Raw genomic sequence first — 461,373 nt, forward strand, 5'->3', positions numbered from 1 at the left:
ATGGTCGGGGTAAGGGGATTCGAACTCCTGACATCCTGCTCCCAAAGCAGGCGCGCTACCGGACTGCGCTATACCCCGGTTTGAAATTGGCTCCGTGACCAGGACTCGAACCTGGGACCCAATGATTAACAGTCATTTGCTCTACCGACTGAGCTATCACGGAACTACATATTTCAATTACAACATTTGCTGCGTACTTCACTCTCTTCTACATGTTCGCATCGCTGCGTTCGTGTGTCTGAGGCGCGCTATTCTACAATCTTAAAAACCCCTGTCAACCCTTTAAAATGCTTTTAAGACAATGATTTGCGACTTTTTTCAGATTTCTCCTTGGGGAGAAGAAACCGCTGGGCTGACATACTGCGGGGCGCACTTTACAAGCCTTTGTCTTACAGTTCAACGCCCTATCGAAAAAAAAGGCCTCGCAGTGCGAGGCCTCTTCTATAGCAGCGTAGCGGATGATCAGGCGAAAACGATCTCGTCGTTCTCCACAGTCCCCTTTATGCTGGCCCCAGGCATAAACCGCCCCGAAAGGATCAACTGCGCCAACGGGTTCTCGATCCAGCGCTGAATCGCTCGTTTGAGCGGTCGTGCGCCGTATACCGGGTCGTAACCCACCGCGATCAGCTTATCCAGCGCCTCGCTGTTGAGCTCCAGTTTCAGCTCACGCTCAGCCAGACGGCTACGCAGACGGCCCAGCTGGATTTCGGTGATGCCAGCAATCTGATCCCGGGCCAAAGGCTCGAAGATCACGACTTCATCGATCCGGTTGATGAACTCCGGACGGAAGTGGGTAGACACCGCATCCATCACCGCAGCCCGCTGCGCTTCACGATCACCCACCAACTCCTGAATCTGCACCGAGCCCAGGTTGGAGGTCATCACGATCACCGTATTGCGAAAATCCACGGTCCGCCCGTGGCTGTCAGTCAACCGGCCATCTTCCAGGACTTGCAGCAGCACGTTGAACACGTCCGGGTGGGCCTTCTCAACCTCGTCCAGGAGGATCACCGAATAGGGTTTGCGACGCACCGCCTCAGTCAGGTAGCCGCCCTCCTCATAGCCTACGTAGCCCGGAGGGGCACCAATCAGCCGCGCCACAGAGTGTTTCTCCATGAACTCGGACATATCGATGCGCACCATCGCCTCTTCGGTATCGAAAAGGAATTCGGCCAGTGCCTTGCAAAGCTCGGTTTTACCCACACCGGTAGGGCCCAGGAACATAAACGAGCCACTTGGACGGTTCGGATCGGACAACCCGGCACGAGAACGCCGCACCGCGTTGGCTACCGCCACCACGGCCTCGTCCTGACCGATAACGCGCTGGTGCAACAAGCTTTCCATCTTCAACAGCTTGTCGCGCTCACCTTCGAGCATTTTCGATACCGGAATACCGGTCCACTTCGAAACGACTTCAGCGATCTCTTCTTCGGTCACTTTGTTGCGCAGCAACTGATTTTCGCTTTTGCCGTGCTGATCGACCATCTGCAGGCTGCGCTCCAGGTCCGGGATCACCCCGTATTGCAGCTCGGCCATACGGTTGAGATCACCTTTGCGACGGGCAGCTTCCAGCTCCTGACGGGATTGTTCGATTTTCTGCTGAATCTGCGCCGAGCCGTGCACTTCGGCTTTTTCCGAGGTCCAGATTTCTTCCAGATCCGAATACTCACGCTCCAGCCGGACAATTTCCCCCTGCAACTTCTCCAGGCGTTTGATCGCGGCTTCGTCGTCTTCCTTCTTCAGCGCCTGGGATTCAACCTTAAGCTGAATCAAACGGCGCTCCAGGCGATCGAGCACTTCTGGCTTGGAGTCGATCTCCATACGTATACGGCTGGCCGCTTCGTCGATCAGGTCGATGGCCTTGTCCGGCAGCTGGCGATCGGTGATGTAACGATGACTCAGCTTGGCCGCGGCGATGATTGCGCCGTCGGTGATCGCCACCTTGTGGTGGACTTCGTAACGCTCCTTCAAACCGCGCAGGATCGCAATGGTGTCTTCTTCGCTCGGTTCGTCTACCAATACTTTCTGGAAACGCCGCTCGAGCGCAGCGTCCTTCTCTATGTATTGGCGGTATTCATTGAGAGTAGTCGCGCCAACGCAATGCAACTCGCCTCGCGCCAGCGCCGGCTTGAGCATATTGCCTGCATCCATCGAGCCTTCGCCCTTACCGGCGCCCACCATGGTGTGCAGCTCGTCGATGAACAGGATGATCTGCCCTTCCTGCTTCGACAGCTCGTTGAGCAACGACTTCAGGCGCTCTTCGAACTCACCACGGTACTTGGCACCCGCGATCAGCGAACCCATATCCAACGACAGCAGGCGCTTGCCTTTTAGGCCATCAGGCACTTCGCCGTTGATGATCCGCTGGGCCAGGCCCTCGGCGATGGCGGTTTTACCCACGCCTGGCTCACCGATCAAGACCGGGTTGTTCTTGGTACGCCGTTGCAGCACCTGAATGGTCCGGCGAATTTCGTCGTCACGGCCGATTACCGGGTCAAGCTTGCCTTCTTCGGCGCGCTTGGTCAGGTCGATAGTGTATTTGTCCAGGGCCTGGCGCGATTCCTCAACGTTGGCGTCATTGACCGCTTCGCCGCCACGCAGATTGTTGATCGCATTCTCCAGTGCTTTCTTGCTGACGCCTTGGCCGAGCAGCAACTTGCCGAGCTTGCTGTTCTCGTCCATTGCCGCGAGCAACACCAGTTCGCTGGAAATGAATTGGTCGCCTTTTTGCTGCGCCAGGCGATCCGCCTGATTGAGCAGGCGCGCCAGATCCTGCGACATGTTGACGTCGCCGGTAGGGTTCTGGATTTTTGGTAGATGGTCGAGCTCTTTGCTCAACTCTTTGCGCAGACTGTTGACGTCAAAGCCCACTTGCATCAGCAACGGCTTGATCGAGCCACCCTGCTGTTCAAGCAGCGCGTGCATCAGGTGCGCAGGTTCAATGCCCGGATGATCGAGGCCGACTGCCAGAGATTGGGCATCGGATAAGGCTAACTGTAATTTGCTGGTTAAACGGTCTATACGCATGAGTCACCTTCCTAGTTGGGCAGGCCGGAGCGATGGACACACCTTAATGAAGAAAACCTGCCAGATACCCCACAAGATGCGGTCGATTCTGGAAGATTCAAGCGACGCAGGGTTGACGCAGGTCAGGAGAGTCTAGCGTTCGAGCCAGACAAGGGAGGCAAACCGACCGGTGCGAGGACTGCGGCGGTAAGAATAGAAGCGTGGATCGGTCACCGTACAGAAACCGCCGCCGTACACGGCCGTAACGCCGCAAGCTGCCAGACGCAGGCGCGCCAGCAGATAGATGTCGGCCATGAACTTGCCGGTGTTGTGACTCGGGACAAAGGCCTGATCCGCTTCGGGAAGTTGCTGGACAAAGGCCTCGCGAACTTCCGGACCGACTTCAAACGCTTGCGGGCCGATGGCCGGCCCCAACCAGACCAGTACCTCGGAAGGTGGCACGGCAAGACTGTCCAGCGTGGCTTCAAGCACGCCAGCCGCCAGCCCGCGCCACCCGGCATGGGCCGCTGCGACACGAGTGCCGGCGCGGTCACAGAACAACGCAGGCAGGCAGTCCGCTGTCATCACCGTACAGGCGATGCCCGGTGTCGCGGACCAACTGGCGTCAGCGGTTGCGACCAGACCGGGATCTGCATGAGCCACGGCAACGCCATGAACTTGCTGCAGCCAGACCGGCTCAATAGAGAAGTGTTCAGTCAGACGACGGCGATTCTCGGCAACAGCCGCAGGGCTGTCCTCGACATGGTCGCCCAGGTTGAGGCTGTCGAACGGCGCCAGACTGACGCCGCCCGCCCGAGTGGTGACGCAGGCTTTCACCCCGGCCGGCGCAGGCCAGTCAGGAATCAACCAATTCGTCATCCGATGAACGCCTCGCGGTCCTGCTTGAGCAGTGACAGCAACCAGACGAAGTCGTCCGGCAGTGGTGATTCCCAGCTCATCCGTTTACCGGTGGTCGGATGGTCCAACTCAAGGAAACGCGCGTGCAGTGCCTGACGCGGGAACGTTTTCAGCGATTCGACCATGGTCAAGCTAGCGGCCGGCGGGATGCGGAAACGTCCGCCGTAGGCAGGGTCTCCGACCAACGGGAAGTTGATGTGGGCCATGTGCACGCGAATCTGGTGCGTACGACCGGTTTCCAGCTTGACCCGCACGTGAGTGTGGGAGCGGAAACGCTCGAGTACGCGGTAATGACTGACCGCCTGCTTGCCGCCTTCCATCACCGCCATGCGCTGACGCTGCTGGCCGTGACGACCGATCGGCGCGTTGATCTTGCCGCCGGCGGTGACCACACCGATCACGATGCACTCGTAGATCCGGCTGACGCTGCGGCTCTGCAACTGGGTGACCAGCTGGGTCTGCGCCTGAATCGTCTTGGCCACCACCATCAGACCGGTGGTGTCCTTGTCGAGACGGTGCACGATACCGGCGCGCGGCACATTGATAATGTCCGGCACGTGGTGCAGCAAGGCGTTGAGCAAAGTGCCATCAGCATGACCGGCAGCCGGGTGCACCACCAGGCCCGCAGGCTTGTTGATTACCAGGATGTCGTCGTCTTCATAGACGATATCGAGCTTGATGTCTTGAGCGATCCATTCTCCTTGGGCTTCCTGCTCGGCAGTCAGCTCAAGAATGGCGCCACCATGGACAATGTCTCGCGGGCGGATAACCGCTCCATCCACAGTCAGGCGGCCGTCTTTGATCCAGGCGGAAAGGCGCGAGCGCGAGTGCTCAGCGAATAATTGTGCGGCGACTTGATCGAGGCGTTGGCCGCCCAATTCGGACGGCACCTCTGCGCGAAGTTCAATTTTATCGGACATGCTCAGACTAGGCGTCGGCACAGCCTTTGGTTTCGGCTGCGCGCTTGTGGTTAAATACGGCGTCTTTTGCCCCGTGGCTTACAACGGGGCGTTCATCATAACAGGACGGCCACGCCCAAGACAGCGGCCGTCATAGGGACGCAAGCCGCCATGCAAGTGAAACACCTGCTGCTGATCGCCATCCTCGCATTGACCGCTGCTTGCTCATCGAAGGAAGTCGTCGACGAAAACCTGAGCGAGGTCGAGCTGTACCAGCAGGCGCAGGCCGACCTGGACAACCACAGCTACACCAGCGCCACAGCCAAGCTGAAGGCTCTGGAGTCACGCTATCCATTCGGTCGCTACGCTGATCAGGCTCAACTTGAGCTTATCTACGCTAACTACAAGAACGCCGAGCCCGAAGCTGCCAAGTCCGCCGCCGAGCGTTTCATCCGACTGCACCCGCAACATCCGAACGTGGATTATGCGTACTACCTGAAGGGTTTGACCTCCTTTGACCAAGATGTCGGCCTACTGGCGCGTTTTCTGCCTCTGGACATGACCAAGCGTGACCCGGGTGCCGCTCGAGACTCTTACAACGAGTTCGCGCAACTCACCAGCCGTTACCCGAACAGCCGCTACGCGCCGGATGCCAAGCAGCGCATGATTTACCTGCGCAACCTGCTGGCGGCCTACGAGATCCATGTGGCCGACTACTACCTGACCCGTCAGGCCTATGTAGCCGCTGCCAACCGCGGTCGTTATGTAGTGGAAAACTTCCAGGAAACCCCTTCGGTCGGTGACGGCCTGGCGGTGATGGTCGAGTCCTACCAGCGTCTGCACCTGGACGAACTGGCCAATACCAGCCTGGAAACCCTGAAGCTCAACTACCCGAACCACCCGACGCTGGTGGGCGGTCAGTTCGTACCGCGGGTTGCCGAAGCGGACAACCGTTCGTGGCTGAGCAAAGTAACCCTGGGCCTGATCGAATCCCGTCCGCCGCTGCCGCCGGGCGAAACCCGCGCCAACCAGGATGTGATGAGGCAGTTCCAGGATGCCAAAGACGCGATCCCGGCCGATCTCAAGCCTAAAGATGCAAACGGTGACGCCGTCAAAGAAGAACAACACGAAGCGGAAGGTAACAAGGGCGACCGTTCGTGGTTCAGCCGTATGACCTTCGGCGTGTTCGACTGACGCCAGCGTGGTGCCAAAAGGGAGACTTTCGAGTCTCCCTTTTTTATTGCGCTGTGCGCTTGTCTTGTCCTTGGCTAAACTGCCGGATCATTCGTCGAAAAGCTGGTCACCATGGTTCGTTTACTGTTCTGGATCGCTCTGATTGCTGCTGCGGTATGGTTCTGGCGCAAGATCAAGCACTCAACTTCTGCGACCAATACGCCCAGTGAGCAAAGCGCGCCGCCTATGGTCCGCTGTGCCCACTGCGGTGTGCATTTGCCCCGCGACCGTGCGTTACGTCTTCAACAACAGTGGTATTGCAGCCAGGCGCACCTGGAGCAAGGCCCGGATTCACGTGACCGCTGAAACCTTAAGTCCCGGCGGCAAACAGGCCCGTTGAAGTCTTCAGCCTCACATTGGCTGACATCAAACAGATTTATCTGCAGATCGGTACGGGTTCTTTCGACACCTTGATGGACCCGAATCAACGGCCCCAAGAACTAAACAACTTGCGACAAAATGCATTTCGCCACAACGCCAAGTCTCACGAACACGCCGAGGTCCGGCTGAAGTTGTTCATCGAACCCGAAAACGAGCTGCCGACCCCGTAAATGCTGGATAACGGCCCCGGTGTGGACGATGAACATCGGGTGCATTTGTTCGACCCCTTCTTCACCACAGATATCCAGGGCACTGGCCTGGGTCTCTATCTGTCCCGCGAGCTGTGCGAAAGCAACCAGGCCAGCCTAGACTTCGAATCACGCCAAGGCGGCGATTGCTTTTGCATCACCTTTGCTCACGGACGAAAACAGAGTTGAATATGGGCCCACGGCAAAAAGTCCTGATCGTCGATGACGAGCAGGATATTCGCGAACTCCTGGAAATCACTTTAGGCCGGATGAAGCTCGACACCCAAAGTGCCCGCAATGCCAGCGAAGCTCGTCGCTGGCTGGCTCAGGAACCTTTCGATCTATGCCTGACCGACATGCGTTTGCCCGACGGCACCGGGCTGGAACTGGTGCAGCACATCCAGCAGCGTTACCCGCAGACTCCGGTGGCGATGATCACCGCCTATGGCAGCCTGGAAACGGCGATCAACGCCCTGAAAGCCGGCGCCTTCGACTTTTTGACCAAACCGGTGGACCTGAGCCGCCTGCGGGAGCTGGTGGCAAGCGCCCTTCGCCTGCCTGCTACGGGTAGCCAGTCTCCGTCCATCGACAGCCGTCTGCTCGGCGACTCTTTGCCAATGCGCAGCCTGCGCAAACACATTGATAAACTGGCTCGCAGCAAGGCACCGGTGTACATCAGCGGAGAATCTGGTAGTGGCAAGGAGCTGGTGGCCAGGCTGATTCATGAGCAAGGCCCGCGTGCCAGCCGACCATTCGTGCCAGTCAACTGTGGCGCGATTCCGTCAGAACTGATGGAGAGCGAATTCTTCGGCCATCGCAAAGGCAGCTTCAGCGGCGCAATCGAAGACAAACCCGGGCTGTTTCAGGCAGCCAACGGTGGCACGCTGTTCCTTGACGAAGTGGCCGACCTGCCTTTGGCGATGCAGGTCAAACTGTTGCGGGCGATTCAGGAGAAAGCCATTCGCAGCGTCGGAGGGCAACAGGAAGTCGTGGTCCAGGTGCGCATTTTGTGTGCCACGCATAAGGATCTGGACGCCGAAGTCGCCGCTGAACGCTTTCGTCAGGATCTTTATTATCGGTTGAATGTGATCGAACTGCGGGTGCCGCCACTGCGCGAGCGACGCGACGATATTGAGCCGTTGGCCAGCAACGTCCTCAAGCGACTGGCCGCGGACAGCGGCTTGCCGGCGGCGCAGCTGCACCCGCAAGCCCTGGACGCGCTCAAAAGCTATCGCTTCCCGGGCAATGTGCGCGAACTGGAGAACGTGCTTGAACGTGCGCATACCCTCTGCGAAAACAAACAGATCGAAGCGGGTGACCTGCGTCTGGCAGAAGGCAGTTGCACAGCCGAACCCGGTGAACCGGATCTGGCGCACATCGACAACCTGGAAAACTACCTGGAAAACGTCGAACGCAAATTGATTCTCCAGGCCCTCAAAGAGAACCGCTGGAACCGCACGGCAGCAGCTCGGCGTCTGAATCTGTCGTTTCGTTCGATGCGCTATCGCTTGAAGAAACTAGGGCTGGATTGAGCAGGGACTCTTGCGAGAGCATCCCTCAGGCGATTCATTGTGGTGAAGGAGCTTACCTCGCCACAATGAATAACCGAACCCAATCCCCGCTAAATGCGCCCTGCCGGGGCATACGGCGCGGGATCAATGACCGGCTCGCGGCCAAGCATCAAGTCGGCGAACAACTGGCAGGAGGCCGGCGCCAGCACCAGGCCATTTCGGTAATGCCCACAGTTGAGCCACAACCCTTCAAACCCCGGAACCTTACCAATATAGGGAATGCCCTCTGGCGAACCCGGCCGGAGCCCCGCCCAATGCCCCACCACTTCGGCATCCACCAACGCTGGAATCAATTCGATGGCCGAGGCCTTCAGGCTTTCCAGGGCGGACTGAGTGGGAGTTTTGTCAAAGCCTTCATGCTCCAGCGTACTGCCGATCAGCACATGGCCGTCACGGCGCGGAATCGCATACCGACCTTTGGCCAGGACCATACTCGAGAGGAAGTCAGACGCGCATTTGTAGAGGATCATCTGACCCTTTACCGGCTCGACCGGTAATTCCAGCCCAAGGCTTTGCAACAACTCACCGCTCCAGGCCCCCGCCGATAGCACCACCTGATCCGCATGAATCTCGCCCGCTGACGTTTGTACGCCGACGACCCTCTCGCCCTGGCGAACAAAACCGCTGACTTCGCATTGCTCATGAATCGTGACATTCGGCAATGCCAGCAACGCGGCCTTGAGCGACTTTACCAATCGCGGATTACGCACGTTGGCCACATCCGCCATGTAGAGCGCCCGCGAGAACCCGGCGCCCAGTACGGGCACTGCATCGTGCGCAACCGAAATATCCACCTTGCTCAGCGGGCGGTTTTCCCTCACGGCCCAGGCCAGTGCCTCGGCCTCATCATCCAGATCAAGCCAGTACAGACCGGTCTTGTGCACCTGCGGATCAATACCGGTCGTTACAAACAGGCGCTCGGCGAGCTGTGGATAAAAATCCTGCGACCAATGGGCCAGCGCAGTGACCGCCGGACTGTAGCGCCACGGGTACAGCGGCGAAACAATCCCGCCGCCAGCCCAGGACGACTCCTGCCCCACATTCGAGCGATCCAGCAGGACCACACTCTGCACTTCAGAAGCCAGATTAAACGCCGTCAGCAGGCCAATAACCCCACCGCCGACAATCACCACTTGCTGTTGCTTGGCCATCTTCTGATCCAACAATAAAAAGACAAAGGGCGCAAAGGACGCCTGAAAAATGGACTCAACGACCCCAGCAATCTTTGGTGGTCAGGCCGCTAGCCGCATTGGTAATGGTTCTGACGCCGGTGTTGGTGATGGTGAAATCCCCACACTTGTCACTCTCCATCATTGATCCGCTTTTACGTGCCGCTGTCAGCGAGAAGGCCTGATCGGTCAGCGTCGGGGTGATGGTGTAGTAGTCGTTGCCCACGCTGAGGCCGGTGGCGTTGGTGTACACATTGCTCTTTGAATAGAACCGCTCCAGGTTCTGTGCCTGCTCGGAGAGCAGCCCGGCGATTTCGGTGCGGTGGGTTTTCTTCACGTATTCGGTAATTGCCGGGTAGCCGATGGTCACCACAATCCCGATGATCGCGATTACGATCATTATTTCGATCAGGGTGAAACCTTGGTTGAATCTACGCATGCCTACATCTCACTTACTGTATTTGTCGCCACATGATCCGTCGGCTTGCACCGCCCGGTTTTTCTACCAGCGTGGAAATACCACCTCTGGAATCGTTCACTATCTTGCCGGTCGCGTCGTCGATGATCGCGATCGGTACTGGAATACCGCCACTAAAGATCACGCCACTGGACAGTGTATCCGTGCTGTCGATCCCCCCATCACCGTTGGTATCGAGTACTGCACAGTTGAGCATCTTACCGCTGAACGCATCCAGCTCGACCAGTTTACCGGCGCCGACGCTGGAACAGCGGTCCGCCGTATCCACGCCCGTACTGGTCAATACTATGTGCCCCAACACTGGGTTGACCTGGATGCTGTCGAGCAAAAGCGGTGAGTCCGAGGGCTCGACGGCGTAAGTCGGCGCCGCCAGGTACAGACTCGACACAGTGCCGCAGAACAACTGCAGCAACCAACGTCGCCGGCCTGCGCGGGCCTCAATACTTCGCATAAATACTCTCCAGCACGCTGCGCGAGTTACCCACCCGCCCGACCGCCGTGACCCGATACAGCGTAGCGCAGGTGTTGCCTGGGACATTGACGGCGGTCATTGTCGTGCCGATGTTCTGCACCCCATAAAAGCCGTCACCGGCGGCGATCCAGTTCACCCCTGAGGAGGAATTGAGGCCGGCGGCAGCCACCACCGACGATTCGGCAGGCGGCGCGCACCGAGTTCCCGTGCAAACCGATAGTGAGTAGGCGTTCTGCTGCACGGCGCTTTCACCGATCCGCAATGCGGCTTCGGCCAGTTGAAACGACTGATTGCGCAGAATTACGCTGCCGGCCATTTTTTCTTGCAAGGTCGCGTTCTGCATCGATGAAACGCCGATTAGCGTCAACAGCAAGAGAAACACCAGGCTGACCAGCAGTGCCATGCCGCGCTCGGACCGTGCCGTCATTCGAGGAATACTCATTGGCACCGCGCCCTACAGCAACCGGTTGCGCAAAGCGGCAACCACGTTATAGGTCTGGTTGCGTACGCGGCTGTTCGGGTCCGTCAGGGTCAAGGTCAAGCGCACACTGCGTATACGCGCCGGATCGGAGGGGTTGCTGGTGTAGCTGGAAGCTGCGATATCAGTGGCTGTACTGGCGACCCCGAAGGTCACGCCGAAAGCGCTGACGTTGTTCACCAGCACCTGGCTGGCCTGGGTGCCAATGGCCACCCACAATTGATTGTTGCTGAAGGTGTAGGTCAATCGGCGGATCGGGAACGCCAACTGCCCGGTCGGGGCCGCATGAGCGCCGGAATAGGCCGTTGCGCTGTTTCGACAGTCGGAGATTACAGTCCAGATCGGCGCACCGCCGTTGTTGCCGACGTCGGCGGTCACCAGTGTCAACTTGAGATTGGCATTGTCCCAGCTGATGGGCGTTACCGAGCTGGCAGCGAAGTCCGAGGCCGAGCTCGAATCGGTGATCGCCCCAAGGCAACCGAACATGCCGACCATACGTATTTCCTGGAGCATTTTGCTCAGGACGAAACGCGCATCCTCCTGCATGTTGGCTGAGGCGTTCTGGCTGACGTAGGTGTTTTTCGCCGAAATGAATATCTGCGCAACACCCAGCACCACGATCAGACTCAACGCCAACGCCACCATCATCTCGATCAGGCCGAAACCTCTGAGCAACCTGTTCACGGCGTCACCGCAGGGTCGGCGGCGACGCGGCTGGTCAGGACAAAACTTCGCTGAGGGGGGCTGCTCTGACCGGGGTTGGCCGCTGTGCCAGCGCGTGAATCGTCCCAGTTGATGGTGATTGTGAACACTCGCTGGTTCACCGTAACGCTCCCGGTCGCCGTCGGCCCGCCAAAATTGATGATGTTGGTAGTGAAGTCGTAGAGGTCCTGATCCCGGGCGACATTCAGGTTGCTCGAGCCGGGAGGCGTGACGCTGTAATCGGCGCCGGAGTTGGCCCGAATGCGGTCCAGCATGTCATAGGCGATAAAACTGGCCTGGCTGGTCATCAGCGAACTGTCAGTGTATTTCAGCGCATTCAACTGAATTGCCGCCGCGCCCAACAACCCTACGCCGAGGATCAATACCGCAACCAATACTTCAATCAGTGTCATGCCGTCCTGTGCACGCGTTCCCGATACCGTCATTCATCGTCCTTGTTTGCGCTTGCGACACATAATTGATGACCACAGCTGTGGCTGGCATCGACAACCTGCGCAGATTGTTGAAATCGATGCTGGATACCCCGAAGGTTAGCGTCAACGTCGCGTCGCTGCTCATGGCTGGCACAACCGGCAATACATTCGCCGGGTTGCCGGTACCGTCGTAAACCGAAAGCTGCGCAGTCCAGACACTGTCATCGGCTATAACTAACCCTACAACCTGGATCATTCATCGACGGGATGTAGGTTGATTTGCCAGGACCCGCGCACGGATCGCGCATGCTCACACCATCTCCATGGAGGGAGACGCTATGCCTCAGAAAGGTTTCAGTCTGATTGAACTGCTCGCAGGACTGGCCATTACCGCCCTCCTCCTGCAACTTGCCAGCCCGCCATTCAAGGGACTGATCGAGTCGATGCACCGAGAGAATGCTGCTCAAACGCTCGTAAGTGGCCTGCGCAATGCCCGTACAGAAGCCATCCTGCGCAACCAGATCATCGTCATCCATGCAGTGGACGACGACTGGAGCCAGGGTTGGCGAATCATTCTGGATATCAGTGGCAAGGGTCATAAGGACAGCGATAACCCGGTGCTGCTTGAGCGCCAGGAAAGCGGGCAGGTGACGATTGTCGGAAATGGACCGGTGAAGAACTATGTTCGTTTCACCGGCTTGGGCGAAGCGTTGCTGTCAGGGTCAGGCGGCGCCTTTCGCGCCGGGACCATGTATGTTTGTGCCACGGACCAAGGTATCAGTCACCATCAAGTGGTGCTGGCCAAGACTGGCCGCATCAGTCTGCGCAGCGATAAGACCGAGCAGAAGCTGTGCGAGGGTGACACCTCACAGCAGCGAGCGAACACGTAGTTCTTTAGGCATGGAGAAGGTGATGTTCTCCTCGCGACCGGCCAGCTCATCGGCACCGGTTGCGCCCCAGGCCTGCAATTGCTGAATCACGCCGCGCACCAGCACTTCCGGTGCTGAAGCGCCGGCGGTGATGCCAATCCGCTCGACGCCATCGAACCAGCTGAGCTGCAGGTCTTCAGCACCGTCGATCAGATAGGCCGGGGTGGCCATGCGCTCGGCCAGTTCGCGCAGGCGGTTGGAGTTGGAGCTGTTCGGACTGCCGACTACCAACACCACATCGCACTCGTCCGCCAGTTGCTTGACCGCGTCCTGACGGTTTTGCGTGGCGTAGCAGATGTCGTCCTTGCGTGGACCGCCAATGGCCGGGAAACGACTGCGCAGTGCGTCGATGACGCGACTGGTGTCATCCATGGACAAGGTGGTCTGGGTCACGAACGCCAGGTTCTCTGGATTGCGCACTTGCAACGCGGCGACGTCTTTTTCATCTTCTACCAGGTAGATCGCCCCGCCACTGCTGCTGTCGTACTGGCCCATGGTGCCTTCGACTTCCGGGTGACCGGCGTGGCCGATAAGGATGCACTCGCGACCGTCGCGGCTGTAACGCGCGACTTCAATGTGAACCTTGGTCACCAACGGACAGGTCGCATCGAAGACTTTCAGGCCACGGCCTGCCGCTTCGGTACGCACTGCCTGGGAAACACCGTGGGCGCTGAAGATCACGATGACGTCGTCCGGCACCTGATCCAGTTCTTCGACGAAGATCGCTCCGCGAGCGCGCAGGTCTTCGACGACAAATTTGTTGTGGACCACTTCGTGGCGCACATAGATTGGCGGTCCGAAGACTTCCAGGGCGCGATTGACGATTTCGATCGCCCGGTCTACACCGGCGCAGAAGCCACGGGGGTTGGCGAGTTTGATTTGCATACTGTGCCTCGTGGCTGTGTGCGCAAGAAGTTAGTTCATTGCAACCGCTTCGCGGTTGTTCGCGCTGCCTTTAAAGCGCTTTGACTTCAATGATCTCGACGTCAAAGGTCAACGTCTTGCCAGCCAGCGGGTGGTTGAAGTCGATGGTCACCTGGGCATCATCGAACGCTTTGACCACACCGGGCAGCTCGGTATTCGCCGCATCATTGAAAATCACCAGCAAGCCTTCGGACAGCTCCATATCCTGGAACTGCGAACGCGGGATGATCTGCACGTTTTGCGGGTTTGGCTGACCGAAAGCGTTTTCCGGCAGGATCTGCAGGTTGCGCTTGTCGCCAGCCTTGAAGCCGAACAACGCCACTTCGAAACCCGGCAGCAGGTTGCCGTCACCGACCTTGAAGGTCGCCGGGGCCTTGTCGAAGGTGCTGTCGACGGTGTCGCCGTTCTCCAGGCGCAATGCGAAATGCAAGGTGACTTCCGTGTTCTGGCCGATGCGTTGCTCAGCCAATAACTGTTCAGTCATGAACGGTTTCTCCAGTCTTTTTACTTTTGAACATATCCAGCGCCAGCATTACCGCACCAACACTGATGGCGCTGTCGGCAAAGTTGAATGCCGGGAAATACCAGCGATTCTGCCAATGCACCAAAATGAAATCGATCACATGGCCCAAGGCAATGCGGTCGTACAGGTTGCCCAGAGCACCGCCAAGAACCAGCGCCAGCGCAATCGCCAGCCAGGTTTCGTTGCGCCCCAGACGCTTGAGCCAGATCACCAGCACCGCACTGACCACGATCGCGATCAAAGCGAACAGCCAGCGTTGCCAGCCGGAGCTATCAGCCAGGAAACTGAACGCTGCACCGGTGTTGTAGGCCAACGTCCAGCTGAAGTAATCCGGGATCACCACAATTTGCTGGTACATCGTCAGCGAGCCTGCGAAGTAGAACTTGCTGGCCTGGTCAATGACCAGTACCAGCACGCTCAACCAGAGCCAGCTCAGCCGTCCGAAACGGCTAGCAGCGTTAGGCATAGTGACGAACCTCGCCAGCACCGCTGATGTTGTCGACGCAGCGACCGCAGATTTCCGGATGCTCGGGATTGATCCCGACGTCCTCGCGGCAATGCCAGCAACGGGCGCACTTGGCGAAAGAGGACTTGACCACTTTCAGCTTGAGGCCAGCCACTTCGGTTTCCACTGCATCGGCCGGCGCTTGCACCAATGGTGCAACGCTGGCGGTCGAGGTGATCAGGACGAAGCGCAGTTCGTTGCTCAGCCTGGCCAGGTCGGCCGACAGCGACTCCTCGGCGAACAGCGTCACTTCAGCCTGCAGGTTGCCGCCAACGGCCTTGGCCGCACGCTGGTTTTCCAGTTCTTTGTTGACCGCGACCTTGACCGCCATGATCCGCTCCCAGTAGGCGCGGTCCAACTCGAAGCCTTCCGGCAACTCACTGAGGCCTTCGTACCAGGTGTTGAGCATGACCGATTCGTTACGCTCGCCCGGCAGGTACTGCCACAGCTCGTCGGCGGTGAAGGCCAGAATCGGTGCGATCCAGCGCACCAGCGCTTCGCTGATGTGGAACAACGCGGTCTGGCAGGAGCGCCGGGCCTTGCTGTCGGTGCCAGTGGTGTACTGACGGTCCTTGATGATATCCAGGTAGAAACCGCCCAGCTCCTGCACGCAGAAGTTGTGCACTTTCGAGTAAACGTTCCAGAAACGGTACTCGCCGTAATGCTCTTGCAACTCGCGTTGCAGCAACAATGTGCGATCCACCGCCCAACGGTCCAGCGCAAGCATTTCTTCAGCCGGCAGGATGTCGGTGGCCGGGTTGAAACCGGTCAGGTTCGAGAGCAGGAAACGCGCGGTGTTACGGATCCGCCGGTAGGCGTCCGCACTGCGTTGCAGGATTTGCTCGGAAACCGCGATCTCGCCCGAATAGTCAGTGGATGCTACCCACAGACGCATGATGTCGGCGCCCAGGGTGTCGTTGACCTTCTGCGGCGCGATCACGTTGCCCAAGGACTTGGACATTTTGCGGCCACTCTCGTCGACAGTGAAACCGTGGGTCAGCAACTCGCGGTACGGCGCGTGATTGTCGATGGCACAACCGGTCAACAACGACGAGTGGAACCAGCCGCGGTGCTGGTCAGAGCCTTCCAGGTACAGATCGGCACGCGGACCGCTCTCGTGGCCTATCGAGTGCGAACCACGCAGCACGTGCCAGTGAGTGGTGCCCGAGTCGAACCAGACGTCGAGGGTATCGCTGATCTTGTCGTAAAGCGCTGCTTCGTCACCGAGCAGCTCGGCAGCGTCCATCTTGAACCAGGCTTCGATACCTTCCACTTCGACGCGTTTGGCAACTTCTTCCATCAGTTCGACGGTACGTGGGTGCAATTCACCGCTTTCCTTGTTCAGGAAGAACGGAATCGGCACGCCCCAGTTACGCTGACGGGAGATGCACCAGTCCGGACGGTTGGCAATCATCGAGTGCAGACGCGCCTGGCCCCAGGCCGGAACGAACGTGGTGTCTTCGATGGCCTTGATCGCACGCTTGCGCAGGGTCTCGCCGGTAGCCGGCTGTTTGTCCATGCCGACGAACCACTGCGCGGTAGCGCGGTAGATCAGCGGGGTCTTGTGCCGCCAGCAGTGCATGTAGCTGTGGCTGATGGTTTCGGTGTTCAGCAATGCACCGACTTCAGCGAGTTTGTCGACGATGGCCGGGTTGGCTTTCCAGATGAACTGGCCGCCAAAGAACTCCAGCGAAGGGGCATACACGCCGTTACTCTGCACTGGCGTGAGGATGTCGTCGTTGACCATGCCGTAACGCTTGCAGGTCACGAAGTCGTCTTCACCGTAGGCTGGCGCGGAGTGAACCACGCCGGTGCCTGCGCCCAGTTCGACGTAGTCGGCCAGGTAAACCGGCGACAGACGATCGTAGAACGGGTGACGGAAATTGATCAGCTCCAGTGCCGCGCCTGGAACGGTGGAGATCACCGAACCTTGCAGGTTGTAGCGAGCCAGGCAGGATTCGACCAGCTCTTCAGCCAGCACCAGCAGCTTGTCGCCGACATCGACCAGGGCGTACTCGAACTCCGGGTGAACGTTCAGCGCCTGGTTGGCCGGGATGGTCCACGGGGTAGTGGTCCAGATCACGATCGAAGTTGGCTTGCTCAGGGCAGCAACGCCGAAAGCGGTCGCCAGTTGGGCTTCGTCAACGATCGGGAAGGCTACGTCGATGGTCGAGGACTTTTTGTCCTGATACTCGACTTCCGCTTCAGCCAACGCCGAGCCGCAGTCAAAACACCAGTTCACGGGCTTGAGCCCCTTGAACACGAAACCGCCCTTGACCATTTCCGCCAGCGCACGGATTTCTCCAGCCTCGTTGGCAAAATCCATGGTTTTGTAGGGGTTGGCGAAGTCGCCGAGCACGCCGAGGCGGATGAACTCGGACTTCTGCCCTTCGATCTGCTCGGTGGCGTAGGCACGGCACAGCTCGCGGGTTTCGTCCGCGGACAGGTTCTTGCCGTGAGTCACTTCGATTTTGTGTTCGATCGGCAGGCCATGGCAGTCCCAGCCCGGAACATAAGGCGCGTCGAAACCCGAAAGGGTTTTCGAGCGGATGATCATGTCCTTGAGAATTTTGTTCAGCGCATGACCGATATGAATAGTGCCGTTGGCGTACGGAGGACCGTCGTGCAGAACGAACTTCGGACGATCCTTACCAATCTCACGCAACTTCTGGTACAGGCCAATGCTGTCCCAGCGCTGCAGAATCTGCGGTTCGCGCTGAGGCAGGCCGGCCTTCATCGGGAAGGCGGTGTCCGGAAGGTTTAACGTGGCTTTATAGTCGGTCATTTAAGGCTCTTCATTAGCGATTGGCGCTAGGTGCGGCATAGGCACGGGCGGCGGCGACATCCGCATTGATCGCCGTCTTAAGCGCCTCCAGAGAGGCAAAACGCTGCTCTTCGCGCAGCTTGTGGTGGAAAACCACCGTCAAACGCCGGTCATACAGATCGCCGGCAAAATCTAAAAGATGGACTTCCAGGTGGGCTTTGCCATCACCTGCAACCGTTGGCCGAACGCCTATATTAGCGACACCGGGCCAGGGTTGACCGTCGATTTCGACACTTACCAGATAAACCCCGGTCAGTGGCACGCGACGGCGTTTGAGTTGCACATTGGCCGTTGGCGTGCCCAATTGGCGCGCCAGCTTCTGCCCATGCAGTATCCGCCCGGCAATCTGGAACGGACGACCGAGCAGACGCTCGGCCAAAGCAAAATCAGCAGCGGCCAAGGCATTGCGTACCTGGGTGCTACTGACACGTATACCGTCCAGTTCAACGGTCTGCGCCGCTTCGACGGTAAAACCCTGAACGATCCCGGCCTGTTGCAGAAAATCGAAATCCCCTGCCCGGTCGCAGCCGAAACGGAAGTCGTCACCGACCTCCAGATGCTGCACTCCAAGGCCATCGACCAGAATAGTATCGACGAACTCGGCGGCGCTGAGCTTGCTCAACCGTTGATTGAAGGCCAGGCACAAGACCCGGTCGACCCCCTCGCAGGCCAGCAGCTGCAGCTTGTCGCGCAATCGCGCCAAGCGGGCTGGAGCCGTGTCTGGCGCGAAAAACTCACGCGGCTGCGGCTCGAAAATCACCACACAGCTGGGTACGCCCAACTCAAGCGCACGCTCACGCAGCCTGGCCAGGATAGCCTGGTGACCACGATGAACACCGTCAAAGTTGCCAATAGTGGCGACACAGCCCCGATGCTGGGGGCGCAAATTGTGGAGGCCTCGAACCAGCTGCATAACACGCTTCTTGCTTATAAAGTGGTCGATTATAACCACACCCGGCGGCCGACGACAGGCAACACCGCAACCCAAAGTGGTCGAACCGATAAAATCGACGTTTGACCCGCGCTTATCCGTGAAAAATCGTTAGTTCAACGCCTTGCGATTGAAATCCCGAAGGCGGAAGCCCATCAGCGCCAGCATGCCGAAGTACGCCACCACGCCCGCCACGACCAACGCCCCCAGACGCAGGAAACGCTCAAGCATTTGCCCCTGATCCCAGGCCGGCATGAACCGCATCGAACCCAGCAATACCGCGGACATTACCGCCACCGCGACCACCAGCTTCAGACCAAACTTCCCCCAGCCCGGTTGCGGCTGAAACATTTTCTTCTTGCGCAGTTGATAAAACAGCAGACCGGCATTGATGCAAGCGCCGACGCTGATGGCCAACGCCAGGCCCGCATGCTTCAGCGGCCCGATAAAGGCAAGGTTGAGCAACTGCGTGACGATCAGCGTGAAGATGGCGATTTTGACCGGCGTACGGATGTTTTGCTGCGCATAAAAACCGGGAGCCAGCACCTTGATCACTATAATCCCGAGCAACCCCACCGAATAGGCGATCAAGGCTCGCTGGGTCATCAACGCGTCAAACGCACTGAAATGGCCATACTGGAACAGCGAAACGGTCAGCGGCTCGGCTAGAATCCCCAGCGCCAGAGAGCACGGCAGCACCAGCATGAAACACAGGCGCAAGCCCCAATCGAGAATCCGCGAGTATTCGTGGCGATCCTTGTTGGCATAGGTCTTGGCCAGCGTCGGCAGCAGAATTGTCCCCAGCGCCACACCCAGCACCCCGGACGGCAGCTCCATCAAGCGGTCAGCGTAATACATCCACGACACCGAGCCCGCCACCAGGAACGAGGCGAAGATGGTGTTGATGATCAACGAGATCTGGCTCACCGAAACCCCGAGTATCGCCGGTAGCATCTGCTTCATCACCCGCCAGACGCCAGTATCACGCAGGTTCAGGCGCGGCAACACGAGCATGCCGATCTTCTTGAGGTGCGGCAGCTGGTACAGCAACTGCGCCAGACCGCCGGCCAGGACTGCCCAGCCCAATGCCATGACCGGCGGATCGAAGTACGGTGTCAGGAACACCGCAAAGATGATCATGCTGACGTTGAGCAGGGTCGGCACAAAGGCCGGCACAGAGAAACGGTTCCAGGTATTGAGAATCGCCCCGGCCAGCGAAGACAGGGAGATCAGTAATATATAAGGAAAGGTCACCCGCAGCAGATCGGACGTCAGCGCGAACTTTTCCGGCGTATTGGCGAAACCCGGCGCGGTCGCCCAGATCACCCAGGGCGCAGCAATCATCCCCAGCGCCGTGACCAGCGCCAACACCAGCGTCAGCAAGCCCGAGACGTAGGCAATAAAAGTGCGCGTCGCCTCTTCACCCTGCTGGTTTTTGTATTCAGCCAGAATCGGTACGAATGCCTGGGAAAACGCCCCCTCGGCGAAGATTCGCCGCAGCAGATTGGGCAGTTTAAACGCAATAAAGAACGCATCCGTGGCCATCCCTGCGCCAAATGCGCGCGCGATGATGGTGTCACGCACAAACCCCAGAACCCGGGAAAGCATCGTGATAGAGCTGACGGCGGCCAACGACTTGAGCAGATTCATTGAAAGAGTTTTTGCCTGTAGATAAAGAGCAGGCGAACAAAGCGCCCACATATGCGATACTCCGCGCCGCAACAGCACAGAGCCAAAGCTCGCGAGTTTACAGGTCGCACGCCGGAAAGAAATATCCCGGCGCTCCGCATCTACCACTCAGCGGAACGCATCACCCGCCCTTGACAAGACTTCAACTCATCGGCATGATTCGCGGCCTATTTTGTTTGCTATTTCCTAAAAAGTCTTTCGAGGAGCTCGACGGTGGCCAACACACCTTCCGCCAAAAAACGTGCAAAACAGGCTGAGAAGCGTCGCAGCCACAACGCCAGCCTGCGTTCCATGGTTCGTACCTACATCAAGAATGTAGTTAAAGCCATCGACGCAAAAGACGCTGAAAAAGCGCAAGCTGCTTACGTTCTGGCCGTGCCAGTTATCGACCGTATGGCCGATAAAGGCATCATCCACAAGAACAAAGCTGCTCGCCATAAAGGTCGCCTGAATGGCCACATCAAGGCTCTGAACCTTGCTGCTGCAGCCTAAGCGACACGCTTGTTAAAAAACCGACCCCAGGGTCGGTTTTTTATTGCCTGCGATTTGAGCCTGACAGCCGAGAAATGCAGCGCCCGAGACATCGCCTTCGCACGCAAGCCTCGCCCCCTACGGATCGCACACCTTGCAGGAGCGAGGCTTGCCCGCGATAGCAATCCTCAGATCACTGATGCGCCCAAGGCAGAATCGGAATCGCGGTCACCGCATTCTGCGGACTGCCCTCGATCAGACGGTCGCTGTAGACCAGATAAACCAGGGTATTGCGCTTCTTGTCGAGAAAACGCACCACTTGCATGGTCTTGAACACCAGGGACGTGCGCTCCTTGAACACCTCTTCTCCATCCTTGAGCTCACCCTTGAAGCTGATCGGCCCGACCTGACGACAAGCGATGGACGCCTCCGACCGATCCTCAGCCAATCCCAACCCACCCTTCACACCACCAGTCTTGGCGCGCGACAGGTAGCAAGTCACGCCATCGACCTTCGGATCATCGAAAGCCTCGACGACGATACGATCATTCGGCCCGACGAATTTGAACACGGTCGATACCTGTCCGATTTCTTCCGCCGAAGCCAGCAGCGGCATCGCCAACAGCAGCCCCAACAACCCTTTTGCCATGCGCATACGCGTTTTCCTTAAACCAGAATCAGGTTATCGCGGTGAACCAGCTCCGGCTCCGCCATGTAACCCAACAAACCGACAATCGCCTCAGACGATTGACCGATGATTTTTTGCGCCTCAAGCGCACTGTAGTTGGCCAGACCACGAGCGATCTCACGACCATCCGGCGCCACGCACACCACCATCTCACCGCGACGGAAGCTACCCTGAACCAGCTTCACGCCGACCGGCAGCAAGCTTTTGTTGCCTTGAGACAACGCCGATACCGCCCCTTCGTCCAGCACCAGCGTGCCGCGAGTCTGCAAATGCCCGGCCAGCCATTGCTTGCGTGCCGCCAGCATGCCACGCTCAGGTGACAGCAAGGTGCCGATGCGCTCGCCCGCCTTCAAACGGTCCAGCACCCGCTCCAGACGCCCACCCACGATGATCGTGTGAGCCCCCGAACGCGCCGCCAGACGTGCCGCCCGCAACTTTGTCTGCATGCCGCCACGACCCAGTGCACCGCCGGTGCCGCCCGCGACCGCGTCCAGCGCCGGATCATCGGCACGCGCCTCGTAAATCAGCTTGGCATCGGGGTTGTTACGCGGATCAGCATCGAACATGCCGTCACGATCCGTGAGAATCACCAGCAGATCAGCCTCGACCAGGTTGGCCACCAGCGCCGCCAGGGTATCGTTGTCTCCGAAACGGATTTCGTCGGTGACCACCGTGTCGTTCTCGTTGATCACCGGAATGACCTTGAGCTCAACCAGCGCGCGCAAGGTACTGCGGGCATTGAGGTAACGCTTGCGGTCGGACAAGTCATCGTGAGTCAGGAGAATTTGCGCTGTGTGCCGGCCATGCTTGGCAAAGCTCGACTCCCAGGCCTGCACCAGCCCCATCTGACCAATGGCGGCAGCGGCCTGCAACTCATGCATCGCACTGGGTCGTGCAGTCCAGCCAAGGCGACTCATACCCGCCGCCACCGCCCCCGAGGACACCAGCACCAGCTCGACACCCGCCTCATGCAACGCGACCATCTGCTCAACCCAGACACCCATTGCCGCGCGATCCAGCCCTTTGCCGTCAGCCGTCAGCAAAGCGCTGCCAATCTTCACGACCCAACGCTGCGCACCTGTCACCTTGCTCCGCATCATCTTCCAACCTTTGCCGGCGAGCGGCGCGACCCAGCGCCACCCATGCGATTATTCGTATTTGCGTTTTACAGACACCAAAACGCCGCTCTAAAGAGCGGCGCCTTGGAAACTGGCTTGCGAGCGATGATAACACCGCACCCCACCAGATAAACCGTCATTGCCGACAAGCCTCACTCCTGCAAGGGCGAGGCTGCCACAAATGAATCAGTCACGAACGTAAATGATTTCCGGACCATCTTCATCATCCACATCTTCTTCATCCCAGTCATCATCGCCGATGTCGTGGACCGACTTCACACCGCTGCGACGCAGGGCGCGCTGGTCATCCAGGGCCTGCAACTGGGCACGGGCTTCATCTTCGATGCTCTGATCAAGCTCGGCCAGCTCTTCCCTGTAGACCGGGTCGTTAGCCAGACGATCGGCACGATCCTCCAGATAACGCATGATGTCGCGCGTCAGGCGCTCGGTACCTTCTTTAGCGATGGCCGAGATCACATAGACCGGACCAGTCCACTCCAGACGATCAACGATCTCCTTGACCCGAGCCTCATGCTCTTCCTCAAGAATCTGGTCGCACTTGTTCAGCACCAACCAGCGATCACGCTCAGCCAGGGACGGGCTGAACTTGGTCAACTCGCTAACGATGACTTCAGCAGCGTCTGGAGCACTGGTTTCATCCAGCGGCGCCATGTCGACGAGGTGCAACAACAGACGGGTACGCGACAAGTGCTTGAGGAAGCGAATCCCCAGGCCCGCACCGTCGGAAGCCCCTTCGATCAGCCCCGGAATGTCCGCAATGACGAAGCTCTTCCAGCGATCGACGCTGACCACACCCAGGTTTGGCACCAGCGTGGTAAACGGATAATCGGCAACTTTCGGCTTGGCCGCCGAGACCGAACGGATAAAGGTACTTTTGCCGGCGTTCGGCAAACCCAGCAGGCCGACGTCAGCCAACACCTTCATTTCCAGCTTGAGATCACGCTGCTCGCCCGGCTTGCCCGGCGTAGTCTGGCGCGGCGCGCGGTTGGTACTGGATTTGAAACGGGTGTTGCCCAGACCGTGCCAGCCGCCATGAGCCACAAGCAGACGCTGGCCGGCCTTGGTCAGGTCGCCAATGACTTCTTGCGTAGCAGAGTCGATGACGGTGGTACCGACCGGAACCCGAAGCACCAGCTCTTCGCCTTTTTTACCGGTGCAGTCAGTGCTGCCGCCGTTGGCGCCACGCTCGGCATCGAAGTGCCGGGTGTAACGATAGTCCACCAGGGTGTTGAGGTTTTCGTCGGCGATCATGAAGACCGAGCCGCCATCACCACCATCACCACCGTTCGGACCACCGTTTTCGATGAATTTTTCCCGACGGAAACTCATGCAACCATTGCCGCCGTCGCCAGCTTTTACTCGAATCGAAACTTCATCAACAAACTTCATAACAAAACGCCTCTCGCCATACGGACGAGCCGAAAAACACTAAGACATAAGACTCTTGCAAAAATGAGCGCAGCGACCTCAATCAACGACCGCACAATCCAGCGCCAGCAGCCCATACAAACAGTTTTGCAAGAGACTCACCCCACAAACGAAAAAGCCCCGTCGCAAGACAGGGCTTTTCCAGCAACTACGCAATTACGCCGCGACGACTTCAGTCTTCGGGACGATGCTCACGTAACGGCGACCGAAGGCGCCCTTAACCTGGAACTTGATCACGCCTTCGATTTTAGCGAAGAGAGTGTGATCCTTACCCATGCCAACACCGTAACCGGCGTGGAATTGGGTGCCGCGCTGACGCACGATGATGTTGCCCGGAATGATAACCTGGCCGCCATACATCTTCACGCCAAGGCGTTTGGCTTCTGAGTCGCGACCGTTACGGGTACTACCACCAGCTTTTTTGTGTGCCATGAGTTCAATTCTCCTAGTGAGGAATTAGGCTGAAATTAAGCCTGAATACCGGTGATTTTGATCTCGGTGTACCACTGGCGGTGGCCCATACGCTTCATGTGGTGCTTACGGCGACGGAACTTGATGATGCGGATTTTATCGTGACGACCTTGGGAGATCACTTCAGCCACAACGGTAGCGCCAGGAACAACTGGAGCACCGATATTCACGTCGTCGCCATTGGCAACCAACAGAACGCGATCAAAAGTAACGGATTCGCCGGTAGCGATTTCCAGTTTTTCGATCTTCAGGTATTCACCTGGGGCGACCTTGTATTGCTTGCCACCAGTAACGATTACTGCATAAGACATGGTATTTCTCCGATAATCCTGCTCACCCAGCTCTTTATAAGAAGAGGTATTGGCTGGCATGGCTGCATGAGGCTGGAACGGCCCAGATGCAATTGCGTAAGGCAGGTGCTGCCCAGGAAGTTCAGGGTGCGCGATTGTACGCAAGCGGGGAAGGCGATGCAAGTGGCTGAGTATAGCGCCTTGACACCTGCGGACCTGAGTCCTAGCATGCCGCGCAACCCTTCTGGAGCACCTGTCGCTGATGCAACCCCAAGCTTTCTACCGCGCGGTGGCGGACGATTTTAGCGCCGTCGACGGCATCATCAAGAAGCAGCTGACTTCCCGAGTGCCGCTGGTATCAAAAATCGGCGATTACATTACCTCGGCCGGCGGTAAACGCCTGCGCCCTTTATTGGTGTTGCTGTGTGGCAAGGCCCTGGGTCGCGAAGGCGATGACATGCGCCTGCTCGCCGCGACCATCGAGTTCCTGCACACCGCCACCCTGCTTCACGACGACGTGGTCGACATGTCAGGCATGCGCCGTGGCCGCTCGACCGCCAATGCCATGTGGGGCAATGCCCCGAGCGTGCTGGTTGGCGACTTCCTGTACTCGCGCTCCTTCGAGATGATGGTCGAACTGGGCTCGATGCCAGTGATGAAGATCCTTTCGCAAGCCACGCGAATCATCGCTGAAGGCGAAGTGTTGCAGTTGTCGAAGGTTCGTGACGCCAGCACCACCGAAGAAACCTACATGGAAGTCATCCGCGGCAAGACCGCAATGCTCTTCGAGGCCTCGACCCACAGTGCCGCAGTCCTGGCCGACGCCACGCCTGAACAGGCTGAAGCGCTGCGCACCTTTGGCGATCACCTTGGCGTGGCCTTCCAACTGGTTGATGACCTGCTGGATTACCGCGGCGATGCCGAAACCCTGGGCAAGAACGTCGGTGACGATCTGGCCGAAGGCAAACCAACCCTGCCGCTGATCTACACCATGCGCGAAGGCACTGCCGAGCAAGCTGCACTGGTACGCCAGGCGATCCAGAAAGGTGGTATCGAGGACCTCGAAAGCATCCGCGCTGCCGTGGAAGCCTCCGGCTCTCTGGACTACACCGCACAACTGGCCCGCGATTACGTCGCGCGCGCCATCACTTGCCTCGAAGCGCTGCCAGCCAGCGAATACCGTGATGCACTGGTCGAACTGAGCGAGTTCGCAGTCGCCCGCACGCACTAAGACCAAGACCGCCAAGGGTCGCTTCGCGACCCGACGCAGCCGCTGCTACAGCAGCGCGTAACACCGCCCTCCACCCTCCCCACCAAAACCCTATATAATGTGCGCTTTTTAGCCATCCTGAATCCAAGGAGCCTTAGTGAGCACGTTGCCACCCTGCCCGAAATGCAATTCCGAATACACCTATGAAGACGGCGCCCATCTGATCTGCCCGGAATGTGCCCACGAGTGGTCCGCTAGCGGCGAAGCCGAGGCTACGTCCGACGAATCCGTTAAAAAGGACTCGGTCGGCAATGTCCTGCAAGATGGCGACACCATCACCGTGATCAAGGACCTCAAGGTCAAAGGCACGTCACTGGTGGTCAAGGTCGGCACCAAGGTCAAGAACATCCGCCTGTGCGATGGCGACCACGACATCGACTGCAAGATCGACGGCATCGGCCCGATGAAGCTCAAGTCCGAGTTCGTCAGAAAGGTCTGAGCCTGCCGCTTCCATCCCGCGCCTTGTGCGGGATGGCGCTTCCCCCTCCCCCTGCCCCCCCCTCATCAATAGCAAAAGGCCAGTCCTTTTGACTGCAACAATGCCCGCACAGAAAAAAATAGAAACCGCCAATAGGTACTTGCCATTAATTGAATAAGAACTATTCTCATCAGATTCCATTAAAGGAGATGAGAACCATGACTTACTTGATCGATGCCTGGCTGGACCGCCCACACCCTTACCTCAGGATCCTGCATCGGGAAACCGGGGAAGTCTGTGCGGTATTGGAAGAAGAAGCATTGAATGAGCTGCAGGATCAAGGCGACCTGGACGTCAACGGCCTGAGTTCCAGCGAACCCGTGGTGCTCAAGGAGTTGGTGCGCAACCTGTTTCTGTTCTGCTACGCGCGGGCACTGCGCCCTGTGAATGATCTGAACACAAAGTTCCAGATATGACTGACGCAAAACCTGTAGGAGCCGAGCTTGCTCGCGATGCGCATAACCCGGTTTAACCATGAAACCGTATCGATGCCATCGAAAGCAAGCTCGGCTCCTACTTTCAGGTCTTACAGTACGTCGAGCAGCTCGACGTCGAATACCAGTACGCTGTGCGGCGGAATGCTACCAACGCCTTGCGCGCCGTAAGCCAACTCGCTCGGCACGTACAGACGCCATTTGCTACCGGCGTTCATCAGTTGCAGGGCTTCGGTCCAGCCAGCGATCACGCCGCCGACCGGGAATTCTGCAGGCTGACCACGATCGTAGGAGCTGTCAAACACAGTGCCGTCGATCAGAGTGCCGTGGTAGTGAGTACGCACGCTGTCTTCACGGGATGGCTTGGCGCCAGCACCGGCAGTCAGTACTTCGAATTGCAGACCGGAAGCCAGAGTGGTGATGCCGTCACGCTTGGCGTTTTCAGCCAGGAATTCCAGACCAGCACCAGCAGCCGCTTCAGCCTTGGCTGCCGCTTCGGCTTGCATGATTTCACGGATAACCTTGAAGCTGGCGGACATTTCTTCCTGGCCAACACGGCTGTCCTTGCCGGCGAAGGCATCGGTCAGACCTGCCAGGATCGCGTCCAGGCTAACGCCCGGTGGCGGGTTGTCACGCAGTTGGTCGCCCAGCTGACGGCCAATACCGTAGCTGACGCGGGTTTCGTCGGTGGACAGATTTACTTCGGACATAACGCTGCTCCGCTGTGCGGACGGCTCTGGAAATTGCCGTGCGTGCACAGCGCATTCCGGGGCGCCCGGAACCAAAAGGGCGAGCAGACTAGCACACAAGTCGGCCCCGTGATGAACGCGCGTCCGAGCCGTCAGGCAGAATGGATAGCGATCGGCACCCGCAAGCTTTCCTCGGTGCTGCCCGACATCCCACACATTTCATCGTGAACCGAGGTGTGAATCAGATTGAACGGCAGCTTCGGAAAGGCATGGAGGACTTCGCGCGCGTGTTCAACCGAACGCAGATGAAGCATCTGGCCATGAGTGTCGCTCAACGGATAGGCCGCGCCATGTATGCGCGCTTCTATCAAATAAATCCCGCCTTCGAGCGAGATCAGGTTCAGCTCGTCAACCTTCCCGGCGATCGCATAAGCATTCAACTCTTGCAGGTTCATGACCGCACCTCGCGCAACTTAAACTTGGCCCAGGACAGTTACAGGCATATGCCTCGCCGCACAAAAGCACAAGCCAGAAACGCCACCGCCCGTCCGTTTCGCAACGGCCGGGCGGCTCACAACTTCGCTCAGAGCAATCAGTGCTTGGTCAACTTGTCCAGGTAACCCATGGCGAAGGCTGAGATCACGAAGGTCATGTGAATGATCACGTACCACTTCAGATGCTCAGGATCGACATTCTTCGCATCCATGAATATGCGCAGCAGGTGAATCGAGGAAATCGCCACGATCGAGGCAGCCACCTTCATTTTCAATGAAGAGGAGTCCATCGTGCCAAGCCAGTTGAGCTTTTCCTTTTCTTCATCGATGTCGAGCTGGGAGACGAAGTTTTCGTAACCGGAAATCATCACCATCACCAGCAAGCCACCGACCAGCGCCATGTCGATTAACGACAACAACACCAGAATCAGATCCGACTCGGCCATTGAGAACACGTCGGGGATAACGTGCGAGACTTCCTGGAAGAATTTCAGGGCCAGGGCCAGCAAGCCAAGGGACAGACCGAAGTAGATAGGCGCCAGCAACCAGCGCGAGGCGTACATTGTATTCTCGATAAAGCGTTCCATTAAATCTCACATCAGGTCTGAAAATGGCGGCAAGTATATCAGCCGGTCAAAAACCCATAAACCGCAGAGAAATCCATGACCTGCGCGTCTGCCAAGGTGTTTTTCTGCTAGTGTCGAAGACATTCACGCAGCTCACTGACGTCGGACAGGAAGACTGAACAATGGATTTGCGATTCCCTTTAGCGAGTGTTGGCCTGTGCATCGCACTGCTGATCTGCGGCGGCTGCTCACCCAGCGATGGGAAGTCGCAGACCAGTCTCGAAGACAAGACCGCGCAGTTCGAGAAGTCTCTGGATGCTATCGAGGATCCGAAACTCAAGGACGCCGTGGCCAATCTCGGCGGCTCTTTACTGTTGTTTGAGCGCGCCCAACTCAAACTCAAGAGCAAGCCGATCGAAACCGAGTACGGTGAAGATGCCATGGCCTTGCTCAAACACTATCCAAGCCCGCAAGCCTTCGTCGACACCTACATCAACGGTCTGTTCGTACTGCGTAAATCGTCCGACTCCGACTACCTGACCGACCTGCAGCCGGTGTTCCCGTTCAACTTCAGCATGGCAGCAGAGTTCCCGTTTCCTCACGGTCTGGAATGGCAGTCGGTAACGTTAAGCAACAAAAAAGTCGTTCCCTTCCAGCCCGAATGGTCGGAAACCGATCCCGGCATTCAGTTCAGTCCTTCGAGCTCCAACCTGACCAACCCCGATGATCTGACGGTAACCTACCCCTACATCGAAGGCCTGGAAGTCGAAAACAAAAATCAGCCTCAACCGGTGACACTACAGGGCAAGGTGGAAGTCATCGCGCCGCGCAAGGTATTCACCTTTGACCTGACAAAAAAGGACGTGGGTAAAAAGCGCACCGATGAAAACATCACCGTCACGCTGTTGACCCTGGGAAAGAACTACGCGGAAATCGAACTGAGTAACAGCGCATCGCTGGCACCTGAGGTCAGTGCAACTCCGCTCAACCCGCTGATTGTTCAGGCCAAAGACACGACCGGGCAATTCCTCGCGCGCTCGGGCTCGATCAACGAGAACGCCAGACAAGTCGCTTTCTATGAAAAACAATTGGCCGAAATGCAGAAGCAGAAGGCCTGGAGCGAGACCTTCCAGAAACAGCTTGAGGATGAACAGCGCACATTCGAATACCAGCAGACCAGCCATTACACCAAGGTCTACTTCAACGGCGCGATCGAGAATCTGGAAGTCAGCGTGCTCGACTTCTCGGGCGCCACGGTCACACGCAAGGATCTGCAGTTACCGGTGCGTCGGTTCGACAGGAACACCACCGAGAGAACCATCCAGAGCCTCTCACTGCCCGTGGTGGTGTATGACGACCAGGCAGCGACCTGGCTGAAGGACGCGACCCTCGACGAGGACAAACTGAAGAAAAGCATCACCATCAGCCAATCCGTCGAAGACCCCAGTGCCGCGCGCATCGAATTCGATCATCCGAAAACCTTCAATGATGAGCTACTGGGCTCCTCTTTCAGTGCCGGCGACACACCCGTGACCTTCTTCACTCAAGACGAGAACGGCAAACGCGCAGGCCCCATAGAGCTGCCACCTGAAGCCTTCCAGGTCGATCCGCTACGCGCCACGATCACCTACGACCTGAATCTGTTTCCGGAAACACCGACCTACGCCATCGGTTCTGTGCCATTTTTTCTCGCCAGCATCAAAAAAAACACCCTCGCAGCAGGCCAGCTGCCTAAAGGTCTCGAGCTCAAGGGCAATGCCTTGATTGTCGACCAGAAGTTGTTCCCGTCGCAGGACTGGCGCTTTTACGCCAAGGACGACAGCGGTAATTACTTGAAGGAAATTCTTGCGGTCAGTCATAGCGCGACCGCCGACGGGCCGGCGTTATCGGATGTGCATTACTTCTACGGCCAGCCGACCCATCTGGAGACCTACCAGCGCACCGAACTGAACACTGTCGAATATGGCTTCGAGGTCAAACTCGACAAAGCGGAAACAGAAAACCCTGTCGAGTAAGCGTTTCAGTGTCCAGGATGCATTCAAAAGTCGCCCGAGGGGCGACAGCGCCCGCCGTTGATTTCCCGCAACTGCGCCTGTAGGTGCAGGCACCAGATTTGCGGATCATCGGCCAGTTCGTAGCCGTGTAACGTCAGGCTTTCAACGATGGTTTCAAGGATCGATTCGGCCACAAAAGGCCCATGAAACGGGCCTTGAGCCTTGATGGCGGAAGGTTGTTCTCCGGCCATTCCGGCGGCGAAGAGTAAGGTCCACATACCTGTATCCCCTGCAAGCGGGCGAATGCTGCATTCGATACGGGTAACCAGGCCAAGGCATTGGCGGGTAAGGCTGAGGTTGCGCGACATAGCGGCGACCCTCGGTAGATCCGGTATTCAGCCTCCACAGGAAGGCTGTCTCGATCCAGTGATTACTGTCGATATCCTTGCCCTGAGAATAGAGGAAAAGTCTGGACTGCATGGTCTGCGAAGACCAGCGGCACCAAATGGTCATTTTTCGAACATTGACGTCAGTTTTGTGGCGAAGAGGCTCTCCCCCTCGCCACAGGTCAGCCTCAGAGAGGTTTGGCCGCTGCCAGCGCCTCTTGAATTGCCTCTTTTTCCGCTTCTTTTTCTGCTTCTTTGAGGTCTTCATCGCTGACCATTTCGGCGATCACTCGCAGACGCTCAACCACCCGCGCGTTGACGCTACCCTCGGGGAATTGCCCCTCTGCATCCGGCTCGCCGGCAGGTTCACCGACCAGTAGACTCAGTGCTTCATCAGCCTGGCGCACCGCGTAGACGTGGAACTGCCCGGCCCGCACCGCCGAAAGCACGCGCTCATCGAGCATCAAGGTCGCGACGTTGGCCTGCGGGATGATCGCGCCCTGCTCACCCGTCAAACCGCGGGCTTCGCAGAGACGGAAGAAACCTTCGATCTTCTCGTTGACCCCTCCGACCGCTTGAACCTCACCGAACTGGTTGATCGACCCGGTGATTGCAAAGCACTGCTTGAGCGGCGTTTTCGACAGCGCCGAAATCAAGGTGCAGGCTTCGCCCAAAGAGGCGCTGTCACCGTCGACATAGCCGTAGGATTGCTCCAGGGCGATACTCGCGGAGATCGCCAACGGGAACTCCTGGGCGTAGCGGCTACCCAGATACCCGGTAAGGATCATCACGCCCTTGGAGTGGATCGGCTGCCCAAGGTTGACCTCACGCTCGATGTCGACAATACCGCTGCCGCCCGGGTAGACCGTGGCGGAAATCCGCGCCGGTATACCGAACGCCGAGTCACCGACTTCGAGCACCGTCAGACCGTTGCACTTGCCCACCGCCGCGCCCGCGGTGTCGATCAGGATGATCCCCGCCAGCATGTCGTCGAGAATCCGCGCAGAAACGCGTCCAGTGCGGGTCGCTTTGGCTTTCAAGGCACGTTCGATGTGCCCGGCATCAGTCATCTTGTCGCCGGCCAGATGACGGATGAAATCCGCTTCGCTGACCAGCTGGAACAGATCACCGATACGTGCTGACAACCGCCCCTGATGCTCGGCCAGGCGTGCGCTGTAGGTCGCCAGGCGCGCCACGGCATCAGCGGTCAGCGGCGCCATGCCTTCTTCCGAGGTACGGGTTTTCAGCAACTGAGCGAACTGCTCGAGGCTTTCATCGACCATCGGGATGTCTTCGTCGAAGTCCACCAGCACCCGGAACATTTCCTGGAAATCCGAATCCAGGTCTTGCAGCGCGTAGTAAAGCTGCCTCGCACCAATGATGACGACCTTGACCTGTAACGGAATAACCTGAGGTGCCAGCGTTACCGTTGCCAGCCGCCCCAGCTCGCCCAGCGGTGATTCCATTTTCAGTTTGCGCGACTGCAACGCGCGCTTCAGCGCATCCCAAACGAACGGCTCGCTGAGCATTTTCTCGGCTTCGAGGATCAGGAAACCACCGTTGGCCCGATGCAAAGCCCCCGGGCGCAATTGTCGATAGGTGGTGTAGAGCGCGCCCTGATCGGTGCCGTATTCGATACGGCCAAACAGGTTGTCGTAGGTCGGGTGCGGCTCGAATACCACTGGCGCACCGCCGCTGGCGTGGTGCCCGACAACAAGGCTGGGGCCGTACTGTTCTTCCAGAAGCTTGCGGGCCACCGCATCGGTCTTGCTGTCGTCGACCAATTGCTCGACCACGGTTTTCAGCAGGTAAACCTGCATGGCTTGCAGATAACCGCACACCGCGGCGTTTTCCGCGTATTTTTCCGAAAGAGGCGCCAACAGCGGCTGCAAGGCCAGGGTGATGGTTTCTTCGTTGAGGTGGCGCATCTGGTTGCTGGATTCACGCTTCCATTGCGGCAGACTCGCCAGCTCTTCGTTGAGGCGTTCTTCCAGTATGGCGATATCGGTGTGGAAACGCTCGCGCTCGGCTTCCGGCAGTTGCGCGAACTCGGCCTCGTCCAGCGCCTTGCCTTCGCTCATCGGGGTGAAGGCGATGTTGGTGCTGTCGCGATAAAGGGCGACTTCCTTTTCCAGGGCCAGGCGCTCGATCACATCCAGTGCGCGGTCGTAGCGCTGGTTGAACGCGCGGTCGATGGCGCTTTTCTTTTGCTGGTAGGAAGGGTGCTCGAACACTGCCGGAAAGGTCGCCAGCAGGTTATCGATCAGACCATTGATATCGGTAATGAAAGCACCGGCCGCGCCCGAGGGAAGCTCCAGCGCACGTGGCTCGCGCGGCTCATCGAAATTGTTGACGTAGACCCAGTCCGCCGGGGTTTGCAGACGTTTGCCTTCGGCTTTGAGGTAGCGTTTGACGAATGAAAACCGGCCAGTGCCGGGCTCTCCCATGACAAACACGTTGTAACCGGGGCGCGGCATGGCCACGCCGAACTGCAACGCTTCGACCGCACGCTCCTGGCCTAGCACACCGCGAAAAGGCTCCAGATCATTGGTTGTAGAGAAGCTGAACTGTTCAGCGGAAAACGGACGTGTCAGCGCTTCGGGCGCTAGACGCAAGCTGGCAGCAACAGGATCAGGCATCGGGCTTCCTTACATCAGGCGGGGCAGATAACGGCATTCTGGCGCCGGGTGTACCCGGCTGGCAAGGCACGCTGTAGACGAAAGCATAGACAAGTAACAAACCCAAGGCGGGCCGGGGTAAATGGCTCTTTTGAGGAATGTTTTGCAAAAAATCACGGAACCCCTGGTTCGTGCCTAAACTCCAGGCTGCGCGGCTGGACTAATAACCAGCCCAACTGGCACCGGCACGGGCCAGACCCCCTTGTCCAAAAGAGAACAAAGCTATGAAACGGATTCTTCTCGGTACTCTCTTCACCGTTGTATCTCTCAATGCAATGGCCCAGGCGCCAGGCGGTCCGGACTGCGGCTGGGGCAATATGCTGTTCAAAGGTCAGCGTGGCACCCCGGCCCACTTCCTGGCATCTACCACCAACGGCACTTCTGGCAACGCAACTTTCGGAATGACTTCCGGCACCAACGGCTGCGCGACCAACGCTGAGCTGACCTACGGTGGCAAGTCCTGGATTGCCATGAATGGCATGATGAACGAGCTGTCCGAAGACATGGCCAAGGGTCAGGGCGAAGCGCTGACGACCTACGCGGTGGTGCTCGGTGTGGCGCCTGAAGACCGCGCGCATTTCGCTGCTGTCACCCATGAGCACTTCCAGCAAATCTTCAACAAAGCCGATGTGACCGCCGAGGATGTGCACACCAATACCCTGGCCGTACTGAAAGGCGATGCTCGTCTGGCCAAATATGCTACCCCGGCATAAGCTCGACCCTCCCGCTCCTTTGAAGGGGCGGGATTTGTTTTTTGGACCTGTCCCGCCTTGGGTCTTTCTTATCGAATTCTAAGTTGCCCACCATGCTCAAACGCCTTGCCTGCTTGGCGCTCTGTGTCTGCGTCCCGCTGTCCGCCGCGCCTCATATCGACAATCAACGTTTGCAGCAATTGGCCAAGACCCCCTTCTGGATTGCCCTGGGTCACTATGAAACCGCCAAGCTCGGCGGCTGGCGCAGCTATGTCAGCGATCCGAAGTTTTTCCTCGCCACCGATGGCGCCCATCATCCCGACGCCGAGCTGAACGCGACCCTGCAAGCGTTGTACGCCCCGGCCAGCGCCGGCGAAAAACACGCGCAATGCGTTTACCCGGCGCGAACCCGATGGTTGAAAGCGCAGCTGAACCTGACTGACTTACCGGCCGTGGACTGCACCGAATTCAAGCAGTGGTTCAAGGACGTCGCGCCACACAGCGCGGTGATGATTTTCCCGGCGGCTTATTTGAACAGCCCCTCGTCGATGTTCGGTCACACCTTACTGCGAATCGACCAGGCCGACGTACAACGCGATCACACTGCCCTGCTCAGCTACGCGATCAACTTCGGCGCCTATATCGAAGGCTCGGACAACAGCATCCTTTACGCCTGGAAAGGCCTGATGGGCGGCTATCCCGGCCTGTTCGCACTGGTGCCCTACCAGGAAAAACTCTCGGAATACCGCAGCCTGGAAAACCGCGACCTGTGGGAATACCAGCTGAACCTGACCCAGGAAGAAACCGAGCGCATGGTCGAGCATATCTGGGAACTCAAGCAGATCCGGTTCGACTACTTCTTCTTCGACGAAAACTGCTCCTACCGCTTGCTGGAACTGCTGCAAGTGGCGCGACCGAGCCTGAAGCTGACCGAACAATTCCCGCTGACCGCTATCCCCACCGATACCGTGAAAGCCGTGAAGGAAGCCGCACTGGTGGAGAAGATCGACTTTCGACCGTCCCGCGAACGCGAGTTGCTGAACCGCGCCGAGCCATTGACCGGCGAAGAACAGGCTTGGGTGCTTAAAGTCAGTGCCGACCAGCAGTATTTGCAGGATCCGGTTTTCAAGGCTCAACCACGGCCCCGTCAGGCTCTGATCATCGACGCCGCCTACCGTCTTGAACGCTACCGCGTCAACGGCCTGGAGCGCGATCCACAGCGCTCGCAACGCAGTTTCGAGCTATTGCGGGCGATCAGTCAGAATCCCGCGCCGCAGCTTTCGATCGAACGCCCTGGCCTACCCGAGAACGGTCACCAATCGCGCACCTGGCAAGCCGGTATCGGCACCCGGGGCGACAGAGCCTTTGGCGAATATGGCCTGCGCATGGCCTATCACGACCTCAACGACAATGCCGAAAGCTTCCCCCTTGGTGCACAGATCGAAATCCTCCAGATGAAGCTGCGCCAGTACGAAGGCAATAAATGGCAGTTGCAGCAACTGGACCTGGCGACCATCCGCTCGCTAACCCCGCGTAACGAGTTGCTGCAACCCTTGTCCTGGCAAGTCATGAGCGGTCTGGAGCGCGTGCCGGGCAAGCATGACGATGAAACACTGGTCAGCCACGTCAATGGTGGCGCCGGCGGCACCTGGCGGCTCAGCGACAAGATGCTCGGATTTGCCCTCGGCACCGTGCGCATCGAGCACAACACCGACTTCGCCGGCTTCATCGCCCCGGCAGCCGGTTTCAACACCGGCCTGCTCTGGCGAAACCCGCTGGGTAATCTCAGCCTGGAAGCCAAAGGCGATTACTTCACCAATGACGAAGTGCGCCGCAGCCTGAGCCTGAATCAACAGTGGGAGCTGTCGCGCAACCTCGGCTTGCGGCTCAGCGCGCAGCGCGAGTTCAGCCACTTGGCATCCCCCGAGAACGAGGTGATGCTTGAAGTGAAGTGGTATCACTACTGACCCATCCCATGCCCCCTGTAGGAGCTGAGCTTGCTCGCGATGGTATCGCCGCGGTCATTCAGCTACATCTAGGTGTTCGCATCGCCAGCAAGCTGTGCTCCTACAGGAGATAGAGGTATCAACGGTTTTATAACGGCACCGCTTGCAGCAGGTCGCTTTCGGACAATCGACGAAACTAAAAGACTGCGATCATGGCCCAAACTCCATCAAGGGAGAAATGCCATGAGCCGCGCCTTCGTCAATGAAGATCGTGCCGCCGCGCAAGCCGACCAACCGGTAGAACGGCAGGTCAGCGCGCAGCCCAATTACGTCACCCCCGCAGGCCTGGCTCAGCTCCAGGCCAAAGTCGCAGCACTGCAGGCGCAGCGCAATGAGCAATCGGTGCTAGGTGAGGGAGCTGACAAGCAACGCCAGGCCGATATAGAACGCGACCTGCGTTACTTCAATCAACGCCTGCAAAGCGCTCAGGTGGTCGCACCGGCAATTTCAACCGAGAAAGTGCAGATTGGCAGTTGGGTGACCTTTGCCGACGAACACAACGTGGAACAACGCGTGCAATTGGTCGGCGAAGACCAGGCCGATGCCGCCCATGGCCTGATCAATTGGGGCTCACCGCTGGGTCGTGCGCTGCTTGGCGCCAGGCCCGGTGATGAAGTGCAGTGGAAGCGACCGGCCGGCGATCAGTTGATTGAGATCATCCGCATCGAACCGGACTAGTGGCCTGTACGGTTAGTTCGTTAGTTCAAATTCGGATGCCGGAAGTCCCTGGCCAAGGCGCTGTGACGAGTCATAGCCCGCTATGGCGAGGAACAGCAACGCAGGATAGGGGCTTGTGGCGCCGAAGTTGACTAACAGAACCAACCACACAGGCCACTAGACGCCTGGATGAAGTTTTCTCTGTGGCAAGCGGGCCTGCCACAGGTTGATGTGCTCAGCTCGAAAAAAACGGAGCCCGAAGGCTCCGTTCTTTGTCCACCGACCTTATCAGGCCAGTTTCTTGTGGCGTACCCGGTGTGGCTGGGCGGCCGCTTCGCCGAGGCGCTTTTTACGATCGGCTTCGTACTCGGTGTAGTTACCTTCGAAGAACACCGCTTGCGAGTCGTCTTCGTACGCCAGGATGTGAGTGGCCACGCGGTCAAGGAACCACCGATCGTGAGAGATCACAATGGCAGCGCCCGGGAAGTCGAGCAAGGCTTCTTCCAGGGAGCGCAAGGTTTCAACGTCGAGGTCGTTGGACGGTTCGTCGAGCAACAGGACGTTCGCCCCCTCTTTCAGGGTCAGCGCCAGGTGCAAGCGACCGCGCTCACCACCAGACAGGTCCTTGACGAACTTCTGCTGATCGCCGCCCTTGAAGTTGAAACGGCCAACGTAGGTGCGCGACGGGATTTCGTAGCTGCCGATACGAATCTGATCGGAGCCATCGGAAATCGCCTGGAATACCGATTTGCTGCCGTCCAGGTCCTCGCGGCTCTGATCCACGCAAGCCAGTTGCACGGTCTCACCGACTTCAATAGTGCCGGAGTCCGGTGTTTCCTTGCCCATCAGCATGCGGAACAGGGTCGATTTACCGGCACCGTTACCACCGATCACGCCGACGATCGCGCCTTTAGGCATGGAGAACGACAGGTTGTCGATCAGCACCCGATCGCCGTAACCCTTGGAAACGTTCTTGAATTCGATGACCTTGTCGCCCAGGCGCGGACCGGCCGGGATGTAGATCTCGTTGGTTTCGCTGCGCTTCTGGAATTCCTGCGATTGCATTTCTTCGAAGCGTTGCAGGCGAGCCTTGGATTTCGACTGACGGGCCTTGGCGCCCTGGCGTACCCATTCCAGCTCGTCTTTCATGGCCTTTTCGTGGGCCGACTGCTGCTTGGATTCCTGGGCCAGACGATTGGACTTGGCTTCCAGCCAGCCCGAATAGTTGCCCTCGTAAGGAATACCGGCGCCGCGGTCGAGCTCGAGAATCCAGCCAGCGACGTTGTCCAGGAAGTACCGGTCGTGCGTGATCGCAACCACGGTGCCTGGGAAGTCGTGGAGGAAATGCTCCAGCCAGGCCACAGAATCTGCGTCCAGGTGGTTGGTTGGTTCGTCGAGCAGCAGCATATCCGGAGCGGACAGCAGCAGTCGGCACAGGGCCACACGACGCTTTTCACCACCGGACAGATATTCGATCTTCGCATCCCAGGCCGGCAGACGCAGCGCATCGGCGGCGACTTCCAGTTGGCGATCAAGGTTATGACCATCGCCCGCTTGCAGGATGGCTTCGAGCTTGGCTTGTTCGGCGGCCAGCTTGTCGAAATCGGCATCCGGATCCGCGTATTCGGCATAGACCTGATCCAGACGCGCCTGAGCGTCCTTGATCACGCTGACAGCTTCCTCAACCACTTCACGCACAGTCTTGGTCGGATCCAGCTGCGGTTCTTGCGGCAAGTAACCAACGTTCAGCTCGGGCATTGGCCGCGCTTCGCCGTCGAATTCGGTGTCGACGCCCGCCATGATTTTCAACAGGGTGGACTTGCCCGAACCGTTGAGGCCGAGCACGCCGATCTTGGCGCCGGGGAAAAACGACAGAGAAATGTTTTTCAGAATTTCCCGCTTCGGCGGAACAACTTTGCTCAGCCGATGCATGGTGAAGACGTATTGAGCCATGGAGAACCTAGCGTCAGTGACTGATGAATAAAGCGCGAGCGAAGCTCGAGCCAGGCCATGCGCGGTGCCAGCAATTGATCGCAATCAATACCTGCGCGCGGAAAAAGCCTGAGTGTAGGAGCTGGAACGCCCCCGCGTAACCGGCAAAGCTACCTTAATGAAGGATTTCAGTCCAGCCAGCGAAGGCTGGCACTTTGCCACAACTCAAGGCATGCTAGCCGCCCTCCGGGCGTCCGGCTTATAGTGCACGTCGCGCCAGTCCAGCCAATCCGCAGGATCACAGTTTGTCCAACGTCACTCTGCCATCTTCCGCGCGCGCATCAAACTCTGCGCCCGGCTCGACCCTGCGCGGCACGCTCAAAGGCGCGTTGGCGACGCTGGTATTGCTGCTGCTCGCCCTGCTGTTCTGGCAGTTGCTCGATCAGCTCAAGCAAACCCAAAAGCACCAGCTTCAATACACCATCGATTACACCGCTGATCTGGCTGATCATGTCAGCCTGAACATGGCGTTGAATGCGCAAATTGCTCTTAACCTGCTACCGCTCGTCGAACAACCGCAGCACATCGACCAACAGCAGGCGCTGCTGAAAAAACTGCAGCTATCACTCCCGGATCTGCGCAGCGTGGCATTGCTGGGGCCGACCGGCGAAGTGCTCAGTGACAGCGCGACGGACAGCCACGACTATGCCTGGCTCGCCGATCTGGTCAAACGCAGCCGTTCCCAGCGCTACTTCTATAGCAACGCAGCCGATGGTTCGGTAGTGCAACTATTGCTGCCCTCATCCAGTGGTGCGACAAACGGTTATTGGGTGTTGCGACTGGCGCCGACATTTTTCCAGTCCCTGACCAAGCCGGCCGATCAACCGGCGCCGCCGATGTGGGTGGTGCAAAACCAGCTCAGTCATCAAATCATCAGTCGCGAGGCTAGCCTTTCGACCGCCAAAACAGATGTATTGACCCCGGATGATCTGACCAACAGCGTCCTGGTCGCGCCCTTGAGCAAAAGCGACTGGCAACTGCGCGGTCTATTCGATAAGCAAGCAGCGCTCAATGAACTGTTGCCTGCCTTCATCGGCAAATGCCTGCTGGGGCTGGCCTTCTCCCTTCTGCCGGTGATCACACTGCTGAACATGCGTCGCCGACAGCGACAATCGAATGAAGGGCGTCGCCGTTATCAGGACATTTTTGACGGCACTGGTGTTGCCCTGTGTGTGCTCGACCTTTCCGGTCTCCAGGCGTTTTTCGACAAAATTCAACTGCAGACCAGCGAACAGCTGTACCTCTGGCTGGAAAACAATCCTGAGCAACGCCAGAAACTGCTGCAAGAATTGCGCATCACCGAAGTCAACCAGGTTGCCTTGCAACTGCTCAAGGTCGAGTCCTGCGAGCAAGCCTGGAAATTCTTGATCGACGGCAGCCCGCTGGACAACAAGGCCATCGGTAACCTGTTGCTCGAGGCTGTACTCAACCAGCAGAAGCAGCTGGAGCAGGAAATCAAGCTCAAGGATGCCCAGGGTCATGACCAGCATCTGTGGCTGGTACTGCGCCTGCCGCAAGAGCAGCACGACTACCGGGCGGTGATTCTCAGTATCAGCGACATCACCAGCCGCAAGCTCGTCGAATTGTCCCTGCTGGAGCGTGAGGGCTTCTGGTCCGACGTCGTGCGCACCGTGCCTGATCATTTGTATGTGCAGGATGTGATCAGCCAACGCATGATCTACAGCAACCACCATCTGGGCCAGACGCTGGGCTACAACAAGACCGAGCTGCATCAGATGGGCGAGTATTTCTGGGAAATCCTGTTACACCCCGAAGACGCCGATCACTATCACCGTTTGCGTCAGGATCAGCGGCAAGCCGGTTACGCGCAATTAATGCAATGCCAACTGCGCTTCCGCCACCGCAACAATCAATGGCGCCGTTTCGATATCCGCGAACAGGCGCTCGCCCGCGACAAGCACGATCAGGTCACGCGCATCATCGGCGTGGCCAAGGACATCACCGACCAGATCGAAGCCAGCGAATCCCTGCGCGACAGTGAGCAGCGCTACCGCATGCTCGCTGAAAGCATCAGCGACGTGATTTTCTCCACTGACAGCACGCTGGCGCTCAATTACGTCAGTCCTTCGGTACAGGCCGTACTCGGTTATGACGCCGACTGGATCTTCCAGAACGGCTGGCAATCGATCATCGCCAACCCACAACAATTGACCGGCATCTACACGCTGATGGAACGGGTCAGCAAAGCCCTGGACAAGCCCGTACAGCTTGCTCAATTGCGCAGCCAGGTGCAGACCCAGTTATTCCTCTTTGACTGCCTGCGGGCCGACGGACGCAAGATTCCAATCGAACTGCGGCTGGTACTGGTGTGGGACGAACACGGTGCCTTCGAAGGTGTGCTCGGCGTCGGCCGTGACATCAGCCAGCAACGCCGTGCGGAAAAAGATCTGCGCATGGCGGCCACGGTATTCGAGCATTCGACCTCGGCGATTCTAATCACCGACCCGGCCGGCTATATCGTCCAGGCCAACGAGGCCTTCAGCCGCGTCAGTGGTTATGCGGTGGCACAAGTCCTCGATCAGTTGCCAAACATGCTGACCGTCGATGATCAGCAAGAAGCTCATCTGCATTATGTCCTCAAGCAACTTCATCAACACAGCACTTGGGAAGGCGAAGTCTGGCTCAAGCGACGCAACGGTGAACATTACCCGGCTTGGGTCGGGATCACTGCGGTGCTGGACGACGAAGGCGACCTCGCCAGCTACGTCTGCTTCTTCAGCGACATCAGCGAGCGCAAGGCCAGTGAGCAGCGCATCCACCGTCTGGCGTATTACGACGCCCTGACCCACCTGCCCAACCGCACACTGTTCCAGGATCGCCTGCACAGCGCATTGCAATCGGCCGAGCGGCAGAAGTCCTGGGTAGTGCTGATGTTCCTCGACCTTGACCGCTTCAAACCGATCAACGACTCCCTCGGTCATGCCGCCGGCGATCGCATGCTCAAGGAAATGGCCATACGCCTGCTCGGCTGCGTCGATGATGACGACACTGTGGCGCGCATGGGCGGCGATGAGTTCACCTTGCTTCTGCAACCGCGGGCCAACCGTGAAATAGCACTGAATCGAGCCATTCACGTCGCTGAACAAATCCTCGCCAGCCTGGTCAAGCCGTTCGTGCTCGAAGGCCGGGAATTCTTTGTCACCGCCAGTATCGGTATTGCCTTGAGTCCGCAGGACGGCAACGAGCTGAGCCAATTGATGAAGAACGCCGACACTGCGATGTACCACGCCAAGGAGCGCGGCAAGAACAACTTCCAGTTCTATCAGGCGGACATGAATGCCAGCGCCCTGGAACGCCTGGAACTGGAAAGCGATTTGCGCCATGCCCTCGAGCAAAATGAATTCGTTCTCTACTACCAGCCGCAATTCAGCGGCGACGGCAAACGCCTGACCGGCGCCGAAGCCCTGCTGCGCTGGCGTCATCCACGGCGCGGGCTGGTGCCGCCGGGAGACTTTATCCCGGTGCTCGAAGAGCTCGGGTTGGTGGTGGATGTTGGCGACTGGGTAATCAGCGAGGCCTGCCGTCAGCTCAAAACCTGGCACCAAGCCAAGGTCCGGGTACCGAAAGTCTCGGTGAACATCTCGGCCCGGCAGTTCTCCGACGGTCAGCTCGGCACGCGGATCGCCACCATCCTCAAGGACATCGGCTTGCCACCGGCCTGCCTTGAGCTGGAACTGACCGAAAGCATTCTGATGCGCGAAGTCAGCGAGGCGATGCAGATCCTCGCCGGCCTGAAAAACCTCGGTCTGAGCATCGCGGTCGACGACTTCGGTACCGGCTACTCGTCACTGAACTACTTGAAGCAGTTCCCCATCGATGTGCTGAAAATCGACCGCACCTTCGTTGATGGCCTGCCGTCTGGCGAACAGGACGCGCAGATCGCCCGGGCAATCATCGCCATGGCCCACAGCCTGAACCTGGCGGTGATCGCCGAGGGCGTGGAAACCCATGAGCAACTGGACTTCCTCCGTGAACACGGTTGTGACGAAGTGCAGGGTTACCTGTTCGGCCGCCCGATGCCGGCCAACCGCTTCGAAGCGCAGTTCAGCAATGATGCGCTCTTCATGTTCGATTGAGATTTTGTGGTGATGCGGGCGACCCCATCGCGAGCAAGCGAACGTCGCCCGGCCCTTCCCACATTTGGTATGCGTTCCCCAGTGGGAGCGAGCCTGCTCGCGATGAGGCCCGCACGATCGCCGCCAATCCCCTCATGAAAGCCACTTGTCTGCGACATGATGTCCTTTCATATGCCAGACAAAACCCATTGGGTTAGAATGCCTTCCTTTTCTGCCCCCCCGATCCTTGAGGACCGCCATGTTCAGCCGTGATTTGACTATTGCCAAGTACGACGCCGACCTTTTTGCCGCCATGGAGCAAGAAGCTCAGCGCCAGGAAGAACACATCGAGCTGATCGCTTCGGAAAACTACACCAGCCCAGCGGTGATGGAAGCTCAAGGCTCGGTACTGACCAACAAATACGCCGAAGGCTACCCAGGCAAGCGCTACTACGGTGGTTGCGAGTACGTTGACGTGGTTGAGCAACTGGCCATCGACCGCGCCAAAGAACTGTTCGGCGCCGATTACGCCAACGTTCAACCGCACGCCGGCTCCCAAGCCAACAGCGCGGTTTACCTGGCCCTGCTGCAAGCCGGTGACACCATCCTGGGCATGAGCCTGGCCCACGGCGGTCACCTGACCCACGGTGCCAGCGTCTCCTCCTCCGGCAAACTGTACAACGCCGTGCAGTACGGCATCGACAGCAACGGCCTGATCGACTACGACGAAGTCGAGCGCCTGGCGGTAGAACACAAGCCAAAAATGATCGTGGCCGGTTTCTCTGCCTACTCGCAGATTCTGGACTTCCCGCGCTTCCGTGAAATCGCTGACAAGGTCGGCGCCTACCTGTTCGTCGACATGGCTCACGTAGCCGGTCTGGTCGCTGCTGGCGTCTACCCGAACCCGGTTCCATTTGCTGACGTCGTGACCACCACCACTCACAAGACCCTGCGCGGTCCACGTGGCGGCCTGATCCTGGCTCGCGCCAACGCCGACATCGAGAAGAAGCTGAACTCCGCCGTATTCCCGGGCGCCCAGGGTGGCCCGCTGGAACACGTGATCGCAGCCAAGGCGATCTGCTTCAAAGAAGCGCTGCAGCCTGAGTTCAAGATCTATCAGCAACAAGTGGTCAAGAACGCCCAGGCCATGGCCGGTGTGTTCATCGAGCGCGGTTTCGACGTGGTGTCTGGCGGTACTGAAAACCACCTGTTCCTGCTGTCCCTGATCAAACAGGAAATCTCCGGTAAAGACGCCGACGCCGCTCTGGGCAAGGCTTTCATCACCGTGAACAAGAACTCGGTCCCGAACGATCCACGTTCCCCGTTCGTCACCTCCGGCCTGCGTTTCGGTACACCTGCAGTCACTACTCGTGGCTTCAAAGAGGCTGAGTGCAAAGAGCTGGCCGGCTGGATCTGCGACATCCTGGCAGACCTGAACAACGACGCCGTCATCGACGCCGTTCGCGAGAAGGTCAAGGCCATCTGCAAAAAGCTGCCGGTATACGGCGCTTAATCAGCCCGTTTAACCGCAACACAAAGAAACCGGTCAGTGATGGCCGGTTTTTTTTCGCCTGTAAAACAGCTCAAGCTCGGGCATCGCCACCCAACTGGTAAGACCGGTAAAGCCAATTCATTATTTTCTGCTTGCGATCACCTGAAAACAGCGCCTAAACTGCGCCTGCACTGGACATACCGGTAAGACCACAATAATTAAGTCCTGAATCTGATGCGCACAGCGCACAGCACCCAGGACACTCACCAGGATTCCTCCCATGCTCAGATGGTGCTCGCGCTCAATTTTCCTTCAAGTTGTCCTTGGCCTGGTGCTTGGCATCATCTGCGGACTGGTCCTTCCCGAATACTCCGCCCAGCTAAAACCTCTCGGCGACGGCTTCATCAAACTGATCAAAATGCTCATCGGCCTGATCGTGTTCTGCGTGGTAGTCAGCGGCATTTCCGGCGCTGGCGATCTGAAAAAGGTCGGGCGCATCGGCCTCAAATCGGTGATTTACTTCGAAGTGCTGACCACCATCGCCTTGGTGATCGGTCTGGTGTTCGCGTTCAGCACCGGCATCGGCAGTGGTGCGAATATTCATCTGGATCAACTTTCCACCGCCGACATGGGTGACATCGCCCAGCGTGGCCAGCATATGCACACTACCACCCAGTTCCTGATGGATCTGATTCCGACCTCGGTGATTGGTGCATTCGCCGACAACAACATCCTGCAAGTGCTGCTGTTTTCGGTGTTGTTCGGCAGCGCGTTGAACCTGGTGGGTGAGGCGGCTTCGGGAATCTCGCGACTGATCAACGAGCTTAGCCATGTGATCTTCCGCATCATGGGCATGATCGTACGTCTGGCACCGATTGGTGTGTTTGGTGCGATTGCCTTCACCACCAGCAAATATGGCGTGGACTCACTGCAACACCTGGGCAGTCTGATCGGTCTGTTCTACCTGACGTGTGCGGTGTTCGTGTCATTGATCCTGGGTCTGGTGATGCGTCTTTCCGGCCTACGGATGCTGCCGTTTCTCAAGTACCTGCGCGAAGAGTTGCTGATCGTTCTGGGCACCGCCTCCTCCGACGCCGTGTTGCCGCAAATCATGCGCAAACTTGAGCATCTGGGCATCGGCAGTTCGACGGTGGGCCTGGTGATTCCCACCGGATACTCATTCAACCTCGATGGTTTTTCGATCTACTTGACCCTGGCCATCGTGTTCATCGCCAATGCCACCGGTACGCCGCTGGCCATGACCGATTTGCTGACGATCCTGCTGGTCTCGCTGATCACCTCCAAAGGCGCCCACGGCATTCCAGGCTCGGCACTGGTGATTCTGGCGGCGACCCTGACTGCGATCCCGGCGATTCCGGTGGTAGGTCTGGTGCTGGTACTCGCGGTGGACTGGTTCATGGGCATCGGCCGGGCACTGACCAACCTGATCGGTAACTGTGTCGCCACCGTGGCCATCGCCCGTTGGGAAAAAGACATCGATGTCCAGCGTGCCAACAAGGTACTGTCCGGCGAGCAGGGTTACACCTTCCAGCCGCGTAAAGCCCCACCACCGGCACATCAGCAAGAGTTTTGACCCAACCTTGTGCCTGTCATTGGCAGGCACAATAACCAACGCCTTACCGACTCTCATGGAGTGAACAGTGATCACCTCGTCAACAGTTGTAAATTCAGTGGTTCAAAAGCTTCGCGCCGCGTTGGCGCGTGGGCAGTGGCGCTCTGGCGATATGTTGCCGGGGCAACGCGAACTGGCTGAACAACTGGGCATCAGTCGGCCGAGCCTGCGTGAAGCGGTAATTGTGCTGGAGACCCTCGGCCTGGTGCGCTCCATGCCCGGCAAGGGCGTGGTGGTACTGGAAGCCAGCCTCGATGATGCGCCAACCACTGACAGTGGCGTGGCCGGCGCCAGCCTGGAGGATGTACTGCAACTGCGTTACACCCTCGAACCGTTCATTGTCGGGCTGGTTGCCCAATCCATCAGCAGCAAGGAAATCGGCCAACTGCGCCTGACGCTGATGGACATGCGCGAAGCCCTCGAATCCAATGACAGCGAAGCCGGGATGAACGCCTACATCGACTTCCACGAAGAGCTGTTCACCCTGACATCGAACCCGATCTTCCAGAACGTCGTGCAGCAAACCAGCAATGCGCTCAAACAGAGCGCCGAGATGCTGCGCAATTCGCCGGAGCATTTGGCCGAGCGCCTGGAAGAAAACGAAACCGTGGTGCGTGCGATCCGCAGCAAAAACAGCGCCCTGGCCAGCGCCGAAATGCGCCGGCACATCCTTCAGGAAGGGAAACGCATGGGCATTGAACTGAACATCCCGGACGACAATCTGGGCTAATAGCTGTAGTAGAAAAAACCCTATCGGCAACCGGACTGGAGACAGGCCATGAGTTCCTACGCCTTGAAGAATCCCGTTTTCTCGATTTCTGCCGCCCTGCCCCTGCGCCGCCAGAGCGAAAAAAAGCGTTGCGTCGACGACATCTATCCGCAGATTTTCGACGCCATTCTCGAACAACGCATTGCCCCGGCCAGCCGATTCACCGAAGAAAGCCTTGGCCAGGCATTCGGTGTCAGCCGCAGTATCATCCGCCAGGTACTGGCGCGATTGTCTCATCAGCAGGTGATCATTCTGCGGCCCAATCATCGCCCGCAAGTCGCGGCCCCCGATGCCGAACAAACTCGCCAGATACTCCACGCCCGAAGGCTGACAGAAACCACCCTGGTGCGACTGGCCTGCCAACAACCAACTTCCCGGCACCTGCCGCAGTTACACGAATTGATCGACCGCGAACGCCGCTGCATCGAACAAAACCAACGCGGGTCGGCGATTCGCCTGTCGGGTGAGTTCCATCTGCAACTCGCGCAAGTCGCCGGCAATGCACCGCTGGCCCAATTTCTCGGAAGCCTGGTGCCGCTGACTTCACTGGCTATCGCCTGCTATGAAGAACAGTCGTGCAGTCATTGTGCGTGGCAGGAGCATGCGGCGATTGTCGAGGCAGTGGAGCGCGGGGATGCCAAGGCTGCCGAGGGGTTGATGACCCTGCATCTGGATCATCTTGAGGAGAAACTGCTGAACTCAGGGCTAGCGTCTAGTTGAAATCGTGTTGCCGGTTAGATCGCCTTCGCGAGCAAGCCCGCTCCCACATTGGATTGGTGGTGTTCACAAATATTGTGTTCACAGGTGATCTAGTGTGGGAGCGAGCCTGCTCGCGATAGCGGTCTCAAACACGCTGGAAATATTCGACCTTACTCAGCCGCCACTCGCGCAAACCCTGCGCGGATTTTCTCTTCCGGCAATTCATCGGCGATAAACACGATCACGCTCTCGCGCGCTTCATCCTCGGCCCACTCGGCGTCCCAATCGAAGCCATACAACTTCAGCACGCCCTGAAACACCATGCGTCGTGGTTCGTTGATGATGTTCAGCACACCTTTGTAGCGCAGCAGTTGCTTGCCGTGGTCTTCCAGCAGTTCGTTCATGAACTCGCTGAGCTTGTCGATATCCAGCGCTTTGTCGGTACGCAGCACCAGGCTGGAGATGCGGTCGATGGAAGGCGCCTTGCTCACCGGGCGCAGGCTTACACCGCCGCCGAGGTCGGCGTTGAGATTGAAGCCACGCACATCGAGCAACTCGGCCAGATCGATCTTGCCGTGTTCGACCACGCGAATCGGCGCGCGACGATTGATCCGGGTCAGACGTTCACTCAGAGCGTTAAACGTCGCCTCGTCGACCAGATCGCGCTTACTCACCAGCAAGCGATCGGCAAAACCGATCTGTGCCTGGGCAATCGTCTGGGTCAGGTGATGTTCAGCGTGCGCCGCATCAACCAGTGTGATGATGCCGTCGAGGATATAGCGTTCGCGCAGTTCTTCATCAATGAAGAAGGTTTGCGCCACCGGCGCCGGATCCGCCAGACCAGTGCATTCGATCACCAGCCGGTCGAAGGCGATTTCTCCGCTGTCCAGACGCTCCAATAACAAGTACAGCGCCTTGGTCAGATCGGTGTGAATGGTGCAGCAGACGCAACCGTTGGACAGGGTCATGACTTGCACTGGCTCTTCGCCCAGCAGCTCGGCGTCTATGTTGGCGTCGCTGAATTCGTTTTCAATCACGGCGATTTTCAAACCGTGTTCGGCCTTGAGCAAATGGCGCAACAGCGTGGTTTTGCCGGCGCCGAGAAAGCCGCTAAGGACCGTGACGGGGATGGTGGGTAGCAAAACGAATATCTCCCATATGCAGAAAAAACTGTAGGAGCACGGCTTGCCGGCGATGACGTCCAGAGGATCGCAATCGCCGGCAAGCCGTGCTCCTACAGTGGTGTGTTGCTTAAACGCCGTATTTCAACAGCATTTCGGACCGCCCTTGCCTCCGTAGCGAGCCTCCTGGCGTTCGCGAAAGAACGCCTCGTAGCTCATCACCGGCTTGTCCGGGTGTTTGGTTTGCATATGCTCGACGTAGGTGTCGTAGTCGGGCATGCCGACCATCAGGCGCGCGGCCTGACCGAGGTACTTACCGAGGCGACTCAGGTCATTGAACATGGCTGCAACCCTCTATTACGCTTCCGGCTGGGCCTGGAATGGCGTTTCTTTGTCCGTGCGCTCTTTGCTGCCCCAGGACGAAACACCGACCTTGAGGGCATAGAACAGGATGCTGAATACCACAAACAGGAACAGCGCCGTCAGTGTCGCATTGGTGTAGGCGTTGTAGATCACATGCTGCATCTGGGTGATGTCCTTGGCCGGGGCGAGGATCTGACCGCTGGCCAGCGCATCGCTGTATTTCCTGGCCAGGGACAGGAAACCGATCGCCGGGTTGGCGTCGAACAGCTTGATGAAGCCTGCGGTGGTGGTGCAGATCAGCAGCCAGACTGCCGGCAGCAAGGTCACCCAGATGTAGCGCTGGCGTTTCATCTTGATCAGTACGACAGTGGCGAGCATCAGCGCGATACCGGCCAGCATCTGGTTGGAGATACCGAACAGCGGCCACAAGGTGTTGATGCCACCCAGCGGATCGATCACACCTTGGTACAGCAGATAACCCCACATCGCCACGCACCCGGCGGTCGCGATCAGGTTGGCGGTCCAGGATTCAGTGCGCCGAAGAGCCGGAACGAAAGAGCCGAGCAAGTCCTGCAGCATGAAACGACCGGCACGGGTACCGGCGTCGACGGCGGTCAGGATGAACAGTGCCTCGAACAGAATCGCGAAGTGGTACCAGAACGCCATGGTGTTTTCACCCGGCAGTACGTGGTGCAGGATCTGTGCGATACCGACCGCCAGGGTTGGAGCGCCACCAGCACGGGCCAGAACCGTGGTTTCACCGATGTCCCTGGCCACCGCTTGCAGCGCTTCCGGGGTAATTGCAAAACCCCAACTGCTGACCGCTTGAGCAACCGAAACAGCATCAGCGCCGACAATGGCCGCCGGGCTGTTCATCGCGAAGTACACGCCCGGTTCGATCACCGAAGCAGCCACCATGGCCATGATGGCCACGAAGGATTCCATCAGCATGCCGCCGTAACCGATGTAACGGGCGTTGCTTTCGTTATCCAGCAGTTTCGGCGTGGTCCCGGAGGCAATCAGCGCGTGGAAACCAGACACCGCACCACAAGCGATGGTGATAAACAGGAACGGGAACAGCCCGCCCTTCCATACCGGCCCGGTACCGTCGGTGAACTGGGTCAGTGCCGGCATTTTCAGCTCGGGCATGGTGATCAGAATGCCGATCGCCAGGGCGATGATGGTGCCGATCTTGAGGAAGGTTGAGAGGTAGTCACGCGGCGCCAGAATCAGCCAGACCGGCAGTACCGCCGCGACGAAACCGTAGCCAATCAGCATCCAGGTGATCTGGATGCCGGTAAAGCTGAACGCTTTGGCCCACACGGGATCGGCGGCAATCTGCCCGCCCAGCCAGATCGAACCCAGCAACAGCAACACCCCGACAAGGGAGATTTCACCGATGCGACCCGGGCGGATGTAGCGCATGTAGATGCCCATGAACATCGCGATCGGGATGGTCGCCATCACCGTGAAAATACCCCACGGGCTTTCGGCCAAGGCCTTGACCACGATCAGCGCCAGCACCGCGAGGATGATGATCATGATCAGGAAGCAGCCAAACAGCGCGATGGTGCCAGGAATGCGGCCCATTTCTTCACGGACCATGTCGCCCAAAGAACGGCCGTTGCGGCGGGTCGACATGAACAGGACCATGAAGTCCTGCACGGCGCCAGCCAGCACCACACCGGCGATCAGCCACAGCGTACCGGGCAGGTAGCCCATCTGCGCTGCCAGAACCGGGCCGACCAACGGCCCCGCACCGGCAATGGCTGCGAAGTGGTGACCGAAGAGCACATGTTTGTTGGTCGGCACATAGTCCAGACCGTCGTTGTTGAGCACTGCGGGAGTGGCCCGCAGTGGATCAAGCTGCATCACATTGTTAGCGATAAACAGACTGTAGTAACGATAAGCAACCAGATAAATAGCCACTGCCGCAACCACAATCCACAAGGCGTTGATCGCCTCGCCGCGGCGCAAGGCCACTACCCCTAAGGCACACGCACCTACGATTGCCAGCAGCAGCCAGGGTAAGTGGCGTAGCAGGCTATTATTGTTTTTCATCTTTTTCTTCCAGCCAGGTGGACTTGAGAGAAACTCACCTCGAGTTTAGACCTGTTTGCATTAAAGACCATACCCGACATTGGTCTGGAGCCTTGTTTCAAGGCTCCCTTCCCCCTCCTGAGTGAGCACAGACGGTGGCAGCTTCTACAGATGCGGGTCTATAGTCAGCAAACATCAAGAGGACTGCGCCATGAGCGACCACCCTGCAGATCGCCGCCGCTTCAAACGTATAGCCTTCGACGCCACGACTGAACTCAGCCAGGGCGGGAATCGTTGGCCAGTGCAGCTGATTGATCTGTCACTCAAGGGCTTGCTGATCGAACGTCCCGAGCCTTGGCAGGGGAACAAGGAACAGATTTTTTCCGTCGACATTCACTTGAGCAAGGAGGTCGAGATCGCCATGGACGTACAGCTTACCCATGAAGATCACGGCCAGCTTGGCTTCGTCTGCCGGTACATCAACCTGGAATCTGTCAGCCGCCTGCGGCGCTTGATCGAGCTCAATCTGGGCGATCAGGCCGTACTTGAACGGGAGCTGGGAGCGCTGATCAAGATTTGATCATGACGGATCAACCAGGAGCCGGCCGCAAGTCGCCTGGAGGCGGGATACATTAAAGATCGTATCCCGAGTCGTCTTTATTCGAACAGCGCGTCCAATGCCTGCTCAAGACGTGTCACGGCAATAATCTGCAACCCTGGCGGCGCCTCTTTCGGTGCGTTGCCCTTGGGTACGATGGCCCGCTTGAAGCCGTGTTTGGCGGCCTCTTTCAGGCGCTCCTGACCGCTGGGTACCGGTCGCACTTCACCGGACAAACCCACTTCGCCAAACACCAGCAGATCATGGGGCAAAGGCCGGTTGCGCAAACTGGACATCACCGCCGCCATCAACGCCAGGTCGGAAGCGGTTTCCAATACCTTGACCCCGCCGACCACGTTGAGGAATACATCCTGATCATGGGTCGGAATGCCGCCATGTCGATGCAGGACCGCCAACAGCATGGCCAGTCGATTCTGATCCAGGCCCAGGGTTACCCGACGCGGGTTGGCCAGGTGAGTGTCGTCCACCAGTGCCTGGACTTCCACCAGCATCGGCCGGGTGCCTTCCCAGGTGGCCATCACCACACTGCCCGGCACTTCTTCCTGAGCGCGAGTAAGGAAAATTGCCGACGGGTTAGAGACTTCTTTCAGACCTTTGTCGGTCATGCCGAACACACCTAATTCATTGACTGCGCCGAAGCGGTTTTTCACCGCCCGCAACAGACGCAGACGGCCATCCGACTCACCTTCGAAATACAGCACGGTATCAACCATATGCTCCAGCACCCGCGGCCCGGCCAGTGCCCCCTCTTTAGTGACGTGGCCGACCAGGAAAATCGCGGTACCGCTCTGTTTCGCGTAACGCACCAGCAACGCCGCACTTTCGCGCACCTGGGACACGCCACCCGGCGCCGATTGCAGTTGCTCGGTGAAGATGGTCTGAATGGAGTCGATCACCATGACTTTCGGCTTTTCTACCCGAGCCGTAGCAATGATGGTTTCGATGCAGGTTTCGGTCATCACCCGCAGCTTGTCCTGAGGCAATCCCAGGCGACGGGCGCGCATGGCGACTTGCTGCTGGGACTCTTCGCCTGTGACGTACAACGCCGGCATGCGCGCGGCAAGACTGCATAAGGTTTGTAACAGGATGGTCGACTTGCCGATGCCCGGATCACCACCAATCAACACCACCGAACCGTCTACCAGACCGCCGCCGAGCACCCGGTCCAGCTCGCCGGATGCCGTGGAAAAACGCGGAACTTCTTCAACGCTGACTTCGGCCAGCGTCTTGATCTGAGCCTGCTGCCCGGTCCAGCCAGTACGTCCGCTGGGAGCCGCGGCCGCACCGCTTTCCAGCACGGTTTCGACCAGCGTATTCCAGGCGCCGCATTCGCCGCATTGGCCGGCCCACTTGGGGAAGGTTGCGCCGCACTCCGTGCAGCCGTACATGCGCTTTGCCTTGGCCATCAGAACTCCAACGAAAAACCGCGATGATAGCTCAGCTGGCGGCGATCAGCGCGGCGCACGCCGTATGGATTTCAATCTTGCCGTTGCGTTTACACCAAAGCTGAGTCGCTTCAAGGCAGGTTCAATCAACCCATTTCGCCAGACGCTTTAGTAACGTGTTCTATTTCCTGTAATGGGTCAGGCGAATTACGATTGAGTACTAGTTGTACAACTTTCGTTTTGACGCATCAGTCCAGACCTCGACCCGGCCCATTAAACCAAACCAAAGCTTGTACAAACCTTGCTACTTAAAAAGCGCAATGTACAAGCAACACGCTGAAAAGCACCTTTAACGCAACGCCCATCACCTTAGTCCTGCCACTTCAAACTTACCCGGAAAACTTGATAAGCATTTTAGAGCAACTCTTTTGCGACGAACCTTTTTTGCCATAAGCTTGATTCCTCGCGTCGGTCAACTTTTAGAGGTGCACTTGCGCTACTGCTTTCCTCCGACAACTGCTGACGTACCGCCATTGAACTACAACACCGTCTGTTTATACCTACTGTTTTGGAGCATAAAAACAAACCAACCAGACATAAGTCATCGATATTACCACCCGCGATCCAGAGCGTTGCGACAAGCTTGCGCCCCCTCCCGCAGCAATGCGTGAGCATCGGCCGGGCTGGTTCGAGGTGAGGACTTTGGCCTTGGGCAGCCCTTCAGCTTTTCGGCCACGATAATGGAATCCCCACGGACTTCGCGCGCGATTGAGGGCACGTTGTAAACCATTTGCTGCCGGCAGGTCGATGCCTGCGAGCGCTATAAGCAGTTGCGTCGAGCAAGATGCGTTTTGCTGAATTACACTGCGCTCACCAACCTCATCTGTAACAGGGAAATAACCTATGGGCGTGCTAAGTGAGTTCAAGGCCTTCGCGGTCAAAGGTAATGTGGTCGACATGGCCGTCGGTATCATCATCGGCGCGGCTTTCGGCAAAATCGTTTCGTCATTTGTAGGTGACGTGGTGATGCCGCCCATTGGCCTGCTGATCGGTGGGGTGGATTTCGCTGACCTGGCGGTCACGCTCAAAGCGGCTCAGGGCGGCACTCCGGCAGTGGTCATGGCCTATGGCAAATTCATCCAGAGCATCATCGACTTCCTGATTATCGCGTTCGCGATTTTCATGGGTGTGAAGGCAATCAATCGCCTGAAACGCGAAGAGGCCGTTGCGCCAACCCTGCCGCCGGTTCCGACCAAGGAAGAAGAGCTGCTTGGCGAAATTCGCGACCTGCTCAAAGCGCAGAACAACAGAGCCTGAACGCTCCTGTCGCGATAAAGAACGGCGCCATCAAGGCGCCGTTTTTTTTACCAGTAACTCTCTACAGCAACCTGTCCGGGCCTGCGACTCAGGCTCAGTTGCATATCACGCTTTTTAAGCATGCTACGCGTGTCATCGATCATCTGCGGGTTACCACAGAGCATCACCCGCGAATGCTCGGCCGTAAGCTCCACGCCTGCGGCTCGCTCCAGTTCGCCACTCTCGATCAACCGGGTGATCCGCCCGTTCAAGGCTCCCGAAGACTGCTCGCGGGTGACCGTCGCGATGAACTGCAATTTATGGCCGTACTCAGCCAGGTACTCACGCTGTGCCAGTCCGGCTATCAGGTCCTGGTAGGCCAGCTCTCGTGCTTCGCGCACGCTATAAACCAAGATGATTCGCTCGAATTTTTCCCACACATCAAAGTCCTGCAGGATCGACAAAAACGGCGCAACGCCCGTACCTGTGGATAACAACCAAAGATCACGGCCACTGGAAAAGCGGTCAAGGGTCAGAAAACCGAATGCCTGGCGCTCGACCAATAATGTATCGCCCTCCCCCAAACGACTCAGCTCACTGGTGAACTCACCACCCGGAACGACAATGGAAAAAAATTCAAGAAACTCGTCATGAGGTGAAGACACCATGGAATAGGCCCGCCACACCGTACTGCCATCCGCTTTGGTAACCCCCAGGCGAGCGAATTGCCCGGCCTGGAATCGGAAGCCCGGATCCCGGGTGGTGCGCAACATAAACAGGCCAGGAGTCAGCGGTTGTACGTCGAGCAACGTTTGGCGGGTAAATTTTTCGGCGCTGACAGTCATGGGGCGCTCCATTGAACAGGTACCCCAGTTTCCCGCAAAGCCGAGCCCAGGAACACCGGCGATTTGTAATGTTATCGGGCTGTGTGTGTGTGTGTGTGTGAGTGTGGCACACGCTCAACATAATCTTTAAACGAATGAGACTGACAGCATAGTGATAGATTCTGACTATATATTGCACTAACCAGGTTTGGTTTAAACAATCGCAACACTATTAAACCCCCCTCACTCTTCCCGACCATTAGAGGATGCAGGGTATTTTTATGCCATGTCACATTGTGAGCTTGCTAATAATAAAATCGTTCAATTTCGAACAAAGTCCTCAGCATTTCCGAAAGAAATATCCTACACTCGGTTTTCGAGTTTTCCTTGGATCCAATGCAATACCCTACAGAGCCCGACAGAGGGAATAATCAATGACTATTTGGACCGACGCCCAGATACAGCGATTAACGCAAGGCAGCGACATTCAGTCCACATTCGAAGTCGCTCTTAGCCTTATTTACGAGATGGGATTTGAGTACTGCGCATTTGCGGTCAGCCCTCACTCGCAAAGTACTCAGACACACACTGTAAAGATCAACAACTACCCGGACGAATGGAACAAAAAATACGAAGCGCATAACTATGTCGCAATAGATCCGATCGTAAAATATTGCAGTCAGTCGGTTTTGCCTATCCTCTGGGATGACAACGCGTTCTCTAGCACCCCTGCCTTTTGGGAAGATACGCAAGCCCATGGGATGCGTCATGGCTGGTCGCAATCGGTGCATGATCTTCGTGGATTCTTCAGCGTACTGAGCCTCTCACGAAGCCACCAACCGATCACTGCCAGGGAGCTCTACGGGAAGGCAGGCCAACTTATCTGGCTAAGCCACACGCTGCACTCAATCGTCGCGCAGAAGCTACTATCCGACGCTGACTTTCGTGACGGGACCAGTTTATCGACCCGGGAAACCGAAGTCCTGAAATGGTCTGCGGACGGCAAGACCGCCTCCGACATTGCAACCATCCTCAATCTCTCGGAGCGGACCGTGAATTTCCATGTGAGCAGCGCAATAAAGAAGATGGGCGTCAACAATAAAATCTCGGCAGTGGTGCAGGCCAGCCTGAAAGGATGGCTCTGAGCCTTGCCGTACGGTAGACAAAGACCGAACTACCCACTGTTCGCGCCGATAAAACCTGCGAGTAATTCATTAGAAAAAAACGTACCATTTGCGGCCGCATCTGAGTGATGACGCGAGTTGCCCAGCACCGCGACGCAGTCCACTCAGACGATCCTGCAAGCATCAAAGCCGCTCAGGCCCTGCGGGACACCCGTTGATTACCCAGAGTCCCCGCACCATGCCCCTGCTCGACAGCCCCTTCGCCCAGCTCGACCTGATCCGCCAGCCTGAACAACAGAACGAGCCGTTACAGGCCTTCGACGCGGCTGATGAATTCCTGCTCAACCATCTGGCCGAGCAACGGCCGGCAGCGGGTACCCGGGTATTGGTGCTCAACGACAGCTTTGGCGCTCTGGCAGCCAGCCTGGTCGGGCATGTACAGGTCACCAGCAGCAGCGACTCGTTTCTCGCCACCCTGGCACTGGAGAAGAACCTGGTGCGTAACGGCCAGGCCTTCGATGCCGTGCCGATCGTGCCCGCCAGCGAAAACCTGACCGGACCGTTCGACCGGGTGTTGATCCGGGTGCCGAAAACCCTGGCCTTGCTGGAAGAACAGCTGATTCGCCTGCAAGACCAACTGGCCCCCGGTGCGCAGGTGATTGCGGCCGCCATGGTCAAACACCTGCCACGCGCCGCCGGCGATCTGCTGGAACGCTATATTGGCCCGGTACAGGCTTCGCTGGCGGTGAAAAAAGCCCGCCTGCTGATCGCCACACCCGAGAGCAAAAAACCAGCCGTATCGCCTTACCCGACTCGCTACACCCTCGAGGAGCCTGCGATCGAATTGTTGAACCATGCCAATGTGTTCTGCCGCGAAGGCCTGGATATCGGCACGCGGGCGTTTCTCCCACACTTGCCGAAAAACCTTGGCAGTGCGCGGGTCGCCGACCTGGGATGCGGTAACGGGGTGCTGGCCATCGCCAGCGCGCTGCAAAACCCTCAGGCTCAGTACACGCTGGTGGATGAATCATTCATGGCGGTGCAATCGGCGGCCGAAAACTGGCGCGCGGCACTCGGTGAGCGCGCAGTGATTGTCCGCGCTGGCGACGGCCTGGCCGGGCAAGAGCCGCAATCGCTTGACGTCGTGTTATGCAACCCGCCGTTTCACCAGCAACAGGTGGTCGGTGATTTTCTTGCCTGGCGGATGTTCCAACAAGCTCGTGAGGCGCTGGTGGTCGGCGGCGCGTTATATATCGTCGGCAATCGTCATCTGGGCTATCACAGCAAACTCGCCCGATTGTTCCGTGGCGTCGAGCAAGTAGCGGCCACGCCCAAGTTCGTGATTCTCAAAGCGCGTAAATAACGCTCGAATCCCAGGCAAAAAAAACCCTCCGTCAGGAGGGTTATAAATCCGTGCCGCAAGGCAACGGGATGGGAATGGGTGTCGCGAATTTCAGTGTGTGGTCAGGCCGGCGGCGTTCATGAACATGCGCATCAGGCTGGCGACGATCGCCAGGGTCAGCACGCTACCGGTCCAGATCACCGCCAGCCAGCCAAGCCTGTGCCAGAGCGGTTTCTTTTCCGCCTGTTCGATTTCCTGCAAGGAGTGTTTGCCGGTCATTACCTGAAATCCTCTCTGGGGGTTTGATGGCGCCCAAGAAGACGCCATCGCGAGCAAGCTCGCTCCTACACCTAGTGATAACCGTCTTCATGGGTGACCTTGCCGCGGAACACGTAGTAGCTCCAGAAGGTGTAACCCAGGATGAACGGGATGATGAATAACGTGCCGACCAGCATGAATCCCTGGCTCTGCGGCGGTGCCGCGGCGTCCCAGATCGATATCGACGGTGGCACGATGTTCGGCCACAGGCTGATGCCCAGACCGCTGTAGCCGAGAAAGATCAGCACCAGGGTCAACAGGAACGGCGTGTAATGCGCATTGCGGGCCACGGCGCGGATCAAACCGTACAGGGTCACCAACACCAGAATCGGCACCGGCAGGAACCAGAACAGATTCGGCAAGGTAAACCAGCGGGCTGCGATCTCGACGTGGGCCAGCGGGGTCCAGATACTGACAATGCCGATCACCGCCAACAAGACGAACGCCAACGGTCGCGCAAGATTATGCATCTGCTCCTGCAGCTTGCCTTCAGTCTTCATGATCAGCCAGGTGCAGCCGAGCAAAGCATAGGCGACCACCAGTGCCACACCGCAGAACAGTGTGAAGGGCGTGAACCAATCCAGCGAACCGCCGGCGAACTGGCGGTTGACCACCGGAATGCCATCGATGAAAGCCCCCAGCGCCACGCCCTGAAAGAAGGTCGCCGTCAGCGAGCCGCCGATAAAGGCCTTGTCCCAGAGGTGTCGCTTGTCGTCCTTGGCCTTGAAGCGGAATTCGAAGGCAACGCCGCGGAAAATCAACCCGATCAGCATCAGGATCAACGGCAGGTACAGCGCCGAGAGCACCACCGAGTAGGCCAGCGGAAAGGCCCCGAAGAGTGCGGCGCCGCCCAGCACCAGCCAGGTTTCGTTACCGTCCCAGACCGGCGCGACGGTGTTCATCATCACGTCGCGATCGCGGTCCTCCTTGACGAAGGGGAAAAGGATTCCGATCCCCAGGTCGAACCCATCCATAACCACGTACATCATGATGCCGAAGATGATGATCACGGCCCAGATCAGCGGAAGATCAATACCCATGACTCAGTTCCCCTTGTTCAGGCTGTCGCTGTGATCGCCATCATCATCAGCAGCGGAAAGCGGACGCGCTGGTGTACGTTTCTGGCCAGGACCACCGTGGCTTGCTTCGGCCCCCTCGTTGAGCACCGGTCCTTTGCGCACCAGACGCATCATGTAGCCCAGACCCACGCCAAACAGCGAGAAATACACCACGACGAACAAGGCAAGGGTGATACTCATCTGCGTCAAGCCATGCCCCGACGAGGCATCCGCCGTGCGCATCAATCCGTAGACCACCCACGGCTGGCGCCCGATCTCGGTGGTGAACCAGCCGGCAAGGAGCGCGATCAGACCGGACGGCCCCATCCACAACGCCAGATACAGGAACGGACGAGACGAATACAGGGTGTCGCGCTTGCGCAGCCACAGGCTCCACAACCCGGTGAAGATCATCAGCATACCCAGCCCGACCATGACCCGGAACGACCAGAAAACAATGCTCGAATTCGGTCGGTCTTCAGGTGGGAAGTCCTTGAGCGCCGGTACTTGTTTGTCCAGCGAGTGGGTCAGGATCAGGCTGCCCAAATAAGGGATTTCTACGGCAAAACGGGTCTTCTCGGCTTTCATGTCCGGCCAGCCGAACAGGATCAACGGAGTCGGCTCATTGCCGACATTCTCCCAATGGCCCTCGATCGCGGCGATTTTTGCCGGTTGATGCTCGAGGGTATTGAGGCCGTGGAAGTCACCGATAACCGCCTGGATCGGCGCCACGACCAGCGCCATCCACATCGCCATCGACAGCATCGTACGGATTGCCGGGTTATCACGGCCGCGCAGCAGGTGCCAGGCAGCGGACGAACCGACGAAGAAGGCGGTAGCGACAAAGGCCGCCGTGGCCATGTGCATCAGACGGTAGGGGAAAGACGGGTTGAAAATCACTGCCAGCCAGTCAACCGGAATCACCCGACCGTCAATGATTTCGAAACCTTGCGGGGTTTGCATCCAGCTGTTGGAAGCCAGGATCCAGAAGGTCGATATCAGCGTACCGATGGCCACCATGACGGTTGCGAAGAAGTGCAGCTTGCGCCCGACCCGGTTCCAGCCGAACAGCATGACGCCGAGGAAACCAGCCTCGAGGAAGAACGCCGTGAGCACCTCATAGGTCAGCAGCGGCCCGGTGACAGACCCGGCAAAGTCGGAGAAGCGGCTCCAGTTGGTGCCGAACTGATAGGCCATGACCAGCCCGGAAACTACACCCATGCCGAAGTTGACGGCAAAGATCTTCGACCAGAAATGGTACAGATCGCGGTAGGTATCGTTGTGCGTCTTCAGCCACAGGCCTTCGAGCACCGCCAGGTAACTCGCCAGACCAATAGTGATGGCTGGAAACAGGATGTGGAACGAGATGGTAAACGCGAACTGAATTCGGGCGAGATCAAGTGCCTCCAAACCGAACATAAGTCTTCCTCTGTCAGGTAATACCGGCTGCCGGCTAGAGGCCTGCACCCACTGCCCCCACGGATATGGCGCGTGGCGAATTCAAATTCGTTTTTTCTAAACCATCACAACGCAGGGATTCTGGCCATCTGGCCGCCAGATCAGTTCCGGAAAAGGAATTGATCTGGATCAATCAACGTTCAAAGAGTAGTCCCATTTTCAGGCCTGGACTGTGTGGTCGTTTGTCGCGTGACAGGTTGCCTCACCGGACACTGTGGCGAGGGAGTGGCCCCCTCGCCATAGGGAATGTCGTCATTGTTGAAATAGATGCTTGGCTAACGAAATTTTCGGCCCTAGCACCCAATGGTTACAGCTTGGTGATAGTCTCGTTTTCCCCCCGCACAGACCTGCCTTTCAGATGCCTAGCCAAGCCCCCCTTCTGTTGCGTCATCACCGCCCTTTTATCGCGTTCTGGCTTGCTCGGGTGTTTACCGCCAGTGGTTTCCAGATGCTGACCGTGGCCATTGGCTGGAACCTCTATCAACTGACCGGCAATGTCCTGGACCTCGGCTGGGTCGGGCTGGTGGAGTTCGCCCCGAGGGTGCTGTTCATGCTCCACACCGGGCATGTGGCGGACCGTTATGACCGGCGCAAAATCGCAGCCATCTGTCAGTCCTTACAAGCATTGATCGCGTTGGCCCTGGTGATCGGCAGTGTCACCGACAACGTCACCCGGGAAATGATCTTCATCCTCGCCTTCCTGCTGGGTGCCGCCCGCTCGTTCGAAATGCCGACAACTCAAGCGTTGCTGCCGACCATCGTCCCCGGTGCACTGTTCCCGCGAGCCGTTGCCGCGTCGCAGTCAGCCCAACAATCGGCCACCATTGTCGCGCCGGCTCTGGGCGGTTTGCTCTATGCCTTCGGCAGCGTCTGGGTTTACGGCCCCACCGTGATTTTGTACATCATTGCCTGCCTGCTGATGCTCAACCTGCCCGCCCGACAAACACCGCTGAACAAAGGCAAGGCGACGCTGGACTCGCTGCTGGCCGGGATTCGCTTCATTCGCAGTCGGCCGGACATTCTCGGGGCGATCTCCCTGGACCTGTTCGCCGTACTGCTGGGGGGGGCGACAGCATTGCTGCCGGTGTTCGCCAAAGACATCCTGCTCACCGGGCCATGGGGCCTGGGGTTACTGCGCTCGGCCCCCGCTGTCGGCGCCTTGCTGATGTCGCTGTGGCTGGCGCGCTTTGCCGTGGAGCGCAACGTCGGGCGAATCATGTTCACCGCCGTCGCCGTATTCGGCGTTGCGACCATCGCCTTTGGCTTATCGACCTCATTCTGGTTCTCCCTCGCGGTCCTGGTGGTGCTGGGCGCCGCTGACATGATCAGCATGGTGATCCGCGCCTCCTTCGTGCAACTGGAGACCCCGGACGAAATGCGCGGCCGGGTCAGCGCCGTGAACGGCCTGTTCATCGGTGCCTCGAACCAGTTGGGTGAATTCGAATCCGGCGTGACCGCCCATTGGTTCGGTACCGTGCCGGCTGTGGTGCTCGGTGGGATCGGTACGCTGATGGTCACCGGCGCATGGATCAAACTGTTTCCGACACTGGCCAAACGCGACCGCATGCATGCGGTCGCGAGTGTCGAAACCAACGCCTGAGGAGCCCTTCGCGGTTAAACCACCAACTCCCCCGCCAACGCCGCTCGCTTGGCCTTGCCGCAGAGTTGCTCAACCAGTGTCAGCGCAAACGGCAGCGCCGCGCCGGAGCCTTGGGCGGTGATGCAATTGCCGTCGACGACGACCGGTTGGTCGATGAAGTTACAGCCGGACAACTGATGGCTGGCTGTTGGCAGGCAGGTCATGCGCCGCTGGCGCAGAACGCCATAAGTCTGCAAGGCCTGCGCCGGGGCTTCGGCGATGCCGGCGAACAGACGTCCGGCCGCAGCCTGGTCCGTGACCAATTGAAGCAAGGGTTGATTGGCCGCCAGGTGCTGGACGCCGACCACACCGCCGGGCAGTACGATCAAGTCGAAATGCTGTGCCAGCACATCCACCAGCATGGCGTCGGCCGTCAGCCGGGTACCGCGCGCGCAAGTGAGCATGCGCCGAGACTCAATGCTGGCCACCACCACTTCAATCCCGGCGCGGCGCAGTACATCGATCAGGGTCACGCTTTGCAGGTCGTCGATGCCTTCGGCGAGGGTGATCAGAGCTCTAAAGGTCATGGGCTGTTTCCACACAATAATCCTTAAAGCTTAGTCAGCTTTCCTTATAAGCGTCCGGCGAGTGCAATTACTTGATGTAGATCTGCGCTGACAGGGTGTTTCCAGGCGCGTTGATGGACGTGTTACTGAAGGTGAAGGTGCCCTCCTGTTTGCCGACCAGATCGAAGATATAGAGATAACCGACTATTTTCGCCGAATCGGAACACGCCCCCAAACCATTGCCGGCGGCCGCACAGACCCTCGTTTTATTACCACTCACCGCTAAACCGTCCAACGCGACAATCGGGTTTCGGCCATAACCCTGCTCCAGCACGAAAACCCTGATAGTCCCACCGCCGTGATTGCAGTGGGTCTGTTCACGGCCATCCGATACGTCTTCCAGGCCACAGACCGGCGACTGGACCTTGAGAATTTTCACCTCGCTCAACGGCGGGGCCGGAGCAGCCAAGGCGGTTTGTGCCCCTGTTAGCAGGGCACCCAACAACCCAAGACGCAAAACGACACTGTTCTTTGTGCAATACATATCTACCCCCAAACTTGCGCGCAGTATGCCCCACTACCCACTACGGCAAAACAACGCCAAGGATCGCAGTCATTGGTGCAAGCTACTGGTATGATGCGCGGCTTTTTCCGACCCACAGAAAATCAACAGGTGCTTCAGGCAGACTGTGCTTTGCTGTTTGAGTCGATACATTCACGGCGCCGGGCGCGCCACGGGGAGCAGACATGCTGGAAAGGCTGTTTCAACTCAAGGCACACAACACCAACGTGCAGACCGAGATTCTTGCGGGCCTCACGACCTTCCTGGCCATGGCCTACATTCTGTTCGTCAACCCGAGCATCCTCGGCGAGACCGGCATGGACAAGGGTGCAGTGTTTGTCGCGACCTGTCTGGCGGCGGCCATCGGCTCGACCGTGATGGGCCTGATCGCCAACTACCCGATCGCTCTGGCGCCGGGCATGGGCTTGAACGCCTTCTTCACCTACACCGTAGTCCTGCACATGGGCCACACCTGGCAAGTAGCACTGGGGGCGGTGTTCATCTCGGCGGTGATGTTTTTCCTGTTGTCGATCTTCCGCATCCGCGAATGGATCATCAACAGCATCCCGCTGGCGCTGCGCTCGGCGATTGCCGCCGGTATTGGCCTGTTTCTGGCACTGATCGCCCTGCACAACGCCGGCATCGTGGTCAGTAACCCAGCCACTATGGTTGGCTTGGGCGATCTGAAACAACCCGCACCGATCCTCGCCACCCTGGGTTTCGCCCTGATCGTCGCTCTTGAAGCCCTGAAGGTTCGTGGCGCAGTGCTGATCGGCATTCTTTCGGTGACTATTGTTTCCATCGCGCTGGGCTTTACCCCGTTCGGCGGCGTGATGTCGATGCCGCCTCCCCTGGCGCCGACCTTCCTGCAACTGGACATCAAAGGCGCGCTGGACATCGGTCTGGTCAGCGTGATCTTCGCTTTCCTGTTCGTCGATCTGTTCGACAACTCTGGCACTCTGATCGGCGTGGCCAAACGCGCCGGCCTGATGGGCAAAGACGGCCACATGCCGAAAATGGGTCGCGCCCTGATCGCCGACAGTACTGCGGCCATGGCAGGCTCCTTGCTGGGCACCTCGACGACCACCAGCTATATCGAGTCGGCAGCGGGCGTCAGCGCCGGCGGCCGTACCGGTCTAACCGCCATTGTTGTGGCGATCCTGTTCCTGCTGGCATTGTTCTTCGCGCCACTGGCCGGCAGCGTTCCAGCCTTCGCCACCGCGCCCGCCCTGCTGTTCGTCGCGGTACTGATGACCTCCGGCCTGGCCGAAATCGACTGGGACGACATCACTGTCGCCGCGCCTGTAGTTGTCACCGCCCTGGCGATGCCGTTCACTTATTCCATCGCCAACGGCATTGCCTTCGGTTTCATCTCCTGGACCGCGATCAAGGTGCTGTCCGGTCGTGGTCGTGAACTGAACTCGGCGCTGGTGATTCTGTCGATTCTGTTTGTGATCAAGCTGGGTTGGTTCAACGCATGAGTGCTCCGTCTTTCGACACCGAAGCCTACACCCGTCAGCTCGACGAAAAAGCTGCGCGCCTGCGCGAACTGCTGGCACCGTTCAATGCGCCCGAGCCTCAGGTGTTTGACTCACCGCTGAAGAATTTCCGCCTGCGTACCGAATTCCGCCTGTGGCGTGAAGACGGCGAGCGCCACTACGCAATGTTCGCCCCGGGGGACAATCGCACGCCGATTCTGATCGAAGAGTTCCCGATCGCCAGCCTGCGCATCAATCAATTGATGCCGCAGCTCAAGGCGGCATGGCAAGCCAGCGCAGCATTGAGCCACAAGCTGTTTCAGGTGGATTTCCTGACCACCCTGGCTGGCGATGCGATGATCACCCTGTGCTATCACCGCCCGCTGGATGAGCACTGGCAAGTCGCCGCAGAAAAACTGGCCGCCGACTTGAATGTCAGCGTGATAGGTCGTTCCAAGGGCAAGCGCGAGGTGATTGGCCGCGATTATGTGGTCGAGAAGCTCGACGTCGGCGGCCGCACGTTCAGCTACCGCCAACCGGAAGGCGCGTTCACTCAGCCCAACGGTACGGTCAACCAGAAGATGCTCAACTGGGCGTTCGAATCACTCGGCGAGCGTTCGGATGACTTGCTGGAGCTGTATTGCGGCAACGGCAACTTCACCCTGCCGCTGGCAACCCGTGTGCGCAAAGTGCTGGCTACCGAAATCAGCAAGACCTCGGTGAATGCCGCATTGAGCAACCTCAGCGAAAACGCTGTGGATAATGTCACCCTGGTGCGTTTGTCCGCAGAAGAACTGACCGAAGCCTTGAACGAGGTTCGCCCGCTCCGCCGTTTGCACGGCATCGACCTCAAGAGCTACGAGTTCGGCAGCGTGTTCGTCGACCCACCGCGCGCCGGTATGGACCCGGACACCTGCGAGCTGACCCGACGCTTCGAGAATATCCTCTACATCTCGTGCAACCCGGAAACCCTCGCGGCCAACATCGCCCAACTGCACGACACCCACCGCATCACCCGCTGTGCGCTGTTCGACCAATTCCCATGGACTCATCATATGGAGTCCGGGGTGTTGTTGACCCGGCGCTGAAACTGCTCTGACCTACAAAACAGCCGTCGCAATGACGGCTGTTTTGCATGGGTCATCCGGGCAGCTTAAAGGGTGACATCGACCTTGCGCGGACGACCACCCTTTCTACCGTTAGCACGGGCCGCCTGCGCTTTGGCATCACTGCTTTGCCGTCCATTGCGCGAGGCGATCACTACCGCTGCCATGTCCATCAACGGCTTGCTGGCCGATATCATACCGGCAATGGATACCTGTAAATCCCGCGCCTCATGACAGATCGCCGTACCTGCAAAGCCAATTTCCAGTCCGGCGAAATCCTCGTCCTTGAAATCATCGAATTCCGGATAGTTCTTCACCGGCAGCAGGATCGCGCTGCCATCTTCAAAACCGATAGACAGGCGCTGCTCCTGAAACTTCACGGTGGTCGCATTGACCCCGCAACTGCGGCGAGCCTGACCACGTTCTATCGCTTCATCCAGAACGGCCTCGGTTACCGGCCCATCGAATGGCACCCTGGCCTTTATCGTTTTCATAGTTCGATCTCCACCCTGTCTGGCGCATCAACCAGCTCCAGCAGGGTTCTATTGCCCTCTAGCTCATAACGAGCCGACTCAATCAGATAGGTCGTGCTGCCAGGCCTCTTCGTTGCGACCACTTCAACTGCCTGCCAATCCCACAACTGATTATCCAGGCAGGCAGTCTGAATTTTGACCCACCAAATACTGCGCGCACGCTGCAAATGAGCAGGTTGTTTCAGCTCCTGACGCAAGCCCTCCAGGATCGCCAAAGGCGGTCGACGGGCATAAGGGATGACATCCCACAGCTCAACGCCGTTATGCCAGAAGCTGAATTTGAAACGAGCACTCCATCTGCCTCCGTCGACATGCACGTGAGGCGGACAGTGTTCGTCTCGCAGCATGAGCACCATCGCCAATCCCTTGTAGTTGCATATTTTCATGCTAACCCATCCGTTAGGTTAATAAGCCACTTGGCTCGTTTTTCCTTAATGAATCCGACAGCTGGCAGTTTTCCATGCCACTGCCCGGACTTGAGATTAGTTCTGCCAGCGGGCAAAGCCCCTCGTCCTGCGGCTCCAAGCCGTAAGCAATTCTTACGACCCCGCCCTCTGCCCTGGCTGAAATGTCCGATCACCGAACACTTATTTCTGCCGTTTCTTGCCTGCCGCATGTCTTCAATTGACCGAAGTAACTAGTTAGTACAATTTATCCCCACAGGCTGACTCTCTCAGCCAAAGCCAAAAATAACAGCGGAGATACCCCACATGTCCCCTATCGTTCTGGTGCTCAACGGCCCGAACCTGAACATGCTCGGCACCCGTGAGCCGGCGACTTATGGCCATGAAACCCTGGCTGACATTTCTGCCTTGTGCGGCCGTGCCGCAGAGGAGTTCGGGTTGGCGGTAGAGTTTCGCCAGACCAACCACGAGGGCGAGTTGCTCGACTGGATTCACGGCGCTCGCGGCCGTTGCGCCGGGATCGTGATCAACCCGGCGGCCTGGACCCACACTTCGGTAGCGATCCGCGATGCACTGGTGGCCAGTGAGCTGCCGGTGATCGAAGTCCACCTGTCCAACGTCCATGCTCGCGAACCGTTCCGTCATCACTCGTTTGTGTCGGCGATTGCCAAGGCCGTGCTTTGCGGTTTTGGTAGCAACGGCTATCGCCTGGCGCTGGAGCATTTCAGCCAGCAGTTGAAGGGGTGATCGGTATGTCGCAGAAAACCGGTGTACTGGCTGGACTGATTGGCGCGGGCATCCAGGCATCGCGCACACCCGCACTTCACGAGCATGAAGGCGATGCCCAGGGCTTGCGCTACCTCTATCGGTTGATCGATCTGGACCCGTTGAAACTCGACAGCAACGCCCTGCCCGAGCTGCTGTTGGCCGCCGAGCGGATGAATTTTACCGGGCTGAACATCACCTTCCCGTGCAAGCAAACGATCATCCCGTTGCTCGACGAACTTTCACCTGAGGCAAGCGGCATCGGCGCGGTGAACACCGTGGTGCTCAAGGATGGCAAACGCATCGGCCACAACACTGATTGTCTGGGCTTTGCCGAAGGTTTTCGGCGTGGCTTGAATGGCGTCGCCCGCCGGCACGTGGTGCAAATGGGCGCAGGCGGTGCCGGGGCGGCGGTTGCCCACGCGCTGCTGAGCGAAGGTGTGCAACAGCTGAGCATTTTCGATGTGGAAACCAGCCGCGCACAAAGCCTGGCAGACAACCTTAACAAGCACTTCGGTGCCGGTCGCGCCCGTGCGGGAAGCGATCTGCCGAGCGCACTGGCGCAAGCCGATGGCTTGGTGAACACCACACCGATGGGCATGGCCAAGCTGCCTGGAATGCCAGTGCCGGTGGAGTTACTGAGAGCAGAATTGTGGATCGCAGAGATCGTCTACTTCCCGCTGGAAACCGAACTGCTGCGCAACGCTCGAGCTTTAGGCTGTCGCACACTGGATGGCGGCACGATGGCGGTGTTTCAGGCAGTGAAGGCGTTTGAATTGTTCAGCGGCGTGGTGCCGGATGCGCAGCGAATGCTTGAGCACTTTCAGAGCATGAATAGCTAAGAGATGCACAGGTATGTGTGGCGAGGGGGCAAGCCCCTCGCCACAGCTCAGGCCTGCAAATACCGCAACACCGACTCGCTGATCATTTCGCGATGGCGCTGTTTGATCGCTTCGTCCGCCAGATTGATCTGGAAGATTTCGCCAAAGGTATTGCGGTTCGAGACGCGGTAGAAACAGAACGAACTGATCAGCAAATGCACGTCCAGTGGTTCAAGCCCACGGCGGAACACGCCCTCCTCGGCACCGCGCTCAAGAATCTCCCCCAGTGAATCCAGAATGGTGTTGTTCATCGCCTTGATCGCGTCGGACTGCTTCACGTACTCGGCATTGTGAATGTTCTCGATGCTGACGATGCGCACGAAATCGACGTTGCGATCATGGTGATCGAAGGTGAATTCCACCAGCCGCCGAATCGCCTCACGGGGCTCCAGCTCAGCCAGGTGCAGACGGCTCTCGGTGCTGCGAATATCGCCGTAGAGTTTCTCCAGAACCTCGACGTAGAGCTGCTCCTTACTGCCGAAGTAGTAATAGATCATTCGTTTGGAGGTGTGGATACGCTCGGCGATGGCATCAACGCGAGCACCCGAAAGCCCCTGCTGGACGAACTCGACAATAGCCTCTTGAAGAATATTCTCGCGGGTCTTTTCCGGGTTGTTCTTGCGACTCTTGCGCGGCTCGAGAGCAGGCTCGTCGGGCGCTACAGAGAGGTCTGGGGTCATAGTCATTCCGGGCTCACGGCCATCACTGCACAGGTAGCGATTATGGGCCGCGCCGCGCAGTGAAGGAAAGGACACTGGCGGCCGTTTCTGACCGCCGTTACCAAACGCTTACAACTTGGCCTGCCGCACGCCACCACTGCGTGACTTGGCCATCGCTGCCAGGCGCACAGCGACGTTCGCCGCGCCATAACCCACGTAGCCATTCTTGCGCTGGATAATTTCAAAGAAGAAGCGCCCTTCGAAAGGTTCGGTGTAGACATGGAACAGCTCACCGCCTTGCGCGTCGCGGTCATACAGCACGTTGTAGTACGCCAGTTCACTGAGAAACTCGTCGTCGAAATCAAAACGTGCCGCGAGGTCGTCGTAATAGTTCAGAGGGATATCCAGCAGCGGCACCCCTGCCTCTTTGGCCCGACTGACTTCGGCGAAGATGTTGTCACAATCGAAGGCAATGTGGTGTACCCCAGAACCGCGGTAACTGGACAAGGCGTGTGAAATCGCCGTGTTGCGGTTCTCGGAGATGTTCAATGGCAAACGAATCGAGCTGCAACGGCTGCGTAGCGCACGGCTCTTCACCAGACCATAAGGATCGGGCAGTACCACTTCATCGTCGGCCTCGAAATCCAGCAGGCTTTTGTAGAACAGCACCCAGCTGTCGAGACTGTCCGCCGGCAGCGCCATGGCCATATGGTCGATGCGCTTGAGACCGCCGCTGGCGATCAGTGCCGGTTGCAGATTGAAGTCGGTGTCGTAGAGGGTTTTGCCGTCGACGTCCTGATCCACCAGGTAAATCAGGCTGCCATCCGGCGCCCGTACGGCCGCCAGCTCAAGCTCATTCGGCCCGACCAGACCGCGATAAGGCTGGCCTTTGTAAGCAACAGCCCGAGCCAGTGCGCTGGCGCTGTCCTTGACCCGAATCGCCGTAGCGCACAGCGACGGCCCGTGAGCTTCGAAAAAGCTGTGGGCAAATGAATAGGGCTCTGAGTTGAGAATCAGGTTGATATCGCCCTGGCGTAGCAAGCTGACGTTCTTGGAACGATGCTGACCGGCCTTGACGAACCCCAGGCGCTCCAGCCAGTGAGACAGTTTGGCGCCAAGGCTTTCGTCCACCGCAAACTCGAGAAACTCGATGCCGTCGTACTCGCTGGCCGCAGGCGTGGCGAACAGAGTATCAAGGTTGGCCGCAGGTACAGTTTCTTGTTGCAGGCGCTCGCGGGTTTTTTCTTCCAGGTACAGCAAGGAGCGCAAACCATCGGCGGCATTGGCCCGGGGCGGCGCGGCGCGGAAACCGTCGTTGAAGATTTCCAGCGACAACGGTCCGGTGTAGCCACTCTTGATGATTGGCGCGAGGAAGCCCGGCAGGTCGAACTCACCCTGACCAGGGAAACAGCGGAAGTGCCGGCTCCACTCCAGAACATCCATGGCCAGAATCGGTGCGTCGGCCATTTGCACGAAAAAGATCTTGTCGCCCGGAATCTCGGCGATGGCCCTCGGATCGCCCTTGAGCGACAGGGTGTGAAAGCTGTCCAGCAACACGCCAAGGCTCGGGTGATCGGCCTGACGGACGATGTTCCAGACCTGTTGATAAGTGTTCACATGCCGGCCCCAGGCCAGCGCTTCATAGCCAATCCGCAGGCCCCGAGCGCCAGCGCGCTCGGCCAACAGGCGCAAGTCGTCGATCAGGATTTGCTCATCACCGACGCTGTCTGCCGAGGCGTTGCTGCACACCAGCACCAGATCGGTGCCGAGTTCCTGCATCAGGTCGAACTTGCGCTCGGCCCGCTCGAGGTTGCGCGACAAACGATCGCGGCGGCAACCTTCAAAATCACGGAAAGGCTGAAACAGTGTGATGGCGATGCCCAAGTCAGCGCACATCTGCCTGATTTCACGCGGGCTGCCGTCGTAGTAGAGAAGGTCATTCTCGAAAATCTCCACCCCGTCAAAACCGGCGGCGGCGATGGCTTCAAGCTTTTCCGGCAGGGTACCGCTCAAGGAAACGGTGGCAATGGAACGCTGCATGTTTCAACTCCCGGTGAAATGGGCTGATCTTGTTAGAGGACCTGCACGCTTTTCGTAGCAGCTGCCGAAGGCTGCTACGGGGTTAGCGGTGTGAATTATTGAGCCGAGCCATCCATACAGCAATTCAAAGTGTACGAACTGGTTAGTTTTTCGGGCGATTATCGAACACAATGGCCGTTAGTGAATTGACGATTTTTCGCTCACTGCGCACCATCGACACCACATTGAACCCACCTTAAAAAGCGGGTTTCAGTTACCAAAGACCCAGAACACACCATAAAAATTTCAAAAATCGGGTACACGCTCATGCTCGCATCCAACGCTTTGCTCCCTTGCTCGCCCCTTCACACGCCCTGCCTGGCGCCCATCCGCAGCCCTCATTCCGACGCCCTACGCGCCCTCGGCTGAACCGTGCTTGCACGCTGAATAAACCGCTTTCGTCCGCTCGGCCCAGCCTTGAGTCGACGAGAACACTCAGCCGATCAATCATTGAGTTCGCCCTGCGTAAGCCCGCGCACCCTGACGATTGATCACGCGCCCTTGAAGTCCCGACGAGCAATGCTCGTCAGTCATTGAACGGATGGCCCACATGATTCCTTCTCAAAGCTCACGCATGGCCCCAGATCTTGGCGTCGCCAGAGGCGGCGTAGGTGACAAGATTCGCGCAGCAATGGCTGTCGGCAAGACCCGCTGGGGCATGCTGGCACTGGTGTTTTTCGCCACCACGCTGAACTACATCGACCGCGCCGCACTGGGCGTGATGCAGCCAATCCTGGCCAAGGAAATGAGCTGGACGGCGATGGATTACGCCAACATCAACTTCTGGTTCCAGGTCGGCTACGCCGTTGGCTTCGTCCTGCAAGGACGGTTGATCGACAGGATCGGCGTGAAACGGGTGTTCTTCTTCGCCGTGCTGCTCTGGAGCCTGGCCACTGGCGCCCATGGCCTGGCAACCTCGGCAGCGGGCTTTATGGTCTGTCGGTTCATTCTCGGCCTGACCGAAGCCGCCAACTACCCGGCCTGCGTTAAAACCACCCGGCTGTGGTTCCCGGCTGGCGAGCGTGCAGTAGCGACTGGCATCTTCAACGCCGGCACTAACGTCGGTGCGATGTTCACGCCGATGCTGCTGCCGCTGATCCTGCAGGTCTGGGGCTGGCAAGCCGCGTTCCTCTGCATGTCGGCACTGGGCGCGATCTGGCTGATGTTCTGGGGCCTGAAATACTTCAACCCGGAAGATCACCCCTCGGTAAAACAATCCGAACTGGACTACATCCAGAAGGAAGTCGAGCCGGAACAACCTTCCGTACCCTTCTCGCGAATCCTGCGCATGCGTGGCACCTGGGCTTTCGCCCTGGCCTACGCGATCACCGCGCCCGTGTTCTGGTTCTACCTGTACTGGCTGCCGCCATTTCTGAACCAGCAATACAACCTGGGCATCAACGTGACCCAAATGGGTATCCCGCTGATCATCATTTACCTGACCGCCGACTTCGGCAGCGTCGGCGGCGGCATTCTGTCTTCGTTCCTGATCGGTCGCGGAGTCAACCCGATCAAAGCGCGGCTGATGTCGATGCTGCTGTTCGCCTGCTGCATCATCGGCGTGATCATGGCTGCAGGCTCGAGCAATCTGTGGGTCGCGGTGTTCGCTATCTCCCTGGCCATCGGCGCACACCAGGCCTGGACCGCAAACATCTGGAGCCTGGTGATGGACTACACACCCAAGCACATGATGAGTACGGTGTTCGGCTTCGGCGGTATGTGCGCGGCCATCGGCGGGATGTTCATGACCCAGTTGGTCGGCTACATCCTGACCACCACCCATAATAACTACACCGTACTGTTCACCATGATCCCGGCGATGTACTTCATTGCGCTGATCTGGATGTACTTCATGGCACCGCGCAAGATCCCGAAAATCGAAGACTGATCCACCTCCACGCAGGCCTGGGCTCCAGGCCTGCGTACTTGCCCTCGCCCTTCACTGCCCCCTCTTTTTTCTCTTGCGCCCAAGGAACTCACACCATGTCGCCTGGCAACCTGAGCATCGCCAAACGCGCGTTGATCAGCTTCGGCCTGATCGCCCTGCTGGTCCTGCTGCAAGGGTTATTCGCCCTCAAGCAGGTCGCTGAGGTTCGCGCCACCGGTCAACATACAGAAAACGTTTCCCTGCCCAGCACCCAGTATCTGGGGGAGATCCGCGACTATATTCTGAGCATTCGCGTGCTCAGCCTGCGCATGGCTCTGAATCGCGAGCCCAAAGTGCTCGACGCGACCATCGCCCGCCTGCATCTGGTAGAAGGCTGGCTGGAGCAGGCTATGGGTCGGTTCGCGCCCTTGGTCGGTGACTATAATCGCCCGCAATACCAACAATTCGTCAATACCGCGCAGAGTTACCGTCAGGCGCTGGATCAGTACGAACAGTTGTCCGGGCAAAACCGCAGCGAGGAAATGAGCGCGCTGCTTAACGGCAAGATCCAGGATTACTCGACCCGGACCGGCGATCAGTTCGCCGAACTGATGAGCCTTACGGCCAATGAAGTCAGCCAGTCGGCCAGCCATGCCGACACACTCTATTCCCAAGTGAAAATGACCGTGATCGGTGCATTGATCGCCGTCGCCCTGCTGACGTTGTGCCTGGCCTGGCTGTTGATTCGCAGCATCGTCATCCCGATTCGTCAGGCCGTTCAGATCGCCGAGCTGGTCGCCCACGGTGACTTGAGCAGCCCTATCCAGAGCCTCGGCACCGATGAGACCGCACGCCTGCTCAGGGCCTTGGCGAGTATGCAAACCAGCCTGCGCGAAACCCTGCAATTGATCAGCGGCACGTCTACGCAACTGGCCAGCGCGGCCGGACAAATGAGCCAGAGCACGGAACAAGACTCCAACCGTTTGCAGCAGCAACACAACGAAATCGAGCAGGCCGCCACAGCGGTCAATGAAATGACCGCCGCCGTTGAAGAGGTCGCACGCAATGCAGTCTCGACCTCCGACGCCACGGGCCAATCGACCCTCGAAGCGACCCGCGGTCAGACACGAGTCGCCGAGACTCTGGATGCTATCCGGGCAATGAGCAACGACGTGCAATCCGCCCTGCATCAGGTCCAGGACCTGGCCGGACAGTCGCGGGAAATAGGCAAGGTGCTCGATGTGATCCGCGCCATTGCCGAACAGACCAACCTGCTCGCCCTCAATGCCGCCATCGAGGCCGCACGGGCCGGTGAGGCGGGACGCGGCTTTGCCGTGGTTGCCGACGAGGTTCGTGCTCTGGCTCATCGCACTCAGCAATCGACCCGGGAAGTAGAACAGATGATCGCCCGGGTTCAGGGCGGCACTGACAGTGTGGTGCTATCGATGCATAGCAACAGCCAACGCGTCGCCCACACCCTGGCTATCGCCGAACATGCGGGTCAGGCGTTGACTGAAATCACCCGGACCATGGAGCAGATCCACCAGCGCAATCTGGTAATCGCCAGCGCCTCCGAGGAACAGGCCCTGGTGGCCCGGGAGGTCGACCGCAACCTGCTGAATATCCGCGACCTGTCCCTGCAAAGCGCCGGTGCGTCCACCCAGACCAGCGCTACCAGCCACGAGCTGTCACGGCTGGCGGCCGGGTTGCAAAGCCTGGTAGTGCGCTTCAGGTTTTGATCGATGTCAGCGGCGGCGTTGTTGCCACGCTGCGGCCAGGCCACTCAGGCAGATCACCAGTATCCCGATCTGAGTGGTGAGGTCAGGGGTGTGCTTGAACAGCAACCAACCCAACAGGCCGGCAAAAACAATCTGGCAATAGCTGAAGGGTGCCAGCAACGCAGGCGCCGCGTGGCGGAAGGCTTGGGTCAGGAACAAGTGAGCGGTCATGCCGCAACCGCCCAGCGCCAGCATCAGCAAGCCATGACTGAAGCTCGGTACTTGCCAGAAGAACGGCACCAACGCGCTCATCACCAAGGTGTTGCACAGGCCGGCGAAGAAGTTGCTGGTGGTTGGACTGTCGTACTCGCTGAGCTTGCGCGTCAGCAACTGATAGAAGCAGAAAAACAGCGCCGAACAGAATGGCAACAGCACCGCCGGGGTGAACAGTTCACCGCCGGGGTGGACGATGATCAGAACCCCGATAAAGCCGCAGAGCACCGCCACCCACTGGCCACGCGTCACCCTTTCGCCCAGCAACGGCACCGACAAGGCTGTCACCAATACCGGAGCAAGAAAGTTCACCGCCGTAGCTTCGGCCAACGGGATGAACAGCAATCCCGTGGTGAACAACAGGCTGGTACTGAGCAGGCACAGCGCCCGCAGCAATTGGAGCAGCGGCCGCTTGGTGCGCAACACCCGAAGGCCGGACTGCGGCACAAAGATGCCGGCCATCAGCAACGTATGAACCAGATAACGCGCCCAGACCACCATCACCACCGGATAGAAACCACAGAGGAACTTCGACAGCGCGTCATGACTGGAAAACAGAAAGGTCGCCACGACGATCAACACAATGCCTTTAAAGGGCTTATTGACGCCGGAAAGGGGTGTGCTGAGGGTCATGGGATTCTCTTCATTGATCATTCCCACGCTCCGCGTGGGAATGCATACCGTGACGTTCTGCGTCACTTTGGAAGCGGACGTAGAGCGTCCATGGATGCGTTACCACGCGGAGCGTGGGAACGATCAGCTATAGGTTTTCCAACAACACCCGGGTCTTGTCCAGCGCCATCTGCGCCCGCTGCAAGGCACTCACACCCTGCTCCAACAACCGCGCGGTAGGGACTTCCAGACTCAAAGGGAGATTGCCTGGCAAACAACGCAACAGCTCGAGCAAATCGCAATCGCCATCACCAGGGAAACGCCGCTCATTACGCGCCTGGCGCAGGATTTCCTGCATGTCGTCCGGTCGCGGTCCCGCCACATCGCAAAGTTGTGCATAACGCAGCCGGGACGGCGCGACCCTGGCCAGATCCTCCAGGCGCGATCCCGAGCGGTCGAAGTGGAAAGCATCCACCAGCACGCAACCATTCTCGCGGTCGGCGTTTTCAATGATGCGCACAGCCTGCTCGAGGTTGCGCGCATCGGTCCAGGGCATGAACTCCAGATGCAGATGCAAACCGTATTGACCGGCCAGATCACACAACGATGCAACGTTGTCGGTGAGTCGACGTTCATCAGGATCGTTACCGGCGACCAGCAATTCACTGGCACCCAGTTCAGCGCCCACAGCGATGATCGCCTCAAAATCAGCGACGCAGGTCTGCGGTTTGAGCCGCAGGATCTCGACATCCAGCACCTGTATGCCGGTATCGCGCAGCCGCGCCATCGTCTGACGGCGCAAACCGGTATCGCCGACCAAGGGGAAGTGATGCTCCTCAGGCGTCGCCGGCACTACGCGCAAGCCAACATGACTGTAGCCCGCGCGGGCTGCGACTTCGACCATCTCAGGAGGTGAAAGCTCAAGAACCGTCAGGGCTGCCAGAGAAAAAACGCGTTCGTTCATCATCTTCACTTCATCCAATGTGGGCTGGGGCGCAAGCACGACCGGTTTCGGCGGCCTCACGAATCGCTTCAATCAGCGCCAGGGTGCGAGCGGCGTCGGCGACACTCACCAACGGTTCCACTTCACCTCGCGCAACCCGAACAAAGTGCTGCAGTTGCAGACGCAACGCCTCATCCGCGGTGAAGCTTTCCTGCACCGCCAGCAACGGCTGATGCCACCCGGCACCGGCCTCGGCGTACTGCCAACGCTTGAGCTGCGGGATGCTCAGCGCACCGCGGGTCCCGGCCAACAAATAGCAGGGTTGATCGGACTGCCGTGGATAATTCGGGTTTTCACCGGAGCCCAGTTCCCAGCTCCAGGGCGCCGCCACCGCGTCGGAGCCGGTCAGGCTGCCGAGCACGCCATTGTCGAATTGCAGCAACACCGCCGCGCAATCTTCATTGGCAAAACCGCGCACCGCGTTGCTGGTAATGGCTTGAACCTGGCGCACTTCACCACACAGGTGGCGCAGCAAATCGAGGTCATGGATCAGGTTGGTCAGCAGCATCCCGGCGCCGGGTTCGCGACGCCAGGGGGTCTCGAAATAGCTGTCGGGCTTTTGCAATTGCCAAAGCGCGGTGACCGTGGTCAGCCGTCCCAGCGCGCCGCTGCGCACCAGTTCATGGGCGCGGACGATCAGCGGATTGTGTCGCCGATGATGCCCCACCAGCACCGGCACCCCCGTAGCTTTCGAGGCGGCAACCAGCTCGCGCACTTCGCCCATGTGCACGCCTACCGGTTTCTCCAGCAGCACCGGCACGCCCATCGCCAGGCAATCCAGCGCCGTGCCGACATGCAGGTTGTTCGGGTTGGCGACGATCACCGCCTCAGGCCGTACCTGCTCGAGCATCTGCCGATGATCCGCGAAATACGGCACATCCCATTGCGCCGCGATGCCCACGGCCTGAGACCCGGGATCGGCCACCGCGCACAATGTGGCCTCGGGCAGATGTTTGAGGTGTTGATAATGCTGCTGGCCCATGTTGCCGGCGCCGATCAGAGCGATGCGAAGTGGCGGGTTCAAAGCGGAAATCCTCTTGTGATTGTTCTCGGGACGCTGAACTCAAATTATTTAGAACTCAGTTCCAGTTTCAATCAAGAGAAAAACAAAATGCTGGGCGAACAGCGAACAGATTTGAAGACGATTCGCCCGCGTAGCAGCTGCCTAAGGCTGCGTTCGATCTGGGCCGCATCCGGACGAAGCGGTCGTAAGAAGGTTAACCGCGATTCGTCAGGTGAAACGAGGAAACCCGATTGCGTCCGCTACGCGGCCGAACGCAGCCTTCGGCAGCTGCTACAGGTTTGAGGTCAACCCGAAAGGTTCAGCTGAAGAGTTCAGACGCCTGGCTCGCCGCCGACAACTCGTGCGCAAACTTCAACAGCAGCGGCGCCAGCTCATGCAGCCTTGCCTGCGGCAGCCGCGCGCTCGGCCCGGCGACGCTGAGCACGCCGACCACCCGCCCATCCACCGGATGACGTACCACCGCGGCAATCGCCGAGGTACCGACCGCCGAGCTTTCCTCGACCCAGGCATAGCCCTGTTCACGCGCCAATCGCAAACGCTCGAGCAGTTCGATATTGGAGCGTGGCGCGTTCGGCCCCAGCTCCGCTGGAACGTGCGCTGCTTGTCGCTCAACCAGCGACAAGGCCTCGGCATCGCTCAGACAAGCCAGCCAGGCATGCCCGGAAGCGGTGTAGAACAGCGGCGCTTCACGGCCCATGTCCGGGTCGTAGCGCAGGCCGGAGCGCGCCCCCTGAGACTTGGCAATCCAGGTCTGACGCTCGCCCTCGATCACCCCCAGACGCACCAGCTCACCGGTTTCCTGAGCGAGGCGATCAAGCACTGGCTGAACGATGTCCGCACCGCTGCTCGCCAGGTAACGAAAGCCCATCGCGACCAGTTTGGTTGACAGGTGATAACGCAGATTGTCTGGGTTTTGCCGCACATAGCCCAAGCGAATCAGCTCGGCGAGCAGACGATGGGTGGCGCTTTTCGGGATGTCCAGTTGCTCTGCCAGGGTCTGCATCGGCAGGCCCCGCGGGTCACTGGTGAGACTTTCCAGAACGCTGAAAACACGTTCGATTTGACTGCCGGCCATGGTTGGGGTCCAGACGAAATTTGCGTGATTCTAGAAGACAACACACCGAATACGAAACCTGGAACTGCGTTCCGGAGTGAAATCAGTCGGTAGCCCGTCACTTGCCGTTTCTAATCCGACTACGTATATTTTGGAACCAAGTTCCACAAAATAACAATCTACTGAATATTTCTGGAGTTCTGCCACGATGCCTGCCGCCTCCTCCCAGCAAGAAATCGACTGCGACGTGCTGATCGTCGGCTCTGGCGCGGCGGGTCTGGCAGCCGCCGTCACAGCAGCCTGGCATGGCCTGAAAGTCATCGTCGTCGAAAAGGACGAGGTGTTCGGCGGCGCCAGCGCCTGGTCGGGTGGCTGGATGTGGGTGCCGTGCAACCCTTTGGCCCAACGCGCGGGTATCGTCGAAGATGTGGAACTGCCGCGCACCTACCTCAAGCACGAACTGGGTGAACGCTATGAACCGGCGCTGATCGACGCCTTCCTCGAAGCCGGGCCACACATGGTGTCGTTTTTCGAGCGCCACACCTCGCTGCAATTCGCCGACGGCAACGCCATCGCCGATATCCATGGCGACACTCCCGGTGCCGGCACCGGCGGGCGCTCGGTCATCGCCGCGCCCTATGATGGTCGCCTGGTCGGCAAACTGCTCAAACGCCTGCGCAAAACCCTGCGTGAAACCTCATTCATGGGCATGCCGATCATGGCCGGTGCTGACCTCTCGGCGTTCCTCAACCTGACCCGCTCGCCATCTGCGGCACTGCATGTGGTCAAGCGCTTGAGCCGACATGTGTTTGACCTTGCGCGGCACGGTCGCGCCATGCAACTGGTCAACGGCGTCGCGCTGATCGCACGCCTGGCAAAATCGGCTGAAGACCTCGGCGTGCTGCTCTGGGAGTCGGCACCAGTCACAGAACTGCTGCGCGAGGGAGATGAGGTCAGCGGTGCGATAGTCAGTACCGCCAAGGGCACGTTCCACATCCGCGCCCGCAAAGCCGTGGTGCTGGCCGCGGGTGGTTTCCCCAACGACATAGAGCGACGTAAAGCACTGTTCCCGCGCACACCCACCGGCCACGAGCATCTGGCATTGCCGCCTATTGGCGCTTCAGGCGACGGGCTGCGGCTGGGCGAAAGCGTCGGCGCGCAGGTCAAGACCGATCTCGAGTCCCCCGTCGCCTGGGCCCCGGTCTCGCAAGTGCCGTACAAGGACGGCAGGATCGGCCACTTCCCGCACATTATCGAGCGCGGCAAGCCGGGAATCATCGGTGTCTTGAGCAATGGCCAACGCTTCGTCAACGAAGCCAACGGTTACTACGACTATGTCACGGCGATGGTTGAAGCAGCCCCACAAGGTGAGGAAGTCGCATCCTGGCTGATCTGCAGCCATCGTTTCCAGCGTCGTTATGGTCTCGGCATCTCTCGTCCCTTTCCCTTGCCGGTGTCGCCGTTTATTCGCTCGGGTTACCTCAAGACCGGCGACACCCTCGAGGAACTGGCCCACGCCTGCGGTATCGACGAGCAGGGCCTGCGCTCCACCCTGTCGCGCTACAACCAGCATGCGCGACACGGCGACGACCCGCAGTTCGGCCGTGGTTCGACACCCTATAACCGTAAACAGGGCGACCCATTGCAGCAGCCCAACCCCTGCGTCGCTCCCATCGAACAAGGTCTGTTCTATGCCGTGAAAGTCCAGCCGGGGTGTTTCGGCACCTTCGCCGGGCTCAAAGTAAATGAACACGCCCAAGTGCTCGATGGAACCGGCCAGGCGATCCGCGGGCTATACGCTGCGGGTACCGACATGGCCAGCATCATGGGCGGCTACTACCCGGCCGGCGGCATCAATCTCGGCCCGGCGCTGACCTTTGGCTACATTGCCGGTCGACATATCGCCGGTGCCACCGCTTACGAATAGGAGATCGACCAGCCCTCTCGAAGCAGACGTTCTGCCCTCCTTAATAAAACCCGTCACCCGACGGAATTTGATGGGTCGCCTGTGTTCTATGGAACGCTGAATATTTCTCGGCGACGACGAAATCGTTGCCGCGAATACCACCGTTCGCGGCAAACGCCGGACGGCCGGACTGGCGCCAGCGCCACTCACCAGCAACACTCATCACCAGATTAAGAGAGGATTCCCACATGCTATGGAAAAAAGGTCGACGCAGCGACAACGTGGTGGATGCTCGCGGTGACGATACTGGCGAGGGCGGCAGTGGGATGCGCTTCGGTGGTGGCAAGGGCCTGAGCCTGACTGCCGTCGTGCTGATAGTCGGCATCGGCTGGCTGACCGGCCAGGATCCGATGCAGATTCTCGGGCAACTGACCGGCCAACTGACCGAGCAAGCGGCCACCACCCAACAGATGCGCAAGGCACTGCCGGCCAAAGATGAGCAAGCAGAATTCGTCCGCGCCATCCTCGGCGATACAGAGGACACCTGGGGGCAAATTTTCCAGCAGGCCGGACGCCAATATAAGTACCCTACGCTGACCCTGTTCAGCAACGGGGTGAACTCCGCGTGTGGCTTCGCCAGCTCCGCCACCGGCCCCTTCTATTGCCCGGCGGACCAGAAGGTTTATCTGGACATGAGTTTCTTCCGGGAGATGTCCCAACGTTTCTCCGTTGCGGGCGACTTTGCTCAGGCCTATGTCATCGCCCACGAAGTCGGCCATCACGTACAAACCTTGCTCGGCGTCTCTGCCAGGATCCAGGCTGCTCGGCACCAGGGTCGGCAGATGGAGGGCGACGGTGGTCTGTTGGTGCGTCAGGAGTTACAGGCCGACTGCCTGGCCGGTGTCTGGGCCAACAATGCGCAAAAACGTCTGAACTGGCTCGAGCCGGGAGACATCGAAGAAGCGCTGAACGCAGCCAATGCCATCGGTGACGACCGCTTGCAACAGCAGGGTCAGGGCCGCGTAATACTGGACTCCTTCACTCACGGCACCTCAGCACAACGGGTTCGCTGGTTCAAGACCGGGTTCGCCCAGGGCCAGATCAGCCAGTGCGATACCTTCGCTGTGAAAGACCTGTAAATGATCGCTCGATGGCTGACGTTTCTGGGCCTGTTGGTCATCTGCATCGGCAGCCAGGCTGCCGAGCACGGGGTCAAGGAGATCAGCCCCGGGCGCTTGCAGTTGGAAGCCGGCGAGATGACCGTGGACATCGGCCCTGCGCCGACGAAGATCGAACGCGTGCTGATCATCATTCATGGCCATTTACGTAATGCTGAAACCTACCGTCGGAGTGCCGAACGCGCAGCCGAGCAGGCCGGGCAAAGCGCGACCACACTGGTGATCGCACCACAGTTTCTCAATGAATCCGATATCGCCCGCCATCAGTTGCCCGACAGCATGTTGCGCTGGCAGGGCAATGACTGGATGGCCGGCGGCTTGTCCTCAGCTCCGCACCCTCTGAGTTCCTACGCAGTTATCGACGAAATCGTCGCCCGACTCGTCGATCGACAACAGTTTCCGGATGTGAAGGAAATCGTCATCGCCGGCCACTCCGGCGGCGCTCAGGTGGTTCAGCGCTACGCGCTGCTGAGCCATGATCAGCCAGCCATCAAGACCGCCGGCGTGAAGGTGCGTTATGTGATCGTCAATCCCTCGTCGTACGCGTATTTCGATGAAAAACGGCCAGTCGCGTTCAATCACGCCAGTTGTCCGGCATTTAACCACTGGAAGTACGGGCTAACGGATTTACCCGCCTATGCAAGCGGGCAGACGCCTGCGCAGCTGGAGGCAAACTACGTCAAACGTGACATCGTTTATCTACTGGGGAAGCAAGACATCGACCCGCATCATCCGACGCTGGATAAAAGTTGTGAGGCCCAAACCCAGGGCGCTTATCGATTGCTTCGAGGGCACAGTTATTTTGACTATCTGAGGCGGCGCCATCCTCAGGGACTGAGTCAGCGCCTGATCGAAGTGCCCGGGGTTGGGCATGACGAGGATGGAATGTTTACATCGCCTGAGGGGCAGGCGGCGTTGTTCAGGTAGTTGGAAACGTCGTCAAACAGGACGCCGCGGGCAAGGACTGGGCGCCCCTCGCTCCTACGGACCGCATGTACCTGTAGGAGCGAGGCTTGCCCGCGATGAACGATAACGTGGTGTGCCCTGACAGACCTACCCCGCAACCGCCTCGCTCAACTCCTCCAGCGTCTTGCCCCGGGTCTCCATCCCGAACAGCCAGACCACCGCTGCGGCGGTCGCAAAACACAGTGCACCCAAGGCGAATACACCGCCCTGCCCGGTGATCGGGAATACCAGCCCGGTCACCATCGGCCCGAGCAAAGAACCAATCCGACCGATCGCCGAGGCGAAGCCTGATCCGGTAGCCCGCGCCGACGTCGGATACAGCTCGGGTGTATAGGTATAAAGCACCGCCCACATACCGAACAGAAAGAACTGCATCAGCAAGCCCGAGCCAATCAGCAGGCTGACATTGCCGCCAAACACCGCACTTTGCCCGTAAAAGAACGCCATGATCCCGCCACCGAGCAAGGTCACGATGCACACGGGTTTGCGCCCCCAGCGCTCCACCAGCCACGCTGCCATCAAAAAGCCAGGGATCCCGCCGAGGGAAATCAGCACGGTGTAATACACCGACTGCGTCACGGCAAAACCCGACTGCTGCAGCAACGCGCTGAGCCAGGAAGTGAGGCCGTAAAAGCCCAGCAGAGCAAAGAACCAGACGCTCCAGATCATCATCGTGCGCTGGCGATAGAGTGGCGACCATAGCTCGCGGAATGCCGAAAAGAAGGTCACGGGGTGGATGACGATGCGCGGCAGGCGAATCGGCTCAGGCAAATCAGCCCGTTTCAACGAGGCGCGAACCCGGTCCTCGATGCGCAGCAATACTTTGTCTGCTGAGTCGTGGTGCCCGGCCTGTTCCAGCCAGCGCGGTGACTCCGGAATGAAGAAGCGGATAGCCAGAACAAACACCGCCGGCACCGCCAACACCAGAAAAATGTCACGCCAGCCAATGACGGGTAACAGGAAGTAGGAAAGAATTCCCGCCGCTACAAACCCAAGGGGCCAAAAGCCGTCCATCAACGCGATGTAACGTCCCCGCCCCTTGGCCGGAATCAACTCGGAGAGCATTGATTGGGCAATCGGAAACTCCATGCCCATGCCGATCCCCAACAGGATTCTGAATAGCGTAAGCATCTCGATCGTCTGCGCCGTGGAACACAGGTAGCTCGCCAGGCCCCATAACATAATGCTCCACTGGAACACCGGCTTGCGGCCGAAACGATCGGCCAACATACCGGACAAGGACGCCCCCAGAACCATGCCGAAGAAGCTCGAACTGGCCAGCAACCCCGCCTGCGCCGTGCTCAGTCCAAACTCGGCTTTGATCGAGCCAAGCAGGAAGGTCATCATTGCCAGGTCCATGGAGTCGAAGAAAAACGCCAGGGCAATGATGATGAAAATGATTCGGTGGTAACCACTGATCGGTAACCGTTCCAGACGCTCAGCAGCGCTATATCCTTGAATCCCCATGTCCTCTCCCCCGATTCGATAGTCTGCAAATTGAGTGTGCGGGATCGTTTACCAGGGTTATTGCTCGATGCGACCTGCCCGCATCTGTTAACGACGCTTTAAACCCAGGGCACAGACGTCTTATGGCGGTTAATCATCAGAGACAAACAATGTTGGACATTGGCTGGATATCGTCTCGCAACGTGACTTAATCATTTCACGCAACAAGTTCACCGGTTTACTTAATTGCGCGCGATGGGCGCACAACAAATTCAGCGGCGCACGCTCACATGACAATTCCGGCATCAGCACTCGCAAACGCCCGGCCAGCACATCGGCGGCCACATCAAGCCAGGACTTGTAGGCAATCCCCGCACCCGCCACGGCCCATAAGCGCACCACATCGGCATCGTCACTGAAGCGATCGCCGCTAACGGTCAGGCCCACTTCGCGCTTGCCGTCATGAAAACTCCAGTGATCGTGAACCCGACTGCCGAGCATGAATAGCAGGCAATTATGCTGGGCCAATTGCTCCAGTTGCCGGGGCTCACCCCGCCGGGCCAGATAACTGGGGGCCGCACACAACACCCGACGGTTCTGCGGTGCAATCGGCAACGCCACCAGGCTTGAGTCTTCCGGCTCACCGTAACGCAGAGCGATATCCACCGGCTGGCGGAACAGGTCGGCAATCCGGTCGCCCAGCAACAAACGTACGGTGAGCCTGGGGTGCTCACGCTGGAACTCATCCAGCCAGGGCAGCAACACGTTGCGCCCGAAATCGGAAGGCGCCGACAGCTGTAAGATCCCGCTCACCTGATCCTGCCCGCTGGCCAGCAGACGCCGGCCCTCATCGAGGTTACTCAACGCGGCCCTGGCGTACTCAAGAAAGCCTTCGCCCTCGGCCGTCAATCGCAGGCTGCGGGTCGAACGCGCCAGCAGCCGGGCACCCAATTGCTGCTCGATACGTTTCAACGCGGCACTGGCCACCGCCGCCGACATATCCATCACCCGCGCCGCCGCAGACAAACTGCCCAGGTCCGCCGCGCGCACGAACAACTGCAAGTCATCGAAACGCAACATCGTCTATCACCAGCCGATTATCAAAAAAATATTGAAAGAGACTGCTGTTTTAGCGGGTTTTATCTTCAAGAGAAATAGCCAATGATCCGCCCATCGAACTTTTGCCTTTCAGCGTTATTACCCTTCAGGAGCTCCCATGAAAGCCGTTGCCTACTACGCCTCCTTGCCCATCGACGACCCAAAATCCCTGCAAGACATCGAGCTGCCAGAACCGGTGGCCGGCCCACAGGATCTGCTGGTTGAAGTCAAAGCCATCTCGGTCAACCCGGTGGACACCAACGTCCGCCAGAACGTCCAGCCCGAAGGTGGCACCGCCAAGGTATTGGGATGGGATGTGGCTGGCGTGGTCAAAGCCGTCGGTAGCGAAGTCAGTCTGTTCAAGGCTGGCGACAAAGTGTTCTACGCCGGGTCCATTGCCCGTGCCGGCGGCAACAGCGAGCTGCACGTCGTTGACCAGCGGATTGTCGGCCACATGCCAAAAACCCTCGGCTTCGCGCAAGCCGCTGCATTGCCGCTGACCGCGATTACCGCGTGGGAGTTGCTGTTCGAACGGCTGCAAGTCAGTGAAGGCAAAACCGATCAGGGCCAAAGCCTGCTGATTGTCGGTGCCGCCGGTGGCGTGGGTTCGATCCTGACTCAACTGGCCAGCCAGCTCACGGCGTTGAGAGTGATCGGCACCGCGTCACGCCCCGAAACCCGGAGCTGGGTGCATGAACTGGGGGCCGATCTGGTGATCGATCACAGCCAGCCGCTAAGCGAAGAACTCAAGCGTGCCGGCCAGACTCACGTGACCCACGTCGCCAGCCTGACGCAAACCGATCAGCACCTGGACCAATTGGTCGAAGCGCTGGCGCCCCAAGGCAAACTGGCGCTGATCGATGATCCGAAGGCGTTGGACGTCACCAAGCTCAAGCGCAAGAGCCTGTCGCTGCACTGGGAGTTCATGTACACCCGTTCGCTGTTCGAAACCACAGACATGCTCGAACAGCACAAGCTGCTCAACCGCGTGGCTGAGTTGATCGATGCGGGCACCCTGAAAACCACCGTCGGCGAACACTTCGGCACCATCAACGCGGCCAACCTGCGGCGTGCCCACGCACTGCTGGAAAGCGGCAAGTCCAAAGGCAAGATCGTGCTCGAAGGCTTCTAAAGCGCAGGGACATCGCAGTCATCCGCAACCTGAGCGGGATGCGGATGACACCGTCAGTCAGAGACTTGACCTGCGTCATATCTGCGACCGCATTCGGGTCTACACTCTAGGTCTTTGCAGCGTTGTCTTTTACGTGAGGAGGTCAGCAATGAAGATCCTGATAAAAGAACTGGCAAAACCCCAAGGCCCTCAATGGCAGGTCCGGCTCGACCAACACGCGGTGACATTCCGTAGTGAAGCCGAAGCCCGCGCCTTTGCCCATACACTGGAAACGCGGCTCCAGGCTCCCCATCGATTTCCCGACAGACAACAGTACACTGCTGGCTGAGTCAGGCAGCCGCTTGTGCTGCGGTCCGGGCGTTTTGCAGTCGGCGAGTGACCATCGCCACGCTCACCGCAAGAATCCCGCACAGACTGATCACCATAGCCATCGGCATTGCGCTGCCATCATGCAGAACACCTACCAGTGACGCCGCCCCGGCGGCAACACTGAACTGCAGACATCCCAGCATGGCCGAGGCGCTGCCCGCCCGTGCGCCTTGACCACTCATGGCGCAGGCCGAAGCATTGGGAATGATGCAGCCCAAACTCGCGATGCAGATAAACAGCGGCACCAGCAGCGGCCACAACTGAGTCGTGTGCAACGCACTGACGCCCAACAACGTTAAACCGGCCGCCAGATAAATCCACACCGTACGCGCCAGCAAAAAGGCCGGCCCACGCCTGGACAGCAACCGCGCATTGATCTGCGCTACCAGAATGAAACCCGCCGCGTTACTGCCGAACAACCAGCCGAAGTGCTCAGCCGGTACGCCGTAGAGTTTGATGAAGACAAAGGGTGAACCGGCGATATAGGCAAACATCCCGGCAATCGCAATCCCGCCGGTCAAGGCATGTCCGAGATAGACTTTGTCTGACAGCAAGCGACCATATTGGCGCAAGGCACCCGACAACGGTTGGCGCGGCTGACTGGCCGGCAGGCTTTCCGGCAGTCCCAGTGCCACGGCCAGTGCGGACAGGGCACTGAACAATGTCAGCGCAATAAAGATCGACTGCCAGCCATAGAGGTTGACCATCAGCCCGCCGAGCATCGGCGCGAGGATCGGCGCCAGGCCCATCACCAGCATCAGTTGCGAGAAGACTTTGGCCGACCCCACCGCATCGCATTTGTCGCTGACCACCGCCCGGGAAATCACCATCCCCGCGCAGCCGCCCAAGGCCTGGACAAAGCGCGCGCCGATCAGCCAATCGAGACCAGGCGCAAAGGCACAAGCCAGCGACGCCAGAGTGAACAGCGTGACCCCGGCCAGCAGCGGAATCCGCCGACCGAAGCGATCCGCCACCGGGCCATAGGCCAGTTGCCCGATAGACAAGCCGAGAAAATAAGCTGCCAGCGTTAGCTGAATATGTTTTTCATCAGTACCGAAAGCGACCGCCATCGCCGGAAAACCCGGCAGATAAAAATCGATCGCCAGCGGTGCGAAAGCGCTCAAGGCACCAAGAATCAGGATTGTGCGAAAGTTCATCAGGCATCCAGTTGAACGTCAGTCAGCAGCCCGACAGTCTAGCCGCGCTTGGACGCCTTGAACATTCCGATAGGTCGCTAACTAATAAAAAGACTCAGGCGAGCGTCACTGCGTAGCCCTCTTCGCTGATCAGGTTGATCACTTCATCCGCCGACAGAGCGCTTTCGACACCCACCTCTTTCGCAGCAAGATCGACACGAACACTGGCCGCCGGATCCTTGGCCTGTAGCGCCTGAGTAATGGCCCGAACGCAGTGGCCGCACGACATACCTTGAACGTTGAATACTTGCATCACACTTCTCCTTTTAATGAGGGATGTGACCATCCTCGACCTTGCCACGATGGCAAGGTCAAGTTCTGAAGTGATCTGCCGGGCTGGCAATCGGCGCCCTGCTCGGCCAAGCTGCGTCATCAATGAAACGACAGTAGGAGATTCAGCCATGCGCTGGTCAGCCTTTAGCCTATTCAGCCTCCTCAGCCTTTTCGGTGTCGCGCAAACGACCAGCGCCGCCGGAACAGATTACGGCGTGTTGATTATTTCCCGCGAACGCCTGGAAGTCGCGACCTCGTGCGAGATCGGCGTGTACATACAGGATCAGTTATCTGCGCGATTGTTCCAGGAGCAGAGCACTTCATTCAATTTGCCACCGGGCAACGTTTCACTACGACTCAAGTTGCTGCCGGGCCAGGCGCCGGGCTGCAACCCCGGGATGCTGGCTTCGGGGCCGCAGAACATCACCCTCAAGGCGGGCGACATTGTCAAATTCCGCATCGCCATGACCCAGGCAGGCATGTACCTGAAACAGGCGTCGCTGGAGTATTAATCACCGCCCTGTAGGAGCGAGCTTGCTCCGGGCGGCGTTCCGACGATGAACTTGACGCGTTTCTTCAATGAGTACGCGTTATCGTTAACGTCCATCGCGAGCAATCGAGCGTCGACCGGCTGCTCCTACAGTTATTCTGTGTCCGCAAATTGGCGCTTGACCTTGCCAGCATGGCAAGGTTGATCCTGTAGGTAATTTCTACAGGGAGTACTGCCCATGCCCGAATCAACCACCTTCGATCTGCCGATTGCCGGCATGACCTGCGCCAGTTGTGCCGGGCGTGTGGAACGCGCCTTGAGCAAGGTCATCGGTGCCAGCGCCGTCAGCGTCAACCTGGCCACCGAGCAGGCTCGCGTCCAGGCGCCGAGCGACAGCCTCCCGGCCTTGATGGAAGCTGTGCAGCTGGCTGGTTACAGCGTTCCGGCCCAGAGCCTGGAACTGAGCATCGGTGGCATGACATGCGCCTCTTGTGTCGGGCGAGTCGAGCGAGCATTGGGCAAAGTCGCCGGGGTGAAGAGCGTCAGCGTCAACCTGGCCAATGAACGTGCCCACCTCGAACTGCTTGGCCAGATCAATCCCGCGACCTTGATCACAGCCGTCAGCAACGCCGGGTACTCCGCCAGCCTGTGGCAAAGCGAACAATCGACTTTCACCGATCAGGAACAGCGTTTGCATCGCGAACGCTGGGCCTTGTTGCTCGCAATCATCCTGGCACTCCCGCTGGTGTTGCCGATGCTGGTGCAACCCTTCGGTCTGCACTGGATGCTCCCCGCCTGGGCGCAATTTGCCTTGGCGACGCCGGTGCAGTTCATCTTCGGTGCGCGCTTTTATATCGCCGCCTGGAAGGCCGTTCGTGCCGGCGCCGGGAACATGGACTTGCTGGTGGCGCTGGGCACCAGCGCCGGTTATGGCCTGAGTCTTTATGAATGGGCCACTGCCACCGCCGGCAGCATGCCGCACCTGTATTTCGAAGCGTCGGCAGTGGTCATCGCTCTGGTGCTGCTTGGCAAATACCTGGAAAGCCGCGCAAAACGCCAGACCGCCAGCGCCATCCGCACCCTTGAAGCCTTGCGTCCGGAACGGGCGATTCAAGTCATCGACGGCCGCGAACAGGACGTCGCCATCAGCGACTTGCGCCTCCAGGATCTGGTCATGGTCAAACCCGGCGAGCGTTTCCCGGTGGATGGCGAGGTGCTCGAAGGTCAGAGCCATGCCGATGAGGCGCTGATCAGCGGCGAAAGCCTGCCAGTACCGAAACAGCCCGGCGACAAAGTCACCGGTGGCGCAATCAATGGAGAAGGTCGCCTGTTGGTGCGCACCCTGGCACTCGGCGCGGAAACCGTGCTGGCGCGAATCATTCGTCTGGTGGAAGACGCCCAGGCCGCTAAGGCGCCGATCCAGAAACTGGTGGATAAAGTCAGCCAGGTGTTCGTGCCCGTCGTACTATTGCTGGCCCTGGCAACGCTAATTGGCTGGTGGCTGTATGGCGCACCGCTAGAGATTGCCGTCATCAATGCGGTGGCGGTATTGGTCATCGCCTGCCCTTGCGCGCTGGGCCTGGCAACGCCGACGGCGATCATGGCCGGGACCGGCGTTGCAGCCCGCCACGGCATTCTGATCAAAGACGCCGAAGCACTGGAACGCGCCCATGAAGTCAGCGCGGTGGTCTTCGACAAGACCGGCACATTGACTTGCGGCACGCCACGAATCGCCCACCTCAGTGCCATCGACGGTGACGAAGGCACACTCTTGCAACTGGCCGGTGCGCTGCAACGCGGTAGTGAACACCCATTGGCCAAAGCCGTGCTGGACGCCTGCGCCGAGCGTAATTTGCCCGTGGCCAATGTCAGCGCCAGCCAGTCCCTGACCGGGCGCGGTATCGCCGGCACACTTGACGGCCGAAAACTGGCACTGGGCAACCGTCGCCTGCTGGAGGAAAGCGGCTTGAACGCCGGAATGCTGAAAGAATCCGCTCAAGCATGGGAAATTGAAGGCCGGACCTTGTCCTGGCTAATCGAACAAAGCCCGCAACCTCGTGTGCTCGGCCTGTTCGCGTTTGGCGATACCCTCAAGCCCGGCGCCCTGCAAGCCGTGCAAGCGCTCAACGCCCGCGATATCAGCAGCCACCTGCTGACAGGCGATAACCGTGGCAGCGCTCGGGTCGTCGCCCAAGCGCTGGGGATTCGCGACGTACACGCCGAAGTGCTGCCAGCCGATAAAGCCGCCACCGTCGCCGATCTCAAAAAGACGGGCGTGGTGGCCATGGTCGGAGACGGCATCAACGATGCCCCGGCCCTCGCGGCAGCCGATATCGGCATCGCCATGGGCGGCGGCACCGATGTCGCCATGCATGCTGCCGGGATCACCTTGATGCGCGGCGATCCGCGGCTGGTGCCGGCGGCGCTGGAGATCAGCCGCAAGACCTACGCGAAGATTCGCCAGAACCTGTTCTGGGCCTTCGTCTATAACCTGATCGGGATCCCGCTGGCGGCGTTCGGTCTGCTCAATCCGGTACTGGCTGGCGCCGCCATGGCATTGTCCAGCGTCAGCGTAGTGAGCAATGCGCTACTGTTGAAAACCTGGAAACCCAACGACCTGGAGGACGCTGAATGAACATCGGCCAAGCAGCCCGTCAGAGCGGCCTGAGCGCGAAGATGATCCGTTATTACGAGTCGACCGGCCTGCTCAAAGCGGCCCATCGCACCGACAGCGGCTACCGCGTGTACGGTGACGTCGACCTGCACACGCTGGCATTTATCAAACGTTCACGGGATTTGGGGTTCTCGCTGGAAGAGGTCGGCAAGCTGCTGACCCTGTGGCAGGATCGGCAGCGGGCCAGCGCCGACGTCAAGGCGCTGGCTCGTCAGCATATCGAGGAGCTGAACCTGAAGATCCGCGAACTGGGGCAGTTACGCGACACGCTGCAAGACCTGGTCGAACACTGTCACGGCGACCATCGACCCGACTGCCCGATCCTCAAGGAGCTGGCCTCGGGTGGATGTTGTGAAAAGGGTGTTGCCTGAAGCCGCTATACGATCCGTAGCAGCTGCCGAGCTTGCGAGGCTGCGTTCGGCTGCGAAGCAGTCGCAAATCCTGCTTCCACGGTTCGCCTGGAATACCGCAGTGCCTGATTTTACGACTGCTTCGCAGCCGAACGCAGCCTAGCGGCAGCTGCTACAGGAAATGTGCCGCGTCGTGAGAAAACACCCTCCACAAAAAATCCGGCCGAGGCCGGATTTTTTTTCCCAATCACTGCATCCAGGGTGGAGGCGGCTCTTCGGTTTTGCCCGGTGGCGCATCGTCAGCGGCGCGCACCGCTTGCCGACGCTCTTCATCGAACCGTGCGGCTTCGATCTCGCGCATGATGCCGCCGACGTCCGCCAGCTCCTCCGGTTCGTCGAACTCGCCGGTCAACACGCTGGCCGGATGCAAGGTGCCGGCTTCATACAAGGCCCACATTTCCTTGGCATACCTGGTGCCTTTCAACTGCGGAGCAAAACGCCCGAAGTAGGACGCCATGTTGCCGACATCCCGCTCCAGCATGCTGAACGCATGGTTGTTGCCCGCCGCGTCCACTGCTTGCGGCAGATCGATGATCACAGGACCCGTCGGCGTCAGCAGCACGTTGAACTCGGACAGGTCGCCGTGCACCAGACCGGTACACAACATCAGCACGATCTGCTGAATCAGGAAAGCGTGATACTCAAGCGCCTGATCCGGTTCCAGCACCACATCGTTCAAACGTGGCGCCGCGTCACCGTATTCATCGGCGATCAGCTCCATCAGCAGCACGCCTTCAAGGAAGTCGTACGGCTTGGGAACCCGCACGCCGGCACTGGCCAGACGGAACAATGCAGCCACTTCGGCGTTCTGCCAGGCGTCTTCGGTTTCTTTACGACCGAACTTGGAGCCCTTGGCCATCGCTCGAGCCTGCCGGCTGTTGCGCACCTTGCGACCTTCCTGGTACTCGGCCGCCTGACGAAAACTTCGTTTATTCGCCTCCTTGTAAACCTTGGCGCAACGTAACTCGTTACCGCAGCGCACCACATAAACAGCTGCTTCTTTACCACTCATGAGTGGGCGCAGCACCTCGTCGACCAGACCGTCCTCGATCAGGGGTTCAATGCGTTTTGGAGTCTTCATCAGCTTTTATTGTGGGTCCTTTATTACCAAACACGCGAATGTCACTCGTTATACGGCAATCCTCTCACAGCGGGGAGGGGTTGCCGACCTATGAACACCTCAGATGCACTCAATGTGCCAGATTAATCAGAGAAACCGGTCGACATCGGTCGACCGCACAGAATCATAGCCGAGAGTCCTGCCCTTGTTAGCGGCCCGATACGAGGGCATTTGTGACACAAGCTGAGACCGGGTCACCAAGCCAGTGCAGGATTTTTTTTGAAGAGCCTCAATTTTCTCTCCAATCAGCCGAAGTCATCAGAGACAAACCTATTTTGTCTGACAATCAGAATAAAGACGCCAGCGTACCGCACTGGATCTCCTTGATGGAGGCCGCGCACGTCGCAGGATGCAAGAGACTGCAAAAAACACCGCAAGGCTTTACGGCTGCCGTTAATCCGCGAGTCATCAGCACTTCGTGGGCTTATAAGAAAAATCTGGAGCGCGGATGAACATCAAACAAAAACTGACGTGGGCGTTTGCAATCATCGCCTGCTTGCCGGTCGTACTGGTCGCCACCCTGGTGGTGCTGAACCTGCGCAGCGATGCGAAAGACGCTTTCGTCGACGGCAGCGGCCGTGAGATTCGTCAGGTCAGCAACGCCATGCAAATATTTTTCGATAGCATCAGCCAGAACGTCAACTATCTGGCCAACCAGCCGCTGATCAAAAACAGCGATGACAGCCTCAAAACCTACATCAGCGCCAACGCGGCGGACATTCCCCAAGGGGAGATGGACAAACAGATTTTTACCCTGCTCGAGAGCATAGGCACCAGCCATCCGTCTTACGCCTATGCGATCGTGGGCACCAGTGCTGGCGGTTACGTCTCCTGGCCTGACGAAGCGAAGCTGAACAACTACGACCCGCGTCAGCGCCCCTGGTACAAGGCCGCCATGGCCAATCCGGGCAAACCGTTTCGCACAGAAGCTTATTACTATGCCGCCGACGACACGACCTACGTCAGTACCGTGCGCACCATCGGCAACAAGTTGGGCGCCACGGGCGGCGTGGTAAGTATCGACGTGACGCTCAAACAGCTCACCGAAATCGTCAAACAGATCAAGCTTGGCGATACCGGTTACCTGATGCTGATGGAAAACACCGGCACGGTGCTGGTCGATCCCAAGCAACCGGAGCACAACTTTAAAGCCCTGAGCAGCCTGGGTGATGGTTATGCGCAACTGGCCAAGGCCGGCAAAGGCCTGGTGGAAGTCGAACTGAACGGCGAGCACTACATGGCCAACGTTTGGCCATCGGAACAGCTGGGCTGGACCTTTATCGGCCTGATCAAACAGACCGAAGTGATGAGTTCGGCGACCCAGCTGACCTGGTTGATCGCAATCATCGCCACGGTGTTGGCGGTGATCTTCGCCGTGGTCGGTGCCAGTTTCGCCAGCCTGATCGTGCGGCCGATCCGCAGCGTTGCCAGCGGTCTGGAAGGGATCGCCCAAGGTGAAGGCGACCTGACGCAGAACCTGCAGATCCGTGGCAGCGATGAAACCGCGCAACTGGCCAACTGGTTCAATCAGTTCCTGGCAGCGATCCGTAACCTGATCCAGAACATCGGCCAGGCAGCGAACAAGATCCTCGCCACTTCCAAGAGCTCGACCCAGGTCTCCAGCGACATGGCCGAAGCCGCCGGACGCCAGCGCGAAGCAGTGGACATGGTGTCCACCGCGTTCCACGAAATGGTCGCCACCGCCAACGAAGTCGCGCGCTCTTGCAGCCAGGCCGCCGAATCGGCCGACAGTGGTCAGCGCCAGGCCCGCGAAGGTCAGCAACAGATCGATGCCGCGGTCAGCAGCGTCGATCAGCTGAGCCAGGAGATCGAGCAGTCAGCGCAGTCGATGCAGCAACTGGAGCGCGACAGCAATGACATCCAGTCGATTCTCGGCACCATCCGCTCCATCGCCGAGCAAACCAACCTGCTGGCCTTGAACGCGGCCATTGAAGCCGCCCGTGCGGGTGAGCAAGGTCGCGGTTTTGCCGTGGTTGCCGATGAAGTGCGAGCCCTGGCCAAGCGTACCGCCGACTCGACTGCCGAGATCGACGGCCTGCTGGGCAATCTGGCCAAGCGCACCAGTCAGGTCACGCAGCAGATGCACGCCAGCCTTGAAGTGTCGCAACAGTCCGTCAGCCGCATCGGGCTGGCGCGTAGCAGTTTCGGACAGATCCGTGAGTCGGTGGACGTGATCCGCGACATGAACACCCAGATCGCTACGGCCGCCGAGGAGCAGCACCAGGTCGCTGAAGACATCAACCGCCACATCAGCCAGATCCATGGCGATGCGCAGCTGGTGGCCGAATTGGCCAACTCGGCGCAACTGGACTCCCGGAGCCTGGCAGGGTTGTCCAATGAGCTGGATGTTTTGGTGAGAAGGTTCCGCACGTAAGAGCCTGATCGTTCCCACGCTCTGCGTGGGAATGCCTCCGGTGATGCTCTGCGTCACGCTTCAAAAGCGCCGCTGGAGCGTCCATCGCTACACTCCCACGCAGAGCGTGGGAGTAATTGCTCTTTTAGCGCTTTCACTGTTTGAACAATTCTCCCGGGGTAAATCCGAACAACCCCTTGAACGCCGCAATAAACGCCGAGGTCGAGTCATAGCCACACGACAGCGCAGCAGTGGTCACGCTGTCGCCCTCCTCCAATGTGCGCAATGACGATAACAAGCGCATACGCTGACGCCAGCTGCGGAAACTCAGACCCGTCTCACGCTGAAATAGCCGCATCAAGGTTTTCTCCGATGTCCCCAGATGCTCAGCCCACTCGTGCAACGTGACGCTTTGCTCAGGGCTGGCGATCAACTCGTTGCACAGCCCAAGCAGGCGTGGATGGCGTGGCAGCGGCAAGGAGAAGCCGACCTCAGGCAAGCTCGCCAACTGGTCCATCAGCACCTGCACCAGGCGCGCTTCGCGGGTGTTGCCCTGTGGATAATCCACCGGCAATTGGCAAAAACTCTTGATCAACTCCCGCGCCAGCGACGTCACTTCCAGCACCCGGCAACGCTCAGGGGCCCATGCGCAATCTTCGCGGCGCACATAGAGGCTACGCATTTCCGCACGCATCGAGGTCACCACGTGATGCTCCAGGTCAGCCGGAATCCAGATCCCCCACTGTGGCGGCGCAAAGAAGCTGCCCTCGGCGGTATGCACGCCAAGTACGCCACTGATCGCGTAGGAAAACTGCACCCAGTCGTGGCGATGAGCCGGCGTCCATGAGCCGGCGCTGAGACTTTCAGCCCGGGCATACAGCGGGCGCGGCAATGCCGTCAGAGCGGGAATTTGCCGTTCGAGTCCACGTTGTCCGTTAGTCGGCATTGATTGGCCTTATGTCGCAAGACGGCTTGTTGCACCGACGTTAGGCTAAGTCATCAATTCTTACAATCCTATCGGTGCCGGATATGCATGCCTTCAAACACCTCAAACGCGTGGTCACCGACTGGTTCTTGTGCGGCATGCTGGTGGCGACCTTGCTGTCGTACCTGTTCCCACGCTTCGGCGCTTCGGGCGGATCGATGCATGCCGAACGGGTGATCAACATTGGTGTGTTTCTGGTGTTCTTTCTGCATGGGGTCAACCTGTCCAGCGAACAGATCAGCCATGGTCTGAAGAACTGGCGTCTGCACATCATGGTGCAGAGTTTCACCTTCGTGGTGTTTCCGCTGATCTGGCTGCTCAGCGACAAACTGCTGGGTTCCCATTTCCCGTCGCTGTTGATGCTCGGCTTTCTCTACTTGTGCGCCCTGCCCTCGACGATCTCCTCCTCTGTGGCCCTGACCGGCAGCGCCGGCGGCAACGTGCCAGCGGCGATTCTCAATGCCAGCCTGTCCAGTGTGCTGGGGATCTTCCTCACGCCGTTGCTGGTGAGTTTGGTGATGGGCAGCGGCGCGGGCGGGATCGACCTGGGCTCGACCTTGCTCGACCTCTGCGCAATGTTGCTGCTGCCGCTGGTGCTCGGCCAGTTGCTACGGCCGTTCTTCGGCAAGTTTTTCGCCCGACACAAACGCTACACCAACATCGTCGACAAGCTGGTGATCCTGTTACTCGTCTACGCCGCGTTCTGCAACTCGATGGTCTCCGGTATATGGCAACAGCAGGGTAACTCGGTCATTCTCAGCGCCTTGATTGGCAGCGCGATATTGCTGGCAGCTATCCTCTGGATGACGACACGCACCGCCCGCGCCTTGAAGTTCAGTCCGGCCGACGAGATCGCCGCGGTGTTCTGCTCCAGCAAAAAGTCTCTGGCCGCCGGCGCACCGATGGCCGCGCTGATCTTCGGCGCCAACCCGGGGCTGGGGCTGATCCTGTTGCCGATCATGATCTATCACCCCTTGCAGTTGATCGTCTGCTCGGTGATGGCCGAGAGTTACGCCAACCGCAATCGGTTGATCGCCGAGCAGCAAGGCGCAGCTGTGCTCAGCGCTCAATGATTGCAGTGACACCCTGACCGCCAGCGGCGCAGATCGAGATCAAGCCTCGACCCTGCCCCGCCGCGTCCAGCAACTTGGCCAGACTCGCGACGATCCGCCCGCCCGTGGCCGCAAACGGATGTCCGGCGGCCAGAGAGCTGCCTTTGACGTTTAGCCGACTGCGGTCAATGGAGCCCAGCGGCGCGTCCAGGCCGAGACGGGTTTTGCAATACACCGGATCGTCCCAAGCCTTGAGGGTGCACAGCACTTGCGCGGCAAAGGCTTCGTGGATCTCGTAGTAATCGAAGTCCTGCAGCGTCAGACCGTTACGCGCCAGCAGGCGCGGCACCGCATACACCGGCGCCATCAACAGGCCTTCCGCACCTTTGACGAAATCCACCGCAGCCGCTTCGCCGTCGCGCAGATACGCGAGGATCGGTAAGCCGCGCTCCTTGGCCCATGCCTCACTGCCCAGTAACACCAGCGACGCACCATCGGTCAGCGGCGTCGAATTGCCCGCCGTCAACGTACCCTTTTCACTGCGCTCGAACACCGGTTTGAGCGACGTGAGTTTTTCCAGGGTCAGGTCAGGGCGCAGGTTGTTGTCACGGGTCAGGCCAAGGAACGGCGTCATCAAATCGTTTTGCCAGCCTTCAGTGTAGGCGGCAGCCATTTTCTGATGGCTTTCAAGCGCCAGCTGATCCTGCTCGGCACGGGGAATGCTCCAGGCCTGCGCCATCAACTCGCAATGCTCCCCCATGGACAAGCCGGTGCGCGGTTCGCCATTTCGCGGCAGTTCAGGCTTCAGGTGATGGGGCCGCAGTTGCAGCAGGGTTTTGAGCTTTTCGACGGTGGTTTTGCTGCGATTGACCTGCAACAGAATCTTGCGCAACTCCTCATTCACCCCGATCGGCGCATCCGAGGTTGTGTCGACCCCGCCAGCGATGCCGCATTCGATCTGCCCCAGGGCGATTTTGTTCGCCACCAGCAGCGCCGCTTCAAGGCCTGTACCGCAGGCTTGTTGAATGTCGTAGGCCGGGGTGGCCGGTGACAGCCGCGAGCCAAGCACGCATTCGCGGGTCAGGTTGAAATCCCGCGAATGCTTGAGTACCGCGCCAGCAACCACTTCGCCCAGGCGCAGGCCGTGCAGGTTATAGCGTTCGATCAACCCTTCGAGCGCCGCCGTCAGCATCGCCTGGTTACTCGCCGTGGCATAAGGACCATTGGAGCGGGCGAAGGGGATACGGTTACCGCCGATAATCGCGACGCGGCGCGGCTGAGTCATGAAAAGCTCCCTATCCTGTGAGTGGTGCACGCTTGTACAAGCGTAGGTTGTATCTCGTTTAATCGAACGACTGATGACCATCAATGGTCCACAGTTTGAACCCCAGCAGCTGGAGGGCGTTCCATGTCTGATCGCTACATCGACTTCGCCAACTCGGCAATCGGCCGCCGCCTGGTCGGTGCCCTTGGCCTGCCGTCACCGGGACGTCTGGAGCGCTGGCAGGCCGGGCGCCTGCGACCCGTCGAAGGCGCGTTGCTGATTGGCGGTGGCCCGCTGGCGCAGAACATCAGCGCGTTCGCTAACAAGCTGACCGATGCTATTTACAGCTACGGCCCCGAGCCGCTGGTGGCGCCTGCCTGGATTCCCGGTCACGGCCCCAAACTCAAAGCCGTGGTGTTCGATGCCAGCGCCATTACCCGGACCGATCAACTCAAGCAATTGCGCGAATTCTTCCAGCCGCTGCTGAGGAACCTCGACAACAGCCCTCACGTGGTAATTCTCGGACGCGCACCGCACACCCTGAGTGACCCGTTCGCCGCCAGTGCCCAGCGGGCGCTGGAAGGTTTCAGTCGCTCATTGGCCAAGGAATTGCGCAACGGCGGCACCTTGCAGTTGTTGCAGGTGGGCGAAGGCGCCGAAGAGCAGCTTGAAGGTGCACTGCGGTTTTTCCTTTCGCCCAAAAGCGCCTACGTGTCCGGGCAAGTGTTGCGCCTGAGTGCCTGCGACACCCAGGTGCAGGACTGGAGCCGTCCCCTGGCCGGGCGCAAAGCCCTGGTCACCGGCGCTGCACGCGGTATCGGAGCAGCGATTGCCGAGACTCTGGCCCGAGATGGCGCCGACGTCATCCTGCTTGACGTGCCGCCGGCCAAATCCGATCTCGATGCCCTCGCCGCTCGCTTGGGCGGGCGCGGTATCGCGCTGGATATCTGCGCAGAGGATGCCGGTACACAACTGATCGAACAGCTGCCGGACGGCATTGATATCGTGGTGCACAACGCCGGGATTACCCGCGACAAGACCCTGGCCAACATGACCCCGGATTTCTGGGACGCGGTGCTCGCCGTCAACCTCAACGCGCCGCAAGTACTAACCCAGGCGCTACTGGACAGCGGCACCCTGTGCGATAACGGTCGAGTGATTCTATTGGCCTCCATCAGCGGCATTGCCGGCAACCGCGGGCAAACCAACTACGCCGCGAGCAAGGCCGGGCTGATCGGCCTCGCCCAGGCCTGGGCGCCGCTGCTGCAGGAGCGCGGCATCAGCATCAACGCGGTAGCGCCGGGCTTTATCGAAACACAGATGACTGCACATATTCCGTTCGCTCTGCGCGAAGCCGGGCGGCGCATGAGTTCTCTGGGTCAGGGTGGTTTGCCCCAGGACGTCGCCGAAGCTGTGGCCTGGCTCAGCCAGCCGGGTAGCGGCGCAGTCACCGGGCAAGCCTTGCGCGTCTGTGGGCAAAACGTATTGGGAGCATAATCATGGCAGTGGACTGGCACACACTCAACAGAGCCCCCAACCTGACCGAGCTATACGTTCGGGCAGCCACGCGGCGCAAGATCACCGGCACCACACTGCCCGAGAATGGCTTGCGCTGCTGGGTCGATGTCGACCCAAAACGGCTGGCGGCCTATCGCAAAGTCTGCGGTTTTACCGAGAACGGCTTGCTACCGCCGACCTATCCCCATGTGCTGGCGTTCGCCTTGCAGATGCAACTGCTCACCGCCAGTGACTTCCCTTTCCCGCTGCTGGGGCTGATTCATCTGGCCAATCGCATCCGCGTGTTAAGACCCATGGGCGGCGTCGGCAGTGTGCGAGTGAGTGTTCATCTGAAAAACCTGCAACCTCACGCCAAAGGTGCGGTGTTCGACCTGATCACCACGCTTGAAGATCCGCTCGGTCCGCTGTGGGAAGCCGAAAGCCGCATGCTGTGCAGAGGCGTCGAGTTGCCGGGCGAACCACTCGAAGAAACGCAATCAGCGCCCACGGCCTTGAGCGAATTGACGCGTTGGTGGGCTCCCGCCAACATCGGCCGTCGGTACGCCAGGGTCTCCGGCGATTACAACCCGATTCACCTGAGCGCCGTCAGCGCCAAAATGTTCGGATTCCCCAAGGCCATCGCCCATGGATTGTGGAACAAGGCGCGCACCCTGGCAGCACTCAGCGAGCGTTTGCCCGCGGCCAATGTAGAAATTGCGGTGGAGTTCAAAAAACCGGTGCGCTTGCCCGGCGAGGTCACATTACTGAGCAGCGCAGCGGGCTCCAGTGGGGACTTGCGATTGATGGGTGCCGGGGATCTGGAGCACATGCTCGGCAGTTGGCGGCCGATTGCCTGAGGCTGCGACTCAACCACGCCGGATCATGAACACCCCGGCCAGGATCAGCACCAGCCCGGCAACCTTGCCGACGCTGATCGGCGCTTCGCGAAAACCGGCCCAGCCGAAATGGTCCAGTGCCAGGGCCATGCCCAACTGACCGGCCAGTACCAGCGCCATGAACAACATGGCGCCGATTCGCGGGCCGGCAAACGCGGCCGTGGTGATAAAGAAAGCGCCGAGCAGCCCCCCGCTCCAGTGCCACCAGGTCAGGCTTTTCAGCGCGTTCAACGTCGGTACTTCACGTTGAACCATGACCAGAATCAGCAGCGCCACAGCCCCGACAAAAAATGAAATCAATGCCGCAGCCAGAACGCTGGACACCTGCTTGGCCAGTTGGCCATTGATTCCCGCCTGCAGCGGAAGAAAAGCGCCGGCAATAAAGGGCAGGCAAAGCAGCCACCAGACAGGGGCGGGCATAGTGTTCTCCAGCGGGGAAGTCAGGACGCGCAGTATAAGGCAATGCCTCTTGTTAAATGATCGGCATACCGCTTTCTTCCGGCATGCGCAGGTCGGCGATGACCAGCGCGATATCCGGATTGCGGGTCAAGTGTTGCAGGGCAAGTTTGACCGAGGTCGCGGTGAAGCAACTGCAAGAACGGATTAATCACAAAGTATTAACCGGAAGGATCACGCCAAAAGTCCGTCGTTTTTGAAATTTCTTCAGACGTCTTCGAGTTATTTCTTTCTGGGTAATGGCATTTTGGCTGGTCTGCGCTACCTTCAAATAGCAAATAGATACATGTTCATAGCTGCCTGATTGCGAAACTGACCGTCTGGAAATACAGACTGGTAATACGGCAGGAAAGGGAGAGCCGTGATGAACAGTCGCATCACCATGGGCCTGGCCGGATTACTTTTAGCAGGGGCCATTTTTGTTGTTTATTGGGGGCTCGTACTCAGCCACCAACCAGTGCTGGTAGCCGAACCAATGATCCAAAGCGCCGCCCCCGTCGCACTGGAAAAAGCTGTTGCCACGGCCGAAGACCAGCCCTGTCAACCGGTCGTGGTGCTGGTCCACGACGTACCTCCTTTCGTCCCGATCAGCGCCGCTGACCTTGCTCTGGAAAAACTTCGCAGTGCACCTGCTGGCAGCCTGAGCAGTATCGATCAGGTTGTTGGTCGTGCGCCTTGGCGGCACCTGAGCGCCGGTGCCTGGTTCAGTGATGACAGCTTCGAGGCCGGTGGCCCGCAAGCCCTTTCCTGGGCAGGCGAAAGCGACTCCCCGGCCAACCTCTACGCCGTCAATAGTCACTTGTTCCAATTCACCCAACTGGCCCTCGGTGCGGCGTCCAAAGGGCTGGCTAGAAACAATACTGTGGCTACGCTACACACAGCCATAGAGATTATTCGCGGTAACCAGGCCTCATGACAAACCCCTTGATAAAGCAGGGAAGAACATACATGCGCAAACATTCCGTGCCAGAGTTCAAACGTGTGATCTGGGCCATGATGCTGGCCGGACTACCTATCGATATGGCGCTAGCCGCCTCCAGCAACTGCCCCGCATTAGACCGATTACCAGCAGCGATTGAAGTCGGCGAGGGCCTCCAGCGAGAGATACCATCCCCTGTGGCGATCACTCGCCTGGCGGTAGGCGATCCGAAAGTCGCCGACGTGCACCTCAATGGCAACAACGCTTTTCTGCTCACGGGTATGGCCCCGGGCGCAACCAGTCTGATGGTCTGGACCGCGTGCTCCAGTGCTCCTCGTCAGAGCATGATATTCGTTCAGGGCAAAGCCAGCGCCTCCCTGACCAGCAGTTCGTTAGCACCGTCCGAAGACCCGACGCTGCCCATCCAGGTGCAGACCGACATCCGCTTTGTCGAGGTCAGCCGCACCAAGCTCAAAGAAGCCACGACCTCAATTTTCGGTACCCGTGGCAACTTCCTGTTCGGCGCACCGAAAACCCTGCCGACGATTAACGGAGTCGTCACCGCCACCGCACCAGTGGATAACGCCCAGTTCAACTTCAACTGGATCGGCGGCAAAACCCTGGTAGCGATCAACGCATTGGAGGGCAGCGGTTTTGCCTACACCCTGGCACGTCCGAGCCTGGTGGCCCTCAGCGGCCAGAGTGCAAGCTTCCTCGCCGGCGGCGAGATTCCGATTCCGGTGCCCAGCTCCGGCAGCGACAGCGTGTTCATCGAATACAAGGAATTCGGCATCCGCCTGAGCTTGACGCCGACGATTGTCGGCCGCAACCGCATTGCCCTGAAGGTGGCGCCGGAAGTCAGTGAACTCGACTTCACCAACGCCGTGACCATCGCCGGTACCGTGGTGCCAGCGCTGACGGTGCGACGTACCGACACCAGCGTTTCCCTGGCCGATGGCGAAAGCTTCGTGATCAGCGGCTTGATCAGTACCCGCAATAATTCTCAGGTCAACAAGTTTCCCGGCCTGGGTGATATTCCAATCCTCGGAGCTTTTTTCCGTGACTCGAAGATCAATCGCGAAGAGCGCGAGCTGCTGATGATCGTCACCCCGCACCTGGTTCAGCCGCTGGCGGCCAATGCGCAACTGCCGTCGCTGCCCGGCGAGCAACTGCGCAATTACGACCCGAACTTTTACCGCATGTACTTCCTGGAAAACGGCGACTTCGACAAGAAAATGGGACTCTCGCAATGATCCAAAGCCTGAGTCAGACCTTCCTTGCGATCACTCGCAACAGTACTTACTTTGAGGCGCCACTGGGGCAAGTAATCAGCGCCGACATCGCCCGCGCATTTGCTTACTAGAGGGATCCTGATGAAAGCAATGATTGCTGTACTAAGCCTGCTGATGCTGGGCGGCTGCGCCACCAACGGTCAGGGCTCCTGGTCGAGCCTTTCCCCACCCGGCCCCTGTGCCAAATTGAACTCCGATCAGGAACTGTCGCTGAACCTGGCCGACGACATGATCAATGATGGCAAGCTGCACGCCGGCCTGGCCAACCTGCAAAATCTGCCCGATGACCTCAACCAGGTGCGCTTGCGCAAAGCCAGGATTTACCGCTTGCTGGGCCAAAATGAAGCCGAGCCGCTGTACCGCAGCCTGCTCGGCACCTGCCTGTCAGCCGAAGCTGAACATGGCCTGGGCCAACTGGCCGCGGCCAAAGGTGACAACGACCAGGCCCTGGAACATATGTCGCGTGCCGCGCGACTCTCGCCCACTGACGAGAAAATCCGCAACGACCTGGGCGTGGTCTACCTCAACCAACTGCGGATCAACGAAGCACGCTTTGAGTTCCTCACCGCCATTGAGCTCAAGCAGACAGATCAATTGGCGGCAGTGAATCTGGTGTCCTTGCTACTCTATCAAGACAACTGGAGACAAGCTTCCGAGGTGGTCAGCCGCGCCGGCCTGAGCCCTGAACAATTCACCAATGCCAAGGCGCGCGCCGAGAAGCTCAAAACCCTGATCAAAGCCAAACCGGCCGTAGGCGATCAAGTCGTTACCGCCAGCGATCCACAACAACCGAGTATCAAGTAAGCACCAAGAGAGGCCATGATGAAACTGAATATCCTCTGCTATGCGGGCCTGCTGAGCCTGCCGTTGACCGCCCTGGCCATGGATGCCGGGCCCGCCTCGGCGCAGCAACAAGGAACCGAAGTCTGGCTGCAGCTGCAAGGCCGCAACACAGTGGCATCGTCAATACCGCAAATCGCAACGCCCGCCGAGCGTGAGCTGAGCATGCAGCGCTGGCTGAAAAGCTATCAACATGAAATTCCTGCCCTCTATGAGCAGAAAATGGCCGGGAGGGTGAAATCCAATTAGTAAAGGCGAAATCTTCGTTCAATGACAGGCCGCCATCACGCCCTGAGCCTTTCCGTCAACACGGCTTTGCTGTGTCCGACTCGCTGATCAAAGGCGGCCCCGGCGCGTAGCGCCTTGATCACATGCTGCTTATCGGCATGCCGGTGAGCATGATCGCCTCGAACGCTCGCTGTTTGCCGGCGATGCGTTGCAGCTCCTGCACCAACTCAATGCCGTCCAGCTCGGGCAAGTGTAAATCACACAGCACCAGGCCTATTTCAGCGTCCTCACTGAAACGTTCGATGGCGTGTCTGCTGGATTTACAGGGGACACAGCGATAACCGCTGTTTTCGAGAAATTCGCAGAGTTCTTCCACGACCGGCGGCTGATCGTCGACCACAAGCACTTTTACCGGGGACATTAGCTTGTTCACGCGCGACTCCATGTCTGGCAGCCGAAGACTGACTGACCTTTCCTGTACCTGCAGCGTCGGGCTGTTCAGGTACTGAATTGAAAATAGACTACTTTGCGACTATGTACAGAGCGCTAGTGGCCTGTGTGGCTAGTTCGTTAGCTCAAATTCGGATGCCGACGGCCCAGAGCCAAGGCGCTGTGACGAGTCATAGCCCGCTATGGCGAGGAACAGCAACGCAGGATATGGGCTGCTGGCGCCGAAGTTGACTAACAGAACTAGCCACACAGGCCACTAGTAGCTCAGGGCTACTAATGAATCCAGGCGACAGCCAGGAGCATGCCGACAAAAACGAATGGCGCAAAGGGTTGTTGTCTGGACTCTTTCGGATCGAGGTACTGCAAGCGGGTTCTCAGTTTTTTACTGATATGCGGCCATAGCCTGGGAGCAATCAGCAGCCAGATGACACTGACGATGCCCGCGCCAATGAAGGTTCCCAACAGATGCAGGTTGTCGGTCGCCAGCCCCAACGCAGCCATCAGCTTCACATCAGCCGCCTCCAGACGCCCTGACACGTAGCCGGGCAACGTGAAGGCCAACGCCAGCAAGAATGCCCAGACACCCTGCTCCGCACGGGCGCCTAGCCACGTGGTGTCGTTCCACAGCAAATACACCAGCGCCACGACCGTCGCGCCAAGGGTCAAGCCATTGGCAATTTGGCGGTGCTGAATGTCCTGCACAGCGCAGAGAGCCAGCCAGATAAATAGGATAAAGCTCTGCATCAGGTAAAAAGCGTCCCTTTTGGCTGAATGATTCTATGCTGGTATGACGTAATACTTGTCAGGGTAGACGCACTGATGACGCTAAGCCTCCTCAGAAAGCAAAAAGGTGCCGTGGCGATTGAATTCGCTTTGGTGTTTGTCATTTTCTTCGCGGTGTTTTATGGCTTGGTCAGTTACAGCCTGCCGCTGCTGCCGATGCAATCGTTCAACGAGGTGTTGACCGTCAGCATGAACTATCCAACCATTAAATTAAATCAGGTCCTGCCGTTTCTGCTGCTACCCGGCGTGGGAACAGTCCCCAATCTGCCGGTGACACTCAGCGCGAAGTCGAGTTTGCAGTTTTGAATTCGGGGGAAAAACTCTTCGGGCGCTTGCTCGGACGCCAGCCCCCGCTCACTGCCCAGACGCCGGGCAGCGTCACCGCGCGCAGTGTCGGGCTGCACCTGTACCTGGACCACGAGGGCCGCGTGCTGCAGATGACCGGACCCTTGCACCATGCTCTGGTCCAACAAACACCCGGTAATCAGTCGCCGCGTCTGCTCGATTTCCTGTTGCCCCACAGCGCGCTTGTGGTCGACGGCGCGCCCGCCGATTGGCAGGGACAGACCCTCGACCTGGACTTCCTGAGCCTCACCGGACAAAGCCTGCATCTGCGCGGTTGGGTCCAGCCCACAGCGGACGGCTGGCTGCTGCAGTTACTTGATATCGGCGACTTGCTCCACGAGCGGCAGCTGTCCCAAAGCCGTGAGCAATGCCAAGTGTTTGCCGGACAGATGAGCGAACATCTGTACTTGTGCAGCATGGCGCGGCTGGCGGAGGTCTTGAACGAACAACTGCAAGCGCTTGCCCAGCGCTGGTGCATCCCCTGTATCGCCCTCGCGTTGCTCGACGAACAGGAGCAGGGTTGGCAAATCCATAGCCAGTATGCGGCCCACGATGCCCCGGCGCTATGGCACGCCGGGCAGCTTCTGGGTACCAGCCTGGACAGCTTGAACGGCAATACACCGTTGCGCCTGAGCGTGCGCCAGGGCTTCAGCGAACATCCGCGCTTGCAAAGTGCCTTTGGCAATAGCGATGGGTTTATGGTGCCCTACCGCGATGACCATGGTGTTGCGGCCTGGTTGCTCTGTGGCTTCTACCCGGTGCAAAAGCGCGCCCCGGACCTGAGTGAGCGTGACTGGTTGCTGCTGACCGCTTCGCTGGCCGGGCCGTTGTTGAGCCGCTTGCGCGAACAGCATCACCATCAGCAACTGGAGCGACTGGAAACCCTGCAAGGATTACTCGGCACTGGTTGGTGGGAGCTTTATGCGCACAGTGGCGAGGTACAACTGGCGCCACAACTGGCCCTCAACCTGCATCTGAAACCAGACACTGCCCGGCTGCCCCTGGACGCGTGGCTGGCCCTGATTCATCCCGCCGACCGCCAGGAGCTGAGCAGCCGCTTGCAGGACCTGCAACAACACGGCAAAGCCTTGTTGCTGTGTGTACGCCTGCACCGGTCAGACGCCGCGCAAAACCCGATCTGGTATCGCCTTCAAGGCCAGGCACTGGGAGTGGGCGAAACTCGGCGGGTGGTCGGTTTCATGCTCGACATCAGCGATATCAAGAACCAGGAACGGCAAGCCGATGCCGCCCATGCGCGGCTGGATAACCTGATCGCCAGCTCGCCTGCGGTGATCTACGTGCAGCGTTATGTCGAAGGTGCGTTGCAACCGACGTTTTTCAGCGACAGTTTGCTGCCGCTGCTCGGCTGGAACCTGGTCGATTGTCTCAATGGTGCACTGGTAGACCGGGTTCATCCCGAAGATCGCGACCTGTATTTCGAACGCACCCGGCAACTGCTGCGCGAAGGCTCGGTGCGCTGCCGTTATCGCCTGCAAGATAAACACGGCAATTACCACTGGCTGCTGGATGAAGCCAAATTGCTCCGTGATGACCTGGGCCTGCCGGTGGAGGCCGTCGGACTGTGGCTGGATATCACCGAGGCGACCCTGGCCGCCGAGCACGTGAAACAGAGCGAAGAGCGCTATCGCATTCTGGTAGAGGACTCGCCAGCGATGATCTGTCGCTATCGCCCGGACCTGACCCTGACCTTTGGCAACCGGCCCCTGGCGAACTATCTGGAATGTCTGCCTGCGCAACTGCCGGGGGTGAATCTGGGCAGTTGGTTGTCTGCCGAACAGCGCGAAGCGTTTGTCCAGCGCATCAGCCGGTTAAGCCCGCAACTCCCGGTGAGCACCGCAGAAATCAGCCTGCAATTGCCTGGGCGCGAACACGCCTGGTGGATCTGGTCGGATCGGGGGGTGTTCGATGAGCAAGGCCGATTGCTGGAGGTTCAAGCCGTGGGCCGTGACAACACCGAAGTCCGTCGCTCCCAACAGCAACTCGCTCAAAGCGCAAAAATGGCCACACTCGGTGAAATGGCCACTGGCCTTGCCCATGAAATCAACCAGCCGTTGCACGTGATGCGCATGGCCATCTTCAATGTGCTCAAACGTTTGAGCCGCGGCGAGGTGCAGATCGACTACCTGCAAGACACACTCAACCGTATCGACGCCCAGGTCCAGCGTGCGGCGCGGGTAGTCGATCATATGCGGGTGTTCGGTCGACGCTCGGAAGTCGAACAGCAACCGTTCAACCCGGCGCAGGCGATAGAAGGCATGCTATCGCTGCTCAGCGAAGGTATGCGCGGCAAAGGCGTCGAACTGCGGGTCAGGGAGATGGCCTTCGAGGTGCAAGTACGCGGTTATGTCGATCAGCTTGAGCAGGTGCTGATCAACCTGATGGTCAACGCTCGCGACTCACTGCTGAGCAAACGCGAGGCCAACCGGGAATTCATACCCTGGATTGCGGTGTCTGCCCAACGAGATGGCAGTTCGGTGCGCCTATGGGTGGAGGACAACGGCGGCGGAATCGACCCGCGGCTGCTGGAGCGGATTTTCGAACCGTTTTTCACCACCAAACCGGTCGGTGTCGGGACCGGACTCGGGTTGTCAGTGAGTTACGGCATCGTCGAGAACATGGGCGGACGGCTAAGCGCCAGCAACACGGTTGAGGGTGCGCGGTTTTGTATTGAGTTGCCGGTGGTGGGGTAGATCACCCGAATGGGACATCGAGCACTCCTTTGCCGGCGCAGTGCCGAGCGCTTCCTCCAGTAGGTAATCCCCGGGGGAGGCGAAGTTCCCTGCAGCCGCTGCCGCAGGCTGCGACAGCAGGGTATTGCGCAAAACCAATTGCTTAACCGACTGACATTACCTGGCTTCTGATGAAAAGGTCCTTACCTCGGCGGATAATTCGCCAAAATCCTGCCCACTGTTACCCGTATAGCGGCGCTGCGGTCTGCCGGCTCCGGCGTGCGGCTGAGCATTTGCTCGTCACTGCCTCTCCAGACAAGCTTGCCGTCCTTGCCATCGAGCAGGTCGATCTGAATGGTCGCGACCTTGTAGGTGACATTGCGGGTTTCGTTGTACATCGGCCCGCCCCAATAACCATTCCATGGGCGACCCCAGGCGCCGCCGCCGCCGCCGTAACTGGTGGTCACTTGTTGCTGACGGTTTTCGACGATCAGGTAAGCCTGCACCTTGAGATCGCCCTTGGTACCAGTGGCAGCCGGACGCAGACCACGCTGATCCAATTGATCGCTGATCGCCTGGCGGATGCGCTGCTCGGTCAGGTCACTTTTGATCCGTGGATCATCGGGGCGGTATTGCAGGGCGGGTTCTTTCCAGCTCCAGCTGCGATAGGCGGCGAAGTCTCGGCTGGCATCGAAGTCGTGGTTGACCTGGCTGGAAGCGCAAGCGCCGAGCAACGCAACCAAAGCCAGTAAAACGAGACGGCGGAACATGATTTTTCTCCGGTCGAAGACATGAACCTGACGACGTGTCGCTAACCAGGAGGATACGCCGAAAGGGCCTTTTCCACAGCTTTGCGCAATGCATCGGCACGCTCGCTGAGACTGCCCTGGCTACTGGTTTCGGCACTGGAGCTCCACACCGGCTGACCGCTGCCGGCGTCAAACAAGTCGACCCGCACGACCATCACTTGCACCTCATACGTGCGCACGACCGGCACCGTGTTGTACATACCGTAGCCATTGCCATATCGGTTATAACCGCCGTAGCCGTAGTCGTCCTGCACCTGACGCAGTCGTTTCTCCAGATGCACGTCGGCGCTGACCCACAGGTCCGCCGGACGGTTGTCACGCAGCGGGCGCAAACCGCGTTGGTCAAGAGCATTGCTGACCGCTTCAGCAATCTGCGCTGAGTCGGCCCAAGCCGAGCCGGCGGGCAAACGCCCGTTGAGCCAGGCCCAGTTGCGATAGCGACCGTAATCCCGTTGCGGCGCCGGATAGGCGCTGCGGTCGAAAGTATTGGCGGCTTGTGGCGGTGCGGGCGGAATCGGGTTAGAGCTGGCGACATAAGGATTGTTGCCCTGGCAAGCGACCAGGCTCAAGTACAGCGAGCACCACAGCACGACTGATCCAACGCGGCGTTTCATTTCGCTCTCCACTGACGGGACCGCTTAAACCGGACGGCAGATCCAATGCAAATAACGCCCAAGTCCGGCAAAGCTTGGGTGACGACGATGAGCCAGCTCCATTTCCAGCAAATCCAGCAATTCGGCGCGTGCCTGGAATTCCACCGGCATATAGTCGTGGAAAACCCGCACCCCGCTCTGAGTTTCGACCTGCCACAGACCTTCGAGTTGCACTGCCAATTCACGTGGATCAAGCGGCTGCTGAGGCGTCAGGCTCTGCTTTTCACCGGCCATGTTGTTCTTGCGCATCTTGCGGAAGTGGCCCTTGAGCAAGTTGCGATAAATCAACGCATCACGGTTGTAGAACGCCAGCGATAGCCAGCCTTCCTGGGTCGTAAGCTGATGCAGCACCGGCAGGATCGCGTGGGGCTCGGCCAGCCATTCCAGCACCGCGTGGCAAAGCACCAGGTCGTAAGGCTCGGTGAGCTGGCCGAGCAATTCCTGCCACGGTGCCTGAATGAAGGTCGCGGTTTGACCCGCCTCGGCGAAACGCTGGCGCGCGCCTTCGAGCATCGGCTCGGCAGGCTCGGCCAGTGTCACCTGATGCCCACGCTCGGCCAGCCACAGGGACATGTGACCAAGACCGGCACCGATATCCAGCACCCGCAATGGGCGGTCCGGCAGGGCCTCGGCCAGATCGGCCTGGAGCACCGCGAGGCGAATCGCGCCTTTGGCACCACCGTAGATTTTCTCGGCGAAACGGGTCGCCAACTGATCGAAATGACGGTCGCTCATTAGCTGAATCTCCGTTCGCTGTCTGCCAGCTTGCTGCGCACGACCTGTTCCATGTCCAGCCCCAACTCGCTGCACAACAACAATAGATAAAGCACTATGTCGCCCACTTCCTGACCGGCATGGGCAAGTTTTTCGGCAGGCAACTGCCGCGACTGATCCTCGCTGAGCCACTGGAATATTTCCACCAGTTCAGCCATTTCCACACTGGCGGCCATGGCCAGGTTTTTCGGGCTATGGAATTGGCGCCAGTCGTTACGGTCGCGGATGGAGTGTAGGCGTTCGGTCAGTTCGTCAAGGTTCATCGGGCTCTCCTGAAGGCGTATAGCTTCGGGTGGATGGCGAGTGAAGGCAAGTACCGGGCATTGCTGTCGCTTCGCGACAGATCGCGAGCAAGCTCGCTCCTGCAAGAACAGCGCATAACCTTTCGGAGCAAGCTCGCTCGCGATGACGGACTAATCAACAACACTGAATTCGACCTGTGCGGTCTGCCCGCCCTCGTCGAGCACGCTGAGCTGGTAGCGGCCGAGCTGATCAAAGGTCGCGTTGATGCTGTCTTGACTGGCGCTGTCACCCAGCGGTGCGCCATTGATAAACCACCATCGTCGACCGCTGCCGCCCAAGGCTGAAAGCTCCAATCGCAGCAGTTCCTGGCTGGCGGCCGGGCGGCGCAGTTGATCGCCTTCGTGCACGCCGACAATCGATAATGGCGACGCGGCTGACAGCATCGGCCCCGGGCACTCAGGGTCGTTGGCCGGCAAACGCGCTTCGCGACGCTCCACCCTCGGCAACCACGGTTCCAGCGGTGCTGGCCACAACGCAATATCACGAGCCTGCGCCCCTGGGCATTTGACGTCGACCCGCAGGCCCTTGGCGTTAACCCAGATTTTTTCCAGCAAACCGACACCCAGTGGTTGATCAAGTGCCTGCAAGGTTGGCGGGGTGGTGCCGTCCAGGGTCCAGGCGAAACGCTGGCGCCGACAATTGGGATCGTTACGGTTCATGGGCTGACCCAATGGCCAACAGATCGCCGCTACCCCGACGTTCATCGGCACCGGTTGCGCCGGCACGGTGATTCCCCGCTGACTGTCGCGGTTGATCAGCAGGTCGTGCACTTGCAGCATCAGTGGCGCTGCCGAGGCCAGACCAAACTGCCCCGGCACCGGGGTGCCGTCCGGGCGGCCGATCCAGGTGCCGATCAAGTACCGTGGGCCGACGCCAATCGCCCAGGCATCGCGAAAACCGTAGCTGGTGCCGGTTTTCCAGGCCAGCACCGGGCGCTGCACCAACTCGGCAAGCGGATCGCGATCCGGCCGCGCCTGACCGCTGAGGATCCGCCGCACGATCCACGCCGAGCCCGGCGACAGCAACGGCCGCTCATACAGCACATCGTCCGGTTGCAAACGAATATTGGCGCTCTTGCCACCACGGGCGAAAGCACTGTAACCACTGACCAGATCCTCCAGACGACTACCAGCCCCGCCCAAAATCAACGCCAGGTTCGGCTCGGCCAACGCCGGCAGCGTCAGCGGCACGCCGCCGATGCGCATCCGGGCGGCGAAACGTTTCGGCCCGTAGGCTTCGAGCAACTGCACCGCGGGCAGATTCAGCGACATCGCAAGCGCGCTACTGGCCGACACCGCACCGCTGAAGCCCATGGAAAAGTTGCCCGGCCGGTAATCGCCGTAACGCCGCGGCACGTCCTGCAGCAGGGATTCGGAATGGATCAGCCCGGCATCCATGGCCATGCCATACAGGAAGGGTTTTAGGGTCGAACCGGGCGAGCGCATGGCGCTGATCATGTCCACATGACCAAAGCGCCGTGTGTCGTTGATGTCCACCGAGCCAAGGTAGGCGCGCACCGCCATGGTCTCTTCTTCGACCACCAGAATCGCTGCGGACGTATGCTCCGGCAAGCGCGCGCGCCAGCCCAGCAGCAGGTCCTCAAGACGTCGCTGCAAAGTAGCATCCAGGGTGGTGCGGATCAGCGGCGGGCTGTCCGGGCGATTCAACCTTCGCGCCAGCAACGGCGCGAGGCTCGGTTCCAGGCGTGGCGCCAGCAGCAAGGGCTCTTCCAGTGCTTCGTTCACCGCTGATTGCGGCCAGACATGGAACTGTGCCAGCCGCCGCAAGACTTTATCCCGTGCCACTTGGGCTCGCGCCGGGTGACGGTCCGGGCGCAAGCGGCTCGGTGCCTGCGGCAGGACCGCCAGCAGTGCAGCTTCGGCGTGAGTCAGTTGCTGCGGCGACTTGCCAAGGTATGCCCAACTGGCCGCCGCCACGCCTTGCAGCGTACCGCCGAACGGCGCGCGATTGAGATACAGGCTGAGGATTTGATCCTTGGACAGATGCCATTCCAGTTGCGCGGTGCGCCAGAGTTGCCGCAGTTTGCCGAGCAGCGTTCGCGTGTGCGGATCAAGCTGGCGCGCGACCTGCATCGACAATGTGCTGCCCCCCGACAGCACGCGCCCGCCAGAGAGGTTCTGCCATACGGCGCGCCCCAGCGCCAAGGGATTAACGCCGGGGTGCTGATAAAACCAGCGATCTTCGTAGGTCAGCAGCGCTTGGAGGTAATACGGCGAAACCTGATGGGGCTCCACCGGGTAGCGCCATACGCCATTGGCATCGGCGAACCGCCACAGCGGCGTGCCGTCTTCGGCCAGCACCACACGCGCCAGATCGTCTTGGGGCAAGGGCAACGGCCAGATGCGGTCGGCGAGCCAGAGCAGTGCGATCAACAGCAGTACAGCAACCAGAACCCTACGCAAAAATCTCATCCAGCGCGGCCCCTGCCGGAGCCTGGGGGGACGCCGGGTTCTTGCTCGCGAAGGTAATTCACCTGACACACCGCGTCGCCGCAATCGCAGGCGAGCCAGCCCCCACAGGGAACGCAGACGCTCAGTAACTAATCGCAAATTCAAACCCGCAAACCTCTATGCTTTAAGGGAACTCGCTAAAGCGAATAATGGCCTAAGGCCCGGGCATGGCAATGACGCCAACCCTTTCATCAGGACGCATACATGCAGGTAGAAAGCTTTTCCGAATGGCTCGGCCAGGCACTTGGTTCAGTCATCCGGTTTATCGTCGATGTGCTCAGTGGATTTTTCGATGCATTGACTCACGCCAGCAGCAATTTTATCGAGGGGTTTTCCCGGGCGCTGGGCATGGACGCCTCGATCATCAGCATCCTCGCGCTGATTATCGGCCTGATGCTGCTGTACTCGGCGATCCGCGCCTTTATGCGGGCCTCGATCATCATGGGGATCATCTGGCTGGTGCTCGGGCTGTGGTTGTTGAGCTGGATTATTCATTGAACCCAAAGAGCAAAATATCGTCCGAACGCGGCCCGAACCTTCGGCATTTCCTACGCGCTGATCGTTCCCACGCTCCGCGTGGGAACGATCACAAAAATCTCTGCGCTATCTACCCTTGATCACCATCTGCGGCACTGTTTCGCCCACAGCCTGCCAGTTCGGCCGGTACATCGACTCCACTTGCGGCGGTGGTACGCGGTAGGCGCCAGGGGTGACGGCCCGCGCCAGGTACAGCAGGTGCGCAGTGCCGTAACCGTCCAGGTCCATCGCCGCCACGTAGCGGTCATCGCGGAATTCCTGATGCTTGAGGCGGGCGTTCTGCATCGAGTCCCGCCATTCCTTGACCTTGCTACTGGCGTTTTCCAGGCTCGCAGCGCTCTGAGCCAGGTTCTGGTTTTCCAGCTCCAGACCGGCCGGCAATAAATCCACCACCAAGGCATCCGGCACTCGCTGTTTGGCACTGAGTGCCAAGTGCACCAGCACCAGATCACCACTGGTCAAGGCCTTGAGGTTCAACGGTTGGCCGTTCATGCCCAAGTACTCGCGGCGAATGCTCAGGTTCTCGCCACCGGCTACCGGCGCCAGTTGTGGATAACCGGAGATGGTCAGTTGCTGATACACAGGCTCCTTGCCTTCGTTGTGGAGGGACAGCGGCGAAGCCAGCAACGGGCCTTCAAGTTTCAGGCCAGGCTGGTTATTGCTCAGCTCACGGGTTTCACCACCACTGCTCAGTTGCGCATTCCAGATGGCTTCGGGTTTACCCAGCAAACCACGGCCGGCGAGGAACAGCGAGTTGCGCTCCTGGGTCGACAGGTATCGGCTGGCAGCCAGTTGATCGGACAACTCGAACAGACGCTCTTCACGCTTACCCCTGGCCAGGTCGTTCTCTTCCAGCAAGGCTAGAATCAGCGCCTGATCGCGCAGCGGGCTGCCGTAATCGGCGAGCCAGTCCTTGCTGTTGCGCGACGCTGCCAACCCTGTGATCAAGGCCTGATCAGCACGCGGCTGATCGCCCATTTTCTGCAAGGCAATGGACAGTTGCACAAGCGGCAGACCGGAGCGGGCATCGGTACGCCGCTCGAACAGACTGCGCAACGCACCCAGCGGCGCCTGTTGGCTGCGGGCCAATACCAGACCGGCATAGGCCTGCACCGCGAAACGCGTGTGCTCGGCATTTTCGCTGTAGTTCACTTCGATCAGGTTACGTTCCTGCACATAACGCAGCAGCCGCTCGCTGGCCTTTTTCAGGGCTTCAGGCGGTACCGTGAAACCTTGCTCGCGAGCACGCAACAGGAAGTCGGTGACGTAGGCGGTCAGCCAGTACTCTTCTTCACCGTTCGCCCCCCATAAACCGAAGCTGCCGTTGTAGCGCTGCATGCCCAACAGGCGCTCGATGCCCAGCTCGATCTTGCGTTTGCGGTCAGCATCCGGCTCGCCTTCCAGGCCGAGGCGTTCAAGGCTCGCGGCATCGGCATAAAGCGACGGATACAGCCCGCTGGTGGTTTGCTCCAGGCAACCATACGGATACGCCTTGAGCGCACGGATCTGTTCGCCAAGGTTCAACGGCGGTCGGCTCGACAGGCTGAGCAAGGCTTCACGCCCGGCCGGCTCGAAAGCCGCCAGCTCACCTTCCGGCAAGTTCCACGGCTGATCCTTGAGCACCGCGCGGTAGTGTTTGAGCATCGCCGGATAGGCTGGACGCACGCCCAGCGTCCAGTCGCGGGTGAACGGCGGCAAGCTCTCGCCCGGCAGGTCGAGGCCGTTGACCAGCACCTTGACCTTGCCCTGACCAAAGCCACCCAGTGCCTGCACCGGAATCTGCAACGTCGTGCGCTGGCCTTCAGTCAGTTGCACGCTGTGGGTCACGTCACCGAGCAGACTCAGTTGGCCCTCGGCACTCAGTTGCACCGTCAGATTCTGTGCCTTGCCCGAGAGGTTCGACAGGTCCAGCGCCAGCTTCGTCTGGTCACCACCAGCAAGGAAACGCGGCGCCGACAGCTCGGCAATCAGCGGCGCGGCGATCACGGTTTTGCCTTCGGCCATGCCGTAGCGATCATCGGTCCAGGCCTGAGCCATCAGACGCAGTTCGCCGTTGAAGTCCGGAATGTCGACGCTGGCTTCACCTTCGCCCTGTTCGTTCAGGGTCACCGGCGCGCTTTGCAGGGCAACGATGGTCACGCTGGTGTCGGGACGCTTGCCACCCTTGGCCAGCGCCGCGTCGCCACCGAACGCCAGACTGGCCAAACGGCCCTGCCCGGCTTCAATCAGTTGCCCATAGATATCCAGTTGGTCAGCGCCATACGCCTTGCGACCGAACAGGCTGGAGTACGGGTCAGGCGTTGGGTATTCGGTGATATTGAGGATGCCCACGTCCACCGCAGCCAGCAGCACGTGCACGTGTTTCGGCATGCTGCCATCGGCATTTTTCGCCTGAATCTTCACCGTCAGCGGCTGTTTGGGGCGCATCTTTTCCGGTGCATTCAGGGTCACCCCGAGTTTGCGCTGGGTCCGATCCAGCGGCAGGTGCAGCACGCCGACCGCGCGTTTCGGGGTGACATTGGCTTTGCGTTCACCCGGACGAATCACCAGCGCGCTGACATACAGGTCATGCCGCGACCATTTCGGATCGAGCTTGACCGCGAAGCTTTTGCCTGCGGCCGGCACATCGATTTCCTGCCACCACAATGGTCCGTCGCTGGACTCCACCAGCAGATAACCTTTGCCAGCTGCGGGCGCCGTGACTGTCACGTTAGCCGTGTCGCCATCGCCATAGGCGGGCTTGTCCAGCGCCAGTTTGACCTGATCCGGTCGCACCGCGCCCCCTTCGGTGTTGTCCTGGGAGCGGTAACCGGCCCAGAAACGCAGACTGCTGAGCAGTCCGGTCTGCGGGTCTTCGACTTCGACGCGATACGGGCCCCACTCCACCGGAAAACTGACTTTCGCGGTGTCACCGGCCTTTATGCTGACGGTCTCTTCATCGAGGGTGAGGAATTTTTCGTTGAAGTGATAGCTCCAGCCATCGCTTTGCGAGTAGTTCCAGTAGTAGTCACGACGCTCGCGCACCAGCCGTACCTTGAGGTTGTCCGCCGCCAGCTTCTGACCTTCATTGTTGGCCAGCAGCAGCTCGAACCCGACCGGGCCGTTGCCGTCGGTTTCTTTGCCATCAAACAACGCCCGCAGCCCCGGCAAACGATCCGCCGGCCATACCGGTTGCACCACACGACGAGTGATCGGGCGACCACCGGACTCGTGCAGGCTGGCCTGAACGATCAGTTGTAGCGGCGACCTGGCCCCGGCCCACTTGCTTTCCAGATCGATGGTTGCCTCGCCGTTGGCGTCCAGCGTGCTCTCGTCCAGATCCAGATCCTGACTCAGCTCTGCTTCGGTGACCGAGCCGAATTGATAACCGGGTAGCGCGTTGACCGCCTCACGCAGCGGACGCACATAAACCTGGCCGCTCAGGCGATTGCCCGAGGCCGGGGCACCATAGAGATAACGGCCTTTGACGCTGATTTCGGCGGTATCGGCCGGCTTGATCGGGGCATCGCGGCCTTTTAGCTCAAGGGCCAGACGCTCGGGCAGGAAGTCTTCGACGAGGAACTCATACAACTGCGGCTTGCCGTCACCCAGATCGAACACCAGCTGCCAACGCCCGGTCGGCGCTTCACCGGCCAGTTGCAGTGGGTATTGATAGAGACCGGACGCATCGGCGTCCCAGACGAACTTGCGACTGACCTGCTCATCCGGGCGACGCACTTCAACGCTGACCGGCTGCGGTTTGACGGCATTACCGTCCTTGTCCCGCAGCAAGGCGTTGAGCAGCACGGTTTCGCCGGGGCGATACAGGTCACGCGGGCCAAACACAAAAAACTGCAGGGGATGGGCTTGTGGCCCGCCGATATCGAACTCGGCCAGGTCCAGCGCGGCGCTGTTGAGTCGTAACATGCTGGTCTGCTCGCCCAGATGGGCCAGCAACACTTCGGCTTTTTTCGGCAGCGACAACTCGGTATGGCCGCCCTTCTCGGTCTTGCCCTGGCCTACTACCCGGCCCTCGCTATCAAGCAGTTCGAGACTGACGTCATCCAGAGCTTTACCGCCGTCCAGCGCTTGAGTAAAGACATCCAGACGGTTCTGGTAACGGTGCACCGACAGGCCGATATCACTGAGGGTAAAGAGGGTCGCCGGTTGCGAGTAGTTATAGGTGCCGGAAGCCCGCATCACCGCCAGGTAAACACCAGCCTGTTGCAATTGCTTGAGCCCGGCGATCGGCAGTAACAGGGTTTCCCGGGTATTGCGCGCCGGGTTCAGGTCGAAGCGACCACCGTAAACCAGATCGGCCATCGGCAGCAGTTCGCGCGATTCATAACTTTGCAGGCTGGCGCTGCGGCCCCACCGACTGAGAAACGCCGGCAGGGATTCGGGTTTGATCCGGAAGAACTCGACGTCGATCTTGTCGACATTCAGCGCGATCACCGGCAGGCCTTCGGCCAGACGGGTCGGCAACAAGGTGCCACGACTGGCGAAGCCTACGGTGGGTTGCAGGTCACGGGTTTCCAGGCGGCTGACGTACTCGGCGGCAAGTCTGGCATCGTTGACCCCGCGTAGCCCGGCATCGACAGTGAGCACCAGTTTGCGCCGGGGCTCAAGATGGCGCAGGCGCAGTTCCATCAGGTTGTCGGAGAGTTCCCAGGCACCGTCGATCTTGCCCGATTTGCTGTCGACCAGATGCAGTTTTTCGTCGAACTTCTGCTCAGGGTCCAGCGGCACCGAAAAGCTCACCGACAGCGTGCTGGCACCATCAAGCTGAACTTCGGAAACGTCCACCACGCTTAACTCACGGCCGGCGTAGCGCTGCTTCAGTACCGCAGTGTCCTGAATCGCCTTGGCCGTGGGCGCTGTGACCGCCGCCGGGGGCGCGGCGGTGGGAGGCGCTTTTTCGGAAGTCGACGAATCGCAAGCGCTTAGCAGCGCCAACGCACAGGCCAGAAACAGTCCTTTGTTAAGCATGGGGCACTCATTGGCAGGAGTATCGTAGCCTTGAACTATATATCACTGATGCCAAACCGCCTGGGGCGCCGGTCACATTGACCGACGCCGGGCGGGCTGGTTCTGGTCATTGAAGAATTTGCTGATGATCGTTCCCACGCTCCCGCGTGGGAATGCATCCCGTGACGCTCCGCGTCACATCAACGGCGATTGCTGCGCGTCCATGGCGGCGTTCCCACGCAGAGCGTGGGAACGATCAAGGAGGCGGCGCGAGTCCCGAAACTGCCGCTACAATGCCTGCTCTCTCAAGGAGCCTGCATGTCCACCCTGATCACCGACTGGCGCCACCGCTCAACCCATCGCCGTGTCTGGGCGCTCGCGGCGCCGATGATTCTGTCGAACATCTCCGTTCCACTGGTGGCCCTGGTCGACAGCACAGTGATCGGTCATCTGCCCTACGCCCACCAACTCGGTGCTGTGGCTATCGGTGCCAACCTGTATCTGTTTCTGGCCTGGTCGATGGGCTTTCTGCGCATGGGCTCCACCGGTTTTGCCGCCCAGGCCGCCGGGCGTGAAGACGGCGCAGCACTTCGACAGGTCCTGCTGCAAGGTTTGCTCTTGGCCATGGGCCTGGCGCTGCTGCTTGGGGTCATCGCCGTGCCGCTGAGCGGCGTCGCTTTAAACCTGATGCACCCCTCCGCCGAACTCGACCAAATGACCCGGGACTTTTTCCATACCCGGCTGTTCGGTCTACCCGCAGCGCTGGCCAGTTACGCGCTGGTCGGCTGGTTCCTCGGCACCCAGAACGCCCGCGCACCGCTGGCGATTCTGCTGAGCACGAACCTGGTAAACATCGCGCTGAACCTGTGGTTCGTCCTCGGACTGGAGTGGGGTGTAGTCGGCGCGGCGCGGGCCTCGGTCATCGCCGAATGGACCGGTACCCTGATTGGTCTGGCCATGACCCGCAAAGCCCTGCGCGCCTACCCCGGCCACATTGCATGGGCGGCGCTGGCACTGTGGCAAAGCTGGCGACCGCTGCTGGCGGTCAATCGGGACATTTTCATTCGCAGCCTGGCACTGCAATCAGTGTTTTTCCTGATCACCGTGCAAGGCGCACGGCTGGGTGACGCAACCGTCGCGGCCAACGCTCTGCTGCTCAACGGTTTACTACTGACCGCCCATGCGCTCGATGGCCTGGCCCATGCAGTGGAAGCTCTGTGCGGTCACGCCATCGGCGCCCATGACCGGCAGGCCTTGCGCCGTTCGCTGGTGGTAGCCTGCGGTTGGTCGTTGCTGACCAGCCTGGGCTTCGCCGTGCTGTTTCTGTTTGCCGGTCATCTGTTCATCGAGATGCAGACCAACATCCAGAGCGTGCGCGACACCGCGTTCAGCTACTTGCCTTACCTCGCCGCGCTACCGCTGATCGCGGTCTGGAGCTACTTGCTCGACGGTCTGTTCATCGGCGCCACCCGTGCCAGGGAAATGCGCAACGGTATGCTGCTGACCGTGATCATCGTGCTACCGGTGGCCTGGGCTCTACAGAGCTTTGGCAACCATGGTCTGTGGCTGGCGTTTCTGCTGTTTATGCTGCTACGCAGCCTGACCCTCGGCGCTTTCGCCTGGCTCTTAAGCAAGAATGATGGCTGGTTTAGCGTCATCGCCCGCTGAGCGGGTGCAGTTCGAACACGAACGGTTCGCTGGCTGGATCAAATATTGGCGTGTTTCTACAGAGGGGGCGACGTGAGATTCTCGCTGAGAGACATCGTCGAGTAGAGAGCCTGGTACAGATCAGAAAGCGGCCTAAATGAAATGAAGACCTGCACTCTTTGATTCTTCGAAAACAAATGGCTTGCGCCATATACGTCTGAAAAAAATGCCGCGCCAGACCATCTGAAAAAACACACGGGTTGCAGTGCGTTTTCAGACAACCTGGCGCGACAGTTTGTTACCTCAAGAAGACAGGTAAGACGAGCGAGTCAGCCCCAGACGCAGAGCGTCGAGGTATTGAGTGCGTTCGGCCGGGCTGATCTTCGCGCAGGCGACTTTGTCCCGATAGTGGGTCATCAGCTCTTCCGGAGACAAATGCACGTAACGCAGCATGTCTTCGATGGTGTCGTGGGTTTCGATACCGGCGTGATACACGCTGCCGTCCGCATTCTGGTAGATATTCACCGAGTCGGTATCACCGAACAGGTTGTGCATATCACCGAGAATTTCCTGATAGGCGCCCACCAGGAAAATCCCCAGCAGGTAATCTTCACCGTCGTTCAGCGCATGTACCGGCAGGCTGGTTTCGATGCTTTGTTCATCGACGTACTGCTTGATCTTGCCATCGGAGTCGCAGGTCAGGTCTTGCAGCACAGCACGGCGCAGCGGCTCTTCGTCGAGACGGTGCAATGGCAGAATCGGCAGTACCTGGCCAATCGCCCAGGTGTCCGGCAGGCTCTGGAATACCGAGAAATTGCAGATGTACTTGTCGGCGAGCTTGTCGTTGAGTTCGTCGAGCACCTGACGGTGGGAACGCTGACGGGCTTTCAACGAGTTGTGCAGGCGACGGCAGACCGCGAAGTAGCACTGTTCGGCCAAAGCCTTCTCGGCCAGGGTCAGTTTGCCATCGGCGTACTGGGCAGCGATGTCGCTCATGTAGTGCGTGGCACGCCAGTAGGTCTCGGTGACCATCTCGATGTCGGTCGGACCCAGCAGGTCTACCAGCCATTGCACGGTTTCCGGCAGCTCTTCCTTGTTCTCGATGACTGGCACGTCGTCGTTGTGCTTCTCGACGTCGGTCACCTGGACCACCAGCATGGCGTGGTGGGCGGTCAGCGAACGGCCGCTCTCGGAGAAGATGTTCGGATGCGGCAGGCTCTGCGCATCGCAGAACTCCTTGAGCATCCCGACCACGACACCGGCGTAGTCGTCCATGTCGTAGTTGATCGAGCTGGCATTGCGCGAGTGGGTACCGTCGTAGTCAACGCCCAGGCCGCCGCCGACGTCGATGTGATCCACCGGCAGGCCAAGGTTGCGCAATTCGCCGTAATAGCGGATCGCTTCCTTGAAGCCATGCTGGTAGTCCGCCAGGTTGGCGATCTGCGAGCCCATGTGAAAGTGCAGCAAGCGAATGCCCTGATCCAGACCGGCGGCGCGGAAACGCTCGACCACTGAGATCAGCTGAGCGGCAGACAGACCGAATTTGGATTTTTCACCGCCGGTGTCAGCCCACTTGCTCGAGGCCAGGGAAGACAAACGCACCCGTAGACCGACCTGAGGTTTGACCTTGAGCGAGGCCGCTTCTTCGATCACCAGCTCAACTTCGGATTCTTTCTCGATCACGATGAACACGTTGTGACCAAGCTTCTGGCCCATCAGTGCCAGACGAATGAACTCACGGTCCTTGTAACCGTTGCAGACAATGGTTCCGCCTTTGGGCGCCAGCGCCAACACCGCCAGCAGTTCCGGCTTGGAGCCGGCTTCCAGGCCGATGGACACGTCCTGGGTGGCAATGATGTTCTCGATCACCGCTTCTTGCTGGTTGACCTTGATCGGGTACAGCGCGGTGTACTTGCTCTGGTATTCCAGACGCTCGATGTTGGCGTCGAATGCGCCGGTCAGCTGACGTACGCGGTCTTGCAGAATGTCCGGAAAGCGCACCAGTAGCGGCAACGACAGGCCGCTTTTACGCAGCTCATCGACTTGTTCGAACAGATCGATAGGCGAGCTGTTCGGGCCGTTCGGACGAACTTCGACGCGACCGGCGTCACTAATCGCGAAATACCCGGCCCCCCAATGGCGAATCCCATAAACACTGCGGCTGTCCGCTACTGTCCATTGGCTGCCATCGTCTTTGCGTGTGCGTCGTACGGACATCGAAGTCCCCTATAAATGAAGTCATAGAGCGTCGCCTGAGATCAGGCTGGCGCAGTCTAAAGAATGAAAATGACGATTAGCCTGTATTCGAGGGGGATAGACCTCGCATACCGCGCGGAGTTTAGAAACCGGTCATGAACAGGCTCTGTGAAAACCATGGAGACGACGGCAAACCTGTATCGGATCAGGACTGCGTCAAGTCGGGGTGGTCTTCACAGAGGCTGCTAGCCGCCGGACTTCTTCGCTTTAAAACCGAGCTTGATCAGCTCTGCCAAGAGTAGCTCGACATGCTCGCCCTGGATCTCGATGACCCCGTCTTTCAACGTGCCGCCGGTGCCGCAACGCTTTTTCAGCGTCGTGGCAAGCGTACTGAGGGCATCTTCGGCCAACGGCACGCCGGTGATGGTGGTCACCGTCTTGCCGCCACGGCCCTTGCTTTCGCGACGCACGCGAGCGATGCCGTCGCCGGCAGGGACAACGGTTTGTTTGCAGATGCAGGCATCCACCGGCTGGCTACAGTCCGGGCAATGTCGACCTGCGTCGGTGGAAAATACCAGGCCACCAAGGGCGGCGAAGGATGCGGCTTTTTTGGCCACCGGCAATCCTCTTGGGAGGACAAAGACTGGTCGAAGCGCTTTGGCAAGTGCCATCGACCGCGAAGCCCCACTCAGGCAGGGGCAGCGCTACTGAAACGGTACAGACTTGTAGGAGCAGAGCTTGCTCGCGATGGACGTCAACGATAACGCGCGGCATCAGACAGCACGTGTCGTTCATGCGTCCTTCGCGAGCAAGCTTCGCTCCTACAAAAGGTCGCGCAGTGTAACGGCAAAAAGCGCACTTGCTAAGAGCCAATCGGCGCCAATTTATACATCTTTTGCGACGTTTGCGCCCTGTGAACGCAGATAACGTTTCAAGGCCGCCAGAGAGTCCGGGCAATAAGGCTTTTGCTGAATTTCCTGCATGACCTGATCGATCGGCATAAAGCGCGCCTCCAGCACTTCCTCTGGCTGCAAACGCAATGGCCCGTCCCAGACCGCCGAGAACGCCGAACACCACAGTCGATTATCAGTGTCTTCGAAGAAAAAGTGATCATGTGCAGTCAATTCCACACCGCTGACCCCAAGCTCTTCTTCCAGTTCACGGGCCGCCGATTCGGCATAGGTCTCAGTCGCCAGCACCATGCCGCCGGCTGCCACGTCCCAATAACCGGGATAGATAGCTTTGCTCAGGGTGCGCCGATGCACGCACAGCTCACCGGCCGAATTGAACAACATGATGTAAGTTCCGCGCCCGATCAGCCCACGCTCGCGCAAATCGGACCGGACCAGGGCGCCAAGCAAGTTGTCTTGCTCATCGACCCAGGCGATGTGTTCGGCATCCGAGGCCGCGCGATGTGCGGCCTCTTTAGAGGTAACGACCATGACTCAACCCTGGGAGAGCAGTTGACGCAAATCGATGACCGCTGCATTGGCCCGCGAGATGTAGTTGGCCATGACCAGCGAGTGGTTGGCCAGCACGCCAAAGCCGCTGCCGTTGAGAATCATTGGGCTCCATACTCGCTCCTGGGAGGCTTCCAGCTCACGAATGATCTGACGCACGCTGACCGTGGCGTTTTTCTTGGCCAATACGTCGGCAAAGTCGACTTCGATGGCGCGCAGCAGATGGGACAATGCCCAGGCCTGACCGCGGGCTTCGTAGAACACGTTGTCGATCTGCAGCCAAGGGGTTTCCACCAATTCTTCATCTAGCTGCGGCACTTGACCGGGTGCCAGTGCTTCGGTTTTCAGCGCAGTATTGAGTTTGACCCGACCGACGCTGGCCGACAGTCGTTGCGACAACGAGCCCAGGCGAGTGGCCACATCACCGAGCCAGTTATTGAGGTTGTCGGCCCGGGCGTAGAACAGGGCGTTCTTCTGCGATGGATCTGACAGCCGCGCCTGATAGCGACTCAGCGAGTTGATGCCTTCCTGGTACTCGGACTCACTGGAAGGCAGCATCCAGCTTTTGTTGTCGAAGTTGAAACGCGGCTCGGCCTTGCCCAGATCAGCGTCTTCTGCGGACTGCGATTGCGAACGGGCGAAGTCTTTGCGCAGGGCACGGGTCAGGTCGCGGACCTGTACCAGCACGCCATATTCCCAACTAGGGATATCGTCCAGCCAGACGCCCGGTGGAAAGCGATCATTGGAGAGGTAGCCGCCAGGTTTGTGCAGCAGCGTACCGGCAACAGTCTTGAGGGTTTCCACCGTGGTGTAACCGACGACCATCTGCTTGCCGTCCTTCTCAGCCGCCAGTTGAGCATTCTGCTGAACCGCAAACAGTGCCGGTTCCTGGCTCCAGTACCAGCCCACGACAAGGGTCACCAGCAGGTACAAACCCACCACTGTGCCCAAGGCACGGCTGAACAGCAAACCACCGAAATAGCTGCGGGTTGCCGACTCAGGTTCAGCGGCACGATCAGGCGCGCTGCCTGCGCGGTTCTTCCAGTCCAGCATGGCTATATCCTTTCAATCACTTGAATTCATCGGTTCGACCACAACCCTACTCCATCGCGCCCCGGTTCGAGCGGATTAAATCAGCCGCAAACCAGGACGCCGCACAATAGTCGCGCATCAAGCCGTCACTATCAATGAAGCGCAGCCACCAACCCATGAGACCCGTCGTTCAAAAAATGAATGGCATCGCTTTGCAGTTTATTGATGCAGGACACTCATGCAATCGAAAAGAGGTGCTAGCATAGAGCCACCAGTCAATCTCAGCATGCCCCCTAACTAGTAGTCAGGATATGACCGAGCCAGAAGACCCCAGCCGTGAGCGCCTCAAGCACCACTTTGCCCAGCGGGTGATTCATCAGGCACGTCAGATTCTTGAGATATGGCAACGCCTGCAGCGAAGCGAATGGTCGACCACTGATATGTCCGAACTGGCCGAGGCCAACTTGCGCCTGCTGCGGTTCGCCGAACGGTTTGAACAGCCCGAACACTGTCAGCTCGCGCACAGCATCGGCCACTCTCTGAAAGCCGTGGATGCCAACCGCGGGCGCCTGAACAGCGGGCTGATCACCGATCTCAATCGCCTGATGCAACGCTTGTCCCGCACCGGCCTGCGTCATGGCGAGCAACTCGAACAAACCTTCCTGCCACCGCTGCGCAAGCCGATCTACGTGATGCTGCAAGATCACGACCGCGCCGAGCGGCTGGCCAAACAACTCGAGTTCTTTGGACTCAGCGCTCAGTCGCTGGACAGTGTAGCGGCGTTCCGCTCCTCGCTGGTCGAGCGGCTTCCGGCAGCGATCGTCATGGATGTCGATTTTTGTGGCGCCGGCATGGGCCTGCAGCTGGCAGCCGAGGCCCAGGAAGGCCTTGAGCACAAGCTGCCACTGCTGTTCTTCAGCCTGCACGAAACCGATACCCCGACCCGTCTCGCCGCCGTTCGCGCCGGCGGTCAGGAGTTTTTGACCGGTACCCTTGAAGCTTCGAGCCTGCTGGAGAAAATCGAAGTCCTGACCTGCGTCGCCCAGTACGAACCGTACAAAGTGCTGATCATCGATGATTCGCGCGCTCAGGCATTGCACACCGAACGCCTGCTCAACAGCGCCGGTATCGTCACCCGCACCCTGATCGAGCCGATTCAAGCGATGGCTGAACTGGCGGACTTTCAGCCGGACCTGATCATTCTCGACATGTACATGCCGACCTGCACCGGTACGGAACTTGCCAAGGTGATCCGCCACAATGACCGCTATGTCAGCGTGCCGATCATCTATCTGTCGGCCGAAAACGACCTGGACAAGCAACTCGACGCCATGAGCGAAGGTGGCGACGACTTCCTGACCAAGCCGATCAAGCCGCGGCACCTGATCACCACGGTGCGCAACCGTGCGGCCCGGGCGCGCAATCTCAAGGCGCGGATGGTTCGCGACAGCCTGACCGGCCTGTACAACCATACCCATATCCTGCAATTGCTCGAAGACTGCAGCTTCCGTGCCCGCCGCGAAAGCAAGCCGCTGAGCTTTGCCATGCTCGACATCGACCACTTCAAACGGGTCAACGACAGCCACGGCCACCCCATGGGCGACCGCGTGATCAAGAGCCTGGCGCTATTCCTCAAGCAACGTCTGCGCAAGACCGACTTCATCGGCCGCTATGGTGGCGAAGAGTTCGCCATCATCATGCCCGACACCGATATCGAATCGGCCTACAACGTGCTCAATGAAATCCGTCAGCGCTTTGCCGAGATTCACTATCCGGCGCAACCTCAGGATCTCTGGTGCACCTTCAGCGCCGGCGTCGTAGAACTGCGCGAGGACTCCGACAGCCTGATGATGGCCAGCCAGGCGGACGAAGCGCTGTACCGTGCCAAGCACGCCGGACGCAATCGTGTGCAAGCCGCTCTGCGATCAAAGCAAAGTGCCACTTTTTTATCGGAAACCACCGAGTCAGTCATAACGCTGTAACAGAAACGCAATAACTTCAAGCGCTTACCATTCTGTCGTTGGTAGAGCCACGATGCGCCTGAAGCTGCTGACCAATCTCAACACCCTCCTTTTAGTCGCCGTTTGTCTCGCTCTGGGCGCCACGCTCTGGTGGTCGCAACAGGCACTGGAACGCCCCTATGTGCTGATGGAACGCTACTTGGGCCTGTCGCAGCAGTTCCAGAATCAGGTGGTACGCAATGTTGAAGATTACCTGGCCAGTGGCGACGCCCTGCGCTTGAGTGCCGCCAGCCAATCGCTCGAAACGCTTCAAACAGAGCTCGGCGAATTACCTGCCGAGCTGGCGCAAAGCCTGCGCCCAAGCCTTTCGAGCCTGGATAGCTTCAGCAAGACCGACCTGCTGGCTGCCGGCAAACTCGCCGGCGACCCGCAAGCCCTGCTCCTGCAGGCCGAGCGTGAGCTGGGCGCCAACCTGGAACAACTCAGCCAGTACGCCAGCGGCGCCAATACCCCGATTGCCGCAGGTTACTTGCCGTTGCTACTGTCGGCATCACAGCACCTGGCCAAGCTGTCGCTGGCCCGGGACAAACTGGTCAGCAGCGGTCGTAGCGAACTGGCTGCCGACGTCGAGCGTGAGGTGACCAGCATCCGCTCCCAGGCTGAACAGCTGGAGACTCTACCGTTGTTAGGCGTCACCACCAGTAGCGAATCGAATACCGAAGACTTCGCCTCCATGATGGGGCTGGAGAACACTGAAAAAAGCGCCGCAGAAGATACTGGCATTGGCCTCAAGCGCGAACTGAACAGCCTGCTGACACGTTACCCGGCCGAACTGAGCCGCACTCGCGAGCAGATTCAAAAACGCGCCGGGCTCAGTGATGCCACTCACCTCAAGATCGCTGACGTTCAGCAGGCGATTGCTGGTCTGGAGCCTGCTGTCCGCGCTCAACATGGACAGATTCAGAGCGAAGTACGGATGATCCAGGGGCTGATGATTGGCCTGATCCTGTTGATCGCGTTGCTTATTGATACCTTGCAACGGCGGCTCGCTCGCGTGCTGACCAATCTGGCTCCGGCCTTGTCGACCTGGGCCGAAGGCGACTTCAGCCAAAATATCCAACTAGGCGCCACCAACCGCGAGCTGCACGATATTGAAGAGTCGCTGAATCGCCTGCGGGCGTATCTGGTTGATCTGGTGGGGACCATCCGGCAGAACGCCGAACAAGTCGCTGGCAGCAGCCGCGCCCTGGCCGAGTTGAGCAGCGGCCTGCACAGCGGTGCCGAACGGCAGGCTGGGGATACCGCACAAATACGCGACGCATTGGGCGAACTGGAAGCCACCATTGTGCAGGTGGCCGGTGATGCCAGCCAGGCCGCCGACGCCAGCCGTCACGCCGGACTTGCGGTCGAGCATGGCCAGAAGGTGATCGGTTTGAGCCTCACGGGGTTGCACGCCCTGGTGGGCGAAGTGCAAGGCAACGCGCAGATGATCGAACACCTGGCCGAAGAGTCGGCGACCATCGGCGGCGTGCTCACAGTGATCCGTTCGATCGCCGACCAGACCAATCTGCTGGCGTTGAACGCCGCCATCGAAGCCGCTCGCGCAGGGGAGATGGGTCGAGGGTTTGCAGTGGTCGCCGAAGAAGTCCGCTCACTGGCGCAGCGTACCGCGGGTGCCACCGCAGAGATCCAGACACTGATCGCGGGCCTGCAGACCGCAGCCCGACAATCGGTGGAAGGCATGCGCGCCCAGGTCGAACACGCTGAAGCCACAGCCAACCAGGCACAAGCAGCTGACGGAGCCCTGGATGAAATCGTCGGGGCGATACAGACCATTTCCGACACCGCGGTTCGCATCGCCGATGTCACCGCCCAGCAGAGCGGCGCCGTCAGTGAAATCCGCGATCACAGTGAGCGGATTCACCAATTGGGTGGGGATAACTTGCTGAGGATTGGTGAAGGGCGCAGCCAGGGCGAACATTTATTGGCGCTGGGCGGGCAGTTGCATACCGCCGTTCAGGCCTTCAGGGTTTAAAGACCACTTTTGATCGTTCCCGCGCTCCCGCGTGGGAACGATCATCCCCCCTCCTCCTGCATACCCAGTCCCACTCCGCTATCATGCGCACACGTTAGATACGCGAGATCGCTATGCGCCGCCTGCTCTGCCTGATGCTGTTATTGCTCGCCCTGCCGGCGACCGCCACCGGATTGCTGGACAGTCGTCCCAGTTCGACGCTGGGCGCGATCAATAACAGCGCCGACTTCCTGCCGGTACACGAAGCCTTTCAGTTGAGCCTGATTGAAAGCACGCCGCAATCGATCAAGCTGCGCTTCGTCGCCACCGAAGGTTATTACCTCTACCGCCATCGCTTTCAGTTTCGCAGCGAGCCCGCCGACATTGGCCTGGGCGCCGCTCAACTGCCGCAGGGCGAGAAAAAACATGATGAGTATTTCGGCGACGTCGAGGTCTACCACGGCATTCTCGATGTAGAGCTACCGCGCGTGCCCGGCGATCAGCGCGCCTTGACCCTGGCGGTCACCTATCAAGGCTGCGCCGATAAAGGTCTGTGCTACCCGCCGGAAACCGAGCGACTGAGCATCGACGGCAAGTTTGCTTCAGTCGTCGGCACCGATATGCCGACGCCCCGTCATCAGACCGGCTGGACCTGGCGCGAACTGGCGCTGTTCTTCCTCGCGGGTCTTGGCCTGACCTTCACCCCTTGCGTGCTGCCGATGCTGCCGATCCTTTCCGGCGTTGTACTGCGCGGCCAGGTCGGTGGCTTGCGCGGTTTCAATCTGTCGCTGGCCTACGTGCTCCCGATGGCGGCCTGCTTTGCCTTGCTCGGCGCACTGATGGGAATGTTCGGCGCACAACTGAATCTGCAGGCACGTCTGCAGTCAGCCTGGGTGCTGGTGCCGTTCGCACTGTTTTTCGCGGTGTTTGCCCTGGCTATGTTTGGCATCTTCGAACTGAAACTCCCGCACGCCATCAGCAGTCGCCTGGACCGGGTGGCAAACCGCACCGAAGGCGGTTCCCTGTGGGGCGCAGCAGTGCTGGGCGTGGTTTCGAGCCTGCTGGTTTCGCCCTGCGTATCGGCGCCACTGGCTGGCGCCCTGCTTTACATAAGCGCCAGCGGTGATGCACTGGGCGGCGCGCTGAAGCTGTTCGTATTGGGTCTGGGCATGGGCGCACCGCTGTTGCTCGTCGCCACTGGTGGCGCGGCCTGGCTGCCAAAAAGCGGCCCATGGCTGATCTACGTTAAACATGCCATTGGCATTCTGCTGCTTGGGCTGGCAGTCGGCTTGCTCAGTCGCGTGCTTCCAGGCGAGATCACCTTGCTGTTGATCGGTTTGCTGGCTGCCGGTGTCGGCTTGTTTCTCGGCGCACTGGAGTTCATCTACAAGGCACCGAGACAGCGCCTGGCGCAGTTGCTGGGGTTATTACTGTTGTTCTATGCGCTGGCCTGCTGGTATGGCGCATTCAGCGGCCAGAGCGATCCGCTGAGCCCGATCGGCCGGTCAATGACCGTCAATTCAGCCATTGACACACACGCTCAAGACGCCAGCGAATGGCAGACCATCAACACGCCTGCGGAACTGGAGCTCGCCCTCGCCGGAGCCAAAATTGCCGGCATCCCGCTGCTGCTCGACTGGTATGCCGATTGGTGCATCAGCTGCAAAGTCATCGAGCATGAGGTGCTTAACGACAGCACCGTCGTCGAACGGCTCAAGGGTTATCGGCTGATCCGCTTCGATATGACCGCCAGCAACCGCGAACAACGCACCCTGCTCGACCGTTACAAACTGTTCGGCCCGCCTGCACTGATGTTTTTCGGCAAAGACGGCGTCGAACAGGGTGAGGTGAGAGTGATCGGCGAGATCAATGCAGCGGACTTCGCCGAACGTGTCGCGAAAGCGAATGACCAGATTTAATCAGGTGGTCATATATTTCGCGCAAACATCGGGCATTGTGCTGGCTATTGCAGAGAACTGGACAGTCACAAAGGCTTTGCGGCATAGTCGCCGGGTTCTGACAACTGTACACAGATCACAAGGAACAGCAGATGGCGACCTTACTGGTTCTGCACGGACCCAACCTGAACTTGCTCGGCACCCGCGAACCGGGGGTCTACGGTGCGGTAACCCTGGCTCAGATCAATCAGGATCTGGAACAGCGGGCCCGTAATGCCGGCCACCATTTGCTCTACCTGCAAAGCAACGCCGAGTACGAATTGATCGACCGCATCCATGCCGCGCGCGGCGAGGGTGTGGACTTCATTTTGATCAATCCAGCAGCTTTTACACATACAAGCGTCGCATTACGTGACGCGTTGCTGGCGGTGAGCATCCCATTCATCGAAGTGCATTTGTCTAACGTGCACAAACGCGAACCTTTCCGCCATCACTCCTACTTCTCCGACGTTGCGGTGGGAGTGATCTGCGGCCTTGGCGCCAGCGGTTATCGACTGGCCCTGGAGGCCGCCCTGGAACAGCTTGAACAACAAGCTAAACGCCCCTGACCGACCCTTGGGAGTTGATGATTCATGGATATCCGTAAAGTTAAGAAACTGATCGAACTGCTGGAAGAATCCGGTATCGACGAGCTGGAGATCAAGGAAGGCGAGGAATCCGTACGGATCAGCCGTCACAGCAAAACCCCTGCGCAACAGTTTTACGCGCCAGCACCTATGGCCGCCGCGCCGGCTCCGGTTGCCGCAGTCGCCGCTGCTCCGGTGGCCGCTGTTGAAGCCCCGGCAGCACCGAAACTCAATGGCACTGTGGTTATGTCCCCGATGGTCGGTACCTTCTACCGCACCCCGGCACCGACTTCGCCAGCCTTCGTTGAAGTTGGCCAGAGCGTGAAGAAAGGCGACACCATCTGCATCGTTGAAGCGATGAAAATGATGAACCACATCCAGGCTGAGTCCAGCGGCGTGATCGAATCCATCCTGGTAGAAAACGGCCAGCCGGTTGAGTACGACCAACCACTGTTCACCATCGTTTGAACCGCGGAGAGCCAACGATGTTGAAACCTGCGAAGCTGGAAAAAGTCCTGATCGCCAACCGCGGTGAAATTGCCCTGCGGATCCTGCGCGCCTGCAAGGAAATGGGCATCAAGACCGTCGCGGTTTACTCGACTGCCGACAAAGAGCTGATGCATTTGGGTCTGGCCGACGAAAGCGTTTGCATCGGTCCGGCGCCTGCCAACCTGTCTTACCTGCACATCCCGGCAATCATCGCGGCCGCTGAAGTCACTGGCGCCACGGCGATTCACCCTGGTTATGGTTTCCTCGCGGAAAACGCCGATTTCGCCGAACAGGTCGAAAAATCCGGCTTCGCCTTCATCGGCCCGAAAGCTGACACCATTCGCCTGATGGGCGACAAGGTTTCAGCCAAGGACGCCATGAAGCGCGCCGGCGTACCGACCGTACCGGGCTCCGACGGCCCACTGCCGGAAGACCCGGAAACCGCTATCGGCATTGGTCGCGAAGTCGGCTATCCGGTGATCATCAAAGCCGCTGGCGGCGGCGGTGGTCGCGGCATGCGTGAAGTGCACAGCGAAGAAGACCTGGTCGAAGCGGCCAAGCAGACCCGCGCCGAAGCGGCTGCCTGGTTCAGCAACCCGATGGTCTATCTGGAAAAGTTCCTGACCAACCCGCGTCACGTGGAAGTCCAGGTACTTTCCGACGGCCAGGGCCACGCCATTCATCTGGGCGACCGCGATTGCTCGCTGCAACGTCGCCACCAGAAAGTTCTCGAAGAAGCCCCGGCACCGGGCATCGACGAGAGGGCTCGCCAGGAAGTGCTCGCTCGTTGCGTGAAAGCCTGCATCGACATCGGCTACCGTGGCGCCGGCACATTCGAGTTCCTGTACGAGAATGGCCATTTCTACTTCATCGAGATGAACACTCGTGTACAGGTAGAGCACCCGGTATCGGAAATGGTCACCGGAATCGACATCGTCAAGGAGATGCTCAGCATCGCCGCTGGCAACAAACTGTCGTACACCCAGGACGATGTGAAGATCCACGGCCACGCGCTGGAATGCCGGATCAACGCCGAAGACCCTAAAACCTTTATCCCGAGCCCTGGCATGGTCAAGCACTTCCATGCTCCAGGCGGCAACGGTGTACGGGTCGACTCGCACCTCTACAGCGGCTACAAGGTGCCATCGAACTACGACTCCCTGATCGGCAAGCTGATCACTTGGGGGGCGACGCGCGATGAAGCCATGGCGCGTATGCGCAATGCACTGGATGAAATCGTTGTCGACGGGATCAAAACCAATATCCCGCTGCACCGCGACCTGGTCCGCGATGAAGGCTTCTGCGAAGGTGGAGTGAATATCCACTACCTGGAGCACAAGCTGGCCAAGCAGCACTAAGCTTGATCCAGACCAACAAAGCCGCTTGATTGCGGCTTTGTTGTTTCTGGATACGACGCCACCTGCAGGAGCGCGGCTTGCCCGCGATTCAGGCACCGCGGTTTTTCAGGCCGACCGCGTCATCGTTCTTCGCGGGCAAGCCGGATCGCCGCACCGCTCGCTCCTGCGAAGAGCCCATCGCGCGTCACCCTTGTCGTCTTCTGCGCTCGCCTCGCGTAAACTTGTGCGCTTCTCACAGCCCGCCAGGCTGCAATTACATTTTCCGAAGGTGCCCGCCATGCCTTGGCTGCAAGTCCGTCTCGCCATCAGCCCAGAACAAGCCGAAACCTACGAAGACGCTTTCCTTGAAGTCGGCGCCGTTTCGGTGACGTTCATGGACGCCGAAGATCAGCCGATCTTCGAACCGGAACTGAACACCACCCCGCTGTGGTCCCACACCCATTTGCTGGCACTGTTCGAAGGCGGCACAGAAGCCGCCAGCGTCCTCGCCCATATGGAACTGCTGACCGGCAGCCCGCTGCCTGAACATCACTGCGAAGTGATCGAAGATCAGGACTGGGAACGTAGCTGGATGGACAACTTCCAGCCAATGCGCTTCGGCCAGCGTCTGTGGATCGTCCCGAGCTGGCATGCCGCACCGGAGCCGGGCGCCGTCAACCTGCTGCTCGACCCGGGCCTGGCCTTCGGCACCGGCACCCACCCGACAACCGCGCTGTGCCTGGAATGGCTCGACGGCCAGGAACTGAAGGACTGCAACGTGCTGGACTTCGGTTGCGGCTCGGGGATCCTGGCGATTGCCGCCCTGCTGCTGGGCGCCAAAGAAGCCGTCGGCACCGACATCGACGTGCAAGCCCTGGAGGCTTCCCGCGATAACGCCGGGCGCAACAACATTGCCGAAGAATTGTTCCCGCTGTACCTGCCACAGGATTTGCCGCAGGTTCAGGCCGATGTACTGGTCGCCAATATCCTCGCTGGCCCCCTGGTTTCCCTGGCCCCGCAACTGTCCAGCCTGGTCAGGCCGGGTGGCCGCCTGGCGCTGTCGGGCATCCTCGCCGAACAGGGCGAAGACGTCGCAGCAGCTTATGCCCAAGACTTCGAGCTGGACCCGATTGCCAATCGCGAAGGCTGGGTGCGTATCACTGGCCGTCGGCGCTAGAATGGACGCCTGCATAAACCGGATTGCCGCATGACCGACAGCTTCGTCACCCAGTGCCCGCATTGCCAAACCAGCTTTCGCGTAAGCCACGCCCAGTTGAGCGTAGCCCGTGGAGTGGTTCGCTGCGGCTCATGCCTGCAGGTGTTCAACGCCGCGCGGCAGTTGCTCGAGCAACGCACTGGCAATGAAGCCGTCGCCCCCAATGCGACAACACCGACCGAGACCTCCGCCCCCAGGGCGATCAGCCAGAAGCAATGGACGGCCGCCGAACTCGACCTGGACAATCTCGACCTCGACGAAGAACTCGCCAAGCTCGAGCAACGGGAAATCCAGCCGACCAAGGAGTTCGGGCAAGAGCGCAAGCACAAGGAGGATTCGCTGAGCGCACGCAGGGATACGACCGACAGCGAGGAAGAACAATGGTCCGAAAGCCTGTTCAGCGGATCGGCTGCCGAGCGCGCAGAACCGATTGAGCCCGCTGAGCCTGCAGCCAACACAAACAGTAAACCGACAGCCCCGCCCGTCGAACCGCCCAAACCCGGCCGCACCGAGCCCTCACTGTCTTTTGAGCTGGCCGATCTTGACGACGAACCCACCGCGCCGCCTATGCGCCCGAGCCAGGAGCCGCTAGCGCACGAACACCACGAACGCTTGTCGGCAGCAGATGACGACGAAGAGCCGCTGGAGGCCGAACCAGCGAGCAAAAAACACGCACGCAGTGAGCCTGGCCTGCATGACGAGGTGCTGCAGGACCTGGCCGACGAACCGGTGCATCTTGATTGGCAAAAGCGCCGCTCACCCTGGGGCAGACGCTTCTTCTGGGGATTATTGATTCTGCTCGGCGCCGCCGCACTGGCAGGCCAGTACATCGCCTACCACTTCGACGAGCTGGCCCGTCAGGACCAATACCGGCCATGGTTCCAGCAACTGTGCCCGGAAATCGGCTGCACAGTGCCGTCCAAGGTCGACATTGCGCGCATCAAGAGCAGCAATCTGGTGGTGCGCAGCCATCCGGATTTCAGTGGCGCACTGGTGGTCGATGCAATCATCTACAACCGCGCACAATTCTCTCAGCCCTTTCCGTTGCTGGAGTTACGCTTTGCCGACCTCAATGGGCACCTGATCGCCAGTCGGCGCTTCAAACCAAGCGAATACCTCAACGGCGAACTTGAAGGCCTGGCAGAAATGCCGCCACAGACGCCGATCCATATCGCTCTGGACATCCTTGACCCCGGCCCGAAAGCCGTCAATTACAGCCTGAGCTTCCATTCACCCGAATGAAACGCCGCAGTCAATTGGCGTAACTGCACATTGAAGACAGCTTTTTGACTCCCTCGCGTCGAGCCAAACCGCTGGCGATAACAGAATAACTGTTCAGATTTTATCCAATTCAGCCTTTATCCAGTCATCGAGAGCGGGTATCATGCCAACCCTTTTTCGAACTCTAATGATCCGGCCCCACAACAGGGAAGCCCTATGTCGGCGGTACGCATCGGTCCATATACATTGCCTAACGGCTTGATTCTCGCTCCCATGGCGGGCGTCACTGACCAGCCCTTTCGTCAGCTGTGCAAACGGTTGGGCGCAGGCCTTGTAGTCTCGGAAATGGTCACCAGCGACATGAGCTTGTGGAACAGTCGCAAATCGCGTCTGCGCATGATCCACGAAGGTGATCCCGAGCCACGCTCGGTACAGATCGCCGGCGGTGATGCACAGATGCTCGCGGATGCGGCCCGCGCCAACGTCGAGTTGGGTGCGCAGATTATTGATATCAACATGGGTTGTCCGGCGAAGAAGGTCTGCAACAAGGCTGCCGGCTCCGCGTTGCTGAAAGACGAAGATTTGGTGAGCGAGATCCTGCACGCCGTGGTGGCCGCAGTCGATGTACCGGTCACTTTGAAAATCCGCACCGGCTGGGACCGGGCGAACAAAAATGGCCTGACGGTGGCGAAGATCGCCGAGCAGGCAGGAATCACTGCGCTGGCAGTCCATGGCCGGACCCGCGCCGATCTGTACACCGGTGAAGCCGAGTACGACACCATTGCCGCGATCAAGCAGGCGGTGTCCATTCCGGTCTTCGCCAACGGCGATATCGACTCGGCCGAAAAAGCTCGGTACGTGCTCCACGCGACCGGTGCCGATGGTCTGTTGATTGGCCGGGCCGCCCAAGGGCGACCATGGATTTTTCGTGAGATCGAGCATTTTCTGCGTACCGGCGAAACACTTCCGGCACCGGAGCTGTTCGAGGTGGAACGTATTCTGCTAGAGCATCTGGCCGCGCTGCATACCTTTTATGGGGATGTCATGGGCGTACGCATTGCTCGCAAGCATGTGGGCTGGTATCTCGCAACCCTGCCGGGCGCCAGGGAGTTCCGCGCCCACTTCAATCGTTTGGATGATACGGAAGCACAGCGCGCCAACGTTCGTGAGTTTTTCGCCGAGCGTTACAAGAGCCTGGTGACAGGGGACGGAGAAGGGGTGGCCGCATGACGATGATGAGCGAGACTTTAGTGAGTGGAACAACACCCGTGAGCGACAATGTAAATTTGAAACAGCACCTCAATACACCGAGCGAAGAGGGTCAGACCCTTCGCGGGAGTGTCGAGAAGGCGCTGCACAATTATTTCGCCCACCTTGAGGGCGCTGCCGTCACGGACGTGTACAACCTGGTGCTCTCCGAAGTCGAGGCGCCGTTGCTCGAAAGCGTGATGAACTACGTCAAGGGCAACCAGACCAAGGCCAGCGAGTTGCTCGGTCTGAACCGCGGCACCTTGCGCAAGAAACTCAAGCAGTACGATCTGCTGTAAGCATTCAATCAAACCAGAAAGGCGCCCGCGCAAGACCGGTCGCCTTTTTTGCTGACTCCTTTGCTTTTGATGGAAATTGAGATGACCGACCAGACTACCCGCCTGCCGATCCGCCGCGCCTTGATCAGCGTTTCCGACAAGACCGGGATCCTCGAATTCGCCCGTGAGCTGGAAGCCCTGGGCGTCGAGATCCTCTCCACCGGCGGTACGTTCAAGCTGCTGCAGGACAACGGCGTGGCCGCAGTAGAAGTCGCGGACTACACCGGCTTTGCAGAAATGATGGACGGTCGGGTCAAAACCCTGCACCCGAAAATCCACGGTGGCATCCTGGGTCGTCGCGGTATCGATGACGCTATCATGAGCGAGCACGGCATCAAGCCGATCGATCTGGTTGCCGTCAACCTCTACCCGTTCGAAGCCACTATCGCAAAGCCAGGTTGTGATCTGCCGACCGCGATCGAGAACATCGATATCGGCGGCCCGACCATGGTTCGTTCCGCGGCCAAGAACCACAAAGACGTGGCCATCGTGGTCAACGCGAGCGATTACGCCAATGTTCTGGAAAGCCTCAAGGCCGGCGGCCTGACCTACGCTCAGCGCTTCGATCTGATGCTCAAGGCTTTCGAGCACACCGCCGCCTACGACGGCATGATCGCCAACTACATGGGCACTGTGAACCAGACCGCTGAAACCCTCTCGACCTCCGGTCGCAGCGAATTCCCGCGCACCTTCAACAGCCAGTTCATCAAGGCCCAGGAAATGCGCTACGGCGAGAACCCGCACCAGAGCGCGGCGTTCTACGTAGAGGCCAAGCCGGCCGAAGTCGGCATCGCCACCGCGACCCAACTGCAAGGCAAGGAGCTGTCGTACAACAACGTGGCCGACACCGACGCTGCGCTGGAGTGCGTGAAGAGCTTCGTCAAGCCAGCCTGCGTCATCGTCAAGCACGCCAACCCGTGCGGCGTGGCGGTCAGCCCGGACGCCGAAGGCGGTATCCGCCAGGCTTACGAACTGGCTTACGCGACGGACACCGAGTCGGCGTTCGGCGGCATCATCGCCTTCAACCGCGAGCTGGACGCTGAAACCGCCAAGGCCATCGTCGAGCGTCAATTCGTCGAAGTGATCATCGCTCCAAGCGTCACCGAAGAAGCCCGCGCCATCGTTGCCGCGAAAGCGAACGTGCGCCTGCTGACCTGCGGTCAGTGGTCGGCTGAGCGCGTTCCGGCCTGGGACTACAAACGCGTCAACGGCGGTTTGCTGGTCCAGAGCCGCGATATCGGCATGATCGGCAGCGAAGACCTGAAAGTGGTGACCAAGCGCGCTCCGACCGAGCAGGAGATCAATGACCTGATCTTCGCCTGGAAAGTCGCCAAGTACGTCAAGTCCAATGCCATCGTGTATGCCAAGAACCGTCAGACCATCGGTGTCGGCGCTGGCCAGATGAGCCGCGTGAACTCCGCTCGCATCGCCGCGATCAAGGCTGAACACGCCGGGCTGCAAGTCCAGGGCGCGGTCATGGCCTCGGACGCCTTCTTCCCGTTCCGCGACGGTATCGATAACGCGGCCAAGGTCGGTATCACTGCCGTGATCCAGCCTGGCGGCTCGATGCGTGACAACGAAGTGATTGCCGCGGCCGACGAAGCGGGTATTGCGATGGTCTTTACGGGCATGCGCCACTTCCGTCATTAATCTGTTTGATCGTACCCACGCTCTGCGTGGGCACGCAGCCCGGGACGCTCCGCGTCCCACGGCATCGGACGCAGAGCGTCCGTAGAGGCACTCCCACGCAGAGCGTGGGAACGATCAGCTTCCCCCGAATTAGCGTCATCCGAGGTTTTTGAAATGAATGTTTTGATCATTGGCAGCGGTGGCCGTGAACACGCCCTGGCCTGGAAAGTGGCTCAGGATCCGCGTGTCGCAAAAGTATTCGTGGCCCCGGGCAACGCCGGCACCGCCATTGAAGCCAAGTGCGAGAACGTCGCTATCGACGTATTGGCGCTGGAGCAGCTGGCCGACTTCGCCGAGAAGAACGTTTCCCTGACCATCGTCGGTCCGGAAGTGCCGCTGGTCGCCGGTGTCGTGGATCTGTTCCGCGCCCGTGGCCTGGATTGCTTCGGCCCGACTGCCGGTGCCGCACAGCTGGAAGGTTCCAAAGCCTTCACCAAGGACTTCCTGGCCCGCCACAAGATTCCGACCGCCGACTACCAGAACTTCACCGAGATCGAGCCAGCCCTGGCTTATCTGCGTGAAAAAGGCGCACCGATCGTGATCAAGGCCGACGGCCTGGCCGCCGGCAAGGGCGTGATCGTCGCCATGACCCTGTCTGAAGCCGAAGACGCCGTACGTGACATGCTCGCCGGCAATGCTTTCGGCGAAGCCGGTTCCCGTGTGGTCATCGAGGAATTCCTCGACGGCGAAGAAGCCAGCTTCATCGTCATGGTCGACGGCAAGAACGTGCTGCCGATGGCCACCAGCCAGGACCACAAACGCGTCGGCGACGGCGACACCGGTCCGAACACCGGCGGTATGGGTGCCTACTCCCCTGCCCCGGTGGTCACCAGCGAAGTTCACCAACGCGTCATGGATCTGGTGATCTGGCCAACCGTGCGCGGCATGGCCGCGGAAGGCAACGTCTACACCGGCTTCCTCTATGCCGGTCTGATGATCGACAAGGCTGGCAATCCGAAAGTCATCGAGTTCAACTGCCGCTTCGGCGATCCGGAAACCCAACCGGTGATGCTGCGTCTGCAATCGAGCCTGGTGTTGCTGATCGAGGCTGCTCTGGCCCAGGCACTGGACAAGGTCGAAGCGCAATGGGATCCACGTCCAAGCGTGGGTGTCGTTCTGGCAGCCGGCGGCTATCCTGGTGATTACGCCAAAGGCGCGATCATTGAAGGTCTGGATGCAGCGGCCACACTGGAAGGCAAAGTCTTTCACGCTGGCACTGCACTGAAAGACGGTCAGGTCATCACCGCTGGCGGCCGAGTACTCTGCGCCACCGCTTTGGGCCAGAGCGTCGATGCGGCTCAACAGCAAGCTTACAGACTGGCGGCCAAAATCGATTGGCAAGGCTGCTTCTACCGCAAGGACATTGGCTACCGTGCCATTGCCCGCGAGCGTGGCGAAAATCGGGAATAAGCTATCCATTTGGATAGGCAAGGGCTTCTGGCCCTTGCCGTACTATTCCAGCCCCGCGCATAGTTATATTCTGGCATCAATCTACGAAGGGATTTCGCCGTGCGCTGGCTCAGGATTGCCATAGGCTTCACCGTCAGTCTGCTGACTCTGCTCTGTTTGCTACCGGTCCAGGCCGCGCAAGGCAGCGGCTGGGCGGTATTGCTTGACGAAACGGCCGATCTGCAACTGAGCGACATCCGTTCTGCCCGCTACACCAATCAATTCAGCCCGATCGAACTTAGTCACCTGACCGCTGCCGAGCCTGACGGCGCCTTATGGCTACGCTTCAAACTCCAGCCAGACAAACACGAGCAACTGCTGCGAATTTTCGCGCCTGATCTTGCTCACCTTAATTTATACGTGCTCGACGACGACAAGCTGATCGAGCAAGTGAACACCGGCAACGCTCAGCCGCAGGCCGAGAGACCGCTGCCCAGCAGCGACTACATCCTGCCGCTGCCACAAAGTCAAAAAGCCCTCGATGTGTACCTGCGACTGGTTTCCGAACACCAATTGCGCCCTTACATCACCCTGCAATCTGCAGTCATGAGCGCAGCAGATCAAGGCCAGCCCCTGATCTACGGCCTGCTGTTCGGCTGCCTGGCGATGCTGATCCTGCATAACCTGACCCGCTACGCCTACACGCGCTCCAGAAGCTGTATGTGGCTGGCCGCCTGCGAAGGTCTGTTGCTGCTGAGCCTGCTGCTTCTGCTCAATCTTGCTGGCCCATGGCTGTCGGACTGGCACGCCTTGCAAACGCCTGGCGCCTACCTGTCCTTGCTGCTGACCGCGCCTTGCGGCCTGATGTTCGCCTACCGATTCTTCGCTCCCCTTGGCCCACATCCGCTGAACAAACTGTTGCTGGGCGATATCCTTCTCATCACCTTGTGCGGCTTGCTGCTGCTCTTTGTCAACACGCTGCCGCTGAACATCATGACCTATGCGCTGGTGGCTCTCGCCGGCCTGAGCATGCTGTTCGTCGCGGCTTATCACTGGCAGAAAGGCTACCGTCCGGCACGCCTGTTCGTTGTGGCCATGGTGATATTCAACATTGGCACCCTGATCATTCTGCCAGCACTTTTGGGGTTGACCCTGGTGGCTCCGCAAGGTCTGATCATGACGTTGCTCGGTTTCATCTGCATCAGCGGCCTGCTGATGAGCATCGCATTGAGCGAGCGTCAGCGCAGCATCACCGAAGCCCGCTTCAGCATCAGCCGCGACCTGGCCGCCAGCAATGCCGAGATCAACGCCAAGGCCGAGTTCCTGGCGAAAATCAGTCACGAGATCCGCACACCGATGAATGGTGTGCTGGGCATGACCGAGCTGCTGCTGGGCACACCACTGTCCGTCAAACAACGGGACTACGTGCAGACCATCCACAGCGCCGGCAACGAACTGCTCACCTTGATCAACGAGATTCTCGACATCTCCAGGCTCGAGTCCGGGCAAATCGAGCTGGACGATGTGCAGTTCGACCTCAACGCGCTGATCGAAGACTGCCTGAGTATTTTCCGGGCCAAGGCCGAGCAGCAAAACGTCGAGCTGATCAGTTTTATTCAGCCGCAAGTACCACGGGTGATCAGCGGTGACCCCACACGTCTGCGCCAGACGCTACTGAGTTTGCTGGAAAACGCGCTGAAGAAGACCGACGAGGGCGAAATCCTGATCGTCGTCGCCCTCGACGAACGCAGCCCCAAACCTCGGCTACGCATCGCAGTACAAGACAGCGGTGTTCCCATGGACACAAGCGAACGCGATGCCTTGCTGCATGCCGAGCTGCACAGCAAGAATTTTCTCTCCGCGACGCGCCTGGGTGGCAACCTGGGGCTGGTCATCGCCCGCCAGTTGATCCTGCTGATGCACGGTGAGTTCGGCATCAAAAGCGGCAATAATAGCGGCAGCACGCTGTGGCTGACCTTGCCCCTGGATCCGGAACGCCTCGAACACCCGACCTCCGATCTTGATGGCCCGCTGCAAGGTGCCCGAGTGTTGGTGGTGGATGACAACGACACCTGCCGCAAAGTCCTGGTGCAGCAATGCAGCGCATGGGGCCTGAACGTCAGCGCAGTCCCTTCCGGCAAGGAAGCGCTGGCCCTGCTGCGAACCAAGGCCCACCTGCGCGACTACTTCGACGTGGTCCTGCTCGATCAGAACATGCCTGGCATGACCGGCATGCAACTGGCCGCGAAGATCAAGGAAGACCCGAGCCTGAACCACGATATTCTGCTGATCATGCTCACCGGTATCAGCAACGCACCGAGCAAGATCATTGCGCGCAACTCCGGGATCAAACGCATCCTCGCCAAACCTGTCGCTGGCTACACCCTCAAGACTACCCTGGCCGACGAGTTGACCCAACGCAACAAAGGGCTCGTTATGCCCTATCACGCACCATCAGGCGTGCCTGTAGCGATCAAGGTGCCACACGATTTTCGTATCCTCGTCGCTGAAGACAACAGCATCTCGACCAAGGTGATTCGCGGCATGCTGGGCAAACTCAACCTGCAGCCAGACACCGCCAGCAACGGCGAAGAAGCCCTGCGCGCGATGAAGGCCCAACGTTACGATCTGGTGCTGATGGATTGTGAAATGCCAATCCTCGACGGTTTTTCCGCCACGCAACAACTGCGCGCCTGGGAAGTTGGCAATCAGCGCACGCGCACGCCGGTGGTAGCGCTGACCGCGCACATCCTGACCGAACACAAGGAGCGCGCTCGCCAGGCCGGCATGGACGGGCACATGGCCAAACCGGTCGAGCTGTCGCAACTGCGCGAGTTGGTCGAGCATTGGGTTGCGCAACGTGATTCGCACAATCAGCCAACGGCTCAAACCTCCTGAGCCGACAGACTGCACAACGCCTGATAGACTCTCCGTCGCCCTCCTTCGCCGCGAGCTCCAACCATGCTCCACGTGCTGTTCAGCGTTTACCTGAAGATGCTGGTGCTCTACAGCCCCTTCTTCGTTCTGTCCTGCTTCATCAGCCTGACCCGTGGCTATTCCAGTAAGGAACGTCGGCGTCTGGCCTGGAAAGTCGCCCTCGCGACCCTGGTCTCCAGCGTCTTGCTGTATCTGTTCGGACGGGTGATTTTCAGCGTATTCGGCATCACCGTGGATGCCTTTCGCATCGGCGCCGGGAGCGTGCTGTTCATCTCGGCGCTGGGCATGGCTCAAGGCAAGTCGGCAGTGCAGACCGATAACGTGCAGCAGGACGTGACCATCGTCCCGCTGACCATTCCCCTGACAGTCGGCCCTGGCACTATAGGCGCTCTGCTGGTCATGGGCGTCAGCCAGCCGCACTGGGACGACAAACTCACCGCCATTCTCAGCATCGCCATAGCCAGCTTCACCGTCGGCGTCGTGCTCTACCTGTCGAACCGCATCGAACGCATTCTTGGCGATCAGGGTTTGCAAATCGTCAGTCGGTTGATGGGGCTGTTCGTGTGCGCGCTGGCAGCGCAGATTATCTTTACCGGGGTCAAAGGGTATCTGGTGCCGTAATACTGATATGCATCAGGGCCTGGCCCTGATCCCCCTGGATTGAAGCTTCAACGTGTATCGGCTTTGGTCGCCATCAATTTTCCTGTGTGCCCCCAGCGATTACCGACAACAATTGCTGGTGAGGCTCAAGCAGCCTGGTCATTCGGTCTCGCTGCCTCGCAAATACTCGTTGTGAGAGTTCCAGCGAGCAATAGCTGACCGACAGGCCCGAGAAGAACCTGTCAGTGGAAAAAAGCTGATCAACTGCATTCAGCTCCACAACCTCTGAAGTCTCAAAATTCAAGAACAGCAAATTCATCATCGAGCCGTGATTGCACAGAGCAACGAGTAGCCGGACCCCGGTGGCGAGTGCCCCACCCGTTTCAATAGCTTGCCCTGGCGCTATCGACATAATCCTGAATTTTAGTTCTGAATTTATTGTAGACACGCTGATTCAATCCGCGACGTCCCGCTGCACGATAAAGTCTTATGTCCTCACCGAAGTATTTAAAGAACAGAACTTTCGTGATACGCGACTTGGCCATCAAGTGCACACACGCTATCGCCATGCTGAGTTGACCATCGGCAGTCAGAATGCACGGGACGACCTGGAAATTGCTCGAGCGACTTTTCTTGCTCCTGGATTCAAACAGTTTTAACGCATTATCATTTTTTTCCAGTGCTTTGAATGCACCGGTTACCAGCCCCAAGAGCTGGAGCTTATCCGGCCCGGCGATGGCGGCAATGATTTGCAGGATAGCCTCATCCATCGTGAATTGTATTTCACGACTTTGAAACTCGGAAAAAGCGTGGCTTGCAGTACCCCAACCAGCCATCTCCAGCGCCTTGGCATATTCTTTAAACCACTGGGCAAGGTGTGTGTCCGGATCGAATCTCCTGCCCGCTACAAGTTGCGCAAACAGGATGCTGTCATCGAAGTCCTCGCGGTTCTGCGGCGTCAATTTACGATCGTAGGCGACAACACTCTCCCCAATGACAGCGGCACCTTCCTGAGGAACGGCCTGTACCGCCAGGTTCCCCATGACAGAGCGCAGCCTGGCAAAGTGCCTGGTTCTATTAACAATAGGCCGCATCGCCTCCAGACTATTAAAATATTCAGCTCGCACGAGAAACTCTGGCGAGTTCAATTCGTCTATTTCGCTACTCCTATCCAGCCCCTCCTTGAGATATGTTGGTCCGCATCCCGCGGACCTCTAAAATGATGAGAACAACGTTACCCTGTCGATTCGTCGTGCTTTTGGCACGTGACGGAGGTACAGCACTTGCTGCAGTCAAGTTGAATGCAGTTAGAAGGCACGGCAAGAATCAAATTGTCTTGTGCACCGGAGAGTCGGCTCAGCACTTTCTCACGCACGTTGTATTTTTCATAATCCACCTTATCCAGCTCTTGCTGTGAAAAATCGACACTGATTTTGCCAACAATGTCTTTACCCGAGAAACATTGATTAAACAGGTTGATATCGACAACCTCAGAAGTACTAAAATTGATATATACCGAACAGGTAATGGGACCCTGCTCGATAAAACCTGCCTGCAGAGCGATAGTTGAAATCGCAGCTTTCCCGGGCGAACTGATTCCAGTCCGTACTGTACTTATTACGTTCTCCCGAAATACCGTCTGAACCACCTCAGCACAGGGGAGCTGAGCAATGCGACTCGTCATATCCCCAACGCTCAGCCCTTGAGAACTGCTCAAACAACCCGGTAAGTGCTCCTGAATCAGCTCTTGAAGCGTGATTATCGATTTTCTGTCCGGCTCGAAGGTTTCCGACCGGTAATGAGTACGACGCCACTTCGTCTGCACCATGGCCTTGGTATGAGCGCTGTACCACTTTTCAGGCTTATCAAACTTATCCACCTGGGAGCTTGCAAACAGCTGAGAAAAAAGCAGAGCGTTCAGCGCATCGTCCCTCCAGGAATTCGGCAAACCGTCCGAAGTCGACAGCAGATTTCCTGCAACCACCATCACATCATAATTAACACTCATCGCGGCGCTCCCATAAGTCGTATTTTTTTCCAAAAAAGGGTTACTCGTCGAGCAACCCAGTCGGGACTATTACTTATTGGAGCTTGGCTTTTTCGAAGAAGTCTTCCGAAGACCGATCCAGCACCGCGTACATAAGGTCCTGGTTTCGGAGGTGAACGCGCATATTCAGCTCAACCATTGTGGCTACTTTTTTCATTTCAAGCCGGGACCACTTCCACTTCCAGAACCAGGCCCCACCCTGGCTTGACCTGAGTTCGCAATCCATGGCCAGGAATAAAGTAATCACACTACCGCCACGAGACTGTAAACACGGCACAATCCTGAACTCTCCCGTGCTGCCCTTCTTGCTGGTACTATCGAAAATCTGTACAAGCTTATCATCAGATTTTATCGTATCGAAAACACTGCCCAGCAAGTCGAGCATTGCGGCGGCATTGGCCCCGGCAACGACCTTGACAATATCCAGGACAATGGACTCCATCGTGACGTTCGTCTGGGAAGTTGTATGGTCATCATATTTATAGGAGGTCATAGTCCAGCCGCAGTGCTTCATTGCCTCACGATAATGGGCATGCCACGCAATCGGCGTATTCTTGACATCCGCTTTTGTATCAGCATATCGCTCGGAAAAGTGAATGCTGTCCATTGCAGCCTGTCTATTATTTTCCGAGACATTATCAGCAAATCCAATTACTGCGGGAGCATACTTGCCAAGTAGTAAATCCGAGTCTTCATTACCTTGTTTCACCAAGGGTATGTTCAGCGACAGAACCTGGGGACGTAAAGATTGTGGTGCAACTTTTGCGTCACGAAAAAAAGCCCTGCTTTCTTCAAGACTGGGAACGGTCACATCCATTTCAAATGTCATCATTAAATACTCATATCAGTTTGGGTTTCAGCTTTTTAGCTGGCCTCCTAAAGCTAGCGCCCAAACCCGATAACTTCCACACCAGACACTTGACAATATATTACGAGCACATACCCCAGACTCGACACATGAGAAAAGCGGCGACTGCAATGCAAATTAAATAATTCAGCCGCAACTATAAATAACGAAACCAAGTCCAGCCAGACGTGACTTATTCGTTCGACACATTACTCACTCCACAAAGAAGCAACCCATACAGAAAGGCAACCAATACAATCAAGAGCAATTAAACTTACAAGCGAACAAGATGAGTCTCACTCCACACTCTGACTATTACTCAGAAGGGTGACAAACCAACCTGGGAACAGGTTGTCAGCGCGCACAGGTTTTATCATGTGCGCCTGACAGCCAATAGCGCCGAATTACAGCTAAGGTTTATCGCCATACCACCTTGGCGTATAGACCCACTCACCACCGTCTGCACGCGCAAATACGCAGGTGGTGGATGAGCCGATCAGCACCATGGTGCGCATGTCCACTTGATCGGGTGTCAGCTCGCCAAGGGTGGTCACTCGCAAGGTTTGACCAGGGCGACCGATATCACGCCCCAGCACCACTGGCGTTGCGCCCGTGCGGTGCTGCCCGACGATTTCCAGCGCCCGGCCAAGCTGCCACGGCCGTGAGCGGGAAATCGGATTGTAGAACGCCAGCGCCAGGTCGGCTTGCGCGGCCAGGTCCAGTCGCTTCTCGATGATGTCCCACGGCTTGAGGTTGTCCGACAGCGACAGCACGCAGAAGTCATGCCCCAGCGGTGCACCGGCTTGCGCGGCGGTGGCCAGGGAGGCGGAAACGCCCGGCAGGATCTCCAGATCGACGCTGTGCCAGCTCGGTTCATTTGACTCATGCAGGGCTTCAAGCACCGCTGCGGCCATGGCGAACACACCCGGATCTCCCGATGAGACGACAACCACCGAGCGGCCTTGGGCGGCCAGTTCGAAGGCATGTCGGGCGCGCTGCATTTCTTCGCGGTTGTCGGTGCAGTGCAGCACTTGATCGGCGCGGAACGGCCCGGCCATGCGCACGTAAGTTTCATAACCGAGCACATCGTTGGCCTTGGCCAGCTCAGCCTTGACTGCCGGCACCATCAGTTCGGCAGCACCTGGACCTAGACCAATGACCGCAAGACGGCCACGGGCGCGACCGATCTGCAAAGGGTCCAGCGGTTGATTGGCGACGGCTATCGCAATGCCATTGCCGACACTCAGTGGCGGCAGCAGTTGCGGGACCGCGTGTTGCGCCAGCTCGCTGACACTGGCGGCAGCGGTTGCAAAACGCAGTGGCACACTCAATTGGAGAGCGGCTTCACGCAACTGAGGGCTGGCCATTTCCGTGTCGGCCGCCAACAGGCACGCAACCGATTGAACGGCAATCTTCGATTCGTGCAGGGCCGCACGAATGGCTGTTACCAGATCCGCCACACTGGCGCTCACCGCCACCAGCACACTGCGCGGGTAGATCAGCAGTTCATTGGCCGCGGGCTCACGCTCGGCACAACCGACATGGATCGCCAGCCGGGCGTGTTGATCTTCCGGCAGCTGCGCCTGGGCCAGCCAGGGAGCTGCGCCTTCGATACGCACGCTTTCCCCCGCGAGCAGGTCCGAGACAAAGCGCTTGCCCGACTCCAGATCGCCCAAGGCATAGCCGCTGGGTGGATTGAGCAGGCAGGTACCGAAGCGCAATTCACCGCTGGTGGTGATGGCGGCCGCGACACCCAATCCGGCCGCAATCTCTCGCGCAAGGACGTTCACCCCTCCCAGCCCGCCGAGTAACGGCACCACGGCACTGCCGTCTTCAGCGACGGCCAGTACCGGCGGCTCGGCGCCTTTTTCCAATAGCAGCGGCGCCAGAGTCCGGATCACGATCCCGGCTGCGCACAAGGCGATGATCGGCGTGTCCTGCTGATAGAGCTGGCGCAAGGTTGCACCGAACTCGTGATAGGTCCGGTCGGCACCTTCAACCCGCTCGGCCAGGCCGTGGATCATGGCCTGCGGGTACAGCTGCTGGATCTTGCGCGCAGTGGCGAGGCTGCCATTGCCCAGAATGACAATTGCCGGTGCAGAACGAGTCATCAGCCTTGCCACCTTTCGCCGGGAACAATGATCAGCGAGAAGTACGGCGAGGACATTGGCTCAACCTGATCCAGTGGCACGATCTTCTGGTTGGCCATGGTTGCACGCTCGACATACAGCGCCCGATCCGCCAGCCCGAGCTCTTCCAGTACCTGACGAACCTTGGGGAAGTTGCGCCCCAGCTTCATGATGACCGCAGCATCTGCATCGGCCAAACGGCGCTTGAGGTCTTCGGCCGGCAACACGCCGGACAACACCGACAGGCTCTGATTGCGATACACCAACGGTGCACCCAGCACCGAAGCGCCGCCGAGCATCGAGCACACGCCCGGTATCACTTCGGCGTCGTAGCGTTCAGCCAGGCGATCATGCAAGTACATGTAAGAGCCGTAGAAGAACGGATCGCCTTCGCAGATCACCGCCACGTCGCGACCGGCATTCAGATGCTTGGCGACTTCCTCGCTGGCAGCGTCGTAGAAATCGCTGATCACTTGCTCGTAAGAAAACGGCGCGGGCAGTGCTTCGGTGGTCACCGGATAGACCAGCGGCAGTAACGTCTGCGCGTCTTGCAGGTGGGCTTCGATGATGCCGAAGGCATTGCCCTTCTTGCCCTTGGCGACAAAGTACGCCACCACCGGCGATTCGCGCAGCAGGCGCAGGGCTTTGACGGTAATCAGCTCCGGGTCACCCGGGCCGACGCCCAGGCCAATCAAGCGTCCAGGTTGCTGCATCATTCGATCTCCGTAGCGAGGGCGTTGACAGCGGCGGCGGCCATGGCGCTGCCGCCCAGTCGGCCTTGCATGATCACAAAGGGCACGCCACGGCTGTCAGCGGCGAGCATGGCCTTGGACTCGGCGGCGCCGACGAAGCCCACCGGAAAGCCGAGAATCAATGCCGGTTTCGGCGCGCCGGCATCGAGCATTTCCAGCAAATAGAACAACGCGGTCGGCGCGTTGCCGATCACCACCACACTGCCTTCCAGATACGGACGCCAGAGTTCCAGTGCGGCCGCTGAACGGGTGTTGCCCAACTCCCGCGCCAGGTCCGGCACACTCTCGTCGCGCAGGGTACAGATCACTTGATTGTTGGCTGGCAAACGCGCGCGGGTCACGCCCTCGGAGACCATTCGCGCATCGCAGAGAATCGGCGCACCGGCCGCCAGCGCATCACGCCCGGCCTTGCCCGCGCCAGGCGAGAATTGCAGACCATCGATTGCATCGACCATGCCGCAGGCGTGGATCACCCGCACCGCGAGTTTTTCCAGGTCGGCCGGGATTCGGTCCAGGCGGGCCTCGGCGCGAATGATCGCGAACGAGTTGCGATAGATCTCCTGACCGTCGCGGATGTAATCAAGCATCAAGGTGGCTCCGTGGGCGGGCGTCGAGCAATGCGCCTGCCGCTTCAATGGTGAGGTTGCGCGCATGCAGGGCGCCGAAACCCGGCTGCCCTGCATCGCGAAAATAGAGGTCGTAACGGCCGGGGGCGACGGCCAACAGCGTGACGGGCGCAGTATGTGCGGCAGCGCAGGATCGCTGGCAGCCCGACAAATGCACACTCGGTGCATTGCCCTGGCATTGCAACAGCGCAGCCAGTTGCAGCGCATCGCCCTTGGTGTCGGCCAGGCCCTTTGCGCAGCCGCTTGCGCCGGTGCAAGCGATCAACTGCGCCAGCGCCTGATCGGCCGAACATAGCAAACCAAGTTGTTGCAGGCGCTGCGTCACTTCAGGCGAATGATCTGTGTCGATACCGGGTAGCAACAGGCTTTGCCAAGGGGTAAACCGCAGGCTGCCGTCGCCAGACTCGCTGGCCAGCTGCGCGGCACCGCGCAGCATCGCCGGATCGAGGCGACCCAACGGCGTGACAGCGCCGACATAGACCCGGCCCGCTTCACGCTGTGGATAAGTGCCCAGATGCAACAGCTTCGGCGCGGGCGGCCGCTGCCATTCGGCGATCGCGATCAATGACACCCGCTTGGCCAACGCCCGCAAAAAGTTATCCACCGGAAGTTCCGTCAGCAGATGACGCATACGAGTCTGATCCGGGCGGGCCAGCTCAAGAAACAGCTCCAGCACCGCGACCACCAGTTCATGTCCGTGGGCCAGCGGCACCGCGGCCAATGGTGGGTCTATCGGACAACCCGCCAAACCAAAGGCCAGCAGCAGTTCACCGTTCAACTCACCCGCCGACAGCCACAGGTCATGGGGATGTTCAAGCATCACCAGTGCTTCACCGCCATCGAGTTGCACGGCGAATTTGGCCGACAAATCGTGGAAACGTTCGTGGTTTTGCAGGGTGGCGAGAATCTGCCCGGCGAGCGGTCGCGTGTCGATCAGCATATGCCGGTCGATCCCGGCGCTTGGGCTGAGCATCAGATTGCGTACGTCATCGCCGGCCGCCGTGGTCGGGCCGAGCCCTGCGGCGAGCAGACTGTCGATCAATGCCGTCTGCTCGCTGCCGATCCCGCGGATCTGCAGGTTGGCGCGGTTGGTCGCCTCGATCACGCCAACCGCGTAGCGCTCGGCCGCGTCGGCTACTGCGCAGGCTTGCGCCGCGCTGATCGAACCGCCAGCCAGTTTGATCCGGCAGATACCGCCGTCCGCTGCCTGGACGATACGCAGCAACCCCGGGCAAGCCGAGGGGCGCAGAGTCGTCATAAGCGGATTTGCAGGTGTTGGAGTGTTCAAGGATCAGCCCGTGGAAAAGCGCTTCGCGGTCGAAGGCGGCGTATTATGCCTGCTTTGATCAAGGGCATGAAAAGCCTGCTGGTCGGAACGCTGTTTTCTTGCGCAAACCCGATAGACCTCAAGCAAGGAGGCCATCCTGGGTAAAGTTGATGGCCTCTTGGGTCAGCGACCATCAACATAACGCACGGGCATTGTTCAATGCTATTTACCGGTCAACTGTAGCGAAACGCCAGGCTGTTTATAGCGTCAGCTCCTCGAAATAACCTGATGATCGGTCTGTAATTTTCTTTAGCATAGCCTCTCTTATTTCGAAAAAACGCCTGCGATCGAGGGTGAAATATCCATAGTGGTGCACCAGCGTGGTTTCCTGCTCCTCCCACTTTATAAATAGAAACTCCTCCGAAGTCTTGACAGAAACAAACCATGAATGACTCACCGCCATTGATAGTTGACCCTGGCCATTATCGGCACATGGCATCACCTGGAAACTTCGCCCTCCCGCTCTGGCGCTCTTTGATGAGAACAGTTTCAATGCAGCCAGATTATTTTTCAAAGCATTGAATGCATCAACGGCCACGTTATACATGGCGCCACTGGATATTGGCTTCAAGACATCCAGAACGGACTGAGTGATTGGACCGTAGAGCGTCGTCAAGTGGCTCTCAAGCATGACCGGGCGATCATGTATCCACCCTAAGTGCCAAAGCCCAAGCGTAAAATGCTGCAGCCATTCATACCACTGACTCTCTCGGTCATACTTCGTATCAGTATATTGTTCCAAATACAGTACGCAGTCCTGTACATCCTGTTGATCTTGTCGAGACACCCCGGAGGTGAACGACAGTAAAGCACTGCCCACCACGGCTGCACGCCCCTTGCCCGGCCCTGTCAAACCACGCGTCTTTTTATCGATCCAGGCGCGCGTCGAAGATCGGTGCACAGGAGGTAATTGTGCGGCGTTAATGAAGGCCAGTCGCGCCTCAAGACTCGCGGGGGCATCCATCGATGTTCTAATCATTTCAACGGTCCTTAAATATTGTATTTCATCCAGAGCATCCACAAAGCCTTCCGTACAGCATCCGAGTAAACCATTATCCAAAAAGCAATTTTCGACACTGCTTATTAAACCTAGTCAAATGCAGATAAAAATCCAGACACACGACTCACAAAGCCCAACTTTAAAAAAACAAAATAATTCAATTACTCATCCTTTCAAACAACACCCCATCAACAACACGCTCTTCACCCATAGTTTGCCCGGAGAAAAGTCAGGCTTAAGGAACCGCTGAAAAAGACTTCCATACCTGGAGACATACACACCTCACACGAACGGAGCGGTTGAGCCTCGATGAAACAGACATGCCGGCAAGTGTCAGCAGCCCCTGCGCAAGCACTTCCCGATTGAGATGGATCGGACGGGTTATACGAAAGTGCGCTATCGCAAACTTCTGAAAAACACCGCGCAACAGACCACACTATTTACTCTGTCAAACCTGTGAATGATGCGAAAGCGGCTGCTGGGTGCGGGAGAGGCGCGCCTGCGATGCGCGAAGTGTGCCGAGAAAAGGCACAGTCCAAGGAAAAGACATGAATTAACAACAGCCAACGCCCGTTTTTTGGCAGACCACCCATTTTTTGAGTCGCAAATGGAAGGGGCCTCGAAATATCGGTGGCTAATTCAGGCCGTCCTTAACCATCGGCAAAACATTCGCATTATCCAGTTCATCCCGCGGTCATTCTGAGCACCTGTCGAACAGCGCAGGAAAAACCTATCGAAGCCGCGCTATCATTGCGCTTTGGTCCGAGGCCCAGCCAACCCGTGTCTCGGAGCCACTGTTTTTTTGTTTGAGGAATATGGATGGCGCCCTGGCTGACAGTAGTAGGAATCGGTGAAGACGGCTTCAGCGGTCTGGGCAAGAATGCTCGACACGCCCTGCTGGGCGCTTCACGGATTTTTGGCGGCCAGCGGCAACTGGACTTGTTACCGGTTTGCATCCGTGGCGAGCGTCAACTGTGGCCCAGCCCGTTCTCCCTGGAACCGGTGCTGGCGCAGCGCGGCGAGCCTGTCTGTGTGTTGGCCAGCGGCGATCCAATGCTGTTCGGCGTCGGCGCTAGCCTGGCGCGGCAGGTGGCCAACGATGAGATGCAGGTTTTGTCCGCGCCGTCCTCCTACTCGTTGGCGGCCGCTCGACTGGGCTGGCCGCTGCAAGAGGTGGTGACGCTCTCGGTGGTCGCCCGCCCTGTGGCAGCCCTGGGCGCACAACTGTTTAGCGGTATTCGTTTGCTGGTACTGAGCAACGATGGCCAGAGCCCCGCGGCGATCGCCGCGCTGTTGCGTGAGCGGGGGTTCGGGCCGAGCCGGATCACGGTACTGGAACACTTGGCCGGACCTGCCGAACGACGCATCGAAGGTATTGCCAGCGACTGGAGCGAGCCGACCATCGCCGATCTGAATCTGGTCGCCATCGACTGCATCGCCGAACCCGGCACACCGCGCTTATCGCGACTCGCCGGGCTGCCGGATGCGGCCTTCAAACACGATGGGCAACTGACCAAGCGTGACGTTCGCGCCATCACCCTCGCCCGCCTGGCTCCGGTGCCAGGCGAGTTGCTGTGGGATGTCGGCGCCGGCAGCGGCTCGATCGGCATTGAATGGATGCGCGCTCATCCAGGCTGTCGCGCCTTGGCCATCGAGGCCGATGACGGCCGTCAGCAACTGATCGAACACAATCGTGATGCCCTCGGCGTCCCCGGCTTGCAATTGATTCGCGGCATCGCGCCGCAAGCGCTGACAGGCCTGGAGCGACCGGATGCGATTTTCATTGGCGGCGGCGTCACCCGCGAGGGCGTGCTCGACACCTGCTGGGAGCAATTGAAACCCGGCGGCCGGCTGATCGCCAACGCCGTCACCCTGCAAAGCGAAATGACCTTGATGGCCTGGCGCGAACAGCATGGCGGTGAACTGACCCGCATTCATATCGCTCAGGCGCAGCCCCTGGGGGATTTCGATACCTGGCGCCAGGCGTTGCCGATTACCTTGCTGGAAGTAGTCAAGCCTGATGATGTGTGAAGTTCGAGTATGCCATCGCGGGCAAGTCGGATCGCCGCACCGCTCGCTCCTACAAAGGAATTGCCAGCTCCATGCGTGACGAAACCGCCGAACAACCTGCGCCCCTGCGCAGCGGCCTGACTACCGGCAGTTGCGCCACCGCCACCAGCCTCGCTGCCGCCCGCTTGCTGCTCAGCGGTATCAGCCACGACGCAGTGGATATCACCTTGCCCAAAGGCAAGCACGTACAGATGCGCCTGGAGTTTTGTCGCCTGGCCGAAGACGGCGCCGAAGCCGGAACGATCAAGGATGCCGGCGATGATCCAGACGTCACCCACGGCGCGTTGCTGTATTCCCATGTACGCTTGAACGCCGAACCGGGTATACGTTTCAGCGCAGGCCTTGGCGTCGGCACAGTCACCCGGCCGGGGCTGGTACTGGGCGTCGGTGAACCGGCGATCAACCCGGTGCCACGCAAGATGATCACTGATCACCTGCTGCAACTGGCGCAAGAGCGTAATTACGACGGCGGCTTTGAGGTCACGATCAACGTCGAGGGCGGCGAAGCCCTTGCACTGAAAACCATGAACCCACGGCTGGGTATCCTCGGCGGCCTGTCGATTCTCGGCACCAGTGGTATTGTCCGGCCGTTCTCCTGCGCGGCCTACATCGCCTCGATCCACCAGGGCATCGACGTCGCCAAAACCAATGGTTACACGCATATCGCCGCCTGTACCGGCAACGCCAGCGAAGACACCATGCGCCGCGTATACGACCTGCCTGAGATCGCCCTCATCGAAATGGGCGACTTTGTCGGTGCGGTGCTCAAGCATTTGCGCAAAGTGCCTGTGGATAAACTCAGCATTTGTGGTGGCTTTGGCAAAATCAGCAAACTCGCCGCCGGGCATATGGATTTGCACAGCCGTCATTCGAGCATTGACCTGCCGCAACTGGCGCAATGGGCGGCAGACGTCGGCGCCGATGACGCCTTGCAGCAAGCCATCGGCGAAGCCAATACCAGTCAACAAGCCTTGGCCATGGCCAGCGCTGTCGGAGTCGCCCTTGGCGATGCGGTGTGCCAACACGCACTGGACTTCGCCCGCAGCGTGGTACCGGCGCAGGTTCAGGTCGAGGTGTTTGCCATCGATCGCCAGGGCGGCATCGTCGGCCATGCCGGAGCTTTTCAATGAAACGGTTACTACTGCTTGGCGGCGTCACCGAAGCCTTGGCGATTGCCCGCACGCTGGGCCCGCAACATGTCTACAGCCTGGCGGGCATCGGCCGGGTGCCGACGGATTTGACCTGTCAGGTCCGGGTCGGTGGCTATGGCGGCGCGGCAGGTTTGGCGCAGTTCATCGAAGACGAAGGCATCGACTTGTTGCTCGACGCCACTCACCCCTATGCCGCACAAATCAGCCAGAACGCCGCGACCGCTGCGCAATTGAGCGGCATACCTTGCTGGGCGCTGCGGCGACCGGCCTGGCAAGCACAGGCAGGTGATGACTGGCGGGAAGTCAGCGATTGGGCTGGGTTGGTTGAAGCGCTCAAGCCCTTCAAGCGCCCGCTGTTCACCCTGGGGCGCGAGCCGTTGCAGCATCTGGATGAAATCCCGGACGGACAGTTCTGGACTTTACGAGCACTCGACCCGTATCCCGGCAATCAGCGCTGCGAAGTGATCGGCGCCCGTGGGCCGTTTTTAATCGACGATGAGCGGGAGCTGTTCGAACGGCGCCGGATTGATGTGCTGATCAGTAAAAACAGCGGCAGCAGCGCCACCGAACCCAAGCTGGAAGTGGCGCGCGAGCGTGAGGTGCCGGTGTTGATATTGAAGCGGCCAGAAATGGTGAGGGTTGAGCGCGAGTTTGGGACTGTCGCCAATACGCTCGAGGCGCTGACGCAGCAAGGTTATCTGTTACCCCAGTAAACTTCTGTGCGGCAGTAATCATTGCGAGTGCTGCGCACTCGATCGCAGGCAAGCCAGCTCCCACATTGGACCGCGTCGATCACCACTCCCTCGCCACAACCGGTATTCGCCCAGGCATTACGAATCGAAGCCGCTACACTCTTTCGAATCGACGAGCCGGAAGTCGCGCGCAGACTTTTGTACCTGCTGGCCAAGGCACTGCGACACCAAACCGCACGCGGTCTTTTTACTTATCGCCCTTGATCAGGCTAAATACCTTGCTTGATCGTCCATCTCAACGGATCTGACCGATGTCCCGACAACGGCTTGCATTTGCCTGGATCGCCTGCTTTGCAGTGCTGTTCAACATGCTCGCCATGCCGATTTCCGGGACGATGCACCAGGCTGCGAATCAGTCACCTGCCGAGCAGTTGTTGTGGGGCAGCTTCTGCTCCTCGAACGGCACCAGACTGGTAGCGATTTCGCTGGGCACGCTTGAGCAAAAAGCACCACAAAACGACGATCACTCCAACATGCAGCATTGCTGGTGCTGTTCGGGTTCGGCACCGTTGGTGGCGTTACCGGGGCATATGCCGCAGCTGTATTTCGCTCGGTTCGAGTCCAATAGAAGCGTGCCGCCGCCCACCTTCGAAACGCCCACGCCGCGCCAGCAATGGCCGAACCTCAATCCCCGCGCCTCGCCTCTGGTCTGACTCCTTCTCGCAATTGATCTGCGTTTTGAATCGTTCTGGAGAACTGCCATGTTGAAACAATCCCTGGTGAAGCAGTCTCTGCTTCTCGCCGCTTTGCTGTTGCCTGCCTGCTTTGCCCATGCTCACGAATATGCTGCCGGCCAATTGCACATCGCTCATCCGTGGTCGCAGGAACTGCCACCCAATGCCCCGACCGTCGCAGCCTATTTCGTCATTCACAACAACGGCAAAACCGCCGACCGCCTGCTCAGCGTGGCCTCGCCGATTGCAGGACTGGCCGAGCTGCACGAGCATGTGAAGCAAGGCGACCTGATGAAAATGCAGCAAGTGCCGAGCGTGGAAATCCCCGCCGGTGGCGACATTAGCTTCGCGCCAATGGCCTACCACGTGATGCTGCTGGAGCTCAAAGACCGCAGCTTGCTGAGCGAAGGAAAGCGCTTCCCAATGACCCTGCATTTTGAAAAATCAGGCGACGTAACCGTCGAGGTCGCGGTGCAGAAGCAAGCGCCCGCAGGCACTGAAGAGCATATGCACGCCCAGTAATCACAGCCCACAACACCTGTGAACGCCCTGCGCTCGCCAAGCGTCAGGCGATCAGTGCCGCATCATGATTCGTTGAGGGTCAAACGCGGTAGCTGGATCAGCCTGTTCGCCATGCTGATGATCTTTATCGGTCCGCTGATTTCCCAAGCGATGCCGATGGATCACGCCATGCCAATGAACATGTCGATGGACATGCGCATGGACGAGCCCGGCTGCCATGGCACTTCGAACCACGATGCCAAACCCGTCAAGGCGCCTGCCGAGCATCAAATGCTCTGGGAGAAGTGCGGGTATTGCAGCCTCCTGTTCAACTGCCCGGCGCTGCCCGGTAGCCTGTCGTTCGCGGCATTCGACACACCGCCGCCGACGAATTTCATCAGCCCCTTCCCGCGTTTGGGCCATGCCCGGCAAGCAGTCTTCCCCGGCGCCCGAACCCGCGCCCCGCCCATCATCAAGTAAACACCCACATTTCACATCACCCGGCCGACTGTAGAAAAGACAGCCGCAGGCTGCTGGCCGTGTTGTTTACGATTGATTGATGGAACCTTTATGTCCAGGTTTTCTACTGACACTCGCTTGCGCTCTGCTCAGGCACATTCTCTTCTTGCCCTGAACGAGCCAGGTCTTCGCCTCAAACAGGGCATAGCCGTCCTCCACGGCGCGCTGCTGACACCGCTGGTTTTGGCAGCCGAACAACCCGATGAACACACCCGACATACAAACGAACCGAGCCCGACGGTGATCACCGCCATTGCCCCCAGCTCACCGTTGACCATCATCACCAACCCGAAAGATCCACGCCAACCAGTGCCGGCCAGCAGCGGCGTCGACAACCTGTTCCGCAAGCCATCAACGAACCGGGGCGCACGCTCTGGACCAAGGTGGATATGAGTTTCTAAAAAGCTTCGCGGGCAAGCCTCGCTCCTACAGGGATCACATATTCGCGTAGGAGCGAGGTTTGCCCACGATCGACTGCGAAGCAGTCGCAAAAAACATTAAAAGATCCATGCCAAAGCGGAGCGCTCCTGATGAGCCAACCTAAAGTGTCTTTCTACAACCTGGCCTGGCGCTGGCATTTCTATGCCGGGCTGTTCGTCGCGCCGTTCATGGTGATGCTGGCCCTGACCGGGATCATCTACCTGTTCAAACCCCAACTCGACCCGTTGATGTACGGCAACCTGCTGAACGTCCCGGCCGGTCATCAAACGCTTGGCGCCGACGAGCAACTTCGCCGTGTGCAGGTCGCTTATCCGCAGGGGCAGGTCAAGCAATACCTGCCGCCGGTCAACCCCGAACGCAGTGCGCAGTTCGTGGTGCAAAACGACGGTCATGAACTGAACGTGTTCATCGATCCGTACCGCGGAGAAATCCTCGGTGACCAGGACGCCAGGAAAAACCTGCAAGCCATCGCCCGCGCCATTCATGGTGAGCTGATGATCGGCACCGTGGGTGATCGACTGGTCGAGCTGTCTGCCGGCTGGGGCATCATGCTGGTGATTTCCGGTCTGTACCTGTGGTGGCCGCGAGGCAAGTCATCGGCCGGTGTGTTATGGCCACGATTGAGCAATCGCGGGCGCTTGTTCTGGCGCGACTTGCATGCGGTGACCGGTTTCTGGGGCGCGGCGTTTCTGCTGGTGATGCTGCTCAGCGGCATGACCTGGACCGGCTTTTGGGGCAAGCAATACGCCGAGCTCTGGAACCGCTTCCCGGCGGCCATGTGGAACGAGGTGCCAAAGTCCGATCAAGAGGCTCGCAGCCTCAATACGGCGACGCGCCAGACCGTACCGTGGGCAATGGAAAACACGCCGATGCCGATGTCCGGCGACCATGCCGAACACATGGCTCACACCGGCAGCTCAACCGCTGCGGCCGCGCCGACAATCTCGCTGCAAGAGGTGCAGAACATTGCCGTCCAGCGTCGGGTAGAGCCGGGCTATAGCATCACCTTCCCGACCACCGCCACCGGCGTTTTCACCATCGCTGTGTTCGCCGACGACCCACGTAACGACGCGACCCTGCATGTCGATCAATACACCGCCAGGGTGCTCGCCGATGTGCGGTGGCAGCACTACAGCAACGTCGCCCGCGCCACGGAAATGGGCGTGATGCTGCACGAAGGCAAGATGTTCGGAGCGTTCAATCAGATCGTGGTGCTGCTGGTGTGCCTGATGATTTTGCTCAGCGCAGTCAGCGGCGTGGTGATCTGGTGGAAGCGCCGCCCACAAGGTCGACTCGGTGTTCCGCCATTGCGCCACGACCTGGCGAAGTGGAAAACCGCGATGGTCATCATGTTCGCATTGGCTGTGGCATTTCCGTTGGTCGGGGCATCGTTGATCGCGGTGTGGATCCTGGACCGGATACTACTGTCACGGCTGGCGGGGAAAGCTGAGCCGGCCTCATCTTCAAGCTGAAGACTGCGAGATATATGAAACGGCCTTGCAGGCTCTACAATGCCGGCCCGCAATGCTCCTCACATTTTCGCGGGCAAGCCTCGCTCCTGCGGTACAGCGTGATCCTGCAGGAGCAAGGGGGGGCGCCTGGCCCTTGCCCGCGATGGATTCAGCCTCAACGCAATTAATGAGTATTGAATGACCTCGCTGAACCTCACCAACCTGGCCTGGACCCCTCTGGGTCACGGCCATTGCCATCACCAGTTCCAACTGCGTGAGGCCTGCCTGCAGGTGTCGGCGGGTGAGTTCGTCGGTTTGATCGGGCCCAACGGCAGCGGCAAAACCAGCCTGCTGCGCTGTGCCTATCGCTTCAGCAAACCGGAAAGCGGCGAGGTCAAACTCGAACATCACAATGTCTGGAAACAGTCGCCTCGCTGGTGCGCGCAGCGCATCGCGGTGGTGCTGCAAGAATTCCCCGATGCCTTTGGCCTGACCGTCGATGAGGTGGTCGCCATGGGCCGCACACCGCACAAAGGTCTGTTCGACGGCGACACCTTCGAAGATCGACGCATCTGTCAGCAAGCACTGGAATCAGTCGGCCTGCGGGGTTTCGAGGATCACGCCTTCGCCACCCTGTCGGGCGGCGAGAAGCAGCGGGTAATCCTCGCCCGCGCCCTGGCTCAGCAACCGCAACTGCTGATCCTCGACGAGCCGACCAACCACCTCGATCCGCGTTATCAGCTGGAGCTGTTGCAACGGGTCAAACGCTTGCAGATCGGCACCCTCGCCAGCATCCATGACCTCAATCTCGCCGCGGCGTTTTGTGATCGGCTGTACGTCATCAACGGCGGGCGCATTGTCGCCAGCGGTACACCGCAAGAAGTGCTGACCGTTCAGTTGCTGCGCGAAGTCTTCGGTGTCCAAGCCTTGATCGACCGACACCCGCTGTCCGGCTACCCACGAATTACCTGGATAACCCAACCATGATTTTGCGTTCCCTGCTGCGTGCCAGCCTGTCTGTCGCCTTGCTGTCAGGCACTGCCCAGGCATTCGCCGAAGCCACCCATTACCCGCTGACGATCCAGAGCTGCAACCGACAGGTGACCTTCAAAAAGGCGCCCAGACACGCCCTCAGTCACGACATCAATATGACTCAAATGATGCTCGCACTCGGCCTCAAACCGAGCATGGTCGGGTACAGCGGCATCAGTGGCTGGAAAGCCGTGACACCCCGGATGCAGAGCATCCTCGACGGCTTGCCGGAACTGGCGAGCAAGTACCCGTCGGTGGAAACCCTGCTCAATGCCAATGTCGATTTCTTCTTTGCCGGTTGGGATTACGGTATGCGTGTGGGCGGTGAGCTGACGCCGCAGACCCTCGGCCCGCTGGGAATTAATGTCTACGAACTGACCGAGTCCTGCGCCTTCGTCATGAAGCGTCCCCCCGCTACGCTGGAAGACACCTACAACGACCTGCGCAACCTCGGGAAAATTTTCGATGTGCAGGATCGCGCCAACCAGCTGATCGCCGACATGCAGGCGCAAGTCGCCGAGATCCAGAAGTACCTGCCAGCAGAAAAACCCAGGGTGTTCCTCTACGACAGCGGCGAGGACCGCGCCATGACGTCAGGTCGACTGGGCATGCCACAAGCACTGATCGACGCCGCCGGCGGGCGCAATATCCTTGATGACGTCGAGGCCAGCTGGACCCGGGTCAACTGGGAGAATGTGGTCGAGCGCAATCCACAGGTGATCGTGATCGTCGACTATGGCGAAGTCAGCGCCGGGCAGAAGCAACAGTTCCTGGAAAACAACCCGGCACTGCAGTCGGTAGACGCAATCAAGAATCAGCGTTTCATCGTCATCCCCTACGTCCAGGCCACACCGGGCATCGATAACATCGCGGCGATTGAAACCATGGCCAAGGGTTTCCACGGCGAATGATCAGCCGTCGTTATGCCCAGCTGCTGATCGGTCTCGGCGCGCTGCTGTTGGTGTCCTGTGTGGTGTCGCTTGGCGCGGGTTCGGCGCGGGTGCCGGTGGACGTGGTCTGGCGGATTCTTCTGTACAAGGCATTCGGTCTCGGCGAAGTGAGCTGGAGCGCCGGGCAGGAACACATCGTCTGGCTGATTCGCGTGCCGCGGATGTTGCTTGGTGCGCTGGTCGGCGCCGGCCTGGCGTTGACTGGCGCGGTGCTGCAAGCGGTGACCCGCAACCCGCTGGCCGACCCGCACCTGCTGGGCGTGACCTCCGGCGCCACCTTGGGCGCGGTGATCGTAGTGCTACATGTCGGCGAAATCGTAGGCCTGCTGACCCTGCCGATCGCGGCGTTTATCGGTGCACTGCTGAGCATGCTGGTGGTGCTGGCCATCGCCAATCGCAACGGTCGCCTGGACAGTGATCGATTGCTGCTGTGTGGTGTCGCGGTGTCCTTCGTGATGATGGCAATCGCCAACCTGCTGTTGTTTCTCGGCGATCACCGGGCAAGTTCAGCCGTGATGTTCTGGATGCTCGGCGGCCTCGGTCTGGCGCGCTGGGAACTGCTGGCGATTCCGGCCGCCAGCGTAGTGTCCGGGCTGGTGTTGCTGCTGGGCATGGCGCGCCCGCTGAACGCCTTGATGGCCGGCGAACAGACCGCTGTGACACTAGGTCTGAATGCCCGCAGCGTGCGCTTGCGGGTGTTTTTGATTGCCTCGCTGATGACCGGGGTATTGGTGTCCATCAGCGGTTCCATCGGCTTTGTCGGATTGATGGTGCCGCACATCGCCCGCCGATTGGTCGGCGCTGAACATCGGCGATTGCTGCCGGTGTGCGTGTTGCTCGGCAGTGTTTTTCTGGTGTGGGTCGACGTCGCCGCACGCACGCTGATCGCGCCTGAAGACTTGCCGATTGGCGTGGCCACTGCGGCGATTGGCGGGGTGTTTTTCATTGGTCTGATGCGCCGACGATAACCGCGGTCGAACGCCGCCCCGGCAATGCAGGCACCAATGCGGCGCACACAAACGCACTGAGCACTTTTGTCGGCCCCGGCTTGGTGCGCAGCACGCTTTGCAACCCTGCGTAATACGACATTTCCTTGCCTTTGCCCGACCGGGCACAACCCTTGCTAAAGCCCCTTCAGCGTCCGTATCTGCCAACCAAGAAAAAAACCTTAATATCATGGAGATCGCACAATGAAGCGTCGTAGCTTGATCAAGGCTTTCACTCTGTCGGCATCGATTGCCGCGATGGGTATGACCTGGAGCATCCAGGCCGCCGAGACCATCAAGGTCGGGATCCTGCACTCGTTGTCAGGGACCATGGCGATCTCTGAAACCTCGCTTAAAGACATGGCGCTGATGACCATTGACGAGATCAACGCCAAGGGCGGCGTCAACGGCAAGATGCTTGAGCCGGTGGTCGTGGACCCCGCCTCGAACTGGCCGCTGTTCGCCGAAAAGGGCCGGCAGCTGCTGACCCAGGACAAGGTCGCGGTGGTGTTCGGCTGCTGGACCTCGGTGTCGCGTAAATCGGTACTACCGGTGTTCGAAGAGCTCAACGGCCTGCTGTTCTACCCGGTGCAATACGAAGGCGAAGAGATGTCGCCGAACGTCTTCTACACCGGTGCGGCGCCCAACCAGCAAGCGATCCCGGCGGTGGAGTACCTGATGAGCGAAGAAGGTGGCAGCGCCAAGCGCTACTTCCTGCTCGGTACCGACTACGTCTACCCGCGTACCACCAACAAAATCCTGCGCTCGTTCCTGCATTCCAAAGGCGTGGCGGACAAGGACATCGAAGAGGTCTACACCCCGTTCGGTCACAGCGATTACCAGACCATCGTGGCGAACATCAAAAAATTCTCGGCCGGCGGCAAGACTGCGGTGATCTCCACGGTCAACGGCGACTCCAACGTGCCGTTCTATAAAGAGCTGGCCAACCAGGGCCTGAAAGCCACCGACGTTCCGGTCGTGGCGTTCTCGGTGGGCGAAGAAGAGCTGCGTGGCATCGACACCAAGCCGCTGGTGGGCAACCTCGCCGCGTGGAACTACTTCGAATCGGTGGAGAACCCGGTCAACAAAAAATTCGTCGCCGACTGGAAAGCCTACGCCAGGAAACACAACCTGCCGGGCGCGGATAAAGCCGTAACCAACGACCCGATGGAAGCCACGTACGTCGGCATCCACATGTGGGCGCAAGCGGCGCAGAAAGCCAAATCCACGGACGTCGACAAGGTTCGTGAAGCCCTCGCCGGCCAGACCTTCTCCGCACCGTCGGGTTACACCCTGACCATGGACAAGACCAACCACCACCTGCACAAGCCGGTGATGATCGGCGAAATTCAATCTGACGGTCAGTTCTCGGTGGTCTGGCAGACCGAAGGCCCGATCCGCGCCGAGCCCTGGAGCCCGTTCATTCCGGGTAACGACAAGAAGCCGGATTACGCGGTGAAGAGCAACTAAGCAGCGGGACTGATCGCTCCCAGGACGGAACGATCAACATACAACCCCTGTAGGAGCCGAGCTTGCTCGCGATAGCGGTCTGCCAGACACACCGCCATCGCGAGCAAGCTCGGCTCCTACAAGGTCCGCCGTCGCCCTTCAGGACGTAGCCATGTCCCTTTATCGCCTGTTTTTCGTTCTCGCTTTTTTACTGCTGTCGACGGCCGCTTACGCCGGCGACGCCGAAGACTTCGTCGCTGCCAATCCCGTGCAGCAAGCCAAACTGCTGGAAGCCTGGGCCGCGCAGCCCGATCCGGCTCGTGTCGAACTGATCAACGCCTTGCAGCAAGGCCAACTGACCCTCGACGGCGAAGCCAAAACCTTGCGCCTGAATAACCGCCTGCGGGGTCTGATCGACACCGCGCAAGCCAGCCAGCAACTGCTCGCCGCTGACGCCAAGGTGCGTCTGACCGCTGCGCAGCAACTGCAAAAAAGCGCCAAACCGGCGCAATTGAAATTTCTGGAGCAACAACTCGCCAGCGAAAAAGACGAAGGCGTTCACGCGGCCCTGAGCCTGGCTCTGGCCAACCTGCAACTGGTGGACAGCGATCCAGTCGTGCGTTTGGCGGCCGTGAGGCTGCTCGGCGAAACCGGCGACCCGCTGGCCCGCACTCGCCTTGAAGGCTTGCTGGAACCGGGCGTTGAAGCCGATGGAACCGTTCGCACCGCCGCCGAAACCAGTCTGGCTCAGGTCAAACGCAAACTGATGATCGGAGAGATGCTCGGTCAGGCCTTCAGCGGTATGTCTCTGGGTTCGATCCTGCTGCTCGCGGCGCTGGGACTTGCGATCACCTTCGGTCTGCTGGGTGTCATCAATATGGCCCACGGCGAGATGCTGATGCTCGGCGCCTACTCCACGTATGTAGTGCAGTTGTTATTCCAGCGTTTCCTGCCGCAAGCCATCGAGTTCTATCCATTGGTCGCGCTGCCGGTGGCGTTTTTTGTGACGGCGGGGATCGGCATGATTCTCGAACGCACGGTCATTCGACACCTCTACGGCCGTCCGTTGGAAACCCTGCTGGCGACCTGGGGCATCAGCCTGATGCTGATCCAGTTGGTGCGTTTGCTGTTCGGGGCGCAGAACGTCGAAGTCGCCAACCCGGCCTGGCTCTCCGGCGGCATTCAAGTGCTGCCGAACCTGGTGCTGCCATACAACCGCATTGTGATCATCGCGTTCGCCCTGTTCGTTGTAGTGCTGACCTGGCTGTTGCTGAACAAGACTCGCCTGGGCCTGAACGTGCGCGCCGTGACCCAGAACCGCAACATGGCCGCTTGCTGCGGCGTGCCCACCGGGCGTGTCGACATGCTCGCCTTTGGCCTGGGCTCCGGTATCGCCGGGCTCGGCGGCGTCGCCCTGAGCCAGGTCGGCAACGTCGGCCCGGACCTGGGCCAGAGCTACATTATCGATTCGTTCCTGGTGGTGGTGCTCGGCGGTGTCGGCCAGTTGGCCGGTAGCGTGCTGGCGGCCTTCGGCCTGGGCATCGCCAACAAGATTCTCGAACCACAAATCGGTGCCGTGCTCGGCAAGATCCTGATCCTCGCGCTGATCATTCTGTTTATCCAGAAACGCCCGCAAGGACTCTTCGCACTGAAAGGACGGGTGATCGACTGATGAACCAGCCTCTGATGCTCACGGCGACAAAAAAAGCCGGCCCCAAAGTCACTCTGATCGTCGGCAGTTTGGTGCTCGCGTTGTTGCTGGCCTTGCCGCTGCTTTCACTGTTGTCGGCGGACAATCCGCTGCACGTTTCGGCTTATACCCTGACCCTGGTGGGCAAGATTCTTTGCTACGCGATTGTCGCGTTGGCGCTGGATCTGGTCTGGGGTTACGCCGGGTTGCTGTCACTGGGTCACGGCCTGTTCTTCGCCCTCGGCGGCTACGCCATGGGCATGTACTTGATGCGCCAGGCCTCGGGTGACGAGCTACCGGCGTTCATGACCTTTCTGTCGTGGACCGAATTGCCCTGGTACTGGACCGGCACCAACCACTTTCTCTGGGCCATGTGCCTGGTGGTGTTGGCGCCGGGTTTGCTCGCGCTGGTGTTCGGCTTCTTCGCCTTTCGCTCGCGGATCAAGGGCGTGTATTTCTCGATCATGACCCAGGCCCTGACCTTCGCCGGGATGTTGCTGTTCTTTCGCAACGAAACCGGTTTTGGCGGCAATAACGGCTTCACCAACTTCCGCAGCATTCTCGGTTTCGGCATCACCGAACCGAACACCCGGGCGGTGCTGTTTGTGGCCACGGTGCTGTTGCTGGTGGCCAGCCTGTTCATCGGCTGGCGTCTGGCGCAAAGCAAGTTCGGCCGGGTGCTGACCGCTCTGCGCGACGCAGAAAATCGCCTGATGTTTTGCGGCTATGACCCGCGCGGCTTCAAGCTGTTTGTCTGGGTGTTGAGCGCAGTGTTGTGCGGTCTGGCCGGTGCGTTGTATGTGCCGCAAGTGGGGATCATCAACCCCGGCGAAATGTCGCCGACCAACTCCATCGAAGCGGCAGTGTGGGTCGCCCTCGGCGGGCGCGGCACGTTGATCGGACCGCTGCTCGGCGCCGGTGTGGTCAACGGTATGAAGAGCTGGTTCACCGTGGCCTTCCCCGAGTACTGGCTGTTCTTCCTTGGCGCGCTGTTTATCGTGGTGACCCTGTATCTGCCCAAGGGTGTGATCGGGCTGCTGAAAAAAAGAGGTGAACAATGAGAGTCACTGCGACGACTGAATTCATGCTCGAACCGGTGTTTTTCCCACCGGAGCCCAATAAGGACGCCGGCACCAGCCGCGATGCGATTGGCCTCGGCCAGCGCGCCGGCCCCGGTCTGAACACTCGCCATGGCACGATCCTGACCCTGGAAGACATTAGCGTCAGTTTTGATGGTTTCAAGGCGCTGAACGACTTGAACCTGTACATCGGCGTCGGCGAATTGCGCTGCATCATCGGCCCCAACGGTGCCGGTAAAACGACGCTGATGGATGTGATCACCGGCAAGACCCGTCCCAGCCACGGCAAGGCCTGGTTCGGTGAAACCCTGGACCTGACGCAGATGAGCGAAGTGCAGATCGCCCAATCCGGGATCGGTCGCAAGTTCCAGAAACCTACCGTGTTCGAAGCCTTGAGCGTGTTCGAGAACCTTGAGCTGGCGCAGAAGACCGACAAATCGGTATGGGCCAGCCTGCGGGCCAAACTCAATGGCGAGCAACAAGACCGTATTGCCGAAGTCCTGGAAACCATTCGCCTGACGGCGTCGGTCAGTCGCCCGGCGGGTTTGCTGTCCCACGGGCAAAAGCAGTTTCTGGAAATCGGCATGCTGCTGATGCAAGACCCGCAACTGCTACTGCTCGACGAGCCGGTGGCGGGAATGACCGACGCCGAAACCGAATTCACCGCCGAGCTGTTCAAGAGTCTGGCCGGCAAGCATTCGCTGATGGTGGTGGAGCACGACATGGGCTTCGTCGGCTCGATTGCCGACCACGTCACCGTGTTGCACCAGGGGAGTGTGCTGGCCGAAGGGTCGCTGGAGCAGGTGCAGGACAATGAACGGGTGATTGAGGTTTATCTCGGGCGTTGAAGCACGCGCCCCAACCGTAGCAGCTGCCGAAGGTTGCGTTCGAGGGCGAAGCACTCGTAATTCGGCAACGGCGATACACCTGACAAAACGCGATTGCAGGCTCTACGACCGCTACGCGGCCGAACGCAGGCTGCGCCAGCTGCTACGAAGAGCAGAACTTCGAAAGGATGAGAACATGCTACAAGTCGACAAGCTGCACCAGTATTACGGCGGTAGCCACATCCTGCGGGGTCTGTCGTTTGACGTGAAAGTCGGTGAGGTCACCTGCCTGCTGGGGCGTAACGGCGTCGGCAAGACCACGCTACTCAAATGCCTGATGGGGCTGCTGCCGGCAAAAGAAGGCGCGGTGAACTGGGAAGGCAAAGCCATCACCGGTTACAAGCCGCACCAGCGGGTGCATGCAGGAATCGCCTACGTGCCGCAAGGCCGGGAGATTTTCGGCCGACTGACAGTGGAAGAAAACCTGCTGATGGGCCTGTCCCGTTTCCCGGGTTCCGAAGCCAGGGAAGTCCCGGCGTTTATCTATGAGCTGTTCCCGGTGCTGCTGCAGATGAAGCAACGTCGCGGCGGCGACTTGTCCGGTGGTCAGCAACAACAGCTGGCCATCGGCCGCGCCCTGGCCAGTCGTCCGCGACTGCTGATTCTCGATGAACCCACCGAAGGCATTCAGCCGTCGGTGATCAAGGAGATCGGTGCGGTGATCAAAAAACTCGCGGCACGCGGCGACATGGCAATTTTGCTGGTGGAGCAGTTCTACGATTTCGCAGCCGAACTGGCCGATCAATACCTGGTGATGTCCCGGGGAGAGATCGTCCAGCAAGGCCGTGGAGAAAATATGGAAACCGAAGGTGTGCGCGGCCTGGTTACGATCTAACCTGTAGCGTCCTGACGATAAGCACTGATCATGAACCTTCCTGCCCACACCGCTCTGTTCACCCCCAGCTGGCACGCCGAGCTGGAGCTCGGCTATGCCCGATCCGGCGACAGTACGCGCCCCGTCCAGCGCCGGCACAAAGGCCCGCTGCGGGTGCAAAAGCATCTGTATGCCGAAGGCCCGCAAGTCTGCCAGCACATTATCGTCCACCCGCCGGGCGGGATTGCCGGCGGTGACCGGCTGGACATCAACGTTCATGTTGGCGCCGATGCCTGGTCCCAGTTGACCAGCCCCGGTGCGGCCAAGTGGTATCGCGCCGCAGGGCCGGCTTACCAGAAGCTGGACTTTCACGTCGAAGCGGGCGCAACACTGGAATGGCTGCCACAGGAAACCATTATCTTCAGCGCCGCCCAGGCCGAACTCAGCACCTCTATCGAGCTTGAAGGTGATGCCCGGTTGTTCTACTGGGATGTGGTGGCGCTGGGTCGTCCGGCCAGTGGCGAGCGCTTCGATGCCGGGCATTTTCAATCGCAACTGGATATCCGCCGCGACGGTCAGTTGCTCTGGCATGAACGCCAGCGCATTGTCGGTGATGACGGCTTGCTCGATTCGCCGATCGGGCTCGACGGGCAACCGGTGTTTGCAACGTTGCTCGTGACTGGTGAAATCGACAGCGAGCTGCTGGCGGCCTGCCGTTCGTTGCCCAATCCGGTCAGGGGTGACCTGACGCAATTGCCCGGGCTGCTGGTAGCCCGTTGTCTGGCCAGTGAAGCCCTGCAGGCGCGAGGCTGGTTGATTGATTTGTGGCGGTTGCTCAGGCCCGCACTGCTCGGCCGTGAAGCGCTGCCACCGAGGATCTGGAGCACATAAACACTTCATCCCCTGTAGGAGCGAGCTTGCTCGCGATAAGCGTTAACAATAACGCGGTCAACTTGAATGACTGCGGTGCCTTGGCGTTTTTCGCGAGCAAGCTCGCTCCTACAGGGGTCACGCATACCTTTTAAACTGCCTGATAACGGACTTCGAACGATGGACCTGACCCCACGCGAAAAAGACAAGCTGCTGATCTTCACCGCCGGCCTTGTGGCCGAGCGACGGCTGGCCCGCGGCGTGAAGCTAAACTATCCGGAAGCCATGGCCTATATCTCCGCGGCGCTGCTCGAAGGCGCCCGTGACGGTCAGACTGTGGCCGAGTTGATGCACTACGGCACCACCCTGCTCAGCCGTGAACAGGTAATGGAGGGCATCGCGGAAATGATCCCGGAAATCCAGGTCGAAGCGACCTTCCCCGACGGCACCAAACTGGTCACCGTCCACCAACCCATCGCCTGAGGCTGTGCCATGACTTACAGCATTCGTGACGCGCAGCATGCCGATCTGCCGGCGATCCGTGACATCTATAACGACGCCGTGCTCAACACCACGGCGATCTGGAACGAACAGGCCGTCGACCTCGGTAACCGCCAGGCCTGGTTCAGTGCCCGGCAGTCTCAGGGTTATCCGATTCTGGTGATTGTCGACGGTGACAACAGCGTACTCGGCTACGCTTCGTTTGGTGACTGGCGGCCCTTCGATGGCTTCCGGCACACCGTTGAACACTCGGTTTACGTACGCAGCGACCAGCGCGGCAACGGCCTCGGCCCACGGCTGATGGCGGCATTGATCGAGCGTGCCAAAGACTGCAACAAACACGTGATGGTCGCCGCTATCGAGAGTGGCAACGCCGCCTCGATCCGACTGCACGAACGAGTCGGTTTCATCACCACCGGGCAGATGCCACAAGTGGGCACCAAGTTCGGTCGCTGGCTCGACCTGACCTTCATGCAATTGACCCTCAACCCAGGCGCGGAGCCGCCAGTCGCCAACAAGGAGTGATACCCGATGAACGCTGCCCAACTGCGTCGAGTCCATGCCGAAAGCTTTGCGCACTACCGCCAGGGTTTGATTGAACTGTTGCTCGATTGCGTGGGTAACGGCGCATCGATCGGCTTCATGGCGGATCTGGATGCCAGCCAGGCACGGGCCTACTACGACGAGGTCCAGGCAGAGCTCGAACAAGGCAGCCGCCTGCTCTGGGTGGTGGTCCATGAAGAGCAGGTGCTGGCCACTGTGCAACTGAGCCTGTGCCAAAAGGCCAATGGCCTGAACCGCGCCGAAGTACAAAAACTGCAGGTGCGCAGTCACACCCGTCGCCGCGGCCTTGGTCAGCAGTTGATGCAGGTGCTGGAGCAGACAGCGGTGCAGTACAAGCGCGGCATGCTGTATCTGGACACTGAGGCCGGATCAGCGGCCGAAGCCCTATACCAATCCCTGGGTTACGTCCGCGTCGGCGAAATACCGGACTACGCCTGCCGTCCGAACGGTCAATACCACCCCACCGCCATCTATTACAAAATCCTCCGCGGAGTGAACCCATGATCCCTGGCGAATATCAGATCCAGCCCGGCGACATCGAACTCAATGCCGGGCGCCGCACCTTGAGCCTGAGCGTTGCCAACAGCGGTGACCGGCCGATCCAGGTCGGTTCGCACTATCATTTTTTCGAAACCAATGACGCCCTGACCTTCGACCGCGCCGCCAGCCGCGGCATGCGCCTGAATATCCCGGCCGGCACCGCCGTGCGCTTCGAGCCGGGGCAGAGCCGAGACATCGAACTCGTGGACCTGGCCGGGCATCGCCGGGTGTTCGGGTTTGCCGGACGGATAATGGGTGATCTGGATTGACTTTTTTAAATGATCGTTCCCACGCTCCCGCGTGGGAATGCATCCCGTGACGCTCCGCGTCACATAACGGCGGACGCAGAGCGTCCATGGCGGCATTCCCACGCAGAGCATGGGAACGATCATTGAATTCCAAGGCAAGCACATGAAAATTTCTAAACAAGCCTACGCCGACATGTTCGGCCCCACAGTCGGTGACAAGGTCCGTCTGGCCGACACCGAGCTGTGGATCGAGGTGGAAAAAGACTTCACCACCTACGGTGACGAGGTGAAGTTCGGTGGTGGCAAGGTGATCCGCGACGGTATGGGCCAGGGTCAACTGCTGGCCCGCGACGTGGTCGACACGCTGATCACCAACGCGTTGATCATCGACCACTGGGGCATCGTCAAAGCCGACGTCGGCCTCAAGGACGGGCGCATCGCCGCCATCGGCAAGGCCGGCAACCCGGACATCCAGCCCAATGTGACCATCGCGATCGGCGCCAGCACCGAAGTGATCGCCGGTGAAGGCATGATCCTCACCGCCGGCGGTATCGACACCCACATCCACTTCATCTGCCCACAGCAGATCGAAGAAGCGCTGATGAGCGGCGTCACCACCATGATCGGTGGCGGCACCGGCCCTGCCACCGGCACCAATGCCACCACCTGCACCTCCGGCCCTTGGCACCTGGCGCGCATGCTGCAGGCCGCCGACGCCTTCCCGATGAACATCGGTTTCACCGGCAAAGGCAATGCCAGCCTGCCGGAGCCGCTGATCGAACAGGTCAAGGCCGGGGCCATCGGCCTCAAGCTGCATGAAGACTGGGGTACGACACCGGCAGCCATCGACAACTGCCTGAGCGTCGCCGACCAGTATGACGTGCAGGTGGCGATCCACACCGACACCCTGAACGAATCCGGCTTCGTCGAAACCACCCTCGCCGCGTTCAAGGGCCGGACCATCCACACCTACCACACCGAAGGTGCGGGCGGCGGCCACGCTCCGGACATCATCAAGGCCTGCGGTTTACCAAACGTGCTGCCAAGCTCGACCAACCCGACCCGACCGTTCACCCGCAACACCATCGACGAACACCTGGACATGCTGATGGTTTGCCATCATCTGGACCCAAGTATCGCCGAGGACGTGGCCTTCGCCGAAAGCCGTATCCGCCGCGAGACGATTGCAGCTGAAGACATCCTGCACGACCTCGGTGCATTCTCGATGATCAGCTCCGACAGCCAGGCCATGGGCCGTGTCGGTGAAGTCATCACCCGCACCTGGCAGACCGCCGACAAAATGAAAAAGCAGCGCGGCCCACTGCCGGGTGACGTTGAGGGCAACGACAATTTCCGCGTCAAACGCTACATCGCCAAATACACCATCAACCCGGCGATCACCCATGGCATCAGCCACGAAGTGGGTTCAATCGAAGTGGGTAAATGGGCGGACCTGGTGCTCTGGCGCCCGGCATTCTTTGGCGTCAAACCGACCTTGATCCTCAAGGGCGGGGCGATTGCCGCCAGCCTGATGGGCGACGCCAATGCCTCGATCCCCACCCCTCAACCGGTGCATTACCGCCCGATGTTTGCCAGTTATGGTGGCTCACTGCATGCCACCAGCCTGACCTTTATCAGCCAGGCGGCACAGGAGGCTGGCATCCCGGAATCATTGGGTCTGAAGAAGAAAATCGCCGTGGTCAAAGGTTGCCGCGAGGTGCAGAAAACCGACCTGATCCATAACGATTACCTACCGAATATCGACGTCGATCCGCAGACTTATCAGGTCAAGGCTGATGGCATTTTGCTCTGGTGTGAGCCAGCAGATGTGTTGCCAATGGCGCAGCGCTACTTTCTGTTTTGATCCTCGGTTGTATGGCAGAAGAACCCGGTGGTCGGATCGATTCGGCCCCCTCGGGCCTTGCAGGCCCGAGGGTTCGAACCGATCTTTTTTACTCGAACGCAAAGGCGCTATGATGCAAGACCTTCCAGCGCTCACTGCCCGGGGCCATCGACCATGCGTCTCTCCGAATTCATCGTGCAACACATGGATCGTATCGTCGATGAATGGGAGCAATTTGCCAACGCCATCGCACCTGACGCTGACCCAATGGATCGGACGGTCCTGCGCGATCACGCAAAGTCGATCCTGCTGGCCGCGTCACGCGACATGCAGACCGCACAGACCGCCAGCGAACAAGCCGCCAAGGCCATGGGCGAAGGTCCGCAGAAAACCCCGAGCCTGAATAAAGCCGCGGCCAGCCACGGCGAGCTCAGGCACAACGTGGGGTTTGATCTGGTGCAGATGACCTCGGAGTTCCGGCATTTGCGCGCCTGCGTGATTCGTCTGTGGGTAGGCGGCCTGAACTCGCCGGAACTGGCCTACTTTCAGGACATGATCCGCTTCAACGAAGCCATCGACGAAGCACTGGCCGAATCCACCGCCGCTTACGCCGAGCAGGTCAATCGTTCACGGGATATCTTCCTGGCCATCCTCGGTCATGACCTGCGTGCCCCATTGCAGGCGGTCAGCATGTCCGCCGAAATGCTGGTGCGTAAAGCCCGACTGGATACCGATGCGCTCGGTTATGTCTCAAACATCAAAAGCGGCGCGCGGCACATGGGGGCGATGGTCAGCGATCTGCTGGAACTGGTGCGCAGCCGTCTCGGCAGTAGCCTGCCGGTCGAACCCGCAGCCATGGACCTGGCCAGCGCCGCCAGGGCCGCCATGGACGAAGCCTGTGCCGGCCAGCCGGCCTGCACGCCGGTCCTGACCATTGAGGGCGATACCCAAGGCGTATGGGACCGCGGGCGGATCGATCAAATGCTGCAAAACCTGATCGGCAATGCCCTGCAGCACGGCGCCAACAGCCACGTTGTGACCTTGACCATCAGCGGTCACGAAGACAGCGTGACACTGACCATGCACAACTATGGCGCGCCGATACCCGAGGACGCCATCGCCACCATCTTCGACCCGCTGGTGCGCAGCGCCAGCGAGGAACTGGCAGGCCCGTCGACCAGCCTTGGCCTGGGCCTGTTCATCGTCAAGGAAGTGGTCTGCGCCCATCAGGGCACGATCGAAGTCAGCTCGAGCGAAGCGGATGGCACGACGTTTACGGTGGTATTGCCCAAGAAGATGTAAAGGCAAAGATTTTTTGGTGGTGAACGACACCCCCGTTTATTCCACCACCAGTCGCCCCAACCGCTGTTTGAGCATCTGATTCTCTGCCCGCAGTTGCTGGACCTCCTCAAGCAGGTCCAGGGCCAGGGCGACCCCTTCCCATTCGAGTTCAAGATCCCGACGCAGCTTGATCGCACGTTTGGCCACAGCCACTTCGTAGTCGGTAAAACGCCAATTCCCGGGCCCGTTACCCTGAGGTTCGAGGATGCCGTGTTCGACGATTTCGATCACGTAGGCAGCCGACAAGTCAGTCACCTCACAGAATTCTTCCATGTCCAGTTGAACGATCAGGGTACTGCGCATGATCAGTTACTCCAGTGTTCTCTCGGGTCAAAAGCGGCTTTTTGCGCCAGTTCCTGCCACAACGCCTTGATCGCGTCGTTGCTGTGTTTGGGCATGACCGCTTTCAATTGCACGAACAGATAACCACGGTGGCCAGCCTTGTTCAGCAGACCATGGCCTTTGGCTCGCATGCGTTGGCCGTTCTGGCTGCCGGCCGGAACCTTCAGATGGATCTTGCCGGTCAGGGTCGGCACCGCGACTTCAGTGCCCAGCGCCAGCTCCCAAGGGGCCAGCGGCAGGGTGATGATCAGGTTTTCACCTTCGACATCGAATTTGGGATGTGGCGCGAAACGGATGGTCAGGTACAAGTCGCCATTGGTCCCCCCGCCTACACCCGGTGCCCCCTGGCCTTTGAGGCGGATGCGCTCGCCGTCGGTCACGCCGGCCGGGATCTTCACGTTCAGGCTTTTGCTGGTGTTGCTGACGTGCTGACCGGCGGCGTTGTACTGCGGCACCTGAAAGCTGACCTTCTTCGACTCGGTCGACAGGGTCTCTTCCAGAAAAATCGGCAACTCCATTTCCACATCCTGCCCTCTACGACCGGTGCTACGACCTGATTGTCCACCACCAAAACCACTGCCACGCGAGCCGAAGATCGAACTGAAAAAGTCCGAAAAATCGCCGGTGTCCTGCCCGTAACCACCTGCACCTGCACCAGCGCCACCACGTCTCTGCCAACCCGGCGGGCCCTGGAACGGCTGGCCATGCTGGCCATATTTGCGCAGATCATCGTATTCGGCGCGCTTGTCGGCACTTTTCAGCGCCTCATACGCCTCGGACGCGTCCTTGAACTTGCTCTCGGCGTCCCTTTCCTTGCTGACGTCGGGGTGGTATTTGCGTGCCAGTTTGCGGTACGCGGCCTTGATCGCCTTGTCGTCCGCAGTCGGCTCCACACCGAGAATCTTGTAATAATCTTTGAAGTCCATCGAGGCAATCACCATCCGTTATCGATATCACGCAGCCAGGCACAGCATGCTCTCTTTGGCAGCGTTTGGATTGACCGATCTCGATCTTGTGACCGAGCGGTGCATCAGAAGTTTATCGGCAGCCGGCGCACCTATTTTGAGCGTTCTGAGGCTACCAGGCCCATGCCTGCAAGTTTGGGGGTGAAGGATAGTCTTTCAAGTCTGCTTAATCGCGTGATTTAGCGGATAGTCGGCCTACGATTCTTCACCGCGCTGACATACACTGCGCGGCCGTTTTTTAACCGGAACTCGAAAGACATGAAAAACGCATCTCCAGCCCGTGCCTGCGGCATCGACTTCGGCACGTCCAACTCCACTGTCGGCTGGCTGCGTCCCGGCATGGAAACGCTTATCGCGCTGGAGGACGACAAGATCACCCTTCCATCGGTGGTCTTCTTCAACATCGAGGAACGCCGCCCGGTCTACGGTCGGCTGGCGTTGCACGAATACCTGGAAGGCTACGAAGGCCGGTTGATGCGCTCGCTCAAGAGCCTGCTGGGCTCCAAGCTGATCAAGCACGACACCAGCGTGCTTGGCACGGCCATGCCATTCAAGGATCTGCTCGGGCTGTTCATCGGTCAGTTGAAGAAACGCGCCGAGGCGACCGCCGGTCATGAATTCGAAGAAGTCGTGCTCGGCCGGCCGGTGTTTTTTGTCGACGATGATCCGCTGGCCGACCAAGAGGCTGAAAACACGCTGGTGGACGTGGCACGTGCTATCGGCTTCAAGGACGTGTCCTTTCAGTACGAACCGATTGCCGCGGCCTTCGACTATGAGTCGACCATTGAACGCGAAGAGCTGGTGCTGATCGTCGACATCGGCGGTGGTACTTCGGACTTCTCGCTGGTGCGTTTGTCCCCGGAGCGCCGCGCTATGGACCAGCGCCACGATGACATCCTCGCCACCGGCGGTGTGCATGTGGGCGGGACTGACTTCGACAAGCAGTTGAGCCTGCAAGGCGTAATGCCACTGTTCGGTTACGGCAGCCGGATGAAGAGCCAGGCCTACATGCCCACCAGCCACCACATGAACCTGGCGACCTGGCACACGATCAACTCGGTGTATTCGCAGAAATCCCAGCTCGCCTTGGGCAGCATGCGCTACGACATCGAAGACACCGGTGGCATCGACCGTCTGTTCAAGCTGATAGAACAGCGTGCCGGGCACTGGCTGGCGATGGAAGTGGAAGAAACCAAGATCCAGCTGACCCACGCCGAAAGCCGCCATGTGCCGCTTGATCGCATCGAGCCTGGTTTGAGCGTGGAATTGAGCCGGGTGCTGTTCGAGTCGGCCATCGACAATCAGCTCGAACGCATCCGCAACAGCGTTACCAGCTTGCTGAGCGATGCCGATGTGCGCGTCGATCAGGTCGACACGGTGTTCTTCACCGGCGGTTCGAGTGGCATCCCGGCCCTGCGCCAGAGCGTCTCGGCGATGCTGCCGAACGCGCGGCATGTTGAAGGGAATATCTTCGGCAGCATCGGCAGCGGTCTGGCGATCGAAGCCATGAAGCGGTACGGCTGCTGAGTCCTGCCTGCAGATCGGTCCCACGCTCCGAGTGGGAATGCCGCCATGGACGCTCTGCGTCCACTTTGGATGTGACGCGGAGCGTCACCGGATGCATTCCCACGCAGAGCGTGGGAACGATCAACAACAACCTGCAGCTTAAACCAACCCCACCTGTTTCAACTCACTCTTCAAATACGCGTAATAAATCGGCCCTGCCACCACTCCCGGCAGGCCGAACGCGGCTTCGAACACCAGCATTGCCAGCAGTAACTCCCAGGACTTGGCACTGATCTGCCCGCCGACGATCCGCGCGTTGAGGAAATATTCCAGCTTGTGGATAAAAATCAGATAACCCAGCGCTGCCACTGCCACCCAAATCGACAGTGACAATCCGACAATAGTGATCAACGTATTCGACATCAGGTTACCGATGACCGGTAGCAGGCCGAGCAGGAAAGTCAGCACGATCAGGGTTTTGGTCAGCGGCAATTTGATCCCGAACATCGGCAGGATCAGTGCAAGGAAGACTGCAGTGAACGTCGTGTTGAGCAGGGAAATCTTGATCTGCGCGAAGACGATATTGCGAAACGCCTGTACCAAAAGGTGCAGCCGATCGAACAACGCCGCCGCCAGCGGTTTGCGGTTGGTGAGGTCCGGCGCCCGCTGCAAGGCGATGATTGCACCGAGCACCATGCCGATCAGCAGTGTCACGAACATGTGCGCCGCGTCCTTGCCAACCAATTGCAGATCGCTCAGGTGCTTGGTCACCCAGTCGCCGATGGCCACCCGGAACTCGGCCGCGCTGGCCGGTAAATAGGCGTCGATAAACGGCGGCAGCTGCCCGCGAGCCTTGTCCACCACGCCCATGAATTTGTCCAGGGAAGCCCCGGGATTCTCCGCTTCATGCAGCAGGAAGCTAATGGCCCCGGCAAAAATCAGCGTCAGTACGCTGACCACCAGGGTGCCGAGCAACGCCACCGCCAACCAGCGCGCCCGTCGCCCTTCGATCAACCGTTGCAGTTGCGGGGTGAGCATGTTGACCAGTTCGAACACCAGCAAACCGGCGAGCAGACTCGGCAACAAGCGCAGCGGCAAGATCAACAACAAGCCGCCAAAAATGATCACCCAACTGAAGAACAATAGATGACGCTGAGAAAACGTTGGCATACAGCCTCAAAACGAACGGCGTTAAAGGATTGGCAGTCTGCCAGCGTTCAGACGCTGAAGCGAGCGCAAGGATATCTGTAGTAGCAGCGGGGACGCCTGCCCCCCCTGCTCCTACGACGAGAGCCCGGGTTATTTTTTCTTCAGGCAATCACTCATGAAGGTTTTGCGTGCATCCCCTTTAAGCGCCTGAGTAGCGGCCGTGGCGTTGCAGGTTTTCATCTTCTCTTGTTGAGGCGTCATTGGTTTGGCTGCTTGTGCCGCTGGCGCAGCTTTCAGGCACGTGCTCATAAAGGCTTTGCGCTCGTCGCCTTTGAGGGTTTTCGCGGTGGCATCGGCGTTACAAGTGGCCATCTTGTTCTGTTGGGCAGTGGCGGCAAAGCCTTGGGAACAGATCAGCAAACCCACCATCAACAAAGGGATACGCAGCATCTTCATGGAGTTTTCTCCTTGTTACCGCACCGAGGGGCACGGCTTCTTTCGCAGTGTAGACAACCGCTGTTACGCCTTCACTGAATCTGTAGGTGAGTCCGACGATTATGCTCCAGAGGACAGCCGGCCTGGCGCTGGAACATCGCGATGAACGATAACGCGGTCAGTCTCAAGAAACGCGACTACACACCCGCCATCTTCAACCTCTGTGCATGCTCGACAAACAACCGAATCGGCTCGGCGCCTTTGCCCACCAGTCCCAGTGACTGGTTGACGATGTCGAAGTGATCCAGCGGATACTCATCGCCAATCACCGTGCCCAGGTGGGAGCTGTAGCGCCCGACCATGCCATCGCAGTGCCCGGCTTCGCGGACGAAGGTTTTGGCAAATAACCGGCAGCTGCGGTTAGTGCCATCAAACAGGTTACAGCCCCGATCAGTCTTGCCCGGCTGCAAGGTCCCGGACCAGGAGTAATAGCGCACACCGTTGACCACTTCAGCGCCGTGCCCGCCCCACGTGTCGGGCAAACCCTGGGGGTATTGGCGGTTGAACAACGCCACGCCCTCGGTGGTCAGCGATTGGTGGGAGGCCTGGATATCCACCGGCAATTTCGGCCCGCGATAGCCGGTTTCCAGCAGACTCATCAACGCCGCGATCAGCCACAGCGCAAAGCTCAGCAGGCGCCCGCGAGGACTGTCCGAGGGGTAATGGATGTGCAGGTAATCCGCCAACTCTGATCCATGATTCGGACCCGCCACCGAGGTCACCGAGGCCACCCAGTCCGGGCGTTTGGCTGCGGCGTAACGCGCCGTCAACGAACCTTGGCTGTGGCCGATCAAATTGACTTTGGCGGCACCGGTCTCGCGCAAAATCGCTTCGATGCGCATCAACAGCTGCTCACCGCGCACCTCACTGGAGTTGAGCGGCGAGACTTGCACTGCGATCACCGTCGCCCCGCCACGGCGCAGGGCCGAAATAATTCCGTACCAGTATGGGTAGAGCAACAAGCGGATAAACCCCAACATCCCCGGGACCAACACCAAGGGATAACGCGTGGCGGATTCTTGCGGCATGGACGAACGTTCCTGACCTGACCTGAGCCTCCCATCCTAGACGTAATGGCTGGGGAATGAGCCAGCATCGGCAGCCTCGATGACAAGCCCATGACGCTATTTCAACCCGGCCACCCCGATAGCGGTCCAGGTCGGGTCAGCGATGCTCACGGGCAACTTGCGATGGCGTCATGGCAGATGCCATGAAAATCACTTGCTCGACTTGACCATCACCGGTGCCGTACCTGCCTTCATCTGTGCCAGCAGCGGCGCACATTGATTCGGCTCTCCACCGCTTGGCGCCACCAGGGCCAGCAGCCCCGCAGCAGGCCCGGCAATCACCCCCAACGCCACCATCCCGGCACCGCGCAACATCAAGGGCACCGCTTTCACACCGGCATCCGGTTTGATGAAGGGACCGCGCACATACAGCGGCGAACGTAGCGAGAACAGGCGCATGCCCTTGGAATCCGGGGTGATCGCCAAGTCCAGCTGCTCGCTGGCCATGTTGGCTGTGCCGTCGATGTAGATGATCGCGTTCTCGGTATCGAACACAAACAGGCGGGTCGTGGCCAACCCGGTCTTGATGTCAAAGTCAGCCGCCGCACAGTTGATCTTCACTTCCTTGTCGCCAAACATTTTCCCGACCACGTAATTGCCGACATTGAGCCCGGCAATTTCCATCAGGCTGCGGCTAATGGCGCCATCGTTGATCAGCATTTTCAGATCACCATTGGCGGTCCCCAGCAACGCCGCCACCGAGTTGCCGCGACCCGCGATGTCAGCATCACCGTTGAGCTCGCCAAAACTGGTTTTCATCGGTTCGAAGGTCGGGAACAGTTGCTTGAGTTTGAAATTACGTGCCGTCAGTTTCACCCGCCCTTTCAGCGGAGCCGTGCGCCCGTCTAAACGAATCTGCGCATCCAGCTTGCCACCGGCCACGCCAAAACGTAGAGGCTCAAGGTTCAATTGGCCGTCATTGAGAATCAGGTGGGTGTAGAGATCAGTGAAGGGCAATTCGGTACTGTGGACGATACTTTTGCCGGTGAACTCGACATCCGCATCCATATCGCGCCAACGCTCGGTACGAAACTCTTCGACCGGCAGCACCTTGGTCGCCGGCTGCTTGCCTTCGCCACCACGGGCTTTTTGCCTGGCGTTCGAATCGGCGCCAATCAGCGGTGCGAGGTCAGCAAACCGCAGTTGATCGGAGATCAGCACACCGCTGAGTCTGGGCCGCGGTTTACTGGCGACATAGGCCAGATTGCCGTGAATGTCGCTGCTGCCGATCTTGCCGTTGAATTCCTCATAATGAAACGAAGCGCCATCCGCCTCACGCAGGTTGGCGATCAGGTGACCAGCGGTTGCATAGGCCGACGAATCCGGCAATGTCACGCCGGTCAGGGGATAGAGGTTAGCCAGGCTGCTGCCGGCCAGCTTCAGACGCAAATCCAGCGCGCCGAGATTGAGCGGGTCAGTCAGGGTGCCGGCCAGCTCGACGCTGGTGTCTGCGATCTTGACCCGGGCTTGCAGCGGGAAAGGCTTGGCAGCGTCCTGCAACGCCAGCAGACCACCGATCTTGCCGGTACCTGCAAGTTTTTGGTCGTGGTATTGGCCTTCGACCTTCAAGGCAAACGCGTAATCCTGTGGCGCAGAACCCTTCTCAAGTGCCTTTTTTGCCGCCGTATCGCCGACGATGTCACTGAACGGGATCGGCTTGCCCAGCGGATCGATCAGCAGGTCGAGCCGGGTTTTCAGGCTTTGATCGTCGAAGGTGATGTGGCCCTTGTCGAAACCGATGGCGCCAATCTCCACCACCCAGCGGGAGGGTTCGGCGCTCGGGTCTTTCGGGGCGAACCGGAAGGTCCAGTTGGCACGGCCATCGGCCAGGCGTTCCAGAGTGGCATTGGGCTCCGTGAGATCAATGCGCGGGATCACCACCCGCCGGGTCAGCAACCCCAGCGGCGAGATGCGCAGTTCGACACGCTTGAGGTTGATCATCTGCGCAGTCTTCGACCAGTCCGGGTTGCCCAGGGTCAGGTCTTCAGCCACCACATGCGGCCACGGAACCAGAGCCCGCCAGCCGCCCTCGTCGAGCTCGCGCTGCCAGATCACCGATAGATTGCCGTTGATGGCGAAGGCGCGGTGCAGCTCTTCAGAGACTTTGCTGTTGAGTGGCGGCTTGATCCGGTTCCAGTCAAAGAGGCCGATGATCAGAACCAGAATGGTCAGCAGAACAATGAGACTGGCGACCGTCCAAACGAGAATTTTACGAGTGCGCGTCATTGCACAGGGCTCCTGATTACGGCTGAGCGCCCCAATTGCGACGCACGTGTGAAGCGGCAGATCTGGAATCGACCCGCAGTGGAAACTACGACTGGCAAACGGTGCGCAGGTTTAACCCTAAGGTCAATTTATCAAGCGCAAACATCGGCATATTTCTGACCATAAAGACAGTTTTTCATTACTGAACCTGCACTTTTGCAAGGCGAAAGCGGGTCGAAAATACCCACTCCAGTGCAAAAGCTTCCGCCTGAGGCGCCCGGTCTAGAGCCTTTTCTCTAAACAATCAATTCTGTTGATTATTACCATTGCCGTTATGAACTTTTATATCGATTTAGCAAGAGTAGCATTGCCTCCGTACCCACTTTATCGCCCTCCCGAGGAGCAACCCATCATGAAACGCCAATTACTGCTTAGTCTGACCCTCTCGGTCCTGGCCGCCAATGCGTTCGCCCTGCCAGCCGCCGAGCAAGCCACGCCTCAGGTGAAAGACAGTCACGGTCACTCGGTTTTCACTCAGACCGTCGCTGAAGGTGGTTCGGACCGTTTGATCGAACGTAACAAAGTCGCCGCCGATGGCTTTGAGCGTACTCCACAAGGCCAAACCGTTGCTGAAGGTGGCCGTGATCGTCTGGAGCAAAAAGGTCTGGTTGAAGATGGCTACAACCGCACTCATCAAGGTCAAACCGTAGCCGAAGGCGGCGCTGATCGCCTGGCCGAACGTCATCAAGCCGTGAGCTAAGCCTGTGCTTGCCCTGGAAAAAAGCCCGATCCCTGGATCGGGCTTTGACTGTGTATAAGTAGCACCTCCCACGCCTCGCCCCTTCTCTACTTCGACTCAAGTTCGACGCCGGCAAAGTTGATTTGCTAGAGTGCGCCGCTGTCCTTGACCGGAAATCCGCCGCCCGATGCTGCCCCGCGCCGAACAGAAACAACAGACCCGCAACGCCCTGATGGACGCTGCTCGCCACCTGATGGAGTGCGGCCGAGGATTCGGCAGCCTGAGCCTGCGCGAAGTGGCAAAAACCGCCGGGATTGTACCAACAGGTTTCTACCGACACTTTGCCGATATGGATCAGCTGGGTCTGGTGCTGGTAAGCGAAGTCGGTCAGACCTTCCGCGCCACCATCCGCCTGGTGCGACACAATGAGTTCGTCATGGGTGGCATCATCGATGCTTCGGTACGGATTTTTCTCGATGTCGTCGCGGCCAATCGCTCGCAATTCCTGTTTCTCGCCCGCGAACAATATGGTGGCTCGCTGCCAGTGCGCCAAGCGATCGCCGCCCTGCGGGAAAACATCAGCTCGGACCTGGCCGCAGACCTGAGCTTGATGCCCAAATTGCAGCACCTCGATGTCGCCGGCCTGACGGTCATGGCCGATTTGATCGTCAAAAGCGTGTTCGCCACCCTGCCGGACATCATCGACCCACCCGCCGAAGCCCTGCCCGAACACCTCACGCCACAGGCCAAGATTACCCAGCAACTGCGCTTTATCTTTATTGGCCTCAAGCATTGGCAGGGATTGGGGAGTACAGAGTAGGTTGATCCTTTTAGATCGTTCCCACGCTCCGCGTGGGAATGCCTCACTGGACGCTCAGCGTCCGCTCTGGATGTGACGCAGAGCGTCACGGGCTGCATTCCCACGCGGGAGCGTGGGAACGATCATCACATCGCTTCAAGATGGTGCAAAAATTCCCTGACCGCACCAAAGTTATCCACACCCTCCCAAATCCTGCGCACCTTTTTCTAGCGCAAACTACACTGCGACAGACATTTCCCACATCTCACCCGATTGGCAAGCCCCTTGCTCTAACCTGAGCATTGTCCATTGCTGGAAGCCTTCCGATGCTGGTGATTCATCGCAGAATCGACCCTCAACCCCTCTGGGCCGCCGAACTGCACCTGAATTTCGAGGCCCGCAGCAAAAGCCGTCTGCGCTGTTTCAGTGCCGAAGGTGAAGACGTCGGGCTGTTTTTGGAGCGCGGTCAGCCACCGTTGCATGACGGCGAGTTCCTCCAATCCGAGGACGGTCGTATCGTTCGCGTCTGCGCTCGCCCCGAGCAACTGCTGCATGTCACCTGCGCCAATGCCTTCGAACTGACCCGCGCCGCCTATCACCTGGGTAATCGGCACGTCGCCCTGCAAGTCGGCGATGGCTGGTTGCGCCTGCTCGACGACTACGTGCTCAAAGCCATGCTCGAACAGCTTGGCGCCCATACCGAAACCCTCGAAGCGCCTTTCCAGCCGGAACACGGTGCCTATGGCGGCGGCCATCACCACTCCCGGCACGGCGACGAGGATTTCAACTACCCGCCGCGCCTGCACCAGTTCGGCGTGCGTACATGAACCCTGCCTGGGCCTTGCTGCGCCTGGCCAGTCCGCAACTGCCGATTGGCGGCTACAGCTACTCCCAAGGCCTGGAAATGGCCGTGGAGCAAGCGCGAGTGATCGACCCGCAAAGTGCCCGACGCTGGATCAGTGACCAGTTGCTGCTCAATCTGGCGCGTTTTGAAGCACCGCTACTGCTCGCCCATTGCAACGCCGCGGCGAATGAAGACTGGGCAGAACTGCTGCAACTATGCGAACAACACCGTGCCAGTCGCGAGACCCGTGAGTTGCACCAGGAAAGTCGGCAGATGGGCTATTCCCTGCAACAACTGCTTAATGGCTTGCCGGAACTGGACGGCCCTGCCCGGGATTTTCTCGCACAACGCCCCGAGCCCCACCTGGCCCTCGGCTGGGCACTGGCCGCCAGAGCCTGGCAGATCAGCCCGCAGGACGCGCTGGCCGCCTGGCTCTGGAGCTGGCTGGAAAACCAATTGGCAGTGCTGATGAAGACCATGCCGCTCGGCCAGCAAGCCGCCCAACGCCTGACCAGCGAACTGCTGCCGCTGCTGCAACAGGCCCAGCAAAACGCGTCGAACATCGCTCCTCATCATTACGGCAGCGCCGCTTTCGGCCTGTCCCTGGCATGCATGGCCCATGAGCGCCAGTACAGCCGTCTATTCCGTTCCTAGGAGAAACACATGAACGCACAACCGTTGCGCGTTGGTATCGGCGGCCCGGTCGGCTCCGGCAAGACCGCCCTGACTCTGGCCCTGTGTCTGGCCCTGCGCGAGCGCTACAACCTGGCAGTGGTTACCAACGATATCTACACCCGCGAAGATGCTGACTTTCTGGTGCGTAACGAGGCACTGGCCCCGGAGCGGATCATCGGCGTGGAAACCGGCGGCTGCCCGCACACGGCGATTCGTGAGGATGCCTCGATCAACCTGGAGGCGGTCGATCAACTCAACCGGCGCTTCCCGGGTCTGGACCTGATTCTGGTGGAGTCCGGTGGCGACAACCTGTCGGCAACCTTCAGCCCGGAACTGTCCGACCTGACCATCTATGTGATCGATGTCTCGGCCGGCGACAAGCTGCCACGCAAGGGCGGCCCGGGGATCTGCAAATCCGACCTGCTGGTAATCAACAAGATCGACCTGGCACCGCTGGTGGGCGCTTCGCTGGAGATGATGGACAGCGACACCAAACGCATGCGTGGCGATAAGCCGTTCGTCTTCAGCAACCAGAAAACCGGCCTCGGACTGGAGGCGATCATTGCCTTTATCGAACGCCAGGGGCTGCTGACCGCGGCCTGATGCCCTTATTAAAAAAGAACATCAACAAGGAAAGCGTAATTCATGACACCCAACCGTATTCTCGGTGCCCTCGCGCTGTTACTCACCCCGGCCCTGGCCTTCGCCCACCCCGGCCATGACGACAACGGCTTGATCGCAGGTATCAGCCACCCGATTGGCGGCCTCGATCACCTGCTGGCGATGCTCGCCGTCGGCCTATGGGCCGCACAACAGCAAGGCGCCGCACGCTGGGCACTGCCATGCACCTTTGTCGGCACCCTGCTGATCGGCGGCATACTCGGCTTTGAAGGGCTGGACCTGCCGACGCTGGAAAGCGGGATCGCGGCTTCCGTGCTGGCGTTGGGTCTGGCCGTGGCACTGGCGGTACGGCCCCCGTTGAGCCTGGCGATTGGCGCAACGGCACTGTTTGCACTGTTTCACGGCGTGGCCCATGGCCTGGAGCTGCCGGACATGTCCAGCCCCTGGACCTATGCCGCTGGGTTTGTTGCCGCCACCGCGGCGTTGCATGCCGCCGGTTACGCCCTGGTGCGCGTGTTGCCGCAAGCGGCTGCGCCATTGGTTCGCCTGGCCGGGGCAGCGTCGGCGGCGACTGGGGTCTGGTTGCTGGCAGGCTGATTGTTCTATCGTCTGGGCGGGCCTCATCGCGAGCAATCGAGCGTCGACCGGCTGCTCCTACAGGATTTGCGTCGGACGACAAATCACCTGTGACGATCGTTCCCACGCTCTGCGTGGGAATGCAGCCCGTGACGCTCTGCGTCACTTCAAAAGCAGACGCAGAGCGTCTATTGAGGCGTTCCCACGCGCGAGCGTGGGAACGATCAGTGCCTCTCGCCCAACCGCCTGCTACCATGTCGCGCAAACACCTCTGCCGTGACGACGCCAGCCGATGCCCGATGTTTCCAGCTCCGCCTCCCAGCCTGAATTGACCGCCCTGTTCGCTGCCGTGCAGCAGCATTTCCGTGAAGTGATTGTGCCGCTCTGGCAAGGTCCCGGCTGGAATGCAGAACTGGCGCTGCCTTACGAGGCGCTGGACGCCGAACATCATCCATTGCCGTCACAACGCTACCGGGCCATGGCTTGCGCGCGTCAGTTGTATCTATTCTCAAGCCTGATCGGCGAGCCCCGCGTACCCGCCGCCCAGGACCGTGCTGCGGCATTGTTTCGCTCATTGCAGCGGCATTTCCATGATGCCGAGCACGGTGGCTGGTTCTACAGTATCGACGCCCATGGCGCGCCGCTGGACAAGCGCAAAGACCTCTACACCCACGCATTCATCATCTTCGCCTGCGCCCATTACTGGGCCAGGGTTCGCGAGCCGCTGGTGGAGTCGGTGCTCAACGCTGCTCTGGAAGTAGTTGCCGAGCGCTTCGCCACGCACGAGGGGTTGTATGAGTCCAGTCTCGATCGAGACTGGTCATCGCTCAAGTCAGGGCCGTTGCAGAACCCGTTGATGCACCTGGCTGAAGCCTTCCTCGCCACGCTGTCGGTTCGCGAGGACGCCACTGTGCAAGCGGCCCTCGGCACGTTGTGCGATGCCATGCAAAGACGCTTCATCGACCGTCAGCACGGGGTGATGATGGAGAAACCGCTGGGGGCTGTGGATAACTGGTTCGAACCGGGACATCAGTTTGAATGGTTCTTCCTGCTCGAATCTTCCCCATTGCTCAAAGGCACGCCGCTGCACGCCTCGCTGGAGCGCGCTTTCACCTACGCCGAACAGGTCGGTGTCGACCCGCAAACCGGCACCGTCAGCGGCATGCTGGAGATCGACGGGACCGTTCGCGACGGCACCCAACGCATCTGGGCACAAGCTGAATACTTGCGGGCGCTGACGTTGCGACCTGAAAGCCAGGCACTGCTGCAGCGCCAACTGGTCGTGCTGCAACAGCGTTTTCTGCATGCCAGTGGCTGGTATGAATGCCTGGATGCAACAGGCACCGTCAGCCGCAGGGATATGCCGTCGACCACGCCTTATCATCTGGCGACCTGCTATCGCGGACTGGCTGACGCATGATCGTTGCCACGCTCCCGCGTGGGAATGCAGCCCGTGACGCTCTGCGTCACAATCTGGAGCGGACGCGGAGCATCCAGTGAGGCATTCCCACGCAGAGCGTGGGAATGATCTGACTCGTTGTTACCCCTTTGCCCCGCGCTCAATGGCGAAACCACTCCAGGTCTGGCTCACCGGCATCAGCTCAAGGCTGTTGATGTTGATATGGGCCGGGGTGTTGAGGACCCAGAAAATCGTTTCGGCGATGTCCTGCGGCTGGATCGCTTCGGCGCCGGCGTAAGTAGCGTCATAACGAGCCTGATCACCGGCAAAGCGCACCAGTGAGAACTCGCTCTCGCACAGGCCAGGCTCAATGTTGGTCACCCGTACACCGGTGCCTTGCAGGTCGCAGCGCAGGTTCAAGGAGAACTGTTTGACGAAAGCTTTGCTCGCGCCGTAGACGTGGCTGCCCGGGTACGGATAGTTACCGGCGATGGAGCCAAGGTTGATGATCCCGGCGCCGCGACCGTGGGCGATCAAGCGTGGCAGCAACAGGCGAGTGCTGTACATCAGGCCTTTGATGTTGGTATCGACCATGGTGTCCCAGTCGTCCAGATCACACTTGGGTGCCGGGTCGACGCCCAGGGCCAGGCCAGCGTTGTTGATCAGCCCGCGCAGCTTGCTGAAGGACGGCGGCAGATTGGCAATCGCCTCCTCCATGGCCTTGCGATCGCGCACATCGAGCACCACGCCATGCACTTCAGTCTGCCTGGAGAGCTCGGCGCACAAGGCATTCAGACGCTCCTCACGACGACCTGTCAGCACCAGTGACCAACCGGCCTCGGCAAACCGACGGGCACAGGCTTCACCAAAACCGGAAGTCGCGCCGGTAATAAACAGGGTGGATGTCATCGTGTTCTCCTTGCTCGGCTTCAAGCAGCCATTGGAATAGAAATTCATCTTGCAGCATGCCCGGCTGGCGTCGTAGCGGCAACCGGGTCTTATCCGATCGCATCACTGGGCTCGCGCGCACTGGATCTGCGAGAAACTGCCACCATTGAGGGTGACGACAGTGGCGCTGGTCTTTTCGATCTCGCTGGGCGGTGTCAGGTGCAGTTCCTTGATTGCGTTTTGCTGGTTATCCCAGAGAATCTTCTTGTAACTCACGTAACCCGTGGCTTCGCCGCCGCCCGTGACCATCCGAACCGAGCTGCCGCCGGGGCGATAATAAAGCGTGGTACTCGCCCCCGTGCAGACGTAGACATTGTCCTTTTGCGGCGTAGGTATCAGACCCGTGGACACACCACCAATCAGGCTATACAGCAGTCCGCTGAGCAGGAAAATCCCACCGAGCCCCGCCAGCACCGTCACTGCCCCACTATAGGCGCCGAACAATCGACCAGGCAGCCGCGGCGCCAGATCGGCTGTCTCGTTGGTGCAGACCTCCAGCACAGGTGCGACGGGTTGCGATTGGGCGTCAGTAACGGCAACCTCGCACGCGACTTCCGGCAGCGCAACCGGCTCGCTGAGCGGGCTGTCAGACTCCACCTGCCGCACTGGCGAGGGCATGGCCCGCAGCCTGGGTGCCGGCTTGGGCAGCCGGGCGCGCTGGCGGCGGATAATGCGCGCCTGGACCAGCACGAAGATCGCACACAGCAGCGGCACCACCTGATTGAGCGCAGGCGATTGGCTATTGACCCAGCCGACGACCACCGGATCGGAGACCGCGATATCCCCCGCGACATAACCCAGCAATGCACCGCCGATCGAGACCAGCAACGGCTGGCGCTCAAGCATCCGGGTGATCTGCAGGCTGCCGAACATCAACAGCGGTACGCTCAACAGCAATCCCAGCACCAGATAGAAGACACTGCCCTGAGCCACGGCTGCCAGCCCGACCACATTGTCCATGCTCATGACCAGATCCGCAGTCAACACGGTTACCACCGCGCCACTCAGCGTCGACAGTGAGCTATCCGCCAGATTGCCCTCCTCGTCCGGCTCCTCTCCGGTCAATAGTCGAATCGCAATCACCAGCAACAGCACCGCGCCGACCAGCTTGAGCCAGGGTACCAACAGCAACCAGCCGGCCAGCGTGGTCAGCAGCACCCGCAGGACAATAGCGCCGCTGGTACCGATCATCACCGCCCGTCTCACCTGATGCGGCGGGAGCCCGCGACAGGCCAGCGCAATCACCAATGCATTGTCGCCGGACAGTATCAGGTCCAGCAGGAACACCTGAAAAGTCATGCCCAGCGCGTGCAGCGCACCTTCAAATAACATGGAGCGGTTTCCCGACAAGAGAATGCATCATGGGAACATCGTCCCAGCGAACCGCGCACCCGGCATACAGCCCGAGCGCCAGCAAGAACAACAACAGCAACATGAATGGAATCTGCGATCTGCCGCAAGGTCGCTCATGGCTATCGCTACCTGGCGCTGGTCGCTGCCGGCCCGGTGCGAAATTGCTTGAGAAATTCGGCGTCCGGCGTCAACACCAGCATCGGCTGGCTGTCGGCCATTGACTGACGGTAGGTCTGCAGCGAGCGGTACAACTTATAGAATTCAGGGTCCTTGCTGAAGGCCGCGGAGAGGATCTGGTTGGCATCGGCATCCGCCTCTCCATGGGTGATCGCCGACTGGCGCTGGACCTCGGACAACAGCACCGTGCGATCACGGTCGGCTTTGGCCTGGATCTGCTGCGCCCATTCAAAACCTTGCGCGCGTAGCTCCTTGGCTTCGCGTTGACGCTCGGATTTCATCCGGTCGTAGATCGCCTGGCTGGCCTCCAGTGGCAGGTCGGCACGGTGCAGGCGCACTTCAGTCACCTCGATGCCGAGCGCCCGGGCCTTGTCCGCAACGTCCTTTTCGATGGTCGCAACTTCCTGCTGACGGGCCGGCGACAACAACGAGCGCAGCGAGATCTCGCCCAGCTTACGCCGTAGCGAAGAGCTGACCATTTGCGTCAGTTGTGCATTGGCTTGATCCAGCGTCCCCACTGTCTGATAAAACCTGAGCGGATCGCTGATGCGAAAGCGGGTGTAGGTCTCGACCTCAATGCGCTTCTGATCGCCCAGAATGACCTGTTCGGCAGGGGAAGCGAGGGTTTGCAGGCGGCTGTCGTAGAACACCAGCGAATCGCTGAACGGCACTTTGAACTTCAGCCCCGGCTCCCCGGCCACCCCCATGGGGGCGCCAAAACGAATGATCAGTGCCTGTTGCGACTCGTCGACCACATACACTGACGCGGCCAAGGCCCAGAGCACGGCAGCGCCCATTGCCACGGCCAGCCATTTGAGCTTGAGGTTCATGGTCGGGCGTCCTTGTGCACAGGTTTTCCCTGATCGCTGAGCGGCATGTAGGGCACCACACCAGACATGCCCTTTCCAGAGGAGTCGATGACGACCCTGGAGGCTTTTTTCAGGACTTCATCCATGCTCTCCATGTAAAGACGCCAGGCAGTGACATCTTTGGATTGCACATAGCTGTTGTAGACCGAGAGAAAACGCTTTGCCTCCCCCTCGGCCAGGTTGCCGACCTGGGCCTTGTAGGCCTCGGCATCCTGGGTGATGCGCGCCGCATCGCCGCGAGCACGGGGAATCACGTCGTTGGCATAGGCTTCGGCTTCGTTGCGCGCGCGCTCCTGGTCGGCGCGGGCACGCTGCACGTCGTTGAAGGCATCGATCACCTGCGGCGGCGGGTCGACCCGTTGCAACTGCACCTGAGTGATAAGGATCCCGGCCTGCTCGCGGTCCAGCAACTGTTGCAGCAGCTCGCGGGTTTCATCGGCAATCTGTGCGCGCTTGTCGGACATCACCGACTGAATCGGCGTACGCCCGATGACTTCGCGCAGGGCACTTTCGGCTGCGACCTTCACCGACCGCTCCGGGTCACTGATTTTGAACAGATAGAATCGCGCGTCCTTGATCCGCCAGAACACCGTGCAATCAGCCTCGACGATGTTCTCGTCGCCAGTCAGCATCTGCTTGTCGCGCGAGCCAGTATTGGCGGAGGTCTGTGCGCTGCCACCGCTGCCTAACTGCAGCTGATTGACCTGGGTAATTTTGGGCAGCAGTACCGTTTCAACGGGAAAGGGCAAGTGATAATGCAGCCCTGATTCGGTGGTCTGCTGCCAGCGACCGAACCGCAGCACGATACCTTGCTCGTCCGGCTGAACCTTGTAGATACCGGAGGTGATCCAGGCCAGCAAAATCAGCCCGCCGATCAGCACCAGCCCGCGCCCGCCGAGGTCCAGCAGAGCCACGTTATAGGTGATTCGCTCGCGTAGCCTGGCCATCGGGCTGGCGGGCTCGACCGGAACAGAAGCGGGACTATCGGTCATGCAGTTGCTCCAGGTCGTCAAGCGACACGCGCCCATTCGCAGGGGCGCCAAGGCGCGCAGAATACCTGAACCGATAACCGTCGTCATGAGGGTTCGGCCAGAGCCCCTGTACAAAAAACACTCACTTATTTCCAGGCCTTGTCAGCTCTGCCTCGCAGCCATATACACGCACCTTATCCACAGGCCGATCCACAGTCTTTGGGGGCAAGTCGAAAAGCCGCCAGGCCTCTATCCACAAGGCTTTGAGCGCAAATATGGAAGTTTTTTGCTTGACCTGTGCCCCCTGCCTATGTAGCACGCCAAAAACGTGGCACCGGGTGTAACCATCAAGGATGGTGCCAGGCCAGTAACTACGCCGCCTTGCCGAGTCTTTCCAGAGTTTAACCACAGACTTATCCACAGGCTGCAACACGCTTTTTCGGCCCTCTTCTGTGACAATAAAAAGGTTGACATTCCCCATTCAAAGCTACGTAAAAACCATTGATCAAAAAACAACCGCATCACTACAAGCCACGCCAATCAAGGCTTACAGCCAGCTACTCCCACGTTACCCACAGCCAGTTCCACAGCAATCGGGGACAAGTCAAAACCGTGACAAAACAACTATTTGCAGCGGCTTTATGTCGCGCTTTAGCAGGTTATAAATATTGTTTTCCACAATTTCTCGATAGAGCACCGCGATCCTTGTGGGAGCGGGCTTGCTCGCGATGACGGCGGCATGTTCAGCATTGAGGTGACTGACAGATCGCTATCGCGAGCAAGCCCGCTCCCACAAGGGATTGGTGTCGTTTTGCAGACCGAAAAAAGCCCCGGCGATTGCTCGCCGGGGCTGGGTCCTGCAACGGAGAACTCAGTGACCGCCTAGATAAGCGTTGCGCACCTCTTCGTTGACCAACAGTTCCTCGCCGGTGCCGGTCAAGCGAATTTTACCGTTGACCATCACGTACGCCCGATCCGACAACTTCAGCGCATGGTTGGCGTTCTGTTCCACCAGGAAGATAGTCATCCCGGAGGCCGCCAGTTCACGCAGGGTATGGAAGATCTGCTTTACGATGATTGGCGCCAGCCCCAGCGACGGTTCATCGAGCAGCAGCAACTTGGGTCGACTCATGAGTGCCCGAGCGATAGCCAGCATTTGCTGTTCGCCGCCGGACATGGTCATGGCGCGCTGATTGCGACGCTCCTTGAGTCGCGGAAACATCTCGAACATGCGCTGCATGTCTTCGGTTGCGAACTTGTCGCCGATGGGGATGGTGCCCATCAACAGGTTTTCCTCGACGGTCATGTCGGGGAACACCCGCCGCCCTTCCGGCGACTGCGCAATGCCGTTGGAGGCGATGTAGTGCGATGACTTGTGCGTGATGTCGACGCCGCGATAGATGATGTGCCCGCTGCTGGCCCGCGGCTGACCGAAGATCGACATCAGCAGCGTCGACTTGCCGGCACCGTTGGAGCCGATCAGGCTGACGGTTTCACCTTCGTTAATGTGCAACGATACTTTTTTCAGGGCCTGGATAGGCCCGTAAAACACTTCGATCTCTTTCAGTTCGAGGATCGGTTCGTTCATACCAACTCCTCTTCATCAGCACCCAGGTACGCAGCAATCACTTTCGGATCGTTGCGGATCTGGTCCGGACCACCTTCGGCAATCACGTTGCCGTGATCAAGTACCACGATGTAATCGGAAATACTCATGACCATGCCCATGTCGTGTTCGATCAGCACCACGGTCAGGTCGTGTTCGTCGCGCAGTAACCGAATCATCTTGCTCAGGGCTTCGGTTTCCTGCGGGTTGAGACCGGCAGCCGGTTCGTCCAGGCAAATGATCTGCGGCCGCGTGCACATGGCCCGGGCGATTTCCAGACGCCGTTGTTGGCCGTAGGACAGTTCCCCGGCCAAACGGTTGGCACAATCCACCAGGTCCACCACTTCCAGCCAATAGAATGCATGGTCCAGCGCGTCGCTTTCGGCTTTGCGGTAACCCTTGGTATTGAGAATCCCCGCCACCAGGTTGCGATTGACCCACATATGCTGGGCCACCAACAGGTTTTCCAATACCGACATTTCCCGGAACAGACGAATGTTCTGGAAGGTGCGCGCCAAACCCGCGCGATTGATCAGGTGCGTGCCACCGAACATTTTGTAGAACAGACGACTGCCAAAGGTTTTTGGCGAGACGAAATCGGTCGCCTTGAACGGTTCACCCAGCAGCTTGATCACATTGGTACTGGTGCCCCGGCTGTTGAGCTGGATGTGCCCGCCCGTGGCCTTGTAAAACCCGGTCAGGCAGTTGAACACCGTGGTCTTGCCCGCGCCGTTGGGGCCAATCAGGGCAGAGATCGAGTTGCGTTTGATCTTCAAGCTGACATCACTCAGGGCTTTGATACCGCCAAAGTGCATCATCAGGTTGTCTACCGAGAGAATGACTTCATCGTTCATGGCGCCACTCCTTTACGTGGGGTCACACCGGTACGGCTGATACGAATCAGGCCACGCGGTTTCCAGATCATCATCAGCACCATAAGGACGCCGAACAGCAATACGCGGTATTCCGCGAAGCCGCGCAGCAGTTCCGGGGCGACGGTCAGCACGAACGCGGCGATCACCACACCGACGGTCGACCCCATACCGCCGAGCACGACGATGGCGAGGATCAAGGCCGACTCGAAGAACGAGAACGAGGTCGGGTTGACGAAGCCTTGATAGCTGGCGAAAAACACACCGGCCAGACCTGCAGTGGAAGCCCCCAGGGTAAAGGCCGACAGCTTGACCAGTACGTGGTTGAGACCCATGGCGCGGCAAGCGATTTCATCTTCGCGCAAGGCTTCCCAGGCACGCCCGACCGGCATGCGGGTCAGACGATGCTTGATGTACAGCACCAGCATCACGACGAGAAACAGCACGCCATAGATGAGCATGAACTTTACGTTCGGATTGTACTCAGTCCCGAAGAATTCATGGAAGGGTATCCCGCCATCCTTCGCCACGCGCCCGAACTCAATACCGAAAACCGACGGTGATGGCACCGGCATACCGTTCGGCCCGCCCGTGAAGGACAGCCAGTTGGTCAGTATCAGGCGAATGATTTCACCGAAGCCCAGGGTCACGATGGCCAGGTAGTCGCCGTGCATGCGCAAGACCGGGAAGCCGAGTATGCATCCGGCCAGCGCCGCCATAAGTGCCGACAGCGGCAACATGGTCCAGAAGCCCAGGCCAAGGTAGTGATAACCCAGTGCCAGGCCATAGGCGCCGATGGCATAGAACGCCACATAACCCAAGTCGAGCAGGCCTGCCAGACCGACCACGATGTTCAGGCCAAGGCCCAGCAATACGTAGATCAGTCCCAGGATCACCACCGTCAGCAGGTACTTGTCGGCGAAGATCGGAAACACGATAGCGATCACGATCAAACCCGGGATGATCAAACGCAGCCGTGACTTGTAATCAGGTGGCAGCACATGCACGCCTGAGCCGATGACTTCGAAGCTTTGCTGTACCTTCACGCCCTTGGCGGTCTGCAGGAACAGGCTCAAGACAAGACGCCCGATCATCACCGCCCCGACCATCCAGGCCACACGCGTCGGCTGCAGGTTGTAGCTATAACCTTCAAGCACTACGCCCACGATCGGGCCGAAGACAATCAGGGCAATCAACCCGGCCAGGACGGTGTCGATCAGGCTTTTTTTGATATCGATAGGTTTGTTATTAGCGTCGGACATACTTATACCTTCGCCACGAGTGGGCGACCCAACAGGCCTTGAGGACGGAAAATCAGGATCAGTACCAGCAGCGAGAAGCTGAAGACGTCCTTGTAGTCAGAGTTGATCACGCCGGAAAACAGCGACTCGGAGATGCCGAGAATGATCCCGCCAAGCATGGCGCCAGGCAGCGAACCAATCCCCCCGAGCACCGCAGCGGTGAAGGCCTTGATGCCGATCACGAAGCCTGCGTAGAAATCGAAGGTGCCGTAGTTCACCGTGATCAGGACACCGGCCAGCGCAGCCATGGCGGCTCCGATGATGAACACGTAGGAGATCACTCGATCAGTGTTTATCCCGAGGATCGAGGCCATCTTGCGGTCTTGTTGAGTCGCACGACACATGCGCCCCAACTTGGTGTACTTGATGATGTAGGTCAGCAGGGCCATCCCGACAAACGCTGCAACCAGAATAAAGATCTTGGTGTAGGTGATCTGCACAAAACCAGTACCGATATCGAATCTCAGTCCACCGCTCAACAGCGTAGGAATACCCTGTTGCCGTGAGCCCTGAGCGATCTGTGCGTAGTTCTGCAGGATCAGAGAAACGCCGATAGCACTGATCAGCGGTGCCAGTCGGGTGGAGTTGCGCAGCGGTTTGTAAGCGATGCGTTCGATGACCCAGCCATACACACCGGTCACAAAGACAGTGAACAGCAAGGTGCCCAGGATCAACAACGGAAAGGATTCGACACCGAACCAGGACAGTAGAGCCAGGCTGATCGCCGCGAGGTACGCGGAAATCATATAAACCTCGCCGTGGGCGAAGTTGATCATACCGATGATGCCGTAGACCATTGTGTAGCCGATGGCGATCAGGCCGTAGACCGACCCGAGAGTCAGACCGTTGATAACTTGTTGCAGGAAAATACCGTCCATCATGCACTCTCACTAACTTGAGAGGCCACCGCGAACCCGGTGTCGATGAGCCCTTGTGAGGCGCACCTGGCCGGGTTCATGTGGCTCAGAAGAAAAATACCGGGTCGGCACGATTGCAGAACCCATTACCAAAGCCGGGCCTGCGCCCCACGACTGATATCGAGAGACCCAGGCCTGGCAATGCGCTTATCTCACTTCTGTGTTTCCAGCTGGTGGTATTTGCCCGCAGCGTCCCACTTGTAAACCACGTAGTCGGAGACTTTCAGGTCGCCCTTGCTATCCCATTCCTTCTTGCCCATCACGGTCTCCACCGGGTGCGCTTTCAGCCATTTGCTGGCTTCTTCACCTTTGTTCGACTTGGCGCCGTTGAAGCCGGCAGCCAGGGCTTGCACCGTGGCGTAGGCGTACAGGGTGTAGCCTTCAGGCTCGTAACCGGACTTGCGGAAGGTATCCACGACAGCCTTGCTGTCTGGAATCAGACGCGGGTCAGCGCCAAAGGTCATGTACACGCCATCGACGAACGGAGCACCACCGGCAGTGGTGACCATTTCGTCAGTCACGATGCCGTCATCGGACATGAACTTGACGTCTTTCAGACCTTGCTCGCGCAGTTGGTGAACCAGTGGGCCGGCTTCCGGGTGCAGGCCGCCGAAGTAAAGGACATCAGCGCCTACCGAACGGACTTTGGTGATCAGGGCGCTGAAGTCTTTCTCGCCACGGGTCAAGCCTTCTTCAAGAACCGGTTTCACGCCACGCGCGGTCAACTGCTTGGCAGTCGCGTCCGCAAGGCCTTTACCGTAGGTGTCCTTGTCGTTGATGACGGCAACTTTCTTGCCTTTCAGGACGTCGACGATGTAGTTACCCGCGACGATACCTTGCTGGTCATCACGCCCGCACAAACGCAACATGGCAGGCAGGCCGCGCTCGGTGACCGCCGGGTTGGTAGAACCCGGAGTGATTGCGATGATGCCTGCGTCGGAATAGACCTCGGAAGCAGGGATGGTCGACGACGAGCAGAAGTGCCCGACAACGCCGATAACCTTGTCCTGCACCATCTTGTTCGCGACAGCTACGGCCTGTTTCGGTTCGCAGGCGTCATCGCCCTGGACCAGCACAATTTTTTCGCCGTTGATGCCGCCCTGGGCGTTGATTGCATCCGCCGCAGCTTGCGCGCCTTTCATGTATTGCAAGCCGAAGGAAGCGTTAGCACCGGTCATCGGACCTGCCACACCAATTTTGACATCCGCCTGAACAAACGAAGAAACACCCAATGCAGTAGCGACTGCGAGTGCCAGAAAACCTTTCCTGTAAAACGTCTGCGACATGTGATGGTGCTCCTGAGGTTTTTTAGTTAGCACAGCAACTTCAGCGGAAGCTTTGATTCAGCTACAAGCGCAGAGCAAGGGCCGTGCCATAGGTTTTTTATTCTGAAAAAAGTCGCTCTTATATTGTTATTTCGACTGTTTCGAGCCCTTTTTCATTGGGCGTGCAACCGTCTAAACCGCGAGAGGTGAAACCTTTATTTTTAAAAGGCGCAACCAACAAGTGCCATCATTGCAACCAAGACACTTAATGACGTGCAACCACCCTGTAACAACCTGCGTCACCGAAGTGCACACTGTCGGTGCGAGACTGCTACAACCCGCACCACTACAGGCTAGCCGCTTCGCTGAAAAGCGCCGCATCCAGCACCGGATTTCGACAATCAGATAACGATCCGCAAGCACTGGCCCGCGTGATACAGGGAGAAGCCCGCCTCGTACAAACAGCTGCGCAGCCCAACCCCTGCCAGTGGCTGCATGGGCGCGAAGGGAATCGGCAAGGCTTGAGGATTTCCGTTACACAGGTAATCGGCGAAGGCTTTGCCAACCACGCTGCCGGTGGTTACGCCGCGACCGTTATAGCCGGTGACTGCCACTAAACCGGGCGCCGGTTCGAACAAGCGCATCAAATGATCGGGCGTAAAGGCGATGCAACCGGTCCAGGTGTATTCCCATTCCACCGGTTTGAGGTAAGGGAAGTAATGCTGCTGAACCCGATCGGCCCAGGATTTCAAGAACCAGGCCGGTTTCTGATTGCCATTCCCCAGACTGCCCAGCAACAGGCGCCCGTCGGCATCCCGACGAATGCTGCTCAGTACCTGCCGGGTATCCCAGGAGCCCTGGCCGCCGGGCAGAATCTGTTGCGCCGCGTCCTCGGTCAGCGGTTTTGAGGCCACTTGATAGTAATACCCGGGGAAGAAGTTACGCCGCAGCTCGGTCCAGTCGCCTTCGGTGTAGGCGTTGGAGGCAATGACGACTTTCTCGGCCAGCACCGAACCCTGTGCAGTCTGCACCGACCAGCGCTGGCCCTGACGCTCAAGCCGAGTGACCGGCGAATGGTCGAACAGCTGCCCACCCAGACCGACCGCAGCCTTGGCCAGACCGCTGGTATAGGCCATTGGATTGAGCGTGCCAGCACGCCGGTCAAGCAAGGCGGCGGCGATTTTCTTTGTGCCGGTGGCAGCTTCGCAGGCAGCCCCCGTCAACAACTCCACCGGGGCACCGCGACGCTTCCATTGTTCTTCACGACTGCGCAGATCCGCTTCGCCGCGGGCGTTGTGGGCCATGTGCAGCGTGCCCTCGCGGCGCAACTGGCAATCGATGTTGTATTTGTCGATCAGGCTGAACACCAGTGATGGCGCCGCGCCGAGCATACGGTTGAGCTGACTGCCGATCGCTTCACCGAAACCGGCTTCAATCTCGTCCGGGGGAATCCACATCCCGGCATTCACCAGCCCAACGTTACGTCCCGAACCGCCATGGCCGGCGCGATGAGCCTCCAGCACACAGACGCTTTTGCCCTGTTCAAGCAAATGCACCGCTGCCGATAAACCGGTGAAACCCGCGCCGATCACACAGACATCCACCGTCACCTCGCCTTTGAGCGCGGCGTTGTCAGGCCTTTGCGGCGTCAGTATTTCCCACAGACATTCTTCGCGTAACGGCATTGCCAGACTCCGAAAATGAAACCTAACCAACCCTCGTTGATCGTTCCCACGCTCTGCGTGGGAATGCCTCACTGGACGCTCCGCGTCTGCTTCGGCCGTGACGCAGAGGGTCACTGGCTGCATTCCCACGCGGGAGCGTGGGAACGATCATCATCAAACAATCGACTCAGTCGAAAGTAATGCCTTGGGCCAACGGCAATTCCAGCGAGTAGTTGACGGTATTGGTCTGGCGGCGCATGTAACCGCGCCATGCATCGGAGCCGGACTCACGGCCGCCACCGGTTTCTTTCTCACCGCCAAAGGCGCCGCCGATTTCCGCTCCGCTCGGGCCGATGTTGACGTTGGCGATACCACAGTCGCTGCCCACCGCGGACATGAATTGCTCGGCCTCACGCACGTCCGTGGTGAAGATGCACGACGACAGGCCTTGTGGCACGGCGTTGTTCAAGCGCAGCGCATCGGCGAATTCCTTGTAACCCACCACGTACAGAATCGGCGCAAAGGTTTCAGTGCAGACTACATCGCTCTGCTCCGGCATTTCGACGATGGCCGGAGACACGTAGTAGGCGTTGGGGAATTTGTCTTCCAGTTGGCGCTTGCCACCGAATACCCGGCCGCCTTCACTCAACGCCTGCTCCAGCGCGTCCTGCATGTTCTCGAAACTGTGTTTGTCGATCAGCGGACCGACCAGGTTGCCTTCCAGCGGATGTCCGATGCGCACTTTGGAGTAAGCGGCTTTCAGGCGGGTAACGATCTCGTCCTTGACCGACTCATGTGCGATCAAGCGACGCAGGGTGGTGCAACGCTGACCGGCAGTACCGACCGCGCTGAACAGAATCGCCCGCACGGCCATGTCGAGGTCGGCGCTTGGGCCCAGGATCATCGCGTTGTTACCGCCCAGCTCAAGAATGCTGCGGGCGAAACGGGCCGCGACTTTCGGTGCCACTTCTCGGCCCATGCGGGTGCTGCCGGTGGCACTGATCAAGGCCACACGCGGATCATCGACCAACGCTTCACCGGCATCGCGACCGCCGATGATCACTTGGCTGAGGTATTCCGGTGCATCACTGAAGTTCTTCAGCACGCGCTCGAACAAAGCCTGACAAGCCAGTGCGGTCAGCGGGGTCTTCTCCGACGGTTTCCAGATCACCGCGTTGCCGCAGACCAGCGCCAGCGTGGTGTTCCAGGCCCAGACCGCGACCGGAAAGTTGAACGCGCTGATCACCCCGATCACCCCCAGCGGATGCCAGGTTTCGCGCATGTGGTGGCCCGGGCGCTCGGAAGCGATGGTCAAACCATACAGTTGGCGAGACAGACCTACGGCGAAGTCGCAGATGTCGATCATTTCCTGCACTTCACCCAGGCCTTCCTGAGTGATCTTGCCGGCCTCCCAGGACACCAGCTCACCGAGATCGGCCTTGTACTCACGCAAAATATCGCCCAATTGGCGCACCAGCTCGCCACGACGCGGCGCCGGCACCTTGCGCCAGAGCTCGAACGCATGCTCTGCGCGACTGACCTGCTGTTCGACTTCGGCGGCGCCTTCCCAGTTCACGGAGGCAATCAGGCTGCCGTCGATCGGCGTATGAACGGGCTGTTTACCGGTTTGATACAAGGCCGGGTTTACACCTAGACGATCAAGCAATGCGGCAACCATGGGTTACTCCTTAAACATGAAAAACAGAATTTTCGTAGCCCGTAAAGGCGACTACTCAGGCCTGTATTTGTAGCTGGCCCGAGACTTGCCAACAAACGACCTTTAGGCGAGATATCATTCCGTTTATTCATGCTGCATCGGCATAGCAGCGCTGAGACAAGAACAAGGGACCATCCCATGCTGAATAAACGCTATCTGCCATCGATCACCGCATTGCAGTGCTTCGAAGCAGTCACCCGTCACCTGAGCTTCACCCGCGCCGCCGAAGAGTTGAACCTGACCCAGAGTGCGGTCAGCAAACAGGTCGCGCAGCTCGAGGAGCTGCTCCAGCACCTGCTGTTTCGGCGCGTCCGTCGACGCCTGCAAATGACGCCGGCCGGTGATCTGTATCTGGTTGAAGTACGCAAAATCCTCACCCAAGTCGAGATGTCGACCCATTACCTGCGCTCCTACGGCGGTGAAACCGAAGTCCTGCGGGTCTCGACGCCATCGACCTTCGGCGCACGCTGGCTGGTGCCGCGGCTCAAGGGCTGGCGCCTGCGTCATCCGCATATCCATCTGGACCTGTGCAACGAGCAGGAAGCCGACGACCTGCTGCAAGGCCGCAGCGATCTGGCCTTCTACTTTGGCCAGGGCTCGCGACCCGGCACCGAATGCCTGAAGCTGTTCGGCGAAGAGCTTGTGCCAGTGTGCGCGCCGGGCAGCCTGCCGGACAAACCGTTTACAGACCCGACGCAACTCAGCGAACTGGTGCTACTGCAAAATGCCTCCCGGCCCCAGGCCTGGCATGACTGGTTCGATAGCCAGGGTTACCAGACCGAACACAGCTATCACGGCCCGCGTTTCGAAACCTTTTATATGTGCATCCGCGCCGCCCAGGTCGGCTGCGGCGTGGCGCTGTTGCCGCGGTTTCTGGTGGAAGAAGAGCTGGCCGACGGCAAACTGGTCATCCCGTGGCAACACGCAATGCCCAGCAAGGACGCCTATTACCTGGCCTACCCGGAGCATTCAGCGGAAGTGCCCAAGGTCCGGGATTTTGTGCGCTGGATGCTGGAGCAAATCGAAAGTCCGCAGGCGTCTTAAAAAACACTGGCAAAGCGGGCCGCTGATATGCGCCACTAGCCCTATTCATTGAAATAGCTGAAATACCGCGGCGCAAGCGGCGACCAGTCTGGAGATTCCCGTTATGAGCGAGAGTGTGTTTGCCGATCGCATCGTGCAGAACCTGCTCGACACCGACTTCTACAAGCTGACCATGATGCAGGCGGTGCTGCACAACTACCCCAACGTTGAAGTCGAATGGGAGTTTCGCTGCCGTAACAGCGAGGATCTGCGCCCCTATCTGGCGGAGATTCGATTTCAGATCGAGCGTCTCACCGAATTGAGCCTGAGCGCCGATCAATTGAGTTTTCTGGAACACATCAGTTTCCTGAAGCCGGACTTTCTGCGATTTCTCGGCTTGTTCCGCGTCAATCTGCGCTACGTCCACACCGGCATCGAAAATGGTGAGTTATTCATCCGCCTGCGCGGTCCGTGGCTGCATGTCATCCTCCTGGAAGTGCCACTGCTGGCGATTGTCAGCGAAGTACGTAACCGTTATCGCTACCGCGAAATTGTCCTGGAACAGGCCCGCGAGCAGCTGTACCGCAAGTTCGACTGGCTGACAGCCAATGCCAGCGCCGATGAACTGGCACACCTGCAAGTCGCCGACTTCGGCACCCGTCGGCGCTTCTCGTATCGGGTCCAGGAAGAAGTGGTCAACGTGCTCAAGCACGACTTCCCTGGGCGATTCGTCGGTACCAGTAACGTGCACCTGTCTCGCGAACTGGACATGAAGCCGCTGGGCACCATGGCCCACGAATGGATCATGGCCCACCAGCAACTCGGCCCACGGCTGATCGACAGCCAGATCGCTGCGCTCGATTGCTGGGTTCGCGAATATCGAGGCCTGCTGGGGATCGCCCTGACCGATTGCATCACCACCGATGCCTTCCTGAGCGACTTCGATCTGTACTTCGCCAAGCTGTTCGACGGCCTGCGCCACGATTCCGGCGACCCGATCCTCTGGGCCGAAAAGGCCATCGCTCACTACCACAAGCTGGGTATCGAGCCGATGAGCAAGACATTGGTGTTCTCCGACAGCCTGACACTGCCCAGGTGCCTGGAGATATTTCGCGCGCTGCGTGGCCGGATCAATGTCAGCTTCGGTATCGGCACCAACCTGACGTGCGATATTCCCGGTGTCGAACCGATGAGCATCGTGCTTAAAATGACCGCCTGCAATGGTGAGCCCGTCGCGAAAATCTCCGATGAAGCGGCCAAGAGCCATTGCAAAGACCCGAATTTTGTCGCCTATTTGCGCCACGTTTTCAAAGTACCTGCCGCCCCATTTGGCAAATCAAGCAAGGAGTGAATCATGCAAGCCGTACAGCGTGAGATTGCTGAACAGCTCAAGGTCCAACCGCCCTTTACCGATCACGCCGCCCTCGAGGCGGAAATCGCCCGGCGGATCACCTTTATCCAGGACTGCCTGCTCAATTCCGGGCTCAAGACCCTGGTGCTGGGCATCAGTGGCGGCGTCGATTCCCTGACCGCCGGTCTTTTGGCCCAGCGCGCGGCGCGCGAGCTGCGCGAACGCACAGGTGACAATAACTACCGTTTCATCGCGGTGCGCCTGCCCTATGGCATCCAGTTCGACGAACACGACGCCCAGGCGTCGGTGGACTTCATCGCACCGGACGAGCGCCACACGGTCAATATCGGCCCGGCAGTCAAGGCCCTGGCCAGCGAAGTCGCGGCCTTTGAAGGCAAGCACGCGGTCTCGGTGGATTTCGTCCTGGGCAATACCAAGGCGCGGATGCGCATGGTCGCGCAGTACACCATCGCCGGCGCGGCTCAGGGTCTGGTAATCGGGACTGACCACGCGGCGGAAGCAGTGATGGGCTTCTTCACCAAGTTCGGCGACGGTGCCTGCGATCTCGCACCATTGAGCGGGCTGGTGAAAAATCAGGTTCGGGCCATCGCTCGATACTTCGGCGCGCCGGAGTCACTGGTGGAGAAAGTCCCGACCGCCGACCTGGAAGACCTATCGCCCGGCAAACCGGACGAGGCCTCCCACGGCGTGACCTATGCCGAGATCGATGCCTTCCTGCATGGCCAGCCGGTGCGTGAAGAGGCGTTCAAGATCATCTGCGATACGTACAACAAAACCCATCACAAGCGTGTGATGCCGTTCGCGCCGTAAACCGCAAACCGCAAGATCGTTCCCACGCTCCTGCGTGGGAATGCAGCCCGTGACGCTGCGCGTCACAGAAGCGGACGCAGAACGTCCAGTGAGGCATTCCCACGCAGAGCGTGGGAACGATCATTGATTCCTCAATTGCCAAGCACAAAAAAAAACGTCCCTCAGGGACGCTTTTTTATGCTCGCGATGTGATCACTTCAGGACAACAGCGCCTTTCATCATCGAGTTATGCCCCGGGAACGAGCAGAAGAACTGGTAGCTTTCGCCCGCGGTCAGTTTCGAGACGTCGAAAGTCGCCGAATCTTTCTCGCCAGCGCCAATGATTTTGGTGTGGGCGATGATGCGCTCGTCACCTTCCTTCAGGTAGTTCTTGTCGATACCGGCGGCCATGCCGTCGGTGGCGATGCCGGCCATGTCTGCAGTTTTGCTCAGTACCCAGTTATGACCCATGACGTTCTTCGGCAGGCTGCCGGAATGCGCCAGGTTGACGGTGAAGGTCTTGCAGCTCTTGTCGATGGTGATTTCCTTGGTGTTGTAGGACATCTGATCGGTGGAGTCGACATCGACCTTGCACTCTGCAGCCATCAATTGGCTGCTAGCCAGTGTCAGCAGGGAAACCGCAACGAGTTTGGCAAACATGGTGAATCTCCAAGGCAGGGTTAGGAAAAAAGACACATGGAGTGAAGATTGCCTGAAATTGGCGCAAGTTCCTATGACCTGAATCAAGAAATTGTATACAACTTTCGGGCTATTACACTCATTGAAACAATCAACCGGCCAGACGCCAGGCAGCACCCTATGATCAGGTCGTCATCCCCATCCGGAGCGCCTGTCATGCACCTTAGTAGCCTTTTTCGCATTTTGCTTGCCGCTTACGCCTGCGGTGCCAGCGGCACCTATGAAAAGCCGCAACGCGAGGTTTAAAGCTTGGAGAGCCACCAGCCAGCCATTACTCTGAGGTCGTCACTGACCTTGGAGTAAGGCATGTCTTTAGCGTCTGTTTGTGTATTTTGTGGTGCCAGTACCGGCAACAATCCGGCCTACCGTGAAGCAGCCGTGGCCTTGGGTCGCGAGTTGGCCAAACGCAAGCTGACCCTGGTCTATGGCGGCGGTGCCGTTGGCTTGATGGGCATCGTCGCCGATGCTGCAATGGCAGCCGGCGGTGAAGTGATAGGGATCATTCCACAAAGCCTCAAGAACTCGGAAATCGGTCACGAAGGCCTGAGCCGCCTGGAAGTGGTCGACGGCATGCATGCGCGCAAAGCCCGTATGGCTGAGTTGAGCGACGCCTTTATCGCGCTGCCCGGCGGCTTGGGCACCCTGGAAGAAATGTTTGAAGTCTGGACCTGGGGCCAACTGGGTTACCACGGCAAGCCGCTGGGCCTGCTGGAAGTGAACGGTTTTTACGAGAAACTCACCGGTTTTCTTGATCATGTCGTCGGCGAAGGCTTCGTTCGCGACCATCACCGTGCCATGCTGCAAGTGAGCGAATCGCCGCAAGAGTTGCTGGATGTACTGGATGCGTGGAAACCTTTGGTGCCGCCAAAATGGGTCGGGCAAAAACCCAGCTAACCCTTGAGCCCTGTTTAAAGGCAGAATACGCGCCGCTCAACCTCACCTTCGACCCCAGAGGATCGCCCATGGCTAAACCTAATTACTCGTTCGCCAAACGTCAGAGAGACTTGGCCAAAGAGCAGAAGAAAGAGGAAAAGCTTCAACGCAAGAAAGCTACAGCTGAAGAAGAAGCAGCCGCCCTGAACCCGGATGCAGAAGGTGAAGTGGTTGCCGATGATGTTGAAGCACCGAAAGATCAGGCTCCTGACGCCTGAGTCCCTCCAGGCCCGATGATCTGATCAGGCCCTCCGGATCTGTGTCCAGGGTCAGCAGTTACGCTGCTGACCCTCACAGTCCAATCCTGAATCCCCCAGCCAGAAACGACTAGCCTATCCCCTTGTGGGAGCGAGCCTGCTCGCGATGGCGGCTGCACATCCAACATTTGTGTGACTGTCTGACTGCAATCGCGAGCAGGCTCGCTCCCACATTGGATCTTCGTTACTCCAACGGCATCACCGTCACCCGCACTTCCGGATCATGGCTGCCGCCCCCCAGAATCACCCCGCGCAGCGGCGATACATCGGAAAAATCCCGACCCCAGGCCAGAGTGATGTGCTCCAGCGCTGGCTGCACGTTGTTGGTCGGATCAAAGTCGACCCAGCCCAGCACCGGACAAAACACCGAAACCCAGGCGTGGGACGCATCCGCCCCGATCAGGCGCGGTTGGCCAGGCGGTGGCTGGGTCAGCAGGTAGCCGCTGATATAACGCGCCGCCAGCCCACGGGAACGCAGGCACGCGAGCATCAAGTGCGCAAAGTCCTGACACACCCCACGCCGACGCTCCAGCACTTCCACCAGCGGCGTTGCGACCTGGGTCGCCTCGGCGTCGAAGGTGAACTCGCTGAAAATCTTCTCCATCAGCGCCTGAACGCCCAGCAACAACGGCCGGCCGAGAGGGAAACAGCTCTCGGAAAACTCGACGAAGCTGCTTTTCAAATGCACGTAAGGCGATTCGAAGCGATAACGGCAGGCTTCCAGCAGCACTGGGGAAATCGGCTGGCTGCTGTAAGTCAGCGCACTACGGGTCGCATCCCAAGCCAGTGACTGGTTGAAATCCAGCGCGGGCCTGGCCAGCACCTCGACCGTGAGCCGGGCATTGACCTGCAGCTCATCGTGGGGCCGTTCGAAGGCCAGCCGGGTCAACGGGTTACCGAACACATCCTGCTCGTCGCGACGCGAGCTCGGCTCCGGGCTGATCAGCAGTTGTTGTTCGGTACAACGTTGCCACGCACAGGGTCGCGGCCATAGGTGAGCAAGCTGCTGGGCCAGCGACACCGGGCTGTCGTAGTGGTAGTGAGTGTCGTGGAGAATCTGGTAATGGGCGCTCATCAGACGGACACCGTTTGCTGGCTGACATCATCGACGTGGGCAAAATGCCGCAACGCCAGGCGGTCGGACACTTGCCCGCTGACATCGGCGACTTCTTGCAGCAGGTCCGCCAGGCCATCAAGGGCGGCGCGCACACTGGCCTCGCCGAACAGGGCGTTTTCCAGGCAGCCCAGGTCAACGCGCGCCAAACGCTCGACCAGTTCAACGAGCCCGGTTTCTCGCGGCACGCCAAAGTCGTCGTTCAAACGCTTGAGGGTTCGCATCACCAGCTTCAACTGGAACAACACTGCGTGGGGGTTCTGTTCATCAAGCAGCAACAGATCGAGCACGGGGATCAACTGCGCCACCGCCAGGTAGCGTGAGCGATAGGTGATGCTGCTGTTGCCCAGCTCCAGCAGCCATTCCAGACCGGCCTGATCAAACGCCGCCGTACCGCGCAGGAACGCCGCCAGGCTGCTGCTGAGGAACTGCAGTCGTTCAAGTCGACGGCCAATCATCAAAAAGCGCCAGCCTTCGTCGCGGGTCATGTCGTCCAGGGCAAACCCGGACAGCGCCGCCAGCGACATCACCAAGCGGTTGAGAAAATCCAGTAACTCGCCAAAATCCGGTTCGTCGGTTTCCAGCGCCATGGCTTCGCGTTGCAGTTCCACCAGCGCTTGCCAGTTTTCCCGCGAGAGTTTGCCGCGCACTTGCGAGGCCGCCCACTGTAAGCGCTGCAAGTTGGAGCGCAGGCTGAACGACCAGTCGTCACCGAGCAACGCCGCCAACAACCGCTCAGGCAACTCGCCTTCGTCCGGCAACAGCATCAGGTTCTCGCCGAGATCGACCGCGGCCTGCAACGCCTGCGGGTCATCACCGTCGACATACCGCGCCAGCATGATCCGCAGCAGACGGGCACTGTCGTCGCAACGCTCGCAATAGCGGCCGAACCAGAACAGGTTTTCCACCACTCGCGAAGGCAAGTACGGATCGCGGCGCACCAGATCATGCACGCCGATGGTTCGCTGGGTCTTCCAATGCTCGCCATTGGGCGCACGCTCACCCAACACCCAGGTGTCCTTGCTCGCACCGCCGCGCTGCATTGACACCACCTCGGCGTCAGCCTCGGCCGCCACCCGGGTCAAACCACCGGGCAGCACGCGATAGCCGCCGGCACTGGCCACCGCATACACCCGCATGCCAATGGCGCGCGGCTGCAACTGGCCGTCTTCGGCCTGCCAGATCGGCGCCTGGGACAGCTGCGCCAACTCCTGCGCGACATAGGCGTACGGCCGAGCCTGCATGCGTTCGGCCAAGTCCTGGCGCTGTTCATCGCTCAGGTCGCGACCGAACACCGGAGAAAAACTTTGTGAGGGAAAGGCCGGTTTGATCAGCAGCTCCGGCAACTTCTCCAGCGCCTCAGCCAACACGGGCGCCTCACCGCACCACCAGGTGGCGATGGACGGCAGGATCAGTTCTTCACCGAACAGGAATTGATTGATCCGTGGCAGAAACCCCAGCAATCCCGGCGATTCCAGCACCCCGCTGCCCAAGGCATTGGCCACCAGCACCCGGCCTTGGCGCACGGCCTCGAGCAGGCCCGGAACACCGAGGGCCGAGTCGGTGCGCAGCTCCAGCGGGTCGCAGAAGTCATCGTCGAGCCGACGCATGATGGCGTGCACCCGACGCAGACCGCTCAGCGTCTTCAGATAGACCGTGGCGTTGCGTACGGTCAAATCACCGCCCTCGACCAATGGGTAACCGAGCTGGCGTGCCAGATACAGATGCTCGAAATAACTTTCGTTGAAACGCCCCGGCGTCAGCAGCACCACCAACGGCGCTTCATCATCACTCGGTGCCTGGCGAGCAAGGGTTTCCTGCAAGGTGCGGAAAAACCCGGCCAGATGCTGCACCTGCAAATCGCGGTACAGCTCTGGAAAGGCTCGCGAGACGATGGTGCGATTTTCCAGCGCATAACCGGCACCCGACGGTGCTTGAGTCCGGTCAGCCGTCACCCACCAACGTCCATCGGGAGTGCGCGCCAGGTCCACGGCGTACAGATGCAGAAAGGCCCCGTCAGGCGGCTGAATGCCCTGACAAGGCCAGAGGAAATTGTTGTGACCGAAGACCAGCTCGGCCGGCAGCAGCCCTTCAGCGATCAATCGTTGAGGGCCGTACAGATCCGCCAACACTGCATTGAGCAAGCGCGCCCGCTGAGCAATGCCGGCGGCGAGCTGCTGCCACTCATCGGCAGCAATCACATTGGGCAGCAAATCCAGCTCCCACGGGCGATCAGCGCCCTTGGGGTCGGCGTAGACGTTGTAGGTGACGCCATTTTCCTGGATCTGCCGGGCCAGCAGCGCCTGACGCTGAACCAGTTGCGCAGGTGTACTGCGCTGCAATTGGTCGAACAGCCGCCGCCAGTGCGCACGCACGGCGCCACTGTCGTCGAGCATTTCGTGATAAGTGCCCGCCGTCAGCGGGTAGCGGTCAAGCAGGTCAGGCATGGAAAGCTCGGCAGACAGCAAGGAAAAGTCAGATTAGCGCAGACAGATGACGCCCGGATATGCGAAAAATCCGGGCGTCGTGTCTGCTTTAGAAACGTCGCAAATCGAGCGTCATCGGCAGCTCATCGTTGATCGTCAGGGTCGGTACCGGCAAGGTGCCAGGGCTGTGGCCAAGGCGGAAGAAACGCGCCATCCGTCGGCTCTCGGCCTCATTGGCGTTTACCGGCAAGCTGTCGTAGTTGCGCCCGCCCGGATGGGCGACGTGGTACTGACAGCCACCCAGCGAGCGTTGCATCCAGGTATCGAGCAGGTCGAACACCAGCGGCGCATGCACCGGGATGGTCGGTTGCAGGCAGTTGGCCGGCTGCCAGGCGCGGAAACGCACGCCAGCGACGAACTCGCCGACCCGCCCGGTCGGTTGCAGTGGCACCGGGATGCCGTTGCAGGTCAGCACATAGCGCTGCGGCGGCAAGCCGTTGAGCTTGACCTGCAAGCGCTCCAGCGACGAATCAACATAACGCACCGTGCCTCCGGCCGCGCCCTCTTCACCCAGTACATGCCATGGCTCGAGGGCTTGACGCAGTTCCAGCTGGATGCCGCTGACGGTGTAATCGCCGACCTTCGGAAAACGAAACTCCAGATGCGCGGCGAACCACTCGGCGCGCACGGCATAGCCGGCGGCGTTCAGATCAACGATGACGTCGGCGAAATCCTGTTCGATAAAGTGTGGCAACAGGAAGCGGTCATGCAGTTCCGTGCCCCAACGGGCCAGCTTGCCAGGCGCATAAGGCTCACGCCAGAACCGCGCCACCAGCGCTCGCAGCAGCAGTTGCTGGGCCAGGCTCATGCGCGCATGGGGCGGCATTTCGAACGCCCGCAACTCCAGTAGCCCAAGGCGGCCAGTAGCACCATCGGGTGAATACAGTTTGTCGATGCAGAACTCGGCGCGGTGGGTGTTACCGGTGACGTCGATCAGCAGGTTGCGCAGTAAGCGGTCGACCAGCCATGGCGGACATTCTTCACCCGGCTCGGGCATTTGCGCAAAGGCGATCTCCAGCTCATACAACGCATCGTTACGCGCTTCGTCCACACGCGGCGCCTGGGACGTCGGGCCGATAAACAACCCGGAGAACAGGTAGGACAGCGACGGGTGGTTATGCCAGTAGCTGATCAGGCTGCGCAGCAAGTCCGGGCGACGTAGAAATGGTGAGTCGGCCGGTGTCGCGCCACCGAGTACGAAATGGTTACCGCCGCCGGTGCCAGTGTGGCGGCCGTCGATCATGAACTTCTCGGTGGACAGTCGCGTCTGCCGCGCCTCTTCATAGAGAAACTCGGTGCGCTCCACCAACTCGTCCCAACTGGCTGAGGGCTGCACGTTGACCTCGATCACACCCGGGTCCGGCGTAATGCGGAAGTTGCTCAGACGCGGATCGCTCGGCGGCTCGTAGCCTTCCAGCAACACCGGGCAGTGCAGCTCCTCGGCGGTCGCCTCGATGGCACTGACCAGCTCCAGATAGTCTTCGACCCGCTCCAGCGGTGGCATGAACAGATACAGGCGCCCTTCCCGCGCCTGGGCGCAAAACGCGGTGCGGGTCAGCCAGTCAGCGGACTCATCGATTTTTGGTATGCGCTCATCGCTCAGCGCCGGATCGCCATGATCCTGCAGCTGCGCGGTATCGGGCAGCCGGGGCAAGTCCTGATTCGGATCGGTGGGATGCACAAACGGATATTCCGCTGCCGTCACCCAAGGCTGCGAGGCCAGTGGCAAGCGATAGCCCAGCGGCGAATCACCCGGCACCAGTCGGCAATGGTTTTCGCGCAAGTACCAACGACCGCTCTGCCATTGATCACCCTTGGCAGTGCGCGCCAGCGGCAGGACCTGGCCGATAACCTTATCCAGGCCCTGGTTGAAGACTTTATGCAGGCGGGCACGTTCGAGCTCGTCGCCCAGGCGTGAGTCTTCGGCGCTCACATTCAGCGGCAAGGCGCCTTCACGCCAGAGGTAATAGAAATTGTCTTCGTAGGCCGGAAACACGAAGCGTGTCGGCAGTTTCAAGCGCTCGGCCACACTCGCCAGAAAACGCCCGGCCAGCTCACCATCAGCACCATAGTCTTGCTGTTCATCGGCAATCAGCGCGCTGTTGTGCCAGATCGGCACGCCATCGCGGCGCCAATAGCAATTGAGCGACCAGCGCGGCAGTTGTTCGCCGGGGTACCATTTGCCCTGCCCGAAATGCACCAGCCCCTTGGGCGCGTAGTGTTTGCGCATCCGCTGGAACAGCTCAGCGGACAACCTGCGCTTATCCGGCCCCAGCGCCGCGGTGTTCCATTCAGCGCCATCCGGATCGTCGATCGAAACGAAGGTCGGCTCGCCGCCCATGGTCAGGCGTACATCGCCCTCAAGCAGGTCAGCATCGATCTGCCGACCCAATGCCTGGATCGCCAGCCACTGGTCTTCGGTGTAGGGCTTGGTGACCCGCGGGGCCTCCCAAATCCTTTCCACTGACATTTCGTGGGTAAATTCGCACTCGCACGGCTCGACCAAGCCACTGATCGGCGCGGCAGAGGACGGATCGGGGCTACAGGCCAACGGGATATGCCCTTCACCGGCAAACAGCCCTGACGTCGCGTCCAGGCCGATCCAGCCAGCACCGGGCAAGTACACCTCGCACCAGGCATGCAGGTCGGTGAAATCCACTTCAGTGCCGGATGGCCCGTCGAGGGCTTTGACGTCGGCGGTCAGTTGAATCAGGTAACCGGAGACAAACCGCGCTGCAAGACCGAGGTTGCGCAGCAATTGCACCAGCAACCAGGCGGAGTCACGGCAGGAGCCGGAAGCGTTCTCAAGGGTTTGCTCGGGCGTCTGCACACCCGGTTCCATGCGAATCAGGTAGCCGATGTCTTCGCTCAAACGCTGATTCAGCGCAACCAGAAAGTCGACGCTGGGCAGCGGCGTGCGGTCGATGCCGCCCAGATATGCCTTGAACTTCGGCGTCAGCGGCAGCGTTTCCAGGTACGGTGCCAGCTCACGCTGTTCGTCAGCAGCGTAGGAAAAAGGAATCTTTTCCGCATAAGGCTCAAGGAAGAAATCGAACGGATTAAACACCGCCATCTCGGCCAACAGATCGACCTCGATCCGCAGCTCATTGGTTTTCTCCGGGAACACCAGTCGCGCCAGGTAATTACCCTGGGGATCTTGTTGCCAGTTGATGAAGTGCTGCTCCGGTAGAACCTTCAGCGCATACGACAGAATCCGCGTGCGGCTGTGGGCCGCCGGACGCAGGCGAACGATCTGCGGGCCGAGTTCGACCGCGCGGTCGTATCGGTAATGCGTGACATGGTGCAATGCGACATGAATCGACACGGCGTGCCTCCTGCGAGCCTGGACATAAATGAAAGCGCGCAAGACTTATGCCATTCAGACAAGTCGGGCGCTTTCATCGGTTGCTCAGGGCAGTACAGCACCAAAATCGGGCGAGGGGAGGTTTTGCATTGGAGCGCTTGCACATAATTGTGGCGCTCCCATGATCGTTCCCACGCTCCTGCGTTGATCGTTCCCGCGCTCTGCGTGGGAATGCAGCCCGTGACGCTCCGCGTCACTGGACGCGGAGCGTCCCAAGAGGCATTCCTTTGCGGCGCGTGGAGCGATCAGCAAAACGCCAGCCCGAAGGCTGGCGTTTTCTTTACCGCTGGCTGCGCTTAACGCGGTACGACCGGCTTGCGCTCAGGCTTCTTGCCTTTGCCTTTGGCCGCGTCCATACGCTCCTTGGCTGCCTGTTTGTTGCGGGCAAACGCCGCCGCCTTCGCCTGCTCACGCTTGTCCCACGGGTTGCCGCCGTCACTGGCACGCGGTGGCAAACCGGTGTGCTGGGTCAGGATTTTAGTGGTCGTGTCCTTGGCCACTTTATGGCTACCGGCCGGTGTCGAGTTCTTGCGACGGGCGCTCTGGTAGCTGTCGGTCGCCGGCTGATGCAGTGGAATCAGCTGATTCTTGCCCGGCCCGATCAGGTCGGCGCGGCCCATGCGGGTCAGCGCTTCACGCAGCATCGGCCAGCCTTTCGGGTCGTGATAACGCAAGAATGCCTTGTGCAGGCGACGCTGCTCTTCGCTCTTGACGATGGTCACGGCGTCGCTCTTGTAAGTGACCTTGCGCAGCGGGTTCTTGCCCGAGTGGTACATCGCGGTGGCGGTGGCCATCGGCGACGGGTAGAACGCCTGCACCTGGTCCGCACGGAAACCGTTGCCCTTGAGCCACAGGGCCAGGTTCATCATGTCTTCGTCGGTGGTGCCCGGGTGGGCGGCGATGAAGTACGGAATCAGGTACTGCTCTTTCCCGGCTTCCTTGGAGTACTTCTCGAACATCCGCTTGAACTTGTCATAGCTGCCGATGCCCGGCTTCATCATCTGATTGAGCGGACCTTCCTCGGTGTGTTCCGGGGCGATCTTCAGGTAACCGCCGACGTGGTGGGTCACCAGCTCTTTGACGTATTCCGGCGACTCGACCGCGAGGTCGTAACGCAGGCCGGAGGCGATCAGGATCTTCTTCACACCCGGCAAGGCACGGGCACTGCGATACAGCTGGATCAGCGACGAGTGGTCGGTGTTCAGGTTCGGGCAAATGCCGGGGAACACGCACGACGGCTTGCGGCACGCGGATTCGATTTCCGGAGTCTTGCAGGCGATGCGGTACATGTTCGCGGTCGGGCCGCCGAGGTCGGAAATGACGCCGGTGAAGCCTGGGACCTTGTCGCGAATTTCTTCGATCTCGCGAATGATCGACTCTTCGGAACGGTTCTGGATGATCCGGCCTTCGTGCTCGGTGATCGAGCAGAAGGTACAGCCGCCAAAGCAGCCGCGCATGATGTTCACCGAGAAACGGATCATGTCGTAGGCCGGGATCTTCTCCTTGCCATACGCCGGGTGCGGAATACGTGCGTAAGGCATGCCAAACACGTAGTCCATCTCTTCGGTGGTCATCGGAATCGGCGGCGGGTTGAACCAGACGTCGACTTCGCCGTGCTTCTGAACCAGCGCGCGGGCATTGCCCGGGTTGGTTTCCAGGTGCAGCACGCGGTTGGCGTGGGCGTACAGAACGGCATCGCCACGGACCTTTTCCACCGACGGCAGACGAATCACGGTCTTGTCGCGGGTCATCCGAGGGCTCGCCAGCAGTTGCACGACCTTGGCTTCCTGCGGATCTTCGACCGGACCTTTCTCTTGCTCGATAGCGCAGGCCTGGGTGTCCTGGGTATTCACGTACGGATTGATGATTTTGTCGATCTTGCCCGGACGGTCGATGCGCGTGGAGTCGACTTCGTACCAGCCTTGCGGCGTGTCACGACGAATGAACGCGGTGCCGCGCACGTCGGTGATGTCTTCGATCTTGTGACCGTAGGACAGACGCTGGGCGACTTCGACGATCGCTCGCTCGGCGTTGCCGTACAGCAGAATGTCGGCGCAGGCATCGATCAGGATCGAGTTGCGCACCCGGTCCTGCCAGTAATCGTAGTGCGCGATGCGGCGCAGTGAAGCTTCGATGCCACCGAGAACAATCGGCACATTCTTGTAGGCTTCCTTGCAGCGCTGGCTGTAAACCAGGCTCGCGCGATCCGGACGTTTGCCAGCCATGCCACCGGGGGTGTAGGCGTCATCGGAACGGATTTTCTTGTCGGCGGTGTAGCGGTTGATCATCGAGTCCATGTTGCCGGCCGCGACACCGAAGAACAGGTTCGGCTCGCCGAGCTTCATGAAGTCGTCTTTGGACTGCCAGTTTGGCTGGGCAATGATCCCGACGCGAAAGCCCTGGGACTCCAGCAGCCGGCCGATGATTGCCATGCCAAACGACGGATGGTCGACGTAGGCATCACCGGTGACGATGATGATGTCGCAGGAATCCCAGCCGAGCTGATCCATCTCCTCCCTGCTCATTGGCAGGAATGGCGCCGGTCCGAAACATTCGGCCCAGTACTTGGGATAGTCAAATAACGGCTTGGCTGCTTGCATGTCGATGACCGGTGTTGGCTTTCAATGGGACTCTTTGTTTCCAAAGAATTTCGCGGGCGCGGAATATAGCACAAAATTTAACCAATTCCGACGGCCATGGTCGGAAATTGGTGGTGCTTCTATCGCGGGCACTCGAGCGTCGACGGATTATTCGTCTTCGAAGTTGTAACTGCCTGGCGCGAGGTTTTCGAAACGGGTGTATTTGCCGATGAACGCCAGGCGAGTGGTGCCGATCGGGCCGTTACGCTGTTTGCCGATGATGATTTCAGCAATGCCTTTGTGCTCGGTTTCCGGGTGATACACCTCGTCCCGGTAGACGAACATGATGACGTCGGCATCCTGCTCGATCGCTCCGGATTCCCGCAAGTCGGAGTTGATCGGGCGCTTGTTCGGACGCTGCTCCAGGGAGCGGTTGAGCTGAGACAGCGCAACTACCGGGCAGTTGAATTCCTTGGCCAACGCTTTCAACGAGCGGGAAATCTCGGAAATCTCGTTGGTCCGGTTGTCACCGCCGGAGCCTGGAATCTGCATCAATTGCAGGTAGTCGATCATGATCAAGCCAACCTCGCCATGCTCACGCACCAGTCGCCGAGTACGCGCACGCATCTCCGAGGGGCTGATGCCGGCGGTGTCATCGATGAACAACTTGCGATCGTTGAGCAGGTTGACTGCCGAGGTCAGGCGCGGCCAGTCATCGTCCTCCAGGCGACCGGCACGGACCTTGGTCTGGTCAATCCGACCCAGGGACGAAAGCATACGCATGATCAGCGATTCGCCTGGCATCTCCAGCGAGTAGACCAATACAGCCTTCTCGCTGCGCAGTACGGCGTTTTCCACCAGGTTCATGGCGAAGGTGGTCTTACCCATGGATGGACGGCCGGCGACGATGATCAGGTCGGCCGGCTGCAGGCCGCTGGTCATCCCGTCGAGATCGGTATAACCGGTGGACAGGCCAGTGATGGCGTTGTCGGTATTGAACAGCGTATCGATACGATCGATGGCCTTGGTCAACAGGTCGTTGACGCTGACCGGGCCGCCGGTTTTCGGCCGCGCTTCGGCGATCTGGAAGATCTGCCGTTCGGCCTCGTCAAGAATCTCTTCGGCGGTACGCCCTTCCGGGTTGAAGGCGCTGTCGGCGATTTCGGTGCTGATGGCGATCAGCTGACGCAAGGTGGCCCGCTGCCGGACGATCTGCGCATAGGCCTTGATGTTAGCGACCGACGGCGTGTTCTTCGCCAGCTCGCCCAAGTAGCCGAGGCCGCCGACCTGGGAGCTTTGACCTTCCTTGTCCAGCTGTTCGGCTAGGGTCACCACGTCGATTGGTGAGTTCTGATCCGCCAGTTTGGCAATTGCCCGGAAGATCAGGCGGTGGTCATGTCGATAGAAATCACCGTCGGAGACTTGATCGAGCACGCGTTCCCAGGCGTTGTTGTCCAGCATCAGACCACCGAGCACAGCCTGTTCGGCCTCGATGGAATGCGGCGGCACCTTCAGGGCAGCGGTTTGCAGATCGTATTGCTCAGGAGAGGAGATATCGTTCATGGCCACTTGGAATCAGGAAAGGTTTTATAACCAGAGACAATCAGGATCAGCAGAAAGACAAAGGGCACGACCTGTAAACAGGATCGTGCCCGATGTTACCGGCAAGCACCCAAGGGTACCAGCCGATCAAGTGCTGCTTAAGCTGCTACCACGACAACGCGTACGGTGGCTTCAACTTCAGCGTGCAGGTGCACGGCTACGTCGAATTCGCCTACGTTGCGGATGGTGCCGTTCGGCAGACGAACTTCGCTTTTTGCAACTTCAACGCCAGAGGCGGTCAGTGCATCAGCGATGTCGTGGGTGCCGATCGAACCGAACAGCTTGCCTTCGTCACCGGCGGTGGCAGTGATGGTCACTTCCAGCTCGGCCAGTTGGGCAGCGCGGCTTTCAGCCGAAGCTTTCTTGTCTGCAGCCAGTTTTTCCAGCTCGGCACGACGCTCTTCGAACGCAGCCAGGTTGGCAGCGGTCGCAGCGGTAGCTTTGCCGTAAGGCAGCAGGTAGTTACGGCCGTAACCAGCCTTAACGTTCACTTTGTCGCCCAGGTTGCCCAGGTTGGCGACTTTTTCCAGAAGGATCAGTTGCATGTGGAAATCCTCTTAACTTTTAACCTTCACCGTTCGCGCTATCGGCGTCTTTCGGCGCCAAACGACCGCGAAAATCAATCAGGCTGTCGACAATGGCCAACACCACGAGCAACGGATAGATCAGCTGCATAAACAGCAACAGCGTTACGTACAACCCCACCAGCCAAAACCTGGCCAGTCGCTTTTTAGTCACCAGCCCATGAATCAGGGCCAGCCCGGCGAACACCAGCGGTACGCTGCACAACGGCGTCAACATGGCCATCTGGTTACCGAAGTTCGGCCCCAGAAGCATGCACGCCAGCAGCAACATCGCCGGCCCCAGCGGGATTCGGATGGCGCGAAATTCGCGACCAAAACCACCGGGGTTGTACAACAACGCCTGCCAGTAGCGCCCGACAATCAGGCTCAGCACACTGACGATTTGCAACAAGGCTGCTATCAGGCCGGTCAGGACCGGTGCAATCAGTGATGCCAGACGCGCTCGCTCTTCTACCGAAAACTTCTGGTAGAGATCTCCAAGCGCCAGCGGCAGGATTTTTACCAACTCCTGCGCCAGGCTTTCGATCTGAGGGCGGAATGCCGCACCCAACACCACTGAAAACACCAGTCCCATCGCTATGCTGACCAGCAGCACACGGTTCCAGGACTCACTTGCGCGCAAAACCAACGCAAGGCCCGACGACCCGAGCAACACCATAAGTGCGCGTGGATCATCAGAATAAAGCCACCAGATCAACGCTGGCAGCAGTCCAAGAGCAAGGACGCCAACGGCATCCCTGACTCCGCGCCGCAGGAGCACAAGACTTCCTGCGGCAGCACCCAACCAATACAACAACGGCAATGCTGCACATCCAGCCACTACCAGAGTGGCCTGCATGCGACCGCGCATGATGAACTCAGCTAAGGCGCGCATGCATTCAATCCCTTACTACGTGTCGACTGCCCGGTCTCAGCGGCCGTGGCTGTCGGTGTAGGCCAGCAGGGCCAGGAAGCGGGCGCGCTTGATAGCGGTGGCCAGCTGACGCTGATAACGAGCTTTGGTACCGGTGATGCGGCTTGGAACGATTTTGCCGGTCTCGGATACATAAGCTTTCAGAGTGTTGAGATCTTTGTAATCGATCTCTTTCACGTCTTCAGCGGTGAAGCGGCAGAATTTACGACGACGGAAGAAACGTGCCATGTAATTGGCTCCTCAAAAGGTCCGTGGATTACTCGTCAGCGTTATCGCTGTTGTCGCTGTCATCACCATCAACGCCATCGGCGCTGTCGGAGTGCTCAGGACGGTCGCGACGCTCACGGCGCTCACTGCGGTTTTCTTCAGCCTTGAGCATCTCGGATTGGCCGGTAACGGCTTCTTCGCGACGGATGACCAGGTTACGGATCACTGCATCGTTGTAGCGGAAGTTGTCTTCCAGCTCGGCCAGGGCCTTGCCAGTGCACTCAACGTTCAGCATCACGTAGTGAGCCTTGTGAACATTGTTGATTGCGTAGGCCAGTTGACGACGGCCCCAATCTTCCAGACGGTGGATTTTGCCGCCGTCTTCTTCGATCAGCTTGGTGTAACGCTCAACCATGCCGCCGACTTGCTCGCTTTGATCCGGGTGGACCAAAAAGATGATTTCGTAATGACGCATGAATGCTCCTTACGGGTTGTAGCCTGCCGCTCAAAAGCGGTCAGACAAGGAGTGAATGACACTTGTGTGTCTTGCCAGAGGTCGACACATGTGTGCCTGCCGTCACAGCAAGGGGCGCAATTGTAGAGAAGGGGCGTAAGAGGCGCAAGGCAATTGGTGATTATTTGAACAGTTCGTTCACACCATCAATTTTTGCCCTGACACAAACCATTGTGGGAGCGAACTTGCTCGCGAATACGGCTCGACATTCAATGAATATGTTGAATGACGCTCCGCTATCGCGAGCAAGCTCGCTCCCACAGGGTGTGGTGTGGGGCATAGAAATCAGGCCAACCACAATGAAACTACAGCAGGATCAGGACTTTTTGGCGGCCGCTGCGGCTTTAACGCTGCGCTGGCGCTGAGCCTCGAACAGGCAAACGCCGGTGGCCACGGAAACGTTGAGACTGCTGACGCTGCCGGCCATTGGCAGGCGCACCAGGTAGTCGCAATGTTCACGGGTCAGGCGCCGCATGCCCTTGCCTTCCGCCCCCATGATGAGGATGGTCGGCCCCGTCAGGTCTTGCTGATACAGGTCCTGCTCGGCCTCACCCGCGGTACCGACGACCCACAGGCCGCGCTGCTGGAGTTTCTCCAGAGTACGCGCCAGGTTGGTCACCGCCACCAACGGAATCACTTCCGCGGCGCCACAGGCGACTTTTCGTACAGTCGGGGTCAGGGTGGCTGACTTGTCCTTCGGAACGATCACTGCCAACGCACCGGCCGCATCAGCAGAACGCAGGCAAGCACCGAGGTTGTGCGGATCGGTCACGCCATCGAGCACCAGCAGCAGCGGCGCACCTTCGGTACGGTCGAGCAGCTCGTCGAGCATTGCCTCGCCCCAGACCTGGCTTGGACTGACGTCCGCCACCACGCCCTGGTGCACGCCTTCAACCCAGGCGTCCAGCTCACGACGCTCGGCCTGACCGACCGCAACGCGGTTTTCATTGGCCAGCTCGATCAGCGTCTGAACGCGCGGATCGCTGCGGCCTTCGGCCAACCAGATCTGCTTGACGCGTTTAGGGTGATGACGCAGCAACGCTTCTACGGCATGCACGCCGTAGATTTTTTCCAACTGACTCATGACTTGGCCTTAGGTTTACGCGCCCCGCCGCTTTTGGCTGGAGCCGAGCCCGCTTTCGGCGGGCCTTTACGGTGTTTACTCGGTTTGGCTGGCTTGCCCGTCGAGCTGGTTGATCCCGACCTTCCGGACTTTCCCTCAGACGCCGCTTTACCGCCGCTTTTCGCTTCGTTCAGCAACGCCTGCTTCATTTCACGACTTTTGCGCAACTCGGCGTTTTTCGCCGCAGCATCGCTTGGACGGTAAGCTTCGCTGGATTTCTTGTCCGCCGCGGTACGCCGCCCGGTCTTGGCCGCTGCCGGCTCAGGAACAGGTTTCGCCGCAGGCACATCAACACCCGCCGTACGTTTCTTGCGACCGATCGGCGCGCTGATGGTTTTTTCGGCCATCTCGAAGTCGATTTTGCGCTCGTCCAGATCAACCCGCATGACCCGCACTTCGACGGTATCGCCCAAGCGGAAGCTGCGACCGGTACGCTCACCGGCCAGGCGATGGTGCACAGGATCGAAGTGGTAGTAATCGCCCGGCAAGGCGGTGACGTGAACCAGACCCTCGACATAAATATCGGTCAGCTCAACGAACAGACCAAAACCTGTCACGGCAGTAATCACACCCGGGAAAGACTCACCAACGCGATCCTTCATGAACTCGCACTTGAGCCAGTTCACAACGTCACGAGTCGCTTCGTCGGCACGGCGCTCGCTCATGGAGCATTGCTCACCGAGCTGCTCCAGCGCCGCTTCGTCGTACGGATAGATGCGCGCTTTCGGAATGGTCATCGCCCCGGCACGCTTGACGTGCGGGGTGTTCTGCTTGGAATGGATGACACTGCGAATCGCCCGGTGCGTGAGCAAATCCGGGTAACGGCGAATCGGCGAAGTGAAGTGGGTATAGGCTTCGTAATTCAGACCGAAGTGGCCCTGGTTATCGGCGCTATAAACCGCCTGACTCAACGAACGCAGCATGACGGTCTGGATCAGATGGAAATCCGGACGATCCTTGATACCGGCGAGCAGCGCCTGGTAATCCTTCGGCGACGGACCGTCTTTGCCTTTATGCAGCGACAGGCCAAGCTCACCCAGAAACGCGCGAAGCTTTTCCAGACGCTCCGGCGGCGGACCATCGTGGACCCGGTACAGTGCAGGAATTTCGTGCTTTTTCAGGAACTCAGCGGTGGCCACGTTGGCCGCCAGCATGCACTCCTCGATCAGCTTGTGCGCATCGTTACGAGTGGTCGGAGTGATTTCAGCGATTTTACGCCCGGAGCCGAAGATGATTCGGGTCTCCTGGGTTTCAAAGTCGATCGCTCCACGGACATGCCGTGCGCCGAGCAACACTTTGTACAGTGCATACAACTGCTTGAGGTGCGGCACGACATCCGCGTATTCGCTACGCAGCTGTTTGGCTTCGCTGGTTTTCGGCTGCTCGAGGATCGTGCTGACCTTGTTGTAGGTCAGACGAGCCTGGGAGTGGATCACCGCTTCGTAGAACTGGTAATCGGTCATTTCGCCGGTTTTCGAGATGGTCATCTCGCACACCATGGCCAGACGGTCGACTTTCGGGTTCAGCGAGCACAGGCCGTTGGACAACTGCTCCGGCAGCATCGGTACAACGCGCTCGGGGAAGTACACCGAGTTGCCGCGTACCTGCGACTCGGCATCCAGCGCCGAACCGATCTTCACATAGCTGGAAACGTCGGCGATGGCCACGTACAACTTCCAGCCACCGGAGAACAGGCGCAGCTTGCCAGGCCTGGTTTCGCAATAGACCGCGTCATCGAAGTCGCGCGCATCTTCGCCGTCGATGGTGACGAACGGCAGATGGCGCAGATCGATGCGCTTCTCTTTGTCTTTCTCTTCGACTTGCGGCTTGAGCTTGGCGGCTTCTTTGAGCACCGCTTCAGGCCAGACGTGAGGAATGTCATAAGTACGCAGCGCGACGTCGATTTCCATGCCCGGCGCCATGTAGTTGCCCACTACCTCGATCACGTCGCCTTGCGGCTGGAAGCGTGGCGTTGGCCAGTGAGTGACCTTCACTTCGACGAACTGACCGACTTTGGCGCCGGCATTGCGACCCGGCGTGACCAGCACTTCTTGCTGAATCTTCGGGTTGTCGGCAACGACGAAGCCGATGCCGCCTTCTTCGAAGTACCGGCCAACGATGCTTTCGTGGGCACGGGAAACCACTTCGACGATCATGCCTTCACGGCGACCACGACGGTCCAGACCGGAAACCCGGGCCAGCGCACGGTCACCGTCGAACACCAGACGCATTTGTGCCGGGCTCATGAACAGATCGTCACTGCCGTCGTCCGGAACCAGGAAGCCAAAACCGTCTCGGTGACCGCTGATGCGACCGAGGATCAGGTCGAGCTTGTCCACCGGTGCGTAAGTGCCGCGGCGGGTATAAATCAGCTGAGCATCGCGCTCCATGGCGCGCAGGCGGCGACGCAGGGCTTCGAGCTGGTCTTCTGTGGTCAGACCAAACTCTTCGACCAACTGCTCGCGGTTAGCCGGCGAACCTCGATCAGCAAGGTGCTGAAGGATCAATTCGCGGCTAGGAATAGGGTTTTCATATTTTTCCGCTTCACGAGCGGCCTCGGGATCGAGGGACTGCCAATCGGCCATTAGAGAGTTTTCACCTTGTCTATATGCGGGTTAGTTTGGCATACACGTATTGAAACGGGAAATTTCAGGCTCCGACAGCACTTGAAAAGCTCTTTGCCAAGCATAGAAAGCTCACCTGAGTGCCGCTCGCGAAATTTTCCAAGTATTTTTAATAACAGGGGTTTACAGTTAAAAACGTGGTCCGTATAGTGCGCGCCATCGACGACGCAGACGTTGTCGATACTGCCCAGATGGTGAAATTGGTAGACACGCCAGCTTCAGGTGCTGGTGACCGCAAGGTCGTGGAAGTTCGAGTCTTCTTCTGGGCACCAATTTAGAGCTGGAGATTACATCAATCTTCAGGCTCCCACAAAAACCCGCGAAAGCGGGTTTTTGCATTTCAGGCGTTTGATTTATTAAAACCAAAACAGGGGTTTACAGATCAAAACGCTCTACGTATAGTGCGCTCCATCAACGGCGTACAACGCTGCTGATACTGCCCAGATGGTGAAATTGGTAGACACGCCAGCTTCAGGTGCTGGTGACCGCAAGGTCGTGGAAGTTCGAGTCTTCTTCTGGGCACCAATTCAAACTTCAGAGCATTGCTTTGAAGCTTCACAAAAACCCGCGAAAGCGGGTTTTTGCGTTTCTGGTTTTCGAATCTACGCAGCCTGCGCGCCTTCGGTAAGGTCTATGGCAACAACATGTCGGACCGCGGCCTGAAACCCTTCAACCAGCTGCAACCACCAAACGTCACCCCGGCCGACCTTGGCAACGCCGAACAAGCGCCGGATCTGGAACGTGACGTTGGCCTGAACTGATGAGCGCATCGCTAGCCGCCTCCGCAAACCGCAGGGGTTCTATGCCACGGCGCAAACGACCATCAATCTGGCTGCTGTTACCAGTGCTGCTGTTAGTGGTGCCGAGCCTGCTGCCGTTGCTGTATGTCGGACTCAAAGCCTGGCGAGCCGGTTGGGCCCAGGCACTGCATTTACTGTGGCGCCCCTATGTCTTTGGCTTACTGCGCAATACGCTGTGGCTGATGATCGGCGTGATCGGCTTGTCTCTGGCCTGGTTGCTGGAGCGCAGCAACTTGCCTGGGCGCCGCTTGTGGGGCGTGGTGCTCTGCCTGCCGTTTGCCGTACCAGCCTTTGTCAGCAGCTTTACCTGGGTCTCGCTTAGCGCGAACTTCGAAGGTCTGGGCGGGGCGATTCTGGTGATGACCCTGTCCAAATACCGACTGGTGTTCCTGCCGGTGGCAGCGACCCTGCGCAATCTCGACCCATCACTGGAAGAGTCAGCCCGCACCCTGGGCCAAAGCCGCTGGGGGTGCTCTTCAGGATCACCCTACCCTTGCTTTGGCCTTCTTTACTGGCCGGATCACTGCTGATCGCCCTGCACATGCTGGTGGAGTTCGGCGCCCTGTCGATCATCGGCCTGCAAACCTTTACCACAGCGATTTACCAGCAGTTCGAGCTGGAATTCAGCAACGCCAATGCAGCGATGCTGTCTGCGGTATTGCTCGCGCTTTGTCTTGTGCTGTTGTGGCTGGAATTGCGGGTTCGCGGCAAGGATGCCAGTGCGGTGCAGCGATATGCCGGGATCGCCCCGGTCACCGAACGCAGTGGCAAGAAAAAAATCGTCCACTGGCGCTATCAATGCGCAACTTTTTTGCGCCAGACCTTTGTTGAATGGGCTGCCCACAGCATCAATCAATCGGTGTGGGCAGAGGCGTATTATCGCCAGCAAAGGGCCAAAGGCAGCTCTTACCAAGCGGCCCTCAGGGCACTCGCGTTCAAGTGGATCCGGATCGTTTATCGGTGCTGGAAAACCAGCACCGTGTACGACGAAAACGTTTATCTACAGGCCTTGCCTCGGCACGGCTCGCCTTTGATCAGCGAGCCGGACACAGCAAAGCCGTGCTGACGGAAAGGCTCAGGGCGTGATGGCGATGGAACAGGCAACATCTATGCCCTGAACTGCCCCAGACTCGCCTTCAGTTGCGCCGCCAGACCGTCCAGCACCTTGCCGCTGGCGGTTGTCTCCACCACCGCCTGAGCCGCGCGCTCTGCCTGGGCATGGATGGTTTCGACCCGCCCACGTACCGCGTGCGCACCTTTCGCCTGATGAGCCGCCGCCTGGGTAGCCAAACCAATCGCCGCATGGACCTGCTCAACCGAGGACTGCACCGACTGCTGCAAGCGCGCACTGTCACGCAACACCAGCAAGCCTTCGCTGGCCTGACGACCCGCCTGACCAATCGCCGCTACCGCTTCGCGCGCCCCCTGCTGCAAGGCACCAATATGCGCCTGGATGTCGCCGGTTGAGCTTTGAGTCTTACTCGCAAGCGCCCGCACCTCATCGGCCACCACCGCAAAACCGCGCCCGGTTTCGCCGGCGCGCGCCGCTTCAATGGCCGCGTTCAGCGCCAGCAGGTTGGTCTGTTCGGCAATTCCGTGAATCACCGTCAGCACCACTTCAATCTGCTCGCTTTGTTGCGCCAGTCGCTCGATCACTTTGGCGCCGGTATCCACCTGCCCGGCCAATGCCTCGATCAAGCTTCCGACCTGCGCCGATGTACGGGTGTTCTCGTCGGTCGCCTGACGGATATCCACCACCTGCTTCAAAGCCGCCTGCATGGCATGACTCTCGGCCTGGGCCTCATCGGCCATTTGCGACAACGCACGCAGGCTCTCCGCGACTTCGTCCCGCTGCGCCGTTGCTGCCGCATCGGCACCGGCATTGCGCAGGGTCATGGCGCCAATCTCGACACCCGTGCGCTGCGCTACATCGCCTGCCTCGCGGACAATTGGCTGCAACTTATCCACAAAGCGGTTGACCGCCGCAGCCATGTCGCCGATCTCGTCCTTGCTGTTGAGCTGGACGCGCTTGGTCAAATCACCCTCACCGGCTGCCAAATCATTCAGCGCCGCGATCAATAGATGCAACCGGTTGACCACCCGACGTCCCAGCACCACCGCCAGCAACAGCAAGACACCAAACCCGACCAATGCCAGGCCCATGCCGATCCGCCAGCGCAACGTTGCTGCAGCCTCCTGCACGGTGCTGGTGGTGTTGTCCTTCATCTGTGAGGCGGTGGTTTGCGCCGACTGCAAGCGCCCACGCATAGCGGTTGCGCTATCAGCCGCTGCGCCCTTGAGACTATCGCCAACCAATTGATCACTGCTGGCAATCAAGGCCGAGAAGCGTTTATCCAAAGCCGCCAGATCAGTCTCTACCGAAGCCGTGGAGACCCCCATCAATACCTTGCCGATTTCCACGCCATTGGGACTGATCGAGGCTTCGAGATAGTAGACCGAAGAATCGTGCTTCGCCGCATCCAGCACTTTATCCATCGCGCGCTCGCCCTGGCCTTTCTCCAGAAGGGCCTTGTTGATCGGGTTTTCCCGATTCATATAGCGAGTCAGGTGCTGGCCGGTGGCGTCGTCATACACCACGAACAGCACGTTGGGATTGCGCTGGGCACGTCGGGCGAATTCGGAAAGGGTCGGGACATCGTTGTCCCACATCGCGCGCGGAGCCACAGAAGCAAGAAGCTGGGCCATATCATTGGCCGAGTCCTTCAGATCCTTTTCCAGTGCAGCACGCAGTTGCGACTGCTCATCCTTCAGTCGCGAGGACAGACCCGCGGTCAGGCGCTGACGGGTACTGGTGGAGAGACTGTCGAGGCTCGACGTGACTTCACGCCCCGCCTGCTCGAGCTCGCCAGACAGTTTCTGGCTATCGACACCCAGTCGGGTACCGAGATCAGCTTCCAATGCGGTCACCGTACTCCGAGTCAGAGCAACAGCCACCAGCACCTGCACCAAAAGGGCGATACCAAGGGTAACGAACACAGGCCGCAGTAAACGGCTTTGTAACAGTGAGAGAACGGCCGACACAGGAAATCCCTCTACGTTGACGCCATTAAATTGATGGCACCCTGGAAAGGATAATCACAGCAAAGGTCGTGCCGTCCAACAGACAGAAACGACAAAGGACCCTATAAAGGGTCCTTTGCGTTTTACATCAACGACTTATTAAGCAAACGGATGACGCAGAACGATGGTCTCGTTGCGGTCCGGCCCCGTCGAAATAATGTCGATCGGCGCGCCAACCAACTCTTCGACGCGCTTGATGTAAGCACGAGCAGCCGCTGGCAGCTCTTCCAGGGTCTTGGCACCCAGGGTCGACTCGGTCCAGCCCGGCATTTGTTCGTACACTGGCTCCAGGCCGATGTAGCTGTCGGCGTCGGTCGGTGCGTCGATCACTGCACCATCCTGGTTCTTGTAGCCCACGCAGATATTGATGGTCTCAAGACCGTCGAGCACGTCGAGCTTGGTCAGGCACAGGCCGGAGATGCTGTTTACGTCGATGGCGCGACGCAGGATCACGGCATCGAACCAGCCGCAACGACGAGCACGGCCGGTGGTAGCGCCGAACTCGTGGCCACGCTTGGCCAGGAACGCACCAACGTCATCGAACAGCTCGGTCGGGAATGGACCCGAACCCACGCGAGTGGTGTAAGCCTTGGTGATGCCCAGAATGTAATCCAGGTACATCGGACCAAAACCCGAACCGGTAGCGATGCCGCCGGCCGTGGTGTTGGAACTGGTGACGTACGGGTAGGTACCATGGTCGATGTCCAGCAGCGAGCCCTGGGCACCTTCGAACATGATGTCCTTGCCGGCGCGACGCAGGTCGTGCAGCTCGGCAGTCACGTCCAGCATCATCGGCTTGAGCAGCTCGGCGTATTCCATGCACTCGTCGAGTGTCTTCTGGAAGTCGATCGCCGGCTCTTTGTAGTAATTGACCAGCACGAAGTTGTGGTAATCCAGCAACTCACCCAGCTTCGCGGCGAAACGCTCGCGATGGAACAGGTCACCGATACGCAGGCCGCGACGTGCAACCTTGTCTTCATAAGCCGGGCCGATACCGCGACCGGTAGTACCGATCTTGAGCTCGCCACGGGCTTTTTCACGGGCCTGGTCCAGCGCCACGTGGTAGGACAGGATCAGCGGGCAGGACGGGCTGATACGCAGGCGCTCGCGCACCGGTACGCCTTTCTCTTCCAGCTTGACGATTTCACGCAGCAAGGCGTCAGGTGCAACCACCACGCCGTTACCGATCAGGCACTGCACGCCTTCGCGCAGTACGCCCGAGGGGATCAGGTGCAAGACGGTTTTCTCGCCGTCGATCACCAGCGTGTGACCGGCGTTGTGGCCACCCTGATAGCGCACTACGGCGGCAGCATGTTCGGTCAGCAGATCAACGATCTTGCCTTTGCCCTCATCACCCCATTGGGTGCCCAGGACTACGACATTCTTACCCATAACACTTGTCCTCATTCGCGCAAACTTGGTGCCGGCAGCGGCCGGCAGGAAAACTCAAGAGGCCAGCGGCAATACTTGCCAAAGCCCGTTCTGCAGAATCAATTGCCGGTCGCAGTCCGCTTCACGGGCGGCGGCCAAAGGTTGCCCAGGCAACGCCTGAACAACACGCTGACCCTCACTGCGCAACTGGCAAACCTGCTGCCAGAGTGCCGCGTCCGTACTGTCAGGCATCCAGATACCGCCAGACGGTAGCTCGACTTCAGCACGCCCCAGGGTCACCAGGGTTTTCAAATCGGTAGAGAAGCCAGTCGCCGGACGGGCACGACCGAAGTCGGCGCCAATATCGTCATAACGACCGCCCTGAGCGATGGACTGGCCAACACCCGGTACGAATACTGCGAACACCACACCGGTGTGGTAGTGATAACCGCGCAACTCACCCAGGTCGAAGTAAAGCGGCAACTCCGGGAAACGCGCGGACAAACGCTCGGCAATCGCCAGCAAGTCATCCAGCGCAGCCAGAACAGGAGCCGGCGCATTGGCCAGACGCTCACGGGCAGCCGCCAATACTTCACGGCCGCCACACAAATCGACCAACGCCCGCAGCATGCCCGACAGATCGGCAGGCAGGCCTTCGGTCAAGGTAATGACCTCATCGATCGCCTTGCGCTGCAAAGCGTCGAACAACTGCTGCTCCACTTCACCGGACAAACCGGCGGCACGGGCCAGACCACGATAGATACCCACATGGCCAAGATCCATGTGCACATCCGGCACATCGGCCAGTTGCAGCATCGCCAGCATCAAGCTGATGACTTCAACGTCGCTGCTCGGACTCGCATCGCCGTACAACTCGGCGCCCAGTTGAATCGGGCTGCGCGAGGACGACAAGGCACGCGGCTGCGCATGCAGAACACTACCGGCATAGCATAGGCGGCTCGGACCTTCGCGACGCAAGGTATGCGCGTCGATACGCGCCACTTGCGGGGTGATGTCGGCGCGAAAGCCCATCTGTCGGCCCGACTGCGGGTCGATCACCTTGAAGGTCCGCAGATCGAGATCCTGGCCTGCTCCAGTCAGCAGGGATTCCAGATATTCGATGTGCGGGGTGACGACGAACTCATAGCCCCAGCTCTGGAACAGATCCAACACCTGACGACGCGCTACTTCAATACGCGCCGCTTCCGGCGGAAGTACTTCTTCGATGCCATCTGGCAGCAGCCAGCGGTCTACCGTTGCCATTACGCCATTCCCCTGTGATCCGGGCGGCACGCTTCTGGGCGAGCCTTGAGTAAAGCAGAAAGTATTGCATCCGACGCAAACCCAGTCGGACAACAGCCTGAACCCAGGCTACACAGCACTTTCCTCGAAAAATCTTGCCAAGTTCTCAAGCGAACTTCAGCCAATCAAACGTGCAGACGCAAAAAAGCCGGGAATTTCCCGGCTGCCGCATCATACACTCGTTTTCCCAAAGGATCACCCCGCCAAGCGCATTAGCCGCTCGGCGGGGCGCCCCATCAAGGCTTGGCTTTTTCCAGAAAACGGAAGAAGTCGCTGTTTGGGTCCAGAACCATGACGTCGGATTTGTTCGTGAAGCTTTCACGGTAGGCACGCAGGCTACGGTAGAACGCGTAGAACTCCTGATCCTGACCATAGGCCTTGGCGTAAATCGAAGCGGCCTGGGCATCGCCATCACCGCGAGCCTCTTCCGACTCACGATAAGCCTCGGCCAGCAACACGCGACGCTGACGATCGGCGTCGGCACGAATGCCTTCTGCCAGCTCGTTACCTTTGGCGCGATGCTCGCGAGCTTCACGCTCACGCTCGGTGCTCATACGCTCGAACACGCTGCGGTTCACTTCCTTCGGCAGATCGATGGCCTTGACCCGAACATCGATAACTTCGATGCCCAGCTCTTTTTCCGCCATTTTATTGAGCGAAGCAGTGATGTCCGCCATCAGCGCATCGCGCTCACCGGAAACCACTTCATGCAGGGTGCGTTTACCGAACTGGTCACGCAGGCCCGACTCCAGACGACGCGAGAGTCGCTCATCAGCAATCTGCTTGAGGCCGGATGTCGCGGTGTAGAAGCGCTCGGCATCTTTCACGCGCCACTTGGCGTAGGCATCGACCATGACGGCTTTCTTTTCCAGCGTCAGGAAGCGCTGCGTCGGTGCATCAAGCGTCATCAAGCGCGCGTCGAACTTGCGCACCTGGTTGACGTAAGGCACTTTCACATGCAGGCCCGGCTGAACATCAGTCTGAACCACGCGACCGAACTGCAGCAGCACCGCACGCTCTGTCTGAGCCACGATGTAGAAGCAGTTCCAGGCAGCGATAGCCACGATGACGCCGACAATAAGGGCGATCAGCGATTTATTGCTCATCAGCGACTCTCCCTGGTACGCGTTTGCTGTTGCTGCGAATCCGCTGCGCTGCGCGGGCTCACATCGCTGTTGCCAGCTGCTGCCGCGCCCACTGCCGGTGCAGTGCCGCTACGACCGCTTTCGATCATCTTGTCCAGCGGCAGATAAAGCAGGTTGCTCTGCCCGTTCTTGTTACCGGTCACAAGCACCTTGCTGGTGTTGCTGAAGACTTCCTGCATGGTGTCCAGGTACAGACGCTGACGGGTGACCTCAGGGGCCTTGCGGTACTCGGCCACCAGTTTGGTGAAGCGATCGGCCTCACCCTTGGCGCGAGAGACGGTCTCGTCGCGGTAACCATTGGCATCCTCGAGGATCCGCTGGGCCTGGCCACGAGCTTCCGGCACCACGCCGTTGGCGTAGGTCTCAGCCTGGTTGCGCGAACGCTGCTCATCTTCACGAGCGCGGATCACGTCATCGAAGGCTTCCTGGACTTCACGGGGAGCGGCAGCGCTCTGAACGTTGACCTGAGTGACGGTGATACCGGTGCGATAGGTATCGAGGAAGCGTTGCAGACGCTCCTTGATTTCGCTGGCCATCAACTCACGCCCCTCGGTCAGCACCTGGTCCATCGCGGTGGAACCCACCACATGGCGCAGGGCACTCTCGGTCGCGTGTTGCAGGCTGATTTCCGGCTGATCGACGTTCAGCACGAAGTCCTGCAGGTTGCTGATCTTGTACTGCACGGTCAGCGGCACTTCGACGATGTTTTCGTCTTCAGTCAGCATTTGACCCTGCTTGGTATAGGCACGCTCACGCGTGACGTTTTCCATGTACTTGCGATCGATCGGCGGGAAGTAAATGTTCAGACCCGGGCCGACGGTTTCATAGTACTTGCCGAAGCGCAGCACCACGGCCTGCTCCTGCTCGTCTACGACATAAACCGCGCTGTACAGCCAGATGGCCGCCAGCACGACAAGGCCGATACCAAGCAAGCCGTAACCTCCGCCCTTGCTTGAACCACCGCCATCGTCACCACGTTTCTTGCTACCACCGAACAACCCATTCAGGCTTTCCTGTAGCTTACGGAAGGCCTCGTCGAGATCTGGCGGCCCCTTGCGGTCGCCATTATTTCGGCGCTTACCACCCCAAGGATCCTGATTATTCGAGTTGCCACCCGGCTCATTCCAAGCCATAGCGCTCTCCATCTGATAAAGCAAAGACGCGCCCGCGGCGCGCCGACCAATGCTACAGAATGCCTGCTACAGCGGCACAACCGCTTTTTCAGGCTTTTATTGCAAAGTGTGTTGCTCGATGAACTCCAGCGGTTGCATTCCTTCGCGACTCACCAGTCGATTCAACTCGACCCGTGGCAAGCGAACAGCCAGTAAACTGATGCCTTCTTCATCGTGTTCTTCTTTCTGTACTGCGCCTAAAGCGAAGAACTGAGCACGCAGTCGAGCAAAACGCTGGGGCAAGCGCAAGGTGCCGACGAACAAATCGTTGCCGAGCAATTCTGCGACAGCCTGCTTGAGCAGATCCAATCCCTGACCGTCCCGGGCCGACAACCAGACCCGCTGCGGCTTGCCGTCGGCATCGCGCTGGATCTGCGGCTCCACACCCTCAAGCAAATCGAGTTTGTTATAGACCTCCAGGATCGGCAAGTCTTGAGCACCGATCTCGCCGAGCACCACCATGACCTGCTCAATCTGAGCCATACGCTCGGGCTCATGGGCGTCGATCACGTGCAACAACAGGTCGGAGTTGCTCGACTCCTCCAGCGTAGCCCGAAACGCCTCGACCAGCTTATGCGGCAAATGGCGGATAAAACCCACGGTATCGGCCAGCACGATGGGACCGAGGTCTTCGAGCTCGAGGCGGCGCAGGGTCGGGTCGAGAGTGGCGAATAGCTGGTTGGCCGCGAAGACATCGGAGTCCGTCACCGAGTTGAACAGCGTCGATTTGCCGGCGTTGGTATAACCCACCAGTGAAACCGTCGGAATGTCAGCACGCTTGCGGCCACGACGCGATTGCTCACGCTGGCTGCGGACCTTTTCCAGGCGCCCCTTGATCTGCCGCAGGCGAATCCGCAGAAGACGCCGGTCTGTCTCGAGCTGGGTTTCACCCGGGCCACGCAGACCGATACCGCCTTTCTGCCGTTCAAGGTGAGTCCAGCCACGAACCAGCCGCGTACTCATGTACTCAAGCTGGGCCAGCTCTACCTGGAGCTTGCCTTCATGGGTGCGTGCGCGTTGGGCGAAGATATCGAGAATCAGACCCGTGCGGTCAATCACGCGACACTCGAAAACACGTTCGAGGTTACGTTCCTGACTGGGTGTGAGGATGTGATTGAAAATCACCAGATCTACCTGTTCGGCTTTGACCAGGTCGCGTAACTCTTCGACCTTGCCGCTGCCAATCAGGTATTTGGCGGTTGGCCGATTACGCGGCACGTTAAAAAACGCGACGGTCTCGGCGCCGGCCGATATTGCCAACTCCTGAAACTCCTGCGGATCTTCGCGCGCCTCAGGGTCCTGACCATCCAAGTGAACGAGAATTGCCCGCTCACCACCACCGTGGCGCTCAAAGAACAAAGGAGACTCCTATCAGGCGTTACCTGGCTCAGCGTCACCCTGTTCGGTTTCGGTTGCGCTAGGCAAGCGAATTGGACGAACCGGAACCACTGTCGAGATAGCGTGTTTGTAAACCATCTGGCTGACGGTATTTTTCAGCAAAATCACGAACTGGTCGAAGGACTCGATCTGACCTTGCAGTTTGATCCCGTTGACCAGATAAATGGAAACCCCAACTTTCTCTTTACGTAAAGTATTCAAGTAAGGGTCTTGTAGCGAATGCCCTTTTGACATGTGCCGCACTCCTTTAAGGATCAATAATAAAAAAATTAGAAAACAGATGGCTTTTGGCCGCCACTCCCCCAAAGGATAGACGGCAATTGCAAGGACTCAGCTCAATATGGAGACCGTTCCCAAGTATTTCAAGGCGCGCGGCAGATTGTCGCAATCCAGACTGTCCAGCCAATGCAGGTCAGCCCAGCTGCGTAGCCAGGTGAACTGGCGCTTCGCCAATTGGCGCGTGGCAATGATGCCGCGCTCCTGCATCTCGGCTGACGTCAGCTTGCCATCCAGGTGATCCCAGACTTGTCGATAGCCTACAGCACGTATAGACGGCAACCCGGCATGCAGGTCACTTCTTGAACGCAGAGCTACGACCTCGTCAATGAATCCCTGTTCCAACATTTGTGTAAATCTTTGTGCAATACGCTCGTGCAGTACCTGACGGTTCGCCGGAGCGATGGCCAAGTTTGCGACAGTATAGGGCAATTGTCCGCGTCCCGAAGCGGCTGCTTCAGTACTTTGCGCAGATTGTCGCTGCCGATGGGCCGTCATGCTCAGGCCGCTGACTCGATAAACCTCCAGCGCCCGACTCAGTCGTTGCGGATCATTGGGATGGATTCTCGCCGCAGATTCCGGGTCGATCACCGCCAGTTGGTCGTGCAGGGCTTGCCAGCCAAGGCGTGCAGCCTCCTCCTCGATTTCTGCGCGCACGTGCGGATCGGCCGCCGGCATATCCGCCAGACCTTCGAGCAAAGCCTTGTAATAGAGCATTGTCCCGCCCACCAACAGCGGAATGTTGCCGCGTGCGGTGATGTCCGCCATCGCGGCCAGGGCGTCGGTACGGAAATCAGCCGCTGAATAGCTCTGCGCCGGGTCGAGAATATCGATCAACCGATGGGGAAACTCGGCCAACAGCTCTTTCGAAGGCTTGGCGGTGCCGATGTCCATGCCGCGGTAGACCAGCGCCGAATCGACGCTGATCAACTCGCAGGGCAATACTTTGCTCAACTCGATGGCCAGATCGGTCTTGCCCGCAGCAGTCGGGCCCATCAGAAATATGGCTGGAGGGAGCTGGCTCATCAACGACCGCGCAAGAACAGTTTGTCCAGATCGTCCAGGCCCAATTGGGTCCAGGTCGGTCGGCCATGGTTACATTGACCGCTGCGTTCGGTGTTTTCCATGTCGCGCAGCAGACCGTTCATTTCCGGCAAGGCCAGGCGTCGATTGGCGCGAATCGCGCCGTGGCAGGCCATGGTCCCGAGCAATTCATTGAGATGCGCCTGAATCCGGTCACTGGTGCCGTATTCCATCAGGTCTGCCAGGACGTCATGAACCAGACGGTTGGCTTCGGCCTGCTTGAGCAGTGCCGGGATTTGCCGGATTGCCAGGGTTTCCGGGCCCAGACGCTGTAATTCGAAGCCCAGACGCTGGAACCAGTTGCCATGTTCTTCAGCGCAATCGGCTTCGCGCTGGCTGACCGCAATCGACTCAGGCACCAGCAATGGCTGGCCGCTCAGGCCTTCGCTGGCCATCGCGACTTTCAGCCGCTCGTACATGATCCGCTCATGGGCCGCGTGCATGTCCACCAGCACCAGGCCCTGGGCGTTTTCCGAGAGGATATAGATGCCTTTAAGCTGCGCCAGCGCATACCCCAAAGGCGGGATATCACCCTGGCCGTCCGGCAGCGACACTGCCCCGTTTTCCGGCAAGGGCGCAAAAAACTCGCGATAAGCGCTCTGGGCTTCGGCGGCCGGCAACGCCGATTGAGGCCGCGGCGTGTATTGGTATTGATAACCCGCCCCGGCGCCTGAGCCCGGCGCATTGAATGTCGGTTGAGGCCGGGGTTGTTCCAGCAACAGATTGGCCGCCAGACTCATTTCGCCCTGCGGTCCGAACTCGCCGGCCTCGATTCCGCTTGGCCGGACAATGCCGGCGGCAGCGGCTGGGGCGGCCAGATGATCCTCCGGACGCACGTCGCCCAAGGCGCGGTGCAAGGTGCCATACAGGAAGTCATGCACCATGCGCCCGTCACGGAAACGCACTTCGTGCTTGGTCGGGTGCACGTTGACGTCCACTACCGCCGGGTCGACTTCAAAAAACAGCACAAAGGTCGGGTGCCGACCGTTGAACAGCACATCCCGGTAAGCCTGACGCACCGCATGGGCCACAAGCTTGTCGCGCACGGCGCGGCCATTGACGTAGAAATACTGCAAATCCGCCTGGCTTCGGGAGAACGTCGGCAACCCGACCCAACCCCACAGGCGCAGACCGTTGCGTTCGACCTCGATAGGCAGCGCCTGCTCGAGGAATCCGGCACCGCAAACCGCTGCCACACGCCGGGCGCGAGCCGCGTCGTCATGAGCTTCGTGCAGACTGAGGATGCTCTTGCCGTTATGGCGCAAATGGAACGCCACGTCGAAACGCGCCAGCGCCAGACGCTTGATCACTTCTTGCAGGTGATCGAACTCGGTTTTTTCGGCCTTGAGGAATTTACGCCGCGCCGGGGTGTTGAAAAACAGATCGCGCACTTCCACCGAAGTACCCACTGGATGGGCCGCCGGCTGGACGCGGGGCGCCATGTCACGGCCTTCGGTCTCGACTTGCCAGGCCTGGTCGGCATCGCGGGTACGGGAGGTCAGGGTCAGGCGCGCTACCGAACTGATGGACGCCAGCGCTTCACCACGGAACCCCAGGCTCATCACGCGCTCGAGATCCTCCAGGTCGCGGATCTTGCTGGTGGCATGTCGCGCCAGGGCCAACGGCAGGTCATCCGAAGAGATGCCACTGCCATCGTCACGCACGCGCAACAGTTTGACCCCGGCTTGCTCGACATCGACATCGATACGTTTGGCACCGGAGTCCAGGCTGTTTTCCAGCAATTCCTTGATCACTGACGCCGGGCGCTCGACGACCTCGCCAGCGGCGATCTGGTTCGCCAACCGCGGGCTGAGCAGCTCAATACGCGCGCGATTGCTCAGCATCTCACTCATTCCTTGGCCGCCAGTTCAGTACCCGGAATGGTCAGGGTCTGACCGACTTTCAGTTCATCGCTCTGCAGATTGTTGACGCTGCGCAGGGTGGCGGCCGAAACCTGATAGCGCACGGCAATCATCGCTAGCGTTTCACCCGGACTCACCCGGTGATCACGTGGCCCTTGGGCAATTTTTCCAGAATCACGCAGCCAGGCGATGTAGGTGCCAGGTGGCGGATTCTGCTGGAAGAACTGGCGAACACCGCTGCTGATAGAGCGGGCCAGCGCTTGCTGATGGTTGGACGCTGCCAGTTTCGACGCTTCGTTGGCGTTTGAAATAAATCCGGTTTCTACCAGGATCGACGGGATATCCGGAGATTTGAGCACCATGAACCCGGCCTGCTCGACGCGCTGCTTGTGCAACGGCGTGACCCGGCCAATGTTGCTCAGGACCTTCTGGCCGACGTTCAGGCTTGAGGTCAGCGAGGCGGTCATTGACAGGTCGAGCAACACACCGGCCAACATCCGGTCCTTGTCATCGAGACTGACATTACCGGCACCGCCGATCAGGTCGGAGCGGTTTTCACTGTCGGCCAGCCAACGAGCGGTCTCGGAGGTGGCGCCGCGCTCGGACAAGGCAAACACCGAAGCACCGAAGGCGGCGGCTGACGGCGCCGCATCGGCATGGATCGAAACGAACAGATCTGCGCCCTTCTTGCGGGCAATCTCGGTACGTCCGCGCAACGGAATGAAATAGTCACCGGTACGGGTCAGCTCGGCACGGAAGCCTTTCATGCCGCTGACCTGACGCTGCAACTCCCTGGCGATCGCCAGCACCACGTCTTTTTCCTTCTGACCACGGGAGCCGGAAGCACCCGGATCCTCACCACCGTGACCGGCATCGATCACCACAATGATGTCGCGCTTGCCGGCCGGCGCAGGTGGAAGCTTGATGGACGGCTCGACCGGGGTCACTGGCACCGCAGGCACGGTGGCAACATTGGTCGGCGGCGGGGTCGGTGCAGCATCAGCAGCGTTGTCGAACAGATCGACCACCAGCCGGTTACCATACTGCGCATTGGGCGCCAGGATGAAACTTTTCGGCGTGACGGCTTTTTTCAGGTCGATGACCACCCGCAGGTCGGTCGGCGTACGCTGGGCCGAGCGCATGGAGGTTATCGGGGTGTTGGCGGTGGAGACATTCAGCGGGCCGCCAAGCGTCGCGCCATTGATGTCGATCACCAGGCGATCTGGCGCCGTCAGGGTAAAAACGCTGTGCTGGACCGGACCGGACAGGTCAAACACCAGTCGGGTGTTATCCGGTGCGCGCCACAGGCGTACGCTACGGACCTGTGTGGCAGCCACAGCGTCGACGGCCAGTGCCGTAAGCAATAGTCCTACGACAGCAACCAACGCGCGAAAGCGCATACCTAACCCCATCATTTATTTGAATTCCAATGCCAAAGCGGCACACCACAACTCGCCACGCGAGCCTTGGGGCAACAAACTCAGCGAACGTCCGCTGTTATGCGGGCTAATGGTAATGGTCAGGTCGGGCTTTGGCAAAAAGCCTGCACCACGCTGGGGCCATTCGATCAGACACAGTGCATCGCCTTCGAAGTAATCACGGATGCCGAGAAATTCCAGCTCCTCCGGATCGACCAGTCGATAAAGGTCGAAATGGAAAGCCCGAACCTCGCCGATCTCATAGGGTTCAACCAGGGTAAAGGTCGGACTCTTGACCGCCCCCATATGCCCCAGGCCACGGATGATGCCCCGCGACAGGGTGGTTTTCCCCGCCCCCAGATCACCGTCCAGGAAGATCACCCCAAGTCCTTGGGTGACTTGAGCGATACACGCCCCCAACTTGATCATGGCTTCTTCATCGGCCAGATACAGCGTTACTTCAGACACGGTGATTGCTCCTCCAGCAACTGACGAATGGCTGGAATCAAATCACTGGCCGCCAGCCCCCGGCCCAATTTGCCTTGACGCTCGCCAGCGCTGGCGTGCAGCCAGACCGCCAGACAGGCTGCATCGTAAGCCTCCATGCCCTGAGCCAGCAGCGCGCCGACCAATCCGGCCAGCACATCCCCCAGACCCGCCGTCGCCATTGCCGGATGACCACGATCACACAGCGCCAGGCGACCGTCCGGGCTGGCAATAAGACTGCCGGCACCTTTGAGAATGACCACCACCGAGTATTTCTTGCTCAATTGGCGCGCAACAGTAAGACGATCTGCCTGAACGGCCGCTGTCGAAAGCCCCAACAGACGCGCCGCTTCGCCCGGATGCGGAGTTATCACACAGCCCCTTGGCAATTCCAGCCCACCCTTGGCCAGCAGGTTCAGTGCATCGGCATCCCAGACTTGCGGCAATGGCGCATTGGCCGCCGCCGACAACAGACTCCGCCCCCAGGCAGCCTGCCCCAAACCCGGACCAACCACCAATACCGATGCCCGCTCAAGCAGCCCCATCAGTTGGTTGGCAGAATGTGTAGCCACCGTCATGACTTCCGGTAGCCGCGCCAGGGCTGCCGGCACGTGCTCGCTGCGGGTCGCCACTGAAACCAGGCCCGCGCCACTGCGCAGGGCACTTTCAGCACTTAATAAGATGGCACCGCCAAGACCCCGGTCGCCGCCGATCAACAATACATGGCCGAACTGACCTTTATGGGCGCTCGGCGAGCGCGCAGAAAGCTGCGGCAAGTTGCCAGGCCCGAGGTGCTGAACGTCGGGTAAATCGTGTTTTGTCTGCGGCATGCGTCTTCGGGCTCCGATGTCTGGCAGAATTATACGCACCTCAGCCCCGGTTTCTCTCGTCTCATGCCTGCTATTACTGTCGACCTTCCCGCCCTCGCCCAATCAATCAAGGATTGGGGTCGCGAGTTGGGCTTTCAACAAGTTGGCATCAGCGGCCTGGACCTGGCCGAGCATGAGCAGCACCTGCAGCGCTGGCTCGACGCCGGGTATCACGGCGAAATGGACTACATGGGCGCCCATGGCAGCAAACGCTCCCATCCCGAGGAGTTGGTGCCGGGTACGCTGCGGGTGGTTTCGTTGCGCATGGACTACCTGCCGGGTGATACCCATATGGCTCAGCGGCTGGCTCAGCCGGAAAAAGCCTATGTCTCGCGTTATGCCTTGGGTCGCGATTACCACAAGCTGATCCGCAAACGCGTGCAGCAGTTGGCAGAGCGCATCCAGAAGGTCATCGGCCCGTTCGGCTATCGCGCCTTCGTCGACAGCGCTCCGGTGCTGGAAAAAGCCATCGCCGAACAGGCGGGGCTCGGCTGGATCGGTAAAAACACCCTGGTGCTCAACCGCAAGGCCGGCAGCTATTTCTTTCTCAGCGAGCTGTTTGTCGACTTGCCGCTACCAGTAGACCCACCCCACGCCACGGAGCACTGTGGTCGCTGCACTGCTTGCCTGGACATATGCCCGACCAATGCCTTCGTCGGTCCATATGTACTGGACGCTCGACGCTGCATCTCCTACCTGACCATCGAACTGAAATCCGCTATCCCCGAGGATTTGCGACCATTGATCGGCAATCGGGTGTTTGGCTGTGATGACTGCCAGATCGTTTGCCCGTGGAACCGCTTCGCCCGCCCTTCGGGAGAAGGCGACTTCAAGCCCCGGCACAATCTGGACAATGCCCAGTTGGCCGAGTTGTTTATGTGGGATGAAGACAAGTTCCTCAGCAGCACTGAAGGCTCACCGTTGCGGCGAGCCGGTTATGAGCGCTGGCTGCGCAATCTGGCAGTGGGGCTTGGAAATGCACCTTCAAGCATTCCGGTGCTGGAAGCGTTGAAGGCGCGGCGCGATTACCCCTCAGAACTGGTGCGCGAGCATGTGGAGTGGGCGCTCAAGCAGCACGCCAACCGTCAGTGCTCGTCGTTGTAGACGAACTTCGGCATTTCCCAGTGAAAGCGGATCGCCAACAAGCGCAACAAGAATCCGCCGAACAAGGTAATCAGAATCGCCTGCTCAGCCGGCAATTGCAGGTAGACGCAGAACAGATAGCACCATGCAGCAGCGAACGAGACGCTGGCATAGAGTTCGCGGCGGAAGATCAATGGAATGTCGTTGCAGAAGATGTCCCGCAAAATGCCGCCGAACACCCCGGTGATCACCCCGCTGACCGAGGCCACCAGCATACCGTGGCCCATTTCCAGGGCGATCATGCAGCCGATCAGGGTGAAAGCCACCAAACCTGCGGCGTCGAGCACCAGGAACAGTGAGCGCAGGTGGCGCATCCACTGCGCGATAAAGATCGTCACCAGCGCCGCGATCGAGGTCAGTACCAGGTATTCAGGGTGTTTGACCCAGGTCAGAGGGTAATGACCCAGCAGTACGTCGCGCACCGAACCACCACCGAGCGCCGTCACGCAGGCGATCAGCACCACACCGAACCAATCCATGCCGCGACGACCGGCAGACAAGGCTCCCGTCATGGCTTCGGTGGTAATGGCAATCAGGTAAAGCATCAGCAACATGGTGGCGATCCGAGCAGGAGGGCGCGCAGTCTAACCAGTTGGCGTGAGCACCAAAAGAGGGCGCAAGCGTATTCATTCGGATAGCCCGCGTCGCCTTCATCGCGGGCAAGCCTCGCTCCTACAAGATTGGCGTCGAACCGCAATGGCGTGCCCGACACCTGGCTTGTAGGAGCGAGGCTTGCCCGCGAAGAGGTCAGACCCGATACCGCCAAACCGATCAGAACTTGATGAAGTTCTTGCGGTAATGCTGCAACTCGGCGATGGACTCGCGGATGTCGTCCAGCGCAAGGTGGGTGCTGCCCTTCTTGAAGCTGTCGCGTACATCAGGAGCCCAGCGTGCGGCCAGTTCTTTCAAGGTCGACACATCAAGATTGCGGTAATGGAAGTAGCTTTCCAGGGTTTTCATATGGGTATAAAGGAAGCGGCGATCCTGACAGATGCTGTTGCCACAGATCGGCGACTTGCCCTTGGGTACCCACTTCTCCAGAAAGGCGATGGTCTGTGCTTCGGCTTCGGCCATGCTGATGCTGCTTTCGCGAACCCGTTGAGTCAGCCCGGAGCCGCCGTGTTGACGGGTATTCCACTCATCCATGCCGGCGAGGATTTCGTCGCTATGGTGGATGGCGATGACCGGGCCCTCAGCCAAGGTATTGAGATTACTGTCAGTGACGATGGTTGCCATTTCGATGATGACGTCGGTGTCAGGGTTCAGACCAGTCATTTCCAGATCGATCCAAATCAGATTCTGCGGGTTTTGCATATGTCGGCTCCTCGGCGTAGTTGCGCAGTTTAGCCTAGCCCGTAGGCAGGGCGTGCTAAACTCGCGGCCGTTTTACCTAACCGACGCCTTATCGACACGGAACACCCATGGCCAAACGCCAGCTCAATCGTCGCCAAAACTGGCGCATCGAAAAGATTCAAGGCGAGCGCGCCGCCCGCGCCGCCAAACGCGAATCCTCTGCCGTGGAAGCACTCGAGGGCGGCGATCTTGGCCCCGAGCAAACCGGGCTGGTGATCGCGCACTTCGGTGTGCAGGTCGAGGTCGAAGCCCGCGACGGCGAACTGGCCGGCCAGGTATTCCGCTGCCACTTGCGCGCCAATCTGCCTGCGCTGGTCACCGGCGATCAGGTGGTCTGGCGTGCCGGCAACCAGGGTATCGGGGTGATCGTTGCGCAGTTGCCGCGCAACACCGAACTCTGTCGCCCGGACAGTCGCGGCCAGCTCAAGCCAGTCGCGGCCAACGTCGACATGATCGTGATCGTCTTCGCCCCGCTGCCCGAACCCCACGCCAACCTGATCGACCGTTATCTGGTGGCTGCCGAGCATGCCGGCATTCGCCCGCTGTTGCTGCTGAACAAGGCTGATCTGATCGATGAGCAAAATGCTCCGGCGCTGAATGCCTTGCTGGCGGTCTATCGACAGCTGGGTTATCCGCTGCTGGAAGTGTCTGCCCACCACGGCGACGGCATGGAGCAGTTGCAAGTTCAACTGGACGGCCGTATCAGCGTGTTCGTCGGCCAGTCCGGCGTCGGCAAATCCTCGCTGGTGAACAGCCTGCTACCGGAAGTCGAAGCCCGGGTCGGCCCGTTGTCCGAACTCTCCGGCCAAGGCACCCACACCACCACCACTGCGCGGTTGTTCCACTTCCCGGGCGGCGGCGAACTGATCGACTCCCCGGGGATTCGTGAATTCGGTCTGGGCCATGTCAGCCGCGCCGACGTCGAAGCGGGCTTCATCGAGTTCAATGATCTGATCGGCACCTGCCGCTTCCGTGACTGCAAGCATGACCGCGAGCCTGGTTGCGCGCTGCTCAAGGCACTGGAAGATGGCCGCGTGCAACAACAGCGAATGAACAGCTACCGCTCGATCATCGCCAGCCTGCCGGAAACCAGCTATTAATAAGTAGCAATCGGCATGTCTAGTCCTGAAATTGATCGTTCCCACGCTCTGCGTGGGAATGCCGCCCCGGACGCTCTGCGTCCGCTGTAGAGGTGACGCAGAGCGTCACCGGATGCATTCCCACGCGGGAGCGTGGGAACGATCAAGTAGCAATCGGCAGAGACAAAAAAGCCGCGATCATCGCGGCTTTTTTGTGGGTCACTGCTTCGCTGGCTCAGGGGCTTTACCCGCCTCACCTGCTTTCGGTGGACTGTCCTCAAACAGGTTCAGTCTCTCCCGAAGCTCATGGGCCGGCAGCGGCTGCTTGTCCGCCGGCAGAGCGTTCGGGTCGGCGGCCGCGCCTGGCACTTCACCTGGTGCGCCCTGCCCTGGTGTCGGCGCTGGCGCAGGCTCGGCACCTTGCTCGCCCTCGATGGCGCGCTGGGCTTTCTTGGTCAGCACGACGATATCGATCCGCCGGTTGACCGGATTGAACGGATGTTCACGGTCAAACAATGCCGACGAGGCGAAGCCCACCACCCTGGCCACTTGCGTATCCGGATAACCACCGGCAACCAGCGCCCGGCGCGCAGCGTTGGCACGGTTGGCCGACAGTTCCCAGTTACCAAAGTCGCCGGTGCCGGTGTAGGGTTTGGCATCGGTGTGACCGCTGACGCTGATCTTGTTCGGCACCGCTTTGATGGTGTCCGCCATGGCCAACAGGATGTCTTCGAAATACGGCTTCAGACGCGCACTGCCGGAGTCGAACATCGGCCGGTTCTCGGCGTCCATGATCTGGATGCGCAAACCGTCCGGGGTGATTTCGAAGAGAATCTGATCCTTGAATTTCTGCAGCTGCGGGCTCTCTTCAACCTTTTTCTGCAATTCTTGCAGCAGCAGCTCGAGACGTTCCTGCTCGACCTTTTCGGCCATATTTTCGACTTGATCGGTGTCGATGATGACCTTGTCCGGCTGCGGCTGCGACTTGACCTCTGGGTTGATGGTCTTTTCCGGCGCCAGCTGCGGCGAACCACCCAGGTCAATAATGAACGGCGTACCGCTCTCGGAAAAACCGATCGGGTCCTTGAAGTAACCGGCGATGGCGATCTTCTGTTCCGGGGTCGCCGTGGACAACAGCCACAACACCAGGAAGAACGCCATCATCGCCGTCGCGAAGTCAGCGAAGGCGATTTTCCAGGCGCCTCCGTGATGTCCGCCGGCGTAGCGCTTGACGCGCTTGATGATAATCGGTTGATTATTTTCCATGACTTAGCGACCGCGAACCGCTTGTTCCAGCTCTGCAAAGCTAGGACGGTGCGCCGGGTACAGAACCTTGCGCCCGAACTCCACTGCCAGCGACGGCGGCATGCCGGAGGCCGAAGCCACCAGTGAAGCCTTGATGGCCTCGTAGACGTTCAGTTCTTCCTTGGCATCGTGGGCCAGCGAATGAGCCAGCGGGCCGAAGAAGCCGTAGGCCGCGAGAATACCGAAGAAGGTACCGACCAGCGCCGCACCGACGTGCATGCCGATAGCTTTCTGGTCACCTTCGCCGAGAGAGGCCATGGTCACCACGATACCCAATACCGCCGCGACGATACCGAAACCGGGCATGGCATCGGCGATACCGTTGACCGCGTGAGAAGGATGCTCCAGATCTTCTTTCAGACTGAACAATTCCATGTCGAACAAGCCTTCAAGCTCATGGGGGGCCATGTTGCCGGAGGACATGATGCGCAAGTAATCACAGATGTACGCGGTCATGCGTTGATCTTTGAGCACGGCCGGGTACTTGGCGAAGATCGGGCTGGCGGCTGCATCTTCGATGTCGCTTTCAATCGCCATCATGCCTTCGCGACGGCTCTTGTTGAGGATCTCGTAGATCAGGCCCAGCACCTCCAGATAGAAGGTGTGAGTGAAACGCGAACTGAACATCCTCAGGGCTTTCTTGAGGACGTGCAGCGTCATGTAACCGGGGTTGGCCTGGAGGAACGCACCGAAGGCTGCACCACCAATGATCACGACCTCGAAAGGCTGAATCAGGGCGGCAATTTTGCCGTGGGAGAGCACGTATCCGCCGAGCACGCTCGCGAATACGACAATGATGCCGATGATTTTAGCCATAGTAGGAGAGTACTTATTGAGTCGGGTTCAAGGTCATATTCGGAAGTTAATAAAACTCTTCTTCTACTTATCGGCAAAACTGCGCCAGACTATAGCCCGATAAGGCGAAAAGCCAGTTTGCCCCCTTCTGGGCGTGTTAATTGTGAATGATGATCGCGCCCAGCCATGATTAATGAAACGACAGTCCCAACTGCAAAACCCAAGACCCTCGAAGGCTGGATAAAGCTCCTCGACGCCGTGTCTTTGCCGGTGCCGCAAACCAATCATGACCGGGTGTGCAAAGCCATCGCCGATAACCGCAGTTCGATGCGCGATATCGCCGAGCTCATGCAAGAAAGTCCCGCACTGGCCCTCAGCGTAATTCGCGAAGCCAACCGCCACACCCACGGAAACATGACCGAACCGGCCGAAAACCTTGAGATCGCGATCAATCGTCTCGGTTTGAAGCGCACCGAACAATTGCTCGCGCGCCTGCCAGCCTTGCCCCAGGAAGCAATCCCGATCGCGTTGCGGCAATTGCAACTGATCAGCCAGCACGCCACACAACAGGCCAACGGCCTGTTCGCCAGCCGCCTGGCGCGTCTGTGGCAAGACATCCATTGGGGCAGCTTGCTGTTCCTTTCGCCGCTCTGGCCATTGACGCTGACGCATCCGCAATTGCTGGAAGAGTGGGAGCTGAGGGTGATTCACAAGGGCGAGTCAGCGCGCAAGGTCGAACAGCAATTGTTCGGTGTGCGCCTGCTGGAATTGTGCCTGGCGCTTGTCGAAGTCTGGCGCTTGCCGGTCTGGGTTGCGCAGGGCTATCGCTTGTTGATCAACGAGCAGCGGGAATTGGTCAAGGTTCTGCACATCGCCCGTGACAGCGATCACCCTTTGCGTCAGCAACAGCGACTGGACGCCGCCCCTGCCTTGCGCCGCTGGCTGAATCAGCCGGCCAACACCGTGCTGCTGGCCAACGGCCTGGCGCTGTCGGCTCAGCATGCCTGGGACAGTCCGCACAATGTGCGCTGGCAGTACTTGACTGGCCTTTATCTGCAAGTACCGATGGACGAACTTCAGCAGCAACTGCACCAGCAAGCCGCACAGAGTGCACGCAACCATACAATGCCCGACCTCTGGCACCCGGCCCAAGCGTTGCTCTGGCCCTGGAACACGCGCCGCATTCATCGCGCCCTGCTCCCGACAGCACCGCCCTCGGCCGAAGACCTGGTGATGTGGCGCAAACACTGCACGCAATTGCTGGTAGAGCCGAGCCGATTCAACAACGCGATGCACCTGATCACCTTGGCCCGCGATGCGCTGGTGGCCTGCGGGATGCGCCGGGTGATGCTGTTGATGGCGGACCGTAGCCTGAGTAGCCTGCGGGTCCATCAGATTGCCGGCCTGCCCGAAGAGTCGGCCGCTCTGAACCTGCAGGTCAGCCAAAGCTCCGTGCTGCAACGCCTGCTGGCAAAACCGGCACAAATTCGCCTGACACCGGCCAGCAACGCACAATTTTCGGCACTGCTGCCCAACAGCCTGCGCAGCCAGTTCGGCGGTGAGCATCTATTGTTGCGCTCTCTGAGCAGTAACGGCCGGGTGGTGATGCTGTTGGTGGCCGACCAGGGCGGCGGCCCGTTCTCGGAAATCACTGTGCAGGCCTTCGGAAAAACCGCACAGTGCATCGAAAAGGCCCTGCACAGCTTTACCAACCGCGGTACCTGACGCTTGCGCTACAATCCTCCCTTTTTTGCTCTGGAGACCTCACATGCCTGATTTCTCTGGCTTGCCGTTGGTGATTGAACCCGGCGACCTGCTCGCCCGCCTCGACGCCCGCGAACTGATCCTGGTCGACCTGACCAGCAGCGCCCGCTACGCAGAGGGACATATTCCCGGCGCACGCTTCGTCGATCCTAAACGTACTCAGCTTGGACAGGCGCCTGCGCCGGGCCTGTTGCCGACACAGGCCACTCTTGAAGCGTTGTTCGGTGAACTGGGACACAACCCCGATGCGGTCTACGTGGTCTATGACGACGAAGGCGGCGGTTGGGCCGGGCGCTTTATCTGGCTGCTGGATGTCATCGGCCACAGCCACTACCACTATGTCGACGGCGGCCTGCTGGCCTGGCTGACAGAAGGTTTGCCAATGTCGATCCAGGTCCCGGCTGCGGTGGGTGGCCCAGTCGCCCTGACCCTGCACGACGAACCCACCGCCACCCGCGAATACTTGCAAAGCCGTTTGGGCGCTGTCGACCTGGCGATCTGGGATGCGCGCGGCCCACTGGAATACTCCGGCGAAAAAGTCCTCGCGGCCAAAGGCGGGCATATCCCCGGCGCGGTCAATTTTGAATGGACGGCCGGCATGGATCAGGCGCGCAACCTGCGCATTCGCAAGGACATGCCGCAGATCCTCGAAAAACTCGGCATCACCAAAGACAAAGAAGTGATCACCCACTGCCAGACTCACCATCGCTCTGGCTTCACCTATCTGGTGGCCAAGGCGCTCGGTTATCCGCGAGTCAAAGGCTACGCCGGCTCTTGGGGCGAATGGGGCAACCACCCCGACACGCCTGTAGAGATTTAAGGTTTTTAAGGACAGTTAATGAAAAAGCGTTTGTTTATCCTCAGCCAGTACTTGCTGCCCCATCACCTGCTTTCGCGCCTGGCCGGCTGCATTGCCGAATGCCGCGTGCGCTGGTTCAAGAATGCCTTCACCGCCTGGTTCGCCAAGCGTTATCAGGTAGACATGTCCCAAGCGCTGGTCGAAGACCTGACCGCTTACGAACACTTCAACGCCTTCTTCACCCGCGCCCTGAAAGAGGGTGCACGACCACTGGACCAGACGCCGGGCGCGATCCTCAGCCCGGCGGACGGTGCGGTCAGCCAGCTTGGCCCGATCGAACACGGTCGCGTATTCCAGGCCAAAGGCCACAGCTTCAGCGTGCTGGAGCTGCTCGGCGGCGATGCCGCTGCAGCCGCGCCGTTCATGGGTGGCGATTTCGCCACTATTTACCTGTCACCCAAGGACTACCATCGCGTGCACATGCCACTGGCCGGTACCCTGCGCGAGATGGTTTACATCCCGGGCCGGATTTTCTCGGTCAACCAGACCACCGCCGAAAATGTCCCGGAACTGTTCGCCCGCAACGAGCGCGTGGCGTGCATATTCGATACCGAGCGCGGGCCGATGGCCGTGGTATTGGTGGGGGCGATGATTGTCGCTTCGGTTGAAACGGTCTGGGCCGGGCTGGTGACGCCGCCCAAGCGCGAGCTGAAAACCGTACGTTACGACGAAGCCGCACGTGCGCCGATCCATCTGGAGAAAGGCGCTGAACTGGGACGCTTCAAACTCGGTTCTACCGCCGTCGTATTGTTCGGGCCGGATCAGGTGAAATGGGCTGAAGGACTGGTTGCCGGTTCGGCGGTACAGATGGGGCAAGGCATGGCTTTGCCTGAGGCGTAAGCGCTTCCCCCCCTGGTTTTTCGCCCCACGAGCGTTCGTGGAGGCGAAAAAGGCGATGGCCAGCACCTTTGTCGCCGCTTCGCGGGCAAGCCTCGCTCCTACCTTGTAGAAGCGAGGCTTGCCCGCGAAGGTACTCTGTCAGTCTCAGAGCTGCCCGTCGCGATCTCTGAAACCAAGCAAATACAGCACCCCATCCAACCCCAATGTCGAGATCGCCTGCTTGGCCGATTGCTTGACCAGTGGCTTGGCACGGAACGCTACACCAAGACCGGCAATCGCCAGCATCGGCAAGTCGTTGGCACCGTCGCCAACAGCGATGGTCTGCTCCAGGCGCAAGCCTTCCTTGTGGGCCAGTTCGCGCAGCAAGTCAGCCTTGCGCTGAGCGTCCACGATCGGCTCGACCGCAACACCCGTAACCTTGCCATCGACCACTTCCAGTTCGTTGGCGAACACGTAATCAATGCCCAATTTGGCTTGTAACTGCTTGGCGAAGTAAGTGAAGCCGCCGGAGAGGATTGCCGTCCTGTAGCCCAGACGCTTGAGCTCGGCGAACAGCGTTTCAGCCCCTTCGGTCAACCGCAGCGAAGCGCCGATCGAATCCAGCACGTTGACATCCAGCCCCTTGAGCAAGGCCAGGCGCTCCTTGAAACTGGCACGGAAGTCCAGCTCGCCAGCCATCGCCCGCTCGGTAATCTCTGCTACCCGGTCACCGACACCGGCAGCCTTGGCCAACTCGTCGATGACTTCCGCTTCGATCAGGGTCGAGTCCATATCGAACACCGCCAAACGACGGTTGCGACGGAACAGTGAATCTTCCTGGAAGGCGATGTCGACATTCAGCTCTTGCGCCACGCTGAGGAACTCGGCGCGCAATGCTTGCGGGTCAGCGGCTTCGCCGCGAACGGAGAACTCGATGCAGCCCTTGCCCTTGTCCGCCGGAGTGTCCAGCGGCATCCTCCCGGACAGACGATCGATGTGATCGATGTTCAAACCGTATTTGGCAGTGATCGAACTGACTCGCTGCAGCTGTTCGGCGGTCACCTTGCGGGTCAATAACGTCACGATGTGACGCTTCTTGCCCTGGCCACCCACCCATTGCTGGTAATCTTCTTCGGCCACCGGAGTGAACCGCACTTGCTGATCCAGCTTGTAAGCGGTGAATAGAATGTCTTTGAGTACCGAAGAACCTTGCTCGGTACTCGGTATTTCAACCAGGATGCCGAACGACAGAGTGTCGTGGATCACCGCCTGACCAATGTCGAGAATGTTCACACCACCCTGCGCCAAAACGCCAGTAATGGCCGCAGTCAGACCCGGACGGTCGACACCAGTGATGTTTATCAGGACGATTTCGCGCAAGGCGCACCCCCGCAGGTGGAAAAAAACCGCATTCTACCCACATTCAGTGACCATCGGGCACAGCCAGCGCTTTGCCGGTCTAGGGCCTGTCGCTATACTGCGCCTCAACTTCACGGACAAAAGAGCCGAGCTCAGTGAACCGGCCTACGCCAGTTAAAACCGATAACTTCTTTCTGCTGATCTTCCGGGCACTGCGCCACCGCCGTGTACCGATCGCATTGCGCATTGCCAGCCATAACGTGATCCTCGTCGCCTTGGCCTTGGTGATCTATGCCTGCGTGATGGGTCTGCAGTTCAAACAGGCGATGCACGAGCAGGCGGATGCCCTCGGCCAGAGCCTGACCACCCAGACTGCCACTTCAGCGACCGAACTGCTGGTGTCCAATGACATCCTCAGCCTCAACGTGCTGCTGAACAACCTGACCAAGAACCCGTTGGTGGCCCACGCTGCAATCTATAGCGTGGACAACCGGATTCTTGCCGAGGCTGGCCAGCGACCGAAAAACGGTCTGCTGGGTGAGGCTGAAGGCCTGTATCAGACCAAGATCACCTTCCAGGACGTGACCGCCGGCCACCTGCGAATCAGCCTCGATATGCAGCAGTTCCAGCAGCCGATGACCATCAGCCTGCAAAGCATGGGCATCCTCAGCGCGATTCTGCTGGCACTCTCCCTGGCCTTGAGTTTGCGCCTGGGTCGGCATATTTCCACACCTCTGATGCAATTGCGTGTCTGGTTACGGGATATTGACGAACATACCCCGGCGACACAGCGTCAGGATGAAATCGGTGACCTGGCTCGTCAGCTCCACGCCAATTTCGCGCCTGAGAAAGTCGAACCTGAACCGTTGCCTGAAGTGGACTACGACGACAGCGATTACGACGAAGCCGAAGAGGCCGAGCCGGTGTTCGAGGTGCGCAACCTGCGCGACCCGAGCTTCGACGAAACCGCACCAGTCGCCGCGCCCAAGCCAGCGCCACGGCATATTGTCAGCACCGAAGAAGACGACCTGGACGAGGAAGACCCGTTCGCCGACCTGCGTGACCACTCTGTAGCGACTGCGCCTAAACAGGTGCCAAAACCGGTTACCCCTTCACAGCCACGGCACAGCGCAGTCCTTGCTGTGCAACTTGGCGCACAGGATCAACTGCGTCGTCTGCCCCGCGCGCGTCTGACGGAGCTGCTTGAGCGCTATCGCGACTGCCTTGACCAGGCGGCTTCGCTGTACCAGAGCGAACTGCACACCCTGAACGACGGCAGCACACTGATGCTGTTCCACAGCGAAGACAGCGGCGACGATTACCTGACCAACGCTATCTGCTGTGGCGAGCTGCTCAGGGCACTGGGCCATGCACTGCAAATCGAAGTCGCGGACAGCGGCATCACCTTGCAACTGCAGCTTGGACTGACTCTGGGTGACGGACTCTTCGCCCTGAGCCAGATTGATCTGCTGCTGACCGAAACAGCCCAGGACGCCCTCGCCCTGTCCCAACACAGCCGCAACCTGCTGCTGGTGGAACGCAAGATCAGCGATGACGTGCTGATCCGCCAGCGCGCACGTATTCGGCCCATCGCCAGCCCCGAAGGCGCTTGCTGCGTAGAGCGTCTGATGGAGCCTTATCCATCGATGCTCGAACGGCAACTGGCGCGGATGCATGAGACTCGAGCCAAGAGCTGAGTCAGGTAGAGCACCAGGCAAAAGCCCGCAGACGAGTAATCGCTGCGGGCTTTTTTATTGATCAGGAGAGCGGCGGCACAGGGCTCTCTTGTAGCAGTTGCCGAAGGCTACGCATGAATATCTGTGCGTCCTGGGGTGTGCAGAAACAACAAAGCCCGCATCTATGCGGGCTTTTGTTTTGTAGCAAACACCTTAGAACCGAAACATTTCCATATCCGTACGGACCGGCGAGGCCATCGGGATCTTCGGCTGTCTCTCTTGTTCGGCCGGCTTCACCTGCACAGGTGCAGATTTGCGCGGCGCATCAGCTACAGGCGGCTGATTGGCCAGCGGCTTGAGCGCCGCCGACAGTTGCTCGGCCAGGCGCTGCAGCAATACACCCTGGGCCTGAACCTGAGAGGCTGTGCTGCCAGCATGCTGTTCCTGCAAGTGAATGATGCGGTTGTCGCGAACCTGGCCACGACGGTCGATCAAACGCCATTGAGCATCGAGAATCGCTGGCTGCGAAGCACCCGAATCCAGACGGGTGATCGATAACAGCACCTGAACATCCGGCGTGAAACCGAGGGTTGCCGGGGCCAGCACTACGCGCTGGCTGTCCAGATACCCGGCCACTTGCCTGAGCAGAAGCTGATTGATGTCGGAGGACAGGCTACCCGCCCAACGACCGTCGGTCGCCGCTTGCAGGCTGCCATCAGGCTGGCGTTGCAACAGGCTTTCGCGTTGCAGGTAATCGGCTACCAGCACTGGGCCAAGCAATACCGCCATACCAGCGCTTTGTGCTGGTTGAGTTGGAGTTCCGCTGTCCAACTGATACAGCGACACCGGCTGGTGTACGCTGCAACCCGCCAGGCCAAGTAAGCCTGCGAGCAAAAAAATAAAAGGAAGGCGCAGAGCAATCATCATCCCATCCAAGTGGCAGCCATAAGGCGAACCACAGTGTAAATACTCAAAAAACCTGAAGAACGCTCAGCCACGCCAGCGCTTGAAAGGGCATATCATCCGTGAATATGCGCTGCGACTCCAGCGTTGTAACGTCGATCTACGGGTTAAATCGCAGATCGAGCGCTCTAGACAGCCTAATTGAGAGTTTCTACCAACAGCGCATCCACCCTCTGGAAGCCACGCGGCAATTTGTTACCACGGCGTCCACGCTCACCTTTGTAGTGTTCCAGGTCGTCGGCTTTCAGCGACAAGGTGCGTTTTCCTGCCTGCAGTACCAGCGTCGCGCCATCCGGTAGAACCGCGATATCGGTAACATATTCCTCACGGCTGGCCACACGCTCACCGGAAATCCCGATGATCTTGTTGCCCTTGCCTTTGCCCAGTTGTGGCAGATCGCTGATTTTGAAGATCAGCAAACGACCTTCAGTCGTTACCGAGGCCAGCCAGTTCTGTTCACGATCACTGACCGGGCGCGGCAGCATCACTTTGGCATTGTTCGGCAGGCTCAGCAACGCCTTGCCTGCTTTGTTCTTGGCCTGCAGGTCTTCACCCTTGACCACAAAACCGTAGCCGGCATCGGAAGCGATGACGTACAGCGCATCATCTTCGGGCAGCAGCACACACTCAAAACTCGCTCCAGGCGGTGGCGTCAGACGACCGGTCAGCGGCTCGCCCTGGCCCCGCGCCGATGGCAGGGTGTGGGCCGCCACTGAATAACTGCGTCCGGTGGAGTCAATAAACACCGCGAACTGGTTGGAACGTCCCGCGGCCGAGGTTTTGAAACCATCCCCGGCTTTATAGGAAAGCCCGGTGGCGTCGATATCATGACCCTTGGCGCAACGCACCCAGCCTTTTTCCGACAGGACGATGGTGACCGGCTCGGTCGGCATCAGTTCGTTTTCCGACAACGCCTTGGCTTCGGCACGGGAAACGATCGGCGAGCGGCGGTTATCGCCATAGGTTTCGGCGTCGTTGATCAGCTCAGTGCGCACCAGCTTTTTCAGCTTGGTTTCGCTGCCGAGCAAAGCCAGCAGCTTTGCTTGCTCCTTGAGCAGTTCATCCTGCTCGGAACGCAGCTTCATTTCTTCCAGCCGCGCCAACTGACGCAAGCGGGTGTCGAGAATGTAGTCGGCCTGGATTTCACTCAGGGCGAAACGCTCGATCAGCCTGGCTTTTGGATGCTCCTCGGTACGGATGATGTGAATCACTTCATCCAGGTTGAGGTAAGCGACCAACAAACCGTCCAACAGGTGCAAACGACGCTCAACCTTGTCCAGACGAAACTGCAAGCGACGGCGTACGGTGTTGACGCGAAATTCCAGCCATTCGACCAGCAAGGTCCGCAGGTTCTTCAGCTGCGGCTTGCCGTCCAGACCAATGATATTTACGTTGACCCGGTAGCTGGACTCCAGCTCGGTGGTGGCGAACAGATGTTGCATCAGCTCGTCGAGATCAATCCGGTTGGAGCGCGGGATAATCACGATGCGGCACGGGTTCTCGTGGTCCGACTCATCACGCAGGTCAGCGACCATCGGCAGCTTTTTAGCCTGCATCTGTGCCGCAATCTGCTCCAGCACCTTGGCGCCCGAGACTTGATGCGGTAGCGCGGTGACGATGATGTCGCCGTCCTCGATGCGATATACAGCACGCATACGCACCGAACCACGGCCGGTTTCATAGATTTTCAGCAGGTCGGCGCGCGGCGTGATGATTTCCGCTTCAGTCGGATAGTCCGGGCCCTGGATGTGCTCACAGAGCTGCTCGACCGTGGCTTTTGGCTCATCCAGCAAACGTACGCAGGCCGCCGCGACCTCCCGCAGATTATGCGGTGGCACGTCGGTGGCCATGCCCACGGCGATGCCGGTGGTGCCGTTGAGCAGAATGTTCGGCAAGCGGGCCGGCAACACCAGAGGTTCGTCCAGCGTACCGTCGAAGTTCGGCCCCCAGTCCGCGGTGCCTTGGCCCAATTCGCTGAGCAACACTTCGGAGTAACGCGACAGCCGCGCCTCGGTGTAACGCATGGCAGCGAAGGACTTGGGATCATCCGGCGCCCCCCAGTTACCCTGGCCGTCCACCAGCGTGTAACGATAGCTGAACGGTTGTGCCATCAGCACCATGGCTTCGTAGCAGGCCGAGTCGCCATGGGGGTGAAATTTACCGAGCACGTCACCCACGGTCCGTGCGGACTTCTTGTGCTTGGAGTCAGCGTCCAGCCCCAGCTCACTCATGGCGTAGACGATACGCCGCTGTACCGGCTTCAGGCCGTCGCCGATATGCGGCAAGGCACGGTCCATGATCACGTACATGGAGTAGTTGAGGTAGGCATTTTCGGTGAAGTCAGCCAGCGATCGGCGTTCTACGCCATCTAAGCTGTCTGCAAGGATGTCACTCATGCGGGCCTCATCAATTCGTTGTCTGGCGCAGCAGCAAGGTGCCGCCACGCTGGGTAAATTCAAGTTTTTTCAGGGCGCTCATGCCCAGCAGCACTTGCTCGCCGCTCAGGCCTGGCGCCACCAGGGCACGGACATCGCGCAAGACGATATCGCCCAATTGCAGACTATCAAGACGGGTTCGATACCCCTCGCTGCGACCATTGGCGGTGCTCAAGGTCACCGGTGCACCTTTTTCCAGAGCAAGGCGCTCGGCCAGTCCGGACGGAATCGACACATCGGTCGCCCCGGTATCGAGCATGAAATCCACCGGCTGGCCGTTGATCTGGCCGCTGGCAACAAAATGCCCTTGGCCGTTGCCGACCAGTTTCACTTCGATATAACCCTCGCCTTGTTGCGAGGTGACGACAGCATTGGGGTTTTCCTGACGCTGTTCCCACTGCCCGAAAAACCGCGTCGCCAAAAACAGTCCAGCTCCCCAGGCCAGCACCAACAGCACGCGTCCGACTCGTTTGCCGGGCGGTTGCTGACTCATGGTTTGGCGCTCCAGCCATCGGCCGGCGCGGCAAAGCGCCAGACAATCGGTCGTTTCTCGCCATCGGCACGGGTAAAGCTGCCGTTGTCGACGCCGATCCAGGCGCCGTCATCGTCGATGGTCAAGGCTTCTGCCATGCCGTATCTGGTCTTGTAACGCCGACTGTCGATCAATGCGTCATTGGCGAACGACCAGCAGCGCTCGATCTCGCCGGTAGCCGGCGTACGTCGACAAATACGATAAGCCATGCGCTCAAGGGTAAACAGCTTGTCCTTGTAGAACACCAGGTCGGAAAAGTCTTTTTGTTGCCCGCCAGTCGCTTTGACCTGAGGTGGCGGTTGTTCAAGCCCGCCTTCGCTCATCACTACACAATTGCTGTCGCAATCCCAGACCGTCTGCTGCTTATGCACCACCAGCAGACCACGGCGCTCACGCTCGGCCGCCAGCCATAACAGGTTGCCGGCCGGATTGATGGCAATGCCTTCGAACACTGCATTGAAATGCAGCAGCATGCCGCTGGCACGCGCCTGGCGAACCATCAGCGGCGAGACTTTCAACCACGCGGGTGCACCCACCGGCGGTACCTGCAGAACGGCTGCATGGGCCTCGCTGACCACATAGCGATTACCGGCACTGTCGCAGGTGATACCTTCGAAATCCAGATTGCCGCCACGTAACGGAGCGACCGCCCAGGTACGCATGCGCAGCCCCCAGGGCAGCCCGCTGTCCGGCACTGGCGGCACGTCGATGCGCACCGTTTCGGCCTGCCAGACGGTTTCGCGGGTATCGAGCCGATAGATCTGATTATCGTCGCGATCAGAAACCGTCCATAGCTCTGTACCGCACTGCGCCAGCCCGGAGAGGTTGCCGCCGTGCATGCCTTCGACCGGATGCTCGGCGAGCATCTTCAGTTCAGGCAGGGGCGCAGCCCCAACCGAGGCCGCCAACAACAGAAACGCCAGGGCGAAGCCGCTCCGCATCAAGCCAGAACCTCGGCCAGGTTGCCTTTGGACTCCAGCCAGGACTTGCGATCGCCGGCGCGTTTTTTCGCCAGCAGCATGTCCATCATTTCCGAGGTGGCGGCGAAATCATCCAGGGTCAGCTGGACCAGACGCCGGGTGTTCGGGTCCATCGTGGTTTCGCGTAGCTGCGGCGGGTTCATTTCACCCAGACCTTTGAATCGGGTGACCTGCGGTTTGCCGCGCTTCTTTTCGGCCACCAGGCGATCGAGAATGCCATCGCGCTCGGCTTCATCCAGCGCGTAGTAAATCTCTTTGCCGAGGTCAATCCGATACAGCGGCGGCATCGCGACGTAGACGTGACCGGCATCCACCAACGGGCGGAAATGCTGGACGAACAGTGCACAGAGCAAGGTCGCAATGTGCAGACCGTCGGAGTCGGCGTCGGCGAGGATGCAGATTTTGCCGTAGCGCAGCTGGCTGATGTCCGCCGCCCCCGGATCGACACCAATGGCCACGGCAATGTTGTGCACTTCCTGGCTGGCGAGCACTTCGCTGCCGTCAACTTCCCAGGTGTTCAAGATCTTCCCGCGCAACGGCAGGATCGCCTGGAACTCTTTATCTCGCGCCTGTTTGGCCGAACCACCGGCGGAATCACCTTCCACCAAAAACAGTTCGGAACGCATCGGGTCCTGCCCGGCACAGTCCGCCAGCTTGCCCGGCAGCGCCGGCCCTTGAGTGATGCGTTTGCGCTCGACCTTCTTGCTGGCCTTGAGGCGACGGCCGGCGTTGTTGATCGCCAGCTCGGCCAGTTGCATACCCAGCTCGGGGTGCTCATTGAGCCACAGGCTGAACGCGTCCTTGACCACGCCAGAGACGAACGCCGCCGCCTCGCGAGAGGACAGGCGCTCTTTGGTCTGACCGGAGAATTGCGGTTCCTGCATCTTCATCGACAGGACGAAAGCGATCCGCTCCCAGACGTCTTCCGGCGCCAGTTTCACGCCACGCGGCAGCAGACTGCGGAATTCGCAGAACTCGCGCATCGCGTCCAGCAACCCCTGACGCAGACCGTTGACGTGAGTACCGCCCTGAGCGGTCGGAATCAGGTTGACGTAGCTTTCCTGCACGCTGTCGCCGCCTTCCGGCAACCACAGCAGGGCCCAGTCCACCGCTTCTTTATTACCAGCGAGACTGCCACAGAACGGCTCGTCCGGCAGACGCTCGAACTCGGTGACCGCGTCCACGAGGTAGGAACGCAGCCCGTCTTCGTAATGCCACTCGACTTTCTCGCCAGTGGCCTTGTCTTCAAAACTGACCAGCAGGCCCGGGCACAAAACGGCCTTGGCCTTGAGTACGTGCTTGAGGCGGCTGACGGAGAATTTGGGTGAATCGAAGTACTTCGGATCCGGGGCAAAGTACACACTGGTGCCGGTGTTGCGCTTGCCAACGGTGCCGATCACCTCCAGATCGGTGGCTTTGTAGCCATCGGCGAAGGTCATCTGGTACTCGTTGCCATCACGCTTGACGCGCACCCGGACTTGAGTCGACAGGGCGTTGACCACAGAAATACCCACGCCGTGCAAACCGCCGGAGAACTGGTAGTTCTTGTTGGAAAACTTGCCACCCGCATGGAGCTTGGTGAGGATCAGCTCGACACCCGACACACCTTCTTCCGGGTGAATGTCCACCGGCATGCCCCGGCCGTCATCGCTGACTTCCAGGGAGTGATCGGCGTGCAGGATCACCTGCACCGATTTCGCATGCCCGGCCAGCGCTTCGTCGACGCTGTTGTCGATGACTTCCTGCGCAAGGTGGTTCGGCCGACTGGTGTCGGTGTACATGCCGGGGCGTTTACGCACCGGGTCGAGGCCCGAGAGGACTTCGATGGCGTCTGCGTTATAAGAGCTAGCGCTGGGAGTGGCCATGGGGTCTCGTCGTTAGTCGTTCAATGAAAATAGGAGCCAGGGATTTCACAGTGCGGTGAAATCGATCGCCTGATACTGATCTGCGCCGATGCCGGCAAAACTCAACAGGGCCGGTAACTGCCCGGCAAAACCCTGAAAACCATGGTCGCCGCCAGCCTGGATACGCAAGGCACAGGCTCGGTAATACTGCTGGGCGAGGCGGTAGTCCAGGGTCTCGTCACCTGTCTGCAACCAGACTCGAAACCGCTCCGGGTCCTGGGGCGCCGGCACTTCCAGTTCGGCCAGGGCCGTTATATGGTCGTGGGTCAATTCCCAGGTTTCATCGGTATACAGGTTTTTCTGACTGCCCAGGTATCCGTCGAACATCCGATGGGGGCTGACGGCGGGGTTGATCAACAAGGCTTTGAGGCCATGGCGCTCGGCAAGGTGAGTCGCATAGTAGCCGCCGAGGGAGCTGCCGACCAGCAGTGGTCGACCAAGTTCGGCAATCGCCCGCTCCAGCTGGCCAATCGCCTCACGCGGATGGTGATGCAGGGCTGGCACCTGCAATTGCTCACTCAAGCCAAGACTGTCCATCACGCTGATCAACTGACAGGCCTTTTTCGACGCGGGCGCGCTGTTGAAACCGTGGATATACAGGATCGAACCGGACATGCGAGCTCCCGCTATGCATCGCCAAAGATGGGGGGCAGTTTACAGGGACTGGCGTGGATTGACTTGCTCTGAGATGTATCTGGCTCTCGTAGCAGCTGGCGAAGCCTGCGTTCGAGGCCGAAGGATTCGCTAGTCCGATGCCCCCCGACTTCTCTGAAGATCCGTGTCGTCAGGTTTTACGACTGCTGCGCCCGAACGCGGACCGAGCCGAACGCAGGCTTCGCCAGCTGCTACAACGTCAGTACCCCTTGCCGCCATAGTCGACCTGGAAATCGAAGCCGGTCACCCGCTCAACCCCGGTTTCCAGCCGTCCGTCCGGCAACAAACGCAACCAGCGATAGCCCGGCGCGAGGTCATCGACCTTGAAATCTTCGCTGCCGGGTTCGAACTGGATGCAAGTCGAGGGCGAAGCCAGAAGACGCACGTCATTGCGCCGCTGATCAATTTCCTGGTGTACATGCCCCCAAAGCACTGCGCGAACCTGAGGGAAACGGTCAAGTACCGCAAATAGCGCCTCAGGATTGCGCAGACCGATCGGCGCCATCCAGGCGCAACCGATGGAAACCGGGTGATGGTGAAAACACACCAGATGATGGCGCTCTGGAGCTTCGCTCAAGGATCGGGCGAGCAACTGCAACTGCTCATCCTGTAAATACCCCGGTACCGAGCCCGGCACTGCGGAGTCCAGCAAGGTAATCCGCCAGTTGCCGATATCCACCACGGACTCGAGCAACTGGCTCTGGGTGGCCGCCTCGGCCATCACCAGGGGCTCATCGTGATTGCCGGGTATCCAGCGCGCTGGCGCGGCGATCTGGCGGGTCATCTCACGAAATTGCCGGTAAGACTCCAGCGTACCGTCCTGGGACAGGTCGCCGCTGGCGATCATCAAATCGATTCGCGGTTGTTGCGCCAATACCAGCTCGATGACCTTTTGCAGGCTCTCGCGGGTATTCATGCCCAATAACGTCCCTTCTGCGTCGGCGAACAGATGGCTGTCAGAGAGCTGCACCAGCAACACGGAATCGGTGGTGGGCAGAGTGGATACGCTCGGCAAGGCGTTCTCCCAGGGCGTGATCACGAAATTGGATGAATGGCGCAATTATGCTGGGGAAACCGAAAAGGGGAAACCTGCGAAGCGGACGCAGTTCACATCTATCGCACAGCTTCGAACTCATGGCCGCAGGCCAGGCAATGGCTCAACCACTCGCCGAGGAACACATTGAGCTGGGCCTTCTCGTCTGGCTGGTGCATGAACGCATTGGGGTATGGATAAATGCCGCGAAAGCGCCGGGCATTTTCGGCACTGATGACTTCGGCCATGCGCGCGTCGTGATAGACCTGAACTTCCAGTTGCGGGATCGGCAGCCATGGCAGGCTGTGTTCCTGGCGCACTCGCAAAGTAGTGGTGTAAGGGCAGGCCTGGAGCACTTCCAGCGCCAGCACGCCGAGCATCTGGTCGCCCTGGGTGACGGCAATCCGCCGTGCGACAGGCTGGTTACGCATGTCCGGCAACAGTCGCATCAAGCGCGCGTAATTCGCCTCACAGGAGGCTTGCAGCCCGACCAGGTCGACCCGGTAGCGATCGCGTAACTTGTTTACGACCATAACCCCCTCACTTCAACGCGGTTCAAAGCCAGCCATTGCAGGGCAATGATGCTTGCCGCGTTGGAAATCAGTCCGTCGCGCACGGCTTGCAGGGCATCTTCGAACGCCCAGACCGTCACCCGGATATCTTCTGCTTCTTCCTCCAGCCCATGTAAGCCGCCGGCCCCAGTACTGTTACAACGCCCCAGAAACAGGTGTACGTATTCGGTGCTGCCACCTGGCGACGGAAAATATTTGATCATCGGCCAGAGTGCGGAGAACGTAAGCCCAGCTTCCTCCTGCGCTTCGCGGTGAGCAACTGCTTCCGGTTGCTCTTGCTTGTCGATCAGACCAGCTACCAGCTCGATCAGCCATGGATTGGCCGTCTTGCCCAGTGCACCGACGCGAAATTGCTCGATCAACACCACTTCATCGCGCTGCGGATCGTAAGGCAGTACACAGACTGCATCGTGGCGAACAAAGACTTCACGACTGATCTCACGACCCATACCGCCGGCAAACAGCTCATGGCGCAGATGTACGCGATCAAGCTGATAAAAGCCTTGAAAGCATTTCTCGCGCCGAACGATATCGACGGCTGTCGGAGTGGCGTTGGCAAAGTCAGTCATATCAATCCTAATTCCTGCAGTCCGATCCGAGGCTCCCCCTCGACTTCGCGCCATCCTAACGCGCTCTCGCCTGTTGATGCAGCTCCTTTCCAGTCGCCGGGATAGACGGCTGACTACAAACCAACTCTAATTAGCGTAGGTCGTAATGACGGTCACGCAGTCATTCAACGCCAACACGACCTCGCGGCGAACTGACTGCTCCGCTGACAGTCGAAGCCGGTAACTTTTGCCTTTCTCTGGTTTATGAAGGACGCTCATGTCGCTGCTTAAAATCGCCTCCATGGCCTGTATCGCCCTGACTCTGGGTGCATGTCAAAGCCTGTTTCAGCCCAACTATCGGGCACCGCTGGAAACCAAACGCGACGCTCAAGAGCAGATCAAACCAGGCTGTAACACCCCGGATTGCCCGCTGGTGAACATCGATACGCTGCAGTTCCCTGCCGAACCGCAACTGGACGGCATCATTGAAAAGCGCCTGCTGCAATTGACCCGCACCTCGCCGGATGCACCGGTCCCGGCGTCGCTGAACGCTTACCGGGAGCAGTTCCTGCGTGAATCCGATAGCCGCCACGGCAGCTATTTACAGGCCAAGGTACGTGAGCAGCATGACGGCTTGGTGATCATCGAATTATCCAGCTATCTGGACACTGGCGATGTCCAGGGTCAGCCGGGACGTGGCTTCATCAACTATTCGCGCCAGCAGCACAAGGTGCTGAATCTGTCGGATATGTTGCTGCCGGGGCAGGAAGAGGCGTTCTGGAAGGCCGTGCAGGTGGCTCACAACAGCTGGCTGATCAACACCAGGCTGGATCATGAGCCTGAGTTTGTGAAAAGCTGGCCATTCCAGAAAACTCCGCATGTGGCACTGACCAACGGCGGGGTGATCCTCAAATACGAGGTGTCCACCATTGCGCCTTATGCACTGGGCCACATCGAACTGAATATCCCCTACCCGCGCCTGAGCGGCATTCTCAAGCCTGAGCTGTTTCCCGGCCGAAGCTGAAAGCCCGGCCCAGCACGAACTGCAACAGCCCTGCCAGTACCAATGACGGCAGGGTTGCGCCGATCTGGGGATAGAGATTGGCCAGCAGGTGATAGGTGCTCACCCCGCCCAACCAGGCCAACAGTGCCGGCCAGCGCAACGCCGATGACACCAGCTGTACACTGCGCTTGCGCAGAATGAAATGATCCACCAGCACCACACCGAACAGCGGCGCGAATACCGAGCCGATCAATAGCAGGAAGTTCTGGTACTGCGCCAACGGCGCGAAGCACGCGATCAGCGTGCAGATGACGCCGATAGACAACGCCAGATGTTCGACTTTCAAGCGCAACAGAATCCCGCTGGACACCGCTGCCGAGTGAATGTCTGCGAAGGCGTTTTCTGACTCGTCCAGCAGAATCAGCAGCAGCGGAATCCCCAGGCCAGCACCGGCCAGCGCCAGCAACAAGGCATTCACTTCACCGCTCGGCGCGAACGCCAGGGTGTAGGCAACACCCAGGCTCATCAGCCAGAAGTTACCGATAAAGAACCCCAGCGCCGTGCCACCGAACACGCTTTTGGCGCGCTTGCCAAAGCGCGAGTAGTCGGCAATCAACGGCAGCCAGGACAGCGGCATGGCAATGGCGATGTCGAAACCCACTGCAAACGGCAGCGAACCGTCACCGGCCTGAGCCCACAACGCAGCCAGATCGGCCTTGGCAAACAGGTTCCAGGTCAACCAGGTGCAGGCCGCCAGCAGCAACCAGATACCCCATTTGCGCAGGATCTGCCGCACAAAGGTCAATGGCCCGCTCACCGCAAGCAAGGTCGCCAAGGCACCGAACGCCAAGGTCCAGAGCAACGGATTAGCCAACAGGCTGCCGTCGCTGAAAGCCCGCGCACCGAGCAGGCTGGCAGCATCGCGCATGACGATGATTTCGAACGATCCCCAACCGATCAGTTGCAGCAGGTTCAACACCGCCGGCAGGCTCGCACCGCGAGTGCCAAGGCTGAGCTTGAGTGCAGCCATGGACGACAGACCCGTGTCGCTGCCGATCACGCCAACCGCGGCCAGCAGCAGAACGCCTACCGCGGTGCCCAGAAAAATCGCCAGTAACGAACCGGACAGGCCCAGGCCTGGTGCAAGCAAAGCGCCGGTCTGCAAGACCATCAGGCCGATGCCGAGGGAAAACCACAGGGAAAACAGATCACGCGCGCCGAACACGCGTTGCGCCAGAGGCACAGCGCGATCAGGAGAATAGGTGCTGATTGGAATGCTCAAGGGTGTTATCTCGGAGGAAAGATGTGCGTTTGATCGTTCCCACGCTCTGCGTGGGAACACAGCCTATGACGCTGCGCGTCATTGCCGAAGCGGACGCAGAGCGTCCCGTGAGGCATTCCCACGCTGTAGCGTGGGAACGATCATGGCTACTGGATCAAACTTTTTTGTACAGCTGACTGCCTTCTTTCTTGAATCGCTCGGACTGTTCTGCCATGCCTTGCGCCACATCTACATCGACCGCTTCAATCCGCTGGTTGGCCGCGTATTCGCGGACTTCCTGGGTGATTTTCATCGAGCAGAATTTCGGCCCGCACATGGAGCAGAAATGCGCAACCTTGGCCGAATCCTTCGGCAGGGTTTCATCGTGGTACGAACGCGCGGTGTCCGGATCCAGACCGAGGTTGAACTGGTCTTCCCAACGGAACTCGAAACGCGCCTTGCTCAAGGCGTTGTCACGGATCTGCGCGCCCGGATGTCCCTTGGCCAAGTCCGCCGCATGGGCTGCGATCTTGTAAGTAATGATCCCGGTCTTCACGTCATCCTTGTTCGGCAGGCCCAAGTGTTCCTTCGGCGTGACGTAGCAGAGCATGGCGCAACCGAACCAGCCGATCATCGCCGCACCGATACCGGAGGTGATGTGGTCGTAACCCGGAGCGATGTCGGTGGTCAGCGGGCCGAGGGTGTAGAACGGCGCCTCGTCGCAGCACTCCAGCTGCTTGTCCATGTTCTCCTTGATCAACTGCATCGGCACGTGGCCCGGGCCTTCGATCATGCACTGCACGTCGTGCTTCCAGGCGATTTTGGTCAGCTCGCCGAGGGTTTCCAGTTCACCGAACTGCGCTTCGTCGTTAGCGTCGGCAATCGAGCCCGGACGCAGGCCGTCGCCCAGCGAGAAGCTGACGTCGTAGGCCTTCATGATTTCGCAGATTTCGTCGAAATGGGTGTAGAGGAAATTCTCTTTGTGATGCGCCAGGCACCACTTGGCCATGATCGAGCCGCCACGGGAGACGATCCCGGTGACGCGCTTGGCGGTCATCGGCACGTAGCGCAGCAACACGCCAGCGTGGATGGTGAAGTAGTCGACGCCCTGCTCGGCCTGTTCGATCAGCGTGTCGCGGAACAGCTCCCAGGTCAGGTCCTCGGCCACGCCGTTGACCTTCTCAAGCGCCTGGTAGATCGGAACGGTACCGATCGGCACTGGCGAATTACGGATGATCCACTCGCGGGTTTCGTGAATGTGCTTGCCGGTGGACAAGTCCATGACGGTGTCCGAACCCCAGCGAATGCCCCAGGTCAGTTTCGCCACTTCTTCTTCGATGGACGAACCCAAAGCGCTGTTGCCGATGTTGCCGTTGATCTTCACCAGGAAGTTACGGCCGATGATCATCGGTTCCAGTTCGACGTGGTTGATGTTGGCCGGGATGATCGCGCGGCCGCGGGCGATTTCTTCACGCACGAATTCGGCGGTGATTTCTTTCGGGATACTGGCGCCGAAGCTGTGGCCGGCGTGTTGCTGGGTCAACAGACCGGCAGCGCGCGCTTCCTGCAGCTTCATGTTTTCGCGGATGGCGACGTATTCCATCTCGGCGGTGATGATGCCTTTGCGGGCGTAGTGCATCTGGCTGACGTTGGCACCCGCCTTGGCGCGGCGCGGGTTGTTGACGTGGGCAAAACGCAACTTGGTCAGTTCCGGGTCGGCGAGGCGTTCCTGGCCGAAGTTGGAACTCAGACCGGCCAGACGCTCGGTATCGCCACGGTCGTCGATCCAGGCGGAACGCACATCGCCCAGCCCCTTGCGCACGTCGATGACGACATTGGGGTCGGTGTACGGACCGGAGGTGTCATAAACGGTGACCGGCGCGTTGATTTCGCCACCGAAGTCGGTAGGCGTCACGTCCAGAGTGATTTCACGCATCGGCACGCGAATGTCCGGGCGCGAGCCCTGAACATAGATTTTTTGCGAGCGGGTAAAGGGCTGAACCGACTGTTCATCGACCTTGGCCGACTCACTCAGATTGGTGGCGTTTTTTGATTTTGTACTCATCACGGGCTCTCCAGACAACATCCAGGCAGTGGATTTTTGTCGGAGCGAACCTGTAACGAATGGACGCACCTGTCGCCGAAAAAACTAGCGGATGGTGCTGTGCTCAGTGCTCAAGGGGTGTTCGATTGTCGAACAACATCCCGGACGAAGCACAAGAGGACTCGCCGCAGGACGAGAAATCTTGTTCCCTACGCAGGCGCTAACCTGATCAGGTTCAACGGGATCCGGAATTATCCGATCTCAGCCTCATAACAAGGCACCCCGACAAGAACCCGGTCAGTCTAGACAGAACTCATTCAGAACGCCAATACCGGTGTAAACAGCGTGATGAATGGCGCAATTACAGGATTGTTGCCACAAGCCTGCACCACTACACTCGCTACGCGGCACCCTGGCCTTGACGCTCTGCACTGCGCGCCGTAGCCTTGGCGTTTAAATTATTGTCGTAATATTCACTCTAGGGATCGCCTCATGCTGCGCAAACTCTCACTGGCCCTCGCCGTGTCTTGTGCGTCCAATGGAATGGCCTGGGCAGCAGAAGCGCCCTTAACGACCAAAACCGATCTGGTCAGCGTCTACCAGGAAGCGGTGAACAACAACGCCGACATCGCTGCCGCTCGCGCCGATTACGACGCGCGTAAAGAAGTTGTGCCCCAGGCCCGCGCCGGCCTGCTGCCAAACCTCTCGGCCGGGGCCAGCGTGACTGACGTGCGCACGCAATTCGACCAGCCGGCCACCACCGCCAACCGCAGCGCCAACGTCTATCAGGCGACCCTGGCCCAGCCGCTGTTCCGCGCCGACCGCTGGTTCCAGTTGCAAGCCGCAGAAGCGGTCAACGAACAGGCATTGCTGCAACTCTCGGCGACCGAACAGAACCTGATCCTGCAAAGTGCCGAGAACTACTTCGCCGTGCTGCGCGCCCAGGACAACCTGGCCTCGACCAAGGCCGAAGAAGCTGCTTTCAAGCGCCAACTCGATCAATCCAACGAGCGCTTTGATGTCGGCCTCTCGGACAAGACCGACGTCCTGCAATCGCAAGCCAGCTACGACACCGCCCGCGCCAACCGGATTCTTGCCCAGCGCCAGGTGGAAGATGCCTTCGAAGCGCTGATCACCCTGACCAACCGCCAGTACAACTCGATTCAAGGCATCGTTCACACCCTGCCAGTGCTGGCGCCGACGCCGAACGATGCCAAGGCCTGGGTCGACACCGCCGCCAGACAGAACCTCAATCTGCTGGCCAGCAACTACGCGGTCAGCGCAGCCGAGGAGACCCTCAAACAGCGCAAGGCCGGTCATGCGCCAACACTGGACGCAGTTGCGCAGTACAAGAAAGGCGACAACGACGCCCTCGGTTTCAGCAACCCGACCTTTGGCCAGCCATTCGGTGGCAACGTCGAGCAACGCTCCGTCGGTCTGCAACTCAATATTCCGTTGTACAGCGGTGGCCTGACCAGTTCGCAGGTTCGCGAGTCCTATTCGCGACTGAGCCAGACTGAACAGCAACGTGAAGCCCTGCGCCGGCAAGTAGTGGAGAACACGCGCAACCTGCACCGGGCGGTAAACACCGACGTCGAGCAGGTGCAGGCACGCCGTCAGTCGATCATCTCCAACCAGAGCGCAGTGCAAGCCACGGAAATCGGCTATCAGGTGGGAACGCGCAATATCCTCGACGTGCTGGACGCTCAGCGCCAGCTCTACACCTCGGTACGCAATTACAACAACACGCGCTACGACTACATCCTCGACAACCTGCGCCTGAAACAGGCGGCCGGGACGTTGAACCCTGGGGATTTGCAGGATCTGTCGCGCTACCTGAAAGCCGACTACAACCCGGACAAAGACTTCCTGCCACCGGACCTGGCCAAGGCCGCACAGGAGCAGCTCAAGGCTAATCCCGGGTATTGAATTTTTGCGGCAGGAGCCGAGCGGGCTTTTTGTGGCGATGCTCGGCCCTAGTGCATCAACCTCCCCAACCCATCCAGCAAGCGCTTTAGCGCTCCTTGATTGGCGTGCATCACCTTGAGTCCCGCCTCAGCCATCTTCTGCGCATCGTGCGGTAACTCGAACAGCCGCTGTACTGCTACCGCCAAACCATGCGCATCGTCCACTTCCTGCAACGCTCCGGCCTCTCGCAACAGTGCAGCGATTTCGAGGAAGTTGAACAGGTGCGGGCCGCTCAGCACCGGTTTGGCCAGCGCGGCAGGTTCCAGCAGGTTATGCCCGCCGCTGGCCACCAGGCTGCCGCCGACAAAGGCACTGTCCGCCAGCGCATAGAGAAACAGCAGCTCGCCCATGGTGTCACCGAGCAACACTGAGGTGTTCGCGGTGACGGGTTCAGACGAGGAGCGGCGTACGGTAGTAAAACCCTGTCGCTGACACAACTCGAACACCGGGTTGAACCTTTCCGGATGACGCGGCACCAGAATCAGCAACGCATCCGGATGGCTGGCGAGCAACTGTCGATGGGCCGCCAGCACCACCTCATCCTCACCTTCGTGGGTACTTGCGGCGATCCACACCGGGCGTTCCATGGCTTGCCATTGGCGGCGCAAGTCGGTGGCGCGCGCCAGCAATTGCGGATTGATGCTCAGATCGAACTTGATAGAGCCGGTCACCTCGACCGTGTCAGGCCGCGCACCAAGATCACGAAAACGCTGCGCCTCAGCCTCGGTCTGCACCGCGAACCAGCTCATTTCGCCAAGCATCGGCTGAGTCAGCTTTGCAAAACGGCCATAGCCCCTGGCCGAACGCTGCGATAACCGTGCATTGGCCAGCGCCACGGGAATCCCGCGTTTGGCGCACTGATGAATATGATTGGGCCAGAGCTCGGTTTCCATGATCACCGCCAGTTTCGGCTGGACCCGTTCGAGAAACCGTGCCGCAGCACATGGCAAGTCGTAAGACAGATAGCAGTGTTGAATTCGCGGTTCGTCAGCGAACATCTCGCTGATCCGCTGCGAGCCAGTCGGGGTCATGCAGGTCACGGTGATTGGCAACTGTGGGTAACGTTCGAGCAAGCCTCGGATCATCGGTGCGGCGGCAATGCTTTCGCCCACGGAAACCGCGTGCACCCAGATCCCGCCCGGCTGCAGGGTTGGCAAACCAATGGAAAAGCGTTCGCCAATTCGCTTGGCGTAGGCCGGCGCCTTGCGCGCCCTTAGCCACAGACGCAACGCCACCAATGGCAGCCCGAGATAAAACAGCAAGGTGTATAGAGTTCTATTCATGGCGGCGGAGTTTATCGGTTTTTTAGCCGATCGCCTGCAAGTGCACGGCAAAACGTTCCGCCAGCCAGCGTGCGGCCGGACCAAGGGGCTCGTCGCGGCGCCAGACCAGCTCCACCACCAGCGCCGGCGGGGTCCATTCGCTGACCAGCTCGACCATCTGCCCCTGATACGCCGGGTACTGCACCACGTGCCGCGGTAACCAGGCCCAGCCCAGACCGCGCATCAGCCATTCGGCCATCACGTAGAAACTGTCGGCGCGCCAGACCTGCGGGCTGACCTGCTCGCCGCCTGGATATCCGCTCAACTGCGGGGCAATCAGCAATTGCCGATGCCGCGCTAACTGTTGGCGATTGACGTGCTTCTCGTTCGCCAGCGGGTGCCCGACCGCACACACGGTGACCATCTCAACGCTACCCAGAGCCCGACGCTCCAGGGCTTCGGGCATGTGCTCGTGGTGAAACAGCAAACCCAGGTCGGCGCGCCGCTCAACCAGCTTGCGCGCCACGTCACCTTGAGCACCGCTGGCCAGTTGTACTTCAACGCCGGGAAAACGCTCGGCCAACGCCTCAAGACTGTTGAGCACTGGCTGAAAAGGCATCGCTTCGTCCTGGGCCAGGCGCAAACGCGCTTCCTGACCGCGCATCAGCGCCAGTGCCCGGCCATTGAGGCGTTCGCACTGGCGCAAGACTTCCCGCGCCTCTTCCAGCAACGCGCTGCCGGCCTCGGTCAGACGCGGCTGGCGGCCACTGCTGCGTTCGAACAGGCTTACGCCCAGATCCGCTTCCAGCATCGCAATCGAACTGCTGACCGCCGACTGTGCCTTGCGCTGGTCGCGAGCCACTGCAGAAAACGAGCGTTGCTCGGCAACGCTGACAAACAGCCGCATCTGCTCCAGATTCCACTGAATGCTCATCACTCAACCCATCTTCAAATCAGATAGGTAATGACTTTACCCCATCTCCACAGTCTCTAGAATGCCGACCTCATCAAGCAGGCCAAAACACGAGGAACCGCCCATGAACGCTTACTACTACCTGGCCATCGCCATCTGCGCCGAAGTGATCGCCACTGTTTCGATGAAAGCGGTCAAAGGCCTCAGCACTCCGCTCCCCCTGCTGTTGATCATCGTCGGTTATGGCATCGCCTTCTGGATGCTGACCCTGGTAGTGCGCAGCATCCCGGTCGGTGTGACCTACGCGATCTGGGCCGGCATGGGCATCGTGATGGTCAGCATCGCGGCGCTGTTTATCTACGGGCAAAAACTCGACATCCCGGCAGTCGTCGGCATGGGAATGATCGTTCTGGGGGTGGTGGTGATCCAGCTGTTCTCGAAAACTGCCGGGCACTGAAAAAGCAGCAACGCTATGCAGTTTCGTAGCAGCTGACGAAGGCTGCGTTCAGCCGCGAAGCGGTTGCAATCAGTGTAATCCGGTGTTGCTGGCAGACCGAATTCAAACCATTTACGACTGCTGCGCAGCCGGACGCAGCCTTCGGCAGCTGCTACAGGGGGATCCGGTGAATATGAATCTGTATACTGCGCCCCTAGTCTGAACACTGAGGTCGCCGCATGCCATCCGTTATTTCCACCGACGTTCTGATTGTCGGCGCCGGGATTGCCGGCCTCTGGCTGAACGCGCGCCTGCGTCGCCAGGGCTTTTCGACTGTGCTGGTGGAAAGCGCCAGCCTCGGCGGCGGGCAAAGCGTGAAGTCTCAAGGGATCATTCACGGCGGCGCCAAGTACGCGTTGCACGGCGCGCTGACCGGCGCATCTGAAGCCATCGCCGACATGCCACGCCGCTGGCGCGAAGCCTTGGCGGGTACCGGCGAGCTGGACCTGTCCGGTGTACGCCTGCTCTCCGAAGCCCACTATCTGTGGTCCCCCGGCACGATTGCCGGCAATCTCACCAGTTTTTTCGCCAGTAAAGCCGTGCGCGGCAGGGTCGATCAGGTCAAGGGCGATCAACTGCCGCCAGCGCTGCAAGACCGCCGCTTCAAGGGCAAGGTCTATCGGCTGGCGGAGTTGGTGGTCGACGTGCCGAGTGTTATCGAGCGCCTGGCCCAATTGGCCGGTGATGGCCTGCTGGCCGGTCAGACAATCGAGCCTCTTGTGGAAAACGGCGAACTGGTCGGACTGCGGGTCGATCGGCGGGAAATCCGCGCGCAACGCATTGTCCTCAGTGCTGGCGCCGGCAATGCGGACTTGCTCGCGGCTTTGGGTCTGAGCCAGCCGGCGATGCAACGTCGGCCATTACACATGATCATCGTCAAAGGCCCGACCCTCAAACCTCTGTACGCCCACTGCCTGGGTGGCGGGCCGAAGCCGCGAATCACTGTCACCACGCACCCGGCGGCCGATGGCCAGTGGGTCTGGTATCTGGGTGGTGATATCGCCGAAGCCGAAGGCGTCGCCCGTGAACCGGCTGCGCAAATCACTGCGGCGCAGAAAGAGCTCGGCAATCTACTGCCGTGGGTCGACCTGAGCCAGGCGCAATGGGCGACCTTGCGGGTTGATCGGGCGGAGCCGGCGCAATCGGGCCTGACCCGTCCAGACAATGCCTTCCTCGCCGAACAGGATCGTCTGTTGGTGGGCTGGCCAACCAAACTGGCTTTGGCGCCGGACTTCGCCGATCGCGTCCTGGCCGCGCTGGACCGCGACGGCATTCAGCCAAGCCATGCGGCGGCCTTGCCCGAACTGCCGAAGCCGCCGATGGCACAAGCCGTCTGGGAGCAGCTGTTGCCATGAGCCAGGCCACCTTGCACGACCTGCATCGCCCACTTGGCAGCACCGGCCTGCTGGTCTCGCCGCTGGGCCTGGGCACCGTCAAACTGGGTCGCGACCAAGGGGTGAAGTATCCCAATGGGTTCCAGATTCCCGACGATGACGAAGCACGAATGCTGCTCAAACTGGCTCGCGACCTGGGTATCAACCTGATCGACACCGCCCCGGCCTATGGCCGCAGTGAAGAGCGACTCGGCCCGTTGCTGCGCGGCCAGCGGCAAGAGTGGGTGATTGTCAGCAAGGTCGGCGAGGAGTTCGCCGACGGCCTGTCGCACCACGATTTCAGCGCCGAACACACGCGCTTCTCGGTCGAGCGTAGCCTGCAACGCCTGGAAACCGATTTCATCGATCTGGTGCTGGTGCACTCGGACGGCAACGACCTGGCCATTCTCAACGACAGCGAGGTCTACCAGACCCTGGCCGAGCTCAAACGTGAAGGCAAAATTAATGGCTACGGCTTTTCCGGCAAGACCGTCGAAGGTGGTTTGAAGGCTCTGGAGCAAGGCGATTGCGCCATGGTCACCTACAATCTCAACGAACAGGCTGAGCGGCCGGTCATCGACTATGCTGCCGCACACGGCAAAGGCATTCTGGTGAAAAAGGCTTTGGCCAGCGGTCATGCCTGCTTGAGCCCGGGTGTTGACCCGGTCCGCGCCAGCTTCCAATTGCTGTTTGAGCATCCCGGTGTTGCCAGTGCTATTGTCGGGACCATTAATCCGCTGCACCTCGCCCACAATGCGGCGACTGTCGCGCAGGTTTTGCGCAGAAACTGACGCCGCCGCCGCGGCCGCCCCCGACGCAGGAAGGAGCTGAGATGCCGCGCACGCTCATTAGAAAGAACCCCAGCAACTTCAAAACCCTGCCGCTGATCGTCGAAGCGACTCCCGAAGGCCTGAGCTATCAGAGCATCGGGATGCCGCTGAATTTTTCGCAAACCCTGCAGCGTCGTCGCCCGGTCATGGTCGCTGACGCCCAGCGTTTTTCTCTCGAACTGGCCAACCTCGGGGTATCGGTTCGTCTGACCCTGCATTGGCAGAATCGTGATTACTGGGTTTTGGTTCGCCAACGACGTCAGGACCGTGGTGATGTCGTGCTCAAGCTGATCTCCGGTTATGTACCGGCCCACGAATTGAACCTGCCGCTGCACACCGCGATTCAGGAGATCGCTGAAGAGTGCCTGCTGGAAACGCCTGAAGGCTGGCTCAGCGGGCGCTTCAACGACACCTGGCTGCCGGCGCCTTATTCGACCGCGCTGCATTACCGCGAAGCCCTGCCCTTTCGCCTGACGCCATTCTCCGGCGCGGCGCGGCCGGTGCGTTGCGCCAATATGCAACTGATCGAACGCCCAAGAGCCTACGTACATCTGCCCACGGCTTCGCTGCAGTTGATTTACGACTTGCGTCTGGATGTTCCGAAAGAAGCCAAATCACTGAGCCTGTTCCACGTCGATGAGCGTCTGGAGGGTGATCAACTGGTCGCTCGCCTGGACCGCAAACGGCCTGACCTTTATCTGATGCCGCTTGAGGATGGCGAGCCCTTGGCCGAGCTCTATACCTTGAAAAAGGGTCATCTATACGCGGCCAGCACTCGTGGCCTGTATCTGGCAGAAAGCTTTGCCCGGCAGGACGGCTGGCTGGTGCGCGATGAGCGGATTCGCTGGAAGGACTGGCTCAAGCAGCAAGGCTTGAACCACCCGGCGAATGATTCAGGTTTCAAACGCCTGACCGGCAAAGCGCGGCAGCTGCTGAAGAAGATCGTACCCAGGAGCGTTGCACGCTAACCTGTGGCGAGGGGGTTTGCCCCCCTCGCCACAATGACCGCGCAGCTTCAGTTATTACGAATCTTCTCGACGATCGCCGTGGTCGAGCTGTTTTCAACCAGCCCCAGCACCTTCACCGTGCCGCCATAAGCGCTGACGATGTCCGCGCCCACAACCTGGTCGATACCGTAATCGCCACCCTTGACCAGCACATCCGGCTTGACCTGAGCCAGCAGATTTTCAGGTGTACCCTCAGGGAAGCTGATGACCCAGTCCACCGCGCCCAGACCGGCCAATACCGCCATGCGCCGGTCGACACTGTTGATCGGTCGACCCGGCCCTTTCAGGCGGCTGACCGAAGCATCGTCATTGACTGCAACGATCAAGCGATCGCCTTGCGCCCGAGCTTGCTCCAGATAGGTCACATGCCCGGCATGCAGGATGTCAAAGCAACCGTTGGTGAAGACAATCTTCTCTTTATGCGCGCGCGCATCGTCGATTGCCAGCAACAACTGGTCGAGGCTCAACACACCACGCTCGGAGCCTTCCTCGCGCTGGATGGCGCGACGCAGTTCAGGCGCACTGATCGCCGCCGTACCCAACTTGCCGACTACGATACCCGCCGCCAGATTGGCCAGAGCCACGGCATGCGGCAACTCTTCACCGGCAGCGATAGCTGCTGCCAAGGTGGAAATCACGGTGTCGCCGGCACCCGTCACGTCGAACACTTCACGAGCACGAGCCGGCAAATGCAACGCCGGTTGATCGGGGCGCAACAGCGTCATGCCGTGTTCGCCACGGGTCACCAGCAAGGCACCCAGCTGGAGATCGTGCATCAATTTGGCGCCCTTGGTCACCAACTCATGCTCATCGGTGCAACCACCAACGATGGTTTCGAACTCACTGAGATTGGGCGTGATCAGGCTGGCACCGCGATAGATCGAAAAGTCTTTGCCTTTCGGATCAGCCAACACCGGAATACCACGCGCGCGCGCAGCCTGGATCAGCACCTGATGATTTTTCAACGCGCCTTTGCCGTAGTCGGACAGCACCAGCACCTTGATACCCTCAAGCAGCTCGTCGACCTCGGCAGCCAATGCCAGCGCATCAGTGGCGAAGGGTTCTTCGAAGTCGATCCGCAGCAGTTGCTGGTGACGACTCATGACCCGCAGCTTGACGATGGTTGGCTGGTGGGGGATGCGCTGGAACAGCGCCCGCACACCTGCACCACGCAGACTGTTGGCCAGGCTATCGGCGGCCTCGTCATCACCGGTCACACCGACCAGGGAAGCGGGTGCGCCGAGAGCGGCAATGTTCAAGGCAACGTTGGCGGCACCGCCCGGGCGGTCCTCGATTTGCTCGACCTTGACCACCGGCACCGGCGCCTCAGGGGAAATCCGTGAGGTACCACCATGCCAGTAACGGTCGAGCATGACATCGCCGACCACCAAGACAGGGGCTTGATCGAATCGCGGCATGGACAACTTCATGGAGCAACCCACATACAGAATGAACAGGGGCGCGATATTAACACAGGGTGAACGCTACCTAGTTCGACGGCTTCAATAGGCTGGAATCACACGAAAAACCTGCTCACTTTTTGAGCAGAGCATCCATCACACCCTGGATTGCATCCGACAGTTCCACCTCGTCGGTATTGATCTCGCAGTCAGCCTGCTGCGGTGCTTCATAAGGGCTGTCGAGGCCGGTGAAGTCCTTGAGCCGCCCTTGCAGCGCTGCTTGATACAGTCCTTTGGGGTCACGCCGGGCGCAGATATCGAACGGTGTGCTCACATACACCTCAAGAAATTCATCCGGGCCGAACAAGGCGCGGGCCGCGGCACGATCGGCACGAAACGGTGAAATCGCCGAGACAATCACAATCAACCCGGCGTCGACCATCAACCGCGCCACTTCGGCAATGCGCCGGATATTTTCCTTGCGCGCCTCGGGGCTCATGCCCAGGTCATTGCATAGTCCATTGCGCACGTTATCGCCGTCGAGCACAAAGGTGTGCAGACCACGCTCATTGAGCTGCAGCTCAAGGGCATTGGCCAGGGTCGACTTGCCAGCACCGGACAGCCCCGTCAGCCAGACACAACGCGGCTGCTGATTCTTGAGTGCCGCCCGGGCGGTTGGCGACAGTGACATTGCATAGGGGCGGATCTGCGGAGGTTGCTCGTAGATAAACGACGATTTATTCATAGCCGAGCATCTCGTAGTCACGCTGGTAGACCCGACGCACCAGACGGCGAGTGTGTGCCGAGCAAAAATCACGAGCGGGCGTCGATTGGCGATGCTGGGAGCGATTCAGATGGGGTAATGGCGAGACACTCCCAAAATGCTCGCACAACAGTTGAAAGTCACGATCCAGGTGTTCCTGATAACCCACGAAATCCATCGCCATATGCCCCATGGAGTCGACCAGGAAGTCGGTCTGGGCGGCGAAATGCAGCTGCTTCTTGATATTATCTGGATGCAGCCAGCGACCAATAAAATCATCGAAGTCACGGTAATGACTGACCAGCGTCTGGGCCAGTCGGTCGCGCCGCCCCAGGTCGTTGCAACGCAGGAAAGCGTAGGCCGAATAGGCCCGCTCCAAAGGGTCACGAACAAAGGCGAATTTGAAACTGCGGGAAAACTGCTCGGGAAATTGCTGTTCGTACCAATACAGCGGCAAATGCCCTGGCATCCAGCCGTCGAATAGCGCGGAGCAAACGCTGCTCCCTGCACACTTGGGGATGTGAATGAACACGCAGGAGCGCTGCTGGAAAGCCTGAGGGAAGCGCACATTGGCCGACATCGACTTGTTCACGACTTGCCGATCCACAACCGACAAACGCCCCAGCAGAAACGCTCGTTGCTGTTTGGGTAATAACTTCCATAAGAAGCGCTGCAACATTCCGGTACCCACGCGAGGCGGATAGCCACCCCGAAGCCAATGATTCATGCTAGAACCGTAGCAGGTGAAATGCGGAAATTTATTTAGACATAGTCAAGAATGTAAGGATATGGATACAAACGCCCTGAGCGCGTTGCACGCCGAGGCGGTTTCAGGGTGAGCATGGCTCACCCTGAAGTGGGTATCAGGCGATACCTTGCGGTGCGGGCGCATCGAGGCCCAGTGCATTCAATCGAGCGTAATAGCCATTCTTCGCCAGGAGCTCGGAATGGGTACCGCGCTCGACAATCCGGCCCTGATCCATGACCAGGATCAGGTCGGCTTTTTCAATGGTCGACAAACGGTGGGCTATCACCAGCGTCGTACGGCCTTTCATCACCTGATCCAGAGCTGCCTGAATATGCCGCTCGGATTCGGTATCAAGGGCTGACGTCGCCTCGTCGAGAATCAACAGCGGGGCGTTTTTCAACAGCGCCCGGGCAATCGCAAGACGCTGACGCTGGCCGCCGGACAACAGCACACCGTTCTCTCCCACCTGGGTGTCCAGGCCTTGAGGCAACTGTGCGATGAAGTCCATGGCATAGGCATCCTTCGCTGCCTTCTCGATATCTTCGCGGGGAGCACCAGCGAGGTCTCCGTAGGCAATGTTGTTGGCCACAGTGTCACTGAACAAGGTGACATGCTGCGTCACTTGAGCGATATGCCGACGCAGGTTCAGCAGCTTGTACTGCTCGACCTCAGTCCCATCGAGAAGAATCTCGCCTTTATCGTGGTGATAGAAACGCGGAATCAGATTGGCCAGGGTCGACTTGCCACTCCCTGAACGGCCAACCAGCGCGACCATTTGCCCCGGGTCGACAGAAAAACTGATGTCATCGAGCACCTGACGGTCGGTACCCGGGTAAGTGAAGCTGAGGTGACGCACCTCGAGTCGCCCCGTGACAGAGTCACGCTCGACACTGCCTTTGTCGATTTCGGGCTCCACATCCAATTGCTCGAAAATGCTCTCGGCACCGGCAACGCCCTTCTGGATCGTCGAACTGACTTCCGAAAGCTGCCGAATCGGTTTAGGCAGCAAGCCGGCAAGGGTGATGTACGCCACCATGTCGCCCGCCGACGCATCACCGCGCAGAGCCAACACCAGGAACATCAGCACTGCCATGGCGGTGTAGATCACCAGCTGCAGCATCGGCGTGTAGATGGCGCTGGTACGGGTCATGCGCAGTTGCTTGTCGGTGTTGCTCTGACTCGCGCGTTCGAAACGGTCGCGCTCGTAGATTTCACCGCCGAAGCTGCGGACCACGCGATAACCCTGGATGGTCTCGGAGGCCACATGGGTCACGTCGCCCATCGCCACCTGGATCTTCTTGCTCTGCTTGCGGAACTTGGAGCTGGCGCGACTCACCATGAACGCAATCAGCGGCAGGATGGCAACCATCACCAGCGTCAGACGCCAGTTCATGATCAACAGGGAGATAAACAGGAATACAACCGTCATGCCCTCCCGGAACACGACCTTGATCGCATCTGTCGCCGCTCCCGTGACCATGGTCACGTTGAACGTGATGCGTGAAATCAGATGCCCGGAGTTGTGCTTATCGAAGTAACGATTCGGCAGCACCAGCAGGTTGTTGAACAGCTGCACGCGCAAATCATGAACCAGGCCCAGCGAGACCCTGGCCAGGAAGAAGTTGCCCAGGAATGAACCGGCGCCCTGCCACGCGGCGATCAGAATGATCAGCAAGGGGACTGCATGCATCAATTGCAGATCGCGCAGATAGGGGATCGAGGGGAACAACGCGGCCTCGGGATTGGACAGGCCATCGACGAAATACTTGAGCACGTAGCCAAGCATCGGCTGAGTCGAGGCGAAAACCAGGAAGCCGATAATACTCAGCATGAACAGACCGATGTAAGGCCGCACATAACCGAGGAGTCGGAAGTAGATTTTCAAGCTCGAAGGGCTTGCGGAGAGACTGGAGTCGGTCATATCACGCGAAGTTTTCAAAAAAAGGATGCTGACTTTATCACAGCTTCTTCCGGTCTCAGCCGGGATCGTTCGAACCGGGCGCTCGGTGGCAATATTCCGGCGGACCAGGGTAGATAGATGCGCTAGTATTATCGGCCCTTAATCGGAATACAGTTCATCATGCCATCCAGCAGGATCAACACCAACGCGGCCCGGGTTTTCGATTTCATCTGCCTGTGGGTGCTGCCTCTCGGCTTTTTTCTTTTGCTTTGCGGGCTGTTTTTTCTGCCTGCGCGCGGCGCCCATCAAAAGCTGTTTTACGGCCTGGTGAGCGCCCCTGCCCTGATCGCCCTGTGCATACGCCCCAGCGAACTGAAGATCATCCTGAGAGAGCCGCTGGTTCAGGCATTCCTGCTTTTTTCCGGCTGGGCGCTGCTGTCGCTGAACTGGAGCCCTACGCAAGCCAGCCTGATAAGCCTGGCAAAACCACCGCTGTATATTTTCATGCTCTTTGCTGGCGCCAGCCTCCTGCTGCGCTACCGCGCTGAAAGCCTCAAGCCCGTCCTGCTGGCCGCGGCCCTGATTGCGTTGGCCGCCAGTGTGTTCGATCTTTATATTTTCCTGTCGCACTATGCACCGGGCGATCGGATGATCGGCGGGGGCGCCTTTGACAACCCCTTGCTCAGCTCCCACCTGTTCGGTTTTTTCTGCACTTACTGGTTTTTTCTGGGCATGACCGTGCGCAACCCGAAGCTGCTGCTCGGCATTGCCCCAGCCTTTCTGATCATGTTCGCGGCCGCGCTGGCAACCAGTTCCAGAACGCCTCTGGTTGCCATCGCCATGGCAGGCCTCTGGCTGGCATTCATTTGCTGGAACCGTCGTTCGCTGTTGCTGCTGGCCATCATGGGCGTCACTGCCGCAAGCGTGCTGGCCGCTTTCCCGGAGATGATCCTGGCCCGCGGTGACTCCTACCGCTTCGAAATCTGGAGACAGGCGCTGCATCTGATCGCTGATGCGCCCTGGATTGGCCATGGCTATGACGCGACCCTGAGCATCGATCCAGGGGTTGGGTATCCCTTCAGCGAACCCCATAACTTTGCCTTGGGCGTACTCTTCTATGTCGGCATCATCGGGCTCCTGCCCTGGCTGGCCATGCAGCTTCGAGGGCTGTTCGACTGCTGGCGCCAGCGCTCGCAACCGCTGTTTATCCTGGCGTCGGCCCTGATGGTATTCGGTATAGGGGCCAGCCTGACAGAGGGTGGCGATATCCTCTACACCCCTAGGGAGCATTGGTTCCTGCTGTGGATTCCGCTGGCACTGATGGCCGCGCTGAGCATTGCGCAGCGTACCAATCGTCTGTCGAGGCTTGCGGTTCGCAGCCTCACTGCCGACGACGCTCAACGCATGACAGCCAACGCTCAGGTGGTCGAAGAAGACGGCCTTGGTCCCAAAGTCCTCAAGCTCGAGGATGGCAGTTTTCTGAAGCTGTTCCGTGCCCGCAGCTGGTATACCTATGGCAGCTACTACCCCTATTCCGAGCGCTTCGCCGAAAACAGCCAACGCCTGGCCCGTGCAGGCCTGAACACCCCACCGATCCTCGAGCTGTACCACATGCCCAATGGCAGCAGCGCCGTACGCTATCTGCCCCTGTCAGGCAGAACCCTGCGCCAGGTGCTGCAAGGCATGCCCAGCGTGAGCGTTCGCCAGGCACTGGTGCAACGTTTCGGGAGTTTTCTGGCAGAACTGCACGAACACGGGGTCTATTTCCGCTCATTGCACCTTGGCAACGTTCTTTTGCTGGAGGACGGCGGGTTCGGCCTGATCGATCTGGCGGACTTGCGCCTCCTGCCCTCGTCCTTGAACCTGGAGCTTCGTCGACGCAACCTGCGCCATATGCAGCGTTATACGCAAGACCGCTGCTGGCTGTTCGACGCGCACTTTACCGATCTGCTTCAGGGCTACGCCATCCTGGCACCGGACAACGCAGTCAAATGCATGCACAAGCAAGTGCACGCCCTTGGTCTGGCGAGCTGATTGAACCTGTGGCGCCTCCTCGCTACTGCCGGCACACTATCCGAACAGGCCGTAGCGAAGGCGCGCAGCCAGCCGGCCCAGGAGTTGTCGGGTCTTGAGCTTGGGCTTGCGTACCACCTGCTCGATATCACTCATGACCATCAGGCTCTGCCGGGCCAGCAGGGGCCGCACAAGGAACGCGCGGGTCATGGGCAGGAGACTTTCCGAGTAATACCAGTCGAGCGGCAGCCCGCTGAGCGGGGCCTCCTGCAGGATCCGATCATAGAGCTCTGCCCTGACCACGTAGGCATGAGCCAGGCGCACCCGGTTGACCGCCACCAGGTTGGCTGAAACATTGCGCGCCTGCCCGCCCTTCTTCAGCGTGCCCCCCAGGTACAGCATGGTCCAATCCCGCGACGACAACTGTGCTGGCACCCGACGCAGGACCGCAGGCGCATAGGACTCAAACTCGCAATCGTCCTCCAGGACCAGCACCTGCGGCCAGCCGCGAGCCTTGGCCATGGCAATCACGGCAAGATGGCTGCGCATGCAGGCCCAGGTAGCGCGCAACTTGTGTTCGAACCTGTCGCTGTCGCCATCGACGCGCAGCAGAAATTCGCGCAGTTGCGGCGAAGGCGGGTCATCGTCCAGCCGATGCATCGATACCGCACTGAAGCGCTCGGCCTGCAGCCCCAGACTGTGCAAGCGTGCCTGTATGCGGGCCCAGCGATCTTTCCTGCTGTCGAGATTGATAACGCAGGCATGTGCAAAAGGCCAAATCATTTCCGCTCACCACCGCAACCGTGATTATTAATGTGCATGGCCTGACTAGCGGCTCCTACTGAACGGTGCCGTCAAGCACCTGAGAGGGCACAGGTTCTGCCTGCAGCAGACCGACCAACAACCCGATGGTGGTGTTCAATCCGTCTACCCCGTGCGCCAGGTGAAACTCGGCGAAATGCCGGGCCCGCTCCAGGCACTGCGAATAGTTGTCCCGGACCCAGGCTACCCGCTCGGCCAGCTCTGCTGCCGTGGTGACACGCTCGCCCAGGAAGCGCTCCTGGGAAAAAATGTCGTGATGTTCACCGGCATTGACATAAATGACCGGACGCCGCGCCAGCGCCGCCTCGATAACCGCGTTAGACATGATGTTCACCACGACCGAAGCCTGCTCCAGCGCTGCGGCCAGACCGACTCCACGGTCCAGGACCTGCACGTTGGGCAATGCAGCGGCGGCGCCGTGCCAAAACGGCACATGGCTACGCGGATGCGCCTTGATCAGCATCCGGTACTCCGGGTGCTGCGCCGCCCAGTCGCGCAACAGGGCGTAGGTTCGCTGGTAACCGCGCTCCTTCTCTTTGTCCGGACCGACGCCCAGGACCAGCAGCACCTGTCGCTCGGGGTCGGGCGCCGGCAGGTCGTAGGCAACGTCAATCATGTGCGAACCGGACAGTACCGCATTCGAACTGCCGAAGCGCAGCGGGCGGGACTGCAGGGCCTCCAGCGAACTGCGACCGAACATGAAGTAGTAATCGTAGTCGTTCATGCCCAGACGTCTCGAAGACTCGACCGTGGTCGCGTGCGCCAGGTGCACCAGCAGGCGATCGCGCCGGTTCAGCGCCAGGCGCAGGAAAGGCGCATACAGGCTGCCGTTACGGTCGTTGAGCAGAATCTTCGGCTGGTGGCGAGTCACCAGCCACTCGGCATGCGCGGCATAGCCAAAATAGCGCAGTGGCACCGACTGCTGCGGATGCTTGAGCAGACGCTGGGCAAGAATGGTCTCTGGCACCTGCAGCGCGGTTTCCACCAGTGAGTGACCACTAGCACGCAGGGCCGCAATCAGCAGTTTCTTGCGCTGCAAGGCAATGACTTTGGATGCCGACTGCAGCAACAGGAAATCGCAGGGCTCTGCCACGACCTCGGCCGCCAGGCGCGCCTGCGCTCTCCAACCGAACAACCAGTCTGCGCAAGCGTCCCGGCCAAAGCGCAAGAGGCTGCCCAGCCAGGAATGACGCTCGCGCAACCGCCGCCAGCGATAGCGGTCCAGGGCATGAGCCTTGTCGGCCCAACTGTCGCCGGAAACATCCTGGATCATGCCAACCTCAATACACAGCAGCCGTAGTACGTCGACAAGCGAGCCCCTCCCCGCTCGATCCTGGGCAGCTTGCGAATGGCGCGCCTGGCCCGTTTAGCGAAAAAATCCTGAATCCACCCCACCCTGGTTCCTCCGCCGCTATTTGGCACTTGAACGAATACCCAGCGCGCTCTTCACGGTGTAACCCGCCCAGCGCATCAGGCCTCGAAAGGTTTTACGGGTCCACCACCTGAACGGGATAGTGGCCAATAACTCTCGCGCCAGAACAGTGTCGCGGTTGGCGGTTTTAAGAAACATCGAGTTGAGCGCCTTGTACTTCACGGCTTCATACTCGGGATGATCGCTGAACAAGGCGAACGTGCGCAGAATGTTGTCGATCATGAAGCGGTTGTTCTTATAGGTATTGGTCTCGTGTTTGCGGTAGCGCGCCATCACCACACCTAACCCATCGATGTAATACCCGGCCCGGGTGATCTTCAACTCGATCAGCAGGTCCTCCAGGCGGATGCTCGGATCGAACCCACCCACCTTTTCCAGCGCCTGGCGACGAATCAACAGGGTGGGGGCCGGTGGATAGGGCTTGCGCTCCAGGAACATGTCGTCGAAATCCAGACGACGAAACGGCACATCCCGTCGCTGACGATGTTCCGGAAACAACTTACCGTTCGAATCGATCAATTCGATATTGCCGGCACAGATGCCCACTTCGGGCTTGTCCGCCATGTGCGCCACCTGAATCGCAATGCGATCGGGCATCATGATGTCATCGGAACCAAAAGGGGCAATGAACTCGCCCTTGGAACGCGCGATGGCGTCGTTGAGGGTGTTGGTCAATCCCTGGTTTTTCTGGACCCGGAAATCGAAACCGTGTTCGGCCTGCAACCGGGTTATCCGCTCGACGCTGTCGTCCGTGGAGCCATCGTCGACAACCAGCAATTCAATGGGACTATAGGTCTGCGCCAGTACGCTGAGGATACTTTCCTCAATGTAGGGGCCATGGTTGTAGGAGGCGATAATCACCGTAACCAGCGGAGAGTGACTCGTCATGCTTGCTCCTTGCCCGCCTGGCGCAGCCCGGACTGAATAAGATCCAGGTACTCCTGACGGAACACGTCGATATCGTGCTGTTCTCGCAGATAACGGTAGGCCTGCTCACCTTTGGTTTTGAGGTCCTCGTCCGAAAGCCCCAGATACGTATCCAGCGCCCTGACAAGAGACGGGACATCCGCAGGCTCGACGGCAAGACCGCCAGCGCCCTGAACAAGCGGAAGCATGGCCGGTACATTCGAGGCAATCACCGGCAAATGGCCGCTCATGCCTTCGAGTAACGCCAGGCCCAATCCCTCGGCCAACGAGGGCATGGTCCAGATATCGAACGCGCGAACATACTGCAGAGCGTTTTCCTTGAACCCCAAAAGATGCGCACGACCGCCCAGACCCAATCGCTCAATCTCACAGCTCAAACGCGCTTCTTCACGACCGGCGCCGATGATCGCCAGTTGCGTCTGGGGATATTTGTCTTTAAGCGCGGCAAAAGCCTGCAATAAATAGGTATGCCCTTTAACCGGCACCAAACGCCCAAGCGCGCCGATCAAGCGTACCGACGGATCAATCCCCAACAATTCACGAGAACGCTCACGCGAGTGCTGCAAGCTTTCAGCCTGCTCGATATCAATGGCATTGGTAATTGCAAAGGTATTGCGGTCAGTGAAGCCGCAATCACAATCCAGCAAGTACTGTTTGACGGCCGGCGACACGCCGACAAAACGCCAGTGGCCGTCGACGAGGCTTTGGGTCTGACGCCGCCGGTAAAAACGGTCGTACTCGCCGAAGCCATGAGAAATACCGATACACAACGGTATTTTCAGCCAGCGATTGAGTTGCAGCAGCATGTTCACCGGCTTGAAGCGGTTGCAAATGACCACATCAAACTTTTCTTTTCGGCAAAACTGATACAACCGCCACATGGCTCGCAGGCGCATTCCCTTCAGGGACTTGTCGGTAAATTCGAAATAGACCGAGCGATCGGCACGGCTCACTGCCTCACCCTGCCCCGGCCGGCCGCGCAAAAACGCCGCGGTCACTTCATAACGCTCTACCGGCAGGGCTTTGACGATCTGCTCCGCAAGGTCGGCAAAATCGTGTGCTTTAACGTTGTAGTCCGGCTGCAGCTGCAGGACCTTGGAACGCTGACTCATAGCTCATCCCCGATCAAAACCTATTGCATCAATGACCCAGGCCGACTCGGCAGCCAATCCTTTTACGTGCTCAGAATCGGGGTCAGCCAACCCTGACCACTCATTGCGTTTCCAGCAAACGAAGTGGAAATACGGAAACGAGCGATCGCCATCACGATCATTGGTCAGCTGACCGTCACGCCAATACCAGAATTTGGGGAAACGATCGCTGCCATCATGCCACTTGATAACCCCGCCAGGCGTGCTGAACGCTTCGGTAAACTCACTCCGTCGCCGCCACGGATTGAACTTGCCGACCAGCTTGAAAAACGGCTTGGGAAAGTTCTTGCGCCAAAGGAAGATCCGGCTGAACGCTCCTTCATCCAGAGCATGGTGCTGCTGATCGGTAAACCGTTTTTGCCAGTTCTCGATCCGCATGAAGCACTCACGTTGGCGAGCGGTATTGCGCATCAGGCACAGGTGCCCGGCGACCCGCCGCTCATGGGTCGAAAACAGGTCATAACCGGCCAATCGCTCAGCCGTGAAGTAGCGACGCAGGTCACCATACACCAGATCAATATCGCCGAAAGCCCAGAAATCGTAACCCGCCAGGCGATCGACATGGATATGGCCGAGTGCTGGTTTGATGTCACAGAGTTTGTAAGCCGCATCAGGCGAAAAATCGATATTCAAGCGTCGCGATACCAATTGGCAGTATTCGCTGAAACCGATGCTCTCGATTTTTACGTTGTCTGGCAGGTTCTGCGCACTACCGCAGTCACTGAACAACAGCCAGTCGATATCCGCATTGCGCCGGCAGCTTTCGAGAAAGAACGGCATCCAGAACGGCCAGCGACCGAAATAAGGAATAATGAAAAGAATGCGGGGGCACGGATTAATCACAGAGAGCTCACTACAGAGAAGAGAATACGAGGCGATGCTATACCCGTGCGGCTTTATTTATGCTTCAAAAACCATAACAGCTCATGACGTCTGACAGACTTGCGAAAAAACTCGTTCTCTCCAAAAGGCGACGGCGCTCTGCCAGCCAGAAGCCACTGTATCGAGCGGCGCAAACGACGCTTGAACGGCAGTCGCGGTTGCAGGTCATGCATCATCCCCAACGCCATTGCTTTATCGCGCTGCTGAGCGACAGACAAAGGCAATGAGCACGGCTGCAGTACTTGCGTCGAGTCGAACACCGGCGGCAAGGCGATGCCGGCACCTGAGTCGCCCATCGGCCAGCGATCATTGTCATGCAGGTGGTTGGCATACCCAAGCAAGGTTGTAGGCTGCCAGTCCAGCCCCTGCAACGCTTCCAGCACCGCAGCCTGAGCACAGCGGTGGTCCGGGTGCGGGTCCAGCGAGGGGTGCGGCAGCACAATGACTTGCGGGCGAGCCTTGAGCAGCAACTCGCGTAAATCGGCCAGCAGATTATTCCAGGTCGGTGCGCCGTCGCTGTCGCCGGGCAGGGAGAACGGGTTCAATTGGCGGAACAGCCGGGTATCGCTCAAGTCCGCTTCCCGGGAGGCCATTGGCTGATCCGGCGCAGCCTGCATGGCGGCCAGTTGCAAGCAGAAATACCCCAACTGCACGCAATGTGCCTCGGGCACCCCCGCCCAGCGCGGCACGGCAATGCTGTCCCAGGCACGCAAACGGCCCTTGATTCGCGCCGCATCGACAGGGTTCAGCCCCATCTGTTGATAGTGTTCAGCTTCGATCTCACCGGCCGTCAAAGTGACGATCCAGGCTTCATCGGCCTGGCTGTACAAACCGAAGGCAGCCAGTTCGGCATCATCGGCGTGAGGCGCAATGACCATCACCCGTTGACGACGGTAGTCGGGATACCGGAATGACCACAGCGTCGGCTCACCGAGCAGTCGGCAAAAGCGTCCGCGAAGGCGCAACTCGCCGCTCGTCAGAGGTCCGGCCAAGCCACTGAGATTCAGGTAGCGCACGCCATTCACGCCGCGTTCGAAGGTCTGTCGGTCCGGGCTCTGGGTACCCGTCAGTTCAACGGCCGGGTCCAGGAAACGCCCCAGCCAGCGACTCTTGACCTGGATCGCCAACACCAGGGTTTCGTCGCCAGTCAGGCTCGATGATTCGTCCAGAAGTACACGCCCACCGTCGAGGCGGACCTTGAGCTTTTTGCTGTCAGCCGGGAAGCCGTAGTCGTAATCATCTTTGACCGAGTAGAACAGATGGTCGGCGAACCACGCCTCGTGGGCCACCCAGGCCAGCACGCCGAGCAACAACGGCAGCCACCAGGCCACCAGCAGGCCAATCGCGATCAACAGCACCAGACCGATCAGCAAGCCGATACGCTTGTTGCGCCGATGGTGCTTGAGCAATTGCTGCTTGCGACTCATACCTTGACTCATACTTCGAACACCGGCACAGGGTTGCACCAGCGGTCCTTGTATTCCCGGTCAGCGCGACCGAAGGAGAAACGCAGCGGCTTGCCGATCGCCCGGGCGTGCTCCCAGGCACTTTGGGTGTTGAGGAAACTCAGCACACTCCCCGGACTGAACTCGCGGGTCTCGGGGTCGACGCCACCGTTGATGTACTCGACACTGATCCACTCGGGAGCTTCGACGCGGTAGACCAGTTGAATCGCAATCGGCGCATCGTTGAGGAAAATCACCGAACCGATCAGCAGTTCGCGCAGCAGCTCGACCACCTCTGCCATACGCTCGGCGCCAGTGGCCGGGAAGCCCCAGCGACGCTGGAACAGGTCGCAATAGATAGCCGCCAGTTCGCGACTTGAAAACTCGCTGACCGGTCGCACCACCCCGCCTGCCTCTTCCAGCAAACGCAGTTCGCGACGCTGGTTGTAGCGGAATTTTTTCGACAGATCTTCAGGGGTGCGGGCCATGGCCAACTGCTCGGCCTGCACTTTGAGAGAGACAAAACGGCCTTCATTCAGGGCCGAGAGATAGCGCCCGCGATGACGCAGAGGAACCTGCGCATCGGCGGCAGCCGGGAGGATCAGCTCAGCATTGCCAAGGTCGAACAACCCTTTCTTGCCGCTGCGCTTGAGCACGTCCTTGGACAGGGCCAGATCACGACCCCAGGTCGGAATCGCGGCTTTGAGCTCACCGTTTTGCTCCCAGGCCAGATAGCGCACCGGGATATCGGCCAACCGCGCCAGGCGCTCAACCACCAACGGATGCGTCGCGACGCTGCCGCCGAAGCGTTGCCAGGCATCGGTGTAAGTCGACGCATCGACAACGACCCAGCCGCGTTCGCGCCAGCCTTTAAATCGGTTGAGCATCAAACCCTCGCGGTCAGGTCGATAACGTGGGGCAAACGCCAGAACGCGTCACCCACCGCCCGATCCGAGAAGCTCTCACGCAAGCGATCGAGCATCAGCTCGGCGCAGACCTGACGCTGCTCGTCGTTCATATTGGCCAGACGCTGCAGTCCTTGAGCCATGTGCTCGGCATCGCCCAATGGAAAAAGAATGCCCACGCCTTCGACCACCTCCTTGGCGCCACCGCAAGCGGTCGCCAGCAAGGGCACGCCGGCAGCCATGGCTTCCAACAGCACCATACCGAACGGTTCATGGTCAGAGCTCAGGGCAAACACATCAAATGCGCGGAAATAGTGCCGGGCCTCTGGCACCTGGCCAAGGAACAACACGCGATCACCGATGCCCAGCTCGCGGGCCAGCGCTTTGAGGTCCTGTTCCAGCCGACCGGCACCGAGGATCGCCAGTTGGCTGTTCACCGGCAAACCTGTCAACGCGGCAGCAAACCCCCGCAACAGCGTGGCCTGATCCTTGTCCGGGTGCAGCCGTCCGACGTTGCCGACAATCCAGGCATCCGGCGACAGGCCCAGCGCATTACGAGCCTCAATGGCCGGCAACTGGCTGGCCTGCAAGGCCTCGATATCGATGCGGTTGTAGAGCGTCTGAATCCGCTCGGTCGGCCAGTTCGGCAGGCAACGACGCATGTCATCACGTACCGCGTCGGACACCCCAAGCAGGCTCAGGCGCTTGCGGAAAACATGCGCAAACAGCCTGCGGGTACGCCGCTGGTAATCACCAAACGCGTGGTGCACGCCGATCACCGGCAACGCGGTACCCAGCAAGGCGATATAGATCGGTTTGAAACGATGAGCGATGCAGAAACTGAAGTTACGCGACGCGGCAATCTTGCGCAGATCGCCAATCGCGCCCAGCTTCAGGCCACGAATGGCCTTGGAGCTGTATTCCATGAACAGCACCTCGTCAGAGGCGCAGCCCGCGGCGACCTCGGCATCGGCAACCCCGGTCAGGAACACCGTGGTCACCCGATAACCGGTCCCCGCGAACAGACTGGCGTATTGCCGGGCACAGTCCAGGAACGGCCCGTCATAGCCGTGACAGAACTGCAGAACATGACGCTCAGCCGAGCGAGTCATAAGCGTCCACGCCGTCTTTGACCACAAGGATGTCTTCCATGATCAGATACTGCAGATCGGAACCGAAGAACATGTTCAGAGCGTCGGTCGGAGAGCAGATCATCGGCTCACCACGGCGGTTCAGCGAAGTGTTCAGCGACACACCGTTACCGGTCAGCACTTCCAGTGCTTTCATCATGTCGTAGTAGCGCGGGTTGTACTCGCGCTTGAGCACCTGCGCCCGGGACGTGCCGTCTTCGTGAACCACTTCCGGCACGCGGGTTTTCCATTCCTCAGACACTTCAAAGGTAAAGGTCATGAACGGCGCCGGGTGATCGATCTTGATCATCTGCGGGGCGACGGTGTCGAGCATCGACGGGCAGAAAGGCCTCCAGCGCTCGCGGAATTTGATCTGATGGTTGATCCGGTCAGCCACGCCAGTGGCACTCGGGCAACCGATGATCGAACGACCGCCCAATGCACGCGGACCGAACTCCATGCGCCCCTGGAACCAGGCCACCGGGTTACCGTCGACCATGATTTTGGCGATGCGCTCCGGGGTGTTGTCGATCTGACGCCAGGCCGGCTTGCTCGGGTGACGGGCACAGGCGGCGATCACGTCTTCGTTGCTGTAGGACGGGCCAAGATAGACGTGTTCCATCTTCTCTACCGGTACACCACGAGCATGGGAAACGTAGGCTGCCGCGCCGACCGCAGTACCGGCATCGCCGGACGCTGGCTGCACGAACAGCTCTTTGATGTCATCGCGGGCGATGATCTTCTGGTTCAGCTTGACGTTCAGCGCACAGCCACCGGCGAAGGCCAGCTTGCCGGTTTCCTTGAGGACGTCGCCCAGGTAATGGTCGATCATCTGCAACGCCAGTTTCTCGAACAGCGCTTGCATGCTCGCGGCGTAGTGGATGTAAGGTTCGTCAGCGATGTCGCCTTCGCGTTTCGGGCCCAGCCACTCGATCAGCTTCGGTGAGAAGTAGAAGCCCTTGCCCTTCTCTTTATAGCGCCGCAGGCCGATGACGTTGGCGTACTCGGTGTTGATCACCAGTTCGCCGTTTTCAAAACTGGCCAGACGCGAGAAATCGTACTTGCCGGCATCGCCATATGGCGCCATGCCCATGACCTTGAATTCGCCGTCGAGCATCTCGAAGCCGAGGAATTCAGTGATTGCGCCATACAGGCCGCCGAGGGAGTCCGGATCGAAGAACTCTTTGATCTTGTGGATCTTGCCGTTTTCGCCGTAACCGAAGAAGGTCGTGGCGTACTCACCCTTGCCGTCGATCCCCAGGATCGCGGTTTTCTCTTTGAAACCGGAGCAGTGGTAAGCGCTGGAGGCGTGAGCCAGGTGGTGCTCGACCGGTTCGATCTTGATTTTCTTCGGGTCGAAACCCAGTTGCTCAAGGCACCAGACGATCTTGTTGCGATAACGCTTGTAACGGCGGTTGCCCATCAGGATCGCGTCGAGGGCACGGTCCGGGGCGTACCAGTAGCGCTTGGCATAGTGCCAGCGAGCCTTGCCGAACAGGCTGATCGGGGCGAACGGAATGGCCACCACATCAACGTCGGAAGGCTTGATACCGGCCTGTTCCAGGCAGAACTTCGCCGATTCGTAGGGCATGCGGTTCTTTGCATGTTTATCGCGTACGAAGCGCTCTTCTTCAGCCGCTGCAACCAGCTTGCCATCGATGTACAGGGCTGCGGAAGGATCATGGCTAAGGGCGCCGGACAGGCCAAGAATCGTCAATGCCACAGGGGTCTAGCCTCTTTAGTCTGCATGCAGGCGGCGGGCGCCTGAGAAAAATGTGTCCTCGCAAAGCGGCGAGAAACAGCTAAAGGGCGGGATTATAGCGTAAAGACGGCGGGAGTGACCCAGAGGTTGTTTGAGAACGCTTGTGGCGAGGGAGCCTCGCCACAAGTTTGCGCCTGAGCGGTGTACTTGCAGGAGCGAGGCTTGCCCGCGATGGGCCCAAGGCCCGATCTACCGGGCGCCATCGATGGTCTTGGGCAACCGCTGATCAATCACTTGATACAGCGCACTGCCCTCAGGCCAATTGCGCATGAACCGAGCGCGATCCCGGGCGTAGGCCGGGGCGAAGCTGCTGGCCGAGTGGTGCTGACACATTGAGTCCAGATCGATCAACGCCCAACGGTCGTGATGCCAGAAAAGGTTATGGCCCTTGAAGTCACCGTGACTGATACGTTCGCGGATCAGCTCGGCGAACAAGTCATCCAGCGCCTGCAACTCGACCTGCGGCGCGTCACCGCTTTCAACAAACGGCGCAAAGCGCTCGATGATGTCCGGCCCGGGCAAGTACTCGGTGATCAAGTAGGCACGGCTGCGCAACCAGAGAAAACGCCGTTCCAGTAACGCCAGTGGCTTGGGTGTGGCAATCCCCAGGAACGTCAGGCGATTGCCTTCACGCCATGAATGCCAGGCCCGGCTCGGGCGCCAAAAGCGCTTGAGCCAATGGGTGAAGCCCTTGATGTTGTAGCGCTTGATCACCAGCGAACGACCGGCCACCTCGACCCGCCCGACACTCGCGGCGCCGCCGGTTTTGTACAGGTGGCCCTGGTCGAGCAAGGCATCGGCCTGATCCAGCACTGACAGCATCGCCGACTCTTCCTCGCGACGAATCGCCCGCAAGACGAACGCACTACGCTGCACGCTGAACAGCGAGCAGTCACGACCAACCTTGTTGAGGATGTCTTTCAGGCGCCAGCTGCGTACTTTACTCACCTGTTTTTGCAGGGCTTCCAGCGGCAAGGCGTGTTCGCTATTGCTCAACAGATAATGCACCAGCAACTCTTCGGTGAACGGTTCAAAAGCCTTTGGCAGCTGCGCAAAGAAGACACCGAGGTTTTCCAGGACTTTTTGCCGAGACAGCGGCCTGCCCGCGTGCTCGACGCAGATCCCTGCACCGTCGATCAAATACAGCTGCCCCTGGTACCGCAGCAGGTTGTCCAGATGCAAGTCTTCCTGCCACAAGCCTTTGCTGTGCAGTTGACCAATGACCGCCAACGCCTCAGCCAGAACCGCTTGTTGCTCATCAGCCAACACCGGGAGCGCTTCGACGCGCTTCCAGGCATCACCCAGACTTTCAGCGCTTTCGAGAAAATCAAACAGCAACCAGCCGCCTTCGCCTTCCTTCAGGCCATCGGCCAATAGCAACGGCGTGGTCATGTCCTGGGCGGCGAGCAAACGCACGCCGTCCAGCTCACGCTGGAAATGCCGGGCCGCCTTGCGACCCACCAACAATTTGGCCAGGACCGGCCGCCCACGCCAAACGCCTACGCCGACATAACGCTGCCCCGGCAACACTCGCAACAAGCTGAGCAATTGTAACTGGGCCGGGCCGGCAGCATCCGCCAGTTCCAGACTCAGCGGCAGGCTTGGTGTGCGGCCGGCATTCTTCAATTCGGACAAACGCATCAATGGGTCTCCTTGTGGCTGCGCCGCGCGGTCAGATGCCGAACCCAGGCATCAATCATAGGAACGCTCAAAGGCTGATCCAGATGAGTGGCAAGCAAGCTCCAGCTTCAAGTCCGCCATCAGAGAGCATCTCCGTACCGCTGTTTACGCTCGTAAAGCTTGCCAGCCTTGCCTTCCAGTCGCGCGAGCAATGGCGCTTCGTCCCGCAGAATCTGCCGCAACGGCTGCTGAAAGTAGCCCTTGAGAAAACGCAGCTTGTCGCGGCGGGTCAGACCGATGTCCAGCGCCGAGAAATACAATGCCGCCAGATCCTTGTTGCGCCAGCGCAGGGTGATCTCCGGGCGGGTCTGGGCGCGGTGCAGGTCAATCACCGAGAGCTTCAAGTCGTCGGCAGTTACCGGTTTATCAGTGTGCAGCAGGAAATGGCAGATATAGCAGTCGCGGTGGTTGACCCCGGCTCGGTGCATCATGCCGGTCATTCGCGCTACCTCAGCGATCAGCGCGCGCTTGAGCCTGGGCTCTGGCGGTTGCTTGACCCAATCAATGCTGAAGTCTTCGAGGCTGACGGTCGGCGCCAGCTCTTCGGTGACGATGAACGAATGCTGATCCGCCGGGTTGCTGCCGCGCTCTCCATAGGCGACGGCGGTCATGGTCGGCACGCCGACTTCATGCAGGCGTTCCAGCGCTCGCCATTCCTGTCCGGCACCGAGTACCGGCAGTTTGGCGGTGAGCAGATTCTTGAAGATTTCGCCCCAACCGATACCACGGTGGATTTTCACAAAGTAACCGCGCCCGGCGATTTCCGTACGCAAGGTACGGCGCGCCTCCAACTCACGGTAAACCTGACCGCTGAGCCCCTCGACCTCAGCGAACGCGTCGCGCCCGGCCCAAAGGGCCTTGAACGGTTCGGCAAGAATCAACTTCATCAGTGTTGCTCCGCCAGAATCACATCCGCAGCGTGCTGCGGCATGCTATAGAGGTCGGCCGTCTCGGCGAAAGCCAGACCATTACGGCCCCAGGCCGTGCGTGCTGCATCGTCGCTCAACATGGTGCTCAGGTACTCAGTGAGTTGCGCCTGTTCGAACGGCTCGTCCAGCACCAGACCGCTTTCGGCCTCGGCGATGTAATGAGCGTAACCGCAGACCGCACTGACCAGCACCGGCAACCCTGCGACCAATGCTTCGAGCAAGACCGTACCGGTGTTTTCGTTGTACGCCGGGTGGATCAACAGATCGGCACCGAGCAGAAAGCGTGGAATATCGCTGCGCCCCTTGAGGAACTGTACCTGATCACTCAAGCCCAGTGCCGCGCTCTGCAATTGGAATACTTTGGGGTCGTCCTGGCCAATTACAAACAGCCGGGTGCGTTTCTTCAACGCCGAAGGCAATGCCGCCAGCGCCTTGAGACTGCGATCCACGCCCTTGGTTTTGAAACCAGAGCCGATCTGCACCAACAACAGGTCATCGTCGGTCAGTTTGAATTCCTGGCGGAATTGGGCGCGAATCTCGGCCGCATTGGCCGGTGCACGACGATCCTGAGTGATGCCCGGCGGCAACAGGTGGAAGCGCTGCAAAGGCGTGTCGTAATGCTTGATGAACAGCGGCTGCTGGACTTCGGAAATCATCAGGACTTCGGTTTTGGCGTCTTTGGCGAATACCGCGCGCTCATACTCGGCGAAATGCCGGTAACGACCCCAACGGCGATAGAACGAATTGCGCAGGGTCTGCGCCTTGTCCTCGTAGCAGCCGTCGGCGGCGTAGTACACGTCCAGCCCAGGCATCTTGTTGAAACCGATCAAGCGGTCCACCGGACGCTTGGCCAGATCGGCCTCCATCCAGGCGCTGAGTTTTTCGTTGCGCCGATGGTTGAAGATCGCCTTGACCGGCGCCACCAGCACTTCGAAACCCGGCGGGATATCGCCTTCCCAGATCAGCGTGTAGACGCGAATCTGATGCCCGCGCTGCTGGCATTCCAGGGCGATACGCATGAAATCGCGCTGCAAACCACCAAACGGGAAATATTTATAAAGGACAAAAGCCAGTTGCATCAGCGTAGCTCCTCAGCCAGTAACAACGTGCTTAATCGGCTCGCGACACGCTCGGGATTCAGACGAGTGAAGCACAGCGGCCACTCGCGTTTGAGGTCAAACCGCTGCTGGTCCTGGGCAGTCGGCTGGTAGGTGCATTTCTTTTGCAGGCAAGGCGCGCAGCTTGGGAAGTCGCTCGCCAGATGAATCTGGCTCTTGCCATAGGCGCCGCTCAGGCCCGGATTGGTGGGACCGAACAACGAGAGTGTCGGCACATCCAGCGCCGCCGCCAGATGCCCGAGGCCGGTATCCACTGCGACGCACGCCTGCGCGCCGGCCAAGACCCTGGCCACACCGGCCAGATTCAGTTTTGGCAATACTTCGGCGTTCTTCAGACCACTGGCAATACGTTCAGCCCGGGCCTTTTCGGCCGGGTTGCCCCACGGCAGTTTCACCTCGACGCCCAACTGCCCCATGCGCTCGGCGAGCTCACGCCAATAGGCTTCGGGCCAATGCTTGGTATCCCACGTGGTGCCGTGCAGAAATAGTACAAATGGGTTTTTGCGCGGCAGCTCAACCAGCTTCTCGATGTTCAGGCCATAGTCGCCGAGACCTTTGGGCAGGTCATAACCCAGCGCCACCGCGAACAACTGACGCACGCGTTCTACCGCATGCTGTCCTCGAGCCACCGCCAGACGCCGCGAATAGAAACGCGCAGCCAAGGGTTCGCGGGCCGACTGGCGATCAAGTCCGGCCACCGGAGCCTTGACGTACCGAGTCAGCCAGGCGCTTTTCAGCAAGCCTTGAGCGTCAATCACCAGGTCATATTCAGTCGCGCGAATGCTTTGCTTGAAGCGCCGCCATTCGCCACTTTTGATGGTCTGCCAGATGTTCTTGCGCCAGCGACGGATCGCCACCGGAATCACTTTGCCAACGGCCGGGTGCCAGGTTGGAATCTCGGCAAAGCCTTCTTCCACCACCCAGTCGAATGTGATCCCCGGAATCGCCCGCGCCGCGTCGGTCAATGCCGGCAAAGCATGAATCACATCGCCCAGGGAGGACGTCTTGATCAACAGTACCCGCAACTTACTGAACCTCGACCACAGAGCCCTGCAACCGCTGCAAGGCATCGACCACCGGTTGCGGCATGAGCTGACGCAAACAATTGTAATGGCCAAAACGGCAGGTGCGATCAAAGCATGGGCTGCATTCGATACCCAGCCGGACAATCTCGACCTTCTCCGCCAGCGGCGGGGTGAAATCCGGTGACGTCGAGCCGTAGACCGCCACCAGCGGCCGGTTCAACGCAGCCGCTACGTGCATCAACCCGGAATCGTTGGACACCACCGCATCCGCGCATGACAGCAAGTCGATGGCCTCGGCCAGAGAGGTGCCGCCACTGAGATTCACCGTCTCCTCACGCAGGCCAGGAATCAACCGCGCGCGAATGTCTTCGCCGACCGCGTGATCGTTCTTCGAACCGAACAGCCAGACTTGCCAGCCCTCGCGTATCTTCAACTCGGCGACCTTCGCGTAATGCTCGGACGGCCAGCGCTTGGACTCACCAAACTCTGCGCCCGGGCACAGCGCCAGCACCGGACGGTCCAGCTCCAGGCCGAACCTGGTCAGCGCAGCGTCGCGAGTGGCGTGGTCGATTTGCAGGGAGGGACGCGGATACGGTCGAGGCAACTCGGCACCGGAATCAACGGCCAGGGCCATGAAGCGCTCGATCATCAGCGGGTAACGCTCTTTGTCGAGCGTGCGCACATCGTTGAGCAGGCCATAGCGGAACTCGCCACGCCAGCCGGTGCGTTTCGGGATGCCGGCGAAAAACGGCACCAGCGCCGATTTCAGCGAGTTGGGCAGCAAAATCGCCTGATCGTATTGACCGGCCAATGATTTGCCGATGCGTCGGCGGGTCGCCAGTTCGAGCACGCCGTGGCCGAGCGGAAAGCTCAAGGCCTGCCGCACCTGGGGCATGCGCTCAAGGATCGGCCGGCTCCACTCGGGAGCCAGAACGTCGATCTCGCACTGCGGATGGCGCTGTTTCAGACACTGGAACAGTGTCTGCGCCATCACCATGTCACCGACCCAACTGGGCCCAACGATCAGAATTTTCATAGTTATCCACAAACGAGCAGGGAGGCATGACCAGTTGAACCGGCTGCCTCCCCGTCTTATTTATCCAGGCTTTATTTGACCAGTGTACGCCACTCGGCATGGGCGGACGTTTTGCCGCTGACCAGATCGAAGTAAGCCTTTTGCAATTTCTCGGTTACCGGGCCCCGACTGCCAATGCCAATACTGCGGCCATCGACTTCGCGGATCGGTGTCACTTCCGCGGCGGTACCGGTGAAAAACGCCTCGTCGGCGATGTACACCTCATCGCGGGTAATACGTTTTTCGACAAACTTGATCCCCAGCTCACTGGCCAGGGTCAGGACCGTACTGCGGGTAATGCCGTTCAGGCAGGCCGTGACGTCCGGGGTGTAAAGCACACCATCCTTGACCAGAAACACGTTCTCGCCCGAGCCTTCGGCGACGAAACCTTCCGGGTCCAGCAACAAGGCTTCGTCGGCACCGCCGGACAAGGCTTCCTGCAATGCCAGCATCGAGTTGATGTAATGCCCGTTGGCCTTGGCGCGGGTCATGGAAATGTTCACGTGGTGCCGGGTGAAGGAACTGGTACGAACCTTGATGCCGGCGCGCAGCGCTTCTTCGCCCATGTAAGCGCCCCAACCCCAGGGTGCAATGATCACGTGAACTTTCAAACCGGTGGCGCGCAGCCCCATCGCCTCCGACCCGTAGAACACCATCGGGCGGATGTAAGCGCTGTCGAGTTTGTTCTCGAGCACCGCGACACGCGTCGCTTCATTAATTTCGTCTTTGGAAAACGGGATCTTCATGCCCATGATGTGGGCCGAGTCGAACAGACGATCGGTGTGCGCCTCCAAGCGAAAGATCGCCGTGCCTTGTGGCGTTTCGTAGGCGCGCACGCCTTCGAACACACCCATGCCGTAATGCAGGGTATGGGTCAGCACATGGGTGGTGGCGTCTCGCCACGGCACCAGCTTTCCGTCATACCAGATAACGCCATCACGATCGGCCATCGACATGATTCAGCTCCTCAGCAATCCTGCCCGAAAGCGTAGCCACCGGGCAAACAGGACGAGCCATCAGCGGCCCGCGGATACGTTCTATAGCTTTACTCAGTGCTAGCTCAACCCCAGTTCGGCCCAAATCCGCAGTACTTCCCGCCGTTCGGCCTCGAATTGATCACCGCCGATCACCCCGGCCTCATTCTGCAAAGCCTGACGGTGAGCGGCCGCACGGTAGGCCTTATAGGCCTCGCGCAACAGACTGGCATCAGTGGCAGGCATCAGCCCGACCTCCTCCAACCCTTCAAGAATGCGGATATTGTCGGTATAGCGCAGCAGCGACGGGTGCGCTTCGGACCACGCCAAAGCCGCGTATTGCACCATAAATTCAATATCGACGATACCTCCGGCGTCCTGCTTGAGATCGAAGGGCGAGGAGTCCTGAAAGGCATTTGCCGCGGTTCCGGCTGCTGTGGCTTTACTCCCCAGATTCTCGCGCATCTTGGCGCGCATCTCGCTGACTTCCTGACGCAGCCTGGGCAAATCACGCTTGCGCCCCAGCACCTGCGCCCGGACTTTCTCGAACGCCGCCCCGACCTGCTTGCAACCGACCAACACCCGCGCCCGCACCAACGCCTGATGTTCCCAGGTCCAGGCTTCATTCTGCTGATAACGCTCGAAAGCGCCAAGCGAACTGACCAACAGCCCCGAAGCGCCGGACGGTCGCAGGCGCATATCCACCTCATACAGCTGGCCCGAGTTGGTCTGGGTAGTCAGTAAATGGATGATCCGCTGGCCCAGTCGGGTGAAGAACTGCGCACCATCGATGGGCTTGGCACCGTCGGTTTCCGCTTGCGGGTCGCCGTCATGGATAAACACCAGGTCCAGGTCGGAACCATGTCCGAGTTCCAGACCACCGACTTTCCCGTAACCCACAATAATGAAGCCCGGATCGCACAAGGTGCCATCCGCGCGCTGCGGCGAACCATATTTGCTCACAGTCTGACGCCAGGCCAGCGCCAGCACTTGTTCGAGAATCGCTTCGGCCAGCCAGGTCAGGTAGTCGCTGACTTTCATCAGCGGCAAGCTGCCGGCGATTTCCGACGCAGCCACCCGCAGGCGGTGAGCCAGCTTGAAGTGACGCAAGGCTTCCATCTGTTGTTCGAGATCATCTTCGGGGATTCGCGTCAGCCGTTCGCGCAATTCGGCGGCCAGTTCCGGCGCCAGGGGCGGCTTGAACAAACGACCTTCGTTGAGCAACTCGTCGAGTAACAGCGGGAAGCGGGTGATCTGTTCAGCGATCCATGGACTGGCCGCGCATAAGGTCAGCAGTCGGCGCAAGGCTCCCGGGTTTTCCGTGAGCAGCACCAGATAGGCAGAACGCCGCGCCACCGCTTCGACTAGCGGCAACACCCGCTCCAGCACCAGATCCGGACTGGCATGCTCCACGGCCTGAGCCAGCAAGCGCGGAATAAATGCATCGAGCCGCTCACGACCGAGGCGCTGCATGGCGCGCAATTGCGGGCTACCGCGCAGAGCGGCCAGAGCTTTCAACGCTTTCGGTGCATCGACGAAACCGCCTTCCTCCAATTGCCGGCAAGCGGCGTCTTCGTCCTGAGCTTCTTCCCAGAGCGGTAGCCACTCACCACCGACCACCACTTGGCTTTCGTCACCCTCTTCTTCATCAGGGTCGGCGATCACCTGGCGGAAGTGCCAATCGACCCGGCCACGCCAATACATAAGTTGTTCATGGAACGCCGTCCAGTTGGCAAAGCCGAGCATGAAGGCGATTCGCGCCTGATCGCGCTCTCCGTCCGGGAGCATTTGCGTCTGACGGTCGGCAATCGCCTGGATCGCATGCTCGGTGTAACGCAGGAATTCATAGCCTTCGCGCAACTCGCTGATGACCGCAGGCGGCAAATAACCCTGTCCTTCCAGGGTACTCAGTACTTTTAATAGCGGACGCTGCTGCAAGCTCAGGTCGCGGCCACCGTGAATCAACTGGAACGCCTGGGCGATAAACTCGACCTCGCGAATCCCGCCGGAACCCAGCTTGATGTTCTCGGCCATGCCTTTGCGCCGGACTTCCTGCTGAATCAGCTGCTTCATGGTGCGCAGCGCTTCGATCGCGGAGAAGTCCAGGTAACGCCGATAAACGAATGGTCGCAACATGTCGAGCAATTGCGCACCGGCGACCTGATCCCCGGCCACCACCCGCGCCTTGATCATCGCGTAGCGTTCCCAGTCGCGGCCCTGATCCTGGTAGTACTGCTCCAGCGCGTTGAAGCTCAGCACCAGAGCGCCGGACGAACCGTACGGACGCAGGCGCATATCGACACGGAATACGAAGCCGTCAACGGTCATCGGGTCCAGCGCCTTGATCAGCCGCTGACCAAGACGAATAAAGAACTCCTGATTATCCAGCGCACGCTTCACGCCGACCGTCTCGCCGCCTTCGGGGTAGGCGAAGATCAAATCGATATCAGAAGAAAGGTTGAGCTCCACGGCGCCGAGCTTGCCCATACCAAGGATGACCATCTGTTGCGGCTCGCCACTGCGTCGACCGGTCGGCGTGCCAAACTGTTGGCAATGGCGCAGATACAGCCATTGATAGGCCTGATCGATGCTGGCGTCAGCCAGGTCCGACAGATCGCGACAGGTTTGCACCAGATCCGCCTGGCGGTTCAGATCGCGCCAGATGATCCGCACCTGGTGCCGGGCACGCTGACGACGCAGGGCACGACCGAGCTCATCGTCGCTCTGTGCCAGTTGCACGGCGGCAGCGATCTGGCCGCACAACTCGCCGGGGGCAAAGCTGCGGTCCAGTTCGCCAGAGCGCACCAGCTCGAGCAACATCAAAGGGTCACGCAGGCTCTGTTCAATGACAAAGTCGCTGGACGCAGTCACGCGGGCAAATGCCGCCCAGCGCTCAGGCGACCATGAGGACAAACCATGATCATCATCCAGAGCGGCGACGGCAGTGCGTAACGACTGCTCGGCACGACTGACCAATGGCAGGAGAATGGCCGGCAGTTCGGCCAGCGCAGGCAGGCTCATGGTCTATCCTTGATCGGCGTATGAAAGTCCGATTGTAGTGATTTCGAGAAACACGCTACGTGAAGGACTGTCGAACAAAAGTTAGAAATAGCTGAAAAAACAATTTTCTTGGCAGTTAACATCAAGCTTCTACCTTTTCTTGTTCGATAAAGACCAACAATAACGATTATGCTCACCAGTCATAAGCCGCTTATCGGTCGATCCTCTGTAGTTTTACTACTGGTATATACATTCGAAAGGCTGAAATGGCCGACGATTTGTAGTAAAACTACACAACACCGGAGCAACCTTCCGGTAATCCAAGAATTTATGTCGTCTGCCCACAAGGCCAGTCGCAAACTCAGGCAACCGATTCTGGAAGCCTTTCCGCCCTGGAGCAAGCCATGCAAGACCTCGATCCCGTCGAAACCCAGGAATGGCTGGACGCCCTGGAATCGGTTCTCGACAAAGAAGGCGAAGACCGTGCTCACTATCTGATGACCCGTATGGGCGAACTCGCGACCCGCAGCGGCTCGCAACTGCCCTACGCCATCACCACGCCGTACCGCAACACGATCCCTGTTACCCACGAAGCACGCATGCCTGGCGACCTGTTCATGGAACGCCGCATTCGCTCGTTGGTACGCTGGAACGCGATGGCCATGGTGATGCGCACGAACCTGAAAGATTCTGACCTGGGCGGTCACATCTCCAGCTTCGCCTCCAGCGCAACCCTGTATGACATCGGCTTCAACTACTTCTTCCAGGCCCCGACCGACGAACATGGCGGCGACCTGATCTACTTCCAGGGTCACACTTCGCCAGGCGTTTACGCCCGTGCGTTCATGGAAGGCCGCATCACCGAAGACCAGATGGACAACTTCCGCCAGGAAGTCGACGGTCACGGCTTGTCGTCCTACCCGCACCCTTGGCTGATGCCTGACTTCTGGCAATTCCCGACGGTATCCATGGGTCTGGGCCCGATCCAGGCGATCTACCAGGCACGCTTCATGAAGTACCTGGAAGCCCGTGGCTTCATCCCTGAAGGCAAGCAAAAAGTCTGGTGCTTCCTGGGCGACGGCGAGTGTGACGAGCCGGAATCCCTGGGTGCCATCTCGCTGGCTGGCCGCGAGAAGCTGGACAACCTGATCTTCGTTATTAACTGCAACCTGCAGCGTCTCGACGGCCCGGTTCGCGGCAACGGCAAGATCATCCAGGAACTCGAAGGCGTGTTCCGCGGTGCTCAGTGGAACGTCAACAAGGTCATCTGGGGCCGTTTCTGGGACCCGCTGCTGGCCAAAGACGTCGACGGCATCCTGCAACGCCGGATGGACGAAGTCATCGACGGCGAGTACCAGAACTACAAAGCCAAAGACGGCGCGTTCGTGCGTGAACACTTCTTCAACTCGCCGGAACTCAAGGCGATGGTTGAAGACCTGTCCGACGACGAGATCTGGAAACTCAACCGTGGCGGCCACGACCCGTACAAGGTGTACGCGGCGTACCACGAAGCGGTCAACCACAAAGAACAACCGACCGTCATCCTGGCCAAGACCATCAAGGGTTATGGCACCGGTGCCGGCGAAGCGAAAAACACCGCGCACAACACCAAGAAGGTCGATGTCGAGAGCCTGAAGCTGTTCCGCGATCGTTTCGACATTCCGGTCAAAGACAACGAACTCGAAAACCTGCCGTTCTTCAAACCAGAAGAAGGCAGCGCCGAAGCCCGTTACCTGAGCGAGCGTCGCACCGCACTGGGCGGTTTCGTGCCTCAGCGTCGCGCCAAGAGCTTCAGCATTCCGACTCCGCCACTGGACACCCTCAAGGCTATCCTGGACGGTTCCGGCGACCGCGAAATCTCTACCACCATGGCCTTCGTGCGGATTCTTTCGCAGCTGGTCAAGGACAAGGAAATCGGTCCGCGCATCGTGCCGATCATCCCGGACGAAGCCCGTACCTTTGGTATGGAAGGCATGTTCCGTCAGCTGGGCATCTACTCCTCCGTCGGCCAGCTCTACGAGCCAGTCGATAAAGACCAGGTGATGTTCTACCGCGAAGACAAGAAAGGTCAGATTCTCGAGGAAGGCATCAACGAAGCGGGCGCCATGAGCTCCTTCATTGCCGCCGGTACTTCGTACAGCAGCCACAACCAGCCAATGCTGCCGTTCTACATCTTCTACTCGATGTTCGGCTTCCAGCGTATCGGTGACCTGGCCTGGGCCGCTGGCGACAGCCGTACCCGTGGCTTCCTGATCGGTGGCACCGCCGGCCGTACCACGCTCAACGGCGAAGGCCTGCAACACGAAGACGGTCACAGCCACATGCTGGCTGCGACCATCCCGAACTGCCGCACCTTTGATCCAACCTACGGCTACGAGCTGGCGGTGATCATCCAGGACGGCATGAAGAAGATGACCGAAGAGCAGCAGGACGTTTTCTACTACATCACCGTGATGAACGAAGCCTACACCCAGCCAGCCATGCCGGCCGGTGTCGAGGAAGGCATCATCAAGGGCATGTACCTGCTCGAGGAAGACACCCGCGAAGCGGCGCACCACGTACAGCTGATGGGCTCCGGCACCATCCTGCGTGAAGTCCGTGAAGCGGCGAAGATTTTGCGTGAAGAGTTCAACGTCGGCGCTGACGTGTGGAGCGTAACCAGCTTCAACGAACTGCGTCGCAACGGCCTGGCCGTGGAACGCAGCAACCGTCTGCACCCAGGTCAGAAGCCTCAGCTGAGCTACGTCGAAGAGTGCCTGAACGGCCGTCAAGGTCCGGTCATTGCCTCGACCGACTACATGAAACTGTTTGCTGAGCAAATTCGTCAGTGGGTCCCGTCCAAGGAATTCAAAGTCCTGGGCACCGACGGTTTCGGCCGCAGTGACAGCCGCAAGAAGCTGCGTCACTTCTTCGAAGTCGACCGTCATTTCGTGGTGTTGGCAGCCCTGGAAGCCTTGGCTGACCGTGGCGACATCGAACCTAAAGTGGTGGCTGAAGCCATCGCCAAGTTCGGTATCAACCCGGAAAAACGCAACCCACTGGACTGCTGAGGAGATTTTCTGTGAGCGAACTCATTCGCGTACCTGACATCGGCAGCGGTGAAGGTGAAGTAATTGAACTGATGGTCAAGGTCGGTGATCGCATCGAAGCTGACCAGAGCCTGCTGACACTTGAGTCGGACAAGGCGAGCATGGAGATTCCGGCCCCCAAGGCCGGTGTCATCAAGAGCCTGAAAGTGAAGCTGGGCGATCGCCTGAAAGAAGGCGACGAGCTGATGGAACTGGAAGTCGAAGGTGCCGCGGCGGCGCCAGCGGCTGCCGCGCCTGCTGCCAAGGCCGAAGAAAAACCGGCTGCCGCTCCTGCTCCTGCAGCGGCTGCTGCTCCAGCGGCTGCAACCACTCAGCAAGTGCACGTGCCGGACATCGGTTCGTCGGGCAAGGCCCAGATCATTGAGATCCAGGTCAAGGTCGGCGACACCGTCGAGGCTGATCAATCACTGATCACCCTGGAATCCGACAAGGCCAGCATGGAAATCCCTTCGCCCGCCGCTGGCGTGGTCGAAAGCATCAGCGTCAAGCTCAACGACGAAGTCGGCACTGGCGACCTGATTCTGGCCCTGAAAGTGGCGGGTGCTGCGGCACCGGCTGCTGCCGTGCCAGCTCAGGCTGCTGCGCCGGCCGCCGCTGCTCCAGCGCCAGCCGCCGCGGCCCCAGCTGCACCGGTAGCTGACAGCGTCCAGGACATTCACGTCCCGGACATCGGTTCGTCAGGCAAGGCCAAGATCATCGAAGTCCTGGTCAAGGCCGGCGACACCGTTGAGGCCGATCAGTCGCTGATCACCCTGGAATCCGACAAGGCGAGCATGGAAATTCCATCGCCTGCCGCTGGCGTGGTGGAAAGCGTTTCCATCAAGCTGGACGACGAAGTCGGTACCGGCGACCTGATCCTCAAACTGAAAGTCAAAGGCGCCGCTCCCGCTGCTGCTCCTGCGCCTGCCGCTGCGGCACCGAGCGCTCCTGCGCAAGCGGCAGCTGCACCTGTTGCCGCCACTCCTGTTGCTGCACCTGCTGCTGCCCCGGCCAAGCCTGGCGCCAAGGTTCACGCAGGTCCTGCGGTGCGCCAACTGGCCCGTGAATTCGGCGTCGAGCTGGGTGCAGTCAGCCCAAGCGGCCCGCACGGCCGTGTGCTGAAAGAAGACGTGCAGGTTTACGTCAAAGCCATGATGCAGAAGGCCAAGCAAGCACCAGCTGCTGGCGGCGCAACTGGCGGCGCGGGCATTCCTCCGGTTCCGGTGGTCGACTTCAGCCGTTTCGGCGAAATCGAAGAAGTGCCGATGACTCGCCTGATGCAAATCGGCGCGTCGAGCCTGCATCGCAGCTGGCTGAACATTCCGCACGTGACCCAGTTTGACCAGGCGGATATCACCGAGCTGGAAGCGTTCCGTGTTGCTCAGAAAGCCGTCGCAGAAAAGGCCGGCGTCAAGCTGACCGTGCTGCCACTGCTGCTCAAGTCCTGCGCACACCTGCTCAAGGAACTGCCGGACTTCAACAGTTCGCTGGCGCCAAGCGGCAAAGCGATCATCCGCAAGAAGTACGTCAATATCGGCTTCGCCGTCGACACTCCAGATGGCCTGCTGGTACCGGTCATCAAGGACGTCGACAAGAAGAGCTTGCTGCAACTGGCTGCCGAAGCTGCCGTACTGGCGGAGAAAGCCCGGACCAAGAAGCTCTCGGCTGACGACATGCAGGGTGCTTGCTTTACCATCTCCAGCCTCGGGCACATTGGCGGCACCGGCTTCACGCCGATCGTCAACGCGCCGGAAGTCGCGATCCTCGGTGTTTCCAAGGCAACCATCCAGCCGGTCTGGGACGGTAAAGCCTTCCAGCCGAAACTGATGCTGCCACTGTCGCTGTCCTATGATCACCGTGTGATCAACGGCGCCGCTGCTGCACGCTTCACCAAGCGTCTGAGCGACCTGTTGGGCGACATCCGCACCATCCTGCTGTAAGCCTCAAACCGGCTCTTCTGTCATGGGAGAGCCGGTTCAGCACTGTTTCCGAGCGCCACGCTCGTACCTCAACCCCGCCAATTTGGCGGGGCTTTTTTTGCCTGAGCTTTTTTGTCTGGATTGATCTCCAGCCCTTCCCGATCAAAGTCGAATGTTCTGACGAGCCTGACAACTTCTCGCCTACAGCACGTTACCGAGCTACGGACTTCATACGTCCCCAAAAACCACACGCTAAAGCTCGCGACTTGAACAACCTGCCCCCCTCGTGTCGTTAACCCTATCGATACAAAACCCAACCCTTTACTGCGCTGGCAATAACTATTTATTAAAAGCTTTTTTCGACAGGACTCGAGAATGATCAAACCCAGCGTTGGCCCGATCATTGGCCATACCACTGCCCATCATTCGCGCATATTGCTGCGTGCCATTTATAGTCGAGCGCCTCTGACCTTCGGCGGTATTCGCCATCGCCGGGCGGGAGAGCAGGCATGGTCGCAAGGCGTTTTCGTCTTGCTGGACAAGCTGCACGATATGACGGGCATCGTTGTACTCAAAGGGCTGGAAGCGGATACCCGATACGAGTATCAGGCGGGCTGGTTCACCACGGCTGACAGGGGTGAAACCGTGGAAACCGTCCACGATCTTGCGCTGCGATGGCCAGAGCGTATTTATACGTTTAACACCTGTTCGAACGATAAGGCCCTGCCACGTTCCTATATCCTTGGCTCCTGCCGTTACTTGCGCATGACGTTAGGCATACCCTCAGATCCCGAACTGGGTGACGGTATATTTGCAGCGATCAACGCTTTGGTACGAGACTCCAGGACCCCGGTCGACGGGATGCTGATGACAGGGGATCAGGTGTACGTCGATGATCTGAATATCGTCGCGCCGGACCGCGAATACGAAGACATTCTGCACAAGTACCGGACGGCATTCTCTCAGCCGCATATCCACCAGCTGATGGCCCATGTGCCGACGTACATGATTCTGGATGATCATGAAATCGAGGATAACTGGCCGGCCAGGGCCAGCAGCGGTGACCAGGCGCTGTTCAACAGTGCCATCCGCGCCTATGAGCTCTACCAGTGCAGCCACAGCCCGGCCCACGCGCTTTTGCCTTCAGGGCAGCTGGAGCGCAGTATTCCTCACTACTGGTATCAGTTCGCTCATGGAGATATTGAATGGTTCGTGCTGGATACCCGGACCCGGCGCACTCTTGCCAAAGAAGACCGGCGCATTCTCGACAGTGAACAGGAACACGCGCTGCTCGACTGGCTTGTCACCAGCAACGCGAGGGTCAAGTTGGTGGTCAGCAGCGTCATGTTCTACCCGGACCGCAAGAACGATGACGGTGATGCCTGGAAATCTTTCCCGGCGCAGCGCGACCGGATCCTTGAATCCATCCGCAGCAACAAGGTCAAGAATGTGATCTTTATCGCCGGCGATGTACACGGCTCGCTGACCAGCCAACTGACCCACTGCGAAGACCCGGACTTCATGGTCCACACCATCGTTTCCTCACCGCTGTGCAACAGCAAGCTGCTGCCCTATGCCAACGCCGGCAGCTTCATCCTGGACCAACCGCTCGCCGGCCTTGGCCACGGCGGCTATCACCAGAAACTCACCAGCCCCGTGGTCAGCCAGGACAATTTCGCGCGCATGACCATCGATACCGAGCGCATCAACGTCGATTACTACGACAAACAGGGCACCCTCCTGCAATCAGTGGGTATTGCCCTGCGCTGATACCCAAGGCGCTGTGTCTATGGGGCAGGTGTACGCTGTCCCATGAACATCAGTTTGCGTGTCACCTGCAGAAATCCTCCACCGTGCCGACACATTCTTATAGCACTTAGCCTTCATCTCACTTGTCAGTCTGTGCCGCATGATGCAACCTTGCCGCAGGCAACAGTAAAGAGGGCGCGAGCCCGGCGCGATCAGCATTTTCGAAGCGAGTTTCCCCATGAAAAGCCAACCCGATGCCACCAGCCGTATGGTGGCCGAGGTAGTGACGCAGTTGCCTGTGCCCTCGCGGCTCGGCATGCTGCGTTTCGAGCGGCTGAATGAGGCTAGCTGGGCGCTGCTGTTCCTTGATCCCAATTGCGAACGTCAATTCGGTCTGGCTGCCGTCGAGCTCTGCGCACTCGTGGGTTCGCCCTATGCCAGCCTGATGGAGCCTGAAGCGCGCTATCAACTGCATGACGCGATTCAGCAGCAATTGACCGCAAGCCCGCATTACCTGATCCGCTATACGCTGCACACCAGCCAAGGGCCTTTGAGCCTGCTGGAACTGGGTGAGGCCTACAAACAACACAATCGGCACCTGCTACGCGGCTACCTGCTGGTGGTCGGGGGCCTGTTCAACGACGACCCGCAACAGCCAGTGCTGGATCTGGAGACTCAGAACACCCGCCTGCAGATTGCCCTGGAACTCAACCAGCGAGCGCAGCAGGAACAGCTCCAGCACCTGGAGCGGGTTCGTGCCCAGCAGGACCTGATTCTGCTCCTGGCTCGCCAGCGCTACAGCACCAACAATTCCCTGCAAGAAGCCGCCGAATTGATCACCCGCAGCGCCTGCGACATCTACGAGGTCGATAGTGCAAGCATCTGGAATCTCGTAGACCAGCATCTGGTGCCGATTTCTGCGTACAACCGAGGCTCCCGGGAATACCGGATGCCAGACGTCATCGATGCGAGCGGTTTCCCCGGCTATCTGGAAGCCCTGCACACCAGCCGGGCGATCGACGCCCATAACGTCATGCACGATTCACGCACCCGGGAAATGGCCGAGAGCCTGCGGCCGCGCAACGTCCACGCCTTGCTCGACGCCAGCATTCGTGTCGACGGCCAGGTAGTCGGCGTGCTCTGCCTTGAGCAGACCGGCATGACCCGCGCCTGGCAGTCGGATGAGATTGCCTTCGCCGGCGAGTTGGCCGATCAGTTCGCCCAGGTCATCAACAACCACAACCGACGCACCGCCACCAGCGCCCTGCACCTGTTCCAGAGGGCTGTCGAGCAAAGCGCCAACGCCTTTCTGCTGGTCAATTGCGAAGGCGTGGTGGAATACGTCAACCCGAGTTTTACCGCGATCACCCAGTACAGCACCGAAGAAGTCCACGGCCACAAGCTGTCGGAACTGCCGGCACTGGAAAACCTCAGCGAATTGCTGTTCGACGCACCGTCGAGCCTGGCCAAGAGCAACAGCTGGCAGGGCGAGTTCAAGAGCCGGCGTAAAAACCTCGAACCCTACTGGGGCCAGCTGTCGATATCCAAGGTCTACGGTGACAATCGAGAGCTAACGCATTACATCGGCATCTACGAAGACATCACCCAGAACAAGCTCGCCCAACAGCGCATCGAGCGCCTGGCCTACACCGACAACCTGACCAACCTGGGCAACCGCCCGGCGTTCATCCGCAACCTCGACGAGCGCTTTGCCCGCGACAGCGACACCCCGATCAGCCTGCTGCTGGTGGACATCGACAATTTCAAGCGGATCAACGACAGCCTCGGCCACCAAACCGGTGACAAACTGCTGATCAGCCTCGCCCGACGGCTGCGTAACAGCCTGAGCCCGAGCGGCAGCCTGGCGCGTTTCGCCAGTAACGAATTCGCCGTGCTGCTCGACGACACCGACCTTGAGGCCGGCCAGCAAGTCGCCAGCCAGTTGCTGATGACACTGGACAAGCCGATGTTCGTCGACAACCAGTTGATCAGCGTCACCGGCTCCGTGGGCCTGGCCTGCGCGCCGCTGCATGGCCGCGACCCGCAAACCCTGATGCGCAACGCCGGGCTCGCTTTGCACAAGGCCAAAGCCAACGGCAAGCATCAGGTTCAAGTGTTCACCGAAGCGCTGAACGCCGAAGCCAGCTACAAACTTTTCGTCGAAAACAACCTGCGCCGCGCCCTGACCCAGAACGAGCTGGAAGTGTTCTATCAGCCCAAGCTCTGCCTGCGCAGTGGCCGTTTACTGGGGATGGAAGCCTTGCTGCGCTGGAACCATCCGGAAAAGGGCATGATCCGTCCGGACCAGTTCATCAGCGTCGCCGAAGAAACCGGGCTGATCATTCCCATTGGAAAATGGGTCGCCCGTCAGGCCTGTTGCATGAGCAAGCAACTGAGCGCCGCCGGCCTGGGCGATCTGCAAGTGGCGATCAACCTGTCGCCCAAGCAGTTTTCCGACCCGGACCTGGTGGCGTCCATCGCCGGCATCCTCAAGGAAGAACAGCTGCCCGCCTCCCTGCTGGAGCTGGAACTGACCGAAGGCCTGCTGCTGGAAGCTACTGAAGACACTCACTTGCAGCTCGACCAACTGAAACGCCTGGGCCTGACCCTGGCCATGGACGACTTTGGCACCGGTTATTCATCCCTGAGCTACCTGAAAAAATTCCCGATCGACATCATCAAGATCGATCGCAGCTTCATTCATGAAATCCCGGATAACCAGGACGACATGGAAATCACCTCCGCGGTGATCGCCATGGCCCACAACCTGAAACTCAAAGTGGTCGCCGAAGGCATCGAGACCTCCGAGCAGTTGGCGTTCCTGCGCCGCCACCGCTGCGACGTCGGCCAGGGTTACCTGTTCGACCGACCGATCCCGGGCTCTGAGCTGATCGAAAAGCTTAAACGCTACCCGCGTGGCCCAATCGCCTGACAGCGCTGTAACACTCGGGCAAACTGTCAGTCTGACTTCTTACTGTTAACTCAATCTGACTGAGAGGACTGATCATGGTCTTGCGCTCGGAAATTCTGGTGAACAAAAACGTGCTCCCAACCAAAGAACAAGCTCTGCCTGGCCGCGAAACCCCGATGACCGTGCCGGAAAAACACTTCGTCCACGACGCCCCGTTGCTGGGCCCTTTCGTCACCGACGTGGATTTCGCGATCTTCGGCCTGGGCTGCTTCTGGGGCGCTGAGCGCAAGTTCTGGCAGCGCGAAGGCGTGGTCAGTACGGCGGTGGGTTACGCCGGCGGTTTTACGCCGAACCCGACGTATGAAGAAGTCTGCTCCGGCCTGACCGGCCACAGCGAAGTGGTACTGGTGGTCTACGAGCCGGCAAAAGTCAGCTACGAAGAGCTGCTGAAGATGTTCTGGGAACTGCACAACCCGACCCAGGGCATGCGCCAGGGCAACGACATCGGTACCCAGTACCGCTCGGTGATCTACGCCACCAACCCGACTCAGTTGGCCGCCGCCAAGCACAGCGAGCAAGTCTTCCAGACCGAACTGACCAAGGCTGGCAAAGGCACCATCACCACCGAAATCGAAGAAGCGCCGACGTTCTTCTTCGCCGAGGCTTATCACCAGCAATATCTGGCAAAGAACCCTGAGGGTTACTGCGGGATCGGCGGCACAGGCGTGACTTGCCCGATTTGATCGGGTGAAGCAAAAAGATCGCAGGCTGCGCCAACTCCTACGGGTGTATCGAAATCCCTGTAGGAGCTGCCGCAGGCTGCGATCTTTTGATCTTCAATCTGCTTACTGCTGATTACTCCGAAATCAACCAATCCATCTGCCAGCCACCCTGAGATTGCCCCAGCTTTTTCGACAGCCATGGCAACAACTCACGCAACTCCTCCTCCAGCCCCCACGGCGGATTGGCGATCGCCAGCCCGGAACCGTTCAGGCTATTGGGCGTATCCAGCGGATGTACCAACAATTCCACCCGCAACAGCTTCGGCGCACCGGTGCCGGCCAGGTCCTGATAGAACCGGCGCAACATCCGTTGATCCTTCACCGGGTACCAGATCGCCGCCACCGTCTGACGCATCCGGCCAATCGCCTCTTTCAACGACGCCGCACAGCGCTGCATCTCATCAAGCTGCTCGAACGGCGGATCGATCAACATCAACGCCCGCTTCTCCGCCACCGGCAGCAACGCCCGCGGCACATGCCAGCCCTCACCCAGGTGCACCGCAACGCGGCGATCACCCTTCATGTTGTCCTTGAGCAAACGCCCATCTTCCGGGTGCTTCTCGTTGAGCAACACCCGATCCTGAGAACGAGTCAACCGCCGCGCCAGCTCCGGCGAGCCCGGGTAATAGCGCAACTCGCCATCCGGGTTCATCTCATGCAACACCTGCATGTAGTCAGCCGTCAGCAGTGGCAGATCCGGCTCACCCCACAACCGGGCGATACCTTCCAGATACTCACCAGTACGACTGGCCTCGTCGCCCTTGAGGTCATACAGACCAATACCGGCATGAGTATCGAGATAGGCAAACGGCTGCTCCTTGCGCGACATCAGGGCGATGAGGCGGGTCAAGGTCAGGTGTTTGAAGACGTCGGCGTGGTTGCCGGCGTGGAAGGCGTGGCGATAGTTCATGGTTGCTCCTGCGCAGGAGACGAAGTTTACCTTGTACAGCGCGGGACGTCAGGGGTTCACAGCCAAGCGGACAGGCGCCGTTTACCTGTAGCAGCTGGCGAAGCCTGCGATCTTCCGATCGTTCCCACGCTCTGCGTGGGAATGCAGCCCGTGACGCTCCGCGTCACAAGAGCGGACGCAGAGCGTCCAGTGAGGCATTCCCACGCGGGAGCGTGGGAACGATCATCAGCGTTATTTCGAAACCTGCGCCTGCAACCGACGCCCGATCACATCCAGCAAATCACACCCATCGCGCAACGCAATGGCGCACAACCGCGCAAAGTCATGCAGGATCACCGCATCGCTATGAATCTCCTCGCGCATCGCCAGGCTCTCCATCACCTGAGTAACAGCCCGAATGCGGTAATCGGCAGCCTCCAGCAACACATCGAGGGGAGCTTGAGTGTCGACAAACAGAGTCGGGATATCGCAATCGTTGCTGGTGAGGGCCATGAAGCGATTGGACGTTTGAGTGGTCGAGGTTGAAAGGGGTGGATCGGGGGTAAGTGTTTTCATTTTGAGACCTCTGGTAAGTATGGGAGCTACCATCGGCCTTCCTACAGGCTTGGGTGGCAGCTATACGCGGGGTAGGAATACCGAGTACCAGAGAAACTCGACCACGCCGAAGCGTGCCCGCGCACAGCCGCCGCAACTGATCTTACGGACGCACAGTAATGGCCGCAAATCAGGCGTCGACGCTTTCGCGTCTCTGATAGTTTTGAAGGGTTCCTACACCCTGCCACTGAATGCGCAGTGACAGCCAAAGACTATCCATGGAGCTCATTGCGCGCCAGTTCACACAAACCACCACAACTCGCAGGAAATCTCCGACGAGTTCGCCCAGAATTTTAGTCGCCTGACAAACCGCCTTCACGGGCAAGCCTCGCTCCTACAAGGGAACGCAATCAATGTAGGAGCGACGCTTGCCCACGATCGAGCGCGTGAAAATGATCGTGGGTCGAGTCTGGGAAAATGTGCTCGCGGATTTAGACAGGAGCAATCCAGGTATCTTCGTTACTTATGATCGTTCCCACGCTCTGCGTGGGAATGCAGCCCGTGACGCTCTGCGTCACTGCCGAAGCGGACGCGGAGCGTCCAGTGAGGCATTCCCACGCCGAGCGTGGGAACGATCCAAAAATAAATCCCCACATCTACTTGTGCCCTACTTTGATTTCGATGCTTCAGACTGATAGCGTGTCAAACACTCAAAAAGAACCTGCATAAATTGCCGTTGATCTTGAACATCATCGTCAAAATAGGTAGTTATTTTGGTAAAGATCGAGTCAAAACTCTCATTCGCACTTAGATAGTGCTTCAACGTGTCTATATACCACTCACGATCACTGTCGCTATAGGAAAGAAATTCCGGCTTCATCAGTATATCGAAGAGCTCAGCAAGCTCATATTTATCATTGACATTCTTAGAAACAATAATCTCCTCCCTTTCCGGATCATCGACATTGTCGATATCAAACAAAAAAAGTAAGCCGCGCAAAATAGAAAGTTGAGGAGCACGCTTCATAATCAAAATTCCGCATAAGACGTTATTGGGTCGCCATTATTATTCAATATGACTACCGCATCACTTTGCTTTCCATACTCCAAACCTCCTCGTTTGTATCCTTCACCTATTTGCTTGCCCATATTCATTGGCTCCTTGGATGCCGCGAGATCGTTTCGCCTAAGAATAAGCCGAGCACGATATATAGCGTTCAACTGATCTCTATAACTTATGAAGCGAGTTGCAGCACTAGGTATTTTAGGCTGACCTGCTTTTTTCCCCTTCGTATAAGTCTCAATAATGCCGGTGGTTGGATTTCTACCTGTTTTCGCCCGTTCACGCTGAGACTCCAATGTAGTTTGTTTACCATGCTTTTGTAGAAAATGAGCACCAGGTGTAGCCCGTTCCATTTCGTCTAACCGCCTATATGCATTTGCTTCTGCGAGCTCATCTATTCGAGCCTGTCTCTCGGCTCGCGCCAATTGCGGTAGAGCGGGCTCACCCTCATCCACCCGCGCCTTCGCCGCCGGGTCTTCCGCCCCCGTCGCCGGCTTGCACCCATCCGCTCCCGGGCAGGTACTCAACCCCAACGGATCCACCCAGCCCGTCGGGTTCGGGGTGTATTGGTAGGCGTTCAGCCCACCGGCCAGTTTGCTCGGGTCCGGGGTCAGGTAGCGGCCGTTGTCCGGAGTGTAGTAGCGATGGCGGTTGTAGTGCAGGCCGCTCTCGGCGTCGCAGTATTGGCCCTGGAAGCGCAGCGGTTGCTCGAGGTGTTCTTCGCTGTCTTGCTTGAGCCGGGCGAGTTTGCCGTAGGCGTGGTATTGCGCCGACCAGACGATTTCGCCGCTGTAGGCGGTGAGTTCCTGCGGGGTGCCGAGGTGGTCGAGTTGGTAGTAGAACGGGCAAGCATTCCGTGGGCCTTCGCCGTCGAGCAGCGCCAGCGGGCGGCAGCTGCCGGGTTCGTAGAGGTAGCTGCGGTAGTGGCTGCCGCCGCGTTCGGCGATCAGCTGGTCGCCTTGCCAGAAGAATTCGGTGCTCTGCCCGTCGACGGTTTTCGCGATGCGCCGGCCGAAGGCGTCGTAGCGGTAGCTGGCGCCACGGCCGTCGGGGCGGGTCATGCCGATCAGCCGGTGCTGGCAGTCATAGCGGTATTCGCTGACGAGGCACTGGGCCTTGCCGCGGCGTTCGCGGATCAGGTTGCCGTAGGCGTCGTAGTCGTAATGGCGGTCGCCGTGCATCCGCAGGCGGTTGCCCTGGACGCGGGCCGGGCCGGGGCGGTCCTGCATCAGCAGGTTGCCGGCCGGGTCGTGGCTGAAGTGTTCCGGGGGTTCGCCCTGGGGATGGCGCACGCCGAGCAGCCGGTCTCGCAGATCGTAGTCATAACGGCGCTGGCCGTGGCGGCTGTCGCTGAGGAGGGCCAGGTTGCCGTTGGCGGCGTAGCGGTAATGCCGGTGGTACCGCGACTGTTGTTGCTGGCTGAGGGCGTGGGCCTGCAGGCGGCCCTGCTCGTCGTACTGGTACTGGCTGAGCAGTTGGCCTTGCTGGCGCTGTTGTTCACGTCCGGCATCAAAGACGTGCGTGGTCAGCCGGGCGCCGTTGAGGTCGATGGCGCTCAGCGCCCCGCCCTGGGCGTGGTGGTAGTCGAGGGTGCTGTGGTCCGGCAGGCGCAGCTGCTTGAGCCGACCGCAGGCGTCGTAGCGATAACGCAGGGTGCCCCAGCCCTGGTGCTCGGTGATCAGCCGGTCGTGCCGGTCGTATTCGAATTCCAGCGGCCAGTCGGTGTCGCGGTCCGCGACGCCGACCAGTCGGCCCAGCGCGTCATAGCGATAGTCGACGGTGTTGCCATCAGGCAGGGTCTTGCGGGTCAGCCGGCCGTGAGCGTCGCGTTGGTAGGTGGTGACCAGCGTTGAGCCGTCGTCACCAAACTCGGTCTTCTCCAGCAGCTGGCCGTTGAGGTCGTAGGCGTAGGCGGTGCGCCGGCCATCGAAGCCGGTCTCCTCCCGGATCAGGCCGTTGGCGGCGTATTCGAGCCGGTAGCGTTCGCCGGCTTCGTTTTCGATCTCGCTGAGCAACAGCCGCGCAGTGTCGTAGCGGTAGCGCAGCTGGCTGCCATCGGGGTTGATCCGGCGGCTGACCAGGTGCAGGTCGTCGGCGTATTCGTAGCGGGTGAGGCGGCCCAGTTCATCGCGTTCGGCGGTGACCTTGCCGTAGGCGTTGTAGCTGAAGGCGCGGCTCGCGCCGCCGGGCAAGGTGGTCTGCAGCAGCCGGCCGACGGCGTCCCACTGGTATTGGGTGACGGCGCCGTGTTCGTCCTGGCGGCGGATCTGCCGACCAAGGACGTCGTAGGCATAAGAGCGCCGGCCACCGTCCGGCAGCTGTTCTTCGATCAGCTGCCCGAGGGGATTCCAGCTCAGGGTGTGGCAGCTGTGGTCGGGATAACGGATGCCGGTTAACTGACCTTTGGCGTCGTAGTGGTAATGGGTGACGTGGCCGTCGGGATCGATCTGTTCGGTGAGATCGCCCTGGGCATTGCGTTGGTAGGTCCACTGCGCCTGACCGCGCTGGCGGCGGTGGAGGTGACCGTTGCGGTACTCATACGCCGTCGGCTCATCCTCGGCGGGCAGCACCGCGATCAGGCGCCCGGCCTCGTCATAGCGGTATTCGATGACGGCGCCGAGCGGGTCCTGTTCGGCGGTCAGCCGGCCCTGGTCGTCGTAGGCCTTGCGGTGTTCGGCACCGTCCGCCTCGACCTGGCGCAGCAGCCGCGCCTGCGGGTCATGGACGTAAAGCTCTGCGCGGCCGTCGGCATGCCGGACGCTGACCCCGCCCTGCTCGTCCCAGACGTAGCGCTGGTCCATCTGCGCAAAACTCGCCCAGTGCCGGATGCAGCGCGCGGCTTTGCCCGTGCGCTCCCATTCCCAGAAGAAGCTCGCGCCCCCGGCCAGTTGCCGCTGCAGGATGACCTGCTGATCGTCGTAGTCGTAGCGCTCGCTGTCCCCGGCGGCGTTGCTCGCCTCGACCAGCCGCTGGCGTTCGTCGTAGCGGTAGCGGACCAGGGTCTGCTCGGTGCGCCAGGCGTCTTCGAGGGTGTCGGCCGGGTGCAAGCTCTGGTAGTCGACGGCGATGATCTGCGCGCGCTCGTAGCGCAGGCGCAGGGCGCGGCCGGCACCGTTGTCCAGGCGCTGGATGCGTTGCTGACGGTCGCGGCTGATCTGCAGGCGGTTGCCGTAGGCATCGCTGAGGGCGCTCAGCCGACCCGCGCGAAAGTGGTAGAAGCGCGCCGCGTCGCCGGCCGGGGCGAGGATCAATTCTTCTGAATCGTCACCCAGGTAAATCGCCGCCCGCGCCAAGCTGTTGTGGATCGCCGGGCGCTCGGTACTGGGCAGCGGGAAGGTGGTGCGGCGGTTCTCCTGGTCGATCCAGATCACCGAATCGCCGCTGATCTCCAGCCGCTGCGCCAGCGGGTGACTCCAGCCCCACCCCAGCCCGCCATCAATTTCCACCGCGCTGCTGCGGTACAGCCGGGTCCAGCTGAACGGCAGCACCCCGTCCAGTTCAGCGTCGGTGAGGCTCAGCAGTTCTTCGCCGGTGACCATCGACACCGGGCAGCCGCGGGTGGCGGTTTGGCTGGCGGTGTCGGCGCTGTCGCCGTTGGGGTTTTTCGCCTGTTTGGGGGCGTCGTCGTGAGGTTCGTGTTTCTTCAGCGTGGCATTGCTGCGCGCGCCCCAGCGCATCTGTAATACGCCCTGTTTCTGCCGGCCAGCCAGCCCCCGGGCGGCGACCTTTTTGTAGCGGTCGACATAGCCCATGAAGCTGTCGATGATGTTGAACATGGCCTCGATGAAGCCCAGGCCAGCCTTGAGGATCTGCGTGCCATGTTTCGTCAGCCGCAGTGTCAGGTAGGCGATGCCGACGCCAGGGCCGACACCAATGCCTGAACCGACAACAGTCAGCACGAGGCCAATCAATAGATCGATCAGGATCTCGACCACGACCGTGGCAATGGCCTCGGCCGTCGTCCCGGCAATCAAACTCGGCGGCAAGGCGTCCAGCCAGATACTCGCGGTGCGCAGCAACAGGCACAGTGCCGCTTCGTCGCTGGCCAGCAGCATGGCTTTTTCCATCACTTGCGGTGCGTCCTGCGCCGACTTGACCAGTTGCTGCGCGCTACTGCCCAAGCGTTCGAGGTGAGCCCCCGGGTTCTTGAGCATGTCACTGATCAGGCCGATGCCGTCCCACACCCCCTCGATCGCCGCCCAACTCCCGGCGAGCATGCCGTTGCCCGCCGCTCGAGCCGACTGCTGCGACCACTGCGGTTTAAACCCCTGCCACTCGCTGCGCAGCCAGCCTTCCAGATCCCGAGTCAGCCCGTCGTAGGCAGCGAACAGCTCATCGACTTGCGACGGGGTCACTGCACTTTGAACCCGGACCCGATAGAACTTGCCGGCCTCGCCCTTGAACTGCGCCTTGCCCTGAGCATCCAGGGTGATGGTCTTGCCGGGACCACCGGCGGCCGGAATCACCTCGACCTGAATATTCCCGAGCGGGATGTCATAGACCGACTCGAACCTGCTCTCGATTTCCAGAATCCTGCTGGTGGGACATTGGGCGACGCTGGAGATGAAATCGTCGTCGCTCTGACTGACCGAAGTGCTGGTGGAGCCGAACTTGATCACTCGCTCCATGTCCAGCAGCGATGGCAGATCGGCGGCGCGACTGCCCTTGTCCAGCGTCCTGGCAAACCAGCTGCGGAGCTGTTGGCGATAAAGACTGAGGGTGTCCTGGAAGCTGTCGAGTTGCGCTTCGATGTGAGCAATGTGATCCATCAGCCTTGCTCCGAGATCAGGTGGTCAGCCAGTGCTTCTTTCGACATGCGAGGTAGCTCTGAGCGGGCAACGAAGGCCGCGACCTTGTGTCTCAAAACGCTTTCTGAATAAGCGCCGTGCAGCTCCGGGCGGGCCTCGCTCAGCCAGGTCAGCAAGTTGTTGGTCTGGGTTACGGCGTCCTTCGCGGCGAGGCGATCAAGCAGCGACAGAGGAACCTCCCACCAGGGACAGGCCTTGGCTGTCTTCACGGCACTGGCGCCAATCTCAAGGCTTTGGCCATTGATCAGGCATCGCGTGAACAGTGGCAGCAGCTCGCTCGCATCAACTTCAGGAGCCTGAAGAATCGGCAGCAGATGGCGCCCGTCCCAGAAGCGAAAAAACACCTGCTTGCCATTGGGCAACAGTACCTTGGTCAAGCTGCGCAAGTGCTCGACCAACACCTCCTGGCTGGCCGAAGAAACTGCCAGCCAGCCCCAATCAGTGGCGTCGGTGCTGGCGACCCAGTCGAGGAATTCGCTATCTGAGGCAACGATCCCGACATAGGGCATCACCCTGTCCCATTCGGCATAAGCGGTGTCGACCCAGATCGGGCTGGCCGTCTGCATTGCGCCCGACTGCTGGAAGGTCTTGAGCGGCTGGGCATCACTGGCGTTGCCAAGAATCACGAACAGCTGCTCTGACGACTGCAATGGTTGGCGCTCGAGCCAGGCTTGAGGTGCAAGGCGCTCAGACATCACAGACACCTTCCTTGCAGCGCTCGCATTCTTCGCAGAACGGCGCGTCGCTTTTCAGGCTGAAAATCTGTGCAGCACTCAACGGTGCTGGCGGGATCAGTGTCGGTGCCGCAGTCAACTGCGGGGCGCCGCCGACCTGAATAGGTACGCTGCTGAATATCCCGCCGGCATTGATGTTGATCCAGTGCCCGCCAGCCTGAATCGTCGCGCTGACACCGCCGTCGATGACCACTTGCCCCAGGGCAAGGACGTGAACCTGTTCACTGGCCTTGAGCGATTGGTTGCGCACCCGGATGCTGGAGGTGCCTTTGACGACGACGCTGCGATCGTTATCCACTTGCACCGTTTGGTCGTGCAGCACGTGCTGGTTCCAGTCGCGCTGGGCACGCAGGTAGATTTCCTCGGCACCCTTGCGGTCCTCAATGCGCAGCTCGTTGTAGCCACCGCCACCGGGGCTGCTGTGACTACGAAAAATGCTCCGGGTCTTGTCGGCCGGCAGATCGAGTGGCAGCGGGTTGGCGGCATTTGGCAGGCAGCCCATTACCAGGGGCTTGTCGGCATCGGCGTCAACGAAACCCACCAGCACTTCCATGCCAACCCGCGGGATCAGCACACTGCCATAACTGTCGTGAGCCCAGCCGGTGGCCACCCGTAGCCAGCAACTGGAATGTTCGTTGAGTTTTGCGTCGCGGTCCCACTGAAATTGAACCTTGACCCGACCGTACTGATCGCAATGGATTTCGCTGTCACCCTGACCTGTGACCACGGCATGTTGATAGCCGAGCATGCGCGGCTTGGGTGCACCCAATGGCGGACGGAACAGCACATCCCAGGGCGTGGCCAGAAAGGTGTTGCGATAACCCTGGGAAAAGCCATCCGAAGAGTCGCTGATCACCGACTCTTCCAGCACCTGAGGCTGCTTGCCCTGATGCTCGACTTCAGTCAGCAACCACAGGTCGTTCCACGCCGAACGCGGATGCTCGACGATTTCCAGAAAATGCCCACTGATCAGCGCCGATTGATCACTGCCGCCCTCGGCCTGGCAATAGTCCGCGCGGTGGCGCTCCAGAGCTCGCTGAGCCAGGTGTTTGCCATCGGTGCGGTCAGCAAAATGACCTGGATAGTCATAGTCTTCCAGCGCCGGTCGCTGCTCGCCAGCAACCGCACTTTCCAGCAGCAGATGCGGCTTTTTGAAGTCGTAATCGCGGCGGGTCACGCCTGTGGTGCGGGTTTCCAGGCGCACACTGAAGCGCTTGATCGCCGGCTCTTCGGCGACCATCCCGCTGCCCGGCAGGTAGACGGTTGGCCATGGCAGTTTGGGGAATACGGTTTGATCATCGCCGAAGATCAGGCGATGACCATCGGGGCTGTGCTGGAAGTGATAGTGGATACCGACCCCGGAGCAGAGCCGCTGAATGAACGCCAGATCGCTTTCGGCGTACTGCACGCAATACTCGCGCTCGGTGTATTGGCTGCCGAGCCGGAACTCGAAAGCATCGCGCTGGATACCATGATCCTTGAGCACTTGAGCGATGATCGCCGGCACCGTTCGATGCTGAAAGATTCGCTGGTTGATGCGCTGAGCGAGATATGCCAGTTGCGGCACCAGGCTGATTTGATAACGGGTCAGCCGCTTGCCGGAGTCGCCTTGGGCCACGCGATAAATCTGCCCGTGAATGCCATTGTTCTGCGCGTCGAAACTGAGGAACGCTTGCCGATGCAGGAGGTTTTCGAGGTCAAGGTCCGAACGCTCGCTGACCAGTTCCAGGTCAAAACGATAGGGCTGGCTGATGGCTTCCTTGCCGGTGAACTCAAGCACCTTGAGCTCACTCCGGACGCCGTCGAGGGTCAAGGTGAAACGCGGTTGATTGGCAGAAGCGAACATCCGATGTCTCTCTGCAGAGTGAAGACGGGCGATTCTGCATGAGCACGAACGGACATTGACGGGAGGGCACGGAAATCAGATTTACCCTACATTTATCAGGAATTGCTCCGTCATTGATGAGGAGCTATGGCTACGCAATGTGCATGGCTTTGTTTTTATTTAGCAGCGAACTATCGGACCGTCTGCATCCATCTGGGTGGATAGACGATTCCGGTTGCCGCGCATTTATGACTGGCGATTCCCCAGTAAAGCCATCAGCCGATGAACCATCACGCTGAAGGTTGCACCTTTGGCACAGACGCCATTCAAAAAAGAAAATAAGGTGCAACCTGCTTTGCCACAATAAGTTACACCCAGCCGGAATTTCAGTTGGCACGTCTGTTTTTTGCTCCTTTTCGGAGCAAGAACCTGATTGCCCAGCAGCAAAAGCACCAAGCAGGCGCGGCATTTCACTGCCGAAATTTATTTCCTGACGAGCCGTCTGTTTTTTCCGACAAAAAAGGGTTGCACCCGGTTGCACCTCTCTCCGTGCACGGCTAATCTTGCCGCCAGCTGATGTCACGCAGTTGTGGCAAACATGAGGATAAAAATATGGCTACCACCACCCTCGGGGTCAAACTCGATGACCCTACCCGCGAACGCCTCAAAGCCGCCGCGACCTCGATTGATCGCACGCCGCACTGGCTGATCAAGCAGGCAATTTTCAATTACCTGGAAAAACTCGAGGGTGGTGCAACCCTGACCGAGCTGAACGGTTTGACTGGCAAAGACGCTGACGAGGCGGGTGATATCCAGGCGGACCACGCCCATCAGTGCTTCCTCGAGTTCGCCGAAAGCATCCTGCCGCAATCGGTCCTGCGCGCCTCGATCACCGCCGCTTACCGCCGCCCGGAACCTGAAGTGGTCCCGATGCTGATCGAACAGGCGCGCCTGCCGGCTGCCATGGCTGAGGCCACCAACAAGCTCGCCGCCTCGATCGCCGAGAAACTGCGTAATCAGAAGAGCGCCGGCGGCCGTGCCGGCATCGTTCAGGGCCTGCTGCAAGAATTCTCCCTGTCGTCCCAGGAAGGTGTGGCGCTGATGTGCCTGGCCGAAGCCCTGCTGCGTATCCCGGACAAAGGCACCCGTGACGCGCTGATCCGCGACAAGATCAGCACCGGCAACTGGCAGCCACACCTTGGCAACAGCCCGTCGCTGTTCGTCAACGCGGCTACCTGGGGGTTGCTGCTGACCGGCAAACTGGTCGCCACCCACAATGAAGCCGGCCTGACTTCGTCCCTGAGTCGCATCATCGGCAAGAGCGGCGAACCGATGATCCGCAAAGGCGTCGACATGGCCATGCGCCTGATGGGCGAACAGTTCGTTACCGGCGAAACCATCGCCGAAGCCCTGGCCAACGCCAGCCGCTTCGAAGCCAAGGGCTTCCGTTATTCCTACGACATGCTCGGTGAAGCTGCACTGACCGAACATGACGCGCAGAAATACCTCGCCTCCTACGAGCAGGCCATCCATTCGATCGGCAAGGCCTCTCACGGTCGCGGCATTTATGAAGGCCCGGGCATCTCGATCAAGCTCTCGGCCCTGCACCCGCGTTACAGCCGCGCCCAGTACGAGCGCGTGATGGACGAGCTGTACCCGCGCCTGCTGTCGCTGACCTTGCTGGCCAAGCAGTACGACATCGGCCTGAACATCGACGCCGAGGAAGCCGACCGCCTCGAGCTGTCGTTGGATCTGCTGGAGCGCCTGTGCTTCGAGCCGCAACTGACCGGCTGGAACGGCATCGGTTTCGTGATCCAGGCCTACCAGAAGCGTTGCCCGTATGTGATCGACTACGTGATCGACCTGGCTCGTCGCAGCCGTCATCGCCTGATGATCCGCCTGGTGAAAGGCGCGTACTGGGACAGCGAAATCAAGCGCGCCCAGGTTGAAGGCCTGGAAGGCTATCCGGTGTATACCCGCAAGGTGTACACCGACGTTTCCTACATTGCCTGCGCACGCAAACTGCTCTCGGTACCGGAAGTCATCTACCCGCAGTTCGCGACGCACAACGCCCATACCTTGTCGGCGATTTACCATATCGCCGGCCAGAACTATTACCCCGGCCAGTACGAGTTCCAATGCCTGCACGGCATGGGCGAACCGCTGTACGAGCAGGTTGTAGGTAAAGTCGCCGATGGCAAGCTGAACCGTCCGTGCCGTGTGTACGCCCCGGTCGGTACTCACGAAACACTGCTGGCCTACCTGGTCCGTCGCCTGCTGGAAAACGGCGCGAACACTTCGTTCGTCAACCGCATTGCCGACCAATCCATCTCGATTCAGGAGCTGGTGGCCGATCCGGTGGCCAGCATCGAGCAGATGGCGACGCTGGAAGGCGGCTTCGGCCTGCCGCACCCACGCATCCCGCTGCCGCGTGATCTGTACGGTTCTGAACGTGCCAACTCCAGTGGCATCGACCTGGCCAACGAACATCGTCTGGCGTCGCTGTCCTGCGCGCTGTTGGCCACCGCGCATAACCACTGGAAAGCCGCGCCGATGCTCGGTTGCGCATCCAGCAACGAAACTCCGTCAGCGGTGCTGAACCCATCCGATCTGCGTGACGTGGTCGGCCATGTGCAGGAAGCCACAGTCGAAGACGTCGACAATGCCATCCAGTGCGCCCTGAACGCCGCACCCATCTGGCAGGCTACCCCGCCGGCCGAACGCGCCGCAATTCTCGAGCGTGCCGCCGACCTGATGGAAGGCGAGATCCAGCCGCTGATGGGCCTGCTGGCTCGCGAAGCCGGCAAGACCTTCGCCAACGCCATCGCCGAAGTGCGTGAAGCCGTGGACTTCCTGCGTTACTACGCGGTGCAGGCGCGCAACGACTTCACCAACGATGCCCACCGCCCACTGGGTCCGGTGGTGTGCATCAGCCCGTGGAACTTCCCGCTGGCGATCTTCAGTGGTCAAGTCGCAGCAGCACTGGCTGCCGGTAACCCGGTGCTGGCCAAACCAGCCGAACAAACGCCGCTGGTCGCCGCTCAAGCTGTGCGTCTGATGCTTGAAGCCGGGATTCCGGAAGGCGTACTGCAACTGCTGCCGGGCCGGGGCGAAACCGTTGGCGCCCGCCTGGTCGGCGACGATCGGGTCAAAGGTGTGATGTTCACCGGTTCCACCGAAGTCGCTCGCTTGCTGCAACGCAACGTCGCCGGCCGTCTGGATGCCCAGGGCCGTCCGATCCCGCTGATCGCCGAAACCGGCGGCCAGAACGCCATGATCGTCGACTCCTCGGCACTGACCGAACAAGTGGTCATCGACGTGGTGTCCTCGGCCTTCGACAGCGCCGGTCAACGTTGCTCGGCCCTGCGCGTGCTGTGCTTGCAGGAAGACTCTGCCGACCGCGTCATCGAAATGCTCAAAGGTGCCATGGCTGAATGCCGTCTCGGCAACCCGGAACGCCTGTCCGTGGACATCGGCCCGGTGATTGACGCCGAAGCCAAGGCCGGCATCGAGAAACACATCCAGGGCATGCGCGACAAAGGTCGCAACGTGTACCAGGTGGCGATCGCCGACAGCGAGGAATGCAAACGTGGCACCTTCGTCATGCCGACGTTGATCGAGCTGGAAAGCTTCGACGAACTGCAGCGGGAGATCTTCGGTCCGGTACTGCACGTGGTGCGTTACAAGCGTAAAGAGATCGATCAACTGATCGGGCAGATCAACGCTTCCGGCTACGGCCTGACACTGGGCGTACACACGCGCATCGACGAAACCATTGCCAAGGTGATCGACAACGTCAACGCCGGTAACGTCTACGTCAACCGCAACATCGTCGGCGCCGTGGTCGGTGTGCAACCGTTCGGTGGTGAAGGTCTGTCGGGCACCGGCCCTAAAGCCGGTGGTCCGCTGTACTTGTACCGCTTGCTGTCGACGCGTCCTACCGACGCTATCGAACAGTCCTTCGTTCGTGGTGACGCACTCAGCACTCCGGATGTTCGTCTGCGCGACGCCATGAGCAAACCGCTGACGGCCCTGCAAACCTGGGCCAGCAACAACCAGCAAGCAGAGCTGGGCAGCATCTGCACCCAGTTCGCCGCCCAGTCGCAAAGCGGCATCACCCGCCTGCTGAACGGCCCGACCGGCGAGCGCAACAGTTACGCCATCCTGCCGCGTGAGCACGTGCTGTGCCTGGCGCAAGTCGAAGCCGACCTGCTCACCCAACTGGCTGCGGTATTGGCGGTGGGCAGTTCGGCGGTATGGCCGGAAACCGAACTGAGCAAGGCGCTCTACATTCGCCTGCCGAAAGACGTGCAAGCGCGCATCCAGCTGGTGGCCGACTGGAGCAAGGACGAAGTGGTCCTCGATACAGTCCTGCATCACGGCGACTCCGACCAACTGCGCGCGGTGTGCCAGCAAGTGGCCAAACGTGCCGGTGCTATCGTCGGGGTTCAAGGCCTGTCCCAAGGCGAAACCAACATTGCGCTGGAGCGTCTGGTGATCGAGCGTGCACTGAGCGTCAACACTGCGGCGGCGGGTGGTAACGCCAGTTTGATGACTATCGGCTGACACTCCCCCGGTGATCGTTCCCACGCACCCGCGTGGGAACGATCATGCCTCCTCTGTGTTTTTCCCCTCTATCACCCGCATCAATCTTGCTATTCACCGCCCATTCACCCGCCTAGACTCGGCCTATTCCAAAAAAAGGTAGGCCGCCATGTCCGAGACGTTGCTCAGTTCCCGCAATCTGGCTTTCGAGCTGTACGAAGTCCTCGACGCCGAGGGCCTGACTCAGCGTGAGCGGTTCGCCGAGCACAATCGTGAGACCTTCGATGCCGCCATCGGCACGGCACGAAGCATTGCCGAGAAGTTCTTTGCTCCGCACAACCGCAAGGGCGATGAAAACGAACCGCGCTATGAAGACGGCAAGGCAATATTGATTCCAGAGGTAAAACCGGCGGTCGATGCCTTCCTCGAAGCCGGCTTCCTCAACGCCGCGCGCAGTTTCGAGGCCGGCGGCATGCAGTTGCCAACTCTGCTTTCGCAAGCTTGTTTCGCGCATTTCCAATCGGCCAACGCAGCGTCGACCTCCTACCCGTTCCTGACCATGGGCGCGGCGAACCTGATCGAAAGTTTCGGCACCGATGAGCAAAAGCAACGCTTCCTGCAACCGATGATCGACGGGCGTTTCTTCGGCACCATGGCATTGACCGAGCCCCATGCAGGCTCGTCGTTGTCGGACATCCGTACTCGCGCCGAACCCGCAGCCGATGGCACTTACCGGCTCAAGGGCAACAAGATTTTCATCTCAGGCGGCGATCATTCGTTATCGGAAAACATCGTGCACATGGTGCTGGCCAAGCTGCCGGATGCGCCGACGGGGGTAAAGGGCATTTCGCTGTTCATCGTGCCCAAATTCCTGGTCAACGATGACGGCAGCCTAGGCCAGCGCAACGACGTACTGCTCGCCGGTCTGTTTCACAAGATGGGTTGGCGTGGCACCAGCTCCACCGCGCTGAACTTCGGCGATAACGGTGAGTGTGTCGGCTATCTGGTAGGCAAGCCGCACCACGGCCTGAGCTACATGTTCCAGATGATGAACGAAGCACGGATTGGCGTCGGCATGGGCGCGGTGATGCTCGGTTATGCCGGTTATCTCTACTCATTGGAGTACGCTCGCGAGCGCCCGCAAGGTCGCCTGCCGGACAGCAAGGATCCGAATACAGCACCGGTCTCGATCATTCAGCACGCCGATGTCAAACGCATGCTGCTGACCCAGAAAGCCTATGTCGAAGGCGCTTTCGACCTTGGCTTGTATGCAGCGCGCCTGTTTGACGACACCACGACCCTTGAGACCGAAGCCGAACGCAAACAGGCCCACGAGCTGCTGGACCTGCTGACCCCGATCGTCAAATCCTGGCCGTCGGAGTTTTGCCTGAAGGCCAACGAATTGGCGATCCAGATCCTCGGTGGCCACGGCTACACCCGCGAGTACCCGGTGGAACAGTACTACCGCGACAACCGCCTGAACCCGATCCACGAAGGCACCCACGGTATCCAGTCGCTGGACCTGCTGGGGCGCAAACTGGCGCAGAACGGCGGCGCCGGGCTCAAGCAGCTGATTCGCCTGATCGCCGACACCGCCGAGCGAGCCCGGACCTATGGATCCCTGGACGCCCTGCGTCAGCCCCTCGAGAAGCTGGTTGCCCGCTTGCAAAGCGTGACCATCGGCCTGCTGACTGATTTGGGCCAAGGCAAGGTCAACAGTAGCCTGGCCAACTCGGCGCTGTACCTCAAAGCCTTCGGCCACACCGTGATCGGCTGGCGCTGGCTGGAACAGGCGATCCGCGCGGAGCAAGGATTGGCTCAGGGCAATGCGACGGATATCAGCTTCTATAAAGGCAAGCTGCAGGCTGCGCGGTACTTCCTGACCTGGGAAGTACCGGGCTGCCATCATGAGCTGACGATTCTTGAAGCGCGAGATGACACGTGCCTGAGCATGCAGGATGAGTGGTTCTAGGCAGGCGCCCGATCGTTCCCACGCTCTGCGTGGGAATGCAGCCAGTGACGCTCTGCGTCACAGCCATGGAGCTGGACGCGGAGCGTCCGGGGAGGCGTTCCCACGCTCTGCGTGGGAACGATCAACTACCGTAACCGAAACCCGCCCATCTGCCGCGCCAGGTCATCGGCCAGGCACTGCAGTGTCTGGCAATCCTCGCGACATGCACGCACTTCACTTGCCGTGGCGCGGGCCAGATCCGAGATACCCTGCACGTTGCGGTTGATCTCTTCGGTCACCGCCGACTGCTCTTCGGTGGCGGTCGCCACCTGGTGGTTCATGTCGCTGATGCGCTCCACCTGGCCGGTAATCGCCGTCAGCGAGGCCCCGGTGCGCTGGCTCGATTCGACGCCAGTCCCCGTCGCCGCTTGCCCGGAACGCATCGACGACACCGCATTTTCCGCGCCCTGTTTGAGGCGTTGAATCATCTGCCGGATTTCGTCGGTGGACGACTGGGTTCTACGCGCCAGAGTCCGCACTTCATCGGCGACCACCGCAAACCCGCGCCCCATATCCCCTGCTCGCGCTGCTTCAATCGCGGCGTTCAAGGCCAGTAGATTGGTCTGCTCGGAGATCCCGCGAATGACCGCCAACACCTGATCGATGGACGCCACCTGCGTCGCCAACTCGCCCACCGCACCGGCGGCGATCCCAATCTCATCAGACATGCTTTCGATATGGCGGATCGAACCACCGACCACTTCCCGTGCCTGCAAGGCTTCATCGCGAGCGGTTTGCGAGGCGACCGCGGCATTGCCAGCGTTTTGCGCAATTTCCTGCACGGTCAGGCCCATCTCATGCACGGCGGTAGCAACCATATCGGTCATTTCCTGCTGCCGACCGGAGCGTTCGGCGGTGTTGTCCACCACCAGCGCGACCTCCCCGACCGCTGTGCGCAGTCGCTCACTGGTGGCCAGCACTTCACCGATCATTTCGCGCTGACTGTCGAGAAAACGATTGAAGCCGCGCGCCAGATCACCCAGCTCATCGGCTCGAGAGGAATCTAACCTGTGAGTCAAATCGCCACCACCGCTACCAATCGCCACCAATGCCGCTGTTACCTGACGGATCGGGCGCACCAGCCCGCGGGCCAGCAACACCACCAATATCAGGCAGACCAGGGCCACACACAAGCCAATGGCGCTGGTCATCCACATCGCCTGTCTGGCCTGGGCGTAGATCTGCGATTGCGGCACTTCGGCCACCAGGGTCCAGCCCAAGTCCCGCAGAGGCAGGCTCAAGGCCAGGAAGTCTTCACCATCACGGATAAAAACGCTGCTGGTCAGCCCTTGATGCCCCATCACCGCCTGTGCCGCCGGGCTGCCGATCTGCTCGGCCAGCTGACGTTTTCCGCTGAATTGCGCTTCTGGATGCACCTGAATCAAACCGTCGGAACGCACCAGATAGACCTTGCCGCGCTCACCGAAGCTAAAGTTGTGAATCAACTCAGAGAGCTCGCGCATGCTCAGGCCCAGCCCGGCAACGCCCACGACTTTGCCGGCCGTCTCGACCTTGAGGTCGATAAACAGCGCCAGTTCACCGGTGCGGGTGTCATTGTCGATATTCAGGGTGCGCGGCTGATTGCTGTCCAGAAAGGCATAGAACCAGGCATCGGTCGGACTGGATCGGCTCAGGGTCCGATCAAGACCTTTTTCGGTGTAGTAGTGGCCTGAAGCAGAACCCGCGATCAGCGCGGTAAAGGCTTTGTGCTCGGCGCGGATACCTTCCAGATAGCTGACGAAGCTGTTGGTCCGGGCTCCGTTTTCGCCCCCGGCCAGCCATTCGCGCACCATGCTGTTGCTGGCGATGTCCTTGGCCGCGGTCAGTGGCTGGACCAGAAGCCGTTCGATGTCGTTGCGCATCGCTTCGATGCTGGAGGGCAGCGCCTTCTCCACCAGATAGCTCTGGGCCAGACGGTTGACCACCAGGGTATAAATGCCAACCACGATCAGAATACTGACCAGCAGGGCGGTGCCCATACTCAGGATCAACTGCCATTGAATACTGCGTCGCCAGAACTGCATGGAGCACCCCCAAAGAATAAGAGGCTGAAACACTGCAACAGCCATGCCGATTGTATACAAACTACAAAACAGTTTGTCCGACAGTTTATTCTTTGGTTGTGCTCAACCCGATCAGGCCTGGCCGATCGTCCGTGAAATCACTTCAACCGTGGCGCTGACTTGCTCTTGGTAACGGTCGAGTTCCTGCTTGTGCCGTTTCTGCATGTCGATCTGCTGCGAGCACAGATTCATCGCCGCCAGCACCAGCAATTTGTCTCCAATCAGAGTCGGGTATTTTTTCTTGGTGCTGGCCAAAGCGGCCTTCAGCATTAAAGCAGCGTCCAGCAGGGTCTGCTCTTCCCCGGCCGGAGCCTTGATCGAATAGTCCTCCCCGAGAATCGAGATGACTTTTATCCCGTCGGCGCCGTTTCTCATGCGTTGACAGGACCCGCGCTGACGCGCTCAACCAGGGCTTGAATGCGTGCCACGGTGGCGCCCTGCTTTTCTTCCTGCTCCATCAGGCTCAGTTGCAGACTCTCGTTTTCATCCTTGGCCTGGGCCAGTTCCGCACTGAGTCTTTTGTTCGTGCCGAGCAGCTCCTGGTTCTGTTGCACCAGTTCGCTGACCAGCTGTTCCAATTGGCTTAGGGATGCTTCCAACATTTTGATTTCTCAGGCATTTTCAAAGGGCGCGTACGATAAAGAAAAGTCATCACGGATGCCAGGGTTATCCGGGCCGGACGCCTTGATTTTCCTGGCGACGACCTTGCTTGCGAGCTTTAAAGACTGCGATTCATCCATCTGGTTCCTGGCGCTTCGTAATAGCGCCTCGCCTGCGGCAAAAATACGCAGGCGCTCAAGACTTTAGTCTTATGACCGATAAGTCACAGATATCCAGTCTTGGCACCTCGCGCGAATGCGCTTTATTCGGTAAACATCATGTCCCTTCGTAATTTGAATATCGCTCCGCGAGCGTTCCTCGGCTTTGCCTTGATCGGCAGTCTGATGTTGATTCTGGGGGTGTTCGCCTTGAACCAGATGAGCAAGATCCGCGCAGCCGCTGAAGACATCACTCTCAACAATATGCCGAGCATCAAAAGCCTCGACGAATTCACCCAACTGAGCCTGCGTCAGCGAGTGCTGTCCTACCGTCTGCTGGTCAACCGCGAACCGGATATCCAGCAAAAGACCATGGAGTTGCTCGACACCCGTAACCAGCAGATCCGTGTCGCCCAATCCGTCTATGAAAAGCTCATCAGCAGCCCGCAGGAACGCGCGGCCTACGACCAGTACATGCAGTTGCTGGGGCAATACCGCCAGATTGAAGACCGGATGAAGACGCTTTCGCGTAATAACCAGGTCGACGAACTGCGCACGTTGCTGAACACCGAATTGCTGACCAACTCCGAAGCGATTAACACCGTGCTGAACCGCCTGCTCGAAATCAACACCCAGCAGACCGTCAACACCAATCAGCAGGCCACCGATCAATACTCCTCCGCCTTCAATCTGGTGGTGACATTGCTGGTCATCGCTACCGGCTTGACCTTGCTGTTTGCCTGGTTACTGACCAATAGCATCACTCAGCCTATTGCCAAGGCCCTGATCGCCGCCGAAGAAATCGCCGAAGGCAACCTGACCCGCCCCATCAAGGTCGACGGCAGCGACGAAGCGGGTCGCCTGTTGCTGGCCATGTCGAAAATGCAGGAAAAACTGCGTGACACCCTGCAACGGATTTCCGGTTCGGCCACACAACTTGCCTCAGCGGCGGAAGAGCTGAACAGCGTCACCGACGAAAGCGCCCGTGGCCTGACCCAGCAGAACAATGAAATCGAACAGGCCGCCACCGCCGTCAATGAAATGACCAGCGCCGTGGAAGAAGTCGCGCGTAATGCGGTGAGCACTTCCGAAGCCTCGCAAAACGCCACCACCTCTGCCGGTGACGGCCGTGATCTGGTGCAGGAAACTGTCAGCGCCATCGAACGCATGAGCGCCGACGTGCAGAGCACTGCCAACCTGATCGGTAACCTGGCGGAAGAATCGCGGGACATCGGCAAAGTGCTGGACGTGATTCGCGGCCTCGCCGACCAGACCAATTTGCTCGCGCTGAACGCCGCGATTGAAGCCGCACGCGCCGGTGAGGCCGGTCGTGGTTTTGCCGTAGTGGCGGATGAAGTTCGTGCCCTGGCGCACCGCACCCAGCAGTCCACCAGCGAAATCGAACGCATGATCGGCAGCATCCAGAGCGGTACCGAACACGCCGTCAATTCGATGCGCAACAGTACCGAGCGCGCCGAATCGACGCTAAACATCGCCAAGGGCGCCGGCCTGTCGCTGGACACCATCAACAGCGCCATCGCCGAGATCAACGAACGTAACCTGGTCATCGCCAGTGCCGCCGAAGAACAGGCGCAGGTCGCCCGTGAAGTCGACCGCAACCTGGTGAACATTCGCGACTTGTCTGTGCAATCAGCCACCGGTGCCAATCAGACCAGTGCTGCGAGCAATGAGCTGTCGCGCCTGGCGCTGGACCTGAACAACATGGTTGGGCGGTTTAGCCTCTGAGTAGGCGATCGCACCCACGCAGAGCGTGGGATCGATCGTCGTCTCGCGTCAAAAGCTTTTTTGACAGCATCACATTTCAACAGGTTAGAATCGTGGCACGCAGACTGCATGGTCAGTTTGCGCCCGCCTGCCTGCTTCTGGAGTACTGCCTTTGAATGCGACGACCATCAACAGCCTGTTCTTGATCGGCGCGTTGCTGGTAGGTGCGAGCATACTGGTGAGCTCCCTTTCGTCCCGCCTCGGCATCCCGATTCTGGTGATCATCCTGGCTGTGGGCATGGCCGCCGGCGTCGACGGCGGGGGCATCATCTTCGATAACTACCCAACGGCTTATCTGGTCGGCAACCTCGCGCTGGCCGTGATCCTGCTCGACGGCGGGTTGCGCACCCGGGTCGCGAGTTTCCGCGTAGCACTATGGCCGGCGCTGTCGCTGGCCACGATCGGGGTACTGATCACCACCGGGCTGACCGGCATGGCCGCCGCCTGGCTGTTCAACCTGAACCTGATCCAGGGCCTGCTGATCGGCGCCATCGTCGGCTCCACCGATGCCGCGGCGGTGTTCTCGCTGCTGGGCGGCAAAGGCTTGAACGAACGGGTAACCGCCAGCCTGGAAATCGAATCTGGCAGCAACGACCCGATGGCGGTGTTTCTCACCGTTACCCTGATCGACATGCTCGCCAGCGGCGAAACCGGTCTGCACTGGAGCCTGCTGGGGCACCTGATCAGTGAGTTCGGTATCGGCGCCATCATCGGTCTGGGCGGTGGCTGGCTGATGCTGCAAATGGTCAATCGAATCCACCTGGCCGCCGGCCTGTATCCGATTCTGGTGATCGCCGGCGGTCTGGTGGTGTTCGCCCTGACCAACGCCCTGCACGGCAGCGGCTTCCTCGCGGTGTACCTGTGCGGTCTGGCGATCGGCAACCGCCCGGTACGCAGCCGCCACGGCATCCTGCACATGCTCGACGGCATGGCCTGGCTGGCGCAAATCGGCATGTTCCTGGTGCTGGGGCTGCTGGTGACACCCCACGACTTGCTACCCATTGCCCTGCCCGCCCTCGGTCTTGCGCTGTGGATGATTCTGTTTGCGCGGCCGCTGTCGGTGATAGTCGGCTTGCTACCGTTCAAGGCTTTCCATGGGCGCGAGAAGGCCTTTATCTCTTGGGTCGGTTTGCGCGGCGCGGTCCCGATCATTCTGGCGGTGTTCCCGTTGATGGCCGGCCTGCCGAACGCCCAGCTGTACTTCAATCTCGCGTTCTTCATCGTGCTGGTATCGCTGCTGGTGCAAGGCACCAGCCTGCCGTGGGTCGCCAAACTGTTGAAGGTGATGGTTCCACCAGAACCCGCGCCGATCTCCCGGGCCGCCCTCGAAGTGCACGTCACCAGTGAGTGGGAACTGTTCGTGTACCGTCTTGGCGCAGAGAAATGGTGCATCGGTGCCGCTCTTCGCGAGCTGAAAATGCCCGAAGGCACACGTATCGCGGCGCTGTTTCGCGGTCAGCAACTGCTCCATCCGTCGGGTAGTACGGTGCTCGAAGTCGGTGATTTGCTCTGCGTTATCGGCCATGAACACAACCTGCCGGCGCTCGGAAAACTCTTCAGTCAGGCACCGCAACGCGGCCTCGATTTGCGCTTCTTCGGTGACTTCGTTCTGGAAGGCGACGCCCAACTAGGGGCGGTTTCAACGCTGTACGGACTGCAACTCGAAGGGGTCGATCCAGACATGCCACTGAGCCGCTTCATTACCCAGAAAGTGGGCGGTGCGCCGGTAGTCGGCGACCAGGTGGAGTGGAACAACACCATCTGGACCGTTGCCGTCATGGACGGGAACAAGATTGCCAAAGTGGGCGTCAGATTCCCCGAAGGAAGTCGCCCGGGACCCGGACTCTTCCTCTAAACTGCCCACTTTCAATCCAGCTCGACCGGTATCTATGTCAACCCTGCGCACGTGTTTCGCCATTATCTTGCTTGGTCTCAGCCTTTCCGTCGGCGCGCTGCAAGCGGCTGATCTGCCCACCAGTGAGTCGGTCCAGCATAGCCTGGACAAGATTGCTGATCGCAAGCTACCCGAGGCTGACCAAAAGGCCCTGCAAACGATTCTGCAGCAGACGTTGACCCAACTGGTCAACCTGCAGGATTACGAACAGAAACTGGCCGACCTCAAGCAGCAACTGAATACGGCACCACGCCAGACCGCCGAAAACCAACGCGAACTGGTACGTCTCAAGGCCACCAAGGTGGTACCTGCGGCACAGCGTTATGCCAACCTGCCAGTCCCGCAGCTCGAGCAGTTATTGACCGAACGCAGCAATCAACAGGGCGAATTGCAGAAAGCCCTGGCCGACGCCAACAGCCTGATCATCACCGCACAGACCCGGCCGGAGCGGGCTCAGGCCGAGATAAGCAACAGCCAGACGCGCATCCTGCAAATCAACGGCATCCTGAAACTCGGCAAGGATGGCGGCAAGCTACTGAGCGCCGATCAACGCAATCAACTCAACGCCGAACTGGCCGCGCTCAACGGGCTGATCCCGTTACGCCGTCAGGAACTGGCCGGCAACAGCCAACTGCAAGACCTGGGCAACAGTCAGCACGACTTGCTGATGGAAAAAACCGCGCGCATGGAGCAGGAAATCCAGGATCTGCAAACCCTGATCAACCAGAAGCGCCTGGCCCAGTCCCAGGAGACGGTGACCCAACAGTCGATCGAAGCGCAAAAATCAGGCAGCAGCAGTCTGCTCGCCACCGAAAGCGCGACCAACCTGAAACTGTCCGACTACCTGCTCAAAAGCACCGACCGCCTCAACGAAGTGACCCAGCAGAACCTGCAAACCAAGCAGCAACTCGACAGCGTGACCCAGAGCGATGCGGCCCTGGACGAGCAGATCAACGTGCTCAGGGGCAGCCTGCTGCTTTCCAAGATTCTCTACAAACAAAAACAGGCCCTGCCGCGCCTCAAGCTCGACCGCAATCTGGCCGACCAGATCGCCGACATACGTTTGTACCAATTCGAAGTCAGCCAACAACGAGAGCTGCTCGGCAACCCGAGCAGCTACGTCGACACGCTGCTGGCGACTCAACCGCCGGAGCAAGTCACACCACAGCTGCGCAAGAACCTGCTCGATCTGGCGATCACCCGCGCCGATCTGCTGGAACGGCTGAGCCGTGAACTGAGCGCCGTGCTCAACGAGTCCATCACCCTGCAGCTGAATCAGAAACAGCTGCTCAGCACCGCGCAAAATCTGCGCGCGACCCTTGACGAACAGATGTTCTGGATTCCCAGCAACAAGCCACTGGACCTCGAATGGATGCGAGCCGTGCCTGATCGTCTGGATAAACAGATCACCACGCTGCCATGGGCTTCAAGCCTGAGCGAGCTGGCCGACGGCCTGACCCAACGCCCGCTGCTGTTCCTGCCGCTGGCGTTACTGATCGGCGCCTTGCTGTGGAGACGCAAGTACCTCTATGCCCGGCTGATCAAGGTTCACCGGGACATCGGCCATTTCAAACGCGACAGCCAGTGGCATACGCCCCAGGCGATTCTGATCAATATCTTGTTGGCGATGCCGGTATCGCTGGCCCTGGCCCTGTGCGGCCTCGCACTGCAGATCGACGCCCGCGGGCAAAACGCCAACCTCGGCGCCGCTCTGCTGCAGATCGCACAGGCGTGGCTGGTGTTCTACACCGCGTACCGGATCCTGGCGCCGGGTGGCGTGGCGGAACTGCATTTCCGCTGGGAAAGACCTCAAGTGGAATTCCTTCGCGGCTGGATCCGCCGTCTTGGGCTGGTCGTACTGGCGCTGGTGGCCGTGGTGGCGGTTGCCGAATTGCAACCGGCATCCCTGGCGGATGACGTTATCGGCATCGCCGTGGTGCTGACCTGCTATGCCTTGATGGCCTGGTTGCTCAGCCGCCTGCTGCTCAACAGCCCGACACATAACAGCGCCTCACTGATTCGCAAAGCCGTCGGCATACTGTTTACCGTGCTGCCGATCGCCTTGTTCATTGCTGTGTGTTTTGGCTACTTCTACACCGCACTGAAACTCAGCGACCGGTTGATCAACACCCTGTATCTGCTGATGTTCTGGCTGGTGATCGAGGCCACCTTCGTGCGCGGCCTGGCCGTCGCGGCGCGGCGTCTGGCCTACCAGCGGGCCCTGACCAAACGCCAAGCGGCCAAGGAAGCCGGCGACGGCGAAGCGATCGTCGAAGAGCCAACACTGGACATCGAGAAAGTCAACGAACAGTCCCTGCGACTGATCCGCCTGGCCTTGCTCGGCGGGTTCATCGCTGCACTGTACTGGGTCTGGAAGGACCTGATCACGGTGTTCTCGTACCTGGACAACATCACCCTGTACGAATACACCAGCGGTACCGGCGCCAACATGAGCATGGTGCCGATCAGCATCGGCGACATGCTTGGCGCATTGATCATCATCGGCATCACTCTGGCTCTGGCGCGAAACCTGCCAGGCTTGCTGGAAGTACTGGTGCTGTCCAAGCTCGACCTGGCCCAGGGTAGCGCTTACGCCACAACCACCCTGCTGACTTACGTGATTGCCGGTGTGGGTTTTGTTTCGACCCTGTCGACCCTCGGCGTGAGCTGGGACAAACTGCAATGGCTGGTAGCGGCGCTCTCGGTGGGTCTGGGTTTCGGCATGCAGGAGATCTTCGCCAACTTCATCTCCGGGATCATGATCCTGTTCGAGCGACCGGTCCGGATCGGCGACACGATCACCATCGGCAACCTGTCGGGCACGGTGAGCAAAATCCGTATCCGTGCCACCACCATCACCGACTTCGACCGCAAGGACATCATTGTCCCGAACAAGACGTTCATCACCGGGCAACTGATCAACTGGTCGCTGACCGACACCGTGACCCGGGTGACCCTCAAACTGGGCGTCGGCTATGATTCGGATCTGGAGCTGGTGCGAACCCTGCTGCTCAGAGCCGCTATGGAAAACCCGCGCGTGCTGAAGGACCCTTCGCCCTCGGTGTTCTTCCTGAACTTCGGTGAAAGCACCCTGGATCACGAACTGCGTATTCATGTGCGTGACCTTGGCGACCGTAACCCGGCACTCGATGAAATCAACCGGTTCATCAACAGCGAGTTCAAGAAGCACAACATCAACATCGCTTTCCGTCAGGTGGATGTGCACCTGAAAAACCTGACAGGCCAGGAACAGATATTACTGGCCACAGATGCTGTAAAACCCGCCACGCCTCCCGATAAAGGCAAGACACCACCTGAGCCACCATCGGCGCGTCTCGACTGACTGGACGCCACGCGCCAATCCCCAGCAGAATACCTGGACATTCTGCTGGAGATGGCCGTTGAAAGCCCTCGACGAACTGACCTTCGACAATCGCTTTGCCCGCCTGGGCGACGCGTTCTCAACCGATGTGCTTCCCGAGCCTATCGACAATCCGCGACTGGTGGTTGCCAGCGCGGCAGCCATGGCGTTGCTCGACCTCGACCCGGCGGTAGCCGAGACGCCGGTGTTCGCCGAGCTGTTCAGCGGCCACAAGCTCTGGGCCGAAGCCGAGCCACGGGCGATGGTCTATTCCGGGCATCAGTTCGGCTCCTACAACCCACAACTGGGGGACGGTCGCGGGCTGCTGTTGGGCGAGGTCTACAACGACGCCGGCGAGCATTGGGACCTGCACCTCAAGGGCGCCGGGCAAACGCCGTATTCGCGCATGGGCGATGGTCGAGCGGTGCTGCGTTCATCGATCCGCGAGTTTCTGGCCTCTGAAGCGCTGCATGCCCTGGGTATTCCCACTACCCGCGCGCTGTGTGTGATTGGCTCAAATACGCCCGTCTGGCGCGAGAAGCAGGAACGCGGGGCAATGGTGCTGCGCCTGGCGCCAAGTCACGTGCGCTTTGGGCATTTCGAATACTTTTACTACACCAAAAAACCCGAGCAGCAGAAGCAGCTCGGCGAGCATGTGTTGGCGATGCATTTTCCTGAGTGCCTGGAGCAACCCGAGCCGTACCTGGCGATGTTCCGCGAGATCGTCGAGCGCAATGCCGAGCTGATCGCCAAATGGCAAGCCTATGGCTTCTGCCACGGCGTGATGAACACCGACAACATGTCGATCCTCGGGATCACCTTCGACTTCGGCCCTTTTGCCTTCCTCGATGACTTCGACGCCCACTTCATCTGCAACCATTCCGATGATCAGGGCCGCTACTCCTTCAGTAATCAGGTGCCCATCGGCCAATGGAACCTCAGCGCGCTGGCGCAAGCCCTGACGCCGTTCATCAGCGTCGAGGCCCTGCGCGAAACCCTTGGCCTGTACTTTCCGCTTTACCAGGCCCACTACCTGGACCTGATGCGCCGCCGTCTCGGATTGACCAGCGCCGAAGACGACGATCAGAAGCTCGTCGAAGGTTTGCTGCAATTGATGCAAAACAGCGGCATCGACTACAACCTGTTCTTCCGTCGACTGGGTAATGAGACCGCCGAACAGGCCGTCGCCCGCCTGCGTGACGACTTCATCGATCTCAAAGGTTTCGACGCCTGGGCCGAGCGCTATACAGCCCGCGTCGCCCGTGAAGGTGCCGATGATCAAGAGCAGCGCCGCAGCCGCATGCACGCGGTCAACCCGCTCTACATCCTGCGCAACTATCTGGCGCAAAAAGCTATCGAAGCGGCTGAAAGCGGTAATTACGAAGAGGTGCGGCGTCTACATACGGTGCTGAGCAACCCGTTCGAAGAACAACCGGGAATGGAAAACTATGCAGAGCGCCCGCCCGAGTGGGGCAAGCATCTGGAGATCAGTTGTTCGTCGTGAGAATGGATTCAGTCTTGAGGGTCAATTGCACTGACAACTCGCGAAACGATGTCCATCATCGTCACATCGTCGAGACGTTCGATAAACTTGGCGGAACCCTCTCGGACTCGTTGTTCGATATCAAAACTGCGCACCTGATTACACACCACGACGCCATTGGTTTCGTGCCCGGTGACAACCACCGCCAAACCTGAGTTTCGGCTGAAGCTACCGCCACTGGTCACCGGGACAGTCATACTCACACCCAAGGCATTGATCTCTCGCGGTGTTATCACAACAAAACGGTGGCGATTCATCATCTCTCGACCTGCCACCGGGTTCGGATCAATCCAGTAAACATCGCCTCGCTGCGGGGCCTGTCGACGAACCATCAGCCCAACTCCCGGCCAACCGGGTCGCCTTCACGAGCCCAGGCTGTTTTAACGTTGAGCTCGGCGATTTCATCGGAACCCTCTAGCAGTTGAGCCAAGGTATAGCGCTTGCGCACTGGCTGTAAGACTGGCCGAGCGATCAACTCACCATCGACTACATTCAGCTCCAATTGCGCCCCCACCTCCAGATGCAGCAATTTCAATAAAGTCGGCGGGATGGTCATCACCGCAGCACCGCCTTGTCGGCGGATTTTGGAAGTCACGGACATAAGTGGACTCCGATCCAAAATAAGGTTGATATCGACGTCTCGATAAGTGCAACAAAAGTAGCACGCAGATGGAAGCAAAGCGAATTCCTCACTCAGTCACTTGAAAGTATTGAACGCTGTTCCCAGCCTAGATCCAGGTCGTAAACAGCCAACCTCAAATATGTGAACGCATGTGACCGCAAGGCAAAGCGGCGCTCAGCCATGATGCGCAACTTTTTGCGCAAAAGCCTGTGCATAACTCTGTTGATATCTCCTCGTGAACCTTGCAGCAAAAGGCTCTTGACCCGCTGCGCAGGAACTTGCGCGGTGGTGCGCAAGTTCCTGCGCAACTTTCTTCATTAATCGTTGAGCAACGCTCGAAAAGCATCACAGATAATATTTATCTTATTGATTTATATAGATTATTTTTTAGTGGCATGGAGCTTGATAACTGTCAGGCGCCCACCGGGCGTTTTCGCCTCCCGGGCACCCTCAGTTATTCAAGCAAGGAGAGCATCCATGGCTACACCCGCGTACATGTCCATCACTGGTGAGAAACAAGGGCTGATCACCGCTGGCGCGTTCACCGCAGACTCCGTTGGCAACACTTATCAGGAAGGCCACGAAGACCAGGTGATGGTTCAGGGCTTCAGCCACGAAGTGATCATCCCGCGTGATCCACTGTCCGGCCAACCCACTGGTCAGCGCGTTCACAAGCCGGTATGCATCACCAAAGTCTTCGACAAGGCTTCGCCGCTGCTGCTGGCTGCGCTGACTTCGGGCGAGCGCCTGAGCGAGATCACTATCCACTGGTACCGCACTTCCGCTGCCGGCACCCAGGAGCACTACTACACCACCAAACTGGAAGACGCGATCATCGTCGACATCAAAGACTACATGCACAACTGCCAGGATCCGAACATGTCGCACTTCACCCACCAGGAAGACGTGCACTTCACTTACCGCAAAATCACCTGGACCCACGAAGTCTCTGGCACTTCCGGTTCCGATGACTGGCGTAGTCCGGTCGCTGGCTAGTCTGGCCGACCGTCGCACCGCATCGGCCGGCTCTGCTGGTCGATGTTGTTTGCAGCGCTCAACAGTTCAGAACCTCTGCATCCGGGCCAGGTCTGTTTCCTGCGCTCCCTGACCGCCCGCGCCTTGATAATTCCTGCCTGCGACTCCAGATAAGCGTCATTGCCTATTCTCCCGGAGACCGCTCATGTCCGATCCACTGCTGATCCCCTGCCCCCACTGTAACGGTCTCAACCGCATTCCCGCCGAACGCCTGAACGACAAACCCAAATGCGGTCGTTGCAAAGCCGAGGTATTGCTCCACAAGCCGTTCGAGTTGAAACAGGGCGATTACGCCAGTCAGATCAAAGGCGACTTACCGTTGCTGGTGGATGTGTGGGCAGACTGGTGCGGGCCGTGCAAGTCGTTTGCGCCGGTGTTTGAACAGGCCGCAGGGCAGTTGGCGGGCAAGTGTCGCCTGGCCAAGCTGGACAGTGAGGCCAATCAGCAGTTGTCAGCGCAGTTGGGCATTCGCTCGATTCCCAGCCTGATCCTGTTCAAGAATGGCCAGGAAGTGGCGCGCCAGAGCGGGGCCTTCCCGTTGCAGCAGTTACTGGACTGGTTGCGCAGTCAGGGCATCTGACTGCTGGCCGTCAGGCGTTTTCCAGCAGGTTGTGCAGCTCGACGAACTGCTGAGTCAGTTTATGCCGTGGGTCAAGGTGGATCAGCGGCATGTTGGCCTGATGGGATTCGCGCATGCGCACTGAGCTGCCCAGGTACACCGGCAACACCGGCAGGCCTTCGCTGATCAGTTCGTCGAGCATCTGCTGCGGCAGGCTGGCGCGGGCCTGGAACTGGTTGACCACGATGCCTTCCACTTGCAGGCCTTCGTTGTGGTCATCCTTGAGCTCTTCGATTTCCGCCAGCAGGCCGTAGAGCGCCTGGCGCGAGAAGCTGTCGCAATCGAAGGGGATCAGCACGCGGTCGGCTGCGATCAATGCCGATACCGCGTAGAAGTTCAATGCAGGCGGGGTGTCCAGGTAGATCCGGTCGTAGTCCTCTGCCAACTCATCCAGCAGTTTGCGCAGTTTGTTGATCTTGTGTTTTGCCTCAAGCTTGGGTTGCAGGTCGGCCAGCTCAGCGGTGGCGGTGACCACATGCAGGTTGTCGAACGGGGTTTCGTAGATATCTACCTGGTTTTTCTTCGAAAACGGTCCGGAAGACAGGGTCTGCTTGAAGAAGTCGGCAATGCCCATGGGGATGTCGTTGCCGGTAAGCCCCGTGAGGTATTGAGTGGAGTTGGCCTGGGCATCGAGATCCACCAGCAGTGTCCGATAGCCTTCATGGGCACTCACCGCTGCCAGATTGCAGGCAATGCTTGATTTGCCTACACCACCTTTCTGATTGAACACCACGCGCCGCATGTCAAAACCTCCGTGTATCAAAGAATGACCGAGTGTAGTTGCCCACGCCTCTGCTTAGCTACCTCGCCGGTGGGAGATGTAGGAGCGAGCTTGCTCCGGGCGGCGTTCCGACGATGGACTCAAGGGCGACGCGTTTGTTCAGAAAACACGCGTTATCGTTAACGTCCATCGCGAGCGAGCTCGCTCCTACAGGCGCAGCTGCGAAAATCCGGCCGATGACCGAACGGCACTTTTTCCTGGAACGTGTGTCAATTGCCTTGAGCAAAATGTAACCAGCATTTGCTACAAGCCAGCTGTGCCGGGATAATGCGCGTCACTCGGCAATAGCGCCATGTAACGCCGGTCGCCCTTAGCGATCCATCGCGTCAAGGAAGCCCGCAGGGGCGGAATGAATGTCTGAGATCAACTTCAACATCGCCCAATGGCGCGCCTGGGCCCCTGGGCTCGAAAGCGTGGGCGACTGGCGGTCCTGGAGTCGACAACCGGTCGTGCGCGACAGCAGCGATGCCGCACCCGACGTCTCATTTCTCCCCGCGATGCAGCGCCGGCGCCTCAGTCGTCTGGCGCGGATGGCCTTCAGTGTTGGCTGGCCATTGGCCGAGGGCCGTGAACAGCTACCGTTGGTCTTTATTTCCCGCCATGGCGAAGCCCAGCGGACCCTCGACATTCTCATCGATCTGGCGACCGACCAGCCGTTGTCGCCGACCCAGTTCAGCCTCTCGGTACACAACGCGGTGATTGGCCTGTGGTCGATCATGCGCGGCGAAACCAGTGAAATGACCGCTCTCACCGCCACTGGCGATGGACTGGAACACGGCATGCTGGAGGCCGCCGCGCTGCTCAACGAAGGCGCACCGGCAGTGTTGCTGGTGATCACCGAAGAGCAGCCGCCCGAGGCCTATGCCACCTGGATTGATGACGTACCCTTCCCGTACGCCGTCGGCCTGTTGCTGACCCCGGGCAATGACTGGCAACTGTCACTGACCAGCGGCACCGGCAAATCGACCAAAGCCGACTGGCCCCATGCCCTGAATCTGTTGCGTATTCTGCTCAGTGAGCAGACCACCTGCCAACATGCCTGGAAGAACCGTGTATGGAACTGGCAACGCAATCAATAACCGCTAAAAAACGTGACGCCTATTACTGGCGCCTGCTGGCTACCGCCGCAAGTTTTACGCTGTTCGGCCTGGTCGGGTTATGTCTGCGGCTGGTGGTTTTCCCGCTGCTCAACCGCCTGCCGGGCGATGCTCAGGTGCATCGGCAACGGGCACGGCGCACCATTGGTTGGTTGTTCTGGTTTTTTATCCGCTTCATGGCCCGCGCCGGGGTTTTGACCTATGAGGTCGAAGGCGCGGAAAAACTCGGCCGTCCGGGACAAATGATCATCGCCAACCACCCGTCGCTGATCGATGTGGTGTTTCTGATCGGCCTGGTGCGCAATGCCAACTGCGTGGTCAAGCAAAGTCTCTGGCAAAACCCCTTCACTCGGGCCCCCCTGCGTTCTACTGAATACATCAGCAATGATGGCAGCATGGACATGCTCGATGCCGCCGCGGATGCGCTGCAAAGCGGGCAAACGTTGATTATTTTCCCCGAGGGCACCCGCACCCGGCCCGGCCAGCCGCCGGCCTTTCATCGGGGCGCTGCGGCAATCGCCCTGCGCGGTGCGAAAATCGTGACCCCGGTGATTATCAAGGTCAGCCCGACCACGCTGACCAAAGCCGAACCCTGGTATCGCATCCCGTCACGCCGCGTACACTTCAGTTTCCGTGTCGGCGCCGATATAGACCCACAGACCTTTGCAACGCAGGGCCCGCCACCAAAGGCCTCGCGCAAGCTCAACGATTATCTGCACCACTACTTCATTCAGGAACTCGCCGAAGATGAGCGATCAGCAGCACGACCTTCACCTTGAAATCAAACTGTTGATCATCGACGCCCTGGGCCTCGAAGACATCAGCCCACAAGACATCGGCGACGAGCAGATTCTTTTCGGGGAGGGCCTGGGTCTTGACTCGGTAGACGCCCTCGAACTCGGCCTGGCAATCCAGAAAAAGTACGGCATCAAGATCGACGCCGACGCCAAGGACACCCGCAATCACTTCACCAACGTGGCGAGCCTTGCGGCGTTCGTCACCGCAAAACAGGCAGCTTGAGACCGGACCATGCAAACTCGTGACGACATTTTCAACACCCTGCGCGATGCCCTGGTCGAACTCTTCGAGCTGGAGCCGGCGCGCATCAGCCTTGACTCCAATCTGTATCAGGACCTGGAAATCGACAGCATCGACGCCGTTGACCTGATTGACCATATCAAACGTCAGACCGGCAAGAAAATCGCCGCCGAAGAGTTCAAGTCGGTGCGCACTGTCAGCGACGTGGTCGAGGCGGTCTACCGTCTGGTTCAACCGGCCGCATGAGCCGTTTGATCGGCCTTGGCCTGCTGCTGGCAGGCCTGCTGTACCCCCTCGCGGTGTATTACGGCATGGAGCATTTCGCGCCGTGGCAGTTCGGTCTGCTGCTGGGTGGCCTGTGGCTGGCCCGCGCGCTGACCGGCAAACGGCGTCCCGGCAGCCTGTGGGTGGCGGTTGTTGCAATGGTTTTTTGTCTGTTGCTGGCGCTGTTCGATAGCCCGCTGTTGCTGCGCTGGTACCCGGTGCTGATCACCAGTTTCATGCTGGCGCTGTTTGGCCTGAGTTTGAAATACGGACCGCCGATGGTTGAACGTCTGGCGCGCTTGAGCGAGCCGGAACTACCGGACAAGGTGATTCGCTATACCCGCCAGGTAACGATTGCCTGGAGTGTGTTTTTTCTCTGTAACGGTATGCTCGCCGCCGCCCTGACCCTCTGGGCGCCGCTGAGTTGGTGGGCGTTGTACACCGGCCTGATCTCCTACGGGTTGATGGGTTTGCTGTTCGCCGTTGAATGGCTATTACGACAACGCGTACGAGGCCGCGCATGAATTGGATAAAACTTGAGCATTTATTGCTCAAGGCTCAGCCTGGGCGCGCCGTCACGGCTGACCCTGGATTGAATCACGTTGAGCTATGCGAGCAGGCGTTAAGCCTCGCTGCCGGCCTGCAAGCCCACGGTGTACAGCGCATTGCCGTGTATCTGGAAGACGCCGGTGAACTGGCGATTGCCTTACTCGGCGCCTGGCGCGCCGGGGTCAGCGTGCTGTTACCCGCTGACCTGCAAGCCCAGACCCGCCAACGCTGGTCCAACGAGGTCGACCTGTGGCTGACCGATCAGGCGGACGACGTAGCGCTCAGCGATCTGTTTCAAGCCCCGTTGCCCGCCGCCGGGCTGGATCTGGGCCGATGCCGCCTGAGCCTGTGCACGTCCGGCTCCAGCGGCGAGCCCAAGCGCATCGAAAAAAACCTGCGGCAACTGGCCAGCGAAGTCCAGGCCCTGGAGCAGCTGTGGGGCGCCGATCTGGGCCAGGCCTGCATCATTGGCAGCGTCGCCACCCAGCATATTTACGGTTTGCTGTTCCGTGTGCTCTGGCCACTGTGTGCCGGACGCCAGTTCGTGCGTAAACAACTGCCGTTCCCCGAAGATCTGCAGCGCGCCAGCCGTGAGCAACCGGCCTTCGCCTGGGTCGCCAGCCCGGCATTGCTCAAGCGCATGGGCGATAACCTTGACTGGCCGGCGCTGAGCGGTGTGCGACGAGTGTTTTCTTCCGGCGGAGCGTTGCCCGCCGAGGCCGCGCAACGCCTGCAGCAACGCTTGCAGCAATGGCCGACGGAAATTTTCGGCAGCTCGGAGACCGGCGGCATTGCCTGGCGTCAGGGCGACAGACTCTGGCAGCCGTTCGCCGATGTACAGCTGAGCCAGGACAGCGACGGCGCGCTGCGCATTGCTTCGCCGTACCTGCCCGCAGGTCATGTCGAGCAGACCTCTGATGCCGCGCGAATCGCCGCCGACGGGCGCTTCGAACTGCTTGGGCGATTGGACCGGATCGTCAAACTGGAAGAAAAACGTATCTCACTGCCAATGCTCGAACAGGCACTGGTCAACCACGAATGGGTCGCCGAAGCGCGTCTCGGTGTGGTTCAGGAAAACCGCGCGTTCCTTGGCGCCCTGTTGGTGCTGAGCGAACAAGGCCTGCATGCCCTGCGCAATCAGGGTCGACGCACCCTGACCCAGGAGCTGCGTCAACACCTGCACCAGCATTGCGAGGCCCTGGCCTTGCCACGGCGTTGGCGCTTGTTGCGACAACTGCCGCTGAACGCCCAAGGCAAACTGCCGCAATCCGAGGTCGAGGCGCTGCTACTGGCCCCGCGCCCGAAAACGCCGGAAGTGCTGGAGCAAGTCGAGGCCCAGGGCGAGTGGAGCCTGCAACTGGCAGTCCCGCCGGACCTGGCCTGTTTCAGCGGCCATTTCCCGCAAACGCCGGTGTTGCCGGGCGTGGTGCAAATCGATTGGGCGCTGAGCCTGGGTCAGCAGTTACTGCCGCTGCCGGGAAAATTCGCGGGGATGGAGGTGTTGAAGTTCCAGCAACTGGTCCGCCCAGGCGACCAGGTTCAGCTGCATCTGCGGTTCGACAGTGAGCGCGGCAAGCTGTATTTCGCTTATCGCAACGACACCGCGACCTGCTCCAGCGGCAGGATCCTGTTGGAGGCGGCACATGCATAACCCCTGCGCCATCATCCCGGTCTACAACCACGAAACCACTGTCCCTGCGGTGGTCGAGGCCCTGCTCGCCAACGGTCTGCCGTGCGTGTTGGTGGACGACGCAAGCAGCCCCGCCTGCGCAGCCGTGCTGGAGCAACTCTCCAGGCGCGACCAGATCTTCCTGGTCAAATTCACCGTCAACCAAGGCAAGGGCGCGGCGGTCATGGCCGGCTTTCGTGAAGCTTCGCGCCTGGGCTTCAGTCACGCCCTGCAAGTGGACGCCGATGGCCAACACGACCTGCACGATATCGAGACCTTCATCGACGCGTCACGCACGCACCCGCAAGCGCTGATTTGCGGATACCCGCAATACGACTCCAGTGTGCCAAAGGTCCGGTTATACGCACGTTACCTGACTCACATCTGCGTCTGGATCAACACCCTGTCGTTTCAGATTGTCGATTCCATGTGCGGTTTTCGCGTCTACCCATTGCCGCCGACGCTGGCCCTCATCAACTCGGTGAAGATCGGCAAGCGCATGGACTTCGACTCGGACATCATCGTGCGGCTGGCCTGGCGTAATCAGCCGATGCATTGGCTGCAAACCAAAGTCCATTACCCGCAGGACGGGATCTCGCATTTCCGTCTGTTCCACGACAACGCGTTGATCACGAGCATGCACACCCGGTTGTTCTTCGGGATGTTGTTGCGCGCGCCGATGATCCTTTGGCGACGGTGGCGGGCATGAGTATCACCCCCCACAAAGAGCACTGGGCCGAGCACAAGGAGCGCGGCAGTTTCTGGCTGATGAAGCTCTTCGCGTTCAGCGTCAAAGTGCTGGGTCGTCGGGTGTTGAGCCCCGTGCTGCACGGTATCGTTTTGTACTTTTTCCTATTCGGTCGCAGCGCCCGGCAAAGCGCGTGGCAATACCAGCAACGCCTCGCCGACTGGAGTGGACGCACCGAATTGCGTCCAACCCACTCGCGGGTGTTCGGCCAGTTCATGGCCTTCACCGACTCCTTGCTCGACAAGCTCGACGTGTGGAACCGGAAGCTGCGCATCGAGCAAATCGAAATCGTCGACCCGGCGCTGCTGCGCAACCAGTTGCGCGGTGAGCGCGGGCAAATGCTGGTGGGCGCCCACCTGGGCAACCTTGAGGTTTGTCGCGCTCTGGCCGAATTAGGCGGGAAAGTGACGATGAACGTGCTGGTACACACCAAGCACGCTGAACGCTTCAACCGTCTGCTTGGCGAAGCCGGCGCTACCCATCTGCGGCTGATTCAGGTCAGCGAGCTGAACCCGGTGATCATGCTGCAACTTAACCAGCGGCTGGATCGCGGCGAGTGGCTGGCGATTGCCGGCGACCGCGTCCCATTACATGGCGGGCGCACTGTGCGAGTGGACTTCCTGGGTCATCCGGCAGCCTTTGCGCAAGGTCCGTGGCTGTTGGCCGGGCTGCTCAAGTGCCAGGTCAATCTGTTGTTTTGTCTCAAGAACAATGGGCGCTATCGGATAATCCTCGAGCCTTTCGCCGACGCCATACTGTGGAAACGCAGCGACCGCGAGCAAGTCATCGCCGGGTGGACTGCACGCTACGCCGAACGCCTGGGGCATTACTGCCTCGAAGCACCCCAACAATGGTTCAATTTTTACCCTTACTGGAAGACCGATGACGATGCATCCGCTTGAGCCGGTAACCTTCGGCGAACTCCCTTTGCGCATCGAAGACGTGCTGGCCCTGGCCAACCGTCAGGTGCCGACGCAGTTGCAAAGCGACCCTGAGTTCCGTCAGCGCATTGCCAAGGGCGCGCAGTTCCTCGACTCCTTGCTGGACAAGGAAGGCGTGATCTACGGCGTCACCACTGGCTATGGCGATTCCTGCGTGGTCGCGGTGCCGTTGCACCACGTCGAGGCGTTGCCCCGTCATCTGTACACCTTCCACGGCTGCGGCCTGGGCAAAATGCTCGATGCTCAGGCCACTCGCGCAGTGCTGGCGGCACGTCTGCAGTCGCTGTGCCACGGTGTGTCCGGGGTTCGCGTGGAGCTGCTGGAACGTCTGCAAGCCTTCATCGATCAAGACATTCTGCCGCTGATTCCCGAAGAGGGTTCAGTGGGCGCCAGCGGTGATCTGACGCCGCTGTCTTATGTGGCCGCGACCTTGTCCGGCGAGCGTGAAGTGATGTTCCGAGGTGCACGCCGACAAGCCGCCGACGTACACCACGAACTCGGCTGGACCCCGTTGGTGCTGCGCCCCAAAGAAGCCCTGGCGCTGATGAACGGTACTGCCGTAATGACCGGCCTCGCCTGTCTGGCCTTCGCCCGTGCCGACTACCTGCTGCAACTGGCCACGCGCATCACCGCGCTGAACGTGGTTGCGCTGCAAGGTAATCCGGAGCATTTCGACGAACGTCTGTTCGCCGCCAAACCGCACCCGGGGCAAATGCAGGTCGCCGCCTGGTTGCGCAAGGATCTGGCAATCGACGCGCCAACCGCGCCGCTGCATCGCCTGCAAGATCGCTACTCACTGCGCTGCGCACCCCACGTGCTCGGTGTGTTGGCCGACAGCCTGAACTGGCTGCGCTCGTTCATTGAAATCGAGCTCAACAGCGCCAATGACAATCCGATCATCGACGCTGAAGCCGAACGTGTGCTGCATGGTGGGCATTTCTACGGTGGGCATATCGCCTTCGCCATGGACAGTCTGAAAACCCTGGTGGCCAATGTCGCCGACCTGCTGGACCGACAACTCGCGCTGCTGGTGGACGTGCGTTACAACCACGGCTTACCGAGTAACCTGTCCGGCGCCAGCGCCGAGCGGGCGATGCTCAATCACGGCTTCAAAGCGGTGCAGATCGGCAGCAGCGCCTGGACTGCCGAAGCGCTGAAAAACACCATGCCGGCCAGCGTGTTCTCGCGCTCCACCGAATGCCATAACCAGGACAAAGTCAGCATGGGCACCATCGCCGCCCGCGACGCGATCCGTGTACTGGAGCTGACCGAACAAGTCGCCGCCGCCACCCTCCTGGCCGCCAACCAAGGCGTCTGGCTGCGCAGCCAGGCTGAAGATGCGCGACCATTGCCGCCGGCTCTGGCCCAGATGCACATCGATCTGGCCAAGGACTTCCCGCCGGTTATCGAGGACCGCGCGCTGGAAGCCGAACTGCGTCTGTGCCTGCAACGTATCGCCGAACAACACTGGAGGCTGCATGCGTAGCAAGGGAGTGATTCACGTCGATACGGAAATCCTCGTACCGTTCTTCGACATCGACACGATGGACGTGGTCTGGCACGGCCATTACGTCAAATACCTGGAAGTTGCCCGCTGCGCCCTGCTGGACAAAATCGGCCACAACTACACGCAAATGAAAGAGTCCGGCTACGCGTGGCCGGTGATCGACCTGCAACTGCGCTACGTGCGTGGCGCCATTTTCGGCCAGAAGCTCAACGTGCGCGCCAGCCTCGTGGAGTGGGAAAACCGCCTGAAGATCAACTACCTGATCAGCGACCTCGAAAGCGCCGAACGTCTGACCCGAGGCAGCTCCGTGCAGGTTGCAGTGGACATGGCCAGCAGCGAAATGCAGCTGGCATCGCCGCGAGTGTTTATCGATGCGGTTGAAAGGGTGCTGCCATGAGCCTGTTTGGGTACACGCGCCTTCGTAGCAGCTGGCGAAGCCTGCGTTCGGCTGCGCAGCAGTCGCAATCCGGGACTCAGGTTTTACGACCGCTTCGCGGCCGAACGCAGCCTGGCGGCAGCTGCTACGGGAAGTGGGTGAGTTTGCTGCTAATGCTTGGCCTGTCATCGCAGGCCTTCGCCTTTGACCTGCAACAACTCAGCGATCAGCTGGCCAGGCCCGAGGTTATCCACGGCAGCTTCATTCAGGAAAAACACCTGCGTGCCCTGCCGCAGCCGCTGACCAGCAAAGGCACTTTCGTCCTGGCCAAGGATCACGGTTTGCTCTGGCTGCTCAAGACTCCGCTGCAACAGGACTATCGCATCAGCGCCAAAGGCATTGCCCGGCGCAATGACAACGGCTGGCAAATGCTGCCGAACAAGAGCGCCGGCGCCGAGCAGAACCGTATCTTCCTCGCCGTGCTGCAGGGCGACAGCAGTGGCCTGCAACGGGACTTCGACTTGCAACTGCAAGGCGACGCCCAGCAATGGAAGTTGACGCTGACGCCGCGCTCCATGCTGCTCAAGCAAGTCTTCACCCGGATCAACATCGACGGCGGCACGCTGGTGCAACGTATCGAGTTGCTGGAAACCCAGGGCGACAGCACCATATTGCGCATGCAGGACACCACCCGCTTCAAACCTCTGAGCGAGGCGGAGCAACATGACTTTGCCGAGTGAACGCTGGTTGCCCCGACTGTTCCTGATCCTGCTGGTGGCCGTATTGGTCCTGGCCGGCTGGCAATGGCGCGGCGCTGCACCGCTGTCCGCCAACCTGATGGAACTGGTACCGGGCACTGCGCCGGATGCACTGGAGCTGCGCGCCGAACAACGCATGCAAGAGCCGCTGAACCGCGAAATGCTGGTATTGGTTGGCCACACCGATCGCCAGCAGGCCATCGCCATGGCTCAGCAATTGGGCGAGCGCTGGCAGGCCAGCGGCTTGTTCGAGAAGGTCCAGTGGAATCTGCAAGCCGACTTGCCGGCGCTGCGCTCGCAGCTGCTGCGAGGGCGAGTGGCGATGCTCTCGGCGGCAGATCGGCAACAGCTGATCGAGCAGCCGCAGGCGTTTATCCAACAACGCGTACAAGCGTTGTTCGACCCCTTTACCGGATTCAGTCTGGTGCCGAGCCAGGATGACTGGCTGGGTTTGACCGGGCGTATTCAGAACAGCCAGCCGCAGAGCGGCGCGGTGCAACTGGATATTGGCAGCGGCGCGTTGATCGCCGATGCCGACGGCAAAAGTTGGGTGCTGTTGCGGGCTCGCACTCAGGGCAACGCTTTCGACATGCACTTGCCGCTGCAAGTGGCCGAGCTACTGAAACACAGTCGCGAACAAGCAGCACAGGCCAACGTGCAATTGCTCGCCGCCAGCGGCCTGCTATACGCGGCCAACGGCCAGCAACAGGCGACCCGCGAGATCACCTGGGTCGGCGGCGGTGCCACCGTCGGCATTCTATTGTTGCTGCTGCTAGCCTTCCGCCGCTTTCGCGTGCTGCTGGCCTTCGTTCCGGTGCTGGTGGGCATGCTGTTTGGCGCCGTGGCTTGCGTGGCGCTGTTCGGCCATATGCATGTGATAACGCTGGTGTTGGGTTCGAGCCTGATCGGCGTGGCGGTGGATTACCCGCTGCATTACCTGTCCAAGAGCTGGAGTCTGAAGCCGTGGCACAGTTGGCCGGCGTTGCGCCTGACGCTGTCGGGGTTGACCCTGAGCCTGGCCACCAGTTGCATCGGCTATCTGGCGCTGGCCTGGACGCCGTTCCCGGCATTGACCCAGATCGCGGTGTTCTCCGCCGCCGGTTTGCTCGGCGCTTATCTGTCTGCCGTGTGCTTGCTGCCAGCAATGCTCAAGGGCACCGATCTGCGCCCGGCGCAGTGGCCGCTGCAAGTCGCACAATGGCTGGTGAACGCGCGCCAGGCCTTGTTGAGTCGGGTTCGCAGCCCGGTTCTGCTGGGGTTGCTGGTGTTGTTCTGTGCCGGCGGACTGTGGCAACTCACGACCAGAAACGATATCCGCCAATGGATCAGCACACCGCCAGAACTGATGAACGAAGCTCAGGTGATTGCGCGGATAACCGGTTATCAACCTACCAGCCAGTTCTTCCTGGTGCGGGCGGCCGATCAGCAACAACTGCTTGAGCGTTCGAGCGCCCTGAGCCAGCGTCTGGATCAACTGATCAACCTGGAAAAACTCCAGGGCTACCTGTCACTCAATCAACTGGTCAGCCAACCCAGCGAACAACAACGGGTTCGCGAAGCGCTGAACAAACTGCCGCAATTCTGGCAGCCGCTGCTCGACCTCGGCATACCGGCCAGCGCCCTGCAAGCCGAACTGACGCAGTTGCAGACGCTCCCCACCCAAGACATCGACGCAGCCCTGAGCGGACCGCTGGCCGAGCCGTGGCGCCCGCTGTGGCTGGGAGCCACCAGCGATGGCGTGGCCGGGATGGTCAGCCTGCAAGGGTTGAATAACGCGCAGTTGCTGCGGGTTCAGGCGCTGGATTTACCCGGCGTGCAATTAGTCGATCGACTGGGGGACCTGAACAAAGTCTTCGCCGCGACCCAGATCAGCGCCGCTGAATTGAAGTTGATGTCTTGCATCCTGATTGTGCTGCTGCTGATCCTGCCGTTTGGCTTGGGCGGTGCGCTACGGATCGTCGCACTACCGCTGCTGGCCGCGCTGTGCAGCCTGGCCAGCCTCGGTTGGCTGGGGCAGCCGCTGACATTGTTCAGCCTGTTCGGCCTGCTGCTGGTGACGGCCATCAGTGTCGACTACGCGATTCTCATGCGTGAGCAAATTGGCGGCGCGGCGGTAAGCCTGCTCGGCACCCTGCTGGCGGCAGCGACCACCTGGCTGTCGTTCGGCCTGCTGGCGATTTCCAGCACGCCGGCGGTGAGCAACTTTGGCTTGTCGGTGAGCCTGGGTCTTGCCTTCAGCTTCATCCTCGCGCCATGGGCCAGGCATCATGCCCACGCCACACCCGTCGCGGAGCCGGCAGCATGATGGTCGCGTTGTTCTGGCTGCTGGCCTTGGCGCTGTTCGCCGTGGCGACCCGTGTGGGTCGTCATTACGGTTTGATCCCGATCGTCAGCCAGTTGCTGCTGGCGACTTTCGGCCTGCCGCTGCTGATGCTGTTGTGGATCGAACCGCACTGGCAGCTGAGCGGCGCCGAACTGGTGTCGCCGGGCTGGTTGAAAAACCTCTACAGCCTGAGTTTCGCACTGCTACTGGGGCATATCCTCAGCGACGTGATCGACCTGCGGCTGGATCGTCAAAGCCTGAAAATCGCCCTGCCGAGTTTCTGCATTCCGTTTGCCTGCGGACTTGCCACTGCCTTCTGGATGTTGCCGAGCCAGCCGTGGCTGAGCTCACTGGCGGTGGGCTTGCTGTTCGCGATCACTGCGATTCCGGTGCTCTATCTGTACCTGCGACACATTGACTATCCGCCGGCGGCAACCCGCCGGCTGGTGCAAACCGCGATCCTGATCGACCTGACTTGCTGGAGCCTGTTCGCCATTGCCCAAGGCAGCTTGCACCTCAGTAGCTTACTGCTGCCGCTGGCCGGCGCCTGCCTGCCGATATTGTTGCGTGTATTGGGTATGCGTCAGCCGATGCTCCACAGCCTGGGCTTCTTCGGGCTGTTGGTGGTCGCCGAACACTACAAGCTCAACGCGCTGATTTTCGGCATCAGCTATCTGTTGTGCATGGCCGTCCTCAAGCTGCCACTGGTGCTGCCGTTAAAGGCTGCCTGGATGAGTCATATACAGACCCATATCGCGATTCCGCTGATCCTGACTTTCGGCATTGTCCAGATCAACGTACACAGCGTCATGGATAGCCTCAGCCGGGTTCAGCTTGGTGCATTGCTGGTCTTGCCGATCCTCAGCAAGCTGCTGGGCAATTGGCTCGGTCTGGGCTGGGCCGGCTCCTCCTTTGCCGGCGCCAGTCGCTGGCGGGAAAGCTTGCTGCTGAATATTCGCGGGTTGAGCGAAATCGTCTTTCTCAACCTGCTGCTGCAACAACAGCTGATCAGCCCGGCACTGTACTTCGCGCTGATGCTGATGGGCTTGATCGCAACGTTGCTACCGGCACTTGCCGGTATCCGCCGCATTCCTTCACACGCCGCCGTTTTGGCAAGGAGCCCCAGTGCCAACAGTTGAAATGGAACGTCGCCAGGTTGTGGTGATTGGAGCCGGCCCATCCGGTGCGATCGCGGCCGCACTGCTCAAGCGTAAAGGCCACGATGTATTGATTATCGAACGTCAGCACTTTCCACGATTTTCCATCGGCGAAAGTCTGTTGTCCCATTGCCTGGATTTCGTCGAAGAAGCCGGCATGCTCGACGCCGTGAAGGCCGCCGGTTTTCAGATGAAGAACGGTGCAGCCTTCGCCTGGGGCGAGCGCTACAGCGTCTTCGATTTCGGCGACACCTTCAGCAACGGCAAGCCAACCACCTTTCAAGTCCAGCGCGCCGATTTCGACAAGCTGCTGGCCGATCAGGCCGAGTTGCAGGGCGTGGACATCCGCTACGGCGAAGAGATCATCGATGTCGACTTCAACCTGCCCAAACCGCAGTTGAGCGCTCGTCGCGAAGACGGCAGCGAGTACCGCGTCGAGGCCGACTTCGTGCTCGATGCCAGCGGATACGGTCGTGTGTTGCCGCGCTTGCTGGACCTGGAAGCACCGTCGAATTTTCCGGTGCGTCAGGCGCTGTTCACTCACGTTGAAGACCGTATCGACAGCCCGCGTTTCGAACGCGAGAAAATCCTTGTCACCACCCACCCGATCCATCGCGATATCTGGTTCTGGACCATCCCGTTCAGCAACGGTCGCTGCTCGGTGGGCGTGGTCGCGGCAAAGGAGCATTTTGAAAGCGGCTCCAGCGATCTGGATGCGTGCCTGCGCGGCTTTATCGCTCAAACCCCAAGCCTGCAAAGCGTGCTGCAGAACGCGGTGTGGGACACCGAGGCCAGGACCATCGGCGGCTATTCGGCCAACGTCAAAACCCTGCACGGGCCGGGCTTCGCCTTGCTCGGCAACGCAGCGGAGTTCCTCGACCCGGTGTTCTCCTCCGGCGTAACCATCGCCATGCGTTCGGCGAGCATGGCCGCCGGGTTGCTGCATCGCCAATTGCAGGGCGACAACGTCGACTGGCAGAGTGAGTTTGCGCGACCCTTGAAGCGTGGCGTGGATACTTTCCGCTGCTACGTCGAAGGCTGGTACGCCGGGACCTTCCAGGATGTGATTTTCCACCCCGGCAGCTCGTCGGAGATTCGCCGTATGATCAGTTCGATCCTCGCCGGCTATGCGTGGGATGAACGCAACCCGTTCGTCAGCGAACCCAAACGCCGACTGCGGATGCTGTCTGAAATCTGCGCGAGTGACATAACATGACCCGTCAATACTTCAGCGACAACTACGTCGAAGAAACCCGTTTCGGCCTCTGGTTCCTGCGCAGCCACACCTGGCAATACCGTGTGCTGCGGGTGGCAATCAACGATTTGCGCAAACTGTTCAGCGATGAGTTGCCGAGCAATCCGGTGCTGCTGGATGCCGGTTGCGGCCAGGGCAAGTCATTCCAGTACCTGTGTCAGGTGTTCGCTCCACAACGTCTGATCGGACTGGATGCCGACCCCCACAGCCTGACCGTGAGCGCGCAAGAGGCCCGTCGCCAGAACATCAACGTCGAGCTGATCGGCAGTGACTGCGCGACCCTTGCGGTGCCGGACGCCAGCGTCGATCTGCTGTTTTGCCACCAGACCTTTCACCACTTGGTGGAACAGGAACAAGCCCTCGCCCAGTTCTATCGGGTGCTCAAGCCTGGCGGCTATCTGCTGTTCGCCGAGTCCACCGAAGCCTACATCGACACCTGGGTGATCCGCTGGTTGTTCCGCCATCCGATGCATGTACAAAAGAGCGCCCAACAGTACCTGCAGATGATCCGCGATCAAGGTTTTGAATTCAGCGCGCAAAACGTGTCTTACCCTTATCTGTGGTGGAGCCGTTCAAAGGATTTCGGCCTGCTGGAACTCCTTGGCCTGCGCCGTCCAAAACCCTTCGGCCAACGGGAAGAAACACTGGTCAACGTGGTCGCGCGCAAACCCCTTGAAGGTAAGGTCTGATGATTCGCCCCCTGCTCTTGAGCTGTGTCCTGTTGCTGAGCGCCTGCGCCAGCCAGGCGCCGCTGCCCGAGAGAAACCCGAACCTGCCATTGCCGCTGCAATTGCACATCGAACGCCAGCAAGCCGAGCAACGCCAGGACTGGCTGCTGGTGATTCAGCGTGAAGGGCAAAGCCTGCGCTGGTCGCTGATCGATCCGCTGGGGATCCCGCTGGCCCGTCAGCGGCTGATTGACGGCACCTGGCAGGCCGACGGCTTGCTGCCACCCAACCCCGAAGCCCGCGAGCTGTTTGCCGCGCTGTTGTTTGCCTTGACGCCTGCGGGCGAACTGCTGGGCAACTATCCAACGGCGCAGCAACAAGGTTCGCAGCGCTCCCTCGGCCCACGTTGGAACATTCGCTATCAACAGCCTTTGGACTTTAAGCTGAACCTGCCTCAAAGCCTGCACTATCACATCACCCCGCTGACCGCCGAGACTGCGCCATGACGGCTTATTTGAATGCCCTCGGGCTGATCTGCGGTTTAGGCCGCAACAAGCACGAAGTCGCCCGTAACCTGTTTGCCGGCGACTGCTCGGGCATGCGTGTCGAAGCCGGCTGGGTACCTGATCGTGCGTTGCCCGTGGCGGCGGTACAGGGCGAGCTGGCGAGTATTCCCGCCGAACTGAACCAGCAAAGCAGCCGTAATAACCGGTTGTTGCTGGAAGCCGCGCTGCAAATTCGTGATGACATCGACCTGGCGATTCAGACCTATGGCCGTGGTCGCATCGGCATCGTCCTGGGCACCAGCACCTCGGGCATCGAAGAGGGCAGTCGCGCTATCGCCAGCTACGTACGCGACCGGCAGTTCCCCGCCGACTACGACTATCAGCAACAGGAACTCAGCTCCCCGGCGAGCTTCCTCGCGGACTGGCTGCAACTGAGCGGCCCGGCCTATGTGATTTCCACCGCCTGCACTTCCAGCGCCCGCGCCTTGATGAGCGCTCAACGGCTATTGGACCTGGGCCTGTGCGACGCGGTGCTATGCGGTGGTGCCGACAGTTTGTGCAAGCTGACGCTCAACGGTTTCTCGGCGCTGGAAGCCGTATCCGGGCAGCGCTGCAATCCGTTTTCAGTCAATCGCAACGGCATCAATATTGGCGAAGCGGCGGTGCTGTTCCTGATGAGTAAAAGCGCCGGCGACAGCCAGCCCATTGCGTTGCTTGGCGGCGGTGCCAGTTCAGATGCGCACCATATTTCCGCGCCCGAACCGAGCGGTCTGGGCGCCCTGCAAGCCATGGGTAAAGCCTTGAGCAACGCACGCTTGCAGCCCGAGCAAATCGGTTACCTGAACCTGCACGGCACGGCAACGCAGCATAACGACGCCATGGAAAGCCTGGCGGTCGCGGCGCTGTTCCCGGGCGGCGTGCGCTGCTCCTCGACCAAACCCATGAGCGGCCACACCCTCGGCGCGGCCGGGGCGCTGGAGGCTGCCTTCTGCTGGTTGAGCCTGTCCGCCGACAACACCAGGCACGCCTTGCCGCCGCACGTCTGGGACGGCCAGGCCGATCCCGAATTGCCGGCACTGAGCTGGGTGACGACCGCCGATCGCCTCGACCAGACCACACCGCGCTACCTGATGAGCAACTCCTTTGCCTTCGGTGGCAATAACGTCAGCCTGATTATCGGAGACGCCCCATGATTGACTGGCCGCTCGCCGAACTGATTCCCCACGCTGGCGACATGATTCTGATCGATCAAGTCCTGTCGTTCGATGAAGAGCAAATCCACACCCGCCTTACCGTCAAACCCGGTGGTTTGTTCAACCAGACAGACGCCAGCCTGCCAGCCTGGGTCGGCGTCGAGCTGATGGCCCAGAGCGTCGCCGCCTTTGCCGGTTGTCGCGCGCGCCTGCAAGGCAACGCCGTCGAGCTTGGATTTCTGCTCGGTACGCGTAAATTTGAATGCAATGTGGAACGCTTCCCTGTCGGCACCGAACTGACCATCCACGCCTTGCGCACACTGGAGGACGACAACGGCATGGGCGTATTCGAATGCCACATCAATGCACCCGGTATCCATGCCACGGCGCGCCTGAATGTGTTCTGCCCGCCTAAGCCGGCTCACTATCTTCACGAATCTCGGGAGTCCAGTCATGACTGAATCCGTACTGGTCACCGGCTCCAGCCGTGGTATCGGCCGCGCCATTGCTTTACGTCTGGCCCAGGCTGGCCATGATCTGGTGCTGCATTGCCGCAGCGGCCTCAGCCACGCCGAAGCGGTGCAGGCCGAAGTCCAGGCGCTGGGGCGCAATGCACGCATCCTGCAATTCGACGTGTCCGAGCGCGCCACCTGCAAAGCGATTCTTGAGGCCGACGTCGAAGCCCATGGCGCCTATTATGGAGTAGTGCTCAACGCCGGCCTGACCCGCGACGGCGCTTTCCCGGCGCTGAGCGAGGAAGACTGGGACGTGGTGATGCGCACCAATCTCGACGGTTTCTACAACGTGCTGCACCCGCTGATGATGCCGATGATTCGTCGTCGCGCCGCCGGGCGGATTGTCTGCATCACCTCCGTTTCCGGGCTGATCGGCAATCGCGGGCAGGTCAATTACAGCGCATCCAAGGCAGGCTTGATCGGTGCCGCCAAGGCTTTGGCCATCGAACTGGGCAAGCGCAAGATCACCGTCAACTGTGTGGCACCGGGTTTGATCGACACGGCCATGCTCGACGAAAACGTACCGGTCGAAGAGCTGATGAAAATGATCCCCGCGCAACGCATGGGTACGCCTGAAGAGGTCGCCGGCGCGGTGAATTTCCTGATGTCTGCGGAAGCGGCTTATATCACCCGGCAGGTTCTGGCCGTCAATGGAGGCCTGTGCTGATGAAGCGCGTCGTCGTCACCGGCATGGCCGGCATCACCTCATTGGGCAGAGATTGGGAAACCATCGCCGCCAACTTCCGCGCCAACCGCAGCGGCATTCGGCGCATGGATGAGTGGGATCGCTTTATTGAATTGAACACCCGACTGGCCGGGCCGATCGATGACTTCAAGGTGCCCGCCCATTGGACTCGCAAGCAATTGCGCAGCATGGGCCGGGTTTCGCGTCTGGCGGTCGCCGCGGCAGAGCAAGCCCTGGCCGATGCCGGGCTGCTGGGCGATGCTTCGATCAAGGACGGCCGCATGGGCGTGTCCTGTGGCTCGTCCACCGGCAGCACCGACGAGATCAAAGCATTCAGCAAGATGCTGCTGAACTCGATGGCAGAGGGCCTCAACGCCAACTCCTACGTGCGCATGATGCCCCACACCACGGCGGCGAATATCAGCATCTTCTTCGGCCTCACCGGCCGGTTGATCCCCACGTCCAGCGCCTGTACCAGCGGCAGCCAGGGCATCGGTTATGCCTATGAATCGATCAAATTCGGACGTTTGCCGCTGATGCTCGCTGGAGGCGCCGAAGAGCTGTGCCCGACCGAAGCCATGGTCTTCGACGCGCTCTACGCCACCAGCCTGAAAAACGATGCGCCACACACCAGCCCGCGTCCTTATGACAGCGGCCGCGATGGCCTGGTGATCGGTGAAGGTGGCGGCATGCTGGTGCTCGAAGAACTGGAACACGCCTTGGCTCGCGGTGCACACATACACGCAGAGATCGTCGGTTTCGGCTGCAACGCCGACGGCCTGCACGCCACCCGTCCCGAGCGAACCACAATGCGCCGGGCCATGGAGCTGGCGCTGGAAGATGCCGGGCTTGCGCCATCCGACATCGGCTACGTGAACGGTCACGGCACCGCCACCGAACAGGGCGACATCGCCGAAACCCTGGCCACCAGCAGCCTGTTCGGCAGCCACATGCCCATCAGTTCGCAGAAAAGCTTCCTGGGTCACACCCTCGGCGCCTGTGGGGCGCTGGAGTCGTGGTTCAGCATCGAGATGATGAACCGCGACCTGTACGTGCACACCCTCAACCTCGATGACATCGACCCGCGATGCGGCGCGCTGGATTACCTGCGCGGCGAGTTCCGGCAGATGAGCAACCAGCACGTGATGAACAACAACTTTGCCTTTGGCGGCGTCAACACCTCGCTGATCTTCCGCCGTTGGCAGTAACTACGATCTTTTAAGGCCGGCAAGGTACTGATCGTTCCCACGCGCAGCAAAGGAATGCAGCCCGTGACGCTGCGCGTCACAATCCGGAGCGGACGCAGAGCGTCCAATGAGGCATTCCCACGCAGAGCGTGGGAACGATCAATGCCTGGCGCACAACGACAAAGGGCGCCTCTCGGCGCCCCATTCACAAACAGGCTGGCGTGTCATCGCCCCATGCCTGTCTGGCTCTGCGATGGCTGGTTACCCAGGATCCTCAGAGTCTCACAAGCCCCTTTCGGGAACGCGGCCAGTATTGCCCAAACCTTCGCGGCGGTCATTCTTTCTCTTGCGTTGAACTCAGGTGCTGGCGTGCAACTTCAGCCCAAGCGCCTTGACGACTTTGAGGATCGTACCGAACTCGGGATTTCCTTCACCGGACAAAGCGCGGTAGAGGTTTTCGCGCGAAAGTCCGGCGTCGCGTGCAACCTGGGTCATACCACGCGCACGCGCAATGGTCCCAAGAGCCTTGGCTATGAAGGCCGGATCATCTCCTGCCTCCTCCATGCACGCGTCCAGATAGTTGGCCATGTCCTCTTCGGTCTTGAGGTACTCGGCAGAGTCCCAGCGAGTGAATTGTTCGGTCATGGGTTTTGCTCCTGCCAGGATTTCGCAATGAGCCTGGCTTGTTTGATATCTCGGATCTGACTGCTCTTGTCACCACCACAGAGAAGAATGACTAATTGTCGACCTTGTTGCATGAAATACACCCGATAACCGGGACCATAGTCGATACGAGCTTCACTTAACCCATCGCCAATCGGTTTGGCATCACCAAAATTGCCATCAGCCATGCGATCAATTCGTACCTGAATACGTATTCGGGCGCGGCTATCAGCCAGTTTCGACAGCCAGCCTGAGAATGTTGAGCTTCGAATAATCTCCGTCATTTGGCGAAGTGTAGCGCTTGAGCTACACCGCCTCAACTAACATTTTTGCTGACGGCTCTCAACGCACGAGCTGCCGCAGGCGGCGATCTTTTAAGGCCAGCAAGGCAAATCTCTTTAACTTGCAGGACATTTCCTAGAGAGTCCTTGCGCCTTAACCTACGGGCTCGGCCTTATAGGTCAGCAACTCGACAAACGCTTTGGCCATCGGTGAGCTTTGATCCTTTCGCTGCACCAGCCACACCGCCGAGATCGCTTGCGGGTCGAGCAGTGGTCGATAGACCACGCCATCGATGCGCATTCGCCGATAAGACGCTGGCAACACCGACACACCGAGCCCCGCCGCCACCAGACCGATGATGGTCATTGCCTCGCCGGCCTCTTGAGCGAAGTGCGGGCTGAACCCGGCATCACGCGCCAGGCTGAGCAGTTGCGTATACAGCCCGCTGCCATAGCTGCGCGGGAAAAACACAAAAGGCTCAGGGGCCAGCGCCGAGAGGTACAAACCCTCCTCACTGCCGACCACCAGTGGGTGCTTGGAACTGAGTACCGCCACCAAAGGCTCGCGCATCAATTCGACCACACTCAGTGAATCCGGCAGTGGCAACGGTCGCATTATGCCGACCTGAATCGACTCATCCACCAACGCATCGGCCACTTGGGTGCTGCTCATTTCCCGCAAGTTCAGATGCACCGCCGGGAAGCGCTGGCGAAAGGTGAAAATCGCCTGCGGGATGTTCGAGTTGAAGGGCGCCGACGAAGTAAATCCGATCTTCAGTTCCCCAAGCTCTCCCAACTGCGCACGTCTGGCCACGTCGGCGGCTTTGTCGACTTGTGCCAATACCAACCGCGCTTCTTCCAGAAACAGCCGCCCGGCTTCACTGAGCTCGACCCGACGATTGGTCCTCTCGAACAAGCGCGCGCCGACCTCTTGCTCCAGCGCCTGAATCTGCTGACTCAACGGCGGCTGGGAGATGCCCAACACCTGTGCGGCGCGGCCGAAATGCAGTTCTTCGGCAACGGCGATGAAGTAGCGCAGATGACGCAGTTCCATGAAAACTCCATTAGGTCGTACAACCTATCAAACAGGTCGAACAATATATTGGAAAGAATCATTAGCCAGCTATATGCTTTTTTCATTGCCTGACCGGCTGCGCCCCTCCGAGGTACCCCGTGAAAACTGCTGTCGCCCCCCTAGCCCACGAAATGCCAACTTCTGCGCCACACGATGGGGTCGCTGAACGGAGCGACATCTACATCGAAAAAGGCACGCCGATGTTCATGCGCACGGTGCTGGCGCTGTTTTCCGGCGGCTTCGCCACCTTCGCCCTGCTCTACTGCGTACAGCCGATGATGCCGCTGCTGTCCCACGAGTTTTCCATCAACGCGGCGCAGAGCAGTTTGATCCTCTCGGTCGCCACCGGGATGCTTGCCATCGGTCTGTTGATCACGGGCCCGATTTCCGACCGAATCGGCCGTAAACCGGTGATGGTCGCGGCCCTGTTCGCCGCCGCACTGTGCACAATCGCCAGCGCAATGATGCCAAGCTGGCAAGGCGTGCTGGTAATGCGCGCGCTGACCGGGTTGTCGCTGAGCGGGCTGGCCGCAGTAGCCATGACGTACCTGAGTGAAGAAATCCACCCGCAACATATTGGTCTGGCGATGGGGTTGTACATTGGTGGCAACGCGATTGGCGGGATGTGCGGACGCTTGATCACCGGCGTGTTGATCGATTTCGTCAGTTGGCACACCGCGATGCTGGTAATCGGCGGTCTGGCGCTCATTGCCGCGGCAGTGTTCTTGAAGATACTGCCAGAGTCGCGCAACTTCCACGCCCGCTCGATGCACCCACGCAGCCTGCTCGACGGCTTCACCATGCACTTTCGTGATGCCGGTTTGCCGTGGCTGTTCCTCGAAGGGTTCCTGGTGATGGGCGCCTTCGTGACGCTGTTCAACTACATCGGCTATCGCTTGCTGGCCGAGCCGTATCACATGAACCAGGCATTCGTCGGTCTGCTCTCGGTGGTGTACCTGTCGGGAATCTACAGCTCAGCCAAAGTCGGCGCACTGGCCGACAAATTCGGTCGTCGCAAAATGCTCTGGGGCACCATTGTGCTGATGCTGGTGGGGGTTGCTCTGACGATGCTGAGCCCACTGGCAGCAGTGCTGATCGGCATGCTGCTGTTCACCTTCGGCTTCTTCGGCGCGCACTCGGTGGCCAGCAGCTGGATCGGCCGCCGCGCCACCAAAGCCAAGGGCCAGGCATCGTCGCTGTACCTGTTCAGCTACTACGCCGGCTCAAGCATCGCGGGAACCGCAGGCGGAATGTTCTGGCACTACGCTGGGTGGAACGGCATCGGTTTGTTTATCACCGGTTTACTGGTCATTGCGCTGCTGGTGGCGCTGAAGCTGGCGAAGTTGCCGGTGTTGGCCGGGAATGTGAAAGCCTGAACCGCTAAAGATCTTTGCGATACAAAAACGCCCGGCATAAGCCGGGCGTTTTTGTTTTCGATGTTTGGTTATTCGTGATACTGCGCCGACAGCTCATGCACGGCGCGCAGGAACGCGCCAGCGTGTTCCGGGTCGACTTCCGGGGTGATGCCGTGGCCGAGGTTGAACACGTGGCCGGTACCTTTGCCGTAGCTGGCAAGGATGCGACCGACTTCGGCGCGGATGGCTTCAGGTTTGGCGTAGAGCACGGTCGGGTCCATGTTGCCTTGCAGAGCGACTTTGCTGCCGACGCGCTGGCGGGCTTCGCCGATGTCGCAGGTCCAGTCCAGGCCGAGAGCGTCGGCACCGGCGTCGGCGATGCTTTCCAGCCACAGACCGCCGTTTTTGGTGAAGAGGATCACCGGTACTTTGCGGCCCTCGTGTTCGCGGATCAGACCGCTGACGATTTTGCGCATGTAGGCCAGGGAAAATTCCTGGTACGCCGCCGCCGAGAGGTTGCCGCCCCAGGTGTCGAAGATTTGTACAGCCTGGGCGCCGGCCATGATCTGACCGTTGAGGTAGGAGGTCACCGACTGCGCCAGCTTGTCCAGCAGCAAGTGCATGGCTTGCGGGTTGTCGTAGAGCATGGCCTTGGTCTTGCGGAAGTCTTTCGAGGAGCCGCCTTCGACCATGTAGGTGGCCAGTGTCCATGGACTGCCGGAGAAGCCGATCAGCGGCACGCGGCCGTTCAGTTCGCGGCGGATGGTGCTGACCGCGTCCATGACGTAGCCGAGGTCTTTGTGCGGATCAGGGATCGGCAGGGCTTCAACGTCGGCCAGGGTGCTGACGACCTTCTTGAAGCGCGGGCCTTCGCCGGCTTCGAAGTACAGGCCTTGGCCCATGGCATCGGGGATGGTCAGAATGTCGGAGAAGAGGATCGCCGCATCCAGCTGTGGATAACGGTCGAGCGGCTGCAGGGTGACTTCGCAGGCGAACTCCGGACTCATGCACAGGCTCATGAAGTCACCGGCCTTGGCACGGCTGGCACGGTATTCAGGCAGATAGCGACCGGCCTGACGCATCATCCACACAGGGGTGACGTCTACGGGTTGCTTGAGCAGGGCACGAAGGAAACGGTCGTTCTTCAGGGCAGTCATGTCGGCATCCGGAAAAAAAGTGCGGACATTTTCTCAGAGCTCGACGCAAAAGGCACGGCAAGAGCCGCGCCTTTTGTCTATCGGGTCAATTTATCGCAGGTTTCAACAGCTGATGATCGTTCCCACGCTCTGCGTGGTAACGCCTCTTGTGACGCTCTGCGTCACGCCGTCAGGGACGCGGAGCGTCCCGGGCAGCATTCCCACGCGGAGCGTGGGAACGATCGGAGTGGATCAGACGCCCAGGTAGTCCAGGATCCCTTCGGCGGCATTACGGCCTTCGAAGATCGCCGTCACCACCAGGTCAGAACCGCGAACCATATCGCCACCGGCGAAGATTTTCGGGTTGCTGGTCTGGTGCTTGTATTGGCCTTGTTCCGGGGCCACGACGCGGCCCTGGCTGTCGGTCTGGATGCTGAACTGTTCGAACCACGACGCAGGGCTTGGACGGAAACCGAACGCGATGACCACGGCATCAGCCGGGATGATCTCTTCGGAACCCGGAATCGGCTCCGGGCTGCGGCGGCCACGGGCATCCGGTGCGCCGAGACGGGTCTCGACCACCTTCACTCCTTCGACCCGGTCTTCACCGACAATCGCGATTGGCTGACGGTTGTAGAGGAATTTCACGCCTTCTTCCTTGGCGTTCTTCACCTCTTTGCGCGAGCCCGGCATGTTCGCTTCGTCACGACGATAAGCGCAGGTCACCGATTTGGAGCCTTGGCGGATCGAGGTGCGGTTGCAGTCCATCGCCGTATCGCCGCCACCGAGTACCACGACCTTTTTGCCTTTCATGTCGACGAAGTCTTCCGGCGACTTTTCAAAGCCCAGGTTGCGGTTGACGTTGGCGATCAGGAAATCCAGCGCGTCGTGCACACCCGGCAGGTCTTCCCCGGCGAAGCCACCCTTCATGTAGGTGTAGGTGCCCATGCCCATGAACACAGCATCGTATTCTTCAAGCAGATGCTCGATGGAAACGTCTTTGCCGATTTCGGTATTGAGGCGGAACTCGATGCCCATGCCGGTGAAGACTTCGCGACGATTGCTCAGCACGGTCTTTTCCAGCTTGAACTCGGGGATACCGAAGGTCAGCAAGCCACCGATTTCCGGGTTCTTGTCGAACACCACCGGAGTCACACCGCCGCGTACCAGCACGTCGGCGCACCCCAGACCCGCAGGCCCGGCGCCAATCACCGCAACACGTTTGCCGGTCGGTTTGACCTTGGACATGTCCGGACGCCAGCCCATGGCGAACGCGGTGTCGGTTATGTACTTCTCCACCGAACCGATGGTCACCGCGCCGAAGCCGTCATTGAGGGTGCAAGCACCCTCGCACAGACGATCCTGCGGGCACACCCGGCCACAGACTTCCGGCAGGGTGTTGGTCTGGTGGGAGAGCTCGGCGGCGGCGAGGATGTTGCCCTCGGCCACCAATTTGAGCCAGTTGGGAATGAAGTTGTGCACCGGGCACTTCCATTCGCAATACGGGTTACCACAACCCAGGCAACGGTGGGCCTGATCGGCCGACTGCTGGGGTTTGAAGGGTTCGTAGATCTCCACGAACTCTTTCTTGCGTTGACGCAACAGTTTCTTCTTCGGATCCTTGCGCCCGACCTCGATGAACTGGAAGTCATTATTCAGACGTTCAGCCATGTTAAAACCTCATCAAACTCTTCAGGCGCATATCACTGCGGGTTGGCACGGGTGCTGGAAAGCAACGATTTCAAGCTGGCAGCCTTAGGCTTGACCAACCAGAACCGACGCAGATAGTCATCGAGGTTTTCGGCGAGGTTACGACCCCACTCGCTGTTGGTTTCCTCGACGTATTCGTTCAGCACGCGTTGCAGGTGGCTGCGATAGGCTTCCATCGCTTCGCCGCTGATCCGCTGGATTTCCACCAGTTCGTGGTTGACCCGGTCAACGAAGGTGTTGTCCTGGTCCAGCACGTAGGCGAAACCGCCGGTCATGCCCGAGCCGAAGTTGTAGCCGGTCTTGCCCAATACGCAGACGAAACCGCCGGTCATGTACTCGCAGCAGTGATCGCCAGTGCCTTCCACCACGGTGTGAGCACCGGAGTTACGCACCGCGAAACGCTCGCCCGCAGTACCGGCGGCGAACAGCTTGCCGCCAGTGGCGCCGTACAGGCAGGTGTTGCCGATAATGGCGCTGTCCTGAGTCTTGTAGGCGCTGCCGACCGGCGGAACGATGACCAGTTTGCCGCCAGTCATGCCTTTGCCGACGTAGTCGTTGGCGTCGCCTTCCAGATACATGTTCAGACCACCGGCGTTCCATACCCCGAAGCTCTGACCGGCAGTGCCTTTGAAGCGGAAGGTGATCGGTGCTTTGGCCATGCCCTGGTTGCCATGAGCACGGGCGATTTCACCCGAGATCCGCGCGCCGATGGAACGGTCGCAGTTGCAGATATCCAGGGAGAAATCAGCGCCACTCAGGTCGTTGATCGACGAAGTGGCCATCTCGACCATTTGCTCGGCCAGCAGACCTTTGTCGAATGGTGGGTTGCGCTCAACCTGGCAGAACTGCGGCTTGTCCGCCGGGATGTGATCGCTGCCCAGCAACGGGGTCAGGTCCAGATGGTTCTGCTTGGCGGTTTGACCCTCGAGGATTTCCAGCAGATCGGTACGCCCGATCAGCTCCTGGAGGGAGCGCACGCCCAGCCTGGCCAGCCACTCACGGGTTTCTTCGGCGACGTAGGTGAAGAAGTTCACCACCATGTCGACAGTACCGATGTAGTGATCCTTGCGCAGTTTTTCGTTCTGAGTCGCAACGCCGGTGGCGCAGTTGTTCAAATGGCAGATACGCAGGTATTTGCAACCCAGCGCGATCATTGGCGCGGTGCCGAAACCGAAGCTTTCAGCACCGAGAATCGCGGCCTTGATCACGTCGAGGCCGGTTTTCAGGCCGCCGTCGGTCTGTACCCGAACCTTGCCACGCAGGTCGTTGCCGCGCAGGGTCTGGTGGGTCTCGGCCAGGCCGAGTTCCCACGGAGCACCGGCGTATTTGATCGAGGTCAGCGGCGAAGCACCGGTACCACCGTCATAGCCGGAGATGGTGATCAAGTCCGCGTAGGCCTTGGCCACACCGGCCGCGATGGTGCCAACGCCCGCTTCTGCTACCAGCTTCACCGAAACCAGCGCCTTCGGGTTGACTTGTTTCAAGTCGAAAATCAACTGCGACAAATCTTCGATGGAATAGATGTCGTGGTGCGGCGGTGGCGAGATCAGGGTGACGCCAGGCACTGCATAACGCAGCTTGGCAATCAGACCGTTGACCTTGCCGCCGGGCAGTTGACCGCCTTCACCGGGCTTGGCGCCCTGAGCGACCTTGATCTGCAGCACTTCGGCGTTGACCAGGTATTCCGGGGTCACCCCGAAACGGCCAGTGGCCACTTGCTTGATTTTCGAGCTTTTGATGGTGCCGTAACGCGCCGGGTCTTCGCCGCCTTCACCGGAGTTGGAACGCGCACCCAGGCGGTTCATGGCTTCGGCCAGGGCTTCGTGAGCTTCCGGCGACAATGCGCCAAGGGAGATCCCGGCGGAGTCGAAACGTTTGAGAACCGATTCCAGCGGTTCGATTTCGCTGATATCCAGCGGCTGTTCAAGGGTTTTCACCTGGAACATGTCGCGGATCATCGAGATCGGACGGTTGTCCACCAGCGCGGTGTATTCCTTGAACTTGCTGTAGTCGCCCTGCTGCACGGCGGCCTGCAAGGTACTGACCACATCCGGGTTGTAGGCGTGGTATTCGCCACCGTGGACGAACTTCAGCAGACCACCTTGCTGGATTGGCTTGCGCGGGCTCCAGGCTTCGGCGGCCAGGGCTTTCTGCTCGGCTTCAATGTCAACGAAGCGCGCACCCTTGATGCGGCTCGGTACGCCACGGAAACTCAGCTCGCAGACCTCTTCGGACAGACCGATAGCTTCGAACAGCTGCGCACCACGGTACGAAGTGATGGTCGAGATGCCCATCTTCGAGAGGATCTTGAGCAGGCCTTTGGTGATGCCTTTGCGGTAGTTCTTGAACACCTCATAGAGGTCGCCCAGCACTTCACCGGTACGGATCAGGTCGCCCAGCACTTCGTAGGCCAGGAACGGATAGACCGCCGATGCGCCGAAGCCGATCAGCACCGCGAAATGGTGCGGATCACGCGCGGTGCCGGTCTCGACCAGAATGTTACTGTCGCAACGCAGGCCTTTTTCGGTCAGACGGTGGTGTACCGCGCCGGTGGCCAACGAAGCGTGCACCGGCAGTTTGCCCGGCGCGATGTGGCGGTCACTCAGAACGACCTGGGTGCGACCGGAGCGCACAGCTTCTTCAGCCTGGTCGGCGATATTGCGCACCGCAGCTTCAAGGCCGACGCTCTCGTCGTAGTTGAGATCGATGATCTGACGCTCGAAGCCCGGGCGATCGAGATTCATCAACGAACGCCATTTGGCCGGGGAAATGACCGGCGAGCTGAGAATCACACGCGAGGCATGCTCCGGCGACTCCTGGAAGATGTTGCGCTCGGCACCGAGGCAGATCTCCAGCGACATGACGATGGCTTCGCGCAGCGGGTCGATCGGCGGGTTGGTGACCTGCGCGAACTGCTGACGGAAATAGTCGTACGGCGTGCGCACACGCTGGGACAGCACTGCCATCGGCGTGTCATCGCCCATGGAGCCGACCGCTTCATAGCCTTGCTCACCCAGCGGACGCAGCACCTGGTCACGCTCTTCGAAGGTGACCTGGTACATCTTCATGTACTGCTTGAGCTGGTCGACGTCGTAGAACGCCGAACCGTGGTCGTCGTCTTCCATGGTCGCCTGGATGCGCAGGGCATTCTTGCGTAGCCATTGCTTGTACGGATGACGCGACTTCAGGCGGTTGTCGATGGCGTCGGTATCGAGGATCTGGCCGGTCTCGGTATCCACCGCGAAGATTTGCCCAGGACCCACACGGCCCTTGGCGATCACGTCTTCAGGCTGGTAGTTCCAGACACCGATTTCCGAGGCCAGGGTAATGAAGCCGTTTTTCGTGGTAACCCAGCGCGCCGGGCGCAGGCCATTACGGTCGAGCAGGCAGACCGCATAGCGGCCATCGGTCATGACCACGCCGGCCGGGCCGTCCCACGGTTCCATGTGCATGGAGTTGTATTCGTAGAACGCGCGCAGATCGGCGTCCATGGTCTCGACGTTCTGCCACGCAGGCGGAATGATCATCCGCACACCACGGAACAGGTCGATGCCGCCGGTGACCATCAGCTCGAGCATGTTGTCCATGCTCGAGGAGTCGGAACCGACACGGTTGACCAGCGGGCCGAGCTCTTCCAGATCAGGAATCAGATCGTTGGCGAACTTGGTGCGACGGGCCTGTGCCCAGTTGCGGTTACCGGTGATGGTGTTGATCTCGCCGTTGTGCGCCAGGAAGCGGAACGGTTGAGCCAGCGGCCATTTCGGCAGGGTGTTGGTGGAGAAGCGCTGGTGGAACACGCAGATCGCGGTTTGCAGGCGCTGATCACTGAGGTCCGGATAGAAGGCGGTCAGATCCGCCGGCATCATCAGGCCTTTGTAGATAATCGTCTTGTGGGAAAAGCTGCAGACGTAGTGGTCGGTATCCGCCGCGTTGCTCACCGACGAACGACGACGGGAGCTGAACAGCTTGATGGCGAACTCTTGATCGCTCAGGCCTTCACCACCTACGAACACTTGCTCGATTTGCGGCAAGCGCTCCAGAGCCAGACGGCCGAGGACGCTGGTGTCGATTGGCACTTTACGCCAGCCGACGAGCTGCAGGCCGGCGGCCAGGATCTCGCGGTTCATGTTCTCGCGAGCGGCTTGCGCTTTTACCGGGTCCTGATTGAAGAACACCATGCCCACGGCGTATTGCTTGGGCATTTCAATACCGAACGTTTCCTGGGCGATGGCGCGCAGGAACACGTCGGGTTTTTGCATCAGCAGACCGCAACCGTCACCGGTCTTGCCGTCCGCGTTGATCCCACCGCGGTGGGTCATGCAGGTCAGGGCCTCAATGGCCGTTTGCAACAGGGTATGACTGGGTTCGCCCTGCATATGGGCTATCAGGCCGAAACCACAGTTATCCTTGAATTCATCTGGTTGGTACAGACCTGCTTTCATAGACACTTTCTCACCAGGCTGCCTCTTATCGAGGCAAATTTCTTTTCAATTCAACCGCTTACCATCCACGCCGAACGTACGCCAGCTTTGCGGGGGCAAAAGGGAGGTCATTGTACACACCGACACAGGGGCTCACAAATTCGACGACGAAATGTCGCAAATCTATGTCGCATATGTGAAAGGTTTAAAGCGATATGCTGTGCTAGTCAAAACATTTTTAATGCTGACCGCAACGACTCAAAGACTACTATGACGCAGACACCACAAGGCACGCGGCCTGGAGGGCAGCATGCGCCTGCGGAAATTTTGAGGTGCCGGGAGAGGCGGCCTGGGTAAGGCCGCCGAATCTTCAGCGGGTTGTTGCCAGTTCCTGTTGGACGCTGGCGACAGTGCGAGGCCAAGGTTTACCAGCCTGAACCTTCGCTGGCAAGACCTTGATGGCGGCAACGGCTGCATCGCGGTTAGCGAAGTTACCGTAGGTGATCACGTAAAGCGGTTTGCCTTGCAGGGTTTTCTTGAAATAGCGGTACTCGCCGCCCTGCTCTTTGACGAAGTTTTGCGCAGTGGCTTCGGAGCTGGTGCCGAGGATCTGCACCACGAAGTTGCCTGGTGCCTGGCCGGCGTACCAACTACCGCCAGTAGCCGCTTTAGCCACGGCAACCGGTTTCTCGACAGGTTTCTCAACAGGCTTGATGACCGGCGCGGGCTTGACCACCGGAGCCGGTGCAGGCTTGGCGACTGGAGCGGGCTTGGCGACAGCCACCTGAGTCGGTGCTGGAGCTGGAGTTGGAGCTGGACGTGCAGCCGGGGTTGGCGCCGGGCCGGCCGATACGCCTGCCGGAGGCGCTGTTGTGGTCACGGTAGGTGGCGTTGCGCTCGAACCTTTGACCGGTACGCCGTCGTTGCCTTCGGTGATGCCGCCAGCGGCTTCAGCCAAAGGACCACGCATGACCGGTTGCGCCTGCCCAACCAGCGGCAGAGGCATCGGCTGCGAAGACCCTGCGAACTCGACAGCCGGGCTGCCGCTGCTGTTCGGTTTTGGCGTCGCCTGCCCCAATGGCAGTTGAGCCTGTTCAGTGGCTGGAACAGCGGTAGCCGGTGCCTTGTTACGGCCCGGCATCAACCAGGCTGCTGCTACCGCCACCACGACGACGGCAGATATCGCCAATACGTGTTTCTTCGGCATATTGAACCCCATACTTGGACGCTTGACCGCAGAGCGGCTGGCAATCATGGCTTCGATCATTGCATCGCGAGCGACCTGGTTGATGGTGCCAGGCCAGCCATCGGAGCTTTCATGAATATCAGAGATCTGATCCGCGGAGAAAAGTTCGATTCCCCGACCGGCCCCTTCCAGACGCTGAGCCAGATATTCGCGGGTTTCTTCTTCGGCGTAGGGTTGCAACTCGATGACGTGGAAGCGCTCTTCCTCGGTGCTCAACTGCTCCAGAGCTGCGATCAGCGAAGACTCGCCGAACAGGAACACATGCGGGCGACCTTCGGGAGCACCCGCGGCCAGCGCAAGCAGCGCCTCGAGCGCGGACTCGTCGAGTTGCTCGGCATCATCCACCAGCAAATAGACTTCCTGGCCGGTCAGCGCGAGTTGCACCACCTGCGCCAGAATCGAGCCGATTTCAGCCTGGGCAACGTTCAGCGCCTGAGCCACCTGCCGCAGTACACCTGCTGCATCGCCGGCGCCACGGGCAGAAACCACCACGCTTTGCACCGACTGCTTGTTGGTACTGGCTACCAGCGCCTGCCGCAGTAAGGTCTTACCGCTGCCTTGCGGCCCGGTCACGACCAGCAGCAGCTGGCTGTAACGAGCCAGGTGGTGCAATTGCCCCAACACCGGTTTGCGCTGGGCAGGAAAGAATTTGAAGCCAGGCACCCGTGGAGCAAAAGGGTCATGACTCAACTGGTAATGGCCGAGGAAAGCCTCGTCGGCATGCAAACTAGTCATCGGGATCTTATTAACCTTTAAGCTGAGCCAGAGCGCGGTAATCCGCTCCCAGCGTGGCCTGTAAAACCTCTTTCGGATAATCGTCGGTCACTACGGCTTCGCCCATTCGGCGCAACAGCACCAGACGCAAACGACCGTCGATCACTTTCTTGTCAATTGCCATATGTTCGAGAAAATCTGCTTCGGTCATATCCGCTGGAGGAATGACCGGTAACCCGGCGCGCTGGAACAGGCGAATCCCGCGGTCACGCTCTTGCGCGGTGATCCAGCCCAGTCGCGTGGACATTTCAAGGGCCATCACGGTTCCGGCGGCAACCGCCTCACCATGCAACCAGACACCATAGCCCATATGGGTCTCGATGGCGTGACCGAAGGTATGCCCCAGGTTAAGCGTGGCACGCACGCCGGACTCACGTTCGTCGGCTCCAACCACCGCAGCCTTGGCCGCGCAGGAGCGTTCGATGGCAACGGTCAGGGCCGCTTGATCCAGGGCACGCAGTCGATCGACGTTTTCTTCGAGCCAGGCAAGGAACGGCTCGTCGCAGATCAATCCGTATTTGATGACTTCCGCCAGGCCTGCAGACAGCTCGCGAGGAGGCAGCGTATTGAGCGTCGAGGTGTCAATCAGCACCACATTGGGCTGATAGAAGGCGCCGACCATGTTCTTGCCCAGCGGATGGTTGATCCCGGTTTTACCCCCCACTGACGAGTCGACTTGCGACAGCAACGTGGTCGGCACCTGGATGAAATCGACACCCCGTTGATAGCAGGCAGCAGCAAAACCGGCCATGTCACCAACAACGCCGCCACCGAGGGCGATCACAGTGGTGCGCCGGTCATGCCGCGCAGTGAGCAAGCCGTCGAAAATAGTCTGTAGGGTTTCCCAGTTCTTGAAGGCTTCGCCGTCGGGCAGCACCACGGAAATAACCGAGTATTGCGCGAGACTGCGGGTCAGACGCTCGAGATAAAGCGGCGCGACGGTCTCGTTTGAGATGATTGCCACCTGCCGCCCGGCGATATGCGGTGCCAGCAGCTCAGGCTGGTCCAACAAACCTTCGCCAATATGAATCGGGTAGCTACGCTCGCCTAAATCGACCTTAAGTGTCTGCATGTGTCCCCACAGTGAAAATGGAAGCTGGCGCCCTGCCCTGCATCAACGGCCAGTAACGCCTGGTTTTCTGACGTCATCCGATAGCCAGAAGCCACGAGCTAAAGCGCCCATGACCGGACGTCGAGGATAGCGCATTTCGCCTTGTGCATTAACGGGGAGGAAGCTGCTGCAAGCGATCAAGAATGTCCAGCACCACCATTCGCGGCGGCCGCTCATCAGTTTCCACCACCAGATCCGCGATTTCCCGATAAAGCGGGTCGCGAATCGCCAGCAGATCTCTAAGGGTCTTGGCCGGATCGGCAGTACGCAACAGCGGGCGGTTACGATCCCGGGCGGTGCGGCCGACCTGCTGCTCCACGGAGGCATGCAGATAAACCACGCGGCCGCCGGCATGCAGCGCCCGACGATTGGCATCGCGCATCACTGCGCCGCCGCCGGTCGCCAGCACCACGCCATCAAAGGCGCAGAGCTCGGCAATCATCGCCTCTTCGCGGTCACGAAAGCCTGGCTCTCCTTCTTTATCGAAGATCCACGGGATATTGGCGCCCGTGCGCAATTCAATTTCCTTATCGGAATCTTTGAACGGCAGGCGCAGCTCTTTGGCCAGCAAGCGACCAATGGTGCTTTTTCCAGCCCCCATTGGCCCAACAAGAATCAAATTTCGCACAGAATCAACGACTCACAGCAATCGCCTGGTTATTCATGATACGCGGAGTCAGGAATACCAGCAGCTCGGATTTTTTTTCCGACACCACATCCCTTCGGAAAAGGCGGCCAAGATACGGCACATCTCCGAGAAATGGCACTTTATCTACAACCTTGCTTTGAGAATTTGAAAAAACCCCACCAATTACGATGGTCTCGCCGTCGTTGACCCGCACCTTGGCGTTGACTTCATTCTTCTTGATCGGCGGGACATCGTTGAGTTTGTTCAGATAGTCCGGCTCATCCTTGGTGACCTTGACCTCCATGATAATGCGATTGTCCGGAGTGATCTGCGGCGTCACCTCCAGCGACAACGACGCCTCCTTGAAGGAGACCGAAGTCGCGCCGCTGGAACTGGACTCCTGATACGGGATTTCCGTGCCCTTGAGGATCTTCGCGGTCTCCTTGTCGGAAGTGACCACTTTGGGCTGAGAGACAATTTCCCCGTTGCCGGTTTTCTCCATGGCCTTCAGTTCCAGATCCAGCAGCACGTTATCGGTAATGAACGCGATGCCCAGACCCGAAGTATTGCCGACCGTACCCATATCGACGAACGGAGAATGGGTACTGGTGCTGCCCGGTGTGCCAATGGTGGACGAGGGAGTGGCCCCGTTGCTGACGCCAGAGGTGTTCCAGTTACCCTTGTTCTGGATCGAACCACCCCAGCGCACGCCGAGGCTTTTGTCGTAATCGACATTGGCTTCGACGATTCGCGCCTCGATCATCACCTGACGCACTGGAATATCCAGTTGGGCGACGATACGACGCAACTCATCGAGACGGTCCTGAGTCTGGTAAGCAATGATGTTATTGGTTCGTTCATCCACCGCGATAGAACCACGTTCGCCGATTTTCGCCTCGGTGCCGGTCACCGACTGGAACAGTTTCGCGATGTCAGCAGCCTTGGCGTAATTGACCTGCAACAGCTCACGACGCAGCGGTGCCAGTTCGGAGATCTGCTTTCGTGACTCCAACTCCTGACGTTCGCGGGCGGCGATTTCGTCCGCCGGGGCGACCAGCAGGACGTTGCCGACCTTGCGCTTGTCGAGCCCCTTGGTTTTCAGTATCAGATCCAGCGCCTGGTCCCATGGCACGTTCAGCAAGCGCAACGTGATGCCGCCTTGCACCGTGTCACTGGCAACCAGATTGAGATTGGTGAAATCGGCGATCAGTTGCAGCACTGAACGCACCTCGATGTCCTGAAAGTTCAGCGACAGCTTCTCGCCGCTGTAGACGAGGCGATCGGCATTACGCTGCTGCAAGTCGTGAGTGGTCATTGGCCGAACACTGACCGTCAGCTTGTTGTCGGTCTGATAAGTCGAATAGTCGAAGGCACCGCTGGGTTCGATGGTGATGCTGGCTTCACCGGAGCGCACACTGGCGCTGACGAACTGCACGGGCGTGGCGAAATCCTTGACGTCCAGCCGGACCCGCAGCGGCTCGGGCAATTGGGTCTTGGCGAAATTCAGGGTGATTTTGCCATCTTGTTCCTGGATATCCGGGCTGACGCCCGGATCCGACAACTCGATGACCACGTTGCCCTCACCAAGCTCTCCACGCTGAAAATCCACACCTCTGATGGCTTTACCCACTCGCGGAGCTCTAGACAGGGGCTTGTGTGAAACCACCACGCCCTGACCGACCACGACGAACAAATTGTTACCCTCGACGCGAGCACTATAGGGAGCCAGTGCCGTCAGATTGACGATCAGACGAGTGCGATCCCTGGTCTCGACCACCGTCACGCTGCGCGCATTGCCGGTGCCCAATTCGCGATTCTTGCTCGCCAGTCGAGTGGACACTCCCGGTAAGTCGAGGGCAATCCGCGCAGGCTGCCCGGTGGTAAAGCCGTGGGGAGCGGGGGGCGGCCCATCGAATGTCAGCTTCAACTCAACGCGGTCCCCCGGCAGCGCGGTAACATCCAGCGCGTTGAGGTTGGCCGCTTGTACCATCGGCGACATCAGCGCTATCCATAGCGCAATACCGAGGGACGAAATAGTCCTGTTCATTATTGGGGTTCCACTATGAGCGATCTTTCAAAGGGATGGTCCGAGGTTGCTCCAGCCAGAAACCCTCACCATCGGGAACGATTTCGACCACATCGACTTGCGAGTCGCTGATGGCCACGATCCGGCCATCGTTGCGTCCCAGGTAGTCGCCGACTGTCAATCGATGTACGCCGCCAGCACCACGCAGCAAGGCGAAAGAACCAGAGGCGCTGGAGATGGTGCCGACCATTTCAAACTGCTCGATATTGAAACCTTCGAGAAACTGCCTCATCCGATCCAGGTCCGGCTGTACATTGCGCGATCCATTCTGTCGCCCCGCCGGATCCACCCTGCCCGCCGGTAAAAACGGGCTGCGCAAGGACGTGGCGTTATACGTGAATGCCTGGTAAGACCTGAACGTCGGCGCTGGTTCAATCTTGCCGGGAAGCCGCAGACGCACCTCGCTCATGTAGGCGTCCAGATCACTGAAGTCGTTATCGTCGCTACAGCCAGACAACCCCGTCAGCGCTACAAGCATTGAGATCCAGTGGGCCGCTTTCATTTCGGCAGGCCCTTGTCGTTGTAGCGGTAGGTCCTGGCCAGGATGCTCATGCGCAGTTTCGAGCCAATATCCGGCGTGACCGGTTTGATCTCGAAATCATGCAGGGTGACAATTCGCGGCAAACCGGCCACGCCGCTGACGAAGGTCGCCAGGTCATGGTAAGCACCGGTGACGGTGATCTGGATCGGTAACTCGATGTAGAACTGCTGAGCCACCTCCGGCAGCAGCTTGATTTCCTCGAACTCCAGCCCACTGCCCAACCCCGTGCGAGTGATGTCCTCCAGCAAACCGGGCACCTCGGTATCACTGGGGAGCTGACGCAGCAGCACGCCGAAGGAGTTTTCCATATCCCTCATCTGCTCGGTGTAAGGCTCCAGATTCGCCGCCAGACGGGCCTTGCTCGCGTACTGCTCCTTCAAGGTGACTTCATCCGCACGCTGCTGGTCGTACCGATCCTGAAGATTCTTGAGGTAGAAGTTGTAGCCCAGCGCCAGTACCAGAACCATGAGCAAGGCGCCGACCGTGGCTTTGACCACCGCCGGCCATGCCCCCATGTTGTTCATGTCCAGATCGTTCAGGTCAATCTTGCGCAGCCCCTCGAACCATTCGGACGGAGTCATGTCGAGGCTTGCTCCTCGACGGCGGGCCGGGTCTGACGAACGGTCAACTGAAAGACGCTGACCTGATCTATAGCACCCACGGTATTTGCCTTGACCTCAATCAGACTCGGCGCATCGAACCAGTCGGACGCGTCGAGATTGCGCATCAAGTCCGAGACACGGTTGTTCGACGCGGCAGCACCCGTAATGGAAAGGGTCTTGCCAGTCATTTTCACTTCAGTGAAATACACGCCGTCCGGCAGGGTGCGGGCCAACTGATCGAAAATTCGACCGCTGACCGGCCGGTTGCCCTGTAAATCCTGGATGATCCTCATCCGCTCCACGAGTTGCTGGCGACGGGCTTTCACGCCAACAATCTGCTTGATCCGCTCATCGAGCAGCGCAATGTGCTGACTGGCATGGTCATTACGAGCCATTTGCCGATCGATCTTGCCAATAATGTATTGGTCAGCGATAAGCACCGCACCCGCCGTCGCCACCAGCACACCCGCCAAGGCCATCAGAAATCGTTTGCGACGTACTTCTCGCAGCTCTTCGCGCCAGGGCAAAAGGTTGATCAGGGCCATCCGTCGAAACTCCTGAGGGCCAGACCGCAGGCAATCATCAGGGCCGGCGCATCACTGGCCAACGCGCCAGCGTTGACCTTGCCGCTCAGCGCCATATCGGCGAAAGGATTGGCTACCCGGGTCGGCGTGCCGAGGCGCTGCTCGATCAGTCGATCCAGCCCTGTGATGGAGGCCGTACCGCCCGCCAACAGGATGAAGTCGACCGCGCTGTACTGACCCGAGGCAAAGAAAAATTGCAGAGAGCGCGAGACCTGCTGCACCAGTGCATCTTTGAACGGCTGCAGAACCTCACTGACGTAATCATCCGGTAAACCTCCCTGTTTTTTTGCCAACCCCGCCTCTTCCATCGACAAGCCGTAGCGGCGCTGGATTTCCTCAGTCAGTTGGCGCCCGCCGAATAGCTGCTCGCGGGTGTAGATGGTCCGCCCGTTATGCAGAACGTTCAGGGTGGTCATGGTTGCACCGATGTCGACCACCGCCACCGTCAAACGGTCCTGGGGGCAGGCCAATTGCGCCACAAGCAAGCCAAACGAACGTTCCAGGGCATACGCCTCGACATCGACCACTCGAGCGGTCAACCCGGCCAGGGCCAGAGCCGCCTCGCGGATCTCGACATTTTCCTTTCGGCAGGCCGCCAGCAACACTTCGACGCGCCCGGAATTGCTCGCCGAGTAGCCCTGAACCTCAAAATCGATGGCGACGTCTTCGAGCGGATAGGGAATGTACTGATCGGCTTCGACGTTCAGCTGGCCTTCCATATCGTCATCAGAAAGCCCGGCGTCCATCTCGATAGACTTGGTGATCACCGCAGACCCGGCCACCGCCACGGCCACGCTCCTGACGCCGGTCCTGGCCTTGAGCAGCAAGCGCGACAGGGCCTGCCCCACCCCGTCCAGCTCGGCGATGTTCTTCTCGACCACGGCGTTTGCCGGCAGTGGTTCTACCGCATACGCCTCCACCCGGTAGCGATTGCCCGAGCGGCTTAGCTCCAGGAGCTTGACCGAGGTGGAACCGATATCGATCCCCAAAAGCGTGTCGGCTTTTTTGTTGAAGAGTCCTCGCACTACCAATTCCCTTTGACTATCCGTGAGTTACGGACTCGTTATTACCCGAAGCATTCAATGGCTGCGTCTTGACAGCAGTGCAAATGACGCTCCCTGTCGAAAAATGCTTATAATGCTCAACGTTTTTTTTACGCCTTTATCTCGAGCGCGGGTCGATCCTGTTTACCGTGAATATCCTGACGCCTAATTCATTCTCTTCTCTGGAAATCCAAAAGCCTTGATTCGTCTGCTGAAGTTTTTCGGGTGGTCTATCGTTGCTGTTTTCTGCGGACTGCTTCTGGGTCTCAGCGGCGCGTTTCTTTATCTTAGTCCCGGGTTACCCTCGGTGGAGGCACTGAGAAGCATCCAGTTGCAGATTCCTTTGCGGGTCTATAGCAGCGACGGCAAGTTGATCGCAGAATTCGGCGAAATGCGCCGCACACCGATCCGTTTCGCCGACATTCCCCCCAATTTCATTAATGCGTTACTTTCTGCTGAAGACGACAATTTCGCCAATCACTATGGTGTCGATCCCAGCAGCCTGATGCGTGCCGCCACTCAGTTGGTAAAAAGCGGACACATCCAGTCCGGCGGCAGCACCATCACCATGCAGGTCGCGAAGAATTTTTTCCTCACCAGCGAACGCAGCTTCTCGCGCAAGACCACGGAGATCCTCCTGGCTTTGCAGATCGAACGTCAGTTGACCAAAGACGAGATCCTTGAGCTCTACGTCAACAAGATCTATCTGGGCAACCGCGCCTACGGGATCGAGGCGGCCTCGCAGGTCTATTACGGCAAGTCGATTCGTGACGCCAGCCTGGCACAAATGGCAATGATTGCCGGCCTGCCCAAGGCTCCTTCGCGCTTCAACCCCCTGGCCAACCCGGCACGCAGCAAGGAGCGTCGCGACTGGATTCTGGGGCGCATGTACAAGCTTGGAAAAATCGACGAGAAGGCCTATCAGACGGCGCTGGCCGAACCGCTCAATGCCAGCTACCACGTACCGACGCCTGAAGTTAATGCGCCGTACATCGCTGAAATGGCCCGAGCCGAAATGGTTGGCCGTTATGGCAGCGAGGCCTACACCGAGGGCTTCCGCGTCACGACCACGGTGCCGAGCAACCTGCAGGAAATGGCCAACACTGCCATTCATGAAGGCCTGATGGCCTACGATCAACGCCACGGCTACCGCGGCCCTGAGTCTCGCCTGCCGGGCAAGACCCATGACGCCTGGGTGCTGGAACTGACCAAACAGCGTCCTATCAGCGGCCTTGAGCCGGCCATCGTCACTCAGGTCGAGAAAAACGGCGTGCAAGTCCTGACCCGCTCCGGCGCAGAACATGTCAGCTGGGACAGCATGAAATGGGCCCGGCCGTTCCTGAACACCAACAGCATGGGCGCCAATCCGAAGCAACCGTCGGATGTTGCTCAGGTCGGCGACCTGATCCGCGTGCAACGTCAGGCGGACAATTCGCTGAAATTCAGCCAGATCCCGGTCGCCCAGGGCGCACTGGTCTCGCTTGACCCACAGAACGGTGCAATCCGATCGCTGGTTGGCGGCTTCGCTTTCGAGCAAAGCAACTACAATCGGGCGATGCAGGCCAAGCGCCAACCAGGCTCGAGCTTCAAACCGTTCATCTATAGCGCCGCACTGGACAACGGTTATACCCCGGCGACCCTGGTGAACGACGCACCGATCGTGTTCGTCGATGAGTATCTGGACAAGGTCTGGCGCCCCAAGAACGACACCAACACGTTCCTCGGCCCGATCCGTATGCGCGAAGCTTTGTACAAGTCGCGCAACCTGGTGTCGATCCGTCTATTGCAAGCCTTGGGCGTCGACCGCACCATCGACTACATCAGCAAGTTCGGTTTCAACAAGCAGGATCTGCCGCGCAACCTGTCTCTGGCCTTGGGCACGGCAACGCTGACACCGATGGAAATCGCCACAGGGTGGAGCACGTTCGCCAACGGCGGTTACAAAGTCACCCCGTACATCATCGACAAGATCGATAGCCGCAACGGTGACAACCTGTTCACCGCCAACCCGCCAAGCGTCCCGGCCGGCAGCGCTGCCAGCAGCGGATTTGTGGCTCCCGCAGCCAACACCTTTACGGTCAACCCGATGCCAGGCGAAGCTCCCGTGGCGCAGACGGAAGTGCAAACTCCAGCGGTAGCTGAACGCATCATCGACGGTCGCACGACCTACATCCTCAACAGCATGCTGGAAGACGTGATCAAGCTCGGCACCGGACGTCGCGCCTTGGCACTGGGCCGCTCCGATCTGGCCGGCAAGACCGGGACCACCAACGAATCCAAGGACGCCTGGTTCTCCGGATACAACTCTGACTACGTGACCACGGTCTGGACCGGTTTCGATCAACCGGAAAGCCTTGGTCGCCGCGAGTTCGGCGGTACCGTCGCACTGCCGATCTGGATGGACTACATGGGTGCAGCCCTCAAGGGCAAGCCGGCACACACCCAGAGCGAACCGGAAGGCATCCTCAGTCTGCGGGTCGACCCGATCAGCGGCCGTGCAGCCACACCGGGCACGCCGAACGCCTACTTCGAGCTGTTCAAGAGCGAAGACACCCCACCGTCAATCAACGAGCTGGGTAACGGCAACGCACCGGGCAGCCCGCTGCCAGCGGATGAAGCGGCGCCGATCGATTTGTTCTAGAGGAGCAACGGCGAGCAATTGTGGCGAGGGGGCTTGCCCCCGCTGGAGCGCGAAGCGCTCCCAATACCTGCATCCGCGGTATGCCAGATAGAACGTATCCTGATCGTTCCCACGCTCCGCGTGGTAACGCAGCCCGTGACGCTCTGCGTCACAGCCGAAGCGATTGCTGCGCGTCCAGTGAGGCATTCCCACGCAGAGCGAGGGAACGATCAACTCGGCAACCCCCATAACGCAAAAAGCCCCGACTCATCCGAGCCGGGGCTTTTTGTTTGACGCTACAACGGCTTAGCCGTTGAACACGTCATCCACGCTTTTCAGCGGGTAGTTCTTCGGATACGGCAGAGTCGCCACACCAGTCTCGATCGCAGCCTTGGCAACAGCATCGGAGATCACAGTGATCAGACGAGCATCCATTGGTTTCGGGATGATGTACTCACGACCGAATTCCAGTTTGATACCGCCGTAGGCGTCGCAAACTTCCTGAGGCACTGGCAGTTTGGCCAGTTCGCGCAGGGCGTTGGCGGCAGCCACTTTCATTTCTTCGTTGATGCGCTTGGCGCGTACGTCCAGGGCACCACGGAAGATGAACGGGAAGCCCAGTACGTTGTTGACCTGGTTCGGGTAGTCCGAACGGCCGGTAGCCATGATCACGTCGTTGCGGGTAGCGTGAGCCAGTTCCGGAGCGATTTCCGGATCCGGGTTCGAGCAGGCGAAGACGATCGGGTTGGCAGCCATCAGCAGCAGGTTTTCTGCGCTCAGCAGGTTCGGGCCGGACAGACCGACGAACACGTCTGCGCCTTTCAGCGCGTCGGACAAGGTGCGCTTGTCGGTAGCGTGAGCGAAAACAGCTTTGTACTGGTTCAGGTCGTCACGCTCGGAGTGGATCACGCCGGTACGGTCAACCATGAAGATGTTTTCGATTTTGGCGCCCATGCTCACCAGCAATTTCATGCAGGAGATCGCGGCAGCGCCAGCGCCCAGGCAAACGATCTTCGCCTCAGGCAGGGTTTTTCCAGCGATTTCCAGGGCATTGATCATGCCGGCGGCAGTAACAATTGCGGTGCCGTGCTGGTCATCGTGGAATACCGGAATGTCGCACTGCTCGATCAGAGCACGTTCGATTTCAAAGCACTCAGGCGCCTTGATGTCTTCCAGGTTGATCCCGCCGAAGGTGATGGAGATGCGCTTGACGGTGTCGATGAAGGCTTGCGGGCTTTCGGAGTCGACTTCGATATCGAACACGTCGATGCCGGCGAAGCGCTTGAACAGCACGCCTTTACCTTCCATGACTGGCTTGGAAGCCAATGGGCCGAGATTACCCAGACCGAGAATCGCGGTGCCATCAGAAATGACTGCAACCAGATTGCCCTTGCCGGTGTACTTGTAGGCGAGTTCAGGGTCGCGGGCGATTTCGCGGACTGGTTCGGCTACACCGGGGCTGTAGGCCAGCGACAGGTCGCGAGCGGTAGCGGTGGCTTTGGTGAGCTCGACGCTCAGCTTCCCTGGACGAGGATGGGCATGATATTCGAGAGCGGCAGTTTTCAAATCAGACATGTGGGCATTCCGCTTTTTACTGTGGGACAGACGGACCGCAGAGGATACGCGCGTCGCAAAGTCCCTACAAGACTGACCAGTCATCAGTGTCAAGGGCCCTACCCTACGACTTTGGACCAAGAGCCACGGAACACAAGGGATTAACTGTTCACAATCAATAATAAAAATGTCTACAATTTTTTCTTATTGCACCAGTTGAAGCATTCCCGGATGGGACAACGGCAGCAACCAGCGCGCCTGACCGGATTTCAGCCCACCACGCCGAGAGCGATCGAGCACCCAACCGCGCGCTTCGATCTGCCGACCTTTGAGCCGGTCCAGCATCGAAACATCGAATTGACCCAGCTGATTGGGTGCAATGCGCAATACAACCGAATCCTGCAATTCGATCCACAGCCCGCCACGATTGCGCTGAATATTGCTCACACGACCGCTCAGCACAGCGAAACCCGGGGTACTGATCTGATCCGCTTTCTGTACAGACGATTGCCGCCAAAGCCCGACACCCGCCTGGCGTGCGCTGCGCTCTGCGGCCTGCTGACAGTCCACAAAATCGACATTCGGTGCAATGGCCACTTGATAGCCAAGACCCTCAGCCAGCAGCTGGGCTTCAAGGTTCACGCCATTGGCACCATACATATGGGCCAGCGTACGCCCATAGTGATCCTTGCTCTCTTGCCCCAACAGCAAGCCAAGCCGCCCATCGCTTTCGCTGACCAGAACCTCCAGACGCTTGCGAGCTGCCACGGCGAAAGGCTCATCCGATCGGCCCCTCTTCCCTAGCTCCGGAGTATTCAAGCCGATCATGCGCACGCTGCGGCCATCGCTCAGCCGAAGGGTGTCGCCGTCGACCACGCGCTGGACCTGAACCGTGGTCAAGGCAGCTGGTGCCGGGCAGAAGGCCTGGACGCTGGAGAACCAAATCGCGGACACAAAAAAGGCGCCCGCAAGGGACGCCTTTTTCATCAGCAAGGAACAGCCTTTGAGGCTTTCCAGGATGATCAGCCTCAGGCTTTTTTGGTTGCGCCAAAAGCACCGAAACGATCGGCGAAGCGTTGAACGCGACCGCCAGTATCCAGGGTCTTCTGCTTACCGGTGTAGAACGGGTGGCATTCGTTGCAAACGTCGATCGCCAGAGGCTTAGCGTAAGTCGAACGAGTTTCGAACTTGTTGCCGCAGCTGCAAGTTACGGCAATTGCCGGGTATTCTGGATGGATATCGGCTTTCATGGTGTATTCCTCAGGCTAGCGTGCCGCCACCCAACACTATTGTTGAATACCGCACGGAATTAGGCCGCGGATTCTACCAGACCTTTGCAATCGCGCAAGCTATGCCTTACACCGACCGTCTGCTAGGCTCCGGGCCTTCTTCACCGCCCGCTTACTGAGAAATCCCCGCGTGCCCGACGCCATTCTGCGCCTCGCCCTGCCCTCGCCGCTACGCCGCCTGTTCGACTACCGCGCCCCCGCTGGTGTACTGCGCGCTCATCTGCATCCGGGCATGCGCCTGCGCGTGCCATTCGGTCGACGCGAGATGATCGGCATTCTGGTGGAGGTCACCAACCACAGCGAAGTCCCGGCTGAAAAGCTCAAGCCAGCACTGGCACTGCTCGACGCCACACCACCCTTGCCGTCGGCACTGTTCAAGCTGTGCCTGTGGACTTCCCAGTACTACCAACACAGCCTGGGCGACACCCTGAGCTGGGCACTGCCAGTTTTGTTACGCCAGGGCGAACTGGCTGAGGCGCGTCAGGAGCGCTTCTGGTCGGTCTCTCCTGGCGCGAGCCTCGACGATCCGCGTATCAGCCGGGCGCCGCGCCAGCGCGAAGCTTTGGCGACACTGGCGCAGCACCCCCACGGTGTGGCCCATCAGCTGCTCAGCAAGCTGATGCTGAGCAAGGACAGCCTCGACTTGCTGCTGGCCAAAGAGTTGGTGCAGGTGCAAATCCGCAAGCACGCGCCCAGCGGGCGCCATGAACACTGGCTGGCACAACCGGAGCTGCCCCTCAATCCAGAACAGCGCGCGGCCTATGAAGCGATTCGCGCAGGTTTCGACAGTTTCCATGCGTTCCTTCTGGCCGGAGTCACCGGCAGCGGCAAGACCGAAGTCTATTTGCAATTGATCCGCGAAACCCTCGAGGCTGGCAAACAAGCGCTGGTGCTGATTCCCGAGATCAACCTCGGCCCGCAAACCCTGGCGCGCTTCGAACAACGCTTCAACGCCCGCATCGCGCTGGTGCACTCGGCAGTCAACGACCGCGAACGGCTGGAATCGTGGCTGGCGGCCCGGGATGGAGACGCCGACATCATTATCGGCACTCGCTCGGCACTGTTCACGCCGATGAAGAACCCCGGCTTGATCATCATCGATGAAGAACACGACGGCTCCTATAAACAGCAAGAAGGCCTGCGCTATCACGCCCGGGATCTGGCGCTGGTGCGCGCTCGCCAGGAAAACATCCCGATCGTGCTCGGCTCGGCCACACCTTCGCTGGAAAGCCTGCACAACGCCCATATCGGTCGTTACGGCCTGCTGCACTTGAAGCAACGGGCTGGCGGCGCGCAGCAACCGCGCTTTCTGCGTCTGGACGTTAAAAGTCGCCCGCTGGACAGTGGCATTTCCGGGCCGATGCAACAAGCCATCGGCCAGACGCTGGCGGCCGGGCAGCAAGTGCTGGTGTTTCTCAACCGCCGCGGCTTCGCGCCGACGCTGCTGTGCCACGACTGCGGCTGGATGTCCGAATGCAACCGCTGCGATGCGCGAATGACCGTGCATCAGCGCTCCGGCGAGCTACGCTGCCACCATTGTGGCTATGTCGAGCGCGTACCGCGCCACTGTCCGCAATGCGGCAAGGTCGATTTGCGTCCTGTCGGCGCGGGCACTGAACGAGCCGAGGAGCGGCTGGGGATTCTCTTCCCGGATTACCCGGTGTTACGAGTCGACCGCGACAGCACCTCACGCAAGGACGCGATGAATCAGCTGTTCACCACCATCCAGAAAGGCCAGCCGTGCATTCTGGTGGGTACGCAAATGCTCGCCAAAGGGCATCACTTCCCACGTGTGACTCTGGTGTCGATTCTGGACGCTGATGGCGGGTTGTTTTCCGGCGACTTTCGCGCCAGCGAACGCATGGCTCAGCTGATCGTCCAGGTCGCCGGGCGTGCCGGTCGCGCCGAAGAGCCGGGCAAAGTGATTATCCAGACTCATCTGGCCGATCATCCACTGCTGGTGCAGTTGACCGAACAAGGTTATTTCGCCTTTGCCGAACAGGCCCTGAGCGAACGCCGCGCCGCCGGCCTGCCACCTTTCGCGCATCTGGCGTTGTTGCGGGCTGAAGCGCACAAACCGGGGCAAGCCGAAGGCTTCCTCGATGAGGCCTGCAGCGAGGCTGAACGCTTGCTGGGCGAACAGCATCTGACCGGCATCGAGTTGCTCGGCCCGGTGCCGGCCCCCATGGAGAGACGCGCCGGGCGCTATCGCGCACAGCTCTTGTTGCAAGCCACCGCCCGGGCGCCACTGCATCGATTGCTGAGCGGTTGGCTGTTGGCGCTGGAGCAAATGCCCAGCGGGCGACAGGTGCGATGGTCGCTGGATGTTGACCCTGTGGATCTGTATTGATAGATAAATTGCTATCGCGGGCAAGAATAGTCACCACATATCCATAACCTCACCGCTATAGTTGGCAAGCCCGTCTTCGCAACGGATAATGCCCAGTTTTTCCACCTGCGCATCGAAGCGCCGCCGCGCCTGCGGTCGAAAGAGAAGACCATGAAAGACACCATTCGCCAGCTGATCCAGCAAGCCATCACCCAACTCGTCAACGAAGGTGTGTTGCCTGAAGGCCTGACGCCGGCGATTCAGGTGGAGAACTCCCGCGACAAGACCCACGGCGACTTCGCCAGCAACATCGCCATGATGCTGGCCAAGCCTGCGGGCATGAAGCCGCGCGATCTGGCAGAAAAAATCATCGCTGCACTGCCGGCCGACGAGCAGGTCAGCAAAACAGAAATCGCAGGCCCGGGTTTCCTCAACTTCTTCCAGAATACCCAGGCGCTGGCCTCGCGCCTGGACGCAGCCCTCGCCGACCGGCAAATCGGCGTGCACAAGGCGGGCCCGGTCCAGCGCACAGTGGTCGATCTGTCGGCGCCGAACCTGGCCAAAGAGATGCACGTCGGGCACCTGCGCTCGACCATCATCGGCGACGGCGTGGCACGGGTTCTCGAGTTTCTCGGCGATACCGTGATCCGTCAGAACCACGTCGGCGACTGGGGCACCCAGTTCGGCATGCTGATGGCTTATTTGCAGGAAAACCCGATCACCAGCGACGAGCTGTCAGATCTGGAAAACTTCTACCGCGCCGCCAAGCAGCGCTTCGACGAATCCGAAGAGTTCGCCGATCGCGCCCGCGGCCTGGTGGTGAAGCTGCAGGCCGGTGATCCGGAATGCCTGGCCCTGTGGACGCATTTCAAAGACATCTCCCTGTCCCATTGCCAGAAAATTTACGAACTGCTGAACGTCAAACTGACCCCGGCCGACGTCATGGGCGAAAGCGCTTACAACGACGATCTGATCAACGTGGTCAACGACCTCAAGGCCAAAGGCCTGCTGGTTGAAAGCAACGGCGCCCAGTGTGTGTTCCTGGAAGAATTCAAGAATGCCGACGGCGACCCGCTGCCGGTGATCGTGCAAAAGGCCGATGGCGGCTATCTCTACGCCACCACCGACCTGGCAGCCGTGCGCTACCGCAGCGGCAAGCTGAAGGCTGATCGCGCGCTGTACTTCGTTGACCAACGGCAAGCCCTGCACTTCCAGCAAGTGTTCGAAGTCGCCCGTCGCGCCGGTTTCGTGACTCACCCGATGCAGATGGAGCACATGGGCTTCGGCACCATGAACGGCGCCGACGGCCGTCCGTTCAAGACCCGTGACGGCGGTACTGTGAAGCTGATCGACCTGCTGATCGAAGCCGAAGAACGCGCCTACACGCTGGTGAAGGAAAAGAACCCGGAACTTGCCGAAGCCGATCTGCGCAACATCGCCAAGGTTGTGGGCATTGGCGCCGTGAAATACGCCGACCTGTCCAAACACCGCACCAGCGACTACAGCTTCAACTTCGACCTGATGCTCAACTTTGAGGGCAATACCGCGCCGTACCTGCTGTACGCCTACACCCGTGTGGCCGGTGTATTCCGCAAGCTGGGCAAGGACTTCAGCGAAGTTGAAGGGCAAATCGTGCTCCAGGCGGCTCACGAACATGAGCTGGCCGCCAAACTGGCGCAATTTGGCGAAGTGCTGAACAACGTCAGCGACAAGGGCACACCGCACATCCTCTGCACCTACCTGTATGACGTCGCCGGCCTGTTCTCCAGCTTCTACGAGAACTGCCCGATCCTCACTGCTGAAACGCCGGCACAAATGCAGAGCCGCTTGCGTCTCGCCGCTCTGACCGGTCGCACACTCAAGCAAGGCCTGGAGTTGTTGGGCCTGGAAACTCTGGAGCGTATGTAAGTTGGCTGCCAAGAAAAAACCAGCACCAGCACCAAAGCGTGGCGCCAGCCGTTACCAAGCTCCTGCAAAGAAACCGATCCCGGGATGGCTGTGGATGGCCATCGGCCTCACCGTGGGCGCGTTTATTGTCTTTTTGATGAAGCTCGAACCCGGCAAGGGCGACGACGTCAAACGGGTCAAGCAAGAACAGCAGAAAGCCACCAAGATCGCCGAAGCGAACAAGACGCCTCCGAGCCCACAACAACCGGTGAAGCCAAAATACGACTTCTACACGTTGCTGCCGGAATCCGAGGTCATCGTGCCGCCGGATGCCGTGCCGGAGAAAACCCTGCCGACACCGCAGCCCGTACCCGTGGCTCCGGTGACCCCGGCCCAAGCGGCGAAGATCGACACCGCTCGGGCCCAGGCGGCACTCAGCGGCATTACCCCGCCGCCAGCGCCTCCGGTTTCGAAAGCGGCGCCAGTAACCAAATTCTTCCTCCAGGCTGGCTCGTTCCGTAAAGAAGCCGATGCCGACAAGGTTCGTGCGCAGATTATCCTGCTTGGGCAGGCGGTTTCGGTTGAGTCCGGCACCGTGAAGGAAGAAACCTGGTATCGGGTGTTGGTAGGGCCGTTCAGCAATCGCGAACAGCTGACCACCGCACAGAAACAATTGGCAGGCAGCGGCTTTAGCAATCTGTTGTTACAACAACGCCAGAGCCGCTAACCGAAGACCTCACTGATCGTTCCCACCCTCCGCGGTGGGAATACATCCCGTGACGCTCTGCGTCACAACGGCAGACGCCGGAGCGTCCAAGGCTGCATTCCCACGCAGAGCGTGGGAACGATCAACATATTTCCAACAATCACCGCTCGTCCCCCACTGTGTCCTACAGTTGAAATACGCCCCACCACCCCCATATGAGTTTCCATCAGGGCATTTTCGCCCCGCTGCGTGGAGACTCTCCCTTGACCACCATCGTTTCAGTTCGCCGCCATGGCAAAGTCGTCATGGGCGGCGACGGCCAGGTTTCTCTCGGCAATACCGTGATGAAAGGCAATGCGAAAAAAGTTCGCCGCCTGTATCACGGTCAAGTCATCGCCGGTTTTGCCGGGGCCACGGCTGACGCCTTCACCCTCTTCGAACGTTTCGAAGGCCAGCTTGAGAAGCATCAAGGTCACCTGGTTCGCGCGGCTGTAGAACTCGCTAAAGAATGGCGCACCGATCGCTCCCTCAGCCGCCTGGAAGCCATGCTGGCAGTCGCCAACAAAGACGCGTCCCTGATCATCACCGGTAACGGTGACGTGGTTGAGCCCGAAGAAGGCCTGATCGCCATGGGTTCCGGTGGCGGTTACGCTCAGGCCGCAGCCAGCGCCCTGCTGCAAAAAACCGATCTGTCGGCTCGCGAAATCGTCGAAACCGCCTTGGGCATCGCCGGCGACATCTGCGTGTTCACCAACCACACCTTCACCATTGAGGAGCAGGACCTCGCCGAGTAAGCCTGTTTCGGCCATCGCGCCACGGCTTTTATTCTTGCTTGAGGACCGCAAATTATTATGTCCATGACTCCCCGCGAAATCGTCCACGAACTTAATCGCCATATCATCGGCCAGGACGATGCCAAACGCGCCGTCGCCATCGCGCTGCGTAACCGCTGGCGCCGGATGCAGCTGCCCGAAGAGCTGCGCGTCGAAGTGACGCCCAAGAACATTCTGATGATCGGCCCGACCGGTGTCGGTAAAACCGAAATCGCCCGGCGCCTGGCCAAACTGGTTAATGCTCCGTTCATCAAGGTCGAAGCAACCAAGTTCACTGAAGTCGGCTATGTCGGCCGCGACGTCGAGTCGATCATTCGCGATCTGGCCGATGCGGCGATCAAGCTGCTGCGCGAACAGGAAATGACCAAGGTTCGTTATCGGGCCGAAGAAGCTGCCGAAGATCGCATCCTCGACGCACTGCTGCCTCCGGCACGCATGGGTTTCAACGAAGACGCCGCGCCGAGCCACGACTCCAATACCCGTCAGCTGTTCCGCAAGCGCCTGCGCGAAGGTCAGCTGGATGACAAAGAGATTGAGATCGAAATCGCCGAATCGACCGGCGTCGACATCTCTGCACCTCCGGGCATGGAAGAAATGACCAACCAGTTGCAAAGCCTGTTTGCCAACATGGGCAAGGGCAAACGCAAGAACCGCAAGCTCAAGGTCAAGGAAGCGCTGAAGCTGGTGCGCGACGAAGAAGCCGGTCGCCTGGTCAATGAAGAAGAACTGAAAGCCAAAGCCCTGGAAGCGGTCGAGCAGCACGGTATCGTGTTCATCGACGAAATCGACAAGGTCGCCAAGCGCGGCAATTCCGGTGGTGTCGACGTGTCCCGTGAAGGCGTACAGCGCGACCTGCTGCCGCTGATCGAAGGCTGCACGGTCAACACCAAGCTGGGCATGGTCAAGACCGACCACATCCTGTTCATCGCTTCCGGCGCGTTCCACCTGAGCAAGCCGAGCGACCTGGTACCGGAGCTGCAAGGCCGTCTGCCGATTCGCGTCGAACTCAAGGCACTGAGCCCGGACGACTTCGAACGCATCCTCTGCGAGCCGCACGCATCGCTGACCGAGCAATACCGCGAGTTGCTGAAGACCGAAGGCCTGGTCATCGAGTTCTTGCCCGACGGCATCAAGCGTCTGGCCGAGATCGCCTGGCAGGTCAACGAAAAGACCGAGAATATCGGTGCCCGTCGCCTGCACACCTTGCTCGAGCGCCTGCTTGAAGAGGTGTCGTTCAGTGCCGGTGATCTGGCCAGCGCCCATGACGGTCAAGCAATCCAGATCGACGCCGACTACGTCAACAGCCACCTCGGCGAATTGGCGCAGAACGAAGACCTCTCCCGTTATATCCTGTAGGTCATGTGAACTCCTGTAGGAGCACGGCGTGCCGGCGATGGCGCACTTGAAACCGCCATCGCCGGCAAGCCGTGCTCCTACGGGGGGTCAGACCACGCGCCATATAGACGGACTACAGGTCATGAGCAAACTCCCCATCGCCATTGAACTGCACAAAGCCTCGAAAACCCTGACGCTGAAATACGCGCCGGATGAGGTGTACCACCTGCCCGCCGAATTCCTTCGCGTGCACTCTCCTTCCGCCGAAGTCCAGGGCCACGGCAAACCCATCCTGCAATTTGGCAAGATCGGCGTAGGCCTGTCCAAGGTCGAGCCGGCCGGCCAATACGCACTGAAATTGACCTTCGACGATGGTCACGACAGCGGCCTTTTCACCTGGGATTATCTGTACCAACTGGCACTTCGACAGGAAGCACTTTGGGCGGATTATCTTGCAGAGCTCAAAGCCGCCGGGAAATCCCGCGACCCTAGCGAGTCCATCGTCAAGCTGATGCTCTAACTCAAGCGTCTCGCTGTTTAGAGGGCATTTTCTAATTTCATCTGTTTGAATGCTCCGCTGTGCGGCCAACGACAGGCCGGCTTGCGAAAAAAATTAAACTCGGGTAACCAATGGAGCTGGCAAGTTCCCTGCAGTGCTCTCTGAACCAGAAAGCAGCGGTGCGTAATTAACGGTCACCCGAGCAGTAGTACCTGGCAATTGCTGTGTGACTACACAGCTGGTCCCGGTACTCGCCTCAGGACAATGGAGCGTCGTAGATGAGTAACAAGAATAACGATGACCTGAAGTTTCAAGCCTCGGAAAATACGCTGGGGCTTAATCCCGTCATCGGCTTGCGCAGGAAAGATCTGCTTACTTCTGCTCGAATGGTCTTAACCCAGGCCATCAAACAACCCATTCACAGCGTCAAGCACGTCGCGCATTTTGGCGTCGAGCTGAAGAACGTGATATTCGGTAAATCGGCGCTGCAACCGGAAAGCGATGACCGTCGTTTCACCGACCCGGCCTGGAGCCAGAACCCGCTCTACAGACGCTATTTGCAAACCTATCTGGCATGGCGCAAAGAACTCCACGACTGGATCGGCAACAGTAATTTGTCCGAACAGGACATCAGTCGCGCTCACTTCGTGATCAACCTGATGACCGAAGCCATGGCCCCGACCAACAGTGCGGCCAACCCGGCAGCGGTCAAACGCTTCTTCGAGACCGGCGGCAAAAGCCTGCTCGACGGCCTCTCACATCTGGCCAAAGATCTGGTAAACAACGGCGGCATGCCGAGCCAGGTGAACATGGGTGCCTTCGAAGTCGGCAAGAGTCTGGGGACCACTGAAGGTGCGGTGGTTTTCCGCAACGACGTACTTGAACTGATCCAGTACCGGCCGATCACAGAACAAGTGCATGAGCGCCCGCTGCTGGTGGTCCCGCCACAGATCAACAAGTTCTATGTGTTCGACCTGAGCCCGGACAAAAGCCTGGCGCGCTTCTGCCTGCGCAACAATCAGCAGACCTTTATCGTCAGCTGGCGCAACCCGACCAAGGCTCAGCGTGAGTGGGGCCTGTCGACGTACATCGATGCGCTGAAAGAAGCCGTCGACGTGGTCTCCGCCATCACCGGCAGCAAAGACATCAACATGCTCGGCGCCTGCTCCGGCGGCATCACCTGCACCGCGTTGCTGGGCCACTACGCCGCCCTCGGCGAGAAGAAGGTCAACGCCCTGACCCTTTTGGTCAGCGTGCTGGACACCACCCTCGACTCCCAGGTTGCGCTGTTCGTCGACGAACAGACCCTGGAAGCCGCCAAGCGCCACTCCTATCAGGCGGGCGTGCTGGAAGGTCGCGACATGGCCAAAGTCTTCGCCTGGATGCGCCCCAACGATCTGATCTGGAATTACTGGGTCAACAACTACCTGCTGGGTAACGAGCCTCCGGTCTTCGACATTCTGTTCTGGAACAACGACACCACGCGATTGCCGGCTGCGTTCCACGGCGACCTGATCGAAATGTTCAAAAATAATCCACTGACCCGCGCCAATGCACTGGAAGTGAGCGGCACGCCGATCGACCTCAAGCAGGTCACTGCCGACATCTACTCTCTGGCCGGCACCAACGATCACATCACGCCCTGGAAGTCTTGCTACAAGTCGGCGCAGCTATTCGGCGGCAAGGTCGAATTCGTGCTGTCCAGCAGCGGACATATCCAGAGCATTCTGAACCCGCCGGGCAATCCGAAATCACGTTACATGACCAGTACCGATATGCCGGCCACCGCCACCGACTGGCAAGAAAACTCAACCAAACACACCGACTCCTGGTGGCTGCACTGGCAGGCCTGGCAGGCCGAGCGCTCGGGCAAACTGAAGAAGTCCCCGACCAACCTGGGCAACAAAGCCTATCCGTCCGGGGAAGCCTCACCGGGCACCTATGTGCATGAACGTTAAGCTGTAGGCAGTCACGAAGTCCGCGGCACTCGGAGGTGCCGCGAGCCCTACCAATACAGCCGAGGCCAGACCTCGAATAATCTGGAGCAAGCTCAGGAAGGCTTGCTCAGCGTTTTAACCCACAGGGCTTCTGAGATGCCGCAACCGTTCATATTCCGTACTGTCGACCTGGATGGCCAAACCATCCGAACCGCGGTACGCCCAGGCAAGCCTCATTTGACGCCCTTGCTTATCTTCAATGGCATCGGCGCGAACCTGGAGCTGGTGTTTCCGTTCGTCCATGCGCTTGACCCGGACCTGGAGGTAATTGCCTTCGACGTTCCCGGTGTCGGCGGTTCGTCGACGCCCAGCATGCCCTACCGCTTCCCGGGGCTGGCCAAACTGACCGCGCGCATGCTCGACTACCTGGACTATGGGCAAGTCAACATCGTGGGCGTGTCCTGGGGTGGTGCGCTGGCCCAGCAGTTTGCCTACGACTACCCGGAGCGCTGCAAAAAGCTTGTTCTGGCTGCGACCGCAGCAGGCGCGTTTATGGTGCCGGGCAAGCCGAAAGTACTCTGGATGATGGCAAGCCCACGGCGCTACATCCAGCCGTCCCATGTGATTCGCATCGCTCCACTGATCTACGGTGGAGCCTTTCGCCGCGATCCCAATCTGGCTGCCGAATACGCCAGTAAAGTGCGTTCGGCCGGCAAACTGGGTTACTACTGGCAGCTGTTCGCGGGCCTTGGCTGGACCAGCATTCACTGGCTGCACAAGGTCCATCAGCCCACCCTGATACTGGCCGGTGACGACGATCCGCTGATCCCGCTGATCAACATGCGCATCCTGACCTGGCGCATTCCCAATGCCCAGCTACACATAATCGACGACGGTCATTTGTTTCTGATTACCCGCGCCGAAGCCGTCGCGCCGATCATCATGGAATTTCTCGAGGAAGAGCGTCAGCGGGCAGTAATGCACCCGCACCCGGCTCCGTTCGGCAGGACATAGCGTCTTGCGCATGTCGACAGGATGATCGCCTGCGCAAGAAAGGCCCGGACCGACTATGTTGTCTGTCTTGGATTGATGTGCTTGTTGATGGCTTGACGAAGGAGTGTTGACTCATGAGAGACAAAGCAACACCGGGCATGTTGCCCACACGGGCCACGTTCATCAACGCTCAGAGTGCGATTACCGGCCTGCGCGGCCGCGACCTGTTCTCGACTCTGCGCAGCGTGGCCGCCCATGGCTTGCGCCACCCGGTGACCAGCGCCCGCCATGCCCTGGCCCTGGGAGGCCAGCTGGGTCGCGTGTTGTTGGGCGAAACGCTGCACACGCCGAGCCCGCAGGACCAACGCTTTACGGACCCGACCTGGAGACTGAATCCGTTTTATCGTCGCGGCCTGCAGGCCTACCTGAGTTGGCAGAAACAGGTAAAACGCTGGATTGATGAAAGCGGCATGAGCGACGATGACCGCGCCCGCGCGCATTTCATCTTCGCGCTGCTCAATGACGCCGTGTCCCCCTCCAATACCCTGCTCAACCCGCTGGCGATCAAGGAGCTGTTCAACTCCGGCGGAAGCAGCATAGTCCGCGGTCTCAACCATTTATTCGACGACCTGATGCACAATCACGGGCTGCCCAGCCAAGTCGGCAAACACGCCTTCGAGGTCGGCAAGACCGTGGCAACCACTGCAGGCTCGGTGGTGTTTCGCAACGAACTGCTTGAGCTTTTGCAATACAAGCCGATGAGCGAAAAGCAGTACGCCAGGCCACTGCTGATCGTGCCTCCGCAAATCAACAAGTACTACATTTTCGACCTCAGCCCGGGTAACAGCTTCGTCCAGTACGCGCTGAAGAATGGCCTGCAAGTGTTCGTGATCAGCTGGCGCAACCCGGATGTTCGCCACCGCGAATGGGGGCTGTCCAGTTATGTTGAGGCGGTGGAGGAAGCACTGAATGTTTGCCGCGCCATCACCAGCGCACGCGAAGTCAATCTGATGGGTGCCTGCGCCGGGGGCCTGACCATCGCCGCGCTTCAAGGCCACCTGCAAGCCAAGCGGCAACTGCGGCGGGTCTCCAGCGCCAGCTACCTGGTCAGTCTGCTCGATAGCCAGATCGACAGCCCGGCCATGTTGTTCGCCGACGAGCAGACGCTGGAAGCCGCCAAGCGTCGCTCCTACCAACAAGGCGTGCTCGACGGCCGGGACATGGCGAAAGTCTTCGCATGGATGCGCCCCAATGACCTGATCTGGAACTACTGGGTCAACAATTACCTGCTGGGCAAGGAACCGCCTGCCTTCGACATTTTGTACTGGAACAACGACAACACGCGCCTGCCAGCGGCATTTCATGGTGATCTGCTGGACTTCTTCAAGCACAACCCGCTGAGCCACCCTGGAGGGCTGGAGGTATGCGGCACACCTATCGATCTACAGAAGGTTAACGTGGACAGTTTCAACGTGGCCGGTATCAACGACCACATTACCCCGTGGGATGCGGTGTACCGCTCGACATTGTTGCTGGGCGGCGAACGGCGCTTCGTGCTGTCCAACAGCGGGCACATCCAGAGCATCCTCAACCCGCCGGGCAACCCCAAGGCCAATTACATCGAGAACCCCAAGCTCAGTAGCGATCCACGCGCCTGGTATTACGACGGCACCCATGTCGAAGGCAGTTGGTGGCCCCAGTGGCTGAGCTGGATTCAGGAACGCTCCGGTGCCCAGCGAGAAACCCTGATGGCCCTCGGTAACCAGAACTATCCACCAATGGAGGCGGCGCCAGGTACCTATGTACGCGTACGCTGAAATTTCTCTGCACCACGGTCGGGCTATTGGCCGTGGCATGACTCAATAACCAAGAAGACTGGATGAAAACCCGCGACCGGATCCTCGAATGTGCCCTGCAACTGTTCAACCAAAAGGGCGAACCGAATGTCTCCACCATGGAAGTTGCCAATGAGATGGGCATCAGCCCTGGCAATCTCTATTACCATTTTCATGGTAAGGAGCCGCTGATCCTTGGCTTGTTCGAGCGTTTCCAAAGCGAACTGACCCCGCTGCTCGATCCGCCGGTGGATGCACAACTGGCCGCTGAAGATTATTGGCTGTTCCTGCACCTGATCGTTGAACGCCTGGCGCACTATCGTTTTCTGTTCCAGGACCTGTCCAACCTGGCCGGACGCTTGCCAAAACTAGCCAAAGGTATTCGCAATCTGCTCAACGCCTTGAAGCGAACCCTGGCTTCTCTATTGGCACGTTTGAAGGCACAGGGACAGTTGGTCAGCGACACGCAGGCGTTGGGGCAACTGGTCGAGCAAATCACCATGACGCTCCTGTTCTCCCTCGACTATCAACGGATCCTTGATCGTGAGGGTGAAGTGCGGGTCGTGGTGTACCAAGTCATGATGCTGGTTGCACCGCACTTGCTGGCACCAGTGAAACTGGCGACTGAGCAAATGGCGTTGCGGTATCTGGAAGAGCATGAGTGAGCAGGACGATCTTTTCCGCTCTGTCAGACACTGCGAAATTTCCCAGCAGAAACAAAAACGCCCGACCTGTGCCGGTCGGGCGTTTTTGTGAGTCCTGAAAAAATCAGGACTGACTGGTTGGCGTCGGTGAAGTCGGCGCAACAGTCGGGGCGACCACAGGGGCCGGTGCAGCAGCGGAGTTCGCTGCGCTGACGGCAACCGCGGGTTTTTCGGCAACTGCAGGCTTGGGTGCGGCAGCCTTTGGCGCAGCTGGTTTCCTGGCAACCGGCTTCTTCGCAGCGGCAGGCTTGGCGGCAGGTTTCGCTGCTGCCTTGACTGCTGGTTTAGCTGCAGCTGGCTTGGCCGCTGCAGGTTTAGCCGCGGCGGTTTTCGCAGCCGGTTTAGCCGCTGGCTTGGCTGCAGGTTTAGCGGCTGCTTTTGCCAATGGTTTAGCCGCTGCAGTTTTGGCGGAGACTGGCGTGACCGAAGCACCGGTCAGGCGCTCGATCTGCTTGGTCAGGGTATCGACCTTGCTGTGCAGCGCTTTCACTTCATTGCGGCTAGGCACGCCCAGACGCGAAATGGCACTGTTCAGACGCTTGTCGAAAGCCTCTTCCAGCTCGCCCCATTTGCCCAGTGCGCGATCTTTGACATCACCGACACGGGACTTGGCCGATTGGGCGGAGTCCTTGGCGGCATCGACTTTTTTGCCGACAGCACTTTTGGTGAGTTTCTCGGCTTTCTCGCCATCTTTGACCAGGGTATCGAAGAGCTTGCTGCCGTCAGTATCAATCTTCGAGTACACGCCTAAACCAGCAAGCCAGATTTTGCGGGAGTAGTCTTCGACTTTCCCAATCCACGAGCTGCCTTCTTTTTCAGTATTCTTTTTACCAGCCATCCCGTTCTCCTTAATGTTTACGCGCGACACGTTCAAGCAATGCCGTCAGCCCATCGAGCTTAGCAGAGAGTGTTTCAACATCATGTTTAGACGCAATGCCGAAGCGATTCAAGGCACTTGCGACACGCGTGTCGAAAGCCTTCTCGACTTTATCCAGTTGCACTTCGACTTTGCCCTTGAAGCTGGTGACGTCGCTCTTGTCGTTATCAATCTGACTGTTAGCGGCTTCAAGTTGTTCCGTCACCGCTTTTTTGCTTTTGTTTTCAACAGTTTGACCAGCCTTGATCAACTCTTGAAAGTACTCGCTGCCTTCCTGACCGACCTTGGTGTAGGCACCCAGGCCAGCCAGCCAGATCTTGCGGGCATACACTTTCACTTCGCTCAGCGTGGTTGACTCAACGTCGGTTTTTTTCTTCAGACTAACTTTGGCCATGGTGCACCTCATGCGCAAAAGGTTTGAGGAACTGCCCGCAGGAATGAGGGCTTAGGCACAAAGTAGTGAGAAAAATTAGAAACGGCACCCTAAGAAATACCACCAACCTGCTACACAAAAACAAAAGCGCTTCAGGCCAGGGCTTTATCCAGCGCCTTTTCGATTTCCGACTTGATCGTGCCGCTCATGGCTGACATCAACAGGCCCAATTCGACATTCACCCTGATCGTTTTTTCGCCGATCTCGACCGCCCCATTCACGCCGGAGCGTTTGAGTTTCACGGTGTCGCCCACCCATTGGGGCACGAGCCCATATTGATCGGCCAGTTTTTGCACAAGGCTTTCGGTCTTTTCGCGGGCAGCTTCAAGACCCAGGCCATGGGCACGCTCAACACTGATACGGGCCATTGAATGACTCCTGTTTTATCGGGACTTGCCTGGAGCATCTGACACAAGCGGCCGGTGTGGGCCACTAGCTGCGTCAAAACCACTCGGCGGTTGCCTATCTTACATTCAGCCTTGCCAAGACAAAGACCGCCACCGGGATTAGAATGTCGCGCATTCTCTTTTGGTGACAGCGATATGACTGATCAGCGCAAAGGCAGCGATGCCGAACCCACCACTCACTTCGGCTTCAAAAACGTCCCGGAAAGCCAGAAGGCGGAAAAAGTCGCCGAAGTTTTCCACTCGGTAGCCGCCAAGTACGACTTGATGAACGACCTGCTGTCGGGTGGCATGCACCGGTTGTGGAAGCGTTTCGCGATCGAACTGTCCGGCGTCCGCACCGGCAATCGCGTGTTGGACATCGCTGGCGGTACCGGCGACCTGACCAAAAAGTTCTCGCACCTGGTAGGTCCGACCGGTCAGGTGGTATTGGCTGACATCAACGAATCCATGCTCAAGGTTGGTCGCGATCGCTTGCTGGATCTGGGTGTGGCCGGCAACGTCGAGTTTGTCCAGGCCGACGCCGAAAAACTACCGTTCCCGGACAACCATTTCGACTGCGTGACCATCGCCTTCGGCCTGCGCAACGTCACGCACAAGGAAGACGCCCTGCGCTCCATGCTGCGCGTCCTCAAGCCCGGTGGTCGTCTGTTGGTGCTGGAGTTCTCCAAGCCGACCAACGCACTGATGTCCAAAGCCTACGACGCCTATTCGTTCGCCTTCATGCCACTGATGGGCAAGCTGATCACCAATGACTCGGAAAGCTACCGCTATCTGGCCGAGTCGATCCGCATGCACCCGAATCAGGAAACCTTGAAGTCGATGATGGTCGAGGCCGGTTTCGACCGCGTGACCTACCACAACATGACCGCAGGCATTGTCGCCCTGCATCGCGGCATCAAACCCTGATGTTGCTCAGCGGCCTGCTCGCCGGCGTCGAACACGGCCTCAATCGCGTGCTGCGTCTCGACAGCACGGCCCTGCCGCGCTTGCAGCATCTGGACGGCAAGGTGATTGCCGTCGATTGTCGCAGCCCGGCGTTGCAGCTGTTCATCATCCCCAGCAATGAAGGCCTGATGCTGGCCGCCCATTGGGCGGCCGATGCCGATTGCACCTTGCGCGCTCCGGCGTCGAGCCTGCTGAGCCTGGCGCTGAACAAAGACAAGACCGCGGTTCTCCACAGCCCTGAAGTCGAGCTTGTAGGTGACAGCGCGGTACTGCTGGAGCTCGCGATGATACTGCAGGACCTCGAACTGGACTGGGAGTACGAACTCTCGCGCTGGCTCGGCCCGGTCGCCACGCAGTTGCTCGGTGGCCATTTGCGCAGCCGCGCGCGCTGGTATCAGCAAGGTTTCGCCAGCCTGAACCAGAACCTCGCCGAGTACCTCAGCGAAGAATCGCGCACACTGGTAGGCCAACGCGAAGCCGAAGCCCGCTTTAGCGAACTAGACCAGATCAAACTCGATCTGGAACGTCTTGAGGCGCGTTTCGAGCGTCTTTCCCGATCCCTTGATTCAAGCGATAACGCATGAAGCTGCTTGCCGTCCGCCGTTTGTTGCGCATCCAGCGCGTCGTGATCCGCTACCGCCTCGATGACATGCTGTTCGCCCTGCCATTGCCCTGGTTTCTCCTGGCGCTGCGTTATGCCTTGCCATGGCGCTGGTTCCCGCGCAAGACGCTGGCGCTTAGCCGTGGCGCTCGCCTGCGCCTTGCGCTGCAGGATCTGGGGCCGATTTTCATCAAGTTCGGCCAGATTCTTTCCACTCGCCGTGACCTGCTGCCCGAAGACATCGCCGACGAGCTGATGCTGTTGCAAGACCGGGTGCCGCCGTTCGACTCTCAAGTGGCGGTGGATCTGATCGAAAGCCAGCTTGGCAAGAAGATCAGCGAAGTCTTCAGCCGTTTCGACTTCGAACCGCTGGCCTCGGCTTCAGTGGCGCAGGTTCACGCCGCGCAACTGAAAAGCGGTGAAGAAGTGGTGGTCAAGGTGATACGTCCAGGCCTCAAACCGGTGATCGCCCAAGACCTGGCCTGGTTATTCATCCTCGCCCGTGCGGCCGAAAAACTCTCCGCCGATGCCCGCCTGCTGCACCCGGTGGATGTAGTCCAGGACTACGAAAAAACCATCTACGACGAACTCGATCTGTTGCGCGAAGCGGCTAACGCCAGCCAGTTGAAGCGTAATTTCGACGGCTCGCCGATGCTTTACGTGCCGCAGGTCTACTGGGACTGGTGCCGGCCGAAAGTACTGGTGATGGAGCGCATCTACGGTATTCAAGTCACCGATCTGGCAACCCTGGCCGACCAGCGCACCGACATGAAAATGCTCGCCGAGCGCGGCGTGGAGATCTTTTTCACCCAGGTGTTCCGCGACAGTTTCTTCCACGCCGACATGCACCCTGGCAATATTTTTGTCAGCACCGTGCAGCCGTGGAGCCCACAGTACATTGCCATCGACTGCGGCATCGTCGGCAGCCTGACCCCGGAAGACCAGGATTATCTGGCGCGCAACCTGTTCGCCTTTTTCAAGCGCGACTACCGCCGCGTCGCCCAGCTGCACATCGATTCGGGCTGGGTGCCGGCGGAAACCAAACTCAATGAATTCGAAGCGGCGATCCGTACGGTTTGTGAGCCGATTTTCGAAAAACCATTAAAAGACATCTCCTTCGGTCAGGTGCTCATGCGCCTGTTCCAGACCGCACGGCGTTTCAACATGGAAGTGCAGCCCCAGCTTGTTCTTTTGCAGAAAACCCTGCTGAACATCGAAGGCCTGGGTCGTCAGCTGTATCCGGAGCTGGATCTGTGGAACACCGCCCAGCCGTTCCTTGAACGCTGGATGCGCGAGCGGATCAGCCCCAAAGCCCTGCTGGGCAACCTGCAGAGCCAGGTAGAACAACTGCCGCACCTGGCCAACATGACCCGAGACTTGCTCGAACGCATGTCGCAACCCCATATCTCCGATACGCCACCACCGTGGCACAGGCGTAAGGACGACTGGTTCCTGCGTCTGCTCGGTACCGCACATCTGGCCGGCGGTACGATACTCGCTGCCGGCGGACCGTTGAATGAATTGGGGCATTGGCCGGCCGGGATCATGGTCGCCGTCGGTTTGTATCTGGTCATGCGCCGATAGCCAGCAACGCGCGCTGCTGGCACACTGTTTCACATCGCCAAGGCACAGCAACAAGCGCTGAGCACGGTTGTCGGAGTCGAAGATGAAAGATTGGCTGGATGAGATCAAATGGGACAGTGATGGTCTGGTGCCGGCGATTGCCCAGGACCACAAAACCGGGCGCGTGCTGATGATGGCCTGGATGAACCGCGAAGCGCTGGAGCTGACCGCCGCCGAAAACCGCGCCATCTACTGGTCCCGTTCCCGTGGCAAGCTGTGGCGCAAGGGTGAAGAGTCCGGCCATGTGCAAAAACTGCATGAGATGCGCCTGGACTGCGACGCCGATGTGATCATTCTGATGGTCGAACAGATCGGCGACATCGCCTGCCACACCGGCCGCCAAAGCTGCTTCTACCGCGTCTATGAAAACGGCGACTGGAAGACTGTCGACCCGGTACTCAAAGACCCGCACGCCATCTATTCGGCAGGACACTGATCATGAGCGATACCCTGAACCGTCTCGCCCTGGTGCTCGAAGAGCGCAAAGGCGCAGCGGCCGACACGTCCTATGTCGCCAGCCTGTACCACAAGGGCTTGAACAAGATTCTGGAAAAAGTCGGCGAGGAATCAGTTGAAACCATCATCGCCGCCAAGGATGCCGCCATCAGCGGTGATTGCAGCGATGTAATATACGAAACCGCCGATTTGTGGTTCCACAGTCTGGTCATGCTCGCCCAACTGGGGCAGCATCCACAGGCTGTGCTGGACGAGCTGGAGCGGCGCATCGGTACGTCCGGGCACGTCGAGAAGGCTTCGCGTCCATCCGCTTGAAAACGATTATAAGAGGAGTTGTAGCATGGGCATTTTTGACTGGAAACACTGGATCGTCATCCTGGTTGTCGTGGTGCTGGTGTTCGGTACCAAGAAACTCAAAAACCTCGGCACTGACGTCGGCGAGTCGATCAAGGGCTTTCGCAAGGCCATGAACGACGATGAAAAACCTGCAGATCCATCCGCAACACCGGGCCAACCGGTACCGCCGGTGCAGCCACAGGCTTCGCCACTGAACGAGCCGCATACCATCGACGTGCAGGCGCATAAAGTCGAAGAGCCGATCCGCAAAGACTCGTGAGCACTGACTAATGTTTGGTATCAGCTTCTCTGAACTGTTGCTCGTCGGTCTCGTTGCCCTGCTGGTGCTCGGCCCCGAGCGTCTGCCGGGTGCTGCGCGCACGGCAGGCCTTTGGATAGGGCGCTTGAAACGCAGCTTCAACGCGATCAAACAGGAAGTTGAACGTGAAATCGGTGCCGACGAAATTCGTCGGCAACTGCATAACGAACACATTCTGTCGCTTGAAGAAGAAGCGCGGAAGATCCTCGCGCCGCAGCAGCAGACGCCGACAACTTCCGAACCGGTGGCGGAGCAGACGATTGCCGCGCCTGCGGCGGTTGCGAACCAGACCCAGGCAGCGCCTGCGGTGACAGCCCTCAGCCCTGCTGAACCGGTTGCCCCCTCAACACTGACAGAACCCGTTTCTCCTGCGGCGGTACCCAGTACGCCAGCCCCCCACGACTCAACTTTGCCGCCGCGAGCCCCATGAGCGCTGATAAACCGGAAAACGACCAGCACATGCCGCTGGTTTCGCACCTCACCGAGTTGCGCACCCGCCTGCTGCGCTGTGTAGCGGCGATCTTCGTGATCTTCGCCGGGCTTTTCGCCTTCACCCAGCAGATCTACACCTTCGTTTCCATACCGTTACGCCAGTACCTGCCGGCGGGCGCGACGATGATCGCCACCGATGTGTCCTCACCGTTCCTCACACCGCTCAAGCTGACGATGATGGTCTCGCTGTTTTTAGCGATTCCGATAATCCTGCATCAGATCTGGGGCTTTATCGCGCCAGGCCTGTACAAGCACGAAAAACGCATCGCCGTGCCATTGCTGGTCTCGAGCATCCTGCTGTTCTATACCGGGATGGCTTTCGCCTACTTCCTGGTGTTCCCGCTGATCTTCAAATTCTTCGCCTCCGCCACCCCGGCCGGCGTGGAAATGATGACCGATATCACCAGCTACCTCGATTTCGTCATGACGCTGTTCTTCGCCTTCGGCGTCGCGTTCGAAATCCCGGTAGCCGTGGTGTTGCTGGTATGGATCGGCGTGGTCGACGTCAAATACCTGAAGAAAATCCGCCCATATGTGGTCATCGGTTGCTTCGTGGTCGGCATGATCCTCACCCCACCGGACATCTTCTCGCAGACATTGCTGGCGGTACCGATGTGGTTGCTGTTTGAAATCGGCATTCTCTTTGGCAGCCTGGTCAGCAAGCGCGGCGAACACCCGGACGATCAGCCCGCCGACAACGACCATAACGACCAGCCGCCAGCGACCCAAGCGTGAATCTGCTCCTCCTCGAAGAGGCCGACTTCATTGCGGCCGACCGGGTGATCCTGCGTGATCGCCGCCTGACCCATATGCAGGAAGTCCATCGCGCCGCCGTCGGTGACAGCCTGCGAGTCGGGCGTATCGGCGGATTGATGGGCTCGGCCGAGTTGCTGCGCCTGGAGGCTCACGAAGCCGAGTTGCAGGTCAGCCTTGATCAGCCGCCGCCGGCCAAGCTGCCATTGACGCTGCTGCTGGCCCTGCCACGACCGAAGATGCTCCGCCGCGTGCTGCAAACCGTCGCGGCGATGGGCGTGCCGCGCGTGGTGCTGGTGAACAGCTACCGGGTCGAAAAGAGCTTCTGGCAAACACCGTTTCTTGAACCCGAAGCGGTTCGCGAGCAACTGATCCTCGGCCTGGAACAGGCACGCGACAGCGTGCTGCCGGAAATCATCATTGAGAAACGCTTCAAACCCTTCGTCGAAGACCGCCTGCCAGCGATGGCCGACGGCACCCTCGGGCTGGTCGGTCATCCCGGTAATTACCCGCCCTGCCCGCGCGGGCTGGATGAGCCGGTGACGCTGGCCATCGGCCCGGAAGGCGGCTGGATCCCTTACGAAATCGACCTGTTGGCCAAGGCCGGCCTGCAACCGGTGCAGCTCGGTGACCGCATCCTGCGGGTTGAGACTGCCGTGACTGCCCTCCTTTCCCGACTGTTCTAATCTATCGCCTCGCACACCCGCAGGAGCAGAGCTTGCTGGCGATCGGCGCACCACGGTGTGCCAGAAATATCGCCTCGCGGGCAATCGAACGTCGACCGGCTGCTCCAGTTTCCGGCAAGCCTGCCGATACACCCCCAATAGACCCATTCATGCTCTAAAGGGAGTGAACAGCATGTACCGTTGGTTAGCCCGGAACCTTGGAAATGTGAGCGTCAATCGCAAGCTCGGCGCAGGCTTCGGCCTGGTACTTCTGTTGACGCTGCTGATCACCGTGACTGGCTGGACTGGCCTGAGTGGGGTGATCAGTCGTGGCGACAAGCTCGGCTACATCTCCAGCCTGAACGAACTGACCAAGGACCTGCGTATTGCCCGCCTGGACTATGAAATGCGCCGTGGCGAACAAGGCCCGGCGGCGGTCAACGATCTGCTGGGCAAGCTCGACGAAGGCCTGCAAAGCGCCCTCAAGGTGATCATAAAGCCGACAAATGTGGCGATGCTCAACCAGCAGATCGAAGCCGTCAGCGAGTACAAGCACGCTTTTGCCGACCTGATCCAGGCCACCGCCAATCGCGAAGCGGCCCGCGCCCGGCTCGGCGCCACCGCCGACAACGCCGCGGCCCGCGTGGCGGAAGTCGAAAAATCCCTGCTGCAGGGTGACAGCGTTGCTCAATTCAACAGCGTGGTAGACCTGAGCAAGCTGATTCAGCAGGCACGCTTCCAGGTGCGCGGTTACACCTACAGTGGCAAGGCCGACGCCGAACAACCGGCGCTGGACGCCATCGACAACGCCCTGAAAAACCTCGAAAGCCTGCCGGGGAAACTGCCGGAACAGCACACCGCCAACCTGCAACAGGCCACCGACTCGCTCATCGGCTACCGCGCCGCCGTCAGCCAGTTTCGCGACTCCCAAGTGGCCAGCGCCGACGCCCTCAAACGCATGGCCGCGCAAGGCGAGCGCCTGATGGAGCTGAGCAAGCAACTGACCAGCTCTCAAAACCTGGTACGTGATGCCGAAGCCGCACAGGCCAAGAACACCCTGCTCCTGGTGACAGTGCTGGCGTTGGTGTTCGGCCTGATTGCCGCCTGGGCTATCACCCGCCAGATCGTCATTCCGCTGAACCAGACGTTGAAAATCGCCGAGCACGTTGCGGCCGGCGACCTGACCCACAACCTCACGTCCGAGCGCCGCGACGAACTGGGCCAGCTGCAACGGGCCATGCAAAGCATGACCATGGGCCTTCGGGATCTGATCGGCGGCATCAGCGATGGCGTGACGCAGATCGCCAGCGCCGCCGAGCAGCTGTCAGCCGTTACCGAACAGACCAGCGCCGGGGTCAACAGCCAGAAAGTCGAAACCGATCAGGTTGCCACCGCAATGCACGAAATGACCGCCACCGTGCAGGAAGTCGCGCGCAACGCCGAAGAGGCCTCAGAAGCTGCCGTCGCCGCCGACCAACAGGCCCGTGAAGGCGATAAAGTGGTGGGCGAGGCGATCGCTCAAATCGAACGCCTGGCAACCGAGGTCGGCAACTCCACTGAAGCGATGAGCCATCTCAAGCGCGAAAGCGACAAAATCGGCAGTGTGCTTGACGTGATCAAGTCGGTGGCACAACAGACTAACCTGCTGGCCCTCAACGCTGCCATCGAAGCCGCCCGCGCCGGTGAAGCAGGACGTGGCTTCGCCGTGGTGGCCGATGAAGTGCGCAGCCTCGCCCAGCGCACCCAGAAGTCCACCGAAGAAATCGAAGAGCTGATCGTCGGTCTGCAAAGCGGCACCCAGCAAGTCGCCAACATCATGGACAACAGCCGCAGCCTGACCGACAGCAGCGTCGAACTGACCCGACGCGCGGGGAGTTCGCTGACAAACATCACCCGCACCGTGTCAGCGATTCAGGCGATGAACCAGCAGATCGCCGCCGCTGCCGAGCAACAAAGCGCCGTGGCCGAAGAGATCAACCGCAGCGTGCTGAACGTGCGCGATGTCTCGGAACAGACCTCGGCCGCCAGTGAAGAGACCGCTGCTTCCAGCGTTGAGCTGGCTCGCTTGGGGACTCATCTGCAAATGTTGGTCGGGCGGTTCAGGACCTGAAGAACGAGCTGCTGTCACCACTACCTGGCAGTTCTGCCAGGTAGACATCGTTTTCTCGTCGGTAGAAGCTGGATCAATAGCCTGGCCACCTGAAGATGATCAATGCCCAACTCACATGACAGCTTATTAATCCGCTACCAATACGATGCGCTTGATCGGTTGGTAAGTTGCACCCCCAGCGGTCGGTCTCGTGTAGATCGCCTCTATCAAAAAGACCGATTAATTACAGAAATTCAAGGTTCCGTACAACGTCAGATATTTCAATGCGCAGACATGTTATTGGCGGAACTGCAGCAAGAGGAGGAAACCAGGCGCACTTCGTTACTAATGACCGATAAACAACGCTCGGTGTTACAAACTACCGATAGCAAGTCCGCCTATACGCCTTACGGTCATCGTCCGGTTGAAGGGGGATTAGCCAGCCTTCTGGGCTTCAATGGCGAACGTGCCGATCCAATCACCGGCCATTATTTATTGGGGAACGGACACCGGGCTTTCAATCCTGTACTCATGCGCTTCAACAGTCCGGATGGCTTGACTCCCTTTGGAAAAGGCGGCTTGAATGGCTATGCGTATTGCCAGGGAGATCCCGTTAATCGTATCGATCCCACAGGAAAATATTGGCAGGGATGGACATGGTTTGGGATGGGTGTTGCGGATTTCGTGGGCAGTTACCTGCTCCCCCACCTACCCAGGGTGGCGCCATTGCAACGGGCAGCACAGCGGATCCCGGTAGTCGGACGCACTGGCTTTGGGCAGGCCTCCAAGGGAATAGCAACAATAAGCGGGCTTGCTGCGACGGTACTTTTTCCGGTCATGACCGCCTTTGAAATTAAAAAACCTGAATCATCGGCAAATGATCGATTCATGATCGCTATGGCAGCGCTTTCGGCAGTTGCTTTTATCAGTGGTGCCGGCGTCGTCCTGCACAAACTTGCCCGACCGGCGACAGTTCTGTCGCGGACATCTTCTCTAGCCCAATTGCCAGCCCCACGCCTGACACGATCCCAGTCTCAACCCAATATTGGTCATAACTTTGGCAGTGAATCTCCTATGCCAGTCTCGAATACGAATTTAGATAAATTCAATTTGATGAAGAGGTTTGATCAGGGTGAGTTCAGGTCCGGATCGGGAGTAGTTCAAAACTCCACCTCGATCCGAAGAAACAGCCGCCAAGAACCCCTTAGGAGACGTTCATTATCCGCCTGAAGAAGATGACAGAACCTGCATGTCACCCAAAGGTTAAGCGCGTGACATAGATCTACAACACCTGTCGCAAAAACGCCTGAGCCCGCAAATCCTTCGGCAAAGCAAAGAACTCCTCAGGCGGGGAATCTTCCAGCAGTTTGCCGTGGTCGAAGAACAGCACCCGATCTGCCACTTCCCGGGCGAAGCCCATTTCGTGGGTCACGCAGACCATGGTCATGCCTTCCAGGGCCAGGGTTTTCATTACGTCGAGGACTTCGCCGACCATTTCCGGGTCGAGCGCCGAGGTTGGCTCATCGAACAACATCACCTTGGGCTCCATGGCCAACGCCCGGGCTATCGCCACGCGTTGTTGCTGGCCGCCGGAAAGGCGTGACGGAAATTCGTTGGCCTTCTGCGCGATGCCGACCTTTTCCAGCAACACCCGAGCCTTGGCCTCGCGCTCTTGCTTGCCGCGCTTGCGCACGACTTTCTGCGCAAGGCAAAGGTTTTCCAGCACGGTCATATGCGGGAACAGGTTGAAATGCTGGAAGACCATGCCGACTTCACGGCGGTAGGCGTTGACGTCGGTTTTCGGGTTGGACAGTTCCAGGCCGTCGATGCTGACGGAGCCCGAGTCGAACGCCTCCAGACCGTTCAGGCAGCGCAGGAAGGTCGATTTGCCGGAGCCGGACGGGCCAATCACCACCAGCACTTCGCCCTTGGCCACTTGGGTGGTGACGCTATCCACCGCGCGGACCACCTGTCCACGGGTGTCGAAGACTTTAACCAGATCGCGGACTTCAATCACTTTGCGCGAGCCTCCGCTCAAGCCGGCTGGCGACTTTCGACAGCGGCAGGTTGATCAACAAATACAGGCCCGCCACGCAGAACAGAATCTCAAATGGCGAGAACGAGGTCGTGATAACTTCCCGACCGCTTTTGAGCAGCTCGGTAATGGCGATCACCGACACCAGCGAGGTGTCCTTGACCAGACTGATGAACTGCCCGGCCAGCGGCGGCAGAACGCGTTTGAAGGCCTGCGGCAAGACCACATGGCGCATCGACTGACCAGCGCTCAAACCCAGCGAACGTGCGGCTTCATTCTGGCCACGGGCAATCGACTGTACGCCCGAGCGGACGATTTCAGCCACATAGGCGCCGGTGAACAGCGACAACGCCGCAATTGCGGCGAACTCGCGGGAGAGGTTCAGCACCGTACCGATGAAGAAGTAGAAGATGAATACCTGCACCAGCAACGGCGTACCGCGCACCAGTTCGACATAAATCGTCGACAGATCGCGCAGGGTCGGGTTGTTCGACAGCCGGCAGAGGCCGGTAGCCAGGCCGATCAACAGCCCAAGCAGACCTGAGACCAGCGAAAGCCACAAAGTGGTCCACAAGCCCCACAGCAGCGGCCCGGCCGCCCAATGGCGGGTGACACCAATCACGTCGCCTTCGGCCACGTCATCGCCGCGGGCGAATTGCAGGCTGTTGTCGTCGACGGTCAGCTGCTGTTCTTCACCTGCGTCGTTGCGCAGGGTGACTTGAGCCTTGTCGCCTGTGCGCACCAGTTCGCTGACGGTGGAGATGTCCGCCGCCCGCCGGGACTCTTCGGCGTGGTAGGCGAAGTATTGCGGTACGCGGTTCCAGCGCCATTCATAGGACATCAGCGAGGTGGCATAGTACAACGCGCCGGCCAGGCCGATCAGCACCAGCACGGTCAATACGTGCCAGGGCCATTGGGCTTTTTTCTGTTTCATTCTGAGACTCGACTCTGATTGATCGTTCCCACGCTGCATGGGAACACCGCTCAGGACGCTCAGCGTCCTTTCGCAGGCGTGACGCGGAGCGTCACAGGATGCATTCCCACGCAAAAGCGTGGGAACGATCATCGACTGGGTGTTATTCCATATCCTTGAGCCAGGCGGTCTCTTTGAACCACTTGTCATGGATGCGATCGTAAGTGCCGTCTTCGTGGATCTGGTGCAGGAAGTTGTTGATGAAGTTGATGCTGTCGTAATCACCCTTCTTCAGACCGAAGGCCAGCGGCTCGTAGGTGAACGGCTTATCGAGGAATACCAGTTTGCCGTTACCGACTTTGTTCACCGCGACAACGTTGTAAGGCGCGTCGTAAATGAAGGCGTCAGCCTTGCCGTTGACCACGTCGAGTACCGCTTCTTGCTCGTTGTCGTAGCCGTGGTATTTGGCTTGGGATATCAGCTTCCTGGCGACCAATTCGCCAGTAGTGCCCAGCTTGGAGGTGATGCGGTAGTCGGCAGTGTTCAGGTCTTTATAGGACTTGATGGTGCCTTCCAGCTCCTTGCGGATCAGCAGCGTCTGGCCAACCACGATGAAGGGTTCGCTGAAGTTCAGGCGCAGGTTGCGTTCCTGGGTCAGGGTCATGCCGCTGCCGATCATGTCGAACTTGTCGGTCAGCAGGGCCGGGATGATGCCGTCATAGCCGGTGGAAACCATCTCCAGCTTGACTCCCATGGCCTTGGCCATGGCTTTGAGCAGGTCGACCTCGAAGCCGATGATCTCGCCGCGCTTGTTAGTCATTTCGAACGGCATGTAAGTCGGGTCCATGCCGACTTTCAGCGTGCCGCGCTTGACCGCGTCATCGATGGCACCGGCATGAGCGGCGTTGACTGACACCATTGCCGTGACGCCAAGCAGCAGCATCGATAGATACTTCTTCATCATCAAGTCCCCTGAACCCTTTTTTTGAGGCGCGCAAAAAGCAGATTTTCGTTAGAAAACCGTCAGATACGAACAATAAGCTGTCCGGGCGCACCAATTCGGGGAGCGATCCTAACTCACTCGTTTGTTTGCACAAGGGTTTAAGGAGGATTTGTTATCGCAGGTTGGCAGAAACAGGAAAGACGCGGGAAGAGATGCTGAGCGCAATGATCGTTCCCACGCGGGAGCGTGGGAACGATCAGACGATCAAACGCGACAAACAAAAAAACCCCGCTTCTTCTCAGGAGCGGGGCTTTTCATCAGGCCGGCTGTACTTCAGCAGACAGCGGTTTCAACGGTAGCAACGGAGCATGCGGATCGGCTTCGATCGACTGGCGCCAGGCGCCAAGCCATTCGGCATGACCTTCGCTCCAGACCTGCTCATGCAAGCGAGCCAACGCAACCGGATCGCTGAGCAGCGCCACACGCTCGTTATTATTGAGCGCCGCAGGGCCGGCTTTCAGCGCGTGACGCACTCGCTCGATACGCAACCACTCGATCGGCTCGGCCTGACCGTGACGGGCAGTGGCCAGGGCGCAAGCCAGGGCATTCTGCTGCGGGTCGACCACTGCCCGAACAAAGCCGTCGTTCAGCGCATGCCAACGGTTTTCGTGGGTGTACCGATCAGTCGCCAGCAAGGCCTGTGGCGGTGCGTATTCCTCAGGGATCAGGAACAGGCTTTCATCACGGGACTTGAGGCCCAACTTGACCCGGCTGGAAATCACCGAGACCGGAATCGACAGCATCAGCGAACCGACAATCGGCACCAGCCACCAGAGAAAGCTTGGGTTTAGCCAAACCACCAGCAATGCCCAGAAAAAGCCCAGCAAGGTTTGCGGACCATGACGGCGCACCGCTTCGCTCCACGGCGTGGAATCGTCGTCACGTTGCGGGGAGTTCCAGGTCGCAGCCCAACCGAGGAACGCGGCGAGAACGAAGCGAGTGTGGAAAATCATCCGCACCGGTGCCAACAGCATGGAGAACAGCATCTCCAACAGCATCGACAGGGTGACCTTGAACTTGCCACCGAACTCTTTCGCGCCCTTGGCCCAGATCAGGATGATGCTCAGCAACTTCGGCAGAAACAGCAGCACGATCGTCGTCGAGAACAGCGCGACGGCCTTGTCCGGGTGCCATTGCGGCCACAGCGGATAGAGCTGTCGAGGCTCCATGAAGTACTGCGGTTCCATCAGCGTGTTGACCGCCAGCAAGGCCGTCGAGAGCACCAGGAAGAAAAACCACAACGGCGCCGACAGGTACGACATCACGCCGGTCAGGAACACCGCACGGTGCACCGGGTGCATGCCCTTGACCAGGAACAGCCGGAAGTTCATCAGGTTGCCGTGACACCAGCGACGATCACGCTTGAGTTCGTCCAGCAGGTTCGGCGGCAGTTCTTCATAACTGCCGGGCAAGTCGTAGGCAATCCATACGCCCCAGCCGGCACGGCGCATCAGCGCAGCTTCGACGAAGTCGTGAGAGAGGATCGCACCCGCGAACGCGCCTTTACCGGGCAATGGCGCCAGGGCGCAATGCTCGATGAACGGTTTCATGCGGATGATTGCGTTGTGCCCCCAGTAGTGGGACTCACCCAACTGCCAGAAGTGCAGGCCAGCGGTAAACAGCGGGCCATAAACGCGGGTCGCGAACTGCTGCATGCGTGCATACAGCGTGTCCATGCCCGAAGCACGCGGCGCGGTCTGAATAATCCCGGCGTCCGGCGTGGCTTCCATCAAGCGCACCAGGCTAGTCAGGCATTCGCCACTCATTACGCTGTCGGCGTCGAGCACCACCATGTACTTGTAATCACCGCCCCAACGACGGCAGAAGTCGTCGAGGTTGCCGCTCTTGCGTTTGACCCGACGGCGACGGCGGCGATAGAAGATCCGCCCGAAGCCTTTGGCTTCGCGGCAGACGTCTAGCCAGGCCTGCTGTTCGGCAACGCAGATGTCGCTGTCGTTACTGTCGCTGAGGACGAAGAAGTCGAAGCGATCCAGGTCACCAGTCGCTGCAACCGACTCGAAAGTCGCTCGCAAACCGGCGAATACACGCGGCACATCTTCATTGCAGATCGGCATGACCAGCGCGGTGCGGGCTTCTTTGGGAATCGGCTCGTCACCAGCACTGGCGCCGGATATACGGTATTTGTCATGCCCGGTGAGCAACTCGAGGAAGCCCATCAGTGCAGTCCAGAAACCCGCCGATACCCAGCAGAACAGAATCCCGAACAGAACCAGGATGCTGGATTGCAGCGCGTACGGCAGCACTTGGGTGGCGGTTTGGATAAGCGGTTGATGCAAGACTTCGTTCAGATCGACGAATGACCAGCCTTGGTACGGCATGATGCCTTTCATGTACCAGCCGGCGACGATGGTCTGGCCGAGCATCAGTGTCAGCAAAATGTAGCGACGGATCGAACCCACCGTGCGCCAGCGGGCAGCCGGCAACACACGCTCGTCGATCTTGGGTGCCGGCGGGTTGGTGCGCCCGGTCAGACGACGCCAGACGCGCACCAGAATATTGGTGCGCCACGGCTCCGGTACGACCTTGGTCCGGCGAATCGGCGGAGTCGCCTTGAGGCACACCCGACCGCTGGCGTCGACCGCCAACATCTCGGCCTCCTCCAGTTCTTGCGCGGAATTCAAGGTCAAGCGGCGACCCACCGAGGCTTGTGCAGCCCCGGCAGGCGCGTCGAAAGTCGAGGACGACAGACGTTCATGCAACTCGGTGAATGATTTGCAGCCCGCAAGTTCCGCGCGCTGCGCATCGTTCATCGGCAGGTGCGCCAGGTACTCGGCAAGTGTCTCTGGTTGTATTTGAGAATTACTCATCGGCAGGCAACTGGTAGCTCCAGGTCTCGGTCAAGACTTGTTCGGTTTTTACCGATTCCGGTGTGGCAGGGGCCGCTTCGGCAGCCGCTGGCTGCTTGGCGTCTTTTTCTTTCTTCTCGACTTTCTCTTGTTGCCTGGCGGCGATTTTGTCGGCCTTGGCAACGGAAGAGTTAGCCGTCGCAGCCGAAGCCTTGACCGGCTCGGCAGCCACGATGTTCTTGACCAGAGCGGCGCGCATTTCAGTGGACTTGTTCGGGTCCTTGATTTTCATGCGCAAGGTCAGGCGCCAGCCTTGGGTCTCCGGGTTGTAGCGAACGCTGTTTTCCACCAGCTCGGCATTATCGCCGACGCTGACCTGACTGCGAACCGGTGTATCTTCAGGCAGAGCCTTGAGGGTCGGGCCGACGAAGTCCACCAGATAAGCGACGCTGCCGTCTGGCTGACGGATCAGGTTGGACTGCTTCACGTCACCGGTAGAGCGCAGGGTCTGCTGGACCCAGGCACTGTCGGCCGAGTGCAATGCAGCTTCGTCGATGGTCCAGTGCAGACGGTAGGCGAAGTCCAGCGGCTGGCCTGGCTCAGGCAGCTTTTCCGGGCTCCAGAAAGCAACGATGTTGTCGTTGGTTTCGTCCGCGGTCGGAATTTCGACCAGGTCAACAGTGCCTTTGCCCCAGTCGCCTTTTGGCTCGATCCAGGCACTTGGGCGCTTGTCGTAGCGGTCATCGAGGTCTTCGTAGTGGCTGAAGTCACGGCCACGTTGCAGCAAGCCAAAACCACGCGGGTTCTCAACCGAGAAATTGCTCACGGCCAGATGTTTCGGGTTGTTCAGTGGACGCCAGATCCATTCACCATTACCGGCATGGATCGACAGACCGCTGGAGTCGTGCAGTTCGCGACGATAGTTAAGTACTTTCGACGGCTGGTTGGCACCGAACAGGTACATGCTGGTCAGCGGCGCAACACCGAGCTTGGTGACCTTGTCACGCAGGAACATCTGCGCCTTGACGTCGACGATAGTGTCGCTGCCCGGACGCAGGATCAGCCGGTAGGCACCGGTCGCGCGAGGCGAATCCAGCAGGGCGTAGATCACCAGGTGCTTGTCGGTCGGCTTGGGCTGCTGAATCCAGAACTCGGTGAAGCGCGGGAACTCTTCACCGGACGGCAGCGCAGTGTCGATGGCCATGCCGCGGGCGGACAAGCCGTAGGTGTGCCCTTTACCGACGACGCGGAAGTAACTCGCGCCGAGCATGGTCATGATTTCGTCTTGCTTTTCGGCCTTGTTGATCGGATACAGCACACGGAAACCGGCATAACCCAGTTGCTCGGTGGCCTTTGGATCGACTTTGACGTCGCCGAAATCGAAACGACTCGAGTCGTACTTGATCTCTTCGACGGAGTTGGCGCCGATTTCGTTGATTTTCACCGGCGTGTCGAAGTGCATGCCCTGGTGATAGAACGACAGCTTGAACGGGGTTTTCTGATCGGCCCATTCGGCTTTTTCGGTGCGGAAACGTATTTTCTGGTAATCCGCGAATTTCATTTCCCGAAATTCGTTCGGCAGGTTACTGCGCGGGGCTTCGTACTTCTGCCCGGCCAGCTCTTTGGCCTTGGCCGATACATCATCCAGATTGAATGCCCAAAGCTGGCCGGCGCTGAGCAGGCAAAGCAGTGCAGAGCCCGTCATCAGTGCGTTACGTAACCGTTTGGCAGACAATTTTGGTGCATTACAGGGACTAACAATCACGAGCAACCCTCGCCGAAAACAGATCAAAAAACCAACGGCCAGACCAGGTGGCCTGTGTGGTCAGTCTCGTTTGCCTATTTCGGCGCCAGGAATCCAGATACTGCGTTGCTGCTCCTCGCCATAGCGGGCTATGACTGGTCGCAACGCCTTGTCTCTGACTCCCTGACATCCGAAATATTGCTAACAAACTAACCGTACAAGCCACTCATGCCAGGTTGGCGAGCATTATTCCGACTCCGCAGGGGCGAAATGATTCCCCAAACGGTCCAGGACAAGTCTCTACCTAAGTCAAAATGGACCAACGAACGCTGATCCCCGTAGCGCGCGATTATCTAGTAGGCCGCGTTACAACGCATCAGGGGTAACAAAGTATTTATCGCGAAAAACCCCTGTTTTCGGCCAAAAAGAGCTTAAAGAGATATTTCAAGCGCTTTCAGGTCTGTAACAGGAAGGTTACCGGGCCATCATTGACCAAATGCACCTGCATGTCTGCGCCAAATCTTCCCGATGCCACATTGCTATGCAATTGTTGCGCCTTGGCTAATAAATAGCCAAAAAGCTCTTCTCCCAATGCCGGAGGGGCCGCGGTAGAAAAGCTCGGGCGCAAACCGTTTTTGGTATCGGCAGCCAGGGTGAACTGCGACACCAGCAGCAAACCGCCGCCGACATCGGCCAACGACAAGTTCATCTTGCCCTCGGCATCACTGAACACCCGATAGTTGAGCAGCTTATGCAGCAATTTGTCGGCGCTGGCCCGGGTATCCTCGGGTTCGACCGCCACCAGCACCAGCAAACCCTGGTCGACCGCGCCAACGATTTCCCCCGCCACTTCGACTCGCGCACCACGCACGCGCTGGAGCAGGCCCTTCATGCTTCTTCAGGCGGCAGGTCGAGCAAGCGACGGGCCATTTTGTTGGCCGCGCGCACCAGCGCATCGGTAATTCCCGATTCGGATGCCGCGTGACCAGCATCGCGAATGATCAGCAATTCGCTGTTCGGCCAGGCTTGATGCAGTTCCCAGGCGTTATCCAACGGACAGATCACATCGTAGCGGCCATGGACGATCACACCCGGCAAGTGAGCGATCTTCTGCATGTCGCGGATCAACTGGTTGGGCTCAAGGAAGGCATTGTTAGTGAAATAGTGGCACTCGATCCGGGCAATCGACAGCGCGCGCTGCGGTTCGGAAAAGCGCTCGACTACCATCGGGTTGGGACGCAAGGTTGCAGTACGACCTTCCCATGTCGACCAGGCTTTGGCCGCGTGCATCTGGGCGATCTGGTCATTGCCGGTCAGACGTTTATGGAAAGCGCCGAGCAGGTCGTCGCGCTCATCCAATGGAATCGGCGCCAGGTAGTCTTGCCAGTAATCCGGGAACATGCGGCTGGCACCGGCCTGGTAGAACCATTCGATTTCCTGCGGACGGCAGAGAAAGATCCCGCGCAGAATCAGCCCGTGGACCCGCTCCGGATGAGTTTGCGCGTAAGCCAGCGCCAGGGTCGAGCCCCAGGAGCCTCCGAACAACACCCATTTTTCGATACCTAAATGCTGGCGAATCCGCTCAAGGTCAGCGACCAGATCCCAGGTAGTGTTGTTTTCAAGGCTGGCGTGAGGTGTCGAACGACCGCAACCGCGCTGATCGAAGGTGACGATGCGATACAGGTTCGGGTCGAAAAAACAACGGCTTTGCGCATCGCATCCGGCCCCTGGCCCGCCGTGGATGAACACCACCGGCAAACCTTCCGGTGAACCACTTTCGTCGACATACAGTACATGTGGCTTATCGACGGCCAGATCGTGCCGGGCGTAGGGTTTGATCTGCGGGTACAAAGTCTGCATTGCGCACTCCGTATGGGGTCGAGGTCATCCCTGGGGGGACTTCTATTATTCTGCCGTCCGGCATCATAAACCCGAATTGTGCAATGAGCATGTCCTTGGAGAAATTGGGGGGGGTGTTTGACTCGACCGATCGTTCCCACGCAGAGCGTGGGAACGATCTTTCAAATCTATCCGCGGTAGTGCTTCTGCCCCCAATCCAGCAATCCTTGCAACAATTGCTTGAGCACCACCTGAGTCGGCACGGCCAGATCAGGGCGGTAGCGGAACGGCTCGACCTCTTCCATATAAGTGCACTGCGCCAGCTCCAGTTGCACGGCATGGATGTTTTCGGCCGGGTTACCGTAATGCCTTGTGATATGCCCACCCTTGAAGCGCCCGTTGAGCACATGGCTGTAGTCCGGATGCCGGGCGCAGATGGCTGCCAGTTGCGTAGCCAACTGTGGATCGCAACTGGCGCCGTTGAAGGTGCCAAGGTTGAAGTCCGGCAGTTGCCCTTCGAACAAATGCGGGATCACTGAGCGGATCGAGTGCGCATCAAACAACAGTGCATAACCGAACTCGGCTTTCAGCCGCGCCAGCTCTTGTTGCAAGGTGCTGTGATACGGCGTCCAGACCTGCTCAAGATAACGCGCACGTTCCTCGGCGGACGGCTCAAGTCCTTCGCGGAACAATGGCACGCCGTCGAACAGCGTCGCCGGATACAAACCGGTGGTAGCGCCGACATACAAAGGCTTGTCGTCGGAAGGCCGGTTCAGGTCGATAACGAACCGTGAGTACTCGGCGGCCAGGGTGCTGGCGCCCAACTCTTGCGCGAACTGGTAGAGCTGCGGGATATGCCAGTCGGTATCCGGCAGGCTTTGCGCCTCGGGAATAAGCCCGGCTTCTACTGCCGGGCTCAGACGCACGCCAGCATGGGGCATGCTGATCAGCAACGGCACTCGGCCTTGTTTGAAGTTCAGAACCTTATCCACTGCCATTCTCCTAAAACGTGACTTCAACGCCGTGACGCACGACGCGTTTATCCAGGTCACCGCCCAGCCAATACGCCAGGTCTGCCGGACGATCGATCTGCCAAGCGACGAAATCCGCCACTTTGCCGACTTCCAGCGAGCCATGGGTCTGATCCATGCCCAGCGCAGTGGCCGCATGAATGGTCGCACCCGCCAGAGCCTCTTCCGGGGTCATGCGAAAGCACGTGCAAGCCATGTTCAGCATCAGCCGCACCGACAGCGCCGGCGAGGTGCCGGGGTTGAGGTCGCTGGCGATGGCGATTTTCACGCCGTGTTTGCGCAAGGCGTCCATCGGCGGCAGCCGGGTTTCGCGCAGAAAGTAGAACGCTCCCGGCAACAGCACTGCGACAGTGCCAGACTTGGCCATGGCGATGGCGTCGTCTTCGGTCATGAACTCCAGATGGTCAGCCGACAACGCGTGATAGCGCGCCGCCAGGCTCGACCCATGCAGGGAGGACAACTGCTCGGCATGCAATTTCACCGGCAAACCGAGGTTCTGCGCGGCGATGAACACCCGCTCGACCTGTTCCGGCGAAAACGCCAGGTATTCGCAAAACGCGTCAACCGCATCCACCAACCCTTCGGCGGCGAGCGCCGGAAGCATTTCGCTGCAGATGTGCTCGATGTAATCGTCGGCGCGGTCCGCATATTCCGGTGGCAAGGCGTGGGCAGCCAGACAGGTGCTGCGCACACTGACCGGCAATTGAGCACCGAGACGGCGGATCACCCGCAGGATCTTGCGCTCACTGGCCAGATCCAGGCCATAGCCGGACTTGATCTCGACACTGGTGACGCCGTCGCGCAGCAAGCTCTTCAAGCGTTTATGCGCGCTGGCGAACAATTCATCCTCGCTGGCCGCCCGGGTCGCACGCACGGTGCTGGCAATGCCACCGCCAGCGGCGGCGATTTCGGCATAGCTAACGCCTTGCAAGCGCTGCTCGAACTCGCCGCTGCGATTGCCACCGAACACTGTGTGGGTGTGGCAGTCGATCAGACCCGGCGTGACCCAGGCACCCGCGAGGTCATGCACCTCGGGGTATTCACCGGCCGGCAGTTCACTGCGCGGGCCGATCCACTCTATGTGCGCTCCTGACGTCACGATGGCGGCATCCTCGATGATCGAGTAGTTACCCTGCGCCATGCTTGCGACGTGGCAGTGTTGCCAGAGAGTTTTCATCCCAGGCCTCCGTTAGGTTATCGATGAGACAAAGAAAGGTCGTTGGAAACCTGTACCGCCTGCCCTGCGGCTGGCTTGACCCACAACAGGTAGGCCAGTACCAGCAGGGCAATCCACACCAGGCCGACGATCAAGGCTGCCTGAGTATCCGGGAAGTAGCCAAGCACACCGAATATAAACGCCATGAAGACGATCGCCGCCATCGGCGCATACGGCCAGAACGGCACCGGGAACTTCAGTTGTGCGACTTCAGCCGGGCTCATGGAGCGACGCATTGCCACCTGAGTGACCAGAATCATCAACCAGACCCAGACCGTGGCAAAGGTCGCAATCGAGGCGATCAGCATGAACACGTTTTCCGGAATCAGGTAGTTCAGCAGCACACCACCGAGCAAGGCTGCGCTCATAACCACCACCGTCATCCATGGCACGCCATGGCGCGACAACTGGCCAAAGCCCTTCGGCGCCTGACCTTGCTGGGCCAGACCGTACATCATGCGGCCCGCACCAAAGATGTCACTGTTGATGGCCGAGACCGCCGACGAGATCACCACGATATTGAGGATAGTTGCGGCCGAGCTGATCCCCAGATGGTCAAAAATCTGCACGAACGGACTGCCCTGGCTACCGATCTGCTGCCATGGGTAGATCGCCATCAGCACGAACATGGTCAGCACGTAGAACAGCAGAATCCGCAAGGGAACGGCGTTGATCGCCTTTGGCAGGACATGCTGCGGGTCTTTCGCTTCACCGGCGGTCACGCCGATGATTTCGATGCCGCCGAACGCAAACATCACCACTGCGAACGAAGCGATCAAGCCGCCGACACCGTTGGGCATAAAGCCGCCCTGGGTCCAGAGGTTGCTGATTCCCGTGATCTGCGAGCTCGGCGAGCTGCTGATGCCGAACACAATAATGCCGAGTCCGCCGAGGATCATCGCGATGATGGCGCCGACTTTGAGCAGCGACAGCCAGAACTCCATTTCACCGAAGACTTTGACGTTGCACAGGTTCAGCCCGCCGATCAGGAACACAATGCCGAGCACCCAGATCCAGCGCGCGACTTCCGGAAACCAGAAGCCCATGTAGATGCCGAAGGCCGTTACGTCGGCAAGCCCGACGATGACCATTTCAAACGCGTAGGTCCAACCGAGAATAAAGCCCGCCATCGGCCCCAGGTAAGTACTGGCGTACTGACCGAAAGAACCGGAAACAGGGTTATGCACGGCCATCTCACCGAGGGCGCGCATGACCATAAACACCGCCGCGCCACCAATCAGGTACGCCAGCAATACCGCAGGACCGGCCATTTGAATGGCCGAGGCAGAACCGTAAAAAAGCCCGGTGCCGATTGCCGACCCCAGCGCCATGAAACGAATATGGCGAGCCGATAGCCCGCGTTTCAAGCCTTTTGCTTGCTGCTGCATTTCTCGTCCTTAATTGTTTTTGTCGGAAAAGATCGTTCCCACGCTCCTGCGTGGGAATGCCTCATTGGACGCTCTGCGTCCGCTCTTGTGACGCAGAGCATCACGGGCTGCATTCCCACGCAGAGCGTGGGAACAATCAGCACCATCAGAGGCTAGGCAGCAATTTCGCCAACACCAGCTCGTTCAGGCAACGGCTCGCCAACAACTCGCTCGCAGCGTTGATGTCCGGAGCGAAGAAACGGTCTTTCTCGTAGAACGGTACTTTGCTGCGCAGGATGCCACGGGCTTCTTCAAGTTTGCTCGACGTCTTCAGACCGTCGCGCAGGTCCAGGCCCTGGCAAGCGGCGAGCCATTCCACAGCGAGGACGCCACGGGTGTTCTCGGCCATTTCCCAGAGACGTTTACCGGCGGCAGGCGCCATGGAAACGTGGTCTTCCTGGTTGGCCGAAGTCGGCAGGCTGTCGACCGAGTGCGGGTGCGCCAGTGCTTTGTTTTCGCTGGCCAATGCCGCAGCAGTCACCTGAGCGATCATGAAGCCGGAGTTAACCCCGCCGTTGGCCACCAGGAATGGCGGCAATTGCGACATGTGCTTGTCCATCATCAGCGAGATGCGGCGTTCGCTCAGCGAGCCGATTTCAGCGATAGCCAGCGCTATGTTGTCAGCGGCCATGGCCACTGGCTCAGCGTGGAAGTTACCACCGGAAATCACGTCGCCTTCAGCAGCGAACACCAACGGGTTATCCGACACTGCGTTGGATTCGATGCTCAGCACTTCGGCAGCCTGACGGAACTGGGTCAGGCAGGCGCCCATGACTTGTGGCTGACAGCGCAGGGAGTACGGGTCCTGAACTTTTTCGCAGTTCTGGTGGGAGTCGGAGACTTCGCTGCGCTCACCCAGCAGATCGCGATAAGCGGCAGCCGCGTCGATTTGACCGCGTTGACCGCGAGCGTCGTGAATCCGTGCGTCGAACGGCGAGCGCGAGCCCAGCACTGCTTCGACGCTCAAGCCGCCACAAGCCACTGCCGCAGCAAACAGATCTTCGCCTTCGAACAGGCCGCGCAGTGCGTAGGCGGTGGACACCTGGGTACCGTTGAGCAGCGCCAGACCTTCTTTGGCTGCCAAAGTCAGCGGTTGCAGACCGGCTTGCTTCAAGGCGCTCACAGCGTCCAGCCATTCACCTTTGTAGCGCGCCTTGCCTTCGCCCAGCAGTACCAACGACATATGGGCCAGTGGCGCCAGGTCGCCGGAAGCACCGACCGAACCTTTGAGAGGAATATGCGGGTACACCTCGGCGTTGATCAGTGCAATCAGCGCATCGATCACCTTGCGACGGATCCCGGAGAAACCACGGCTCAGGCTGTTGACCTTGAGGACCATGATCAGTCGCACCAGCGCGTCGCTGATTGGCACGCCCACACCGGCAGCGTGAGACAGCACCAGGGAGCGCTGGAGGTTTTCCAGGTCTTCGCTGGCGATGCGGGTTGAAGCCAGCAGACCGAAACCGGTGTTGATGCCGTAGGCGGTGCGGTTTTCGGCGAGGATTTGTTCCACGCAGGCGACGCTGGCTTCGATCTGTGCCGAGGCGCTTTCGTCAAGGCTGATGGTTACTGGCTGCTGATAGACAGCACGCAGTTGGGCAAGGGTCAGTTGACCTGGAATAAGGTTTAGCGCATTCATATTTATGCTCCTTTTGAGAGTTTTATTAACTAGCCAGTCGCTCCGGATGATTCCGTTGTCCGTCGCTGCCCACTTTTTGAGGGGGTGGCGCCTTGGCACGCTGGCTTTTGTGGAAATCGGTTTCAGTGCAGGTTCGGTAAAGCGGTTTGCAGCAACATCGGGTCTTTCAAAACGCTTGCGGCGCTGGCGATATCCGGCGCCAGCCAGCGGTCCTGGTCATAGGCCGGAACGCGCTCACGCAACAGTCTCCACGCGACGTCAGTGCCGGCACCGAAGCGTTGCTCCTTGAGAAATTCGAAGGCCTGGGCGGCCAGCAGATATTCGATAGCGAGAATCTGCGTGCAGTTTTCCAGCGCCCGATGCAGCTTCAGTGCTGCGTTGGTGCCCATGCTCAGATGGTCTTCCTGCAGGCCCGAGGTGACGTAGTTGTCGAGTACTGCCGGTTGCGCCAACTGGCGATTTTCTGCGCACAGGGAAGCCGCAACGTACTGGACGATCATCATCCCGGAGTTGACGCCGGGGTTAGCCACCAGGAATGCCGGCAAACCACTCACGTGCGGGTTGATCAAACGGTCGAGGCGACGCTCGGCAATCGAGCCGATTTCCGCCATGGCAATCGCCAGCAGGTCAGCAGCCAAAGCCACCGACTGGCCGTGCGGGTTGGCCTGGGACATCACCCGGAAGTTGTCCGCAGTGCCCAGCAGCATCGGGTTATCGGTGACGGAATTGAGTTCGATTTCGACCTGACGGGTGGCGTGGTCCAGCTGATCCCGCACCGCGCCGTGCACCTGCGGAATCGAGCGGATGCTTAATGCGTCCTGGGTGCGAATGCCCTTGCTGCTGGCAATCACTTCACTGCCATCGAGCAGGCTACGCAGGTTGATACCGACCTGCTGCATGCCCGGGTGCGGCTTGAGGGCGATGATTTCGGCGTCGAACGCGGCGATCTGCCCGCGCTGGGCCTCAAAGCTCATGGCGCCGATCACATCGGCCCACTGCACCAGTCGGGTGGCGTCGGCAATCGCCAGGCAGCTCAGGCCGGTCATGCACGGCGTGCCGTTGACCAGGCACAGACCGTCCTTGGCACCCAGTTGCACAGGTTTCAGAGCTTCTTCGGCCAGGGCCTGCTGCGCGGAAACGATCTGCCCGCGATAGCTGACCTGGCCGACACCCAGCAGGGCGATGCCGATGTGGGCCATATGGGTCAGGTAACCCACCGAACCCTGGGACGGCACTTGCGGGGTGATACCGCGGTTGAGCAAAGCCAGCAGCGCTTCGACCACTTGCCGATGCACGCCGGATTTGCCATGGCTGTAGTTGATGATCGCCGCGCACATGATCGCCCGGGTCTGTTCGTTGGCCAGAGGCGCACCGATGCCGCAGGCATGACTGAGCAGAGTATTGCGCGACAGTTGGCTCAGTTGTTCGCCTTGCAAGGATACGTTGCACAGCGCACCCAGGCCGGTATTGACGCCATAGGCACGCTCGCCGCTGACGACGATGCGCTGGACGATGGCTTGAGCGTTCTCGATCCGCGCCCAGGTGCCAGCCGACAACTCAAGCACCGCGCCACCACGTGCGACCGCAACCACATCCTGCCAACGCAATGGGGCATCGGCGATAACGATTTTTTCAGCCTGGGACATCTTCAACCTCACCGTACAAACCTGAATTTTTGTGCAGCCTTTGCGACGCTATCGCGAGCAAGCTCGCTCCCACAGGGGTTATGTAAACACTGAAAATCCAATGTGGGAGCAAGCTTGCTCGCGATGAGGCCAACAAACTCACTGCAAATCTCTTAAACCACCGCTGCCCGTCGCTGAACGAAACGATCGACGTATTCATCCGCTGGAGAATGCAGGATCTCTTTCGGCGTGCCGACCTGGATCAACCGGCCATCCTTGAGGATCGCAATGCGGTTGCCGATGCGCACGGCTTCGTCGAGGTCGTGGGTGATGAACACGATGGTCTTGTGCAAAGTCTTTTGCAGCTCGAGCAACTGGTCCTGCATTTCGGCGCGAATCAGCGGATCGAGTGCACTGAAGGCTTCGTCCATCAGGATGATGTCGGTGTCCGCCGCCAAGGCGCGGGCCAGGCCCACACGCTGACGCATACCGCCGGACAGCTGATGCGGGTATTTGTTTTCGTAGCCCTTGAGGCCCACGGTGTTGATCCAGTGCAGCGCACGCTCGGCACACACTTGCCTGGTTTCACCGCGTACTTTCAGGCCGTAGGCGACGTTATCCAGCACGCTCTTGTGCGGCAGCAGACCGAAGCTCTGGAACACCATGCTGATCTTGTGCCGACGGAATTCGCGCAGGGCGTCCATGTCGTATTGCAGAATGTCCACGCCGTCCACCAGAATCGCGCCGCTGGTGGGATCGATCAGGCGATTGAAGTGCCGCACCAAGGTCGATTTACCGGAGCCGGACAGGCCCATGATCACGAAGATCTCGCCGGTGCCAATGCTCAGCGACAGGTTGTTGACCCCGACCACGCAGCCGGTTTCGGCCAGCACCTGGTCCTTGGTCTTGTTCTGGCGAATCATGTTCAGCGCGTCGGCCGAACGATTACCGAAAATCTTGAAGACGTTTTTGACTTCGATCTTGCTGATGGCTGCGCTACTCATTTGCTCACCTCATGCCGTGGCCGACCATAGGCCTGAGTAATGCGGTCGATGACCACTGCGAGAATCACGATCGCCAGGCCGGCTTCCAGGCCGCGTCCGACGTTGAGGGTCTGGATACCCACCAATACATCTTCACCCAGGCCACGGGCACCGATCATCGAGGCAATCACTACCATCGACAGGGCCATCATGGTGGTCTGGTTGATCCCGGCCATGATGCTCGGCAGGGCCAACGGCAGTTGCACACCAAACAGTTGCTGCCAGCGGTTGGCGCCGAAGGCGTTGATCGCTTCCATCACTTCGCCGTCGACCTGACGGATACCCAGATCGGTCAGACGAATCAGCGGCGGTGCGGCGTAGATCACCGTGGCGAAAATCGCCGGAACCTTGCCCAGACCGAAGAGCATCAGCACCGGGATCAGGTACACGAAGCTCGGCATGGTCTGCATGATGTCCAGCATCGGCATCAGCACCGAACGCAGACGGTTGCTGCGCGCCGACAGAATGCCCAACGGAACGCCAATCAACACCGAGATGACCGTTGCCACCAGCATCAGCGCCAGGGTTTGCATCAGCTTGTCCCAAAGGCCGACAGCGCCCACCAGGAACAGCAAGCCAACGATGACCGCGGTGGTTACCAGTTTACGGGTCGCGTGCCAGGCAACGCCCGCCACGATCGCCAGCATCAACCACCACGGTGCCGCACGCAGCAGGCCTTCGAGGTTGACGATGGCCCAGAGCAGGGTGTCGGAGATGTGCCGGAACACATCACCATAGTTGGTGACCAGCGAATCGACCCAACCGTTGACCCAGTCGGCGATGGAAAAGGTAAAGCTTTCGGGAAACATAAGAGACTCTCAATCAAGGGGTTGCGATCAAGCTTGCGACTGCCCTTTGGGGCAGTCGGAAAGGCTCAACCTACAAGGCCGCGTCGATTTTCCTGGCTGCGTCTTCGCTCACCCATGCGTGCCAGACTTCAGGATGTTCCTTCAAGAAGATCTTGGCCAGTTTTGGCGATTCGATCCGCTCTTTGGTCATGCGCCCGAGGTTCTGGTTCAGCAGGTCGATTGGCAGGTTGACCTTTTCCAGCACGGCGACCAGTTCCGGGGCTTCGTCGTGGAAGGTCCTGGACAGGCCGACCTTGATGCTCACGCTTTTATCCACGCCTGGTTTTTCGTCCAGTTTCACCAGGTCAACCTGGCCCATCAGCGGCGTTGGCGACCAGTAGTAGAACAGGATCGGCTCGCCACGCTTGTAGCTCGACAGCACCGCAGCATCCAGTGCCGGGCCGGTACCTGGGCGGAAGTTGGTGTAGCTGCTTTCCAGGCCGTAGCTTTTCAGCATTTCGCTGTTGTCCAGCTCACAGGTCCAACCGGCCGGGCAGTTGTAGAAACGGCCCTTGCCTGGCTCTTCCGGGTCTTTGAACACGGCGGAATACTTGCCCAGATCAGCAATGTTTTTCAGGCCCGGGGCCTTGGCTTCCAGTTTACGCTTGGCGTCACCTTCAACCACGTAGCGCGGCACGTACCAACCCTCGATCGCACCAACCACTGGCGCACCGACACCAACGACCTTGCCGGCCTTCTCGGCCTTGTTCCAGACTTCGCTGCGGCCAACCCACTCCTCGGCGAAAACCTGGATGTCGTTGCTGCTCAGAGCGTTCTCCATGGTGATGGAGTTGCCCGGCAGGCTGTCGGTTTTGCAGTCGTAACCTTTTTCCAGCACGACCTGCAGCACGTCAGTGAGCAGCATGGCGCTTTCCCAGTTCAACCCGGCGAATTTCACCGGCTTGCCGGATTCGCACCAACTGGCTGCCTGAGTGGCGCCCGCGCTGGCGAGTACACCCAATGAAAGCATAGTGGTCAGCAGGGTCTTATTCATTTTCATTGTGTGACACTCCTAAACATGAAATGGATTACGGCAGTCAAAAGGCATCCAGCCCTGTCCACGTCCAATCAAGGTCTAGACCGCAGTAGCGCGGCCTGCCCCACTCAGCTTGTGTGCTGTTACCGCGCCCTGCTCTACCGGCAGGATCAAACGGTCAGGTACTGCGCCATGCCACTTCTTGGCCGCCAGGTAATACATCCCTGCAGGTACCACCAGACCAATGATCCAGGAGATATCGGTATCACCGAGGCTCGCGACCAATGGACCGGTGTAGAAATGCGTGGAAATGAACGGCATCTGAATCAGCACACCGAACACATAAATGGTGATCCCCATGATGTTCCAGCGCCCGTAGCGACCGTCGGGATTGGACAGTGCAGGGATGTCATAACGCTCTTTGGTAATGCAGTAGAAGTCCACCAGGTTGATCGCGCTCCACGGCGTGAAGAATGCCAGCAGAAACAGGATGAACGCGGAGAATTCCTTGAGGAACGAGTCCTTGCCGAGCACTGCCAGCAAGGTAGCGATCACGACCATGGCGAAGATGTACAGCAGGCGAACCGTGCTGGAAATCTTCCGGCTGCCGCGAAAGCCACTGATGATGGTGGCAATCGACATGAAGCTGCCATAGGCGTTCAACGTGGTGACGGTCACCTTGCCAAAGGCCACGGCAAAGTACAGCAGGGCCGCGACGATGCCGGTACCGCCGAGGCTGACGATGAACGACACTTCGTGATGGGCGAACTGCGAACCGGCCAATGCCGCCGCAAACACCCCGAAGACCATCGAGGTCTGCGCGCCGATCATCGAACCCAGGCCCACCGCCCAGAACGTCTTCGACGCCGAGGTCGTGCGCGGCAGGTAGCGCGAGTAGTCCGCGACGTACGGACCAAAAGCAATCTGCCAGGACGCCGACAGCGAAATCGCCAGCAGGAAACTGCTCAGGGAGAAATGCTTGTTACCCAACAGCGCGCCGATATCGTTGCCGGCAAGCAGTTTGTAGAACAGGTAAGCGAACGCGATCACACCCAGCACACTGGCCACCCGGCCAATCCCGTGAATGACCCGATAGCCGAAGATGGTCAGGACCACGATCAGACCGGCAAAGGTCACGATCCCGATCCAGTCATCGACATTCAGCAACTGGGCAATCGCCTGCCCCGCGAGCAGCGAACCGCTGGCGGAAAACCCGATGTACATCAGGCACACCAGCACCAACGGAATCACCGCACCATACACGCCAAACTGCACGCGGCTGGAAATCATCTGCGGCAACCCCAACTGCGGGCCTTGGGCCGCATGCAACGCCATGACGCCACCGCCGAGCAACTGCCCGACCAGCAAACCAATCAACGACCAGAACACATCCCCACCGAGCACCACCGCCAATGCACCGGTAACAATCGCGGTGATTTGCAGGTTGGCACCCAGCCACAGGGTGAATTGACTGAACAGACGACCGTGTCTTTCCGCTTCCGGGATGTAGTCGATCGAACGCTTTTCGATCAACGGTTTACTGCTTGCACGATCGTCATTAACAGCCATTGTTCAACCTCTATGGATTGTTCCAGTAATTCACTCGACCCCTGTAGGAGCCGAGCTTGCTCGCGATGACGGTGTACCTGACAAACCGCGTCATCGTTTATCGCGAGCAAGCTCGGCTCCTACAGGGTTTGCGTTGGGTCAGTTTCTCAGCCGGTGATCATCGGCAGGTTCAGGCCCTGCTCGTTGGCACAGTCGATCGCGATCTGGTAACCGGCATCGGCGTGACGCATGACGCCGGTGGCCGGGTCGTTGTGCAGCACGCGAGCGATGCGCTCGGCCGCTTCGTCCGTACCGTCGCAGACAATCACCATGCCCGAGTGCTGGGAGAAGCCCATGCCGACGCCGCCGCCGTGGTGCAGGGACACCCAGGTCGCGCCACTCGCGGTGTTGAGCAGGGCGTTGAGCAGTGGCCAGTCGGACACGGCGTCGGAGCCATCCTGCATCGATTCGGTTTCGCGGTTCGGGCTGGCCACCGAACCGGAGTCCAGGTGGTCGCGGCCGATCACGATCGGTGCCGACAGCTCGCCGCTGCGAACCATCTCGTTGAACGCCAGGCCGAGCTTGGCGCGCAGACCCAGGCCCACCCAGCAGATACGTGCCGGCAGCCCCTGGAAGCTGATGCGCTCGCGCGCCATGTCCAGCCAGTTGTGCAGGTGGGCGTCGTCCGGGATCAGCTCTTTGACCTTGGCGTCGGTCTTGTAGATGTCTTCAGCATTGCCCGACAGCGCCGCCCAACGGAACGGGCCGATACCGCGGCAGAACAGCGGACGGATATAGGCCGGTACGAAGCCCGGGAAGTCGAAGGCGTTCTCGACGCCTTCTTCTTGCGCCATCTGACGGATGTTGTTGCCGTAGTCGAAGGTCGGAATGCCCATTTTCTGGAAGTCGAGCATCGCTTTGACGTGCACGGCCATGGATTGCTTGGCGGCTTTGACCACGGCAGCCGGCTCGGTCTTGGCGCGAGCGCGGTACTCTTCCCAGGTCCAGCCGGCTGGCAGGTAACCGTTGAGCGGATCGTGGGCGCTGGTCTGGTCGGTGACCATGTCCGGGCGCACGCCGCGCTTGACCAGTTCCGGCAGAATTTCAGCTGCGTTACCCAGCAGAGCGATGGAAATCGCCTTGCCTTCCCTGGTGTATTTGGCGATGCGGGCCAGCGCGTCATCGAGGTCGGTGGCTTGCTCGTCGACATAACGGCTGTTCAAGCGGAAATCGATGCTCACTTGTTGGCATTCGATATTCAGCGAGCACGCGCCGGCCAGGGTCGCGGCCAGCGGTTGAGCGCCGCCCATGCCGCCCAGACCGGCAGTCAGGACCCAACGACCGGTGAGGTTGTCGTTGTAGTGTTGGCGACCGGCTTCGACGAAAGTTTCGTAGGTGCCCTGAACGATGCCCTGGCTGCCGATGTAGATCCAGCTGCCGGCAGTCATCTGGCCGTACATGGCCAGGCCTTTGGCGTCCAGTTCGTTGAAGTGTTCCCAGTTCGCCCAGTGTGGCACCAGGTTGGAGTTGGCGATCAGTACGCGCGGGGCGTTGCTGTGGGTCTTGAATACGCCGACCGGCTTGCCGGATTGCACCAGCAGGGTTTCGTCGTCATTCAGATTGGTCAGGCTTTCGACGATCTTGTCGTAGCACTCCCAGTTACGTGCCGCACGACCGATACCACCGTAAACCACCAGCTCCTTGGGGTTCTCGGCCACTTCCGGGTCGAGGTTGTTCATCAGCATCCGCAGCGGCGCTTCGGTCAACCAGCTCTTGGCGGTCAACTTGTTGCCGCGAGCAGCGCGGATTTCGACGTCACGGTATTTAGTAGGCTTATTCTCGGTCACGAAAAAAACTCCTCAGCGATCAATCCAAACTAACCCAGGCAGTGGGCGAGCAAGCCAATGTGCAAACGGTGCACACCGGCGAATCAGTGGACGATGGTCGAGTCTCCGCGACTCATACACATACGTCTTTACTTGTACATACAAGCATATGCAATCAAGCGGCCAACTTGCTGGATGGACATTCAATAAAGTGTTGAATCTGGCTGAAAAGCCCTTGGGGCAAGGGTTTGGCCACTGGAGATTTTTTTGGGGAGGATTTTTTCGAAGCGTGAGATCTGTTACCTGAGCGCGATTTTGCGCCACGCTGGGGCGTTCGGTAACAAATTGGTGCGCGTAGGGAAACGGGTTACCGGAAGCCAGAAAGCAAAAAATCGCAACTGACGACAGCTCTCAGAGCGGCCGCACGTTGCGATTCTTTTAAGACGGTTGAATCAGAGCGCTGTCAGTTCGATCACACAGCACTGGCCGCGGACGGAAACATCCAGCAACCCGGTGTTACCGTTCAGTTGCAGGCAATCATGACGACCCAATACATGGACCGCGCCGCCATCGATCTGCACCTGGAGTGCATCGGCCACGCTGAACACCAGCAGCGTTGCGGTCGAGCTGAAGAACCGCTGCTCGCCACTGACCCACTGCAACCGCGCCTGGTAACGATTCGCCGCATAAATCAGGTTGAAGTCGCGAATCGCACCGCCAAGCAGCGTGCAGGAAACCTGGCTTTCGCCGCTGAACGCAAACGGGTCCAGCGGTAACAGTGGCCGCGTTTTCTGGCCATCGACCGTCAAGGTCATGCCATCACCCTGCAGCACGGTGATGACCCGCTCATAACCGGCAAAGGTGGAGAAGCCACCCGACTCACCGATATCGGCAATCGACAGGCGCCAGCCGAAACCGTCCAGGCCGGTGCCCGCATCACGGGTGATTTCCTCGGTGCTGCCGCCGCCGTTTTTCCAGGGCATGCGCGGATAATCGGCGGCACGCAAAACGTTCAACTGACTCATTTATGCCTCTTGTTTATGGCTCTTTATTTATGAAACCGCCCTTCCAGACGATGACGGGAACCGGGGTGGATCAGACGAGCGGCCGTCACTGGCTGACGCCCGGACCAGGTCCGACGGCGAATCAGCAGGCACGGCTCACCTTTTTCGATCTGCAGCAATTTGCATTCGGAAGGCTCGGCAAGAATCGCTTCGACCACGTGTTCGCCTTCGGTCAATGGGGCAACCTGATTCAGGTAGGCGTAAGGCGTTTGCAAGGTGAAGTCTTGTTTGAGGTATTCCGGCGCCACCAGCGCGTTGACGAAACGGTCCTCGATTTGCACGGGAATATCGTTCTCGAAATGCACGATCAGCGAGTGGAAGACCTTCTGGCCTTCACGCATATCCAGCGCCAAAGCGCGCTCGGAGCCGGCAGCCTCTTCTTCGAGGGTGATCACTTTGCACGTGTGGCGATGGCCACGGGAGGCGATTTCGTCGGCAATGTTATGCACTTCGAACAGAGCCGACTGGCTCTTCGGTTCGGCGACGAATGTACCGACACCCTGCATACGCACCAGCAGACCGTCGGCGGTCATCTCGCGCAAGGCGCGATTGATGGTCATACGACTGAAGCCCAACTGGCTGACCAGCTCGCTTTCCGACGGAACGCGATAGTGCGGCGGCCAGTTCCCACTCTCGATTTGCTGAGTGATCATCTGTTTGACGCGGGCGTACAAGGGCGCCGGACTGTCGCCCATATGGGCAGCCAGCGGGGAGACGGCAGGCGGAGTCGGCACGGGAAATCCTTGTTCGTTAATAAAGGTTGATAGCTTGCCGGAGTTTACCGGGCAGGCAAACGTCTGTATATGTATATACAAATAACACACGATGGGGTGCTGAACCATGTCCGCTTTCTTTGCCGAACGCGCACTGCTGCCTAGTGGATGGGCCAACAATGTACGTCTTGAGGTCAACGCCGATGGCGTACTGACCCACATCCAGGCCGATGCCAGTGCAGATGGCGCCGAAATATCAAGCGGTCCGCTGCTGCCGGGGATGCCGAATCTGCACTCCCACGCGTTCCAGCGGGCGATGGCCGGACTGGCGGAAGTCGCCGGCAATCCGAACGACAGCTTCTGGACCTGGCGCGACCTGATGTATCGCCTCGTCGGAAAAATCAGTCCGGAACAACTCGGGATCATCGCCCGTCAGCTTTACATCGAAATGCTCAAGGCTGGCTACACCTCAGTCGCCGAATTCCATTATGTGCATCACGACACCAATGGCCAGCCCTACGCCGACCCGGCCGAGTTGTCATTGCAGATCAGCCAGGCCGCCAGCGCTGCCGGAATCGGCCTGACCCTGCTGCCAGTGCTTTACAGCCATTCCGGTTTCGGTGGCCAGGCGCCCAATGAAGGCCAGCGGCGCTTTATCAACAGCACCGAAAACTATCTGAATTTACAGGCGCGTCTGCAGCCGCTGCTGGCACAACAACCGGCGCAACAATTGGGCTTGTGCTTCCACTCGCTGCGCGCAGTGACGCCACAGCAGATCAGCGAAGTACTGGCGGCCAGCGATAAACAGTGCCCGGTACATATCCACATCGCCGAGCAGCAAAAGGAAGTCGACGACTGCCTGAGCTGGAGCGGTCGCCGTCCGCTGCAATGGCTCTACGAAAATACCGAGGTCGATCAGCGCTGGTGCCTGGTCCATGCGACCCACGCCAATCCTGAAGAAGTCGCGTTGATGGCCAGGAGCAAGGCCATCGCCGGCCTCTGCCTGACCACTGAAGCCAACCTTGGTGACGGGATTTTTCCGGCGGTGGACTTCCTCGCCCAGGGCGGACGGATGGGCATTGGCTCCGACAGCCATGTGTCGCTCAGTGTGGTGGAAGAACTGCGCTGGCTGGAATACGGTCAGCGTCTGCGCGATCAAAGGCGTAATCGCTTGTATCGCGGCGATCAGCCAATGGTCGGCCGCACCTTGTATGACGCGGCACTGGACGGCGGCGCCCAGGCATTGGGGCAGCCGATCGGCGCTCTGGAAGTCGGCAAGCGCGCCGACTGGCTGGTACTCGACGGCAACGATCCATATCTGGCAACGGCAAATGGCGACGCGATACTCAACCGCTGGCTATTCGCCGGTGGCGATCGCCAGGTGCGGGACGTACTGGTCAACGGTCAATGGGTGATCCGCAACGGCCATCATGCCGGAGAAGAAGACAGCAGCCGGGCATTCACCCAAGTGTTGCGCGAGTTGTTGGGCTAAGTAAGGTCTGACTGACGATCGTTCCCACGCGTGTGGGAACGATCAAACCCGGTGTCGCTATTTCGACGTCTGGGCCATCTTCGTATCCGACACTCGCCAGATCAGGCGGGTCGTGTCGTAACCTTGCTGACGCGCCCTGCTCAGCAGTTCTTCACGCTTCACCGCATCAAGCTCTGGCGTTCTGGACAACAGCCAAAGGTGGCGACGGCTCGGGCTACCGACGATGGCCGTCTTGTAGTCGTCGCTGACGTACAACACCCAGTATTCGCCCTTGGAAACGCCTGGTAACAGGGTGGTCAACCAATTATCGAATTCGACCCACAGCTTGTCGGTTTTGCCGGGAATCTGCGGCGTTGCCGTGCCTTTGACCTCTTCCCATTGCCGGTCAGGGGTCAGGCAGCGGTTCAATATCAGGACATTGCTATCAGCCTTAAGGATGTAATGGGCTTCGGATTGCGCGCAGTTACGCTGGAAGTAAATTGGCAGGCGGGCCAACTCATACCATTTTCCTTGGTAACGCTTGAGATTGACGCTGTTGGCGGTCTTGGGTGCCAATGGGTCATTGCCAGAAGTGGCGCAGCCAGCCAATACCAGGCTGGCCAAAAGAGCTATTACGAACCGCATCATTATTTTTCTCCCGTGAGCGCCTGGCCCCGGTTTACTTCAGGCCTTGCCCGGAAAACATCAGCACTTTGTCACCCGCGTACTGCACGCTGATAAAGCTGTTCTTGTTGCCCCAGGTGCAGCTGGACATGCCCAGGGCGCCGGAACAATCGGAAGGAGTACCCAAGAGTTTTTCGACTTCGGCCTTGGGCATGCCGGTCGAAATTTTCGAGTAGTTTTCCTGATTGACCTTGCTGCACGCAGCCAACAGCACGCAGAACGACAACAGAGCGAGAGAACGCAGCGACATGGTGAAACTCCTGGACGGAAGGGGGAAGGCATGGCTGCCAACCAGAAGGTTAGAAGAGAAAAGTGCCATCTGGTTCCCCAAGCCACGGGCTATTTCTTACATGTAAAACTCTCTAATCCCTCCTGAAATCAGCCATTTTCCTACGCAAACAGGTATTTCGTCGGATATCTCAAAAGCGGCCTAATCTTTGGCGCTGGCAAGTCGACATAGAGGCAGCGTAAAAGCCCCTGACCCCTGGCAAATTGACGCCTTTCGTTGACCAGCCCATCGCGGTAGTTCATTTAATGACCAGAAATATGAAATTCAGCCACAAGATTCTGCTTGCAGCCGCTCTTGTGGTCGCTGTCGCGTTTGCCTGCTTCATCCTGTTCAACGACTATCGACAGCGTCAAACCTTGCGCAACAGCACCGAATCCTCAATGCAGGAACTCGGCAGCCTGACCACCAGCAACATCCAGACCTGGCTGGAAAGCCGCATGCAATTGCTGCAGTCGCTCGCCCAACAGATCGCCATCGACGGCAGCACGCCTGACAACCTCAAGCGCAGCGTCGGCCTGCCGGCCTACACCAGCAATTTCCAGCTGAGCTACTTCGGCGGCCAGGACGGCGTGATGTTTTCGGTTCCGGCCGGTAATCGGGCGGCGGACTACGACCCGCGCTCCCGTGGCTGGTACAAAGCGGCCAACAGCGCCCAGCAGACCATTGTCACCGAGCCCTACATCGCTGCGTCGTCAGGCAAGCTGGTGATCACCATCGCTACCCCGGTGCAGCATCAGAACCAATTCATCGGTGTGGCCGGCGCCGACATCGACCTGTCCAGCGTCAGCGCGATCATCAACTCGCTGAACTTCGGCGGCCATGGCCATGCCTTTATCGTCAGCGCCGACGGCAAGATCCTGATCCACCCGAACAGCAAACTGGTGCTCAAAAACCTGGCTGACGCTTATCCAAACGGCGCACCGAAGATCAGCCCGGGCATGAAAGAAGTTGATCTGGACGGCAAGTCCCAGTTCATCTCCTTCACCCACGTCAACGGGGTGCCATCGGCGGACTGGTATGTGGCGTTGGTGCTCGACCAGGACACCGCGTTCTCGATGCTCAGCGAATTCCGCACCTCGGCAATCATCGCCATGGCGATAGCCGTGGTGATCATCATCGCCCTGCTCGGCATGCTGATCCGCGTGTTGATGCAACCACTGCTGACCATGGGCCGCGCCATGCACGATATTGCCGAAGGTGAAGGCGACCTGACCAAGCGCCTGACCATTCATGGCCACGACGAATTCGGCGCGCTGGGCATGTCCTTCAACCGTTTCGTCGAGCGAATTCATACCTCGATTCGTGAAGTCGCCTCGGCCACCGGCCAGGTCAACGAAGTGGCCTTGCGGGTGGTCAGCGCTTCCAACTCGTCGATGTTCAACTCCGACCAGCAGGCTTCGCGTACCAGCAGCGTTGCCGCGGCAATCAACCAGCTCGGCGCTGCGGCGCAGGAAATCGCCCAGAACGCCGCCCTCGCCTCGCAGCATTCCAGCGATGCACGCAGCCTGGCCGAGGACGGTCAGCAAGTGGTGGATAAAACCATCGCAGCCATGCAGCAGCTGTCGGCCAACATCAGCGATTCGTGCGGCAATATCGAGACGCTGAACAGCAACACGGTGAACATCGGGCAAATCCTCGAAGTGATCACCAGCATCTCGCAACAAACCAACCTGCTGGCCCTCAACGCTGCCATCGAAGCCGCCCGTGCCGGTGAGGCCGGACGTGGTTTTGCGGTGGTCGCCGATGAGGTACGCAACCTCGCCCACCGTACTCAGGATTCAGCGCAGCAAGTACAGACCATGATCGAAGAGTTGCAGGTCGGCGCGCGGGAAGCCGTCGTCACCATGACCGACAGTCAGCGCCAGAGCGAAAGCAGCGTCGGTATCGCCAACCAGGCCGGCGAGCGCCTGAGCAGCGTGACCCAGCGCATCGGCGAGATCGACGGCATGAACCAGTCGGTAGCCACCGCCACCGAAGAGCAAACGGCCGTGGTCGAGTCGATCAACGTCGACATCACCGAGATCAACACCCTCAACCAGGAAGGCGTGGAAAACCTGCAATCGACCTTGCGCGCGTGTGCCGACCTTGAGCAGCAGGCCGCGCGGCTCAAGCAGTTGGTGGGTAGTTTCAGGATTTAAACAACGCCAATGATCGTTCCCACGCTCCGCGTGGGAATGCAGCCCGGGACGCTCTGCGTCCCAAGAGCCGAACGCGGAGCGTCCATTGAGGCATTCCCACGCGGAGCGTGGGAACGATCTGTGGCTAGAACCGCGACCCAGGCCTGCTCAAAAACGCCAACTCTTCAGGCGTACTCTCCCGCCCAAGAATCGCATTGCGATGGGGAAAGCGCCCAAACCTTGCGATGATTTTCTGATGCCGTTCGGCGTAATCGAGGTTATCGGCAAACACCGCACGATCCGCCTCGGGTTGCTGAGCCAGCAAGTCGGCAAAACGTGAGATGGCTTCGTTTTGCACCGCCAGATGCTCGCAATGCTCGAACACCAGGTAGATGAACACCCGCTGGATAGGCAGCAGTTGCCGATCGAAATCCGCGGCAATGCCTTGCGCCACCAGAGCCTGGGCTCTCAAGTCGCCTGCAAAGGATTTGGCGGTTTCGCGAAAGATCATTCGCGGTAACTGATCGAGTAACAACACCAGGGCCAGCCAACCTTCGGGACATTGCGTCCACTCGGTCAATCCGCCGGCCAGTGCCTGCTCCACCAGATCCCCGAAACGCGTGCGCGCTTCGAGGTCCTGGCTGTCACGCTTACCGAACCACAATGTGCCCTTGTCAGCCGCTACATCATTAGGTGCTTCGGCTGAACCGAACCACCATTCGAGCAACGGCTGCCAGGGCGCGGACATGGATTTATTCCTTGTGGTAAGCCGTGGCGCGTTGAACTTCTTCTTTCGAGCCCAGGAATACCGCCACACGCTGGTGCAGACCTTCCGGCTTGATGTCGAGGATCCGCTGGTGACCGTCGGTGGAAGCGCCGCCGGCCTGTTCAACCAGGAACGACATCGGGTTGGCTTCGTACATCAAACGCAGTTTGCCCGGCTTGGAGGGCTCGCGGCTGTCACGTGGGTACATGAACAGGCCACCACGGGTCAGGATGCGGTGCACGTCGGCCACCATCGCAGCGACCCAGCGCATGTTGTAGTTCTTCTTCAGCGGGCCTTCTTCGCCAGCCAGCAGTTCGCCGACGTAGCGTTGTACCGGCGCTTCCCAGTGACGCTGGTTGGACATGTTGATCGCGAATTCCTGGGTGGACTCCGGAATCTTGATGTCTTCATGGGTCAGCACGAAGCTGCCCATTTCACGGTCCAGGGTAAAGCCTTTCACGCCATCGCCCAGGGTCAGCACCAGCATGGTCTGCGGGCCGTAGATGGCATAACCGGCGGCTACCTGCTGGGTACCTGGCTGCAAGAACGCCTTTTCGTTCAAGGGTTCGTTCTGGCTCAGGTATTCGTTCGGGCAACGCAGCACCGAGAAGATAGTACCGACCGGCGCGTTGATATCGATGTTCGACGAACCGTCCAGTGGATCGAATACCAGCAGGTAGGCGCCTTTCGGGTATTTGCCCGGGATCTGGTAGGCATTGTCCATTTCTTCGGACGCCATGCCGGCCAGGTGACCGCCCCATTCGTTGGCTTCGAGCAGGATTTCGTTGGAAATCACGTCGAGCTTCTTCTGCACTTCGCCTTGCACGTTTTCGGTGCCCATGCTGCCCAGAACACCACCCAGGGCGCCTTTGGAGACGGCGTGGCTGATTTCCTTGCAAGCACGCGCCACCACTTCAATCAGGAAGCGCAGATCGGCAGGAGTGTTGTTGCTGCGGGTCTGCTCAATCAAATAGCGACTCAGGGTAACGCGGGACATGGATGGCTCCGGAGGATGGGGGGCTAAAAACCCGCGCAGTTTAGCGCGAGTCGAGGCGCATTTCCTCCTGTCAGACCCAGTTAAGGGAGATAGAGTTCATGCGCCGGGCTCAGCGTAGCCCGAAACCGGACGAATGAGCCTGAAGATTCCTCACGATTTCAGCAATCCTCTGTGACCGACAGAGCGTCCCTGCCTGCGATTTGGCGCGAGGTTCAGGTTTTCGCTGTTGGTTTGCGCAACAGGCTGAGCGCCATTGCCGCGAGGAGAACCACACCCAGCAAGAGCACAGCCCAAAGACCGATTTTCTTCCAGTCGGCGCCAGAGGCAACAGGCGTCGTTGTGGTCGGCTGAGTCGCCGCCGAACCACCGTCGACCCTGGCCTGGCCCAGTGCAGCCAAGCGCTTGGCGCTGTAATCCGGAATCAGCGTCGACAGCGGCAAATTCGCCGCTTTCACCGTCGGGCTGCCCAGCGCCAGCGTGTAAGGTCCTGCACCGCGAGCCAGGAACACCAGCTGCGTCGCCCGCACGGCAAAGCGCAACGCCGGGGCTTCAGCGCCCAGGCCTCCGCCACGCTCATCCACCGTCAGTTTCAACTGCTGAACGGTCTGACCGGGTAGCTGTAATTCGTCCTGCACGACGTCCTGACCGTTCTGGGTCAGGCGATAGAGCAAACCACCGCTTAGCGATTGCCACGGCAGACTACTTTCACGACGGCCATACAGGGTCACCGGAGCCAGGCTATTGGCTTGGCTGAGTTCAACCCGCAACCGCTCGATGCTCAGGCCCATCGGCAGTTGCCAGGTGTATTCACCCGCCTTGACGCTGCTGCCAGCCAACGGCTGCGACCAGACCAATGGTAGCGGCAGGCTGTTGATGCTGGCGCTCTCCAATTGGGCCGAGGTGAGGACCGGTGCAGATTGCGGGGTATTCCAAAGCAAGCGCAGGTACCGCGCCGACTGCCCAGGCAAACCGACTTCATGCTGCTCGACCCGCTCGTCGGCAAACGACAGGCGCGCCACCTGCCCCTCACCCCACGACTGCCAATGCTGCAAGTCATCGCTGGCTTCGATGCTGAAGCGCTGGAAGCCGTCACGCTCGCTGGTCCAGTCGAGAATCAACTGTTGCAATGGCGCCTTGATTGCACTGACATCCAGTAGCCAGCCGCGCAGGATTTCTTCACCGGCCTCCAGCTGACTGGAAGGCTGAACTTCGACCAAGGCGCCGTTGGCGTTCGATTGCACCCGAATACTCGGCGTGGCTTCGCTGGCGTCCGCCGAGCTGTACAACGGGAACCACTTCACGTCGGTCAGCGTGCGATTTTCGGTGGTTTGCGCCTGCTCACGGGCCAGCGCATAGGCCTGGGCTTCACCTGCAGCGTTGAACACCCGCACATCGCTCAGATCGGTCTGACGCGCGCCCAGTTGCACCGCCAGCGGTAACTCGAGGCGATACCAAGGGCCTTCACCGCTGAGGGTCAACGGCACTTGAGTGGTGAAATCCCCCGGCTTCTCCTGGGCATTGGCCGACAGTGCCACACACAATCCGACAGCCCCCAACCAACCCAGGCTCACTTTCTGACTCAAGACGACACTCCTTCAGATTCATTGGCCGGTTTTTCAGCACCCGGCTCAGCTTCGGCACGCTTGGGTGGCAGCGGCGCGAAATAGCCCACCACCAGCAGCAACACACCCACGCCGATAAACGACACGATCCGCGCCAGTCCGCCGCGGTTGCTCAACTCGATAAAGAACAGTTTGGCGACCACCACCGCGATCAACGCAGCGCCGATCAGCCAGATTTCGCGACGGTGACGCAAATGACCGCCGATCATCAGACTCAGGGCAATCAGCGTCCAGACGATCGACAGACCAGCCTGTACCAGCATCGACTCGAGCAGCGCATCCAGCTCAAATGGCACGCCGCCCCAATGGTGAGCGCTGCGCATCACCAGTGCGGTGAAGAAGGCGAACAGCGAGACACCCGCCACCAGTTGCGTAGCGCGTTCGGCATAGTCGGCGCGGATCGCCAATTGCGAGACTGCACTGCGGAACCAGACACAGGCCCCGAACAACGCGAACAACAGGCCCAGCTCCAGCGGGTTGAACAGCGGCACGTAAGGCAACGGCTCGGCGGTGCCGTCACTGGCGATATTGGCCAGCCAGACCCAACCGAGCATCAGCAATGCCAACGGCAGCGCCGCGTACAGACGGTATTCACGGGAATAACTCGAGACCGGCCACGGCCAGGTGCGTGGTGCGGCCATCAACACCAGATACAGGCTCGGCAGAATCGCCCAGCCCAACCAGCGCCAGGCGTTGTACTGCTCGGACAACAGCAGCAGGCTGTAACGCAGTTCCAGCGCCAGCACGCCGATCAGCAGCCAGCAACCCAGCACATGGGCAGTGCTCAAGGCCCTGGCCGAGAGCATTGGCGCCAATCGCCGCACAGACACAAAGTGCACAGCGAACACCGCCGCCCACGCCAGCCAGCCGAAGTTCGCCGCCGGGTGATAGCGAGCATGCCAGGCCGCGACCAATACCAGACCCGCAGCCGGCACCAGCAAGGTGCAGAGCAAGCCCAACGCCGACCACCTCAGGCGCAAAGCCAGCACGGCCCACACTGCGACACTCAGCGCCGCAACGGCCAGTAACAGCGCGGCATGCAGATCCGCCGGTGCGAAGCGCAACACTTCGCTGACCAACGCCAGCGCCCACCAGGCCGCCCCCCACACCAGCAGCAGTTCGGACAAACGCCGCAAACTCAAGGTATCAAACGCCGTCGCATGATTACCCAGCTGCAAGCGCCAGGCCCCGACCATCGCCGCCAGACCCAATACCATCGGCGTCCAGAAACCGCCGTGGGCCAATGGGCGCAAGCCTTCGCTGGATAACGGACCCAGCAGATCGGGGCCGGCAATCAGGAACGCCGCACCGCCGATGACCTGCAACAGCAGACCAAAGACAAAACTCACGCGTTGCTGCAAGTACAGACTCAACCAGATGATCAACAGACCACTGGCTGCCCACACCGCGCTTGCGGTTTGCCACGGCAGGACAAACAGCACAGCCAGATTGATCAGCACCAGACCCGCCAGCAACACCACCGACAGACCACGCAACAGCCGTACGTCGCTGCGCACCATGTCATCGCGTGCCGCCAGCAACATGCCACCGATCAACGCCAGACCGATCAAGGACGCACTGAGCAAACCACTCCAGCCTGCGCTCAATACCGCAAAGTCGCCCTGCGCGCCTTGCAGCCGCAGCAGGAACAACGCGCCGCCCAGCAGTTGCACAGCGAAAGCGCTAAACAGGAATGTCCGCGATTGCAGGCGCAGACCGACAAACAAGGTCGCCAGCCCCGCCAGCGCCCAACTGATAGCCGTGCCGTGAGTCAAGAAAAACAACGGTGCCAACAGATAGAGGAACCCCAGGCCACCGCAGGCCAGTACTGGCAACGCCTTGCGCTCCCGGTTCGACGCTTGCTCGGGCAAGGCGTTGCGCAGTTGATAAAAACTGAACAGCAAGGCCGCACCCAGCAGCAAAGCCCCCAACGGCGCGCCGTCCAGCAGGCTCGCCTCGTCAATACGCAGTTCACTGAGGAACGCCAGCGCAGAGCCCACTTGCAGCAGCAAGGCAAATGCCCGGGCCAAAGGTCGTTGCTGACGCAGGCCGAGCCAGAAAATCCCCGCGCCTTCCACCGCCCAGGCCGCTGCGGTCCACCGGGCATCCAGCCCAAGCGGGATCGCCAGGCTGGCGAATATCACCCCCAGCGCCAGGCAGGTTTCCCCCAGCAACAGCGCTCGCCCGCCAGCGAGCAAACGGGCCAGACTCATGTAGACGATGCCCAGCGCCAGCGCGCTGAACGCCGTCGCGAACTCCAGATGCTGGACCAGCGCGAACTGCAAACCGAAACCAACCAGCGGCGGGCCGAACAGCATCGAGCCATCAACATAGTCGCCCTTGTGGGCCGACCAACGCAGCAGCGCCTCGCGGCCGTCGTCTTCTGGCGCATCGCTCATCTCGAGTAACTTGCGCCGCGCGAACAGCAGCCCTAGCGCCAGGTACATCAGGAAGAACAGAATCAGAAACGGCTCGGTGCTCCACAACAGCTGCGGTGTGTAAGAGCGTAGGCCCCAGGCGAAGCTAATGCCGAAGGTGCCGACGAAACCGATCAGATTGAGCAACCGCCAGGCCTTGAACCAGGCGATGCCCAGGATGCCAGCGTTGAGCAAGGCGAAGTAGCTGAACAACGCAACATGGTTGCCCGCGCCAGTGGAGGTCAGGATCGGCGCGGCAAAGCCACCGAGGGCCGCCGCTGCAGCCAGGCCCAAGGCGTCCTGAGTGATCGCCAGAATCGCCGAGAACACCGTGACGGCCACCAACAAACTCAAGGCGGCAGTCGGATCGAGCAGCGGATGCAGGCGCATTGCGGCGAACACCGTCAGGTACAACACCGCGATCCCGGTCCCCTGCAGCATCAACGCGAAGTTGCTGTTGCGCAGACGCAGCCACCAACCCACCCCGAGCAGGCCAAGCGCGCAAGCGGCGACCCCGGCGTAACGCAGCTCGATCGGCACAACCATGCCTTCGGTGGCGTAGCGCAGCAAGAACGCCAAACCGAGGAACAACAGCACCACACCGACCCGCAGCACCGTGTTGCCGCCAAACAACCAATTGCGTGCACCGGCAAAGGCGCGCTCGATCAGATTCGGCTCGCGGGGGCCGGCCGGGGTGGCCGGTTTTCCTGGTGCGTTGGCACCGGACTCCGGCTTCCAGGCATCGACAGGCGGTGGCGTGCCCGGCTCTGGCACAACAGAGAATTGCTCGGGTTCAAACTCGACCGGCCATTCCCAGACCAATTCAGGAACCGCACGCAAAGGCGCCGCTATCGGTTCCGGCGCTTCGCTCAAGTCGGGTTGATCTGGCCGGACAGATTCGCTGGCCGCCGTCGGTGCAGGCTGCCCGGCAGCTTTGTCAGCAGACACTTCAAGCTGCGCCAGCCGTTGCTCGACAGCCGCTAAAGCCTTCTGCGCCAGTTCCAGTTGCTGGCGCTGCTGCGCCGCTTGCGAACTCAAACGCCCGAGACGGATAGCCTGCCCCACGCCAAGCCCGATCAGAGCACCGAGCAGCGCATCGCTGAAGGACTCAGCGAGTACCCAGCCCAGCACCAGCCCTATCAACATGAAAATCCATTGCATGGTCGATATCCCTAAGCGGCTCATGGTCCGTTAAGGGTGCCAATACCTGCACTACTTTGCGCCGAAGACACTCACTCACGTAGCAGCAGACTGACAGCAACTGCTACGCAAGGTGTTTCAGCCCGCAGCCGAGTAGATACCAAACGCGCAGACGGACAGATCCAGGTCGTTCAAACCTGGCAAAACTACCGTCTAGTATATCGGTGCGGCCCAACAGGAGTTGGGCCTTGCTCGCATTTGTCGCTAAATATTACAAGAAGTGGACTACTCCAGCGCTTTCCAGATTTCGGTGGCGTACTCACGAATCGTCCGGTCGGATGAGAACCAGCCCATCCGGGCGCTGCTTAGCACCGCCGAACGCCACCACTCTTTGGAATCGTGCCAATGGGCCTCCACCCGTGCTTGAGCGTTCCAGTATGAATCGAAGTCGGCGCAGACCAGGAAGCGGTCATAGTCGATCAACGAATCGATCATGCTGGTATAACGGGCAGGATCGTCCGGCGAGAACACTCCGCCGCGAATCGCTTCCAGTACATCGTTGAGCCGATGGGAGGCCGCGATATCGGGAGTTGCGTTGAACTCGCCATTACGTTTGCGCGCTTCAACCTGCTGGGCGCTGAGACCAAAGATAAACATGTGTTCAGCCCCGATACGCTCGCACATCTCCACGTTGGCACCGTCCATCGTACCGATGGTCAGCGCACCGTTGAGGCCGAATTTCATGTTGCTGGTGCCCGACGCCTCGAAACCGGCGGTGGAAATCTGCTCTGACAGGTCGGCTGCCGGAATGATGCTCTCCGCCAGACTCACGTTGTAGTTAGGCAGGAACACTACCTTGAGCAGGCCACGCACGGTCGGGTCGTGGTTCACGGTGCGAGCGATGTCATTGGTCAGCTTGATGATCAACTTGGCCTGGTGATAACTGGCCGCGGCCTTACCGGCGAAGATCTTCACCCGCGGCACCCAATCGATTTCAGGCTCGGCGCGAATCGCCTGGTACAGCGCCACGGTGTGCAGCAGGTTGAGCAACTGACGCTTGTATTCGTGAATCCGTTTGACCTGCACATCAAACATCGCTTCCGGGTTTACCGCGATCCCCAACCGCTCATGAATGATGTTGGCCAAGGCTCTTTTGCTGTGCAGGCGCTGCTCGGCGAACTGCTTGCGGAACGCCGTTTTCTCAGCGAACGGCTCCAGTTCAACCAGGCGTTGCTCGGGGTTGTCCAGCACATCATGGCCCAACGCCTTGACCATCATCGCCGTCAGCTCCGGGTTGGTCTGGTACAGCCAACGGCGGAAGGTGATGCCGTTGGTCTTGTTGTTGATCCGCTCCGGATAAAGTTTGTGCAGCTCGGAAAACACCGTGCTGCGCATCAATTGGGTATGCAGAGCGGATACACCGTTGACACTGTGAGAGCCCAGGAACGCCAGGTTGCCCATGCGAACACGGCGGCCGTTGTCCTCTTCAATCAGCGATACCGCGCGCAACACGTCAAAATCGTGAATGCCCTTTGCCCGCAGCGAATCGATGTGCTGGGCGTTGATCAGGTAAATGATCTGCATATGCCGCGGCAGCATCCGCTCCATCAGCCCCACCGGCCAGGTTTCCAGCGCTTCGGGCAGTAACGTATGGTTGGTGTAGGACAGCGTGTCGACGGTGACCTTCCAGGCCGCGTCCCACTCGATACCGTGCAAATCGACCAACTGGCGCATCAGCTCGGCCACGGCAATCGAGGGATGGGTGTCGTTGAGCTGGATCGCGGCGTGCTCGCCAAGGCTCAGCACCGAGTCATGCATGTTCTTGTGCCGACGCAACAAATCCTGCAGGGATGCCGAGACGAAGAAATACTCCTGACGCAACCGCAACTCCTGCCCGGCCTCGGTGCTGTCGGCCGGATAGAGCACACGGGAAATACTTTCCGCCCGCGCGACTTCGGCCACCGCGCCCAAGTGGTCGCCAGCATTGAAACGCTCCAGATGCAGGTCTTCCATCGCCCGCGCCCGCCACAGACGCAGGGTGTTGACGCTGGCACCGCGCCAACCGACCACCGGCGTGTCGTAAGCCACCGCCCGGACGGTTTCCACCGGCCACCAGACTTGCTTGGCCTTGCCGGTTTCATCGGTCACCGTATCAACGCTGCCGCCAAAGCCGATGGGGTAGATCACCTCAGGGCGCTCGAACTCCCACGGATTGCCGAAATCCAGCCAGTTCTCGGTCTGTTCCTGCTGCCAGCCATCGACAACTGCCTGGCGGAACAAGCCGTGTTCATAACGAATACCATAACCATGGCCGGCGATACCGAGGGTCGACATGCTTTCCATGAAACACGCCGCCAATCGACCAAGACCACCATTGCCCAACGCCGCATCCGGCTCCAGCAGGCGAATGCGCTCAAGGTCGACACCCAATTCGGCCAAGGCTTCGCGCGCCACGTCCAGCAGGCCGAGATTGCTCAGGCTGTCGTAGAGCAGACGACCGATCAAAAATTCCAGGGAGAGGTAGTACACACGCTTCTGAACCTTGCGGTAGATCTGTCGCGTGTGGTCCATCCAGTGTTCGACCATATGGTCCCGCGCTGCCAAAGCAATGGCTTCGAACCAGTCATGGTCAAACGCGTGATCCGGGTCCTTGCCTACCGCGTAGGTGAGTTTGTTCAAGACAGCGGCGCGAAATGCGGCCACCACCTCTGCGTCACGAACAAGCAGTTCCTGAGTCATCGATACGACCTCGAACGAGATAGACGGCATGGAATTGTCTGAGCCTAGTCGGTCTGACAGGAGGCAAAGGTTCTGGTTCGGCGTTTTTTTCAATTGCCCGAGTCAACCTTTTGCCACGGCCGGTACGCCCTGAAAAGATGCAGAAGCCGTGCCGATCCGACCTAAATGCCCTGAGCGGGTGAAAAACCGGCAAATGGTTGTTCACACATCCACCAACCCCGGTATCATCGCGCGCCCTGATACACCCCCTGGAAACACACCTGATGAAGCCCCAACTGATCGCCGCCGCGGAAATCGACCGACTCGATACCTGGGCGAAATACTCCAGTCATATGTGCGGTGGCTGTGTTTCCAGCTGCTGCACCCTGCCGGTCGAAGTGAAGATCAAAGACTTGATCCGCATCGGCATCGTCGATGAATTCGAGCGCGGCGACCCGCCAAAGAACATCGCCAAACGCTTGCAAAAAGAAGGCATCGTCGAGCGTTACAACCAGAAGTCGGAAATTTTTACCCTCCAGCGCATGAGCAACAACGATTGCCTTTATCTGGACCGCAAGAGCCGCCTGTGCACCATTTACGAAAAACGCCCGGACACCTGCCGCAATCACCCGAAGATCGGGCCGCGGCCGGGGTATTGCGCGTACAAGCCTAAAGAAGTCGAGCGCGATACAAGCCGCAAGACACTGGACAAGTTTTGATCAAAATTCTCGTGGTCTGACAGACCGCTATCGCGAGCAAGCTCGCTCCTACAGGAGTTTGCGTGCACTTGTAGGAGCGAGCTTGCTCGCGATAACGCCAGATCAGACACCACAAATCTTGCAGACAAAAAAACGCCCCCGACCTTGCGGTCGGGGGCGTTTTTTTAACAGCTAACTAACGAATCAGTTGCCGCTTTTCTTGGCAGCGCGGGTACGCTCGCTTTCGCCCAGGATCTTCTTGCGAAGACGGATGGACTTAGGAGTGACTTCACACAGCTCGTCTTCTTGTACGAATTCCAGAGCCTGCTCCAGAGTGAAACGTACAGGCGGAACCAGAGCGATGGTTTCGTCTTTACCCGAAGCACGCATGTTGTCGAGCTTCTTGCCTTTAGTCGGGTTAACACCCAGGTCGTTGTCGCGGCTGTTCAGGCCAACGATTTGACCTTCATAGATGTCCTGGCCGTGTTCGATGAACAGCTTGCCACGCGACTGCAGGGTTTCCAGCGAGTAGGTCAGAGCCTTACCGGTAGCTACCGATACCAGCACGCCGTTCTGACGGCCGGACATGTCGCCGGACTTCATCGCGTCGTAACGGTCGAAGATCGAGGTCAGGATGCCAGCACCGGAGGTCAGGGTCAGGAACTCGTTACGGAAACCGATCAGGCCACGGGCCGGGATGTTGTACTCAAGGCGCACACGGCCCTTGCCATCCGGAACCATGTTGGTCAGGTCGCCTTTACGGATACCCATTTGTTCCATGATCGAACCCTGGGATTCTTCCGGCAGATCGATGGTCACGTTTTCGTACGGTTCGTGCTTCACGCCGTCAACCAGACGGATGATCACTTCCGGACGACCAACACCCATTTCGAAGCCTTCGCGACGCATGGTTTCGATCAGTACCGAAAGGTGCAGCTCACCACGGCCGGATACTTTGAACTTATCAGCCGAGTCGCCTTCTTCAACGCGCAGTGCCACGTTGTACAGCAACTCTTTGTCCAGACGCTCCTTGATGTTACGGCTGGTCACGAACTTGCCTTCTTTACCGCAGAAAGGCGAGTCGTTTACCTGGAAGGTCATGGAAACGGTTGGCTCGTCGACGGTCAACGGCTTCATCGCTTCGACGTTCAGTGGGTCGCACAGGGTGTCGGAGATGAACAGTTGCTCGAAGCCGCTGATGCAGACGATGTCGCCGGCAGCTGCTTCTTCAACGTCGATACGGTGCAGACCGTGGTGACCCATCAGCTTCAGGATACGACCGGTACGCTTCTTGCCGTCGGCGTCGATAGCGACAACCGGAGTGTTCGGCTTGATGCGACCACGAGCGATACGGCCAACGCCGATAACACCCAGGAAGCTGTTGTAGTCCAGAGCGGAAATTTGCATCTGGAACGGACCGTCACGGTCGACTTTCGGCGCAGGTACGTTGTCGACGATCGACTGGTACAGCGGGGTCATGTCTTCAGCCATGTCGGTGTGGTCCAGACCGGCAATACCGTTCAGGGCCGAAGCGTAGACGACTTTGAAGTCCAGCTGTTCTTCGGTGGCACCCAGGTTGTCGAACAGGTCGAAGATCTGGTCCAGAACCCAGTCCGGACGCGCGCCTGGACGGTCAACCTTGTTGATCACCACGATTGGACGCAGGCCGGCTTCGAAAGCCTTCTTGGTCACGAAACGGGTTTGCGGCATAGGGCCGTCTTGAGCGTCAACCAGCAGCAGAACGGAGTCAACCATCGACATTACGCGTTCAACTTCGCCGCCGAAGTCGGCGTGGCCCGGGGTGTCCACGATGTTGATGTGGTAGCCGTTCCAGTTGATGGCGGTGTTTTTCGCCAGAATGGTAATACCGCGCTCTTTCTCCTGGTCGTTGGAGTCCATCACGCGCTCGTCGTTGAGCTCGTTGCGCTCCAGGGTGCCGGATTGACGCAGGAGTTTGTCTACCAGGGTGGTTTTACCATGGTCAACGTGAGCAATGATGGCGATGTTGCGTAGATTTTCGATCACTTGTGTATCTCGATCAGAGGATTCGGTGTGCTGACAAGTCTTGGCAGCGATTTACAGTAGAGTCAGGCCTTGCCGTTACAGCTTGACGGCGGCGTCGGGGGGCCGGTGACGCAGGCCACAGGCATACAGCCCCGGGCTCTTAGCTCGGTCGATAAACGCGCACATTGGCATGCCCCTCACTGAGCAAATGGTGGGCATGCAGGCGACTCATCACGCCTTTGTCGCAATACAGCAGGTACTGGCGAGTAGGGTCCAGTTCCTTGAAACGAGCGTTCAATGCATAAAACGGCATCGCTTGTACCTCGATGCCAGCGAGCTCCAGCGGATCGTCTTCGGCGGCATCCGGGTGACGGATGTCGATGATGATCTGACCGGCCAGCGCCTCACTGACTTCTTCAACCTGCACATCCTGGCCCAATTCGTCGATCACCCGATCGATCGGCACCAGTTTGGCGTTTTCGAGCGCACGCTCGAGCACCGCCATATCGAATTCTTTCTCTTCATGCTCCACGCGCGGACGCTTGGCGTGGGTCTTGGGGTTCACCGAAATGACCCCGCAATACTCCGGCATGTGCTTGGCGAAGTCGGCGGTGCCGATTTCGTTGGCAAGGTCAATGATGTCCTGCTTGTGACTGGCGATCAGCGGGCGCAACACCAGCTTGTCGGTCACGCAGTCGATCACGGACAGGTTCGGCAGCGTCTGGCTGGAAACCTGGGAAATCGCTTCGCCGGTCACCAGCGCATCGATGTCCAGCCGATCAGCGATTCGGGACGCAGCGCGCAACATCATACGCTTCAATACTACGCCCATATGACTGTTATCGACTTTGCCGAGAATTTCTCCCAGCACTTCCTCGAATGGCACACTGACAAATAACACGCGCTGGGAGCTGCCGTACTTCTTCCAGATGAAGTGCGCGACTTCCATCACGCCCAATTCGTGGGCACGCCCACCGAGATTGAAGAAGCAGAAATGGCTCATCAGCCCGCGGCGCATGATCTGGTAGGCCGCTACAGTCGAATCGAAACCGCCGGACATCAACACCAGGGTCTGTTCGAGGGCGCCCAACGGATAACCGCCGATGCCGTTGTGCTGGCTGTGAATCACAAACAACCGTTGGTCGCGAATTTCCATCCGCACTTCGATTGCCGGCGTTTTCAAGGAAATCCCGGCGGCGCCGCACTGACGACGCAGCTGGCTACCGACGTATTTCTCGACGTCCATCGAGGTAAATTCGTGCTTGCCGGCGCGCTTGCAGCGCACTGAAAAGATCTTGCCCGGCAAGGCATCACCGAAGTGCTGTTTGCACTTGGCGACGATGTCGTCGAAGTCGCCCAACGGGTACTCGTCGACCTGCAGGAAATGCGCGATGCCCGGCATGCAGCTCAGGCGATCAGTCATATCCTTCAAGGCTTTCGGCTCGCTGACCTGTGTTTCCAGCTCAAGATTGTCCCACACACCGTTCACCACTACCGCTGGGTCCAGATCGCGGAGCACGGCACGGATGTTCTTGGCCAGCTGGCGGATGAAACGCATCCGTACCGGGCGGCTCTTGATAGTGATTTCGGGGAAAACTTTTACGATTAGTTTCATGAAAACAGCGCGCGAGGGGCCAGCTGAAAAAGGGGGGCGCGGATTATAGCGGAAATTGCTCAAGGTTTAACCAGTTAATATACAGATGGCCCTTGACGCACTAAAACGGTGCGTTAAGGCTTTTTGACGCCACATTACAGTGCGAAAAACCCGCGGAATTTCCCGCGCTCACCTATATATGCGTGAGTTTGGGGCGAAAAACCCAAGTCGGGGCACTGGCATGCAATTTGCTCCCTTGTGAGGCAGGTTGCCTTGGCAGAGTATTCGCGCCGGCATCACCCACATTCTAAGGGCACTCCACTACCAGCCCGAAGCCACCCGGAGGACACTATGTCGAAGTCGGTTCAACTCATCAAAGATCATGACGTCAAATGGATTGATCTGCGCTTCACTGACACAAAAGGCACTCAGCACCACGTGACCATGCCGGCCCGTGATGCGCTGGATGAAGATTTCTTCGAAATCGGCAAAATGTTCGACGGCTCCTCCATCGCCGGCTGGAAAGGCATCGAAGCCTCCGACATGATCCTGCTGCCGGACGACTCTACCGCTGTTCTCGATCCGTTCACCGAAGAGCCGACCCTGATCCTGGTCTGCGACATCATCGAACCTTCGACCATGCAAGGCTATGACCGCGACCCACGCGCCATTGCCCACCGTGCCGAGGAATACCTGAAGTCCACCGGTATCGGCGACACCGTATTCGTTGGTCCAGAGCCAGAATTCTTCATCTTCGACGAAGTGAAGTTCAAGTCCGACATCTCCGGCTCCATGTTCAAGATCTTCTCCGAACAAGGTTCGTGGATGTCTGACCAGGACGTCGAAGGCGGTAACAAAGGCCACCGTCCAGGCGTCAAAGGCGGCTACTTCCCGGTTCCTCCGTTCGACCACGACCACGAAATCCGTACCTCCATGTGCAATGCCATGGAAGAAATGGGCCTGGTCATCGAAGTTCACCACCACGAAGTGGCGACTGCCGGCCAGAACGAAATCGGCGTCAAGTTCAACACCCTGGTAGCCAAGGCTGACGAAGTTCAGACCCTGAAATACTGCGTACACAACGTTGCCGACGCTTACGGCCGCACCGCGACCTTCATGCCTAAGCCGCTGTACGGCGACAACGGCTCGGGTATGCACGTTCACATGTCCATCTCCAAAGATGGCAAGAACACCTTCGCTGGCGAAGGTTATGCCGGCCTGTCCGACACCGCCCTGTACTTCATCGGCGGTATCATCAAGCACGGTAAGGCCCTGAACGGCTTCACCAACCCGTCGACCAACTCCTACAAGCGTCTGGTCCCAGGTTTCGAAGCTCCAGTAATGCTGGCCTACTCGGCTCGCAACCGTTCCGCTTCGATCCGTATTCCTTACGTGTCCAGCCCTAAAGCTCGCCGTATCGAAGCTCGCTTCCCGGATCCAGCAGCCAACCCGTACTTGGGCTTCGCTGCACTGTTGATGGCTGGCCTGGACGGCATCCAGAACAAGATCCACCCAGGCGATGCTGCTGACAAAAACCTGTACGACCTGCCGCCTGAAGAGGCTAAAGAGATCCCACAAGTTTGCGGCAGCCTGAAAGAAGCCCTGGAAGAGCTGGACAAAGGTCGTGCGTTCCTGACCAAAGGCGGCGTTTTCAGCGACGACTTCATCGACGCTTACATCGCCCTGAAAAGCGAAGAAGAAATCAAAGTACGTACCTTCGTACACCCACTGGAATACGAGCTGTACTACAGCTGCTAATCCGGTAGCGCTCGCGCAAGCGGCGTAACAGAGGCCTCCTTCGGGAGGCCTTTTTTGTGGGCGCGATACACGCCAGAGAGCTCATACTGACATCGCACCGTGATGCCTTCATCAAACGGAAGTCCAAGCGCCGGGAAATCGGGCCCTCATTGATCACCCCCAGTCAGGTAACGCAAAAACGTGTCCAATTGACACAGGGTAATCCCAAGCCAGTGAACCCGAGCGATACCACCCCACAGCCAATGGCAAGGAAAGCCAAAGAAGAAAAGAGCAGCATCTTTTCATTCTTCTAAACGCCGCCCAGGTTTGCGCACTATATTGGTGCAATGAATTGCACCCCACCCACTTATCAACCCATTTTGGTTCGAAAATACCCGGAGAAGCTGGCAGAACGCCACGCAATCGAGCTTCAAACGCCTGTTTCAGGGGTTTAACGCTTCTTTTCGGAGCCTTGGTTTGGTTTTTGCATTTTCCTCATATCAGCGCTATATCCGCGCGCGCAATCCGGGACCGGCCCCGGGTTGTATTGCTTCAAAAGAGGTCACCATATACTCATGACCATCAGCGACACACTGCACCGCTTGCTACTCGACAACCTGACCACCGCGACCATTCTGCTCAACGCGGACCTGCGCCTTGAGTACATGAACCCCGCGGCGGAAATGCTGCTGGCCATCAGCGGCCAGCGCAGTCATGGGCAATTCATCAGCGAGCTGTTCACCGAATCGGCCGAAGCCCTGAACTCCTTGCGCCAGGCCGTCGAGCAGGCTCACCCGTTCACCAAGCGCGAAGCGATGCTCACTGCGCTGACCGGCCAGACCCTGACCGTCGATTACGCCGTGACGCCGATCCTCAGCAATGGCAACACCCTGCTGCTGCTGGAAGTCCACCCGCGTGACCGCTTGCTGCGAATCACCAAGGAAGAGGCTCAGCTGTCCAAACAGGAAACCAGCAAGATGCTGGTGCGCGGCCTGGCCCATGAGATCAAGAACCCTCTGGGCGGGATTCGCGGCGCCGCACAGTTGCTGGCCCGCGAGCTACCGGAAGAAAGCCTCAAGGATTACACCAACGTCATCATCGAAGAGGCCGATCGCCTGCGCAACCTGGTGGATCGCATGCTCGGCTCGAACAAACTGCCGTCACTGGCGATGACCAACATCCATGAAGTGCTCGAGCGCGTGGGCAGTCTGGTGGAAGCAGAAAGCCAGGGCTGCATCACCTTGGTGCGCGATTATGACCCGAGCATTCCTGACGTATTGATCGACCGCGAACAGATGATCCAGGCAGTACTCAACATCGTGCGCAACGCCATGCAGGCCATCAGCAGCCAGAACGAACTGCGCCTGGGCCGGATCAGCCTGCGCACCCGCGCGATGCGTCAGTTCACCATTGGCCATGTGCGCCATCGGTTGGTGACCAAGATCGAAATCATCGACAACGGCCCGGGCATCCCCGCCGAATTGCAAGAAACCATCTTCTTCCCGATGGTCAGCGGCCGTCCGGACGGTACCGGGCTGGGCCTTGCCATTACTCAGAACATCATCAGCCAGCACCAGGGCCTGATCGAATGTGACAGCCATCCTGGCCACACCACGTTCTCGATCTTTCTGCCACTGGAACAAGGAGCCCCATCGACATGAGCCGTAGTGAAACCGTGTGGATCGTCGATGACGACCGTTCTATCCGTTGGGTTCTGGAAAAGGCCTTGCAACAAGAAGGCATGACCACCCAAAGCTTCGACAGTGCCGATGGCGTGATGAGCCGCCTGGCTCGCCAGCAACCGGATGTGATCATCTCCGACATCCGTATGCCGGGCACCAGCGGTCTGGACCTGTTGGCGCGGATTCGCGAACAGCACCCACGGTTGCCAGTGATCATCATGACGGCTCACTCCGACCTGGACAGCGCTGTCGCGTCCTATCAGGGTGGTGCTTTCGAGTACCTGCCCAAGCCGTTCGATGTTGACGAAGCCGTTTCCCTGGTCAAACGCGCCAACCAGCACGCCCAGGAACAGCAAGGCCTGGAAGTGGTGCCGACCCTGACCCGCACCCCGGAAATCATTGGCGAAGCACCGGCGATGCAGGAAGTGTTTCGCGCTATCGGTCGTCTCAGCCACTCCAACATCACCGTATTGATCAACGGCGAATCCGGCACCGGTAAAGAACTGGTGGCCCACGCCTTGCACCGTCACAGCCCACGGGCGGCGTCACCGTTCATTGCCCTGAACATGGCCGCGATCCCCAAGGATCTGATGGAATCCGAGCTGTTCGGCCACGAGAAAGGCGCGTTTACCGGTGCAGCCAACCTGCGCCGCGGACGTTTCGAACAAGCCGATGGCGGCACGTTGTTTCTCGATGAGATCGGCGACATGCCGGCCGACACCCAGACGCGTCTGTTGCGGGTATTGGCCGATGGCGAGTTTTACCGGGTCGGCGGTCACACGCCGGTCAAGGTCGATGTACGCATCATCGCCGCGACTCACCAGAATCTGGAAACCCTGGTTCATGCCGGGAAATTCCGTGAAGACTTGTTCCACCGCCTCAATGTGATTCGTATCCACATCCCGCGCATGTCGGACCGCCGCGAAGACATTCCGACCCTGGCCAAGCACTTCCTCAGCCGCGCCGCGCAAGAGCTGGCAGTCGAGCCAAAACTGCTGAAGAGCGAAACCGAGGAATACCTGAAAAACCTGCCGTGGCCCGGCAACGTGCGTCAACTGGAGAACACGTGCCGCTGGATCACGGTGATGGCTTCGGGTCGCGAAGTACATATCAGCGACCTGCCACCAGAACTGCTGAACCTGCCACAAGACTCTGCACCGGTGACCAACTGGGAGCAGGCGCTACGCCAATGGGCCGATCAGGCGCTGGCACGCGGTCAATCGAGCCTGCTCGACAGTGCAGTGCCGAGCTTCGAGCGGATCATGATCGAAACAGCCCTCAAACACACCGCCGGCCGCCGCCGCGACGCCGCCGTGCTGCTGGGCTGGGGCCGCAACACCTTGACCCGCAAGATCAAGGAACTGGGGATGAAGGTCGATGGCGGTGATGATGACGAGGGAGATGAGGGTTAAGTCCTGATCCCCCCGATCGTTCCCACGCTCTGCTTGGTAACGCCTCTATGGGCGCTCCGCGCCCACTGTCACGCAGAGCGCCACGGGATGCATGCCCACGCGGAGCGTGGGTACGATCAATGTACATCTGCCCGCGATGCTTTTGGGCTTTCGTGCACCGCAATGGTGTGCGTGCACTGCCTCAACGCATCGTGAGCTGCGATCGAGCAGAAACAAAAACCTGAAAAACTCAGTTTTTCTCTCTGAAAACAAAATCCCCTAAAACGCAAAAGCCCCGAAATACGGGGCTTTCAGCGGCACCCAAAGGGTTTTCAACTCGTTTTATCAAAAACTGGCACGCCCCCTGCAATAGTCCAAGCACAACCCAGTTTCGGGGACCTTGGTACAGGCAGGCCGGGGATTCCCCTCTTTACACTTGGGGCTCACGACGCAAACAGCGACGAGCCCCGCCCGGTTTCGGGGACCTTGGTACAGGCAGGCCGGGGATTCCCCTCTTTACACTTGGGGCTCATGACGCAGACAGCGACGAGCCCCACCCGGTTTCGGGAACCTTGGTACAGGCAGGCCGGGGATTCCCTCTTTTATTCCTCCCGGAGATGGATCTCCAGCCGCCAGCGCCCGTCCACCTCAGCACCAGCCCACTCACCACGCAACGGTCGGGCCGCCACCAGACTCAGTAACAACCCCGCATCCGCAGCCCTTACCCGCCAGTTCGCACTCCTGTCGTTGACCTTCAGACGGCCGTTCTGAGCCCTGCCCGTCGCGTCGAACAATAGCGCGACAGTCCCGTCGATATGTTCACCGTGGATCTTCGGCTCATTGTTGAACCACACCACCAGGCCGTCAGCGACAACCTCCACCTGCTGCAACTCAGTGGGATCCGGCGCCGTCAGGCGACCGATCATCAGCCCGACCATCATGCCGACAATCGCCAAAGAGCCGAGCACCCGCAGTAATAGCTTCGGCTGCGGGTCTGCTTCAGGCGTAGAATGCAGCCCATCTTTACCTTCGGAGCCGTGCATGTTTCACGTCATCCTATTTCAACCAGAAATTCCGCCGAATACCGGCAACGTTATCAGGCTGTGCGCCAACAGTGGCTGCCACCTGCATTTGATCGAGCCCCTGGGCTTCGAGATGGACGACAAGCGCCTGCGCCGGGCCGGTCTCGATTATCACGAGTACGCCACCTTGCAACGCCATGCCGACCTCGTCAGCTGCCTGGAAAGCCTCGGCCAGCCGCGCTTGTTCGCCTTTACCACCAAAGGTTCGCGGCCGTTTCACGATGCCAGCTTTGCCGAAGGTGATGCTTTTCTCTTTGGCCCGGAAAGCCGTGGCCTGCCCGCCGACGTACTGGACGCCCTACCGGCCGAACAACGACTGCGCCTGCCGATGCGTGAAGGCTGCCGCAGTCTCAACCTGTCTAACACCGTCGCCGTGGCGGTTTACGAAGGCTGGCGGCAGCTCGGCTTCAAATAACCACACATCCTGATCGTTCCCACGCTCCTGCGTGGGAATGCAGCCCGTGACGCTCTGCGTCACTGGACGCGGAGGGTCCCTTGAGGCATTCCCACGCAAAGCATGGGAATGATCGAGCCACGTATTCCAGCCCCATGAAAAAAGCGCCTGTAACGGCGCTTTTTTCGTCAACATCGAACGCTTATTGCACAGTCGGCGATTCGCCGGCGGCCTGCATGCGTTGCAGTTCTTGCGCGTACAGTGCGTCGAAGTTCACCGGAGCCAGCATCAGGGCCGGGAACGAACCGCGAGTCACCAGGCTGTCCAGGGTTTCGCGAGCGTACGGGAACAGGATGTTCGGGCAGAACGCGCCCAGGGTGTGGCTCATCGAAGCGTCGTCCAGGTTCTTGATCAGGAAGATCCCGGCCTGTTGCACTTCAGCGATGAACGCGACCTCTTCACCGTTCTTCACAGTAACCGACAGGGTCAGCACGACTTCGTGGAAGTCACCTTCCAGAGCTTTCTGACGGGTGTTCAGATCCAGGCCGACGGTCGGCTCCCACTGCTGGCGAAAGATCGCCGGGCTTTTCGGGGCTTCGAAGGACAGGTCACGCACGTAGATGCGCTGCAGGGAGAATTGCGGTGCGGTTTCTTCTTCGCTAGCTGCAGTGTTCTGTTGGTCAGTCATCTCGGATCCTTTCTGATCTCGGGTCTTGTAGGGTAAGGAATTCAAGCCTTGAGCATGGCGTCGAGCTTGCCGGCGCGCTCCAGGGCAAACAAATCATCACAGCCGCCAACGTGGGTGCTGCCGATCCAGATCTGCGGCACGGACGTACGCCCGGCCTTCTGAGCCATCGCGGCACGCACCTGCGGCTTGCCATCGACCTTGATCTCTTCGAAGGCTACGCCTTTGTTCTCGAGCAGGTACTTGGCTCGCGAACAATAAGGGCAGTAATCGCTGGAATAGACGACGACGTTGTTCATATCACTTCACCAGCGGCAGATTGTCGGCTTTCCAGCTGGAAATACCACCGGACAGCTTGGCGGCGGTGAAGCCGGCCTTTATCAGTTCGCGGGCATGAGTGCCGGCAGTCTGGCCCATGGCGTCGACCAGAATAATGGTCTTGGCCTTGTGCTTTTCCAGTTCACCGACGCGAGCGGTCAGTTTGTCCTGAGGAATGTTCAA

385 protein-coding genes, 4 tRNA genes, 14 pseudogenes and 1 riboswitch (1 of these 404 only partly in view) are annotated in these 461,373 nt (G+C 59.5%); of the genes and pseudogenes, 183 read left to right on the forward strand and 220 right to left on the reverse strand.

Going from position 1 to position 461,373, the window contains the following annotated elements; genetic code table 11:
• Window position 1: 1 nt before the first annotated feature.
• The 5 genes from AC07W5_RS03535 to rluD form a co-directional block, all read right to left on the reverse strand.
• Window positions 2-78, reverse strand: a tRNA-Pro gene (locus AC07W5_RS03535).
• Between the two features lie 9 nt (window positions 79-87).
• Window positions 88-163: transfer RNA gene (locus AC07W5_RS03540), tRNA-Asn, on the reverse strand.
• Window positions 164-462: 299 nt separating this feature from the next.
• The gene (gene clpB / locus AC07W5_RS03545; RefSeq protein ID WP_494993621.1) at window positions 463-3,027 is read right to left on the reverse strand and encodes an ATP-dependent chaperone ClpB; all 2,565 of its coding nucleotides are present in this window, start codon (window positions 3,025-3,027) and stop codon (window positions 463-465) included.
• Between the two features lie 132 nt (window positions 3,028-3,159).
• Window positions 3,160-3,885, reverse strand: coding sequence for a peptidoglycan editing factor PgeF (gene pgeF, locus AC07W5_RS03550; protein ID WP_495022796.1), 726 nt, complete (start codon window positions 3,883-3,885; stop codon window positions 3,160-3,162).
• Window positions 3,882-4,844, reverse strand: coding sequence for a 23S rRNA pseudouridine(1911/1915/1917) synthase RluD (gene rluD, locus AC07W5_RS03555; protein WP_489070717.1), 963 nt, complete (start codon window positions 4,842-4,844; stop codon window positions 3,882-3,884). Before rluD ends, pgeF begins: the two co-directional genes overlap by 4 nt.
• Before the next feature lie 150 nt (window positions 4,845-4,994).
• Between rluD and AC07W5_RS03560 the strand changes: the two genes are divergently transcribed.
• The 4 genes and pseudogenes from AC07W5_RS03560 (at window position 4,995) to AC07W5_RS03575 (ending at window position 8,157) form a co-directional block, all read left to right on the forward strand.
• Window positions 4,995-6,017, forward strand: a complete 1,023-nt coding sequence (locus tag AC07W5_RS03560) for an outer membrane protein assembly factor BamD (RefSeq protein WP_495011321.1) — start codon at window positions 4,995-4,997, stop codon at window positions 6,015-6,017.
• Window positions 6,018-6,128: 111 nt separating this feature from the next.
• A complete protein-coding gene (locus tag AC07W5_RS03565; RefSeq protein WP_494993618.1) occupies window positions 6,129-6,362 on the forward strand; it encodes a PP0621 family protein in 234 nt (77 codons plus the stop codon).
• A 56-nt stretch (window positions 6,363-6,418) separates the two neighbouring features.
• Window positions 6,419-6,814 (forward strand): annotated as a pseudogene (locus tag AC07W5_RS03570) (ATP-binding protein); the annotation flags it as partial.
• A gap of 2 nt (window positions 6,815-6,816) precedes the next feature.
• A complete protein-coding gene (locus AC07W5_RS03575; protein WP_495022797.1) occupies window positions 6,817-8,157 on the forward strand; it encodes a sigma-54-dependent transcriptional regulator in 1,341 nt (446 codons plus the stop codon).
• Window positions 8,158-8,246: 89 nt separating this feature from the next.
• Here AC07W5_RS03575 and thiO read toward each other — a convergent pair whose 3' ends face one another.
• The 7 genes and pseudogenes from thiO to AC07W5_RS03610 all read right to left on the reverse strand — a co-directional run.
• Window positions 8,247-9,347 (reverse strand): glycine oxidase ThiO, encoded by a 1,101-nt coding sequence (gene thiO, locus AC07W5_RS03580; protein ID WP_494993616.1) that lies wholly within the window; start codon window positions 9,345-9,347, stop codon window positions 8,247-8,249.
• A 55-nt stretch (window positions 9,348-9,402) separates the two neighbouring features.
• Window positions 9,403-9,804, reverse strand: a complete 402-nt coding sequence (locus tag AC07W5_RS03585) for a type IV pilin protein (protein ID WP_495022798.1) — start codon at window positions 9,802-9,804, stop codon at window positions 9,403-9,405.
• A gap of 13 nt (window positions 9,805-9,817) precedes the next feature.
• A pseudogene (locus tag AC07W5_RS03590) lies at window positions 9,818-10,156 on the reverse strand (pilus assembly protein); the annotation flags it as partial.
• A 124-nt stretch (window positions 10,157-10,280) separates the two neighbouring features.
• On the reverse strand, window positions 10,281-10,757 hold the full coding sequence (locus AC07W5_RS03595) for a pilus assembly PilX family protein (protein ID WP_495022799.1): 477 nt from the start codon (window positions 10,755-10,757) through the stop codon (window positions 10,281-10,283).
• Between the two features lie 12 nt (window positions 10,758-10,769).
• The gene (locus AC07W5_RS03600; RefSeq protein WP_494993613.1) at window positions 10,770-11,477 is read right to left on the reverse strand and encodes a PilW family protein; all 708 of its coding nucleotides are present in this window, start codon (window positions 11,475-11,477) and stop codon (window positions 10,770-10,772) included.
• Window positions 11,474-11,941, reverse strand: a complete 468-nt coding sequence (pilV, locus tag AC07W5_RS03605; RefSeq protein ID WP_494993612.1) for a type IV pilus modification protein PilV — start codon at window positions 11,939-11,941, stop codon at window positions 11,474-11,476. Before pilV ends, AC07W5_RS03600 begins: the two co-directional genes overlap by 4 nt.
• Window positions 11,895-12,158: pseudogene (locus AC07W5_RS03610) on the reverse strand (hypothetical protein); the annotation flags it as partial. The gene pilV and the pseudogene AC07W5_RS03610, both read right to left, overlap by 47 nt.
• Window positions 12,159-12,267: 109 nt before the next feature.
• Here AC07W5_RS03610 and AC07W5_RS03615 point away from each other — a divergent pair.
• Entirely contained in the window at window positions 12,268-12,819 is a 552-nt protein-coding gene (locus tag AC07W5_RS03615) for a GspH/FimT family pseudopilin (protein WP_495022800.1), read from the forward strand.
• On the opposite strand, the gene ispH is transcribed toward AC07W5_RS03615, so the two are convergent.
• From ispH to murJ, 6 genes are all read right to left on the reverse strand, one after another.
• The gene (gene ispH / locus AC07W5_RS03620; RefSeq protein ID WP_494993610.1) at window positions 12,796-13,743 is read right to left on the reverse strand and encodes a 4-hydroxy-3-methylbut-2-enyl diphosphate reductase; all 948 of its coding nucleotides are present in this window, start codon (window positions 13,741-13,743) and stop codon (window positions 12,796-12,798) included. The two genes, AC07W5_RS03615 and ispH, sit on opposite strands and share 24 nt — an antisense overlap.
• A gap of 70 nt (window positions 13,744-13,813) precedes the next feature.
• A complete protein-coding gene (fkpB, locus tag AC07W5_RS03625) occupies window positions 13,814-14,251 on the reverse strand; it encodes an FKBP-type peptidyl-prolyl cis-trans isomerase (RefSeq protein ID WP_494993633.1) in 438 nt (145 codons plus the stop codon).
• A 7-nt stretch (window positions 14,252-14,258) separates the two neighbouring features.
• Window positions 14,259-14,771, reverse strand: coding sequence for a signal peptidase II (gene lspA, locus AC07W5_RS03630; protein ID WP_494993609.1), 513 nt, complete (start codon window positions 14,769-14,771; stop codon window positions 14,259-14,261).
• Complete coding sequence (ileS, locus tag AC07W5_RS03635) at window positions 14,764-17,595, reverse strand: isoleucine--tRNA ligase (RefSeq protein WP_494993608.1); 2,832 nt, start codon at window positions 17,593-17,595, stop codon at window positions 14,764-14,766. The genes lspA and ileS overlap by 8 nt, the downstream gene beginning before the upstream one ends.
• Before the next feature lie 13 nt (window positions 17,596-17,608).
• Window positions 17,609-18,547: a bifunctional riboflavin kinase/FAD synthetase gene (ribF, locus tag AC07W5_RS03640; RefSeq protein ID WP_495011315.1), complete on the reverse strand. Its 939-nt coding sequence runs from the start codon at window positions 18,545-18,547 to the stop codon at window positions 17,609-17,611.
• A gap of 129 nt (window positions 18,548-18,676) precedes the next feature.
• Window positions 18,677-20,215, reverse strand: a complete 1,539-nt coding sequence (gene murJ / locus AC07W5_RS03645; protein WP_494993606.1) for a murein biosynthesis integral membrane protein MurJ — start codon at window positions 20,213-20,215, stop codon at window positions 18,677-18,679.
• Between the two features lie 252 nt (window positions 20,216-20,467).
• Here murJ and rpsT point away from each other — a divergent pair, with 252 nt between their 5' ends.
• Entirely contained in the window at window positions 20,468-20,746 is a 279-nt protein-coding gene (gene rpsT / locus AC07W5_RS03650) for a 30S ribosomal protein S20 (protein WP_003215870.1), read from the forward strand.
• 172 nt (window positions 20,747-20,918) lie between these two features.
• Here the strand turns inward: rpsT and AC07W5_RS03655 are convergent, their stop codons facing one another.
• The 5 genes from AC07W5_RS03655 to rplU all read right to left on the reverse strand — a co-directional run bounded on the left by AC07W5_RS03655 (window position 20,919) and on the right by rplU (window position 24,762).
• Complete coding sequence (locus AC07W5_RS03655; RefSeq protein WP_494993605.1) at window positions 20,919-21,380, reverse strand: CreA family protein; 462 nt, start codon at window positions 21,378-21,380, stop codon at window positions 20,919-20,921.
• A gap of 11 nt (window positions 21,381-21,391) precedes the next feature.
• Complete coding sequence (gene proB, locus AC07W5_RS03660; RefSeq protein WP_494993632.1) at window positions 21,392-22,510, reverse strand: glutamate 5-kinase; 1,119 nt, start codon at window positions 22,508-22,510, stop codon at window positions 21,392-21,394.
• A gap of 207 nt (window positions 22,511-22,717) precedes the next feature.
• Entirely contained in the window at window positions 22,718-23,941 is a 1,224-nt protein-coding gene (gene cgtA / locus AC07W5_RS03665) for an Obg family GTPase CgtA (RefSeq protein WP_494993604.1), read from the reverse strand.
• A gap of 195 nt (window positions 23,942-24,136) precedes the next feature.
• Window positions 24,137-24,412: a 50S ribosomal protein L27 gene (rpmA, locus tag AC07W5_RS03670; RefSeq protein ID WP_150641122.1), complete on the reverse strand. Its 276-nt coding sequence runs from the start codon at window positions 24,410-24,412 to the stop codon at window positions 24,137-24,139.
• A gap of 35 nt (window positions 24,413-24,447) precedes the next feature.
• Window positions 24,448-24,762, reverse strand: a complete 315-nt coding sequence (gene rplU / locus AC07W5_RS03675) for a 50S ribosomal protein L21 (protein ID WP_003443915.1) — start codon at window positions 24,760-24,762, stop codon at window positions 24,448-24,450.
• A 241-nt stretch (window positions 24,763-25,003) separates the two neighbouring features.
• Between rplU and AC07W5_RS03680 the strand changes: the two genes are divergently transcribed.
• The 3 genes from AC07W5_RS03680 (at window position 25,004) to AC07W5_RS03690 (ending at window position 26,905) form a co-directional block, all read left to right on the forward strand.
• Window positions 25,004-25,972 carry a polyprenyl synthetase family protein gene (locus tag AC07W5_RS03680; protein WP_494993603.1) on the forward strand — a complete coding sequence of 323 codons (969 nt, stop codon included), beginning with the start codon at window positions 25,004-25,006 and terminating at the stop codon, window positions 25,970-25,972.
• A gap of 136 nt (window positions 25,973-26,108) precedes the next feature.
• Window positions 26,109-26,450, forward strand: a complete 342-nt coding sequence (locus AC07W5_RS03685) for a zinc ribbon domain-containing protein YjdM (protein ID WP_494993602.1) — start codon at window positions 26,109-26,111, stop codon at window positions 26,448-26,450.
• Window positions 26,451-26,647: 197 nt separating this feature from the next.
• On the forward strand, window positions 26,648-26,905 hold the full coding sequence (locus tag AC07W5_RS03690; RefSeq protein WP_494993601.1) for a PA4570 family protein: 258 nt from the start codon (window positions 26,648-26,650) through the stop codon (window positions 26,903-26,905).
• 110 nt (window positions 26,906-27,015) lie between these two features.
• Here AC07W5_RS03690 and bamJ read toward each other — a convergent pair whose 3' ends face one another.
• From bamJ to AC07W5_RS03705, 3 genes are all read right to left on the reverse strand, one after another.
• Entirely contained in the window at window positions 27,016-27,633 is a 618-nt protein-coding gene (gene bamJ, locus AC07W5_RS03695; protein ID WP_494993600.1) for a BamJ family beta-barrel-assembly machinery protein, read from the reverse strand.
• A 131-nt stretch (window positions 27,634-27,764) separates the two neighbouring features.
• Entirely contained in the window at window positions 27,765-28,067 is a 303-nt protein-coding gene (locus tag AC07W5_RS03700; RefSeq protein WP_494993599.1) for a DUF6482 family protein, read from the reverse strand.
• A 137-nt stretch (window positions 28,068-28,204) separates the two neighbouring features.
• A complete protein-coding gene (locus AC07W5_RS03705; RefSeq protein ID WP_494993598.1) occupies window positions 28,205-28,693 on the reverse strand; it encodes a TIGR00645 family protein in 489 nt (162 codons plus the stop codon).
• Window positions 28,694-28,854: 161 nt separating this feature from the next.
• Here AC07W5_RS03705 and AC07W5_RS03710 point away from each other — a divergent pair, with 161 nt between their 5' ends.
• Window positions 28,855-30,687, forward strand: a complete 1,833-nt coding sequence (locus AC07W5_RS03710) for a hypothetical protein (RefSeq protein WP_495022801.1) — start codon at window positions 28,855-28,857, stop codon at window positions 30,685-30,687.
• Window positions 30,688-30,710: 23 nt separating this feature from the next.
• Here AC07W5_RS03710 and AC07W5_RS03715 read toward each other — a convergent pair whose 3' ends face one another.
• Window positions 30,711-31,034, reverse strand: coding sequence for a PA4575 family protein (locus AC07W5_RS03715; protein ID WP_494993596.1), 324 nt, complete (start codon window positions 31,032-31,034; stop codon window positions 30,711-30,713).
• Window positions 31,035-31,240: 206 nt separating this feature from the next.
• Window positions 31,241-33,691, reverse strand: a complete 2,451-nt coding sequence (locus tag AC07W5_RS03720) for a Lon protease family protein (RefSeq protein ID WP_494993595.1) — start codon at window positions 33,689-33,691, stop codon at window positions 31,241-31,243.
• 263 nt (window positions 33,692-33,954) lie between these two features.
• On the opposite strand from AC07W5_RS03720, the gene AC07W5_RS03725 reads away from it, so the two are divergent.
• The 3 genes from AC07W5_RS03725 (at window position 33,955) to AC07W5_RS03735 (ending at window position 37,106) form a co-directional block, all read left to right on the forward strand.
• Entirely contained in the window at window positions 33,955-34,443 is a 489-nt protein-coding gene (locus AC07W5_RS03725; protein WP_494993594.1) for a DUF3015 domain-containing protein, read from the forward strand.
• A 92-nt stretch (window positions 34,444-34,535) separates the two neighbouring features.
• Window positions 34,536-36,389 carry an Lnb N-terminal periplasmic domain-containing protein gene (locus AC07W5_RS03730; RefSeq protein ID WP_495022802.1) on the forward strand — a complete coding sequence of 618 codons (1,854 nt, stop codon included), beginning with the start codon at window positions 34,536-34,538 and terminating at the stop codon, window positions 36,387-36,389.
• A 222-nt stretch (window positions 36,390-36,611) separates the two neighbouring features.
• Window positions 36,612-37,106 carry a GreA/GreB family elongation factor gene (locus AC07W5_RS03735; RefSeq protein WP_495022803.1) on the forward strand — a complete coding sequence of 165 codons (495 nt, stop codon included), beginning with the start codon at window positions 36,612-36,614 and terminating at the stop codon, window positions 37,104-37,106.
• A 267-nt stretch (window positions 37,107-37,373) separates the two neighbouring features.
• On the opposite strand, the gene ettA is transcribed toward AC07W5_RS03735, so the two are convergent.
• Window positions 37,374-39,038 (reverse strand): energy-dependent translational throttle protein EttA, encoded by a 1,665-nt coding sequence (gene ettA / locus AC07W5_RS03740; protein ID WP_494993591.1) that lies wholly within the window; start codon window positions 39,036-39,038, stop codon window positions 37,374-37,376.
• Between the two features lie 284 nt (window positions 39,039-39,322).
• Between ettA and AC07W5_RS03745 the strand changes: the two genes are divergently transcribed.
• From AC07W5_RS03745 to AC07W5_RS03765, 5 genes are all read left to right on the forward strand, one after another.
• The gene (locus tag AC07W5_RS03745; protein WP_495022804.1) at window positions 39,323-43,174 is read left to right on the forward strand and encodes a sensor domain-containing protein; all 3,852 of its coding nucleotides are present in this window, start codon (window positions 39,323-39,325) and stop codon (window positions 43,172-43,174) included.
• Between the two features lie 238 nt (window positions 43,175-43,412).
• Window positions 43,413-44,666 (forward strand): serine hydroxymethyltransferase, encoded by a 1,254-nt coding sequence (glyA, locus tag AC07W5_RS03750; RefSeq protein ID WP_494993589.1) that lies wholly within the window; start codon window positions 43,413-43,415, stop codon window positions 44,664-44,666.
• Between the two features lie 259 nt (window positions 44,667-44,925).
• Window positions 44,926-46,239 carry a C4-dicarboxylate transporter DctA gene (locus AC07W5_RS03755; protein ID WP_495022805.1) on the forward strand — a complete coding sequence of 438 codons (1,314 nt, stop codon included), beginning with the start codon at window positions 44,926-44,928 and terminating at the stop codon, window positions 46,237-46,239.
• Between the two features lie 67 nt (window positions 46,240-46,306).
• The gene (locus AC07W5_RS03760) at window positions 46,307-47,008 is read left to right on the forward strand and encodes a FadR/GntR family transcriptional regulator (RefSeq protein WP_494993587.1); all 702 of its coding nucleotides are present in this window, start codon (window positions 46,307-46,309) and stop codon (window positions 47,006-47,008) included.
• Window positions 47,009-47,056: 48 nt separating this feature from the next.
• Entirely contained in the window at window positions 47,057-47,767 is a 711-nt protein-coding gene (locus AC07W5_RS03765) for a GntR family transcriptional regulator (protein WP_495022806.1), read from the forward strand.
• 149 nt (window positions 47,768-47,916) lie between these two features.
• On the opposite strand, the gene yjiA is transcribed toward AC07W5_RS03765, so the two are convergent.
• From yjiA to AC07W5_RS03780, 3 genes are all read right to left on the reverse strand, one after another.
• Window positions 47,917-48,888 (reverse strand): GTPase, encoded by a 972-nt coding sequence (yjiA, locus tag AC07W5_RS03770; protein WP_495022807.1) that lies wholly within the window; start codon window positions 48,886-48,888, stop codon window positions 47,917-47,919.
• A 123-nt stretch (window positions 48,889-49,011) separates the two neighbouring features.
• The gene (locus tag AC07W5_RS03775) at window positions 49,012-49,209 is read right to left on the reverse strand and encodes a YbdD/YjiX family protein (protein WP_010448516.1); all 198 of its coding nucleotides are present in this window, start codon (window positions 49,207-49,209) and stop codon (window positions 49,012-49,014) included.
• 15 nt (window positions 49,210-49,224) lie between these two features.
• On the reverse strand, window positions 49,225-51,291 hold the full coding sequence (locus tag AC07W5_RS03780) for a carbon starvation CstA family protein (RefSeq protein WP_494993584.1): 2,067 nt from the start codon (window positions 51,289-51,291) through the stop codon (window positions 49,225-49,227).
• A 190-nt stretch (window positions 51,292-51,481) separates the two neighbouring features.
• On the opposite strand from AC07W5_RS03780, the gene AC07W5_RS03785 reads away from it, so the two are divergent.
• A complete protein-coding gene (locus AC07W5_RS03785; protein ID WP_494993583.1) occupies window positions 51,482-51,850 on the forward strand; it encodes a PilZ domain-containing protein in 369 nt (122 codons plus the stop codon).
• A 77-nt stretch (window positions 51,851-51,927) separates the two neighbouring features.
• On the opposite strand, the gene radA is transcribed toward AC07W5_RS03785, so the two are convergent.
• Window positions 51,928-53,295, reverse strand: coding sequence for a DNA repair protein RadA (gene radA, locus AC07W5_RS03790; RefSeq protein WP_494993582.1), 1,368 nt, complete (start codon window positions 53,293-53,295; stop codon window positions 51,928-51,930).
• Window positions 53,296-54,177: 882 nt separating this feature from the next.
• On the opposite strand from radA, the gene mscL reads away from it, so the two are divergent.
• Window positions 54,178-54,591, forward strand: coding sequence for a large-conductance mechanosensitive channel protein MscL (mscL, locus tag AC07W5_RS03795; RefSeq protein ID WP_494993581.1), 414 nt, complete (start codon window positions 54,178-54,180; stop codon window positions 54,589-54,591).
• 47 nt (window positions 54,592-54,638) lie between these two features.
• On the opposite strand, the gene AC07W5_RS03800 is transcribed toward mscL, so the two are convergent.
• Window positions 54,639-55,415 (reverse strand): ferredoxin--NADP reductase, encoded by a 777-nt coding sequence (locus AC07W5_RS03800; protein ID WP_495022808.1) that lies wholly within the window; start codon window positions 55,413-55,415, stop codon window positions 54,639-54,641.
• A gap of 413 nt (window positions 55,416-55,828) precedes the next feature.
• Between AC07W5_RS03800 and AC07W5_RS03805 the strand changes: the two genes are divergently transcribed.
• Window positions 55,829-56,539, forward strand: coding sequence for an autoinducer binding domain-containing protein (locus AC07W5_RS03805; RefSeq protein WP_495022809.1), 711 nt, complete (start codon window positions 55,829-55,831; stop codon window positions 56,537-56,539).
• 217 nt (window positions 56,540-56,756) lie between these two features.
• Entirely contained in the window at window positions 56,757-57,881 is a 1,125-nt protein-coding gene (locus AC07W5_RS03810) for a methyltransferase (RefSeq protein WP_495011307.1), read from the forward strand.
• Between the two features lie 90 nt (window positions 57,882-57,971).
• Here AC07W5_RS03810 and AC07W5_RS03815 read toward each other — a convergent pair whose 3' ends face one another.
• From AC07W5_RS03815 to AC07W5_RS03825, 3 genes are all read right to left on the reverse strand, one after another.
• Complete coding sequence (locus tag AC07W5_RS03815) at window positions 57,972-58,139, reverse strand: DUF2474 domain-containing protein (protein ID WP_494993577.1); 168 nt, start codon at window positions 58,137-58,139, stop codon at window positions 57,972-57,974.
• A gap of 71 nt (window positions 58,140-58,210) precedes the next feature.
• A complete protein-coding gene (cydB, locus tag AC07W5_RS03820; protein WP_494993576.1) occupies window positions 58,211-59,218 on the reverse strand; it encodes a cytochrome d ubiquinol oxidase subunit II in 1,008 nt (335 codons plus the stop codon).
• Window positions 59,219-59,221: 3 nt separating this feature from the next.
• Window positions 59,222-60,655, reverse strand: coding sequence for a cytochrome ubiquinol oxidase subunit I (locus tag AC07W5_RS03825; protein WP_495011306.1), 1,434 nt, complete (start codon window positions 60,653-60,655; stop codon window positions 59,222-59,224).
• A gap of 397 nt (window positions 60,656-61,052) precedes the next feature.
• Here AC07W5_RS03825 and AC07W5_RS03830 point away from each other — a divergent pair, with 397 nt between their 5' ends.
• Window positions 61,053-62,294 carry an MFS transporter gene (locus tag AC07W5_RS03830; protein ID WP_494993574.1) on the forward strand — a complete coding sequence of 414 codons (1,242 nt, stop codon included), beginning with the start codon at window positions 61,053-61,055 and terminating at the stop codon, window positions 62,292-62,294.
• Between the two features lie 14 nt (window positions 62,295-62,308).
• On the opposite strand, the gene AC07W5_RS03835 is transcribed toward AC07W5_RS03830, so the two are convergent.
• Entirely contained in the window at window positions 62,309-62,860 is a 552-nt protein-coding gene (locus tag AC07W5_RS03835; RefSeq protein WP_494993573.1) for a DJ-1 family glyoxalase III, read from the reverse strand.
• A 67-nt stretch (window positions 62,861-62,927) separates the two neighbouring features.
• Window positions 62,928-63,383, reverse strand: coding sequence for a DUF4879 domain-containing protein (locus AC07W5_RS03840; protein WP_494993572.1), 456 nt, complete (start codon window positions 63,381-63,383; stop codon window positions 62,928-62,930).
• A gap of 203 nt (window positions 63,384-63,586) precedes the next feature.
• Here AC07W5_RS03840 and AC07W5_RS03845 point away from each other — a divergent pair, with 203 nt between their 5' ends.
• Together AC07W5_RS03845 and trmA are read left to right on the forward strand one after the other, a co-directional pair.
• Window positions 63,587-64,882: an NCS2 family permease gene (locus AC07W5_RS03845; protein WP_494993571.1), complete on the forward strand. Its 1,296-nt coding sequence runs from the start codon at window positions 63,587-63,589 to the stop codon at window positions 64,880-64,882.
• Entirely contained in the window at window positions 64,879-65,967 is a 1,089-nt protein-coding gene (gene trmA / locus AC07W5_RS03850; RefSeq protein ID WP_495022810.1) for a tRNA (uridine(54)-C5)-methyltransferase TrmA, read from the forward strand. The genes AC07W5_RS03845 and trmA overlap by 4 nt, the downstream gene beginning before the upstream one ends.
• Before the next feature lie 65 nt (window positions 65,968-66,032).
• On the opposite strand, the gene AC07W5_RS03855 is transcribed toward trmA, so the two are convergent.
• A complete protein-coding gene (locus AC07W5_RS03855) occupies window positions 66,033-66,479 on the reverse strand; it encodes a DUF2442 domain-containing protein (RefSeq protein ID WP_495022811.1) in 447 nt (148 codons plus the stop codon).
• The gene (locus AC07W5_RS03860; protein ID WP_495022812.1) at window positions 66,476-66,904 is read right to left on the reverse strand and encodes a DUF4160 domain-containing protein; all 429 of its coding nucleotides are present in this window, start codon (window positions 66,902-66,904) and stop codon (window positions 66,476-66,478) included. The genes AC07W5_RS03855 and AC07W5_RS03860 overlap by 4 nt, the downstream gene beginning before the upstream one ends.
• 324 nt (window positions 66,905-67,228) lie before the next feature.
• On the opposite strand from AC07W5_RS03860, the gene aroQ (AC07W5_RS03865) reads away from it, so the two are divergent.
• The gene (gene aroQ, locus AC07W5_RS03865) at window positions 67,229-67,669 is read left to right on the forward strand and encodes a type II 3-dehydroquinate dehydratase (protein ID WP_494993567.1); all 441 of its coding nucleotides are present in this window, start codon (window positions 67,229-67,231) and stop codon (window positions 67,667-67,669) included.
• Window positions 67,670-67,674: 5 nt separating this feature from the next.
• The gene (locus AC07W5_RS03870; protein WP_494993566.1) at window positions 67,675-68,529 is read left to right on the forward strand and encodes a shikimate dehydrogenase; all 855 of its coding nucleotides are present in this window, start codon (window positions 67,675-67,677) and stop codon (window positions 68,527-68,529) included.
• Window positions 68,530-68,576: 47 nt separating this feature from the next.
• Here AC07W5_RS03870 and AC07W5_RS03875 read toward each other — a convergent pair whose 3' ends face one another.
• Together AC07W5_RS03875 and quiC are read right to left on the reverse strand one after the other, a co-directional pair.
• Entirely contained in the window at window positions 68,577-69,254 is a 678-nt protein-coding gene (locus AC07W5_RS03875; RefSeq protein ID WP_494993565.1) for a TetR/AcrR family transcriptional regulator, read from the reverse strand.
• 102 nt (window positions 69,255-69,356) lie between these two features.
• Window positions 69,357-71,267 (reverse strand): 3-dehydroshikimate dehydratase QuiC, encoded by a 1,911-nt coding sequence (gene quiC, locus AC07W5_RS03880; RefSeq protein WP_495022813.1) that lies wholly within the window; start codon window positions 71,265-71,267, stop codon window positions 69,357-69,359.
• Between the two features lie 589 nt (window positions 71,268-71,856).
• On the opposite strand from quiC, the gene AC07W5_RS03885 reads away from it, so the two are divergent.
• Together AC07W5_RS03885 and AC07W5_RS03890 are read left to right on the forward strand one after the other, a co-directional pair.
• The gene (locus tag AC07W5_RS03885) at window positions 71,857-73,194 is read left to right on the forward strand and encodes an MFS transporter (RefSeq protein WP_494993563.1); all 1,338 of its coding nucleotides are present in this window, start codon (window positions 71,857-71,859) and stop codon (window positions 73,192-73,194) included.
• A 95-nt stretch (window positions 73,195-73,289) separates the two neighbouring features.
• Window positions 73,290-74,912: a methyl-accepting chemotaxis protein gene (locus tag AC07W5_RS03890; RefSeq protein WP_495022814.1), complete on the forward strand. Its 1,623-nt coding sequence runs from the start codon at window positions 73,290-73,292 to the stop codon at window positions 74,910-74,912.
• A gap of 6 nt (window positions 74,913-74,918) precedes the next feature.
• Here AC07W5_RS03890 and AC07W5_RS03895 read toward each other — a convergent pair whose 3' ends face one another.
• The 4 genes from AC07W5_RS03895 to AC07W5_RS03910 all read right to left on the reverse strand — a co-directional run bounded on the left by AC07W5_RS03895 (window position 74,919) and on the right by AC07W5_RS03910 (window position 78,878).
• Window positions 74,919-75,797, reverse strand: a complete 879-nt coding sequence (locus tag AC07W5_RS03895; protein ID WP_494993561.1) for a DMT family transporter — start codon at window positions 75,795-75,797, stop codon at window positions 74,919-74,921.
• 127 nt (window positions 75,798-75,924) lie between these two features.
• The gene (locus AC07W5_RS03900; protein WP_495022815.1) at window positions 75,925-76,740 is read right to left on the reverse strand and encodes a sugar phosphate isomerase/epimerase family protein; all 816 of its coding nucleotides are present in this window, start codon (window positions 76,738-76,740) and stop codon (window positions 75,925-75,927) included.
• A 10-nt stretch (window positions 76,741-76,750) separates the two neighbouring features.
• Window positions 76,751-77,803 carry a Gfo/Idh/MocA family protein gene (locus AC07W5_RS03905; protein ID WP_495022816.1) on the reverse strand — a complete coding sequence of 351 codons (1,053 nt, stop codon included), beginning with the start codon at window positions 77,801-77,803 and terminating at the stop codon, window positions 76,751-76,753.
• 298 nt (window positions 77,804-78,101) lie between these two features.
• On the reverse strand, window positions 78,102-78,878 hold the full coding sequence (locus tag AC07W5_RS03910; protein WP_495011297.1) for an IclR family transcriptional regulator: 777 nt from the start codon (window positions 78,876-78,878) through the stop codon (window positions 78,102-78,104).
• A gap of 187 nt (window positions 78,879-79,065) precedes the next feature.
• Between AC07W5_RS03910 and AC07W5_RS03915 the strand changes: the two genes are divergently transcribed.
• From AC07W5_RS03915 to AC07W5_RS03925, 3 genes are all read left to right on the forward strand, one after another.
• Window positions 79,066-80,784 carry an FAD-dependent oxidoreductase gene (locus tag AC07W5_RS03915; protein WP_495022817.1) on the forward strand — a complete coding sequence of 573 codons (1,719 nt, stop codon included), beginning with the start codon at window positions 79,066-79,068 and terminating at the stop codon, window positions 80,782-80,784.
• Window positions 80,785-81,011: 227 nt separating this feature from the next.
• Window positions 81,012-81,902 (forward strand): KPN_02809 family neutral zinc metallopeptidase, encoded by an 891-nt coding sequence (gene ypfJ / locus AC07W5_RS03920; RefSeq protein WP_495022818.1) that lies wholly within the window; start codon window positions 81,012-81,014, stop codon window positions 81,900-81,902.
• Window positions 81,903-82,868, forward strand: coding sequence for an alpha/beta hydrolase (locus AC07W5_RS03925; protein WP_495022819.1), 966 nt, complete (start codon window positions 81,903-81,905; stop codon window positions 82,866-82,868).
• A 126-nt stretch (window positions 82,869-82,994) separates the two neighbouring features.
• On the opposite strand, the gene AC07W5_RS03930 is transcribed toward AC07W5_RS03925, so the two are convergent.
• Together AC07W5_RS03930 and vimR are read right to left on the reverse strand one after the other, a co-directional pair.
• Window positions 82,995-84,374, reverse strand: coding sequence for an MFS transporter (locus tag AC07W5_RS03930; protein ID WP_495022820.1), 1,380 nt, complete (start codon window positions 84,372-84,374; stop codon window positions 82,995-82,997).
• A gap of 129 nt (window positions 84,375-84,503) precedes the next feature.
• Window positions 84,504-85,433 (reverse strand): transcription regulator VimR, encoded by a 930-nt coding sequence (vimR, locus tag AC07W5_RS03935; RefSeq protein WP_495022821.1) that lies wholly within the window; start codon window positions 85,431-85,433, stop codon window positions 84,504-84,506.
• A gap of 136 nt (window positions 85,434-85,569) precedes the next feature.
• On the opposite strand from vimR, the gene AC07W5_RS03940 reads away from it, so the two are divergent.
• The gene (locus AC07W5_RS03940) at window positions 85,570-86,583 is read left to right on the forward strand and encodes a zinc-binding alcohol dehydrogenase family protein (RefSeq protein WP_495022822.1); all 1,014 of its coding nucleotides are present in this window, start codon (window positions 85,570-85,572) and stop codon (window positions 86,581-86,583) included.
• A 148-nt stretch (window positions 86,584-86,731) separates the two neighbouring features.
• Window positions 86,732-86,911 (forward strand): hypothetical protein, encoded by a 180-nt coding sequence (locus AC07W5_RS03945; protein ID WP_494993550.1) that lies wholly within the window; start codon window positions 86,732-86,734, stop codon window positions 86,909-86,911.
• A 1-nt stretch (window position 86,912) separates the two neighbouring features.
• On the opposite strand, the gene AC07W5_RS03950 is transcribed toward AC07W5_RS03945, so the two are convergent.
• Window positions 86,913-88,109: a multidrug effflux MFS transporter gene (locus AC07W5_RS03950; protein ID WP_495011294.1), complete on the reverse strand. Its 1,197-nt coding sequence runs from the start codon at window positions 88,107-88,109 to the stop codon at window positions 86,913-86,915.
• A gap of 94 nt (window positions 88,110-88,203) precedes the next feature.
• A complete protein-coding gene (locus AC07W5_RS03955; protein ID WP_494993548.1) occupies window positions 88,204-88,401 on the reverse strand; it encodes a heavy-metal-associated domain-containing protein in 198 nt (65 codons plus the stop codon).
• A gap of 148 nt (window positions 88,402-88,549) precedes the next feature.
• Between AC07W5_RS03955 and AC07W5_RS03960 the strand changes: the two genes are divergently transcribed.
• The 3 genes from AC07W5_RS03960 (at window position 88,550) to cueR (ending at window position 91,956) form a co-directional block, all read left to right on the forward strand.
• Window positions 88,550-88,933 (forward strand): hypothetical protein, encoded by a 384-nt coding sequence (locus AC07W5_RS03960; protein WP_494993547.1) that lies wholly within the window; start codon window positions 88,550-88,552, stop codon window positions 88,931-88,933.
• 216 nt (window positions 88,934-89,149) lie between these two features.
• The gene (locus AC07W5_RS03965) at window positions 89,150-91,546 is read left to right on the forward strand and encodes a heavy metal translocating P-type ATPase (protein WP_495022823.1); all 2,397 of its coding nucleotides are present in this window, start codon (window positions 89,150-89,152) and stop codon (window positions 91,544-91,546) included.
• Window positions 91,543-91,956, forward strand: a complete 414-nt coding sequence (gene cueR / locus AC07W5_RS03970) for a Cu(I)-responsive transcriptional regulator (RefSeq protein ID WP_495011292.1) — start codon at window positions 91,543-91,545, stop codon at window positions 91,954-91,956. The genes AC07W5_RS03965 and cueR overlap by 4 nt, the downstream gene beginning before the upstream one ends.
• Before the next feature lie 226 nt (window positions 91,957-92,182).
• On the opposite strand, the gene AC07W5_RS03975 is transcribed toward cueR, so the two are convergent.
• The gene (locus AC07W5_RS03975) at window positions 92,183-93,076 is read right to left on the reverse strand and encodes a PA4780 family RIO1-like protein kinase (RefSeq protein ID WP_494993544.1); all 894 of its coding nucleotides are present in this window, start codon (window positions 93,074-93,076) and stop codon (window positions 92,183-92,185) included.
• A gap of 643 nt (window positions 93,077-93,719) precedes the next feature.
• Between AC07W5_RS03975 and AC07W5_RS03980 the strand changes: the two are divergent.
• A pseudogene (locus AC07W5_RS03980) lies at window positions 93,720-94,652 on the forward strand (cache domain-containing protein); the annotation flags it as partial.
• 261 nt (window positions 94,653-94,913) lie between these two features.
• Window positions 94,914-95,510: pseudogene (locus tag AC07W5_RS03985) on the forward strand (methyl-accepting chemotaxis protein); the annotation flags it as partial.
• Window positions 95,511-95,643: 133 nt separating this feature from the next.
• Here AC07W5_RS03985 and AC07W5_RS03990 read toward each other — a convergent pair.
• Window positions 95,644-96,435: an AraC family transcriptional regulator gene (locus AC07W5_RS03990; RefSeq protein ID WP_495011290.1), complete on the reverse strand. Its 792-nt coding sequence runs from the start codon at window positions 96,433-96,435 to the stop codon at window positions 95,644-95,646.
• A gap of 83 nt (window positions 96,436-96,518) precedes the next feature.
• Between AC07W5_RS03990 and AC07W5_RS03995 the strand changes: the two genes are divergently transcribed.
• Window positions 96,519-97,547 carry a bile acid:sodium symporter family protein gene (locus AC07W5_RS03995; RefSeq protein ID WP_495022824.1) on the forward strand — a complete coding sequence of 343 codons (1,029 nt, stop codon included), beginning with the start codon at window positions 96,519-96,521 and terminating at the stop codon, window positions 97,545-97,547.
• On the opposite strand, the gene AC07W5_RS04000 is transcribed toward AC07W5_RS03995, so the two are convergent.
• Window positions 97,534-98,811, reverse strand: coding sequence for an acetyl-CoA C-acetyltransferase (locus AC07W5_RS04000; RefSeq protein ID WP_495022825.1), 1,278 nt, complete (start codon window positions 98,809-98,811; stop codon window positions 97,534-97,536). The genes AC07W5_RS03995 and AC07W5_RS04000 overlap by 14 nt on opposite strands.
• Window positions 98,812-98,934: 123 nt before the next feature.
• On the opposite strand from AC07W5_RS04000, the gene AC07W5_RS04005 reads away from it, so the two are divergent.
• Entirely contained in the window at window positions 98,935-100,287 is a 1,353-nt protein-coding gene (locus AC07W5_RS04005; protein WP_495022826.1) for a 3-oxoacyl-ACP reductase, read from the forward strand.
• Window positions 100,288-100,289: 2 nt separating this feature from the next.
• Window positions 100,290-101,144 carry a MaoC family dehydratase gene (locus tag AC07W5_RS04010; protein WP_495011287.1) on the forward strand — a complete coding sequence of 285 codons (855 nt, stop codon included), beginning with the start codon at window positions 100,290-100,292 and terminating at the stop codon, window positions 101,142-101,144.
• 9 nt (window positions 101,145-101,153) lie between these two features.
• On the opposite strand, the gene AC07W5_RS04015 is transcribed toward AC07W5_RS04010, so the two are convergent.
• Window positions 101,154-101,603, reverse strand: a complete 450-nt coding sequence (locus AC07W5_RS04015) for a DMT family transporter (protein ID WP_494993538.1) — start codon at window positions 101,601-101,603, stop codon at window positions 101,154-101,156.
• 55 nt (window positions 101,604-101,658) lie between these two features.
• Window positions 101,659-101,787 (reverse strand): annotated as a pseudogene (locus tag AC07W5_RS04020) (response regulator); the annotation flags it as partial.
• A gap of 216 nt (window positions 101,788-102,003) precedes the next feature.
• Between AC07W5_RS04020 and AC07W5_RS04025 the strand changes: the two are divergent.
• The 4 genes from AC07W5_RS04025 (at window position 102,004) to AC07W5_RS04040 (ending at window position 104,939) form a co-directional block, all read left to right on the forward strand.
• Window positions 102,004-102,555, forward strand: coding sequence for an SAF domain-containing protein (locus tag AC07W5_RS04025; protein ID WP_494993537.1), 552 nt, complete (start codon window positions 102,004-102,006; stop codon window positions 102,553-102,555).
• A 77-nt stretch (window positions 102,556-102,632) separates the two neighbouring features.
• The gene (locus AC07W5_RS04030) at window positions 102,633-103,811 is read left to right on the forward strand and encodes a type II and III secretion system protein family protein (RefSeq protein ID WP_495011343.1); all 1,179 of its coding nucleotides are present in this window, start codon (window positions 102,633-102,635) and stop codon (window positions 103,809-103,811) included.
• Between the two features lie 120 nt (window positions 103,812-103,931).
• Entirely contained in the window at window positions 103,932-104,654 is a 723-nt protein-coding gene (locus tag AC07W5_RS04035) for a tetratricopeptide repeat protein (RefSeq protein ID WP_494993536.1), read from the forward strand.
• Between the two features lie 18 nt (window positions 104,655-104,672).
• Window positions 104,673-104,939 carry a DUF3613 domain-containing protein gene (locus AC07W5_RS04040; protein ID WP_494993629.1) on the forward strand — a complete coding sequence of 89 codons (267 nt, stop codon included), beginning with the start codon at window positions 104,673-104,675 and terminating at the stop codon, window positions 104,937-104,939.
• Window positions 104,940-105,031: 92 nt separating this feature from the next.
• On the opposite strand, the pseudogene AC07W5_RS04045 reads toward AC07W5_RS04040, so the two are convergent.
• Both AC07W5_RS04045 and AC07W5_RS04050 read right to left on the reverse strand, forming a co-directional pair.
• Window positions 105,032-105,351, reverse strand: a pseudogene (locus tag AC07W5_RS04045) (response regulator); the annotation flags it as partial.
• A 290-nt stretch (window positions 105,352-105,641) separates the two neighbouring features.
• A complete protein-coding gene (locus AC07W5_RS04050) occupies window positions 105,642-106,112 on the reverse strand; it encodes a prepilin peptidase (protein WP_495011285.1) in 471 nt (156 codons plus the stop codon).
• A 75-nt stretch (window positions 106,113-106,187) separates the two neighbouring features.
• On the opposite strand from AC07W5_RS04050, the gene AC07W5_RS04055 reads away from it, so the two are divergent.
• Both AC07W5_RS04055 and AC07W5_RS04060 read left to right on the forward strand, forming a co-directional pair.
• Window positions 106,188-106,457, forward strand: coding sequence for a TadE/TadG family type IV pilus assembly protein (locus AC07W5_RS04055; protein WP_494993534.1), 270 nt, complete (start codon window positions 106,188-106,190; stop codon window positions 106,455-106,457).
• Complete coding sequence (locus AC07W5_RS04060; RefSeq protein WP_495022827.1) at window positions 106,454-109,207, forward strand: ATP-binding protein; 2,754 nt, start codon at window positions 106,454-106,456, stop codon at window positions 109,205-109,207. Before AC07W5_RS04055 ends, AC07W5_RS04060 begins: the two co-directional genes overlap by 4 nt.
• A 182-nt stretch (window positions 109,208-109,389) precedes the next feature.
• Here AC07W5_RS04060 and AC07W5_RS04065 read toward each other — a convergent pair whose 3' ends face one another.
• The 5 genes from AC07W5_RS04065 to pbpC form a co-directional block, all read right to left on the reverse strand.
• Window positions 109,390-109,956: a DUF4136 domain-containing protein gene (locus AC07W5_RS04065; protein WP_495022828.1), complete on the reverse strand. Its 567-nt coding sequence runs from the start codon at window positions 109,954-109,956 to the stop codon at window positions 109,390-109,392.
• Window positions 109,957-109,997: 41 nt separating this feature from the next.
• The gene (locus AC07W5_RS04070; RefSeq protein ID WP_495022829.1) at window positions 109,998-110,609 is read right to left on the reverse strand and encodes a DUF4136 domain-containing protein; all 612 of its coding nucleotides are present in this window, start codon (window positions 110,607-110,609) and stop codon (window positions 109,998-110,000) included.
• A gap of 24 nt (window positions 110,610-110,633) precedes the next feature.
• Entirely contained in the window at window positions 110,634-111,383 is a 750-nt protein-coding gene (locus AC07W5_RS04075) for a methyltransferase (RefSeq protein ID WP_494993530.1), read from the reverse strand.
• Window positions 111,383-111,685, reverse strand: coding sequence for a MazG-like family protein (locus tag AC07W5_RS04080; protein ID WP_494993529.1), 303 nt, complete (start codon window positions 111,683-111,685; stop codon window positions 111,383-111,385). Before AC07W5_RS04080 ends, AC07W5_RS04075 begins: the two co-directional genes overlap by 1 nt.
• Window positions 111,686-111,835: 150 nt before the next feature.
• On the reverse strand, window positions 111,836-114,157 hold the full coding sequence (gene pbpC, locus AC07W5_RS04085; protein ID WP_495022830.1) for a peptidoglycan glycosyltransferase PbpC: 2,322 nt from the start codon (window positions 114,155-114,157) through the stop codon (window positions 111,836-111,838).
• A gap of 243 nt (window positions 114,158-114,400) precedes the next feature.
• On the opposite strand from pbpC, the gene AC07W5_RS04090 reads away from it, so the two are divergent.
• Window positions 114,401-114,694, forward strand: a complete 294-nt coding sequence (locus AC07W5_RS04090) for a hypothetical protein (protein ID WP_494993527.1) — start codon at window positions 114,401-114,403, stop codon at window positions 114,692-114,694.
• A 105-nt stretch (window positions 114,695-114,799) separates the two neighbouring features.
• Here the strand turns inward: AC07W5_RS04090 and AC07W5_RS04095 are convergent, their stop codons facing one another.
• On the reverse strand, window positions 114,800-119,701 hold the full coding sequence (locus AC07W5_RS04095) for an alpha-2-macroglobulin family protein (protein ID WP_495022831.1): 4,902 nt from the start codon (window positions 119,699-119,701) through the stop codon (window positions 114,800-114,802).
• Window positions 119,702-119,998: 297 nt separating this feature from the next.
• Here AC07W5_RS04095 and AC07W5_RS04100 point away from each other — a divergent pair, with 297 nt between their 5' ends.
• Window positions 119,999-121,348, forward strand: coding sequence for an MATE family efflux transporter (locus tag AC07W5_RS04100; protein ID WP_494993525.1), 1,350 nt, complete (start codon window positions 119,999-120,001; stop codon window positions 121,346-121,348).
• A 282-nt stretch (window positions 121,349-121,630) separates the two neighbouring features.
• On the opposite strand, the gene speA is transcribed toward AC07W5_RS04100, so the two are convergent.
• The 4 genes from speA to AC07W5_RS04120 form a co-directional block, all read right to left on the reverse strand.
• On the reverse strand, window positions 121,631-123,544 hold the full coding sequence (gene speA / locus AC07W5_RS04105) for an arginine decarboxylase (protein WP_494993524.1): 1,914 nt from the start codon (window positions 123,542-123,544) through the stop codon (window positions 121,631-121,633).
• A gap of 224 nt (window positions 123,545-123,768) precedes the next feature.
• Window positions 123,769-124,140, reverse strand: coding sequence for a translation initiation factor Sui1 (locus AC07W5_RS04110; protein ID WP_494993523.1), 372 nt, complete (start codon window positions 124,138-124,140; stop codon window positions 123,769-123,771).
• Window positions 124,141-124,407: 267 nt separating this feature from the next.
• On the reverse strand, window positions 124,408-124,965 hold the full coding sequence (locus AC07W5_RS04115; protein ID WP_495022832.1) for an NUDIX hydrolase: 558 nt from the start codon (window positions 124,963-124,965) through the stop codon (window positions 124,408-124,410).
• Window positions 124,966-124,968: 3 nt separating this feature from the next.
• Window positions 124,969-126,036 carry a DUF2333 family protein gene (locus AC07W5_RS04120; protein ID WP_495022833.1) on the reverse strand — a complete coding sequence of 356 codons (1,068 nt, stop codon included), beginning with the start codon at window positions 126,034-126,036 and terminating at the stop codon, window positions 124,969-124,971.
• 290 nt (window positions 126,037-126,326) lie between these two features.
• On the opposite strand from AC07W5_RS04120, the gene AC07W5_RS04125 reads away from it, so the two are divergent.
• The 14 genes from AC07W5_RS04125 (at window position 126,327) to AC07W5_RS04190 (ending at window position 144,999) form a co-directional block, all read left to right on the forward strand.
• The gene (locus AC07W5_RS04125; RefSeq protein WP_495011277.1) at window positions 126,327-127,997 is read left to right on the forward strand and encodes a diguanylate cyclase; all 1,671 of its coding nucleotides are present in this window, start codon (window positions 126,327-126,329) and stop codon (window positions 127,995-127,997) included.
• Between the two features lie 970 nt (window positions 127,998-128,967).
• Window positions 128,968-130,011, forward strand: a complete 1,044-nt coding sequence (locus tag AC07W5_RS04130; protein ID WP_495022999.1) for a methyl-accepting chemotaxis protein — start codon at window positions 128,968-128,970, stop codon at window positions 130,009-130,011.
• Window positions 130,012-130,124: 113 nt separating this feature from the next.
• Window positions 130,125-131,909, forward strand: a complete 1,785-nt coding sequence (locus AC07W5_RS04135) for a protein-disulfide reductase DsbD (protein WP_495022834.1) — start codon at window positions 130,125-130,127, stop codon at window positions 131,907-131,909.
• Window positions 131,910-132,040: 131 nt separating this feature from the next.
• On the forward strand, window positions 132,041-132,496 hold the full coding sequence (gene aroQ, locus AC07W5_RS04140; protein WP_419119014.1) for a type II 3-dehydroquinate dehydratase: 456 nt from the start codon (window positions 132,041-132,043) through the stop codon (window positions 132,494-132,496).
• A gap of 24 nt (window positions 132,497-132,520) precedes the next feature.
• On the forward strand, window positions 132,521-132,982 hold the full coding sequence (gene accB / locus AC07W5_RS04145; RefSeq protein WP_494993517.1) for an acetyl-CoA carboxylase biotin carboxyl carrier protein: 462 nt from the start codon (window positions 132,521-132,523) through the stop codon (window positions 132,980-132,982).
• 17 nt (window positions 132,983-132,999) lie between these two features.
• The gene (gene accC / locus AC07W5_RS04150) at window positions 133,000-134,361 is read left to right on the forward strand and encodes an acetyl-CoA carboxylase biotin carboxylase subunit (protein WP_494993516.1); all 1,362 of its coding nucleotides are present in this window, start codon (window positions 133,000-133,002) and stop codon (window positions 134,359-134,361) included.
• A gap of 277 nt (window positions 134,362-134,638) precedes the next feature.
• On the forward strand, window positions 134,639-135,517 hold the full coding sequence (prmA, locus tag AC07W5_RS04155; protein ID WP_495011274.1) for a 50S ribosomal protein L11 methyltransferase: 879 nt from the start codon (window positions 134,639-134,641) through the stop codon (window positions 135,515-135,517).
• Window positions 135,518-135,547: 30 nt separating this feature from the next.
• Window positions 135,548-136,798: a DUF3426 domain-containing protein gene (locus AC07W5_RS04160; RefSeq protein ID WP_495022835.1), complete on the forward strand. Its 1,251-nt coding sequence runs from the start codon at window positions 135,548-135,550 to the stop codon at window positions 136,796-136,798.
• A 195-nt stretch (window positions 136,799-136,993) separates the two neighbouring features.
• Entirely contained in the window at window positions 136,994-138,007 is a 1,014-nt protein-coding gene (dusB, locus tag AC07W5_RS04165) for a tRNA dihydrouridine synthase DusB (RefSeq protein ID WP_494993513.1), read from the forward strand.
• On the forward strand, window positions 138,004-138,324 hold the full coding sequence (gene fis / locus AC07W5_RS04170) for a DNA-binding transcriptional regulator Fis (protein ID WP_494993512.1): 321 nt from the start codon (window positions 138,004-138,006) through the stop codon (window positions 138,322-138,324). The genes dusB and fis overlap by 4 nt, the downstream gene beginning before the upstream one ends.
• A gap of 81 nt (window positions 138,325-138,405) precedes the next feature.
• Window positions 138,406-140,013 carry a bifunctional phosphoribosylaminoimidazolecarboxamide formyltransferase/IMP cyclohydrolase gene (purH, locus tag AC07W5_RS04175; protein ID WP_494993511.1) on the forward strand — a complete coding sequence of 536 codons (1,608 nt, stop codon included), beginning with the start codon at window positions 138,406-138,408 and terminating at the stop codon, window positions 140,011-140,013.
• A 153-nt stretch (window positions 140,014-140,166) separates the two neighbouring features.
• On the forward strand, window positions 140,167-141,462 hold the full coding sequence (purD, locus tag AC07W5_RS04180; protein ID WP_495022836.1) for a phosphoribosylamine--glycine ligase: 1,296 nt from the start codon (window positions 140,167-140,169) through the stop codon (window positions 141,460-141,462).
• A 99-nt stretch (window positions 141,463-141,561) separates the two neighbouring features.
• A complete protein-coding gene (locus tag AC07W5_RS04185) occupies window positions 141,562-144,339 on the forward strand; it encodes a hybrid sensor histidine kinase/response regulator (RefSeq protein WP_494993509.1) in 2,778 nt (925 codons plus the stop codon).
• Window positions 144,340-144,402: 63 nt separating this feature from the next.
• A complete protein-coding gene (locus AC07W5_RS04190; protein WP_494993508.1) occupies window positions 144,403-144,999 on the forward strand; it encodes a MarC family protein in 597 nt (198 codons plus the stop codon).
• A gap of 362 nt (window positions 145,000-145,361) precedes the next feature.
• On the opposite strand, the gene AC07W5_RS04195 is transcribed toward AC07W5_RS04190, so the two are convergent.
• The 8 genes from AC07W5_RS04195 to AC07W5_RS04230 form a co-directional block, all read right to left on the reverse strand.
• Window positions 145,362-146,105 carry a hypothetical protein gene (locus tag AC07W5_RS04195; RefSeq protein WP_495022837.1) on the reverse strand — a complete coding sequence of 248 codons (744 nt, stop codon included), beginning with the start codon at window positions 146,103-146,105 and terminating at the stop codon, window positions 145,362-145,364.
• 107 nt (window positions 146,106-146,212) lie between these two features.
• Entirely contained in the window at window positions 146,213-146,986 is a 774-nt protein-coding gene (locus AC07W5_RS04200; RefSeq protein WP_495022838.1) for a hypothetical protein, read from the reverse strand.
• 73 nt (window positions 146,987-147,059) lie between these two features.
• Complete coding sequence (locus AC07W5_RS04205; protein ID WP_495011268.1) at window positions 147,060-147,857, reverse strand: hypothetical protein; 798 nt, start codon at window positions 147,855-147,857, stop codon at window positions 147,060-147,062.
• A 425-nt stretch (window positions 147,858-148,282) separates the two neighbouring features.
• Window positions 148,283-149,983 carry a precorrin-3B C(17)-methyltransferase gene (cobJ, locus tag AC07W5_RS04210; RefSeq protein WP_495011267.1) on the reverse strand — a complete coding sequence of 567 codons (1,701 nt, stop codon included), beginning with the start codon at window positions 149,981-149,983 and terminating at the stop codon, window positions 148,283-148,285.
• Window positions 149,983-150,714, reverse strand: coding sequence for a precorrin-2 C(20)-methyltransferase (locus tag AC07W5_RS04215; RefSeq protein ID WP_494993628.1), 732 nt, complete (start codon window positions 150,712-150,714; stop codon window positions 149,983-149,985). The genes cobJ and AC07W5_RS04215 overlap by 1 nt, the downstream gene beginning before the upstream one ends.
• Window positions 150,714-151,340, reverse strand: a complete 627-nt coding sequence (locus AC07W5_RS04220; RefSeq protein ID WP_494993503.1) for a precorrin-8X methylmutase — start codon at window positions 151,338-151,340, stop codon at window positions 150,714-150,716. The genes AC07W5_RS04215 and AC07W5_RS04220 overlap by 1 nt, the downstream gene beginning before the upstream one ends.
• The gene (cobG, locus tag AC07W5_RS04225; protein WP_495022839.1) at window positions 151,333-152,637 is read right to left on the reverse strand and encodes a precorrin-3B synthase; all 1,305 of its coding nucleotides are present in this window, start codon (window positions 152,635-152,637) and stop codon (window positions 151,333-151,335) included. Before cobG ends, AC07W5_RS04220 begins: the two co-directional genes overlap by 8 nt.
• 268 nt (window positions 152,638-152,905) lie before the next feature.
• The gene (locus AC07W5_RS04230) at window positions 152,906-153,727 is read right to left on the reverse strand and encodes a hypothetical protein (RefSeq protein WP_495022840.1); all 822 of its coding nucleotides are present in this window, start codon (window positions 153,725-153,727) and stop codon (window positions 152,906-152,908) included.
• Between the two features lie 798 nt (window positions 153,728-154,525).
• Between AC07W5_RS04230 and cbiE the strand changes: the two genes are divergently transcribed.
• The 23 genes and pseudogenes from cbiE to AC07W5_RS04345 all read left to right on the forward strand — a co-directional run bounded on the left by cbiE (window position 154,526) and on the right by AC07W5_RS04345 (window position 176,020).
• On the forward strand, window positions 154,526-155,737 hold the full coding sequence (gene cbiE, locus AC07W5_RS04235; protein WP_495022841.1) for a precorrin-6y C5,15-methyltransferase (decarboxylating) subunit CbiE: 1,212 nt from the start codon (window positions 154,526-154,528) through the stop codon (window positions 155,735-155,737).
• A gap of 71 nt (window positions 155,738-155,808) precedes the next feature.
• A complete protein-coding gene (locus tag AC07W5_RS04240; protein WP_495022842.1) occupies window positions 155,809-156,906 on the forward strand; it encodes a cobalt-precorrin-5B (C(1))-methyltransferase in 1,098 nt (365 codons plus the stop codon).
• Window positions 156,903-157,640: a cobalt-precorrin-6A reductase gene (locus tag AC07W5_RS04245; RefSeq protein WP_495022843.1), complete on the forward strand. Its 738-nt coding sequence runs from the start codon at window positions 156,903-156,905 to the stop codon at window positions 157,638-157,640. The genes AC07W5_RS04240 and AC07W5_RS04245 overlap by 4 nt, the downstream gene beginning before the upstream one ends.
• Window positions 157,641-157,930: 290 nt before the next feature.
• Entirely contained in the window at window positions 157,931-158,332 is a 402-nt protein-coding gene (locus tag AC07W5_RS04250) for a DUF2946 domain-containing protein (protein ID WP_495022844.1), read from the forward strand.
• A 63-nt stretch (window positions 158,333-158,395) separates the two neighbouring features.
• Window positions 158,396-158,875 carry a copper chaperone PCu(A)C gene (locus tag AC07W5_RS04255; RefSeq protein WP_494993627.1) on the forward strand — a complete coding sequence of 160 codons (480 nt, stop codon included), beginning with the start codon at window positions 158,396-158,398 and terminating at the stop codon, window positions 158,873-158,875.
• 54 nt (window positions 158,876-158,929) lie between these two features.
• Window positions 158,930-159,334, forward strand: a complete 405-nt coding sequence (locus AC07W5_RS04260) for a DUF2946 domain-containing protein (protein ID WP_494993496.1) — start codon at window positions 158,930-158,932, stop codon at window positions 159,332-159,334.
• Between the two features lie 90 nt (window positions 159,335-159,424).
• Window positions 159,425-159,712: pseudogene (locus AC07W5_RS04265) on the forward strand (TonB-dependent copper receptor); the annotation flags it as partial.
• A 191-nt stretch (window positions 159,713-159,903) separates the two neighbouring features.
• Entirely contained in the window at window positions 159,904-161,286 is a 1,383-nt protein-coding gene (locus AC07W5_RS04270) for a PepSY-associated TM helix domain-containing protein (protein ID WP_495022845.1), read from the forward strand.
• 177 nt (window positions 161,287-161,463) lie between these two features.
• Window positions 161,464-162,252 carry an ABC transporter ATP-binding protein gene (locus AC07W5_RS04275; protein WP_495022846.1) on the forward strand — a complete coding sequence of 263 codons (789 nt, stop codon included), beginning with the start codon at window positions 161,464-161,466 and terminating at the stop codon, window positions 162,250-162,252.
• Complete coding sequence (locus AC07W5_RS04280; RefSeq protein ID WP_495022847.1) at window positions 162,249-163,208, forward strand: ABC transporter substrate-binding protein; 960 nt, start codon at window positions 162,249-162,251, stop codon at window positions 163,206-163,208. Before AC07W5_RS04275 ends, AC07W5_RS04280 begins: the two co-directional genes overlap by 4 nt.
• Window positions 163,205-164,215 carry a FecCD family ABC transporter permease gene (locus AC07W5_RS04285; protein WP_494993492.1) on the forward strand — a complete coding sequence of 337 codons (1,011 nt, stop codon included), beginning with the start codon at window positions 163,205-163,207 and terminating at the stop codon, window positions 164,213-164,215. Before AC07W5_RS04280 ends, AC07W5_RS04285 begins: the two co-directional genes overlap by 4 nt.
• A 222-nt stretch (window positions 164,216-164,437) precedes the next feature.
• A complete protein-coding gene (gene urtA, locus AC07W5_RS04290) occupies window positions 164,438-165,703 on the forward strand; it encodes an urea ABC transporter substrate-binding protein (protein ID WP_494993491.1) in 1,266 nt (421 codons plus the stop codon).
• 151 nt (window positions 165,704-165,854) lie between these two features.
• Window positions 165,855-167,354, forward strand: a complete 1,500-nt coding sequence (urtB, locus tag AC07W5_RS04295; RefSeq protein WP_495022848.1) for an urea ABC transporter permease subunit UrtB — start codon at window positions 165,855-165,857, stop codon at window positions 167,352-167,354.
• On the forward strand, window positions 167,354-168,433 hold the full coding sequence (urtC, locus tag AC07W5_RS04300) for an urea ABC transporter permease subunit UrtC (protein ID WP_494993489.1): 1,080 nt from the start codon (window positions 167,354-167,356) through the stop codon (window positions 168,431-168,433). The genes urtB and urtC overlap by 1 nt, the downstream gene beginning before the upstream one ends.
• Complete coding sequence (gene urtD / locus AC07W5_RS04305; protein WP_494993488.1) at window positions 168,430-169,299, forward strand: urea ABC transporter ATP-binding protein UrtD; 870 nt, start codon at window positions 168,430-168,432, stop codon at window positions 169,297-169,299. Before urtC ends, urtD begins: the two co-directional genes overlap by 4 nt.
• A gap of 175 nt (window positions 169,300-169,474) precedes the next feature.
• Window positions 169,475-170,173 carry an urea ABC transporter ATP-binding subunit UrtE gene (gene urtE, locus AC07W5_RS04310; RefSeq protein ID WP_494993487.1) on the forward strand — a complete coding sequence of 233 codons (699 nt, stop codon included), beginning with the start codon at window positions 169,475-169,477 and terminating at the stop codon, window positions 170,171-170,173.
• Between the two features lie 30 nt (window positions 170,174-170,203).
• A complete protein-coding gene (locus tag AC07W5_RS04315) occupies window positions 170,204-171,043 on the forward strand; it encodes an urease accessory protein UreD (RefSeq protein WP_495011254.1) in 840 nt (279 codons plus the stop codon).
• Window positions 171,044-171,202: 159 nt separating this feature from the next.
• The gene (gene ureA / locus AC07W5_RS04320) at window positions 171,203-171,505 is read left to right on the forward strand and encodes an urease subunit gamma (protein WP_247257172.1); all 303 of its coding nucleotides are present in this window, start codon (window positions 171,203-171,205) and stop codon (window positions 171,503-171,505) included.
• 9 nt (window positions 171,506-171,514) lie between these two features.
• Window positions 171,515-172,048 carry a GNAT family N-acetyltransferase gene (locus AC07W5_RS04325; RefSeq protein ID WP_494993484.1) on the forward strand — a complete coding sequence of 178 codons (534 nt, stop codon included), beginning with the start codon at window positions 171,515-171,517 and terminating at the stop codon, window positions 172,046-172,048.
• Between the two features lie 6 nt (window positions 172,049-172,054).
• On the forward strand, window positions 172,055-172,591 hold the full coding sequence (locus AC07W5_RS04330; protein WP_494993483.1) for a GNAT family N-acetyltransferase: 537 nt from the start codon (window positions 172,055-172,057) through the stop codon (window positions 172,589-172,591).
• The gene (locus AC07W5_RS04335; RefSeq protein ID WP_494993482.1) at window positions 172,588-172,896 is read left to right on the forward strand and encodes an urease subunit beta; all 309 of its coding nucleotides are present in this window, start codon (window positions 172,588-172,590) and stop codon (window positions 172,894-172,896) included. Before AC07W5_RS04330 ends, AC07W5_RS04335 begins: the two co-directional genes overlap by 4 nt.
• Window positions 172,897-173,038: 142 nt before the next feature.
• Complete coding sequence (gene ureC, locus AC07W5_RS04340; protein WP_495022849.1) at window positions 173,039-174,739, forward strand: urease subunit alpha; 1,701 nt, start codon at window positions 173,039-173,041, stop codon at window positions 174,737-174,739.
• A gap of 153 nt (window positions 174,740-174,892) precedes the next feature.
• Entirely contained in the window at window positions 174,893-176,020 is a 1,128-nt protein-coding gene (locus AC07W5_RS04345; RefSeq protein WP_495022850.1) for a sensor histidine kinase, read from the forward strand.
• A gap of 36 nt (window positions 176,021-176,056) precedes the next feature.
• On the opposite strand, the gene AC07W5_RS04350 is transcribed toward AC07W5_RS04345, so the two are convergent.
• On the reverse strand, window positions 176,057-176,362 hold the full coding sequence (locus AC07W5_RS04350; RefSeq protein WP_494993479.1) for a chaperone modulator CbpM: 306 nt from the start codon (window positions 176,360-176,362) through the stop codon (window positions 176,057-176,059).
• Window positions 176,363-176,364: 2 nt separating this feature from the next.
• Window positions 176,365-177,327, reverse strand: coding sequence for a DnaJ C-terminal domain-containing protein (locus AC07W5_RS04355; RefSeq protein WP_494993478.1), 963 nt, complete (start codon window positions 177,325-177,327; stop codon window positions 176,365-176,367).
• 297 nt (window positions 177,328-177,624) lie between these two features.
• On the opposite strand from AC07W5_RS04355, the gene AC07W5_RS04360 reads away from it, so the two are divergent.
• Window positions 177,625-178,893, forward strand: coding sequence for an Hsp70 family protein (locus tag AC07W5_RS04360; RefSeq protein WP_495022851.1), 1,269 nt, complete (start codon window positions 177,625-177,627; stop codon window positions 178,891-178,893).
• Between the two features lie 138 nt (window positions 178,894-179,031).
• Here AC07W5_RS04360 and AC07W5_RS04365 read toward each other — a convergent pair whose 3' ends face one another.
• The 4 genes from AC07W5_RS04365 to AC07W5_RS04380 all read right to left on the reverse strand — a co-directional run bounded on the left by AC07W5_RS04365 (window position 179,032) and on the right by AC07W5_RS04380 (window position 183,809).
• Window positions 179,032-180,042, reverse strand: coding sequence for an AI-2E family transporter (locus tag AC07W5_RS04365; RefSeq protein WP_494993476.1), 1,011 nt, complete (start codon window positions 180,040-180,042; stop codon window positions 179,032-179,034).
• A gap of 129 nt (window positions 180,043-180,171) precedes the next feature.
• Window positions 180,172-180,477, reverse strand: a complete 306-nt coding sequence (locus tag AC07W5_RS04370) for a PsiF family protein (protein WP_494993475.1) — start codon at window positions 180,475-180,477, stop codon at window positions 180,172-180,174.
• 176 nt (window positions 180,478-180,653) lie between these two features.
• Window positions 180,654-181,544, reverse strand: coding sequence for an esterase/lipase family protein (locus tag AC07W5_RS04375; RefSeq protein WP_494993474.1), 891 nt, complete (start codon window positions 181,542-181,544; stop codon window positions 180,654-180,656).
• A gap of 189 nt (window positions 181,545-181,733) precedes the next feature.
• Window positions 181,734-183,809, reverse strand: a complete 2,076-nt coding sequence (locus AC07W5_RS04380) for an AsmA family protein (RefSeq protein ID WP_495022852.1) — start codon at window positions 183,807-183,809, stop codon at window positions 181,734-181,736.
• A gap of 391 nt (window positions 183,810-184,200) precedes the next feature.
• On the opposite strand from AC07W5_RS04380, the gene AC07W5_RS04385 reads away from it, so the two are divergent.
• From AC07W5_RS04385 to AC07W5_RS04415, 7 genes are all read left to right on the forward strand, one after another.
• Window positions 184,201-184,548: a hypothetical protein gene (locus tag AC07W5_RS04385; protein ID WP_495011248.1), complete on the forward strand. Its 348-nt coding sequence runs from the start codon at window positions 184,201-184,203 to the stop codon at window positions 184,546-184,548.
• Between the two features lie 166 nt (window positions 184,549-184,714).
• Window positions 184,715-185,347 carry a TetR family transcriptional regulator gene (locus AC07W5_RS04390; RefSeq protein WP_494993471.1) on the forward strand — a complete coding sequence of 211 codons (633 nt, stop codon included), beginning with the start codon at window positions 184,715-184,717 and terminating at the stop codon, window positions 185,345-185,347.
• A 305-nt stretch (window positions 185,348-185,652) separates the two neighbouring features.
• Window positions 185,653-186,153 (forward strand): urease accessory protein UreE, encoded by a 501-nt coding sequence (gene ureE, locus AC07W5_RS04395; RefSeq protein WP_495011247.1) that lies wholly within the window; start codon window positions 185,653-185,655, stop codon window positions 186,151-186,153.
• Window positions 186,150-186,824, forward strand: a complete 675-nt coding sequence (locus AC07W5_RS04400; RefSeq protein ID WP_495022853.1) for an urease accessory protein UreF — start codon at window positions 186,150-186,152, stop codon at window positions 186,822-186,824. The genes ureE and AC07W5_RS04400 overlap by 4 nt, the downstream gene beginning before the upstream one ends.
• A gap of 9 nt (window positions 186,825-186,833) precedes the next feature.
• Entirely contained in the window at window positions 186,834-187,448 is a 615-nt protein-coding gene (gene ureG / locus AC07W5_RS04405; protein WP_494993468.1) for an urease accessory protein UreG, read from the forward strand.
• A 42-nt stretch (window positions 187,449-187,490) separates the two neighbouring features.
• Complete coding sequence (locus AC07W5_RS04410; protein WP_495022854.1) at window positions 187,491-188,063, forward strand: HupE/UreJ family protein; 573 nt, start codon at window positions 187,491-187,493, stop codon at window positions 188,061-188,063.
• A 271-nt stretch (window positions 188,064-188,334) separates the two neighbouring features.
• Complete coding sequence (locus AC07W5_RS04415; protein ID WP_495022855.1) at window positions 188,335-189,462, forward strand: AGE family epimerase/isomerase; 1,128 nt, start codon at window positions 188,335-188,337, stop codon at window positions 189,460-189,462.
• A 120-nt stretch (window positions 189,463-189,582) separates the two neighbouring features.
• Here AC07W5_RS04415 and AC07W5_RS04420 read toward each other — a convergent pair whose 3' ends face one another.
• From AC07W5_RS04420 to amaB, 11 genes are all read right to left on the reverse strand, one after another.
• Entirely contained in the window at window positions 189,583-190,350 is a 768-nt protein-coding gene (locus tag AC07W5_RS04420; protein WP_494993465.1) for an SDR family oxidoreductase, read from the reverse strand.
• Between the two features lie 102 nt (window positions 190,351-190,452).
• Complete coding sequence (locus AC07W5_RS04425) at window positions 190,453-191,721, reverse strand: TerC family protein (RefSeq protein WP_495022856.1); 1,269 nt, start codon at window positions 191,719-191,721, stop codon at window positions 190,453-190,455.
• A gap of 146 nt (window positions 191,722-191,867) precedes the next feature.
• Window positions 191,868-192,749 (reverse strand): protease modulator HflC, encoded by an 882-nt coding sequence (hflC, locus tag AC07W5_RS04430; protein ID WP_495022857.1) that lies wholly within the window; start codon window positions 192,747-192,749, stop codon window positions 191,868-191,870.
• Complete coding sequence (gene hflK, locus AC07W5_RS04435) at window positions 192,746-193,780, reverse strand: FtsH protease activity modulator HflK (RefSeq protein ID WP_495022858.1); 1,035 nt, start codon at window positions 193,778-193,780, stop codon at window positions 192,746-192,748. Before hflK (AC07W5_RS04435) ends, hflC (AC07W5_RS04430) begins: the two co-directional genes overlap by 4 nt.
• A gap of 850 nt (window positions 193,781-194,630) precedes the next feature.
• Window positions 194,631-195,347: an ABC transporter ATP-binding protein gene (locus AC07W5_RS04440; RefSeq protein WP_494993461.1), complete on the reverse strand. Its 717-nt coding sequence runs from the start codon at window positions 195,345-195,347 to the stop codon at window positions 194,631-194,633.
• On the reverse strand, window positions 195,344-196,219 hold the full coding sequence (locus AC07W5_RS04445; protein ID WP_494993460.1) for an ABC transporter ATP-binding protein: 876 nt from the start codon (window positions 196,217-196,219) through the stop codon (window positions 195,344-195,346). The genes AC07W5_RS04440 and AC07W5_RS04445 overlap by 4 nt, the downstream gene beginning before the upstream one ends.
• The gene (gene livM, locus AC07W5_RS04450; protein ID WP_495022859.1) at window positions 196,216-197,499 is read right to left on the reverse strand and encodes a high-affinity branched-chain amino acid ABC transporter permease LivM; all 1,284 of its coding nucleotides are present in this window, start codon (window positions 197,497-197,499) and stop codon (window positions 196,216-196,218) included. Before livM ends, AC07W5_RS04445 begins: the two co-directional genes overlap by 4 nt.
• 2 nt (window positions 197,500-197,501) lie before the next feature.
• Window positions 197,502-198,416 (reverse strand): ABC transporter permease subunit, encoded by a 915-nt coding sequence (locus tag AC07W5_RS04455; RefSeq protein ID WP_495023000.1) that lies wholly within the window; start codon window positions 198,414-198,416, stop codon window positions 197,502-197,504.
• A 191-nt stretch (window positions 198,417-198,607) separates the two neighbouring features.
• Complete coding sequence (locus AC07W5_RS04460; protein WP_494993458.1) at window positions 198,608-199,741, reverse strand: ABC transporter substrate-binding protein; 1,134 nt, start codon at window positions 199,739-199,741, stop codon at window positions 198,608-198,610.
• 380 nt (window positions 199,742-200,121) lie between these two features.
• Complete coding sequence (gene amaA, locus AC07W5_RS04465) at window positions 200,122-201,405, reverse strand: L-pipecolate oxidase (protein WP_494993457.1); 1,284 nt, start codon at window positions 201,403-201,405, stop codon at window positions 200,122-200,124.
• Between the two features lie 166 nt (window positions 201,406-201,571).
• The gene (gene amaB / locus AC07W5_RS04470; RefSeq protein WP_494993456.1) at window positions 201,572-203,062 is read right to left on the reverse strand and encodes an L-piperidine-6-carboxylate dehydrogenase; all 1,491 of its coding nucleotides are present in this window, start codon (window positions 203,060-203,062) and stop codon (window positions 201,572-201,574) included.
• 177 nt (window positions 203,063-203,239) lie between these two features.
• On the opposite strand from amaB, the gene AC07W5_RS04475 reads away from it, so the two are divergent.
• From AC07W5_RS04475 to nadE, 3 genes are all read left to right on the forward strand, one after another.
• Complete coding sequence (locus AC07W5_RS04475; RefSeq protein WP_494993455.1) at window positions 203,240-204,145, forward strand: LysR family transcriptional regulator; 906 nt, start codon at window positions 203,240-203,242, stop codon at window positions 204,143-204,145.
• A gap of 103 nt (window positions 204,146-204,248) precedes the next feature.
• Window positions 204,249-205,475: a nicotinate phosphoribosyltransferase gene (gene pncB / locus AC07W5_RS04480; RefSeq protein ID WP_494993454.1), complete on the forward strand. Its 1,227-nt coding sequence runs from the start codon at window positions 204,249-204,251 to the stop codon at window positions 205,473-205,475.
• Between the two features lie 3 nt (window positions 205,476-205,478).
• Window positions 205,479-206,306 carry an NAD(+) synthase gene (nadE, locus tag AC07W5_RS04485; protein WP_495022860.1) on the forward strand — a complete coding sequence of 276 codons (828 nt, stop codon included), beginning with the start codon at window positions 205,479-205,481 and terminating at the stop codon, window positions 206,304-206,306.
• Window positions 206,307-206,498: 192 nt separating this feature from the next.
• On the opposite strand, the gene azu is transcribed toward nadE, so the two are convergent.
• Entirely contained in the window at window positions 206,499-206,945 is a 447-nt protein-coding gene (gene azu / locus AC07W5_RS04490) for an azurin (protein ID WP_494993452.1), read from the reverse strand.
• 345 nt (window positions 206,946-207,290) lie between these two features.
• Here azu and AC07W5_RS04495 point away from each other — a divergent pair, with 345 nt between their 5' ends.
• Together AC07W5_RS04495 and AC07W5_RS04500 are read left to right on the forward strand one after the other, a co-directional pair.
• Window positions 207,291-207,878 (forward strand): cytokinin riboside 5'-monophosphate phosphoribohydrolase, encoded by a 588-nt coding sequence (locus AC07W5_RS04495; protein WP_495011239.1) that lies wholly within the window; start codon window positions 207,291-207,293, stop codon window positions 207,876-207,878.
• Between the two features lie 68 nt (window positions 207,879-207,946).
• Window positions 207,947-208,135, forward strand: a complete 189-nt coding sequence (locus AC07W5_RS04500) for a hypothetical protein (RefSeq protein WP_150640425.1) — start codon at window positions 207,947-207,949, stop codon at window positions 208,133-208,135.
• Between the two features lie 223 nt (window positions 208,136-208,358).
• On the opposite strand, the gene AC07W5_RS04505 is transcribed toward AC07W5_RS04500, so the two are convergent.
• The 11 genes from AC07W5_RS04505 to rnr form a co-directional block, all read right to left on the reverse strand.
• Window positions 208,359-209,249: a transglutaminase family protein gene (locus AC07W5_RS04505; RefSeq protein WP_495011238.1), complete on the reverse strand. Its 891-nt coding sequence runs from the start codon at window positions 209,247-209,249 to the stop codon at window positions 208,359-208,361.
• Window positions 209,249-211,735: a circularly permuted type 2 ATP-grasp protein gene (locus AC07W5_RS04510; protein ID WP_495022861.1), complete on the reverse strand. Its 2,487-nt coding sequence runs from the start codon at window positions 211,733-211,735 to the stop codon at window positions 209,249-209,251. Before AC07W5_RS04510 ends, AC07W5_RS04505 begins: the two co-directional genes overlap by 1 nt.
• Before the next feature lie 88 nt (window positions 211,736-211,823).
• A complete protein-coding gene (locus tag AC07W5_RS04515) occupies window positions 211,824-215,099 on the reverse strand; it encodes a transglutaminase family protein (RefSeq protein ID WP_495022862.1) in 3,276 nt (1,091 codons plus the stop codon).
• 335 nt (window positions 215,100-215,434) lie between these two features.
• The gene (locus AC07W5_RS04520) at window positions 215,435-217,738 is read right to left on the reverse strand and encodes a YgiQ family radical SAM protein (protein ID WP_495022863.1); all 2,304 of its coding nucleotides are present in this window, start codon (window positions 217,736-217,738) and stop codon (window positions 215,435-215,437) included.
• 147 nt (window positions 217,739-217,885) lie between these two features.
• Window positions 217,886-219,280, reverse strand: a complete 1,395-nt coding sequence (dnaB, locus tag AC07W5_RS04525) for a replicative DNA helicase (protein WP_495022864.1) — start codon at window positions 219,278-219,280, stop codon at window positions 217,886-217,888.
• Window positions 219,281-219,417: 137 nt separating this feature from the next.
• On the reverse strand, window positions 219,418-219,864 hold the full coding sequence (gene rplI / locus AC07W5_RS04530; RefSeq protein ID WP_095169562.1) for a 50S ribosomal protein L9: 447 nt from the start codon (window positions 219,862-219,864) through the stop codon (window positions 219,418-219,420).
• 19 nt (window positions 219,865-219,883) lie between these two features.
• Window positions 219,884-220,777: a hypothetical protein gene (locus AC07W5_RS04535; RefSeq protein WP_494993445.1), complete on the reverse strand. Its 894-nt coding sequence runs from the start codon at window positions 220,775-220,777 to the stop codon at window positions 219,884-219,886.
• Between the two features lie 36 nt (window positions 220,778-220,813).
• The gene (gene rpsR, locus AC07W5_RS04540) at window positions 220,814-221,044 is read right to left on the reverse strand and encodes a 30S ribosomal protein S18 (protein ID WP_002551829.1); all 231 of its coding nucleotides are present in this window, start codon (window positions 221,042-221,044) and stop codon (window positions 220,814-220,816) included.
• Between the two features lie 28 nt (window positions 221,045-221,072).
• Window positions 221,073-221,498: a 30S ribosomal protein S6 gene (gene rpsF, locus AC07W5_RS04545; RefSeq protein ID WP_150743927.1), complete on the reverse strand. Its 426-nt coding sequence runs from the start codon at window positions 221,496-221,498 to the stop codon at window positions 221,073-221,075.
• 355 nt (window positions 221,499-221,853) lie between these two features.
• Window positions 221,854-222,621, reverse strand: coding sequence for a 23S rRNA (guanosine(2251)-2'-O)-methyltransferase RlmB (gene rlmB, locus AC07W5_RS04550; protein WP_494993444.1), 768 nt, complete (start codon window positions 222,619-222,621; stop codon window positions 221,854-221,856).
• Window positions 222,618-225,245, reverse strand: a complete 2,628-nt coding sequence (rnr, locus tag AC07W5_RS04555) for a ribonuclease R (RefSeq protein WP_494993443.1) — start codon at window positions 225,243-225,245, stop codon at window positions 222,618-222,620. The genes rlmB and rnr overlap by 4 nt, the downstream gene beginning before the upstream one ends.
• Window positions 225,246-225,469: 224 nt before the next feature.
• Here rnr and AC07W5_RS04560 point away from each other — a divergent pair.
• The 5 genes and pseudogenes from AC07W5_RS04560 to AC07W5_RS04580 form a co-directional block, all read left to right on the forward strand.
• Window positions 225,470-225,556 (forward strand) — tRNA-Leu (locus AC07W5_RS04560).
• Between the two features lie 166 nt (window positions 225,557-225,722).
• Window positions 225,723-225,809: transfer RNA gene (locus AC07W5_RS04565), tRNA-Leu, on the forward strand.
• Between the two features lie 122 nt (window positions 225,810-225,931).
• Window positions 225,932-226,045: pseudogene (locus AC07W5_RS04570) on the forward strand (iron ABC transporter substrate-binding protein); the annotation flags it as partial.
• A gap of 41 nt (window positions 226,046-226,086) precedes the next feature.
• On the forward strand, window positions 226,087-226,614 hold the full coding sequence (locus tag AC07W5_RS04575) for an ABC transporter permease (protein ID WP_495022865.1): 528 nt from the start codon (window positions 226,087-226,089) through the stop codon (window positions 226,612-226,614).
• A 161-nt stretch (window positions 226,615-226,775) separates the two neighbouring features.
• Window positions 226,776-227,150, forward strand: a pseudogene (locus tag AC07W5_RS04580) (transposase); the annotation flags it as partial.
• A 41-nt stretch (window positions 227,151-227,191) separates the two neighbouring features.
• Here AC07W5_RS04580 and AC07W5_RS04585 read toward each other — a convergent pair.
• From AC07W5_RS04585 to AC07W5_RS04640, 12 genes are all read right to left on the reverse strand, one after another.
• Entirely contained in the window at window positions 227,192-229,126 is a 1,935-nt protein-coding gene (locus AC07W5_RS04585) for a methyl-accepting chemotaxis protein (protein ID WP_494993441.1), read from the reverse strand.
• Between the two features lie 138 nt (window positions 229,127-229,264).
• Window positions 229,265-230,557: an adenylosuccinate synthase gene (locus AC07W5_RS04590; RefSeq protein ID WP_495022866.1), complete on the reverse strand. Its 1,293-nt coding sequence runs from the start codon at window positions 230,555-230,557 to the stop codon at window positions 229,265-229,267.
• A 54-nt stretch (window positions 230,558-230,611) separates the two neighbouring features.
• The gene (locus AC07W5_RS04595) at window positions 230,612-231,799 is read right to left on the reverse strand and encodes an ATP phosphoribosyltransferase regulatory subunit (RefSeq protein ID WP_494993439.1); all 1,188 of its coding nucleotides are present in this window, start codon (window positions 231,797-231,799) and stop codon (window positions 230,612-230,614) included.
• A 275-nt stretch (window positions 231,800-232,074) separates the two neighbouring features.
• Window positions 232,075-232,944 carry a protease modulator HflC gene (gene hflC / locus AC07W5_RS04600; RefSeq protein ID WP_494993438.1) on the reverse strand — a complete coding sequence of 290 codons (870 nt, stop codon included), beginning with the start codon at window positions 232,942-232,944 and terminating at the stop codon, window positions 232,075-232,077.
• Window positions 232,944-234,116, reverse strand: a complete 1,173-nt coding sequence (gene hflK / locus AC07W5_RS04605; protein WP_494993437.1) for an FtsH protease activity modulator HflK — start codon at window positions 234,114-234,116, stop codon at window positions 232,944-232,946. Before hflK (AC07W5_RS04605) ends, hflC (AC07W5_RS04600) begins: the two co-directional genes overlap by 1 nt.
• A 96-nt stretch (window positions 234,117-234,212) precedes the next feature.
• The gene (gene hflX, locus AC07W5_RS04610; protein ID WP_494993436.1) at window positions 234,213-235,514 is read right to left on the reverse strand and encodes a ribosome rescue GTPase HflX; all 1,302 of its coding nucleotides are present in this window, start codon (window positions 235,512-235,514) and stop codon (window positions 234,213-234,215) included.
• 12 nt (window positions 235,515-235,526) lie between these two features.
• Window positions 235,527-235,787, reverse strand: a complete 261-nt coding sequence (hfq, locus tag AC07W5_RS04615) for an RNA chaperone Hfq (protein ID WP_419117040.1) — start codon at window positions 235,785-235,787, stop codon at window positions 235,527-235,529.
• Between the two features lie 96 nt (window positions 235,788-235,883).
• Window positions 235,884-236,855 (reverse strand): tRNA (adenosine(37)-N6)-dimethylallyltransferase MiaA, encoded by a 972-nt coding sequence (gene miaA, locus AC07W5_RS04620; RefSeq protein WP_495011234.1) that lies wholly within the window; start codon window positions 236,853-236,855, stop codon window positions 235,884-235,886.
• Entirely contained in the window at window positions 236,855-238,753 is a 1,899-nt protein-coding gene (gene mutL, locus AC07W5_RS04625; protein ID WP_495023001.1) for a DNA mismatch repair endonuclease MutL, read from the reverse strand. The genes miaA and mutL overlap by 1 nt, the downstream gene beginning before the upstream one ends.
• 8 nt (window positions 238,754-238,761) lie before the next feature.
• The gene (locus AC07W5_RS04630) at window positions 238,762-240,189 is read right to left on the reverse strand and encodes an N-acetylmuramoyl-L-alanine amidase (protein WP_494993434.1); all 1,428 of its coding nucleotides are present in this window, start codon (window positions 240,187-240,189) and stop codon (window positions 238,762-238,764) included.
• Window positions 240,190-240,660: a tRNA (adenosine(37)-N6)-threonylcarbamoyltransferase complex ATPase subunit type 1 TsaE gene (gene tsaE / locus AC07W5_RS04635; protein ID WP_494993433.1), complete on the reverse strand. Its 471-nt coding sequence runs from the start codon at window positions 240,658-240,660 to the stop codon at window positions 240,190-240,192.
• Window positions 240,648-241,508 carry an NAD(P)H-hydrate dehydratase gene (locus tag AC07W5_RS04640; RefSeq protein WP_495022867.1) on the reverse strand — a complete coding sequence of 287 codons (861 nt, stop codon included), beginning with the start codon at window positions 241,506-241,508 and terminating at the stop codon, window positions 240,648-240,650. The genes tsaE and AC07W5_RS04640 overlap by 13 nt, the downstream gene beginning before the upstream one ends.
• A gap of 63 nt (window positions 241,509-241,571) precedes the next feature.
• Here AC07W5_RS04640 and queG point away from each other — a divergent pair, with 63 nt between their 5' ends.
• Window positions 241,572-242,651: a tRNA epoxyqueuosine(34) reductase QueG gene (queG, locus tag AC07W5_RS04645; RefSeq protein WP_494993431.1), complete on the forward strand. Its 1,080-nt coding sequence runs from the start codon at window positions 241,572-241,574 to the stop codon at window positions 242,649-242,651.
• Here the strand turns inward: queG and AC07W5_RS04650 are convergent.
• Both AC07W5_RS04650 and orn read right to left on the reverse strand, forming a co-directional pair.
• Entirely contained in the window at window positions 242,633-243,244 is a 612-nt protein-coding gene (locus AC07W5_RS04650) for a trimeric intracellular cation channel family protein (protein ID WP_494993430.1), read from the reverse strand. The two genes, queG and AC07W5_RS04650, sit on opposite strands and share 19 nt — an antisense overlap.
• Window positions 243,245-243,461: 217 nt before the next feature.
• Window positions 243,462-244,004: an oligoribonuclease gene (orn, locus tag AC07W5_RS04655; protein WP_494993429.1), complete on the reverse strand. Its 543-nt coding sequence runs from the start codon at window positions 244,002-244,004 to the stop codon at window positions 243,462-243,464.
• Between the two features lie 107 nt (window positions 244,005-244,111).
• On the opposite strand from orn, the gene rsgA reads away from it, so the two are divergent.
• Window positions 244,112-245,143 (forward strand): small ribosomal subunit biogenesis GTPase RsgA, encoded by a 1,032-nt coding sequence (gene rsgA, locus AC07W5_RS04660; protein ID WP_494993428.1) that lies wholly within the window; start codon window positions 244,112-244,114, stop codon window positions 245,141-245,143.
• A 198-nt stretch (window positions 245,144-245,341) separates the two neighbouring features.
• On the opposite strand, the gene motB is transcribed toward rsgA, so the two are convergent.
• Entirely contained in the window at window positions 245,342-246,388 is a 1,047-nt protein-coding gene (gene motB, locus AC07W5_RS04665; RefSeq protein WP_494993427.1) for a flagellar motor protein MotB, read from the reverse strand.
• Window positions 246,389-246,391: 3 nt separating this feature from the next.
• A complete protein-coding gene (gene motA, locus AC07W5_RS04670; RefSeq protein WP_494993426.1) occupies window positions 246,392-247,243 on the reverse strand; it encodes a flagellar motor stator protein MotA in 852 nt (283 codons plus the stop codon).
• 165 nt (window positions 247,244-247,408) lie between these two features.
• Here motA and AC07W5_RS04675 point away from each other — a divergent pair, with 165 nt between their 5' ends.
• The 3 genes from AC07W5_RS04675 to asd are packed head-to-tail and all read left to right on the forward strand — an operon-like array spanning window position 247,409 to window position 250,685.
• Window positions 247,409-248,947: an HDOD domain-containing protein gene (locus AC07W5_RS04675; RefSeq protein WP_495022868.1), complete on the forward strand. Its 1,539-nt coding sequence runs from the start codon at window positions 247,409-247,411 to the stop codon at window positions 248,945-248,947.
• A 43-nt stretch (window positions 248,948-248,990) separates the two neighbouring features.
• Complete coding sequence (locus tag AC07W5_RS04680; protein ID WP_495022869.1) at window positions 248,991-249,806, forward strand: rhodanese-like domain-containing protein; 816 nt, start codon at window positions 248,991-248,993, stop codon at window positions 249,804-249,806.
• Window positions 249,807-249,824: 18 nt separating this feature from the next.
• Window positions 249,825-250,685 (forward strand): archaetidylserine decarboxylase, encoded by an 861-nt coding sequence (gene asd, locus AC07W5_RS04685; RefSeq protein ID WP_495013412.1) that lies wholly within the window; start codon window positions 249,825-249,827, stop codon window positions 250,683-250,685.
• Window positions 250,686-250,829: 144 nt separating this feature from the next.
• Here asd and serB read toward each other — a convergent pair whose 3' ends face one another.
• Window positions 250,830-252,044: a phosphoserine phosphatase SerB gene (gene serB / locus AC07W5_RS04690; RefSeq protein ID WP_495022870.1), complete on the reverse strand. Its 1,215-nt coding sequence runs from the start codon at window positions 252,042-252,044 to the stop codon at window positions 250,830-250,832.
• A 134-nt stretch (window positions 252,045-252,178) separates the two neighbouring features.
• Between serB and AC07W5_RS04695 the strand changes: the two genes are divergently transcribed.
• On the forward strand, window positions 252,179-253,720 hold the full coding sequence (locus tag AC07W5_RS04695) for an AhpA/YtjB family protein (protein WP_494993421.1): 1,542 nt from the start codon (window positions 252,179-252,181) through the stop codon (window positions 253,718-253,720).
• A gap of 192 nt (window positions 253,721-253,912) precedes the next feature.
• Here AC07W5_RS04695 and AC07W5_RS04700 read toward each other — a convergent pair whose 3' ends face one another.
• From AC07W5_RS04700 to AC07W5_RS04740, 9 genes are all read right to left on the reverse strand, one after another.
• Window positions 253,913-254,623, reverse strand: a complete 711-nt coding sequence (locus AC07W5_RS04700; protein WP_494993420.1) for a PqiC family protein — start codon at window positions 254,621-254,623, stop codon at window positions 253,913-253,915.
• 176 nt (window positions 254,624-254,799) lie between these two features.
• Window positions 254,800-257,058: a DNA topoisomerase IV subunit A gene (gene parC / locus AC07W5_RS04705; RefSeq protein ID WP_494993419.1), complete on the reverse strand. Its 2,259-nt coding sequence runs from the start codon at window positions 257,056-257,058 to the stop codon at window positions 254,800-254,802.
• A 10-nt stretch (window positions 257,059-257,068) separates the two neighbouring features.
• On the reverse strand, window positions 257,069-257,590 hold the full coding sequence (locus tag AC07W5_RS04710) for a retropepsin-like aspartic protease family protein (protein ID WP_495013409.1): 522 nt from the start codon (window positions 257,588-257,590) through the stop codon (window positions 257,069-257,071).
• The gene (locus tag AC07W5_RS04715; RefSeq protein WP_495013408.1) at window positions 257,587-258,570 is read right to left on the reverse strand and encodes an esterase-like activity of phytase family protein; all 984 of its coding nucleotides are present in this window, start codon (window positions 258,568-258,570) and stop codon (window positions 257,587-257,589) included. The genes AC07W5_RS04710 and AC07W5_RS04715 overlap by 4 nt, the downstream gene beginning before the upstream one ends.
• Window positions 258,570-260,474, reverse strand: coding sequence for a DNA topoisomerase IV subunit B (gene parE / locus AC07W5_RS04720; protein ID WP_494993416.1), 1,905 nt, complete (start codon window positions 260,472-260,474; stop codon window positions 258,570-258,572). Before parE ends, AC07W5_RS04715 begins: the two co-directional genes overlap by 1 nt.
• 45 nt (window positions 260,475-260,519) lie before the next feature.
• The gene (locus AC07W5_RS04725; RefSeq protein WP_494993415.1) at window positions 260,520-261,128 is read right to left on the reverse strand and encodes a YqiA/YcfP family alpha/beta fold hydrolase; all 609 of its coding nucleotides are present in this window, start codon (window positions 261,126-261,128) and stop codon (window positions 260,520-260,522) included.
• Between the two features lie 238 nt (window positions 261,129-261,366).
• On the reverse strand, window positions 261,367-262,182 hold the full coding sequence (gene cpdA / locus AC07W5_RS04730; RefSeq protein ID WP_495022871.1) for a 3',5'-cyclic-AMP phosphodiesterase: 816 nt from the start codon (window positions 262,180-262,182) through the stop codon (window positions 261,367-261,369).
• A gap of 98 nt (window positions 262,183-262,280) precedes the next feature.
• On the reverse strand, window positions 262,281-262,733 hold the full coding sequence (locus AC07W5_RS04735; protein WP_494993413.1) for a DUF1249 domain-containing protein: 453 nt from the start codon (window positions 262,731-262,733) through the stop codon (window positions 262,281-262,283).
• Window positions 262,724-263,341 (reverse strand): NUDIX domain-containing protein, encoded by a 618-nt coding sequence (locus tag AC07W5_RS04740; RefSeq protein ID WP_494993412.1) that lies wholly within the window; start codon window positions 263,339-263,341, stop codon window positions 262,724-262,726. Before AC07W5_RS04740 ends, AC07W5_RS04735 begins: the two co-directional genes overlap by 10 nt.
• A 256-nt stretch (window positions 263,342-263,597) precedes the next feature.
• Between AC07W5_RS04740 and AC07W5_RS04745 the strand changes: the two genes are divergently transcribed.
• Window positions 263,598-264,344 carry an RsiV family protein gene (locus AC07W5_RS04745; RefSeq protein WP_494993411.1) on the forward strand — a complete coding sequence of 249 codons (747 nt, stop codon included), beginning with the start codon at window positions 263,598-263,600 and terminating at the stop codon, window positions 264,342-264,344.
• Here AC07W5_RS04745 and cytX read toward each other — a convergent pair.
• Both cytX and thiC read right to left on the reverse strand, forming a co-directional pair.
• Entirely contained in the window at window positions 264,313-265,605 is a 1,293-nt protein-coding gene (gene cytX / locus AC07W5_RS04750) for a putative hydroxymethylpyrimidine transporter CytX (protein WP_495013405.1), read from the reverse strand. The two genes, AC07W5_RS04745 and cytX, sit on opposite strands and share 32 nt — an antisense overlap.
• Window positions 265,606-265,759: 154 nt before the next feature.
• Entirely contained in the window at window positions 265,760-267,649 is a 1,890-nt protein-coding gene (gene thiC, locus AC07W5_RS04755; protein WP_494993409.1) for a phosphomethylpyrimidine synthase ThiC, read from the reverse strand.
• A gap of 168 nt (window positions 267,650-267,817) precedes the next feature.
• Window positions 267,818-267,923, reverse strand: a riboswitch (TPP riboswitch).
• Between the two features lie 197 nt (window positions 267,924-268,120).
• On the opposite strand from thiC, the gene AC07W5_RS04760 reads away from it, so the two are divergent.
• On the forward strand, window positions 268,121-269,557 hold the full coding sequence (locus AC07W5_RS04760) for a TolC family outer membrane protein (RefSeq protein WP_494993408.1): 1,437 nt from the start codon (window positions 268,121-268,123) through the stop codon (window positions 269,555-269,557).
• A 47-nt stretch (window positions 269,558-269,604) separates the two neighbouring features.
• Here AC07W5_RS04760 and waaA read toward each other — a convergent pair whose 3' ends face one another.
• Window positions 269,605-270,879, reverse strand: coding sequence for a lipid IV(A) 3-deoxy-D-manno-octulosonic acid transferase (waaA, locus tag AC07W5_RS04765; RefSeq protein ID WP_495022872.1), 1,275 nt, complete (start codon window positions 270,877-270,879; stop codon window positions 269,605-269,607).
• Between the two features lie 22 nt (window positions 270,880-270,901).
• A complete protein-coding gene (locus tag AC07W5_RS04770) occupies window positions 270,902-271,786 on the reverse strand; it encodes a LysR family transcriptional regulator (RefSeq protein ID WP_494993624.1) in 885 nt (294 codons plus the stop codon).
• A 109-nt stretch (window positions 271,787-271,895) separates the two neighbouring features.
• Here AC07W5_RS04770 and AC07W5_RS04775 point away from each other — a divergent pair, with 109 nt between their 5' ends.
• From AC07W5_RS04775 to AC07W5_RS04790, 4 genes are all read left to right on the forward strand, one after another.
• Window positions 271,896-272,228 (forward strand): DMT family transporter, encoded by a 333-nt coding sequence (locus tag AC07W5_RS04775; RefSeq protein ID WP_494993406.1) that lies wholly within the window; start codon window positions 271,896-271,898, stop codon window positions 272,226-272,228.
• A gap of 218 nt (window positions 272,229-272,446) precedes the next feature.
• Window positions 272,447-273,622, forward strand: coding sequence for an NAD(P)/FAD-dependent oxidoreductase (locus tag AC07W5_RS04780; protein WP_494993405.1), 1,176 nt, complete (start codon window positions 272,447-272,449; stop codon window positions 273,620-273,622).
• The gene (locus AC07W5_RS04785; protein WP_495022873.1) at window positions 273,619-274,431 is read left to right on the forward strand and encodes an aldo/keto reductase; all 813 of its coding nucleotides are present in this window, start codon (window positions 273,619-273,621) and stop codon (window positions 274,429-274,431) included. The genes AC07W5_RS04780 and AC07W5_RS04785 overlap by 4 nt, the downstream gene beginning before the upstream one ends.
• Window positions 274,432-274,472: 41 nt before the next feature.
• Window positions 274,473-275,438, forward strand: coding sequence for a metal ABC transporter ATPase (locus AC07W5_RS04790; RefSeq protein ID WP_494993403.1), 966 nt, complete (start codon window positions 274,473-274,475; stop codon window positions 275,436-275,438).
• Between the two features lie 47 nt (window positions 275,439-275,485).
• On the opposite strand, the gene hldE is transcribed toward AC07W5_RS04790, so the two are convergent.
• The 4 genes from hldE to msbA all read right to left on the reverse strand — a co-directional run bounded on the left by hldE (window position 275,486) and on the right by msbA (window position 280,309).
• A complete protein-coding gene (hldE, locus tag AC07W5_RS04795) occupies window positions 275,486-276,907 on the reverse strand; it encodes a bifunctional D-glycero-beta-D-manno-heptose-7-phosphate kinase/D-glycero-beta-D-manno-heptose 1-phosphate adenylyltransferase HldE (RefSeq protein WP_494993402.1) in 1,422 nt (473 codons plus the stop codon).
• A gap of 103 nt (window positions 276,908-277,010) precedes the next feature.
• Window positions 277,011-277,622 (reverse strand): adenylyl-sulfate kinase, encoded by a 612-nt coding sequence (gene cysC / locus AC07W5_RS04800; protein WP_495013402.1) that lies wholly within the window; start codon window positions 277,620-277,622, stop codon window positions 277,011-277,013.
• A complete protein-coding gene (locus tag AC07W5_RS04805) occupies window positions 277,615-278,319 on the reverse strand; it encodes a sulfotransferase family 2 domain-containing protein (protein WP_495023002.1) in 705 nt (234 codons plus the stop codon). Before AC07W5_RS04805 ends, cysC begins: the two co-directional genes overlap by 8 nt.
• A 184-nt stretch (window positions 278,320-278,503) precedes the next feature.
• Window positions 278,504-280,309, reverse strand: coding sequence for a lipid A export permease/ATP-binding protein MsbA (gene msbA, locus AC07W5_RS04810; protein ID WP_495013415.1), 1,806 nt, complete (start codon window positions 280,307-280,309; stop codon window positions 278,504-278,506).
• Between the two features lie 159 nt (window positions 280,310-280,468).
• Between msbA and AC07W5_RS04815 the strand changes: the two genes are divergently transcribed.
• Window positions 280,469-282,322 (forward strand): O-antigen ligase family protein, encoded by a 1,854-nt coding sequence (locus AC07W5_RS04815; RefSeq protein WP_495022874.1) that lies wholly within the window; start codon window positions 280,469-280,471, stop codon window positions 282,320-282,322.
• A 36-nt stretch (window positions 282,323-282,358) separates the two neighbouring features.
• Here AC07W5_RS04815 and AC07W5_RS04820 read toward each other — a convergent pair whose 3' ends face one another.
• The 16 genes from AC07W5_RS04820 to glnE form a co-directional block, all read right to left on the reverse strand.
• Window positions 282,359-283,084 carry a glycosyltransferase family 25 protein gene (locus tag AC07W5_RS04820; RefSeq protein ID WP_495022875.1) on the reverse strand — a complete coding sequence of 242 codons (726 nt, stop codon included), beginning with the start codon at window positions 283,082-283,084 and terminating at the stop codon, window positions 282,359-282,361.
• Window positions 283,085-283,139: 55 nt separating this feature from the next.
• A complete protein-coding gene (locus AC07W5_RS04825) occupies window positions 283,140-284,396 on the reverse strand; it encodes a capsule biosynthesis protein (protein ID WP_495022876.1) in 1,257 nt (418 codons plus the stop codon).
• Window positions 284,397-284,534: 138 nt separating this feature from the next.
• Complete coding sequence (locus AC07W5_RS04830) at window positions 284,535-285,443, reverse strand: glycosyltransferase (RefSeq protein ID WP_495013398.1); 909 nt, start codon at window positions 285,441-285,443, stop codon at window positions 284,535-284,537.
• A complete protein-coding gene (locus tag AC07W5_RS04835; protein ID WP_494993395.1) occupies window positions 285,440-286,594 on the reverse strand; it encodes a glycosyltransferase family 4 protein in 1,155 nt (384 codons plus the stop codon). The genes AC07W5_RS04830 and AC07W5_RS04835 overlap by 4 nt, the downstream gene beginning before the upstream one ends.
• Before the next feature lie 3 nt (window positions 286,595-286,597).
• Window positions 286,598-287,476, reverse strand: a complete 879-nt coding sequence (locus AC07W5_RS04840) for a DUF6625 family protein (protein ID WP_495013397.1) — start codon at window positions 287,474-287,476, stop codon at window positions 286,598-286,600.
• Between the two features lie 53 nt (window positions 287,477-287,529).
• Entirely contained in the window at window positions 287,530-288,942 is a 1,413-nt protein-coding gene (locus AC07W5_RS04845; RefSeq protein WP_495022877.1) for a PIG-L deacetylase family protein, read from the reverse strand.
• Between the two features lie 8 nt (window positions 288,943-288,950).
• Window positions 288,951-289,847 carry an antimicrobial resistance protein Mig-14 gene (locus AC07W5_RS04850; RefSeq protein ID WP_494993392.1) on the reverse strand — a complete coding sequence of 299 codons (897 nt, stop codon included), beginning with the start codon at window positions 289,845-289,847 and terminating at the stop codon, window positions 288,951-288,953.
• A complete protein-coding gene (locus tag AC07W5_RS04855) occupies window positions 289,847-290,977 on the reverse strand; it encodes a glycosyltransferase (protein ID WP_495022878.1) in 1,131 nt (376 codons plus the stop codon). Before AC07W5_RS04855 ends, AC07W5_RS04850 begins: the two co-directional genes overlap by 1 nt.
• Window positions 290,961-292,718: a carbamoyltransferase family protein gene (locus AC07W5_RS04860; protein ID WP_494993390.1), complete on the reverse strand. Its 1,758-nt coding sequence runs from the start codon at window positions 292,716-292,718 to the stop codon at window positions 290,961-290,963. Before AC07W5_RS04860 ends, AC07W5_RS04855 begins: the two co-directional genes overlap by 17 nt.
• Window positions 292,719-292,946: 228 nt before the next feature.
• Window positions 292,947-294,398, reverse strand: coding sequence for a lipopolysaccharide kinase InaA family protein (locus AC07W5_RS04865; RefSeq protein WP_495022879.1), 1,452 nt, complete (start codon window positions 294,396-294,398; stop codon window positions 292,947-292,949).
• A gap of 119 nt (window positions 294,399-294,517) precedes the next feature.
• Window positions 294,518-295,324 (reverse strand): lipopolysaccharide core heptose(I) kinase RfaP, encoded by an 807-nt coding sequence (gene rfaP, locus AC07W5_RS04870; RefSeq protein WP_494993388.1) that lies wholly within the window; start codon window positions 295,322-295,324, stop codon window positions 294,518-294,520.
• The gene (locus AC07W5_RS04875; protein WP_495022880.1) at window positions 295,324-296,445 is read right to left on the reverse strand and encodes a glycosyltransferase family 4 protein; all 1,122 of its coding nucleotides are present in this window, start codon (window positions 296,443-296,445) and stop codon (window positions 295,324-295,326) included. The genes rfaP and AC07W5_RS04875 overlap by 1 nt, the downstream gene beginning before the upstream one ends.
• Window positions 296,445-297,509 carry a lipopolysaccharide heptosyltransferase I gene (gene waaC, locus AC07W5_RS04880; RefSeq protein ID WP_494993386.1) on the reverse strand — a complete coding sequence of 355 codons (1,065 nt, stop codon included), beginning with the start codon at window positions 297,507-297,509 and terminating at the stop codon, window positions 296,445-296,447. Before waaC ends, AC07W5_RS04875 begins: the two co-directional genes overlap by 1 nt.
• 1 nt (window position 297,510) lies before the next feature.
• The gene (gene waaF, locus AC07W5_RS04885) at window positions 297,511-298,545 is read right to left on the reverse strand and encodes a lipopolysaccharide heptosyltransferase II (protein WP_495013391.1); all 1,035 of its coding nucleotides are present in this window, start codon (window positions 298,543-298,545) and stop codon (window positions 297,511-297,513) included.
• Between the two features lie 71 nt (window positions 298,546-298,616).
• Window positions 298,617-299,540, reverse strand: a complete 924-nt coding sequence (locus AC07W5_RS04890; protein ID WP_494993384.1) for a branched-chain amino acid transaminase — start codon at window positions 299,538-299,540, stop codon at window positions 298,617-298,619.
• Between the two features lie 99 nt (window positions 299,541-299,639).
• Window positions 299,640-302,579 (reverse strand): bifunctional [glutamate--ammonia ligase]-adenylyl-L-tyrosine phosphorylase/[glutamate--ammonia-ligase] adenylyltransferase, encoded by a 2,940-nt coding sequence (gene glnE / locus AC07W5_RS04895; protein ID WP_495022881.1) that lies wholly within the window; start codon window positions 302,577-302,579, stop codon window positions 299,640-299,642.
• 383 nt (window positions 302,580-302,962) lie between these two features.
• Here glnE and aceE point away from each other — a divergent pair, with 383 nt between their 5' ends.
• The 5 genes from aceE to msrA all read left to right on the forward strand — a co-directional run bounded on the left by aceE (window position 302,963) and on the right by msrA (window position 312,948).
• On the forward strand, window positions 302,963-305,608 hold the full coding sequence (aceE, locus tag AC07W5_RS04900; RefSeq protein ID WP_494993382.1) for a pyruvate dehydrogenase (acetyl-transferring), homodimeric type: 2,646 nt from the start codon (window positions 302,963-302,965) through the stop codon (window positions 305,606-305,608).
• 11 nt (window positions 305,609-305,619) lie between these two features.
• The gene (aceF, locus tag AC07W5_RS04905; protein ID WP_495013388.1) at window positions 305,620-307,566 is read left to right on the forward strand and encodes a dihydrolipoyllysine-residue acetyltransferase; all 1,947 of its coding nucleotides are present in this window, start codon (window positions 305,620-305,622) and stop codon (window positions 307,564-307,566) included.
• 354 nt (window positions 307,567-307,920) lie between these two features.
• Window positions 307,921-309,315 (forward strand): alkaline phosphatase D family protein, encoded by a 1,395-nt coding sequence (locus AC07W5_RS04910; protein WP_495022882.1) that lies wholly within the window; start codon window positions 307,921-307,923, stop codon window positions 309,313-309,315.
• A 217-nt stretch (window positions 309,316-309,532) separates the two neighbouring features.
• Window positions 309,533-312,226 (forward strand): sensor domain-containing phosphodiesterase, encoded by a 2,694-nt coding sequence (locus tag AC07W5_RS04915; protein WP_494993379.1) that lies wholly within the window; start codon window positions 309,533-309,535, stop codon window positions 312,224-312,226.
• Between the two features lie 74 nt (window positions 312,227-312,300).
• Window positions 312,301-312,948 carry a peptide-methionine (S)-S-oxide reductase MsrA gene (msrA, locus tag AC07W5_RS04920; RefSeq protein WP_495013386.1) on the forward strand — a complete coding sequence of 216 codons (648 nt, stop codon included), beginning with the start codon at window positions 312,301-312,303 and terminating at the stop codon, window positions 312,946-312,948.
• A gap of 112 nt (window positions 312,949-313,060) precedes the next feature.
• On the opposite strand, the gene AC07W5_RS04925 is transcribed toward msrA, so the two are convergent.
• The 6 genes from AC07W5_RS04925 to AC07W5_RS04950 all read right to left on the reverse strand — a co-directional run bounded on the left by AC07W5_RS04925 (window position 313,061) and on the right by AC07W5_RS04950 (window position 322,882).
• Complete coding sequence (locus AC07W5_RS04925; RefSeq protein ID WP_495022883.1) at window positions 313,061-313,897, reverse strand: 23S rRNA (adenine(2030)-N(6))-methyltransferase RlmJ; 837 nt, start codon at window positions 313,895-313,897, stop codon at window positions 313,061-313,063.
• A 231-nt stretch (window positions 313,898-314,128) separates the two neighbouring features.
• Window positions 314,129-314,452 carry a hypothetical protein gene (locus AC07W5_RS04930; RefSeq protein WP_495022884.1) on the reverse strand — a complete coding sequence of 108 codons (324 nt, stop codon included), beginning with the start codon at window positions 314,450-314,452 and terminating at the stop codon, window positions 314,129-314,131.
• 646 nt (window positions 314,453-315,098) lie between these two features.
• Window positions 315,099-315,458: a hypothetical protein gene (locus AC07W5_RS04935; protein ID WP_495022885.1), complete on the reverse strand. Its 360-nt coding sequence runs from the start codon at window positions 315,456-315,458 to the stop codon at window positions 315,099-315,101.
• Window positions 315,459-315,460: 2 nt separating this feature from the next.
• The gene (locus tag AC07W5_RS04940; RefSeq protein WP_495022886.1) at window positions 315,461-320,263 is read right to left on the reverse strand and encodes an RHS repeat-associated core domain-containing protein; all 4,803 of its coding nucleotides are present in this window, start codon (window positions 320,261-320,263) and stop codon (window positions 315,461-315,463) included.
• Window positions 320,263-321,000 (reverse strand): DUF4123 domain-containing protein, encoded by a 738-nt coding sequence (locus AC07W5_RS04945; protein WP_495022887.1) that lies wholly within the window; start codon window positions 320,998-321,000, stop codon window positions 320,263-320,265. Before AC07W5_RS04945 ends, AC07W5_RS04940 begins: the two co-directional genes overlap by 1 nt.
• The gene (locus AC07W5_RS04950) at window positions 320,990-322,882 is read right to left on the reverse strand and encodes a type VI secretion system Vgr family protein (protein ID WP_495022888.1); all 1,893 of its coding nucleotides are present in this window, start codon (window positions 322,880-322,882) and stop codon (window positions 320,990-320,992) included. Before AC07W5_RS04950 ends, AC07W5_RS04945 begins: the two co-directional genes overlap by 11 nt.
• A gap of 591 nt (window positions 322,883-323,473) precedes the next feature.
• Here AC07W5_RS04950 and putA point away from each other — a divergent pair.
• Both putA and AC07W5_RS04960 read left to right on the forward strand, forming a co-directional pair.
• Window positions 323,474-327,427 (forward strand): trifunctional transcriptional regulator/proline dehydrogenase/L-glutamate gamma-semialdehyde dehydrogenase, encoded by a 3,954-nt coding sequence (gene putA, locus AC07W5_RS04955; protein WP_495022889.1) that lies wholly within the window; start codon window positions 323,474-323,476, stop codon window positions 327,425-327,427.
• A gap of 148 nt (window positions 327,428-327,575) precedes the next feature.
• On the forward strand, window positions 327,576-329,378 hold the full coding sequence (locus tag AC07W5_RS04960; protein WP_495022890.1) for an acyl-CoA dehydrogenase: 1,803 nt from the start codon (window positions 327,576-327,578) through the stop codon (window positions 329,376-329,378).
• Window positions 329,379-329,503: 125 nt separating this feature from the next.
• Here AC07W5_RS04960 and AC07W5_RS04965 read toward each other — a convergent pair whose 3' ends face one another.
• From AC07W5_RS04965 to AC07W5_RS04980, 4 genes and pseudogenes are all read right to left on the reverse strand, one after another.
• The gene (locus AC07W5_RS04965) at window positions 329,504-330,349 is read right to left on the reverse strand and encodes a methyl-accepting chemotaxis protein (protein ID WP_495023003.1); all 846 of its coding nucleotides are present in this window, start codon (window positions 330,347-330,349) and stop codon (window positions 329,504-329,506) included.
• An 18-nt stretch (window positions 330,350-330,367) separates the two neighbouring features.
• Window positions 330,368-331,486 (reverse strand): annotated as a pseudogene (locus AC07W5_RS04970) (HAMP domain-containing protein); the annotation flags it as partial.
• Window positions 331,487-331,552: 66 nt separating this feature from the next.
• Complete coding sequence (locus tag AC07W5_RS04975; protein WP_494995518.1) at window positions 331,553-331,855, reverse strand: cell division protein ZapA; 303 nt, start codon at window positions 331,853-331,855, stop codon at window positions 331,553-331,555.
• The gene (locus tag AC07W5_RS04980) at window positions 331,852-332,082 is read right to left on the reverse strand and encodes a hypothetical protein (protein WP_495022891.1); all 231 of its coding nucleotides are present in this window, start codon (window positions 332,080-332,082) and stop codon (window positions 331,852-331,854) included. The genes AC07W5_RS04975 and AC07W5_RS04980 overlap by 4 nt, the downstream gene beginning before the upstream one ends.
• Before the next feature lie 342 nt (window positions 332,083-332,424).
• Here AC07W5_RS04980 and AC07W5_RS04985 point away from each other — a divergent pair.
• The 5 genes and pseudogenes from AC07W5_RS04985 to selO all read left to right on the forward strand — a co-directional run.
• Window positions 332,425-333,081, forward strand: a pseudogene (locus AC07W5_RS04985) (MCP four helix bundle domain-containing protein); the annotation flags it as partial.
• 303 nt (window positions 333,082-333,384) lie between these two features.
• Window positions 333,385-333,984 (forward strand): annotated as a pseudogene (locus tag AC07W5_RS04990) (methyl-accepting chemotaxis protein); the annotation flags it as partial.
• Window positions 333,985-334,135: 151 nt separating this feature from the next.
• Window positions 334,136-335,878, forward strand: a complete 1,743-nt coding sequence (locus AC07W5_RS04995) for a potassium/proton antiporter (RefSeq protein WP_494995516.1) — start codon at window positions 334,136-334,138, stop codon at window positions 335,876-335,878.
• Between the two features lie 34 nt (window positions 335,879-335,912).
• Complete coding sequence (gene mscK, locus AC07W5_RS05000; protein WP_494995515.1) at window positions 335,913-339,260, forward strand: mechanosensitive channel MscK; 3,348 nt, start codon at window positions 335,913-335,915, stop codon at window positions 339,258-339,260.
• Between the two features lie 58 nt (window positions 339,261-339,318).
• Window positions 339,319-340,782, forward strand: coding sequence for a protein adenylyltransferase SelO (gene selO, locus AC07W5_RS05005; RefSeq protein ID WP_495022892.1), 1,464 nt, complete (start codon window positions 339,319-339,321; stop codon window positions 340,780-340,782).
• An 8-nt stretch (window positions 340,783-340,790) separates the two neighbouring features.
• Here the strand turns inward: selO and mazF are convergent, their stop codons facing one another.
• Window positions 340,791-341,153, reverse strand: a complete 363-nt coding sequence (gene mazF, locus AC07W5_RS05010; RefSeq protein ID WP_494995513.1) for a type II toxin-antitoxin system toxin MazF — start codon at window positions 341,151-341,153, stop codon at window positions 340,791-340,793.
• A complete protein-coding gene (gene mazE / locus AC07W5_RS05015) occupies window positions 341,153-341,422 on the reverse strand; it encodes a type II toxin-antitoxin system antitoxin MazE (RefSeq protein WP_495022893.1) in 270 nt (89 codons plus the stop codon). The genes mazF and mazE overlap by 1 nt, the downstream gene beginning before the upstream one ends.
• A gap of 498 nt (window positions 341,423-341,920) precedes the next feature.
• On the opposite strand from mazE, the gene AC07W5_RS05020 reads away from it, so the two are divergent.
• Together AC07W5_RS05020 and trxC are read left to right on the forward strand one after the other, a co-directional pair.
• Entirely contained in the window at window positions 341,921-342,439 is a 519-nt protein-coding gene (locus AC07W5_RS05020; protein ID WP_494995511.1) for an Hcp family type VI secretion system effector, read from the forward strand.
• A gap of 184 nt (window positions 342,440-342,623) precedes the next feature.
• On the forward strand, window positions 342,624-343,058 hold the full coding sequence (gene trxC, locus AC07W5_RS05025; protein ID WP_495022894.1) for a thioredoxin TrxC: 435 nt from the start codon (window positions 342,624-342,626) through the stop codon (window positions 343,056-343,058).
• 10 nt (window positions 343,059-343,068) lie between these two features.
• On the opposite strand, the gene AC07W5_RS05030 is transcribed toward trxC, so the two are convergent.
• Window positions 343,069-343,839 (reverse strand): ParA family protein, encoded by a 771-nt coding sequence (locus tag AC07W5_RS05030; protein WP_495011075.1) that lies wholly within the window; start codon window positions 343,837-343,839, stop codon window positions 343,069-343,071.
• A gap of 392 nt (window positions 343,840-344,231) precedes the next feature.
• On the opposite strand from AC07W5_RS05030, the gene AC07W5_RS05035 reads away from it, so the two are divergent.
• From AC07W5_RS05035 to AC07W5_RS05130, 20 genes are all read left to right on the forward strand, one after another.
• On the forward strand, window positions 344,232-344,957 hold the full coding sequence (locus AC07W5_RS05035) for a beta-ketoacyl synthase chain length factor (protein WP_495022895.1): 726 nt from the start codon (window positions 344,232-344,234) through the stop codon (window positions 344,955-344,957).
• On the forward strand, window positions 344,933-345,754 hold the full coding sequence (locus AC07W5_RS05040) for a lysophospholipid acyltransferase family protein (protein ID WP_495022896.1): 822 nt from the start codon (window positions 344,933-344,935) through the stop codon (window positions 345,752-345,754). The genes AC07W5_RS05035 and AC07W5_RS05040 overlap by 25 nt, the downstream gene beginning before the upstream one ends.
• The gene (locus AC07W5_RS05045) at window positions 345,723-345,995 is read left to right on the forward strand and encodes a phosphopantetheine-binding protein (protein WP_494995506.1); all 273 of its coding nucleotides are present in this window, start codon (window positions 345,723-345,725) and stop codon (window positions 345,993-345,995) included. Before AC07W5_RS05040 ends, AC07W5_RS05045 begins: the two co-directional genes overlap by 32 nt.
• A 9-nt stretch (window positions 345,996-346,004) precedes the next feature.
• Window positions 346,005-346,259 (forward strand): acyl carrier protein, encoded by a 255-nt coding sequence (locus AC07W5_RS05050; protein WP_494995505.1) that lies wholly within the window; start codon window positions 346,005-346,007, stop codon window positions 346,257-346,259.
• The gene (locus AC07W5_RS05055) at window positions 346,256-346,801 is read left to right on the forward strand and encodes a COG4648 family protein (RefSeq protein ID WP_495022897.1); all 546 of its coding nucleotides are present in this window, start codon (window positions 346,256-346,258) and stop codon (window positions 346,799-346,801) included. Before AC07W5_RS05050 ends, AC07W5_RS05055 begins: the two co-directional genes overlap by 4 nt.
• Entirely contained in the window at window positions 346,798-348,477 is a 1,680-nt protein-coding gene (locus AC07W5_RS05060; RefSeq protein ID WP_495022898.1) for an ApeI family dehydratase, read from the forward strand. The genes AC07W5_RS05055 and AC07W5_RS05060 overlap by 4 nt, the downstream gene beginning before the upstream one ends.
• The gene (locus tag AC07W5_RS05065; RefSeq protein ID WP_495022899.1) at window positions 348,470-349,204 is read left to right on the forward strand and encodes a glycosyltransferase family 2 protein; all 735 of its coding nucleotides are present in this window, start codon (window positions 348,470-348,472) and stop codon (window positions 349,202-349,204) included. Before AC07W5_RS05060 ends, AC07W5_RS05065 begins: the two co-directional genes overlap by 8 nt.
• Window positions 349,201-350,145, forward strand: a complete 945-nt coding sequence (locus AC07W5_RS05070) for a lysophospholipid acyltransferase family protein (RefSeq protein WP_495022900.1) — start codon at window positions 349,201-349,203, stop codon at window positions 350,143-350,145. The genes AC07W5_RS05065 and AC07W5_RS05070 overlap by 4 nt, the downstream gene beginning before the upstream one ends.
• The gene (locus AC07W5_RS05075) at window positions 350,126-351,670 is read left to right on the forward strand and encodes an HAL/PAL/TAL family ammonia-lyase (RefSeq protein ID WP_494995500.1); all 1,545 of its coding nucleotides are present in this window, start codon (window positions 350,126-350,128) and stop codon (window positions 351,668-351,670) included. The genes AC07W5_RS05070 and AC07W5_RS05075 overlap by 20 nt, the downstream gene beginning before the upstream one ends.
• Window positions 351,663-352,088: an acyl-CoA thioesterase gene (locus AC07W5_RS05080; protein WP_495022901.1), complete on the forward strand. Its 426-nt coding sequence runs from the start codon at window positions 351,663-351,665 to the stop codon at window positions 352,086-352,088. Before AC07W5_RS05075 ends, AC07W5_RS05080 begins: the two co-directional genes overlap by 8 nt.
• A 152-nt stretch (window positions 352,089-352,240) precedes the next feature.
• Window positions 352,241-352,807 carry an outer membrane lipoprotein carrier protein LolA gene (locus AC07W5_RS05085; protein ID WP_494995527.1) on the forward strand — a complete coding sequence of 189 codons (567 nt, stop codon included), beginning with the start codon at window positions 352,241-352,243 and terminating at the stop codon, window positions 352,805-352,807.
• A complete protein-coding gene (locus tag AC07W5_RS05090; RefSeq protein ID WP_495022902.1) occupies window positions 352,791-355,130 on the forward strand; it encodes an MMPL family transporter in 2,340 nt (779 codons plus the stop codon). Before AC07W5_RS05085 ends, AC07W5_RS05090 begins: the two co-directional genes overlap by 17 nt.
• Window positions 355,127-356,287, forward strand: coding sequence for a cation:proton antiporter (locus AC07W5_RS05095; RefSeq protein ID WP_495022903.1), 1,161 nt, complete (start codon window positions 355,127-355,129; stop codon window positions 356,285-356,287). Before AC07W5_RS05090 ends, AC07W5_RS05095 begins: the two co-directional genes overlap by 4 nt.
• On the forward strand, window positions 356,274-357,521 hold the full coding sequence (locus tag AC07W5_RS05100) for an NAD(P)/FAD-dependent oxidoreductase (protein WP_495022904.1): 1,248 nt from the start codon (window positions 356,274-356,276) through the stop codon (window positions 357,519-357,521). Before AC07W5_RS05095 ends, AC07W5_RS05100 begins: the two co-directional genes overlap by 14 nt.
• On the forward strand, window positions 357,518-358,249 hold the full coding sequence (locus AC07W5_RS05105) for a class I SAM-dependent methyltransferase (protein WP_494995495.1): 732 nt from the start codon (window positions 357,518-357,520) through the stop codon (window positions 358,247-358,249). The genes AC07W5_RS05100 and AC07W5_RS05105 overlap by 4 nt, the downstream gene beginning before the upstream one ends.
• Window positions 358,249-358,734: a hypothetical protein gene (locus AC07W5_RS05110; protein WP_494995494.1), complete on the forward strand. Its 486-nt coding sequence runs from the start codon at window positions 358,249-358,251 to the stop codon at window positions 358,732-358,734. Before AC07W5_RS05105 ends, AC07W5_RS05110 begins: the two co-directional genes overlap by 1 nt.
• Window positions 358,731-359,927, forward strand: a complete 1,197-nt coding sequence (locus AC07W5_RS05115) for a beta-ketoacyl-[acyl-carrier-protein] synthase family protein (RefSeq protein WP_495022905.1) — start codon at window positions 358,731-358,733, stop codon at window positions 359,925-359,927. Before AC07W5_RS05110 ends, AC07W5_RS05115 begins: the two co-directional genes overlap by 4 nt.
• The gene (locus AC07W5_RS05120) at window positions 359,924-360,388 is read left to right on the forward strand and encodes a hotdog family protein (RefSeq protein WP_495011065.1); all 465 of its coding nucleotides are present in this window, start codon (window positions 359,924-359,926) and stop codon (window positions 360,386-360,388) included. The genes AC07W5_RS05115 and AC07W5_RS05120 overlap by 4 nt, the downstream gene beginning before the upstream one ends.
• The gene (fabG, locus tag AC07W5_RS05125) at window positions 360,381-361,109 is read left to right on the forward strand and encodes a 3-oxoacyl-ACP reductase FabG (protein WP_494995491.1); all 729 of its coding nucleotides are present in this window, start codon (window positions 360,381-360,383) and stop codon (window positions 361,107-361,109) included. The genes AC07W5_RS05120 and fabG overlap by 8 nt, the downstream gene beginning before the upstream one ends.
• Window positions 361,109-362,335 (forward strand): beta-ketoacyl-ACP synthase, encoded by a 1,227-nt coding sequence (locus AC07W5_RS05130; RefSeq protein ID WP_495022906.1) that lies wholly within the window; start codon window positions 361,109-361,111, stop codon window positions 362,333-362,335. Before fabG ends, AC07W5_RS05130 begins: the two co-directional genes overlap by 1 nt.
• A 336-nt stretch (window positions 362,336-362,671) precedes the next feature.
• Here AC07W5_RS05130 and AC07W5_RS05135 read toward each other — a convergent pair whose 3' ends face one another.
• The 3 genes from AC07W5_RS05135 to AC07W5_RS05145 all read right to left on the reverse strand — a co-directional run bounded on the left by AC07W5_RS05135 (window position 362,672) and on the right by AC07W5_RS05145 (window position 364,312).
• Window positions 362,672-362,959, reverse strand: a complete 288-nt coding sequence (locus AC07W5_RS05135; RefSeq protein ID WP_092395574.1) for an addiction module antidote protein — start codon at window positions 362,957-362,959, stop codon at window positions 362,672-362,674.
• Entirely contained in the window at window positions 362,956-363,261 is a 306-nt protein-coding gene (locus tag AC07W5_RS05140) for a type II toxin-antitoxin system RelE/ParE family toxin (protein WP_495022907.1), read from the reverse strand. Before AC07W5_RS05140 ends, AC07W5_RS05135 begins: the two co-directional genes overlap by 4 nt.
• A 151-nt stretch (window positions 363,262-363,412) precedes the next feature.
• The gene (locus AC07W5_RS05145; protein ID WP_495022908.1) at window positions 363,413-364,312 is read right to left on the reverse strand and encodes a LysR family transcriptional regulator; all 900 of its coding nucleotides are present in this window, start codon (window positions 364,310-364,312) and stop codon (window positions 363,413-363,415) included.
• A 152-nt stretch (window positions 364,313-364,464) separates the two neighbouring features.
• On the opposite strand from AC07W5_RS05145, the gene AC07W5_RS05150 reads away from it, so the two are divergent.
• Window positions 364,465-365,709 carry an MFS transporter gene (locus tag AC07W5_RS05150; RefSeq protein WP_495011086.1) on the forward strand — a complete coding sequence of 415 codons (1,245 nt, stop codon included), beginning with the start codon at window positions 364,465-364,467 and terminating at the stop codon, window positions 365,707-365,709.
• A 68-nt stretch (window positions 365,710-365,777) separates the two neighbouring features.
• Here AC07W5_RS05150 and hemE read toward each other — a convergent pair whose 3' ends face one another.
• From hemE to AC07W5_RS05205, 11 genes are all read right to left on the reverse strand, one after another.
• The gene (gene hemE / locus AC07W5_RS05155; protein ID WP_495022909.1) at window positions 365,778-366,845 is read right to left on the reverse strand and encodes a uroporphyrinogen decarboxylase; all 1,068 of its coding nucleotides are present in this window, start codon (window positions 366,843-366,845) and stop codon (window positions 365,778-365,780) included.
• 231 nt (window positions 366,846-367,076) lie between these two features.
• Window positions 367,077-368,495 (reverse strand): FAD-dependent oxidoreductase, encoded by a 1,419-nt coding sequence (locus tag AC07W5_RS05160; protein WP_495011059.1) that lies wholly within the window; start codon window positions 368,493-368,495, stop codon window positions 367,077-367,079.
• Between the two features lie 32 nt (window positions 368,496-368,527).
• Window positions 368,528-372,976, reverse strand: coding sequence for a glutamate synthase large subunit (gene gltB / locus AC07W5_RS05165; protein ID WP_495011058.1), 4,449 nt, complete (start codon window positions 372,974-372,976; stop codon window positions 368,528-368,530).
• 349 nt (window positions 372,977-373,325) lie between these two features.
• Complete coding sequence (locus AC07W5_RS05170) at window positions 373,326-374,936, reverse strand: AAA family ATPase (RefSeq protein WP_495011057.1); 1,611 nt, start codon at window positions 374,934-374,936, stop codon at window positions 373,326-373,328.
• Between the two features lie 10 nt (window positions 374,937-374,946).
• Window positions 374,947-376,047 carry a 3-dehydroquinate synthase gene (gene aroB / locus AC07W5_RS05175; RefSeq protein WP_494995482.1) on the reverse strand — a complete coding sequence of 367 codons (1,101 nt, stop codon included), beginning with the start codon at window positions 376,045-376,047 and terminating at the stop codon, window positions 374,947-374,949.
• A gap of 148 nt (window positions 376,048-376,195) precedes the next feature.
• Window positions 376,196-376,714: a shikimate kinase AroK gene (gene aroK / locus AC07W5_RS05180; protein WP_494995481.1), complete on the reverse strand. Its 519-nt coding sequence runs from the start codon at window positions 376,712-376,714 to the stop codon at window positions 376,196-376,198.
• Between the two features lie 4 nt (window positions 376,715-376,718).
• Entirely contained in the window at window positions 376,719-378,761 is a 2,043-nt protein-coding gene (locus AC07W5_RS05185; RefSeq protein ID WP_495022910.1) for a type IV pilus secretin PilQ, read from the reverse strand.
• Between the two features lie 13 nt (window positions 378,762-378,774).
• Window positions 378,775-379,302, reverse strand: a complete 528-nt coding sequence (locus tag AC07W5_RS05190) for a pilus assembly protein PilP (RefSeq protein ID WP_495011055.1) — start codon at window positions 379,300-379,302, stop codon at window positions 378,775-378,777.
• Entirely contained in the window at window positions 379,299-379,922 is a 624-nt protein-coding gene (gene pilO / locus AC07W5_RS05195; RefSeq protein ID WP_494995478.1) for a type 4a pilus biogenesis protein PilO, read from the reverse strand. The genes AC07W5_RS05190 and pilO overlap by 4 nt, the downstream gene beginning before the upstream one ends.
• Complete coding sequence (locus tag AC07W5_RS05200; protein ID WP_494995477.1) at window positions 379,919-380,488, reverse strand: PilN domain-containing protein; 570 nt, start codon at window positions 380,486-380,488, stop codon at window positions 379,919-379,921. Before AC07W5_RS05200 ends, pilO begins: the two co-directional genes overlap by 4 nt.
• Window positions 380,479-381,552 (reverse strand): pilus assembly protein PilM, encoded by a 1,074-nt coding sequence (locus tag AC07W5_RS05205; RefSeq protein ID WP_495022911.1) that lies wholly within the window; start codon window positions 381,550-381,552, stop codon window positions 380,479-380,481. The genes AC07W5_RS05200 and AC07W5_RS05205 overlap by 10 nt, the downstream gene beginning before the upstream one ends.
• 220 nt (window positions 381,553-381,772) lie before the next feature.
• On the opposite strand from AC07W5_RS05205, the gene AC07W5_RS05210 reads away from it, so the two are divergent.
• Complete coding sequence (locus AC07W5_RS05210) at window positions 381,773-384,211, forward strand: penicillin-binding protein 1A (protein WP_494995526.1); 2,439 nt, start codon at window positions 381,773-381,775, stop codon at window positions 384,209-384,211.
• Between the two features lie 285 nt (window positions 384,212-384,496).
• Here the strand turns inward: AC07W5_RS05210 and AC07W5_RS05215 are convergent, their stop codons facing one another.
• From AC07W5_RS05215 to rpmE, 3 genes are all read right to left on the reverse strand, one after another.
• A complete protein-coding gene (locus AC07W5_RS05215) occupies window positions 384,497-385,765 on the reverse strand; it encodes a malic enzyme-like NAD(P)-binding protein (protein WP_494995475.1) in 1,269 nt (422 codons plus the stop codon).
• Window positions 385,766-385,948: 183 nt separating this feature from the next.
• Entirely contained in the window at window positions 385,949-386,731 is a 783-nt protein-coding gene (locus AC07W5_RS05220; RefSeq protein WP_495022912.1) for a thermonuclease family protein, read from the reverse strand.
• 41 nt (window positions 386,732-386,772) lie between these two features.
• Window positions 386,773-386,994, reverse strand: coding sequence for a 50S ribosomal protein L31 (rpmE, locus tag AC07W5_RS05225; protein ID WP_494995473.1), 222 nt, complete (start codon window positions 386,992-386,994; stop codon window positions 386,773-386,775).
• 169 nt (window positions 386,995-387,163) lie between these two features.
• Between rpmE and AC07W5_RS05230 the strand changes: the two genes are divergently transcribed.
• The 10 genes from AC07W5_RS05230 (at window position 387,164) to AC07W5_RS05275 (ending at window position 400,052) form a co-directional block, all read left to right on the forward strand.
• Window positions 387,164-389,383, forward strand: a complete 2,220-nt coding sequence (locus AC07W5_RS05230) for a primosomal protein N' (protein WP_495011052.1) — start codon at window positions 387,164-387,166, stop codon at window positions 389,381-389,383.
• 150 nt (window positions 389,384-389,533) lie between these two features.
• Window positions 389,534-391,270 (forward strand): arginine--tRNA ligase, encoded by a 1,737-nt coding sequence (gene argS, locus AC07W5_RS05235; protein ID WP_494995471.1) that lies wholly within the window; start codon window positions 389,534-389,536, stop codon window positions 391,268-391,270.
• A 1-nt stretch (window position 391,271) separates the two neighbouring features.
• Window positions 391,272-391,976 carry an SPOR domain-containing protein gene (locus tag AC07W5_RS05240; RefSeq protein WP_494995470.1) on the forward strand — a complete coding sequence of 235 codons (705 nt, stop codon included), beginning with the start codon at window positions 391,272-391,274 and terminating at the stop codon, window positions 391,974-391,976.
• Window positions 391,977-392,218: 242 nt separating this feature from the next.
• Window positions 392,219-392,749: an ATP-dependent protease subunit HslV gene (gene hslV, locus AC07W5_RS05245; protein ID WP_494995469.1), complete on the forward strand. Its 531-nt coding sequence runs from the start codon at window positions 392,219-392,221 to the stop codon at window positions 392,747-392,749.
• Between the two features lie 57 nt (window positions 392,750-392,806).
• On the forward strand, window positions 392,807-394,144 hold the full coding sequence (gene hslU, locus AC07W5_RS05250) for an ATP-dependent protease ATPase subunit HslU (RefSeq protein WP_494995468.1): 1,338 nt from the start codon (window positions 392,807-392,809) through the stop codon (window positions 394,142-394,144).
• A 121-nt stretch (window positions 394,145-394,265) separates the two neighbouring features.
• Window positions 394,266-394,643: a gamma-butyrobetaine hydroxylase family protein gene (locus AC07W5_RS05255; protein WP_494994296.1), complete on the forward strand. Its 378-nt coding sequence runs from the start codon at window positions 394,266-394,268 to the stop codon at window positions 394,641-394,643.
• A 257-nt stretch (window positions 394,644-394,900) separates the two neighbouring features.
• Window positions 394,901-396,580: a class II poly(R)-hydroxyalkanoic acid synthase gene (gene phaC, locus AC07W5_RS05260; protein WP_494994297.1), complete on the forward strand. Its 1,680-nt coding sequence runs from the start codon at window positions 394,901-394,903 to the stop codon at window positions 396,578-396,580.
• Between the two features lie 135 nt (window positions 396,581-396,715).
• Window positions 396,716-397,573, forward strand: coding sequence for a poly(3-hydroxyalkanoate) depolymerase (phaZ, locus tag AC07W5_RS05265; RefSeq protein ID WP_494994298.1), 858 nt, complete (start codon window positions 396,716-396,718; stop codon window positions 397,571-397,573).
• A 113-nt stretch (window positions 397,574-397,686) separates the two neighbouring features.
• Complete coding sequence (gene phaC, locus AC07W5_RS05270; protein ID WP_495011051.1) at window positions 397,687-399,369, forward strand: class II poly(R)-hydroxyalkanoic acid synthase; 1,683 nt, start codon at window positions 397,687-397,689, stop codon at window positions 399,367-399,369.
• 62 nt (window positions 399,370-399,431) lie between these two features.
• Window positions 399,432-400,052, forward strand: coding sequence for a TetR/AcrR family transcriptional regulator (locus AC07W5_RS05275; protein ID WP_494994300.1), 621 nt, complete (start codon window positions 399,432-399,434; stop codon window positions 400,050-400,052).
• 103 nt (window positions 400,053-400,155) lie between these two features.
• Here the strand turns inward: AC07W5_RS05275 and AC07W5_RS05280 are convergent, their stop codons facing one another.
• From AC07W5_RS05280 to AC07W5_RS05290, 3 genes are all read right to left on the reverse strand, one after another.
• Window positions 400,156-400,929 (reverse strand): phasin family protein, encoded by a 774-nt coding sequence (locus tag AC07W5_RS05280; protein ID WP_494994301.1) that lies wholly within the window; start codon window positions 400,927-400,929, stop codon window positions 400,156-400,158.
• A 10-nt stretch (window positions 400,930-400,939) separates the two neighbouring features.
• Window positions 400,940-401,362, reverse strand: coding sequence for a phasin family protein (locus AC07W5_RS05285; RefSeq protein WP_494994302.1), 423 nt, complete (start codon window positions 401,360-401,362; stop codon window positions 400,940-400,942).
• 131 nt (window positions 401,363-401,493) lie between these two features.
• A complete protein-coding gene (locus AC07W5_RS05290; RefSeq protein ID WP_495011050.1) occupies window positions 401,494-401,769 on the reverse strand; it encodes a polyhydroxyalkanoic acid system family protein in 276 nt (91 codons plus the stop codon).
• A 174-nt stretch (window positions 401,770-401,943) separates the two neighbouring features.
• Between AC07W5_RS05290 and ubiE the strand changes: the two genes are divergently transcribed.
• The 12 genes and pseudogenes from ubiE to AC07W5_RS05350 all read left to right on the forward strand — a co-directional run bounded on the left by ubiE (window position 401,944) and on the right by AC07W5_RS05350 (window position 411,317).
• On the forward strand, window positions 401,944-402,714 hold the full coding sequence (gene ubiE / locus AC07W5_RS05295; protein ID WP_007948968.1) for a bifunctional demethylmenaquinone methyltransferase/2-methoxy-6-polyprenyl-1,4-benzoquinol methylase UbiE: 771 nt from the start codon (window positions 401,944-401,946) through the stop codon (window positions 402,712-402,714).
• The gene (locus tag AC07W5_RS05300) at window positions 402,714-403,337 is read left to right on the forward strand and encodes a ubiquinone biosynthesis accessory factor UbiJ (RefSeq protein WP_494994304.1); all 624 of its coding nucleotides are present in this window, start codon (window positions 402,714-402,716) and stop codon (window positions 403,335-403,337) included. The genes ubiE and AC07W5_RS05300 overlap by 1 nt, the downstream gene beginning before the upstream one ends.
• A complete protein-coding gene (gene ubiB / locus AC07W5_RS05305) occupies window positions 403,334-404,938 on the forward strand; it encodes a ubiquinone biosynthesis regulatory protein kinase UbiB (RefSeq protein ID WP_494994305.1) in 1,605 nt (534 codons plus the stop codon). The genes AC07W5_RS05300 and ubiB overlap by 4 nt, the downstream gene beginning before the upstream one ends.
• Before the next feature lie 82 nt (window positions 404,939-405,020).
• Window positions 405,021-405,413 carry a phosphoribosyl-AMP cyclohydrolase gene (gene hisI, locus AC07W5_RS05310; RefSeq protein WP_494994306.1) on the forward strand — a complete coding sequence of 131 codons (393 nt, stop codon included), beginning with the start codon at window positions 405,021-405,023 and terminating at the stop codon, window positions 405,411-405,413.
• Between the two features lie 2 nt (window positions 405,414-405,415).
• Complete coding sequence (locus AC07W5_RS05315; protein ID WP_494994307.1) at window positions 405,416-405,748, forward strand: phosphoribosyl-ATP diphosphatase; 333 nt, start codon at window positions 405,416-405,418, stop codon at window positions 405,746-405,748.
• 25 nt (window positions 405,749-405,773) lie between these two features.
• Window positions 405,774-406,049 (forward strand): twin-arginine translocase TatA/TatE family subunit, encoded by a 276-nt coding sequence (locus AC07W5_RS05320; RefSeq protein ID WP_494994308.1) that lies wholly within the window; start codon window positions 405,774-405,776, stop codon window positions 406,047-406,049.
• 10 nt (window positions 406,050-406,059) lie between these two features.
• Window positions 406,060-406,518: a Sec-independent protein translocase protein TatB gene (gene tatB, locus AC07W5_RS05325; protein WP_495011049.1), complete on the forward strand. Its 459-nt coding sequence runs from the start codon at window positions 406,060-406,062 to the stop codon at window positions 406,516-406,518.
• A complete protein-coding gene (gene tatC / locus AC07W5_RS05330) occupies window positions 406,515-407,315 on the forward strand; it encodes a twin-arginine translocase subunit TatC (protein ID WP_494994310.1) in 801 nt (266 codons plus the stop codon). The genes tatB and tatC overlap by 4 nt, the downstream gene beginning before the upstream one ends.
• On the forward strand, window positions 407,312-408,019 hold the full coding sequence (locus AC07W5_RS05335; protein ID WP_494994311.1) for a 16S rRNA (uracil(1498)-N(3))-methyltransferase: 708 nt from the start codon (window positions 407,312-407,314) through the stop codon (window positions 408,017-408,019). The genes tatC and AC07W5_RS05335 overlap by 4 nt, the downstream gene beginning before the upstream one ends.
• A gap of 172 nt (window positions 408,020-408,191) precedes the next feature.
• Window positions 408,192-409,253: pseudogene (locus tag AC07W5_RS05340) on the forward strand (methyl-accepting chemotaxis protein); the annotation flags it as partial.
• A gap of 141 nt (window positions 409,254-409,394) precedes the next feature.
• Complete coding sequence (locus tag AC07W5_RS05345; protein WP_494994482.1) at window positions 409,395-410,108, forward strand: methyl-accepting chemotaxis protein; 714 nt, start codon at window positions 409,395-409,397, stop codon at window positions 410,106-410,108.
• Between the two features lie 102 nt (window positions 410,109-410,210).
• Window positions 410,211-411,317 carry an RHS repeat-associated core domain-containing protein gene (locus tag AC07W5_RS05350; RefSeq protein ID WP_495022913.1) on the forward strand — a complete coding sequence of 369 codons (1,107 nt, stop codon included), beginning with the start codon at window positions 410,211-410,213 and terminating at the stop codon, window positions 411,315-411,317.
• Between the two features lie 52 nt (window positions 411,318-411,369).
• Here the strand turns inward: AC07W5_RS05350 and AC07W5_RS05355 are convergent, their stop codons facing one another.
• The 19 genes from AC07W5_RS05355 to hutC all read right to left on the reverse strand — a co-directional run bounded on the left by AC07W5_RS05355 (window position 411,370) and on the right by hutC (window position 435,366).
• Window positions 411,370-412,104 carry an amino acid ABC transporter ATP-binding protein gene (locus AC07W5_RS05355; RefSeq protein ID WP_495011047.1) on the reverse strand — a complete coding sequence of 245 codons (735 nt, stop codon included), beginning with the start codon at window positions 412,102-412,104 and terminating at the stop codon, window positions 411,370-411,372.
• Entirely contained in the window at window positions 412,097-413,056 is a 960-nt protein-coding gene (locus AC07W5_RS05360; protein ID WP_495011046.1) for an amino acid ABC transporter permease, read from the reverse strand. The genes AC07W5_RS05355 and AC07W5_RS05360 overlap by 8 nt, the downstream gene beginning before the upstream one ends.
• A gap of 142 nt (window positions 413,057-413,198) precedes the next feature.
• A complete protein-coding gene (locus AC07W5_RS05365; protein WP_495011084.1) occupies window positions 413,199-413,996 on the reverse strand; it encodes a transporter substrate-binding domain-containing protein in 798 nt (265 codons plus the stop codon).
• Between the two features lie 299 nt (window positions 413,997-414,295).
• Window positions 414,296-416,866 carry a glucans biosynthesis glucosyltransferase MdoH gene (gene mdoH / locus AC07W5_RS05370; RefSeq protein ID WP_495011045.1) on the reverse strand — a complete coding sequence of 857 codons (2,571 nt, stop codon included), beginning with the start codon at window positions 416,864-416,866 and terminating at the stop codon, window positions 414,296-414,298.
• The gene (locus tag AC07W5_RS05375) at window positions 416,859-418,610 is read right to left on the reverse strand and encodes a glucan biosynthesis protein G (protein WP_495011044.1); all 1,752 of its coding nucleotides are present in this window, start codon (window positions 418,608-418,610) and stop codon (window positions 416,859-416,861) included. The genes mdoH and AC07W5_RS05375 overlap by 8 nt, the downstream gene beginning before the upstream one ends.
• Window positions 418,611-419,043: 433 nt before the next feature.
• Complete coding sequence (gene dtd, locus AC07W5_RS05380; RefSeq protein WP_495011043.1) at window positions 419,044-419,481, reverse strand: D-aminoacyl-tRNA deacylase; 438 nt, start codon at window positions 419,479-419,481, stop codon at window positions 419,044-419,046.
• Window positions 419,478-420,449, reverse strand: a complete 972-nt coding sequence (gene pip, locus AC07W5_RS05385; RefSeq protein ID WP_494994319.1) for a prolyl aminopeptidase — start codon at window positions 420,447-420,449, stop codon at window positions 419,478-419,480. Before pip ends, dtd begins: the two co-directional genes overlap by 4 nt.
• Window positions 420,450-420,616: 167 nt before the next feature.
• Window positions 420,617-421,420, reverse strand: a complete 804-nt coding sequence (gene hutG / locus AC07W5_RS05390; RefSeq protein WP_494994320.1) for an N-formylglutamate deformylase — start codon at window positions 421,418-421,420, stop codon at window positions 420,617-420,619.
• Between the two features lie 10 nt (window positions 421,421-421,430).
• A complete protein-coding gene (gene hutI, locus AC07W5_RS05395; RefSeq protein WP_494994321.1) occupies window positions 421,431-422,636 on the reverse strand; it encodes an imidazolonepropionase in 1,206 nt (401 codons plus the stop codon).
• 17 nt (window positions 422,637-422,653) lie between these two features.
• Entirely contained in the window at window positions 422,654-424,063 is a 1,410-nt protein-coding gene (locus AC07W5_RS05400; RefSeq protein ID WP_494994322.1) for an amino acid permease, read from the reverse strand.
• Between the two features lie 145 nt (window positions 424,064-424,208).
• Entirely contained in the window at window positions 424,209-425,741 is a 1,533-nt protein-coding gene (hutH, locus tag AC07W5_RS05405; RefSeq protein WP_494994323.1) for a histidine ammonia-lyase, read from the reverse strand.
• A gap of 122 nt (window positions 425,742-425,863) precedes the next feature.
• Window positions 425,864-427,387 carry a histidine ammonia-lyase gene (gene hutH / locus AC07W5_RS05410; protein WP_495022914.1) on the reverse strand — a complete coding sequence of 508 codons (1,524 nt, stop codon included), beginning with the start codon at window positions 427,385-427,387 and terminating at the stop codon, window positions 425,864-425,866.
• Window positions 427,388-427,539: 152 nt separating this feature from the next.
• Window positions 427,540-428,370: a quaternary amine ABC transporter ATP-binding protein gene (locus tag AC07W5_RS05415; RefSeq protein WP_495011041.1), complete on the reverse strand. Its 831-nt coding sequence runs from the start codon at window positions 428,368-428,370 to the stop codon at window positions 427,540-427,542.
• Complete coding sequence (locus tag AC07W5_RS05420) at window positions 428,367-429,218, reverse strand: ABC transporter permease (RefSeq protein WP_494994326.1); 852 nt, start codon at window positions 429,216-429,218, stop codon at window positions 428,367-428,369. Before AC07W5_RS05420 ends, AC07W5_RS05415 begins: the two co-directional genes overlap by 4 nt.
• Before the next feature lie 70 nt (window positions 429,219-429,288).
• A complete protein-coding gene (locus tag AC07W5_RS05425) occupies window positions 429,289-430,257 on the reverse strand; it encodes an ABC transporter substrate-binding protein (protein ID WP_494994327.1) in 969 nt (322 codons plus the stop codon).
• A gap of 75 nt (window positions 430,258-430,332) precedes the next feature.
• A complete protein-coding gene (locus AC07W5_RS05430) occupies window positions 430,333-431,802 on the reverse strand; it encodes a purine-cytosine permease family protein (RefSeq protein ID WP_494994328.1) in 1,470 nt (489 codons plus the stop codon).
• 146 nt (window positions 431,803-431,948) lie between these two features.
• Window positions 431,949-433,628 (reverse strand): urocanate hydratase, encoded by a 1,680-nt coding sequence (gene hutU / locus AC07W5_RS05435; protein WP_495022915.1) that lies wholly within the window; start codon window positions 433,626-433,628, stop codon window positions 431,949-431,951.
• 431 nt (window positions 433,629-434,059) lie between these two features.
• Window positions 434,060-434,632, reverse strand: coding sequence for a HutD/Ves family protein (locus tag AC07W5_RS05440; protein WP_495011038.1), 573 nt, complete (start codon window positions 434,630-434,632; stop codon window positions 434,060-434,062).
• 23 nt (window positions 434,633-434,655) lie between these two features.
• Window positions 434,656-435,366, reverse strand: coding sequence for a histidine utilization transcriptional repressor HutC (gene hutC, locus AC07W5_RS05445; protein WP_494994483.1), 711 nt, complete (start codon window positions 435,364-435,366; stop codon window positions 434,656-434,658).
• Between the two features lie 145 nt (window positions 435,367-435,511).
• Between hutC and AC07W5_RS05450 the strand changes: the two genes are divergently transcribed.
• Complete coding sequence (locus AC07W5_RS05450) at window positions 435,512-436,876, forward strand: formimidoylglutamate deiminase (RefSeq protein ID WP_494994331.1); 1,365 nt, start codon at window positions 435,512-435,514, stop codon at window positions 436,874-436,876.
• Between the two features lie 57 nt (window positions 436,877-436,933).
• Here AC07W5_RS05450 and AC07W5_RS05455 read toward each other — a convergent pair whose 3' ends face one another.
• A complete protein-coding gene (locus AC07W5_RS05455) occupies window positions 436,934-437,503 on the reverse strand; it encodes a lipocalin family protein (protein WP_494994332.1) in 570 nt (189 codons plus the stop codon).
• Between the two features lie 31 nt (window positions 437,504-437,534).
• A complete protein-coding gene (gene bamE, locus AC07W5_RS05460) occupies window positions 437,535-437,789 on the reverse strand; it encodes an outer membrane protein assembly factor BamE domain-containing protein (RefSeq protein WP_419113747.1) in 255 nt (84 codons plus the stop codon).
• A 284-nt stretch (window positions 437,790-438,073) separates the two neighbouring features.
• On the opposite strand from bamE, the gene AC07W5_RS05465 reads away from it, so the two are divergent.
• Window positions 438,074-439,966, forward strand: coding sequence for a methyl-accepting chemotaxis protein (locus AC07W5_RS05465; RefSeq protein ID WP_494994333.1), 1,893 nt, complete (start codon window positions 438,074-438,076; stop codon window positions 439,964-439,966).
• 124 nt (window positions 439,967-440,090) lie between these two features.
• On the opposite strand, the gene AC07W5_RS05470 is transcribed toward AC07W5_RS05465, so the two are convergent.
• From AC07W5_RS05470 to AC07W5_RS05490, 5 genes are all read right to left on the reverse strand, one after another.
• The gene (locus tag AC07W5_RS05470) at window positions 440,091-440,693 is read right to left on the reverse strand and encodes a DUF924 family protein (protein WP_495011036.1); all 603 of its coding nucleotides are present in this window, start codon (window positions 440,691-440,693) and stop codon (window positions 440,091-440,093) included.
• A gap of 4 nt (window positions 440,694-440,697) precedes the next feature.
• Window positions 440,698-441,708, reverse strand: coding sequence for a class 1 fructose-bisphosphatase (locus AC07W5_RS05475; protein WP_494994335.1), 1,011 nt, complete (start codon window positions 441,706-441,708; stop codon window positions 440,698-440,700).
• A gap of 212 nt (window positions 441,709-441,920) precedes the next feature.
• The gene (locus AC07W5_RS05480) at window positions 441,921-443,291 is read right to left on the reverse strand and encodes a DUF3999 domain-containing protein (RefSeq protein WP_495022916.1); all 1,371 of its coding nucleotides are present in this window, start codon (window positions 443,289-443,291) and stop codon (window positions 441,921-441,923) included.
• Complete coding sequence (locus AC07W5_RS05485) at window positions 443,288-446,908, reverse strand: DUF2339 domain-containing protein (protein WP_495022917.1); 3,621 nt, start codon at window positions 446,906-446,908, stop codon at window positions 443,288-443,290. Before AC07W5_RS05485 ends, AC07W5_RS05480 begins: the two co-directional genes overlap by 4 nt.
• Before the next feature lie 264 nt (window positions 446,909-447,172).
• The gene (locus tag AC07W5_RS05490) at window positions 447,173-449,626 is read right to left on the reverse strand and encodes a glycogen/starch/alpha-glucan phosphorylase (protein ID WP_495023004.1); all 2,454 of its coding nucleotides are present in this window, start codon (window positions 449,624-449,626) and stop codon (window positions 447,173-447,175) included.
• A 263-nt stretch (window positions 449,627-449,889) separates the two neighbouring features.
• Between AC07W5_RS05490 and AC07W5_RS05495 the strand changes: the two genes are divergently transcribed.
• Window positions 449,890-450,324, forward strand: a complete 435-nt coding sequence (locus AC07W5_RS05495; protein WP_494994338.1) for a YkgJ family cysteine cluster protein — start codon at window positions 449,890-449,892, stop codon at window positions 450,322-450,324.
• 183 nt (window positions 450,325-450,507) lie between these two features.
• Here AC07W5_RS05495 and typA read toward each other — a convergent pair whose 3' ends face one another.
• Window positions 450,508-452,328 (reverse strand): translational GTPase TypA, encoded by a 1,821-nt coding sequence (gene typA, locus AC07W5_RS05500; protein ID WP_494994339.1) that lies wholly within the window; start codon window positions 452,326-452,328, stop codon window positions 450,508-450,510.
• 139 nt (window positions 452,329-452,467) lie between these two features.
• Window positions 452,468-453,922: a tRNA uracil 4-sulfurtransferase ThiI gene (gene thiI, locus AC07W5_RS05505; RefSeq protein ID WP_494994340.1), complete on the reverse strand. Its 1,455-nt coding sequence runs from the start codon at window positions 453,920-453,922 to the stop codon at window positions 452,468-452,470.
• 330 nt (window positions 453,923-454,252) lie between these two features.
• Between thiI and glnA the strand changes: the two genes are divergently transcribed.
• The 3 genes from glnA (at window position 454,253) to ntrC (ending at window position 458,732) form a co-directional block, all read left to right on the forward strand.
• Window positions 454,253-455,659 carry a glutamate--ammonia ligase gene (gene glnA / locus AC07W5_RS05510; protein ID WP_494994341.1) on the forward strand — a complete coding sequence of 469 codons (1,407 nt, stop codon included), beginning with the start codon at window positions 454,253-454,255 and terminating at the stop codon, window positions 455,657-455,659.
• Between the two features lie 554 nt (window positions 455,660-456,213).
• On the forward strand, window positions 456,214-457,299 hold the full coding sequence (gene glnL, locus AC07W5_RS05515) for a nitrogen regulation protein NR(II) (RefSeq protein WP_494994342.1): 1,086 nt from the start codon (window positions 456,214-456,216) through the stop codon (window positions 457,297-457,299).
• The gene (ntrC, locus tag AC07W5_RS05520; protein ID WP_494994343.1) at window positions 457,296-458,732 is read left to right on the forward strand and encodes a nitrogen regulation protein NR(I); all 1,437 of its coding nucleotides are present in this window, start codon (window positions 457,296-457,298) and stop codon (window positions 458,730-458,732) included. Before glnL ends, ntrC begins: the two co-directional genes overlap by 4 nt.
• Before the next feature lie 581 nt (window positions 458,733-459,313).
• On the opposite strand, the gene AC07W5_RS05525 is transcribed toward ntrC, so the two are convergent.
• Window positions 459,314-459,754 carry a hypothetical protein gene (locus AC07W5_RS05525; RefSeq protein WP_495022918.1) on the reverse strand — a complete coding sequence of 147 codons (441 nt, stop codon included), beginning with the start codon at window positions 459,752-459,754 and terminating at the stop codon, window positions 459,314-459,316.
• Between AC07W5_RS05525 and AC07W5_RS05530 the strand changes: the two genes are divergently transcribed.
• Window positions 459,753-460,208 carry a tRNA (cytidine(34)-2'-O)-methyltransferase gene (locus AC07W5_RS05530; RefSeq protein WP_495022919.1) on the forward strand — a complete coding sequence of 152 codons (456 nt, stop codon included), beginning with the start codon at window positions 459,753-459,755 and terminating at the stop codon, window positions 460,206-460,208. The two genes, AC07W5_RS05525 and AC07W5_RS05530, sit on opposite strands and share 2 nt — an antisense overlap.
• Before the next feature lie 181 nt (window positions 460,209-460,389).
• Here the strand turns inward: AC07W5_RS05530 and secB are convergent, their stop codons facing one another.
• The 3 genes in view from secB to AC07W5_RS05545 are tightly spaced (at most 41 nt apart) and all read right to left on the reverse strand, a layout consistent with a single transcriptional unit that may run on beyond the window.
• Window positions 460,390-460,875 (reverse strand): protein-export chaperone SecB, encoded by a 486-nt coding sequence (gene secB / locus AC07W5_RS05535; RefSeq protein WP_494994346.1) that lies wholly within the window; start codon window positions 460,873-460,875, stop codon window positions 460,390-460,392.
• A 41-nt stretch (window positions 460,876-460,916) separates the two neighbouring features.
• Entirely contained in the window at window positions 460,917-461,171 is a 255-nt protein-coding gene (gene grxC / locus AC07W5_RS05540) for a glutaredoxin 3 (RefSeq protein WP_007939440.1), read from the reverse strand.
• A gap of 1 nt (window position 461,172) precedes the next feature.
• Window positions 461,173-461,373, reverse strand: the final stretch of a protein-coding gene (locus AC07W5_RS05545) for a rhodanese-like domain-containing protein (RefSeq protein WP_494994347.1). 213 nt of this gene lie beyond the right edge of the window; only the last 201 of its 414 coding nucleotides appear in the window; its start codon lies beyond the right edge, outside the window; the stop codon is at window positions 461,173-461,175.

It is taken from the genome of Pseudomonas sp. GW821-FHT01E05, assembly GCF_059422425.1.

What these genes read in the sequence shown, in the direction of transcription:
- clpB (WP_494993621.1), bottom strand. Translation starts at nt 3,027, where the DNA reads ATGCGTATAGACCGTTTAACCAGCAAATTACAGTTAGCCTTATCCGAT.
- pgeF (WP_495022796.1), bottom strand. Translation starts at nt 3,885, where the DNA reads ATGACGAATTGGTTGATTCCTGACTGGCCTGCGCCGGCCGGGGTGAAA.
- rluD (WP_489070717.1), bottom strand. Translation starts at nt 4,844, where the DNA reads ATGTCCGATAAAATTGAACTTCGCGCAGAGGTGCCGTCCGAATTGGGC.
- AC07W5_RS03560 (WP_495011321.1), top strand. Translation starts at nt 4,995, where the DNA reads ATGCAAGTGAAACACCTGCTGCTGATCGCCATCCTCGCATTGACCGCT.
- AC07W5_RS03565 (WP_494993618.1), top strand. Translation starts at nt 6,129, where the DNA reads ATGGTTCGTTTACTGTTCTGGATCGCTCTGATTGCTGCTGCGGTATGG.
- AC07W5_RS03575 (WP_495022797.1), top strand. Translation starts at nt 6,817, where the DNA reads ATGGGCCCACGGCAAAAAGTCCTGATCGTCGATGACGAGCAGGATATT.
- thiO (WP_494993616.1), bottom strand. Translation starts at nt 9,347, where the DNA reads ATGGCCAAGCAACAGCAAGTGGTGATTGTCGGCGGTGGGGTTATTGGC.
- AC07W5_RS03585 (WP_495022798.1), bottom strand. Translation starts at nt 9,804, where the DNA reads ATGCGTAGATTCAACCAAGGTTTCACCCTGATCGAAATAATGATCGTA.
- AC07W5_RS03595 (WP_495022799.1), bottom strand. Translation starts at nt 10,757, where the DNA reads ATGAGTATTCCTCGAATGACGGCACGGTCCGAGCGCGGCATGGCACTG.
- pilV (WP_494993612.1), bottom strand. Translation starts at nt 11,941, where the DNA reads ATGACGGTATCGGGAACGCGTGCACAGGACGGCATGACACTGATTGAA.
- AC07W5_RS03615 (WP_495022800.1), top strand. Translation starts at nt 12,268, where the DNA reads ATGCCTCAGAAAGGTTTCAGTCTGATTGAACTGCTCGCAGGACTGGCC.
- ispH (WP_494993610.1), bottom strand. Translation starts at nt 13,743, where the DNA reads ATGCAAATCAAACTCGCCAACCCCCGTGGCTTCTGCGCCGGTGTAGAC.
- lspA (WP_494993609.1), bottom strand. Translation starts at nt 14,771, where the DNA reads ATGCCTAACGCTGCTAGCCGTTTCGGACGGCTGAGCTGGCTCTGGTTG.
- ileS (WP_494993608.1), bottom strand. Translation starts at nt 17,595, where the DNA reads ATGACCGACTATAAAGCCACGTTAAACCTTCCGGACACCGCCTTCCCG.
- ribF (WP_495011315.1), bottom strand. Translation starts at nt 18,547, where the DNA reads ATGCAGCTGGTTCGAGGCCTCCACAATTTGCGCCCCCAGCATCGGGGC.
- murJ (WP_494993606.1), bottom strand. Translation starts at nt 20,215, where the DNA reads ATGAATCTGCTCAAGTCGTTGGCCGCCGTCAGCTCTATCACGATGCTT.
- AC07W5_RS03655 (WP_494993605.1), bottom strand. Translation starts at nt 21,380, where the DNA reads ATGCGCATGGCAAAAGGGTTGTTGGGGCTGCTGTTGGCGATGCCGCTG.
- proB (WP_494993632.1), bottom strand. Translation starts at nt 22,510, where the DNA reads ATGCGGAGCAAGGTGACAGGTGCGCAGCGTTGGGTCGTGAAGATTGGC.
- cgtA (WP_494993604.1), bottom strand. Translation starts at nt 23,941, where the DNA reads ATGAAGTTTGTTGATGAAGTTTCGATTCGAGTAAAAGCTGGCGACGGC.
- rpmA (WP_150641122.1), bottom strand. Translation starts at nt 24,412, where the DNA reads ATGGCACACAAAAAAGCTGGTGGTAGTACCCGTAACGGTCGCGACTCA.
- rplU (WP_003443915.1), bottom strand. Translation starts at nt 24,762, where the DNA reads ATGTCTTATGCAGTAATCGTTACTGGTGGCAAGCAATACAAGGTCGCC.
- AC07W5_RS03680 (WP_494993603.1), top strand. Translation starts at nt 25,004, where the DNA reads ATGCAACCCCAAGCTTTCTACCGCGCGGTGGCGGACGATTTTAGCGCC.
- AC07W5_RS03690 (WP_494993601.1), top strand. Translation starts at nt 26,648, where the DNA reads ATGACTTACTTGATCGATGCCTGGCTGGACCGCCCACACCCTTACCTC.
- bamJ (WP_494993600.1), bottom strand. Translation starts at nt 27,633, where the DNA reads ATGTCCGAAGTAAATCTGTCCACCGACGAAACCCGCGTCAGCTACGGT.
- AC07W5_RS03700 (WP_494993599.1), bottom strand. Translation starts at nt 28,067, where the DNA reads ATGAACCTGCAAGAGTTGAATGCTTATGCGATCGCCGGGAAGGTTGAC.
- AC07W5_RS03705 (WP_494993598.1), bottom strand. Translation starts at nt 28,693, where the DNA reads ATGGAACGCTTTATCGAGAATACAATGTACGCCTCGCGCTGGTTGCTG.
- AC07W5_RS03710 (WP_495022801.1), top strand. Translation starts at nt 28,855, where the DNA reads ATGGATTTGCGATTCCCTTTAGCGAGTGTTGGCCTGTGCATCGCACTG.
- AC07W5_RS03715 (WP_494993596.1), bottom strand. Translation starts at nt 31,034, where the DNA reads ATGTCGCGCAACCTCAGCCTTACCCGCCAATGCCTTGGCCTGGTTACC.
- AC07W5_RS03720 (WP_494993595.1), bottom strand. Translation starts at nt 33,691, where the DNA reads ATGCCTGATCCTGTTGCTGCCAGCTTGCGTCTAGCGCCCGAAGCGCTG.
- AC07W5_RS03725 (WP_494993594.1), top strand. Translation starts at nt 33,955, where the DNA reads ATGAAACGGATTCTTCTCGGTACTCTCTTCACCGTTGTATCTCTCAAT.
- AC07W5_RS03730 (WP_495022802.1), top strand. Translation starts at nt 34,536, where the DNA reads ATGCTCAAACGCCTTGCCTGCTTGGCGCTCTGTGTCTGCGTCCCGCTG.
- AC07W5_RS03735 (WP_495022803.1), top strand. Translation starts at nt 36,612, where the DNA reads ATGAGCCGCGCCTTCGTCAATGAAGATCGTGCCGCCGCGCAAGCCGAC.
- ettA (WP_494993591.1), bottom strand. Translation starts at nt 39,038, where the DNA reads ATGGCTCAATACGTCTTCACCATGCATCGGCTGAGCAAAGTTGTTCCG.
- glyA (WP_494993589.1), top strand. Translation starts at nt 43,413, where the DNA reads ATGTTCAGCCGTGATTTGACTATTGCCAAGTACGACGCCGACCTTTTT.
- AC07W5_RS03755 (WP_495022805.1), top strand. Translation starts at nt 44,926, where the DNA reads ATGCTCAGATGGTGCTCGCGCTCAATTTTCCTTCAAGTTGTCCTTGGC.
- AC07W5_RS03765 (WP_495022806.1), top strand. Translation starts at nt 47,057, where the DNA reads ATGAGTTCCTACGCCTTGAAGAATCCCGTTTTCTCGATTTCTGCCGCC.
- AC07W5_RS03775 (WP_010448516.1), bottom strand. Translation starts at nt 49,209, where the DNA reads ATGTTCAATGACCTGAGTCGCCTCGGTAAGTACCTCGGTCAGGCCGCG.
- AC07W5_RS03780 (WP_494993584.1), bottom strand. Translation starts at nt 51,291, where the DNA reads ATGAAAAACAATAATAGCCTGCTACGCCACTTACCCTGGCTGCTGCTG.
- AC07W5_RS03785 (WP_494993583.1), top strand. Translation starts at nt 51,482, where the DNA reads ATGAGCGACCACCCTGCAGATCGCCGCCGCTTCAAACGTATAGCCTTC.
- radA (WP_494993582.1), bottom strand. Translation starts at nt 53,295, where the DNA reads ATGGCCAAGGCAAAGCGCATGTACGGCTGCACGGAGTGCGGCGCAACC.
- mscL (WP_494993581.1), top strand. Translation starts at nt 54,178, where the DNA reads ATGGGCGTGCTAAGTGAGTTCAAGGCCTTCGCGGTCAAAGGTAATGTG.
- AC07W5_RS03800 (WP_495022808.1), bottom strand. Translation starts at nt 55,415, where the DNA reads ATGACTGTCAGCGCCGAAAAATTTACCCGCCAAACGTTGCTCGACGTA.
- AC07W5_RS03805 (WP_495022809.1), top strand. Translation starts at nt 55,829, where the DNA reads ATGACTATTTGGACCGACGCCCAGATACAGCGATTAACGCAAGGCAGC.
- AC07W5_RS03810 (WP_495011307.1), top strand. Translation starts at nt 56,757, where the DNA reads ATGCCCCTGCTCGACAGCCCCTTCGCCCAGCTCGACCTGATCCGCCAG.
- AC07W5_RS03815 (WP_494993577.1), bottom strand. Translation starts at nt 58,139, where the DNA reads ATGACCGGCAAACACTCCTTGCAGGAAATCGAACAGGCGGAAAAGAAA.
- cydB (WP_494993576.1), bottom strand. Translation starts at nt 59,218, where the DNA reads ATGGGTATTGATCTTCCGCTGATCTGGGCCGTGATCATCATCTTCGGC.
- AC07W5_RS03825 (WP_495011306.1), bottom strand. Translation starts at nt 60,655, where the DNA reads ATGTTCGGTTTGGAGGCACTTGATCTCGCCCGAATTCAGTTCGCGTTT.
- AC07W5_RS03830 (WP_494993574.1), top strand. Translation starts at nt 61,053, where the DNA reads ATGCCTAGCCAAGCCCCCCTTCTGTTGCGTCATCACCGCCCTTTTATC.
- AC07W5_RS03835 (WP_494993573.1), bottom strand. Translation starts at nt 62,860, where the DNA reads ATGACCTTTAGAGCTCTGATCACCCTCGCCGAAGGCATCGACGACCTG.
- AC07W5_RS03840 (WP_494993572.1), bottom strand. Translation starts at nt 63,383, where the DNA reads ATGTATTGCACAAAGAACAGTGTCGTTTTGCGTCTTGGGTTGTTGGGT.
- AC07W5_RS03845 (WP_494993571.1), top strand. Translation starts at nt 63,587, where the DNA reads ATGCTGGAAAGGCTGTTTCAACTCAAGGCACACAACACCAACGTGCAG.
- trmA (WP_495022810.1), top strand. Translation starts at nt 64,879, where the DNA reads ATGAGTGCTCCGTCTTTCGACACCGAAGCCTACACCCGTCAGCTCGAC.
- AC07W5_RS03855 (WP_495022811.1), bottom strand. Translation starts at nt 66,479, where the DNA reads ATGAAAACGATAAAGGCCAGGGTGCCATTCGATGGGCCGGTAACCGAG.
- AC07W5_RS03860 (WP_495022812.1), bottom strand. Translation starts at nt 66,904, where the DNA reads ATGAAAATATGCAACTACAAGGGATTGGCGATGGTGCTCATGCTGCGA.
- aroQ (WP_494993567.1), top strand. Translation starts at nt 67,229, where the DNA reads ATGTCCCCTATCGTTCTGGTGCTCAACGGCCCGAACCTGAACATGCTC.
- AC07W5_RS03870 (WP_494993566.1), top strand. Translation starts at nt 67,675, where the DNA reads ATGTCGCAGAAAACCGGTGTACTGGCTGGACTGATTGGCGCGGGCATC.
- AC07W5_RS03875 (WP_494993565.1), bottom strand. Translation starts at nt 69,254, where the DNA reads ATGACTATGACCCCAGACCTCTCTGTAGCGCCCGACGAGCCTGCTCTC.
- quiC (WP_495022813.1), bottom strand. Translation starts at nt 71,267, where the DNA reads ATGCAGCGTTCCATTGCCACCGTTTCCTTGAGCGGTACCCTGCCGGAA.
- AC07W5_RS03885 (WP_494993563.1), top strand. Translation starts at nt 71,857, where the DNA reads ATGATTCCTTCTCAAAGCTCACGCATGGCCCCAGATCTTGGCGTCGCC.
- AC07W5_RS03890 (WP_495022814.1), top strand. Translation starts at nt 73,290, where the DNA reads ATGTCGCCTGGCAACCTGAGCATCGCCAAACGCGCGTTGATCAGCTTC.
- AC07W5_RS03895 (WP_494993561.1), bottom strand. Translation starts at nt 75,797, where the DNA reads ATGACCCTCAGCACACCCCTTTCCGGCGTCAATAAGCCCTTTAAAGGC.
- AC07W5_RS03900 (WP_495022815.1), bottom strand. Translation starts at nt 76,740, where the DNA reads ATGAACGAACGCGTTTTTTCTCTGGCAGCCCTGACGGTTCTTGAGCTT.
- AC07W5_RS03910 (WP_495011297.1), bottom strand. Translation starts at nt 78,878, where the DNA reads ATGGCCGGCAGTCAAATCGAACGTGTTTTCAGCGTTCTGGAAAGTCTC.
- AC07W5_RS03915 (WP_495022817.1), top strand. Translation starts at nt 79,066, where the DNA reads ATGCCTGCCGCCTCCTCCCAGCAAGAAATCGACTGCGACGTGCTGATC.
- ypfJ (WP_495022818.1), top strand. Translation starts at nt 81,012, where the DNA reads ATGCTATGGAAAAAAGGTCGACGCAGCGACAACGTGGTGGATGCTCGC.
- AC07W5_RS03925 (WP_495022819.1), top strand. Translation starts at nt 81,903, where the DNA reads ATGATCGCTCGATGGCTGACGTTTCTGGGCCTGTTGGTCATCTGCATC.
- AC07W5_RS03930 (WP_495022820.1), bottom strand. Translation starts at nt 84,374, where the DNA reads ATGGGGATTCAAGGATATAGCGCTGCTGAGCGTCTGGAACGGTTACCG.
- vimR (WP_495022821.1), bottom strand. Translation starts at nt 85,433, where the DNA reads ATGTTGCGTTTCGATGACTTGCAGTTGTTCGTGCGCGCGGCGGACCTG.
- AC07W5_RS03940 (WP_495022822.1), top strand. Translation starts at nt 85,570, where the DNA reads ATGAAAGCCGTTGCCTACTACGCCTCCTTGCCCATCGACGACCCAAAA.
- AC07W5_RS03945 (WP_494993550.1), top strand. Translation starts at nt 86,732, where the DNA reads ATGAAGATCCTGATAAAAGAACTGGCAAAACCCCAAGGCCCTCAATGG.
- AC07W5_RS03950 (WP_495011294.1), bottom strand. Translation starts at nt 88,109, where the DNA reads ATGAACTTTCGCACAATCCTGATTCTTGGTGCCTTGAGCGCTTTCGCA.
- AC07W5_RS03955 (WP_494993548.1), bottom strand. Translation starts at nt 88,401, where the DNA reads ATGCAAGTATTCAACGTTCAAGGTATGTCGTGCGGCCACTGCGTTCGG.
- AC07W5_RS03960 (WP_494993547.1), top strand. Translation starts at nt 88,550, where the DNA reads ATGCGCTGGTCAGCCTTTAGCCTATTCAGCCTCCTCAGCCTTTTCGGT.
- AC07W5_RS03965 (WP_495022823.1), top strand. Translation starts at nt 89,150, where the DNA reads ATGCCCGAATCAACCACCTTCGATCTGCCGATTGCCGGCATGACCTGC.
- cueR (WP_495011292.1), top strand. Translation starts at nt 91,543, where the DNA reads ATGAACATCGGCCAAGCAGCCCGTCAGAGCGGCCTGAGCGCGAAGATG.
- AC07W5_RS03975 (WP_494993544.1), bottom strand. Translation starts at nt 93,076, where the DNA reads ATGAAGACTCCAAAACGCATTGAACCCCTGATCGAGGACGGTCTGGTC.
- AC07W5_RS03990 (WP_495011290.1), bottom strand. Translation starts at nt 96,435, where the DNA reads ATGCCGACTAACGGACAACGTGGACTCGAACGGCAAATTCCCGCTCTG.
- AC07W5_RS03995 (WP_495022824.1), top strand. Translation starts at nt 96,519, where the DNA reads ATGCATGCCTTCAAACACCTCAAACGCGTGGTCACCGACTGGTTCTTG.
- AC07W5_RS04000 (WP_495022825.1), bottom strand. Translation starts at nt 98,811, where the DNA reads ATGACTCAGCCGCGCCGCGTCGCGATTATCGGCGGTAACCGTATCCCC.
- AC07W5_RS04005 (WP_495022826.1), top strand. Translation starts at nt 98,935, where the DNA reads ATGTCTGATCGCTACATCGACTTCGCCAACTCGGCAATCGGCCGCCGC.
- AC07W5_RS04010 (WP_495011287.1), top strand. Translation starts at nt 100,290, where the DNA reads ATGGCAGTGGACTGGCACACACTCAACAGAGCCCCCAACCTGACCGAG.
- AC07W5_RS04015 (WP_494993538.1), bottom strand. Translation starts at nt 101,603, where the DNA reads ATGCCCGCCCCTGTCTGGTGGCTGCTTTGCCTGCCCTTTATTGCCGGC.
- AC07W5_RS04025 (WP_494993537.1), top strand. Translation starts at nt 102,004, where the DNA reads ATGAACAGTCGCATCACCATGGGCCTGGCCGGATTACTTTTAGCAGGG.
- AC07W5_RS04030 (WP_495011343.1), top strand. Translation starts at nt 102,633, where the DNA reads ATGATGCTGGCCGGACTACCTATCGATATGGCGCTAGCCGCCTCCAGC.
- AC07W5_RS04035 (WP_494993536.1), top strand. Translation starts at nt 103,932, where the DNA reads ATGAAAGCAATGATTGCTGTACTAAGCCTGCTGATGCTGGGCGGCTGC.
- AC07W5_RS04040 (WP_494993629.1), top strand. Translation starts at nt 104,673, where the DNA reads ATGAAACTGAATATCCTCTGCTATGCGGGCCTGCTGAGCCTGCCGTTG.
- AC07W5_RS04050 (WP_495011285.1), bottom strand. Translation starts at nt 106,112, where the DNA reads ATGCAGAGCTTTATCCTATTTATCTGGCTGGCTCTCTGCGCTGTGCAG.
- AC07W5_RS04055 (WP_494993534.1), top strand. Translation starts at nt 106,188, where the DNA reads ATGACGCTAAGCCTCCTCAGAAAGCAAAAAGGTGCCGTGGCGATTGAA.
- AC07W5_RS04065 (WP_495022828.1), bottom strand. Translation starts at nt 109,956, where the DNA reads ATGTTCCGCCGTCTCGTTTTACTGGCTTTGGTTGCGTTGCTCGGCGCT.
- AC07W5_RS04070 (WP_495022829.1), bottom strand. Translation starts at nt 110,609, where the DNA reads ATGAAACGCCGCGTTGGATCAGTCGTGCTGTGGTGCTCGCTGTACTTG.
- AC07W5_RS04075 (WP_494993530.1), bottom strand. Translation starts at nt 111,383, where the DNA reads ATGAGCGACCGTCATTTCGATCAGTTGGCGACCCGTTTCGCCGAGAAA.
- AC07W5_RS04080 (WP_494993529.1), bottom strand. Translation starts at nt 111,685, where the DNA reads ATGAACCTTGACGAACTGACCGAACGCCTACACTCCATCCGCGACCGT.
- pbpC (WP_495022830.1), bottom strand. Translation starts at nt 114,157, where the DNA reads ATGAGATTTTTGCGTAGGGTTCTGGTTGCTGTACTGCTGTTGATCGCA.
- AC07W5_RS04090 (WP_494993527.1), top strand. Translation starts at nt 114,401, where the DNA reads ATGCAGGTAGAAAGCTTTTCCGAATGGCTCGGCCAGGCACTTGGTTCA.
- AC07W5_RS04095 (WP_495022831.1), bottom strand. Translation starts at nt 119,701, where the DNA reads ATGCTTAACAAAGGACTGTTTCTGGCCTGTGCGTTGGCGCTGCTAAGC.
- AC07W5_RS04100 (WP_494993525.1), top strand. Translation starts at nt 119,999, where the DNA reads ATGTCCACCCTGATCACCGACTGGCGCCACCGCTCAACCCATCGCCGT.
- speA (WP_494993524.1), bottom strand. Translation starts at nt 123,544, where the DNA reads ATGTCCGTACGACGCACACGCAAAGACGATGGCAGCCAATGGACAGTA.
- AC07W5_RS04115 (WP_495022832.1), bottom strand. Translation starts at nt 124,965, where the DNA reads ATGGTCGTTACCTCTAAAGAGGCCGCACATCGCGCGGCCTCGGATGCC.
- AC07W5_RS04120 (WP_495022833.1), bottom strand. Translation starts at nt 126,036, where the DNA reads ATGCTGGACTGGAAGAACCGCGCAGGCAGCGCGCCTGATCGTGCCGCT.
- AC07W5_RS04125 (WP_495011277.1), top strand. Translation starts at nt 126,327, where the DNA reads ATGACCGAGCCAGAAGACCCCAGCCGTGAGCGCCTCAAGCACCACTTT.
- AC07W5_RS04130 (WP_495022999.1), top strand. Translation starts at nt 128,968, where the DNA reads ATGATTGGCCTGATCCTGTTGATCGCGTTGCTTATTGATACCTTGCAA.
- AC07W5_RS04135 (WP_495022834.1), top strand. Translation starts at nt 130,125, where the DNA reads ATGCGCCGCCTGCTCTGCCTGATGCTGTTATTGCTCGCCCTGCCGGCG.
- aroQ (WP_419119014.1), top strand. Translation starts at nt 132,041, where the DNA reads ATGGCGACCTTACTGGTTCTGCACGGACCCAACCTGAACTTGCTCGGC.
- accB (WP_494993517.1), top strand. Translation starts at nt 132,521, where the DNA reads ATGGATATCCGTAAAGTTAAGAAACTGATCGAACTGCTGGAAGAATCC.
- accC (WP_494993516.1), top strand. Translation starts at nt 133,000, where the DNA reads ATGTTGAAACCTGCGAAGCTGGAAAAAGTCCTGATCGCCAACCGCGGT.
- prmA (WP_495011274.1), top strand. Translation starts at nt 134,639, where the DNA reads ATGCCTTGGCTGCAAGTCCGTCTCGCCATCAGCCCAGAACAAGCCGAA.
- AC07W5_RS04160 (WP_495022835.1), top strand. Translation starts at nt 135,548, where the DNA reads ATGACCGACAGCTTCGTCACCCAGTGCCCGCATTGCCAAACCAGCTTT.
- dusB (WP_494993513.1), top strand. Translation starts at nt 136,994, where the DNA reads ATGTCGGCGGTACGCATCGGTCCATATACATTGCCTAACGGCTTGATT.
- fis (WP_494993512.1), top strand. Translation starts at nt 138,004, where the DNA reads ATGACGATGATGAGCGAGACTTTAGTGAGTGGAACAACACCCGTGAGC.
- purH (WP_494993511.1), top strand. Translation starts at nt 138,406, where the DNA reads ATGACCGACCAGACTACCCGCCTGCCGATCCGCCGCGCCTTGATCAGC.
- purD (WP_495022836.1), top strand. Translation starts at nt 140,167, where the DNA reads ATGAATGTTTTGATCATTGGCAGCGGTGGCCGTGAACACGCCCTGGCC.
- AC07W5_RS04190 (WP_494993508.1), top strand. Translation starts at nt 144,403, where the DNA reads ATGCTCCACGTGCTGTTCAGCGTTTACCTGAAGATGCTGGTGCTCTAC.
- AC07W5_RS04200 (WP_495022838.1), bottom strand. Translation starts at nt 146,986, where the DNA reads ATGAGTGTTAATTATGATGTGATGGTGGTTGCAGGAAATCTGCTGTCG.
- AC07W5_RS04205 (WP_495011268.1), bottom strand. Translation starts at nt 147,857, where the DNA reads ATGATGACATTTGAAATGGATGTGACCGTTCCCAGTCTTGAAGAAAGC.
- cobJ (WP_495011267.1), bottom strand. Translation starts at nt 149,983, where the DNA reads ATGACTCGTTCTGCACCGGCAATTGTCATTCTGGGCAATGGCAGCCTC.
- AC07W5_RS04215 (WP_494993628.1), bottom strand. Translation starts at nt 150,714, where the DNA reads ATGCAGCAACCTGGACGCTTGATTGGCCTGGGCGTCGGCCCGGGTGAC.
- AC07W5_RS04220 (WP_494993503.1), bottom strand. Translation starts at nt 151,340, where the DNA reads ATGCTTGATTACATCCGCGACGGTCAGGAGATCTATCGCAACTCGTTC.
- cobG (WP_495022839.1), bottom strand. Translation starts at nt 152,637, where the DNA reads ATGACGACTCTGCGCCCCTCGGCTTGCCCGGGGTTGCTGCGTATCGTC.
- cbiE (WP_495022841.1), top strand. Translation starts at nt 154,526, where the DNA reads ATGGCGCCCTGGCTGACAGTAGTAGGAATCGGTGAAGACGGCTTCAGC.
- AC07W5_RS04240 (WP_495022842.1), top strand. Translation starts at nt 155,809, where the DNA reads ATGCGTGACGAAACCGCCGAACAACCTGCGCCCCTGCGCAGCGGCCTG.
- AC07W5_RS04245 (WP_495022843.1), top strand. Translation starts at nt 156,903, where the DNA reads ATGAAACGGTTACTACTGCTTGGCGGCGTCACCGAAGCCTTGGCGATT.
- AC07W5_RS04250 (WP_495022844.1), top strand. Translation starts at nt 157,931, where the DNA reads ATGTCCCGACAACGGCTTGCATTTGCCTGGATCGCCTGCTTTGCAGTG.
- AC07W5_RS04270 (WP_495022845.1), top strand. Translation starts at nt 159,904, where the DNA reads ATGAGCCAACCTAAAGTGTCTTTCTACAACCTGGCCTGGCGCTGGCAT.
- AC07W5_RS04275 (WP_495022846.1), top strand. Translation starts at nt 161,464, where the DNA reads ATGACCTCGCTGAACCTCACCAACCTGGCCTGGACCCCTCTGGGTCAC.
- AC07W5_RS04280 (WP_495022847.1), top strand. Translation starts at nt 162,249, where the DNA reads ATGATTTTGCGTTCCCTGCTGCGTGCCAGCCTGTCTGTCGCCTTGCTG.
- AC07W5_RS04285 (WP_494993492.1), top strand. Translation starts at nt 163,205, where the DNA reads ATGATCAGCCGTCGTTATGCCCAGCTGCTGATCGGTCTCGGCGCGCTG.
- urtA (WP_494993491.1), top strand. Translation starts at nt 164,438, where the DNA reads ATGAAGCGTCGTAGCTTGATCAAGGCTTTCACTCTGTCGGCATCGATT.
- urtB (WP_495022848.1), top strand. Translation starts at nt 165,855, where the DNA reads ATGTCCCTTTATCGCCTGTTTTTCGTTCTCGCTTTTTTACTGCTGTCG.
- urtC (WP_494993489.1), top strand. Translation starts at nt 167,354, where the DNA reads ATGAACCAGCCTCTGATGCTCACGGCGACAAAAAAAGCCGGCCCCAAA.
- urtD (WP_494993488.1), top strand. Translation starts at nt 168,430, where the DNA reads ATGAGAGTCACTGCGACGACTGAATTCATGCTCGAACCGGTGTTTTTC.
- urtE (WP_494993487.1), top strand. Translation starts at nt 169,475, where the DNA reads ATGCTACAAGTCGACAAGCTGCACCAGTATTACGGCGGTAGCCACATC.
- AC07W5_RS04315 (WP_495011254.1), top strand. Translation starts at nt 170,204, where the DNA reads ATGAACCTTCCTGCCCACACCGCTCTGTTCACCCCCAGCTGGCACGCC.
- ureA (WP_247257172.1), top strand. Translation starts at nt 171,203, where the DNA reads ATGGACCTGACCCCACGCGAAAAAGACAAGCTGCTGATCTTCACCGCC.
- AC07W5_RS04325 (WP_494993484.1), top strand. Translation starts at nt 171,515, where the DNA reads ATGACTTACAGCATTCGTGACGCGCAGCATGCCGATCTGCCGGCGATC.
- AC07W5_RS04330 (WP_494993483.1), top strand. Translation starts at nt 172,055, where the DNA reads ATGAACGCTGCCCAACTGCGTCGAGTCCATGCCGAAAGCTTTGCGCAC.
- AC07W5_RS04335 (WP_494993482.1), top strand. Translation starts at nt 172,588, where the DNA reads ATGATCCCTGGCGAATATCAGATCCAGCCCGGCGACATCGAACTCAAT.
- ureC (WP_495022849.1), top strand. Translation starts at nt 173,039, where the DNA reads ATGAAAATTTCTAAACAAGCCTACGCCGACATGTTCGGCCCCACAGTC.
- AC07W5_RS04345 (WP_495022850.1), top strand. Translation starts at nt 174,893, where the DNA reads ATGCGTCTCTCCGAATTCATCGTGCAACACATGGATCGTATCGTCGAT.
- AC07W5_RS04350 (WP_494993479.1), bottom strand. Translation starts at nt 176,362, where the DNA reads ATGCGCAGTACCCTGATCGTTCAACTGGACATGGAAGAATTCTGTGAG.
- AC07W5_RS04355 (WP_494993478.1), bottom strand. Translation starts at nt 177,327, where the DNA reads ATGGACTTCAAAGATTATTACAAGATTCTCGGTGTGGAGCCGACTGCG.
- AC07W5_RS04360 (WP_495022851.1), top strand. Translation starts at nt 177,625, where the DNA reads ATGAAAAACGCATCTCCAGCCCGTGCCTGCGGCATCGACTTCGGCACG.
- AC07W5_RS04365 (WP_494993476.1), bottom strand. Translation starts at nt 180,042, where the DNA reads ATGCCAACGTTTTCTCAGCGTCATCTATTGTTCTTCAGTTGGGTGATC.
- AC07W5_RS04370 (WP_494993475.1), bottom strand. Translation starts at nt 180,477, where the DNA reads ATGAAGATGCTGCGTATCCCTTTGTTGATGGTGGGTTTGCTGATCTGT.
- AC07W5_RS04375 (WP_494993474.1), bottom strand. Translation starts at nt 181,544, where the DNA reads ATGCCGCAAGAATCCGCCACGCGTTATCCCTTGGTGTTGGTCCCGGGG.
- AC07W5_RS04380 (WP_495022852.1), bottom strand. Translation starts at nt 183,809, where the DNA reads ATGACGCGCACTCGTAAAATTCTCGTTTGGACGGTCGCCAGTCTCATT.
- AC07W5_RS04385 (WP_495011248.1), top strand. Translation starts at nt 184,201, where the DNA reads ATGAAACGCCAATTACTGCTTAGTCTGACCCTCTCGGTCCTGGCCGCC.
- AC07W5_RS04390 (WP_494993471.1), top strand. Translation starts at nt 184,715, where the DNA reads ATGCTGCCCCGCGCCGAACAGAAACAACAGACCCGCAACGCCCTGATG.
- ureE (WP_495011247.1), top strand. Translation starts at nt 185,653, where the DNA reads ATGCTGGTGATTCATCGCAGAATCGACCCTCAACCCCTCTGGGCCGCC.
- AC07W5_RS04400 (WP_495022853.1), top strand. Translation starts at nt 186,150, where the DNA reads ATGAACCCTGCCTGGGCCTTGCTGCGCCTGGCCAGTCCGCAACTGCCG.
- ureG (WP_494993468.1), top strand. Translation starts at nt 186,834, where the DNA reads ATGAACGCACAACCGTTGCGCGTTGGTATCGGCGGCCCGGTCGGCTCC.
- AC07W5_RS04410 (WP_495022854.1), top strand. Translation starts at nt 187,491, where the DNA reads ATGACACCCAACCGTATTCTCGGTGCCCTCGCGCTGTTACTCACCCCG.
- AC07W5_RS04415 (WP_495022855.1), top strand. Translation starts at nt 188,335, where the DNA reads ATGCCCGATGTTTCCAGCTCCGCCTCCCAGCCTGAATTGACCGCCCTG.
- AC07W5_RS04420 (WP_494993465.1), bottom strand. Translation starts at nt 190,350, where the DNA reads ATGACATCCACCCTGTTTATTACCGGCGCGACTTCCGGTTTTGGTGAA.
- AC07W5_RS04425 (WP_495022856.1), bottom strand. Translation starts at nt 191,721, where the DNA reads ATGTTATTTGAAGGTGCGCTGCACGCGCTGGGCATGACTTTTCAGGTG.
- hflC (WP_495022857.1), bottom strand. Translation starts at nt 192,749, where the DNA reads ATGAACCTCAAGCTCAAATGGCTGGCCGTGGCAATGGGCGCTGCCGTG.
- hflK (WP_495022858.1), bottom strand. Translation starts at nt 193,780, where the DNA reads ATGACCGATAGTCCCGCTTCTGTTCCGGTCGAGCCCGCCAGCCCGATG.
- AC07W5_RS04440 (WP_494993461.1), bottom strand. Translation starts at nt 195,347, where the DNA reads ATGAACGAACCGATCCTCGAACTGAAAGAGATCGAAGTGTTTTACGGG.
- AC07W5_RS04445 (WP_494993460.1), bottom strand. Translation starts at nt 196,219, where the DNA reads ATGAACGATGAAGTCATTCTCTCGGTAGACAACCTGATGATGCACTTT.
- livM (WP_495022859.1), bottom strand. Translation starts at nt 197,499, where the DNA reads ATGTCCGACGCTAATAACAAACCTATCGATATCAAAAAAAGCCTGATC.
- AC07W5_RS04455 (WP_495023000.1), bottom strand. Translation starts at nt 198,416, where the DNA reads ATGGACGGTATTTTCCTGCAACAAGTTATCAACGGTCTGACTCTCGGG.
- AC07W5_RS04460 (WP_494993458.1), bottom strand. Translation starts at nt 199,741, where the DNA reads ATGTCGCAGACGTTTTACAGGAAAGGTTTTCTGGCACTCGCAGTCGCT.
- amaA (WP_494993457.1), bottom strand. Translation starts at nt 201,405, where the DNA reads ATGCCGTTACGCGAAGAATGTCTGTGGGAAATACTGACGCCGCAAAGG.
- amaB (WP_494993456.1), bottom strand. Translation starts at nt 203,062, where the DNA reads ATGGTTGCCGCATTGCTTGATCGTCTAGGTGTAAACCCGGCCTTGTAT.
- AC07W5_RS04475 (WP_494993455.1), top strand. Translation starts at nt 203,240, where the DNA reads ATGCTGAATAAACGCTATCTGCCATCGATCACCGCATTGCAGTGCTTC.
- pncB (WP_494993454.1), top strand. Translation starts at nt 204,249, where the DNA reads ATGAGCGAGAGTGTGTTTGCCGATCGCATCGTGCAGAACCTGCTCGAC.
- nadE (WP_495022860.1), top strand. Translation starts at nt 205,479, where the DNA reads ATGCAAGCCGTACAGCGTGAGATTGCTGAACAGCTCAAGGTCCAACCG.
- azu (WP_494993452.1), bottom strand. Translation starts at nt 206,945, where the DNA reads ATGTTTGCCAAACTCGTTGCGGTTTCCCTGCTGACACTGGCTAGCAGC.
- AC07W5_RS04495 (WP_495011239.1), top strand. Translation starts at nt 207,291, where the DNA reads ATGTCTTTAGCGTCTGTTTGTGTATTTTGTGGTGCCAGTACCGGCAAC.
- AC07W5_RS04500 (WP_150640425.1), top strand. Translation starts at nt 207,947, where the DNA reads ATGGCTAAACCTAATTACTCGTTCGCCAAACGTCAGAGAGACTTGGCC.
- AC07W5_RS04505 (WP_495011238.1), bottom strand. Translation starts at nt 209,249, where the DNA reads ATGAGCGCCCATTACCAGATTCTCCACGACACTCACTACCACTACGAC.
- AC07W5_RS04510 (WP_495022861.1), bottom strand. Translation starts at nt 211,735, where the DNA reads ATGCCTGACCTGCTTGACCGCTACCCGCTGACGGCGGGCACTTATCAC.
- AC07W5_RS04520 (WP_495022863.1), bottom strand. Translation starts at nt 217,738, where the DNA reads ATGCAAGCAGCCAAGCCGTTATTTGACTATCCCAAGTACTGGGCCGAA.
- dnaB (WP_495022864.1), bottom strand. Translation starts at nt 219,280, where the DNA reads ATGAACGATATCTCCTCTCCTGAGCAATACGATCTGCAAACCGCTGCC.
- rplI (WP_095169562.1), bottom strand. Translation starts at nt 219,864, where the DNA reads ATGCAACTGATCCTTCTGGAAAAAGTCGCCAACCTGGGCAACCTGGGC.
- AC07W5_RS04535 (WP_494993445.1), bottom strand. Translation starts at nt 220,777, where the DNA reads ATGCGCGCCTTAGCTGAGTTCATCATGCGCGGTCGCATGCAGGCCACT.
- rpsR (WP_002551829.1), bottom strand. Translation starts at nt 221,044, where the DNA reads ATGGCACGTTTCTTCCGTCGTCGTAAATTCTGCCGCTTCACCGCTGAA.
- rpsF (WP_150743927.1), bottom strand. Translation starts at nt 221,498, where the DNA reads ATGCGTCATTACGAAATCATCTTTTTGGTCCACCCGGATCAAAGCGAG.
- rlmB (WP_494993444.1), bottom strand. Translation starts at nt 222,621, where the DNA reads ATGAGTCAGTTGGAAAAAATCTACGGCGTGCATGCCGTAGAAGCGTTG.
- rnr (WP_494993443.1), bottom strand. Translation starts at nt 225,245, where the DNA reads ATGGCCGATTGGCAGTCCCTCGATCCCGAGGCCGCTCGTGAAGCGGAA.
- AC07W5_RS04575 (WP_495022865.1), top strand. Translation starts at nt 226,087, where the DNA reads ATGCCACGGCGCAAACGACCATCAATCTGGCTGCTGTTACCAGTGCTG.
- AC07W5_RS04590 (WP_495022866.1), bottom strand. Translation starts at nt 230,557, where the DNA reads ATGGGTAAGAATGTCGTAGTCCTGGGCACCCAATGGGGTGATGAGGGC.
- AC07W5_RS04595 (WP_494993439.1), bottom strand. Translation starts at nt 231,799, where the DNA reads ATGGCAACGGTAGACCGCTGGCTGCTGCCAGATGGCATCGAAGAAGTA.
- hflC (WP_494993438.1), bottom strand. Translation starts at nt 232,944, where the DNA reads ATGAGCAATAAATCGCTGATCGCCCTTATTGTCGGCGTCATCGTGGCT.
- hflK (WP_494993437.1), bottom strand. Translation starts at nt 234,116, where the DNA reads ATGGCTTGGAATGAGCCGGGTGGCAACTCGAATAATCAGGATCCTTGG.
- hfq (WP_419117040.1), bottom strand. Translation starts at nt 235,787, where the DNA reads ATGTCAAAAGGGCATTCGCTACAAGACCCTTACTTGAATACTTTACGT.
- miaA (WP_495011234.1), bottom strand. Translation starts at nt 236,855, where the DNA reads ATGAGCCAGCTCCCTCCAGCCATATTTCTGATGGGCCCGACTGCTGCG.
- AC07W5_RS04630 (WP_494993434.1), bottom strand. Translation starts at nt 240,189, where the DNA reads ATGATGGGGTTAGGTATGCGCTTTCGCGCGTTGGTTGCTGTCGTAGGA.
- AC07W5_RS04640 (WP_495022867.1), bottom strand. Translation starts at nt 241,508, where the DNA reads ATGCCGCAGACAAAACACGATTTACCCGACGTTCAGCACCTCGGGCCT.
- queG (WP_494993431.1), top strand. Translation starts at nt 241,572, where the DNA reads ATGCCTGCTATTACTGTCGACCTTCCCGCCCTCGCCCAATCAATCAAG.
- AC07W5_RS04650 (WP_494993430.1), bottom strand. Translation starts at nt 243,244, where the DNA reads ATGTTGCTGATGCTTTACCTGATTGCCATTACCACCGAAGCCATGACG.
- orn (WP_494993429.1), bottom strand. Translation starts at nt 244,004, where the DNA reads ATGCAAAACCCGCAGAATCTGATTTGGATCGATCTGGAAATGACTGGT.
- rsgA (WP_494993428.1), top strand. Translation starts at nt 244,112, where the DNA reads ATGGCCAAACGCCAGCTCAATCGTCGCCAAAACTGGCGCATCGAAAAG.
- motB (WP_494993427.1), bottom strand. Translation starts at nt 246,388, where the DNA reads ATGGAAAATAATCAACCGATTATCATCAAGCGCGTCAAGCGCTACGCC.
- motA (WP_494993426.1), bottom strand. Translation starts at nt 247,243, where the DNA reads ATGGCTAAAATCATCGGCATCATTGTCGTATTCGCGAGCGTGCTCGGC.
- AC07W5_RS04675 (WP_495022868.1), top strand. Translation starts at nt 247,409, where the DNA reads ATGATTAATGAAACGACAGTCCCAACTGCAAAACCCAAGACCCTCGAA.
- AC07W5_RS04680 (WP_495022869.1), top strand. Translation starts at nt 248,991, where the DNA reads ATGCCTGATTTCTCTGGCTTGCCGTTGGTGATTGAACCCGGCGACCTG.
- asd (WP_495013412.1), top strand. Translation starts at nt 249,825, where the DNA reads ATGAAAAAGCGTTTGTTTATCCTCAGCCAGTACTTGCTGCCCCATCAC.
- AC07W5_RS04700 (WP_494993420.1), bottom strand. Translation starts at nt 254,623, where the DNA reads ATGATTGCTCTGCGCCTTCCTTTTATTTTTTTGCTCGCAGGCTTACTT.
- parC (WP_494993419.1), bottom strand. Translation starts at nt 257,058, where the DNA reads ATGAGTGACATCCTTGCAGACAGCTTAGATGGCGTAGAACGCCGATCG.
- AC07W5_RS04710 (WP_495013409.1), bottom strand. Translation starts at nt 257,590, where the DNA reads ATGAGTCAGCAACCGCCCGGCAAACGAGTCGGACGCGTGCTGTTGGTG.
- AC07W5_RS04715 (WP_495013408.1), bottom strand. Translation starts at nt 258,570, where the DNA reads ATGCGGAGCGGCTTCGCCCTGGCGTTTCTGTTGTTGGCGGCCTCGGTT.
- parE (WP_494993416.1), bottom strand. Translation starts at nt 260,474, where the DNA reads ATGGCCACTCCCAGCGCTAGCTCTTATAACGCAGACGCCATCGAAGTC.
- AC07W5_RS04725 (WP_494993415.1), bottom strand. Translation starts at nt 261,128, where the DNA reads ATGTCCGGTTCGATCCTGTATATCCACGGTTTCAACAGCGCGCCCGCG.
- AC07W5_RS04735 (WP_494993413.1), bottom strand. Translation starts at nt 262,733, where the DNA reads ATGGTCGTAAACAAGTTACGCGATCGCTACCGGGTCGACCTGGTCGGG.
- AC07W5_RS04740 (WP_494993412.1), bottom strand. Translation starts at nt 263,341, where the DNA reads ATGACTGACTTTGCCAACGCCACTCCGACAGCCGTCGATATCGTTCGG.
- AC07W5_RS04745 (WP_494993411.1), top strand. Translation starts at nt 263,598, where the DNA reads ATGTCGCTGCTTAAAATCGCCTCCATGGCCTGTATCGCCCTGACTCTG.
- thiC (WP_494993409.1), bottom strand. Translation starts at nt 267,649, where the DNA reads ATGAGTACAAAATCAAAAAACGCCACCAATCTGAGTGAGTCGGCCAAG.
- AC07W5_RS04760 (WP_494993408.1), top strand. Translation starts at nt 268,121, where the DNA reads ATGCTGCGCAAACTCTCACTGGCCCTCGCCGTGTCTTGTGCGTCCAAT.
- waaA (WP_495022872.1), bottom strand. Translation starts at nt 270,879, where the DNA reads ATGAATAGAACTCTATACACCTTGCTGTTTTATCTCGGGCTGCCATTG.
- AC07W5_RS04775 (WP_494993406.1), top strand. Translation starts at nt 271,896, where the DNA reads ATGAACGCTTACTACTACCTGGCCATCGCCATCTGCGCCGAAGTGATC.
- AC07W5_RS04780 (WP_494993405.1), top strand. Translation starts at nt 272,447, where the DNA reads ATGCCATCCGTTATTTCCACCGACGTTCTGATTGTCGGCGCCGGGATT.
- AC07W5_RS04785 (WP_495022873.1), top strand. Translation starts at nt 273,619, where the DNA reads ATGAGCCAGGCCACCTTGCACGACCTGCATCGCCCACTTGGCAGCACC.
- AC07W5_RS04790 (WP_494993403.1), top strand. Translation starts at nt 274,473, where the DNA reads ATGCCGCGCACGCTCATTAGAAAGAACCCCAGCAACTTCAAAACCCTG.
- hldE (WP_494993402.1), bottom strand. Translation starts at nt 276,907, where the DNA reads ATGAAGTTGTCCATGCCGCGATTCGATCAAGCCCCTGTCTTGGTGGTC.
- cysC (WP_495013402.1), bottom strand. Translation starts at nt 277,622, where the DNA reads ATGAATAAATCGTCGTTTATCTACGAGCAACCTCCGCAGATCCGCCCC.
- AC07W5_RS04805 (WP_495023002.1), bottom strand. Translation starts at nt 278,319, where the DNA reads ATGTTGCAGCGCTTCTTATGGAAGTTATTACCCAAACAGCAACGAGCG.
- msbA (WP_495013415.1), bottom strand. Translation starts at nt 280,309, where the DNA reads ATGACCGACTCCAGTCTCTCCGCAAGCCCTTCGAGCTTGAAAATCTAC.
- AC07W5_RS04815 (WP_495022874.1), top strand. Translation starts at nt 280,469, where the DNA reads ATGCCATCCAGCAGGATCAACACCAACGCGGCCCGGGTTTTCGATTTC.
- AC07W5_RS04820 (WP_495022875.1), bottom strand. Translation starts at nt 283,084, where the DNA reads ATGATTTGGCCTTTTGCACATGCCTGCGTTATCAATCTCGACAGCAGG.
- AC07W5_RS04825 (WP_495022876.1), bottom strand. Translation starts at nt 284,396, where the DNA reads ATGATCCAGGATGTTTCCGGCGACAGTTGGGCCGACAAGGCTCATGCC.
- AC07W5_RS04830 (WP_495013398.1), bottom strand. Translation starts at nt 285,443, where the DNA reads ATGACGAGTCACTCTCCGCTGGTTACGGTGATTATCGCCTCCTACAAC.
- AC07W5_RS04835 (WP_494993395.1), bottom strand. Translation starts at nt 286,594, where the DNA reads ATGAGTCAGCGTTCCAAGGTCCTGCAGCTGCAGCCGGACTACAACGTT.
- AC07W5_RS04845 (WP_495022877.1), bottom strand. Translation starts at nt 288,942, where the DNA reads ATGAGTCGCAAGCAGCAATTGCTCAAGCACCATCGGCGCAACAAGCGT.
- AC07W5_RS04850 (WP_494993392.1), bottom strand. Translation starts at nt 289,847, where the DNA reads ATGCTCAACCGATTTAAAGGCTGGCGCGAACGCGGCTGGGTCGTTGTC.
- AC07W5_RS04855 (WP_495022878.1), bottom strand. Translation starts at nt 290,977, where the DNA reads ATGACTCGCTCGGCTGAGCGTCATGTTCTGCAGTTCTGTCACGGCTAT.
- AC07W5_RS04865 (WP_495022879.1), bottom strand. Translation starts at nt 294,398, where the DNA reads ATGCGTTTGTCCGAATTGAAGAATGCCGGCCGCACACCAAGCCTGCCG.
- rfaP (WP_494993388.1), bottom strand. Translation starts at nt 295,324, where the DNA reads ATGAAGTTGATTCTTGCCGAACCGTTCAAGGCCCTTTGGGCCGGGCGC.
- AC07W5_RS04875 (WP_495022880.1), bottom strand. Translation starts at nt 296,445, where the DNA reads ATGCAACTGGCTTTTGTCCTTTATAAATATTTCCCGTTTGGTGGTTTG.
- waaF (WP_495013391.1), bottom strand. Translation starts at nt 298,545, where the DNA reads ATGAAAATTCTGATCGTTGGGCCCAGTTGGGTCGGTGACATGGTGATG.
- AC07W5_RS04890 (WP_494993384.1), bottom strand. Translation starts at nt 299,540, where the DNA reads ATGTCGATGGCCGATCGTGATGGCGTTATCTGGTATGACGGAAAGCTG.
- glnE (WP_495022881.1), bottom strand. Translation starts at nt 302,579, where the DNA reads ATGAGCCTGCCTGCGCTGGCCGAACTGCCGGCCATTCTCCTGCCATTG.
- aceE (WP_494993382.1), top strand. Translation starts at nt 302,963, where the DNA reads ATGCAAGACCTCGATCCCGTCGAAACCCAGGAATGGCTGGACGCCCTG.
- AC07W5_RS04910 (WP_495022882.1), top strand. Translation starts at nt 307,921, where the DNA reads ATGATCAAACCCAGCGTTGGCCCGATCATTGGCCATACCACTGCCCAT.
- AC07W5_RS04915 (WP_494993379.1), top strand. Translation starts at nt 309,533, where the DNA reads ATGAAAAGCCAACCCGATGCCACCAGCCGTATGGTGGCCGAGGTAGTG.
- msrA (WP_495013386.1), top strand. Translation starts at nt 312,301, where the DNA reads ATGGTCTTGCGCTCGGAAATTCTGGTGAACAAAAACGTGCTCCCAACC.
- AC07W5_RS04925 (WP_495022883.1), bottom strand. Translation starts at nt 313,897, where the DNA reads ATGAACTATCGCCACGCCTTCCACGCCGGCAACCACGCCGACGTCTTC.
- AC07W5_RS04930 (WP_495022884.1), bottom strand. Translation starts at nt 314,452, where the DNA reads ATGAAAACACTTACCCCCGATCCACCCCTTTCAACCTCGACCACTCAA.
- AC07W5_RS04935 (WP_495022885.1), bottom strand. Translation starts at nt 315,458, where the DNA reads ATGAAGCGTGCTCCTCAACTTTCTATTTTGCGCGGCTTACTTTTTTTG.
- AC07W5_RS04940 (WP_495022886.1), bottom strand. Translation starts at nt 320,263, where the DNA reads ATGGATCACATTGCTCACATCGAAGCGCAACTCGACAGCTTCCAGGAC.
- AC07W5_RS04950 (WP_495022888.1), bottom strand. Translation starts at nt 322,882, where the DNA reads ATGTTCGCTTCTGCCAATCAACCGCGTTTCACCTTGACCCTCGACGGC.
- putA (WP_495022889.1), top strand. Translation starts at nt 323,474, where the DNA reads ATGGCTACCACCACCCTCGGGGTCAAACTCGATGACCCTACCCGCGAA.
- AC07W5_RS04960 (WP_495022890.1), top strand. Translation starts at nt 327,576, where the DNA reads ATGTCCGAGACGTTGCTCAGTTCCCGCAATCTGGCTTTCGAGCTGTAC.
- AC07W5_RS04965 (WP_495023003.1), bottom strand. Translation starts at nt 330,349, where the DNA reads ATGATCGGTGAAGTGCTGGCCACCAGTGAGCGACTGCGCACAGCGGTC.
- AC07W5_RS04975 (WP_494995518.1), bottom strand. Translation starts at nt 331,855, where the DNA reads ATGAGAAACGGCGCCGACGGGATAAAAGTCATCTCGATTCTCGGGGAG.
- AC07W5_RS04980 (WP_495022891.1), bottom strand. Translation starts at nt 332,082, where the DNA reads ATGTTGGAAGCATCCCTAAGCCAATTGGAACAGCTGGTCAGCGAACTG.
- mscK (WP_494995515.1), top strand. Translation starts at nt 335,913, where the DNA reads ATGTCAACCCTGCGCACGTGTTTCGCCATTATCTTGCTTGGTCTCAGC.
- mazF (WP_494995513.1), bottom strand. Translation starts at nt 341,153, where the DNA reads ATGGTTCGTCGACAGGCCCCGCAGCGAGGCGATGTTTACTGGATTGAT.
- mazE (WP_495022893.1), bottom strand. Translation starts at nt 341,422, where the DNA reads ATGTCCGTGACTTCCAAAATCCGCCGACAAGGCGGTGCTGCGGTGATG.
- AC07W5_RS05020 (WP_494995511.1), top strand. Translation starts at nt 341,921, where the DNA reads ATGGCTACACCCGCGTACATGTCCATCACTGGTGAGAAACAAGGGCTG.
- trxC (WP_495022894.1), top strand. Translation starts at nt 342,624, where the DNA reads ATGTCCGATCCACTGCTGATCCCCTGCCCCCACTGTAACGGTCTCAAC.
- AC07W5_RS05030 (WP_495011075.1), bottom strand. Translation starts at nt 343,839, where the DNA reads ATGCGGCGCGTGGTGTTCAATCAGAAAGGTGGTGTAGGCAAATCAAGC.
- AC07W5_RS05035 (WP_495022895.1), top strand. Translation starts at nt 344,232, where the DNA reads ATGTCTGAGATCAACTTCAACATCGCCCAATGGCGCGCCTGGGCCCCT.
- AC07W5_RS05040 (WP_495022896.1), top strand. Translation starts at nt 344,933, where the DNA reads ATGGAACTGGCAACGCAATCAATAACCGCTAAAAAACGTGACGCCTAT.
- AC07W5_RS05045 (WP_494995506.1), top strand. Translation starts at nt 345,723, where the DNA reads ATGAGCGATCAGCAGCACGACCTTCACCTTGAAATCAAACTGTTGATC.
- AC07W5_RS05050 (WP_494995505.1), top strand. Translation starts at nt 346,005, where the DNA reads ATGCAAACTCGTGACGACATTTTCAACACCCTGCGCGATGCCCTGGTC.
- AC07W5_RS05055 (WP_495022897.1), top strand. Translation starts at nt 346,256, where the DNA reads ATGAGCCGTTTGATCGGCCTTGGCCTGCTGCTGGCAGGCCTGCTGTAC.
- AC07W5_RS05060 (WP_495022898.1), top strand. Translation starts at nt 346,798, where the DNA reads ATGAATTGGATAAAACTTGAGCATTTATTGCTCAAGGCTCAGCCTGGG.
- AC07W5_RS05065 (WP_495022899.1), top strand. Translation starts at nt 348,470, where the DNA reads ATGCATAACCCCTGCGCCATCATCCCGGTCTACAACCACGAAACCACT.
- AC07W5_RS05070 (WP_495022900.1), top strand. Translation starts at nt 349,201, where the DNA reads ATGAGTATCACCCCCCACAAAGAGCACTGGGCCGAGCACAAGGAGCGC.
- AC07W5_RS05075 (WP_494995500.1), top strand. Translation starts at nt 350,126, where the DNA reads ATGACGATGCATCCGCTTGAGCCGGTAACCTTCGGCGAACTCCCTTTG.
- AC07W5_RS05080 (WP_495022901.1), top strand. Translation starts at nt 351,663, where the DNA reads ATGCGTAGCAAGGGAGTGATTCACGTCGATACGGAAATCCTCGTACCG.
- AC07W5_RS05085 (WP_494995527.1), top strand. Translation starts at nt 352,241, where the DNA reads ATGCTTGGCCTGTCATCGCAGGCCTTCGCCTTTGACCTGCAACAACTC.
- AC07W5_RS05090 (WP_495022902.1), top strand. Translation starts at nt 352,791, where the DNA reads ATGACTTTGCCGAGTGAACGCTGGTTGCCCCGACTGTTCCTGATCCTG.
- AC07W5_RS05095 (WP_495022903.1), top strand. Translation starts at nt 355,127, where the DNA reads ATGATGGTCGCGTTGTTCTGGCTGCTGGCCTTGGCGCTGTTCGCCGTG.
- AC07W5_RS05105 (WP_494995495.1), top strand. Translation starts at nt 357,518, where the DNA reads ATGACCCGTCAATACTTCAGCGACAACTACGTCGAAGAAACCCGTTTC.
- AC07W5_RS05110 (WP_494995494.1), top strand. Translation starts at nt 358,249, where the DNA reads ATGATTCGCCCCCTGCTCTTGAGCTGTGTCCTGTTGCTGAGCGCCTGC.
- AC07W5_RS05115 (WP_495022905.1), top strand. Translation starts at nt 358,731, where the DNA reads ATGACGGCTTATTTGAATGCCCTCGGGCTGATCTGCGGTTTAGGCCGC.
- AC07W5_RS05120 (WP_495011065.1), top strand. Translation starts at nt 359,924, where the DNA reads ATGATTGACTGGCCGCTCGCCGAACTGATTCCCCACGCTGGCGACATG.
- fabG (WP_494995491.1), top strand. Translation starts at nt 360,381, where the DNA reads ATGACTGAATCCGTACTGGTCACCGGCTCCAGCCGTGGTATCGGCCGC.
- AC07W5_RS05130 (WP_495022906.1), top strand. Translation starts at nt 361,109, where the DNA reads ATGAAGCGCGTCGTCGTCACCGGCATGGCCGGCATCACCTCATTGGGC.
- AC07W5_RS05135 (WP_092395574.1), bottom strand. Translation starts at nt 362,959, where the DNA reads ATGACCGAACAATTCACTCGCTGGGACTCTGCCGAGTACCTCAAGACC.
- AC07W5_RS05140 (WP_495022907.1), bottom strand. Translation starts at nt 363,261, where the DNA reads ATGACGGAGATTATTCGAAGCTCAACATTCTCAGGCTGGCTGTCGAAA.
- AC07W5_RS05145 (WP_495022908.1), bottom strand. Translation starts at nt 364,312, where the DNA reads ATGGAACTGCGTCATCTGCGCTACTTCATCGCCGTTGCCGAAGAACTG.
- AC07W5_RS05150 (WP_495011086.1), top strand. Translation starts at nt 364,465, where the DNA reads ATGCCAACTTCTGCGCCACACGATGGGGTCGCTGAACGGAGCGACATC.
- hemE (WP_495022909.1), bottom strand. Translation starts at nt 366,845, where the DNA reads ATGACTGCCCTGAAGAACGACCGTTTCCTTCGTGCCCTGCTCAAGCAA.
- AC07W5_RS05160 (WP_495011059.1), bottom strand. Translation starts at nt 368,495, where the DNA reads ATGGCTGAACGTCTGAATAATGACTTCCAGTTCATCGAGGTCGGGCGC.
- gltB (WP_495011058.1), bottom strand. Translation starts at nt 372,976, where the DNA reads ATGAAAGCAGGTCTGTACCAACCAGATGAATTCAAGGATAACTGTGGT.
- AC07W5_RS05170 (WP_495011057.1), bottom strand. Translation starts at nt 374,936, where the DNA reads ATGACTAGTTTGCATGCCGACGAGGCTTTCCTCGGCCATTACCAGTTG.
- aroB (WP_494995482.1), bottom strand. Translation starts at nt 376,047, where the DNA reads ATGCAGACACTTAAGGTCGATTTAGGCGAGCGTAGCTACCCGATTCAT.
- AC07W5_RS05185 (WP_495022910.1), bottom strand. Translation starts at nt 378,761, where the DNA reads ATGAACAGGACTATTTCGTCCCTCGGTATTGCGCTATGGATAGCGCTG.
- AC07W5_RS05190 (WP_495011055.1), bottom strand. Translation starts at nt 379,302, where the DNA reads ATGAAAGCGGCCCACTGGATCTCAATGCTTGTAGCGCTGACGGGGTTG.
- pilO (WP_494995478.1), bottom strand. Translation starts at nt 379,922, where the DNA reads ATGACTCCGTCCGAATGGTTCGAGGGGCTGCGCAAGATTGACCTGAAC.
- AC07W5_RS05200 (WP_494995477.1), bottom strand. Translation starts at nt 380,488, where the DNA reads ATGGCCCTGATCAACCTTTTGCCCTGGCGCGAAGAGCTGCGAGAAGTA.
- AC07W5_RS05215 (WP_494995475.1), bottom strand. Translation starts at nt 385,765, where the DNA reads ATGTCTGATTTGAAAACTGCCGCTCTCGAATATCATGCCCATCCTCGT.
- AC07W5_RS05220 (WP_495022912.1), bottom strand. Translation starts at nt 386,731, where the DNA reads ATGAAAAAGGCGTCCCTTGCGGGCGCCTTTTTTGTGTCCGCGATTTGG.
- rpmE (WP_494995473.1), bottom strand. Translation starts at nt 386,994, where the DNA reads ATGAAAGCCGATATCCATCCAGAATACCCGGCAATTGCCGTAACTTGC.
- argS (WP_494995471.1), top strand. Translation starts at nt 389,534, where the DNA reads ATGAAAGACACCATTCGCCAGCTGATCCAGCAAGCCATCACCCAACTC.
- hslU (WP_494995468.1), top strand. Translation starts at nt 392,807, where the DNA reads ATGTCCATGACTCCCCGCGAAATCGTCCACGAACTTAATCGCCATATC.
- AC07W5_RS05255 (WP_494994296.1), top strand. Translation starts at nt 394,266, where the DNA reads ATGAGCAAACTCCCCATCGCCATTGAACTGCACAAAGCCTCGAAAACC.
- phaC (WP_494994297.1), top strand. Translation starts at nt 394,901, where the DNA reads ATGAGTAACAAGAATAACGATGACCTGAAGTTTCAAGCCTCGGAAAAT.
- phaZ (WP_494994298.1), top strand. Translation starts at nt 396,716, where the DNA reads ATGCCGCAACCGTTCATATTCCGTACTGTCGACCTGGATGGCCAAACC.
- phaC (WP_495011051.1), top strand. Translation starts at nt 397,687, where the DNA reads ATGAGAGACAAAGCAACACCGGGCATGTTGCCCACACGGGCCACGTTC.
- AC07W5_RS05275 (WP_494994300.1), top strand. Translation starts at nt 399,432, where the DNA reads ATGAAAACCCGCGACCGGATCCTCGAATGTGCCCTGCAACTGTTCAAC.
- AC07W5_RS05280 (WP_494994301.1), bottom strand. Translation starts at nt 400,929, where the DNA reads ATGGCTGGTAAAAAGAATACTGAAAAAGAAGGCAGCTCGTGGATTGGG.
- AC07W5_RS05285 (WP_494994302.1), bottom strand. Translation starts at nt 401,362, where the DNA reads ATGGCCAAAGTTAGTCTGAAGAAAAAAACCGACGTTGAGTCAACCACG.
- AC07W5_RS05290 (WP_495011050.1), bottom strand. Translation starts at nt 401,769, where the DNA reads ATGGCCCGTATCAGTGTTGAGCGTGCCCATGGCCTGGGTCTTGAAGCT.
- ubiE (WP_007948968.1), top strand. Translation starts at nt 401,944, where the DNA reads ATGACTGATCAGCGCAAAGGCAGCGATGCCGAACCCACCACTCACTTC.
- AC07W5_RS05300 (WP_494994304.1), top strand. Translation starts at nt 402,714, where the DNA reads ATGTTGCTCAGCGGCCTGCTCGCCGGCGTCGAACACGGCCTCAATCGC.
- ubiB (WP_494994305.1), top strand. Translation starts at nt 403,334, where the DNA reads ATGAAGCTGCTTGCCGTCCGCCGTTTGTTGCGCATCCAGCGCGTCGTG.
- hisI (WP_494994306.1), top strand. Translation starts at nt 405,021, where the DNA reads ATGAAAGATTGGCTGGATGAGATCAAATGGGACAGTGATGGTCTGGTG.
- AC07W5_RS05315 (WP_494994307.1), top strand. Translation starts at nt 405,416, where the DNA reads ATGAGCGATACCCTGAACCGTCTCGCCCTGGTGCTCGAAGAGCGCAAA.
- AC07W5_RS05320 (WP_494994308.1), top strand. Translation starts at nt 405,774, where the DNA reads ATGGGCATTTTTGACTGGAAACACTGGATCGTCATCCTGGTTGTCGTG.
- tatB (WP_495011049.1), top strand. Translation starts at nt 406,060, where the DNA reads ATGTTTGGTATCAGCTTCTCTGAACTGTTGCTCGTCGGTCTCGTTGCC.
- tatC (WP_494994310.1), top strand. Translation starts at nt 406,515, where the DNA reads ATGAGCGCTGATAAACCGGAAAACGACCAGCACATGCCGCTGGTTTCG.
- AC07W5_RS05345 (WP_494994482.1), top strand. Translation starts at nt 409,395, where the DNA reads ATGCACGAAATGACCGCCACCGTGCAGGAAGTCGCGCGCAACGCCGAA.
- AC07W5_RS05350 (WP_495022913.1), top strand. Translation starts at nt 410,211, where the DNA reads ATGCCCAACTCACATGACAGCTTATTAATCCGCTACCAATACGATGCG.
- AC07W5_RS05360 (WP_495011046.1), bottom strand. Translation starts at nt 413,056, where the DNA reads ATGAAACAGAAAAAAGCCCAATGGCCCTGGCACGTATTGACCGTGCTG.
- AC07W5_RS05365 (WP_495011084.1), bottom strand. Translation starts at nt 413,996, where the DNA reads ATGAAGAAGTATCTATCGATGCTGCTGCTTGGCGTCACGGCAATGGTG.
- mdoH (WP_495011045.1), bottom strand. Translation starts at nt 416,866, where the DNA reads ATGAGTAATTCTCAAATACAACCAGAGACACTTGCCGAGTACCTGGCG.
- dtd (WP_495011043.1), bottom strand. Translation starts at nt 419,481, where the DNA reads ATGAAGGGCCTGCTCCAGCGCGTGCGTGGTGCGCGAGTCGAAGTGGCG.
- pip (WP_494994319.1), bottom strand. Translation starts at nt 420,449, where the DNA reads ATGCAGACTTTGTACCCGCAGATCAAACCCTACGCCCGGCACGATCTG.
- hutI (WP_494994321.1), bottom strand. Translation starts at nt 422,636, where the DNA reads ATGAAAACTCTCTGGCAACACTGCCACGTCGCAAGCATGGCGCAGGGT.
- AC07W5_RS05400 (WP_494994322.1), bottom strand. Translation starts at nt 424,063, where the DNA reads ATGCAGCAGCAAGCAAAAGGCTTGAAACGCGGGCTATCGGCTCGCCAT.
- hutH (WP_494994323.1), bottom strand. Translation starts at nt 425,741, where the DNA reads ATGAATGCGCTAAACCTTATTCCAGGTCAACTGACCCTTGCCCAACTG.
- hutH (WP_495022914.1), bottom strand. Translation starts at nt 427,387, where the DNA reads ATGTCCCAGGCTGAAAAAATCGTTATCGCCGATGCCCCATTGCGTTGG.
- AC07W5_RS05415 (WP_495011041.1), bottom strand. Translation starts at nt 428,370, where the DNA reads ATGAGTAGCGCAGCCATCAGCAAGATCGAAGTCAAAAACGTCTTCAAG.
- AC07W5_RS05420 (WP_494994326.1), bottom strand. Translation starts at nt 429,218, where the DNA reads ATGTTTCCCGAAAGCTTTACCTTTTCCATCGCCGACTGGGTCAACGGT.
- AC07W5_RS05425 (WP_494994327.1), bottom strand. Translation starts at nt 430,257, where the DNA reads ATGAAAATGAATAAGACCCTGCTGACCACTATGCTTTCATTGGGTGTA.
- AC07W5_RS05430 (WP_494994328.1), bottom strand. Translation starts at nt 431,802, where the DNA reads ATGGCTGTTAATGACGATCGTGCAAGCAGTAAACCGTTGATCGAAAAG.
- AC07W5_RS05440 (WP_495011038.1), bottom strand. Translation starts at nt 434,632, where the DNA reads ATGAGTCAGTTGAACGTTTTGCGTGCCGCCGATTATCCGCGCATGCCC.
- hutC (WP_494994483.1), bottom strand. Translation starts at nt 435,366, where the DNA reads ATGGGCGACAGTCCGGCGCCCTTGTACGCCCGCGTCAAACAGATGATC.
- AC07W5_RS05450 (WP_494994331.1), top strand. Translation starts at nt 435,512, where the DNA reads ATGTCCGCTTTCTTTGCCGAACGCGCACTGCTGCCTAGTGGATGGGCC.
- AC07W5_RS05455 (WP_494994332.1), bottom strand. Translation starts at nt 437,503, where the DNA reads ATGATGCGGTTCGTAATAGCTCTTTTGGCCAGCCTGGTATTGGCTGGC.
- bamE (WP_419113747.1), bottom strand. Translation starts at nt 437,789, where the DNA reads ATGTCGCTGCGTTCTCTCGCTCTGTTGTCGTTCTGCGTGCTGTTGGCT.
- AC07W5_RS05465 (WP_494994333.1), top strand. Translation starts at nt 438,074, where the DNA reads ATGACCAGAAATATGAAATTCAGCCACAAGATTCTGCTTGCAGCCGCT.
- AC07W5_RS05470 (WP_495011036.1), bottom strand. Translation starts at nt 440,693, where the DNA reads ATGTCCGCGCCCTGGCAGCCGTTGCTCGAATGGTGGTTCGGTTCAGCC.
- AC07W5_RS05475 (WP_494994335.1), bottom strand. Translation starts at nt 441,708, where the DNA reads ATGTCCCGCGTTACCCTGAGTCGCTATTTGATTGAGCAGACCCGCAGC.
- AC07W5_RS05485 (WP_495022917.1), bottom strand. Translation starts at nt 446,908, where the DNA reads ATGCAATGGATTTTCATGTTGATAGGGCTGGTGCTGGGCTGGGTACTC.
- AC07W5_RS05490 (WP_495023004.1), bottom strand. Translation starts at nt 449,626, where the DNA reads ATGACTCAGGAACTGCTTGTTCGTGACGCAGAGGTGGTGGCCGCATTT.
- AC07W5_RS05495 (WP_494994338.1), top strand. Translation starts at nt 449,890, where the DNA reads ATGAAGCCCCAACTGATCGCCGCCGCGGAAATCGACCGACTCGATACC.
- thiI (WP_494994340.1), bottom strand. Translation starts at nt 453,922, where the DNA reads ATGAAACTAATCGTAAAAGTTTTCCCCGAAATCACTATCAAGAGCCGC.
- glnA (WP_494994341.1), top strand. Translation starts at nt 454,253, where the DNA reads ATGTCGAAGTCGGTTCAACTCATCAAAGATCATGACGTCAAATGGATT.
- glnL (WP_494994342.1), top strand. Translation starts at nt 456,214, where the DNA reads ATGACCATCAGCGACACACTGCACCGCTTGCTACTCGACAACCTGACC.
- ntrC (WP_494994343.1), top strand. Translation starts at nt 457,296, where the DNA reads ATGAGCCGTAGTGAAACCGTGTGGATCGTCGATGACGACCGTTCTATC.
- AC07W5_RS05530 (WP_495022919.1), top strand. Translation starts at nt 459,753, where the DNA reads ATGTTTCACGTCATCCTATTTCAACCAGAAATTCCGCCGAATACCGGC.
- AC07W5_RS05525 (WP_495022918.1), bottom strand. Translation starts at nt 459,754, where the DNA reads ATGCACGGCTCCGAAGGTAAAGATGGGCTGCATTCTACGCCTGAAGCA.
- secB (WP_494994346.1), bottom strand. Translation starts at nt 460,875, where the DNA reads ATGACTGACCAACAGAACACTGCAGCTAGCGAAGAAGAAACCGCACCG.
- grxC (WP_007939440.1), bottom strand. Translation starts at nt 461,171, where the DNA reads ATGAACAACGTCGTCGTCTATTCCAGCGATTACTGCCCTTATTGTTCG.